Raw genomic sequence first — 460,428 nt, forward strand, 5'->3', positions numbered from 1 at the left:
ACGTCCGCCAAGTCATGATACAACCGCTGATCCAGGCCACCATCGCGCCGGGCACCCTAGTGCTGACCGACGAGTATGACATCTACGGCCGCCTGCCTGAGTGGGGCTACAATCACAAGACCGTCTGCCACAGCGCCCGCGAGTACGCCCGCGATGAAGACGGCGACGGCTTCCACGAGGTTCACGTCAACACCATCGAGGGCTTCTGGTCCTTGCTGCGCTCCTGGCTGCGGCCTCACCGCGGGATCTCCCAGGAAAGTCTTCCTCTCTACCTCGGCTTCTTCGAGTTCGTTCACAACGCCAAAAATCGCGGAGGCTCAGTATGGATTCCAGGTTGGTGCGCAACGAAAGCGAGGCTAGAGGCGCACTAGACAACGCCCAAGGAATTCCGTATGCTCTCCTGGGAAGGAACACCTAGGAGAAAGGGGCATGTACACGACGCACACTGCCAGCACTGGGCTGGTTAAAATCCAAGACCTTATCAACGATGCCAAGTGCTTCGAAGTCGTTCGGGACCTGCGCTGGCCAGCGGGTGTTCGCTGTCCGCATTGTGCGGACGAGCACGTTATCAAGTTTGGTCGCGATGAGACTCAGGAACATCGCCAGAGGTACCGCTGTAAGTCCTGTGAAAGGTACTTTGACGACTTAACCGACACGATCTTCGAAGGGCATCACCTACCCTTGCGCACTTGGATCTTGTGTTTGTATTTCATGGGGTTGAACCTGTCGAACACGCAAATCGGCAAGGAACTGGGCCTCAACAAGGACGACGTTCAGAAGATGGCGACCCAACTTCGAGAAGGGGTAGTCAGTCGCAAGCCCGCCCCAGCGCTCCAGGGAACCGTTGAGTGTGACGAGGTCTATGTGGTGGCGGGTGTTACGTCCTGCGCTGATTTAGAGCCCTCGGCCCAAGCTTTTCGAGGTTGAAACGCTGGCCGAGTCCCACGCTGCGACGGGAACATCTATCCCGGCGGCAGCGTGGGATGAAGGCGCTACCGAGGCGGCAGCGGCGTGGTCCGCCAGGGGGCTTCGGGATCGTACAGATTCATCTGCCGCTGGTGGTAGCGGCGCAGCTGTACGAAGTAACGGCTTTCGCATGCGACGGCGAGCTGGTTAAGGAATTCACTGAGCACTGCCGCGCTTTCATCGGAGAGCCCATCGGGGAACAACGGGAGAGCAGAGCGGCGGCTCATCGCAATTCCTCGATCGCCAACTGCAAGAGATCGTCCGGCAGATGATTGAGGCCGCGTGGTACCGCCAGGCGCATCGCCGTGCGCAGAATTCTCCCGGCGTGCCGCGGTAGCCCCTTGCTGGCCTGCCGCAAGATCTCCAGACCCGAATCGCTGAGCAGCGTATGCGTGCAACCGGCGCTCTTCAGGCTGTGCTGGATCAGTTGCGCAAAGCGCTCGCGTTCGAGCACCGGTTTGAGCTGCACGCGTACCTGAACGCGCCCGGCCAGCGCCGCATACGGCGCCCGCTCCAGTGTTTGCGCCAGTGCCGGATGGCCGATCAACCAGACCGACATCACATCGCGTGTATCAAAAGCGAAGTTGAGAAAGGCCGGCAAATCGCGGAAGAACTCCAGCGGCAGATTCTGCGCCTCGTCGATGATCCATACCGGCACCAACTGGCGGCCATCGACCAGTTGCAGGATGCGCTCCTTCAGATCGCGCCACAGCTGCGCCCGCCGATAGCCCGCTTCCACTCCCAGAGCGCGCGCCAGACCGCGATAGATATCGAGCCGCCCGAAATCCGTCTCCGCCTGATAGATCACCAGGTGGCGATGCGGATTCAGGCCGCGGGTCAGCTGGCGCAAGGCGGCCGTCTTGCCCACTCCCGGTTCGCCGGTGATCAGGCCGACTCCGGGCGAGTGCAACAACCAGGCGAAGCGCTCCGCCAACAGCCCCAGCGCACCGTCATCCCACAACTCGGCCGCTTCCTTGCCCAGCGGCGAATGCCGCAAACCAAAGTGTTGCAAGTCCATTTCACTCCCCCTTGCAGTCGTAATATTGCTGATAGATCAGCTCGATCAGATTCGGGCCGCTCTTCGTCGGGGGCGCTGGGTCAGTGTTCGCCGGGTCCGGCTGGCGTCGCCGACGTGTGGCGTTGGCCAGTGCATCGAGCGGCGTCGCCGCGCCGATCGCTTTCCCTTCCTCGTCCTCGACGCCGATCACTACCTCGGTATGCGGATCGACCACCAGAGACACCGTTTGACCGGAGAGCTCGAACGGCACCTCGAAGCGTTTGCCGTGATACGACACCGTGCCATCCTTGCGCACCAGACGGCTGACGCGATGCCGGAACAAGAGATCGAGCTTCGCCGCCAACGGCCCGAGCGGGCGAATCCTGGACAGGTCCTGCTGGTAACGTGCCAAAGGGCTGATGCCGTCCAGACTGGCATGCGGGCGGCGGTGATAAACCTGCTCGAGCCAAGCCCACAAACGCGCGTTGAGATCGTCCAGGCTGGCGATATGGCGCTCGTCGAGTTCGCTGAGAAACTGATCGCGGCAGGTACGGTGCCAGCGCTCCAATTTGCCCTTGCCCTCGGGCGCGTACGGCCGGCAGTGAATGAGATGGATGCCCAGCCGGGCGCAGATCCCCTGCAAAGTTTCGGCGCGATAGGCGGCGCCATTATCAACGACCAACTTGAGCGGAATGCCGCGCCTGAGCACCGCCTGCTTGAGCACGCCTTCGATGTCCAGAGCGGTCTCGCCAGGGCAGAAGGCGCTGTGCGTGAGCAACCGGGAAGCGTCGTCGAACAGTGAGACGAGATAGCTCTTGGCGAGTTTGCCGCCGATCGGGACGCGTGGGCCGTGCATCACGTCGCCATACCAGATCGCCCCCGCGGTCGCGGCGACAAAGCTGCGTTTCTCTTCCGGCAGGCTGGCCGAGCCGCTGATTCGTGACAGACCGTGCTGCTGCAGCAGACGGTGAATGGTCGAGCGGGCGAGGCCGCCACGGGCGACGGTGCCGGCCGCTTCGAGCAATTGGCGAATCTGGCACAGCGAGCGCCGCGGGTTGTCGCGCTTGGCGGCAAGAATGGCGGCCTGGGTGGCGGCGGAGAGCTTCGATTGCCCGCGGTCGGCGCGTACCTTGGGCGTCAGCCCATCGAGCTTGTGGAGGCGCCAGGCGTAGTACCAGGCCTGAATCGTCTTCTCGCTCAGATGCCGCCGACGGGTGCCGGGAATGGCGTATTCGCGGCTGGCCAGCTCGCGCAGAATCTGTTGCAGTTCTCCCCGCTCCAGCCGCTCGCGGCTAATCAGCGGACCCAGGACGGACAGGCGAAACAGGGCTTTCGGATCAATCGGGTTCATGACCACTCCTTGTGATAAATCGGAGAGGTGATCAAACCAGAAGGACCCGGATAATGACAGGAGCAAACTGTGTGGGGACCCCGCCCGGGCGGGGTCTGCCCTGTCCGCCGCTCGTTCAGGATCAGGACATCACGGGATGTTCAGCTCTTGATCAAGGAGGGTCATGGCTTGCACCAGGCCCATGGATTCGAATACCCGACGCCAGAAAGCGCCGAAGTCGGCGGCCCGCCCGAGTTCGGCACAGCGGGCGCGCAGGTGAAACTCGAACAGCAGGCTGCTCTTCTGTAGCCAGTCCCACCAGCGACCGGCGGTACGCCGGTCCGGCAGGCTGCCGAGTGCACGGCGCCGATCGGAGCGTTCGCTCAACTGCCGTTCGAGGTGGGCTTGCTGCACCGACCAGTCATACCAGCGGCGCGGTGCGATGCACGCCGGCAGACGTGAACAGGTGCGCCGACAACCAGAGCAACGGTAGCGGCAGATCGGTATCGGGTTGAGGGAAACCTGCCCGGCTCGTCGGTCGGCCTTGCGCTCATAGTGCCCGTGTGGCCAAAGGATCTTGAGCCCGCAATGCGGGCAGCACGGCGGCCGATACACTTCGGGGGCTTGCCTGACGGCCTCAAGATGCTGCTCGATCGTGTCGATGCCGGCTACAATTCGCTGCATGGGCTGGGCTCTCTTCTATCTCGGTTGTCTTGATAACTTCCCACGATAACAGAGGTGTCCCGGCCCATCTTTCGTTCACGTCGTCCCAGCCTCGTTCAGGCAGCACGCCTTCCTTCGCTCTCGCCGTTCATGGGATAGGCGACGCCGTCAGTTACTGGAGAGCGGCGGACGTAACAGCGGGGCACAAGGGACATCCTTTGGCAGTAAAAAAAACACCGTAAGGGCCGCAGAAACCGCCTGAAGGGGGCTCGCGGTCGCGGCACGCTTGCCAAGGAGAAGCCTCCGGTTTTCGGCATGATCCAGCGCGGCGGTCAAGTCGTCATCCGCATGCTCGAAAACGTCCGCCAAGTCATGATACAACCGCTGATCCAGGCCACCATCGCGCCGGGCACCCTAGTGCTGACCGACGAGTATGACATCTACGGCCGCCTGCCTGAGTGGGGCTACAATCACAAGACCGTCTGCCACAGCGCCCGCGAGTACGCCCGCGATGAAGACGGCGACGGCTTCCACGAGGTTCACGTCAACACCATCGAGGGCTTCTGGTCCTTGCTGCGCTCCTGGCTGCGGCCTCACCGCGGGATCTCCCAGGAAAGTCTTCCTCTCTACCTCGGCTTCTTCGAGTTCGTTCACAACGCCAAAAATCGCGGAAAGCGACTTCTCGAATCCCTCTTGGGGTTGCTCCTCAGCTAACAACCCGAAACCCATAATGAGCCTGATTTTTACCATTTTCCGTTCAGCGGGTATGGGTATTTTCATCGGTTCAATTCCCGGTGCCGGCGCCGATATAGCAGCTTTTGTCGCCTATAGCGAAGCCAAACGTTTCAGCAAGACGCCGGAGAATTTCGGCAAAGGCGAACTCTCGGCCGTCGCTGCCTGCGAAGCCGGTGCCACCGGTTGCACCGGCGGTGCCCTGCTACCAATGCTGACACTGGGCATTCCGGGTGATGCGGTGACCGCCGTCATGCTTGGCGCACTGACCCTGCAAGGTTTGGCGCCGGGACCGCTGCTCTTCAAGGAGCACGGTGACCTGGTGTTTACACTGTTTGCCGGCATGCTTTTTTGCTACGTAGTGCTACTGATCATGGGGCTGAGTTGTTTGCGCTTCATGGGCAAAATACTGCAGACGCCGAAATCCATCCTGACCCCGACGATCATGGCGCTGTGCCTGGTTGGCACTTACGCGATCAACAACAGCATGTTCGACATTGGCATCATGCTGGTCGCTGGCGTCATCGGCTATTTCATGCAGAAATTCGAGTTCCCGCCATCACCGATTGTGCTCGCATTGATCATGGGGCCGATGGCCGAGAGCAACTTCCGCCGGGCTCTCGCGCTCTCCCAGGGCAGCTACGATTTTCTGTATACCCGACCGATCACGGTCACCTTCCTCGCACTTGCGCTGTTCTCGTTGTTCTACCCATTGCTTCGTAGTTATCTGACTAAACGCCAACTCCGTAAACTCCAGGCGGCCCAATGAACGGCCCCACCCCTAAAAAAAGGACGCTGTAATGGACATAAGGACCGTTGACGCAGGGTCGCTGATTTGCCCTGAAGTCAGAAATACCGTCGGCGAGAGCCCCGTCTGGGAAAACACCACAAAATGCTGGTGGTGGATCGACCAGAAGGGGAAGATTTTTCGGCTCGATTCTGCCAGTGGCGAGGTCCGCCACTGGTCTCTGGCCGAAAAAACCGGCTGCATGGTGCTGCGTCCGGATAACCGGCTGGTCTGCTGCTGCGAAACCGGGATTTTCGATGTCGCCCTTGGTGACGGTGCCGAAGCCTCGATGTCCCGCATCGCCGCGATCACCCATCCAGAGGCGGGCATGCGCTTCAACGACGGGCGCTGCGACCGGCAAGGCCGGTTGTGGGTGTCGACCTTCGTCATGGATACCACCTTGGGCGACGCTGCCGGTGAATGGTTCCGATTCACCGGCAAGGACGGCCTTACGCGTTCCGGATTCGGCGACTTTGTCATTCCGAACGGTTCGGCATTCAGCCCGGACGGACGGCGTTTCTATTGCGCCGACTCGCATCGCGATGTGCGCATGTTATGGGTGTTCGATTACGACATCGATGCGGGTTCACTCAGCAACAAACGGCCATTCGCCGATTTGCGCGACGTGGTTGGACGCCCCGATGGCGCGGCGGTCGATACCGATGGCTGCTACTGGGTGTGTGGGATCGACGAAGCTTGCATCATGCGGTTCACCCCGGAGGGCGTCATGGACCGGAAAATTCTGATCCCGATGCAAAAACCGACCATGTGTTCCTTCGGCGGCGCCGATCAACGGACGATGCTCGTGACGTCGCTGTGTCGGGGAGAAGCGGATCTGGAAACGGACCCCTACGCTGGCCGTTTGCTGATGTTCCAGCCGGGAAGCCAGGGCATCGCCGAACCGCGACTGGCTGACGCCTAAGCCGCTTTTCGACGACCGCACCAAGCCAGCCGACGCTTTTGGCGACTGCCAGCGCGTTGCAAGCAAAGGTGCCGCGCTCGATTCTCTGGCCATCAGTTCCGGCACGCAAACGGATTGGCGACTTGGCAGGCTGCGGTCTGCCAAGCGCAGTTGCAGGCTTTCAATCGCCTTTTCGGCCATGCCAACATTGTCCGCGCGCAGTGTGGTAAGCGTCGGGTCAATGTGGCGGGACATAGTGAGACGATGGAACTGGCTTGCCACGTCGGCTGCGCCTCCTCGCAATGACGTGCGGGCTGGTGTCGCGGTTTCACGAGCCAGGCGCCAGGCATGGCTGAAGTACTGCTGACGCACCTCGCCGGCGACGCTTGGCGTTTCAGCGTTTCTTTCTCGCAGCCATCAGTTCATGCAGCGTTCGCGCGGCCGGTTTCATTGGCGTGCGGCTGACGGTCCAGCCGCCCTGCATCGGCGGGGTCAGCGCACGAAAGCGCGTCGCCAGCCAGCCAAAGGCGCGATACAGCGCGGGGCGCGTGTACAACGCCGCCCAGCCCGACCAGATGGCATCGACCAGGCGGCTCTTGGCAGCGCCCTGACCGCGCAGCGCTGCATGTCCGGGGCGCGCATCGTGCTGCGCTTCCTCGCGCAGGCGGACCAGCAGCTCGGGAATCGGGATGCGCACCGGGCAGACTTCGCCGCAGGCACCGCAGAGGCTGGAAGCGGTCGGCAGGACGTGCGTGGCATTCAGGCCGAGCATGTGCGGCGAGATGATTTCGCCGATCGGCCCGGGATAGGTGGTGCCGTAGGCGTGGCCGCCGATACGTGTATACACCGGGCAATGATTCATGCATGCGCCGCAGCGGATGCACTGCAGGGTCGAGCGCAGCTGCTCGTCGCCGTAGGCCTGCGTGCGCCCGTTGTCGACCAGCACCAGGTGCATCTCGCCGGGGCCGTCCTTCTCGCCGGGCTTGCGCGGCCCGCTGATCATGTTGAAGTAGGTGGTGATCGCCTGCCCGGTCGCCGAGCGCGTCAACAGGCCGAACAGTGGCGGCACGTGTTCGAGCTTCTCGACCACTTTTTCGATGCCGGTGATGGCGATATGCACGTCGGGGACGGTGGTGCACATGCGCCCGTTGCCTTCGTTCTCGACCAGGCACAGAGTGCCGGTTTCGGCGACGGCGAAGTTGACCCCGGAGAGGCCGACCTCGGCGTTCATGAACTTCTCGCGCAGGACGGCGCGGCCAATGCCGATCAACTCATCGACCGATTCGGTGTAGCCGGCGCCAGGCACCTTGTCGGCGAACAGGCGGGCGATCTGCTCCTTGGTCTTGTGTATCGCCGGCATGATGATGTGCGAAGGCTTCTCGCCGTCGAGCTGGACGATGTACTCGCCCATGTCGCTCTCCAGGGCGTCGATACCGGCGGCGGCCATGGCATGGTTGAGCTCGACTTCCTCGCTGACCATCGACTTGCCCTTGACCATCAGTTTCGTCGAATGGCGCTGCGCAATGCCGACGATGATCGCGCAGGCTTCTTCGCCGTCCTCGGCCCAATGCACCTGCACGCCATTGTCGGTCAGCTTGCGCTCGAGTTGTTCGAGCAGCTCCGGCAGCCGCGCCAGACTGTACTTGCGGATGTGTTCGGCGAGCGAGCGCTGACGTTCGAGCGCTTCAGGATTGGGGAACTGCGCGGCGCGCTTGCTGATCAGGAAGTCCATCGCGCCGCGAAAACTCTTGCGCAGATGCGCATCGGCAACGGCGACGGAAGCACGCTGCTTGAATTCGCTGGCCGGAACGAAGTTGAGCTGCTGGCTATTATTCATTGCCCTTTCCGCGTTCCGCGTTCGTTGACCTCGTTGTCCAGCAACAGCACTACCAGCTCCTTCGGACCGTGCGCGCCGTAGGCGAGAGTGACCTGAATGTCGGCAGTCTTCGAGGGACCGGAGACGAGCAGCGCGTTGGTCGGCATGCTCTCGCTCCAGCGTTGCGCGCACATGGCGTCGAACAGCGTGTCGTGGAGCTGGTCGGCGTCGAGCAGCGCGAAATGGATCGGTGGCACCAGCGACATCAGGCGCGGTTCGTTGGCGTCCGGCCAGATGATCAGCGTGCCGGTTTCGGCGATACCGCCGCGCGTCGATGTCAGGCCGGCATCGGTGTCGTCGAAGAGTTCCTTCTTCCACTCGCCGACCGGGCGGTCGTAAGGCTTCAGCCCGGCGATGCCTGCCGCCTTCAGCGCTTCGGCGTGCGCACTCGCTTCGCCGTAGAGCAGCGAGCGCACGCCCTTGGCGGCACAGATCTCGCGCAGCTTTTGCGGCCAGTTGTCGTGCGTGACGCGCACCACTTCACCGTGCCAGAACGCCATTTTTTCGCAGAACAGTTCGATTCTCGCCGCACGCGTGCTCGCTGGGGTGGCCGCGCGGATGGCGTCATAGAAAGCAGGCACAGCGGGTGCCAGCGGCACCCTGCCTTGTGGCGCGGCGCGCAGGCGCTGCAGGATGTTGTCACGCGCGCTCATTGCTGCCCTCCTTCGCCACTCGTCCGCTGCCACAGGAAAGTCGCCAGGTGCTGCCCCTGAAAACCATCGCGCCGCTTCTGCAGCGTGTGATTCAGGCTGAACATGCAGCCGCAGTCAGCCGACAGGAAAGTCTCCGCACCGGTCTCCTTGAGCGCATCGACCTTGTCGCCAGCCATCGCCGACGAAATCGCCGGGTGCTTGAGCGAGAAAGTGCCACCGAAGCCGCAGCACTCCGATTCGTGTTCGTGCATCACCACCTCGACCGCCCCCAGCTGCGCCAGCAGCGCGCGCCCGTGCTCGTGCGTGCCCATCTCGCGCCGCGCCGCGCATGAAGTATGCAAGGCGACACGTGCCGGCACACCCTGGTCTGCCAGACTGACTTTGGCAACATGCACCAGGAACTCGCTGAGTTCGAACACCCGTTCGGCAAGCGCGTTCGCCTGCGCGCGCAAGCGCGGATCATCGGCAAACATCTCGGGATAATGATGGCGCATGGTGCCGGCACAGGAACCGGAAGGAACAATCACCGGCCACGCTTCCGGAAAGAGCTGCAACTGCGCCAGAGCGACGGCGCGTGCCTGCTCGGGAAAACCACTGCTGTGCGCCGGCTGCCCGCAGCAGGTCTGGTCGGCCGGAAAAAGGACCTCGATTCCTTCGCGCTCGAGCAAGCGAAGAGCGTCCATGCCCGCCTCCGGGCAAAACATATCAATCAGACAGGTTCCGAAAAGGTAGACCTTGGCCGGCTTGTCCGGGTAGTGGCGGGGGCCTGCTGCATCCATGGCTGTCTCCTGTGCTCTTGTCGGCGAAAAGTGGTAAATCCGCAAGTGGTAAGACCAATTCCCCAATACACTAATTGCAGCCCCTGCCTTTGTCAATCGCCTGCCGCTCAGCGCAGCCATTGCGCCCCGATTAGCGGCAATGCGTAGGGGATTCGTAGGCAATTCCTAGCGCCGTAAGGTTAAACTGGCACGCCATACGCGGGGCAGCAACGCAAGCCGCCAAAAGTCTGTAGACTTCCTGACGAAACGAACCGGTAAGACCACTTTAACGGCGGAATGATTTCGGCGAACCAGCCAGGGACATCAACAGATCAGCATGAATTTTGCCAAGCTCCAGCTCCCGCGCATTCCTGACGCCGTCGCCCATCAGATCGAAACGCGCATTCTCGAGGGCTCCCTCAAACCCGGCGACCGCCTGCCTGCCGAACGCGAGTTGGCAATCGAGCTAGGCGTCTCGCGCCCTTCCCTGCGCGAAGCCATCAAGAAACTCGTCTCCAGGGACCTGCTGATCAGCCGTCATGGTGGCGGCACCTACGTCACCGACCGGCTCGCAGCCAGTTTTTCGGATCCCTGGCAGCAACTCATCGAGCAACACCCCTGCCTGCAGGAGGATGTGCTCGAATTTCGCCATCTGATCGAAGGATCGGCTGCCGAACTGGCTGCGCAACGGGCAACCGAAAGTGACCTGGAGCGTCTGGAGCAAGCCTACGTGAAACTTGACGCCGCCTACGCCGTAAGGACGATCGCAGTGCCCAGGTCGCGGCCGACGTCGCTTTTCACCTGACGATTGCCGAGTCGGCGCACAACCTGCTGTTCGGTCATCTGCTGGGGAGTGTACTGCGCCTGCTACACGAGCATGTGCGTCGCAGTCTCCGTGACATCGCGGTGAGTCCGGAAACCGGGCGGCAACTGATGGCGCAGCACCTGGCCATCCGCAACGCAATTCGCGCCCGCGAGCCGGAAAGCGCCCGCCTGGCGGCGCAAACGCATATCGATTTCGTCCGCCAGCGACTCGACGAAGCCGCCGATTCGGAGCAGCGACAGCAGCGCTCCTTGCGCCACTTCAGTTGATGTGAAGTAAGCGACTCACGACTCTCTTCTCCCCTCGCGGGAGAAGGGCCGGGGGAAGAGGGGCGGTCATGGCCAAGCGCTGCGGACGCCCGCGGCCGGCCGAGCCGCCTAGACCTTGGCGCGCATCAGCCGCGCCTTCTCGCGCACCCAGTCGCGGTCTTTGTCGGCTTCCCGCTTGTCGTACTGCTTCTTGCCTTTCGCCAGGCCAATTTCAACCTTGATGCGACCACGCTGGAAATGCAGGTCGATCGGCAGCAGCGTATAGCCCGCGCGCTCGACCTGGCCGATCATCTTGCTGATCTGCCTGGCGTGCAGCAGCAGCTTGCGGGTGCGCACCGCATCCGGTTTGACGTGCGTCGACGCCGCCATCAGCGGCGTGATGTGCATCCCGAAAAGGAAGACTTCGCCTTTGCGGACGACGACATAGGCTTCCTTGATACTCGCCCGGCCAGCGCGGATCGCCTTGACTTCCCAGCCTTCCAGCACCAAGCCCGCCTCGACCTTCTCTTCTATGAAGTAGTCATGAAAAGCCTTCTTGTTGGCGACAATGCTCATGGTGCCTTTTCTCGGGAAATTGAGGTGTGGGTAGGAGTGTGCAGTGCTAGAATATTTGATTCTACAGGATTCACGGGGTACGGCAGAGGATGGCCATGGTCAAGAAATCGGTACTGATCGAACGTTCATCGCAGCAGATGTTCGACCTGGTCGACCGTGTCGAAGACTATCCGAAGTTTCTACCGTGGTGCAGCCAGACGTGCTGCGAGTTTCGCGACGAGCAGAAGACGGTCGCCACGCTGCACATCAACTACCGCAACGTGACTTCGCACTTCACCACCGAGAACGACAAGGAGTCGCCTCAGTGGATGAGAATCCACCTGGTGGATGGCCCGTTTCGCCGCCTTGAAGGCCTCTGGCGTTTCAAGCCCCTGGCCGACTACGCGTGCAAGATCGAGTTCCAGTTGTCCTACGAGTTCTCCAGCAAGATGTTCGAAAAAGTGATCGGTCCGGTTTTCAGCCAGATCGCCAACACGTTCGTCGACGCCTTCGTGAAACGCGCCAACGAAGTGCATGGCTTGCCCAATGCCTGAACTGCTCGCCATCGAGGTGATCTACGCCTTGCCCGACAAGCAGCAGCTGGTCAGCCTGCAGCTTGCCGCGGGCAGCACCGTGCGCGAGGCGATCGAGGCCTCCGGACTGCTGCCAAAGCACCCGGAAATCGACCTCGCAAAAAACAAGATCGGCATTTTCGGCAAACTCACCAAGCCCGACGCAGGACTACGCGATCAGGACCGCGTCGAGATCTACCGCCCGCTGATTGCCGATCCGAAAGAAGTTCGCAAGCAACGTGCCGCCGAAGGCAAGGTCATGAAAAAAGGCGCCGGCGAAGGCGAGTAGGCGAGAAAGCCGGATTCGCGCAGCGCACTTGCCGGCGCTCCCGCAGCGTCCACAGCACACTTCACCCTCCACCCTCCACACTTCTCTCAGTGGCAATTGGCCTGCACGTCCTGGCGTAGCTTGGCGATTTCGTGCGTGCGTTGCGCCTCGTCGAGGTAGTAGCGCTCGCCCTTGCTGTCACGCATCGCTACGCGTTCGCCAGACTCCAGAAGCTGCAGCGAGCGACGCGCGTTCTCGCAGTTTTCCTTTTTCAGCGCCGCCAGGCGCTGCTCCTTGTCGGCCTGCTCGGCGCCTTCCTGCGATTCCTTCTGACGCTTGCGAAACGCCATCTCGTGGTCAGCCAGCGTCTCCTCGCTGGCGTCGCTCCCTGGCGCGGCATCGGCTTCGATTTTCCGCGCGCCCGTGACATTCGCCGGAGGCGGTCGGTCGGAGATCACCGTCGTGTTTTTTTCGTCCTGCCATTGATAAATTTGCGCCTGCGCAACGAAGGCGGCAAGTAGCATGGCGGCAGCGAGAGCAATGCGCTTCATGGGCGTTCAGCGGTAAGGGAGCACGCTGTATAATACGTTTTTGTGACCTCGGATCAAAGGCTATGCGTTTAATCCAACGGGCGCTGACGTTCGATGATGTGCTCCTCGTTCCCGCCCATTCTTCCGTAATGCCACGCGATGTCACGCTCAAGACGCGTTTGACGCGCAACATCAGCCTCGAACTGCCGCTCGTTTCGGCGGCCATGGACACCGTCACCGAGGCGCGCCTGGCGATCGCCCTGGCGCAGGAAGGCGGCATCGGAATCGTGCACAAGAACTTCAGCCCAAAAGTACAAGCCGCCGAAGTCGCCAAGGTCAAGCGTTTCGAATCCGGAATCCTCAAGGACCCGATTACCGTACCACCGACCATGTCGGTGCGCGAAGTGCTGGCGCTGACCACCCTGCACAAAATCTCCGGCGTTCCGGTGCTCGATGGCCGCGTCGTCGTCGGCATCGTCACCAACCGCGACCTGCGCTTCGAAACCGAACTCGACCAGCCGGTGAGCAACATCATGACGCCGCAGAATCGCCTGGTGACTGTCCCGGAAGGGGCAACGATCGAAGAAGGCAAGGCGGTAATCCACAAGCACCGTCTCGAACGCGTGGTGGTCATCAACGACGCCTTCGAACTGCGCGGCCTGATCACCGTCAAGGACATCATCAAGACCACCGAACACCCGCATGCCAGCAAGGACGCTTCCGGACGCTTGCGGGCCGGCGCCGCCGTCGGGGTCGGCCCAGGCACCGAAGAACGCGTCGAACTGCTCGCCGAAGCGGGCGTCGATGTCCTCGTCGTCGATACCGCGCACGGCCATTCGCAAGGCGTGCTCGACCGCGTCAAGTGGATCAAGAAGAACTTTCCCGATGTCGAGGTGATCGGCGGCAACATCGCCACCGCAGAAGCGGCGCTGGCGATGGTCGACCATGGTGCCGACGGCGTCAAAGTGGGCATCGGCCCGGGCTCGATCTGCACCACGCGCATCGTCGCCGGCGTCGGCGTGCCGCAGATCACGGCCATCCAGAACGTCCATGATGCCCTCAAGGACTGCGGCGTGCCGATGATCGCCGACGGCGGCATTCGCTACTCCGGCGACATCTCCAAGGCGATTGCCGCCGGCGGCAACGCGGTCATGCTCGGCGGCCTTTTCGCCGGCACCGAGGAAGCGCCCGGCGAAGTCGAGCTGTTCCAGGGACGTTCGTACAAATCCTATCGCGGCATGGGTTCGATCGGCGCCATGGCCGCCGGCGCTGCCGACCGCTATTTCCAGGAAGAAACGGCCAACGTCGACAAACTGGTCCCCGAAGGCATCGAAGGCCGCGTTCCCTACAAGGGCTCGGTGCTGGCGGTGATTCATCAATTGATGGGCGGCCTGCGCTCGTCGATGGGCTACCTCGGCTGCCGGACGATCGCCGAAATGCACGCACGGGCGACCTTCGTCCAGATCACCTCGGCAGGTGTCCGCGAATCACACGTCCATGACGTACAGATCACCAAGGAAGCTCCCAACTACCACGTCGATTGAGCATCGATTGACGATTCACGGGCGGCTACGGGCCGCCCGCTTCATTTGAGGCGTCGCCATGTCCCACCAAAGAATTCTGATCCTCGACTTCGGTTCGCAGGTCGCGCAGCTGATTGCCCGCCGCGTCCGCGAGCAACAGGTCTATTGCGAGCTGCATCCCTACGACGTCTCCGCAGACTTCATCCGCGACTTCCAGCCGCAGGGAATCATCCTCTCCGGCGGCCCCAATTCGGTCTACGACGTCGAAGACTTCAAAGCCCCGCAAGTGGTCTTCGAACTCGGCGTGCCGGTGCTCGGTATCTGCTATGGCATGCAGCTGATGGCGGCGCAGTTGGGCGGCAGCGTCGAAAGCTCGAACAAGCGCGAATTCGGCTATGCCGAAATGCGCGCCCGCGGCCACTCGGAATTGTTCAGGGGCATCGAGGACAGACGCAACGACGAAGGGCACGGGCTGCTCGACGTCTGGATGAGCCACGGCGACAAGGTCACCACCCTGCCCCCGGGCTTCAAGCTGATCGGCAGCAACCCATCGACGCCGATCGCCGCCATGGCCGACGAAGAGCGCAAGTTCTACGCGGTACAGTTTCACCCCGAGGTGACGCACACCCTCAAAGGCAAGGACATCCTCGGCCGCTTCGTGCGCGACATCTGCGCCTGCGGCCACGACTGGAACATGCCCGATTACGTCGGCGAAGCGGTCGACAGGATTCGCGCCCAGGTGGGCCAGGAGGAAGTCATTCTCGGCCTTTCTGGCGGCGTCGATTCGTCAGTGGCCGCAGCGCTGATCCACCGCGCCATCGGCGACCAGCTGACCTGCGTTTTCGTCGATAACGGCCTGCTGCGCCTCAATGAAGCCGAGCAGGTGATGCACACTTTTGCCCACAATCTCGGCGTCAAGGTGGTGCATGTCGACGCCAGCGCACAGTTCATGGGCCATCTGCAGGGAGTCTCCGATCCCGAGCAGAAGCGCAAGATCATCGGCCGCGAGTTCGTCGAGGTTTTCCAGGCCGAAGCAGGCAAGCTGGCCAACGCCAAATGGCTGGCGCAGGGAACGATCTACCCCGATGTAATCGAGTCCGCCGGCGCCAAGACCAGGAAAGCACACACCATCAAGAGCCACCACAACGTCGGCGGCCTGCCCGAAGACCTCAATCTGAAGCTGCTCGAACCGCTGCGCGAGCTGTTCAAGGACGAAGTCCGCGAACTCGGCGTCGCCCTCGGTCTGGCCCACGACATGGTCTATCGCCACCCCTTCCCCGGCCCCGGCCTCGGCGTGCGCATCCTCGGCGAAGTGAAGCCCGAGTTCGCCGACCTGCTGCGCCGCGCCGACGCCATTTTCATCGACGAGCTGCGTGCCGCCGGCTGGTACGAGAAAACCAGCCAGGCCTTCGCCGTCTTCCTGCCGGTCAAGTCGGTCGGCGTCATGGGCGACGGTCGCACCTACGAATACGTCGTCGCCCTGCGCGCCGTCGAAACGCAGGATTTCATGACCGCGCAATGGGCCGAACTGCCGCACAGCCTGCTCGGCAAAGTATCGAACCGGATCATCAACGAAGTGCGCGGCATCAACCGCGTGGTCTACGACATCTCGGGCAAGCCGCCGGCGACCATCGAGTGGGAATGATCACCCGTCTGGCAACGGCAGGAAACAGCTGGCGATTCGTGATCTTAACTTATTGTTTATAAGTTCGTTTCTATTTTTTGTCTGGCAGCAACTGGCAGCATCCGGCATCATCAAGCGAGACTTATTGATGGTCCGAGAAATGGTATGAACTTTCGATGGTTCATTGTAAACTGGTTCATACCATCATCTGTACAGCACGTAGATGATGGTATCAATTCTATATAACATACTGATTGTTAATAGAATTTGTACGCAAAAAACTGGTATTTCAATGATGGTATCGGAGGCCGGTAAAGGAATGCTGACAGACACGAAATTGAGGAATCTGAAGCCAGCGGAGAAGCCGTACAAGCTCACCGACCGGGATGGCCTTTACGTAACTGTACTTAGCACAGGAACCGTCTCCTTCCGCTACAACTACCGCATCAACAACCGTCAAGAGACACTCGTAATCGGTCGCTATGGTCCGGCCGGGCTGACCCTAGCCGAAGCCAGGGAGCGCCTTACGGAGGCCAAGAAGGCTCTGGCGTCCGGCCGGTCTCCGTCTCGCCAGAAGGCGCGCGAAAAGCTAAAGACCAACGAGGCAGATTCTTTTGGCGGATGGGCCGAACTCTGGCTGAAGAACCACCCGATGGCGGAATCGACGCGCGATATGCGGCGATCAGTCTACGAGCGCGATCTCAAGGCGCCTTTCGGGCGGCTGAAGATGGCGGAGGTTTCGCACGAGGACTTGCGGAGTCTGTGCGACAAGATAGTCGCACGAGGCGCTCCGGCCACCGCGATCCATGCCCGCGAAATCGTGCAACTGGTGTTTCGGTATGCGCTAGAGCGCGGCCACCGCTACGACAACCCCGCAGAGTTGGTGCGACCAACCTCGATTGCCCGCTTTCAGCCCAAAGATCGGGCGCTATCGTCGGAAGAGATTGGGCTACTTTACGAGTACCTTGAGCGTGTTTCGACAGCTCCCACCTTCCGCTTAGCTGTAAAGCTCCTGCTATTGACCATGCTGCGAAAGTCGGAGCTCACGGATGCAGTGTGGACCGAAGTCAACTTCATGGATGCAATATGGATAATTCCGGGCGAGCGCATGAAACGAAGGAATCCCCATGTTGTTCATCTTTCTCGGCAGGCACTAGATATTTTCGTGGCGCTCAAGACTTGTGCCGGCGGATCGCGATATGTCCTGCCGTCTCGGTATGATCAGGATAGCCCCATGAGTAAGGCAACATTGAACCGAGTCACTACCCTCGCGTACCGGGCAGCTCAGAAAGACGGCAAGCCGTTGGAGGATTTCTGTATTCACGATCTACGCCGGACAGCCTCGACGATCTTGCATGAGGCTGGCTACAACACCGACTGGATTGAAAAGTGCTTAGCTCATGAGCAAAAAGGTGTTCGCGCCGTCTACAACAAGGCAGAGTACGCAGAGCAGCGACGCGCTATGCTGCAGGACTGGGCCGACATGATCGACCGCTGGACTATCCGGCCGGAACGCCAGGGGCGACTGGCTGGATTGCCGCCGCCTTCCGAGCATCAATCCACTGCTCCACTTCCTGCAAGTCCCATGCAACCAAACGCGTAGTAATGGCAAAGCGGCGGGGAAATTCTCGACGTTTTTCCATATCGAGGATCGTTCTTTCCGATAGCGGAATCATCTGGAGCAACTGCTTACGGTTGATCAGAGTCTTCCCCGGTGTTGTCATTTCAGCATGGCTCAGCTCACGGGTGTTCATTCTTGCGTTCCTTGTGCTCCATTTCGCGCTTGCAACCGCGCACATGGCGACAATAGCCGCGCCCTTAGTTAATTCGGAGATTGTTGCGTTGGCGGGCCCTCTAACGGTGTGACTTAGCTACTCCCGTTCGTTCCTTGAGAGGCACCCGGTAGCGTTGGGATCCGCGGTCGGTTTGTTGTAGCCCCGGCGACTCACCCGAAAGCACGCGCGACGCCGCATCAAGGTCAATCCCTTCACTCGGTGGCTGCCCGTCACGGCACAGATTGAGTTCGTAGCGAACGGCAAGTGGAATCCGCTTGCCATCCTTCGTCGGCACGTCGTCCTGGATCAGCGTCGCCTCCAGGCGAGCACAACCGGCCTCGGCAAACTTCCTCAGTGTTCTGACCTGAACCCGCACCGGCGCAGGCGACCGCGTCTGCCCCTTGAAGAACTCCGCCATCCGCCCACTCAGCTCCCGTCGGATCGACCATCGGGCGCATCGATCGCCGCGATCAGATGTTGCTTCAAGTCCGCAGCAACAACATCTCTGGTGGCCAGCAGACCCAGCACGGACAACACCATCGCAAAAGTTTTCGGAGGTGCTTTCATCGAATCTCCCTGAGAGAATCCACACCACCCACCTGTCCGAAGGCATCGCGTCCTTCCCCGGAAAAAGAGGCCTGCTCAGTCATCACCGGTTGTAGTAGCTATTGACGCGTTGCTCGACGGTGCCGCGGACGTTCTGCCCGATCGACGACGCAGTGGGTACGCGCACGCTGGCCGTGACTTCCGCGATGAACTCGCCCAGGTCGATCTGCGAGAAATCGAGCCGTTCGAACTCCGCCGGAGTGAATCCGGAACAGTCCGGATGCCTGCCGCTGCCCCAGGTCTTGCCGATCTGTCCCCTGCCCTGTTCATTGATCAATCGAGCCAGGCGAGAGTTGAAACAGCAATACGACTGGGTCTGCTCGATGCACGTCCTGATGATCGGCACCCGGGCCGAACAGAAGGAGCCCACCGCGACACAGAGATTGGCATCGCGGTGCATCGCCAGCAGTTGCTCGGTCTGGTCGCACGAGAGCAGGTCCGAGAGCAGTTCGAGGGCCACCGCCACGGCCAGCGAGTAAGGATCGAAGTAGAAATTGAAGCTGCCCAGCGACCCGATGGAAAAAATCGGCCCGCCGAGCAGGCCACTGGTCATCGTCCCCGTGGACAAGGTGAGCCCATAGAAACTGAACGAAGGCTGGAAATTCGTCGGCGTAAACAGCACCTCGGACGAGATCATCGCCTTCGCGCCCGCTTCGAGATAGCCAGCGTACTGCGGATACATGAAATCGAAGACGTACTTGCTGCCGGCGTTCACCGCCAGCTGACCTCCCGCGTACGCCCCCTGGATCGCCGCCGACATCAGCGCGTTGTTGCTCTTCGCCGCGCCACCGCCGCCCTTTTTGCAGCAGTTCACCAGACCGAACAGCTTCTTGCGACACTGCTCCGTGACGCCCGTGAACAGCCGTTGATCGCCGCCATAGACCCCCGCTTCGCGCGCCGCCTCCAGCGTGGCCATGACCTTGCCGAAATCCTGATCGGCGGGATGGCTGGTATCGAAGCAGTTGCCGCCCTGACAGAACGCCGCCTGATCGCAGACCGTGCGCTGCGTCTGCACCGCCGGCGAGGTCTGGCACGAATAGGTGCGCTCGTTCAGGTCGCAAGCGCCCGAGGGCAAGCGGTCGACGCAGTCGCTGCCCACCTGGGTGCATCCCCGGTCGATCAGCTCCTGGCAGTCATCGCTCAGCGCTGTCGCGGCGCAGGTGTAGTCCTCCGACCACGCCCAGCAGGAATCGCCCGCACTTTGGGCCCCTTCCGGCAGCGGCGAGACGCTGTCCAGGCAGACCTGCAGGCCGTTGATCGTCTTGCACGGCGTGTTGTCCGTGCAGGTGTGTGCGGCATGGACGCAGTTGCTGCTTTCCGACAGCGAGGTACAGCCGCTGGTGTCGAGCGTGTTCGAGGTGATGGTGTAGGAGGTGTCGAGTGCACGACCGTCGGCGGGTTCGTCGCCGCCGTGACGTTGGTGCACTGATACTGGCGCGTGTATTGATTGCACGAACCGTCGAAGGCCGTGCTGTCGCACGTTGACGTGACCAGCGTACAGCCCTCGGTCGCCTTGATCGCCGCGCAGTAATCGAGGGGGTCGTCGGCAATGCACGAATAGTCGTCCTGATAGCGCCAACAGCTCGCCGTCGAGTTCAGCCCCCCTTCCGGCGGCGTCACGCCGGCCAGGCAAACCGTGGCCCCACTGGCGTCAAGCTTGCATGGCGTCGAATCGACACAGGTATGCGCCGCCAGACGACAGCGCGCGTTCTGCGCGTAGCTGCTGCAGGCGCTGGCGTCGATGGCGTCGGTGAGCAGCGTGTAACTGTTGCTCAAGCGCAGCGTGTTGCTCGGCTCGCCCTGGTTGGTGCCGCACTGGAAAGTCTTGGTATAGGTGTTGCACGTCCCGTTGAACGCTGCGTCGCTGCAGGAGGCACCGACCTGACCGCAGCCGGCCGTGGTCAGCGCAGCACAGTAGTCGATCGCCTCGGGCTTGATGCAGGTGTAGGTGTCCTGGTACTCCCAGCAACCACCGACCTGCGCCAGCGTCACCACGATGCCGGAGATCGCCTTGCTCGCGGTGCTATCGACACAGGTCGAACTCGCCAGCCGGCAGTCGCCGGCAATCGCCCGGCCAGCGAGTGTCATGACGAACAGCATCGCAAGCAACGCCTTCATCATTGCGCTCGCTGCTGCAAGCTGGCGCACTCGCTCGACCGCCAGCTGCTGACCGTCGTGGACATCGGCAGCTGCAGCGCCGCCCCGGTGCCGCTGCCGCCGGCAGAGTTGCAGCCGGCACTGACGTTGCGCACCGATGGCGTGCAGGTGATGGCGCTGCAGCTGACGCTAAAATAAACGTAGAGATGGCAGCCAAAGCCGAGATCGCTGACGTAGTGATCGCTCACCGATTGACCCGGCGCGACCGCCACGGGAAAGCGGCCATAACTACCATCCCAGGGATAGCCCAGCGGGCGATAGTCGAAGCGGTTGGCACCGTCGCCGGAACGGTACGGTTCCACCTCGTACGATCGGCCGTCGCTGCCGCAAAAGATGTTCATCGCCATGTACGGATCGACGCAGCGGCCGCAATCGACAAACGCCGCGCGTCCGAGCCAGACACCGGGTGTGCATTGGCCAAACCCGACGGTGACGGAAACGCCCCGCCGACAACTCAGCGACTCGTAGCCCTGCACGGTCTGATTGCACTGGTAGCGGTAGCGTGTATCGACGGCGATCTGTTGGCCAATGAAGCACGAGGCATTGCTCACCGACTGCATCTGCTCGACACACTGGTAGCGGTGATGCTGATCGACACTGATCTGGCGCGCGGTCGAACAGAAATTGCTGCTCACCGGCCGGTAGTCATTGCACGTTTCCCGGCTGAACGACGCGGGCTGGGTGTCGGTCACCACCCGGCACTGTTCGGTTGGGTTGCCGGTGGTGATGCCGGTGGCGCTCATCGTGGGGTTGCGGGCAATCGCCCTGGCACGACTGATCAGCGGATCGTTGGCGCGATCGATCGAGAACGCCGGCCGTACTGCCGGATTGCGGGCCACGAAATTGACGGCGTCACACTCCTGCCGCCGGTAGGAATCCACCTCAGGAGCCTGGCTGGCGCAGTCGATGATCTTGGCCGTACCGGGCCCCGACAACTGACCCTGCCCTGCCTGGAACACTTGCGATTGGGGGGTAATCTGTCCGAACCCCGGCACGGTCGCTGCGCCTGTACTGTCGCCGATTCCTTGGAAGGCGCTGTCGATCGTGCCGGCGCCCAGCGCCTTGCCCTCGGCAAACGCGTTGCTCGCAGCATCCCCCTGCGCCCAGGAACGGCTTGCCAGGAGCAGAGCGAGGACCAGCCAGCGCCGCTTGCTCATCGCTGTGGTCCCGAAAGTCGTGAGGCATAGCGGCGCGCCACATCGGCCCACGCTGGCGCCTGTCGCTCGATGAGATCCAGCGCATAGTCCTGCGTGACATCACCGTCGACGCGGATGAAGCTCGACGCCGGCGCGCAGCCGTCTTCGCCAATCTGCCACGCCTGGCCCGACCGTGCCAGCACCAGCGCGGGCACCTGCCGCACCATGAACTGCTTGAAGGCCGGTGGATGGATGATCGCCGTCACGTTTCGGGCGCCCACCAGCTCCGCGATTTCCTCACCCATGCGCGCGAGAGAATTCCCCTTGAGTCCTCGCAGGACCAGCACGGCACCGGATTTCTCCGCCTGGCTGACGATTCGCTGCAGGGTTTCCTTCGGTAACGAAAAGGAGACGAAGACCATCAGCTCCGGGACGTCCTTGCCCGGAGCCCAACTTGGCGCGGCGTGGCGGTAGGTCTCTGCGATCCGGCCAATGTCGGGGCCTGTGGTCGCCGGCTGCGGCAGCTTGGTCGGATCGGGAACCACCGGGCGGCCAGTGACCTTCGGCGCCGCGACGGCATCCAGGGCAGAACCCATGCGCTCGCGGTGTGAACGCAGCTCGGTGTCAGTCGGTACTACCACCTGCGCGAGCGCGGGCGTCACCGGCCCGCCCCAGGCGCTGACACCAAGGCAGTGCGCCAACAGCAGACCTCCCGGAATTGCGACTCAGACGCCCCGCTAACCGCGTGATTCAAAAGCCTTATCGTCGTTTTTTGGACCTTCGTCACGCCGGGAACGGAAAACGTTTATTGGACAACGATGCTTATATCCTATTGTAAATACGCAATAACAAGTGCAATAAGCATAAATCTCATGCTAGAATCGCGTCAGGCAGCGGGGACCTGGGGGTGAGGGGTGACGCAGAGCGAGTTATTGGAACCAGCGGTTAAGCAGGAAGGCCGTTTCGACTTGGGCAGAGGCTATTGTCTGCACCTTCCGCGTGGCCCTCGCAGCCAGGGTGACCTTTATCATCATGGCAGTCTGAGCAAACGGGTGAATCTTGCCGACAAGGCCGAGCGGCGCCTCCTGGTGGTTGAGTTATTACAGAGGAAGCTGAACCAGACGCGCTTGGCCGAGGTGCTCAATCTCAGTCGCCAGACGCTGCACAACTATCGCGAGTGCTATCGGCTCTTTGGGGTGACCGGCCTGCTGCATGGCTATAGTCCGAGCCACAGCGTGAGCGAAGAACGGCAAGGTCGGCTGCATGTTGACAAACGCCGCCCCGGCTCCAAGGCCCGCGAACTCGAAGCTTTGCGGCGTGCCGAGAAGAGGCTGACCGCGGAAGTAACACAAGAGGAACTCGCGTGGGATGGCGAAGCCGCGGCGCGGTGTGCGCTGGAGGAAGCGCCCCTCGAAGAGGTCGTGCGTGTCGATCAGCCGAGCCGCCAGACAGTCGCGGAGCAGGCCTCACCGGAACAGGTTCCCGCCGCAGTGATCGAGCTTCCCTATGCGGAACACCATGACTGGGAAGCCAGCCGCTATGCCGGCATTTTCCCTGTCTTGCTGGTCCTGATGAGCCAAGGGCAGTGGATGCAACGACTCTCCCAGCTGTTCGGCAACGGTTGGCGCATCTTCCAGGTGTTCGTGCTGATGGCGGTGCGTAACATCCGCTCCATTGAGCAGCTCAAACATGAGCGGCGCGAGGAGGCGGGACGGCTCCTGGGCTTGGGGCGGCTACCCGCTCTCGACACGCTGTGGTCCTGGTTCCATGACGTCGCCGGCAAGTCGCGGGCCGAGGCGCTGTTGAAGGCGTTTTTTGCCGATCAGATCCGCTGCGGCCTGGTCGCCACCCGGCTGTGGTTTACGGACGGTCATCTCTTGCCTTATACCGGACAGGACAAGGTGCATGCGGCCTGGAATACACAGCGGCGGATGCCGATGCCCGGACAGACCAATCTGGTCACTTGTGACGAACAGGGGCGCATCGTCTATTTCGACATTCAGGAGGGCAAGGGAGACCTGCGCGCTCAGATTCTGAAGCTTGGCGAGTATGCGCGACAACAGTCCCTGGGAACCCCGCCGGTACAGGTCTTCGACCGTGAGGGCGATGGGCTGGGCTTTTTCAGCGAACTCGTGCGCCGCCGCACCCCCTTCATCACTTGGGAGAAGAACGCCAATCCTGCGCGGCTCAGGGCCTTGCCGGCCGCAGACTTCACGCACAGCGTGTCGATGAACGGCACGGATTATCGCCTGCTCGAAGAGACCAAGGCGTGCCTCTACCCACCTAAAACCGATCCCGATCCCGATCCCGATCCCGATCCCGATCCCGACACCGGCATGGCCGAGCTGGCGCATACGTTCGACCTGCGTCGGGTGGTGTTGTGGAATTTGCGTACCAATCACCGCATCAGCGTGCTCTGCTGGGACGCTGACCTTCAGTGGTCGCCGCAAGAGGTGCTGACCGCGATGCTCAGTCGCTGGGGCGCCTCGGAGAACACTTTCAAACACCTCAAGGGGCGTCATCCCTATCATTACCATCCGGGTTTCGGCTTGGCCGAGAGCGACAAACAGGACATCGCCAATCCCCAGATCAAAGGGCTTGCGCAGCAGATTGCGAGCACCCAGGGCCATCTCGCCAAGCTTTACAAGCAACAGGCCAAGACTCAACCCAGCTTCAATCGGGACGGAAGTGAGCGCCACAACAGTCGGCATCGGCGGCTTGCTGCGGCCATCGCCGTGAGCGAAACGCAACTCAAACAACTCCAGGCTGACAAGGCTCGCTTGCCCGAGCGCGTCAATGTCACGGGGCTGTCCGATTACCGCTCCTTCAACGCCATCGATAACGAGGGCAAGAATCTCTTCGACTTCGTCACGAGTTCCGTATGGAACGTGCGCCGCCAGCTTCTCGATTGGCTTGACGACAGCTATGCCAAGGATAGCGATCGGGTGGACCTGCTCTATGCGATTTTCAACTGCCATGGCTGGGTACGCAGTGACGAACACTGGGTGGTCGTTCGCCTGGAGCCGCTACAGCAACCCGCACGCCGTTATGCCCAAGAACAGCTGTGCCGTAAGCTCACTGGTCTCGGCGCCAGGATCCCCGGCGGAAAATGGCTGCGCATCGAGGTCGGCCAGTCTCCGCTATGAGACGGCCTTCGCCGACCTACTGTCCAAAATTAGACCACGTTCCCCGGGGATTCCGGGAGGTCTGAACAGCAAAGTCCACGACCGCTTGCTCATGGCCTCAGAACGCGCCCTGGCAACAGTTGCGTTTGCGGAAGACCATGTACGCAAAGTCCTCACCCTCGAAGGGAAACTCGCGCCCGGCGCCCCACAGGATCGTCGATCGCCCCAGCGGCTGGCAGCATTTCCCGGCAAGCTGGGCGGTCTGGGGAATCGGATAGAGCATGTGATGCTTGTAGCCGGTCTTGTCCATGATCGGCTGCGGGTAGTAGCCGCACAGTCCGTCCTCGCCGGAGGCCGCCCACATCAGCCCTTCCCGGTGCATCTTGGCGATCAGGCGGGTCATTTCCAGACTGGACGCCTGGACGCCGCCGATATGGGCCTGCACGTTGCCATTCAGGGGATAGAGACTGCCCTGGCAGCCAGCACACCAGAACAGGGTGTTGAGCGGAAAGCCGGCGGTGGCCGCTGCGCAATCGGCGGCACAGGCAGCGCGGGCCGCCAAGTTGCCGAACAGCGCGACCTCGGGGTTGAGAATGAAGGTCAGCTCATCGTCGTGCCACATCGGGTCCAGTTCGGTGAGATACGCGACATCGAGACCGCCCGGCTCTAGGCAGGCGTTGTCGAAGATCGCTTCCAGCCAGAAGATGACCGGATCGACGTACCAATGGACCTGATAGAAAGATGAGGTCGATGTACTGTCCTGGCTGTAGCGCGAACCGCGCGGCGCATCGAACCCGGGATCGAGTTCGAGTCCGCCAAGACTGGTGAGGCAGAACGGACGACGCACCACATCGACGCGCCTGACCGGCTCCCAGAAACTCACCTTGAAACCGACCCGCAACTGTGAGGGGCAGGCGCAAAGCGGTGAGCCGCCGGGATTCGGCGTGTCTTCCTGTCCCATCGAGAGCAGCTCCAGGCCTCCGAAGCGGATCGGCAGCATGCAGCGCCAACAGATATCGGTAATCGGATTGGCGAAGCGGCCGGTGCAGGTCGGCGTCGCCAAGGCCGGCCCCGGGCGCCCGATCGCCGCCGCCGCCAGCAACAGGAAGACGCACTCACGGACGAACTTCATCGATCCGAAGCCTCTTGCCTTCCTGACTGACCACCGCCGGCACCTGACGAATACCCAGGCGGCGGGTCAGGCTGCCGCCCTGATCGTAGTAGACGCGCCGCTTCCACGAACGCATCAGCGCCAGGGGCTCACCGGCGACCAGAATCGGTTTGGCGCCGCCTTCGGGGCTCGCCAACGCCTGTCGTGCAAAGGCGACTTGTCGGCGGTCGCGCCCGTCAAAGAAAACGAGCCGTTCACGCAGCGAAACATGGTCGAGGGGATTCACTTTCAGTCCGCGCGCGAACAGGATCGCGCCTTGAGCGTTGCGGATGTCGCGGTCGAGAATCCACGTCGGGTCGACAAAAAAACTGCGCCTGGTAACGGAGGCCGTGAGCCCGGCGACGGGTGCTGGTTTCTCGACGGCCGCGACGACGCGATCACGGTGTTCGTTCTGTTTCCTGGCGAGTTCGCCGGTCTTCTCCATGTGTTTGAGACGTGAATCGATGACTTCCAGCAGATCCGGTTCGGCAATGTCGTAGGTCGGCCCGACGACGCCGAGATCCTCGGCGTGTGCGATGGGCAGTGAGGCCGCGAGCAGCAGGGCAAAGAACGGCAGTGGGGCGCGAGTCGACATGGGGCCGATTCTGGTCTGCCACCTGCGGCTGTGGATTTCGAAATGCGGCTTTCCCGGACGCATTTCGCCTCGGTGCATTCAGCGACCGTTGCCGGCGTGTCAGCGGCGCTACGCGCTTCGCTTCTGGCTGCCGTCGCCAGCGGGCGGGACCGGGATTCGGTAGCAATGCGCCCGATTTCTCGTTTGACACAAGAACACGTCCGGGACGACGCTCCCCAGGCGCAGGATCTGCATCCTCGCCAACTGCAGTCGCTCGACCAGCAGGGGCTCGGCCTGGCGGGAGGGAATCCACGTGAAGGCACCCTCACGCTCTGATGGCAGTACGCCTGCCCTCACGCCTTCGCGCAAGGTGGCGACGATGCCCTGGATCCGGTTCAGCCGCTCGTCTTCATCGGGGGTCTCGGTCTTGCCAGTGATCGGGGTGCATTTCTGAACCGATGCGGCTACTGGAGGAGCTACCGGGGAAGGTGCTTGCTGAAGCCTTCCGATGGCCATGAGCTGCTTGATCGCCGGCTGCAGACGAATCACTTTCCACGATTGGCCGTGCCCGACCTCGATCTCGGTCACCTTCCGAAAAGGCGACAGCGGGTCAACCGCCAGCCAGTTTCGGTGCGACAACTCCTCGAGAATCGCTTTGCCGTCCAGGCCACAACTGCTGAGTGCATCCGGCCACTTCAGACACAACACGCCGGAGGGGTCGATGTGGATCAAGGTCTCGGCAGACTTCTTGCCGGTCTGAATGTCCCGGGCGAGCGCCTGCAGCGCTTCACCCACAGCACCATCGAGCTGATCGGTGGGTGCCGCTGGTGCGTTGGGCGTGGACTCGGGCTGGGCAGGCGTCTCTGGCAACCGACCCTGTTCAGGTGAAGCGCGTAGTTTCACGGCGGGAGACAACTTTGGCGCCGAAAGGTCGGCCGGCTCGGGTACGGCCTCCTCCTGGTCGAGGAGCCTCCCCGGTACGGAGGGTGGTGCGGGCTCCACAAGCAGCGCCGCATCGCGAAGCCTGATCGCCGTCAGTCGGATGTTCGGGATCTTCTCGGCCAGCACCGCCGGGGCGATCACCCAATAGCGATGGCCGTCGACACGATCCTCGCGGACACTCGCCAACTGGCGTTCCACAAGCATGTCGAGAAGACTGTTCGGCGTTCTCGGCAAGCCCGGAATCTTTTCCTGATGAATGAGGGCGGCGATTTCCTCACCGGCCGCCGGCCAGACCAGGTAGAGATGCCCGTCGATGTGCCAGAGCCGTGAGCCCGGTTGATTGACGCTCCAGGTCCCCTCCCGGACCAGCCGACGCATGATGTCCACCAGAAAGCGTTCGACCGGCAGGCCGATCTCGTAGCCGGTGAACGCGACGCCAAGACTGCGCAGGTCGCGCTCGACACTGGCCTGATCGGCGCGAATGACGAGATCGTGAATCGGGTTCTCGGTGCTGGGCGAGCCGTTGATCGTTTCCATCATCCAGAGCACCAGCTCGGTATCGCCCGCGGCGATCCAGGCCAGCCCCTGCGGACTGATGATGCGTTCGGCAATCAAGGCGGAAATGGCCTGGTGCTTCTTGCCACGATTCTCGCGCCAATGCAGGAAGTAGCGATCGACCTGATGCCGGCCAGCCCAGGTGTAGAGGTCTTCGACAAAGGGGTTCCAGAGCTGCGCACCATCACGACTGGTGACCACTAGGTCGGTGACCGGCTTGCCGACGTCGTGGCAGAGGGCGGCGAGGAATACGGCCAGATGCCACCGCGGCTGGAGCTCGCGGCGACGTCGCGGCGCCTGCTCGCCGGGCAGCAGCACGCGATCGCCGAACTGGAGCGACCACAGGGCGACTTCGGCAGCGTGACGCAGGAGTCCGCCTGCTCCTCGGTGATGATGTGTCTGGCTGGCCGGCAGGAGATGCGCATAGGAGGCAAAGCGGCAAAGCGACTGTCGATAGAACTGCTCGAAGATCTCCGAAGACGCGAGGCCGGCTTCGCGGATTTGGCCGATCAGCTCCCGCTGCGTCTCGATGAGTTTGTCGGGGTGGGTTGCCGGCAGGCCCTTCATGAACGGCGGGTAGCGTGGAATCTCATCGTCCATGGCCTGCTGCGACGGCGTGCTTACGGGAAGGCTTGCGGCCGGTTGTTGGCCTTGGTTATCCTGCCGAATCGCTTTCCTGATAAAACCGAGCATCGGTCAGCCCTCCCCTTGGCCCACATCCAGCCGGGCTTGGCGCAAGGCGCGCCGAATCGCAGGTACTCGGCGAAGACGCTGGCGCGCCTGATCGGGGTCGAGATCGAGAAGGTCGCAGATCGCGCGAAACGAATTGCGTGCCCTGGACCGGTCGCAAAAAATCCAGATCAGGGCGTCCCGCTGCGGTCCTGCGACGGTGCGGGCCGACTTCTCGGCCGATCGCGTGTTGCCCTGCGCATCCTCGATCGCCTGATGAAGGACGGCGATCCACAGGCGCTTGGAGCGTTTGGCAACCTCGCGTACAGCGCAGTCGGCGCGAATTCCGCAAGACCCAGTGCGCCGCACGTCAGAAGACCCGATGCGCTTTCCCGACCATCTGCTGCCGAGCCACCCAGCCAGTCAGGCGATAGCGTGAATCGAGGCTGTCCGGGTGTGAGCCGGCCACGTAGTAGCGCCCGTCGGGAATGGTGCCGACCGGGCCGGTATCGAGCGACTCGCCGGTCCTCGCGCGCTCCTTGGCACGACCGACCGGCTCGCCATCGACAAAGAAGGCTCGGCCTGTCGCGGTAACCAGCGAGCCGGGCAAGCCGATCAGGCGTTTGAGGAACAGGCTCCCACGCGGATAGGGCCAGTTGGCTTCCCACCGGAAGGCCATTAGCTCACCACGCGCAGGCATGACGTCTTTCTCGACCAGGAAGAGCGTGCCGGGAAGGCTTTCAGTGATGTTCCAGGCGAGCAGATAGGCGCGACCAAACGCCAAATGGGCGGCGACGACCCAAAGAAGCAGCGGAAACCAGCGTCCCAGGAGATTGAAAAGACCGATAGACATGCCGCCACTGTATCGGCGCCGCAAGCGTCAGGATTTGGAAATGTGCCCTGCGGTGACGCTTTTGAGCGGCAGGAAAATCGGGAGTTCGTGCAGGCTTGGGAGGGCGACGAGCGTTATGCAGGCAGACGCTTGCAGTTTTGCGGACCTGTGAGAATCTGGATCGGTCACTAAGGAATTGGAGGCCGCCATGACTATCGCTGCTGCAACACCACCAAGCGCCATCTTCAGCACTTTGCCGCTATTGGCGCTGCTGCTGGTCATCATCGCCATGTTCCGCTGGAATCGGCGATCGAAAACCACCACGAAACGCCAGTTCGATCAACTGGAGCGCGAGCTCACGGTCATCACAAATGAGATCTTGCTGGTGACCACGAACTCCGTTCCTGGCGAGCGGACTGTCAGAACGGTCGGCTACGTGGAGGCACTGTCCAAAACCGAAGCGGCATCAGACTGGGAGTACCGGCTGGCGGAGAAACAAGCGTTGTTGGATCTGGCGCGCCAGGGGATTGCCATGGGGGCCAATGCCATTGTCGGGCTTCGCAAGAGCAATGCCCACTACGACCAGGCCGGATCGCAGTGGCGAGTGTCGAGAGTCACGTACCAGGGAACGGCTGTCGTCGTGGACCGGAAAATGCCGAGGGCTGAATCGGCGGCGTGAACGGGGTGCCGCGGCTGCTGGCATCCACAGGTGGCTCGGCGGCACGGCCAGCTTGATTGATCGCCGGACGGAGCGTCTGGAAGACGCGATAGTGTTCTCGTGCCTTGAGCCTGAAACACCTTTCCAAGCTCTGGAGCAGCATTGGCGTGTTTGCATGAAGAAAGAAGCCCGAACTTCTCCGCCGCACTCATCCTGCTCGTTCAGTTCTACCTTGGCGATCACGGGCTACAAGCGCTGGTCTGATAACGCAGCCCGTCAAGGCCGTCGAGCAGGCGCCAGTTAGGCTGTGGTGCGTAGCCTTCGATAACGCAGATGACAAAAATGTCATTCCTGCGTCAGGTCGTCGTCGGCATGGATCGCCGATACTCGTAAAGGTAACGCATCGCCAGCGACGAACCACTCACCAATCAAAGGAATGACCATGAAAACCCTGTCCCGCAAACTCCTGATGATCACCTTGGCCACTGCGCTGAGCACACCAGTCGCCTTGCTTGCTGCGGAAAAATCCGCGCCAGCGAACCCTATGTACGATCAGATGCAGGCGCGAATGCAGACCATGCAGGCGCGTATGCAAGCCATGCAGAAGGCTGAAGGCGAAGCGCGCATGCCGATGATGGCGGCGCAAATGGACGACATGCAGACGATGATGAAAGACATGGGCACCGCCGGCTGTCCGATGGGCAGCGGTCAGGGTGGCATGGGCATGCAGGGTCAGCAAGGGATGCCGATGATGCCGGGAATGCATGGTAGTCAAGGGAAGTAAAACCCATGGTTACCTGGCTGAAACGACTCCTCGCCAGCTTTCGTGACTGGCGGCAGGCCAATGCGGAAGCGCACGCCAAGTCAAAACCAAATTCATGCTGCTCAGCACCACCGCCGGGGGCTGGCAGCCATCACGACCATGGAGGAAAAGCATAAGTGAAGCAGTCATTCAATCAATCCCTGACGATTTCCGATAGCCATCGCAATACCCACCTGCGACTTTGTCTACTTGCGCTGGTGATCGTCGCCGCAGCAATCAGCCTGCCCGTCGCAGCGCAAAGCATTCAGGTGCCGCAGCCGAGCCCTGGACTGATGCCCAATCCGGCAGCGGGCAAAGCCCTGTTCGAGAAAAGCTGCGCTTCCTGCCATGGCGCCAATCTTCAAGGCAGCGACAAGGGGCCGCCGATGCTGAGCAAGATCTACGAACCTTCGCATCACGGCGACGCCTCTTTCCAGTTGGCGGTGAAGAACGGCTCGCGCGCGCATCACTGGAAGTTCGGCGACATGGCGCCGGTTCCCGGCCTGACCCCGGACGACGTTGCGCAGATCACTGCCTATGTGCGGCTTGAACAGCGCAAGGCAGGTATTCAATAGGGCCACCCGCGGTCGTTGGTCCGGCGACGCCGGATGCGTCCGCAACTCGTACCCGCGGTTTGCGGCGGCAGTGTCTTGTTAGCCGACGTGTACCGGCCAGAGGTACGCAATGGTGGCTCCCGGCTGCGAGGTGACGCCGGGAGCGCCGACTGACTGTGCGGGAAGAACTGACAGCCTTGTAATGGTGTGGCCATCTTCGCGACAGCACCGCTTCGCTAAGCTCTAGGCAGCCTCGATCGCTCCCGGGCAGTTTTCTCGGCTGCCGAATGAGCCATCCCACCACGCTGCACCGCTACACCATTCCCGCTTGGAGACCATTGAACCTAGAAATCTCAGTTCGCGGCGTGCAAGATTGCGTAAGTGCTGGCAGGCTATGGGTTTGACGTTAATCGAGGGAGTCACCTGATGGGTGAGTCGAAATTGAAGCGCTCGAAGGCTGATGAAATGCAGATGTCGTGCGCTGGAGTGCAGACGGCGGGCGGGCGTGTGCAGGTGCGCTGGGAGGCGGACAGCGCAGCTACGCCGATGGGGCAACTGGCCTACTTCATCGAGTTTCTGACGCTGACCGGATTGTGGTCGGGCTGGCAGGAACGCTGCCCGCTGTCCTACACCAGCCCGAACGCGCCGAGCAAGGCCGACGTGCTGGGCACCTGGATGCTGTCGATCCTGTCGGGTCATCGGCGCTACTCGCATGTGACGACCATTCGGTGTGACGGGGTCAATCCCGGTCTGCTGGGAATGAACAAGGTGATCAGCGAGGATGCGTTGCGCCGGGCGTTGGTGGCCATTGGCGAACCCGAAGGAATGGCCTGGCTCGATGCGCATCTGCGCGAGAGCACAGCGCCGCTGCTTGATGCGCCGTGGATTCTTGACATCGACACCACGATCAAGCCGCTGTACGGCAAGCAGGAAGGCGCGGTGGTGTCCTACAATCCGCACAAACCGGGTCGTCCTTCGCACAGTTACCACACCTACCTGATGGCTGGGCTGCGGCTGGTGATGGGCGTCGAGGTCAAGGCCGGAAATGAGCACTCGGGCAGCCACACGCTGTCCGGGCTGCTGAAGCTTCTCGATGAGTTGCCCGCCGAGCGCAGGCCGAAGATGGTACGTGGGGATTGCGGCTTCGGCTCGGATGCAATCATGCGCGCGCTCGAACAACGTAGCCAGCCGTATCTGTTCAAATTGCGCCTGTCCAAGAACGTCAAGCGCCACATCGAACGCCTGTTCCGGGTCTCGGGCTGGACCGACGCCGGTCAGGGCTGGGAAGGCATGGACAGCACGCTGGCGCTGACCGGTTGGGAGGACAGGCGGCGTGTGGTGGTCCTGCGCCGCCCCCTGCAGGGCGAGATGCTCGTTGCCCAGGAAGACAATGGCCAACAGCTGTTGGGATTCATCGAAGCCGATCGCAAGGCCGGCAAGCGCATCACCGGCTACGAGTATGCTGTGTTGGTGACCAATCTTGATCATGAAGTGCTCTCGCTTGGCCAGCTCTACCGCGACCGGGCCGATGCGGAGAACACCTTCGACGAGTTGAAGAACCAGTGGGGCTGGGGCGGCTTCACCACCCACGACCTGCATCGCTGTCAACTGTCGGCACGTGCCGTGGCACTGATCTACAACTGGTGGAGTCTATTTGTTCGCTTGGCCAGTCCCGAAGCGCGACGCGAGGCCATGACCAGTCGGCCGTGGTTGATGTCCTCGGTCGGGCGCCGTACCGAGCATGCCGGCCAGATCACGATCACGCTGACCGGCCTGCATGCCCACTTTGGCAAAGCCCGGCAGGTGCTGATGCACATCTCCGCCCAGCTTCACGCCTGGGTGACCGAAGCTGCGGAGCAGTTCAATGTCACATCGGTCTGGCAGTTGTGTTGCAATCATCTCAAGCTCACCCTCGCCGCCATCGGTCCTCCGCCAACCCGCCATTTGCTGTCGGATCATGCAAATGGGGTCGGCTAACTGCGGTTTTTAGGTTGAAAGATGAGGAATCGTTTACCTTTTTCGCTTGCCGTTCCACACCCGCCACGGCGGCGATTTGTTCAGGGTCTTGCGGCAGGTGGCGTGCTGGCCGGACTGCCGTCTTTCATTGGCAGCGCGCTGGCGGCTGCCGGCCAGGGCTCGACAGCCACGGCGCCGGTGCTGTCGGGGGCCAACATCGACCTGGTCGTCGCCGAAATCGCGGTGAACTTCACCGGTACGCCACGCCTGGCGACAACCATCAACGGCTCGATCCCCGCGCCCACACTGTACCTGCGCGAGGGCGATGAGGTCACCATCCGGGTCACCAATCGCCTGCCTGTGGCGACGTCGATCCACTGGCATGGAATCATCCTGCCCTATCAGATGGACGGCGTGCCCGGTATCAGTTTCGCCGGTATCGCGCCCGGCGAAACTTTCACCTACCGTTTCCAGATCGAGCAGAGCGGCACCTACTGGTACCACTCGCATTCCGGCATGCAGGAGATTACCGGTATGTACGGCACGATCATCGTCGAGCCGCGTGATGGCGAACGGATCCGCGCCGATCGCGACCTCGTGGTGCAGTTGTCCGACTGGACCGATCAGGACCCGATGCAGGTGTTCGCCAAGCTGAAGAGCCAGAGCGACTACTACAACTACCATCAGCCGACGGCGGTCGAGTTCTTCCGCGATGCCTCGCGCGAGGGCCTGCAGGCGGCGGTTGGCAAGCGCAAGATGTGGAACGAAATGCGCATGAGTCCGACTGACCTGGCCGACCTGTCGGCGGCGACGCTCACCTACCTGATGAACGGCACCACGCCGGCCGGCAACTGGACCGGCCTGTTCCGCCCCGGCGAGCGGGTGCGCCTGCGCTTCGTCAATGGTGCCGGCAACACTTTCTACGACGTGCGCATCCCGGGTCTCAAGATGACCGTAGTGCAGGCGGACGGCGTCGATATCGAGCCGGTGAGCGTGGACGAGTTCCGCTTCGGCCCGGGTGAAACCTACGACGCAATCGTCGAGCCGAAGGACGAGGCCTACACCATTTTCGCACAATCGATGGATCGCACCGGCTATGCCCGCGGGACGCTGGCCATGCGCGAAGGCGTGAGCGCGGCAGTGCCCGAACTCGACCCTGCTGAGTGGCTGACGATGGCCGACATGATGGGCGCGATGGGCGGCGGGATGAGCGCTGGCAGCATGGATGGTATGGATCATGGCGCCATGGCAGGAATGAACCACAGTGCAATGGCCATGGATCACAGCCAGCACGGCATGGCGATGGGCGGGTTGGCGACGGCCAGTCAGATTGTTCGCCACGCCCGCACCGAGTATGGCCCGAGCACCGACATGCGCGTGGACATGCCGCGTACCAATCTCGACGACCCGGGCATCGGCCTGCGCAACAACGGCCGCAAGGTTCTGACGCTCGCCGACCTGTCGACCATCGGCGGCCCGATGGACCCGCGCGGGGCCGAGCGCGAGATCGAGCTGCATCTGACCGGCAACATGGAGCGCTACGCCTGGTCAGTCGATGGGCTCGAGTTCGGCCAATCCACTCCGGTGCATTTCAACTACGGCGAACGCCTGCGGGTGATCCTGCACAACGACACGATGATGACCCACCCGATGCACCTGCACGGCATGTGGAGCGAACTCGAGACACCAGACGGGCAGTTCCAGGCCCGCCGGCACACGATTCCAGTGCAGCCCGCACAGCGCTTGAGCTTCCTGGTGACCGCCGACGCGCTCGGCCGCTGGGCCTGGCACTGCCACCTCCTGTTCCACATGGACGCGGGCATGTTCCGCGAGGTGGTGGTGACATGAGCGCTTCAATCAGAAGGGAGAAGACGATGCAGCAATTCAGCGCGCTGGCCCTGGGCCTCGCCTTGTCGGGCGCAGCCACCGCATGGGCACAATCAGCGCCGGCGGCGGACGAACACGCGGGACATCATGGCGCGCCGTCACCGGCGCCCGTCGCCTCACCAGCCATACCAATGCCCGGAATGAATCACGGAACCATGGGGTCTGGCGCCATGCCTGACGCGGGGAGTGGCATGGCCGGTATGGACCACGGCGACATGAAAACGCACGGTGGATCCGGTTCCGCCGCGGCACCGGCGATGCCGATGTCCGAAATGAACCACGAAGCGATGAAATCTGGCGCCAAGCCCGATGCCGACGGCAGCATGAAGAAGACGACGACACCGGCTGCCGGTGATATGTCGGGCATGGACCATGGTGATATGAACATGCAGGGCGGCAGCGCGCCCGCCGACGCCCGTGACCCGAACGCCTACTCGGACGGCTACACGCTCGACACGGGAAAATATGCACTCCCGGGACCGGAGCGCCTGCGCCTCGCCGATGAACACAGCTTCGGCAGCGTGCTCTTCGACCGCCTGGAGCGCGCCTACGGCCGCGATGGCAATGCCACTTCCTACGAGGGGCAGGCATGGTTCGGCCGCACCTACGATCGCCTGGTACTCAAGGCGGAAGGCGAGTATGCCGGCGGCAGGCTGGAGGACGCGCGCACCGAAATTCTCTGGGGACACGCCATCGCCAGCTACTGGGACACGCAGCTCGGTGTGCGCTTCGATTCAGGCGAAGGACCCGACCGGACCTGGGCCGCCTTCGGCGTGCAAGGGCTCGCTCCCTACTGGTTCGAGCTGGACCTGACCGGCTACGTCGGCGAAGAAGGGCGCACGGCACTGCGCCTGAGCGCCGAGTACGAATTGCTGCTCACGCAGCGCCTGGTGCTCCAACCGCGCCTCGAAGCCAATCTGTACGGCAAGAGTGACGAGGCCCGCGGAATCGGCAGCGGCCTGTCCGACGCCGTGGCCGGCCTGCGCCTGCGCTACGAGGTTAACCGCCAGTTCGCGCCCTATGTGGGCGTCGAATGGGCCAGAAAGTTCGGCCAGACCGCCGACCTGGCCAAAGCTGAGGGTAACCCGCGAAGCGAAACCCTGTGGGTCGCCGGCCTGCGCTTCTGGTTTTGATGAAAACAACGACCGGCTCTTGACCCTCCCGATCATTGCCATTAACGACAACAACGAAAGAAACTATTGACCATGAAAACCCCAATCATTCTTCTTCTATTGAGCGCTCTACCCGCGCTGGCAACAGCGGCGGGCAATCACCAGGGCGGTCACGCCATGCACGGCGATCAACAAGCGAGTGCGGTCGGCACGCCCGGGAAGGCGGCGGACGTCACACGTACCGTCGAAATCAAAATGAACGACTCGATGCGCTTCGTTCCGGACGCGATCACCGTCAAGGCGGGCGAGACGATTCGCTTCTTCATCCGTAACACTGGCAAGGTACCGCATGAGATGGTGATCGGGTCGATGACAGAGCTCAAGGAGCACGCCGAGATGATGCGAAACATGCCCGGCATGCAGCACGACGAGCCCAACATGATCACCCTGAAACCGGGCCAGCGCGGTGGTCTGGTCTGGAAATTTGACCAGCCGGGCAGTGTCGATTTCGCTTGCCTGGTTCCGGGTCATCTGGAAGCGGGCATGGCCGGGAAGGTGATGGTGAGCAAGTAATCGCCGGGCATTGCGCCACGTCGCACCAAGGCGTCGAGCCGATGTCTCACAATCTACCGATATCAATGTCGCCGGAATGATTCGAGTTTTCCTCGGCCGACATCTGGAGAAAACTGTATGGCTTTCGTTGACACATCCAAGGGCCATCCATTTCCCTGGTACGTCAGGCTGTTCTTCTGCAACCAGCGCCGTCGCTATGGCTCGGTGCTCGAGCCGGCAAAGCTGTGGGGCCGCACACCCAAGGTTTTCGCTGCGCTCGCCACGCTCTATGGCGCGCTCGATCGGCGGGCATCGCCGTTGGCGCCCGCCTTGCGATCCCTGGTGACCGTGCGAGTGTCACAGATCAATTGGTGTGCCTTCTGCGTCGATATCAATTCTGCGACCGTGCTGAAACGCGGCGTGGATTCGGGGAAGCTTGCCGAGCTCCCGGTTTACGAGGACAGCACGAAGTTCTCTGAGCAAGAAAAAGCTGCGCTCGCCTATGCCGAGGCGATGACGTGGTCTGACCGGCAGACGACAGCGAAACACTTCGCTCGCCTGCGCGCACATTTCAACGATGATGCAATCATCGAGCTGACCGCGCTCGTGGCGTTCCAGAACATGTCGAGTAAATTCAATGCGGCACTTGGCGTTGAACCCCAGGGGTTTTGCACGGCGGGGGCGAAGGTGGTGAGACTGGTCAACCAGACCCATCTTTGACCGTGCGCCGCGCTTCCTTGAAGAGGTTATCACCCGCCGCGACCAGGGCGCGAGATGACCCGGCGTGATTTCTGGGTGCTCGCTGGCGCGAACTTCGCCATTGCACTTGGCTACGGAGTGATCCTCCCACTATTGCCGACGATGCTCAACGACATGGCCGGCGTCGCTACGCCCGCTGCCGTGGCTTGGCATACTGCTGCGCTGCTGGGTAGCTACATGCTCGGACTGTTTGCGACGGCGCCTCTCTGGGGCGCCGTGTCGGACCGAATCGGCGGTCGTGGCCTCCTGGTATTCGGGATGTGCGGCTACGCCGCTGCGCTCATCGCCTTTGCCATGGCTGGCTCACTCACCAGCGCATACAGCTGGCGCGTGCTGGCCGGGGTGGCGGGCGGCGCGGTATTGCCGGTCGTAAACACTTCGATCGGAAACGTGCCGGACCGTCCTGTCCGCGCGCGGCTCTTTGCCAGCGCATCGATGGCGACGCTGCTCGGCCTGCTTGCAGGCCCTGCCGTAAGCGCACTCGTCTATGCCGCAATGCAGCGTATGGGGGACGTGAGCGAGATGACATCGACCATACTCGTTCTGCCGACTGCGACCGCCGCCGTATTTGCACTGTGCGTCGCCGTGAGCGTTGCTCTGGGAGGTGTCTGGACAGGAGCCGCCTACGCTGCGGATCCAGCGCGACGCGCTCACCGGATCGTCTGGCGCCAGGCGTCGCCAGCCTTGTTCGCGAGTTTCCTTGTGCTGTTCGGCCTCGGCGCATTCGAGGCCGTGCTGCCGGTTCTCAATCCGACGGCGCTGTCACTCAATCCACCTGCCCTCGGTGCCCTGCTCGCACTGTGCATGGTGGTCATGCTCGCCGTCCAGACCGGCTTGTTCCTCGTCCCGATTCTGCACCGGGTGGCGCGCGGTCCGTTTCTCGCAGCGGGTTTTCTCGTTTTGGCAGCCGGTATGGCACTCCTCGGGCAAGCGGGGTCGCTTGCCGGCGCGGCGCTCGCAGTCGTCCTGGTCGGAGCCGGCGGAGCCTTTCTTCAACCGGCTATCGCTTATCTCGCGACTTTGAATGATGCAGGTGCGAGTGGGACGCTTCTGGGTGCGCTCACCGGCGCCGGTAGCCTGGGTCAGGGCTTGGGGTCGTTTGCTGGCGGGGCTCTGTACGCAACGTTCGATGCGAACGGGCTGTGGGTGCTTGCCGTCGGGCTTGCTGGCGGAGCGGCGTGGATTGGTGCGCCCGTTCGCGCCGGCGCGGCGCGCCTCAATTGAGGAGGGCTGGAAGAAACCCGTATGGACCGAGTTCTTCAACCGGCACCTTTCTTCCCAACGGCTAACTCGACTGGGTGAGCAACATCCAGCTCGGCGTGGAGTGGGTTGCCCGCCTACAAGTCGTGCACGAGTTCGCAACCGACAGCGTCGCCATCTACTAGATCCTGACTTCTAGCCGCCAGCGGGGGTTCGTCCCCGACCTTGTGCTGCGACGACCTGGCGAGGAGTCATGACCGGGCGGATCGGTGAGCACCTCGTCGGAACGTGCACGTTTGGCCACTTACACCGTTGTAATGCAGGCGTCACAGGCTCGTCAGATGTCGGGGTGCAAGCTAGTTGTCAGCCAGTCGAACGGGCTCTTGGCGGCTTCGAGACAGGGCACATGGGTGAGTCGATGATGGATGCGGTGTGCGGACAGAAGTGCACTCACGCGAAAACTCCGCGATGTTCCTGGGAATCGAAGACGGCTTCCGCTCGGTCGATAGGCGAGACCGGCGCCTGTCTTTGGCAGCTCCCTTGTCCTTCAAGCAGAGGGGCTGCGTGACCGAGGCGTTTGAGGCGCTCCGCGGCGTCGTTGGTAGTCAATCACGCCCAAGGCGGATGAGGAGGCTCAAATGGAATGGCTATCGCAAAACTGGTTTTTCGTTCTGATCTTGACCGTTTTCGTCGGCAAACATCTGTTCGGGCATAAAAGGGGGCACGAGGAGCACGGCAAGGATGACAACGATGATCCTTTCGTGAGTCGGTGCGTCGCTGATATGCTGCATGCAAGCGCATTCTTCTTTGGAGCGATGTCAGTTGCTCAGCGAGCGTCCGCCCTAATGGCGGTCGGACCCAAGGGCGGGTGATCTATGGAACTGCACGATTTCTTCCTCGCGCTTGCCTTGGTGTTGCTCGGTGCCCGGCTACTAGGTGAAACCGCGAGCCGGCTGGGTATTCCCGCGGTCATCGGCGAATTAGCGGCCGGACTGATCCTGGGGCCGTCGCTACTGGGTTGGGTCTCTTCCAGCGCGCCCCTGGAGATCCTGGCCGAAATCGGCATCATCCTGCTGCTGTTCGAGGTGGGCATGAATACCGACGTCTACCGGCTCGCCCGCACCGGCACGAAGCCGGTGTTCGTCGCCATCACGGGATTTGTGCTCCCCTTCGCCTTCGGAGCGGGCGTCAGCTGGTACGGTTTCGAGCTACCCCTCATGGCCAGCCTGTTCATCGGTGGCACCCTCACCGCGACGAGTATCGGCATTACGGTGCGGGTACTGGCGGACCTGCGGCAAGGCTCTTCGGACGAAGCGCAGATCATCATCGGTGCGGCGGTGCTGGACGACATCCTGGGCGTGCTCGCGCTGGCATTCCTGTATCAGTTTGCGATCATCGGGGAGGTTACGCCAACCTCGGTAGGCCAGGTAAGCCTGTACATATTCATGTTCGTCGCCCTCGCCCCGGTGACGGCCAAGCTAGTCGCCTATGTGATCGATCATTACGACCGAAGGAGCGCGTCGCCCGGACTACTCGTGACCATGGTGGTTTGCCTGATCATGCTGTTCAGCTACTTGGCGCATCTGGCCGGGGCGCCACTGATCTTGGGCGGATTCGCCGTTGGTATCGCCATGGGGCAGCGCTTTCGACTGCGCGTGGCGCAGCACCTGCGCATTCCGTTTTCTGCCGCCATCAATCGCGCCATGGACGCCGCACCGCACCTCTCAGAACATTTGGAGGACCAGATCCGCCCCCTGATCCGGGTGTTCACGCCGGTCTTCTTCGTCATGGTGGGTGTGTCCTTGGATTTGCGCACAGTCGACTGGGGTTCTGCGTTCGTGTGGAAACTGGCGTCGACCTTGCTGGTGATCGCGATAGTCGGGAAGTGCCTTGCCGGCTATTGCATCCGTGAGAACCGAATGCGCCAAGCGGTAATCGGACTCGCCATGGTGCCGCGCGGCGAGGTCGGGCTCATCTTTACGCAGGTGGGTCTGGCTAACGGCCTCCTGAATACCGAAGCGTACGCGGCTTTGCTAATCGTGATCGCGCTTACCACAGCGCTCCCGCCCTTCGCGCTGAAGGCGATCTATGCGCGACGACACCTCAAGGTGGCGCCAGGAGAGTGATTGAGCTCGACTGGATGCAGAAAGTCGAGTTGCGCCGGTGGGTACAGATCGAGCTGACCAAGGGAGAAGTGAAGAACGCCTTGGCGCGAGCGGTGTTCCTGAACCGGCTCCGCGAAATCCGTGACCGCAGCTTCGAGAACCAGCGCTACCGTGCCAGCGGCCTCAACCTGCTGGTGGCCGCCATCATTTTGTGGAACACAGCCTGCCCGGAACGAGCAGCCCAGGCGCTACGAGGCTCGGGTAAGAACATCGACGAGCGGTTGCTAGCGCATCTTTTGCCGCGAGCCTTGGAGCATTCAACCTGACCGTGGCAGCGATCGCATGTAGACCGACCAAGGCCATCGCACAGCGTTCGCAACATGGTGTGTGGAATGCTCGATCTTCATGACGTCCGCTGTATGTCGTCATCGACCCGTACCAAGGCGGCCAGGATCGGGCAGTCATTTCCAGGCTCTTTTCATGTCGAGAATGTTGGGCACGCTGCAAATGCAGTGAGCGCGTCACGATCTCAGGATGGACCTTGAAGCCAACTTCAACGTCAAGGGGGACTTTTCGGCATTGGGCAGCGACTAGCGGCCGATTGATTAACCCTTAAATCGGTTCGCTGATATAGAGCGCCCCGAACCCCGTTCACGCTCGTGTTGCGCGACGCCCGGCGCCTGCCCGCGCGTGCGGCCGCGCTGATCAAGCTTCATTCAGTGGCAGTTGCGCCGCCTTCGCCAACTCACGGCGCAACTGCCACTGCTTGACCAGCGCATACAGCGCCGGGATGACGCACAGCGTCAGCACCGTCGACGAGACCATGCCGCCGACCATCGGTGCAGCGATGCGACTCATCACTTCCGAGCCGGTGCCGCTCGACCACATGATCGGCAGCAGGCCGGCCATGATCGCCACCACGGTCATCATCTTCGGTCGCACGCGTTCGACGGCACCTTCCATGATCGCGTGATAGAGGTCGGCGGCGGTGGGATCGGCGCCTTCGGCGCGGCGCTTGCCGGTGATCTCCTGCCACGACTGGTCGAGGTAGATCAGCATCACGACGCCGGTTTCGGCAGCGACACCGGCCAGGGCGATGAAGCCGACGGCCACTGCGACGCTCATGTTGTAGCCCAGCCACCACATCAGCCAGATGCCGCCGACCAGCGCGAAAGGCACCGAGAGCATGACGATCAGCGTTTCGGTCAGGCGGCGGAAGTTGAGATAAAGGAGCACGAAGATGATCGCCAGCGTCAGCGGCACGACGAGTGCCAGCTTGGCCTTGGCGCGCTCCATGTACTCGAATTGGCCCGACCAGGTGGCGTAGTAGCCGGGCGGGAAGGTGACCTTGTCGGCGACCGCTTTCTGGGCATCCTTGACGTAGGATCCGACGTCACGATCGCGGATATCGACGAAGACGTAGGCGGCGAGCAGGGCGTTTTCGGTCTTGATGCCCGGTGGCCCGTTGCGCAGTTCGACGCTCGCCAGTTGCCCGAGCGGGATCATCCCGGCGCTGCTTGGCACGAAGACCTCGTTGGCGATGCGCTGCGGGTCGTCACGCAGGGCGCGCGGATAGCGCACGGTGATGTTGTAGCGTTCCAGCCCTTCGACGGCAGTGGTCACCGTCGCGCCACCGAGCGCGCTGCTGATCACCTGCTGGAAGTCGCCGACCGTAATGCCGTAGCGTGCGAGCTGCTCGCGTTTCGGCGTGATGTCCAGGTAATAGCCACCGGTGACCCGCTCGGCGTAGGCGCTCGAGGTGCCCGGCACCTCCTTCACCGCCTGTTCGATCTCGCGGGCCACCTTCTCGATCACCGCCAGTTCCTTGCCGAAGACCTTGACGCCGACCGGGGTGCGAATGCCGGTGGACAGCATGTCGATGCGCGCCTTGATCGGCATCGTCCAGGAATTCGCCAGACCCGGAAACTTGAGCGCGGCGTCCATCTCGGCGATCAGCTTGTCGACATTCATGCCCGCACGCCACTCCTTCTCGGGCTTGAGATTGATTACCGTCTCGAACATCTCGATCGGCGCCGGATCGGTGGCGCTGGCGGCGCGGCCGGCCTTGCCATAGACCGACTCGACCTCGGGGAAGGTCTTGATCACCCGGTTGGTGGTCTGCAGCAGGCGCGCGGCCTCGGTCACCGACATCCCCGGCAGCGAGGCCGGCATGTAGAACAGCGAGCCCTCGTTGAGCGTCGGCATGAACTCCGAACCAATGCGGCTGGCTGGTACGACGGTGACCGCCATCACCACCCCGGCCAGCACCAGGGTGACGATCTTGTTGCGCATCACCCACAGGATGATTGGCCGATAGACCCAGATCAGGAATCGGTTCACCGGGTTCTTCTGCTCCGGCATGATCCGCCCGCGGATGAAGAACATCATCAGCACCGGCACCAGCGTCACCGAGAGGACTGCCGCACCGGCCATGGCAAAGGTCTTGGTGAAGGCCAGCGGACTGAACAACCGCCCTTCCTGGCCTTCGAGGGTGAACACCGGCAGGAAGGAGACGGTGATGATCAGCAGCGAATAGAAGAGCGCCGGCCCCACTTCCTTGCAGGCACGGATCATCGTCGCCGCGCGATCGTGCCGCGTCGCGTGCGGCGGCAGATGTTCGAGCCGCTTGTGAGCGTTTTCGATCATCACGATGGCTGCATCGACCATCGCGCCGATGGCGATGGCGATACCGCCCAGACTCATGATGTTCGAACCCATGTCCATGCTGCGCATGGCGATGAAGGCGATCAGGATGCCGATCGGCAGCGTCAGGATGGCGACCAGCGCGCTGCGCACGTGCATCAGGAAGATCACGCAGACCGCGCCGACGATCAGGCTTTCTTCGAGCAAGGTCCATTTCAGGTTGTCGATGGCACGCTCGATCAGGGTTGAACGGTCATAGACCGGAACGATCTCGGTCCCTTCCGGCAAGCCCGGTAGCAGCTCCTCGATCTTGGCCTTGACGTTGGCGATCACGTCGAGCGCGTTCTGGCCGAAGCGGGCCATGACGATCCCCGAAACGACTTCGCCCTCGCCGTTCAATTCGGTAATCCCGCGCCGACCGGCCGGGACGATCTCGACGCGTGCAACGTCGCGCACCAGTACCGGCGTTCCACCATCGCTCTTGAGTACCAGCGTCTCGATATCGCCAACGCCCTTAAGGTAGCCGAGCCCGCGCACCATGTATTCCTTCTCGGCGAGCTCCACCACCCGACCGCCGACATCGCGGTTCGATTCGCGGATCACCTGCGACAGGCGCGCCAGCGAAACCCCATAAGTGGCCAGCCGGTGGGGATCGACGGTGACCTGATACTCCTTGACGAAGCCGCCGACGCTGGCCACTTCGGCGACGCCACCCGCCTTGGTCAGCTGGTAGCGGACGTACCAGTCCTGCACGCTGCGCAGATCGGCGAGCGATTGATCCTTGCCCGTCAGCGCATACTGGAACACCCAGCCGACGCCGGTGGCGTCCGGTCCGATTTGCGGTGCGACGCCTTGTGGCAGCTTGCCCTGCACCGAGCTCAGGTATTCCAGCACCCGCGAGCGCGCCCAGTAGATATCAGTGCCGTCCTCGAAGATCACATAGACGTAGGAAGCGCCGAACATCGAGAAGCCGCGCACCACCTTGGCCTTCGGTACGGCCAGCATGGCGGTGGTCAGCGGATAGGTGACATGGTCTTCGACCACCTTCGGCGCCTGCCCGGCGTATGGGGTGAACACGATCACCTGCACGTCGGAAAGATCCGGCAAGGCGTCGAGCGGCGTTTTCTTGACTGCGTAGATGCCACCGGCGACCACCGCCAGAGTAGCCAGCAGCACCAGGAAGACGTTGCGCGCCGACCATTCAATCAGCCGATCGAGCATCTCAGTGGCCCTCGTGCCTGGCGGTGGCCTTCTCGATGCGGGTGATCACGAACTCGCCATCGCCCCGGTCCTCGAACTCGAAGCGGATCGGCGCGCCGGGCGGAATGCCCTTCGCCACCTCGGGAGTCGCCAGGCCGAAGTCCATGGTCATCGCCGGCCACTTCAGCGCCGGAATCGGCTCGTGCGTGACGGACGCAGTGTTCGACGCCGCGTCCAGCGAATCGATCGAACCCAGCGCCTGATACGACTTCGCCGCCGCCTTTGCCATCTCCTTCGCCTCTGGCGCAGTGAAGGTCGACAAGGCGGCCTTGAGATTGCTTTCCGCGTCGATCAGGAAGTTGGCTGCGATCACCACTTCGTCGCCGGCCTGGATCCCTGCGAGGATTTCGACGGCGTCACGTCCGCGCAGACCGATTTTCACTGCCTGTGGTTTGTACTTGCCCTCGCCCAGCACGAGCAGGACCACCTGGCGGTCGCCGGTGTCGATCACCGCCGAAGGCGGCACGGTCAGGCGCGCTGCGCTCCCGGCGGTGGCGATTTCGACGTGCGCGAACATGCCCGGACGCAGCATCCCGTCGTGATTCTTCAGTTCGAGCCTCACCGGCGCCGTACGCGTCGCGGTGTTGAGGGTCGGATAGAGGTAGGTCACCTTCGCTTCGAAGAGGTGTCCCGGAAAGGCGTCGATGATCACCTGCGCGGCTTCGCCGAGCTTCACGCGTGCGAGATCCTGTTCGTAGACGTCGGCGATCACCCAGACAGTGGACAGGTCGGCGATGCGGTAGATGACCGTTCCAGCCATGAAACGCATCCCCTCGACCGCCTTCTTTTCCAGCACCACGCCGGTGGCTGGTGACGAAAAAGTGACCAGCGCGTTCTGCGAACCGGCCGCACCGGCGACTTTCCAATTGCGCAGCCGTTCGCGAGCCGCCTCCGCCAGCCGGCGGGCGCCCTCACGAGCCGCCGGATCGGCATCACCGGCACTCCGCTCGAACGTTTCGGCAATGCGCAACTCCTTCTGGGCAGAGACCAGCTCCGGGCTATAGACGGAGAACAGCGCTTGCCCCTTCTTGACCGGGTCGCCGGTGGCACTCACCTGCAGCCGTTCGATCCAGCCCTCGAAACGCGGCGCCACGTCGTGGACCTTGCGCTCGTCGACCTCCACCCGGCCGACGGTTCGCAGTGCCGCATCCAGGGTGCGCTGTTCGGCACGCGCGGTCTTGACGCCGAGCGTCTGGACGCGCGCCGGGCTGACCTTGACCACGCCCTCGCTGTCGGGTTCGTCGTCTTCGTAGACCGCGATGTAGTCCATGCCCATCGAATCCTTCTTCGGTTCGGGCGAGGTATCGGGCAGACCCATCGGATTGCGGTAGTAGAGAATCTTGCGCGCCTTCTTGCCGGCAGGCTCGACCGGCGCGGCGCCTTCTGCGCTGGTGCTGGCGACCATTTCCCCGGTGCTGGCCGGCTGCCGACTGCCGGCCCAGTAGCCGGCACCCAGCGCTGCGGCGATGGCGACCAGCGCCAGGATCACGGTCAGATTGCGTTTCACAGCGGTGCTCCCACGAGAAGTTCGAGTTCGGCCAGGCGAACGGCGGTCTCGACATCGGCGTCGAGCAGTGCCAGCCGCGCGCGCAGAATCTGCCTCTCTGCGTCGAGCAGGGTGTTGAAGTTCACCCGGCCACTCTCGTAGCCCGATTGAGCGGCTTCGAAGGTCGCACTGGCCTGGGGCAACAGCGTGTTCTTCAGCAAACGGGCCTTGTCGCGGCTCGCCTCGAAGGCGGCGAGCGTCTCGCCGAGCCGCCCGGCGAGGCGCGTTTCAGCGGCCACCACACGGGTCTGTGCAGCCTCCAGGCGCCTTTCGGCCTCGCGCTCCTGGGCACGACGGGACGACTGCTGCAGCGGAATGGTCACCCCTACCATCAGCTCCCAGTTGTCCGGAGCGTTGTACGGGCGGTTGTTGGTCAGACCGACGGCGAAGTCCGGGTAACGGTTCAACCAGGTGAGTTCGCGCCCTTTTTCTGCGGCGACGACGCCGAAGCGTTCGCGTGCGACCTCAGGCGAGCGGGTGCGGATCTGTTCGAGTAGGCTCTTGTAGGAAATCCGGTCAGGAGCCGACGGCAGGCGCACGGGCTCGGCCAACGGCGCATTACCGTCGCGCGCCAGCAAGGCGTTGAGTTTGGCGGCGTTGTCGCGCCGGCGACGTTCGGCCTCGACGAGGTCGAGCTTGACGCTGGTCAGTTCGCTCTGTGCCCGCAAGGCGTCCTGCTGCGGCACCAGGCCGACCCCGTAGCGGGTCAGCACCAGTTGCTCGATGGCATCGAGCAGCGACAGCGTCTCACGGAGGATGCGGATCTGTCCCGAGGCCTGGAACTGCCTGGCGTAAGCGGTCTTGATGCGGTTCTCGACCTCCAGCGCGGTACCTTCCTGCATGGTTTCGACCTGTTCGGCGAGCGCCTCGGCGACCTCACCGCGCAGTTCTCGCTTGCCCCAGAACGGCAAGGGCTGGACCACCCGGTAGCGGGTATTGCCCACCTGCCCCGGCAACAGCGAAGGAGAACGTTCTGGATTCATGGTGTTGGTGAAGTCCATCAGTTCGAGCTCGAAGCGCGGATCGGGCAATGCCGCCGCCGGCTCCACCCGTTCGCGCGCCGCCTGCGCTTCGAACTTGCGCACGCCGAGTTCCGGGTTGTGCTCGCGCGCATAGTTCAGCAAGCCGCTGAGCGAAGCGCCCAGCGGGGGGGCGAGTGGGCCTTGCGCGTAAGCCGACGCGTTGGCAAGCACGAGCGCAAGCAGCACACAGCCGGCGGCGGCAAGGCGTGCCGTGAGCGCGCTTGGCGTGGAAAGCATCATCTGTCGGGAATCCGGTTAATGTGAAAGTCGCATACGCGACTCACGAAGCGCGCGGCTCCCGTAGGGGAGAAAGGAAACTACTTCGCAGGTTCGAGTGCGGTGACCGTCAAGGCGTCGCCGACGTTATCCGCAGTGAAGCTCACCTTCTCGCCCGCCTTGACCTTGTCGAGCAACGTCGGATCACTGACACGGAAGGCCATGGTCATTGGTGGCATCCCGAGATTGGCCAGCGGGCCATGCTTGATGGTGATCTTGCCGGCCGCTTTGTCTATTTTCTTCACGGTGCCTTCAGATGCTGCCGCCTTGACGCTAGCTGCGGCACTGCCCGCCGGATGATGAGAATCGTGTTCAGCGGCGGCAAACACTGGGCTGGCAAGGACCAGGGCAAGCAGGGAAATGACGGGAAACAAAGGTTTCATGGCGGATCCTGTGGGTAGATGATCGGAGGTCGATAGGCTCTGAGTTTCAGTCTTGCGCAAACATGTCACAGCAACTGCATTCACGGTGGCCAAGGCCGCAAATAATACCTATTGCATCCGCTCAACAAGCTGACCTATAGATTACATTCGTGTAATGCTGCTCCACCATTGAGCCCAGTCATGCACGTCAGCGGGCCGGCTTCCTGCGGATCTTCGCGCTGAGCCTCCGTTCCTGGTCCGCCTTCGCTTGTGCTGGTACGCCGCTTAGTGCCTCTACCGGCTTTGTCCAAGCGGAAGACGCCGCGGTATCTGGCCTTCGCCAGATATCCGCAGCGCCTTTATACAGTTACGGGCTTGTGTGCGCTCCCCGCTGCGCCACCACGACCGAAGTGCTCGTGCGAACAGGCGCGGAACGAGTGGCCTAAGCTCTCTGATCAAGAAGCCTGCAGATCATGTCGATCCCATTCGCTACGAGCAGCGTTCGTTTGGTCTGATGTCGCGTGTCGTCAGAATGGGCGACAAGGCTTCGAAAGGTTCAGCTGTCGCTCAAGGGCCTTTATGGTCCTTGAGAAGTGAGCTGAGGCGACTGACCTCGTCGCCGTGCATGATAATCTTCTGGCCATCCGTGGTTTCCATCACCTGGCCCTCGTCCATGCGCGTGGCGCGACCGTATTTGTCTTCCATGGCCATCTTGCCACCCTTGAAGATGAAGACCGTCGAGCCGTCCTTCATCGAGATCACCTTTTCAGCTTGCGCACGAGCAGCATCGTCGGCGTTGGCGGCTACAGCAACGCCAGTCAGTGCGACGGCCATTAACAGATTTTTCAACATTTTCTTTCTCCTGGAGTTAGTTCAATAAAGATTGCAGAGATGTTTCTCGAGCCACTTCGGGTAGTGCCTCCGGGCGATGAAATGTGCATCATCCCCGGTTGGTTTTCTTGCTCCTGGACCTGTGTCAGCTGCCCAGGCGATCCGGACTTTCGCTCACATACACCGTCACACCATCGGCGCCGGCAACGACGTTTGAAAGCGGAAACGGCGTGGTCCCGAGCGTATCGAATGTCCAGATGGTGCTCTTGCCACCGGCGTCGATGCGCACAGTTTCCAGCTGCTTGACGTTCAAGAACCTGGTACCACTATCGATCTTGATCTCCCGTGTGGCGACTCCGGGTGACGCGTAACCATAGGGGGAGAGCTGCGTGGCAGTTGGCTGGCCACCGGCTTCCGAGACGTGCGAAATCCAGTGTGCGGTCTGTGCTTCGGAGTAGTCTTGGTGAGCAAACGCGGTCGTTGCACCGGTAGCACTCGCAGCCACTATCAGGGCCAGTTTGGCGAGTTTGTAGTTCATGATGTTTTCCTCGTGAGATGGGGTTGAATGCGCCGGACAGTCCTCATCCGACGCTGATGCCATCTTAGAAGACGCATGCCAACAGAATGCTGACTGGCGAGTTACGATTTGGTCAGATGACTGTAACCAAGGCTCATGTGTGCGGCGGGAGGCAAGCATCGCATCCGCGGTCGCGTGCCCTGCCCACGACTTCTCGGTGCCAACCATGCCGGAGTAGTCAGAGTTTTTCCGGCGTACACATGGAGAAAAGCGCATGGTTTTCGTTGACACATCCAGGGGTCATCGATTTCCCTGGTACGTCAGGTTGTTCTTCTGGAACCAGCGGCGTCGATATGGCTCGGTGCTTGAGCCGGCAAGGCTATGGGGCCGTACCCCAAAGGTTTTTGCCGCCCTTGCCATGCTCTATGGCGCACTCGACCGGCAGACATCACCGCTTGCGCCCGCCTTGCGATCGTTGGTGACCGTGCGGGTGTCGCAGATCAACTGGTGCGCGTTCTGCGTCGATATCAATTTTGCGACCGTGCTGAAACGCGGCGTGGATTCGGGGAAGCTTGCCGAGCTCCCGGTTTACGAGGACAGCACGAAGTTCTCTGAGCAAGAAAAAGCTGCGCTCGCCTATGCCGAGGCGATGACGTGGTCTGACCGGCAGACGACAGCGAAACACTTCGCTCGCCTGCGTGCACATTTCAACGATGATGCAATCATCGAGCTGACCGCGCTCGTGGCGTTCCAGAACATGTCGAGTAAATTCAATGCGGCACTTGGCGTTGAACCCCAGGGATTCTGCGCAGTGGATGCGAAACCGGCGAGGTCGGACGATTAGAGAGGCACGCAGAATGACGAAGAAAGCGTGAGCAGCGGCACAGCCTGTCCGCGCTTGCGGCCTTCATCGGCTTGGCCATTTCTGCAGCACCGCGTAAATGCTCATGATCTCGAATAGCAAAGAAATCCTCAAATGAAGCCTCATGACCGCTTGTTTCAAGCTACGGGGATGCCGGACAAGAACTGGTGGCATGCCTTGTGGCCCGACCCCGATGGCATCGTCAGGGATCTGTGTGTCGAATCCGGGATGACTGTTGTCGATTTGGGTTGTGGCGACGGCTATTTCACCGCCGCCATCGCGCGCCGGCTTGGCCCAGGCCGCGTCATCGGGGTCGACCTTGACCCGGCAATGCTGGAGCAAGCGAAAGGCGCTTGCGACGGGATGTCGAACTGTGACTGGCTACTCGGCGATGCGATGGACTTAAGTCGGTTGATAGCCAGCCCGGTAGACTATGTCTGGATGGCAAACACTTTCCACGGCGTGCCGGACAAGACCGCACTGGCCAAGGAAATCGCCGCCATCCTCCTGCCCGCCGGTCGCTTCGCAATCGTCAATTGGTGTCGCATCACACGCGAAGAGACGCCTGTACTGGGCCTGCCTCGCGGGCCACGCACGGAACTTCGCATCTCTGCAGAGGACACCCGCGCGGTAGTTGAACCGGCTGGCTTCCAACTGGAAGGGCTGGTCAATCTGCCGCCCTACCACTACGGGGCAATTTTTAAGAAAGCCTGACGCCGTTTCCTTGTTTCAGTGATCCAACGCAAAGGCGATTTGAGATGGCATCGAAGGACCAAGACACCACAGAGAGGAGTCGTGGCAAGACAACGGCTCTAAGTCGTACTTGACTTTGCCCCCTCTATCGCGCTTTTGTTCTGTGCTTCCGCAATGAGCAAGGCGGCTCCCAACGCGATGGCTACATCGGCAAGGTTGAAGGCAGGAAAGTGTGTGTGGAGCCAATAGAAATCGAGGAAATCCACGACCTGCCCACGGAATACGCGATCCGTGATGTTCCCAAGCGCTCCGCCGAGGGTCAGGCTATAGCCCAGCGCTTCGAGGCGGGGCAGGTGCTGCCGCAAAATGCGCACTAGCCAAGCTGAAATGGCCAAGCCGATGGCGATGAAGAAGTAGCGTTGCCAACCGCTCGCGTTCGCTAGAACACTGAACGCAGCCCCCGAATTTAGTACATAGACTAGGTTGAAAAACGGGGTGACTTCGACCTGTTCGCCATGAGCAAGCGTGTGGTTGATGGCTAGTTTTGCGAGCTGATCGACCATGATGATGCAGGCGGCCACTCCATACCAGACGAAAGCTGATATGCTACACGCCGTGTGCCATGCCGGCACAGCCAGCGATATAAGCCATCTGGCAAGAGCAGTACAGCCCCATCCGAGACCCCAACCCGCCAGCACCTCGACCGGGAAATGCCTCCCGGTGGCGATGCGCGACCAGCCGACTAAGCCGACGTACAGGATCAAACCGATACGGCCATAGCGTCCAACCAAGGGCCAGAGTGCGCCGACAACCAATGCCGAGTACGTGGCATGCCCACTGGGTAGGCTGTAGTGCTGCTCAATCTCACCGAGGACACGCACCAGGTCGCCGAGGATGACGGGCGGGCGCGGGAAATCGAGCCACAGCTTCATGATGATGGCCGCCAGAATAGCCAGCATGAAGGCCATGCCAAAGCCAGCGAACTGGAGTCGCCCGGCACGGGCACGCGCTGGATCGGTGGCCGAGTTCGACCACCACCACAGACCCAAGAGAATCAGGGGCGCTGTCCAGTAGCTGCCAGTGAGACTGAAGAACCACGCCAGCGACCCAAGTGCGGCTGGTGTTCCCACACTGATGGCTTGGAACAACGCGGTGTTAGCGATCATCGACCGCTAACCATGGGGAATCCTTGTTTTCTCTCCGCCATGTTCCGCACGCGGCACGTTGCAGAGCCATTGCATGGTTTTTGCGTCCGAGTCCTTATCCAACGTCGGTGCCGATGATGACCTGAACGTCACTCGAATAGGTGTAACGCGGAATGACCAGGTTGGTCGGCGCCGGAACATCCTTGTACACTCTTCCCGCGAGATCGAACTTTGAGCCGTGACACGGGCAATAAAAGCCGCCGCGCCACTCTGGGCCAAGATCGTCAGGCGCGATGTCTGGGCGAAAAGTCGGGATGCAACCCAGGTGCGTGCAGAGCCCCACCGCGACGAGGTACTCGGGCTTGATTGCGCGCGACGGATTCTTGCAGTATGCAGGCTGCTGCGGCTCTTCCGACTGGGGATCGCGCAAGCGCTGGTCATCTGTTCCCAACAGCCGCAACATCTCGTCGGTACGACGCAAAATCCAGATCGGCTTACCCTGCCATCCCACCGTCAGCAAGGTGCCGGGTTCGAGCTTGCTGCAATCCACCTCGACCGGGGCGCCGGCTGCTTTGGCTCTTTCGCTGGGCAGCATGCTGCTGATAAACGGTACCGTGGCCGCGGCAATGCCGACCCCGCCCAAGGCTGTCGTCGCCGCGACCAGAACGCGTCGCCGTGTGAGGTCTGGTTGCTCGTGCGCTGCGTCAGGCGGATCGACGCCTTGCAGTACTGGTGAGTCATCGCAAGTCATGCTGGTCACTCCTTCAATACATAGGTTCCCGGACTGTCGCAAAGCGGCGCGTAGCCCTTCTCGGGCGCGCCCATCAGTGGCGGCGCTTCGCTGCCCGAAGAGTGCGCTTCTAGCCATTGCTGCCAGGCGGGCCACCACGAACCTTCCGTGGTCGGCGTCTTTTCCTTCCAGGTTTCGGGATCGATGCAGCGGTCTCCTTCGTGGCACACGCTGAGCTGGTAAGAGCGGCGCGGGTGCCCGGGTTCGTTGACGATGCCGACGTTGTGACCGCCGCTGGTCAGGACAAAAGTCAGCTCGGTGGCGTCGCTTTGCAGGTGCAGTTTGTAGACCGAGTGCCAGGGGGCGACGTGGTCAGTCACGGCGGCCACGGCAAAGATCGGGCAGTGGATGTCGCTGATCGAGATGGCGCGGCCTTCGACCATGTACTTGCCCTCGAACAACTCGTTGTCCACGTACAGCCGGCGCAGCAGCTCGGAGTGCTGGCGATACGGCATGCGCGTGCCGTCGGCGTTCCAGGCCATCAGGTCGAACATCGGTTCGCGATGCCCGAGGTAGTACTCGCGGACCATCTTCGACCAGATCAGGTCGGCCGACTTGAGCACCTGAAAACCGCCCGAGACTTGTTTGTGATCAAGATAGCCCTTCTGCCACATCATGTCTTCGAGCAGCGTCACTTCGCTGGCGTCCATGAAGACGTTGATCTCGCCGACTTCGGTAAAGTCGGTCATGGTGGTGAACAGGGTGACGCTGGCCAGACGGTGGTCGCCGTCTCTCGCCATTGCCGCCGCCGTGATGGTGAGCAGAATGCCGCCCAGGCAATAGCCGGCGGCGTGGATCTTGCGCCCGGGTTGCATCTCTGAGATGACCTCGACAGCGGCCAGCGTGCCGTGTTTGCGGTAATCCTCCATGCCCAGATTACGGTGTTCCGGACCCGGGTTAAGCCAGGAGACCATGTACACGGTATGGCCACGATCGACGAGATACTTGACCAGCGAGTTGTGCGGCGAGAGGTCCAGAATGTAGTACTTCATCATCCACGCCGATTGCATCAGCACCGGTTCACGCTGGACGGTGTCGGTAGCCGGCGTGTATTGAATCAGCTCGATCAAGTGATTGCGGTAGATCACCTTGCCGGGTGTGATGGCGAGGTTCTCGCCGACGCGGAAGGCTTCAGCCCCGGCGGGCGGCTCGTCGCGCAGCGAGCGCTTGATGTCTTCGCGGTAGTTGCTCGCCCCGCGCGCCAGGTTGGCGCCGCGTTCGTTGATCGTCGCTTCGGCAATCTCGGGGTTCAAGAAGGGGATGTTGCACGGCGCCGTCATGTCGAGGATCTGGCGGGCAGTGAACGAAACGGCGGCCTGACTGTGCTTGGAAATCCCTCGCACGTCGGTGGTCGCGTTGTACCACCACTGCTGATTGAGCAGGAAACCCTGGTAGATGACGTTGTAGGGAAAGCGCTGCCAGCCGGGATGGTCGAAGCGATGGTCCCCGGGCAAAGGTTCGATACACGGTTCAGTGTCGCCGCTGACCAACGATCGCAACGCATAGCTGCCCAGGCGCATTGCCTTGCGCGTTGCCTTGGCGGCCAGTTGAAACTGCTTGCCGGGCGAAGAGGCGAGGTGCACCGTCCAGTCGAGGTAAGCCATGGCCAGCGACGCCGGAGAAACGCCACCGCTGAGTTGGCCCAGCGCGATATTGGTCATGCGGTCGATCTCTTCCAGCGCGCTGGAATCGAGCGTGTGGCGATCACCGAGGCGGCGAGCGAACGCCGTGCGCGGTAGTGGGTTCGCGGTCGACTTGTCAGCGTTGGCGGCTGACGTGATCTCGGTCGTCGCTATCGGCGCCTGGCCCGGTTTTTCCTGGCGCGACGTTCTCGCTATGGCGCGCCCCTTGGCCGGTGGCGCGGGGATTTCTTCGTGCTTGTTGATCATGATTTTTCCTCTGTTCAATGCTGGAGCGTTTGTCAGCCGGCGACCTAGAAGACTTCAACTGGATGGAAGTGCGCCCATCGATACCGAAGCGCTCCTGTGTTGTATTTGTCGTCGCGCGCAACCCCGATATCGTCGCTGCGGCGAAGAACATACGCCCGAGCAACCGACGCCGTATATGCCATGGCGTACAGTTGTCAAGAGAAGTTGTATGTCAATCTAGACCTGTGTGTACCTAGTGCCTGACCGAAAACCCCTTCATCCGAGCAGTAGCAAGGGCTTGGGCGGATTTCCGAGCGATGAAGAATTGATAGCCACAGGATGATTTGTGGTGAAATCATCGAAATTCGGGCTTCTGAGGACAAATAGGTAGAGATCTTCGTGCCAGAACTGGTCATCAATCCGGCAGCGGAAATAATCTTCGTTCTTTTTTGAAAGGCCCGTCACGGGTAGACCAAAGGCATTATAATTGCGGTTACCGAAGAGTACAAACAGGCGAGTTTTTGGAGACAAGCGATGCGAGTTGTCGAGAATACCCAGATGCACATTGGCGAAGTCGATGTTTGCCATATTATTCTTGACGCCAAGTCGCGCGACGACATCCCGCAGATTCTGCGAGGTTTGCAGTACCTCTACCAAGATCCAGACAAGCGGGCAAAGCTCTTCCAGTTGCTTGAGTCAGACATGGCCCCGAAGGTCGACAAACGGACGGGGCGTCCCGGGATGACGCTCTGGTCGATCTTCGTCTGCGGAGTGATCCGGCTTGACCTGAACATCGACTACGACCGTCTGCATGAGTTGGTCAATCAGCACAACACCATTCGGCAGATGCTCGGGCATGGGTTGTTCGACCCGACGTCGTACCACTACCAAACACTGAAAGACAACGTCACCTTATTCACGCCGGAACTGCTGAACAAGATCAACCAAATCGTCGTCGATGCGGGTCATGAACTGGTCAAAAAAAAACCGGCAGGCGAAGTCCTGCATGGGCGTTGCGACTCCTTCGTTGTTGAGACTGATGTCCATTATCCGACCGATATCAACCTGCTCTTTGACGCCACGCGCAAGGTGATCGAACTGACTGCGCGCCTGAGCGCCGATCAAGGGATGAGCGACTGGCGGCAGCACGCCTACAACGTCAAGCACCTGAAGCGGCACCTGCGCAGCGCGCAGAGCACAAAGCATCGCAAGGCCCGTAGCGAAGCGCAGAAAGAAGCCAATGACCATCGCCTTATCGAGGCCTACCAAAGCTACTTGGGGGTCGCCCAAGCCTACCTGGACAAGGCCCAGGAGACGCTGAGCAAGACCCCTGCGTGTAGCGGTGCTGGCGGTGTTGAACATCTGGCAGCCAAACTCGAGATCGAACAGTTCATCGCACATGCCGTACGGCAGATTGACCAGACCCGGCGGCGCGTCATTCTGGGAGAAACCATTCCGCATGCCGAGAAGGTCTTTTCGATATTCGAGACGCACACGGAATGGATCAGCAAAGGCAAAGCCGGCGTGCCGGTCGAACTCGGTTTACGGGTCTGCGTCATGGAAGACCAGCACCGCTTCATCCTGCATCATCAAGTCATGGAAAGGCAGACGGACGAGCAGGTCGCAGTGGCCATGGTCAAAGCGACCAAGCAGCATTTTGCCAACCTGGAGGCCTGTAGTTTTGACAAAGGATTTCACTCACCGGCAAACCAGCAGGAACTACAGGCGCATTTGAAACTGGTGGTGTTGCCGCGCAAGGGCAAACTGTCGCAACAGGCACAAGCTGCGGAAAGCGCGGAGGATTTCGTCAAGGCGCGACGTCAGCACTCGGCGGTCGAGTCGGCGATCAACGCACTGGAGGTCCATGGTCTTGATTACTGTCCGGATCATGGGATTTACGGATTCAAACGCTACGTGGCGCTCGCTGTAGTGGCCAGGAACATCCATCGCATCGGCGCCATCCTGCGGGACGGGGAAAATCGGCGGGCGAAGCGCAAAACCCGCTACGCAGATCGCGACATGCCCCACAAAATGGCGGCATAGCCCGCCAAGCGTTTTTCCATGCAGTAACTCCGGCCGCTGTCCGAACGGCTTGTTTGAACACCATGACATTCGGGCATTATGGCCCGCGATCGACAGAAGTCGGCCAGCGCAACTCGGGACGAACGAGAAATTCACGGCCAACCGAGATTTTCAAGTCGGCGCGCGCGCCAAAAACCGGGGTTTTCGGTCAGGCACTACCTACGAGGTCAAGCCAAATCCTGGCCATTGATCAAAATAAATGAGTGCAAGCTTCAAGCAGTCCGGCTGACGGATGCCGGCCGCCGTTCACAGCCAGCGACGCGCTATCCAGCCGACCCACTCCAACACGCGCTGCGGCCAACGTCGCCGAGCCCAGCTTCCGGCCGTGACCGCTAGCGATTGGGACAGATCATCGAGAAACTGTCGTTCGAGCAGGGTACAAACGTCAGGCTCGTCCACAGCCAAGACCAGCTCGTAGTTCAGGAAGAAGCTCCGGTAATCAAAATTTGCGGTGCCAAGTGCGGCCCACTGCCCGTCGATCGTGAGCGTTTTCGCATGCAGCATGCGCGGCTGGTACTCGTAGACCCGCACCCCGGCGGCGATCAACGCGGCGTAAAACGCCCGCGCTGCCCAGCGCACCAGCGGGACGTCGTTGCGCAACGGGACGAGTAGCTGCACGTCGACACCACGTCGTGCAGCCATCATCAGGCGCTGTTGCATGAGCAGGTCGGGAACGAAATAGGGGGTAGTCAGATAGATGTGCTCACGCGCTCCGGAGAAGGCCTGCGAGTAGAGGCAGCGAATACGGTGTCTACAGGTACCAGCGTGATTCGAGATCAGGCTGGCGCCACCGCCATGTGTCGATGCCCAGCGGCGCTGGCCGCCCCAGAAGGCGTCAAAAAGGCCCGCCGCCTCAAGCACGAGCGCTCCCGAGATCGAGGCATGGGTATCGCGCCATCTCGTCTCACCGTAGAAACGCCGCGAGCTCTCCCGGTGAACGTTGAAGCCCCCGACATAGGCGAGACGCTCGTCGACCACCAACAGCTTGCGATGGTTACGCCGGTTGTAGCGCAGCGGCCGGAGCCAGTTCCAACAGTGAAACCAGCGCACTTGCACGCCCTGCTTAAGGACGTACTGCACGAGCGGCAGTGTTGACTCGCCGACCGCACCCGCTGCATCCAGATGCAGCCGCACCTTTACACCCGCCTGCGCGCGCTCGGCCAAAGCCACAGCGAACTCCCAACCGATCTCGTCGCCCGCAAAGATGTAGCTTTCCATGCGTACGACCCGGCAGGCGCACTTGATCGACGCGAGCATTGCCGCGTAGAGAGCATCGCCTTCGGTGAACAGCCCAATCTCCATTGGGGCGGACAGCGGCACTGAAACGTCGCCGGCAGAATCAGCGTCGCAAGCGCACGGGGCGAGAGCGCGGGAATTCGGGCTCATGGCTTCCGCGGCTTGTATGAGTACGGCTTCCCGAGTGTCGCCATAACGGCGATATTGCTGCTCGTCACACAGTCAATGTGGTTCTCGATCTGGAGCCTGAGAAATATCGACCGCCACGGCAGCAAGCAGCAGGCTCTCGCGAATTCCATCGTCGGCGCGCTGCTCGCCTTCGCGGGTCCTACCGCCACCTACTCGACCGGAGCTCGAACCTCGGCGAGCTTTTGCTCGATCTTGGCCTGCGGGATAGCGCCGGCAATTCGCTCGCCGTCCGCAAAGAAAATCGTCGGCGTGTGTTACGTCCTGCGCTGATTTAGAGCCCTCGGCCCAAGCTTTTCGAGGTTGAAACGCTGGCCGAGTCCCACGCTGCGACGGGAACATCTATCCCGGCGGCAGCGTGGGATGAAGGCGCTACCGAGGCGGCAGCGGCGTGGTCCGCCAGGGGGCTTCGGGATCGTACAGATTCATCTGCCGCTGGTGGTAGCGGCGCAGCTGTACGAAGTAACGGCTTTCGCATGCGACGGCGAGCTGGTTAAGGAATTCACTGAGCACTGCCGCGCTTTCATCGGAGAGCCCATCGGGGAACAACGGGAGAGCAGAGCGGCGGCTCATCGCAATTCCTCGATCGCCAACTGCAAGAGATCGTCCGGCAGATGATTGAGGCCGCGTGGTACCGCCAGGCGCATCGCCGTGCGCAGAATTCTCCCGGCGTGCCGCGGTAGCCCCTTGCTGGCCTGCCGCAAGATCTCCAGACCCGAATCGCTGAGCAGCGTATGCGTGCAACCGGCGCTCTTCAGGCTGTGCTGGATCAGTTGCGCAAAGCGCTCGCGTTCGAGCACCGGTTTGAGCTGCACGCGTACCTGAACGCGCCCGGCCAGCGCCGCATACGGCGCCCGCTCCAGTGTTTGCGCCAGTGCCGGATGGCCGATCAACCAGACCGACATCACATCGCGTGTATCAAAAGCGAAGTTGAGAAAGGCCGGCAAATCGCGGAAGAACTCCAGCGGCAGATTCTGCGCCTCGTCGATGATCCATACCGGCACCAACTGGCGGCCATCGACCAGTTGCAGGATGCGCTCCTTCAGATCGCGCCACAGCTGCGCCCGCCGATAGCCCGCTTCCACTCCCAGAGCGCGCGCCAGACCGCGATAGATATCGAGCCGCCCGAAATCCGTCTCCGCCTGATAGATCACCAGGTGGCGATGCGGATTCAGGCCGCGGGTCAGCTGGCGCAAGGCGGCCGTCTTGCCCACTCCCGGTTCGCCGGTGATCAGGCCGACTCCGGGCGAGTGCAACAACCAGGCGAAGCGCTCCGCCAACAGCCCCAGCGCACCGTCATCCCACAACTCGGCCGCTTCCTTGCCCAGCGGCGAATGCCGCAAACCAAAGTGTTGCAAGTCCATTTCACTCCCCCTTGCAGTCGTAATATTGCTGATAGATCAGCTCGATCAGATTCGGGCCGCTCTTCGTCGGGGGCGCTGGGTCAGTGTTCGCCGGGTCCGGCTGGCGTCGCCGACGTGTGGCGTTGGCCAGTGCATCGAGCGGCGTCGCCGCGCCGATCGCTTTCCCTTCCTCGTCCTCGACGCCGATCACTACCTCGGTATGCGGATCGACCACCAGAGACACCGTTTGACCGGAGAGCTCGAACGGCACCTCGAAGCGTTTGCCGTGATACGACACCGTGCCATCCTTGCGCACCAGACGGCTGACGCGATGCCGGAACAAGAGATCGAGCTTCGCCGCCAACGGCCCGAGCGGGCGAATCCTGGACAGGTCCTGCTGGTAACGTGCCAAAGGGCTGATGCCGTCCAGACTGGCATGCGGGCGGCGGTGATAAACCTGCTCGAGCCAAGCCCACAAACGCGCGTTGAGATCGTCCAGGCTGGCGATATGGCGCTCGTCGAGTTCGCTGAGAAACTGATCGCGGCAGGTACGGTGCCAGCGCTCCAATTTGCCCTTGCCCTCGGGCGCGTACGGCCGGCAGTGAATGAGATGGATGCCCAGCCGGGCGCAGATCCCCTGCAAAGTTTCGGCGCGATAGGCGGCGCCATTATCAACGACCAACTTGAGCGGAATGCCGCGCCTGAGCACCGCCTGCTTGAGCACGCCTTCGATGTCCAGAGCGGTCTCGCCAGGGCAGAAGGCGCTGTGCGTGAGCAACCGGGAAGCGTCGTCGAACAGTGAGACGAGATAGCTCTTGGCGAGTTTGCCGCCGATCGGGACGCGTGGGCCGTGCATCACGTCGCCATACCAGATCGCCCCCGCGGTCGCGGCGACAAAGCTGCGTTTCTCTTCCGGCAGGCTGGCCGAGCCGCTGATTCGTGACAGACCGTGCTGCTGCAGCAGACGGTGAATGGTCGAGCGGGCGAGGCCGCCACGGGCGACGGTGCCGGCCGCTTCGAGCAATTGGCGAATCTGGCACAGCGAGCGCCGCGGGTTGTCGCGCTTGGCGGCAAGAATGGCGGCCTGGGTGGCGGCGGAGAGCTTCGATTGCCCGCGGTCGGCGCGTACCTTGGGCGTCAGCCCATCGAGCTTGTGGAGGCGCCAGGCGTAGTACCAGGCCTGAATCGTCTTCTCGCTCAGATGCCGCCGACGGGTGCCGGGAATGGCGTATTCGCGGCTGGCCAGCTCGCGCAGAATCTGTTGCAGTTCTCCCCGCTCCAGCCGCTCGCGGCTAATCAGCGGACCCAGGACGGACAGGCGAAACAGGGCTTTCGGATCAATCGGGTTCATGACCACTCCTTGTGATAAATCGGAGAGGTGATCAAACCAGAAGGACCCGGATAATGACAGGAGCAAACTGTGTGGGGACCCCGCCCGGGCGGGGTCTGCCCTGTCCGCCGCTCGTTCAGGATCAGGACATCACGGGATGTTCAGCTCTTGATCAAGGAGGGTCATGGCTTGCACCAGGCCCATGGATTCGAATACCCGACGCCAGAAAGCGCCGAAGTCGGCGGCCCGCCCGAGTTCGGCACAGCGGGCGCGCAGGTGAAACTCGAACAGCAGGCTGCTCTTCTGTAGCCAGTCCCACCAGCGACCGGCGGTACGCCGGTCCGGCAGGCTGCCGAGTGCACGGCGCCGATCGGAGCGTTCGCTCAACTGCCGTTCGAGGTGGGCTTGCTGCACCGACCAGTCATACCAGCGGCGCGGTGCGATGCACGCCGGCAGACGTGAACAGGTGCGCCGACAACCAGAGCAACGGTAGCGGCAGATCGGTATCGGGTTGAGGGAAACCTGCCCGGCTCGTCGGTCGGCCTTGCGCTCATAGTGCCCGTGTGGCCAAAGGATCTTGAGCCCGCAATGCGGGCAGCACGGCGGCCGATACACTTCGGGGGCTTGCCTGACGGCCTCAAGATGCTGCTCGATCGTGTCGATGCCGGCTACAATTCGCTGCATGGGCTGGGCTCTCTTCTATCTCGGTTGTCTTGATAACTTCCCACGATAACAGAGGTGTCCCGGCCCATCTTTCGTTCACGTCGTCCCAGCCTCGTTCAGGCAGCACGCCTTCCTTCGCTCTCGCCGTTCATGGGATAGGCGACGCCGTCAGTTACTGGAGAGCGGCGGACGTAACAGGCGTGCCGCTGATCGCCAGCTTGCGGCCCATCTCGATGCTTTCCTTGACTGCCGTGGTATCGCAATCGCCCTTGCCTGCCGGCGGCTTGCCATCGATCATCCACTCGTTCCACGCCTTCGCCCGATCAGAGGAACACCAGATCTGATTGGACTTCTCGAGAGAATCTGGCGAGAGGATCGGGTAGAGGAAAGTGTAGATGGTCACGTTTTCCAGCTTGGCGGTTTCCTTGGCCAAGCGCTTGCAGTAGCCGCAGTTCGGGTCCTCGAAGGTCGCAAAAACACGCTTGCCATCACCGCGCACCTGCTTGACGGCGAGCGCCAGAGGCAAGTCAGAGAACTTTATCGCGCTGAGTTTCTGCTTTCGCTCGGCGGTTACGTTCTTCATCGTCTTGCCATCAATCAGCGAGCCGACGAGCAGCACCGAGACTTTCTCGTCGGTGTAAATGACCTCCCGGCCATTGGCGTAGACTTCATAGAGCCCTAGATAGGGGGTCCTGGTAACACTGGTCACCACGCCTCCGAGTTTGGCTTCGACCGCCTTCTTCACGGTGGCTTCGTCGGCGAGTGTCGGCAAGCTGAACGTAGCCGCAAGGGCGAGCGATACGAGCTTCTTGTACATCTTCTTTTCTCCGGCTTTGCTGGGTTGGTGTTTCCAAAAGCATCGATCGCGTAGCGCACTACTGCGCTTCTCGGTAACTCCTCAATAACCCCGGGCGTGCGTGCATGCGCTTGGGTCGGAGCCGGAACGCTACGGTCACCGACAGAGCACGCGCCTGAAGTTTCGGTCGAGGGGATAGACCCAGACGGTTTTGATGGGCAGCAAGGCTTGGTGGTGGACATCGAGCTTGCCGCGACCGGTGGTTTGTCCAAGGCAGAGCCAGTTGGCCGCTCGGTAAGCGGTGCCGCGAAAGCGCTCTTGCTCGACGAAAGTTTCGAGCAAGAGCGGCCGGTAACCGTACTGGACTGGCCAGTCGGCGGCGATCTCCCGGGCTGCACGAGCCAAGATGGACGAGGCCAGATTCTTGCATTCGATCCACGGCAGGATGAGGAATCGAGCATTATTCACGACCCGGTGCAGGTGCGCCTGGCGTTGCGAGGGGGTCCAGCCGATGTAGTGGTCGCGCGGCTGGGTCTTCCAGGCGGCGGCGCCGAAACTGAGCAAGGCGACGAGCCGTCCGCCCGCCCGAACGAAGTAGCGCAATTGGGCGCCGGGCAGCGGTTGATAGCCGAGGTAGTGATAACGGTCGAGGTACTCGTTGTGCAGATGCGATTCGGCGCGATTGCTGACCCGGTGCAGTTGCAGTGTCCCCAGGGCACGAGGGCCATCTGCCCTTAGGGGCCCCTCGGGTTCGGCCTGAGCGGTGCGACGGCGCCAGGGTTTTCCGTTGTGATTGCCGTTGCGCGGCGGGGGGAGTTGCAGCAAGCCGTCGGCCTGCATGCGCAGCATCGCCACGCGGCAGCTCATGTCCTTGAGCCGCCCGTCCTCGCGGCTCCAGCCAAGCTTGGCACAGACGAGCCGGGACAACTCGGCGCGCAAGGCAGCCGGATTGGCCGCGATCAGCTCCCGGATCTGGTCGAGTTCCACTCTGCTGAAGGGGCGCCCGCAATAGCGCCAGGGAGTCGCCTCAGAGGTCACGTCAGGGAATGCTCGCCGTCGGCGGGCCCTCGAAGATCCACTGTCCAAGAGGCGCAATCCGATGCCAGCCGAAGATGCGGTCTTCCAGATATTTCCAGAATGACAGCCCGTTCTTGCGACAGGTCTTCTTGAGGCTGGCGAAGGTGTCGCGGCAGCGGCGGCCCGACGGGCTACGGGTGGAGCCGCTGATCTTGCGCTTCTTCACGTAGTCGCGGATATCCGACTCGCTGAGGTTGTTGTGTAGGGGCAGCTCGGGACGTTGCAGCACGCGCAACAACTCCGCCTGGTTGCGGCGCATTCGTTTTAATGCCTGATCGAGGCTGGCATAGCCGGTCCGGGTGGCACAAAGCTTCCCGAAGCGTGCTTCGATCGCGGCGGCGGTGAGCACATCAGGCGCTTCTTTGTACGCCTTGAGCGCATCGTAGATCGCCCACAGCTCGCTGCGCGTCGAGGCCAGCGCCGCGCGTTGCGGCGCATTGAAGCCGAGCAGTTTGGCGAGCACCCGTTCGGCATGGATCCAGCACAGGGCGTGGATCAGCACATCGAACTGCCCGGCGTCATCGCTGAGGATCGCCAGATCGGGGGCGACGCCGTGCGCGACGACGGTACCCAGCAACGCGCCTTCGGTGACCACGCGGACATGGCGCGGATCCGTGATGGTCTGCTGAGCCAACAGCGCCTGCCAGGCGGCTTGACCTGTCCATGCCGCCGGTGCCAGGGAGGTGAGTGCCTGGAGTTGAGCGCCGGGCAGCTTGTGCTCGGCCATGTAGGCCAGTGCCGCTTCGTTAAGGGTGTAGGCATCGTGCCCGGCGCGGAGCAATTCCAGGAAATTGATCCGGCTCTTGCTGCCGGTGCTCGCGAACCAGGCGAAGCGTTCGTTACCGATATGCGTACAGTACCCATTTTTGCCCTGATGGCGCGCCCCCGTATCGTCCACTTGAACGTACCGGCTGCCTTGTAGTCCGGCTTGCAGCAGAGCGTCTTTCTCGCGATGGAAGTCCGTATGGCCATCGGTGATCAAGGCGCTGAGCTGCCCGGCCGAGATGTCGATCTGCCACTCCCGCAACTCTTCGAGCAATAACGGCTGCGTCACATGGGCATGGTGGTACTGATAGAGGATGAAAGCGCGCAGCTGCGGGCCGAAGTGCATACCCCCGATCTCGGTAGGCAACTGCCCGATCAAGCGCTCTCCCTCGGGGGTAACCCAGCGCTCCAGCCGATACCGGGTATTGTGCACGCCGATCCGGATGTCCTGCACCACGAAATCCTGGTACCCCTTGAAGCGACTGTTCTGCGGAACATCCGCCGCCGGCGGCCGCTTGACCGACTCGTGGATCTCAAGCTTTGCCGTCTTGTCGCGCTTGCCACGGGACTTCGGCCGGCTCCCCTTCTCCTTCCCGCTTCGCTCGCCTTCCAGCGCCGAGGGCTTGATCACCGGTTTCGGCTTCTGACCCTTCAGCTGCGCAAGCTCATCGCGCAGCGCCTGAATCTGTTCCTGCTGCCCATGACAGATTTCCAGCAGCAGCACGACCACCGGCGTCATCTCGTCGGCAGAGATATCAGGGATACGGGGTAGTGTCCGAGGGGGCTCCGTGCTCATGCCTGCAATTGAACCACGCTTCGCGAGCTGTGTCCAGCACTACCTGCAAGCAAGAATTCCAGATTCAGCGAACGGCCATGCCCGGGGTTATTGAGGAGTTACGCTTCTCGACACTGATACAGACCTCCCGGAATCCCCGGGGAACGTGGTCTAATTTTGGACAGTAGGTCGGCGAAGGCCGTCTCATAGCGGAGACTGGCCGACCTCGATGCGCAGCCATTTTCCGCCGGGGATCCTGGCGCCGAGACCAGTGAGCTTACGGCACAGCTGTTCTTGGGCATAACGGCGTGCGGGTTGCTGTAGCGGCTCCAGGCGAACGACCACCCAGTGTTCGTCACTGCGTACCCAGCCATGGCAGTTGAAAATCGCATAGAGCAGGTCCACCCGATCGCTATCCTTGGCATAGCTGTCGTCAAGCCAATCGAGAAGCTGGCGGCGCACGTTCCATACGGAACTCGTGACGAAGTCGAAGAGATTCTTGCCCTCGTTATCGATGGCGTTGAAGGAGCGGTAATCGGACAGCCCCGTGACATTGACGCGCTCGGGCAAGCGAGCCTTGTCAGCCTGGAGTTGTTTGAGTTGCGTTTCGCTCACGGCGATGGCCGCAGCAAGCCGCCGATGCCGACTGTTGTGGCGCTCACTTCCGTCCCGATTGAAGCTGGGTTGAGTCTTGGCCTGTTGCTTGTAAAGCTTGGCGAGATGGCCCTGGGTGCTCGCAATCTGCTGCGCAAGCCCTTTGATCTGGGGATTGGCGATGTCCTGTTTGTCGCTCTCGGCCAAGCCGAAACCCGGATGGTAATGATAGGGATGACGCCCCTTGAGGTGTTTGAAAGTGTTCTCCGAGGCGCCCCAGCGACTGAGCATCGCGGTCAGCACCTCTTGCGGCGACCACTGAAGGTCAGCGTCCCAGCAGAGCACGCTGATGCGGTGATTGGTACGCAAATTCCACAACACCACCCGACGCAGGTCGAACGTATGCGCCAGCTCGGCCATGCCGGTGTCGGGATCGGGATCGGGATCGGGATCGGGATCGGTTTTAGGTGGGTAGAGGCACGCCTTGGTCTCTTCGAGCAGGCGATAATCCGTGCCGTTCATCGACACGCTGTGCGTGAAGTCTGCGGCCGGCAAGGCCCTGAGCCGCGCAGGATTGGCGTTCTTCTCCCAAGTGATGAAGGGGGTGCGGCGGCGCACGAGTTCGCTGAAAAAGCCCAGCCCATCGCCCTCACGGTCGAAGACCTGTACCGGCGGGGTTCCCAGGGACTGTTGTCGCGCATACTCGCCAAGCTTCAGAATCTGAGCGCGCAGGTCTCCCTTGCCCTCCTGAATGTCGAAATAGACGATGCGCCCCTGTTCGTCACAAGTGACCAGATTGGTCTGTCCGGGCATCGGCATCCGCCGCTGTGTATTCCAGGCCGCATGCACCTTGTCCTGTCCGGTATAAGGCAAGAGATGACCGTCCGTAAACCACAGCCGGGTGGCGACCAGGCCGCAGCGGATCTGATCGGCAAAAAACGCCTTCAACAGCGCCTCGGCCCGCGACTTGCCGGCGACGTCATGGAACCAGGACCACAGCGTGTCGAGAGCGGGTAGCCGCCCCAAGCCCAGGAGCCGTCCCGCCTCCTCGCGCCGCTCATGTTTGAGCTGCTCAATGGAGCGGATGTTACGCACCGCCATCAGCACGAACACCTGGAAGATGCGCCAACCGTTGCCGAACAGCTGGGAGAGTCGTTGCATCCACTGCCCTTGGCTCATCAGGACCAGCAAGACAGGGAAAATGCCGGCATAGCGGCTGGCTTCCCAGTCATGGTGTTCCGCATAGGGAAGCTCGATCACTGCGGCGGGAACCTGTTCCGGTGAGGCCTGCTCCGCGACTGTCTGGCGGCTCGGCTGATCGACACGCACGACCTCTTCGAGGGGCGCTTCCTCCAGCGCACACCGCGCCGCGGCTTCGCCATCCCACGCGAGTTCCTCTTGTGTTACTTCCGCGGTCAGCCTCTTCTCGGCACGCCGCAAAGCTTCGAGTTCGCGGGCCTTGGAGCCGGGGCGGCGTTTGTCAACATGCAGCCGACCTTGCCGTTCTTCGCTCACGCTGTGGCTCGGACTATAGCCATGCAGCAGGCCGGTCACCCCAAAGAGCCGATAGCACTCGCGATAGTTGTGCAGCGTCTGGCGACTGAGATTGAGCACCTCGGCCAAGCGCGTCTGGTTCAGCTTCCTCTGTAATAACTCAACCACCAGGAGGCGCCGCTCGGCCTTGTCGGCAAGATTCACCCGTTTGCTCAGACTGCCATGATGATAAAGGTCACCCTGGCTGCGAGGGCCACGCGGAAGGTGCAGACAATAGCCTCTGCCCAAGTCGAAACGGCCTTCCTGCTTAACCGCTGGTTCCAATAACTCGCTCTGCGTCACCCCTCACCCCCAGGTCCCCGCTGCCTGACGCGATTCTAGCATGAGATTTATGCTTATTGCACTTGTTATTGCGTATTTACAATAGGATATAAGCATCGTTGTCCAATAAACGTTTTCCGTTCCCGGCGTGACGAAGGTCCAAAAAACGACGATAAGGCTTTTGAATCACGCGGTTAGCGGGGCGTCTGAGTCGCAATTCCGGGAGGTCTGCTGATACAGCATTCATCAGCCAACCCCGGCAATCAGGGAATGTCGATTTCAGGGTGTGGGCGACCTCCTCTGACCGCGGCGTCAGCGGACCAGCCTCCACCCTCCCCTTACGCCTCGCTCCGCGAAAGATGCGCAATGTGCCGTGTGTTTTGCCAAGGTCTGTCTCAAGCGTCTTTTCTACCCGCACAGACATAGATGGCGCCAAAGTAGTATTCCCTGTAATCGGTTTTCCTCAAATACCGTTCGATGGAATCCCAGGGATGGCGATCAGCCAAATCCAGGCTTACACCGAATGGTTTGTTCAGCCACACCGCAAGCTTGACCAGCCATGCGGGCCAACACTCAGGTTCCTTCATATCCAAGACCGCCAGATTTCCTCCTGGCCTCAGCGCACGGCTCGCCCTCTCGATGATCGCGTCGTACTCGGGTACCAAGGTAATTGCAAACGTCGAATACACAGCCGAAACACCGGCGGGAAATTGCCATTTGGCAAGGTCAGCCTGCACGATCTCTACGTTCGTCCAGCGCTCTCTGGCGACTCGACATCTGGCGACATCCAGCATCGCATCGGTGAGGTCCACAGCAACGATCTTTCCCTCGGGACCGATGATCCGCTGCACGTACTCGAAATTGAGACCGGTCCCGCAGCCCAGTTCAACGACATGATCTCCAGGAGCAAGGCCAAGTGCCAATATCGCGTCCTGCCGGTACTGGTCCATCGCGAATCCAAAAAGCCGATAAAGCTGGATTGACAAGTCATATCGTTTCGCGCGTCGGCGATAGAGATCCCGAGTTTCACCTTTGTTGAGCGTCATCGCAGCTTCCAGCTGGTCCGGTGCCCGGCTCGGCGGTACCAGATAGGTGGCGCGACGGCCGAGAACGCGCAAGCAGCGGACACTCGGAAAGCAAGTGGCGCCGGCTGCACATCGGTCCTGTTGCCTGAACAAGCCCGTACCGAGATCGCGCCACCATCGACGCTCACTGCAGATAGCGCTCCGGATCGCGCTCGAACTCCGCCTGACAGATTGGGCAGCAAAGCAGGTATTCATTGCCTTTGTACTGAATGGTGATGTGCGCCTTGTTGCGGTTGATGCGCTGGCCGCAGACTGGATCGCGGTCTTCGCGCTTTCTTTGTACTGCTTTGCTGTCATTCCTGTTCATCATCTTCTCCTTGCGTTGCGTTGAAATGGGTGTATGAAGCCGCCATAACTTGCGTGTTGTGGCGATGCTGCTGTGTTAGCGTGTCGCGCGGTCGAGGCGGTTAGCCGGCATCTAGCAGGCGCCGCTGGGCCCAGGGCCGTAGCAGGCGTCGCAGGTGCGATGGGCCATAGAGCCAGCGCAGGAACGTCGTGGTGTCGCTGATCCGCGCCTGTGCGCGCAGCAGCCAGCGATAGCCATGGTTGCCGAGGCGGTCGTAGATCGCACGATTCAATGCGCCAGTGTCGATCGGGCCCTTCATCTCACGCTGCCATGAGCCGTCGTAGTCGGTGTGTTCCAGCATGCTGCGCGCTGCCATCACGCCCGACAGGATCGCGTATCGCATGCCGAAACCGGCAAACGCGTCCTGAAATCCTGCCTGCTCGCCGGCCACCAGGTGGCGGCCACGGCGAGCCGTTGTCGGCACGAAGAAATTGCCCGCGCCGCCGTGGAAACGCGCATCCTGCATCGCGAAACCGAGCAGACCGCGGAAGCGGTCGACGGTGCGCTGGACGTAAGTGCGTTGTTCGGCAAAACCCTTGAACATGCAGCTTTTGACCGTGCCACGGCCGCCCATCACCAGCAGATAGGCGTAGCCACCCGGCGCGAGTGCATCGTCGAGGATCACCCAAAAGCCGTTTGCCAAGGATGTCTCGAAGTGGTACCCGACCGCGATGGCGCTGGCCGTGCGCGGACCGGTGGCCAGGATACCCGTGCCGTGCAATTGGTCCTTGCGGCTGCCGAAACGCAGCTCGACCCCCAGCGAGAGGGCCTGATCGAGTAGCGCCCGGTCGAGGCTGCCGCGGCCCGGGCCGCGCTCCACGAGATACAAGATCGGCGCTGAACTGCGCAGAGGGTAGCGGCGGTCCCAGGCATCGAAGCCGATACCGTGGGTGCACGGCGTCATTGCGAAATCGGTCGTAATGCCAGCAGCCCGCAGGACATCGAGGACGTCGCGCTTACCAGACCAGTTCTCAAGGCCCTGGAGATCACCTTGGAAGCGATGGCCGACCTCACGCTGAGCCTCATGCAGCACGACCTTCCTGCCGCCCCGCGCAAGCGTGATCGCGGCAGCCAGACCGGCGGGTCCGGCGCCCACGATCTCGATTGGCGCGAACTCCTTGTTCGTCGCGGCAATCCTTCTGGAGGTTGCGTTCTCTGTCATTCGCGGGTCGTTTTCGTCAAGTAGCATTCGCGATTGCTGGTTGCCGAAGAGCGCCTCGTTCAGCAGCAGCCATGCCGGCGACCGGGTTCTGCCGGCTTTGCCGCCTGCACGGTCGGATACTGGTCGGGCGACGCTTCAAAGCGATCACGGTTTTCGCGCGACTCAAAATAGACGGGGGTTCCGCGATAGATCGACGCGATGGCCTGGAGCGGATCCACCGAGCGACCGCTGACCGGGTCTGTGGCGGGTAGCGTCGCTTCGGCCGCTGCGCCGCCATGACTGCCGTGGGCTTTGTCATCATGCTGCCCCCCGTCACCTGCGCCGCGATGATGATTTCCGCCACTGTGGCCGCCGCAGCCCATCCCCCCCCAACGCATGAGCATGAAGATGCCGATGCCACCCGCAATCAACAACCAGTTTTGAGTTATCCATTCCATGTGTTTCTCCTTTGCATTGTTTCCGATGGCAAATGCGATCCGGGACTATCCCGCTATTTCTTGCAGCTGTCGTGCATTGGTAGCCACAGCAACCATGACGGGCTATTCGCGGTCGCGGCCAAGATCTGCGGCACCCACAGGCCGGAGATCAAGTGGAGGACACCTGCCGAGCAATCTCTCGAGGCGAAAGAATCCTGGTGACCTGGCGATTTGATAACTCATCAGTGGCATCCTGCGGATGGACTAACCTGCAGGTTGTCGATCTCGCACTCTTCTGTGTAATGGATGAACCCGCGGCGCAAATTCTCTCCCCAGCCGTTACCGAGGTGTGCCCCGGCTTTCTCGAGCTCCGCTTCAATTTGTGAAGCAGTCGCCTGCAGCAGATCGTAGGTCACCACGACTTCCGCACCGCTCACTTCCAAGGATTTGATGCCCATCATGGCGTTGATTTCTGCTTGCAGGTGCTTTGCCTGAGTCTCATCGAGCGCCCTATCCACGACGAACCGTCGTTGCTTCAACACAACCACCCCCTGTTTCTTGGGCGCGGGATGACCCGGTGTGCCGACATACAAGTGCGGATGGGCCTCGAAACGCTCGCGACACTGCGCTGAGCAGAACGCATAGTCTCTCCCACGATAGTGGAAGCGATAGCTATCCGGCTCGACCATCATGTCGCACACCACGTCTTCTACTTTGGTTTCTATGGGCATCGTTTTCTCCCTCAAGTCAGATAGAGGTCCTGCGCAGCCGCAAGGCGTTGCCGATCACCGAGACCGACGACAGACTCATTGCCGCGGCGGCAAAGATCGGTGACACCAGGATGCCCAGGAAGGGATACAGCACGCCAGCGGCGACCGGGACCCCGGCGGCGTTGTAGACCAGGGCAAAGAACAGGTTCTGTTTGATGTTGCGCATGGTCGCCCGGGCTAGACGCCGTGCCCGCACGATGCCGTTGAGGTCACCCTTTACCAAGGTGAAGCCGGCGCTCTCGATGGCCACGTCGGCGCCGGTACCCATGGCGATACCGACGTCGGCCTGCGCCAGTGCCGGTGCATCGTTGACCCCGTCGCCGGCCATCGCCACCTTGTGGCCTTTGGCCTGCAACTCCTTGATGATGCGTGCCTTGTCCGCGGGCAATACGTCGGCACGGATTTCGTCGATGCCCAGGCGGCCGGCGACGGCACGCGCCGTGCGTTCGTTGTCGCCAGTGGCCATGATGATTGTCAGACCCTCGGCGTGCAGCGCCTTGAGTGCTTCGGGTGTGCTCTCCTTGACCGGGTCGGCGACGCTTACCAGGCCTGCGATTTCTGCACCAATCAGGATGAACATCACGGTCTCACCCTCGTCACGGCGAGCGTTAGCCGCCTCGACGAAAGCACTGGACGTGCCGCCATCCAGGCCCAGTTCGGTGAGAAGTGCGGCATTGCCCAGGGCGACCGCCTGGCCGTCGACGACGCCCTTCACACCCTTGCCGGTGAGCGCCTCGAACCTGTCGGCCTTGGCCAGTTCGATGTCGCGTTCCTCGGCTCCCCTGACGATGGCCTCGGCCAGCGGGTGTTCAGAGCCACGTTCGAGGCTGGCGGCAAGGCGCAGCACCTCGACCTCCTCATGCCCGGCAGCGGGCAGCACGGCTACCAGCTTCGGCTTGCCCACCGTCAGTGTGCCGGTCTTGTCGACGATCAGCGTGTCCACCTTGGCGAAGCGCTCCAGCGCCTCGGCGTTCTTGATCAGCACACCGGCCTGCGCACCCCGCCCCGTGGCGGTCATGATCGACATCGGCGTCGCCAGGCCCAATGCGCAAGGGCAAGCGATGATCAGAACGGCCACCGCCGCCACCAGACCATAGGACAGCGCTGGTGCCGGTCCCCAGATTGCCCAGGCGATGAACGCCAGGATGGCGATGCCGATTACCACCGGAACGAACTTGCCGGCGACCGAGTCGGCGAGCTTCTGGATCGGGGCACGCGAGCGTTGCGCGTTGGCGACCATTTCGACGATCTGGCTAAGTACCGTGTCGCCTCCGACCCGCTTCGCTTCGATGATCAACGACCCGGTGCCGTTGATCGTCGCACCGGTCACCGTGTCGCCAGCGATCTTTTCGACGGGTACCGGTTCGCCCGAGATCATCGACTCATCGATCGACGAATGGCCTTCCGCTACGACACCATCGACCGGCACCTTGTCGCCGGGGCGCACCCGCACGTGGTCGCCAACGACGACTTCCTCGAGCGGGATTTCCTCCTCGCGCCCGTCGGCACGGATCACGCGCGCCGTCTTGGCGGCGAGGTCGAGCAGCGCGCGGATCGCCGAACCGGTGCGCTCGCGTGCGCCCAGCTCCATCACCTGGCCGAGCAGGACCAGGACGACGATGACCGCGCCGGCCTCGAAGTAAACGCCGACGTGCCCCTCTGCATCGCGGAAGCCATCCGGGAACAAGTCCGGAAACAGGACCGCGACGATGCTGAACAAATAGGCCGAGCCAACACCCAGGCTGATCAGCGTAAACATGTTGAGGCTGCGATTGACGACGGACTTGACGCCGCGAACGAAGAACGGCCAGCCGGCCCACAGCACCACCGGCGTACTCAGCACCAGTTCGACCCATTGCGCCGTGCGCTCACCGAGCAGATCGCGCACGAAGCCCAGACCCAGGAAGGGCCCCATGGTCAGTACCAGCAGCGGTACGGTCAACAGGGCGCCGATCCAGAACCGGCGCCTGAAATCGACCAGCTCCGGATTGGGACCTTCGTCGCCGGTCGGAACCCCCATCGGCTCCAGAGCCATGCCGCATTTCGGGCAATCCCCGGGCGCATCGCGAACGATTTCGGGGTGCATCGGGCAGGTGTATTGCGTGCCGGCGGGCGCTGGAGGCGCTTGCTCCGCTTGTTTCTTGTGCGCGCCAGTCAGGTAGTGCGCAGGATCCGCAGCAAACTTGTCGCGGCATTTCTGCGAGCAGAAGTGCCAGGTCTTCCGGTCGTGCTCGAAGCTCGGCTTGCCGGCGCCAAGCGTGACGGACATGCCGCAGACCGGATCCTTTACCGTTTTGGCGCCGGCGGCATCATGACCAGGGGGCAAGTCGTGGGTGGCGTGCGAATGTTCGGGCTGGTGATGATGATGTTCGTGCCCGCTCGACCGTGCCTCGTTTGTCTTCGTGTCCATGGCAGTCCTTTCAAGGTAGTACTGCTAGCAGTTTCGACCTGTGTGTCGCTCACAGGTCAAGCGCTATTTCTTCAAGGCACCACTGCCAGCTGATGTCCTTCGCCGCCAGGTAAGGAGATGGTGTCCAGCACTTCCAGCGAGGTTTGGTCCACGACCCAGATCTTCGGTTCCTTGCGGCTGGAGACGTAGAGCTTGCCGGTGCCGCGCACGGCACCGAGGTGATACGGCGCGGGCGCGAGCGGTAAAACGCGGCGCACGTCGGTCTGCGGGTCGAGTGCCACCAGTTTGTCCTCGGAGATCAGGCTGACAAAGAGCCAGCGGCCGTCATCGCTGATGTCGAGCCCGTGCAGGCGCTTGCCCATCTCGTATTCGCGCTCGACTTTGCCGGTCTCAAGTGAGACCGCACTGACCGCGCCGCTGCGCGCGTTGGCCACGTACAGGCGCTTGCCGTCGGGTGCCAGCAGCATGTGCTCGGGCGACGCCCCGGCGTCCAGCGTGCGTGTGACCTTCCAGTCGGCGGTATCGATCTCGCTGATCGTGCCGTTGCCGCTATTGCTGACGTAGACCCGCTTGCCATCGGGGGTCACCGCGGCGTAGTTCGGCGCCGGTCCGGTGGCGACCGTACGCACGACCTTGTTCTCGGTCAGATCAGCGACGCTGATGCCGCCGCGCGTGGGATGCGTAGACAGCACGTAGCGACCATCGGGCGTGATCGCCTGATGATGCGTCCAGCCGGCCACCGGGATGGTCGACATCACGTGGCCGTGCGCGGGATGAATCACTGCCAGCTTGCTGTTCGTCGTATCGATCGGCGCACCCTGTGGCAAGGGGGTCTCCGACAGGCTGCCGGCGACCAGGTATTCGCCATCCGGGGTGGCGACCAGACCGTGCGGATTGTCGACGCCGTCGTAGGTCGCGGTGATGCGATTGCTCGCCGCGTCGACCGCAATGACCTTGTTGGCGGAGCCGAGCGGGATGTAGACGGTCATGCCGGCCCAGGCGGACTGCGCCGAGAGGGCCATGACTATGGCCGTTGCGGCCAGATTGAAGGTGAGTTTCATGGTGATATCCTTTCTTGTGAGAGCAGCTTTCGTCAGGCCCTAGTGCGCCTGATCATGGCGTCCGAGTGCTCGTTGTGTCATCGGATGGCGAATTCCTGGCGCATGTAACGCACAACCGCCTTGATGTCCTCGTCGCTCAAGCCCGGGTTGCCGCCCCGCGGTGGCATCGCCATCGGCGATCCGGGGCTCTGGAAACCTTCGGCGATACGCTTGACCAGCACCGCGTCGGCGAGAGCCAGTGGGCCGTCCGTGGAGGTCAGATCGGGGACGCCGGGCAGCACGCCGGCACCATCCGCACCGTGGCAGGCGACGCAACTGGACTGGTAGGTCGATTCGCCCGTCGCAGTGCCGGCCACGGCTACTCGGGGCTCTGTGGCCAAAGCGGCCAATGCGGCCGCAGCAACGCCCAGGCCTGCCAACACGGGGTTCGTGGCACGCATCATGGACGTTCCTTGCCTTTCCAATCCACTGGCGCGGTCCCGGAAGCGACGGGCCAACGCGGCAGGAAGGCCGGTGTGCGCCGCGCATAAGTCACCCATGCTTCGCCGAAGCTTGCCGCCGCATCGCGTTCCTCACGGCGTGCAAGGCGCAGGTAGACAACGAGCATGATCGGGAACATCGTCAAGGTGATCAGGGTCGGCCATTGCAGCAGAAAACCGACCATGATCAGAATGAAAGCGAGGTACTGCGGATGGCGCAGCCGCGCGTAGGGTCCGGCGGTGGCCAGCACGCCACTCGCCTGCGCTGTGTAGAGGACGCGCCACGCCGCAGTGAGCAGCCAGAAGCCGCCACCGATGAAGACCATCGACAGAACATGGAACGGTCCGAAATGCGGGTTCGATCGCCAGCCGAACATCACTTCCAGCAGGTGACCGGAGTCGTGCTGGAGGAAATCCACGCCCGGAAACTGTTGCGTCAGCCATCCGGAGAGCAGGTAGATGGTCAGCGGGAATCCATACATCTCGGTGAACAGGGCGACGACGAATGCCGAAAACATGCCCAGTGTTCGCCAGTCGCGCTTGCTATGCGGCTTGAAGAAACTGAAGGCGAAGAAGATGAATACGGCAGAGTTGATGATTACCAGGGACCACAGGCCGTAGGCAGAAGACGAGTCGCTCATTTGTCGTCGGCCTTGCTGGATACGCCGCCTTGAGCATCGTGATTGCCGTGAGTGCCGTGAGTGCCGTGGCTGCCGTGGCCGCCGTGCATGAAGATATGCATCAGCGGACAGGCAAGCAGGAACAGCCAGGGCCACCAGGATGGCACCCAGGCAAGCACGTGGGTGCGATGCTCGACGGCGAGCAGAATCAGCGAGACGGCGGCAAAGCCGCCGAATACCCATTTGGCGCGTTGGCTCTTGCCAGCGCCAGGCGAGGCGGGGGGTGTTTCGTCGGCGGAATGCTCATGCGTATTCACAATTTTCTCCTTGGCGAGTCGATCGATTTCGTTGCTGGTGTCGTTCATGGCACTAGAGCCGCGTCGCACTTGAGCGCGACCATTTTCCGGAGAGTTGCTTCTTCCTGGATGAATGCCTCGACGGCGAGCGGATCGAACTGGCTGCCACTCATCCGCTCAATCTCCGCTTTGGCGGTGTCGAAATCGACGCCGCGCCGGTAGGGGCGATCGGAAGTCATCGCGTCCAGCGTGTCGATGACGGCGAACAGTCGCGCGCCAAGCGGAATCTCGTTGCCACGTAGCCCGGCCGGGTAGCCGCTGCCGTCGTAACGCTCCTCGTGACACAAGACGAGTCGGGCGGCTTCGGCGAGGGCAGGCAAAGGCGCCAGGATGCGCGAGCCAGCCTCGGGATGCGTACGCATGACCGCCCACTCTGCCTCGTCGAGCGCCCCCCGCTTGAGCAATACCGCATCCGGGATACCGATCTTTCCCACGTCGTGCAGCAGCGCACCCCAGTACACATCGCGCAGGTGCTCGGGGCTGGACAGGAAGCAGCGCGCCAGGACCAGGGTGTGACAGGCCACCCTCTTTGAATGAAGGCCGGTCTCGTGTTCACGCAGGTCGAGTGCTGCGACCAGTGCCTCGGCGAAACCCTCGTAGGCGTGCGCCGACGCGTTCGCTTCCTGCTTGCGGCTTTTCAGATAGCATGCTTCGCAGTAGCACCCACGGTTGCTGAGGGCGGCTGAGCGGCCCGTGCTGAGGGCGCCACAGAAGACGCAGCCCCCCTTGGTAGGGCGGAGATCAGCGTCATTCCTTTCTCGCTTCATATCCATGTTTCGGTTACCGTTTGACTTGTAAGAAGACCCAGCCTGGACCCATGAGCCGCTCGCAGGTCAAGCATCGGCCGGGTATCGGCACGCGTCGCCAGTCGCGTCGATCAACGCACAGGCGGCGTGACCGTCCGGCTCGCCGTCGGGCATTTCTGCCCACAGCGTCAGCGCCTGTTCCAGGCGTGCCTGCAGTGCCTGCATCTCGGCCACGCGTTCGCGAGTTTCGACGATGCGCCGCTGGACGATCTCTCTGACGACCGGGCACGGGGTTCGGCCGTGAGCGGACATGCCGAGAATTTCGGCAATTTCATCCAGATGGAAACCGAGACGCTTGGCACGCAAGACAAAGCGCAGGCGATGGACGTCGGTATCCTTGAAACGACGGTAGCCGTTGTCAGGATCAATGGCTGGAACCAGCAACCCGATGCTTGTGTAATAGCGGACGGTATCCGGTGTAACGCCCACCAGATTCGCCACCTCGCTGACTTTCACGATATTTCTCCTGTCCAGAACCAACAATGAGCAGCCCCGCAAGGGGCTTTTTCAGCGAAGAGAGTGGTCGCCAGAAGGAGGCATTGTTCGTCAGCCTCTGCTATCTTTGACTCTGCGAGCAACAGATATTCGCGCATGTCCTGCATCTGCCTGGCGAGCTGGGTTTCCCGCTTTGCACAATCTTTTCCCTTTGCGTATGGTGCCAGCCGGGTCCCCACGAAAAGATGACCGCCGGATTACGGTTCAGTCACCTGCGGGGGTAGGCGTCGCCATGGCTGCTGTCTGGCGCGCAACTAATCCAGAGGAAACGACCGACTGCTCAGGTGTTCGCGGGAGAGACTGCTGCGGCTAGCGGCAGATGTAGAATGAAGATCGTGACACCTGCTTCGGATGTCACCTCGATATGACCGCCGTGCATCTCGATGATGCTGCGTGTGATGGCCAGCCCCAGTCCGGCGCTCTCTCCGTGGCGGTGTCGCTCTGGACTTGCGCGATGGAAGCGCTCGAAGATCTGCGACAACTGGTCGGACGGTATCGTATCGCCGTAATTCTTCACTGCCAGTGTCGCCAAGCTGGCCCGGTTGGCGATCGAGATCTCGACGGAGCTTCCGGTTAGTGAGTGACGAAGTGCATTCGACAGCAGGTTGGAAAGCGCGCGACGTATCATCAGGCGATCAGCGGTGACACTCGCCTCCCCGGCGATAACGATCTGCACACCTTTCTCATCAGCCAGCGCTTCGTAGAAATCGATCAGTGCCCGTCCCTCATCGGCCAGATTGACCGCTTCGAGCGTCGCTTTCGGTAGGCGCCCCTCCTCTGCCTGGGCAATAAACAGCATGTCGCTAACCATCCGCGCAATGCGTTCGTACTCTTCCAGGTTGGACGCGAGGACCTCCCGGTACTCGTCCGGACTCCGGGTGTGCGACAGCGCAACCTCGGTCTGAGTCATCAGGTTCGAGACGGGTGTGCGCAATTCGTGGGCGATATCGGCGGAGAAATCGGACAGGCGGCGAAATGATGAGTCCAGTCGTTCCAGCATGTCGTTGAAGGCGATCACCAGATCGCACGCACCTCGGTCGGTGCGTCGCGCTCGGCAAGACGCTCGCCGAGATGTTCGGCCGACAAGTTGCGTGCGGTGGCCGTCACGCGACGCAGCGGCGCCAGTCCGCGATGGGCGGCGAACAGGGCGAACAAGGCAGCGACGATCACCGCCAAAGTAGATGTCGATCCACAGGCGCTTGCGCACCTGTTGGAGGAAAGAGCACCTGATGCGAGACATCGAGTCCCACCAGAGCCCGCAAGCGAGTCGGCCTGCGACCAGAAATCGAGCGCCTCGACGGTGGTTTCCAGCCCAAGGTATTGCTTGCCACCCTTATCCCAAAGCGTCGGGGTTACATCCGGTAACTGCGTCCTCGGCCAAGCTGCTTTTCGCCGAAGAATCTCCGGGCGGATCGCATAGACCACTGTGCCTTCGGCGTCACGTACACCACCGCCAACGCATCGTGCCCGATGAAGGCATCGTCAAGCCGTTGCCGCAGGTTCTGTACGGCTCGGCGCGGTGCAAGAGGTTCTTGATCAGAGTCACCTTGCCCGACAGTTCCTGATCGTCGAGCTCGCGAAGATGGCCTTCGACGGCAGCTCCCTGTACCAGCACGACGACTATCAACAGGGTGGCCGTGAGCAGCGCGAAGAGCAGCGCCAGACGCGTGGTCAGCGACATCGGCCACCCTCGCACGCTCAGGGGCCTTCCGGAATTTCGAGCACGTAGCCCATGCCGCGCACGGTGCGGATCAGCTTCAGCTCGAAGGGTTCATCCACCTTGGCACGCAAGCGACGCACTGCGACATCGATTACGTTGGTATCGCTGTCGAAGTTCATGTCCCACACCTGCGAAGCGATCAGTGAGCGCGGCAACACCTGACCCTGACGGCGCAGGAGCAACTCGAGCAGCGCGAATTCCTTGGCCGTGAGATCGATGCGTACGCCCGCGCGGCTGACGCGGCGGCGCAACAGATCCAGCTCCAGATCTGCGGCCCGCAGCGTATCGATCTCCTGCGATCGGCCGCGCCGCAACAGCGTGCGGACACGCGCCAGGAGCTCGGAAAAGGCAAAGGGCTTGACGAGATAGTCGTCCGCGCCCAGTTCCAGTCCCGCGTACCCGGTCTTCCACCCCGTCGCGTGCGGTGAGGAAGAGTACCGGCATCTCATGGCCGCTACGGCGCACCGTTTTGAGCACCCCCCAACCGTCCAGCGAGGGCAGCATGACATCGAGCACGATCAGGTCGTAATCACCGGTCAGCGCCAGGTGCAGGCCATCGAGACCATCGCGCGCGAGATCGACGACGAAACCCGCCTCGAGCAGGCCTTTGCGCAGGTAATCGCCCGTTTTTGGCTCATCTTCGACAATCAGGATCTTCATGTGCGTCGCCCCATGCTGAGAATTTGCGAAGATTGTGCCTGCTTGCGGCGCCGCTTGACGCCCATTACGAGAATGTAATCCGCATGTCAGCTTCCTGACCGGGTGGCGTGCGCATCATCATCTGCCATGGTCGTTTTCAGCTCTGCTACAGATGGATGGCGTTATTTTGTGCTCGCCGTGCCTCGGGGCCTGTTATCCGTCTCAACCATCGAAGGATTGGCCGTCCCATGAAGACATTTGCCTTGTTAGCCGCCCGCCACCTCGCTGGCTTGCTGTTTGTCGTCCCGCTCGCAGCCGTCGCTGCCCCGGAGATGGGTCGCATCTTCGCGCTCGCCGGCACCGCTGATCGAGTCCGCGATACAAGACACCTTGCTGTTCGAGCCCGACGCCTCGGCGCCCCTGCCAGCCGAGGCCTCGCTGCCCCTGAAGAAATCTTGTAACGCTTCCACGACGGAACTGGCGCCACCGTTACAAGATTTCTTGAACGCCCAACCCACTGTTCTTATTGGCTTAATCGCCCATATCTGGGGCAGCACGTTACAAGATGACATCGCCTCGGCCGTGACCCGGCTGCTACAACTGGGACAGGACATTCGAGGAGGCTCGTATGAACAGTCCGACGAAGCGACTATTGAATCCGCAACGTCAGCGGCAGGTGCCCGCGCACTTCAGCTGGCTCGATCATCGGCTGGTGCGGGAACACTACATCGAGAAGGCTGACGTTGGCGCCTGGGCGCTGTACCTGTTTCTCGTCACCGTCGCTGATGCCTGCGGTCTTTCCTACTACAGCGAGGCCAGCCTCTGTCGGCGTCTGCAGATGGATGCCGGTCGCCTGGCCCGCGCCCGCCGGGATTTGATCGCCCTCGACCTGATCGCCTACGATCCACCTTTGTACCAGGTCCTGAGCGTGCCCGAGTACGTGCCGGTCGACACCCGTCTGGCGCGGCTGCGCGCTGTTCTGGAGGGCCGGCCATGATCGACTATGCCACGTGGTGCGCCATTCGCGAGGGGGTGGCCAGTCATCTGACGGCCCCCCAACTTGCCGATAGCCTGGACCTGGACGTCAAGACCGTCCGCCACTGGATGGACCGCCCGTATGCGCCGCGGGCGCCCGTGCCGCGAACCAGCAAGCTCGATCCCTACAAGGGGCGCATCGTCGGCTGGCTCGATGCGCATCCGCTCACCGCCCAGCAGGTGTTTCAACGCCTGCGGGATGCTGGCTACGAGGGCGGCATCAGCATCGTCAAGGACTACGTCCACAAGATCCGCCCGCCCCGGCGCGAAGCCTTCCTGACCCTGGCCTTCGCCCCGGGAGAAGCGGCCCAGGTCGACTGGGGAGAATACGGCACGATCTGTGTGGGCAACACCCGCCGCCGCCTTTCCTTCTTCGTCATGGTGCTGGCCTGGAGCCGGAAGATGTACGTCGAGTTCACGCTCTCGCAAACGATGGAGCAGTTTCTGGCGGCACACATCAACGCCTTTGCTGCCCTGGGGGTGTCGCGCAAGGTCATGGTCGATAATCTGCGCAGTGCGGTCTTGCGTCATGTGCGTGGCGAACCGGTGCAGTTCAATCCCCGCTATCTCGATTTCGCCCGCCATTACGGCTTCGAAATCGTCGCCTGTGCGCCGAGAAAAGGAAATGAGAAGGGACGCGCGGAAAGGGGCGTCGCTTATGTCAAAACCAATTTCCTGGCCGGCCTGGAGCTGCCAAGCTTCAGCGCGCTCAATGCGGCCGTCAGGCTGTGGCTGGAGACGGTGGCCAACGTCCGCCTGCATCGCGAAACGCAACGCCGGCCGGAAGATCTCTGGGTCGAGGAGCGCGCTCATCTGCAGCCGGTCAATCCCCGGCTGTTCGATGTCGGTCGGGTCCTGGCCGTTCGTGCCAACCGACAGTTCCGGGTCACGCTCGAGAGCAATCGCTATTCCGTCCCCGCCCGCCTGGCGGGACGACCGGTGACGATGAAGGTCTATCCGGATCGCGTCTGTGTCTATCACGACGGCGAGTTGGTCGCCCGCCATGGTCGTTCGTTCGAGCGCCATCAGGACATCGAGGACCCCGATCATCCGAAGGCCTTGATCGCTCAACGCCGGCATGCCCGCGATGCGCTGGTACTGAAGCGCTTTCTGGGTCTGACGCCACTGGCAGAGAAGTATCACGCGGGCTTGCTCGATCGCCGGGGGAATGCGATGGCGCATGTGCGCAAGATCGTGGCGCTGGTCGAGATCCATGGCGACGACGCCGTCGTGCGGGCGATGACCGACGCCCTGGCCTTCGAGGCCTTCAGCAGCGAATACATCGCCCATCTGATTGATGCACGTCGCCGCCAGTTGCCCGAGCCGAGCCCGCTTCATCTTATCCGCCGGCAGGATCTGCTGGAGATTGAACTGCCACCGGCGGACTTGTCTGCTTATCCGGACATCCCCACAGGAACTCATCCGCAAGACAATTCAGGAGGCGATCATGACCATGACTGAGGCGGTTCTGGCGAAGCATCTGGGTCGTTTGCAGCTGCCGTATTTCGTCCAGCACGCGCCGGACTTGATGACTCAGGCGGCCCGCGAGTCGTGGTCTCATGGTCGCTTTCTGGAAGGCCTGGTGGCCGGCGAGGTCGCTTGCCGCGATGAGGCGCTGATTGCCCGCCGCATCCAGGCCGCGCGCTTGCCCGGGATCAAGACGCTCGACGGCTTCGACTGGTCATGGCCGAAGAAGATCAATCGCGCGCAAATCCAGCATCTGTTTCGCCTCGACTTCGTGCCTCCCCATGGCAACGTGATCCTCCTCGGTGCGGTCGGTGTCGGCAAGACTCATCTGGCCATTGCTCTCGCTCATGCGGCCTGCCTGCAGGGCCTGACGACGCTGTTCACCACCGCCGTCGATATCGTCAATGCGCTCGCCGCCGCCCAGGCCACCGGCGGGGTCAAACGCGAGATGGCCAGACTGCTCAAACCCGCCGTCCTCTGTGTCGATGAATTGGGCTATCTGCCAATCGACAAGTTTGGCGCCGATGGCCTGTTTCAGGTGATCAGCCAGCGCTATGAGCGCGGTTCGACAATCATTACGTCGAACAAAGCGTACAAACAATGGCCGGAGATCTTCAACAACGACAGCACCCTCACCGCCGCTTTGCTCGACCGCCTGCTGCATCATGCCGAGACGCTGGTCATCGAAGGTTCCTCTTACCGCATGCGCGAGCAGCACGACGCCTGATTCTCAACCCGTCCTCGACCAGCCTGTACCGACCGCCTTCCCATCGGCGGGTCGGCCCTCTCTTTGCGCACTCAAACCAAACATCCCAGCCCCAGAGCCCGCGCCTTGCTCGCACCAGTTTTATGCCAACGGCAGCGATGGCGTGCTGGTGGCAAACAAGCAGGGCCTGTACCTCGCTCAGCCGGATGGTCGCTTGAGCCTGCGCGCCAAACGTGATGGCGGCTTCGTCGCCCTGGCTGCGGACCCTTCCGACGCCAAAATACTGTACGCAAGTGGCCCTCGGACGGCTTGCTGCGATCAGATGACGGTGGCAGCCAGTGGCAACGGCAGAGCCAGGGCGGACCCGACAGCTTCACGGCGCTGACCGTCAGCCCGACGGACGGAAAGCGCTTGTACGGTGTCGCCGATGGCATCTACCACAGTACCGACAGCGGCCGTACGTGGACGCGCAGCGGCGACGCGCCAGAAAAGCTGATGAACATCTCGGCGTCGCCCAGCGGCTTGTACGCCGGCACCGAGGAGGGCTTGCGTTTTTCGACTGACGACGGTGCTTCGTGGCGGCCAGCGTCGATGCTGCGCATTCCGGTGACCATGGTCAGCGCCGAGCCTGACGGAACGCTCTACAGTTTTCAGTTCGGGCAGGGGTTTCTCAAGGCACACGAGCCCGAATTGGCATGGACGCCGCTGGCCAACAGCTTCGGCGGACAGGCGATCATGGTCATGGCACGAAATGGCACGCGGCTGTTTGCCGCGACCCATATCGGCAGACTCTTCGTCAGCGCCGATGATGGCCGCAGCTGGCAGGCGATAAGCGGGGCTCGCGGACCGGAAAGCGCGGCGGAAAAACGGGGTGAAAAGCTGTTCGCGGAGAATTGCCAGGCCTGCCACGGTGCGGTCGGCATAGGTGAAGCGCCACAGTTCGGCAAAGAGCCTGCAGGGCCTGGCGCCCGCGCTCGACGATAGCGCGCACGCCTGGCACCACAGCGATCAACAGTTACAGAACACCATCCTCAAGGGTAGTCCAGTGCCGAACAGCCGGATGGTGGCTTTCGAGGGACGCTTGAGCGCACGCGATGCTGAAGACCTGGTCGCCTATATGAAGAGCCTCTGGAACGAGCGCGCCCTGCGCTGCCAGGGAGCAAAACACATGGACCCGGGCTGCATGACCCATTGAGCGGAGAGTCGATTCAGGCGCGCCAAGGGAGCAGGCCGCATCACGGTGGCACGGTATTCCGCGCGCTGCTGGCGACCAGTGTCGCCTTTCTCGTCGCGCGCGATCGCGTGGAGCACCTGGCAGAGCAGTCCGCCACTGATCGACGCCAATGACGCTCGGCTGCTGGCAATCGGGCAGCGCGTTTATGCCGAGCACTGTGCGAGCTGTCACGGCGCGAATCTGGAAGGGCAGCCGGCCTGGCGTGAACGCCGCGAAAACGGCCGCCTGCCGGCACCGCCACACGATGCCAGCGGGCACACCTGGCATCACCCGGACGCGGTCCTGATCGAGATCGTCAGCAACGGTCTGCAGGCGGGCCGGTACGCGCCGCCGGGTTATAGCAGCGACATGCCGGGTTTCGCGAACGTACTCGCCAAGGAAGAGATTCGTGCCAGCCTTGCCTATATCAAGAGTACCTGGCCAGAAGCTCAGCGCGCCCACCAGGCGCGCGTCACGCTTTCAAAGAAATAGCGCCCGAGATCCGCTCATATTCTGACTCTTGGGCGCGTTCGCGATTATTTGGGGGATTCTACGAGATGACCAGCGGCCCCGCTTGACCGCCCTCTGCCTGGTAACGCGTGCGACCGAGGCTGCACAGCCAAGGGCGACCGGTGGTCTCCGGTGGTTTGTCAAGGCCCTGATGCGGATTATGCGCACGGCAAGTGCGTGACAGAACCTGCCCATCAAGTTGGTGCACCAGCACCGGAGTGCGTGGACATCCTGCGCGAGGCCGTTGCCCCACGCAACGGCTGGAAACGGATCCTCCAGCGCTGTTCGCCTCCGCGCGCGGCGGGACGCCGCCGGATGAGGGCAGTGTAATGCGGTTGCTCAGGGAAGCCCGCTGCCCTCCTCTACTTCAGGTGGCGACGGACTGATGAGCGGGCGCATCACCAATCCGGAGATGCTGCGAAAGGCACTGGGAGGAAGGCGCAGCGGCGATCTGCTGATCATCGCCGAACGCGCGATAGAACTCCTGCCACAAGCGAAGTTGAAGGGCCTCGTCGGCGACTACGCGCACGTGGACGACCTGGCGGAAGCGAGCGCAACAGCAAAAGCGTTACTCGACGAAGTGCAGACGTTCCACGCCGATAGTCTGGCCGGTCGCCCCTTCGAAGACTTCGCGGTGAATTCCAGAAACTGTACGGAACATTCGCGGGGCACGGATGCCTTCATCGCCGAGTTCAAGCATCTCCTGCGCGGATGCATCGGCGCCGCGGACAGCGGGCAATTCGAACTTGCCCGCCAGACGTTCGAGCGCCTTTGCCGGCTGCTTCGGTATATCGATGAAGGGCACGAGGACGTGATCTTCTTCCCCGACGAGGGCGGCTCCTGGCAACTTGACATCGACTGGCGCAACGTGTTTGCCGCCTACTTCCTTTGCCTGCCCGAGACGGTTACGGCCGCGGATTGCGCGACCAGCGTCGATCAGATTATCGAGGATTTCGCCAAGCACGACCGACCACAGTACCGGCGAACGGCACACGCGTTGGCGAGTGCCGCACAGCGAGTGGCGCTCGAATCGTTGGAACGGCGCGTCGCCGACCGCACGCGTGGCTGACCACGGGTTTTTGGAAAGACGCTGCCTTCGCCCAGATCGCGACCGCGCTCGGCTCAAGGCTTCTTCTTTCCGACCAGCTTGTCCTGGACGTACTGACCGGGATCTTCCCCGCTCAGCCCCTCGACCACCCGTCCCGCTGCTTTCCCGACCTCGCCGACAACTGCCGCGCCCTTACCGACCGGCGACACCGGTTCCAGCTTGTCGAAATCGGTTGGCGTCGCGTTCTCCTGGTGCGTCTGCGCTGCACCCTCCTTGCGGTCTCGTATCGCATACGCGTTCGTTGAGAATTCACGCATCGCCGTATGCGCGGTCTCATCACTCGGTCGCCCCTGGGGCGAGACCCCGGCACCTGCCGCCCAGCCCGTCACCTGTCCCCGGTAGCCTTCCCCCGCCTGCCCGACCGCACCGGCACCGGGAACGCTGCTTCGATCTGCCTCGTGGCGAGCGCCGATCGCATCCGCCCCCTGGACCTGGCCGGCCATCTCGCCAAGCATCCGGTCGTAGTTCTGCGCGGTGTATTCGGCAATGTAGGGACGCAGCTTGTACGGGTCGCCCATGATCCCCTGGAATGTCTCGTAGTTGAAATCGAGCTTGGGCAGCAGGAAATCCTTGATGAAATGATCCTGGAGCTGCAGGTTCGAGCCCAGCTGGCCGCTGTGCGACAGCTCCCACATCTGCCGATGCCCTTCGCTTTCCTGCAGTGAGGCGCTGAAGACTTCACGCGATTGCCGTGCGTGATCCAGCGATGCGCGCATCCCCTCGCTGCCGGCTTCCCTTCCCTCGTCGGTGCTGCGATAGCTGCGCTCCCAGCCGTTGTCGAGCACGGTGCCGACTTTCTTGCCAAAGCCCGATTCACTGGCGAACTGCGCCATCTCCTCCAGCGATCGCGAAGCGTCGGCAGAGTTGCGCAGCTTGGCGGCGAGCTCCACCCCACCGCGAAGCCCGGCGATCTCGAGGAGCTTCGGTGTATTCATGCCCATCGAGGCGCCGATCATCATTTCCATCGCCACCTTTTCGCCAACGCCGAGCTTTTTGGCCCACTGATCGACCTGACGCAGGCTGTCGTTGGCCTCGTGGTGGCGACTCGACCCCATGCCGTGGCGGTAGCCTGTGGTGTCGCTGCTGCCCTGGCTGTGGCTGCGCTCGAATCCCGCCTCCTGCTTGAGCGCGGCGAGCGCGCTTTCGGCATACTCCGCGGAGTGTTGGCGGGTGGCCTGCTGGGAATGCTCGTAATTCTCCTTCGCCGCAGCGCCCAGGGAATCGTTGAGCGCCATGTCGGCGCGCACGTCGCTTTTTCCCTGCCGGACGACGAAGCCGCCACCAGAAAAGTGGCTGTAGTCGAACCCCCCGCGCGCCTGATAGTTGGTCATCCCCTGCCGCAAGCTCGGGTTCATGTCCACCGTCAGTCCCTTCTGGGTGTCGTGACTGACATTATTGAGCGAGGCGTGGCCCATCTGCATGTTGCCCATCGCCAGCGCGCTGGCGATTTTCTCGGGATCCCGCGGCGGGGCCACCAGGCCGGCAACGGCCTGCAGGCCGACCTCGCCGCCTTTGACGATGGCCGCCGCAATGGCCGGGATCGAGATCACCAGCATCCCGGCGATCGCCTGATCGCTGATGATCGCGGTATTCAGGAAACTCATCTGCTCGATCGCCAGGCCACCGCCAGCGCTGCCATTGCTGTAGTGGCTACGCGAATACATGGTGATGATGAAGTTCATCACCGCGTAGAGGGGCGCCCAGAGCTGAATCCAGAACAGGCTCGCGGCGTAGGACTTGATGACACCCCCGGCCTGGTGACCGCTGATCACCACGAAGAGCAGAAAGACCGGAAAGATCGCGTACTGAACGAGTTCGATGGCATTGCGCACCTTGGGCATGGTCGACTCGGCGATGCGGGCCATCAGTTTGTACGAGTCGCTGGTCGAGCGCAGCGATTGCGCCATCGCCAGGTTGGTTTGCGCGCTGGCAGCATCCCCGAGCTGCGCGGGCAGCAGGTACTGCGCATCGATCATGAAGTTGGCGACGATCGCCTGTTTCACTGCGTCCTGTGCCGACGCCGCGACGCCCAGGAGATAGTTGGTCGAGGTAGCCAGCGAGGCGACGATCGCCGCGCCGGCGTCGGCCTGGCTCATTTTTGGGTAAAGACGCGAACCCAGCAACGTGAGCTGACGGTTCGACTCGGCGGTGATCTGGGTGGTCAGGCTCTGATAGGCGACATCGCAACCGACGGTGTTCAGCAACGTCGAATCGCCAATATCGCGCACGGTCACCAGTCGCGCCGGGTTGGTCTTGCCGTTCAGGCTGGCCCAGACGTTATTGACCTCGATGATGTCTTCCTTCATGCGGATGTAGCCGGTCGCCACATCCGGAGCGACGCACTCGCGGTAGAACTCCAGCAGGTTGCTGGTCAGCACCGGATTCCCACTCTTCACGGCGAGACGCTCGGCAAGCACACGGTGGCCGAACAGGGTGCCGTTCTTGCGGAACTTCACATCGTTGGGTAGCGAGAACACCGTCTCGAAAGCGCCGGTCAGCCAGTCGCCGACCTTGCTCATCGCGTGCGCGAAGGCGCCCAGCCCGATCGGGACGTTGGCGACCGCACGCGGTGGCTCGTTGCCGGTGCGATCGATGATCGTCACCGTCACCTTGGGCACCAGCAGGAGCGCCTGGAAGATGGCCAGGAAGAAGAGCCATTTCCACATCCCGTCGAGCCGCTCGCGTCCGCTCAGGGTAGCGATGACGACGACGATCACCCCGACGATCGCCATGGTGCGCAGCAAGCCGAGGTAGTCGCCACTGCCCATGATCGCCGCGACGGCATTGAACATCGCCTCCAGCTCGGCGACATTCCAGTAGGCATAGACCTCGTACATGTTTGCTTTCCCCTGCCGCTTGTACCCGTCGTGACTACCGGTTGAAGACCATCATCGACTGAAAAATGTTGGTCGGCATCCCGGCGTTCAGGCTTTGATGCAGGAGTTGCAGCGAACGACTCAGTTCGACGACCTGCATGCCTTTCTGGTACTCGGCGCGCAGCATGTCGCGGGCCTCCTGCTCGATCTCGTTGAGCCGGACCAGGATCTTCTCGGCCGCCGCGACGGCATCGGGGCCGCTCTTGCCGGTTTCGTTCTGCAGCGCGTTGCGCAGAGTCTTCGAGAGGTTCGTGAAGTAGGCGTAGGCCACATCGACGGCGATGAGCTGCGCGTAGTCCTCGGTGATCCGGTCACCACCGGGGATGCTGCTCGACACCGCGAGCATCTTCCAGACCGGCAGCGACGAGGTGCCGATCAGTGCGGTATCCAGGTTCGACTGGCCGGAGGCATCGCGGTTGACGATCTTGTCGCGCATGGCGGCAATCCGGATCCTCACTTGCCGGGAGAACGGCGTCACGGAGAAGGCGGTCTCCGAGAAGGTCGGACTCATGCACTCGGCAGTATCGACACCGCACTTGAGACCCGGCAGGGTCACCGTCGTAGCTCCGCCGTCACCGACGAACTGCCGGAAGGTCAATTTGCCGCCGGGCAGATAGGTCCACCGCGCTTTCTCGTCACCGTTCTCACCGGGCGGTGTGACGATGATCGTGCCGGTCAGGCTCATCAGCAGTTCTTTGGTTTCATCGCTGACACCGGAGACGCGCGACAGCGATCGCCAGACGACGTTGCCCGGCTCGAAAAGCTCGCGATAGCCCGCTGACGCGTTCCTGGCTGCCGTCCGGATGTTCCTGGCCGTGACCCGGCTCTTCTTCCACTCGTCCCAGGACTCGAAGACATCGCCGAACAGGTTCAGGCTCGCCCCGGCGGTCTTGCCTTCCTTCTCCTGGGTGCGGTCGGTCAGCAGGCTCCCGGCGGCGGTGACGATTCCTTCGGCGGCCTGGCAGGAATTGATGTTGAGGTTGTTCATCTTCGACACCTGGTCCTGCAGGTATTTCAGCAGATCGCAAAGGTCCGGGGACATCGAGCAGAGCGCCATGTTGAACGCCGCGCCGATGGCGTTGTTACCGATGTTTCGCAGCAATGCGACGAACTGGTCCTTGTTGATGAAGGAAAACGATCCGGCATAAAGATCGATGCCGCCGCAGCCCGCCCGAAACGACGGCGGTGTGATGCTCGCCAGCGGGTAGTTGCGCACCGGTGTGCGCATGTAGAGACTGCCGCCGGTATAGAAATTCATCGTCTGCCCGCGGTAGGCGTTGGCACCGGTTACATTGCCATAAGCTCCGATGTCGTTGAACCAGTCCTGCATCGATTGCGAAACGTTGGCGCTTGCCTGACTGGTGAGGGCCGCAAAAACGAGTGTGACGGCAAGCGTTCGCCGAAATCCTGGAGTAGTCACGATCCGCCTCAATAGAGTTCGCCGGGACGCGTTTGCGTCAGGATGTAAATGCGCTCGACGATCTCCTGCGCCGAGAGCACGCCCGAGCCGATCGGGAGCAGCCGGCGATCCTTGACATTGCCGAGCACCACCAGAGGCACGACGCTAACGCCCAGCGCAGCGGCCATGCCGTTGTCTCGCGAGGGCTGTGGAAACTCGGGTAGTCCGCCGCCATCGAGCGAGATCGGAAACACGGCGATGCCGTACTGCTCGGAGAGCCACTTCAGGGCCGGCGCCAAGCGATGGCAGTACGGGCAATCCGAGCGGAAGAAGAAGAAAATCCCCCACTCGCCGGCGAGCCCGGCCAGCGTCTCGCTTGCCTTGCGCGAGCGCTGGGTATCGCGGACCTGAATGGCGGCGTTGTTGGACGGGTTACGCAACTGGTAGTTGAGTTCGGGATTCGCCCAGATGACGCGCCGCCAGACGTCCGAGAAGACGGACGCCCGATCCATCAGCGCTTCCTGCGCAACGATGTAGCGCTTCAAGTTCTCCGGGGTCGGCTTGATGATGGCCAGCGCCCTCTTCCGCTCGGCGTCTTCTCGCAAGGCCTTCAGGGCCGCGACGGCTTCGACTTCCTCCCTGAGCGCCTTCGCTTCGGGGTTCTCGGTAGGGCTGTCGGTCGGCTCCGCTTCCGGCGGGATGTCGCAATACCAGTTGAACCGATCCTCGTCACAGATCCACATCGACGGGTACTCCAGTCCGCTGTTCGCTGAGGCGCTGCCGAAGCAGAGGCAGCACACGGCCATCACGAGGGATCGCATCGATCACTGCGCCGACGGGCTTGCTGGCGCCGTGCCAACAAGTTCCGCCACCCGTGCGGAAAGATCTGGAATCGCCGCAGCGGACGAGGCCTTGAGCAAGGCCGCTGAATTGATCAGCGCGCATTGGCACTCCTGCGCGACCTGGTCGAGGGCTGCATCGAGCCGCAGCCCGAAGGCTTTGGCGTCCTCGAAGAGCCTGGCCTGTTCCGTGGCGTCCATGCCCGGCTTGACCCGTTCGACCAGCGATTGCTGCTGCTGAGCGACCAAGGCGCCGATATTGACGCGCGCGAAGCGCGGAATCTCCAGCGGCCGGAAGTGCAGCCAGGACGCCACGATGCCGGCGCCGAGCAGCAGCGTCAGGGCGCCGGTAAGCAACGCTGTTCTGAATGGGTTCATGACGCGGCCGCCCTATCGTGACGCACGTTCAATGACCAGACGCTCGACGGCTTCCGAAACCGACAGCCCTTGCTCGCGCAGGTGCTTGATCGCCTGGAAATCCTCGGCGCGGGTGGAATAGACGAGCATCGAGAAGGGATCGAGCAGGAGTCGTCCGAGGCCCGAGCCGACCGGCGAATGGATATAGATTTCAGAAAAGTGGCCGTGCTCGGTACTCACCGAGGCGAGTTGGCGCTTCAGCCATTCGTCGAGCACGAGTTTCCCTTCTGTTCCCAGGCGCTCGATGTTTTCTGGTTTCTGGCGCAGCAGGAAGAGCCAGTCGGCGTTGTTGATCGCCGCCCGGGTCGCCTCGTTCTTGTAATAGTCGTCCACGGATTGGGTGATGGTGCCGAAGGCGCCGCCATACTTGCGGGCGCGGCGATAACCGGCTTCGATGAAACTACCGCTGGCGCCGCTGCCCATCAGATCCCAGCTTTCGTCGATGATCACCAGCTTGCGCCGGGAGCGGTCGCGGTACATCTCCTGGGTAATGCGGTACATGATCAGTTGCATCACCACCGACTGCAGGTCCTTCTTGGCTTTCAGCTCTTCGAGTTCGAGCACCACGAGATCCCGGTCGAAGGCGATATTGGCGTCCCCCTCGAAGTAGCTCGCATAGACCCCGTGCCGGGTATAGGGCTCCAGCGCCGTCGCCAGGCGACTCAGGTCGCGCTCGTACTCGCCTTCGCTCGACAACCGGCCGGTCTGCAGGAGGGTGTAGATGTCGGTGATCGTCGCGGTTCGGCCCTTGGCATCCCAGACGCGCTTGATTGCCGAGCCGAGCGCGGTGTAGCTGTAGTTGTCCAGGGGTTCGCGGGGGCTCGCCATCTGGGCCAGCAGCGGCAAGACCATTTCCATGTCGGCGTTGATATCGATGATCATCGAGAACGGGTTGAGACACAGCGTGTTGCGCCGCTCGTCCGAGAACTCGATGAACTCGCCGTCAAGCAAGTCACAGAGGTTTTTGTACGATCGTCCGACGTCGATGATCCAAACCTTGGCGCCGGCGCCGAGGTAGCGATAGGTCATTTCGTTCACGAAGACCGACTTGCCGGAACCGGAGAGCGCCGCGACCGCGAAATTGAAGTTGCCGCCGGTGTTGTCGAAGAGATCGAAACCGAGCACCTGGCCGCGCCGGCCAAAGAGCGTCATGACCGGCGTCGGCGTACCTTTCCACTCGGCGATCAGCGGCGACATCATCACTGCGTTGTCGGCAGTCTTGGTGCTGATCCGCCCGAACTGACGCACGTCCGCCTGCAGGGCGGGCGTCAGCGTCATCGGCAAGGCCGCTGCCAGCGCCTGGTGCTGCAGATAGAAATCCTTGGTGAGATCGAAACCGCGGGCGCGCCAGACCGCGCGCACGGCGTGCTCGCAGCGTCCGGCGTCCGCGACCTTGGCCAAGAGGCAGATCTGGTGATACATCCCGACCACCGTGCGACCGCTGTCGAAGGTCTTGAGCACCATGTCCCAGTCGCGCTTGCGTTCCTGCAGGTCGGGCTGGAAGTGCGCCATGTACGAGCCCGCGCTCTGCGTCGCGCGGGTCGCCTTGATCTGCGCCTTGCTCCGGGCCGCCTCGTAGTCGAGCGCGACCGCCCCCATGGTGATCAGGAAGGGACACGGCATCGACAGGGCGAGCTGGTAGGGGTCGCCGATCAGGGTGTTCATGCCCGCCAGACGAAAGTAGCGCGGGTACTGGCGAACCGAGAAGAGTTGCAGCACTGATTCGTCGCCGCCGGCCTGACGAAAGCGAATGTCGCTGTCGCCGAGCCGCGAGGCGATCTCGTGGTGTGAGACCTGGTCCCGGAGGGGCTGTGCCTCGTTCCATTCGAGGGGGCGCAGCCCACGACCCGTGAACAGCGACGCGTGATCGAAGAAGGGCGCGACGAAGTGCAACAGCTGCTCGGGTCCCCAGTCGTGGCCCGGCAAGTGCGCCGATTTTAAGGTGGCGTGAACGCTCTCCCGAACGCGCAGCGCCTCGTCGATGTCGGCCGGCACCTCGGGGTCGAGCGGCAAGGTGATCGAGATCACCCCCCGAAAATCCCGTAGCAGATAGGTCTGATGCGAAAAAATTGACTGTCCGGTACCGTGCAGGTAGTGGTCGATGCGCCGCCGCGCGAGCAGCCGGAAGATGTTGTCGTGACGGCGATCTTCCCATGCGCACGAATAGTCGGTGGGGGCATGAGTGCCCGCTCGCGGCAGGAGATTCGCCTGCGCCCGCAGGACCGGGAGAATGTCCGGGCTCCCGTAGAGCGTGACCTGGATGCCGGTCCCCGGCGGGCAGGAGACGAAGAGACTCGCCAGCACCTTCTCCATTTCGTCGTTGGCGCCGGTTTGCGGCAAGACCTCAATGCAAAAACCGATGGCCTGCGATTCACGTTCCCCGAAAGCGCCCTGATCGAGGGCAAAGAGTCGCGTCTCGTCCTGCCAGGCAACGTACGGCAGGATGCCGGTGAGTCGCGGCATGCGGGAAATCTCGCGCAACAACCGCCGTGGCAGACGATCGGCGTGGGCCGATCGCTCCGGCAGGAAGGCCTCGCGAAGGCTATCGGACAGGCTCATTCGTTACCCTCCGAAGCGCTTGGCGGCTGCAGGAACTCGCGCCCCCGCAGGGGAAGCGACGGCGGATTAGCAGACCCCGAAGCCTCGCGCTCCATCCGGAGAGTCGGACGCTCGTCGGGATTCGTTGCGGCGGGGGTGAAGGCCGCTGGCGGCATGACCGGCCGATAGGCTTCACTGGCACCGCGCCGCGTGTGGGCCAACTGCCAACGACCGGGATCGACGACGAAGTAGACATACGACTGGTCGTGCAGCACTTCCTCGTCGTCCTCCCAGGGCGCGAGCCATATCCGTCGCACTTTCTGGGCGCTGCGGATCGGCTCGCCGGAGCTGGGAACGGCACGCTTGATCGACGAGCGGAGGGTTTCGCCGGGGCTCTCGACCGGAGCGGCCTTGTCCGTCGCCTCCGGCAGAACTTGTCCCGGCAGGTTGTTCTGCAGCGCGTTGGCGTAGACGCCAGCGAGTGAAGCACAAGCAATCCCGTCCGGCGCCTTGCAGGAGAACTTGCCTTGCCCGTCGAGCCCGGACATCGTGCCCGCGCATCCCACGAGGAATACCGGGAGAGCGAGCACCAGCATGGACGAGACCCTAAGCACTGCCCGGCTCATGGCCGGCTCTCCGCCAGCCATTGCTCGATCCGCTCGCTGCTCGCGGCACCTGGCAGAACACGCCCGTCGGCGGACAGCAGCGTGGGCGTGCCCTGGATTCCCAGCCGCTGGGCGAGTGCGATGTTGCGATCGACCGGGTGGTCACAGCTGCGCTTCGTCGGTGCCTGGCCGCTCTTCATCAGTTCGGCCCAGGCACGCGCACGATCGGGCGCGCACCAGACCGACACCGCCTTGTCCTTCGCTTCCGGGTGCAGGCTTTCCAGCGGATAGGCAAAGGTGTACAGGGTGAGGTTGTCGAGTTTCTCGAGTTCGCTTTCGAGCCGCTGGCAGTACGGGCAATCCGGATCCGAGAACACGGCCAGCACGCGCTCACCCTTGCCACGAACCGTCTTGATGGCATCGGCGAACGGCAGCTCGGAAAACCCCACGCGTTGCTGTTTCTCCAGGCGCTCGGCCGTCAGGTCGCGCTGCGTCTGCATGTCAAAGAGATGTCCGAAGACGAAATAGCGCCCGGAGGCATCGGTATAGGCCACGTTCTGCCCCATCACGACTTCATGGAGGGCGGGAATCTCCGAGGGGTCGACACGCTCGATGCGGGTCGCCGGATACATCTGCTTGAGCCGCGCGGCCATCGCCTCGACGTTCTCGTCGGCGTGTGCCAGGGAAAGAGTCAGGGAGAGCAGGACCAGTAGAGGTTTGAACGACATGGATCACTCCTTGAAAGGTTCGAGGGGTTTCTTCTGGACTTCGCGGCCGCGCCGCCAGATGTCGGTGTAGCTGTCGGAATCGCCGCCTCCGGCGGACCCGCCGGCGAGAGAAAAGCCTTTGGTAAACACCACCTCGACGGTGCGACCGGCGTCGATCTCGATGATCGGGAACATCTTCTCGGCCAGCGTGATGTAGTACTGCGAGAGGCGATCGAGCGCCTTGCCGACCCCGGTTCCCAGACCGGCCTGGACCTGTTTCCCGGGATCGACGGAGCCGATCGACCCCAGCGGGCTCGTCGAAACCGTCATCGCGCTCTGCTGGAAGGCCTGCCCGATACCCGCGCCGATGCCGGCGAGCAAGGCATTGGCGAGCACCTGCCCCTGCTTGCTGATCAGACGGCCGCGCATGCCGGCCTTGCCGTCTTCACCGACGACGTAGCCCTTGACCGGGACATCGATCGCCTTGCCGTCGCGGCGCACACAGGACAAGGATTCGAGTCGGATATAGGCCCGCTCGGCGCTGATGTCGCCATAGCTGGCGCCCAGCGCAAAGCATTCCTTGATCTTGAAGCGGTAGCGGTTCGGCAGGAAGGCGTTGTCCTGAACGCGCATGAGGACCGGGTGCGGGTTGCTTTGCGCCTGCCCTCCGGTGGGTGCGTCGAGACCACCGAGTAATACCGCCCGGAAGAACGAGCCCGATGGCACGTAGCTGCGAGCGTCTTTCTGGTCGGCCCCCTGCCCACCCGCCGCGGGTGGGCTGACCTTGGCGTCGCTCACTTCGAAGGTGGCAATCCCCGGTGGCCTGGGTAACGCCAGCTGTCCGTCCGAGTTCATCCCTGCGCCCGGATTCGTCGGCAGCGGGGGTAGTGGTGGCAGGTTGAGGGGCTCGACCACCGGTGGTGGTGGCGAGGACAGCGGCGGCGGCATTGCTAGCAAAACCGGATTCGAAAGCGGCGGCTTCCGCTCGATCAGGTCGACCTGCTGGCGTAGCCCCTGGATCATCTCCTCCATCTGGCGCATCTGCTCGCCGGACTTGCTCATCCAGATCTCTCGGGGGTCGGCCTGGGCGCCTGGAGCGCTGATCGGCAAGGGCTGCGGGCGTACCGGCGGCGTTCCCTCGGGAAGGGTGGTCGGTTGGTCCCATAGCGCCACACCGCCGAAGATGAGCACTGCGAACACTGCCCCCCCGAGCCCCAGGATCAGGACCTGCCGCTGTTTCGGGGACAGTCTGGCGATCGCCGAGGCGATCCGGTTGCCGGGTGACTCAGCCATCACGTCCCTCCAGGACGACCAGGACGTCCGTGCTTTCACCCGGTTCAAGTTCGAGCGAATCGACCATCACCGCCAGCACACCCGGTCGATACAGCTCACGCTCGTCGATCACCATGCGCGACGACGAGACGTTGATCAGCTGGTACTTCTCGCCGAACAAGGCGCCGTCCAGCGTCCTTACCAGGATCAGGCGGGCTTCGTTCCAGAGAGGGACGATCTCCAGCGTGTTTCGGGCGGTCATGTCTTCGGGTTCGCCATCGCGCGCCAGCGCGAGAAGCACACGGCGGATCGCCCCGAGGCGTGAGTCGTCGGCCAGAATGGCTTTGCCCTCGCTGCGTGCCTGAGTGCGATCGCGAATGACCAGCGTTTCTGCCGGGATGTCGGCGGTGTGAAGCAGTAGTTTCCAGTGGCGGCCGGCATCATCGGCGACGAAGACGGTGAGCTGCGGCTGCTCGGTCGTCGGTTTGAGGTAGGCGGCGCCGGTTTCCCGGTCGGCACTGACGACGAACTCACCTTCGACGCCGTGGATACGGCGAATTTTTCCGCCGTCGATGCGGATGAGGTTCGGTTCGTTGCGCGATACCGTGGCGATCAGCGCATCGTCCGGACGGCCCTCCAGGAGCTGCGCGGCTAAGAGCGGTGACGCGACGCTAGCGAGGACTAACGTCAGCGCCAAACGGGTCCTGATCGCTGGTTTCCCTGAATTCGGATACATGGAGTCTCCCATTGCGGTAGCGGAAGCCGACCACATAGGTGGTCTGCTTCTCGGAAGCTTTCTTGTCCCCGACCCAGGTCATCAGGACACCGGCGAGGGCCACTTTCATGGCGGTCTCGTCGGGCATCACCGATTGCGCAGAAAACTGGGTCGAGGCGTTGTTCTTGCGGATGAAATCGGTACGGGCGCCGAACTCGGCCTGGAGACGGCCGTATTCGCTGGGGGCGGCGTATTTGAGGAAGAGATCTTTCTGGTACTCGGCGACGTGCGGCGTGATGTTGAGCGCGAGCCCGGCGTACCAGTACGCCATCTCCTGCAGGTAATCCCCGGACACCTTCTCGCCACTGACCCAGAAGCTCTTGTGAACTTCCGGCGGTACCAGCACGGTTCTTTCCGAGCCGGCCACGCCCAGCAAGGCGCCGGCATTGGCCAGCAGCGCCAGGACGAGTCCGCCGACGGCAATGCGCATGAAGGTGATTTCAGCACGATGATTGTCCCGCTCGGAGGTGAAGGTTCGAAGGCGCATGGCTCAGCCGAGAAAGAAGCGCAAATGCGACGGCGGGGTCGCCCGCAGGCGGACGACGATCCCACTCGGCAGCCACCAGTAGAGCGCGTGCAAGGCGAACTTGGGGTGCTTCCCGGTCTTGATCCGACCGTACTGCCAGGCGAGGAGCGCGCCACAGATCATCCCGGCCAGCATGGCCCCCGAGATCACGCCCGTCCCCATGATCAGCAGGAAGAGGATGGCCTGATCAAAATCCCACCACAGGAAACGTTCCTGGGCTTCGAGTGACTTGGGGATGTAACCGATCTCGTCCACGGTGCGCTCTCCGGATTCAGATCGTGGCGGTGAGGATGCCGGTCGAGATCGTCGGTGCGTATTGCAGGAACACCGCGAACGCGACCCCGGAAAGAATCGGCATCGGGTTGAGCCGCGCCAGCGAGAAGAGCGCGCCCAGGCCGATCGCGGCGATGGCCGCCGCCTTGCCGAAGTAGCCCTGGACCATGCCGGTCAGCCAGGTATAGAGACTTTGAAACTCGGTGCCGGTGTTTCCCGCCAGCGCCCCGGTGGCGGCGGTCAGCAAGACGAGCGCCAGGGCGCCCTTGATGCAGTTACGACGGCTATCCATGACGATTCCCTTTGAGATCAACACAAGACTTGATGAGCCATCCGAGGCCGAGGCCAACGGCGATGCCGCCCAGATGGGCCTCGAACCCGCCTTCGATCGGCGAGCCCGGGGCGAGGATTCCGATGGCGATGAAGCCGCCGGTAATGACCACGTCGCGGATGAAGCTGTGGGTATGCGGTAATTTCACTTCACTGCGCTCCTTTGCGGTTGCTGTTGCGGTGGGTGCTGCGGTTGCGGTCACTGAGCCCGTCGCGCGGGCCAGCGAGACGTGCCTCGACGCGGCGGTTGTTGCGGCGCGCCGCTTCGGTGGGTGCCGGATCGAGGTAGCAGCACAGGCCCTCGGCACGAACCACGATCTCGGCCTCGACACCTCTGTCGAGGAGCCATGAGCGGACGGACTCGGCACGCCGTCTGGCGAGACGATCGTTGTAGGCTTTGCCGCCGATATCGTCGGTTCGGCCGTAGAGCTCGATGCGCTGGTACGCCGCTGAGATGGCTGCCAGGCGCTCCAACTCCCGTTGTCCATCGGCGCTAGGAGTGTCCTGGCCGTACTCGAAGAGGATGCTGGCGGTGGCCGGCTCGGCAGCGGTGGCGACTGGAAAGGCAGAGGCGACCGGTGAGGGGGTCGGCTGAACCGCGGCAACGGGAGGCGCTGACTCGTCTGTGACCACGGGAAGTTCGACGATCGCCAGCGTCTTGCGTGTGGGCGTCGGGCAGGCGGTGCCGCTGCAGGTTTTAAACTGGCGTTCGATCCAGGCGACCCTGTCGCTCGCCATGGGTTTGGGCCTTGCTTCGGGCAGCGCTTGAGGCAGCGCTGGAGGCAGGATCTCGCAACCGACCAGTATCGAGGCCGTGAAGAGCAGAATCGCGGCAGGGTTCACGAGCGCCATGGCTTGACCCGAGAGGCGACCTTGCGGGCATAGGCCGCGCGCTTGTCGGGAGAGACGGCGTTGTAGGCCCCTACGGCTTCCCAGCCATAGCCGAGGCGACGAATGTTCTGCGCGAGAATCCAGGCGCCGATGTACGTACTGGTGCAGGCATCAAAAAGCTGATCGCGGCCGATGCCATACGGCCCCAGCTTGCGCAGCCAGCGGCTGTTGATCTGCATGTGCCCGAGGTCCTCCGAGCCGTCGCGGTTGCGATGGCGCGCGGAGGGGTTGGAATTGGACTCGACTGCGGAGATTGCTTTGAGCAGGGATGGCGGAATGCCGTAGCGGCGACCGGCTTCTTCGAAGCAGGCGGCCTGCGCGGAAAAAGCCGCGGGCAGCAGGAGGATGGTCAGGAAGGCGCGAGTCATGGCTGCCATGGTAGGAAGCCAGACGGTTCCTGCGTCGCTGAAATGTGACCGTTAAGGGCGCATTTCGGTTAGCGGAGGGTTCGGGGTTCGGCTCGCACGGCGTCGGACAGCGCCCTACGGCTCAAAAGGGACGTCCCAGTGGTTCGTCCTCGAAGGTCGGCTGCGCCGAGTGCAGCAGACCTTCGCGTAGGTTTGCCGGAGGGCGGCAGCTCGGCCTGAGCCGACGCTGGCGCCACATGACGCGGACGGCGGGTATGGTGTTTTTCTAAGCCATTGCTACAAAAGGTTTTTCTAGTTTTTTTTTGGGCCGTTAACCATCTTTTAACCCTTTATAACCAAAATAATCCATTCGTCTTTGCTGCACAACACTTCCCTTCTTCTACGCAAAGCTTACGGTAAGCAAAGCCTACAAGGTTGAACGCCAAAGAAAGGACAGGACCGACCGCCGCCGTCGCTCCATGATCAGGTTCTGGCCGACAAGCACCACGATCATTCGCTCAGTGGGGATTGGAAGGACCACCGGGATTGTCACGTCAAGCCCAACGTGGTCTTGATTTACAGAAAACCGGACGACAACGTACTCCAGCTCGTCCGTCTCGGTTCGCACAGCGAACTTGGCCTGTGAGCAGCCGGGCTCCGTGACAAGGAAATGAAGGATACGGCGGGCGGAATCACCGATGTGGAACGGGCACTACACGCTCCACATCGACACCAAGGTGATCGACCTGGACCTTGATGCGCTCGTGGCAGGGCCGGCGGGGGGATGACGGAGTTTTCGGCGATATGCAGAGTCCAGGAATATGCAGAATTGCAGGCGTGGGAGCCTTGTGCTGACGGCCATGTCGGCTCCCATCGCTCAGCATATTCAAGCGCCCCGCAGCGAGGCGATCAGTTTGTCTGGCGCCCGGAACCGTCCTTTTTTTAGTGAGAGCGGCACAACGGCGCTCATTGCATCCAGCTTTTCTGTTGGGTCCGCCCGCAAGTAAATTTCGGTCGTCTGGATGTCTGCATGGCCGAGCCAGAGCGAGACTTTGCGGATATCCCCCGTTGCCTGCAACACCATCATCGCGGCGCTGTGCCTCAGGCTGTGCGGCGAGATGTGCCGTTGCTTAAGCACGGGATATCGTTCGGCGGCCGTCTGAACGTATTTGTTGAGAATGTACTCGAAGCCGGATCGAGTTAGCGGCTGGCCGCGCGCATTAACGAACAACTCCGTCGCCGGCGCCGGACCGCGCACCGCCAACCACGCGCGCAAATCCACGCAAGTCTGCTTCCAGAGTGGGAGCAAACGTTCCCGACGGCCCTTGCCCATGATCCGCACATTGGGCGATGGTTGCCACTCGATCGCATTTATCGGCAGGTTGACCAGTTCCGAAACGCGCAACCCGGCGGAGAAGCATAGGTGGAGCATAGCGCGGTCGCGGATGCCGTCGTGGCGCTGGAGATCCGGCGCATTGAGAACGGTCTGCATCTCATCCATCGACAAATAACTGATCAAGTGGGAATCGGTGCGCTTCGCCGGGATCGCCAAAATGCGCCGGCTTTGTTCCAGCAGCGCCGGCACGCGATGCTCGATAAAGCGCATGAAGGACTTGATCGCCACCAAGCGGGCGTTACGCGTGCGCGGGCCATTGTGGCGCTCGGTTTCAAGGTGTTGCAGGAAGTCCATCACCAATTTGGCGTCGATCTGCTCAAGACTTAGCGCCGATGGCGTAAGCCGCAGTCGCTTGCCGGCAAACTCGAACAGCAACTGGAAGGCGTAGGCATAGCTGTCGCAGGTGTGCTCGCTCGCGCCACGTTGCAGGGGAAGGCGTTCGCGCAAAAAGGCGGTGATATGGGGGGCGATCGGTGTCATGGCGTTTGCTCCTCGAACAAGCGCTCGCATACGTCGACGATATCCTCCATCAATCGTGGCGAGCTTTCCAAATACCAGTACGTGCTGCTTGGGACTGCGTGACCAAGGTAGGTCATCAGTGCCAGCATGTGGCTCCCAATGTGGTCGCGAGCATGCGGGCAAGCTATCAGCGCATTCGACGCAAAGGTGTGACGAAAATCGATCAGCCGGGGCCTCGGCTGCCCTGCTTGGCGGGGAAGACCGCAGGCTGACAGGAGTTTGTGGAATGTCGGATACACTGCGTCGAGACTCAATGGACCGAGCTGTGTCGAGAGGAACATATGGTCATCATTGGTGGCAACTCGGCGGCGTTCGACCAGATATCGCTCCAGTGCCGCCTGGGTCGTCGAGTGCAACGGCACCAGCCGACTTTTTTTAAACTTCGTGTTGCGGATCACCAAGCCGTCAGCGGAAATGTCCTGGAAATGGAGGCTGATGGCTTCGGAAATACGCAGCCCGGTCGCGGCCAGCAGGCCAATCAAGGTGCTGTAGGTCTGCGCCCGTAGCGTCCCTGGCGGACCAAGGTGCAGCGCTTGCGCCATCAGCGCCTGGATTTCGTTCTCGGTATACAGATAGGGGGTTGGCCGCTGCCGCCGCGCACAATACACGCCCTGCGGCGGGATCTCGTGGCGACCATCGGTAGCATGAGCAAACCGCGCAAAGCGGATGACCATCTTCAAACGGTTGCTGCGTTGCGATTCCGACCGCCCTTGCCCTGCCCAGGCGATGGCCGTCGCGGCGACTATGACGGTGTCTCCTTGCGCACTGGCGAAGCGGACAAAGCCTCGGAGGCGGTGTTCGTCATCGACGAGAGCGAAACCGGCCGCGTGGCGAACAGCCAAATAGGTATCAAGCGCGTCCTTTAGCATGATGTCGCTCCCGGCCACGGCCTGATGACTTGCTGCAATAGTCCGATGTCGACTTTGGCGTACAAGGCGGTGGTGTCGATGCTGCGGTGGCGCAATACTTCGCCAATGACTTGGAGCGAAGCGCCTTGGCGGAGCAACCCGGTTGCCGCCGAATGGCGGAAAATATGGGAACCGAACGACAGCGCCTCGACACCGGCACGCCGGATGGCACGCGTAGCGACATGCTTGACCACGTTTCGGGTGATCGGCTCCCATGGAGCGACAGCGGTGATAAAAACGTAGACGTCGTTTACCGAGGGACGCGCTTGCCGCAAATAGTTCAAGATGGCGTCACCGACGTCCTGAGGCAAAGGCAGTTTGGCCTCATGCCGACTCTTGCCGATGACGGTAAACGTGCCGTGCAACCAATCGATATCGTCGAACTTCAACGAGGCGACGTCGCTGGCGCGCAGGCCGAGTCGTGCCAACAGCAGAAGGATGGCTTTGTCGCGGATATCGATAGGCCTTGCGCCATTGCATGCCTCCAGAACACGCTCTACGTCGGCCGGCGGCAAATAGCGGGGCAAGCTCGCCAAGCGCCATTCGGCAATGGTCGGAATGGCGGCGTCGAGGCCCGGCTGACAACGTTCAGTGGCGATCAAAAACCGAAGAAACATGCGAGCGGCTTTTACACGGGTTTGTGCAACAGCGCGGCCGTTGCGCTTGGCGTAAGTCAGAATGAAGCCGTGGAGCTTGGTGGCATTGAACTGCTCTGGTTGCGGGTCCAGCGAAGAGAGCAGGTCCATGACGTGCTGGCGATAGGTGATCAGCGTCGAGGGTTTGACGCCACGGTGAATTTGCATCCAGTGCTCGAATGCGGCCACCAGTTCCGGCGGAGCTAGCGCCGCCTTGGTAGCGACGATGCCTTGCTGGGCGCGAAGAAACTCCGTGAACTGTTTCGCGCCGCGCCAGTAGATCGAATGCTGTCCCTTCGTGCCATGCAGCCGACCCTGCTTGGCCAAATGATCGCAGAAGGTATTCCAAACACCTTCGTGCAAGGAAGTCAGGTCACCACCGGCCACCTGCATCCAGTTGGCGAAGCCGACCGCCCCAAGGAGAAGATGCCGGATGGCGTCTTTGCAATAACCCCGTTTCACCAACCAGTCAGTGAAAGGGTCTAGATAGGGACCGACAGGTCCCGCATAATACCCCGCGCGCGTTGCCGGGCGCGTGAAATAGGTCGTAAGCATACTGTCCTCCTTTGGCTAACCAACCGTTCAAGGACGACAGTAATATGCCGAGAAAACCGGCAAAAGAAACCGCTGCAACCACCTGATTTCAAGGCAAATGCTGCCGCCCTAGGAAAGAATACTCCTCATATTCCTGGACTCTGCATATCCCAGAATATGCGGTGCACTACATATTCGGCGGTTCCGGCTTACAACCCCAGTCACATGACGACCTCAATAGAGAGGCATCTGCCAAATTGCTTACCGTGCTTTATTTTCCGTTTTCTGAGCCGACCGCTTCTTGAGCTCTTGCTCGACGAGCGCTTTCAATGGCGCCTCGCCGAAGTCACGCAAGGGCGTGCCATTGACGAAGAAGCCTGGCGTGCGATTCACCTTCAGCGCCTGCATGTCGGCGATGTCCTGCCGCAACACCTGGTCGACGGCCGGCCCATCGGCATCCGCTCTCGCCTTCGCCATGTCCAGGCCGATGTCGCCAATGACGTCCCAGATCAATAGCGGCTGGGGCCGGCCATGCGCGGCCCACTGCGGCTGCGCAGCCAGCGCCCGCTCGAGCGCGTCCCAGTATTTGTCCTGCAGCCGCGCCGCCTCGATGATCCGCACGGCCGTATCCGACCCGTGGTGCAAGGGCGCATAGCGCACGACGAGCCGGACCTGGCCGAAGCTCGCGTTGACGATGCGCTTGACGATCGGATAGAAGGCGCTGCAGGCCTCGCAGGACGGATCGAAGAACTCGACGATCGTCACCTTGGCCGCCGGATTGCCGTAGATGGGCGAGTGCGGCCTGACCAGCGCGTCGCTGTGCGTCTGGGCCGCCGCCGTCACCTCCTGGTTCGTGCGCCCCGTGAAGACCACGACCCCTGCCGCGAAGGCCAGAACGACCACGGCGACCGTCGCCAGAACCATCCACTTCCTGCTCATGCCTTTTCCCTCCTCATTGAAAACCACAGCAGCACCAGGATGCCGCTGAACGCCGCCAGCGACAGCAGCGGAATCGGCATCAAACCGGCCACCTGCACATCGATATCGGTGCAGGACGATCCCTGGCCGCAGGGCACGAGGCCCTCGGACACCACGCCCCAGAAAACCATCAGGTGGTAGGCAGCGATGCCCCATCCCACCGCGGCCAGTGGCAAGGCGTAGCGCGCACAGCGAGGGTCCGAGGTGAACAAGCCCATGCCGAGCACCAGCACCAGCGGAAACATCGCGATGCGCTGATACCAGCACAGAACGCAGGGTGTATTGCCCATAACCTCGCCCAGGAACAGTGCGCCGGCCGTGGCCAACAACGCCAGCAGCCAGGCCAGGAACAGCGGTGTCCAGAACGTGGCATACCGGCCGCCGTGGCGCGGCCCCACCGACTGTGCTGTGCTCATCGTTCGGGCGGGGCGAAACTGGCCATTGCATTCGCTTCGACCGTCGACACGCGGCCGTCGGCCGCCTTGAACGAGAGCGTCAAGGGCACGACCTCCGCCACCTTGATCTGCTTCTTCAGCCCCATCATCATGATGTGCAGTCCACCGGACTTCAGCTCGTTCGTCTGGCCGGCCTTCAAGGGAAGTTGATCGACTGCGCGCATGCGCATGATGTCCTTGTCCATCGACATCTCGTGCACTTCGACGACACGGGCGACCGGCGAGCTGACGCCGGTGAGAACGACATCTTTGTCGGCGGTCAGGCGCATAAAGGCGCCCGTGGCCGACTGGCTCGGCACGGTCGCACGCGCCCACGCCCCGTCGACCCGCACCTGCGCATGGACGGCTGACGCCGCACCCAATATCAACAAGGCTGCGGCGATGCGCGCAAGTCGACGATTCGAAACAGCAATGCTCATCATCCAGTACTCCCTTGTCCGGTTTGTTGCCCGTTTGGGCCCGGCCTGAACGCCGCCAGCACCAGCAGCGCCGCACTGCCGACGATGAAGATGTCCGCCAGGTTGAACGCAGGCCAGTGCATGTCGCGCCAATGCAGATCGAGGTAGTCGATCACCGCGCCAATGCGAACCCGGTCGACGACGTTGCCCAGCGCGCCACCGATCAGACCGACATAGGCCACGCGCTCGACAGGACTGCCGACGCCGCGCCACAGCAGCCCGGCGAGCACGACACTGACGGCCACACCCAGCACGGTCAGCACATGGCGCTGCCATCCGCCGGCATCGGCCAGGAACGAAAACGCAGCACCCGGGTTGAGAACATGGACCAGATTGAACCACTCGGTGACCGCGATGCTCGCGCCCAGCGGCAGATTCTGCGCGACGATCCACTTGACGCCCTGGTCGAGCGCCAGCATTGACGCGGCGATCCCCATCAACAGCCACCAGCGGTCGCTCGAGGCGGCGGCCACAGGGTGGGGTTGCGCCGCGCTGGCAGAGGGGGGGGTCATCGGTCGCGGCCTTGCAGCAGCCGTTTCAGTTCGGGCGGGATGCCCATCGGCGCGAAGGCGCTGACGCTCGCGCCGCCGGTGTTGCCAATTGGCAGGAGGGGGCCAAGCGGCACCAGCGCGAGTCGCATCAGCTGCCCGACCACTTCGCGCGAGTCACCCGTTTCCCAGCCGACCCGAAGCATCCACCCATGCACGCGCAGGTGCGCACTGAAGTCCCGCTGCCCCAGCACATGTGCCCGCTCCAGGGCAGCGAACGCACGCCGGGGGTAGCCGGCAAGCCGGTGCCGCGCCGACACGGCTATCTTGGCCTCGAAGGCCTCGATCCGTGGTGATGCTGCTCCGGTCATGACACGCCCTTCGCCGTTCTCTGCAGACGCAGGTCGTCGTTCATCACCACCATGTCGGCCTGCGTGAGCGCGGGCGGAGCATTGGCCGCGCTCTTGTTCGTGAGTCGCAATCTGTGGCCACTGGCCGTTGCCCCGATCATTATCATAATTTCCATCTGGCCATCATACGTCCGGCTTGAGGGTGAAGCTTCGGAAAGCTGCAAGTTGTGCAGGCTTTCAGCGAATTTCAATCGCCGTCGTCACCTCGCTCACAAATATCCAGCCGGCGTCTGGCAGACCCGTATGCGCTGCTGTCGTGATGGCGGCAATCAGCTCCTCGACCACTTCATCGGCACATACGAGGTCCAGTTTGTATTCGGAGACGACGGCTTCGGCAAGATCCAGGGAGTAGTGCTGCTGCGCTGGGTCCTCACTCGCCAAGGGCCGCTGCACCTGGGAGACCGTGATGTTGTGATAGCTGATGTCGGCAACCTTCAGATCGCGCAGCGCCTGAAGCACGTTGGCGATGCGGTGCTGCCGGATGAATGCCTTAATTTCCTTCACGTCAGTTCTCCTTTGGATTTTTCATGATTGCCGATTCGCTTACTCAAAGCGGACAGCGATACGCGTCCCTTCATCCATCTCGCAATAGCCTGCAGGCGCTTGCCGAGCGGGCCAGGTCAGGGTGCATCGCAGCACCGCGCCATCCGCCGCGCGCAATTCCGGGTTGGCCGAGTAGTCGTAGTGTTCGCTATCGCTTCCAGCCGAGATCCCGCTGTGACGCCGGCCACGACTGTCGTGCTGTTGCAAGGCCGAGAGGTTGGCGTTGCGGCGTATCGCGAAGTCCTTGGCGGTGAAACGCCGCCCCTCGACCTCCAGGAGCATTGCCGGCGCCCCGCGCCCCTCGTGACTGAAGGTGCCAACCGTGACGCTCGGGTTTCCACTTGCCGGCGCAAGCGCGTGCGTATGCCCTGCGCAACCGGTAAGCGTCAGCGCGGTCAGACCGACGATAGCGAACACCGTATTCATCTTTGTTCCTTTCACTGTGAAGTTCTGGTGCGACGCTCGCGGCGCGTCTCGACCCACTCGTACATGAGCGGCAGCAGGAGCAGCGTCAGGGCCGTCGAGGTAAGCAGGCCACCGACGACGACTGTCGCCAAAGGCCGTTGTGTTTCCGCGCCAACGCCCTGCGCAAGCAACATCGGGATGAGGCCGAGGATGGCCACCGAGGCGGTCATCAGTACGGGCCTCAGGCGTAGCGCCGTCCCCTGGCGTACCGCGTCACGGATCGACAGGCCCTGGCCGCGCTGGTCGTTGAGAAATGACACCAGTACGATACCGTTCAACATGGCTACCCCGAACACGGCGATGAAGCCAATCGCAGAGGGCACCGAGACGTACTGGCCGGTTATCGCCAGTCCGAAGACCCCGCCAATTGCCGCGAAGGGCACGTTGGCAATAATTAGCGTGGCGAGGGTCAGCGAGTTGAAGGCGGTGTACAGCAGGACAAAGATGAGTCCAATGGTGAGCGGTACGATAAGCGCCAGTCGCGCCATCGCCCGCTGCTGATTCTCGAAAGCCCCGCCCCATTCAATCCAGTAGCCTTCGGGAAGCTTCAGCTGACTCCGAATTTTCTCGTCCGCTTCCTGGACGAAACCGTCCACGTCGCGGCCTCTCACGTCCATCTGCAAGACAGCATAGCGGCTCAATTGCTCGCGGCGCACGAAGGTATAGCCCTCGTCCATCTCCACCGTCGCCACGCGCGAGAGCGGGACCATGGCGCCGGATGAGGTACGCACCGGGATATTACCGATTGCCTGCGGCGTATCACGGAATGCTGCATCGAGACGCACCTGAATGTCGAAGCGGCGTACGCCATCAATGAGCGTGCTGACAGCCGTCCCGCCGATTCCGGCCTGCACCATCTCCAGAATCTCGTCAGCGTTGATCCCGAAACGCGCGGCTTCTTCGCGGTTGACCTTCACGACCAGTTGCGGCTTGCCCTTGTTGGCTTCCAGAGACAGGTCGGCGACGCCAGGTACACTGCTCAGGATGCCCTTGCTTTCTGCGCCCAGGCGGTCGAGTTCGGCGAGGTCTGGTCCGTAAAGTTTGAGGGCAAGCGTTGCACGTACGCCCGAAATCAGTTCTTCGACCCGCATCTGGATTGGCTGGGTGTTGCCTACCACCACGGTCGGTAGCGCCACCTCCAGGGTTTCCTTCATGCGGTCTGAAAGTTCCGGTATGGACATCTTCTCAGGCCACTCAGCTTGCGGTTTCACCTCTACCAGCACCTCCATGTAGTTGGCGTCGGCGGTTTCGCCCTTTTCTGCGCGTCCAATGGTGGCCAGCACCATCTTGGTCTGTGGGTACTCTTTCTTGAGTACATCATTCATTTGTTGCGAGACGCGTATCGACTCCTCCAGCGAAGTCGACGGGATGCCGGTCGCTCTGAACATGATGGCGCCTTCCTGGAGCGTCGGCATGAACTCCTTGCCGAGGAAGGGGAAGGTGGCGAGGGCCGAGACGAGCAAGGTCAGCGAAGCGACGATCACCTTCTTCTTGTTTTCCAGCGCCCAGTCGAGAATCGGCAGGTAGCCCGCCTTGATCCAGCGAACCAGAAACGTGTCTTTTTCTTCCTTGGGTTTCAGGATCAGCGCGGCGAGCACAGGCACCAGGGTAAGCGTGAGAATCAGCGAGCCCACCATGGCAAAAGTGATCGTGAAGGCCATGGGTTTGAACAGCTTGCCCTCCAGACCGGTCAGCGAGAAAAGCGGCAGGAACACCACGATAATGATGAGAATGGCAAAAGCGATCGGGTTGATGACCTCGCGCGCAGCTTCCAGTATCACGTGAGTGCGGTTTACGACCTGACCAGTCTTATGCGAGAGCAAGCGGAAGGCGTTCTCCACCATGACCACGGCACCGTCCACCATCATGCCGATGCCGATCGCCAGACCTGCCAGAGACATGAGATTGGCCGACAGCCCAAAATATTGCATCATCAGAAAGGCGAACAGCATCGCCAGCGGCAAAGTGGCGATCACGACCACTGCCGAGCGAATTTCCCCGAGGAACAGGAAGAGCACGATCGCCACCAGGATCGATCCTTCCACGAGGGCGCTTTCGGCGGTCGCGAGCGCCTTGTCGACCAGCTCGGTACGGTCGTAGACCGGCTTGATGCTGACACCAGGGGGTAGTGCCTGGCGCGCGAGATCGAGTTTCTGCTTCACCGCATCAACGACACTCTTGGGGTTTTCGTTGATCCGTGCGAGGGCGATACCGAGAGCCACCTCCTTGCCGTCGCGCGTCACTGCCCCGAAGCGCAGCGCCGGGCCTTCCTTGACTTCGGCCACCTCGCGCACGTGGATCGGCACGCCCTCGCGCTCGGCAATGACCACGTTGCCAATGTCCGTGGTGTTGGCCACCAGACCAAGGCCGCGAACCAGATATTGCTCCTGGCCGAGGTTGATGTACTGTCCGCCCACCTGCCGATTATTGGCGGCAAGCGCTTCCATGACGGCCTTGAAGGAGAGTCCGTACTTGATCAGTTTTTCTGGATTGATCTGGACCTGGTATTGCTTTTCCTGCCCCCCCCAGGTGGTGACGTCATCTACCCCCGGCGCGGTGCGCAACATGAGACGCACGGTCCAGTCATGCAAGGTGCGCAGGTCCATGGCCGAGAGTTTCTCGTCGGCCGATTCCACGGTGTACCAAAAAACCTGGCCAAGCCCCGAGCTGTTCGGTCCGAGAGAAGGCTCGCCATAGCCTGCGGGTAAACGTTCCTTGGCCTCCTGCAACTTCTCTCCGACCAGGCGCCGGGCGAAGTAGATGTCCACATCATCCTTGAAATAGACACCGACGTAAGACAGGCCGAATAGGGAAACCGAGCGAATCTGCTCGACCCCCGGCAGGCCAGCCATGGCCGTTTCAATCGGCGTCGTGAGCAGTTGTTCGACATCTTCGGCGGCCAGTCCAGGCGACTCTGTATAGACGTTGACCTGGTTCGGGGTAACGTCCGGGAACGCATCCACCGGGACGTTGAGAAAGGCGCGGACGCCAAAGAAAGCCATCAGCACGAAAGCCAGCAAGACGAGCAGCTTGTAGCGCAATGAGAGATCAACGATACGGTTCAGCATGGTTTTCCCCTCAGTGCCCGTGACCTGCGCCAAGCTCCGACTTCATGATGCGTGCCTTAAGGGCGTAAGCGCCCGCCGTCACCACCCGCTCGCCCGCCGCCAGGCCACTCTTGACCACCAGGCGCCCACGCAGTTTCTGCCCGAGCACGACATTTCTCGGCTCGAAGCCGTCGCTGTCCTCGATAAACACCGTGGGCTGACCATTCATCAACACGACGGCCTCGGTGGGGACCAGCAAGGCTTTGACTGTCGCACCCTGTCTGGTCGTCTCGATGGTACGGATGGCGACGGTGGCGAACATTTCCGGTTTGAGCCGGCCGTCCAGATTCGTCACTTCCACACGCGCTTGCACGGTACGGGTCTCCTTGTCGACCACTGCCGCGATGTAGGTCAGCGTGCCCTCGAAGGACTCGTCTGGATAGGCGGCAACGGTAACAATCGCACTGGCGCCTACCTGGATGCGGCCGAGATCCTTCTCGAACAGATCGGCTGCGATCCACAGTTTCGACAGGTCGGCGACGACGAAAAGCGGACTGTCTGGCTGGGAGAGCTCGCCGAGGATGGCGTGCTTTTCGATTACCGTTCCGGCGAACGGCGTGCTGACCGGGAAGGTGGATCGTGCTTTGCCGTCGCCCGTAGGCGAGGCGTCCACACCCAGCATGCGCAGCCTGTCCCTGGCCGCTGCGAGAGCGGCCTTGGACTTCTCGTACTCGGCATGGGCGCGCAGATGGTCTTTCTGGGCAATGATCTGATCGCCGTGCAGCTTCTCGGCGCGCTCGAAGTCGGCCTTGGCTACCGACTGCTGGGTCGCTGCCTGCAGGTAAGCCGAGTACGCATCGCCGACTTCCAGGCTATCGAGAACGGCCAGCGTCTGCCCGGCCTTTACCTGGTCGCCGAGATTGGTTTTGACATTGACGATGCGCCCAGGGACGCGTGGCGCCACGTGCGCTATGCGGTCTTGATTCGGGCGGATGGTGGCGGTCAGGGTGAGCGGTTCGCTCACTTCCTGCACCAGTATTTCTGCGCTCTCGATGCCGGCAGATTGAATCTCTTCGGCACTGAGCTTGAGCGCTTCCACCTCCCCTGCTTCATGCTCGTCGCCGTGGCCGTTCCCGTCTTTGCTAACCTCCCCAGCGTGTGCCCCGGCTTTCTCGCCCGCAGCGTGTTCGTCTTTGCCCCGGTGTTCGCCTGGCTTCTCGGCAGCGGCGTGCTGCTCTTCGGCGCTGCTCATTGCCGTGCCGGCTTTGGCGGCGGTGGCCGGAGATTCGGTCTTGCCACAGCCGCCGAGAATCAGGGCGGAGAAGCCGAGTGCGAAAAGTGCAGCCCGATGCGCCGGGAGTACGTGGAATAGGTTGTTCATGAATGATCTTTCAATGGATACATTTTCAGGTGACGGGTGCGGTGTGCGACTCGGTGATGACTCATCACGAGCCTTTCGGCTGCCGATGCCAGCCCGCTGCCTGCTCGAGTTCGATGCGCACCAGGGCCAGATCGGTCATGGCCTCCAGCACTTCGCGGCGGGTATCGAGAACTTGCCGGGTTGCTAGCAAGAGTTGAGTGAGGCTGATCTCACCGGCCCGGTAGCCTGCTACGGACAGACGCTTGTTCTCGTTCAGGCGTTGCAGGACAACTTGATCAAGCTGCTCTACCCGACCACGCAGGCTTTCCCGCTTCTGCCACAGAGCCAGGACCGTTGCGCGCGCGTCCCGATTGGCCACCTCGCGCTCAATCTGGACTTTGCTCACGTCGGTGACCGCTCTGCCGATGCCGGAGGCGTTGCGGCGAAACAGTGGCAGGGGTAAGGAAACGGAAACGCCGGTGATCTGCTCGCGTGCATCGCTTGATCCTTCACGGGCCGTGAAAACGCCAACAGTCACGTCCGGGTATGCCGCGGCACGCTCCAAGCCCAGGCGACTGCGGGCGGCCTGCTCCTGGTACTCCAGCGCACGTAATCGCGGCCGGTCAGCGGCTGCGGCCAGCAGCTCGTCCAGGGTGTATGGCGTGGCCACTTCGGAGGCCAGTGTCCCTCGTACTTCCGGCAGCGCTTCGGCCGGCAATTGCAGAGTGGCGGCGAGATCTGCGCGGGCCTGGATGAGCTGTTCGCGCGCCGCTTGCAGCTGATTGTCGGCGCGACCGAGCTCAACCTCCGCGAGATTGCTGTCGAGCTTGGTATCTTCGCCCGCCGCGAAGCGTTTTCTTGCCGCTCCAGCAGCATCCCTGATCAAGCTGACCAGTTCAGCCTCGGTCGTAACACGCGTCTGCAGGCCCAATACCTGGACGAACTTCTGCTCGACCTCGGCGAGGACCCGCCGGCGGGTCTCTTCGATGCTTTCCTGGAGTGCGGCCAGATCCTGCTCAGCCGCGCTGCGACGATAGCCATGCTGACCTGCGATCTCCAGGGTCTGGGAAAGATCGGCACCCCACTCCCGCAGGGTGTCATCTCCCTGGCCCGGGAGAGGAACCTTGCGGCGGGCCTGTTCGGCGGTTAGTTGCGGGTTGTTCCAGAGCAGGCCACGGGTATCAGCGAGTTGCCCCTCGGTGGCGGCCAGATCGGCTTGCGCTGCCCGAAGTTGGGGGTTGGCCGCTTCGGCAATCTGCAAGGCCGCTGCCAAGGTCAGGGGTGACTCTGCAGCCAGCACCGCCGACGTGGCGGCCGCCAAGATCAGCGTTGTGATGAAGCGGGCCACGCGCCCACGATGAATATTTGAATGCATGTCTCGTTGAAATCTCCGTTTGATACCCGCGCATGTAGGCGGCAAGGCGACCAGAAAGTTGGCCTTGGATTTATCAGTTGTTGCCGCGGGAGGCGCGCTAAAAGCCCGTATCGGCAGGCGTTTGCCGCCGATTTGCGCGATTGCGCCACGGTTCTAGCTTGGTGGCCGCCATTACTCTGAAGCACCGTTTGCGACGGCCGCTTAGCCCCTGTTCTGGGGCTTAAGGAGAGGAATTGCGGTTGAAAGCTGTGGACGTTCCGCCGGATCAGACGGCGGGCATCCAATTGGGTCGTTCTGGACCCTGGAGAAAGACGGAGAGGGGAAAGCGAGCGGGGGGGGCGACAGCCAACGATGCTGGCGTGGACGACAGCACTGGGGCAGGTGACATGGTGACGCCGACACATCCGAGGTGACACGAGAAGCAGTCGGCATCAGAACCTGTCGCGGTTGGATCGCCGACGTCGTTCTGGTCGGCCGCCTGATGCTGGTGTACGTGATGGCCAAAATGCTGCGTGTCCGCACTCCGCTCGTCATGCGGACAATAGCCGCCCGCCACGCCCCAAGCAGCCTGGAGCGGCGCAACTACTAGCAAGAGGATAAGGACGAGGCGCTTGATCACGGGCGAAGTATAACCAAGAAGCCTTGCCTCTGCGTCGGTTTCATCCGCTGGTTTCCCGGGAAGGTAGGTGGTTTTTGCACGTTCGTCATAGCAATGCCGATTGGTCTGGGCGGTTGAGATGGTAGCCTTCGAGCCTGAGATATCGGGTATCACGGTCGCCTCTGGAATACCGGTTCGCACCCGAGTACAGTGCGTACGGATATGCCAGAGGCGTGACCGTCACAAAATTTTTACGGATCGAAACTGCCGCCAACATCACCGTAACTCAAAGACGAAGAGCTCAGATGTTACCCCGCACCTTTTGTATAGATTGCCTGCATTCGCGCGCGCTCGGCGGGGGTAATATTCTTTAGCTCATTGAGCACTTCGGCTCGAGTTTTGCCCGACCCGACGCTTTTGGCAGGAGCCGGATAGTTTTCCAGAGACTGTTGGTAGCTCCCGTCTGCCTTGGCCTCCTGCAATTCCCGCATGACCTGGGCGGTGGTCTTGGTGGACTTCACATGATTGGGGTAAAACGTGTAGCCCACCTCGCCTCTCGAGAAATGCATCTCCGATTCGGCCAGCGCAAGCGTCGGTGCGGCGAGGGCGATGGAGAGGATGGGGAAAAGTATGGCGGTACGAATCAACATAATGGGTTTCCTTCTTGTAGGCGAAGTGGAATTTGATGGAACTTGAAAACACGCTGGTGTGCGGTAACGATGCCGTTTGGGTTGAACGTTCGGCACGGGAGGTACGATAGCGCGCCGAGCACGTCAATTTGCGAACTGCCAAATTACGAATTCGTAATCCTTTTGCATCGCCGATCCCGCGATAATTCGCGCATGAAGATCCTGGTCATCGAAGACGAATTGAGGCTTGCCGAGTACCTACGCAAGGCGCTTACGGAGAATAGCTACGTCGTTGATGTCTCACACAGCGGCCCGGCCGGGTTGCAGCTTGCGCTGAACGGCGGATACGACGCCGTCCTTCTCGACGTCATGCTGCCAGGGCTGGATGGTTTCGCAATCGTGCACGCGCTTCGACGACAGAGCGCTGTGCCGGTATTGATGCTCACAGCGAAGGACAAGGTTGAGGATCGGGTGAGGGGCCTGCAAACTGGGGCCGACGATTACTTGGTAAAGCCCTTCTCCCTTTCCGAGCTACTTGCCCGGGTGCAGGCCCTGCTGCGTCGTGGAACAAGAGAGCCCCTAGGTCCGGACGCCCATATCCTCAGGCTGGCGGACCTCGAAGTTGATCTCGGGCGGCGACGGGTAACGCGAGGCGGCGAGCGCATCAACCTGACCGCTAAGGAATTTACGCTGCTCAGCCTCCTACTGCGCCGACACGGGCAGGTGATTTCGCGCGCAGCACTGGCCGAGAAGGTGTGGGACATGAGCTTTGACAGCAATACAAACGTCGTCGAAGTAGCCGTGCGTCGCCTGCGAGGCAAACTCGACGATCCGTTCTACGAGAAACTCCTTCACACCGTCCGTGGAATGGGCTACGTCCTAGAAAGCCGAAAGTCATGAAGACGAGTGCTCCAGGGTCGATAGACCACTGGTTGTCTCGTTGGCTCGCTGTGCAGGCTCTTCTAGGGCTTGGGCTAGTCTGTGTGGCGGTGTACTTCGTCACGAACCTCAGTTTTGTGGCTCGCCAGAGTGAAGAGCTTCAGCACAAGGAGGAAGTAATCCGCCATCTGGTGGCTGAAATTGGAGCCGAGGACGAATTGACCAGCCTGCGTCACAAGCTTGACGATTTCTTTGTCGGCCATGCTGATCTTCAGTTGCGCCTGAGCACACCCGCTGGCGCTCTCGTCTACAGCACCGCATCTACCGCACAAGCCGCCATCTCTCAGAGGCAGCTTACTTTTGATGTTCCGTCGATGCTATTCGGCACATCGGCCCTTCGCGCCCAGATGACGCTGAACACGGAAGCAGATGCTAAACTAATGAGACGCTTGGCATGGACGCTTCTAGCGTGTGCCTTGGCCGGTTCCGCGTTGATCTACCTGAGTGGCGTTTGGCTCGTCAGACGGGGACTGGCGCCGATTCACGACCTCGCCCGGCAGGCGGCAGCACTAGCCCCGGACAGCCTTGACCAGTCGCTGGATGGGTCAGGCCAAGCTGAAGAGTTGCAGCCTTTGGTTACGCAGTTCAACGCGCTCCTCGCGCGGCTGGACTACGCCTACAAGCAGCTGGATGGCTTCAATGCGGACGTCGCACATGAGTTGCGAAATCCCCTGACAATACTGATTGGCGAGACGGAATTGGCGTTGAGTGGCAATCGAGAAGCGAATGAATTGAGGGAAGTCCTCGGCTTAAACCTTGAAGAACTGCGGCGCCTTGCCGGCCTCGTTAACGACATGCTGTTCCTGTCAAGAGCCGCTTGTGGCGCGCTCGCACGACGAGATCGTATTGATAGCCTGGCGATGATCGCAGCCGAAGTCATCGACTATCACGACGCGTCGCTACAGGAAGCTGGCCTACGTGCTGAGGTGCAGGGAGACTCTTCAGGCTTCTTTGACACAGCGTTGCTACGCCGGGCACTGTCAAATTTGCTATCGAATGCAACCCACTTCGCCGATCCAGGCTCAATCGTTGAGCTGGCCATCGACTCCGACGCGACAAATGCCGTCAAACTTTCGGTAAGCAACATCGGCCCGACCATCCCGGAAGAGCACCAATCTCGCCTGTTTGATCGCTTCTACCGGGCGTCACCTGCGCGTGAACATAGCGAAACCAACCATGGTCTAGGGTTGTCGATCGTCGCCGCCATCGCGCGCATGCATGGCGGCAAGACATTCGCAGAGTCCGCGACAGGCAGGACGACCGTTGGTTTCGTGTTGCCCATGGGGAGCACGCAACCAACGACTCCAATCTGAGAGCAATTTGCTACTGACGCACCAGCCTTAGAGCGTTAGCCACAACCAGCAGACTCGCGCCCATATCAGCGAATACCGCCATCCACATGGTGCCCATACCGAGCAGCGTGAGTACGAGAAAAACGACTTTGATGCCCAATGCCAGCGCGATGTTCTGTACCAGTACCGTCCGGGTAGTGCGCGACAGGCGGACAAAACGCGCAATTTTGTTCAGGTCGTCATCCATCAGTGCGACGTCAGCAGTCTCGATAGCCGTATCGGTACCCGCCGCGCCCATGGCAAAGCCGATGTCAGCTCGCGCCAGGGCCGGTGCATCGTTGATGCCGTCACCCACCATGCCAACCTTGCCTGTTTGCGCGTAGCGTTCGATAGCACGCAGCTTGTCTTCCGGCAGTTGATCGCCCAAGGCTTCGTCAATCTGAACCTGGGCCGCGATGGCTCGCGCGGTGTGTGCGTTGTCGCCGGTCAGCATGACTGTTTTGATACCCAACTCATGTAGCGCCCGGATCGCGGCGCGGCTACTGTCCTTGACCGTATCGGCCACCGCAAACAGGACCAGCACGCGCTCGCCATCGGTGAGCAGAATGACCGTCTTGCCTTGCTCTTCCAATTCACCAAGCCGAGCCTCCAGGGGAGGAGTACATACGCCAAGCTCATGGATCAACCGATGGTTACCAAGCTGATATTGCACGCCGCCAACGGTTCCGAGCACACCTCGCCCTGGAATGGCGGCGAAGTCCGCTACATCAAGCAGGACGGTGTCGTTCCGTTGTCCGCTTGTGGCTATGGCGTGAGAAACCGGGTGATCGGAGCGTGCAGCAAGACTGGTGGCCACTCGGACGGCATCCACTCCGTCCGTCTGATCGAGCAAGACCGTATCGGTCAATACCGGTTTGCCGTGCGTGATGGTGCCGGTCTTGTCGAATGCCAGCCACGCGAGCTTGTGACCTTCCTCAAGATAAACACCGCCCTTGATCAGAATGCCGTGGCGGGCTGCTGCTGCCAGACCGCTGACGATGGTGATGGGCGTGGAAATGACCAAGGCGCACGGACAGGCTATGACCAGCAGAACCAGCGCCTGGTATACCCAATCCTGCCAGCTGCCACCAAGTAGCAGGGGCGGCACAAGGGCTACCGCGATGGCGAAGACGAACACCGCCGGCGTGTAGATCTTGGCAAACTGATCGACGAAGCGCTGGGTTGGCGCACGTGCGCCTTGCGCTTCTTCGACCGCGTGAATGATACGTGCCAAGGTCGAATGCGTGGATTCGGCAGTAACCCGGAATTCGACGGAGCCAGATTGGTTGATGGTCCCGGCGAATACACTGTCTCCAGCCGACTTGTCGACCGGCAAGCTCTCGCCGGTAATAGGCGCCTGATTGATGCTTGATCGCCCAGCCGTCACGACACCATCGAGGGCGACGCGCTCGCCTGGTTTGACGCGCACGATTTGGCCGATGGTGACAGCCTTGGCTGGCAGTTCGGCCCAAGCACCGTTCGCTTGCCGTACTGTCGCCATTTCCGGCGTCAACTGCACCAGGCTGCGAATGGCATTGCGTGCCCGATCAAGTGACTTCGCTTCGATCAGCTCGGCAACAGTAAACAAGACCATGACCATGGCCGCTTCCGGCCACTGCCGCAGCAATACCGCACCCGTCACGGCAATGCTCATCAAGGCATTGATATTGAGATTGCCGTGGCGCAACGCAATCCAGCCCTTCTTGAAAGTGCCGACACCGCTGATTGTGATGGCGACGAGTGCCAGCAATCCGGACAACCATTCTGGCAAGCCAGCCCAATGGACAATTTCCGCGCCCAGAGCGGCAACCCCGGCCAGCGCCAACGGCCACCAAGGCTTACTGACTGCCTCGGTGGGCGCGCTGCCTTGGCTGCTTGCCTCCATTGGCTCGGTACTCATGCCCAAGTCACGGATGGCCGTCTCAACGGCTGGTAGCGTGTTGTTCTGGTGGACAATGGTCAGGACCCGCTGCATGAGGTTGAATTCCATCCCGCTCACCGTGGCTATGCCACCCAGCTTGTTGCGGATCAACGCCTCCTCGGTCGGGCAATCCATCTGTGCGACGCGTAACCGAGTGAGTGTGTAGCCGGCCGGAATTTTGGCTGTGATCAGACTGGCGTTGCCTGATGCCGATGTTGGTAAGGGATCGGCAGCGCAACACTCATGACCATGGTCGTGCGAATGCCCATGATCGTGATGAGCGGGCAAAGCGTCGTGAGCATGAGACTGATCGTCGCCGCATGCGTGGTGAACATGCGTAATTTTCACGGGGCGAGAGGGCATGGCGTCGTCCAATCGTTGGTATATTGTCCATTTCACACCCTGAAGTTACTATAGGGTCAAGTGTTTTGGAGACTACCCGTGAAGATCGGTGAACTCGCCCAAGTGGCGCAATGCACGGTGGAAACCGTGCGTTACTACGAAAAGGAAGGACTGCTATCCGCACCGGCACGGACGATGGCCAACTACCGCAGCTATGGCGAGTTCCACGTCGAGCGGCTTCGCTTTATACGGAATTGTCGTGCCCTGGATATGACGCATGCGGAAATCCGCACGCTACTGGGTCTGATGGATCAGCCTGCCGGTGATTGCGGTGGCGTCAATCAACTACTCGACGAACACATTGCCCACGTCGATGTGCGTATGGCCGAGCTGTCCCAGCTCAAGCAGCAGCTGAGTGAGCTGCGTCAGCGCTGCCAGAGCGAGCAGGCCATGGACGCCTGTGGAATCTTGCAGGGGCTGGCGTCTATGGAAACAGAACCTCGGCATGAAAGGCATACGCACCTCGGCTAATCGAGGTCTTGGCGTACAACTTTTTCCCGTTTCGTGAGCTGATTCCTCAAATGGCGGCTGGTGACACGGCTGCTTGTTCTACCCCCACACTGTGGATTCGCCCAGCAGGAAACCATGTCGACTGACGCTTGCCAGTTCTACTACGAGTGCCGCAACTGCAAGAACCTGCTGCGCCCCAACTCCGGCGACTGTTGCGTATTCTGTTCCTTCGGCTCGGCAAAATGCCCACGGATTCAGGCGCAGAACAGGAGTTGCGGGTAATTCCAGGCTTTCCCCGGCACCGTCGACAGCCCGCCTTTGCGCGGGCTGTTTGCGTCATGGCGCGGCGAAAAGGCTTAGCGTGCTCTATTTTCCGTTTTCTGAGACGTCCCCTAGCTTCGAGCAGCAGCGCTACCGACCTTCCGACCTTCCGACCTCAATCTGGTGAAAGTTCGCGTTCGACGGATGAGAAAGCCGTCGTTCGTGGCCCCGTAGTGTTGAACGACCGCTGACCGTCTCATTGCAGTCGTTCCTGGTGCGACAACCCAACGGCCCCTCCGGCCGAGAACCTGCCCCAGAGGCTACACCGCCAAACGTCACGTTGAACGGTGGCAGCGGCCGTTCAGAGGTCTCGTTTCTTCGCGACGGCAATGACCAGGTCGTGGTCGAGGCAGCACGAACGCGCCACGATTCGCCGCCGTCGACCAGCCGTCACACCACAGCCGTAGCGCCCCCTGGATGGCACACCCCTCAAAGCCGCTTCTGCAAATTGCTCACCCACAGCCACAGGGCGTACGAGATCGAGACGATCAACAAGGGTGGCAGCAGCGAGGGCATCGGCAACGGCACGATTATCCAGACGGCAAGCCCTACCAGAACGGCCCATAGCACGCGCACCCCGAGGCTGTGTCGGATCGGGCTCTGGGCCACGAAGGAATACTTGCGGATTTCCCGCACGAGCTGGCCGTCGCTGTAGGCCGCCATCACCAAGGGAATCCCTGGCACCAGCCATCCCATCAACACTTGCAGGCGGTAGGCGACCAGGCCGATCCACAACCAGGTCGCGACGATCCGGCCCTGCGCCCAAGCGCTGAGGTCGGAACTCCCAAAGGGTCCCTGCCCTGTCGATTGAGCGTCAATGATGAAGCTGCGAAAATCCGACGCCAGCGATTTTTCCATATCGTCCAGGGTACGACCGTAGACATCGCTCTCGCCCTTGCCAGCAATCGCGTCGACCTCAGCCCGCTCGGCGATCCAGGCGTTGCGGATCACTGCCGGCGGAATGAGCGCCCAGGTGGCCGCCATCACCAGAAACAGCGCGACGGCGACGAAGGTACTCCAGGCATTCTCCGTGCGCGCCGCCCTCATGGCTGCGTTAGCAGGATGGGAAACCGTCCCTTGAGCGTCCGGCCGCCCGAAAGCCGGGCGATAAAATGCAGCGGCGGCAGTTCACCCAGCATCGCCGCCGGAAAGAATTCCGCCTCCGCCTCCATGATCTGTTCCTGATAAGACGCGGTGTATTCGTCCTGCACGTGGCTATCGACGTTGTGCCCGTAGCGCAGTGCCATTGAACGCACCTTGATCTGCGGCATGCCTTCGGCCAGGTATTTTTGCGTTTCGGAATCCAGAACGCGCAGGGCGATCTTGTTGTTGGTGTTGGCGAGCACCTGGCGGGCCTTGTTTTCGTCGCCGAGTCGGCTGGCAAAATCGGCAAAGGTCTGCGTCGCGATGGTCACTCGGAAGTCGGCGCCGCCGCCCTTGTTCATCAGTTGAATGGCCGGCTGGTTGAGGACCTCGGCGGCTTCATCAATGAACAGATTGACCGGCGTCAGCGAGTCGATGCCGTAGTTGTAGCGGTCGCCCGCGACGGCGGCGAGATCGGCCAGCAGGATCGAGCCAATGGCGCTGCCTACCGTCGAGTCGGCCAGCGAATCGAGACCGATGTAGACCACTTTATTGGCGTGGATGATCTTCGACATGTCGGTCACCAGCCGCTCGTGGCCGGGTTCGAAGTCGGGTGACAGGAGCGCCTGCAGGGGGTCGCTGGTGAGCATCGAGAGAATTGGAATCAAGGAGGCGACCATCTTCTGGAAGTGCTCGCGATTGTGCTCGTAGGTCGAGATCAAGCCATCGAGATCCACCGACTGCGCTTCATGGATGGCGATCTCCCGATAGAAGGCGATGTAGGCTTCCAGCAGCCGATCCTTGTAGCGCCGGATATCGGACGCGGCCCGGCTTTCCCAGTCCCTTACCTGTCGAGTGAAATGAACTTTCAGGGCCCGCTGCAGGAGGCTCTCGGGGCCACCTTCGACGTAGCGTCGCAGCTGCACCAGATTCGGCCGGTGGCCGGTGGCAATCATGCCGTTGGTGATGTCGTTGAGCACTTTCCAGCCGAAGGCGGTGAACGGGTCGGCGCCGGTTTCCGAGGGGATCAACGCCGCCACGCGACTGGCCAGCTCGGTCTTGCGGTTCCAGTTGCGCAAGGGATCGATGCACGCCGATCGATCGGGATGCGCCGGATGGAAATACACGAAACGCTCCCCTGCCCCGCTGGCGTCACACGCGGCGCGGGCATTCCGGGCGAGCGCATGGTCGCCCTTCGGATCGATGATGATCACCGTCTCGCCCCGGAAGATCGCCTGGGCGATGAGCAGATCGAACAGGCGTGTCTTGCCGACACGGGTCGTGCCGACGATCAGTGTGTGCCCGACCAGGTGGGCGAGTTCCGAATAGAGGTCATTTTCGGGGGCGAGACCGTGGACCCAGTAGGCGCCCTCGGTCTGTTGGGCGGCTTTGCCGAGCGTCCTGACGACGCCGAGTGAAATCAGAGTATGCAGCTTGCTCGCCTCGATGTCGGTCCAGGGAAACCCTGTTCCCAGCCAGAGCGCCTGCCGTTGAGCGGCCTGGTGAGCCTTCTTTTCGAGTTCCCCGAGATCAATGAACGCCTTGCCGAACGAGCGCAGACGCGAGGCATCCAGCAGCCGCTGGTAGGCCTGGTAACCGCGGCAGGCCGCGGCGAGAGCACATCCGACGGCGAGCAGCGCCGAGAACTGGGAGAACAACGGAACCGCCCAGGAGAAGGCGATGATCAGGGCCGACGCCAGCGCCCAGACCAGCGCCATTTTGGCTTCAAAGTTGGGGCGCCACGGGACCTCGAAGTCGTAGGGCGAGGAGGCAGCCATCACACGCTCCTCGACGATGGCGCCGACGGATGGCCGGCACGCTTTCTTCTGTGGCACGTTTGGGCGTGTGCCATGACCCGCTTCGCAGGATCGAACGTATGGTCGGGCTGGCTCGTCGGCACCGCTAAGACGATGGACTGATCCAAGTCGGGCCAGCGATCGGCGTCGCCCTCATCCCTGAGAAGCAGCGGCTCAGGGAGCTGGCCGCCCGATCCTGTGCGCATCATTGCACTGAAGTCGATGACCGGCGTTGTCATCGGAGGAAAACGGCGCTCGATGCTAACCGGCGTTAGCGCCCTGCCGCCGCACCCGCGTCGTTGGCCTGGAAAAGCAGGTGCATGACGGCAACGCCGGCCCAGATCGCTACCGGCCATTCGGCCGCCGGAATCCAGATCGTGAGCACTAGCAGCCCCTCGATTCCGATCGACAGCAGGGCGAGAGCGCCGGCGAACCGACGATTGAAGATCCCGCCGTGTCTGGAAACGGCGAGAATGAATCCCGCCCAGACCACGGCGCTGAGGACGGCTACGTCCAGCGACCGGCCCCTGACGAGCTGTTCCGTCAGGCCGCTGAGAAGTGTCGCGCCCATAGCCAGCCAGACAAAGCCTGCCGAGTCCGGCATGGATTTCCAGTCACCACGAAAGCTCAAGAGGCGCCAGCAGTGCGACGCCAGGGATGTGATCAGTCCGGATTGTTCGTTGCGCATGTTCTTCTCCTCCGTAATGAGCGCCCTGCAACCTCCCGATCCACCGCGAGCGGCGCCGATCGAGACGCTATCCAGAACGATTCTACGGATGGCTAAAAAAATGCAAGTCCCCGAAAAGCGTCCTTTCGCGCCGCTTTTCGGAAAAAGTTATCCACAGAAATCGCCCCTCAGAGGAGTTATCCACGTGAAACCTGTCTCAAACGCCATTCGCCGCAAACCCAGGCTACAAGGGACTTTCAGAGGAGGGAAAAAGTTATCCACGTGAAATCTGTCTCAGTTAACGTGAAACCTGTCTCATAACGACGTGAAACCTGTCTCACGACCTCGGCTACAGGCCTTGCGTGGCAAGGGTTTGAGGGGGGTCTACAAGTAGTAAACAAGTAAATTCAAGTAATTTACAAGTAAGGGGCGGTCGCGCCTGTGGATAACTACCTGCCGCCGCGCCGTTCGAGCCGCAGAAGAACCAACGCGCCGAGTTACGTGCAGCGGAATCGAGGTTGAAAAGGGCAAAAAAAGCGAAAAGCAGCCTGCCAGGAGAAAAACCACGGTCGTGGCAATCAGGCGGGGATGGCCAGATCGGTACCTCACCGCGGCAGGGTTGTGCAGGCTGTGAAACGGTCACCGTGCAACGTGCTGCCTGAGAAGCCTTCACGCCACCACCGTGCAAGACGTCTCGCTGCGCGTATGGCCCACGAGGGGCAAACGATCAGCGTCAGCGTCCATCACACGCACCGTCACCACCCGGAATCTCGACTGTGGATTTCGAATCGTCCGATTCCACAGCGATTCAGGCTGCCGCGTACCGTAGCTCCGCGGCCCATAGCCCTTCGCGATCTGACGTCTTCCCACGCCTTGCGTCCAAAAAGTCACCTTTCTGGACGCTTTTCGCCTGCACCGAGGGCCGGCAGGGTGCAACAGTGACAGCATGCGAACCAGCCCCCAATCCCCCCTTCTCACGATTCCATCCCGGCGGCCCCACCTTCTGTCCGGCATCCAGGGAGCGGTATTCCCGTGACCAGGGTCGCGCGCGCCGACAAGCTGATGTCCATCGCTTTCGAGATCAGCGATGTCGAGGTCGATGCCGAGTCGCTCGCTTTCATGGGCCAGGCGCTGGTTCAGACCACCTTGCCGCACACCGACCCCGGCGTGTCATCGTTCGAACGTACAAGCGGTGCCGTGTCGCTATCAATTATCGCCGACCCGAAAATCGGCCTGCCCTTCGGCACGGTTCCCCGGCTGGTTCTGGCGTGGATCTGCACCGAAGCCGTGAAGACGAAGTGCCCGCGGCTGGACCTCGGAAGAAGCCAGAACGAGTTCCTCCACAAGCTCGGCATGAGAACCGATGGCCGCGATGGGCAGCGGCTCCGCGAGCAGTCCATGAAGCTGTTTTCTTCGGTGCTGTCGATCGTCTTTCAAAGGCAGGGGCGATTCTGTCTGCAAAACATGGCGATCGCCGACGAGGCCTTTTTCTTCTGGGATCCCGAACGGCCTGACGACCAGAGGCGCTGGAAGAGCACCCTCAAGCTATCGGGGGCGTTCTTTCGCAACGTCACCGAGTCGCCGGTACCGATCGACATGCGCGTGCTGCACGCGCTCTCCCAGTCGCCGTTGGCGATGGACATCTATTCCTGGCTCGTCTACCGCATCTTTGTCCTGCGTGTCACCCGTCACCCCAGTGCCCTCATCCCCTGGCAATCCTTGAAGCTTCAATTCGGCGCCGACTACAGCGATACACCGCGCGGTTTGCTGGATTTCAAGAAGCGCTTTCTCCAGCGGCTGGAGGAAACCTTGCTGTTCTACCCGGAGGCCGACGTCACGGCCGAGAAAACAGGGCTCCTCGTGGCAGCCAGCCGCTTGCATATTCGTCATACCGGCGGGGCTCGGTTGTCTTCGCTGTAGGTTAGATCAGTCGGCGCCTTTTTCATCCGAATCCTTCTCGTCGGCGCGCGCTGCTGTGGCGCGATAACTCGTCGCCCCCTACAATCGTCATACGTAGCGCCAATTTCACATGGGTATTCGATGCGGTCTGCGGCGAGAACAACCACGGATGGACCGGGTGATTTCGCTGCGGCGGATCAGCGCCATGCGTTGCACAGCCAAGGTGACAAGGACTCAAGGGCGATGGCGGCCAATCTACGGCGGCGAGTGATAGCGGTGAACGGCTTGTCGGCAGCCGTGTATGGTGAAGACACTCGACTCAGCGTCCTGCTCGAACGACTTGGCGCGAGCGCAGAGGAGATCGGACACTTCCGGGAACACGCTGTCGCTGACGCATGCGACGGAGTGGTCGACGCGGTGAGCACCTGCTTTCAGGGCCTGCGCAATGGGAGCCGCGACTTCCTCGTCCTGTCCCGCCGCCTCGGGCTGGACGGCGACGTGGCCACGTTGCAGGAGATTGGCGATGAACTTGGCGTATCGAGGGAGCGCGTCAGGCAACTGGAAGAACGCGCACGCCTGAAGTGTGGGGCTCCAAGAAATCGAAATGCGGTTGAAGCAACGCTCCGGCAAATCCTTGTCTTGGCGCGCAGCCGTCGGCTGAGCCACGACTTGGGCGCACCCAATGACGTGCCCTGAACTCGGTCACCCAGGAGCTTCGCGCGGCAGCGCGCCAACGCTGAGCAGCAGTAAGCACAGGCGCTACCACCTGTGAACTTACGGGCGCGGCGCGATCGCTGCGGGAAGTGTCGTGTTTGATGACCACGCCGAGGATCCTTGAGCCTTGGTCCTCGGTAGAATATTGGAATGCCCAAACAGATCCCGCCCTCGCCCCCCGAAATCAGTCGCCTCAGAGCCGCCGCAGCGCTCATCCCCATTATCGAGGCTGGCTTGGCCGACTCACGACTCTCTGTCGACCGCGCCGCGTACATGGCTGCCTTCTGCGAATGGACGGTAGACCAGTCTTTCGACGATCCAAGCATGGCCAAGTTGGCAGAGACCGTCGGTAGTGGCCTGAAACGCATCAAGATGGCGCTGTCTTCAGTCGCATGAGAGCTGGCGGCCACCTGTTGCACCACCGCTTGGATGCCAGGCGGCGAGAACGGCAGCAGCCCCGATCAAGGCTGATCTACAGGAGTCGGCTTACAGCCAGGGAGCGGCCATACCAGCCCCAAGAAATTGAGCGTCCCGAACGGCAGCCAGCTACTCGGAGACCAACCACTTTGTCCTGTGCGCCGTCGGGCCGGTCGTCGGCCACCGCGGTCATTGGGGCAGGCGCCTTGAGCGTCAGCTGTGCCACATTGTTGCCGTTCGAGCAGGTCCGGCGGATAAGTCGGGGCAGACCAATCCGAGTGGCTGCTTACCCGAAAGCGCTACTCGCCCTTTCGACCCTCAGGATCCGTTCAGATTTTTCTCCCCATCGGCAGCAATGCAGCGCATAGCAGCCGATGGGTCTGACTGAGCATCGGGCAAGTCACGGCCTACAAGGGACAGTGGGGTCGCGCCTCCATTGCGGACACTGGACCAGCGTTATTTCCCGTGAGTGACCATTGAATGAACCAAGTTCACCTTGAATCCCCCGCCTGAATTTCGGCTGTCAACCGGCCTGTCAGGATTGCTACTCCATACTCGTGGTTACGCAATCACACTCGGACACCTTCCAATTCAAACCGCCTTCACATAACATATAAAGCAGTTATGCGTGTGGAGGCCGTAACCATGAACTTCAACATCTACCTTGACGACGAAACTGGCCAGCAGCTCAACGAAGTTGCCAAAAAGATTGGTGAAAGCCGGAATGCGCTGGTTCGCCAGGCAGTGAGCGAGTGGCTGAAGAGGCGCGGCAAACCCCAATGGCCGGCTGAACTACTTGCCTTCAAGGGTATGGCCGACATGCCGCTATTTGAAGCAGGCAGGGACCGCCTCAAGCCGCCGGCAGCTGACCCACTGGCATGAAGTATCTGCTCGACACCTGCACGGTCTCTGATTTCGTCAAAGGCCAACCCGGCGTCTTGGCGCGCGTCAAAGCCACACCGCCGAATCTGATTGGCATGTCTGCGCTTACGCGCATGGAGGTTGATTACGGCCTGGCGCTCAACACCGAGCGCGCAAAGAAGCTGGCGCCAATACTGGACGCGTTTTTTTCGACCATCGCCACGCTGCCGTTTGATGAAGCTGATGCACAGGCAGCCGCAGCAATTCGTGCGGCGCTCAAGATCCAGGGTCAGCCAATCGGCGCTTACGATGTCCTGATAGCTGGCACAGGGCTGGCGCGTGGGTTGGTGGTGGTTACATCGAATGTTGGCGAGTTCAAACGAGTCAGCGGATTGCAGGTTGAGGATTGGAGATGAAGTCCGAGACGGCCGACGACCAGTCCGACGTGACATTGCTGCGATCGGCGCCTTGAATATCGGCAAGCGGCAAAGGCACTTACAGACGTCATCAGACGGGTTTTTGTCCCGAGGGGACATAGCCCGCCGCAGCGAGGACCCCACGCGACTTACCCGGTAACGCGAGCGTGGCAGCTCGACTATCGGTCAGTCGTGAGCAGACGTTCTTTCAGTTTCGACCAGCGCCGTTCGACCTGCTCCCCCTTCAGCGCCATGGCCAGTGCTCTTTTTTGGCCGACCAGCACCACCAGCCTCTTGCCACGCGTGATCCCGGTGTAGATGAGGTTGCGCTTGAGCATCATGTAGTGCTGGGTCGAGATGGGAATGACCACCACCGGGTACTCGGAACCCTGCGACTTGTGGATGGTCGTTGCGTAGCAGAGCACCAGTTCATCGAGTTCGCCGAACGGATAACTGACCACCCGGCCATCGAAGGCCACGGCGAGTTCTTCTTCGTCGAGATCAACCCCGGTCACGAAACCGATGTCGCCGTTGAACACATCCCGGTCGTAGTTGTTTTCGATCTGCATCACCTTGTCGCCCACGCTGAAGCGGTTGCCGAACTTATCGACACTGTGCTCGCCGGGCGGATTGAGCACCGCCTGCAAGGCTTCGTTGATGCCACGGGCGCCGGTGATCCCCCGGTTCATCGGGCAAAGCACCTGGATGTCGCGGATCGGATCGACCTTGAATTTCCTGGGTAGGCGGGTCTGCACCAAATCCACCACGGTTTGCGCGATGATGTCCGGCTCCTCGGCGGCGACGAGATAGAAGTCCGAGGCTTCTCCCTTCTCGGGCAGGCTGGGAAAGACGCCCCGGTTGATCTGGTGGGCACTGCGAACGATGCGTGATGTCGCTGCCTGTCGGAACACTTCAGTCAGTCGAATCACGGGAACTGTGCCGGAGTCGATCAAATCGGTGAGAAATTGTCCGGGACCGACCGAGGGCAGTTGATCCACATCACCCACCAAAATCATCGCCGTGCTGGTGGCCACTGCCTTGAGTAGCTGGTTCGCCAGAGGCACGTCGATCATCGAGCACTCGTCGGCAACCAGAAGATCGCATTCGAGAGGATTGTCTGCGTTGCGCTTGAACTGACCGTTGAGCGGATTGACCTCCAGCAAGCGGTGGATGGTCTTGGCTTCGAGTCCTGTCGATTCGGAGAGACGCTTGGCTGCTCGTCCGGTGGGCGCGCACAGCAGCGGCTTGACGCCCTTGACAGTCATGATGGTCAGAATCGAATTCACCAAGGTCGTCTTGCCGACGCCAGGTCCGCCGGTGATCACCAGTAACTTGGAAGACAGGGCGAGACGGATGGCTTCTTTCTGGCTATCGGCCAGGTGGATGGAAAGCTTCTGCTCGACCCAGGGAATGGCTTTGTCGGCATCGAATTCTGGCAGGGTACTCCCGCCCGTACCAAGACGCTGAATTTGGGCGGCTATCGACCGCTCGGCGTAATACAGCGGTGCCAGGAACACGCAGGGCCGACCTTCGACGGTGTCGGGCAGCAGTACCTCTTCGGCGATTTCCTGAGCGATCGCCGTTTCGATGATGGATTCCGGGATGTCGAGCAGCTTCACCGCCAGGGGCACCAGTTCGGCATAGGGCAACCCGCAGTGGCCCTGGCCCGAGGCTTCGGTCAGTGCGTAGGAGATACCGGCTTGGGCTCGCAGGGGAGAATCTTTGGCAATGCCGATCTTCTGGGCAATCGTGTCGGCCGAGAGAAAGCCGATACCGCGAATGTCTTGAGCGAGCCGGTAAGGGTTTTCCTGAACGATGTCGATGGCGCTTGGGCCGTAGGTCTTGAAGATGCGCACTGCTCGCGAGGTGGAGACGCCATGCGCGTGCAGGAAGACCATGATGCTGCGAATGACCTTCTGGTCTGCCCAGCCAGAGGTGATCTTTCTGGCGCGGACTTCACCGATGCCGGGAATTTCGCGAAGACGTTCGGGGGATTGCTCGATGACGTCGAACACCGCCGCACCGAAGGATTTCACCAGCTTGCCGGCATAGACCGGGCCGATTCCCTTGACCATGCCTGAACCGAGGTAGCGCTCAATCCCGGTCAAGGTGGTCGGCGGCGAGATTCTGACGAACACCGCGCGGAACTGCCGACCATGCTCGCGATCGGTGACCCAGTTGCCGGAAGCGGACGCGTATTCGCCGGGAGAAACGACGGGGGCGTGGCCGATCAGGGTGATCAGTTCTCGCTCGCCCTTCACCTTGAGGCGCAGAACACAGAAACCGTTCTGCTCGTTGTGGAAGGTCACGCGTTCAACGAGGCCGGCGAGGCGGTCGAGTTCGGCGGCGTCAGACATGGAGGGTGGTCGTCAGGCCGCCTGCTGCAGCGGTATGTCCTTGACTGATGCCTGGACACGTTCCCGTAGTTCCTTGCCAGCGGTGAAGTGGGGTACATATTTCGCGGGTACCGAAACCGCGGCCCCGGTTCTTGGATTGCGGCTGGTCCTTGCTTGAAGGTGGTTCAGGCGGAAGCTTCCAAAACCACGGATTTCGACTCGATTGCCTTGCGCGAGAGAACTCCCGATGGCGTCGAGGATTTCCTTTACCGCGATGTCGGCATCCTTCACCGTCAGGGTAGGAAAGCGCGATGCGACGGCGGCGATCAAATCAGTGCGAGTCATGTCGGCATTCTACCGTCTGGGCTGGTGTTGCTCCCCATCGTCACCTCGAGATCGGGAAGGTCGATTTTCGCCTCCGCTCTCCAAGAGCCGTTCGATCTTCGGTGTCGGGAAGGTTCGCTACGCGGGTGACGCTGCCGCTCGCCAACTTGCCCTAACACGCGGTTTGTTAGCCGTTGCAGGCGCACGCACAATGGACGGATACCGCGTTCCGACGGCTGGTTCGACCGTGTTGACCTGCTCCCCTTTCTTTCTCATCTGCCACCAGCAGGCCCTGGGTCATAATGGCGCCGAGTGTTCCTATGCCAGATCATCGCTATCACTCGTTCTCCAGCGTTGAAAGTAGGACAATAGCGAGCGGAAGCATCCCGCTTCGGCTGGTTTGAACTTGCGCATGTTTGAAACGCTAAACAGTTACTTCTACTACACCGTCGTCGCTGACTACTTGGCTTATCTCGAAGCCAGGAAGAGTAAGCCCTTTGGCTCAAGTTATGATCTGCGCGCAGCGCTTGTGGCAGCGACGTCTCTTTATCACTTTCGCGAGCACTTGCCGACTTCACATAAATTGTCGGTCTCTGAGGCCTCGCTCCGTTGCCCCGATTACGGAATTGTCCAGGATGTCTCTAACGTCGCTAAACACCGCGAGCTAAACAAGGGAGCCCCCCGAGTTCGTCGAGTAGAGGATATTGTCGAACTCATGGTAAGCGTCGCATACGAAGATGATGCTGGTACGTATTTTGACGTAGACAAGATTGTGGTCATCCGACTTGAGGACGGTTCGGAACTTGACGTGCCAGAAGCTCTGACCAACGTCATCAACTTCTGGGGGGGCTTCCTCGTGGATATCGGAGCTCGCAGCACCTACAAGCCCTTCCCGCGAATTGAGCGCCCCGGCGCAATTCATGTGCCGCGAGACAAAGCTCGCACGGTGGATATGGAAATGGTGAAAGGGTTGCAGTTCCGTGCTGCTATCCGCCCGATGAGGTTCAACCCGGCTCTTGGCCGTGCAGAACCGATCGACCTTAGTCAATTCTCGAAGGCTCGGATGAACGTGCGTCGCCGGCGTCTTTCGACGGACGTCTTCCTAACCGATCCGGTGACGGCGATAGAGTACAAGACAACACTGGAACTCGACGAGAATGAGACTGAGCGACTAGAAGCGCTGCAGACTAAAGAAGAGCACGAAGCCTTCCTGAGACAACTCATTGACGAACGCAAGTTTGAGCTGGAAATGACACTGAAGCCTCAACTCGTGTTGCCCCCGACGAAATAGGTGCGGAGAATTTGATCGGGCTCATCCGCCCCAAGCATAAGATCCACGGATGTGTACGGGGACGATAGCCCACTGTTTTTCGCCAATCGATAGGGCACGCCGGCGAGCCGCGTGGATATCCCATCCGCTTCCAAAATTCAGCGATGGCCGAGCAGTGGAAGGTCGCTGCATTTCACGGACGTCCGGCACTTGCCCTGGGCGCGCCTCGTAGGGTCGGGCCGCTACGGTGCGACGCAATGCCATTCCTGGACGACGCTGTAGAACCCCTCGGGCTCCTTCATACGCTCGAATCCACGGAGTTGGATCGCCATCGGCGCGATTGTCACCAACACCGGCTCATAGAGGGCGGGCAGCTGGCGATTGCGCCAATGCCCCGGCGCTGACGAGCAGTGCTTGGGTGTAGATGGCATCGCCACGTTTTTCGGTCACGTGCGCAGGTCGCCAACGTAGGCGACGCTGTTCAGGATGTCGCGCCACGGGCGACGCCGACCACCGATGCGCATCAGATAGACCTTGAAAATCATGGAGAGGTAGGGCGGAAGAAAAAGGGCGCCGATCGCCAATAAGCTGTATGGATGCACAGTATATTGCATGACTGGCCAGGCGACGCTTCACGCGCGCAAGCGAGCAGATGAAGGCGTTGGGCTGCGAGAATGTTGAAACGCCTCGCGGCGCCGACTCACGAGCCCAAAGGGGGGGGCGTACGTAAGTGTCTGATGTGGCTAGGTATTAACGCTACGCTGCCACCTTGGCCGGCCGTCACCAACCAGAAAGTTCGCGTTGGCGTAGCTGTCTGACCCAACGACGATATGCCCGAAAACCACCCATCAAGCCATGCCAGTTTATTACAGCAAAAACAACGGCTTAAAAGTTCTGCACTAAAATCGCGAAGTCACGAGGTTTCGAGAGAAACGGCCCGTAAGACGCCAAAATCGGCAAAAAATGACATTTGTGGGGTAGGCGAGGTCAACAGGTATAAACGAAAAACCCCGCGGAACAAGGCGTTCAGCGGGGCGATCGTTTTTGGTGCAGGCAGTTGCGGGCTGCTGGCCTGGCGGGACGCCGGGGATTCGAACTCTTGGTACCGTTTTTCGACGACATGCCTCGATGCACGCGTCGCCTTCGGGTCAATTGCTGACCACCAGCAGTGCCGACACCATCTGAGGACCGGCCCTCCTCCGCTATCGATCCATCTCGTGGTGACGCCCGAAAACGAGTCCTGTGCTTCGCGACCTGATCGCTGCCTTCCACCGCGAGGCTGGCGACTGCGCTATGTCTTGCCGAGAGCAACCCAGATCCGAAAACCTGGCGCGACATCACCCTCACCGGCTGAACCTTCACCCTTCAAGAGAAAACGTCAGCATCGCGATCTGGCCAGCGCCAGCCGACAGAACGGGCACGAGCGCGCATGCGACACATTGGGCTCGTAGATGTACATGGCCTGACACCTTGCACAACGCTGCCAGCCGACGATTCTCGATCGCACATCCCTGATCGCGTACCACGCGGCATTGATGTCCAGGCCACCGCTGCCGACACGGCCATGTACTTCCCATGCCGACAACAACATCGCTGCGGTGACCGACCGGCCATCCCCCTCGTCAAGACGGTTGTAGAGCGCGACGAAACTGGAGAGCTTGGCCAGCATCATTGGGTTGATGATGAAGGGTCGGACGGAGTCCGGGAGTTTCCCGTTGTGCGGACTTTCCCCGTGGATCTGCCGCCAGCGAAGCCGCAGCGGTTTCGGATGGATATTCGTCAGGTAATGAACGATCGGCACGCGCAGGCGCAACCGGATCAGCTCGTGGGCCACCCTGCTGTTTTCCAACTCATCAGGGGCAAGCAGCGCCGACATGACGGCTAGAGAAGTGTGGCTTCGGCGTAGGTGCTTTTCGCATCCCTGGGCATCTGCAGCAGCCGCTCAAGCGCCGAGTCCGTCAATCGGAAGGTGTAAAGCGACACGGGGACTGTCTCCGCCAGCTCGTCGATTTCGTCCATGTCGAGCGAGGCCACCTTCTCGATCACGGCACGGGGTAAGCCGGTCATGATCTCTGCCGCCCTTCCCTCACGCGCCAGCTGGCGCGTGAGCAACAGAAACTGCCTGTTGATTTTGAGTACGTCGCGCTTTTCCATGATAGACAATCATAAAGTTGCCACATGAACGCATTATATATTACACTTTAGGCATGGCACAACCACGAATCGGATGATCCATGATGATGACCGACCCCAGAACAGTCGCCAGCAACAGCCCGGTGGCAGAAATCCTTGAAGCGCTGATGAGCAAACATCGCCTGAATCAGACCGAGTTGGCCCATCGTTCGGGTGTCTCACAGCCGGCCATCAACCGAATTCTCAGGGAGCGCTCGAAGGCCAAACATCCGCGGCAGGACACGCTCGAAAAGCTCGCCGCCGAGCTCGGCGTCACACCGGATCAGTTGGCTGGCCGGGAGCCGATCTCCGCCCACATGCTCGCCAGGGGCGTGGTGCCGGTGCTGAGGTGGGAACAGCTCTTGCCCACCGACTCATCGGGAGACGGCGGTCAGAGTGCGTGGCTGGCCTGCCCCGTCGAACACAGCGACGAGACCTTCGCCCTCCCGGTGCTCGGTGAGGCCATGCGTGGAGACGACGGTTACCGCGAAGGTGAGTTCCTCTTCGTCGACCCGTGTGTCCCCGCTTCGCACGGCAAGGATGTCGTGGTGCTCCATGGCGAAACCGCCCTCTTCCGGCGGCTGGTAGTCACGCCTGAAGGCCGTTTTCTCAAGACGCTCAATCCCGGTTGGCCGACACCGATCATGCGTCTGCCGCACGACGCCATGATCCGCGGCACAGTGGTCTTCTCAGGTCGGCTACGCTGATCATTACGTTCGCCGAGCGTTTTCATAATTGACTATTACTTTCGACCATTCGGCTGCAGCCTGCTGCTGACAAAAAAATACCCGCCAGGTCGACGGGTATTTTTTTGTCAGATCAGCCCCCGCTCTGCGAAGGACATGACGGCGGTGTCGCCCACGATGAAGTGGTCGAGCACCCGGATGTCGACGAGTGCCAAGGCGTTCTTGAGCTCGCTGGTCAGCAGCTCGTCGGCGCGTGACGGCTCGGGATACCCGGAGGGGTGGTTGTGCGCCAGAATAACGGCACAGGCGTTGTGTTTCAGGCCGGCCTTGACCACTTCCCTGGGGTAGACCGACGTCTGCGTCGTCGTTCCACGAAAGAGCTCCATCCCGGCGATCAGCCGGTTCTGCCCATCGAGCCACAGCGCGACGAAACTCTCGTGCTCCTGCCCGCCGAGAAACAGACGCAGGTAATCGCGAACCGCCGCCGGTGAAGACAGGCTGACAGCCGAATCCGCAAGCTCTTCCGCCAACGCGCGCCGGACGAGTTCCCGGGCCGCCATCAGTCGGTCAGGCACGGCATAGGTGAGAACCTCCTGTGCTGTGCCAAGGGTGGTGGTCTGCCGAGGCGCGCGAAGCCCGAAGAGCTCGGCCAGCGAGCGCGTGGCGAGCGATGTTGCCTCGTCACCAAGCACGATCGCAAGAAGTTCGCGGTTGCTTGAATGAATCATCTGGGGTGCCTCCAATAGAAAAGCGGGACGGCACCCTCCCCTTGCGGGACGATGCACGCCCCGCGGGGTTCAAAGACTGCGACTCAATGCGTTACGGTTGGCTGGCTAACGGGCCTGCCGGCTTCGAGAATCTTCTGGCTGGCGCTGAAGATCCGCTGTGCCGATCTTTCCGGGAGCTGACCGCCTCTGAGCCACGACTGGATATAGCCTCGCGACTCATCCCGGCCTGGCAACTCAAGGAGCGAACACAGCAGAAAGGCCACGCCTTCGGCCTCGGCTTCGCGAACACTTCTTGGCGTCGACGGGGCGTCATGACAGTCAGCTTCCAGGGTGTGCCCGAGAACGACGTGAGCCATCTCGTGAAAACGCGTCGAGTGGGGGTGCTCGGCCAACTGACTGACCGCGATGCGGCGCTGAACCGCATAGCCCTCGACATTGCCGTCCAGGTAATCGAAGTGCTCCTGCGTGATGTCGAGCGCGGCCAAAGCCGCTTCGGCATCCCACTGGGGCGATTCGACAGGCTCGGCGTAGGCCTCACCTTCGGTCTGCTCCAGACTGAACTGTCGCGGCCAACCTGAAACTGGTCGCCACCGGCGGACGTGAAACTGGATTTTCTTGGGTTTCTTGATGTTCTTCGAGGGCTTGATCTAGACCTGGTTTTTCTTCGCTGTTTGGGTCTTCTTTGGTTTTCTTTCCAGATCGTGTAGTAGCCCGTCCTGTGATGAGGCAGGAGGGGACGCGAGATGGGCAGAGAGAGGCAGGACCCCTGCGTGAATTGCGGTCAGGCGTTTGTGCCGGACAGGCGTAACGCGCGGCATCAGTGTTATTGCGGGGCGGCGGCGTGCAAGGCGGCGAGCAAGCGGGCCAGCCAAGCCAAATGGCTCGCCAAGAACGCCGACTATCACCGCGGAGCGGAAGCCGTGGCGCGGGTGACGGCCTGGCGACAGGAGCACCCGGGATACAGCCGCCGCAAGCGTGCGCCGCTTGCCGAGTCCGCGATACAAGAAACCTTGCTGTTCGAGCCCGACATCTCGGTGCCCCTGCCAACCGAGGCCGCGCGGCCAGTGAAGAAATCTTGTAACGCTTCCGAGATCGAACTGGCACCACCGTTACAAGATTTCTTGAACGCTCAACCCACTGTTCTTATTGGCTTAATCGCCCATATCTGGGGCAGTACGTTACAAGATGACATCGCCTCGGCCCTGAACCGGCTGCTACAACTGGGACAGGACATTCGAGGAGGCTCGTATGAACAGTCCGACGAAGCGGCTAGTGAATCCGGAACGTCAGCGGCAGGTGCCCGCGCACTTCAGCTGGCTCGATCATCGACTGGTGCGGGAACACTACATCGAGAAGGCTGACGTCTGCGCCTGGGCGCTGTACCTGTTTCTCGTCACCGTCGCCGACGCCTGCGGCCTTTCCTACTACAGCGAGGCCAGCCTCTGCCGACGTTTGCAGATGGATGCCGGTCGCCTGGCCCGCGCCCGCCGGGATTTGATCGTCCTCGACCTGATCGCCTACGACGCACCGTTGTACCAGGTCCTGAGCGTGCCCGAGTGCGTGCCGGTCGACACCCGTCTGGCGCGGCTGCGCGCTGTTCTGGAGGGCCGGTCATGATCGACTACGCGACGTGGTGCGCCATTCGCGAGGGGGTGGCCAGTCATCTGACGGCCCCACAACTCGCCGCCAGCCTGGGCCTGGACGTCAAGACCGTCCGCCACTGGATCGACCGCCCGTATGCGCCACGGGCGCCCGTCCCGCGGGCCAGCAAGCTCGATCCCTACAAGGGGCGCATCGTCGGTTGGCTCGATGCGCACCCGCTTACCGCCCAGCAGGTGTTTCAACGGCTGCGGGATGCTGGCTACGATGGCGGCATCAGCATCGTCAAGGACTATGTCCACAAGATACGTCCACCCCGACGCGAGGCCTTCCTGACCCTGGCCTTCGCCCCCGGCGAAGCGGCCCAGGTCGACTGGGGAGAATACGGCACGATCAGCGTGGGCAACACCCAGCGCCGTCTTTCCTTCTTCGTCATGGTGCTCGCCTGGAGCCGGAAGATGTACGTCGAGTTCACGCTCTCGCAAACGATGGAGCAGTTTCTGGCGGCACACATCAACGCCTTTGCTGCCCTGGGGGTGTCGCGCAAGGTCATGGTCGATAATCTGCGCAGTGCGGTCTTGCGTCATGTGCGTGGCGAACCGGTGCAGTTCAATCCCCGCTATCTCGATTTCGCCCGCCATTACGGCTTCGAAATCGTCGCTTGTGCGCCGAGAAAAGGAAATGAGAAGGGACGCGCGGAAAGGGGTGTCGCTTATGTGAAAACCAATTTCCTGGCCGGCCTGGAGCTGCCCAACTTCAGCGCGCTCAACGCTGCCGTCAGGCTGTGGCTGGAGACGGTGGCCAACGTCCGCCAGCATCGCGAAACGCAGCGCCGGCCGGAAGATCTCTGGGTCGAGGAGCGCACTCATCTGCAGCCGGTCAATCCCCGCCTGTTCGATGTCGGCCGCGTCCTGAGCGTGCGTGCCAACCGACAGTTCCGGGTCACGCTCGAGAGCAATCGCTATTCGGTCCCCGCCCGCCTGGCGGGCCGACCGGTGACGATGAAGGTCTATCCGGATCGCGTCTGTATCTATCACGACGGCGAATTGGTCGCCCGCCATGGTCGTTCGTTCGAGCGCCATCAGGACATTGAGGACCCCGATCATCCGAAGGCCTTGATCGCTCAACGTCGGCATGCGCGCGATGCGCTGCTGCTCAAGCGCTTTCTGGGTCTGACGCCTTTGGCAGAGAAGTATCACGCGGGCTTGCTCGATCGCCGCGGGAATGCGATGGCGCATGTGCGCAAGATCGTGGCGCTGGTCGAGATTCATGGCGACGACGCCGTCGTGCGGGCGATGACCGATGCCCTGGCCTTCGAGGCCTTCAGCAGCGAATACATCGCCCATCTGATTGACGCACGTCGCCGCCAATTGCCCGAACCGAGCCCGCTACATCTTATCCGCCGGCAGGATCTGCTGGAGATTGAACTGCCACCGGCGGACTTGTCCGCTTATCCGGACATCCCCACAGGAAACCATCCGCAAGACAATTCAGGAGGCGATCATGACCATGACTGAGGCGGTTCTGGCGAAGCATCTGGGTCGTTTGCAGCTGCCGTATTTCGTCCAGCACGCGCCGGACTTGATGACTCAGGCGGCCCGTGAGTCGTGGTCTCATGGTCGCTTTCTCGAAGGCCTGGTGGCCGGCGAGGTCGCTCGCCGCGATGAGGCGCTGATTGCCCGCCGCATCCAGGCCGCGCGCTTGCCCGGCATCAAGACGCTCGACGGCTTCGACTGGTCATGGCCGAAGAAGATCAATCGCGCGCAAATCCAGCATCTGTTTCGCCTCGACTTCGTGCCTCCCCATGGCAACGTGATCCTCCTCGGTGCGGTCGGTGTCGGCAAGACTCATCTGGCCATTGCTCTCGCTCATGCGGCCTGCCTGCAGGGCCTGACGACGCTGTTCACCACCGCCGTCGATATCGTCAATGCGCTCGCCGCCGCCCAGGCCACCGGCGGGGTCAAACGCGAGATGGCCAGACTGCTCAAACCCGCCGTCCTCTGTGTCGATGAATTGGGCTATCTGCCAATCGACAAGTTTGGCGCCGATGGCCTGTTTCAGGTGATCAGCCAGTAACTCCTCAATAACCCCGGGCATGGCCGTTCGCTGAATCTGGAATTCTTGCTTGCAGGTAGTGCTGGACACAGCTCGCGAAGCGTGGTTCAATTGCAGGCATGAGCACGGAGCCCCCTCGGACACTACCCCGTATCCCTGATATCTCTGCCGACGAGATGACGCCGGTGGTCGTGCTGCTGCTGGAAATCTGTCATGGGCAGCAGGAACAGATTCAGGCGCTGCGCGATGAGCTTGCGCAGCTGAAGGGTCAGAAGCCGAAACCGGTGATCAAGCCCTCGGCGCTGGAAGGCGAGCGAAGCGGGAAGGAGAAGGGGAGCCGGCCGAAGTCCCGTGGCAAGCGCGACAAGACGGCAAAGCTTGAGATCCACGAGTCGGTCAAGCGGCCGCCGGCGGCGGATGTTCCGCAGAACAGTCGCTTCAAGGGGTACCAGGATTTCGTGGTGCAGGACATCCGGATCGGCGTGCACAATACCCGGTATCGGCTGGAGCGCTGGGTTACCCCCGAGGGAGAGCGCTTGATCGGGCAGTTGCCTACCGAGATCGGGGGTATGCACTTCGGCCCGCAGCTGCGCGCTTTCATCCTCTATCAGTACCACCATGCCCATGTGACGCAGCCGTTATTGCTCGAAGAGTTGCGGGAGTGGCAGATCGACATCTCGGCCGGGCAGCTCAGCGCCTTGATCACCGATGGCCATACGGACTTCCATCGCGAGAAAGACGCTCTGCTGCAAGCCGGACTACAAGGCAGCCGGTACGTTCAAGTGGACGATACGGGGGCGCGCCATCAGGGCAAAAATGGGTACTGTACGCATATCGGTAACGAACGCTTCGCCTGGTTCGCGAGCACCGGCAGCAAGAGCCGGATCAATTTCCTGGAATTGCTCCGCGCCGGGCACGATGCCTACACCCTTAACGAAGCGGCACTGGCCTACATGGCCGAGCACAAGCTGCCCGGCGCTCAACTCCAGGCACTCACCTCCCTGGCACCGGCGGCATGGACAGGTCAAGCCGCCTGGCAGGCGCTGTTGGCTCAGCAGACCATCACGGATCCGCGCCATGTCCGCGTGGTCACCGAAGGCGCGTTGCTGGGTACCGTCGTCGCGCACGGCGTCGCCCCCGATCTGGCGATCCTCAGCGATGACGCCGGGCAGTTCGATGTGCTGATCCACGCCCTGTGCTGGATCCATGCCGAACGGGTGCTCGCCAAACTGCTCGGCTTCAATGCGCCGCAACGCGCGGCGCTGGCCTCGACGCGCAGCGAGCTGTGGGCGATCTACGATGCGCTCAAGGCGTACAAAGAAGCGCCTGATGTGCTCACCGCCGCCGCGATCGAAGCACGCTTCGGGAAGCTTTGTGCCACCCGGACCGGCTATGCCAGCCTCGATCAGGCATTAAAACGAATGCGCCGCAACCAGGCGGAGTTGTTGCGCGTGCTGCAACGTCCCGAGCTGCCCCTACACAACAACCTCAGCGAGTCGGATATCCGCGACTACGTGAAGAAGCGCAAGATCAGCGGCTCCACCCGTAGCCCGTCGGGCCGCCGCTGCCGCGACACCTTCGCCAGCCTCAAGAAGACCTGTCGCAAGAACGGGCTGTCATTCTGGAAATATCTGGAAGACCGCATCTTCGGCTGGCATCGGATTGCGCCTCTTGGACAGTGGATCTTCGAGGGCCCGCCGACGGCGAGCATTCCCTGACGTGACCTCTGAGGCGACTCCCTGGCGCTATTGCGGGCGCCCCTTCAGCAGAGTGGAACTCGACCAGATCCGGGAGCTGATCGCGGCCAATCCGGCTGCCTTGCGCGCCGAGTTGTCCCGGCTCGTCTGTGCCAAGCTTGGCTGGAGCCGCGAGGACGGGCGGCTCAAGGACATGAGCTGCCGCGTGGCGATGCTGCGCATGCAGGCCGACGGCTTGCTGCAACTCCCCCCGCCGCGCAACGGCAATCACAACGGAAAACCCTGGCGCCGTCGCACCGCTCAGGCCGAACCCGAGGGGCCCCTAAGGGCAGATGGCCCTCGTGCCCTGGGGACACTGCAACTGCACCGGGTCAGCAATCGCGCCGAATCGCACCTGCACAACGAGTACCTCGACCGTTATCACTACCTCGGCTATCAACCGCTGCCCGGCGCCCAATTGCGCTACTTCGTTCGGGCGGGCGGACGGCTCGTCGCCTTGCTCAGTTTCGGCGCCGCCGCCTGGAAGACCCAGCCGCGCGACCACTACATCGGCTGGACCCCCTCGCAACGCCAGGCGCACCTGCACCGGGTCGTGAATAATGCTCGATTCCTCATCCTGCCGTGGATCGAATGCAAGAATCTGGCCTCGTCCATCTTGGCTCGCGCCGCCCGGGAGATCGCCGCCGACTGGCCAGTCCAGTACGGTTACCGGCCGCTCTTGCTCGAAACTTTCGTCGAGCAAGAGCGCTTTCGCGGCACCGCTTACCGAGCGGCCAACTGGCTCTGCCTTGGACAAACCACCGGTCGCGGCAAGCTCGATGTCCACCACCAAGCCTTGCTGCCCATCAAAACCGTCTGGGTCTATCCCCTCGACCGAAACTTCAGGCGCGTGCTCTGTCGGTGACCGTAGCGTTCCGGCTCCGACCCAAGCGCATGCACGCACGCCCGGGGTTATTGAGGAGTTACATCAGCCAGCGCTATGAGCGCGGTTCGACAATCATTACGTCGAACAAAGCGTACAAACAATGGCCGGAGATCTTCAACAACGACAGCACCCTCACCGCCGCTTTGCTCGACCGCCTGCTGCATCATGCCGAGACGCTGGTCATCGAAGGTTCCTCTTACCGCATGCGCGAGCAGCACGACGCCTGATTCTCAACCCGTCCTCGACCAGCCTGTACCGACCGCCTTCCCATCGGCGGGTCGGCCCTCTCTTTGCGCACTCAAACCAAACATCCCAGCCCCAGAGCCCGCGCCTTGCTCGCACCAGTTTTATGTCGGCTCGTGGACGCCGCTTTCGCCCCGGCGCGGACAGACTGAACCAGCGTGGCGCCAGTTTGAAGCGCGTAAACACCTCGTCGCTGCCGTCGGAATCGCCCGAGTCACCGGAAACAACGTCGGGTTCCCGTCGCTTGACGGTGATCGGCATCCACAGGAACAGCGCTTTCTGTCCCTTGCAGACGGACCGACCCAGCGCCTTCCATCGACTGAAGCTCGCGATGGGGGACAAGGGCAGGCACTTTTGACGGAGCTGGATGGCCGCCAGAATCTGGTTACCAACACTGAAGCGGTGAAACCGGCGGAAAGCCTGGCTGACAATCCCGGGCTCAGTGAGAGCCTGTTCGAGAAGCGGTGCGAATTTGTCGTACATGGTGCCTCCAGTGAAAAACGGGAAGGCACCGTCCCCGTCGGGGAGCGATACACTCCCCGTGGGATGAAAGGACCGGCCAAGGCCGGGCAGCTCTGCTGCGTTAGTTGGCGCTGAGCGATGAGCCCGCGGAAAGAGCAAACTCCCGAGCTTCGACGGCATGCGGGCCGAGAAACCGGGTGCGTGTACCGCCAGATTGACGAACGAGGATTCGGCGAACGACGAGGATCTGCTGTCGCACACCGATGTCCTCCGCGAAGCGGACTTGCAGGTATTGCCAGTAGTCGCCCTGCCATCCGACTGGCGGTGCGAAAGGCCCGAAGCCCCCTGGCCGGGTAGTTATCCGGCTGAAGTCGATGAGTCCGTACATGATCACCTCCTCGTCAGGCGGCCCGGGTCAGCGCCTTGTCGACGCTGCCGAGCGTGGGAAAACCTGCTTTCCCTGCGAGATTGAACACGTCGAGCCAATCGACCCCTTTTTGGCCGTCGGGAATCGTGAGCGCTGGCGCAATCGCACCGGCTTGAACCCCCATGGCCCAGAGCCGAGTCACCAATGCCCTCGCCGCTTCCTGTCCGTGTCCGGACGGGTGCTGTCGCGACGGCCGGTCCTTGTCGGCGAAGACCAGAACCTGGCGCACTCCTGGAGGAGGAACAAAGGCTTCCAGAAGATGGGCATTTCCGGTCGCCCAGGCGGGCAGACCGGTGGCTTCGATGACGGCAAGCGCGGTTTCGATGCCCTCGGTCACCGCCAGGCGACTCCCGGGGGCTATCAGCCGAATGGCGCCGCCGGTCAGCTGTCGCGCCGAGGGATGGCACATCAGCTTCTTGGGCGCGTCGACCGGCGCCTTGTGGCCATCGACCGTCAGATAGGTGCGATGGAGAGTCACTGCATCGCACCCCTGCCCGGTGACTTGGGCGAGGATGGCTGGATGGCGCCCCACGAGACACCGATCGGCGTAGTAACCCAGTGCGGGATGAAAGCGCAGGGTTTGTGGCGACGTTGCCGCCAGACCACGCCGTGCCAAGTAAAGACGCGCCGGCTCGGCTTGCGGGTGCGTCAGCGGGACGGCTTCCCGCCACGTGCGATTGAGATGTTCGCGGCGGGTGGCATCGTCGGACATACCACTTGCGACCAACGGCCATTGCCTGCGGGTACTGCTGACGGGCTGGCCGCCGACATGCTCTGCCACTTCGCGGATCGTGCGACTGAAATCCCAGTCGTTGACCCACATCAGCAAAGACAAGCCGTCGGCAAAAAACCCGCAGGTGTTGCAGACTCCGCCGCCGGTTTGATCGACGTCAGGAAAAACCCGAAAGCCATCCCGACCACCATGGACCGGACAAGGGACATGCTTCCCTCGCCGCTCCACAGCCTCTTTCAACGCCGGCGCCAGATCGGGCAAGACCCGCTCCCAGCGTCCGCGTGCGTCATCCTTGACGCTCTGTGCTTGATAAGCCTGTTTCATTGCAGTTGCCTCCATGGAATGTCCCGGTCGAGACCTTCCGAAGCACCCCATGCCGGGGTCCTGGGGAAGGCCACGGCAAGGCCGGTTGGAACGTTCCGCGCGGCATGAAGGTAGCCCTGCCGGGATACGCTTCCCCGGCGGGGTCATGATGCTGTTTGTTTTCTTGTGGCCAGCTACCACACGTCCATCCTGCGCCTTACGGTGCGGGATCGAAACTCAATCGCTGTTCGCAGGAGGCTCACCGAACCCCCTCCGAAAAGCCCCGGCACGGTGGCCGAGGAAAGTGCTGCAGGGGAGGAAACGGCTACGATGTTACGCAGTGACTACGGTCTACGGGGGGCGAAATGCGTCCTGACAGGATCGAATTCGACGACAGGGCATCTCGGTGCGTACGGCCGAACAGCGCGGTTGGATGCGATTTCCAACCGCCCTCGCTTTGCCAGCGCCAGGGAACGGCGCTAGCGGCGGAGTAAAACCGCACAAATTTGGTGGCAAAAATTGGCGGCGGAATTTGGCGGGGATGAGTGCCGGCGTGAGCGACAACAATCAGCGTCCGGTGTTTGCTTCAAAGCGGGCTTTCGCGACGAGGCGCGCTTCGTCTGGTCGTGCCATTGCTGACCTTGGGCTGTGGAAAGACTCGGGCGGCTATATACCAGTTAGCTGCCGCTCTGTACCCTGCGAAAAGACAAATAATCTCCGAGTGTTCCGTGTCGCAGCTCCATTGGTCGATGACTACAATGTCACCCTGGTAACTCAGGTTACGGTGGCTCTTTCGAAAGTTCCACCACCGAATGAAAAGCCAGCGAGGCACAAGCTCATCTCCAGCGGCTATCGAAGTCGTTCTGATCGTGCAGCCTCTGGAGTTAGGTGGCGATGTATTCCAGGCGCCATTGATCCACGCGCTTAGCCGCTACGGTCCACAGTCCAAGGCTATCGACCGTGGTCTTGCGTCCGATGATCAGCATTAGCAACGTGTTGCTGTTCAATTGGGACTTGGCCAAGAGCAGACGCATGGCGTCGCCGTCCAAGCCAGACGCATCCGGGCGATCTTCGGCATGCGTGTGCCACTCCCCGAGGTAGAGCAGACCGGATTCGGCCTGAGCGCGAATAGCGTGCTGTGCGGCGGCGGGGTCGGATCGATAGCGGTAGCGCGATCGCTCGTCACGGGGATACGGGCCTGTCGCGGTAGTCACCAGGATCTGTTCGGCGCTGATGGTTCCGAACAGTTGGCCGCCGGCTTCCTTTGCCCAAGGCAACCACTGACGGTACCGGCGCACATGCGCCAAGGCGTCAGCGGTAAAGAGCACCAGCTGCGCAACCTTTTCAAGCCGACCGACTAAGCTGGGTGCAGCGGTGCCATCAGGTGGCGGCCGCGTCACCATGTCAGCTGCCGCATGGCATTGGTTTCAGTAAAGTCGTCCCGGGTCACACCGCCCAGCGCCTCCACGGCCTCTCGGTCTCCGAACCACACGCGCCTGCAGGATGCGGGCACGCGCCCGAGTAGCGCATCCAGGGCTAACTTGCTCGCCATGGAAATGGTCGGTTGGAGATCGGCCGCGCCATGAGGCTGAAAAACGTTGCCGCAACCGGCCTCGACGATGACCTCGCCGGCCCCCACCGGCCAGTCCGTCAAACGGAAAGCCGGACGCTCACCTTCGAAGCGCGACATCAGATCGTCCTTGCCGTAGAGCAGCACGGCATGTCCCACGATGGCATATGCCTCGACCCAAGTACTGAGGTAGGCGGGAGGACGGTTCAACGACTGACGCCAAGCGTTCACGGCCGCTTCGCCTTCGATGTCCAGACCCGCGGTTACGATCATGTCCACGCCGGCAAGCTTCCCTAGGTCTGCGGCTGTGAGACGCTCGAACTTCTTGGTGTAAGACGCGCCGATCTTCAGGTGGGGCAGTCGGCGTTGCAACTCAGTAGCCACGCCCTGGGCCTTGTTCCAGCCGAGGGAGCCAAGACCCAACAAGTGACGGCTGGCGTTCGCGGACAGAAAGGTATCGCTGTCGATCAACGTCAGCTCACCGACACCAGCCTTGGCCAGCAACTCCGCGATTTCAGATCCCACAGCGCCGCAGCCCACGATGACTACCTTGCGGCCCTGCAAATCGAGTTGATCCGGGGAGTGGCCCCGCCCATGAATCCAGGGCGCGTCGACGCGACTTACGACGACACGCTCCACACGCTGGTTGGACGAAGCCGCTACGCGGAGGAAACGGCGGCGCTGTAGTCGTGTTGAAGTCAAGATGTCACCTCGCCCCTCATCCGAGGGATGTTCATGATGAATGCGAGGTTACCGCAAGATGGAAGACATATCCGCTGTCGCAACGACGAATTTTGACACGAACTACGAGCTCCACCAGAAGCACCTGACGCTCAAGGGCTTGCAGCCGAAGACGATCGAGGCGTATTCGCGCGCCGTGCGCCGGGTGGGAGACTACTTCGCTCATCAGATCGACGATCTGAGCGAGTCCGACCTGTTGGATTACTTCGCCGACCTGCGTGAGACGCACTCCTGGAGTTCGCTCAAGCTCGATCTGTACGGGCTCAAGTTCTACTACGAGCACGTGCTGAAGAAACCCTGGGTGGCGCCCGGTCTGATCAAACCGCCGCGCTCGCAGCGCCTGCCGGACATCGTCACGGTCGAGGAGACCGAGCGGATTTTTTTGGCCACGCAGGTGCTCAGTTACCGGGTCTTCTTCTTCACCCTCTACAGTCTCGGCCTGCGCCTGGGCGAAGGCTTGCGGCTGACGGTCGCCGACATCGACGGCGCGCGCGGGCGTGTGCATATCCGCGATGCCAAGGGCAACAAGGATCGCCTGGTGCCGCTGCCGACGGCCACCTACCAACTCCTGCGCCGTTTCTGGCAGCGCCACCGTCATCCCGTCCTGCTGTTTCCCAATCGCCGCGGCGGCTCGGCGGGAGCACGCACGGCCAGGACGCCGCTCGACCGCGGCGGCGTTCAGAAAGCACTGAAAGCGGTGGTCGAATCCTGCGGGCTAAAAAAAACATTTCGCCACACAGTTTGCGCCACGCTTATGCCACGCACCTGGTCGAGGCCGGCGTCGAGCTCACCGAGGTGCAGCGCATTCTCGGCCATCACTCGATTCTCACGACCGTTCGCTACACCCATCTGACGGATCAAACCAGGCATCACGCCATCGAGCGCATCAACGCGCTGATGGACGGCTATCGCGTGGGCAAGGGGACGCCGCGATGATCCGCTTCGGCTCTGTCATCGCCCAGTTCGAAGCGGACTTCATGACGCAATTTCGCCACCGGCTGAGCTTCGAGCAGCTTCGGGCGCTCTCGGCGATGCGCGATTGCCGCAGCCCGGCCAGCCCGATGATGCAGGTCCAGTGCGAAGGCTGCGATCACCAAAAACTCGTTCCGCATTCCTGCGGCCATCGCCTTTGCCCGCACTGCCAGCACCACGAGAGCCAGCAATGGCTGGAACGTCAGATGCAGCGCCTCGTCCCGGCCGACTACTTTTTGCTGACCTTCACGCTGCCGGCTGAATTGCGTGGGCTCGCTGCAGCGCACGCCGACGTCGTCTTCGATTTGTTGATGCGCTGTGCCTGGGAAACGGTGCACCGCTTTAGCCAGAACGACCGGCAGTTACAAGGCACGCCGGGGGCGATCGCGGTCCTGCACACGCACTCGCGCCGGCTCGACTTCCACCCGCATGTCCATCTCGTCGTCCCTGCGGCGGCGCTCGATGCAGCGAAGCAGCGCTGGCGACGCAAGCGGCGCGGCAAGAACGGCGTCTATCTGTTCAACGAGAAGGCGATGGCCAAGGTGTTCCGGGCAAAAATGCTGGCGGCGATCGAGGCGGCCGGCATTTGCTTGCCGGCGTGCTATCCGCGGGAATGGGTGGCGCACTGCCAATCGGTGGGCAGCGGCGAGAAGGCGCTGATCTACCTCGGTCGCTACCTCTACCGCGGTGTCATCCGTGAACAGGACATCCTTGCCTGCGAGAATGGCCGGGTGAGCTTCCGCTATCGCAACGCGAAAACCGGCAAGTCGGAAAAGCGCTCGCTCACCGGTGCTGATTTCCTCTGGCTGATTCTCCAGCACGTGCTGCCCAAAGGCTTTCGCCGCGCGCGCAATTTCGGCTTCCTGCACGCCAATTGCAAGCGCCTGATCGGCTTGCTGCATCTCTTGCTGAAGTTCGATCCCAGCCGCTTCACGCCACCGCGCAAGGAGCGGCCAGCGATGCTTTGCTCGTGCTGTGGCGCCGTGATGGTGATCGTCAGGACGCGGATTCGATCGACGTCGTCCGGTGTCGTTGCTGTGCCACCGGTCGTTGCGGTCGCCATCTGATCATGTAATCCGCCTTCACAGCGCTATCTGGCCGCGTTCGGGACTTCAGTTTCCCCAAGCTGATTGATGCGGTCGCCCGGAGTTCGGTGGCCGGGACGCCAAAACGGCCGGATTCGCAAGATCTTCGTTGCCTGTCCAGCAGCGCGCCGGGACTTCTCGCTCCCGGCCCTCCGGCGTTTATGCCTGCGTGGTAAATCCAAAAAAGATATTTGCAGAAGGGGCGCTCAGCCCTCCGGCCCGGGCTCGTCCAACAAACGGATCAGATCGTGGCTGCGCACGATCTATCCTTATTCGTTAGACAAAGCACGCTTCACGTGGTCCAGCGGAACTTGCTCCCAGCTCCGGAATCCGTTTCGAAGCCTCCGGCTCTTGTCACCGGTCGCCACGACCGAGGCGAATACTGGGCCTGTCGAGGTTTCAGCTTCGAACAGGAACAGCGTGCGGTGGTTATGCACCAGCATCGGCTGCACAACATTCATGGGAAGGTCACGAATCGTATCGCCAACGGTTTGCGGAAACTCGGTCGGCTGCCACGGGCGTGGGAGCTTGACCAGCAGAGCGGGCCACAGGAAATGGTCTCCCACCTGAACGCCGAGGCTGACCAGCCAAGCTTTGAGCTCAGCCTTGGTATCGGCGACAACGATGCGCCCCAATTGCGCATCCAAGTGGAAAGCCACCTGGCGCGATTTGCCGCCTGGCTTCACTAGGCTGAGGACCTTGAGTTTTCCGCTTGGCTGGATGGCCTGCTGAGACCAATACGAGCCAAACTCCCGCTCGAACTCGGTCCGGCATTTCGCATCGGAATAGTTTAGCAGTTCGACCGCATCATCGAGGTGGACGCGGGCGCGATCGCCCGGTGGGGCCATGATCGACGTCGGGCGCAGGCACAGCAGCCCATTCGGCTCGACGTGGGGCCAGCGGAAATCGCTTCCAAGTTCCGGGGCGAAAATACGGGGCTGGGAGTTAGGGAACGCGACGTCGATGGCGAACAGAAGGTGGCCGACTCCTGGGGCACGGATCGTGCCCTCTGCAAGAGTTACCCGCCAGCCGCAGTGGAACAGCGGCATAGGGTCCGGCTGCATCTCCTCGACGGATAGCTTTCGCCAGTGGCCTGGACACCACTGGTCCAGCTCGGCTTCGACGGCGGTGATGACTTCTGCCGACGTCATTCAGCCGAAGCGTCCACCACCATCCTCGCGACGCGCAGTTTCGACCGATATGACATTCATGACTGAGCCAAGAGCGGATGCCTCGTTGGTGGTATCGGGATTCGGCTGATCGGAGAAGAAGTTCGTGTCGAACACGCTATCCCAGGCCTCACGGGCCATTGCGCGGCTGCAGTCTTCGCGGTCGAGTACTTTGAGGGTGTCCAGCGCCCCCTTCAGACAGTTCCGGAAGTACGTGACTTGGACCTCGCCTTGCTCGGCTAGGTTCTTCGCGACAACGGGATGTGCAACCTGGGTTGACAAAGTTAGAGCCCAGTGGATCTGCTGCCAGGTCTGGCGCAGCGCCTTGTCGTCGCGATCTGCGTTGACCACGAAATGATCTACCACGAGCTTCGAGATCGTGATCCCGCTGGTGGTATTCGCTTTCCAATCCGCGCGCCGGGCGAACTTCTTGGTCAGCCTGGTGATACGCCGCATCTGGCTGCCGTCGGCTTGGCCGGAATTCAGCTCACCTACTTGGTCGTTGAACCACTTCGTGACGGCGCGTGCATCTGAAATGACCCACGAGTCGCCGCTGGCAAGTTCGTACTTCTCGACGTGATTGCCGGCGAAGTCCTTCTCCATACCGATACGGTAGACCGGCACGTCAATGTGATAGCCCGCAGCGTAAACTTGGCGCACACAGTTGTCCTTCACCTCGGCTTCTTGGTTGAAGCGGCCATCCCACTTCAAGGCGTCACACACACGCTGCCGCGCGGCTAGCGGGGTTAAGTCTACACCGTCGTTATCTTTCAGGTCTTCTGAACAGAAGTAGGCGCCATCGTCGATGTCGTAGTCGTTGTTAGGGTCCTGCACCATGGTGCGCATCTGGTACGAGCCCTGAGAGTGAATCTCTCGTGGCTGCGGTTTGCATGCAGTGTCGAGGCCTTTACGCAGACGGTCCCGGCCGTTGTCCCTTCGGCCGCGCATGTCCTGTTGCTGGCCCAGTGCTAGCGTGACCTCGCTACGGTGATAGCCGGTCATGTCGGCGTTGCAATTGATGTCAGTCATTCTTTTCTTCCTGGTTTGTAGGTGCGTGAGGCTGAGAATCGGATAGCGCGGTCCGGAAGGCCTTCATCTGAGGGTGCTGGTCTTGGCTTGCCCAAGCATAGTCAACGTCGGAAATTGCTTGTCGTGCGAGCGCGTTCAGCAACTCAGGCCGAGCGTCATCCATGTTGGACAGATACTCCTGCAGGGCCTTAGATGGGCACTGAGCCGGCAGACGGTAGGCAAAGCTCCCGTCATGGCGCAATTCTGCAACCTTATTTGTGAGGTAACTGTATCCAACGGCCTGCGCGTTCATTCCGGCCTCAATGGCCCTCAAACCAAACTTCCAGCCTGGAGCTCCCCTATAGCGAGCTCGATCGGAAATTTCCTCGCCCCCCTGCGCGGGCAGTGTGCCCAGCATAAACAGCTGAATCGGGCGCTGCTCATCCCGGTCATGAAGGATTTCGACCGCTTCCATCATGCCAATCAAGCCAGGGTTGTTGGCCCACAGGCCGCCATCGACATAGGTTGCCGTTGTTGCACCGTCACCGCCGGGCTCATCCAGCTTCGCCATCGAACGCAAAATAGGCGCTGCTGTGGTAGCCATGCACACATCCACCAGCGTGCGCGGGTCGTCGCGGCCGTTAAGTCTGTTGAGATGTTTGGTCTTGAAGACGACAGCGGAATGCCGGTTGATGTCGATCGTCGGAATCGCCAGCGCGATCCCACGCTTCTCGTAGACCTCAGCTATGGTAGTTTCCCCCAGCTTGAACTTCAGTGCTTCCCGTAGCGCGAGTTCACCGCGTCGCAGGCCTATGCCGAGATTCCGGACCACGAAGTTGCCAATGAACGGCAGCGCTCGCGCCCACTGGTGCGGGAAGATCTTGCCGCCGTAATCCGAGTACAGATCTTGCACGTCGTGAAGGGGGATGCCCTTGGCGAGCGCGCAAGCCACGATGCCGCCCGTGCTGGTGCCGACGATCAAATCGAAAGCACTGCCGATATCGAGAGCATTTTCCCCCAAGCGCTCGGTCTTGGCCACGCGGGCGGCATAGGTCGCAAGATATGCAGCCTGGTAGACCCCGCGCATGCCGCCACCGTCCAAGCACAACACTCTGAAGGGCTTGCTTTTTTCAGCCATTTTGCTCATCCACTGATATAGCTTATGCAGATGGGGTCTTTGCCAGTTGTTTCAAGTGCCTAGCAGCCTGTCGGGCTTGGAATTGGCTGGTAGGCCAATTCCGCGATCCGGGACGAGTCGGCGCGTTTTGGGGTGAAATCTGGTTGCTTGGTCATGGAGTGGTGGTGTCCCTGTCGTCGTTTCCTACTGCAGACGCAAAGCGGCCATGCGCTTCAAATTCCACGCCAGGCAAACCAGCGTCCACTCGTTCTGGACATTCTCCAGGCCACGCAGCAGAAACTGGCGGAAGCCCATCACCGACTTGATGATGCCGAACACCGGTTCCACCGTTTGTTTGCGCAGTGCATAGGCCGCGCGGCCAGCCTTGGTTTTGAGCGCATGTTTCATCGCATCGACGGCCGAAGCGTTTTCGGCCAGCGGCGTCGGCTCGGTGAAACGCTCCCGCCACGGCGAATGGTGCGCATCGCGCTTGACCGCAATCAGCGGCGTTATCTGGGTGTCGACGCAGGCGGTGACGTTCCTCTGGCTGAAGTAGCCCGTATCGGCCAAAAGAGTCTCCGGCTGATTGAGTCCTTCGGGATTCTCTTGCATTTTCCCGACCATCGGCTCGACCTGCTCCTTGTCGTTCGTCGCCTGCGTGACGTCCGGGACGAGGATCAGCATCGATTCGGTATCGACCACTGCCTGAGCGTTGTAGCACTGCTCGAAACCGCCACCAGCGACTTTCATGATCCGGGATTCTTCATCGGTCAGGTTGATCTGATCATCCGCACGCGGTCCGGACTCAGGTGGCGTCGGTGGCTTGCCGCCCGGTTTTTTGCCTGTCGCTGCTTCCTTTGCTGCACGGGTAGCCCTCTTGGCCTCGTACTCCGCGCTCTCCTGCGCATACCGTTCTTTGGCCCGTGCCTCGAGCTTGGCTTTGGCGACCACAATCGCCGCCAAGCGATCCTCTCGGCGCTTGATCTCGTCGGGAAGACTCGCTCCGTCCGGCACCGACGATTGATCTGCTGACTCCGCCAGAGCCAGCAGTTCCTGTACCCCCGCCTTCAGGTGGGCTTCGATCTTCTCAGCGTGCCCATACGATAGGGCGCTGTGCCGGCTGGCGTTGGCGTGAATCTTGGTGCCATCCAGACTGACGGTACCAAAACGCGAGAGTTGGTTCTCCCGAGCAATCTGGAGCACTTGGACAAAGGCGGATTGAAACTTCTTGCCAAAGCGCTTCCTGAAGTAAAACAGCGTATCGTGGTCGGGATGCCGGTTGCAGGCAATGTAACGAAACGCCAGTGAATCAAAGGTCGCCCGTTCAATCTTGCGGCTGGAGAACGTACCCGTGGCGTAGCCGTAGATCAACAAGGAGAGCAGCGTCGCCGGGTGATAGGCCTCGCTGCCACGCCCGGCATAGGCTCGTTCCAGCGCCGATAGATCAAGTCCTTCCACTACATCCACGACATACCGTGCCAGGTGCGCTTCTGGCAGCCACTCTTGCACCGACGGGGGCAACAGGTAGTCGGTGTCTCGATCTATCGCGTGAAAGGTCATGGCAACGCCCGTCTCAATCAATAACTATGATTATCGCATGCAGCGGGGTAAGTCCGACAGGCTGCTAGAGCATAAGGTTTTCCCTATGCGCATGCGGACTGACTCTATGAGACACCTGTGCCAATGATTGCGTTTGCTCAGGCCGGTTCCTCTTGCCGGTCCCGATCGTCTGAATTGGGCTAAACGTCTTCTTCCAAGGTATGGTAACTCTGGCACCCGTACAACCGCTATCGCTTGGAATAGCCGCGTTGTGTGAATTGGCCTGACGGCAGGTCTTCGAGAACAGGGTGATCGAATCAAGCAGCTTATGAATTATGGTCTTAAGCCAAATATCATGCATGGTCGATACATTGCCACTGCCCGTGAAACTAAACGGGTCAGAGTGCCATGGCACTACCTTAAGCTTTTGACATGCCATGTTTTTCGTTTAACGACAAGCAGTTGCTACAGAAACGTAAGCCGCCTTTGCATCCAAGAAAAAACCTGAATCCAGCATCGACGGACCTTCCCGGGCACCGGCTTGCGCCGGTGGTGACGTACGTTGGCAAGCAAGAAATAGAGTGATTTGTCCATGCTATCGGCCTAAGGTAGTGCCATGGGGGTCAGAGTGATTTGGAAACTGAAATCACTCTGACCCGTTGGATACAGTGCGCCACATACGAAGCGACGCCCAGTTCCCGCCAAACACGGCGCTCAGCTCCCGGATGCGCAGCTCGTACCTTCCACCTTCACGCTGATCCTGGATCTCGTTCAGGCCGGCATAGGGGCTGTCCTTGTGGTCGGCCACGTTCTCGACGCGCTGGCGGTCATAGGACAGACGAAGGGAGAGGCCGCGCGCGGCCAGATAGTCCATCAGGAACTCGCGCTTGATTTCTATCAGGCGATGGCTGCCATCGCTGTCCACCGTCTCCCTAGCGACCACGACAAAGTCCTCTTCCGGCCTGGCCCAGTTCGGCCCTTCCTTAATCAGGCGAAGCGCGACCACCAGGTCAGGATTCAGGATCCACTGCCGGCCGCCGACCACGGGCTGTGGGTGCTCGAAAACAAGGTTGATCCCGATGGACTCCTTGTCGTTGTACTGGTACTCATCCATCGGCGAGTAATGTCCGTCTGAGTACGCATACGGTGCCACGGTGTGCCCGATACCGATGTCGCTCCAGCTCAAGCGCTCGGCAAGTTCGCGATGCTTGTTTGGAAAGGCGACGGAGCCGCAAGCGAATATGTTGCCGATATACCCAACCTCCGTCACGTTGCCCTTCTCGTCATTGAGCGACGCCCGGAGTGGGACCCAGGTCGCCCGAGAGAACGGACGCCGAATTTCAGAGGTTTGAAGAATCCAAGCTTCGTTCATGGATCGGTTCTCTAGGTGATGTCAGCAACATCTACTTTAATCCAGCAACCCGCGCCCGAGTTACGTGGGGGCTGTTCGCCGATCGCAGGTGGGGAGGCCAGCGCTGCATCGGTACAAATTGGGGGGGGCGAGTACCAGAGAGCAGTCACGGACGAGCGCCAGCCTTTGGCCGGCAGCGGCTCACGGGTCGTCCTATGGGAGAGACCGCTATACGCGGCACAGCGGACGTTCGCGTCACTATTGACGTCGCAGCACTTCGAACAGATCTTGCCGACCCGCGGCAACCATCGACTGCAGAGTCCTGGCTTACTTGTGTCCACCGCGCGCGCAGTTCGGTCTGTCGTCAGATCGTGTCAGGCAAGAGCTCTCGCCAGAGCCATGCCCGTCCCGAAATGCAAACCTGGAGCGCACAACCTCGCAGCAACACGGAGAATTCCACCGGCCGGCCGGCGCCAACGCCTAGATGCGCTTTCCGCAAAGGGCTGCGTCAACCCTCTGCGGAAAGCCCGGCGTTGCCGCCGGGGGTTTATCGGGGATCGCGTCGCCGGTAGCGTTCCAGCACCCGATCCCGAATCACTTCGGAATCGAGGCCAGAAAGCGCGCAGCACGCGTGGTACGAGAAGGCGTTCGAGCACTCCTTCGGGGACAGCAGCCAGTCGAGGATCTCCACCCGTGTAGCGGCGCAGACCCTCGAATCGAACAGAGCGCGCAGCGACTTGTGCAGCAGGCGCCTGTGAAGCCTGACGAGTTCATCGTCAGACCACGGGCAGCCTTCGCCAGGTGCTTCTGCTCGCTCGGTGCGGACCGCAGCCTTTCGTCGTGGCCTCGGGCCATCGGCCATGGATAGAGACACCGCGATCACTTCCTCGCGGGGCGCTCATTTCGCTACGCCGACAATCGCACTGACCGGTGAAGCCGTGTCGGTCAACGCCGCCTTACGACTGCGATAGGCGCGAAGCAACTGCTCAAGATCGCCGTCGTCGGCGGCGTCTTCGGCCTTGGCATAGCGTTCGTCGAGTTCATCAACGGATGCAGCTTGGCTGATGCTGGCGAGGAGCGTATCGAGCGGCGGTTTGCCACCTTCACGACCGGACTTCTGGTCGCCCGCCCCCGTCTCCTCAGCCTTCGCGTCACTCGACTCGTCGTCGATGATCGGAGCCCAGGAGCCGTCGATCGCCTCGGCCATCCCGATGTTCTGGGTTTTACCGCGTTCGTTGAGTTCGTCCATGGCTAGAGCCATGGCCAGCTCCGGCGACTTCGGCAGCAAATTGCACAGGCGGCGAATGGCCGTCTTGAGGCCCATCGGGACGAAATGCGTGTCCCACGGACTCTCCTTTCGGTTCTTCTTCGCCATCTGGTAGCCGCGGGAGTGATCACGTACCCACTCGACCTGCTCCTTTGACAGGGCGTGGAAGGTGCGTGAGCCATCGTTGAACACCGCGACGGCGTAGAAACCGGCGATCGCTCCACGCTCGTCGTCGGACGCCGGGAAGCCGTTCTTCTTCAACGGCTCGTGCATCAAGGAACGGTTGAGGCCCAGGACGATGTCGAACCGGTCGTTGATCCGCACTTCGTGCGCATAGATGTCCTGCACGCTGCCGCTGTTGCGCGCGAGTTTCACGAGCCCCTGATAGCCGGGGATCAACTGGCACTGGCTACCGAACACGACGAGATGCGCTTCGCCCATCAGGCCGATTTGCAGACCGAGCTGGCAAGACTGGATGACCGCCGCGACGACACTGCGTGGCTCCACTTCGGACAGCTTCGGATTCATGCGAAATGCAGTCAGTGCGATCCGCGCCATGCGCTCCGCGCTGAGATGCTTGGGCAGCGCGCGGGCGATTTCGCCCTTGAGCTGTTCGAGCATCGCTGGAAAAGACACCACGTTGGTCGGATTCCCCTGACGGGCGCTCTGGATGTTACGCAAGGTTTGAGACATGGTTTCCTCCAAATACAAATGGCGGAGACACCATGCCTCCCGGAGCGGGGACTGGTCTCCCCGCCGGGGTCAATGAACTAAAAATGGCCGCCGATCAGGCGGCGTCGAACTCGAAGGCGTCGGCGTTGGCTGCCCAACGCGGTAGCGAAATCAATTCGATCTCACCCCCGGGCTGGTAAGCCGGCCAGTTGCCCGAGTCCTGGCACCACTTCAGAAGCTGCAGTGCTGCCCGGTACTTCTTGCGACCGACCTCGATGATTTCTGGGTCAGCCCGGTAAAGCGCCACGGCATGGGGAGCCTCTTTTTCGACGGCGACAAAGAGGAAGGGCAACTCCGTGCCGGTCACGGCTTTCATTCCATCGACGTAGAACGCCGCCTGGATGTCGTAGCCAAGATTGGCGATGGCGCGAGAAAAACCTCGGCTGCTGGCATCGACACAGCTCTTGAGATCGACCACGGCCGTCCCGTTGAACCAGTCCGGACGACAGCGACAGGGGATCCCGGTGAGCGGGTCTGTCCAGAACGCCGACAGCTCGGCCTCTCCTTGCTTGAACAGGCGGGCCGCCCCCTCGTGCGCGTGAACGGCGGCGCGCACTCGGGTCAATGTCGCCAGGTCGTCGGAAGTGATCAGGGTTTTGCCCTGATTTTCCTGTTCGAAGCGGGCGGCGGCTTCCTTGCCTTCCTTGGTGCGGCGATCAAACTTCTCGACCACCGCGAACTCTTCGGAAAAACGATCCGGTTCGAGGACGTGGGTGTGAACCGCAGACCCAAACGCCATCGCCGGCGTTGGCGGCGACGGATGATCAAGGGCTTCGCGCAGATGCGCGGGGCTCTTGAGCAGTTTGATGATTCCCGAATGGCCGATCGATTGATCCGCGTGGTATTGCTTGGCCGGCATGCGCAGCAGGCCAGGATGTCTTACGTGCATAGTGCCTCCAGAAGAAAAAAGCCGGAGTCACCTGCCCCTTCCGGAGAGGGCCTCCCCGGCTGGGTGGATGAAAATGCTGTTTGTTTCGTGCGGCCAGCTACCGCGACTTGCTCGGGCGAAGAATCGCTCGATCAAAGGCTGCTTTCCGGAGGGCGCTCAGGAAACGCACTCGGGAAAGCCCCGGCAAGCCGGGGCGTGCTTCAGTTCGCTGCTTGTTCTTGACTCGCGAGGGTCAGAGCCCGTCGGAGTAGCTGGCGGGTTTCCGGGTCGGTGCGCCCTGCCTGGAGTCTCTGGTGGAGATCGCAGGCACGATTCATCGAGAGAGCCGAAAAGAGTCGAACGAGAAGCGGGTTGGATTGCACGACTTGATCGTGTGCGGGGTCGAAAGCCATGTTCAGAGCCCCAGCGCGCGAACGATCGGACGGCTGATGATCCAGCCGGTGATGCAGCAAGAAAGAAGAACGAGTGCCATGAGATGCCTCCAGGAAAAAAAAGGGCATCCCTCCCCTGATGCGGAGGCGATGCCCCGCAGGGGGATGAGCGTTCAGGCGATCACTTCAAACGAAGCCTCACCGCTCTTGGCGGGATCGATGTCGACCCCGATCCGGCGCTGGTAAGCCGGTCGGTCGTATTGCTGCCAATGGGTGCTTGTGACCTTCACCGGCTCGGGCGCTGCCGTCGCTTCGGGTCGACGGCTCAAGAAGCTCCTGAGGCCTTGTGCCGAGCAACGGAGAAACGACAGAAGCAAGTGAAGCCCTGCCAGCATGGCGAGGACGAGAATGACACGTTCCATGAGCGAACCTCCTGAGGTGAAGGGCGGTCGGCTCCCGGCCCGGGAGAATGACCGCCCGGTAGGGGAAAGACGTGACGACCGGCTCAGAACGGCTCCATGACCGGCACTTCGTCGACGGCTGAACTGCTTGCCTGATCAGACGCGGCCGTGCCGGCACGACGAGGGACGGAACCCGATGCCTTGGCGTCCTTCGCCGATGAACGAGCACCGAGCATCTGCATTTCGCTGCCGATGATCTCGACCACATAGCGATCCTGACCTGCGCTGTCCTGCCACTTGCGGGTCTGGATGCGACCTTCGACGTAGATCGGAGAGCCCTTCCTGAGGTACTCGCCGACGACTTCGGCGGTACGGTTGAAGAAGATCACGCGGTGCCATTCGGTGGTCTCCTTGCGTTCACCGGACGACTTGTCCTTGCTGATCTCTGTGGTCGCGATCCGGATCGTGGCGATCGCTTCTCGGTTCTGGGTGTAGCGAACCTCGGGGTCGGCGCCGAGATGGCCGATGAGGGTGACTCTGTTCAACGATGGCATGTTGCCTCCTGACAATGAAGGCAGGGACGCCGCCGTATCCTGACGGGGCTACCCCGCCGGGGGTTGGAGAGAATGCTGTTTATGAAGAAGGCCAGCTACCTTCACTTCGATCGTCATAGACGGAACGAGAGATGGCTGAATTCTCTGCCGCCACGGTCGTCGCAGGGGTTCGAAATGCGTTGCTTCTGGTCGCTTTTCGAAGGTCGCGCTCGCAGTGCAAGCGATACGCTGGGCTTGATCGACACTCCGGGAGACGGCAGATGGCACAGCGACAGAGGAACGATTCGACGCACATTCCATCGGTCCGGCAGGACAACAGCCGGCCCTTCCTGACGCAGAAGGCCTTGCTCAATTCGCTGCACGCGCAGCAGATCTTCGACCGTGGCTACGAGATGTGCGCCAACGCGCTGTTCTCGTTGAGTGTGGTCTTGCGATTCATCGGGAGCGAAGAGCAGGCGCAGGAAGTCGATGCCCTGGTCGATACTCAGATCGACCAGACCCTGGAGGAGATTCGCAAGGAGTCGCTGCGGCTGAAGGAAGTGGCCGAAGGCAATGGCATCGAGACCGCGATCGGCTACACCAGCGCCAAGACCATCGATGTGCAGATCACCTCGCCGCGCTCGATCAAGTACCTGGCGATCATCCGCGAGTTCGACGGGATGATGGCCCACCTGGATGCGCTCTGGCTTTCATGCGTCATCAGCGACAACCAATACGCGCGCGGGGTCTATGAATGGAAGCGGCGGATTCTTCGTCTGGCCGGACAGATCCGGCAGCTCGCCACGCGTGCGGTGCTGGCGGCACGGCGGAAGGAGACGGCGAGCGAGACGGTGGCTGACGCGAGCGAGGGTCCGGTGGTGGAGGCTGAGAATTCTCCGACAGACCACACTCGGGTGAAGCTCCCCGAAGGCGAGTAGAATCTCTCTCGCGCAAGGCCGCCTTGCGGAAGGCCGAAGGTGCCGGCCCGAATGGTAGCGCGGCGCCACACAACTTCAACGGGTACCGCCAAACCAACTCGTCGGCTGAACCGAACCCGGCTAAAGGGGTCCGTTGAAGACTCGCAAAGATTGCTGCTTGGGGAGTGCGACCAGCGCAATGATTGACGATGCAACCGCATCGCCAAACAGACGAACGCCAGTTCGAGCCTTCCTTTGGTGCTGGTATTATTCTTGGTATCGTCTGACGTCAGTCCTTATTTTCGTCTTTACTATCAGTTGCTTATGTTTTTTGTTGGTAACTCCTCAATAACCCCGGGCGTGCGTGCATGCGCTTGGGTCGGAGCCGGAACGCTACGGTCACCGACAGAGCACGCGCCTGAAGTTTCGGTCGAGGGGATAGACCCAGACGGTTTTGATGGGCAGCAAGGCTTGGTGGTGGACATCGAGCTTGCCGCGACCGGTGGTTTGTCCAAGGCAGAGCCAGTTGGCCGCTCGGTAAGCGGTGCCGCGAAAGCGCTCTTGCTCGACGAAAGTTTCGAGCAAGAGCGGCCGGTAACCGTACTGGACTGGCCAGTCGGCGGCGATCTCCCGGGCGGCGCGAGCCAAGATGGACGAGGCCAGATTCTTGCATTCGATCCACGGCAGGATGAGGAATCGAGCATTATTCACGACCCGGTGCAGGTGCGCCTGGCGTTGCGAGGGGGTCCAGCCGATGTAGTGGTCGCGCGGCTGGGTCTTCCAGGCGGCGGCGCCGAAACTGAGCAAGGCGACGAGCCGTCCGCCCGCCCGAACGAAGTAGCGCAATTGGGCGCCGGGCAGCGGTTGATAGCCGAGGTAGTGATAACGGTCGAGGTACTCGTTGTGCAGGTGCGATTCGGCGCGATTGCTGACCCGGTGCAGTTGCAGTGTCCCCAGGGCACGAGGGCCATCTGCCCTTAGGGGCCCCTCGGGTTCGGCCTGAGCGGTGCGACGGCGCCAGGGTTTTCCGTTGTGATTGCCGTTGCGCGGCGGGGGGAGTTGCAGCAAGCCGTCGGCCTGCATGCGCAGCATCGCCACGCGGCAGCTCATGTCCTTGAGCCGCCCGTCCTCGCGGCTCCAGCCAAGCTTGGCACAGACGAGCCGGGACAACTCGGCGCGCAAGGCAGCCGGATTGGCCGCGATCAGCTCCCGGATCTGGTCGAGTTCCACTCTGCTGAAGGGGCGCCCGCAATAGCGCCAGGGAGTCGCCTCAGAGGTCACGTCAGGGAATGCTCGCCGTCGGCGGGCCCTCGAAGATCCACTGTCCAAGAGGCGCAATCCGATGCCAGCCGAAGATGCGGTCTTCCAGATATTTCCAGAATGACAGCCCGTTCTTGCGACAGGTCTTCTTGAGGCTGGCGAAGGTGTCGCGGCAGCGGCGGCCCGACGGGCTACGGGTGGAGCCGCTGATCTTGCGCTTCTTCACGTAGTCGCGGATATCCGACTCGCTGAGGTTGTTGTGTAGGGGCAGCTCGGGACGTTGCAGCACGCGCAACAACTCCGCCTGGTTGCGGCGCATTCGTTTTAATGCCTGATCGAGGCTGGCATAGCCGGTCCGGGTGGCACAAAGCTTCCCGAAGCGTGCTTCGATCGCGGCGGCGGTGAGCACATCAGGCGCTTCTTTGTACGCCTTGAGCGCATCGTAGATCGCCCACAGCTCGCTGCGCGTCGAGGCCAGCGCCGCGCGTTGCGGCGCATTGAAGCCGAGCAGTTTGGCGAGCACCCGTTCGGCATGGATCCAGCACAGGGCGTGGATCAGCACATCGAACTGCCCGGCGTCATCGCTGAGGATCGCCAGATCGGGGGCGACGCCGTGCGCGACGACGGTACCCAGCAACGCGCCTTCGGTGACCACGCGGACATGGCGCGGATCCGTGATGGTCTGCTGAGCCAACAGCGCCTGCCAGGCGGCTTGACCTGTCCATGCCGCCGGTGCCAGGGAGGTGAGTGCCTGGAGTTGAGCGCCGGGCAGCTTGTGCTCGGCCATGTAGGCCAGTGCCGCTTCGTTAAGGGTGTAGGCATCGTGCCCGGCGCGGAGCAATTCCAGGAAATTGATCCGGCTCTTGCTGCCGGTGCTCGCGAACCAGGCGAAGCGTTCGTTACCGATATGCGTACAGTACCCATTTTTGCCCTGATGGCGCGCCCCCGTATCGTCCACTTGAACGTACCGGCTGCCTTGTAGTCCGGCTTGCAGCAGAGCGTCTTTCTCGCGATGGAAGTCCGTATGGCCATCGGTGATCAAGGCGCTGAGCTGCCCGGCCGAGATGTCGATCTGCCACTCCCGCAACTCTTCGAGCAATAACGGCTGCGTCACATGGGCATGGTGGTACTGATAGAGGATGAAAGCGCGCAGCTGCGGGCCGAAGTGCATACCCCCGATCTCGGTAGGCAACTGCCCGATCAAGCGCTCTCCCTCGGGGGTAACCCAGCGCTCCAGCCGATACCGGGTATTGTGCACGCCGATCCGGATGTCCTGCACCACGAAATCCTGGTACCCCTTGAAGCGACTGTTCTGCGGAACATCCGCCGCCGGCGGCCGCTTGACCGACTCGTGGATCTCAAGCTTTGCCGTCTTGTCGCGCTTGCCACGGGACTTCGGCCGGCTCCCCTTCTCCTTCCCGCTTCGCTCGCCTTCCAGCGCCGAGGGCTTGATCACCGGTTTCGGCTTCTGACCCTTCAGCTGCGCAAGCTCATCGCGCAGCGCCTGAATCTGTTCCTGCTGCCCATGACAGATTTCCAGCAGCAGCACGACCACCGGCGTCATCTCGTCGGCAGAGATATCAGGGATACGGGGTAGTGTCCGAGGGGGCTCCGTGCTCATGCCTGCAATTGAACCACGCTTCGCGAGCTGTGTCCAGCACTACCTGCAAGCAAGAATTCCAGATTCAGCGAACGGCCATGCCCGGGGTTATTGAGGAGTTACTTTTGTTGATAATTGAGTGGGAATAGTCAGCCGCCCGGCAATGGCCGGAACCGGCGCAAGCATTCGGTGAACCCGTAGCCGTAGCCTCTCGCTTGGCATGCTTCAGTCAGCGATTCGCGGGGTCACAGGAAAGCTGAACACAGAAGCGGAAATCCCGCACCATGCGGCGCATGGCATGTACACGGACACGGGTGCGAACCTCATCTGTGGAGGCTCGGCGACAAGTAAGCGCCCAGTAGCACCGTTCACCGTGGTGTTGATGGCGCTGATTGAGATCGACTCCCACATGGCCCGGACTGCGGTCTGGGCTACGTCGGCTTTCCCGGCACAGAAGGCAGTCAAGTCATCGACCCGCCATATCGGCGCTACTCTGGACAAGCACTTCGGCGATCACACAGCGCAGGGACTGTCGAATCTCGATGCCGTTGTCGAGCTTGCGCAGGAATTCATGGTCTGGCTCTTCAGCGGCGATGTGTATGCGCACATCGACCAAAACATTGGACAGTGGATTGAAACTTCGATCGCGAGCCGCTAACCATGACAAAACGTATTTTCTTCAGCTTCTTCCACTGCTACGCCAAAAACGCTTCACCTTATAATTTTTATCTATTGGACGCGCGGCGCGTGATTGCCTAATGTAAATCTCTTTCGGCACTTTTATCGTCGACAGCATCAGGCAGAAAATCTAAACGTTGACGGCACGTCCTTTCCCTTGACGTGATTTCCGTTGGCAAGCAGCGTAGGTGCGCCACGAGGGTGCGCACGTCCGTGCGTTTTTCACTAGCAATACAAAACGACCGTAGTGCAAGAAAACTTAAATCTGTAGCCTCTAAACACGGGGGTTAGCAGACCGTCGAGCTTGAGGGTAAGGCACTCACAAATAGCAAATTACCAATTAATGCTCCATTCTCCGGATATGAACAGCCCCGCGTGAAATGCAAATGAAGGTCGATCGCGTCCTATCTGACAACGCCACCGCCGCCAGCTTTCAGTCTGGTCGAGTCGACATGTGTCGGCCCATTGCACGGTCGATGCGGAACTGTCACCGAGATCGCCCCCGCAGGCCGGGACATGTGGGTGTGGTCCGGTACGGGAAGGTCCCGTTGGCACAGGCGCATCAACAACTCCATCAGACCTTCGGTGGCGCGGTACGGCAACTGGAACAGAGCCTTGATCATCAGACAGGTCTGGATAGCCGTCTCAGAGTACAGCCCGGGCTTGCGCCTACCAACCGGCACCGCCACCGTCCAGTTGTATTTGACACTGACGTGGTCGAACCAGATCGTGCGGTTGCCCCGATTGGCCAGCGCGGGCTCGTAATCAGACCAGTTCGTCACCCCATACCGCTTCTCTGGCGTCGCCTCGCCAGTGTCCGACCTTACCCTCACTGCCATCCGGCCTTTCCTCTATTGCCGGTCGGCCCCGACTCTGGGGATCCTGTCCTTATACTGCACCAACGCTTCTCAGATTTATTCCGAGCCTGCGCATCAAAACGCTTCTGCCACCAACAAGGGGAAAGTCATGCTTGAAGCCAAAACGCCGCCTGGAGAACAGATTGTCTCTCAACCTGGCTCTCAGGAAGAATCGAATTTCAGAGCAATGATTGGGCAAAAAGTAACATACTTCGCGCTTATAGTTACCGGAATCTTGGGATTTACCGCAATAATGGTCGCATTATTCTCGGGAACAGACGTACCTTCGGGGACTCGTTTCTCCTACGTCAAGGACATATTAGCAATCATCTTGCCGCTTGTAGGCACTTGGGTCGGAACTGTCCTGGCCTTCTACTTTTCAAAGGAAAACTTCGTCGCGGCTGCCAAGCAGACCTCGGACCTGGTTAAACAGTTAACGACTGAACAAAAGCTACAAAGCATATCTGTCGCAGACGTAATGATAAAGATGGATGATGCGAGCACAATAAAACTTATTCTACCTAATGCGGAAGAGGCAAAAAATATAAAACTAAGGTCTAATATAATTGACGATGTACTTGACAAGCATTCCAAAAACCGATTACCAGTCGTCGATCAAAACGGGAAAGTGCTGTATCTCCTGCATCGGAGTTTCATTGATAGATTTGTTTCCGATAAAGCAGCTCTGGAAACTGTCGCCGTCAAAGACTTGACGCTATCAGATCTCCTTGCAGAGGACAAGTATAAGAACGCCTTTCCAGCCCTGACGCATGACCCAGCCGAATCAGGCTCATTTGCCGGTAACGCCCGCTTTTGCGGTCGAGGCGGTCAAATTGCGGTTGGCTAGCGGCAAAGGACGGGTGGTGGAGTCAGCCAGGAGGATGCCGAAAGAATTTTTTGGACGGCGGTACGATCGCCAGGCGAGCCTTTCCGAACGCGGCGTACGCCGCGCTCGAGAGGATGTTTCGGGTACGCCTGTGTGAGGTCACTCAAGTTGAAGCAGGAATGGAGCGGCGAGGAGCGCGCGGATTCGTGCTGGGTCGAGCCAGGGGGCGGCGCAGGCAATGCTCCCAACCTAACGCGCCGTTGTCATAATTTGATCAGCAAAGCACGAAATGGGTTGCGCGCCGGAGCAGCACCCGGCATGATCTGTATCCCATTGATACGGATGTAAAATTTTATATGCCAAGATCGTTATGTCAACGTCGTTGACTCGTTTTCTAAGTTCCTTTTTTCTCAAGCTTTTTTCCTCAAGTCGCGCCTGACAGAAAAAGCGTTCTCACGAACCGGCATCCTCAGTTTCCCCCGCCTGATCGCCTGCATGCTCGGCGGATACACCTCCAAAGTGCAGTCGGAACTAGACGCGTTCTTTGCCAACCTGGCCAACCGCGCCGATCTGCTGCGAGAAGTCTCGGCGCAGGCCTTTGCCAAAGCCAGGATGCAGGTCTCGAGCGCAGCCTTTGAACTCCTCAACGATCATTTCCTGGCCTTGGTCGATGCGCAGTTCGGTTTTCCCCTCTGGTACGGCCTGCGCGTCGTCGCCGGTGATGCCACAGTCCTGCGCTTGACCCTCTTCGGGAAGACCCGTGACGGCAAGCGATTCGTCCGCCACATAGTCGACGCCATTGGCTTCGCGCTCTATCTGCCCGGTATCGAAATGACCCTGGCTGCCAAGCTCTATTCCCCCAACACCGGCGAGCGTCAGATGCTCTTCGAACACCTCGGCAAGCTCCGTCCCAATGACATCCTGGTACTCGACCGAGGTTACCCGGCCTACTGGCTCTTCGCCGTCTTGTTGCAGCGAGAACGCCATTTCTGCATGCGGGCCGATAGCCTCAATTTCAGCGCTATCCAAGCATTCCGCCGATCGGGCTTGGCCGAGCAGGTTGTGATGCTGCCAGCCCCCTGCAAACAGGACGCGCTCGACTACGAAATCGCCGCCACGCCGAGCGAAGTTCGCCTCATTCGCCAGGTGTTCGGCCACAAGGTGCGCGTCCTCGTCACCTCGCTCCTCGACATGAACGCCTTCCCCGCCGCCGCGTTCGGGGGCCTCTATCACTCTCGGTGGCGAATCGAGGAGGCGTTCAAACGGATCAAGCACCGTCTGGCACTGGAGCAACTCTCGGGCATGTCCTGGCTGGCCGCACAACAAGACTTCAGCGCTAAAATCCTCTGCGACAACATCAATGCTCTGGCCGTCCACGCCGCCAGTGAATCTCTCGATCCCAACATCTGCGCACGTTACTTCATCAACCGCGGCGACGCCTTCTCTCGTATCAAGCGTACCCTCGGACGCTGGCTCCTCCAGGGTCGGGATGCTCTCGAAAATATCACCTCCGTCTTCGACGAACTCATCAAGAACCTCGTCCGCATAAAACCAGACCGGTCATACCCCAGAAACTTCACTCAAAAGCCCCATCTATCCCACGCTTACAAAAATGGAGTATGACTATGTTCTGGTAAGTTGAGAGCATTGGCGGCGCAGGAGCTTCGGATGAAGGCGATGGCACCGCGCACGCCGAGTTGCTGATAGAGATCGCGTAGCTGTCGGGTGAAGCGTGCCAGGGTATTGAACACATGCGCCAGGCGCATGAGGAGGTGATAGCCTTTCATGGCATTCCAGTCGAGGGCAAAGGCATGCTCGTAGTGGTAGCCCTGATGTTTTTCGACGAGGAAGCCCGCTTCGATGCCCCAGCGGTGGCGGGCCCCGAGGTTGCAGCGCTCATGGACATTGTCTTGGCTGAGCGGTTGGCTGGAGAGCCAGGCGTGGCGCGATGTTTCGGTGACGGTCCTGGCCTGTTCATCGATCTTCTCCCAGCTTTCCTCACAGACCACCAGATTCAGCTTGAGACGCTGACGCCCGTTGGCAGCGAAGGCGTAGTCGATGTCGTTGACCCAGCTGAAGTGTTGTCGGCGTCTTCCCCAACCGCGCTGCACAACGAATAAGGATAGATCGTGCGCAGCCACGATCTGATCCGTTTGTTGGACGAGCCCGGGCCGGAGGGCTGAGCGCCCCTTCTGCAAATATCTTTTTTGGATTTACCACGCAGGCATAAACGCCGGAGGGCCGGGAGCGAGAAGTCCCGGCGCGCTGCTGGACAGGCAACGAAGATCTTGCGAATCCGGCCGTTTTGGCGTCCCGGCCACCGAACTCCGGGCGACCGCATCAATCAGCTTGGGGAAACTGAAGTCCCGAACGCGGCCAGATAGCGCTGTGAAGGCGGATTACATGATCAGATGGCGACCGCAACGACCGGTGGCACAGCAACGACACCGGACGACGTCGATCGAATCCGCGTCCTGACGATCACCATCACGGCGCCACAGCACGAGCAAAGCATCGCTGGCCGCTCCTTGCGCGGTGGCGTGAAGCGGCTGGGATCGAACTTCAGCAAGAGATGCAGCAAGCCGATCAGGCGCTTGCAATTGGCGTGCAGGAAGCCGAAATTGCGCGCGCGGCGAAAGCCTTTGGGCAGCACGTGCTGGAGAATCAGCCAGAGGAAATCAGCACCGGTGAGCGAGCGCTTTTCCGACTTGCCGGTTTTCGCGTTGCGATAGCGGAAGCTCACCCGGCCATTCTCGCAGGCAAGGATGTCCTGTTCACGGATGACACCGCGGTAGAGGTAGCGACCGAGGTAGATCAGCGCCTTCTCGCCGCTGCCCACCGATTGGCAGTGCGCCACCCATTCCCGCGGATAGCACGCCGGCAAGCAAATGCCGGCCGCCTCGATCGCCGCCAGCATTTTTGCCCGGAACACCTTGGCCATCGCCTTCTCGTTGAACAGATAGACGCCGTTCTTGCCGCGCCGCTTGCGTCGCCAGCGCTGCTTCGCTGCATCGAGCGCCGCCGCAGGGACGACGAGATGGACATGCGGGTGGAAGTCGAGCCGGCGCGAGTGCGTGTGCAGGACCGCGATCGCCCCCGGCGTGCCTTGTAACTGCCGGTCGTTCTGGCTAAAGCGGTGCACCGTTTCCCAGGCACAGCGCATCAACAAATCGAAGACGACGTCGGCGTGCGCTGCAGCGAGCCCACGCAATTCAGCCGGCAGCGTGAAGGTCAGCAAAAAGTAGTCGGCCGGGACGAGGCGCTGCATCTGACGTTCCAGCCATTGCTGGCTCTCGTGGTGCTGGCAGTGCGGGCAAAGGCGATGGCCGCAGGAATGCGGAACGAGTTTTTGGTGATCGCAGCCTTCGCACTGGACCTGCATCATCGGGCTGGCCGGGCTGCGGCAATCGCGCATCGCCGAGAGCGCCCGAAGCTGCTCGAAGCTCAGCCGGTGGCGAAATTGCGTCATGAAGTCCGCTTCGAACTGGGCGATGACAGAGCCGAAGCGGATCATCGCGGCGTCCCCTTGCCCACGCGATAGCCGTCCATCAGCGCGTTGATGCGCTCGATGGCGTGATGCCTGGTTTGATCCGTCAGATGGGTGTAGCGAACGGTCGTGAGAATCGAGTGATGGCCGAGAATGCGCTGCACCTCGGTGAGCTCGACGCCGGCCTCGACCAGGTGCGTGGCATAAGCGTGGCGCAAACTGTGTGGCGAAATGTTTTTTTTAGCCCGCAGGATTCGACCACCGCTTTCAGTGCTTTCTGAACGCCGCCGCGGTCGAGCGGCGTCCTGGCCGTGCGTGCTCCCGCCGAGCCGCCGCGGCGATTGGGAAACAGCAGGACGGGATGACGGTGGCGCTGCCAGAAACGGCGCAGGAGTTGGTAGGTGGCCGTCGGCAGCGGCACCAGGCGATCCTTGTTGCCCTTGGCATCGCGGATATGCACACGCCCGCGCGCGCCGTCGATGTCGGCGACCGTCAGCCGCAAGCCTTCGCCCAGGCGCAGGCCGAGACTGTAGAGGGTGAAGAAGAAGACCCGGTAACTGAGCACCTGCGTGGCCAAAAAAATCCGCTCGGTCTCCTCGACCGTGACGATGTCCGGCAGGCGCTGCGAGCGCGGCGGTTTGATCAGACCGGGCGCCACCCAGGGTTTCTTCAGCACGTGCTCGTAGTAGAACTTGAGCCCGTACAGATCGAGCTTGAGCGAACTCCAGGAGTGCGTCTCACGCAGGTCGGCGAAGTAATCCAACAGGTCGGACTCGCTCAGATCGTCGATCTGATGAGCGAAGTAGTCTCCCACCCGGCGCACGGCGCGCGAATACGCCTCGATCGTCTTCGGCTGCAAGCCCTTGAGCGTCAGGTGCTTCTGGTGGAGCTCGTAGTTCGTGTCAAAATTCGTCGTTGCGACAGCGGATATGTCTTCCATCTTGCGGTAACCTCGCATTCATCATGAACATCCCTCGGATGAGGGGCGAGGTGACATCTTGACTTCAACACGACTACAGCGCCGCCGTTTCCTCCGCGTAGCGGCTTCGTCCAACTTGTGGCTTCAGGGCGTGGAGCGCGCGGAACTCCTGCCAGACCGTGGACAAATCCTTGTCCTTGAGCACGATCATGAACTGCCAGTGGGCGCGCAAGCAGCGCCGCATCACCGGCCCGTTGGCGTAGAGGCCGTCGAGCAGGAGCAGGATCGGCAGGCGGGGGAACAGCGTCTTGAGCCGGTCGCTCAAGCGCACAAAGCCGCGCAGCTCGCAGTCCTGCTTTTGCGCTTCGGTATCGCCCAGCGCGTGTTCGAGGAACTCGCTGAGCAGTGGAATGACCAGGCCGTTGTGGAAGGCAAAGCTGGCCTCGAGGACGTAGACGAAGTACTGGGTGTGGCGGGTTTCCTCCTTGCCGACGGTGCGCTGCAGGAGTTCCTCCGCCCAGAGGGTGTCGCCGGCGACCTTCTGCGAGCCGTCTATGGCGATGGGGTAGCAGTGGTTGATCAGATAGCGGCGGAAGCTCTTGCCGCGGATCAGCCGCTTCACCAGATCGACGTGGGCCTGCTCAAGGTGGTCAAGGTCGATGTCGCGCAGCAGCCGAAACAGGGTGTCGGCGTGTGGCAGGGTATCGATCTCCGGGAACAGCAGGTGGAGGTTGGCCATGAACTGGGGACGGGATATTTCGCGGTTGGTCTCGCGCCGGGAGGAGAACTGAAAGACGAACATCAGCAAGCCGTAGAGCAGAAGCACGGTCAGCTTGTGCCGGCGCTTTTTGGGATCTCTCGGGTCGGGAATTTGTTCCAGTTGAGCGAGCAAGGCGGGCAGCTCTTTGCGCAGGAGGCGCATCTGTTTGCTCACGGCGTCCTCGCGGTGTTCCTCGTCGACGGTCGCGAAGGCCGAGCTTCTGTTGGGCAATGGAGCGGCTGAGTGGGGGACTTGTCCCGTTGCGCGCAGCTTGGCGTTCAGTACCTTCTCCTGCCGTTTCTTTTCCGAGCGCAGTTTCTTGATGGCCACGCGTGTCGGGCGACGGCAAGGTTTGCTCATGACCGCGGGCTCCCCGGCGCGGCGCACAGCGAGGCGCAAGCATCCGAGGTCAGCGCTTTGACCCACACCTGGCGGGGCGTGCTGTGATAGGACTGGCCAGGGCGGGCCAGCCCGCGCCCGCTGCTTGCCCCAAGCAACTGCCAACCGGCGGCACGGTAGCAGGTGCCGGCATACTGACGCGGATCGACGAAGGTCTCCAGCAGCAGGGGCTCGAAGCCCCAGTGTTCGAGCCAGTCCGCGCGTGCGCGGCGCGCGAGTTGTCCGAGCACATGACTGGCCAGATGCGGCACCCGGACGTGCGGAAAGATCAGGAAGCGGCTGTTGTTCACCACCCGCGCCAGGTTCTCGCGGCGGGTCTGGGGCGTCCAGCCGATCCAGCGGTCGCGCACGGCTACCGCGCGGGCAGCACCGGCCAGAAGGACGCAGCCCAGCCGCCGGTCGCCCGCCTTGATGAAGTAGCGCAGCCGGTAACCGAAGGCCCCCTGGAAACCCAGCGGGTGCCAACGCGCCACCAGCGCATCCCACTGCGCCACCCGGGTCGCGTCGCGAACCACTGCCAGGGACACCGGCGCGAGCGCCGACAGGGCGCAGTGCACCGCCGGCTCGGCAACGGGGGTGGCGGATGCCGAGGGCGGCGCGCAACGGCGCGGCGGCGAGGGCCTCAACGCAGGTAGGACCAGCAATCCGGCCGCCTGCAAACGTTCCAGGAGCTCCAGGCAGGCGCTGATCTTCGCCGTCCCCGTCAGGGTGGTCCACCCCAGGTGCTCGCAGACCGTCGCCGCCAACTCCTTGCGTGCCAATCCCGGCAGCCACGCGACCGTCGCGCAGAGCTCGGCAATCTCCGTCGCGCTGAACACGCGACCACAGTGCACCCATTCCCCCGCACTCGTTGCAAGCATCGCAAAACCTCCGACTGAAGCGCAGATTGATTACGCTCCACCTATCCTGCCAGAAGTCCGCCCGGCTGTCTAGCCCTCTTGTGCGAAGGTTTTTTTTGCCTACCCACCGCAACGCCTTGCCACTACTGGGCCGGCGTCGTCATGCTTCAGCGCTGAAAAGTATAGATTGCCTGGAAGTGAAGCCTGACGAATAGCGTTAATCTACCACGAGCCGCCAGCGGTTGAGCCAGGCGCTTTCGGGCCGACCGACAAACGCTATTCGTCGGGCAGAAGGAGTGGGCGTGCACGAACCATCGAGCTTAGGATCGCGCCATTGACCCGTTCTGGAGACGGCATGACCGGGTCGGCGGCGTTCGCGCGCGTCGTTGACGAGGTTCGTAAAGCTAGGCAGAGCCTTGGGCTTCGAGAGCACCAGGAGTGCTTTTTCCGGGGACACGCCGATGTCGCCTACAAGCTGTTGCCATCGCTCTATCGACAGGGGACGAAATCGTTTGACGAATACTGGAAGCTGGAGCGGCGTGTATTCTTTGAGTTTAGGGCTCGGGCCAGGCAGCTCTATGAAGACGAGTATACTGATTGGGACATCCTCTTTCATATGCAGCATCATGGTCTTCCGACGCGGTTGCTCGACTGGACCTCGACGTTCGGAGTAGCGGTGTACTTTGCGACGCTGGAACACGATGAAGCGTCCATACGCAGCCCTTGCGTCTGGATGCTGAACCCCTACGCACTAAACAAAGCAACCTGGAATTTGCATCGGCTTTTCGATCCAAAATACCTCGCACGCGAGGAGGGCGCCAATCGGTCCTACGACTACGGGGAGCTGCTTCTCGGAACGCACCCATATAATTGGGGTGAGCGACTGTTATGGGAAACGCCACTTGCAATATACACACACCAACGAAGTGAGCGAATGTTCGCTCAGTGCGGATGGTTCACAATTCATGGTTTAGACCGGCGCCCGCTGGAGGATACTTTTTGTGATCGGTCCTCCATCCTCGGCAAGATTGAGATTCCGCAATCCGCAATTCCAGGTGCAAGGGAGTTCCTTGCGCTAGCTGGAATCGATCACTGGACGATGTTCCCCGATCTGGATGGGCTTGCTCGATCGGTATCCGATAGATTCGGCCTTAAGAGATAGTCGCTCGAAGCGGCGCTGCAGACGAAGATGAATGGTTCTCGCAGCAGCCTGGCTGACGCGGGCCAACTCGGGAATTTAACGCGAGTTAATGCCCGCCGTCAGCCCTAATGAAGCGGAAGGGGCGAATTTGGAGCCTAAGAACACAAGAAGTAGTGCATGTTTTAAGCTTATTCCCGTATGAGACACGTTCAGTATTTGGATGCCCATCAAAGCAGGTTTTTCAGACGCTAAAAATTGGCGATGGCCGCAATCTTTACTGGTCGGGCGCAGTGACCCACAGATCATTGAAGCATATAACAAAGGCTGGGGAAAGGAGAACGAGCTCGAGCCCATGAAAGAAACACGATTGCTGGCAAGCCTTACCTTGTTTCGGTTCTCAGATCTCCGGAATTCGAATCCATACAACGTCAGCCGCTCTTGACCGTGCTTGTTGGACGAAGCCGCTACGCGGAGGAAACGGCGGCGCTGTAGTCGTGTTGAAGTCAAGATGTCACCTCGCCCCTCATCCGAGGGATGTTCATGATGAATGCGAGGTTACCGCAAGATGGAAGACATATCCGCTGTCGCAACGACGAATTTTGACACGAACTACGAGCTCCACCAGAAGCACCTGACGCTCAAGGGCTTGCAGCCGAAGACGATCGAGGCGTATTCGCGCGCCGTGCGCCGGGTGGGAGACTACTTCGCTCATCAGATCGACGATCTGAGCGAGTCCGACCTGTTGGATTACTTCGCCGACCTGCGTGAGACGCACTCCTGGAGTTCGCTCAAGCTCGATCTGTACGGGCTCAAGTTCTACTACGAGCACGTGCTGAAGAAACCCTGGGTGGCGCCCGGTCTGATCAAACCGCCGCGCTCGCAGCGCCTGCCGGACATCGTCACGGTCGAGGAGACCGAGCGGATTTTTTTGGCCACGCAGGTGCTCAGTTACCGGGTCTTCTTCTTCACCCTCTACAGTCTCGGCCTGCGCCTGGGCGAAGGCTTGCGGCTGACGGTCGCCGACATCGACGGCGCGCGCGGGCGTGTGCATATCCGCGATGCCAAGGGCAACAAGGATCGCCTGGTGCCGCTGCCGACGGCCACCTACCAACTCCTGCGCCGTTTCTGGCAGCGCCACCGTCATCCCGTCCTGCTGTTTCCCAATCGCCGCGGCGGCTCGGCGGGAGCACGCACGGCCAGGACGCCGCTCGACCGCGGCGGCGTTCAGAAAGCACTGAAAGCGGTGGTCGAATCCTGCGGGCTAAAAAAAACATTTCGCCACACAGTTTGCGCCACGCTTATGCCACGCACCTGGTCGAGGCCGGCGTCGAGCTCACCGAGGTGCAGCGCATTCTCGGCCATCACTCGATTCTCACGACCGTTCGCTACACCCATCTGACGGATCAAACCAGGCATCACGCCATCGAGCGCATCAACGCGCTGATGGACGGCTATCGCGTGGGCAAGGGGACGCCGCGATGATCCGCTTCGGCTCTGTCATCGCCCAGTTCGAAGCGGACTTCATGACGCAATTTCGCCACCGGCTGAGCTTCGAGCAGCTTCGGGCGCTCTCGGCGATGCGCGATTGCCGCAGCCCGGCCAGCCCGATGATGCAGGTCCAGTGCGAAGGCTGCGATCACCAAAAACTCGTTCCGCATTCCTGCGGCCATCGCCTTTGCCCGCACTGCCAGCACCACGAGAGCCAGCAATGGCTGGAACGTCAGATGCAGCGCCTCGTCCCGGCCGACTACTTTTTGCTGACCTTCACGCTGCCGGCTGAATTGCGTGGGCTCGCTGCAGCGCACGCCGACGTCGTCTTCGATTTGTTGATGCGCTGTGCCTGGGAAACGGTGCACCGCTTTAGCCAGAACGACCGGCAGTTACAAGGCACGCCGGGGGCGATCGCGGTCCTGCACACGCACTCGCGCCGGCTCGACTTCCACCCGCATGTCCATCTCGTCGTCCCTGCGGCGGCGCTCGATGCAGCGAAGCAGCGCTGGCGACGCAAGCGGCGCGGCAAGAACGGCGTCTATCTGTTCAACGAGAAGGCGATGGCCAAGGTCTTCCGGGCAAAAATGCTGGCGGCGATCGAGGCGGCCGGCATTTGCTTGCCGGCGTGCTATCCGCGGGAATGGGTGGCGCACTGCCAATCGGTGGGCAGCGGCGAGAAGGCGCTGATCTACCTCGGTCGCTACCTCTACCGCGGTGTCATCCGTGAACAGGACATCCTTGCCTGCGAGAATGGCCGGGTGAGCTTCCGCTATCGCAACGCGAAAACCGGCAAGTCGGAAAAGCGCTCGCTCACCGGTGCTGATTTCCTCTGGCTGATTCTCCAGCACGTGCTGCCCAAAGGCTTTCGCCGCGCGCGCAATTTCGGCTTCCTGCACGCCAATTGCAAGCGCCTGATCGGCTTGCTGCATCTCTTGCTGAAGTTCGATCCCAGCCGCTTCACGCCACCGCGCAAGGAGCGGCCAGCGATGCTTTGCTCGTGCTGTGGCGCCGTGATGGTGATCGTCAGGACGCGGATTCGATCGACGTCGTCCGGTGTCGTTGCTGTGCCACCGGTCGTTGCGGTCGCCATCTGATCATGTAATCCGCCTTCACAGCGCTATCTGGCCGCGTTCGGGACTTCAGTTTCCCCAAGCTGATTGATGCGGTCGCCCGGAGTTCGGTGGCCGGGACGCCAAAACGGCCGGATTCGCAAGATCTTCGTTGCCTGTCCAGCAGCGCGCCGGGACTTCTCGCTCCCGGCCCTCCGGCGTTTATGCCTGCGTGGTAAATCCAAAAAAGATATTTGCAGAAGGGGCGCTCAGCCCTCCGGCCCGGGCTCGTCCAACAAACGGATCAGATCGTGGCTGCGCACGATCTATCCTTATTCGTTAGAAACTTATTTAGCGAACCTCCCTGCTCATTGCTATTTTTTGGCTTGATATCTTTAGCTTTGCATGAATAGAACCACGCTAACCGCGTCCCGCCGACGCCAATATTGTGGAGAGCTTGGGTGGCAATTGGTAGCACTAAAATAATAGATGTTTTTGGCCGGCGTCGTGCTCCAAAACGTCGGCAACAATGCCAAGAACTAACACGAACAATAACCGCGGACCACTCGCCAAATGAATCGCGCTCCGAAAATCTCTCTCCTCTTGACGTTTTCTGGTGCTCTGAGTGCATGCGCCATTGGAAATGTCGGAACGCTTGCCGCCAAGGTAGAGATAAACGGTGATGCTTGCATTCTGGATCTGTATTCTGCCGGATTGCATCTGCGCACGCGTCCTGACGATTTTGGTGCCCACTTTGGTTACTCGCAACGAACCTACGTTTTTCCTGCCGACGACACCTTGCGTCCAGGATGGTACTTCCTATGGCTTCCCGCAACACATCACACGGCACTGGCGCAGGAGTTCATGACGATCGGGCTCGAAATTTCTGCGGTCGCACCGCTCGCAGGTGTGTCGCTGGGCTACAGTCACAACACGCTCAGCGCTCGACTTCCAAGCGACGAATCGGTCTATATCGAGTACGCGGGTAACGATATCCATATGCTCAGCTTGCAATATTGTACGGAGGGAAAGCCATGCGAAATTACGCGAACGCCACGCTGATGGTCGGGTCGATACTGGTTGTGGCCGCTTGTGCGGCACCCGACCACGTGTTGTTCGTGACGAAGACTTCGATCGGAATCGACCTGGATTCGAAACCGGCGTCGGCAAGCCTCGCCTATGATCGGGTGGAGGGGTACATAGGCCCGCGCTACGACAATGGCGAGATCCCGCCCGTGATCGCATTGGTCAAGTCCGACGGCGCAATCTTCAACCCGCGAATCCGCCAGGTCTACGCGACCGGCGATGCTGCGGAGATCGTCGTCAAGGCCAGAGCCGATCCGCTCCAGTCGTCAGAGCGCGGTCCGAAGCTTAGCGGCGGCAAGAAGCTCATGTTCTTTGGTACGGCGACGACTACCGGCCTGAAAGTGGGCTTCACTACCGGTTTGCCGGACAGCCTGACGTTTGGCTTTAGACGCAAGGAATTCTCGTATATTCCGATCGGAACCGTTGGCACCGGTAAGGATGCTTTTGACGTGTACCCTGCGATACTCGCCTCCATCGACACCGCGGCTACTGCGGGAACAGCAAGTGAGACCGGGCTTCGCAACGCCCAGTTCTTCGCGACCGGCCAGGCTGCCCGCTTCCTGGCCAAAAACGATCGGATCCGGGATGAATTCACCCAACAAGCGGCGCGCGCGATGAACGTTGCCTCCGGACTGTCACAATCCGAGGCGGCGAGGGCGCTACGCCTTTATGCCAACCCGCCTGGCATCACTGATCAAGCAGAAATAGATAATCGCTTCAGAGCGATAAAAGAAGCCTATATTTGCGTAGGAGGACCCGACCCAGATGGCTTAAACACCCAATCGTTTATTTCCGATGACCAACCGGCGACTGAGGCATGGCAGGCGAAGCAGGGCCTAGGCACTCGAATGGCATAGTCTGACGAGACCCATGATCTTCGCCCGGAGGTCGTCATCCCAAGCGGCTGCCTTGCGCTTTAGGCGCAAGCTGGTTTTCTTCTGGTCGGTGGTATCCAGCCGAATCAGATTGAGAACGATCTTCTTCAAGAGGGAAAGATTCTGTGGGGCGTTGTCTTTACGTACGGTGCTGGCATCCTCACCGAAGCTGACGTCGAGCACCCAGTGAAGTCGATTTTCGATGGCCCAATGGCCGCGCACGGCGACGGCAAGTTGTTCGGCGGTCAATTCGCGAGAGCTGATGTAATAGCGCCGCTCGAAGTTCGACTCTTGATCGCCGACCTTGCGCAAGGAGTCGACCAGACCGATCGTCTTGCACTTGGGCCAATCGGCCAGGTCAACGGTCCCTTCTGCGGGCAGGACCGAGGCGATTTGGCCGACGACCCGACCACGGGACTTATGGATTTGGCGGTGGCGGTCGACGGCTTCCGATTGGTATTGGTCAATGAAATCAGTCTCGATCGCTTCCAGCAGCGCCGGTTGGTTGCCTTTGACCGCAAGCAGGTAGTCACCGCCTTGGTCGGTGATCTGACGGGCGATGTTCTTCTGGCACCCCATGGCGTCAATGGTGATCAGCAAGTCCTTGATATCCAGGGCCTGGAGCAGTTCCGGGATGGCGGTGATCTCGTTACTCTTGGCGGCGACCTTTTCCTGGCCAAGAACGACGCCCAATGCTGTGGCGAAGGCACTGACCATGTGAATGGCCGTCTCACCGCCGCTGCCCGATCCACGCACGGTCTTTCCATCGACCGCGATGCCGCCATTGAGGGCACCGACCACCTCAGCGACCCAGCGGCGAAACGCCACCTCGAATTGCTTCGGGTCCAGCGCTTGGAAGATCCTCAGAAACGTCTTCTTGGAGGGCACGCCGTTCTTGAGTCGCAGAAAGTCACGCAGCCAATCCTCCTTCTCGGACGCCCAATAGGCGATGTCTTCGACGGTGTCACAATCTGAGAGCACAGCGGCCATGGCAATCACCAGAATCTCCACAAAATCATGCAGCGTTCCATTGCTGGGTTTGCGCGGATCGTCTACTTCCCTCAAGCAGCGCATCAGGCTGGCTCCATTCGTCACACTCATTTCGGTCGTCCAAAAGACGAGAGTAGACCTGATTCCAGAGGGGTTTACAAGCCCTTGTCATAAGTCCATGAATGTTAACGATTTTTCGCTTCGCCGGTCCAGCAAGAAACGCCATGCCATTCGAGTGCCTAGGCCCTGGCAGGCGAAGGTCTTCCGACAGTTGCAAGAGTCACCATCGATTCCTTGTTCGAAAGGATAAGTCATGAAAAGCGGACAACACCTTAATCTTCCCCAGAGCGAGCGGCAGACAATGGAAGCCGGCCTGCGGCGACAAGCCCGTATCGAGGGGCTGGAGATCGAAATAAGCGTGACGGACAATGGTAACGGCACGGTCAATTTCGCGTGGACAGTGTCGAAGGCGAACGCAGCAAGCGTCACGCCGACCGTCATGGCTGGTGGTAGTGAGACAGGCACGAATGCGGCGACCGCAGGCCCGTCTGCCGGTATCAACATGGAGACTGCGCCGATTACACCCACGTTTCGTGCAACAGGCGAACCAGAGATCGCCTTCGGCAAGAAGGTTTCCGGGGAATTCAAGACCAAGGTGATCACCATCGCCACTGAGCTTGGCGTGAACGTCGACTACCTGATGGCGGCCATGGCATTCGAGACTGGCGGTACGTTCAATCCCGCGGTTAAGAGTTTAGCGGGCAGTGGCGCGACGGGCTTGATCCAGTTCATGCCGAAAACGGCCATAGGCCTTGGGACAAGCACCGATGACCTGGCCAAAATGACGGCGGTCACACAACTCGACTACGTAAAGAAATACTTTCTTCCTTATCAAGGCAGGCTGAAGCAACTCGAGGACGTCTACATGGCAATACTTTGGCCGAAGGCTGTCGGTAAAGACAATGATTTCGTTCTTTTCGCGGCCCCATCAATGGCATACCAGCAGAACAAGGGCCTCGACAGCAACAAGGATGGCAAGGTCACCAAGGCTGAAGCGGCCGCGAAAGTCAGGGCCAAGCTCAATGAAGGTCTAAAACCGGCGAGCAAAGGTTGATGCGGCTGAGCACTCCAAAGGCCGCTTTCCTCCTTGCGATTTCGTCTCTTTGGGCTTGGGGTTTGTCTGACGTGGCTGCGCAGGGCAGGCCCCAAGCGTCGGATGGGGACACTTTGCATACCGTCGCCGGTGAGATCAGGATCGTCGAACTTGAGCGCAATTGCCGTTACGAAGTGACCATCAACGGAAAAAGGCTGATCGCGACTGACTGCGGCGATGAACAGGATCCGAACGCCGGCGCGCCGAGACCGGAAATTCTCGTTTACTCCAGATTACCCGCCAAACCGTTCTCGCAAGTCGTGATCTTTCAGCAGCAGATGGCGGGCAACGCGTGTGACGGCGGCCCGCTATGGCTGCTCGGGCTGCGAACGGACGGCCCCGCCAGTCGATCGACGAATATCGATTTCTGCGGCGGCGCCCAACCATCGATCACCGTCGAGCAGGACCGGATAGTGATATCGATTCCTGGCGGTCCACGCAACCGCGGTGAGGGCGTAGTTCCCGGCGAAGACTGGCTTTACCAGAACGATGAGCTCACGCGCCTGAAGCACAAACGTGGCCCGGGCTTGCCCGGCACGTCCCCCCTTCAGTGAGCTGCGAGCCGGTAGAGGTTCGTGCGAACGAACACAGGCGAGGCGCGCCTGTTGTTGTTGGCAGCCGCCACCAACGGAATCCCTTTGCTTCACCAGTCCACCCACCTACTGGACGAGCTCGATCGCATTGCGCACTCTGGGCATCGTCGATTTGGCGATGCGCGCCATCAGCTTGTACGAGTCGCTGGTCGAGCGTAGCGATTGCGTCAGCTGCTGGCGAGCTGCAGGACGAAAGTCTTGATTCCCCGCAACATCATTTCGATCGACACCGCGACCAGAACCAGCCCCATCAGACGTTCCAGGGCCACCACGAAGCGCTCGCCGGCGATGCGCTGGATGCGTTCGGCGAGCACCAGCACGACGGCGGAAACGGCCATCGTGATAGACAAGGCGCCGATCCACTCCAGGCGCCGCTCCGGCGCCTGCGAAACCAGCAGCAGCACGGTGGCCAAAGCCGATGGCCCGGCGATGGCCGGAACGGCCAGCGGCACGATCAGCGGCTCACCGATCGTTTCGGGCCCGTCGGTAAGGCCCGGTTGCGGGAAAATCATGCGCAACGCGATCAGAAAGAGGATCACGCCGCCGCCGATTTGCAGGGACAGCTCGCTGAGGTTCATCAGCCGCAAGAAGCCATCGCCGACGAACATGAAAGTCAGCAACAGGACAAAGGCAATCAGCACCTCGCGCAAAATCACCCACGCGCGGCGCTCGGGCGGCACCGAGCGCAGGGCATTGGCGAAAATCGGAATGTTGCCGACCGGATCGGTGATCAGGATCAGCAGGATGGTCGCCGAGGCGAAAGTGTAGTTCATCGATGGATGGGCAGTTTTTCAGCGGTGGATCGCAAAGCGTCAGGCCTCGAAAGACCAGCGCCGCGATCGGCTGCACCGGGAAGGGCGATGATGCGAGGTCGTTGGCTGTGCAGGATAACAGCTCCGCGCCGCCTCAAGAAAGCACGGGAAGAGCCGGAACTGTCCCGGGCCCCGCTCCTCCCACCGCCGCACGGGCCAGGACGCCATAGTCCATATCATAGTGAAAGATGTGGCCGACGGTCGCGCTGAGGATGTAATTCATGAGCAGAAATCCCGGTTCGGCGTTGTCGTTTTCCTGGTCCATCTGGTCTACCCGAGCGCGGATGAGCTGCATCTCGTCGAGCATCACCTGATGCTCGAAGCGGTGCTCGGCGAGGTCTTCGTAGCCCAATTCCGCCAGCACCCCTTCCTCGTAGAGGAAATGCTCCTCGAGCGCCTGATGAAGCTCGGCCGTCATCCGCTGCAACTGCTCGACATCGCCGTGCTTGCGCCAGACATCCGAGCTTTTCACCGCCAGGGCGAAGATGGCCTCGTGCTGGGCGTCGATTTGCGGCTGGCCGATATTGAGACGACCATCCCAGGCGATCAACTGCTTGAGCGAAAAATTCGTCAAGCCGTGAACCCCTGACATGCGACCGTCGAACATGGCGCGTGAGCTCATAGCCATGATCCTTCTCCTCTAGAATTCAGCGTTCTACCGCCTTGGTTTCGAGCATGGCCAGCCAGATCGCTCGCGCAATTCAGGGCCCTCGTTGTATCGAGAACTCGCAGCAGCTCCTTCGTCTTCATCAGGAAAATGAGCCGCCATGCCGGCGGTAAGCGCGTGGCGGGCGGGCTGGCTGCCTGTGCCCACCGCCGCTGCGTTGAAGCAGGATTTTTGCCTATCCTATACGACCCACCCACAACAAAACGATTCAAAAGTCTCACTTCTGCTCTTCCCGGAGAGATGATTTCTTGGCGATCGCAAGGCGCACAGAGGGCGCAGGTCAGCAGGGAAGCGGGCCAGCGGGGCAAGTGCGCGGCCGGCCTGCTCAGGGCGTGCCGCGATCGAGCGCGCGTTGATAAAGATCGACGATCATGGCGGCAAGATGTTCCGGCGAGGCGCGCCCGCCCTGCCCTTGCAGGACGGCCTTGACAATGCCTTCGAGCACGGCTGTGTTAAGCACCGGAGCCTCGGCCACAGCAGCACTTTCCGAGTTCACCGTGTAGGCGGCCCTGACTTGCGCGATGCCACGCGCACCGCGCCCGGTCGCCAGCCAGTCGACGCTGACGCCGGCCACGGCGGCAATGGCCAGAGCCTTGTCCAGCGGCGGCATGCGCCCGTCTCTGAGATAAGTCCTCAGCACCGACTCGGCCATGCCGCAGCGGCGCGCAAACGACGACACCGACTCGTCGCCGATGGCCGCTTTCAAGCGCGCTGAGAGCGCGCCGGCGTCGATGTCGGCAAACGGTCGCGGATCGAGGGCCCGCTCGGCTGTCGTCGTATTTGGCTTGGAGCCAGGATTGGCGGCAGATCCAGTCATTAACAACCTGTAAAAAACAAAACGAGGAAAAACTCGCAAGAAACTGTTGACATATCGCAACATCTTGCTGACAATCGGGCTCAGCATCATAGCAGAAAAACTGCAGTCCGAGCAGCCGGCACACGCTACAGGAGATGCAGGAGCTGCATGAGTTGCAGCCGCTGGTGACCCACAGACGACCGCTACCGGTCGCTGAGAAACGTAGGTTTTTTGTCCGTTGGCATTGAGTTTGGCAATGCGAGGGGGAACAAACATGCGCAAGTCCACAGGCAAGAACACTTGTCCCGACGCTCCAGACGCTCCCGATGCTTCCGATCGCGGCCTTCATCCCGGTGAGCCGCCGCCCGCGCAGCCAGCGCGCCCAAGCCAGCGAGCAGCGCCGCCAGCGCCAATACAGCTCGCAGCCACAGGCAGGCAACGCGAAGTTGCGGCGGCAAAGCTCCATTTCGAGGCCCTCGAACCGCGCATTCTTCTCGACGGCGATCCCGCCGCAGGAGTCATGACTCTTGCCGGCAGCATCGACGTTCCCGGCGAGCAGGATTACTACCGGTTCACCGTCGATGAAGCCAGCCGTGTCGTCCTCGACAGCCTGAGCAATCGCAGCGACTTGAGCTGGCGCCTGGACGGTCCCGGCGGCCTGGTAGGACAGAGCTCTTTCAGCGCCACCGATTCCCCATCCACCAGTCCGCCGGCCTACGATCTGACGCCCGGCCAATACCAACTGCGCGTCGATGGCGCGCAGGAGGCGCTGGGCGCCTACTCGCTGCGCGTGATCGACGCCGCTTCGGCAAGCGTGATCGCGCCAGACACGCCGGTCAACGGCGTGCTCGAAGTCGGCAACCAGAGCGCAGCCTACCGCTTCCGTGCCAACGCCGGGGACAGCTACGCTTTCAAGGCCACGACGCCCGCCGCCGCTGCACTTTTCGGACGCCTGCTCGACCCCTTTGGCCGCCAGGAGGGCGTCAGCTTCGATGCCCGGCGCGATGGCGCGCGCTTCACCGTACAACACAGCGGCGAATACCTGCTCCTGCTCGCAGGCGCTATCGCCAATCAGGCAGCGCTGGCCTACGAATTCACCCTGCAAACGGTGGTTGACAGCGTCTCGCCACTGCGCATCGGCGAAACGCAGATCGCCCACATCGACCAGCCCGGCAAAGTCGCTCACTTCAAGTTTGATGTGGACGCGACGACAGAAGTCATTTTCGACCGCCTGAACAACGCCGGCTTCGCCTGGTCGCTGAGCGGGCCGGCCGGTCAGCAGGTCGCGCGCGTCATGGCGTGGCAAAGCACGCTCTTCGACGGCGTCGAGCGACTGCTGTTGCCGCCCGGAAGCTATACCCTGTCAGTCGGCCTCGACGGCACAGGCACGGGTAGTTTCCCTTTCCGCTTGCTCGCCGCCGACGCGGCGCCGGAGCTCGTCGCGAACGCAGTTACGAGCGGCCAGCTCGAGCAGGCCACCGCGTCGCAGATTTACAAGATAGCGCTCAATGCCGGCGACAAGCTCTTCCTTGAGCCGCGCTCGGTCGCCGGCGGCTCACTCGCCTGGCGCCTGGTCGATCCCTGGGGAGTGCGAGTCGCGGCCGGAAATTTCAGCGCCGTGGCGAATCCCGCCACCATGACCCGACCATTTACGCTGCCATCGAGCGGCGAGTACTGGCTGCTGCTCGATGGCGCGGACAACAACGCCGCCGACGTGGCGCTCGCTTACGAATTCTCGCTGCACGCAGTCCCCGATGTGACCCGGACGCTGACCCTTGGCGAGACCCTTGGCGAGACCATTTCCGAAGCCATCGCCAGCGCTGGCCAGTCGACGATCTTCACTTTCGATCTGGCCGAAGAAACGCAAGTAGCGTTCGAAGCACAGAGTCTGCGCGCCGATATCGTCTGGTCACTGGCCGGACCGCGCGGCAAAGAGGTCACCGATCGGCGTTTCGACGATAGCGGAGTCAGCGGGAGCAGCGGCGCCAGCACGCCCGCCAGCCACCTCAGTATCCTGACTCTACCGCCCGGCGAACACCAGCTGACGGTGCACGGCACAGCCGCCGCCAGCGGCGAGTTTTCCTTCCGCCTGCTCGATCTGGCGGCTGCGCCCGCGCTGTCGCTCGATACCACCAGCAGCATCGTCCTGCCCCCCGGCAACAGCACCCACAGCTATCGCTTCCTTGCCAACGCCGGCGACCAGATCGCCCTCGAGAACATGAGTGGCAGTAGCGGCGGCAGTGACAGCAGTAACAGCGCTGGCCAAGAAGTCATCTGGCGGCTGATCGACCGTTTCGGCCGCGACGTCGGCGCACCCACCGCCCTACCGGCTGCCGGCAACAGCTCCGACGTCCGGCTGCTGAGCAGCGACGGCGCCTACACCCTGCTGCTCGAAGGGCGCGTCGACGCGACGACGCCGCGCGACTATGGCTTCCAGCTCAAGCGCGTCGGCCATCTGGACCTGGCCGCACTGCCCACCGGTGAGGCAGTGCCTCTCGGCACGATGCTTGCCGGCCTGCTGCCCACGGCCGAAGCCACCCGGACCTATCGCTTCACGCTTGCCGACGACCGTCAACTGGTGTTCGACACGCAGGGTGACTTCAGTAGCGCCGTCTGGTCCTTGCAAGGGCCACGCGGCAGCGAAGTGGAGAGCCGCCCGCTTTACCGCAGCGACGCCGCCGACACCAACCCATTCCTGAATCTCCCGGCGGGAGACTACGCCCTGACAGTCAAAGGCAGTGCCGCAACAGGCAGTGTCTATGGTGACGGCGCCTACGCTTTCCGTCTACTCGACAGTGAGAGCTTCGAGGAATTGGTGCTCGGCCAGCGAGTGGTGACCATGCGCGTGGCGGCCGCCTCGACGATCGGCTACCGCGTTTCCGCAACGACCGGCAGCACCCTGATCCTGAACGCCGTGGATTCGGCTGGCGGCGTCTGGCGTCTGCTCGACCCCTTCGGACGCCAGGTCGCGGCGGCCTCGGGCGCGAGCATCACGACCAGCATCAACATCGCCACGACTGGCCGCTACACGCTGCTCAACGATGGCTACTACGGCGCCAGAGGCGCGTCAAATGTCGGCTTCACGCTTGCCAGGCAGACCAGAGTCAGCGAGGCGCTGGTCTTCAACCGCCCGATCAGCGTCAGCTCGGCCGGCGTCGGCAGTGTCGCCGAATATCGCTTCACCCTCGACCAGGCGAGCACTCTCGTCTTTGATGCCCTGAGCGGTCCCTTGAGTGGCCCCCCGAGTGCGCCATCCTCCCGCTGGATGCTTGCCGGTCCGCTCGGCACGGTACGCGGATGGACTTCCTTCCGCGACGATCAGGGGCAGATTTTTCGGCTAGGGCCTGGCGACTACCTGCTGACCCTGGACACTTTCAGCCCGCAGGTCGCGGAATATCGCTTCCGCGTCCTGAATGCCGACGCCGCCATCGACCTGCTCTCGGGGGCAAGCAGCAACGAAACGATCCCCGCGGGTGAAACGCGTCTCTATCGCTTCACCGCAGAAGCCGGCCAGCACAGCATCGTCTCCCAACTGAAGCTCACCGCCAACGCCAATCAAAAAGTCTCCTGGCAAGTGTGGGATCCCTACGACCGCCCGATCGCCACTCTCCGCACGAGCGTCACGGAAACCGAGTTGCCGAGTAGCGGCGAATATCTGCTGGCTGTGTTTCCCGACTTCGGCTACGAGGCGCCAGACTCTTCGCCACGACCCATTGCCTTCGCCTTCGCCCTGACGACTTCCCGTACGGCACCGCTGACGCTCAACGAGCGCAGCTTCGGCAGCATCGAGCGCGCGGGAGAAGGCGTCAGCTACGGCTTCACGCTCACCGCACCGAGCTCACTGCTGATCGACACGGGCCAAATTAGCGGCGCCGACGCTCGCGATTTCGTGTGGCGATTGAGCGGGCCGCGCGGCGTGGAAGCGCCGCTCAACGGAGCTGCTGGCAAGGCGCCGCTGAACAGCTTCGCCACTACGCGCTCCAGCGTGCTGTCGCTGCCCGCCGGCAACTACAAATTCGACGTAGCCAGCCCCACCCTGGCCACCGGCAGCTTCAGCTTTCGCTTGCTCGACACGGCCGACCTGCCGCTTCTTCCGTTCGAAAGCTTCATCCCACTGACCCTTAGCCCGGCAAGCGAGGCACAGGCATTCTCGCTGCGCGTCGAGGAGGACAGCGACTTCATCTTCACGCCTACCATCACGCCGACGCACGACGGCGACTGGCGCATTCTCGACAGCCTCGGCAGAGCACTGCTCAGCGGCCGCATGTCGGAGAGTAATGAACTCTTCAAACTGCCGGCCGGCAGCTACATCTTCGTCGTCGACGGTCAGGAAATCGACAACAGCACGGACAACCCGAGCGATACCTATGAATTCTATGAGTTCGTGCTGCGCCGCCTGCTGGTCCGCAGCCAGGAAATGATGCTTGGCAGCGACGTTTCCGGAGTTATCGATCAGCCCGGCCTGGTTCGCGAGTATGTTTTTTCGATCGACGCGCCGACGACGCTCGTTCTGGAGGCCCTGAGTGATAGCGACAATCTGAGCTGGGAGCTGCGTGGACCGGTCGAACTCATCCACAGCAACCATAGCTTCGGTGGCAATGCCACCGTCGAGCCAATCCGGCTGGACGCTGCCGGCCTCTATCGACTGCGCATCGTCCCTGGCTTTGGCAGCACCGACAACTTCCGCTTCCGCCTGCTCGATGCCGGCCAGGCCGAAACCCTGCCTCTCGATAGCACGCAAACCCTGCTCTTCGACGCCGCCAGCCGCCTGCAACTTTTCCGCATCGACGGTACAGCCGGCGACCGCCTGAGCCTCGACGTTCTCAGCCTGAGCGGCGGCGCGGCAGCGCTGCAAGTATTGGCTCCCGACGACCTGCGGCGCATCGTCAACGCCTCTGCCGACGCCAGCGACTCACCCATTGCAGCAACGCTCCCGCGCAGCGGTACCTACCTGCTGATTGTCGTCGGCAGGAGCGTCGCTGACGCGCCGCTGACGCTGCGTTATGCGGCGACGCTACTCAGCCCAGAGATTGCGACGCTGAGCGTCGGCAGCGAGGCCGCTGGAAACACCCGGCTCCCCGACTTTGCCGATCAATGGCAACTCTCGCTCGACTGGCCGACACGCCTGCTCTTCGACGGACTCACCGCTTCCGGAAACCGCTGGACTTTGCGCGCCGCCGACGGCTCGCTTCTCGCCTCCGGCATCTGCGACAGCAATGCCTTTCTTGCCCTCGATGCAGGCACCTATACCTTCGCCGTGGAGGCCGACCAGGTCGACGATCTCGGCCCCTACGCTTTCCGCCTGCTCGACGTCGGCGCCGCCGAAACGCTGTCGTCAGACGAGGAAATACGCGGAACCCTGCACGCCGGCAGCGGCGTGCAAATTTTTCGCGTGCCGCCGGCGAACGATGGCCGGCCATTGACGGTTGCGGCCCGCAGCAGTGACAGCGCAGCAGGCAGGCTCACAGTCTACGACGCTAACGGCATTCTGATTGACCAATCCGCGCTTCCGTTCGACAAGCAGATCGAGCTGGACAGCGCCACCGACGGGGAAAGCTTTCTGGTCCTGGAAATCGACCCGCTTGTCGCGACGTCGATCGACTATGAGTTGCAGATCCACCAGGCGAGCCTCTCGCGCACGCAGCCGGATGAAACCCTGGATGGCGTCCTGACGCACTCGGGCGACCGCGTCCGCTACCGGGTCAGCCTGCCTTTCGCCGCCAGCCTGCCGACGCGCGCCTGGGTACACGATACCGGCTCGCGCGACATCCGCTGGCGTCTGCTAGCCGCCGGCGCAGATCCCGGCTCGGCCGACTCCGACTGGTGGTCCGACAACGACGCCAGCTACAAGGAACGGCTCGGCGCTGGTGACTACGAGCTGATCATCGAGGCGACAGCCGACCAGGCCATCTACCGCCTGCAACTGTTCGCCTCCGAACACGCGGAAGCACTCTCCCCGACGGGAACGAACGGCCGACTGACGAATGCTCGCCACGCCGTCGTCTACTACTACGATGTCCATAGGGCTGGTGATCATCAGCTGCAGATCGCCACCACCAGCACCTCGCCCGTCCGCTGGGAAATCTACGACGCCGCGGGTCGGCAAGTGCAAGGCGGCGACAATCTGGACGTCAACGGCGGTGCCGCGATGGTTCACCTCGTTGAGCTTGGCGAACTCGAAGTCGGACGCTTCATGGTCATCCTTTCCGGCGCTGCTCAGAGTAAGGACGAAGCCAACGCCAGGGATGGTATTGACTTCAGCCTCGCCTTGTCGGCGACGACTCTACTCCCTGGCGATCGATTTTCCGGGCGTCTCACCATCAACGAAGGGACGCGTAGCTACAAGCTGCAGGTACCCACAGGCACGCATCTCCAGATCCACGACCAGGGCTCGGACGCGGGCGTCCAGTGGCGACTCCGCGACGCCGGCGAAGCTCCCGATTCCGGCGACTGGTTCGCTCTTGGCCCGGCTCAGCCGGGTGACGGCGATCGGGACGCCGACTCGCCCGACCGCATGTATCTGTCCGCCGGCACCTACGCGCTCGACCTGTCGGCAGACGGCGGCACGGCCTTCAGCGTGCAACTGGTCGATCTGGATCAGGTGTCGCAATTGTCGATCGGCGAAACCCTGGCCAGCTTCGCAAGCGGCGAACAGGTCAAGGTCTTCCGACTCGATTCGACACTGGAGGGACAATACCTTCGCCTTGACATCGACACGGACTCAGCCGAGGAGCCGGCCGAAGAACTCAGCTGGCTGCTTTTCGATAGCTGGTTCGACCTGCTCGCACAGGGAAGCGGCGCCAGCACCTCGATCGAGCTGCCCGGCGAGCGTGACACCTACACCCTCGAACTGAAGCGACAAGCGGAGCGCGCGGCCAGCGGCGCGCTGAACACGCACATTACCCTCGTCGCGTCGGCCCCGCAGACCCTGCAACTGGACGAAGTGCGCACGGTCAGCCTGGACGCGTCGAACATCTACTCACTCACCTACACTTTTTCGGTGACTGAGCACAGCCGCATTGTCGTCGAGGCCTTGTCGGAGATATGGGATGTCGACTACGACCTGCGCAACGCAGATGATCAGCAATTGGCCGACAGCTATCTGGGCAGCAGGTACCACGACCTGCTCGAACTCGTACCCGGTGACTACGTACTCAGGCTCTACACCAGTTCGTCGCCGGGCAATCGCGATGCGTCGTATGACTTCAGCTTCCGCCTGCTGAACACCGCGGGTACCGACTACCCGCTCCTGGACCCCGAAGAGGAAGTCGCCGGCACCCTGGCTCCCGGCGAACAGCAAACGCAGATCTATTACCTGCAGGCACGAGCCGGCGAACTGCTTACGGTCGAAGTAAGCAGCGCCATGCGCTTCGACCGCTATGGCTACAGCAACGTCAGCTATTGCCCTGTTCGACCCGCTCGCTCGGCGTCTTGCCAATCACTGGCTCGGCGGCGGCGGCGCTTTGCAGGAGACGGTCGAAGAGTCCGGTATTTACACCCTCGTCCTCTTTGGCGGCGACTATCTTGCCGGAACCGTGAACTACACCATCGTGGCAAGGCGGGACGCTGGCGATGAGCAAATGCCGCTCGTCAGCGTGCCTCTCGTGCTGGGCCTGGAACATAGCGAAACGCTGGACGACAGCAGCGCGACCAGCAAGGCTTTTCGTTTCACCCTCGACCACAACGCCCTCGCACTGATCACGGGTCACACCGGCGGCAGCGATGGCGCATGGGAAGCACACTGGGTACTGCGCGACGCGGCCGGCTTGCTTACCGGTCACCACGGCTACTGGAACAGCTACGAGGCCAGCACCGATGTACTGACACTCGCCGCTGGCGACTACACGCTGGAGGTGTCGCTCGACTATGGCCGGGGCGGGAGCATCGCTGTTCGGGTCGATAGCGGCACGAACGCCATCCAGGTAGTTGCCGAGCACAGTATCGGCGAGCGGATCAGCTTCGGCGACTCCGACGCCGGCATCTATCGAGTCGATTTCGCGGCCGGCGACGAATATCTCCTCCAGGCCGCGAACGGAAGCGAATGGTCGATTCACGGAACGGATTTTTTGCAGGCGGACTTGCTTGCCGACGGCGCCGTGCTGCGCTTTGTGCCGTCGCAGGACGGCAGCTGGTATTTCGTGCGACGCCGGGATTTCGCTGGCGACTCGAGCCTTTCCATCGAACGGCCACAGCCGCCAATCACGCTCGACAGCCGTATCGCAGGCCAACTGCCAGCAAATGACGCCGGCGAAGCGCAACACAGCTATCGCCTTCGCTTGACCGAGAGAAAGCTGCTTTATCTCGATGTGGAAAAAGTTGATTCGCCGCTGCAAATTACCTTCTACGAGGGGAACACATGGCTGCGAGCGATCTACGCCTACACGACATCACGCCCCCTGGAGCCGCTCGCTCTTGAGGCCGGCGAGTACCGCATCGAGGTGCAGACGATCGCTGCGACAAGCGGCGATACGGCCTACGCCATGCGCCTGTTCGACCTCGCCAAGGTACCCACCCTGTCGCTCAACACAGCTGTCTACGGTCGCCTGCAGGCCGGCGAAGCGGCCATCTACGCCGTCGATCTTTCCGCAGGGACGCCCCTCGACTACCAGCCCGGCAAGCTCGGCGGACTGTACGGCTGGTGGCGCCTGCTCCGTAGCGACGGCGCCCAGGTCGCGGCGGGCTCTCTCGACGAAACAAGGACGACTGTCGCAGCACCGCCGCCGGGTCACTACTTCCTCGTCTGGGACAGCGAGCAGCAGTCGGCGGCTGGCGGAGAGGCGGAGTACCGCTTCGCGCTGAAAACGACGCAGCTGATCGCGCTTGGCGAACAGGTCGGCGCTGAAGCTTTCGCCGCCACCGCCAGCGCTGCCTATCGCTTCAGCGTACCGACGGCCACGCGAGTGCTGATCGACCTGGCCCGTAGCGAAAGCGACAGTGCCGCTTTCACCTGGCGGATTTCTCGCGATGGGCAGCTGATCGACCAGGGGAGGCTGGCCAGCGCGGCAAGTCTCGACGATCGACTGCCGATTGTCGAATTGCCGGCAGGAAGCTATCACCTTGCTTTTACGGCAGATACAGATCTCCACCACGGCGATGACTTCGCTTTCCGACTGCTCGACCTGGCGCAGGCACAGCCCTTGAGCAGGGGTGCCTGGATCAGCGGCGAGCGCCTGGCCGGCCAGGTCGCGGTCTTCAGCTTCGTTGCCGCCGCTGGCGACTGCTTGACGCTGGAAGAGCATTCCGGCGACAGCGAGCGCTGGTGGCTGCTCGACGAGTTCGGGCAGGAGCTGGCGCGTGGACAAGGCACGGGTAGTGCCGGCCCCCTCGCCCGTAACGGCACTTATTTCCTGCTCCGCGATGATGGCAGCGACACCGACACTGGCGATGGCGCGACAAACCGCCACTTCGCCTTCACGGTCTCGAACGATGAAGGACCCGCGCCAGCGTTAACATTGAACAGCCATCGCAACTGCGATGCTCGACGCTGGCGGCAAGCTCGCCTTTCGCTTCACGACCAGCGACGCCGCGACACTATGGCTGAGCCCGCTGAGCGCGAACTTCGCGGCCCACGTCGAGGTCCGTAGCGCCGCGGGCTGGCAAGTGTATGCCGCCGATAGCTCGGACACAGCCAGCACGCTCCAATACCTTCAACACTGCACCACGCGCGATCAAGCTCCCCGCAGCAGGAAGCTACATCCTCGAACTGCGGGATGTCTCCAGCGAGCTGGCGGCCAGGCAGCTGCGCTTCGCGCTCAGTGAAACAGACGCCCTCGGCGAAGCCGCACGCCTGCTCCCGAACACCCTGACCAGAGGCAGCCTGTCCACTGGCCGCGTCGTCGACAGCTATCGCTTCAGCATCCCCGAAGGCGACGCTTTCGTCTTCGACGGCGACGCGAGCTCGGCCAGCGCTCTGCGTTGGCGCCTGCTCTCGGCGGATGGAGTACAGCAAGCCGATGGTGACGCCAGAAGCCACGGCTCCCCGCTGGCGATGCGGCCGGCGAATATCTGCTGTTGATCGACGGCGCTGCCGATACCGCCCACGATCGACCCTACGCCTTCACACTGCGCACCCCGCCGGCTACTGCCAGTAAGGTACCGCCTCTCGTACTTGGCAGCACTGTTGGCCTGACCGTCGACGGCAACGGCAGCACACCCTACGCACTGCACCTCGAGCAGCCCAGCGTCCTCGCCTTCGACAGCCTGAGCAGCGGTGCAGATCTATGGTGGCAACTCCTCGATCCTGCCGGCCTGCTGCTCTTCTCGCGACGCATGCTGGACCCCGCCACGGGCACCTATGCAAGCACGGTCAACCACGCCCGCTATCATTCCGGCGAGCTCGCCGCCGGCGATTACACGCTGCTGATCCGCAACTTCGGCGGCACGCCGGAAAGCTGCAGCTTCCGCGTGCTGGCGCTCGACGACAGCCCACTGCTGGCTCGTGACACACCAACGGCGATCAGCACTGCACCGGCGGATGGCACGCAGACGTTCCGTTTCGAGGCGCGCGCCGGCGAGCGCTACTTCCTTAACGTGCTGGACGCCAGCAGCACGTCGAGCTCGGGAGCGGCGCGCGCCGTCGCGCAGTGGAAACTTCTCGACCCGCTTGGGCGGACAGTTTTCCAGCCCAGCGCGATGGGCGTGGCAAGCGTCGCCGTCGACCATGTCGACAGCGCCACGGGACAGATCGTCTACCGGCACGGCCTGCGCGGCGTTGATCAGGAAACGCCCGAACTCCTGATTACCGGCAGCTATACGCTGGTGATCGATGGCGCCAACACAGCCACGAAAGCTGCGGCACCAATTTCCTTCAGCCTCGGCCTGGTGCCACAGGCAAGCACACAGACTCGTGATGACTTCCGTGCCAAACCGGCAGCTGACCTCACCGTCAGCAGCATCATCGTGGCCCCTACCGATGAGCTGCGCACCGGCCAGACAATAGACCTCGAGTGGCTGCTTGAGAACCGTGGCAGCGAGGCGAGCGTGGGCAACTGGCACGAGCGCATCGTCGTCCGCAATCTCGACAGTGGCCGCATCGTTGCCGACGTCTACGTCCCCTACGACGCAAGCGAGTCTGCCAATGGAGCGCTTGCCGCCGGCGACTCGCGCAGCCGTCGCCACACCCTCACTCTGCCTGCCGACGACAGCGCTGCCGGCCGCCTGCGGATAACGGTCATCGCCGACGCCGACAATGTCATCCGCGAAAGCAGCGTCGGCGGGATGAATGAGCGCAACAACGCCCGCTCCATCGAGATCGACGTCGTCCGGGCGCCGGCCAGTGAACTGCACATCGAAAATCTCGTCTTCGCCGCGGACAGCGCTTTCGAGCCCGGCGCCGAAGTTTGGATCGCTTGGGATACCGTCAACCGCGGGAATCAGGCCGCCGCGCCCGGCTGGAGCGAGCGCCTGGAGTTACTCAACCTGACGACCCGCGAACTGCTTGCCAGCATCGTCCTCGACGATCTGACGAGCGAAGAGCCGCTGGCGGTCGACGCCAGCCGCAGCCGCAGCGCGAGCCTGCTCTGGCCGAGCGGCAGCAGCGCCGCCGGACGCTTCCTGCTCCGCGTCGTCGCCATTGCCAGCGGCAGCACCGACGCTGCTCAGCGCACCCAGTCGGCCGAACTGATCCACCTCGTCGGCGCCGATCTGGAGATCAGAAACCTGCGCGTGCTGCGCACCGACGACACCGACGACACCGACATTCAGGCCGGCGGCAGGGTGACCATTCACTGGGAAGACTGGAACAGCGGCGATAGCTCGACCGCCGGTGCATTCCCCGAGCGTATCGTGGTCACCAACCTTGACAGCGCCCAGCAACTACTCGATAGCAGCGTCACCTACGACCCACTTGCCACCACGGAGGGCGAGCCGAATGGCGCTATCGCTCCCGGCGAGTACCGCGAGCGAAGCTTCAGTTTTCGCCTTCCCGACGGCTTGCGCGCGGTCGGCACTCTCGAAATTCGCGTCAGCGTCGACCAGGACGGCAGCGGTCTCGGTGTCCTTTTCGAAAGCAGTGCCGCCGCCCTCCCGGCCGACGCCGAGAGCAACAATAGCGCCAGCGTGCAACTGCTCGCGGCGAGCACGGCCTACGCCGACCTGCAGGTCGAATCCTTTGCCGCCCCAGCAACAGGCATCTCCGGCGAGCAGATCAGCATCGACTGGCAAGTCGCCAACCGCGGCAGCGCCGACGCTGACAGCGACTGGAACGACCAGCTCATCATCAGCCGCGACGCGGTCATCGGCAATGGCGACGACATCCTTGTTGGCAGCTTCCGGCACAGCGGCGGCCTGCGTCACGGCGAGAGCTATACAGGCAGCGCCACGCTCACCCTGCCGTTCATCGCCCAGGGGCCGGTGTTCCTCGCGCTGCGCACCGACGCCGACCAGGAAGCGATCGAACCCGATACGCGCGCCGATAACAGCCTCAGCGCGGCCTTCGCGCTGCAAAGCCCGTTCGCGGACATGACCGTAGTCGAGATCACGGCACCCGCCCTTGCACTCAGCGGCGGCAGCGCCGACATCCGCTGGAGCGTGCGCAACGATGGCAACGCGAGCAGCGACCAGGCGCTGTGGCACGATCGCGTGCTGCTTTCGTCCGACACCAGCCTCGACGCCAGCGACATCATCGTGGCCAACCTGCCACATGCCGGCACATTGGCGCCAGGCGAAAGCTATCTCGGCGCGGTCACCGTGACGCTGCCGGGCGCCCTCAGTGGCGCCTACTTCGTCCTCGTCGTCAGCGACGCCGATGCGCGGCTCAGCGAGCGCAACCGCAGCAACAATCGCCTCGCCGCAGCGCTGGAAGTGCAGCTCGTACCCTCCGTCGACCTGGTCGTCGACGCGCTGACGCTCGACCCGGAAGGCGCGCTACAACCGGGAGAAACGGTCACTGTGCACTGGCTGACGAGCAATCAGGGCAACAGGGCCGCCGAGGAGCCGTGGAGCGAACGCCTGGAACTGCGCAATGCCGAGACGGAGTCCTTGCTCGCCACCGTCGACCTGGCCAGCGATGGCCCGCTCGCTGCCGGCGCCAGCCGTTCGCGGAGCGCGCAGTTCACCTGGCCCAGCGGCGCCGCCGCGGCCGGGCGCTTTTTGCTGCGCGTCATCGCCGATGCCGGCGGGCAGCTCGCCGAAGCCAATCCCGGCGGCAACGCCGAGACCAACAACAGCGCCGAACTGCTACGCGTCACGGGCCCGGACCTGCTGCCCGGAAACCTGCGTGTCGAGCCGGCCGATGTGGGCGGCATCGAGGCCGGTGCGACGCTGACGCTGGCCTGGGAAATCAGGAACGAAGGCGACAGCGCCACCGACGCCGTTTTCAACGAACGCATCCGCGTGCGCAACATCGACGCCGATGTCGTCATCCTCGATACGCATCTGGCCTTCGATCCGCTGAGCACGGTCGATGGACAGCCCGCTGGCCCACTGCAGCCCGGAGAGCCACGCCAGCGCCACTTCAACTTCACTCTGCCGCAGGGATACCAGGGCAGCGGCCGCTTCGTGATCACGCTCACCACCGATCAGAGTCAGACCGGGGTCGGCGCCGTCTTCGAGCACAACCCGCAGGGCGACGCCGAAGACAACAACAGCGCCGGCGTCACGTTCTACTCGGCCAGCAGGGACTATCCCGACCTGCGCGTCGAAGCCGCCAATGCGCCGCCGGGCGGCGTCGGCGGCGAGCTCGGCGAAGTCAGCTGGAGCGTCGCCAACCGCGGCACGGTGGACGCCGACGGCGGCTGGAACGACCAGATCATTCTCAGCACGGACGCGCTCATCGGCAATGGCGACGACCTGGTGATCGGCAGTGTCCGACACGAGGGCGGCCTGCGCGTCGGCGAGAGCTACACGCAAAGTGCCTCGGTCAGGGTGCCGCTGCGCAGCGCCGGTGCTTACACCCTGGGCATCCGTACCGACAGCGCCAGGGAAGCCGAGCCCGACCCGGCTGCGGACAACTTCAGCAGCGCCCTGCCTTTCGAGCTGATCACGCCGATCGTCGATCTGACTGTCGTCAGCGTCGACGCGCCGAGCATGGCGCGTAGTGGCGAAGAAGTGTCGATCAGCTGGCAGGTGCGCAACCTCGGCAACGCGACGACCGACCGCGCACAGTGGAACGATCGCCTCGTGCTCTCCGCCGACACGAACGTGAGCAGCGACGACCTGGTCGTCGCCGGCTCACTGGTGCACAGCGGTGCGCTTGGGCCGGGAGAGGACTATCGCGGCCAGGCGACGCTGATCCTGCCGCGCGATCTCGACGGTGATTACTTCGTGCTCGTCGAAACCAACGCCAATCGTCGCGTCAACGAGGGCGGCCGCAACAGCAACAACAGCGCCGCGAGCGCCGCCGCCCTGGCCATCCGCCTGACGCCGACGCCCGACCTGACGGTCAGCGACGTACTCGGCCCGAGCGCCCTGCGACCGGGAGATCTGGCCAGCGTCAGCTACACCCTGAGCAACAGCGGGGCGGCATCGAGCAGCGGCGCCTGGCGCGACCGGATTTTCCTCGAAGACAGCGCCGGCATGCTGCGCGAAGTGGCCAGTGTCTTCAACAGCGCCGTGCTGGCCGCCGGCGACAGTGTCACGCGCAGCGCCAGCTTCACCCTGCCGACATCGCTGCCCGACGGCGAATGGCGCTGGCTGGTCAAGACCGACAGCGACGACAGCGTCTACGAGCGCGGCGCCGAAAACAACAATCTGGCACGCGCCAGCGACACCCTGCGGGTCGCCCGTGTCGATCTGTCGGTGCACGTTTCCGACCCGGCGCCGCTGCTCTCCTCGGGCGCCGTACTGCACGTCGAATGGCAGGTGCGCAACGCCGGCGGTGTCGCCCTCGGCAGCTGGAGCGACCAGGTCTTCCTGGCGCCTACGGATGGCTCGGCGCCAGCGCAGCGACTCGCCGAGATCGTCCGCCAGGGCCCGCTGGCGAGCGGCGCCAGCTACGACGCGGTGGCCGACATCGTCGTGCCGCTCGACTTCTCCGGCGCCTACGACCTGATCGTCGTCAGCGACGCCGGCAATGCCATCGGCGACGGCCAGCGCAGCAACAATCGCTCGACCGCGTCGCTGCAGATCGAGCTCTCGCCCTACGCCGATCTGGCGGTGAGCGCAGTCAGTGCGCCGCAAACGCTGATCGCCGACCCGGCGAGGCTCACCGTGGCGTGGACGGTCAGCAACCAGGGCACGGGCGCCGGCCGTTTCAGCAGCTGGAGCGACCGCGTGCTGCTCTCGCGTGACGACATCCTCGGCAACGCCGACGACCTGCTCATCGGCGACTACCGCCACGACGGCGCGCTGGCGGCAGGCGAGTCGTACAGCCGCAGCGAAGACATCCAGCTCGCGGCGCGCAGCAGTGGCCGTTTCCGGCTCTTCGTCGTCAGTGATGCGCGCAGTGAAGTCTTCGAGAATCACGCCGAAGCGAACAATATTGCGCACCTCGAACACCCGCTCGACGTGATGCCCGTCGCCTACGCCGACCTGCAGATCGCTCGGTGACCAGCACCGGCCTCGCCGCCAGCGGGCGTCCGCTGACAGTGAGCTGGGAGGTGCTCAATGACGGCATCGGCAGCACCGACAGCAGCGAGTGGTCGGACCAGGTCTGGCTCAGCCGCAACGCCGACGGCAGTGGCGTCGTCGCGCAGTTCGGCCAGGCCCGCCACATCGGCCAGCTCGCCGTCGGCGCCGCTACGCTCGCAGTCTCGAAGTCGTCCTGCCGGAGGGCATCAGCGGCACGCACTACCTCAACGTGCGCACCGGCGGCCCCTTCGAGTTCGTCTTCACCGACAACAACAGCGGCCACTCGCTGGCGCTGCCGGTCGAACTCTCGCGCTCGCCCGACCTGCAGGTCGAGAGCCTCGTCGCCCCGGCCAGCGCACAGGAAGGCGCGCTGATCGACGTCTCCTGGAGCGTCGTCAACCAGGGCGACGCCGACGCCAATGGCAGCTGGGTGGACAGCGTCTGGCTGCTGCCGGCCAGCGGCAGCGGCCAGCCCATCGCCCTCGGCAGCTTCAGCCACCAGCGCAGCCTGGCCGCCGGAACGCGCTATACGCGCACCGAGCAACTGCGCCTGCCGACGAAAGTCGAAGGCCTCTACCGGCTCAAGCTCATCACCAACGCCAGGCTCGGCGAAAGCAACGCGAGCGGCGAGCAAATCTACGAACACGGCGAAGCGCGCAACAACAACAGCCTGCTCGCCGCCGCAACGACGGCCATCGGGCTCAACACGCGGGCCGACCTGCGCGTCGCCAGCGTCATCGTCCCCGAGCAGATCACCGCCGGCACGGCAACCGCCATCCGCTTCACGATCGGCAACTTCGGCGCGGCGCTGGCCAACGGCCGCTGGACCGACAAAATTTACCTGTCGCTCGACGGCACGCTCAGCGGCGACGATCGTCTGCTCGGTGAAGTGGCCAACGCTGGCGCGCTGGCGCCCGGCGAAAGCTACGCCAGCGAAACGGCGCTGCTCGACATCCCGATCCGCCTGCGCGGCGACGCCTATCTGATCGTCGTCGCCGACGGCAGCTTCAAGCTCGACGAGTATCCGAACGACGCCAACAACGCCTACGCCGCCCACTTCACGGTCAACGCCGTGCCTTTTGCCGACCTGGTCACCAGCGCCGTCGTCGCCCCGGACCAGGCGGTGCACGGCGCCAGTATCGAAGTCCGCTATCAGGTCAGCAACCATGGCAGCGCGACGACGCGCGGCGACTCGGCGGCGCTCGATCGCTGGACCGATACCGTCTGGCTGGCGCGCGACAAACTCCGCCCGGGTGCCCACAAGGGCGACCTCCTGCTCGGCTCCTTCACCCACGTCGGTCATCTCGGCGTCGGCGACAGCTACCTCGCCAGCGTCCGTGTCAGCTTGCCCGACGCGCTGGCCTCGGGGGAATACTTCCTGAGCGTCTGGAGCGACACCTACGACGTGATTCTCGAAGACACGCTGGCGACGAACATCAACGCCGACGACCCGAGCCAGATCGACAACAACAACTACCAGGCGCGAGCAATCAGCGTGCTCGGAACGACACCACCGGACCTGCAGGTCAGTGAACTCGTCGCGCCGGCGACGGTGGCCATCGGCGCGAGCTACAGCTTCAGCTACCGCGTCGAGAACCGCGGCGACGCCTTCAACGGCAGCTGGACCGATGCGGTCTACCTGGCCGACAGCGCCGACTGGCAGACGGCAAGCGAAGTCTGGCACCTCGCCGACTATGCCCAGACGCGCAGCCTGGGCTTCGGCGAAGGCTACAGCGTCAGCCAGACGCTGCAACTCGCGCCGTGGATCAAGGGGCGCTACCTGATCCTGCGCACCGATAGCGGCAAGCGCGTCGCCGAGTCGGACGACGGCAACAACGCCCGCGCCACTGCTTCGCAACTCGAGGCCGAAGCCGCCGACCTGCGGGTCACCGCGATAAGCGCGCAGCCTGACGATGCGGGCGATGCGAGCGATGGAGGCGATACGCCGCACTTCTCGGGCGAAGAAACGACGCTGACCTGGACCGTCACCAACTTCGGAGGCCCGGTGTGGTCGGGAACGCGCAGCTGGGTGGACAGCCTCTACCTCAGCCGCGACCCCTCGTTCATCGCCGCAAGGGCGATCCCGCTGGGCAGCGTCGTACACGCCAACGTCGGCGGTCTCGCCAGCAACGCCAGCTATACCGGCACGGCAAGGCTGCGTTTGCCGGTTGGTGCCGACGGCGAGTACTACGTCTACGTGATTACCGACGCCGAAAGCGACAGCGGCGACCCGAGCTGGCGCCGGGCGCGCCCGGAGTTGTCGTCCGGAGGCAGCCTCGCCGGCAGCAGCGCCTGGTATGCCGGTGCAAACCAGGCGCCGGGCAGCGTCTTCGAAGGCCCGCGCAACGACAACAACCTCGCCCGCGGCACGCTCACCATCAGTTATCGCGAGCCGGATCTGCAGATCGACAACATCGTCCTGGCGCTCGCCGAGGGTCAAAGCGAAGCCTTCTCCGGGCAGCCCTTGACGATCAGCTGGACGGTAAGCAATCGCGGCAACCGCGAGACGCGCCGCAGCAGCTGGGTCGACGGCATCTACCTGTCGCGCGACGCCTCGCTCGACTATGCTGACCACGCGCTGCAGACCTACGCCGTGCAGTTGAACGACAAGGGCCAGCCGAAAACCCTGCGCCCTGGCGAGTCCTATACCGCGTCAATCACCACCGTGCTGCCGGCATCGATCAGCGGCGATTTCCACATTCTGGTCAACACCGACACCGCGATCTTCGCCGACCCTTACTCCAGCGGAGCCAGCAGCATCCGTGCAGACTTGCCGCCGCTGGCTCGCTTTGGCGACGCCGCCGGAACGGTTCTCGAATTCGCTGACGAAGGCAACAACCTGGCAGCGACGCCGCTGTCGATCAGCCTGGCCACGCCGCCCGACCTGCAGCTCGTTGAAGTGCTCGCTCCGGAGCGGGTCGTCGCCGGCCAGGATTTCAGCGTCAGCTACCGCGTCGTCAATGCCGGCGGCGACACACCAGGCGACCAGGGCCGCTGGTACGACCTGGTTTACCTGTCCCGCGACCGCTACCTGGACACCAGGCAGGACCGCTATCTCGGCTACCTCGAGCATTCCGGCGGCCTCGCCGCCGACGCCAGCTACGACGCCACGCGGGTGCTCACTGCGCCGCAGCAAATGGAAGGCCCGTGGTACGTCTTCGTCATCAGCGACCCGGCAAACGCCTGGGGCGGCGGCGAATTCGGCAGGCTGCGCGAGTTCGGGGGCGAGCAGAACAACGCGCTGGCCGCCGTGCAGCCGATGCTGATCGAGGTCCCGCCGCCGGCCGATCTGGTCGTCACCAAGCTTGTCATGCCGGGCAGCGCTGGCGTCGGCGAGCCGATCCGTATCGATTTCAGCATCAGCAACCAGTCGAGCAATCCCGCCTGGGGACGCTCGACCGATGCCATTTACCTCTCGGCCGACAACGAATGGGATCTCGGCGATCAGTTGCTCGGCAAGCTCGATCACGACAGCGGTGCCGGCGGCCTGGCCGCCAACGCCAGCTACGACGGCACGCTGAACGCCTCGCTGCCGCCACTCAAGGACGGCAACTGGCGGCTCATCGTCCGCCCCGACCTGTACAACGAAGTCTTCGAAGGCAGCATCAGCTATAGCGCTGCGACGGGCCTCAGCCTGCCGCCCGGCGAAGCCAACAACCGCAGCGCTTCGGGTGGCACGCTGCAGGTCAGCGTCCCCGAAATGCAGATCGGCACGCCGTTGCAGACGACCCTCTCGCCAGGCCAGGCGCGTCTCTACAAAGTCGCCGTCGCCGCCGGCGAAACGCTGCGCGTCAGTCTCATTGCCGATACGGGTGCCGATGCCGATGCCGACGATGGCAGCAACGAACTCTATCTGCGCTACGGCGACGTGCCCAGCGGCTACGCTTTCGATGCCGCCTACGAGCGGCCACTGGCAGCCGATCAGGAAGTCTGGCTGCCGAGCACGCAGGCCGGCGACTATTACCTGCTGCTGCGCTCACGGCAAGGGGCCGCCAACACGCCGGTGACCCTGCGCGCCGACCTGCTGCCGCTGTCGATCACGCGCATCAGCCCCGACCAGGGCGGTGGCGGCGAACAGGACAACAGCGACGACAGCGACAACAGCAGTAACAGCAGTAACGGCGCGCACCGCTGGGTCAGCGTCGACATCGAAGGCGCCCACTTCAAGCCCGGCGCCCTCGTCAAGCTGACGCGACCTGGGGTCCATGAAGTCGAACCCGAACGCTGGCAGGTACTCGACGCGACGCACATCCGGGCGGTCTTCGACCTGCGCAACGTGCCGCTCGGTCTCTACGATCTGAGCGTCACCAATCCCGATGGCCAGCGCGTCACCGAAGCGCAGCGCTTCCTGGTCGAGCGCGCCATCGAGGCCGACGTGACCATTGGCATCGGCGGCCCGCGCACGCTGACTCCTGGTGAAAACGGCCTGTACAGCGTCTCGCTGCAGAGCCTGAGCAACGTCGACACGCCTTACGTGCGCTTCGACCTCGGCGTCCCGGAAATGGGTTACAGCGACGAAGTGCTCAACGGCATCGCCCTACCCTACCTGGTAGTCGGCAGCAATGTCGGCGGCCGCCCCGACGGCGTCAGCCTGGACGCGGCCGGAAACACCCAGACTTACGGCCCGACGCCGACCAGCGGCACGAGCCGCCCGGACATTCCCTGGGCCAGCCTCGACGGTGCGCTCAATACCGACGGCATCAACCTGCTGCCCGGCTACGTCCTCGACGTGGCAGCCGGCGGCTACGTCGGCATGAGCTTCAACGTGCAGACCTATCCCGGCCTCGCCGAATGGCTGGCCTACGACTTCGACGGCCTGCGCGACAAACTCTATGCGCTACGCCCGGAGTGGAAAGAGCAGGGGCTGCTCGACGGCGGCGTGCAGGACCTCGAGCGCATTGCCGAAGGACTGGCACAGAAGTTCCTTGCCAGGAACCCCGACGAACACCTGCTCAAAATCGAACAGCTGGCCATGCCCTTCCGCTTCGACATCAGCGGCGCCGCAACGCCGCTGACGCGCGACGAATTCGTCGCCGAGCAGGTCGCGCACGCCACCCGGCTGCGCGCTGCAATCCTCGCCGACGCGGCCGCCCCCGCCAGTCTCGCGGCGCTCGCCGCCGACCCCACGCAGTGGATCGCCGGCTGGCTTGGCGCCCTCGAAGCGGCCGGCTTGCTGCGCCCGCTCGACGAAGCGCCACCGATCCGTAGCCACCCCAAGGTCGTCAGCCTGAACAGCACGCTGGCCAGCGGCATCCTGCTCGCCCACGGCGGCGACGCCTATCGCACCCAGGGCGACCTGCTCGGCTTTTTTGCGACGGTCCAGAAATGGTATGGCGATACCGCTGCTTTCGCCGGCGATCCCGAAGCCACGGCCGCCCCGGTCGACTACGACGAATACCGGCAGTCGCTCGCCGGCTTCGTCGAAATTCCGGTGCCGGTAACGGCCGAGCGTGCCGACTACGACCGACAGGCCTCGCAAGCAACGCACTTCATCAACTTCAACGTCTTTGCCGGCGGCCTTGGCGAGCTGGAATATCTGCGTCACATCGGCGTGCTCGACGCCGACTTCAAGCCGGTTCCGGGGCAAGCGCTCGACCTCACGCGCTACCTGCAGCAGGCGGCCAGCGAGTCTGCAGCCAATGCTGCCCTGCTCAGCGTGCGCGGCCCGCAAGCGGCGCTTGGCAGCGACGGTAACAGCTATGTCCCCGGCGCGACGCCGCTGCCTTACGCCCTTGATTTCAGCACGCCGGACGGCGCACCGGCAGGGCAACTGCGCCTGCTGACGCAACTCGACGCCAGCCTCGACGCGCGCTCTTTCCGGCTCGGCGATCTCAAGCTCGGCGACATCAACGTGCACCTGCCGGCCGGCAAGGCGAGCTTCCAGGGCGACTTCGACTTCAGCGGCAGCAAAGGCTTCGTGCTGCGCGTCAGCGCCGGTATCGACGTCGCGACGCGTACCGCCACCTGGCTGCTGCAGGCCATCGACCCGCAGAGCGGCGAAGTCCTGCACGACGCCCTCCGTGGCCTGCTCGCCGCAGCGGCGGGCGAGCCGAGCGACGGCAGCGCACCACAGCGCGCTTCGCTGAGCTACACGGTCAGCGCCAGCGACAGCGCAGCTTCCGGCGTCGACATTGTCAGCGTCGCGCGCCTGTTCATCGACCAGGCACCGCCAATCGACAGCGAGCGCAACCTTGTCAGGCTCGACGCCGAAGCACCGCGCACGACGCTGGCGGTGACCGCGCTCGGCGCCAGCGCGCACGACGCACCGATCTTCGATGTGCGCTGGCGGGCCGATGACACGGCGCTTGCTGCGGGCAGTGGCGACAATGGTGATGATAGTGGCGGCACAGCCAGTGCCGGCGCTGCCAGTGGCGTGAAGTCGGTGACCGTCTATGTGGCCGAAGATGGCGGCGAGTTCCGCATCTGGCAACGCCAGGTCGAGCCGACCATCGGCCAGGCGATTTTCACCGGCAGCGCCGGCAAGCGCTATGAATTCCTCGCTGTCGCCACCGACCGCGCCGGCAACCGCGAGGCGGCGTCGGTGGCCAGGGCCGTGCTGCCCGACGACGGCGCGCGACAGGAGATTCTCGACGCCATCGGCGTCAACGAGTCGCTGGCGCAAACTGCCGAACTGCCGCTGGCGGCGATCGACCGCAGCTATCCCAGCAACGCCCTTTTTGCCGAGGCGGAACGGCTACTGCCCGGGCATGTCACGAGCAGCCAGAGCAGCGATCTGCGTTCCGTACTCGCGCCCTTCAGCTTGCGCAGCTTTGCCGCCGGTTACGCCGCCAGCGACGCCGACATTGGCGCGCAAGCGCTGGTCGAACTGGCGGATCACAGCTTCCTGGCCAGCGCCGGCGCCGAGCGCAACCAGGTGTTCCACTTGGCCGGAAACGGTGGCCCCGCCACCGCCACGGATGCCGTAAACACCAGCGCCTCCCGCCTTATGCCACTGTTCACCCTCGATGCGCCGATCCTCGACATGGCCATCGATCGCTTCGGCCAGCTTTGGCTGACGACCGGCGCCGAACTCTTGCAGCTCGACGCCGCCAGCGGCCAGATCATCGAACGTCAGCGTGGCCCGGGCGGTGATCCGCTGACGCACGCCCTGGCCATCGACCCGAGCAGCGGCAAGATCTACATTTCTTCGGGCAATGGCATCGAGATCTTCGACCCCAACGCCAGCGATCGCAGCCGCGCCTGGCAGCACTTCAGCAATCAGCGCGTCGGTGACCTGGCTTTCTCTGCTGACGGCCGCCTGTGGGGCGTCAAATGGAGCGGCGGCGAGATCGCTGGCGCGCAACTGCAAGCCAGCAGCGAGATCGTCAGCTTCCCGCTGGACGGCCGCTCCGCTGGCCGGGCCGAGCTCGAATACCGTCTCGCCGGCGTGGTCGACCGCATCGCCTTCGGCGCCGTCGGCAGCGCCCTCGACGGGCTGCTGTTCGCCTCCAGCAACCTCCGCCAGCGCGCAGTTGGCGCCGGCACCACGAGTACGCCGCAGCAGTCACCGCTGTGGATGATCGAACTCGACAGCCGGCGAGCGCTACAGGTGGCAGCCGGCGGCAGCCGTGGCGAGAGCGTCGTCGCCACCGCTGACGGCCGCCTCCTGGTCGCCCAAACGACCGGCATCGACGAAATCTCGCGCCATCGCGCACCGCTCGTTCAGGCCATCACGGTTCCCGACGGCGCGCTGGTGCCGCTGCCGCTCACGCACATCGGTGTCGTCTTCGACCAGGCGATGTGGCTGGGAACGGTGGCTGACGGCAGCGTTGCAGCGGACACCCGCAGCGTCCTCGACCCGGCGAACTACACGCTCACCCCCTTGAGTGCGCTGGGCGCAGAGCCCGGTGCAGAAAGTGTGCAGCTGCAGCCGCAGGCCGTGCGCTGGGATGCACAGAGCCGCAGCGCCTGGCTGGAAGTCAGCGGCCTCAGCGCCGGCGAGTACCAGATCGACATTGCGGCCAGTCTGCAGAGCGCCGCCGAAACGCCGCTGCAAAACGCCTATGCGAGCCGCTTCACTGCTGTCACCGACATGAGCAGCCGGCTGCAGCTGAATTTCAGCAATACCCGCGCCAACCGCGCCAGCGGTGAAATCAGCTACGAGGTCAGCGTCACCAATGTCGGCAGTGACGACATCAGAGGGCCGCTGCTTCTGCTGCTCGACGCCGGCCACTACTTCGCCGACGCCATCGCCGGCGCCCAGCCTGCCGGCGCTGCTCTAGCCGCGCCAGCCGAGCCAGCTGCAAGCTTCCAGCACTCCGAGCTGTGGACCATCGACCTCAGCGCCGCGCTGCAGACGCTTGGCGGCCGCCTCGCCGTCGGCGCGACGATCGCCGGCCAGACCGTCCGCGTTACGCCAGGTAGCGAACTTGCGCCGCGCGCCGGCCTGGTCGAGCTGCTCAAAACCAATCTTGGGCACGGCGTCTACGCTTTCCCGCAGGACAATCTGCCGCCAAGCCTGGTTGTCGCCGACTGGCTCGACAGCGAGCAACTACCGCCGGCAAGGGTCGGCGAGGAATGGAGCGCGACGCTCGAAGCACTCGACGCCGACGGCACGCGCTTCTGGTGGCAGCTCGTCGAAGCGCCGCCCGGGGTCACGCTGACAGCAACGGCCGAGATCACTTCCTCCGCGCAAGCTGCGCAGGCGACCGCCACCCTGGCCTGGACGCCAGCCGCCAGCGCCGACGCCAGCAGCAAAATCGTGGTGCGCGTCGAGGACAGCCGCGGCGGCGTCGCGCTGCGCGAATTCTCGCTGCCGGTCATTGGCGGCAACCGTGCACCGGTGATCGAGGGCGCTTACGACCTCAGCATCGCCGAAGGTGAAACGCTGTCGCTGCCCTTGCTCGCCGCCGACGCCGACGGCGACCGCCTGAGCCTGGCGCTACGCAATCTGCCGTACGGCGCCACTTTCGACGCTACCAGCGGTGTCCTGAGCTGGACGCCGGACTACGATCAGGCCGGTGTCTGGGAAGCTGTCACGGTCATCGCCAGCGACGGCAAGCGGACGTCCAGCAGCCCGTTCACGATCACCGTCGAACAGGCCTACGCGCCACCCGTGCTGGCCACCGTTGCCGCGCAATCGCTGCGCGAGGGCGAGGCCTGGGCGCTGCAACTGGCCGCCAGCGTACCCGGGATGATCGCCGGCCGCGCCCAGGCCGACGGCACGACACTCAGCCTCGAATACGGCGCGCTTTGGCTGCCGGGCGGTGCGACGCTCGACGCCCAGAGCGGCTGGTTCGCGTGGACCCCGGGTTTCGACCAGCAGGGTACTTATCGCGTCCCGCTCAGTATCGTCGCCACCTGGACCACTCTCGCCGGCGAAACGAGTTACAGCGTGCTCAGCCGCGAGCTCGTCTTGAACGTCGCCAACGCCAACGGCGCACCGATCTTCGCCGCACCGGAAACCTGGCGAGTCCTCGAAGGCCAGCCGCTACGCATCAGCGTTTTCGCCTTCGACCCCGACAACCCGGCCTTTGAGCCGCGCATCCGCAGGCATCCCGGCGGCGAAGCGATCGGCCCGGAAAGCAGCGCGCCGACGCTCAGCTACCAGCTCAGCGAACTGCCGGCCGGTGCCAGCTTCGACGCCGAGACGATGGAAATCCTATGGACGCCGGATTACACGCAGGCCGGCAGCTACAGCGTCGTCGTCACGGCGACCGACGACGGCGACGGCACCGGAACTCCGGCAAGCAGCCAGATGACGCTGCCGATCGTCGTCAGCAACGCCAACCGCGCGCCACAGATCGGCGACCTCGGCAATGCCTTCGTCGACGCCGGCGGCGTGCTCGAAATCCCCTTCAGCGTCGGCGACGTCGACGGCAATCCAGTCGCCATCGAGATCAGCGGCTTGCCGCGCTTCGCGACCTATGCGCAGCTGCCTCCGGCCGCCACTGGCCCGGAAGCTGACCCAGCCAGTGCGCCACTGCGCGGCGCCATCCGCTTCGCCCCCGGCGCCGGCGACCGCGGCGACTACACGCTCACCATCACCGCCAGTGACGACGGTGATGGCGACGCCACGCAGCGGCTCAGCGAAACGCGCTCCTTCGTCCTCAGCGTGCGCAGCCTCAGCGAAGCACCGCTGATCGCCGCGCCGCGCCAGGTGGTCGCGCTGGTCGGCCAGCCGCTGTCGGTGGCCATCATCGCCAGCGATCTCGATCAGGACCCGCTGAGCTGGACGAGCACGGGCCTGCCCCTCGGCGCCGAGCTGATTCCGGCCAGCCAGTACGGGCAGGCAAGGCTGCGCTGGACGCCGACTGCCGACGACCTGGGCAGCCGCGATGTCGAGTTGATCCTCACCGACAGCGGCCTGCCGCCGCAGGACGGCAGCTTCAGCACCCCGGAACACCCGCTGCCCAACGTCAGCCGGCATACCCTGCGCATCATCGTTCGCTCGGAAAACGCGGCGCCCGAGTTGCTCGCCGTCTTGGCCAACGGGCAGCCGCTCGTTGACGACAGCAGCGCCTCCGGACGAACCCGCCGCGCTGCGAATCGACGCTCGTGAAGGGCAGCCACTGGCTCTCGAAGTTTTCGCGCAGGACAGCGACGCGATGCGCTGCACTGGCGCGTCGCCGGCCTGCCGCGCGGCATGCGCTTCAGCGCCGACGGCAATCGCGCCGCCTTCGACTGGACGCCCGATCTGTTCGCTGCACAGGACGCTAGCGACCCCGACCCCTCCGCGCTGCAGGCCGGACATTGGCGCTTCAGCGTCACCGCCAGCGACGGCATGGCCACGTTCAGCCGCGACTTCGAGATCATCGTCGCCAACGCCAACCAGGCACCGCGCATCCTGCCGACACCACTGCAACTGATCAACGAAGGCGAGACGCTGGCTTTCACCGTCGTCGCCACCGACGCCGATCGCGACGCCGTGCAACTGAGCCTGGTGTATGACCAGGAAACGCCGGCCGGCGTCTCGTTCAACGCCGGCAATGGCCGCTTCGAATGGACGCCGGAGGATGTCGTCGACAACAGCAGCGGCGACAGCCGCTCGTACACCCTGACTTTCCGCGCCAACGACGGCCGCGGGGCCGACAACTCGATAAACACGCAGAGCGTCCAGATACGCGTTTTCGACGTCAATCGGCGACCGCAGATCAGCGCCAGCAATCACGCCGTGGTGATCGGCGATACGCTGAGCATCCCCGTCGTCTTCGGTGGCGGCGGCGGCGCGAGCAACGGGTATCGCGCTCGGCGACGCCGACGGCGCCAGCCAGACGGCCGCGCTGGCGATCAGTTTCAGCGGCCTTCCGGAAGGTGCGCGCTACGACGCCGACAGCCGGCACCTCGTCTGGACACCCGGCGCCGGACAGATCGGTGACTTCACGGTCAGCGCCACGGTCAGGGACGGCCAGGCGCGCAACGGCACGGCGTCAACGGTATTCACGCTGCGCGTCGTCGCCGAAGCGGCTGCCAACGCGCCCACGATCCTCGTCTCGACAACGCCGAGCACGCCCGCGCTGCCCGGGCAGACAATCCTGGCAAGCGTGCGCGCCGACGCCTGGAGCGGCATCGCGCAACTCGCGGTGGCCGTACGCGGCGCGGCAATCGGCCCGCTAGTGGGCCCGGAAAGCGGTGCGGCGGGAAGCGGTCCGAAAGCGGCCCCGAAATCTGGCACGACGTTGCCCTGGATAGCGCCGGCCGCATCAGGCTCAGCGCCAGCCAGCCCGGACTGATCGAAATGCGCGTCGTGGCCACCGACCGCGACGGCTTCAGCGCCACCCACACGCAGACCCTGCGCGTCAAAGACCCGGCCGATACCGCCGCGCCGCAACTCGCGTGGAGCGGCGCGCTCACCGGCGCCAGCGCCAATGCCCAGCCGCACGAAGTGCTGGCAAGCACCGCCCTGACCGCGCAGTTCGCCGAAACACAGCTCATGGGCTGGCGGCTGCAACTCGCCGCAGTCGGCAGCAATCGCTGGCAAACGCTGGCCGAGGCCGAAACGGCAGCGAGCAGCGTCGCACAGACACTGGCGCTGGCGACGCTCGATCCGCAAAAGCTCGACAACGGCCTCTATCAGCTGCGCCTGAGCGCCTGGGACCTCGCCGGCCGCAGCAGCGAAATCGCCGCCACCCTGATCATCGACAGCACCGACAAGACTTTCGCCAGCCATAGCCAGGCCGACGCCACGCTGACCCTTGCCGGCCATACCCTGGCACTCGTTCGCCACTGGCGCGAAGCGAACGGCGACGCGCCGGCAGACGAGCGCGGCGACTTCGGCAACTGGACGCTGGCGCTGCTCGCCAGCCAGCTCCGCAGCGACCAGGCGACAGCGCTGGCCAATGGGGCCATTGCGCCGTGGTCGCTGGGCGCGCGCGTCTGGCTGACGATCCCGACCGATCTCGCCGACGCCGACGCTGGCCTGACGCAGCTGTCCTTCGTCCTCGGCGCACAAAGCGAGCGCCTGGGTAGCGAAGCCGGCGCAGCGCAAGTCTGGCAGCCGTCCTTCAGCAGCGACCGGGGCTGGACGCTGCAGGCGCACGCCGACGGCGAGCGCAGCGGCGCCGACAATCTCCAGCGCCAGGGCGAGCGACTCTACGAGCGTGATAGCGGCCTGCCATGGGTGCCCAGCGCCTATACCCTGACAGCGCCGGACGGCACGCGCTACACGCTCGACGCACAAGGGACGATCCACAGCATCAGCTTCACTGACGGCCAATCCTGGCTGCTTTCGGACGCCGGCATCGTGGCGGTCAATGGCGCCTTCGCCGAGCGAGTCGACTTCCAGCGCGACAGCGCCGGACGCATCGTGCGCCTAAGCGCTCCCGACGGCGCTGGTGGAACGACCGCCATTGCCTACCGCTACGACAGCGCCGGTCGCCTGATCCTCGTCCGCCATCTCGATGACCACGATTTTGGTACCCCGATCGCCTACGACGCTGCCGGGCAGGTGCTCACCGACCCGCTCACCGCCAATCTCGGCGCAGTGGTGAACTGGGCCAGTAGCAGTAGCAAGGCCAACGCCTGGTTCGGCGAGCTGAAGGCCGATCAAGCAGTCAGCCTCGCCTTCACCGTGCGCGACAGTGAAATCGCATCGACGATCCACAGCCCCGGCGGCCAGGGCGCCGTGATCCTGGCGCTCGAAACGCAGCTTCCCGCCGACGGCGAGCTCGAAGTCGTCGGTGCCCAGATCATCGGCAGCAGCACCGTGGACGGAAAAGTCACCCGCCTCCTGCGCGTCAGCGAAGCCGGCACCAAGCTCATTCGCATCACCGGCAGCGGCGCCGCACAACTGCGCATCAGCGTCGCCGGCGACCTCGACCGCGACGGCCAGGTCGACGCCGCCGACAGCCAGGCCTGGGAACAAGCCGCAGCGACCCAAGACCCACTGGCCGATATCGACGGCGACGGCCAGATCGGCAGCGCCGATCGCCAGGTCCTCGTCGCCAATAGCGGCTTCAAGGCCAATCAGGCGCCGGCGGCGAGCGCAGCCGCTTCCGCAGCACTCAAAACGCACACCGGCCTGGCCACGCGCAGCGCCCTGAGCAATATCGCCGAAGACCTCGAAGGCGACACACTCTTCTGGCGCATTCTCGGCAGCACTCACGGCAGCGCCAGACTCGAAGCCAACGGCCAGGAAGTCAGCTTCACCCCGGAAGCCGGCTACAGCGGCGCAGCGACGCTGACGCTGCAGGCCGACGACGGCTTCGCCGCCGGCGCACCCATCGAGCTGACCATCGACGTCAGCGGCGCAAGATTGCTGCACATCCATCTCGCGCCATTGCCGGCGCTGGCCAGTGGCCAGTTCGCCCGCCTCCAGGCGAGCGTCGACTTCGCGGACGAGCAGTCCGTCGCCATCACCGACCCCGCCTATCTCACCCTCAGCGCCGCCGACCTCGCCGGCCTGGGCGGAAGCCTGCCCAGCCCCGTGCTGGTCGACGATGCCCGCGACCTGATCCACGCCACCGGCGTCGGCCCGGCCCTGCTCATGCTGCAGCGCGTTGACAGCGATGGGCGCCTGATCCAGGCCGCCGCGGCGCTCAACTGTGCACGCCGCGCCGCTGCCCTTCGACCCGACAGCGGCGCAGACGGTAGCGAAAGTGACGACAACTACGCCGGCGAAGAAAGCCTGCCCATCGAGCCCGACGTCTATCCCGGCACGCTCACCCTGATGCCGGGCGACACACGGCAGTTGAAAGTTCGCCTGCTCGACCCGAACAGCGATCAGTCGATCGACATCCACACGCCGAGCCAGACGACCTTCGCCGGCACACCGGAAACCCTGGAGAGCTACGTCGACCCGGACAGCGGTGAGAGCTTCGAAATCCTCATCCCGGCGACCCCGCCGGTGTACAGCGGCACCCGCTACCTCGTCTCCGACGCCACTATCGCCACGCTCAGCGAAGACGGCCTGATCACGGCCCTGCAGGCTGGCGAGGTCAGCATTTCGATCGTCCACCTGGCCAGCGTCGTCGATCCCTACGGCGGCGTCAGCGAACAGGTCATCGGCCAGAGCGACATCCGCCTGCGCGTGCAAGCCGCCGCACTGACCGACGACGACCCGAGCACCGCCACCCCGGCCGGCATCACCATCGCCGCCGATCAGGGCGGAGTCGTGCAGGCGGCGACAGGCGAAACGGTGATGATCGGTGCGGGGGCATTGCGGGACGATGCGGTGGTCTCCATACAGCGCATCGCCGTCGCCGACCTGCTCGCCGAAACGGGAATGGCCGCACCCGAAGCGGAAATCCTGCAGACCCTCGCCGCCTTCCGTCTCGATCTCGGCGAGCAGGCGACCAGCGTGCCGGTGCAACTGGCGATCACCCTGCAAGACGAGGCCGGCGTCGAAGTCGGCGACGAAGTCCTGTTTCTGCGTCGCGGCAGCGCCCCCGACCTCACTGGCGCCATGCAGGACAAATGGTGGCTTCTCGACAACGGTTTCGTCGGCACTGACGCGCACGGCCATCTCGTCGCCCGCACCGCCAGCCCGCCGTACAGCGGCGTCAGCGGTTCCGGCGATCTCATCCTGGTGAAGACCCGCAGCGACCATCAGACCGGTGCGGTCACAGTGCGCGGCAACGGCCTCAACGTCTTTGCCCTGACGACGAATTCGCTGGCGATTTCGATGGCTGGCGACCTGGCGAGCGGCGGCTTGTCGGGCGCCGGAGCAGCAACGAACCTGATCGGCCTTTTCGCCGGAATGTCGGAAATCTACGCCATCAACCTCGATTTTGGCGGCGTCTACCAGGTCGTCCCGGTTCAGAAAAGCCTCGCCAACGGCGAACTCACGCTGACCATCGCCACGCCCGGCGCGAGCGAGTCGGGCACACTTGATACCGCCACCTCGCCGCGCATCAGCGACGTCAAAATGCTCGCTTCCGGGAAGCTGCAGCTGACCCTGGAAAATCTCCAGGCGGCAGCCGTGCCCGGGATGGCGGCACAAGCAACGGCCTTGCGCCTGTGGGTCTCGCCGGAGCAGCTGAGCATCGATGCGCAGGGCAAAGCGAGTTCCAGCGTCTGGCCTACCGACAGTCAAACCAAGCGCGATGGCATGCGCCTGTGGCAGCAGCTGATCGATCTCGCGGCGGTCGCCCCCGGAGCAAGCAGCATGACCGTCGAAGTCGAGATCCCGGCGCAGCTTGCCCTCGGTCTGCACAGGCTCACCGTACAACGCCTGCTGCAAACCGTCGACCCGAGCATCCCCGGTGCAAGCCGCTGGCTGGCCAACGGCGAGCCGGGCAGCGTCACCCTCGAAGGGCAGACCGACTTCAGTGTCGTCACCCTCGCCGACAAGATCGAGATTTTCAGGGACGGCGAGATCGTCAATGAAATCCCCTATCTGGACGCCAGCGGCAAAGCCATCGTCGGCGGCGGTAGCAAGACCGACCAGATCGCCTTCAGCCTCGATAACCGCCTGCTCTTCGTCGCCGGCGCGCACGGCAATATCCACGTCATCGACACCGCCACGATGACGGCGGCAACGAGCTTCAGCGTCGGCACGGCCAACGTCAGCAGTCTCGCCGTTTCCGGGCAGTGGCTCTACGTCGCCGAGGGCGGCCCATACGAGCCGACGGGCAGCTATCGTCTCCTGCGCGTGAACATCGACGAAACCGCTGCCGATTTTCTGGCCATCCAGCAGATCGAGCTACCCGCGACAGTGAGCGGGCAGAATGCGCCCTACGGCTACATCGACATGGCGATCACCCACGGCGCGCATAGCTACCTGGCGGTGACGGCCAGCCAGCAAAGCGTCGGGGTGGCCATGGCGGGCAGCCAGCCGGACAGCGGCAACGTCTTCATTCTTGACCTCGACCAACTGCTGGCAAGCAAGGGCCGTCTCACCGCCACCAGCGCCGGGGCTTTCCTGCAGGTCGATTTCCCGACCCGGGAAGGCAAGGGGCCACAGTACATTTCTTCTGCAGGCATCAAAGACAACACGCTGCGCCTGCTGCTCAGCGACGCTTTCGACCTCAACGCGGGACTGGCCACGGTCACCGTCCAACTGAGCGATTTGGGGAGACTGCAAGGAACGCCGGTCTTCAAACAAATCGCGATGTCCGGCGCCCTGCCCGGCATGAGCCGCCTCGACGGCGACTACCAACTGAATATCCAGCGCGCACAATCGCCAGCGGTAATCGTGACGCGCAACGGCGCCGAATACGCCCTGGTCGCCGACTACTTCTTCGACTTCGTCGATCCGCTCGACGCCCTGGACGACCCGCAGAACGCGCTCAGGCAAATGGGCGGCAAGATCGGCATCGTCAGGAATCCCTTCAGCGCAAGCCCGGAATACCTGGGCGCGACCTCGCCGATCATCGACGCCAACTTCTCGCGCTTGCAGCTCGTCGACGCCGGCAAGACGCTATGGGCCGATATCCGCTACTGGCCAACGATCGGCGAACCGCCGCCCCCGAGCGGCCTGCTGGTCTGGGACCTGGACTCGCTGATCGCCGCTGCGGAACGCAATTCACTCGCCAGACAAGCCACGCCGCGGCCTCTGCCGATCGATCGCGAGCGGGTCGATGGCGTCACCACCCAGATCGTGACGCCCAGCAAACTCGATCTTGCCGACAGCCCGCAACTGACTTCCGGCTGGGTCTACGGAATGGCCACCAGCCAACTGCTCAAACCCGACACCGTCGAGTTCAGCGCACCGGTCGATGGCGGCCAGTTCCTCAAGACCACCATCGAACCGGACAAGGACGGCAAAGTCCCCGCGATCAACTACGGCGACATCGCCCGCATAGACCTCGTCAAGCTCATCCGTGACCAATACCCCAGCACGCTCGCCGACCTCAAAGATGCGGATCTCAACATCAACTGGGACAACATCGAAATCGGCGGAGCCGCGACCCTGGTCAAGGACAGCAAAGGCTTCCTGCTCACCGCCGAACGCGAGGATGGATATGCGTCGGCACAAGCGGCGACCGAGAAATCCTACAAGAGTCAACAGGCGGTCAATACCGACGGCGGCAAAAAGACGCTGAAAGAGAACGGCATCATCTTCCTCGCGCCGTCGATTGATGTCGATCGCCTGCGCCAAGGCAAGGCGCTGCTTGCTGGCGACATCACGATCACGATAAAGGGCTATGACAAGGACGATCCGGAAAAGCGCCTGCTGCTGAAACTGCGTGTGGTCGACTACACGCGAGCAGCTGAAACCGTGTTCTTCGGCGATCGGCCGCTGAATAATCCCGGGTATCACCCGTTTAAGCTAGCTGGCTCTGTTGGCGTCGGCGCAGAGAACCCGAATAACTCATTGGATGTCTGGCGAGTTGAACAGAGATTGCGATATCTCGGCTTTCCTGCCTACCAAAAAGGCTCAGGGATCAACATCAAGGATTTTATCGTTGATGGGGAATTCGCAGGAGACGAAAAAGCGGCGCTGAAGCTGTTCGAGAAGATTATTCGATTCCGCGTACCAGGCGAACCCGGTTACTCCAAGACTGGCACACTTACCAATGGCAATCCGGATCCAAAAGCCGTTGGCAACAACAAGTACGCGGGCGACTTCAACGGCGCCGATGGGGAAATCTCTCCGCACGATCACGCAATTATTCCCGACAATAGCGCAAGCGGTACGTCTCTTGAATGGTTAAGCGCCTACAACGCGCCGCACTGGATTAATATTGGCGCTCAAATGGAGTATATTGGTAATACAAAACAATCGAACTACAGCCTTCCTATGTGGCAAAACGGAGACCGCGGAGGTGAAACTTTTGGTGTCAGTTGGATGCGCGATCTAATGCGGGCTCAGGAGTACGCCGACCCGCAATACCTGTCGGGGTTGCCGACCACGGGCTCGCGCTTTACCGCCGCCATTGATGGAAACGGAAGCAATCCGGGAAGCCATAGTGCGCATTGGCTTGGAATGAGCTTTGACCTTTCCATCAAGCCGTATCTCGATCCATACTTCATGGGTAGCGAGGCGCCAGAATTTCCTACGACACTCAGCATTGATAATTTGCCGAGTCCACTTCCGACGAAAGACAACGACTGGGCATGGAGCAATGAGAATGCGCTGGCATTGGCCGAACAGCTAAGCAATCTGGAGCAACCGGGACAAGGCAGAAACTTTATGGCCGATGCCCTGCGCAATTTTCTCGCACTATATTCGGTAACGCGACGGGATGACGCCTCTGCAGGTTCTGGCTGGAATTCCCTACGGATGATCAACGGGGATAAAGCACGAAATGCCATCTTTGGAGACGGTTCTCGGGGCGAAAGTTCGATTGGCCGGGTGATTATCGGCGGCAGCAGACCCGGAGAGGCGAAGCTCAAGCGCATGAAGGAAATAATCGACCTTCTTGGGCTAACCAGCTGGCAAAGCTTCCAAGTCTCACCTCACCACCATCATTTCCATGTCGACCTTCACGTGCCGACTTTCTCGAAGATCGGCAGCAATTCATTGTTGCTATCGTCGTCAGAGAAATCCAACAGCCCTGCAAAGGACCGCGCCATGTTACCCATGGATAGCCCACCGGCATTGGACGTTCAACGCCCACCTACTTTAGCGACCCAGACAACTCTTATCGCCAAGTCATATGATGGCTTGGTAGGGATTTGCCTGTTTGTCGAATCTAGCCCAGCCATCACCCTCTCCCCCACCGCCGCCGGCTACGGCTGGTTCATAGACCCCACCCCGTCCGACAACGCCGAATTCCTCCCCACCAGCAACCCGTTCGAGTGGATCGCCAGGCCGGGCTCCGAGGCCGAGGGCAGAATGGACATGCTCACCGTTCTGCTCCATGAATACGGCCACGCCGTGGGACTGGACCACACCGCCGACAGCCACGACCTGATGGCCTCGACGCTCCTGCCGAGCGTCCGCCGCCTGCCCTCTTCCACCGAACTCATCGCCCTGCGCGGCCTGCTGGCCGGCACGGACTCCGCACCCCTGCCGTACGATCCCTCTACCCCGCCCGGCGCACCGCTGCCGCTGAGCCGCAGCGTCGGCTCTCTGCGGCTCAGCCGCCTACGCCCGCCGGAGCCAAACGACCCGACCGGCGACAGGCTCAGCGCTGCGCTCACGCAATTCAGTATCGTGGCCAACCCCACCCTGCTTGACCCCGCTTTCATCGACGGCGCTGGCTGGTGGTCCACCAGCGGCGAAGTCATTTTCGTGCCGGGGTCTGCGACGCTCAAGGAAACAGCCGCCTCGCAAACCCGCCTCAACCAGGCCTTTGTGCTCGGCGCCAATGATCGAAGCCTGTCCTTCACCTTGGCCGACATCGCGCTGGACGATGTGGACGCAGCCCCCGACGACGCCTTCGAAGTGGCGCTGATCGACGCCAGTACCGGCCTGTCACTGCTGGGAGGCACCGGCCTGGCTGACAACGACGCGATCCTCAACCTGCAAGCCGATGGCAGCGAGCACAAGGCCGCTGGCGTCACGACGCTGCGCAACGCCGACGGCAGCCTGTCGGTCCTTGTCGACCTCACCGGCATCGCGACGGGTACCGTCGTCAACCTGAGCTTCGACCTGATCGGCTTTGGGCGCGGCGCGGCTGCCGCCAGCAGCCAGGTCAGCATCCGCGACCTCCATCTCGGCGGCGGCCAAAGCATTGAAGCCCGCGACGATGTCGCTACCACGGCCGAAGACACGCCGGTGACCATCAACGTCCTCGGCAACGATTTGACCGGCGACTTCGGCAACAACCCCGGCGGCGAAACGAACGGCATCGTCCCCGCGCTCGTCCCCATCCTCATCGACGGCCCTGCACATGGCGATGTCGCCGTCAACCCCGACGGCAGCTTCACCTACCGCCCGCACGCTGACTGGCACGGCGATGATCGCTTTACCTATCGCCTGCTCGGCGACGGTATCGAATCGAAGCCCGCTACCGTCCGCCTGATCGTCACGCCGGTCAACGACGCGCCGACACTGGCCGAGATCGCCGCCAACAGCGAACTCACCCTGCTCGAAGGCCAGCACTTTACTGCGAAGGCTTCCGGAACCGACGTCGACACGGGCGATACCTTGCGCTATTCGCTCGATGCTGCGCCAGCCGGCGCGACGATTGACCCGACCACCGGGAGCATCGACTGGCAAGCCAGAGACGGCGACGCCAACTACGATTTCAGCGTGCGCGTCAGCGATACGGCGGGTGAATCAGCGAGCACTCACTTCACGCTGAAGGTCCTCAACGTGGCGCCGACGCTGAGCGCTGGTGGCCTGCAGGCGACCTTCGCCGGCGAGGACTTCACGCTCGCACTGAGCAGCAGCGATCCGGGCGACGACCGCATCGACAACTGGCGAATCGACTGGGGCGATGGTCAGATCATCGACATTGTGGACATCGCCGGCAACCCTGGCCAGGTCAGCCACCGCTACACGGGAATACTCGGCGAAGTCCGTATTCGCGCCACCGCTATGGACGAGGATGGCAGCTATACGCTCGAACCGCTGGCCGTGGCCGTGCTGCCGCCTACCTTACAAGTCAGTTCGTTCAGCTACGACTACAACGGCTTTGCGCTGCGTTTCAACGACGTCTTCGACGCCAGCCAGATCAAGCTCTACGACTCGCTGCTCAGCGGTCTCGGTGCGGCCGACATCGTCCTCGCGGGTAGTACCGGCATCGTCAAAGGATCGCTGGTCATCGACGCCGACTACCGAGGGTTGCGCTGCCTGATCGGCGGCGGCGGTCTCTACCCCGACACCTACCACCTGACGCTGACCAGCGGGCCGCAGGCGTTTCGCAGCGCATGGGGCACTCTCGACGGCAACGCTGACGGCGTCGCTGGCGACGATTACCGGACCTCGTTTACTCTCGACGCCCTGCCAACAACACAGCTCTCGCTGCCCGACTTCATGCGCGGACCCGGCCAGGCAGTCAATGTACCGGCTGCCGGCGAGCATCTGCCGCTGACGCTGCTCAGCCCGGGTGAAGTGCGGCGCTTGAGCTTCGTCATCCGCTTCGATCCAGCGCTGCTGGAAATCAGCGCGGCGCTCCCCGGTTCCGGCCTGCCCGCGGACGCTTCGCTGGCGATCGACCGCTCAGTCGCCGGAGAGCTCCGGGTGAGCATCGCGTCGGAAACGGCCATCGCCGCCGGCACGGTCACGCTGCTCGACCTCGTCGCCAGCGTACCGGCGACGGCGCCGTACGGCGCGCAGCAGATACTCGATATCCAGCAGGTGTCGATCAACGCGCAGTCCCTGCCCGGCGTCGACCGCGACGGCCTGCATGTGGTCGGTTACGTCGGTGACGCCAACGGCAACGGTACCTGGGAAAGGGCTGATGTGTCGCTCATTCTGCACATTGCGACAGAGACCGACGATGAATTTGCCGCCTGGTCGCGGATCGATCCACTCCTGGTTGCCGACATCGATGCCGACAAACGAATCACTTTTCGGGATCTAGCGAAGATCAGCCAAAGCATAAATGGCGTCCCATGGCCAGCGATTCCAGAGCTGCCGACCGGCCTGTCCTTGACCTTTGCGGCGCCGCAGGCGTGGCCGGAGCAGCCGGCGCCGGGGCAGAGCCCGCCACAAATCGACTTCGGCGCAAATTTCGCCGACTTCGCGATCGGCAGCGACGACCCACGCTACCGGCGCGACAACTGGAAGACATCCTTCGTCACCCAACTGGCGAGCAGGACCATCAGTCCAAACAGCCACTTGCAGGTAACGCTGGAGGCCGCTCCGCAAGTAGCGCCGTCGGCCTGAAGACAGGTTCGAACGCCTGTTTGCGGGCATGCTGCTGACAAACGGTCATGACACGCGGAGACCACCCCCTTCCATGAAGGTCATGAACCGTTCGTCAGGCGAGGCAAATTTCGGCACCTGAGCGACAGCTTTGAAGCGGGAGCGGTCAGCGGGTGTAGGATGGCGTCGGTCGGCAGTCGGCCAAGAAGAGACGGTGGAGAAGTCTGCCGAAAGCAGTCATTCAAGCGGCCTGAGTGTATGCTATCGACCTAGCCCGCGACCCACTGCCTCTCACGATGTATTTTTCCTGGATGGAATCCGAACACATAGGGCGCAGAGCCGATTGCGGTAAGGCTTGCAGCGTTCCGAGCGACGTCGATTTCCGGAGCCGGCGCCGATGCTACCCAGTAAAACGGTCGCTATGAAACAAGGTTGGAGGTTCTGTGTCCGAGCACGATTTCAAGCCGGTAACTCTTGAGAAGCCTAGTCACCGCGGGCTGCGGCCTCTGTTTGTTGGCAGAATCGCCAACGCTCTGGACTCTGTTGTAGGTGTTTCCTCCGCATTGTTTGGAGTCACTCTGATCGTCGGTGGCGTGGTCCTTCTCGCACACAACCTCTACTTGGTCACAAATACCTTGGTGTCCCGCAGCGCATGGTTAGCACTGTCGTCACTCGTTCTTCTTGTTCTTGTAGTCGCGTTATATTTTTGGCGGTCGTCGCTCATTACGCGCTTGGTGCTCGTTTCAGTTCTCGCCGTTCTGTCGTTCGTCGGTTCCCCAATTCTTGAACGGGTGCTCAACTGAGCATCTTCCCCAACCGACCGGTCGCCCCCGTGCCCTTCGGTCACTGGACGATGCGCGATGAAGCCGCGCAGCGCCTTCTATGTCAGACGTTGAACGTCCTCTCCCAGCCAAGACCGAGATCGTTTTTGGGTCGCAAAGAGACTGTCTGATTCCATTTGTTATGAGGCAGCAATCGGCCATGAACAGACGGTGAAGAAATTCGCGCGAAGCAGTCATTGAAGCGCTCTAGGGGTATGCTACCGCCCTAGACCACGGCGTTCAGTTCCATACGACTTCGTCGCGAGGCATAGGATCAGCACAAACAGATCGCGCAAAGGTAGCTCAGAGCGTGCCGAGCGACGCTGAGTTACGGAGCGAGCGCCGCATTGATGGAGTAATTGTGTTCCGATAATGAATTGCACCACGAGACCATATGCCCACTGACGAGCCTTTGCGAGACGAAGAGATTCAGTGGCTAAACACCTACGAGAAGAACGTGCACGAATTCTTCCGCACTCGATTCGAGAGTTCCTCTGACCGCTTCGAAGCGCCTTATCCGCTGCTCAAACGTTTCACGTCCTCGGTGGACGCTGTTAAGGTGAAGGCCAATGGGCGGTCACGGTTCAGTGCTGTCGACGAAGCGCACAACGAATTGTGTATCGCGTCTGCCATTCTCGAAAACCAAGGGCCGCAGTTCAATTGCATCAAATACGAACCGCGTCTTAGTGGTTGTCCCCAATCAATAGACTTCCTCGCTACCTCAAGCGCTCTGAAAGTCTACGTGGACGTAAAAACCATCAAACCCGTGGCTACAGACCGCTGGGAGCAATACATGAAGGCTCCAACTGAAGAGTGGATGCCCGACAATGTAAAACTCATGCTTGAGAAAGAATCCCGTGGCGGCGAGTTATGGCATAACAGGTTTGCGGCCAGAAGCGGAATACTGCAATACTCACTTGAGCTTGAGAAAAAGATTGCAGAGAGCAACATAATGGAAAACAATACGCTTGTTGTTCTTGCCTTGTGCGGTGACGGATTTTCCTGGCGTCAAGACGAATTAGAAGACTTCGTTGCTTATTACTACACGGGCACTCATCGAACTGATGACCCGTTCTCCCTAGCGGAGTCGCGGGCTATCCAAGATAAGCAGATTGTCATCAGAAAATCGATTTCTCGCTTTGCATGCATGCAACGCCCACAAGGAGACGTTCTGCAGACGCGATTGACTTGGGATGTTCAACCTCCGCGCTTTCCGAACCTCTCATGACATCCGCTCGACATCACGCTCCACCGCCCTGCGAGGAAAAGTCCGCAGGCCTGTTATTTTTAGCCTTGCGCATCTTCGCAAAGAACATTAGCCGTGCTACCACTGTATGAAAAAAAGGTCACCATAGCGGGGAGGGTATGTGTCGCTAGCGCGCTAGCCATTGCCCTCTCGGTGTCTCTGGGATCGCTGGCACCGCAGTTATGGAACATTCCTCCAATTCTGCATGTGCCCCTTTTGCTGACGAAAGCGCTTTCGTTTTGGTATGCATGTTGGGCGACAATCAAAGGGAAGGGTTATGCGGGATGGATCGGATTAACGTTCCCTTTCATTGCTATCGTCATCAAAGATAGGCATAAAAACCAGCCACCTACGGGTGCGGAAATGTTGCCGCCGAAGACGACGGGCCAACCTACAAAAATCCCGATCCGCATGCGCACCATTGCTGCTCTACTGAATATCGCACTGTTGATCTCGGTCGCCTACTTACTACTCAAATATGGTATCTCGAACGCAAGAGAGGCTTGGCTCGTCGCTCTGATGCTGCTGGCGCCAATGGTGTCACTTCTTGTGATAAATTTTCCACTATCGCAAGATCGGGCATCTTTGTTTCTGAAGCGTAGCTCTCTTGACAAGCGGCGGAACGTCGATGAAGGAGCAACAGGAAGGTATCACTTTATGCTAAACGCCATTTTTGCTTTTCTCAGATCGCTTGTGTCTGCTCCGGTGCAAGAAACCGTGGAAGAATTCATCACCAAGTTTGTACGCGAGACGCCCATAAACCACGAAGAAGTGAATCGTATGAAGGATGATCTTGGTATCGGAGCTTCAACGGCGGTGAACGCGGTACTTCTGATCCATGTTTATGGAATTCACTTGGCTTTCCAAAGCGCTGCGGCTCGGAAGCTGATACAACATGCTGATCTGGCCAACTTCGAAATGCACATGTTGTCAGAATTTGTTAATGCTAGCCTAAATAAGATTGGCCTCAATGAGAACGCGGGCCGGCTGTACAAGAAAATGGAGCGTCAAATACAAGAAATGGACATCGAGTTTCTTGCTAATTCGGAGGGTTCTAACGGACCTTTCTGGGCTGCGACAAAGAGATTTCTACGCATCATTTGTGAAAAAGACCTCACCGACGTCGCGATAATGTTTAGCATTTCCGCGAGCATCAATATTCATATGCAATCGACCGTCCAAATGTTTGATGGTCTCTATGAGAATGGATATCGATTTTGAACGCGACGGCCCATACAGCCTAACTCATCGCCGTACGCCACGCCACGCGATGATCCCGCGCAGTTCCCCTGAGGGACGATGTTGACCGGCTGTTTCCTGAAAACCCGATCGGCTGCTCAGGGTCGTGAAGAGACCGCCTGATTCCATTTGTCATCAGGCAGCACTCGGCCATTATGCATAGTTCCCAGTTATGAACAGTTCGCCCACCGCAATGGCTGAATCGGCCTGTCCTTGTTCCTGATCCGAAGCCTCGACGAGCCCTGGGCTGGACATAAGTCCGGCGCAAACATCAGCGTCATCGCGCTGTGGCTGGGGCACGAGAGCCCGACGACAATTCACCAACACATTGAAGCTGACCTCGCGCGATGAAGGAGCAGGCCCTGGGGGAGACTACATGAACCAGACGCCGCGATCAGGCGCTACAATACACCCGACTCGTTGGTCGAGTTCCTGAAGACCCTGTAATTATGTGCAGGCCGCAGGCATCGAACACCGACTCTGTGCTCGTGCGATGCCGCGGCCCGTACCGCAACTGTTAATAACTGGGAACTATGCATAATGCAGAGGGTTTTTAGCTTAGCGGACGCGGTGCGCTGAGTTTGGTGAGAGGTGTGGTGCCACCACCGCGACCGGTGAGCTAAAAATCCTGTTGTACTGAACCGCCGCGCAGGCGGTGGAGCTATGGGGTTTGAATCAATGCGGCCTTGTCGAAGCGTGAGATTTGCACACGCGAGAGGCTCGCCGCAGTAGCACGAGGATGGGTTTCCCGTGCACAGGTTCGATCTCGGACGGCCGCGCGCCGTGACTTGAGGGGCAAGCCAGTCGAGGCGAGAGAGCATTTCGTCGAAGCGTGCCTGCGCGGGCAACAAGAGGCCTGTCGGCTTCCGAAGAAGTCCGCGACGGGGCTTGGGAGAGTGTGTTCAGTCGAGGCCATCAGACACTGCGGGGTGGTCCCCGTGGCAAGGTGCCCGGAAGGAAGGTTTCAATGCAAAGCATGTGGCCACATCCGCACTTCGGGCAATCACGCAGCGACTTCCCTGTAAGCAGCTGGTAGCGGTCGCGATAGTCGAGCGGCGTATCGGGCTTCTCGAGCACAGGCGCAGGTTCAGCGAGCAGCTGCCGACAGCTGGCCAGTTTGACCGCCCGATGGCGATTGGCCAAGAGGCCGTAATGCCGGATTCGTTGAAATCCGTCGGGTAGCACATGCAGCAGGAAACGGCGGATGAACTCCTGCTCGTCGACACGCATCACCTTCTGCGGCGACTCGTGGCGGTAATCCTTCCAGCGAAAGCAGACCTTGCCATCGGCAAAGTCGATCAGCCGATTGTTGGCGATGGCCACCCGGTGGGTGTAGCGACCGAGATACTCGAGGACGTTCTCGGGGCCGCCAAACGGCGGCTTGGCGTAGACCACCCACTCGGCCTGTCGCACCGGAGCCAGATAGCGGACAAACGCACGCGGAGCCCGAAGCGGTTCGAGGGCGTTAAAGAAACGCAGCTCCCCGGCATCGAAGGCGGCCTGTAACTGCGCCAGAAACAGCCGACGGAAGAGCCGTGAGAGCACCCGTACCGGTAGAAAGAACCCTGGGCGGCAAGAAACCCAGCGCTCGTCATCGGCACTCAAACCGCCGCCCGGCACCACACAATGCAGATGCGGGTGGTGCAACAGATTCTGACCCCATGTGTGCAGGATCGCGATAAAGCCGATCTCCGCACCGAGGTGCTTGGGATCCGCCGCGATCGTGCGTAAGGTCTCCGCGGTCGCATGGAACAGAATGCCGTAGACCACCGCCTTGTTCTGGTACGCGATCGCCGCGATCTCCTCGGGCAGCGTGAAAACAACGTGAAAGTACTCGACGGGCAAGAGGTCGGCGTGACGCTCGTCCAGCCATTGCGCGCGGACCAGGGCCTGACATTTCGGGCAGTGCCGATTGCGGCAACTGTTGAAGGAAATGCGCAGGTGACCGCAGGCGTCACACTGTTCGACATGTCCGCCGAGAGCGGCCGTGCGGCAACGCTCGATCGCGCTCATGACGCGATGCTGCCCACGGCTGAGTGTGCCCGCGTGGTCCTCGCGATAGCGGGGCCCGGCCTGGCGAAAGATGTCCGCCAGTTCGAGCCCGGTGGCACGCAACGCCGGCCTCAGAAATGAGCTGGCGGCGTCGGTGTCAGGGGTGGAGGCTCCTCCACCTTGGGCAACAGGTCAAAGGGACTGGTCGTGGCGCACACCGTGCTGCTGGCCACCTTCAGGTAGCGCGAGGTGGTGGCCAGACTGCGGTGTCCGAGAAGAAGTTGAATGGTACGAACATTGGTGCCGGCCTCAAGCAGGTGCGTGGCGAAGGCGTGTCTCAGCGAATGCGGGGTGATTGGCTTGGCTATGCCCGATGCGCGGTGCGCTTTCTGGCAAGCCTGGCCAACGGCATCCCGAGTGATCGGCTGGTCAGGAAGATCGCCGGGAAACAGCCACAGCGTCGGACGCGCGGCTTTCCAGTACAGCCGCAAGGTATCGAGCAGTCGCGGCGAGAGCATTACGTAGCGGTCCTTCTGCCCTTTGCCTTGATCAACCCGGAGCATCATCCGCTGGCTGTCGATGTCGGTGACCTTGAGGTGGGTGGCTTCGGAAACGCGCAAGCCTGCCGCATAGATTGCCGTCAGAAGCGTTCGATGCTTGAGACTACTTACCGCTTCGAGGAAGTGCATCACTTCCTCTTGGCTGAGGATTACCGGCAGCTTGAAGGGCCGTTTGGGCATCGGAATTTCTTCAACGGCCCAAGGCTGTTTGAGCGTCACCTTGTACAGGAAGCGTAGCGCGCCGGTTGCCAGGCCGATGCTGCTCGGTGCAAGCTTCCGGGTTTCGAGAAGATACAGCTGGTAGGTCCGAATGTCCTCCGGCCCGAGTTCCTGCGGCGGGCGGCGAAAGTATTTCGCGTAGGCGGCGACCTGCTGCACGTACGACATCTGGGTGTTCGTTGCGAGGTTGCGAATGCTCATATCTTCAAGCATGCGCTGGCGAAGAGGCGTCATGGTCAAGCTCCTTGTCGAGAATGAGTGAAGTGCTGCAAGCAGCAACTTCATCGTTCTCCGCCACGAGCTCTTTGTAAATCCACCGCGCCGCCTCAGGCCGTCAATCAGCGATTACCGCGTCAGCGGTTTAGTACAATGGCCGTTATGAACATCTATCCATAACGGCCAGGAACGGACATTGAAGACTTTTGCGCAAAGCAGTCATCGGCCGCATCTAGGCGCATGCGACCGCCCGATACTGCGAGGTGCCGCTCTGCAGAGTTTTTTAGTACAGCATGAAGTCGGAAAACATACGGCGCAAAGCCTGCCGCTGTGAGGCTCGCGCGACGCCGCGTTAGAGATCAAGTATGGGAGTTCTGGCGAAAAACTGTTCCCAGGTAACAAGGTTATGCCCATGGATGCGACGTCAATCATAGACCCAACGAAGTCCCAGCTAGAGACAGTCATTCGCTGGTTGAAAAAAGAGCACCTTAATGAGCTTCATGGTTCTAGTGGCTTCTACTGCAATAGGTCGATTATTCGCAAGCCCTACCGCCACTCTCAAATGAAATGCCTGATGACGGGGCATTTAATTGTTGGATTTGCAATATTTTCCTTGGACACCACCTACTCAGCGATCGATATCCTAGAAATTCGGCCTGCCTATCGTGGTAACGGATACGGCCGCCTGTTTGCCACACAGATGATCAATTTCTTATTCTCCGGAGGAGCTCCTTATGTTGCAGTCGAGTGCTCTCCCATCACGTCCGAGCCATTCTGGCGCAACTTGGGTTTTGTAGACGAGGAGAAAAAATATAGCTCATGGGAGAATCCAAAGCTGATTCTACGGCCAAAAGAGGACGAAAGAGGTCAGGGCCGCTTCGTCATGCGGAATTGCCTTGTTTTGTGAAAATGCAAGGGAAAGCCGACCCTTGCCCATTTTGCGTACGGCACCCAGGATTCTCCGCGGCACCCGGATCACGGCACCCGGCGTGGTGGGGCAAGGCCGGCAAAGGTCATCCATCACGGCCCGCCAGCGGTCGGGCTCGGCGCTCTTGTGGCGGCAGATAAACGCAATTCGTGATGCGCCTTGAGCCGGAGCGAGCGGGCCAACTTATTCCCTGACAGCGTTCCACATTATCTTGTTCCACACGTCACAGATGGAGAAACAAACCAATGGTAACCAAGAGCGAACTCAAGTCCCTTGCTGCACGGGCATTGCAGACAAAAGAACCGCCTGCCTACGAGTCAAAAACTGACGTTCTCGTCACAGGAGAGCCACTTCAAGAGCCCATCTATTGGAAGGGACGACAATGGGCAGTCACAAGTTACGGAATTGAGGCGCGTGATGGGAAGTATCGCATCAAGGGCGAGCGAGTATGGGAGGACAACGACGGCCACGGATGGGTTGAGCACATGGAGGAGAAAGAGTGGCTTGATCTGTCTGACTTTGTCGGGGCTCTACGCCTTGCGCGCGCTCGATGGCCAAGGCACGGCGCATAACCCATCATTCGAGCGGACCTGCGCGAAAAGCCGCGCAGGCCACTCAATTTAAACGTTGAGCCTGTATAGATTGCGTTCTCGTGAACGTCGGCTACGCGCCTCAGCGACTGACCACAATGGGTCGATCGCTGCCAGTGGCCTGAAAAATCTGAGCGGCTGCTCTTGGCCAGAACTGGCCACTCAGTAGGCAGATGCAATTTGCATTGTCGTTAAGACGACTTGGCAAGACAATGATCACGACCAGTACCATAGGACAAGTTGTGCCTAGAACGCTCGGCGGCCTTGGATCCAGTGCAGCAACTACGCTGGCGTGACCCGAGCGAAGCAGACTAGCTATTCAATCTGATTGTGCCGTATGATGCATGGACGACTGGGATGGTAGATAGCTGACAGCGGAGATGGTGGATGGGCGACGACTACCTTTACTTTAAATTCAGGAAGATCGACAAACACCTGATCGAATCCTTGGTAAATCGGGAATTGTATTTCGCCAAGCCGGACACGCTCAACGACCCGTTCGACTGCAGGTTGGATTTGCGAAAATCTTTCCGTCGGGCCGCGTTATTAGCCTCCGCCACAAAAGCTCGCCATTTAAGAGCCGCGTTGAAGGTCCCGAATTTACTTGAACATTGGTTTGCCCGTTTGAGCAATGTCGGCATATGCTCCTTCACGCTATGCTATGACGATACTCTTTTGTGGTCACACTACGCCGGCGAGCACAAGGGCGTTTGTCTCCTTTACAGATTTTCTGAGCAATTTCTCGGAGATCCGAAAAATGAGCTTTTAGGTGTGGATAAAGTCAGGTACGAGGAGAACTCCCTGACGGAGTGGCTCAGAAATGCACCACTTGAATTGAGTTCTACCGATGATTTCGTCCGGAAACTTACGAAGATATACCTCACGGCAAAAAGCCCTGCTTGGGCTTATGAGAAGGAGGCGAGAATTATCCGATCTGAGCCTGGCCTGTTTTCCCTTCCCGAAGGGTGCTTGGAGCAAATCTGTTTTGGATTGCGCACGCCGCAAGCCGACATAAATCTTGTCACTAAGTTAGCGACGGATTCCTTCGGCCCCACAAAGTTCTGCCATATGATTCACGATGAAAGCGATTTCAGCATGCGGATGGAAGCGCTGTGAGTGCTAAATTCACCAGTCGCCGCCTCCGGACGTTGGGTCTAACAGTCCGAGAGCGGCCCAAGTAGTGGCTACTTCTTCTATGCACTTTGACTAGATCCGCGATGCTCGGCCACATGCTTTCTGTACTCCATCGTTAGCCACCGGGGCCGTGGCCTCGCATAGATTACTCATCAGTTGACAGCGCCGGGTCGAAGCCACCGAAGTCGTGGATCGTCCTCGGCCGTTCCACCATCCCGACCTGCGGACGGGGCGTCATCCAGTGCGGTGACACGATCAGCACCGCGCGGGGCTTGGGCAGTTCGCGACCCAGGGCCGTCAGTCGCGGCCCGGCCAGGCCGGGCTCCATCGCGAAGCTGGGGGCGCCGTGCGAGACGAACAAACTGGGTAGACGTTCCATGGCGTCGCTCCTGGTCGGATGAGTGTTCGCGCGCTGCGCTTCAGCGCGCGCCGCGCGCGGCCAGCATGGCATCCAGCGACCCTCGACCCGCGCCGCTGATCAACAGCGAGAGCGATGCGGCGAGCAGTGCCAGGGCGAATTCGTAGCCGTTGTTGGCCATGAACAGGCCCTTGTCGATATGCACGCTGAAGATCGCGACAAGCATGGCGAACACCAGGGTCGCTGCGGCAGGACGAAGGAGCAGCCCGAGGATCAGCGCCAGACCGCCGAAGAACTCGGCACTGCCCGCCAGCAAGGCCATCAGGTAGCCCGGCGTCAGGCCGAGCGAGGCCATGAACTGGCCGGTGCCTTCGAGGCCGTAGCCGCCAAAGGCGCCGAACAGCTTCTGCGCGCCGTGGGCAACGAAGATGATACCCACGGGAATGCGCAGGGCCAGCGCGCTCCAGCCGGCGTTGGTGCGACGATGCGTTGCAGGAGGGAAGTGGTGTTGGCTGTGCTCATGGGGTGCTCCGGACAAGGGTGGTCAATCGAAGAGCGCATTGTAGAAATTGCCTCTGGACAGATAAACATGCTTGAATGCGATTCACTGTTCCGAATTTCGAGACCAATGGACCGATTCGAAGCCATGCGGGTTTTCGTCGCCGTGATCGACGCCGGCAGCTTTGTCGGCGCCTCCGACGCGCTGGCGCTGTCCAAGGCGGCGGTATCGCGCCATGTCGCGGATCTGGAGTCGCGCCTGGGCGTGCGCTTGATACACCGCACGACCCGCAAGTTGTCCTTGACGGCCGAGGGCGAGGTCTTCCATGCGCGTTGCGAGGAACTGCTCGCCGGCGTCGAAGAGGCGGAAGCCGAAATCACCTCGGTCAGCGGCGAGGCCACGGGAATCCTGCGCATCAACGTCCCTTTCACTTTCGGCCACTTGCATCTGGCGCCGCTATGGGTCGAGTTCATGGCCCTGCACCCGAAAGTGACGCTGGACGTAACGCTGGCCGACCGCGTGGTGGATCTGGTCGAGGAAGGCTTCGACATGGCGGTGCGCATCGCGCGCCTGCCCAACTCCACGCTGATCAGCCGCCAGCTCACCTCGACGCGCCTGGTGTTGTGTGCCTCCCCCAGCTATCTGCGCAATCACGGCACGCCGGCACATCCGTCAGAACTGGCGCAGCACGCGGTCGTGGCCTACAGCCTGTTCTCGATGGGCGACAACTGGCCGTTCACGGGGCCACAAGGCACGCTGTCGGTGAAAGTGTCACCGCGCCTGCGCACCAATAACGGCGACACCTGCCGGGTCGCCGCGCTGCGCCATCAGGGCATCGTCTTGCAACCTTCCTTCCTCGTCGGCCCGGATCTGATCGCCGGAACCCTGGTCGAGCTGTTGCCGGCCTACCGTTCGATCGAACTCGGCGTGTACGCGGTTTACCCCTCGCGCAAGTTCGTCGCGCCCAAGGTTCGCCTGCTGATCGACTTTCTCGCCGACGCTTTCCGGATGCAGGCCTGGCCAGGATAGGGGCTATTGGAATTTCCGTGGCGGAGGCAGCCACGGCACAGGTTCAGGGGAGCTGCACGCCGAGTGATATCCGGTCACGCCGGGGCCGCGCGGAAAATTCGCAGACGAAGCACGCCGATGCGCTACATTCTTGAACATCGGCAGCAAGGTGAAACCGGCCTGCCACCACCTCGCGCCTCGCGCCTCTCAAGGAGAATCGCAAATGCCAACAACAGGTACCGTACAACTGCATCGTGTGTTCAGAGCACCGCCGGAGCGCGTCTATCGAGCCTTCCTTGAGGCAGACGCAATGGCCAAGTGGATCCCGCCATACGGGTTCACTTGCAAAGTCCACCACATGGATGCCAGGGTCGGCGGAAGCTTCAAGATGTCTTTCACAAACTTCACTACAGGGAACGCTCACTCCTTCGGCGGTGAGTACCTTGAACTCGTGCCGCACGAACGCCTTCGCTACACGGACAGATTCGACGACCCGAACATGCCCGGGGAACTTCAGGTTACGGTGATTCTCACGAAGGTTTCCTGCGGCACCGAGCTACACATAGTCCAGGAAGGTATCCCCGAGGTCATCCCTGTAGAAATGTGCTACCTCGGCTGGCAGGAGTCCCTGACGCAGCTGGCGACGCTCGTCGAGCCAGAGATCCCCGGCTAACAAGCTGCCGCCCAACGAATCTGGACAGATCGTGCGAAGCCACGATCTGATCCCTTTGTTGGACGCGCCCGTGCCGGAGAGCTGAGCGCTCCCATCGCCATCACGGCAGCCACGGCACGCGCAAAGTATCGCCGGGCGGTTCCTTGCACGGTGGCGCGAAGCGGTTTGTATCGAAATTTCAGCAAGAGATGCGGCAAGCCGATCAGGCGCCTGCAAGTGGCGTGCAGGAAGGCAAAATTGCCATCGGTTTGCTACTGACCCCGTGGCCCTGGCGGTGGGCGCCCTGCTGGCGTCGAGCGGGAAGCCGCCACCGTGCGCCAAGCTTGCCATCGTCTCGACGCCTGCCTGCTCAAGCACATCGCGTCGGGTCAGCGAATGCAGCAGACGGCGGCGGACCCCGGCCCGCACTTCGTCGAGCAAGCGTAAGAGATCGCGCCCTCTGCGCCACCCCTGGCGGTTGATTCATCGCGAAACGAAGCGGCCTTCGCCGACCGCTCTCGACTGGCCTCCAAAACGAAACTTGCTTCGCTTCGCGCGCCTGGCGTGCCGTGAAAACGCGCGCCCAATCGACTGGCACGGATTATGCGGTGCAACACCCAAACGGCGCGCCAACCGCTTGCCGGCACCGCTACCGGAGCTTGCCATGAACCACCGCCTTCTCGACTATCAGCCGCCCATCGACGCCCTGGAGCAAGCGCTGGAGGCGCCGGGGGATGTCGCGGGATGGTCGAGTGCGAACGAAATGCGGGTGGCTGCCGAGTTGCTCGAACAGGCCGACGAAGGCGTACTCGAGTCCTACCTCGACGGGATGATCGGAGGCGCAGACGGGCGCGCTGTCGCAAGCGACGTTCGCGCCGCGCTGGCCGGCATCCTCGGGCGCATCGGTCGGCCGCTCCTGCGCCAGGCCGGTGCCACGCCGAGATTGTCGGCGGGCCGCATCTTTGCTCTCGAACTCGAAGGCTTGAGTCCCGAGGACCAGGCTTTCGAGGTGGCGCGTCATTTCGGGCGCTTTGCCGCCGACGCCGCGCGACGTGCAAGTCGCGCTACCGGCACGGCTTCAGCGCAGCTGGTAGCGCGGCGCGCCGCGGTTGCTGCTGCGCAGGAGTTTGCGCCCGGCCTGGCGCCGACAAATCCGGGCAGCCGCCCGTCCACGGGAACGTGGTTTCGCAGAGGACGCCAACTCGTCGTCCTCAACCCTTAGTACCTGTCATTTGAGGAGCCTGCCATGCATGACATCGACCGCAACCAGATGGAGTTCGAGGACGAAGCATCCGAATACGAAACCGACGAGTTCGAGTCAAACGAGTCGGATTGGTCGGGGGAATACGCAACTGATCTCAGCGAAGCCGAGGAGTACGAACTTGCCTACGAATTGCTCAGCGTCGACAACGAGGAGGAACTCGACCAGTTTCTCGGCAAACTTATCCGGCGGGTTGCCAAAGGTGCTCGCAAGCTGATCCGCTCGCCGATCGGCAAAGCGGTCGGCGGTGTTCTCAAGGGCGTCGCCAAGAAGGCCCTGCCGCTCGCTGGCGGTGCGCTTGGGGGCATCGTCGGCGGGCCACTCGGTGCCAAGATCGGCAGTGGCGTCGCCTCTGCCGCGGGTAGCGCCATCGGCCTCGAAGCCGAGATGGACCAGGAAGAGCAGGAGTTCGAGGGCGCCAAGCAGTTCGTCCGCCTGGCCGCAGACACCGTGAAGAAGGCGGCCTCTGCAGCACCAGGGGCCGACCCACGCGCGGTGGCGCAGTCAGCGGCGATCAGCGCTGCACGCAAGCTCGCACCCGGCTTGATCAGGAGAGCCGGCGGCATGGCCGCTGCTGCGGGCCGGGGCCAGAGCGGGCGCTGGGCACGGCGTGGCGACAAGATCGTGATCTACGGGGCCTGAGTGAGTCGGCGCGTCATGACACCCTTCGCTGCCTGGATGCTGGCCCAAGAGGCGCGTGCTTTACGGACCCGGCTTACGCGCATCAAGCCTTTCGCGCTTTTGGAGCCGATGCTGCCGGCTGCCACCCTGCGGCCACGCGCGCAAGTGGCCATTGAACGCCACCTCGCACGCGGGCGCCGTGATCTCGAAGTCATGGTCCAGGGATTCATTACCTGGCTGCATGGCCCCGGACGCGCGGCCAGCGTAGCGCAGGCGCAGCGTCGCTTCACCTACCTGCGCCTGCAGTTCCACGCCGCGCTGACGCAGTTCGATCTGTTCAGCGACGTCATCACCCAGCGCAGCGAGCACGAATCGGGAGTCTGGCTCGCCGGGCTCGACGTGGTGGCCGCCGACGCACTGGCGCTGCCGGGCCACTACTACCCGGTGCCGCCGATCATCTGCTATCTAGACCGCGGGGCGGGTGCGGCGATTCGCCGTGCACGCACCCGCTTGCCGGGTGGTGGCGAGAACCCGGTCGCCGTGATCCGGGTGCCGCGCGAGCGCATGGTCGGTAGCGGCATCGCCTCGTCGCTGGTGCACGAGGTTGGCCACCAAGGCGCGGCATTGCTCGCTCTGGTGCCATCGATTCGCCCAGTGCTGCGTGGGCTGCAGGCGGTCGAAGGTCCCGATCGCAGCGCCTGGGAACTCTGGGAGCGTTGGATCTCGGAGATCCTGGCCGACTTCTGGGCCGTGGCACGGGTCGGCATTGCCTCGACACTGGGTTTGATAGCCGTGGTCAGCCTGCCGCGCGCCTTCGTGTTTCGCATTGAGCACCAGGATCCGCATCCGGCACCCTGGATCCGCGTGCTGCTGAGTTGCGCCATCGGCCAGGCGCTGTACCCGCATCCGCAGTGGGGACGCTTCGCCGCGCTGTGGGCAGCGTTCTATCCGCCGCAGGGCTTGGACGCTGCGCGTGCACAGCTGCTGGCGCGCTTGCGCGCCACCATGCCGGCATTTGTCGCCTTGCTGGTGCAGCACCGGCCGCGCTCGCTGCGCGGTCGCAGCCTGGCCGATGCGCTGGCCACCGCCGAGCGTCAACCCTTGCAGCTGGCGCGGCTGTACCGCGACTGGTGCGCTGCACCGGCGGCGATGTATCGCGCCGCGCCATCGCTGGTGTTCGCGGTCATCGGGCAGGCGCGTGCCGACGGGCGCGCCAGCCCCGAGCTGGAGAGCGAACTGCTGGCCCGCCTGCTCACCCATTGGGCGCTGGACAGCACGCTGAAGGGCGCTTCGCAATGCGCAAACCTGCGCTCCATTCAAAGTTGATCTGCTGTTCACCAAGGAGAAAAACATGCCTGCCACGACCCACATCCCGAAGAGCACCCGCAAGGGTTCGATCACCGTCACAGTGGCCGATTCCGGTGGCGACGGCGCCGTCCTGCGCGGCGCCTGGGTGAGCCTTTACGCCCACCCCGACGATGTTGACCGCAGCGACTTCCTGGACACCAACTGGCAGCCGGAGCCGCGCAACTGGCTGGCCAGCGAACGCACCGACGGTGCAGGCCAGGTCACCTTTGCCGAGCTCGATCCCGCGTGCTACCTCGTGAAGTACGAGCACCACCCGAAGATGCTCGCGCAATGCGTCGACGTCGGGTCGGGTTGCACCGAGTCGGTATGTTTCCAGCTGCCGCTCGAGGCGCAGCTGGAAATCACCTTCATGAACACCGACTGCCAGGATATCGCCTGTCGGCAACCGCGAGTCAATGACCGGGCGCAGGCGCGCTTCACCTTCAGTCACTCCGATGTACTGGCCGCGCACGTGACGATGCAGTTGGCGCCGGGCATGACACGTGTGCGCAACGAAAAATTCGTTGCCACGATGCCGATGAAGAACGCCGGTACGCAAGAAATCGGCGCGGCATTGGCGTTCTCGCTGCTGGGCCCTTTGCCCAACGGGCAAGCAGGCGGGCAGCTGGCGGTGCTGGCCCTCGCGGAAGAATTCGACGTTGAAGAGCGCGAGCCGACGCCGATCAGCGGCAACCTCAATGTCGCGCTGGCACGCTCCGAGACCGCGCCGACGCCGGACCTGCGGCTGTGGGGGGCGATTCGCGCCAGCACCGAAGCGCTGTCGTTCGACAAGTACCTGCGCTTCATGGACTTGCTGTTCTGCAGCAACGGCCGGGAAAACCCGCCGGCGGCCGAAACGGCGGCTTACAACAGGCTGCTGCAAAGGCGCTTCCTGCCGTTTACCGACACCGACGCCTACCGCGTGCTGAAGGCTGCGACCGAAGCCTTCGTGATGGTCAACTGCGGCGTGTTTACCGGCGACCCGGGGGTCACAGGCGACGCCGACGTGCTGGCCGATCTGAATGACTACCTGCGGCGGCGCGACCTCCCCAAGCCCGGGCGAGAGCCGTACCTGGAGCAGGTCGAAGGCATCGGCATGCTGCCGTATCTGGCGATCATCCGGCGCAAGTTGCCCGACGTCCCTTTCAACGAACCGATCCGCCGCACCGAGCGTGAAACCGATCTGTGCGAAGGCTTTGTGCAGGAGAAGCTGCGCAACCCCTGCCTGCTCGAACTCATCTGGTCCTACTGGCATGAAGAGTGCATGCAGGTACAGGCGATGAACGCGATCACGCGACGCTTCCAGAACATGCGCGGCACACGCCAGCCCGACCCGCTGGCGAACGTCGAGGTGAACCCCTTGCGGCCGCTGAACAACCTGCTGTGGGGCTATATCCAGGACGAGCAGCACCGCCTCACGGTGGCCCGGCGCAACGCTGAGTACGACCACCACTACGGCTTGCGCCTCAAGGGTCGCGCGGTGCTCGATTTCCGACCCGCCGACACGCGCTCGAAGTTCGTCGAGGCCTTCCACCATTTGCTGAGACTGTGCACGGTGTTCTACAAGCAGGATGACAACACCACCGTCAAGGCCGACGCCTTCGGCGTGCTCAACGCGCTGAAGGAAGTGCACCTGATCCTGTCGCAAGGTGCACACAGCCAGTTCGGTGATCTGCCGCCGACCGCGCGGATCGAGATGCTGATCCAGCAGTGGCTGCTGTCGCGGCCCGAGTTTCGCGAGTTCCTGCCGACCCGGGTGATGGTTGCCTACCCGGAGCCGTGGATGGACCGGGTCGACGCGATGAAGAAGCTGCAGGGCTGGTCCGACACCAGCGTGGTGCACTTCCACAACTTGGCAGTGTTCGGCGAGCAGCTCCTACTGTCGATCCGTTACGGTGCGTGGAGCACCGCGTTCGAGCCGACTCAGGCGTTCAATTTCGCGCGCTTCTGGCGGCCCCAGGTGCTCGGCTACATCCACGCCTATCGCGCCGCGACCGGTGCCGAACTGGGCGCGGAGACGGTCGAGACGCGCGTCGATTCCACCCTCCCTTCGGTACTGCTGCAAAGGCGCCTCGCCGCGCAGCAGCGGAGCGCGTGACGAGCAGCCGGCATGTTGGACTTTGCCTCGTCGCTCTACCTTGGCCTGCGCCATGGCAGCCGCTCGCTCGAACCCTGGGAGGCGCTCAGCCTCGGCTGCCCGGCGGCCTTGCGCGAGCCCGTCGAGGCGCTCTCCACGGCCCGCGAACTGGCGACCCTCGTCGGCTGCGCGGCCGGCACCTTGCTGCCTTCCAGCTTTCACCTCTTCTGGGACCTGCTCGGTGTTCTGAGCCGTGAACCGATCGAGATCTTCATGGACGCATCGACCTACCCGATCGCCCGCTGGGGTGCCGAGCACTGGGCTGCGAAAGGCGTGCCCTTGCAAACCTTCGCGCGCCATGACGCGGCTTGCCTGGCGCAATTGCTCGGGCGGCGCGGTAGCGGTCGACCAGTGGTGCTCAGCGACGGTGTCTGCCCGGGCAGCAACAGCCAGCCGCCATTGGCGGCCTACGCCGCGCTGGCACGCCGGCATGGTGGCTGCTTGCTGATCGACGACACCCAGGGCCTGGGCATTTACGGCCATCACCCTTCGCCGGCTGCAGCTTACGGGCTCGACGGCGGCGGCTCGCTGCAGCGACACGGCCTCGCTGGCGACCATCTGATCGTCGGTGCCTCGCTCGCCAAGGGATTCGGCGTACCGGTGGCACTGCTCGCCGGCGAAGCGGCGCTGCTGCGCCGCTTCGCGCGCGACAGCGCCAGCCGCGAGCACATGAGTCCGCCGTCAATGGCGGTGATTCGTGCCGCTCAGCACGCGCTGGCTGTGAACCGAGACGACGGCGAGTGCCTGCGCTTGCGGCTGTGGCGTGCCGTGCGGCGGCTGCGCGCCGGTCTCGGTGCACTGGACATCGCCACACGCGGCGGCGACTTCCCGGTGCAAACGCTGCTTGCGCCGCCGTCGACCGATGTGCGGCAGCTGCACACCCATCTGTTGCAGGCCGGCGTGCGCACTGTTCTGCACCGCGATCGCGGCGGCGGGGCGCAACTCAGCTTCCTGCTCCGCGCCGAGCACGATGCAACGCAGATCGACCACGCCGTGGCGCAACTGGCGCAAGTGCGGCATGCCGCATGGGAGCCGGCATGAAGGCAAAGCATTGATGCCGCTTCACGCTTCACAAGTGATTTCGCCCCTGTTAACAGGAGACCACCATGCACAAGATGAGCTGCCAATGCCCGAAGTGCCAGACCGGCACCGGAGCCGAATTCCAGGCCTTCGAATTTGAGGCCTTCGATTTCGAGATGTCGCCTCAGGGCGAGTTCGAGTTCGAGGACGAAAGCGAAGACGAAGCGCTGTACGAATATGGCGCAGTGGACGAATACGAGGACGAAGCCAGCTTCGGCTCGCGCGACGCCGAGAGCCCGTTCAGCGATGAAGAAGAGGCCGCGGCCTGGGATTCGGAACGACGACGTGGCCGTGCCGCATCGTCGGCTCGTTCGAAGCCGCAGGCTAGCCCCTCGCGTTCCCGAGCGAAGGCCGGTTCGCGGCCAACATCACCTTCGCGCTCCAGGCCGCCAAGCCGGAATGCGCGGCGGCTACGGTCACGCTTCGCCGCGCCGGCGGCGCCATGCGTGTGCCCGGTTCATGGCACGGAGTACGTGCGCTGGATACAAAGCACACTGAACCAGGTCGAGTCGGCGAATTTGCCGGTCGACGGGGTGATGAACGCAGCCACGCGCAAGGCATTGCGCCGCTTCCAGAGCCGCCAGGGCTTGCCCGTCGACGGCATCGCCGGGCCGGAGGTTGAACAGGCCCTGCGCGATGCACGCCGCCCGACCGATGCCGGGGCAAGGGCTGACGAGCCAGGGCAGGACCAGGGCGAGATCGACGAGTACGAAACGCTGGAGCTTGAAGCGCCCACCAGGATGCCGACATTGCGCCGCGGCTCGCGCGGGTCGGGCGTGGCCGATCTGCAGCGCCGGCTCGGCGCTGCAGGTTTCAATGCCGGAGCAGCCGACGCCATCTTCGGGTCGAAGACCGATGCGGCTGTGCGCGCGTTTCAGCGCGCGCGCGGTCTCGCTGTCGACGGCATCGTTGGTTCAAGAACCTGGGGAGCGCTGCTCGGTACATCGCCGAGCGTCCCGGGCGGTGGCGGCTCAGCGACGAATGAATGGCTGCTGCCCGCGAGCGTGCGCACCGCCGGCGACGCCCAGACCGTGCGCTATGACTCGCCGCCGGCGTGGATCGGCATGCCGGGCAATTGCACCGGCACCTTCACAGCCGGTGCGGCAGCACTGAAGGCTCACATCCTGGCGACCTTTGCCGGCGTTTCAAGCATCGGCGGCTATTCGTGCCGAGCCAACAGCGCCAACCGCTCCGAGACATCGGTTCACGGCACGGGCCGAGCCCTGGACATCATGATCCCGACGCTCGGCGGCCGCGCCAACAGCGCCATCGGCGACCCGATCGCCAACTGGCTGGTGCGCAACGCCGCAGCGATTGGCGTGCAATACATCATCTGGAACCGCATGCGCTGGAGCGGCAGCCGCACGCCGCGCGTGGCGCGATACAGCGGCCCCAATCCGCACATCGACCATGTGCATGTCGAAATCAACAACGACGGCGCACGTCAGCGTACGCCGTGGTTCACCAATCACGGGCAGGCCAGAGAGACTGAATTCGAAATGGCATGGTGAGGAAGACCGGCCGCCTTGAAAGGAGCGACGACATGTACGACATGTACGGAAAGGACGTCAACACGACAGGATTTCCGCGCTGGCCGCAGGCCGAGATATTTCACCCCGGCGAGATAGAGCGTTATGTCGGCAGCGCGCCGAAGCCGCCACCCCATGCTGCGTGTCGCGCAGATCCCTTGCTCTTCCGTTGCTTTCGATCCTACCGGACCGAGCTCGAAGCCTGGCACGAAGAGCAACTCGACCGCCTGGTGATCGACATCGTCAGCCGCGACCTCGAGGGCAAGCCCGTCGCGCATGTACTGATGATCGGGCACGCCGCCAAGTGGAGGGCGAGCGACGACAAGTTCGCATTGGGGCAAGGACGTGCGGAGTCGGTAGAGCAAGGACTGCGTCGCCGACTCAAGCTGCACGGCAACGCGCTGGCGCGCCTGCCCATCACCACGCTGAGCCTTGGCGACATGCTTTCAGAAGCGTCCAACGCGACGCAAGCGGGGCGCAGCCTCAATCGCAGGGTATCGGTCAAGCTGCTCCTGGCGCCACCGCCAGCAAACAAGACGAAATGCCAAGCGATTGCCGACGGCAGTTTGCGTGAGGCGGTGTTCGCGATCCTGGGTAGACGCCCCGAACGGTTCCAGGTGGCCAAGGAACTGTTCGCCTTCATCCGCCGGGCCGACAGCCTGGCGTGCAAGGCCCTGGGCAGCGCGACGGGAGCGATGGGCCCGGCCGCGCGCCTGGCCTGCATGTTCCTGAACAGTTTCGTCGAGACGCTCGCTAGCGAATTCGAGAACGATCCCGCCGTCCAGCTGGCTTTTGTGCGCGGCTCGGCTTACGCGCTCATGGACGCAGCGACGAACAGACAACGGCCGCTCAGCAGGATCCGCGGCGGCGCCAAGCTCGTGCGCGCCTTTTCGCTCGGCTACAGACACACCAGCGGGCGCCTGCTGGCCCTGCGGGAAGACGCCAGGCTACGCCCCAGGCTGGACGACCTCCTTGCCGCGATTGCCTGTCGTGACCCCCGCTCGTCGGCGTTGCGAACGATCTATCTGGCCATACTCGCCGTCGTGCGCAGCGAGTCGCGTTCGCTGGGCAGCAACGTTTTCATCGGCGCAGCGGGGAACTGTGCTTTCGACTATCCAAGAATCCGGCATTTCAATTGCGGGCCCCTGCCCGACTGATGCCTCGCCAACTACAGCGCAAGGAAGCGGCCCGAATGATCATCGACTGCCACTGCCACGCCGGCCTCGGCGACGGTCTCACCGGCCCCTGGGACACCGCAGCGCCACTGCACAACTACCTGCACCGCTGCGCCGCCGCCGGCATCCGGCGCAGCGTGGTCTTCTCTGCCTTCCACTCGGACTACGCCAAGGCCAACCGCGAGGTCGCCCGCCTGGTCGCCAGCCGGCGTGACCGGCTCTACGGCTTTGCCTTCGTACACGCCGGGCGCGACCGCGGCCGCGTGCGGGCGATGGTACGTGAGGCGGTGCAGGAGCACGGTTTTGTCGGCATCAAGGTGCACCGGCACGACGCGCGCATAACGCGAGAAGTCTGCGAAGCGGCGCGCGAGTTCCATTTGCCGCTGCTCTACGACATCGCCGGCGAGGTATCGGTGTGCGAGTTGCTGGCGCAGCAATATCCCGATGTCGATTTCATCATTCCGCACCTGGGCAGCTTCGCCGACGACTGGGGGGCACAACTGGCGCTGATCGACCACTTGGTTCGCCACCCGAACATGCACGCCGACACCGCCGGCGTGCGTCGTTTCGATCTGCTGGAACAGGCGCTGCGACGCGCCGGCGCACACAAGCTGCTGTTCGGCTCCGACGGCCCCTGGCTGCACCCGGCAGTCGAGCTGAGCAAGCTGCGCCTGCTGCGGCTGCCAGCGCAAGACGAAGCGCTGGTCCTCGGCGGCAATTTCATGCGCCTGATCGGACGCATCAATGCGTGGCCCGCTGGTTGGCGCGGCGGATCTGCAATGCCCGGTCGGTGACGCCCAGGCGCGCCGCAGCGCGCTGCAGATTGCCGCCCTCCTGATCCAGCGCGGCCTGAGTGGCCAGCTCAGTGGCGGTCTGCCCGATCTCCTTCAGGCCGATGTTCAGTTCGACGGCATGGCGAACGGCAGCTTCGAAGTTGCGGTCGGGCCAGTGCGGGCGCCAGACCACAGCCGCCGGCCGCTCGTCTTCGGGCACGTCGCCGACGGTGAGTGGGCCGTGGCCGCTGTGGCGCTGCCACAGCCGAGCCACGGTCTGGCAAAGATCGCGCACGTTGCCGGGGTATTCGCGCGTCAGCAGGTACTCCTTGACCGCCGGGTCCATTTCCAGAGGGGCGGCGCGAGGCTCCAGTTGGGCGAGGATGAAGCGCGCCAGCGGCAGAATGTCTTCCATGCGTTCGCGCAGCGGCGGCGCGGTGCAACGCCAGGCCGCAATGCGGTAGAACAGGTCGGCGCGGAAACTGCCGTTGGCCACGGCGGCATCGAGATCACGGTGGGTTGCACAGATCAGGCGGAAGTCGCTGCGCTGCCAGGTATTGCTGCCCAGGCGCTTGTACTGGCGCTCCTGCACCACGCGCAGCAACTGCGCCTGCAAGGCAATGCTCAGTTCACCGACCTCGTCGAGAAAGAGCGTGCCCCCATGTGCAAGCGCAAATGCGCCATCACGCGCCCCGGCCGCACCGGTGAAGGCACCACGCTCATGACCGAAAAACTCGCTGCCCGACAACTCGCTCGACAGCGTCGTGCAGTCGACGACGACGAACTCGCCCACTTCGTCGCGACCGTCGAGTTCGTGAATCAAGTGCGCGATCTGCTCCTTGCCGGTGCCGGTCTCGCCGGTGATAAGCACGGAAGACTGTGTCAAGCGTGCGACTTCGACGACGCCGCGCAGGAGCGATTGCCAGGCCGCGCCGCGTCCCGCCACGCGCTTGCGCACGATGTCCGAGTCGACCAGAGTCCGAATCGTCTGCCAGCGCTGCAGTCGGCAGGCGACGTCGTCAGCAGTGGCCGGAAGCGCAGACCACAGCAGCAGGTCGGCGGCGCCGGCATCGAGCACGCGCCACATTGCGGCCGGATCCCATTGACCTGCGCCCACGGCGATGGCGAGCACGGAAGAGTCCCGGACCAGTTCGCGCAAAGCGTCGAGAACGCCGTCGTCGGCTTGCGCCAACACCGCGATGCCAAGCCCGCCGGCCTCTCGCCGCGTCGCCAAAACGTCGATGGCCGCCATTTTGAGCAGCGCCGTCACTTGCGCCCGCAAGGCGGTCGGGACCGGGCCGAGAAACTGCAGCCACGCAGGGGTCGCCATCGCTCAAACCCTTTCTCGAATCAGGGTCCAGTCGTGCCGGGAACAGGCACTCGCGCCGTACATAAAGCTATTGCCCATGATCCGCTCCCACTTGAGTTCAAGACACCAAAGGTGGATCGTTGGAGTTGGCTGATGCCTCCCTTACTGTGAAAGTCGTCTACGCGACCCACAAATCGCCCTTCTCCTCCTGCGGGAAAAGGACCGGGGGGTGAGGCGGGGAATTCAGGGAGCATCCGAGCCCTGGCCATCTTTGGACAGCCGTTCGCAAGCGGCCCCGGCACGCGCGCCCCTTCTTGTGAACGCGCGGACGTGATACGTTTCCGCCTGTGCCGGCAATGGTGCTGCGCAAGCTCACAACTTCAAGGATAGAGAGAGATGGCCAAGAGACAGTTTGAGGCGATAGTGCCGGCGGAGGCTGGCTGGGTAGTGATTCACGTCGACACTTCGGCGAAAGACGACATCAAAAAGTGGAGCATCACCGAGCACCTCAACGTGATTGGTTTCGGCGTGCGCGCGGACGACGGCTACCCTGTGCCAATTACCGCCATCGGTCCGACCACGCTGTGCAACATGGATGATGGCGGTGACAAGGCGAACGACTGCTATACCGGGTTTTTCCTGCAAGCGCCGAACGGCTGGATTACCGGGGCCGTGCCGGAGACGAGATGGCCTGATCTCGACAGCTTCGTCAATCAGGCCGCCCACGTCTATATCGGCATGGGACGTATTGAGCATAGCGAACTCGTCGTCTGAAGCGCGCAAGGGCAGTAGCGCCGCGGCTCCCTTCGCGCAGCGGGTTCGTGCAGAAAAAATCATCGTCGCATCTGCAGGCGGTACGCGACGGCACCTCCTCGCAAGGACGGGGCAGGCGCATGATTGCGTGATGGCGGCCGGATGTGGCGACGGGGAAACCCTCGCTCACGCCACAGCCGGCAACTTCAATACCACCCGCAAACCACCCAGCGGCGAATCGGCGAGGCTCAGCTCTCCGCCGTAAAGCTGCGCCAGATCGTCAACAATCGACAGGCCCAGCCCGGAACCCGGCACCTGCTGGTCGGCGCGCACACCACGGCGGAGCACGGCATGGCGGTCGGCGGCGGCGATTCCCTGGCCGTCGTCGTCGATGGTGATCAGCAACTGCTCGCTTTCGGCACGGGCGGCGACTTCGACGCGGCGGCTGGCCCACTTGCAGGCGTTGTCGAGCAGGTTGCCGAGCATTTCCTGCAGGTCCTGCTCTTCACCGCGAAAGGCCAGGTTTTCGGCGATCGGGTGCAGCAGGAGCTCGAGCTGCCGCTCGGCGTGAATCCGGCGCATGGTGCGCAGCAAGGCTTCGAGCGCTGATCGCAGCGGCGTGCGGGCGCCGGCGACACGCAGGGTCGCCGCGGCGTGCGCACGCGAGAGGTGGTAGTCAACCTGGCGTTTGGCCGTGTCGACCTGGCCGACGACCAGGCGGGCGAGTTCATTGTTCTTGCCGCTGGCGGCGTTGGCGAGAACGCTGAGCGGCGTTTTGAGTGCATGCGCCAGATTGCCCGCTTGCGTGCGCGCGCGTTCGATGACCTCGGCATTCTGTCCCAGAACGGTGTTGAACTCGTCGACCAAAGGCGTGATCTCTGCCGGAAACTGGCCTTCGAGACGTTGCGCGTCGCCCTTGCGAACGCGCCCGAGTGCGGCGCGCAGGCTGCGCAGCGGCGCCAGCCCGACCATCACCTGCACCAGCGCGGCGACGACCAGGCCGGCAGCGAGAATGCCGAGCGCCAACGAGAGCGCGCCGTTGAAGTTCCTTACCGGCTCGAGCATCAGCGTCTCGTCGGCGGCGATGATCAGCCGAAAAGCGCGTGCCGCAGGCTTGGCTCCGGCAGCTCCTGCAGCTGTGCCGCTGCCCTCGTCGATGCGTACGACGCGTTCGACCATGCCCAGCCACCCGCCACCGGGACCGGCCACGCGGTGCTGATGAATCTCGCCGTCTGCCGGGGCATCGGGCGGCACGGCGAGCACGCTGTCCCAGAGCGAACGCGAACGCAGCAGGCCGGCGCGCGCAGCGCGGGCCTGGGCAGAGTCACCCTCGGCCGCCAACGCGTCGACCTGCCAATAGAGCCCGCTGTACGGCAGGCTCAGGCGCGGGTCGCTCAAAGGCACCGACAGCGTCGCCTGCCCATCGCCGTCGACCGCCAGATGGGCGGTCAACTGGTTGAGGTGAGTTTTCAGCTCGGCGTGGAACTGCGTCGCCACGTGTTCGCGAAACAGGCTGCTCAGGCCCCAGGCGGCGACCGCAATCGACGCGGCGATCCAGAACAGCGTTCCCGCCAGGAGGCGGATGCGCAGCGAGCCGCGCGCGGCAAGCGGGAAGGGCGGGGCAGGCACGCTCATCCGCCCGCGGTCAGGCGATAGCCGAGGCCACGCACGGTTTCGATCAGCCCCGGCGGCAGTTTCTTGCGCAGACGACCGATGAAGACCTCGACGGTGTTCGAGTCACGATCGAAGTCCTGCGCGTAGATGTGCTCGATGAGGTCGCTGCGCGAGATCACCTGCTCGCGATGGTGCATCAGATAGGCGAGGACACGATATTCGTGGCTGGTCAGCGTCAAGGCCTGGCCATTGACGCTTGCCCGGCTGTTGCGCGTGTCGAGCGTCAGCGGACCGCAGAGCAGTTCGGCGCTGGCGTGGCCACCGGTGCGGCGAATCAGCGCACGCAGGCGGGCGAGCAGTTCTTCCATGTGGAAAGGCTTGCTCAGGTAGTCGTCGGCGCCGGCGTCGATGCCGGCGACCTTTTCGTGCCAGCCATCACGGGCGGTCAGGATCAGCACCGGCATGGCCCGACCGGCGGCCCGCCACTTCTTGAGGACGCTGATGCCGTCGAGCTGCGGCAGGCCGAGGTCGAGAACGACGGCGTCGTAGGAAGCGCTGTCGCCAAGGTGGTGGGCGTCGACGCCGTTGCTCGCGGTATCGACCGCGTAGCCAGCCGCGCGCAGCGCGTCGGCGAGTTGCTTCTGCAACAGGGCTTCGTCTTCGACGATCAGGATGCGCATCAGTGCGGCTCCCCGCGCGGCTCGCCAGCGTCCGCAGCCCGCGCTTCGTCGTCGCCGCCACGACGGCGCTCACCCTGCCCGCGCTCCTCGCGCTCCTTGCGCCCCTTGACGCCGAGAATGCTGCCATCACGCGCGTCGACCTTGAGTTTGACCAGCGATCCGCCGCTGCGCAGCAGCTTGATCTCGTACTCCCAGCGGCCGTGCTCGCGCTCAAGCTCGACTTCGACGATCTGCCCCGGATAGGCGGCTTCGACGCGTTCGAGGATTACCCGCAGCGGCAGCACCTCACCGGCTTCCAGCGCCTGACGCGCACGATCGTGGTCGCCGCCGTGGCCGTCGCCGGCACTGCCGGCGCTGACGACGGTACTCGCCCACGCGAGGAGCAGCGCAGCAATGGCCAGTAAAGTATTTCTCAACTGATTCATCTCCATAGTTTAACGGGCACAGACGCTTTCCAGACCGCTGCGCGCGCCGTGTAGCGGCCTGCCCCGCCCGTTCTACCGCGTTGCAGCTGAACGCAGGATGAACGAGCGCTTCAGCATCGGTTCAGTCAGCGCCGGGCAAAGTAGCGCCATGTCAAACCGAAGCGAAAGGGCACACCCATGAAACACCACCCGCGCAAGCAACCAGGAATGCTGCTATTGACAGCGACGCTGGCGCTCCTGCTCAACACAACGGCGTTCGCCGCACCCCGCGACGAGCTGCTGGCCGGCTACGCCGCGGCGGCGAAAACCGCCGACCCGGCCTTCGCCGGTTTCTCGGCAACACGCGGCGAAGCCTTCCATCGCCAGTCATTCGCCGGCGGCAAAGCCGATACCCCGGCCTGCACCAGCTGCCATGCCAAGGACCCGCGCACATCGGGCCAGACGCCTGCCGGAAAAGCCATCGACCCGGTGGCCTTGTCGGCCAGCCCCGGCCGCTATGCCGACCCCGCAAAAGTCGAGAAATGGTTCAAGCGCAACTGCAAGGAGGTGCTCGGCCGGCAGTGCACAGCGCAGGAAAAAGGCGACTGGCTGAGCTTCATGATCAGTCAGTAAGCGCCCGCAGGAACTGATCCACAGCCACACGCAGGCAAGCACTGCCAAGGAGAATCTGATGAAGCCAATGAATGCAATAACTCTGCCCTATCGCCCGCTCGCGCTCGGCCTGCTCGCGATCGCCTTTTCGGCACTCGTTTTCCAGCGCGCGCAGGCCGGTGGCAGCCATTACTTCCCGCCGGTCGGCGACCCGGTGGTCAAGGAGGAATGCGGCAGTTGCCACCTCGCCTTTCCGCCGTCGATGCTTCCGGCCAGTTCGTGGAAGCGAATGATGGGTGAGCTGACGAAGCATTTCGGCGACGACGCCAGCGTCGATCCTGCAACCGCCAGGCACATCACCAACTATCTGCTGAGCAATGCCGGCGATACCGGCGGCCAACCCTACAGCGAAAAACTACTGCGCGGGACCTCGACGAGCAAGGCGCCGCTGCGCATCACCGAACTCGACCGCTGGGTCAAGGAACACCGCGAAGTTCCCGCCTGGGAGTGGCAGCACAAGGAGGTGCGCAGCAAGGCCAACTGCCTGGCCTGCCACGCCGGTGCCGAACGCGGCTACTACGACGATTAAGTAGCGCAACTTCCACAACGCCAGATGAACAGCTGCTTGACAAGACGTTCAGAAAGCGCCGCGCACCCTTGGCTCGCTCTCACCTGCGCCTGCCCACAGCCCACCAACCGGAGATTGCCCGCATGACACTGAAAAGAATCCTTCCTGCCCTGGCCATCGGCCTAGCCCTCGGCGCCGCCAGCACATGGGTCACCCCTGCCTTCAGCGACGACAAACGTGCACCCGCCGCTGCTGGCTCTGCTGACCGGCAATGGCTGTCGATTCCGCAAATCATCGACAAACTCGAAGCGGCCGGCTATCGGAACATCGAGAAGATCGAACGCGAGCACGGCAACTACGAAGTGCGCGCCACCAACCGCAATGGCCAGCGCAGCAAGCTCTACGTTCATCCGCAGACAGGGGAAGTCATCGGCCATCGCCAGCGCGAGAGCGAGCGCGACGAGGGTGGCGAACGCAAGAGCGCCTCGGCCGACTGCAACGAACGGCGTTGCCGTGACGACCTGCCGCAGAGCGCCGTCGATGGGCCTCGGCCTGCCGGCAAATGAGCTCGAATTTCCATTCGCCGGGTGCCTCGCCCGGCGCCGAAGACTCCCCTGCCTGACCCACTGACGAAATGATGCGCTGACCATGAAAACCGCTCTCACCCTGATCATCACCCTCATCACCCTGGCCTGGGGCTGGGATGCACTCGTCGCCGGCACGCCCTCGGGCGGCGCAGCCCTGTGGGTACTGCGCCAGGAAGCGCTCTACTTCAGCGGCCTGCTCGCGATCGGTCTGCTGTCGGTGGCGATGTATCTGGCCACCCGCCCGACATGGCTCGAAGCTCCACTGGGAGGCATGGACCGCGTCTATCGCACGCACAGGTGGGCGGCAATCCTGGCCTGCGTTTTCGCTGCCCTGCACTGGTTGATCGAAATGTCGAGTGACATCCTGAAAGCCATCATCGGCCGCGAAGGGCGAGTGCCCAAGGAAAACTTCGGCGGCTTTATCGAGGTGCTGCGCGATCTCGCCGAAGACCTCGGCGAATGGGCGATCTACGCCCTCCTGGCGATGCTGGCGATCAGCCTGTGGCGGCGTTTCCCGTACCGGGTGTGGCGTTTTCTGCACCGGGCAATGCCAGTGCTCTACCTGATGCTCGCCTTTCACACGCTCCTGCTGGCGCCGACTGACTACTGGACGCAGCCGGTCGGCGTACTCCTGGCGGTGCTCATCGCCGGCGGCGTCTACGGCAGCGTGCTCTCGCTAAGCGGACGCGTCGGTCGCTCGCGCCAGGTGGGCGGAAGCGTCGTTGCGCTCGACCACCCGGCTGCCGATGTGCTCGCCGTGCGCTGCCGCCTGGACGCTGGCTGGCCGGGGCATCGGCCGGGGCAGTTCGCCTTCGTCAGTTTCGATGACAGCGAAGGTCAGCATCCCTTCACGATCGCCAGCGCCGACCACGGCGACGGTGAAATCAGCTTCCAGATCAAGGCCCTCGGCGACTATACGCGACAGCTCGCGCGGCGCCTGGCCGTCGGCCAGCCGGTGCGCATCGAAGGGCCTTACGGACGCTTCGACATCGCCCGCCAACAGCTCGACGCGCAGCAGATCTGGATCGCCGGCGGCATCGGCGTCACTCCTTTCCTGGCCTGGCTGGAAGCGCAGCAGGCCAGGCCCGCGGACGCGCCCGCTGCCGATCTGCACTACTGCACGCGGGATCGCGACGGTGATCCTTTCGTCGCCCGCCTGCAAGCGCTGTCCGCGCAGCTTCCCGGCATCCGCCTGTACGTGCACTCTGCCAGGCAGGGTCAGCAACTCGGCGCTGAAGAGCTGGCCGCCGCACACGATCGCGCACGCCCGGCCGAGGTCTGGTTTTGTGGCCCGCAGGGACTCGCCGACAGCCTGCGCAAAGACCTGCGCGAGCTGTGGCAGGGTCGCCTGCGCTTCCATCAGGAGGCGTTCGTCATGCGTTGAGCGGGTAATGCCGGCAATGTCGAGCAAGCGAATGCCTCGCCATGACCGCTTGCGCCGACGACGCTGCCCCTCGCCCGCCTGCGCGCGCCCGTCGGCAAGCCACCTTCCCTGCACCAGATCCCGCACCCGCACACGGCGGCGTGCCCCGAAGTTGTGCGCCGCATCATTTTCCCGGCCTGCAACTTCGCGCCGGCCAGGAAAACCTCCTGAAAAATCAATGCGCACGTCTTCTGGCACGCCACTTGCTTAAGTCCCTTCATCAAGACGCATCGAATGGAGTCGCGAAAATGAGCAAGAAGAAGCTGGTGATGGTCGGCAATGGCATGGCGGGCGTTCGCACCCTCGAGGAGTTGCTGAAAATCGCCCCCGACCACTACGAGATCACCGTATTCGGCGCCGAGCCGCACCCGAACTACAACCGCATCCTGCTTTCGCCGGTGCTCGCCGGCGAGATGACGATCCAGGACATCATTCTCAACGATCACCAGTGGTATGCCGACAACGGCATCCGGCTGCATCTGGGCAAGACGGTGAACCGCATCGACCGCATCAAGCGCCGGGTGATCGCCGACGACGGCACCGAAGAAAGTTATGATCGCCTGCTGCTGGCGACCGGCTCCAACCCTTTCATGTTGCCGATTCCCGGCAACGACCTGCCGGGGGTGATTTCCTACCGCGACATCGCCGACACCGACGCCATGATCGACGCCGCGAAACGCTACCAGCATGCGGTGGTCATCGGTGGCGGCCTGCTCGGCCTGGAAGCGGCCAACGGCCTGAAGCTGCGCGGCATGGACGTGACCGTGGTGCATCTCGCCGACTGGCTGCTCGAACGCCAACTCGATGAGACGGCCGGACGCATGCTGCAGAAGTCGCTCGAAGAGCGCGGCCTCAAGTTCCTGCTCGGCAAGCAGACAGAGGCCTTGATCGCCGGCGAAAGCGGTCGCGTCGCGGCTATCCGCCTCAAGGACGGCCTGCAGATTGCGGCCGATCTGGTGGTCATGGCGGTCGGTATCCGTCCGAACATCACGCTCGCCGAGTCGGCCGGGATTTACTGCAATCGCGGTATCGTGGTCAATGACACCATGCAGACCTTTGACCCGAAAGTGTACGCGGTCGGCGAGTGCGTAGCCCACCGCGGCATCGCCTACGGTCTGGTCGCGCCGCTCTTCGAGCAAGGCAAGGTGGCGGCCAACCATCTCGGCAACTATGGCATCAGCCGCTACACCGGCTCGCTGACCTCGACCAAACTCAAAGTGACCGGCATCGACCTGTTCTCGGCCGGCGACTTCTTCGGCGGCAAGGACAGCGAGGAAATCATCCTCAACGATGCCGCCGGCGGGGTGTACAAGAAGCTGGTCATCCAGGACAACAAACTGGTCGGCGGCGTGCTCTACGGCGACACCGCCGACGGGCCCTGGTACTACCAGCTGCTGCGCGACGGCCAGGACATTCACGAAATTCGCGACCACCTGCTCTTCGGTCAGTCGCACGTCGGCGACGTTGGCCATCAGGGGCACAGCAAGGCGGCGGCGATGGCCGACAGCGCCGAGGTCTGCGGCTGCAACGGTATTAGCAAGGGCACGATCGTCAAGGCGATCAAGGAAAACGGCCTGTTCACGCTCGACGACATCAAGAAGCACACCAAGGCGGCATCGTCCTGTGGCTCCTGCGCCGGCCTCTGCGAGCAGATTCTTTCGGCGACCATCGGCGGCGCCTACACGCCGGCGGCATCGAACCGCAAGCCGGTCTGTGGCTGCACCGACTTCTCGCATCAGGAGGTACGCGATGCGATTCGTCAGCAGCCGCTGCTGAGCATCGGCGAAACCATGCGCTTCCTCGAATGGACGACGCCCGACGGCTGCGACAAGTGCCGCCCGGCACTCAACTACTACCTGATCTCGACCTGGCCGAAGCAGGCCAAGGACGACCCGCGCTCACGGCTGATCAACGAACGTGCGCACGCCAACATCCAGAAGGACGGTACCTACTCGGTGGTGCCGCGGATGTGGGGCGGGCTGACCACTTCCGCCGAGTTGCGGCGCATCGCCGACGTCGCCGAGAAGTATCAAGTACCGACGATCAAGGTCACCGGTGGCCAGCGCATCGACCTGCTGGGAATCAGGAAGGAGGACCTGATCGGCGTCTGGAAAGACCTCGACATGCCTTCCGGACATGCCTACGGCAAGTCGATCCGCACCGTCAAGACCTGCGTCGGCGCCGAACATTGCCGCTTCGGCACGCAGCTGGCGATGGACATGGGCGTCAAGCTCGAGAAAATGCTCTTCGACATGTATTCGCCGCACAAGGTCAAGCTCGCCGTTTCAGGCTGCCCGCGCAACTGCGCCGAAGCCGGCATCAAGGACGTCGGCGTGATCGGCGTTGATTCGGGCTACGAACTCTACGTCGGTGGCAATGGTGGCATCAAGACCGAAGTCGCGCAGTTCTTCGTCAAGGTCGGCAGCGACGAAGAGGTCATGGAATATTCCGGCGCTTTCCTGCAGCTCTACCGCGAGGAAGCTTTCTACCTCGAACGCACCTGTCATTACCTCGAACGCGTCGGCCTGGAGCACGCCAAGGCCCGGGTCGTCGACGATCCGGAAAACCGCAAGGCGCTGCACGGCCGCCTGCTGGCCGAACTGAAGGACGCCAAGGACCCCTGGGCCGAGCGCATCGCCGGTGTCGAGAAAAACGAATACGAAACACTTTCGGTGTGAACCCGGAAGACATGGAGAACCGCAATGGCTGACTGGAAATCGATTTGCAAACTTGACGACATCCCGCGCCTCGGCAGTCGCGTCGTCAGGTCAATGAACGGCGATATAGCGTTGTTCCGTACTTCGTCCGACGAAGTGTTTGCGCTGCGCGACCAATGCCCGCACAAGGGCGGGCCACTGTCGCAGGGATTGGTGCACGGCAATCAGGTGACCTGCCCCCTGCACGGCTGGAAGCTGCGCCTCGATTCCGGAGAGGCGGTCGCCCCCGACCAGGGCTGCGCCCGCCGCTACCCGATCCGCATCGAAAGCGGCACGGTTTTTCTCGATATCTGAAAGTCGCTCCCACAATCCCACCGACGGACTACGATCATGGACAACTCGTTCTGGAAGGCCGGCCACCGGCCAACCCTCATCGCCTCGTTTCTCTACTTCGACATGGCCTTCATGGTCTGGGTGATGCTCGGCCCGCTCGGCGTGCAGATCGCCAGCGATCTGCACCTCACCCATGCCCAGAAGGGAATGATGGTCGCCACGCCGGTGCTGGCGGGTGCGCTGCTGCGCATCGTCATGGGCCTGATGGTCGACCATCTGAAGCCGAAACTGGCCGGCGCCATCGGCCAGGTGACGGTGATGGTCTCGCTGTTTTTTGCCTGGTATTTCGGCGTCCACAGCTACGAGCAAACCCTGATCCTCGGCGTCTTCCTCGGCGTCGCCGGTGCCTCTTTCGCCGTCGCCCTGCCGCTGGCCTCGCGCTGGTATCCGCCGGAGCATCAGGGAACGGCGCTGGGCATTGCCGGTGCCGGCAACTCGGGCACCGCGCTGGCGGCGCTGATCGCACCCAGCCTGGCCATCGCCTACGGCTGGACCAACGTCTTCGGCCTGGCGCTGATGCCGCTGCTGCTGGTTTTCATCTATTACATGATCGCCGCCAGGGATGCGCCGGAGTGCCCACCGCCGAAATCGCTGGCCGAATACCTGAAAGTGCTCAAGGACAGCGACGCCTGGTGGTTCATGTTTTTCTACTCGGTGACTTTCGGCGGTTTCGTCGGCCTGGCCTCGTCGCTGACCATTTACTTCAACATCCAGTACGGGCTCGACGCCAAGACCGCCGGCTTCTTCACCGCCGCCTGCGTCTTCGCCGGCTCGCTGGTACGGCCCATCGGCGGCAATGTCGCCGACCGTATCGGCGGCATCAAGAGCCTGTCGGTGATGTACGTCTTCGCGGCGATCTTCCTGGCCATCGTCAGTATTGGCCTGCCGGAAGCATGGATGGCGCTGCTCGCCTTCGTCGGCGCGATGCTGGCACTGGGCATGGGCAACGGCGCAGTCTTCCAGTTGGTACCGCAGCGCTTCCGCAAGGAAATCGGCGTCATGACCGGGCTGGTCGGCATGGCCGGCGGCGTCGGTGGCTTCTACCTGGCTTCGTCGCTCGGCTTCGCCAAACAGCTCACCGGCAGCTATCAGATCGGCTTCCTGATTTTCGCCGCGCTGGCCCTGCTGGCCCTGGCCGGGCTGAGCGCCGTCAAGAACCGCTGGCGCACCACCTGGGGCGCGGCGCACCTGACCGCGGCCAAGATCTGAACGGGCGTTTCCGTTGAACAACCGGGGCGGCAAGGTACATTGCGACCTTGCGCCCCATTTTCGTTTCCGGAGCCTGCATGCCGCTTAAAGTCGATATCGGTCACTCCTCGCTCAGCGGACCGCGCGAGCGCAACGAGGACTTCTGCGGCATGGTCACGCCGCATGGCGCCGAGCTCGACAACAAGGGCCTGATCGCTGCCGTCGCCGACGGCGTCGGTGGCCACCAGGGCGGCCGCGAAGCCGCCGAGTACACCGTGCGCGGCCTGCTTTCGGACTACTACGCGACCCCCGACACCTGGAGCGTGCCGCACGCCCTGGAAAAAGTCATCGTCGCCCTCAACCGCTGGGTGATGGCCGAAGCGGGCCGGCAACCGGATCTCACCGGCATGGCCACGACGCTGACCACCCTGGTCCTGCGCGGCCGCCGCTACATCAGCGCCCACGTCGGCGATTCCCGCCTCTACCTGCTGCGCGACGGCGTGTGCACGCGCCTCACCAGCGACCATCTCTGGGAACATCCCGAACTCAAGAACGTGCTCTCGCGCGCAGTCGGCCTCGACCGCCACTTTCAGCTCGATTTTGCCGACGGGGAACTGAAAGTCGGCGATTGTTTCCTGCTCTGCAGCGACGGCGTCTGGGGAGCCATCGGTGACGGTCGCATCCGTTCGGCACTGCTCGCCCATCCCGACGCGCAGCAGGCGGCAGCGTCGCTGACCAGCCTGGCGCTGGCTGCCGGCGGCCAGGACAACGCCAGCGCCGTCGTCGCCCGCATCGAAGAGCTGCCGGCAGAGAAGCTGCGCGACTCGCTTGAGGGAAGCGCGCGCCTGCCGCTGCCGCCACAGTTCAAGCCAGGCCAGGAAATCGACGGCTTGCAGATCAACGAAGTGCTGCACGACTCGCGCAGCACCCTGCTCTACCGCGTCACCGATCTCTGCTCAAGCCAGCAACTGGTGCTCAAGACGCTGCGCCCGGAACGGGCCGACGACGGCGACGAGATTCGAGCGCTGATCATGGAAGAGTGGCGCGGCCGGCGCATCACCTCGCCGTTCTTCGCGCAACTGCTACCCGCCGAAGGCCGCAGCTGCCTCTACTACCTGCAGACCTGGCACGAAGGCGCGACCCTGCAGCGAATGCTCGATTCCGGTCTGCATTTCACCGTCGCCGACGCCGTCCAGCACGGCGTGCGCCTGATGAAAGGCCTGTCTGCGCTGCACCGCCTCGACGTCGCCCACCGCGACATCAAGCCCGACAACATCCACATCGGTCGCGACGGTCGCCTGCGCATTCTCGATCTCGGCGTCGCCCTCAGCCTGTCGGAAGACGACCTCAGCGTCGGCAGTCCCGGCACTCCCAGCTACATGGCGCCCGAACTGCTCGCCGGCGAGCGCGCCGGCCCGACCCACGACCTCTATGCCGCAGGAGTCACGCTCTACCACCTGCTGACCCGCAAATATCCCTACGGTGAAATCGAACCTTTCCAGCATCCGAAATTCGGCGAGCCGGTGGCACCAACGCGCTACCGGCCCGATATTCCGGGCTGGCTGGAGAACCTGCTGCTCAAAGCGGTCGCCAAAGACCCCGGCCAACGCTTCGAGACTGCCGAAGAATTCCTGCTGGCACTCGAGCGCGGCGCCAACCGACCGCTCGAGCGGCCTCCGGCAACGCCACTGGCCATGCGCAACCCGCTACTCACCTGGCGGATCGTCGCCGGTGTTTCGCTGCTGCTCAATCTGATCTTGTTGATGTTGCTGACGCGCTGACCTGTGCGCGCGCGGATATGCCGTAAACCGTAGCCGAGTCACTCCTGTTTGCTCATTTCCGCCAAGGTCCATTGCCGTTCGCGTTCGTCCCCTTGGAGCAGAGCCATTGCTCCCGCTGGATTCGTGACCGGATTTATCCACACAATGCCTCTCAGCCCCGCGATCCTCGCTGACTCTACCGCGAATAACGTCTTGACCTTGTCGTCCAGTGCTATGACTCGCTCGTCTGTGGCAATTGCCGCCTCGACCAAGAGCAGGTCCTTGATCATGGCGGACTTGTCATTCTTCGACGCAGGCCCATCCTTAATAGCCGCCCTTACTTCGGACATCTCTTGCGGGGAAATAACGATCACTTTTTTCCGGGCAACCATCGATCTTCGCCATTTTCTTGCAAAAGCAGACTCGTGCTTCTCCCACTCCAGCCGTATTGCAGGGGTCATTACGGCTCTGTGACACATTATCAACACCTTCTGAAGGAAATCACGCACGGCTGTTGCTGTCGGATGAACGGCCTCGATACCACCCGAGGCGCGCGCAATGGATGCATCAATGACCAGGCTGATTGCCCGACTCCCTTTCATGATTTGGCGTTCCGAAATAGTTTTTCTTCCGCTGCGGAAAGATACTCGTTATCGGCATCCAGTTCGACGACGTCAAAATCCTCGGGCCAGTCCCCGAACGCACCGGTTTCATCAAGGTCGGAACTCACAATTGAAGTCTTTCCGGATTTATCACGTTGGAACCAATGCAACTTCACCAATTCCTGTGCTAATTCATCCTTCGCCACCAAGGTTTGAATGCCGCGAAGAAGCAGTGCACTGTGGGTTTCTACAATGACGATTACCCCTCTTCTGGCGGCCTCCGACAGAACAGTGGCCAACGCGCGTTGCGCGCTCGGATGCAAATGAATTTCGGGCTGCTCAACATAGACCAGTTGCCCCGGCTCCGCTGCGAGCAAGGCCACCAAAACGGGCAAGGCTTGAGAAACACCGAAGCCTACATCGGCGATGCTTACCAGGTCATGCGCTCCTCCTTGCAGTCCGTGCGGCAAGCGGCCAACCTTCAATTCAACCTGTGTTTCATCCTTCTGTTCGGCCACGACTTTCCAGGTCAGACCGAGCGTTTCCAACTGCTTGTTCAAGCGTGGCAAACGAGCATCCTTGCTTGTTTGCCAATATTGAATGACGCTGGCAACATAGGTCTCGAACGTTCCGGGAAAGGACTCGCCAACGGCCGTCGTCTTGTAGTTGCGCTCAGGGTTACCACGCAAGCCTGGAACATGTATCAGTCTTGCTATCAATGGCGCCAACTTTTCCCCACCCTGCAATACCGGAAATTTGAACTCACCGTGGGACGTCACTACTTCGACCGCCAGAAATGATCGGTCACGCACAACCCTGGCTTCCGCATCCTGAAAAATTCTCTCGGGCAAACCGTACTGAGCCAGAATTTTCTTTACATCTCCTGAAAAACCACCCTCCAAGGTAAGAACGACATCGGTTTTCCCATCCGAAAGGGTGTTGCTGAATATCTCCAAGCCTTTACGCGGAACCTGGCGAAAGCAGAGGCCAATTTTCTTTTTACCCATCTCGAAGTCGATCGAAAATTCGCCAACCGAACGTGAACTTGAGCTTTTTGACAACAACTGGGTTGCTGAGGTCAAGCGCACGTTTGGTCCACCCAACAGGAGGCTACCTGAATCGTACGGAGCGTCTATGGTCTGCTTGAGGAGCAATAAGGGCTGCATGATGCTCGATTTTCCACCGCTATTGGCTCCAGCCAGAACCGTTAATGGCCGAATCTCCATGCGCTGCCTGTCGGTGAGAGATTTGTAGCCAACAACCGAAATTGCGGTCAACGTCTCTCTTTTCGCCTTATTGACACCCCGCCGGCCCGACTTGCTTGGCGAAACAGTTCCTTTTACGGTCATTTCTTAACTCCTGAAAATATTCAGCATCCCGGTCGGCGTCAGTGCACCCTCGCCGAGTGCAGCTGCTGCTGCACGTACTGAAAGATCACCTCGGCCCGCAGCTCAATGTCGTCGCTGGAAAAATCGTCCGGCATGCCGGCGAGCAGCCGGTCAATGATCGCCGCCTTCATCTGCGCCTGCGCCGAGGCGCGGTCGCGCAAGTTGCCCATTTCACGGCGCCGTTGCTCGACAGTAGCAAGCAGTTCGCTGGCCAACTGCTTGATGCGCTTGATGTCGCCGCTCTTGATGCTCGCCTTGTCCTTGCACAGCAGGTCATAAACGGCCAGCTCGCGCTCGCTCTCAAAGCCTTCACGCACATGGCGTAGCTCCTCCACGTCGAGCGAATCGTGGACCCTCAGCAAGTCTGCGAAGACCCGCTCGATTTGGGCGGCATCCTTGTCGCGGTTGAATGCGTCGATGATCTCCCGATAGCGTCGGTAGAGGTCAATACGGGTCGGGTTCCGGGCGAGCATCTGCTCAAGCCGCGCCTGAATCCTCTCCTGCAGCGTCAGGACGGTGGTGTTCTTGTAGGGCGACCTGGCGAACTCCGCGCGCAGGCGTTCAAAGTCGATACCCGACAGGTCGTACTGCTTGTTCGGCGGCTGCTTGAACCCGTCCCTCGGGGCAAGCTCCAGCGCGCTATCGATCAAGCCGCGAATCTCCTGCATGATCGCGGTGATGTCAGCAGCGGATTTCGATTTCTGCAGGAGATTGTAGATTGCCGAGATCGCTCTCTCTTGCGGCTCGTACTTGAACAAGCCCGGGTTCGGAAACAAGCCGCGAAAGCGGTCGGCCACGTCCTCGGCCAGGACCTGGAAGGTCTTCTTGTTCTCGGCTGAACGGCAAACGGCGTTCTGCGCATCCAGCAAGGCCTGCCAGCTTTCCTCGCCCTTTTCGGCTCCGATCAATAAGCTCAGGTCAGAACCGACGCTCGCGAGATACGCCTCGACCTTGCCGATGGCTGTTGCGTATTCGGCCAAGGCCTGCTCCTCATCCAGCAGCGGATCGGCAGCGGCACCCTGGTCAGCTTGCGCGAAAGTCGCCAGTGCCTTGCGCAAGCTCTTGAGCATGCCGTTGTAGTCGATGATCAGGCCGTTCTTCTTGTGTGGCGTCACGCGGTTGACGCGCGCAATGGCCTGCATCAGCGTGTGCCCCTTCATCGGTTTGTCCAGATACAGCGTGGCCAGCGATTTGACGTCGAAGCCGGTCAGCCACATGGCGCAGACCACGGCCACACGGAACGGGTGGCGGCCATCCTTGAAGCACTCGTCGACATCCCTGCCGCCGATGCCTTTGGCGATCACCTCGCGATACGCACGAACGTCGATACCCTCGGCAGCGAAGTCTTTGACCTCGTTCTGCTCACCACTGAACACGGCGTGAATCTGCGTTTCGGCCATCCACGTCAGCTGCTGACGCAAGCGCTCGACGTAGGCTGTCTCGGGCTTGCCGGCCCTGGCAAAGAGCGCCTCTTCTTCCTGCAGTTTGCCGCGCAGCGCCTGCAACTTCTCCTGCCACCGGAGCTTGACGCGCTCAGTCATGCGGACGCAGGTGATCTTGTCGATACACACCAGCAACGCCTTGGAATTGCCGCCATACCTGGGGGCATGACCAGGCGGAGTCGGCGGCTCCAGCAGACGCCAGCGTTGGTGGTAATGCTCGACGAAGTCCGTCGCCACGTCGTTCAAGTGCGTCTCGGAGGTGAATACGGGATACTCGCGCGCCAGTTCCCGGTAGAGCTTTTCCTCCTGCTTTTCGCTCAGTTCGCCGTCCGCGCGGGCGGCATCGATGCGTTCCGCGATGCGCTGGTTCAGCCGGGCGTCCACCATGCGCAGCTTCTCGCCGCGGTTCTCGTAGTACAGCGGCAAGGTCGCGCCATCGGCCACCGCGCGCTGGAAATCGTAAACCGACACATAGGGGCCAAACACCTGCTCGGTGACGCTGCGCTCCGGACCGTCGATCAGCGGCGTGCCGGTGAAGCCGATGAAGCGGGCGCCGGCCAGTGCCATGCGCATGTTCAGCGCCAGGCGTCCGTACTGCGTGCGATGCGCCTCGTCGGAGACGACGATGATGTCGCTGCGCTGGTTCCACGGGCTCGTCACCGGCTGGCGGAACTTGTGGATCAGGCTGAACACATAGCGGCGGTTCTCGTCGCGCAGCAGACGTTCGAGCCCTTCGGCGCCCATCGCCTTGTCGCCCTTGTTGGTCGACACGCCACAGCCGACGAAAGTACGGTAAAGCTGCTCGTCGAGTTCCTTGCGGTCGGTGAGCAAGACGAAGGTGTAGCCGGCCGAGACCTTGCGGTGCACTTTCTGGCAGAAGAAGACCATCGAATAGCTCTTGCCGCTGCCCTGGGTGTGCCAAAAGACGCCCAGCTTGCCGGCCAGCACATCGCTATCGCCAGCCTGCAGCCTGGCAATCGCCTTGTTGACGCCGATGTACTGGTGATTGCGCGCCACGACCTTCAGCGTGCGCTCCTCGCTGCTGTCGAAAAGCGTGAAGTTCTCGACGATGTCGAGCAGCGCACCCTGGCTGCAGGTGCCGCGCAGCAGGACGGGCAGGATCGGCGTCAGCGGCGCTTCGTCGTGCTGCGGCGCTTCGTCGTGCTGCGGCGCCGTGTCCGGATCATCCTCGTTGAGGCGCTTCCAGCGGCAGAAGTGGTCCCAGCTGCTGCTGAGCGACCCGAAGCGCGCGTCGAGGCCGTTCGAGACGATCACCAGCGCGTTGTAGTGGAAGAGCAGCGGAATGGTGTCCCGGTAGTCGCTGTAGTTGTCGTCGAAGGCCGCCTGCAGGCCCTTGTCGTGGCGCTTCAGCTCGATGAACACCAGCGGCAGACCATTGACAAAACCGACCAGATCGCAGCGCCGCCGGAACGGGCCGCTGTGCACCCACAGCTCGCGCACCACCAGGAAGTCGTTGAGCTCCGGCGCCGCGAAGTCGATCACCCGAACATGCGCGTCTTCGGCGGCATTGCCCGTCGGCGACTTCAGCGTGACGCCATCGCGGATCATTCGCCACTTGGCTTCGTTGTGCTGCAGCAGGGTCTTGGTCGGGTCGGCGTCGAGCAGGCGATCGCGGGCGACAGCGAGCTGGTCACGCCCCTGGCGCGTCGCTGCCAGCCTCGGGTTCAGCTTCGCCAGCGCCTGGTCCAGCTCGCGCAAGAGCACGACTTCGGTCGCGTCCTTGCGACCGAGCAGCGACGCGGCGCCGAAAGTCTCGGCGTTGAAGGCATAGACCGAACGCCAGCCCAGGTTCTCCGCGAACAACCGTGCGGCGGGTTCCTGAACGTTGTTGTCTTCGGAGTAGTCGGCGCGGGGCATGTGGGGTTTTCTGTCTGGGGTGTCAGACCCGGATGGCGCCGGACATCAGTTTGGGTAGCAGTTCGTCGCGAGCCTTCGTCAAAGCGCGACTCTGTCTCGCGAGTACCTGCACTTGCTGAAAGATCGGTTCTACTACGGCATCAAAATCCTTGAGAATCAGCGCAGGTGGCTGAAGCGTCATGTAGGTGTCGAAGCATTTGGGATTGACTCGCTGCCGCCCATCCGCCCCCGCCATACTGCGGATGGCATGTTCGCGAAACGAAAGATCGCGTGCGAGGCAATACACCCAGTACGGACTCACGACCTTGCTGCGCATCACAATGAACTCCGTCGAGCCACTGGCAACAGGCACGTCGTCGCTCAGAAACTGAACAATGCCTGTTTTCCCGTTCTCTAGGCAAGGCGTGATACGGGCCAGTAATGTGTCGAGATTCTGAAACTTTGCACCACCGGAAATCGGACGCTCACCAGGTTGGTCAATCACCATGGAGGTTTCTGAGAGGGCTTGCATGGGTACAAAGGGATAAGTCTTGCCCTTTTCGTGCAGTGTTTTTGGCCCTGTATCAATCAGAGCCGATAGTGGCTTGCGACTCCATCCAGCGGGCAAAGCTTGGGCCATTGGCAGTAGCTCATGCCCCCGAAAGCGAAGGTTTACAAACCATTCACGGTACAAAAGCCGAGCTGATTCCTCGAGCAAAGCAATGCGTCGGCGGTTTGCTCCGAGGAGATCATCAAAGCAATTTAGACGGCGCGCGATTCGCTCCTGAACAGCCAACGGCGGACGATCCACTTCGATTCGCTGGAGGTCACTACCTCGAATGCCTTTTACGGTAGCCCCGCCTACAATCGAACGAATTCGAGCCCGTCCGACTGGCGACCGGAAGTAGTAGAAGTAGAATGCGGGGGTGGCGACCTCACGGTTGAGGCGAACTCGAATGATTGACGACTCAAAAACGGTGGGCTCGTCAATGCCCCATGCCAGCGCGCAACGGCCGGCCCCTTCTTCAACCAGCGAGCGCCGCCCGAAAAGCAGATCGCCATCAACAACGGCTGCCTTGAGAAGCTCTTGGTCGGTCATCTGAAGTCGAGCCATTTCCTGACAGCCGATCCGGTCGTGGGCAAACAGCTCGCCCATGTTGATAACCTTCACCCCCGAACCGTGATGGTCCCTGGACTTGTAGACGCCGTTGCGCGAAGGTTCGGAGAACAATGACTGAAATGGGGCTTTCGTCCAGGTCATTCGGCAAGTTCCGCGAGCTCGGCTTGAATTTGAGCCGCAAGAGTCTGAGCCGTCTCGTTCAGGTCGGCAAGTTCGTCATGGATCTCCTTCATCCGTGCACGAAAGCCCTCGCCATCATCATCGTCCAGGATCGCCGCAGCCGAACCCACATACCGCCCCGGCGTCAGCGACCAATCGTTGGCGGCAATATCCGCCGGCGACACCACCTTGCACAAGCCCGGCACGTCGTCGTACCAGCCGTTAGGAAAGCGGCCGAGCAGCCAATGCCCCTGGGCGACGAAGTAGCTGGCGCGCTTGCAGGCCTCCAGGGCCAGGTCGCGTGCGGTGGGCTTCTCGCGTTTCCTGACATCGCGAGGAAGCAGGGCCTTCCTCACCTCGCGCGCTGCTTCGCCGGCGAAACGCGGCCACTGGCGGGCACGTAGCTGCTTCTCGGCGCTCTCCAGCAACTTGAGCCAGGCCTTGTGGCGGGCTTCGAGGGCGGCGAGCGCCGCTTTCACTTGCGGATTGACGGCTTCGAGCCTGGCTTGCAGCGCCTTGCGGGTGGCGAAGCTGCTGTCCGGCGGACAACTCTGGATGTCGGGCAGCAGCGTGTCGGCGGCATCGAGTGCCGCCTGCAATGCGGCCTGCCAGGCGTCGGCCTGGGCTTCGAGCGCCGCCAGCTCGTCGCGGAAGCCTGCCAGCAAGTCGTCAGTCAAGCAGTGTTCGTCGCCCAGTTTTTCGCGCACCGCCGCGACCGCCGCGGCATCGGCTGTCACCTTCGCGAAATCAGCCAGCGCGACGGCCAGAGCGCTGACTTGGCCGCTGTCCGCTGCAAAACGCTCTCGCATCGTCGATAGCCAGTCGCCGACTTCCCGCTGGTAGCGCCCCAGCAGTTCGACGAACTTCTCGTTCTCGCCACGGTAGAGCCAGGTGATGGCGCTCAGGTTGGCCAGTTGCTCGTCGGTGAATACATGCGAACGCGCCGAGACCACGGTGTAGACGTTGCGTGCGTCGATCATCAGCACGCTGTCGAGCAGGTCGTCCGGCTTGCCGCGGTCGAAGAACCACAAGGTGCACGGCAGGCTGCGGGTGTAGAAGAACTTGGTGCCGATCGAGATCATCACGTCGACGTGGCCGGATTCGACGAGTTTCTGGCGAATCTCCCTGTCCTTGTTGCCGGCGTCGGAAGCGCTCGACGCCATGACGAAGCCGGCACGGCCGCTGGCGTTGAGGTAGCTGTAGAAATACTGAATCCAGAGGCTGTTGGCGTTGGAGATGGTCTCGCCGGCTTCCTTTTTTCGGCTCTTGGTGGTCGTCCCCGGCAGGCCGAACGGCAGGCGGCCAGTCTGCTGCTCACCGACCTGGCTCTTGATCCTCGCCACCTGCACGCCGTCGACGTTGAACGGCGGATTGGCCATGACGAAGTCGCACTTGCCGAGCAACTGGTGATGGTCTTCGTAGAAAGTGTTGCCGATGCGGATATTGCCTTCCAGCCCGTGCACCGCGAGGTTCATGCGCGCCAGCTTGCTGTTGAGGTCCGCTTTCTCCTGGCCGTAGAAGGTGATATCGACCTCCTGCATGCTGCGGTGACGCGCATCCTCGATGAAGTGGCCGGTCTGCACGAACATTCCCGCCGAACCGCAGGCCGGGTCGAGAACCGTGCCGTGGTCGGGTTCGATGACGTTCACGATCATGCGCACCAGGCTGGGCGGCGTGAAGAACTCGCCGCCTTCCTGCGCGCCACTCTGCGCGAACTGGTTCAGGAAGTATTCGTAGATGCGGCCGAACACATCGCCCCTGGCGCTGGCCAGCAGCGGGCTGTTGAAGATCTTGAGCAGTTCGGCCAACAGATCGCGTTCGAGTCCCAGGTAATCCTTGGGCAGCGCGCCGGCCAGCAGCTTGTTGCCGTTCTGGTCGGTGACCGACTCCTCGATGGCCATCATCGCGTCGCGAATCGCCTCACCGACGTTGGTACTCGCCGGCAACGCGGCGAGATGGTCGTAGCGCGCCGTCTCGGGGAGGTAAATGGCCGCCTTGCCTTGAAAACCCAGTCGGACGCGTTCTTCGCGCAGTGCGCCGCTGGCACGAGCGGGAATTCCCTCCTCGACCGTCGGCAGCAGCGTGTTGAAGCGCGTCGTCGCATGGCGCAGAAAGATCAACCCGAGCACGGGCATGGCGTATTCGCTGGCCGTCAGCCGGGAGTTGGCGCGCAGCTGGTCAGCGGCCGCCCACAAATCGTCCTCGAGCTGCTTGAGTTCCTCGTAATCTTGCACTGGCTTTTTGTCTATCCCGGAAGCTTGTCGCCGTGTCGTCCTGACCGGGCAGCGGTCAGCTTTGCCATAGCGATTCGAAATCAAATGAGAGCTGTCGATGGTGGCGGATCGACAACAGGTAGATGGTCGCATCGAAACGCGCGTAAAGCAGGAGGAAGTCCGGCAGAACGTACTCGCAAAGCACACCGCCTTCGCCGATTGCTGTCAGCTTGCGCTGCAAGGCATCGAGCCCGTTACGTACCTCGACCGAGCGCGCCGGCCGATCCAGGAACGGCCGCCCGATGTCGGGGAAACGCTCCAGATTCGGGATGACGGTATTCATGAGCCGATCAAGCAGGGTGTCGAACACCAGCGGCGCCTCCGCATCAAGCAGGAAACGCTCAATCGCTTCGAGATTGCGCTCGAAGTTGGCGGTGAAGCTGACGCCGACCGGCACTGTCGCCGCGGCCGCTCAGACGCCAGACGACGCCGCACGACGGCGCTTCATCGCCTGCAGGGAAGTACGCGCATCCTGCACCCGAGCAGCCGCCACATCGTCGAGTCCCTTGCCGGCATCGTCGATCAACAGCAGGTGGATGTGCTCGCGCTCCAGCTGGTGGTAGTAGTGGAGTCGCTCGGCGGCGATGATGGCGATATAGCTCTCGCCGTTCTTGGTGACGATTTTCTCGGCGCCGGCTTTGACCTGCTCGGCCAGCTCGGAAAGCGTGGCGCGCGCCTGGGAGAGAGAGATCACATCGCTGACCGAAAATGGCATGTCCGCCTCCATGTTGGAAGATGTACAGAATTGAAGCCATCATACGCGTCACTTTTCGCGCAGAGAATAATGCTTACCGGCGCTGGCGACGCTTGCAGGCGCAGAGGCCGGGCCAAGAGCAGTCCTCCGCAAAGCGGTCGCACGAGATCCTGGTGAACGCTTCGAGACTGCCGAAGAATGCCTGCTGGCACTCGCGCGCGGCACCAGGCGACCGGTGGACCGGCTCAAAACTGCCGGCGGGCTGCATGCCAGAGCCAGCATCAGCGGACATCGATCGGATATAAAATGAACGGCGCGAGGTAACGGGGCTACGCCCCCCGCTTCCTCCCTACGCGACCTACCCGATTAAGTCAGACCCTTGCCCGGAAAGGAACTCCCCTCATGATGCTTACTCTCCAATTGCTGCTCGTTCTGGCCTGCCTGTTCTACGGCGCACGCAAGGGCGGGGTGGCGCTCGGGCTTTTGGGCGGCCTCGGCGTCGTCATCCTCGTCTTTGTCTTCCAGATGCCGCCGGGCACGCCGCCCGTGGCGGTCATTCTGACCATCGTCGCGGTGGTCGCTGCCTCGGCGACCCTGGAGGCCTCGGGTGGTCTGGATGTGCTGCTGCTTCTGGCGGAAAAAGTGCTGCGACGCAATCCGAAGTTCGTGTCGATCATGGCGCCCTTCGCCACGACTTTTCTGACCATGCTGTGCGGTACCGGACACGTGGTCTATACGATGCTGCCGATCATCTATGACATCGCGATCAAAAACGACATCCGGCCCGAGCGCCCGATGGCGGCGGCCACGATCGGCGCCCAGATGGGTATCATGGCCAGCCCGGTGTCGGTGGCCGTGGTCTCGCTAGCGGCATTTCTCGCCAAGGCGCCGGCAGGTGCGCCGATCATCGACTTCGTGACGCTGCTGTCGATCACCATCCCGTCGACCCTGGCCGGCGTGCTGATGATCGGCATCTTCAGCTGGTTCCGTGGCAAGGACCTCGACAAGGATGAAGACTTCCAGAAATTCGTCGCCGACCCCGAGAACCACAAGTTCGTGTACGGCGAGACGGCCACTCTGCTCGGCAAGACGCTCGACCGCAGCCAGTGGATAGCGATGTGGATTTTCGTTGGTGCCATCGCCGTCGTGGCCATCCTGGGGGCGTTCGACGCCTTACGGCCGCATTTCCAGGGCAAGGCGCTGTCGATGGTGCTGACCATCCAGATGTTCATGCTGATGGCAGGCGCGTTCATTATCATGTTCACAAAAACGAATCCGGCGAAAATCGGCAAGACCGAGGTGTTCCGCGCGGGAATGATCGCCGTGGTCGCCGTTTTCGGCGTCGCCTGGATGGCCGACTCGGTGTTTGAAGCCAATCTGCCAGTCATCAAGGATGGTCTTGCCGACCTCGTCAAGATGCAGCCCTGGACCTACGCCCTGGCCTTGTTGATCGTCTCCAAGTTCGTCAACTCGCAGGCGGCCGCGATCGCCGCCATGGTACCGATGGCGCTGTCCATCGGCCTTCCGCCGGGATACGTCGTCGCTTTCGCCGCAGCGTGCTATGGCTACTACATCCTGCCAACCTACCCGAGCGACCTGGCGGCGATTCAGTTCGACCGTTCGGGAACGACCCGCATCGGCAAGTACCTGATCAACCACAGCTTCATTGCCCCTGGCCTGATCGGCGTGGGTACCTCCTGCTTCGTCGGCTTCATCTTGGCGACGACGCGCGGGCTGGTTTAAAGCGCTGACCGGCAGCGTCGATCAACAGCAGGTGGATAGGGGATAGGCTCGCGCTCCAGTGGGGGCGCGATGCCGGTCGCAAACCCATTGCACACCGATCGCCAATTGGTGGTAATTTGTCCTCGGGAAAGACCCCAGCTTGACCAGGAACCAGAGCATCGTCCTCTTGGCACAAGGAGAAAAACGAGGGTAAACCGTGCAGTGGCGAGGGAAAGCGTATGCGCAGCTGACCCGCGATGGATGCTCATCGCGACTACAAAAAGACAGCTTCACCCACATTAGGAGGTGGTCATGAACTTGACAGTCAAAGTATTGCTGGGAATGGCGCTAGGCATAGTGGTTGGCCTGGCGATCAACCTGGGCGGCCTGAGTCCAGCGGGCTCCTTCGTCAACGAGTACCTGGTCGATGGCTTGTTTCTCGTGGTCGGAAAACTCTTTGTCAACGCGTTGAAGATGATGGTGGTTCCGCTGGTGCTTTTTTCGCTGATTTGTGGCGTCTGCGGTATCGGCGACATCAGACTGCTGGGGCGTATCGGGACCAAGGCTTTCGTTCTGTACATCCTCACTACCGCGATCGCCATCGCCACAGGGATCCTGCTTGCTGCCGGACTGGGCATCGGCGAAGGCATGAACGCAGTCACGGAAACAGTATTCACCGGCAAGGATTCGCCACCGCTGTCCGAAGTGCTGATCAACATCGTCCCTTCCAATCCAATCAGTGCCATGGCCACCGGTGAGATGCTGGCGATCATCTTCTTTGCCATCCTCTGTGGTGTCGGTATGTTGATGGTCGGCAAGAAGGCACAGCCCGTCGTCGAGTTTGTCGAATTGCTCAACGAAGTGATGATGAAAATGGTCACCATCATCATGGCGCTGGCACCTTACGCGGTCTTTTGCCTGCTTGCCAAAGCGATCGGCAGCCTGGGACTGGATTTGCTTGTGAAACTGATCGGCTATGTCGCCGTGCTGATTTCCGTCCTGCTGTTCCATCTGTTCGTGACCCTGCAAGTGATACTCAAGATTTTCTCCGGGCTGAGCTCGATGACCTTCCTGAAGAAAATGCGCAATGTGCAGGTATTTGCTTTCAGCACCTCGAGCTCCAACGCCACCATCCCAGTGACGCTGCGAACCGTTACTGAACGCCTTGGGGTCAAGAACTCGGTGGCCTCCTTTACGGTTCCGTTCGGCGCCACCATCAATATGGACGGCACGGCGATCATGCAGGGGGTGGCAACGGTATTCATCGCCAACGTCTACGGTGTCGATCTCGGCTTTGGAGGTTATCTGACCGTCATCCTGATGTCGGTTCTGGCTTCCATTGGTACCGCCGGCGTACCGGGGGTCGGACTGATCATGCTGTCGATGGTTTTCGCACAGGTTGGTTTGCCGATCGAGGGAATCGGCTTGATTCTCGGGGTCGACCGCTTGCTGGACATGATCCGGACCGCCGTCAATGTCTCGGGTGACGCCGTGGTATCGGTAATCGTCGCGAAGAGCGAAGGCCAGCTGGACCTGGACGTTTATAACGACCCCGAAGCTGGCGCCTTCAGCACTGAAGATGTACACCTCGACAAAGAAGTTGAACGCGAGATGGCGCAGATGGTCCGCAACACGCACGACCACAAATAGCAAGGCCGGTCCCGGCTTAAGGCCGGGACACCACCACCGCCATCGCCCAGCACCGGCGGAGTGACTCCCGACGACCACGCGCCCGCTCAGGCGGAGCGTGGTCGTTGGCCTTTCTGGAGCCTTCACGGAAGCAACAAGCGCCTGCTTGACGCCGTGCCAGGCCGCGCCGTTCGCGCCCAGCTGGCTGACCGGGCCTGCCACCGTCACGCGATCACCCATGGTGATCAAGCATTCGTTACACTGCGCAGCGTGGGCACGCGCAGACAGTCATTCTGGACGATATTTGCAAAGCGATAAGAGGAGAAAAAATGATGGAACGAAACGTGATGGTGAATCTTGTCGGTGGCACTTTTCTGGCCGCCACGCTGCTTCTCGGAGCCAGTGGCACGGCCCTGGCAGATGAGAAAAGAGAGCCGCCGGCCACGTCCGCGAAGGAGGTCAAGGATCAGCGAGCCCTCAAGCTGCTGAAGGACATGAGTGACACCCTGGCCGCAGCGCGGACGCTCCAGTTCAAGGCGCGCAGCCTGCTGCCACTGGAGTCGCCGACCGGGCAGTACATCAGCCTCTTCGCGGCTTCACGGGTGCTCCTGCAACGACCGGATCGCCTGTTCGTCGAGTCGCGCGGCGACCTCCTGCCCAACGACCTCTACTACAACGGCAAGACGGTGACGGCCATCGGGCCAGCCAGGAAATTCTACGCGCAGCAAGAAGGCAGCGGCAACACCGTCGACGAAGTCCTCCAGCAAGAACACCCGGGCGCGGACACCTTGGCACCTTTCGTTGACCTCCTGGTTTCGGATCCCTATGCCCGCCTCACAAAGGACCTGTCGAGTGCCTTTGTGGTAGGGCAGTCGACGATCGCCGGTGTGAAGACCGATCACCTCGCGTTTACCGCTCCCGGCATCGACTGGGAGCTATGGATCGGCGCGCAGGACAAGCTACCGCGCCTGGCGGTCGCCTCCTACCGCAGCGGTGAGCGGCAACCAACCTTCACCGTCGAGTTCTCGGACTGGAAACTCAATGCGCCGCTGCCGGCGCAGAGCTTCGAGGTCAGCATTCCGAAAGACGCCGTCAAGCTCGAGTTCAAGCGGATCGGCCTTGCGCAGTCCAGATAAGTGACACCAGGAAGAAACACAAGGAGCAATGCGATGAAACTGACGAAAACACTCATTCTCGGCGTCGCGGTGACCGCGAGCGTACTGGTTCCCCTTGCCGATGCCAATGCCTGGGTCGCTGCCGGCCGAGGCTGGGGCGGACGAGGCTTCGTTGCCGCTGGCCACCCCGGCGGCTACTACCATGGTGGCGGCTACTACCATGGCGGTTGCTACGGCTGCGGCGCAGCCGCGGGTGCGGTGGCCGGCCTGGCCGTGGGAGCGATGGCGGGTGCAGCGATCGCCAGCGCCTCGCAACCGGTTTACGTGGCCCCGCAGCCGGTCTACGTAGCCCCGCAGCCGACTTACGTCGTGCAGGGCAATCTGCCGATCGGCAGCCAGTACGCAGCACTGCCGCCCAACGCCAAACACATGACCGTGAACGGTACCCAGTATTACCAGAGCGGAGCAAACTGGTACAAGCCCTACTTCGGGTCGAGCGGCGTGTATTACGAAGTGGTGCTGGCGCCGTAACGGTCCTGCCGGGCAGTCGGTCAGCGGCGCCAGACGATGCGCGTGTTATTGGTCGAAGACGACCCGATGATCGGCAAGAGTGTCCAGCAAGGCCTGCGCCAGGAGGGCAGCAGCGTCGACTGGGTGCGCGACGGACAAACGGCCGAACTGGCCCTGACGACCGCGCCCTATGAGTTGCTGTTGCTCGACCTCGGCCTGCCCGGCAGGTCTGGTCTGGAGGTTCTCGCCAGGCTGCGACGTTCCGGCAACGACATTCCGGTGCTGATCATTACCGCCCGCGACGCTGTCGCCGACCGCATCAGGGGGCTGGACAGCGGCGCTGACGATTATTTGGTGAAACCCTTTGACCTCGACGAGCTGTCGGCACGCATGCGGGCGCTGCTGCGCCGCCATGCCGGTCGCGCCAGCCCGGTGATCGAGCACGGCGACTTGCGCATGAATCCGGCGACCCACGAGCTGACCCAGGACGGCAAGCCGGTGGCCCTTTCGGCGCGTGAATTTGCCCTGCTCCAGGCGCTGCTCGAACGACCGGGAACGCCACTGTCGCGGACGAAACTCGAAGAGCGCCTGTACGGCTGGGGCGAAGAAATCGAAAGCAACGCCGTCGAAGTCTATATCCACTCCCTGCGGCGCAAGCTCGGCACTGAACGGATCAAGAACATCCGCGGTGTCGGCTACCTGCTCCCCCCTGGCTGATGACCTCGATCCGCCGCCAGTTGCTGCTGGCGCTGCTGTCGGTGATTACGCTGACCACGCTGCTCGGTGCGCTGGCCACCTACCGGACGGCGCGCGACGAGGCCAACGCGATGTTCGACTACCAACTGCGCCAGCTGGCCCTGTCCTTCCGCGACCAGGTCTTCCGGAGCAGTGGGCAGCACAACTTCGCACTCGACGGTGACGCGCAGGACTTCTCGATCCAGGTCTGGCGCCCGGACGGCACGCGGCTCTACCTTTCGCACCCGCGCGACGGGCTACCCGACAAGACGCCGCTCGGCTTCGCGACCATCGATACCGGCCGCGGCAAGTGGCGCGTGTTCGGCATGCAGCAGCGCGGCCAGACGATTCAGGTCGCGCAACCGATGCATTCGCGCGACGAACTGGCGCTGGCCGCCGCCTTGCGAACGATCGCCCCGTTTCTGCTCATGCTGCCGATTCTCGGGGTCCTGATCTGGGTCGTTGTCGGCCGCGGACTACGCCCGCTCGATGCGGTCGCGCGAGCGGTCAGCACGCGCACCGCAGTCGCCCTCGACCCCCTCCCGGAGAATCGGGTGCCTAGCGAAGTGGTGCCGCTGGTGCGGGCGCTGAACGAGCTGCTCGACCGGCTGAAGCACGCCTTGCAGGCGCAGCGCGAGTTCACCGCCGACGCCGCGCACGAACTGCGCACCCCGCTGGCGGCACTGAGCCTGCAGGTACAACTCGCTGAACGCGCGCCGGATGCGGCTGCTCGTGCCGAAGCTTTCGGCGAATTGAAAGGCGGCTTGCGGCGCGCGACGCATTCGGTGCAGCAGTTGCTGACCCTGGCCCGCCAGGAACCGGGCAGCGGCGGCCAGGCAGAGCGTATGCCAAGCCCGCTACGGCTTGGCGAGCTGGTGGCGGCGGTGATCGCCGCGCAGCTGCCGCTGGCGGAAGCAAAGGAAATCGATCTCGGCGCCGCAGCAGGCAGCGGCGAGGACATGCTTGACGGCGACGAAGAGGCGCTGCGCATCCTGATCACCAATCTGGTCGGCAACGCCATTCGCTATACCCCCGCCGGCGGCCGGGTCGATGTCGCCAGCGGTGAAGACGCGAGCGGTGTGTTCATCGAAGTCAGCGACTCGGGCCCGGGCATTCCGGCCGCAGACCGGCAGCGCGTCTTCGACCGCTTCTATCGCCGCGCACAGAACGACGAGTCGGGTAGCGGCCTGGGGCTGGCGATCGTCAAGACCATCGCCGAACGCCACCGGGCGACGGTGCAGCTCGGCGAGGCCGCGCTCGGCGGCTTGCGCGTGCGCGTTCAATTCGAGCCCTGCGCAGCTTCCTCTCGCCCTCCCGCCTTCTCTCGCGCCGCTGCCTCGTCCTTACCGCCCGGCCTACCGCCTTAAGTCAGCTTTAAGTCGTGACCCTCTATCGTACGTACCACCGGAAGCGAATCGCTTCCCCTCTGGAACGGAACAGGAGATCACCATGCACGCAGCGACCTTCAAACGCAGTCTACTGGCAGCAGCGCTGATCGCCGCAGTTGGCGCCGGCTACGCTACTCTGGGTGGCGAAATCATCCGCCCCGCCGACGCCGTCGCAGCTCTTGCGCCAGCGGCCGCGGCGCCACTGGCCAACCCCGGCGTCGGGCTACCCGACTTCCGGTCAATCGTCGAGCACAGTGGGCCGGCAGTGGTCAATATCAGCGCCAGCGGGTCGTCGAAAACAGCCTTTTCAGGCGGCGGCGACGACGATCCGCGCCTCCCCGAGCTCTTCCGCCGCTTTGGCGGGCCAATGCCCGAGGGCAGAACGCCCACGCAGGGCATGGGTTCGGGCTTCATTGTCAGTGCTGACGGGCTGATTCTGACCAACGCCCACGTCGTCAGCGGCGCCGACGAGGTCACCGTCAAACTGACCGACAAGCGCGAGTTCAAGGCCAAGGTTGTCGGACTCGACAAACTGACCGACATCGCCGTGCTGCGCATCGCCGCCAAGAACCTGCCGGTCGTTAGCCTTGGCAGCCCGGGCAGTGCCCAGGTCGGCGAATGGGTGGTCGCCATCGGTTCGCCCTTCGGCTTCGAGAACAGCGTCACTGCCGGCATCGTCTCGGCGAAAGGCCGCTCGCTGGCCAGCGACAGCTACGTGCCGTTCATCCAGACCGACGTGGCCGTCAATCCGGGCAATTCGGGTGGACCCTTGATCAACCTGAACGGCGAAGTGATCGGTATCAATTCGCAGATCTACAGCCGCAACGGCGGCTATCAGGGAGTGTCATTCGCCATTCCCATCGACGTGGCGATGAACATCCAGGAGCAATTGCTGAAAAACGGCAAGGTCAGTCACGGCCGCCTCGGAGTCACCATCCAGGAGGTATCGCAGTCGCTGGCCGAGTCCTTCGGCCTGAAAAACACCGCCGGCGCACTGATCAGCTCGGTCGACAAAACAAGCCCGGCGGCAGCCGCCGGGCTCGAAGCGGGCGATATCATCCTGAAACTGGATGGCACGGAAATCACACGCTCGACCGAACTGCCGCCAATCGTCGCCGCGATCAGGCCGGGAACGCAGATCAAGCTGCAGGTCTGGCGCAAGGGCAGTACCCGCGATATTGCCTTGGCGGTCGGCGAAATCCCGACGCCGGCACAAGCGACGGCGGACAGCCAGGAAGCCGACAACCCACGTCTTGGTCTGGCTCTGCGTCCCCTGAACCCGCAGGAGCAGCAGCAAAGCGGCATAGCCGGCGGTCTGCTCGTCGAAAACGTCAGTGGTCCGGCGGCCAAGGCCGGCATCCGGCGTGGCGACATCGTCCTGTCGCTCAACGGCCAGGAGGTGCGCGACATCGAGCAGTTGCGTGGGCTGCTCGACAAGGCCGGAAAAACCGTTGCCCTGCTGATCGAACGCGACGACGCGAAGATCTTCGTGCCGGTCGACATCGGTTGAGCATGGCTCGGTCCCGGCTAGCTGCCAGTGACGCGGTCGCGCGGCCTGCAGCGCGCGCCATTTTTCGACCGCGAGGCAGCAAATGATTGACGCCCTCTTCGACCTTCTCGGCACCTTCTATCAAAGCGGCCAACTGGAGCAGGCCGAATGGATCGCGCGCAGCATCCTGGAGGCGATCCCCGACGATATCGTCTCGCTGCAGTTTCTCGGTCTGCTCTATTACCGAAGCGCGCGCCGCAGCGAGGCGATGCAGGCCTTCAACGCGGCGCACATCGATGCCCCTGCGGCCGCTCCGGCAGCCGCCGGCGACCCGGATCTGCGGGCCTCGGCGCAGTGCTTGCGCGCCGCGAGTGGCCACGGCTCGACACTGGCGGGCGCGTGGTACGACCTCGGCCTGGTGCTCTTCCGCCTGGGCCGTTACGGGCAGGCACTCGCCGCGTTGCAGGCGGCAATTGCCGCGCGTCCGGACTATCCGGCAGCGCAGACCGCGGTGCGCAGAATCTCCGGATTTTTTGCGCACCGACGAGCGCACAGCAAACGGCAGCAAACAGCGCTGGCGGTCGCAAACACGCTCGACAGCCAGCCGAAAAGCTAGCGTCGGCAGCGACGCCGCTGGCGGCGACGGCAAGGGTGCAGCTTCACTAGCACACGGCCATCGCGTATTCTCCGCGGATGGGTATTCTGGGAGTCATCGCGGCGTCGGAGCCGCATACCGCCGAAGCCGGCGCCTGTCTGCTGCGCCGCGGCGGTAACGCGGTCGATGCGATCGTCGCCGCCAAGTTCGCGGCAACGGTCACCGAACTGCCGCTGACTTCCCTGGGCGGTGGTGGTGTCTGCCTGTGGGGTGACGCTGACGCTGGCTACAAGGTCCTCGACTTTTTTGCGACCACACCCGGGCGCGGCCTCGGCAGCCCACCGCCCCTCGACTTTGCGCCGGTGACGGTCGATTTCGGACGCACCACGCAGGTCTTCCATGTCGGTCGAGGGGCGGCAGCGGTTCCCGGAGAGCTGGTCGGCCTGCTCGAACTGCATCGTCGCGCCGGGCGCGTGCCGCTGCGCGAAGTCGTCGCTCCGGCGGTGGCCTGGGCACGCGACGGTTTCACGGTCAGCCCGCAGATCGCGATGATCATCGCCCTCGTCGCGCCCATCGCCCGCCGCTCGCCGGCCGTGGCGAAGCGCTTCTTCCCGCGCGGAATTCTGCCGCAAGCAGGTGATCGTTTGAGCAACCCCGAGCTCGGCGACTTCCTGCACGCGCTTGGCGAAGCTAACACCGACAGCCACGTCGCCCGCTACTGGGCGTCGCTGGTCGACAACTTCGGCCCGGCGCAGGGCGGACTGATCACCGCACAGGACATCGCGGCGTACGCACCGGTGATCCGCGAACCGCTGCACGTCGGCTTTGGCCCCTACACGGTACTCACCAACCCGCCGCCGGCCGCCGGAGGTGGACTGATCGGTGCCGGCCTGCATATCGCCGAGCAACTCGGCCTCGGTGAAGAGACCTTCCTGTCGCGCAAGCAGCAGCTGACGATGGCGGCGCTGCTGACAACCGTGTCGGAAATCCGCCAGGCCGGCTACGACCAACGCCTCTACACCGACCCCGGGGCTATCCTCGACCTGGCCGCTGGCAATGGTATTCCTGTCTGGGCCGCACGCGCGCAAAGCCTGCTTGCCGAGAATCAACTCGGCGCCACAACGCATATCTCGGTCATCGACGCCGACCGCATGGCTGCGGCAATGACCACCAGCAATGGCGAAGGTTGCGGTGAAGCCTTGCCGGGCCTGGGTATCCACGTTAACAATTTCCTCGGCGAAGACGACATCAACCCCGCTGGTTTCCACCAACGGGCGCCGGGAACCTGGATGAGCACCATGATGTCGCCGACCATCGTCGTCGCTGGCGAGCGCCCGTGTTTCGCGCTCGGCAGCGGCGGCTCGAACCGGATTCGCAGCGCCATCCTGCAAACCCTGCTTAATCTGCTGGCCTATCGCCGCCCGCTAAAGGAAGCAGTGAACGCGCCGCGCCTGCATGTCGAAGGCACCCGGCTGTGGTTTGAAAGCCACGGCCTCGGCGCCGGGGCCGTGGAGGCCCTGCAGGCAGCATGGCCCGGAGCGACGCGCTTCGACGAGGCAAGCCTGTTCTTCGGTGGAGTAAACTGCGTCGCCAGCGGCCATGACCGTCTCTACGGCGCCGGTGACCCTCGGCGTGGCGGCGTTGTGCTCGTTGCCGAGCAGTAGAGGGATCGAATGGTGGAGAGGCGGAGAGGTGAAGTGCTCGACGGCGCAGGCATCCACACGCACCGTACTTCCGAATTCCCCTACGCCCTTCTCTGCGCCACCGCTGCCCCTCAAAAGCTGTAGCGCACTTCCGAATAGACGCGGTCACTGTCGTCATAGCGCCCGAAGAATCCCAGTGGGGGTCCATTGAAGATATCGACGCCGACCGCCAGGTCCCAGTTCTTCTCGAAGTTCCAGCTTACGCGCGGGCGCAGCATCCAGTCGTTGCGGTTGAAGCTGGCGATATACAGCGCCTGCGCTTCGAACTGATCGCCGAACTTGTGGTTCAGGAGCAGGCTGTAGCCGTTTTCGTTGGTCGACGGAATGATATTCGGGTCATGATCCAGGAAATGATTCTGGAATACCTGGACATTGATCCGGGTATCGGTGAACTGTGAGAAGTCGAGGCCGAGCACCCAGGTAAAGGTGTTCTGCTCGACCAGGCCATCGGCGTCCGTCAGGTCGGTCACCTCATACTTCTGGCCGCCGGTGTAGACCGCTTCGCCCTTGAGCACCAGCGAACCGAAGTCTTTGGCAAAGGTCGTTCCGTACTGATCGATGCGCTCGTGCCGGGCCTGATAGATCACGCTTGGCTGCGCTCCAGCGATGATTTCCCGGTAGAAAGTCGGCGCGACGCTCATGCTGCTGTAGGCAAAAGCCGCCACATCCCAGCCGTTGTGGAGAACTGACAGGCGCATGCCATAGTTGGTGTTGGCAAGGTTGCGCGTCGGAATCTTCTCATTGAGAAACGTCGCCTCGCCGTAGGGTACCAGCGTGTAGTCGTAGAACTGCGCGCCCGGCTTGCCGATGTTGTCGTAGCTGGCCACCGGGATCCAGATCGCTTCGGCGTGGAAATCGCCCTTGAAGTACTCGGCACGTGCGGCCCACTGCGGAATGCGCAGGATATCGAACTCCGGCAGCACGAAATGCCGCATGTCTTTGGCGGAAACGACGTCACCGAAGAGCAGACCGACCATCTCGCCCCAGATGATCTGCTGCCGGCCAAGACGGAAATCCCAGTCGCCGGCGCCGATATCGATGTAATTCTCGCGCAACAGCACATTCAGGGTTTGATTGTCATTCACCTGTTGGGGGTAGAAATCACTCATGGCATAAACGGCGTCGAAGTCCACGCGCACCCCCAGGTGCCATTTGACGCCGCTACTGAAATCCCCCTGCGCACTGAGATCGGCGCGCGTCATCGCCTCCGACCAGTGCGATGGCTCGGGCGTGGTATAGGCCATCACGTTCTGGACAAAACCGCGGTAGCGCACCGGCCGCGACGACGATTTGGCAACAGCCTGCGCGACCTCTCCTTTCGGCGCGCCATCGTCAGCGTCGCCGAACAGGTCATCGCGGCTCACCGGTAGCTCACCAACTGGCGCAGCAGCGGCGGCTGGCTCATCGGTACCGAACAATGCATCGCGACTCAGGGGAGCATCGCCTGCTGGCGCAGCAGCTGGAGCAGCGACCGGGGCCGCAGCAGGCGCCGCAGCAGGCGCCGCAGCAGGCGCCGCAGCAGGCTCGTCGGTGCCGAACAGGTCATCCCTGCTCATCGGCAAATCGTCCGCCTTCGCAGCAAGCAGAAGCGCCGTCGGCATTGGCGAGGCACGGACGGCGACGTCGCTGACAGCACGATTGGCAGCATCCGCAGGCTGCGCCAGAAGCGACAGTGGCAAGCTCGCGAGAGCGAGGGCGAGAACGGTGAAAGGCGGCTTACTTCTGATCTGCATGGTGGTTTTCCGGGTCGTTAACTGGCGCCTCGCTCGGCACGGCATTGTGCTTGTCTTTATCATTTAGCGTTGGCGCCTCGGTCGCCGCGTCGCTGCCTGCGATGTCGGGAAGGGCTTCCACCGAACGATGACGCGCAACCGACCATCTGCGGTTCGCACGTACGCCGAGCAGGGCGATCTCGCCATCTTCGACGCGAACCAGACGGTCAGCCTTGGCAATCACACGCTTGTCGTGGGTAGAGAAAATGAAAGTCGTTTTCAGTGCCCGGTTGATCTTCTTCATCAGCAGGAGGATTTCCTCGCCGGTCTTGTGATCGAGGTTGGCAGTCGGTTCGTCGGCCAGCACAATGGCCGGCTTGATCACCAGGGCCCGGGCGATAGCCACGCGCTGGCGCTGGCCACCACTCAGCTGGTTCGGACGGTGAGTCGCAAACTTCGTAAGGCCAACAATGTCGAGAAAGTAAGCCACCCGCCTGCGGCGGTCCGCAGCCGACATATCCCTGCGTTGCAGCAGCGGGTATTCGACGTTTTCGGCGGCCGACAACACTGGCAACAAATTGAAGGTCTGAAAAATGAAACCGATGGTCCGGGCGCGCAGATCGGCGAGTTGGTCCGGCGTCCGGCCGCTGACGTCCTGGTCGTTAATGTAAATCTTGCCGCTGGTCGGCGTGTCAATGCAGCCGATCAGGTTCAACAAGGTCGTCTTGCCACTGCCGGACGGACCGGCAATCGCCAGAAAGACGCCGGCGTCGAAAGCCAGAGTAATATCCTTGAGGGCTTGGACTTTCTGCTCACCGAGCTGATAATCCTTGCAGACGTGTTCGATACGGACAACGCTCATACGGTGGCACTTCCGGCCAACCGACGGAGCGGTCAGCACAATGGGGTGAAAACGATGGAAAGCATGACGATCCGCCATTCTGGTGTCAAGACGGCCTTGGTGCTTCTCTTGCTAACTTTCTCGGCCTGGACCGCAGCAGCACCGGCGGTGATGGCCGCGCAGGAAGAAGCAGGCAACCCGGCAGACAACCAGGCAGACAACCAGGCAGACGAGGCCATGGCTCGGATGATCGTCCAAAATGCCGACGAGGTGCGTTTTCCCGCCGACGGCTTTCAGGTCGACGTTACAATCACCACGACCGATAGGGGCGGCCAGCCTGACGTGCATAGGTATCGAGTGCTATCGAAGGGCAACACCAACAGCGTGGTGATGGTCACCGAACCGGCGTCCGAGCGTGGTCAGATCATGCTCATGAAAGATCGCAATCTGTGGATTTTCATGCCTGAAGTCTCACAGCCGATTCGGCTCGCTCTTTCGCAAAGGCTGACCGGTCAGGTTGCCAATGGCGATCTGGCGCGCGCCAACTTCGCCGACGACTACAACCCTAAGCTGCTGCGCAGCGAGAAGATCGGCGATGACGATTTTTACGTGCTCGAACTGACCGGGGTCGACCGCGGAGTCACCTACCAACGGGTGCTCTACTGGGTCAGGAAAAAGGACTCCTGGCCATACCGCGCGGAATTCTATTCGCTGTCCAGGCGCCTGTTGAAATCCTGCAAGTACGAGAATTTCCAGACCATGGAAGGCAGGAAGCGGCCGACGCGACTGGTCATGGAAGACGCGCTGCGCGGCGGCGAGCAGTCGGTCATGGAGTACAACAGCATGAAACGGCGCGATCTGCCGGACAAGATTTTCACCAAGGATTACCTCAAGAAACTCGACTAGAGCGCCGCTGACCGAGGCTGCGGGCGCCACTTCGTAGTAGTATGCTTGGCTGCTGTCGGCAATCGCCGGGCAGCCAGAAAAGAGCAGAAAGGTAGCCCATGTTTCTTTCGAACTTGACAGAGCTGACCATGAGCCAGGGCTACCGGCGGTTCTTCAAGGTCGTCCCGGCACTGACCGACGAACTGCGTGCCGAGAACTACCACATTCGCCACGAAGTGTATTGCCGGGAACTGGGTTATGAGCCACTGCGTCCCGAGGGCCTCGAAGCAGATGCCTATGATGAGCAGTCGCTGCATTGCCTGGTGCAGTCGGTTTCGACAGGCGAGTTTGTCGGCTGCGCGCGCCTCGTGCTGATTGATCCCAAAATTGCGCAACAGGCCAGGCTACCGCTGGAGATCAGCTGCGCGGGAACGCTCGACCGCTCGCTTGTCGATCCGCTGACGCTGGACCGTTCGCGAATCGCGGAAATCTCCCGCCTGGCAGTGATTGGCAGCTACCGTCGCCGGCCGGGCGAGAAAAATAGACCGATCTCCATCGCGGAGGAGGACTTCGGCACAGCCAAGCAACCGCGGCAGCCCTACCTGGCTCTGGCGGTCTATCTTTGCCTGATCGCGCTGGCCCGCCAATACGGAATCACGACCCTCTTCGTGCTCACCGAACCGCGCCTGGCGTCAAACCTGACGCGCATGGGCGTGAAGATCACACGGATCGGCGGCGCGACAGAACACCGCGGTACGCGTATTCCATCAATGCTGTCGGTCGAGGAAACCATTGACGGCATGAACTTCGTTCTCCGCGCGCTCTTCGAGGTCATCGCGCGCGAGGTCCAGGAAGGTATCACCGCTGCCGGCGAGAACGCCGTTCGCGCCAGCCACCACCCGTCTTCCTCGCCGTACGCCCAGAAGGCTTCGCCCACCCACTCGCTGCCGCAAGGATAGTGCTTGGCGCCTCAGTGCACTGCATGTATAGCTGGCCGGCGCCCGTTCGCCACGCCATTGAGTCGCGCCGAGGACGCGGCCTTCATCGCCGAGAAGCTGCTGGTGAAGCAAAAACGTCCCTTCAAGATCGCCGGCATGAATTTTTTCATCACCATCAGCGTGGGTATCGCGCTCTACCCGGACGACGGCGAAAACGCGGAACTCCCTATACGGAAAGCCGACATTGTGATGTACCAGATCAAGGGGCGTGGCAAGGACGGCTACCCCCAGTTGACCCAAGCAAATGCCAATCCGTCGCAGCTATGCTACGCTTCCACCTGACGCTGGACGTGGCCTCTGTTTAACCGATTTCCTCGCGGGAAAGTGATTGAATTCATTGCATGCATGAGTATTGAAAAGTCAGCCATCTCAGGAATTTATTCCGCATTTCCAAGACCCCTGTCAGCCTTGCGTCGGCGGCTGATGGAGAGTCTATCCGGGCGCGTGACACGCTTGTCACGCGCGCAACTCACACGCTTGGTCACAGTGCTGCTTCTTGCCAGTGGTATGGCGCTGCCGCTGGCCGCCCAGGGTGGTACGGCGGTAAACGGAGTATGGCTCAAAGTGGATACGCAGGAGGCCACCCTGACAGTCATGAACGGTGACCAAGCGCAGAAGGTTTTCAAGGGTATTGCCATCGGCCGCTATGGGACAACCGATGTGAAGATGCAAGGCGACCACAGGACTCCGTTGGGGAGCTTCACCATCGGCTGGATACCCGAGAAGTCCCGCTACCACCGTTTCCTGGGCCTGACCTATCCCGACATCGAGCGCGCCGACCGCGCCCTGGCGGAAGGGGAGATCACCGAAGCACAGTGGCACGCCATCCGTCGCGCCTCCGAAACGAAAGGGCGCCCGCCCCAAAACACCCCGCTCGGTGGCTTCATCGGCATCCATGGTACGGGTGCCGGGGATGCCAGGATACACCAGCAATACAACTGGACCAACGGCTGTATTGCATTGACCAACGAGCAGATCGATCGCCTGATGACGTGGATCAGGGTCGGAACCCCTGTCGAAATTCGCTAGGCGGTATTCAGCTCGGGCGGCTTCCTGGCTACTACCTGGCTACCGGCCGGCGAAGCAAGGGCCGACCGGCCGACGCAGACGGGAACTTATGCTTTTTTTTGGAATGTGTTTTAAGGTAGGCTATGCTAGCAGCGTTACAAACCGTCGCTGCCCACGCCGCTGTAGGTGCAGGAGTGGCAGCGTCAAAGGAAGTTATCCGTCTTAACAAGCAGGTCATATTTTGACCAAGGAGAAAATAATGAAGGAATCCCTAATGAATCGCTCACGCGCTTTGGCCCTTGTCGCAATAGCAGGCGTCTATGCCGGGCTTACCGGTTGCGCCACCAATGGAGACATCGAGGCGCTCAGAACCGAGATCAACCAGAACAAGCAAGCGACGGCTTCGGCCGCCAGGGACGCCGCCGATGCCAAGGCCATGGCACAGAATGCCGTGACTACGGCCAATGCGGCCAAAGCGACGTCCGACGATACGGCGAGCAAACTCGACCGCATGTTCAAGAAAGCGATGTACAAGTAACAGCCAAGCAACTGCGGCGCAGGCCGACCGGCGATTGACCGGTCGGCCTGCTGCAGCGACGCTGGTATCTAGTACCGCCAGCCCCCTGCGGGGGCTTCTCTGTTTCCGCCACCATAAAGCGGCTCCGAAACCATCACCGGGATGCCGCTATGTTCTGCAAACGCGGCTCTGATAGCGTTATCGTCGAGCACCACATCCTGTGGATTTCCCGCCCCGGCAACAGCCTCTGCAATGCGCTCCGACGCAGCAATCATGATCTCCTGGTATTTCTCCTGGTCTTCATCCAACGGCGGGTGCACCTCGACATACAGCGCACCGTCCAGCCAGCCGACCTTGATGGGCTGGTTGACGAGTTGCACCTCTGTGCGCAGAGGAACCTGATCGAACAATTGTTCAATATCCTCCGGATACATGCGTATACAGCCGTGCGTAACGCGCATGCCGACCCCGTAGGGCTTGTTCGTGCTGTGAATCAGATAGCCCGGCAATCCCAGCCGCATGGCGAAGCGCCCGAGAGGATTGTCAGGCCCGGCCGGCACGACATCGGGAAGGATATCGCCCTCCTTGGCATGTTCCTCCTTCACTGACTCGGGGGGACGCCATGAGGGATCCCGCTCCTTGGCGGTGATTTTCGTTTTTCCCAGCGGAGTTACCCAGTCCATACGCCCGACACTGACCGGGTGGGTGATCACCACCGGCGTCTGGTCGCGTAGCGGCTTCGGATAATAGTACATACGCATTTCCGGCAAATTGAGCACCAGCCCGGTACGTTCCGCCCTGGGGAGGATATAGCGCGTCGGGAGCGTAACCGGCACCCCTTCTTTGGGCAACCAGCGATCGACCTGCGGATTGGCCAGCAGGATTTCATCCTGGCCGATATCGTAGCGGCGGGCAATATCCAGCAAGGTGTCCTTGCGGCTGGCGGGGACGGATTCGACTTGTCCGACCAGATCGACACCGGGTGGCGGCAACGGGAAAGTCCCGGCTAGCGCATTACCGGCAATGAACACGGCGGACAGCAGCACCGGAAAATAGCGACGCATGATGAAAGTGATGTGTTTGATGGTTTTTCCCCAAGGCCCCGGAGCGGGATTGAATGCGGATCTTAAGGTAGCGCTGACGAATTGTCATTCTGTGCAGCGGTGGTCGGGGGTGCTATGGTCTCACTTCGACCGGCATCAACGACAACAGGATCCTCGCAATGCACCAGAAGATTTCGCTCATCGTGCAACCCGGCGACAGCTTCTTCCCGATCGTACGGGCGATCGACCGTGCCGATCGCGCGATCAACCTGACCGTCTTCCGCATGGACGATCCGATCATCCAGCGCGCACTCATCGAAGCCCGCCAGCGCGCTGTTCGTGTTCGCGTGCTGCTCTCCAGCAGCGCCCGCGGCTGGGGCGAGCGGAACCACAAACTGCTCAAGGAAGCCAGCGAGGCAGGTATCGCAACCCGAGAGCCCGCTGGCGACAGCAAGCGGGCGCGTTACCACTACAAGATGATGACGGTGGACGACAAGAAAGCCTTCGTATTCACCTTCAACCCGACCCGCGAAAACCTCCACTACGCGCGTGACTTTGGCATTGAGGTGTTCAGCCCTGCCGTCGCCGGCGAGATCAATCGTCTGTTCGCAGCCGACTGGCACGACCGGCCTTTCACGGCCAACCATGAATCACCCTTGTTGGTCAGCCCCTTCAACAGCCGGCAGAAGATGACCAGCCTGCTCGCAAATGCCAGGAGCTCGATTCAGATCGCCGACGCCAAGCTGCAGGACCCGGCGATTGTCGCCCTGCTCGTGAAGAAGGCGCGCAGCGGTATCCCGGTTCGCGTCCTCGGCGACGAACGGTACGCTAGCACACTGCCGGCAGAGATCGCCTTCCGGGCCGTGGCACGCTACCGGCTGCACGCCAAGTGCACGATCATCGACGGCGCGACGGCAGTCATCGGCAGCATGAACCTGCGTACCGAGAGCCTCGACCGCCGCCGCGAGCTGTCGATCACGGTTGACGATAGCGCCATCCTGCGGCAACTGAACGCAGTTTTCGAAAGCGACTGGGAACGCCGGGCGCCACGCTCCGACAACGTGACAACGCAGATATTGCGGGCGTTTCCGCCATCCTGCCGGGAAGCTGCCGAATCGCCCACGCCTGGCTTCGTCCTGATCTCCCGCAATAACGCACTGCTACGCCACGCCATCAACAACGGGATGACGACCATTGGCCGGGCCGAGGAAAACGATGTGGTGATCAGCGACCCCTTGGTGAGCAGATATCACGCGCGTGTGGCGCTGGATGTGGGCATCTGCACCCTGACCGACCTCGGCAGCGGCAACGGCAGCTTCGTCAACGGCGAGCGGATCACGGGCGAGAAGTGGCTTCGTCCTGGTGATGTCCTCAGGTTTTCTGAAAGTGAAGAATTCCGCCTGCTCGAAGTCTAGGCGATTGCAGCGAGCGCGGCGGCTTGCACGCCGGAAGCGTTCAACGGGGTGTCTCGACATATCATGACCGTTTCGATTGCAATGCTAATATCGCTGCTTCTCAATTGCACAGACGCTGCCTCCTCCCCTCCGCCCTCACGCCATGACTTCCAGCTCGCGCCCGCTATCGGTTTTCCTGTGCCACAGTTCGCAGGACAAGGTCTTCGTCAGGGACCTCTACCAGCGGCTGCAACGTGATGGCGTGGCGCCCTGGCTCGACGAGGAAGACCTCATCCCCGGCCAGGACTGGGATCGGGAAATCCGTCGCGCCGTGCGCGCCAGCGACCTGATCCTGGTCTGCCTTTCGAAAAGCTCGGTAAGCAAGGCGGGTTATCTCCAGAAGGAGATCAAATTCGTTCTCGACGTCGCGGCGGAACAGCCCGAAGGTAGCATCTACCTCGTCCCCGCGCGCATCGAAGAGGGCGTTCAGGTCAGCGACGTGGCCGAGGAACTGGGTCGCAGGCACTGGGTTGACCTGTTCCAGGAAGCGGGTTACCAGCGCCTGCAGCGGGCTTTGCAGGCACGCGCCCGGGAATGCGGCGCCAGCTTTGGCACGTCCCCGGCGATTACGCGGCCGCGATGGGCCAGCGGCGCCGGCAAGGACGCGTTCGGCCAGTTTGCGGAGATCGAGGTCGGCAACGTTGTGCAGCGCTTCCGCTGGATTGCACCCGGGCGCTTCCTGATGGGTTCGCCGACCGACGAACCTGAGCGCTACAACAACGAAGTGCAGCATGAAGTAATGCTCAGCAGCGGTTTCTGGCTCGCCGACACGGCCTGCACGCAGTCTCTGTGGCAAGCGGTGACCGGCGCCAAGCCGAGCTACTTCAAGGGCGACGCGCGCAACCCGGTCGAGAACGTCAGCTGGGACGAGGTGCAGGCCTTCCTCAGCGAACTGAACCGCCGCGTATCGGGGCTGCAGGCACGCCTGCCGAGTGAAGCTGAATGGGAATACGCCTGCCGCGCGGGAACGACAACGCCCTTCTCGTTCGGCGAAAACATCACCCCCGAGCAGGTCAACTATGACGGCAACTATCCCTATGCCGGCGGTGAAAAAGGCCGGTATCGGGAGAAGACGGTGGCGGTCGGCTCGCTGCCCGCTAATCCCTGGGGGTTTTACGAAATGCACGGCAACGTCTGGGAGTGGTGCGCCGACCGGTTTGGTGACTACCCGACCGCGCAACAGGTCGATCCAACTGGCCCACAGACGGGCGCCTCCCGCGTGTTGCGCGGCGGCTCGTGGATCTTCCACGGCAGGCACGCGCGTTGTGCCTACCGCCACGGGTTCGAGCCCGGCCTCCGCACCCTGTACTTCGGGTTCCGGTTCGCCCCAGGTCACCAGGGGCCGGCGGAGCCGGCCTGAGCGGAGCGGCTGGCCGTATAGCCGTCCGGGACGGACGGCGGTCGGCAAGACGCTGTGGGGGAGAAGGGCGAGTCGGCGCGCAAAGCGCGCCGACTCGCGATTTTTTTTGCAAGCCCGGCTGCTTTCATCGCGAGCTGGCGCATCAACCTCGGGGCGACGGCCGAAGTGCTTGGCACCGAGTAAGCGGCTGTGGTGCCAGACCAACTTGTCAAAAATTCGGAGCAATCATTCATGACAGGCGACATCCTGCTGGTTTTTGGCCTGCTTTTGGTCACCATATTGCTTTTCGTCAGCGACCGGCTGCGGATGGATATTGTCGCCATCCTGGCGGTACTGGCCCTGATGCTGAGCGGCCTGCTGGCGCCAAAGGAGGCGCTCGCCGGATTCGGTGATCCGTTGGTGGTCCTGATCGCCGGGCTGTTCGTCATCGGCGAAGGCTTGTTTCGCACCGGCGTCGCTTTTGCGATCGGCAACTGGCTGCTGGCTGTCGCCGGTAGCAGCGAAACGCGTCTGCTGGTGTTATTGATGCTCGTCGTTGCCGGCCTATCGGCATTCATGAGCAACACCGGCGCCGTAGCCGTCTTCATCCCGGTCGCCCTGAACCTGAGCAAAAAGGCCGGAGTGCCGGCAACTCGCCTGCTGATGCCGATGGCTTTCGCTGGCTCGCTCGGCGGCATGCTCACCCTGATCGGTACGCCGCCCAACCTGGTGGTCAGCAATCAGCTGTCCCGGGAAGGCCTGCAGGCCTTCAACTTCTTCAGCTTCACGCCGCTCGGTCTGCTCATTCTCGTCGCCACGATCATTTTCATCAGCGTGCTCGGGCGCTTTCTGCTTCCCAAAGATGGCGGTCCAGGGGCGAATGCCCAGGACCGCCTGTCGGTCGACGATCTGATCAAGACTTACGCCATCGACAACCAGCTTTTCAGGCTGCGCATCGAGTCCGGCTCGCCACTGCTTGGTCAGACTCTCGGGCAGGCGCTGCTGCAAAGCCGCTTTGGAGTCATCGTTGTCGCCGTGAGTCGACCATCGCAAGGCGATGCAGCGGTCAAACCGGCGCTCGTCCACACCGAGTACCGTGCCGGCGACACCCTTTACCTGGTGGCGACAGAGCAACAGGTGGGCGACTTGTTGCGTACGGTGGAGGGCTTGCAGCGTTTGAGTGTCGAGGCGCAGCAAAGACAGCTCATTGCCCAGGAACTCGGTCTGGCAGAAGTCTTGCTGACCCCACGCTCGCAACTTGTCGGCCGGACCATCAAAGAGGCGCATTTCCGCGAACGTTACGGACTGTCGGTGCTCGCCATCCAGCGCATGGGAAAACCCATGCAAGGCAATTTTCTCGCCACGCGTCTGGATTTCGGCGACTCGCTGCTGATTGGCGGCGGCTGGCGGCAGATCGATCTGCTGCAGGCCGAGCAAAGCGACTTCTCGGTGCTGACCATTGCGCGAGATGGACGAAGTGGCACCGCAGCGCGAACGCGCGCCCTGGGCGCTGGCCATCGTTGCCGGCATGCTGGCGCTGATGACCTTCAACGTCGTGCCCTCGGTAACGGCCGTGCTGCTGGCCGCGCTGGCGATGGTTCTGGCGCGCTGCGTGTCGATGGAAGAAGCCTACAAGTCGATCAACTGGCAAAGCATCATCCTGATTGCAGGCATGCTGCCGATGGCCACCGCACTCAGCAAGACCGGCGCGCTGGAACTGATGATCTCCGGCCTGGTGTCCAGCCTCGGCGAACTGGGGCCACTGGCGCTGTTGGCCGGTCTGTTCGTTCTGACTTCGATTTTCAGTCAGTTCATCTCCAACACCGCGACGGCGGTCCTGGTGGCGCCCATTGCGATGGGCGCGGCAACAAGCATGCAGCTCTCCCCCTACCCTTTCCTGATGACTGTTGCCCTCGCCGCTTCGACAGCGTTCTCGACGCCCATGGCCTCGCCGGTGAACACCCTGGTCCTCGGACCTGGCGGCTATCGATTCAACGACTTCGTGAAGATGGGAGTACCTCTGCAACTACTGGCCATGCTGCTGACCCTGCTTGCCGTACCGCTATTGTTTCCCCTGCATTGATGTGAAAGTCGCGGACGCGACTATCACGGTAAGCGTTCTCGGCCGCCTTGAAAGCGGCTTTGCTTTCGCGCCGGGAGCCGGCTGTACTATTACTTGAGTACTATTTGCTTGCCAGCTTCACACCTCCGATCAACATCGCCCCTGGGAGACTGACCATGGCCGAATACTGTGCGCATCTTCTCTGGCTCCGTGGCGAGCAGGATTTCCTTGGCAACCGCTACAGCCGCCGGCACCTGCTGCGCTTCGATGGCGGTCTGGAAATCCCCGCTTCGTCGTCGCCGCACGTCGTGCCAGTACCACTGTCCGACCCGGCAGCGGTGGATCCCGAAGAAGCTTTCGTCGCTTCGCTGGCGAGTTGCCACATGCTGTGGTTTCTTTCAATCGCGGCCCGGCGCGGCTTCTGCGTCGATCGCTACGCCGACAACCCGGTCGGCGTGATGGCAAAAAATGGCGACGGCAAGCTGGCAATCACCGTTGTCACCCTCAAGCCGGAGGTGGCATTCTCGGGTGATCGCCAGCCTGAGCGTGACGAGCTTGCGCAGATGCATCACCGGGCGCACGCGGAATGCTTCATCGCCAACTCGGTGAAATCCGAAGTACGTTGCGAGCCGGTGCTTGCCGCGCCAACAAACTGACGGTCATTCCCCGCCTCGCCAGCGCAGGGAGGGCCGCTACCCGGGCAGGACGCCGGTCAGCGCTTCGAGCAGGAGCCCGTCCACCACTTTCGCCAGCGCAGCCCCCAGGCGTGCATGCTGGTCGGCGTCGAGATGCACTCCGTCGATCTGGCTGACCGCTGCCACAGTACCGGCGTCGAAATAGTGACAACCAAGCGTGTCGGCCACCTCGCGGCAAGCGGCGGCATGGCCGATGCATTTGCGATCGCCACCGACGAACTTCGGCGCGATCGTTCCCCGCGGTTCCTGCTGCGGCGGCGGTGCGACGAGGACAATCGGCGCCACCGGCATATCCGGTTCGATCGGCGCCTGGCGAATGGCATTGACCAGGGCGCCGAGCCCCTGCGCCGAGTGCCAGGCGTTGTGTGGGTGCATCGACTGAAAATCGTTGCTGCCGAGCATCACGATCACCAGCGCTAGCGGCGAATGGCTCTCGATGCGCTGGGCGAGGCCGTCGATCCCCTTGCGGCCGGGCTTGAAGGGATCGTCCCAGACGGTTCGGCGACCGTTGAGGCAGTCCTCGATGACACGCACCCGGCGGCCGGCGGAGTTGAGCGCGGTTTCCATCACCCCCGGCCAGCGCTCGTCGAAACTCAGCCGCCGCCGTGTTTCCGGAATGAGCCCCCAGGACAGGGAATCGCCGTAGAGAAAAATCTGCTGCATCGGAAGCACTCCTCGAGCGTGTCATCGAGGAAAGAGCTTGCCATCTGCGGCGGCGATCGGCAAGCATCCGTGCGCAGCAACGGCACTCACGCGAGCCCACCGCCGCGCAGCGCATGCGCCCTTGCCTACTGCATCGAGTGCAGGCCGATGATGTTGCCTTCCGTGTCCTGAACCAGCGCGATATGGCCGTACTGACCAATCGCCATCTTCGGCTGGATGACCCGCCCACCCGCTTCTACCGCGCGTTCGGCTTCGTTGGCGGCATCCTCGCAGTTGAAATAGACCATCGTGCCGCCCTTTCCCGGACCGTTCATGGGGTGCCGCACCAGCGCCCCGGCAGCACCGCTACCCCCCTCGACCCAGGAAAAAGCATACATTTCGCCCTCCTCGCCGATTTCCGGCAGCGCCGTCAGCTCACGACCGAAAACCGCCGTGTAGAAGTCGCGCGCGCGGGTCATGTCGGAAACATAGATCTCGAACCATCCGACCGGATTCGCTACTTTGTCCATGCTGATACTCCTCGGTTTGTCATTCGAAAAGGATGGCGATGCTCTGCCGGTGGAAAGCCAGTACGGGCGTACGAATACTGGCTCAGAAGCGATGCAGCAGGACTTCGGCGACAAAGCGGCTGCCCATATAGGCCAGCAGCAGCACCAAAAATCCGGCCAGCGTCCAGCGCAGCGCGATGCGACCGCGCCAGCCGTAGATGCGACGGCCGACCAGCAGTGCGGCGAAAATCGCCCATGAGGCGAAGGCGAACAAGGTCTTGTGGTCGAGGACCATGGCCTTGCCGAAAATGGCTTCGGAGAACATGACGCCACTGAGCAGGGCCACGGTGAGCAGCAGAAAAGCGACCGTGATCATGCGAAAGAGCAGCGCTTCCATGGTCAGGATCGGCGGCAGGCTGGTCAGGCTCTTGGTAATCGCCCGCTGATGCAGCTTGCGCTCGGCGAAGCCCATGAAGATGGCGTGCAATGCGGAGAGGGTGAACAGACTGTAGGCCAGCATCGCGGTCAGAAAATGCAGCTGGAAACCCCAGGCGCCGGCGTGCGCAATGACGCGTAGTTGTGGAAACACCGCCGGCGCCAGCGCACCTAGCGCGGCCAGTGGCAGGACCATCGGCTGCAGCCCGTCCATGCGCGAGTGGAAACTCTCCAGCCAGTAGATGAGGACCGCCAGCCAGAGCATCAGCGACATCGCAAAACTGAACGAGAAGCGCATGCCACCGGCAGAAAACAGGCCCTGGTAAAGCCCGAAACCCTGGACCACCAGGGCCCCGAAAAGGACGCCGCGTTCCCAGCCCTGCATCTGCAGGGTGACCAGTGGGCGGTCGCTTTCACGCCAGCGCGTATGCCAGAAATGCGCACCCATCACCGCGTAAATCAGCGATGAAACGATGTGCGGGAGAAGCTGCAGTAGAATGTCTGACATTTTTTGAGTTTACACCAAGCTGGAATCCAAATGCTCGACAACCTGACCCAACGTCTTGCCCGCGTCATGAAGACGCTGCGCGGTGAAGCGCGCCTGACCGAAGCCAATATTGGCGACGCGCTACGCGAAGTTCGCCTCGCTTTGCTCGAAGCCGACGTCGCTTTGCCGGCCATCAAGGAACTGATCGCCGCGGTGCGCGAAAAAGCGATCGGCGAAGAAGTGATCGGCTCGTTGAGCCCCGGACAGGCCCTAATCGGCGTCGTCCACCGCGAATTGACAAAACTGATGGGCGAGGAGCACGCGGGCCTGAACATGGCCACGCAGCCGCCAGCAGTGATGCTCATGGCTGGTCTGCAGGGTGCCGGCAAGACGACCACCGTCGGCAAACTGGCCAAGATGTTGCGCGACACGCAGAAGAAGAAAGTGCTGGTGGTTTCCTGCGACGTTTACCGTCCGGCCGCCATCGAACAGTTGAAGACCGTCGCCGCGCAAGCGGGCGTGGACTTCATGCCCTCGACGCCGAGCGAGAAGCCGGTCGAGATCGCGCGCAACGCGCTCGACTGGGCCAAGCGGCACTTCCACGACGTACTGCTGCTCGACACCGCCGGCCGGCTGGCAATCGACGAGGCGATGATGCAGGAAATCGCCGAGCTGCACGCGGCAGTCAAGCCGATCGAAACGCTGTTCGTCGTCGATGCCATGCTCGGTCAGGACGCCATCAATACCGCCAAGGCCTTCAGCGAAGCGCTGCCGCTGACCGGCATCATCCTCACCAAGCTCGACGGTGACGCGCGCGGTGGCGCGGCGCTGTCGGTGCGGCAGGTCACGGGCAAACCGATCAAATATGCGGGCGTCGGCGAAAAATTAACCGGGCTCGAAGCTTTTCACCCGGAGCGCATGGCATCGCGAATCCTTGGCATGGGCGACGTGCTGTCGCTGATCGAAGACGCCAGGAAGGGTATCGACGAGCAGCAGGCGGTCGACTTCGCCAAGAAGCTCAAGTCAGGCAAGGGCTTCGACCTCAACGACTTCAAGGGCCAGATCAGCCAGATGCGCAAGATGGGCGGCCTGTCGTCGATGATGGAGAAGCTGCCGGCGCAGTTTTCACAAGCGGCCGGCCAGTTGCCGGCCGGCGGCGAGGAGAAGGCAGTGTCACGAATCGAAGGCATCATCAACTCGATGACGCCGAGCGAACGGGTCAACCCGGAGCTGCTCAAGGCCGCGCGCAAGCGCCGCATCGCGCTCGGTGCCGGAGTTCAAGTACAGGAAGTCAATCGCCTGCTGAAGCAGTTCGAGCAGACGCAGAAAATGATGAAGCAGTTCTCCAAGGGCGGCATCGGGCAGCTCATGCGCGGCCTGAAGGGGATGATGCCGGGGATGCGCTGAACGCCAACTCAGCGTAGCGCCAGCGCGCTCCGGGTGTACTTCCACTGCTTGTCCCAGGCGGCACGCACCATGTTCGGATAGGCGGCCTGACCGAGGCTGCCGTTGTAACGGCCGAGCGCGCGGTAGAGATCGCCGCGCTCGATGTCGAGGTAGTGGCGAAGGATGGTGCATCCGTAGCGCAGATTGGTGCGCAGATGGAACAGGTTGTCGTCGCTGCGTCCGACCAGTTTGACCCAGAACGGCATCACCTGCATGAAGCCGCGCGCACCGGCGCTCGATACGGCGTACTTCTTGAAGCCGCTTTCGACCTGGATCAGACCAAGAACCAACTGCGGGTCGAGACCGGCACGCGTCGCTTCGTAGTGCACCGAGCGCAGGAATTCCAGCCTGGCGACCGGGTCGGGAATGCGCTTGGCAAGGCGCCCCGACATCTCGGCGAGCCAGTCGGTGGCAACCGCCGAATCGTCGAAAGAGCTGTGCTGCGGCGCGCGGTCGGAAACCGAGCGTGACAGCGCGCCATGCACACTGGCTGAAAGCGGTTCGTACTTCTGCGCACCGGCGAACGCTGCGAGTGGTGCTACCAGCAGCGCCACCAGCAGTGCCAGCGGCAGTGCTGGCAGAAGCGGAAAATGCGTCAGGGAGCGGCGCACAGTCTGGCTTTCAGGAAGGGGCCGATCTCGGCCAGCGGCAGCATCTGCGACTCGCTGTCGCCACGGCCCTTGTACTCGAGCTTGCCTTCGGCGAGGCCGCGGTCGCCGACGACCACCCGGTGCGGGATGCCGATCAGTTCCATTTCCGCGAACATCACGCCCGGACGCTCGTTACGGTCGTCGAGCAGCACGTCGATGCCGGCGCCGCCCAGTGTGGCGTAAAGAGCATCGGCCGCGGCCTTGACGGTTTCGCTCTTGGCATAGCCCATCGGCACGATACAGACTTCGAACGGGGCAATCGCCGCCGGGAAACAAATGCCACGTTGATCGTGCCCCTGCTCGATGGCCGCCCCGACGATGCGCGTGACGCCAATCCCGTAACAACCCATTTCCATGATCCTGCTCTGGCCGCTCTCGTCGAGAAAGCTGCATTTTAGCGCCTCGGCGTACTTGGTACGCAGCTGGAAGATATGCCCCACCTCGACGCCACGGCAGAGTTCCAGGCAGCCTTTGCCGTCAGGAGACGGGTCGCCGGGGACGACGTTCCTGAAATCGGCAACCAGCGTCGGCGCGGCGACGTCGCGGCCAAAATTCACGCCCGTCAGGTGGTAGCCGGCTTCGTTGGCGCCGCAAACGAAGTCGCCCATCACGGCCACGCTGCGATCAACGTAAATCGCCACCTCGCCGACCGCCACCGGACCGAGATAGCCGGGCTGACAGCCCAGTGCGGCAATGATCTCGTCTTCCCGCGCGAAGCGAAACTCGCCGAGGTGCTTGGCCGCTTTCACTTCGTTGAGGTTGTGGTCGCCGCGCAGAAGAATCATGGCCAATGGCCCGGGACTTTCGGCCTCCGCGGCCTCCGGGTTGAGGACGATGGCGATCACCTTGACCGTTCGCATGAGCGGCAAGCCGAGAAACTCGGCGACGTCGGCGCAGGTGATGCGACCCGGCGTGGCAACTTTCTGCATAGTCTCCGCAGCAGGCGGGCGCGCAACCGCCGGGGCAAGGGCTTCCGCCAGTTCGACATTGGCCGCAAAATCCGAATCCGGACAATAGGCCAGCGCGTCCTCGCCGGAATCGGCCAAAACGTGGAACTCGTGTGATCCCGTACCACCAATTGAGCCGGTATCCGCGGAAACAGCGCGGAACTTCAGTCCCAGGCGAGTGAAGATGCGCGTATAGGTTTCGAACATGTTGCGGTATTCGCGCTGCAGGTCTTCGAAACTGCTGTGGAAAGAATAACCGTCCTTCATCAGGAACTCGCGGCCACGCATGATCCCGAAGCGCGGCCGAATTTCGTCGCGGAACTTGACCTGCACCTGGTAAAAGTGAAGCGGTAGCTGGCGGTAGCTCTTGACGTCCTTGCGCACAACGTCGGTAATCACTTCTTCGTGCGTCGGGCCAATGACGAAATCGCGCTGGTGGCGATCCTTGCAACGCAGCAACTCGGGACCATATTTTTCCCAGCGACCGGATTCCTGCCACAGCTCGGCCGGTTGCACCGCCGGCATCGACAATTCGATCGCCCCGGCACGATCCATCTCCTCGCGCACGATCCTCTCCACCTTGCGCAGCACGCGCAAGCCCAACGGCATCCAGGTGTAGATGCCGCCAGCAAGCCGCTTGATCATCCCGGCGCGCACCATCAACTGGTGGCTGATCACCTCAGCGTCGGAAGGCGCCTCTTTGAGCGTCGCCAGGAAAAAACGGGAAGTGCGCATGAGAATCCGCTGAAAAAGGAAGGAAACGGCGATTTTACTCGACAGATGGCCAATCGGCGACGCCAATTGCGCACGCAGGCACTGGCAACCACCGCCGGCGAGCAGGTGGCCAGCGCCAGCACGAGCGGCGAGTTCGGGCGGGCATCGCGCCTGTCGCGGGCAGGACTTTGATCTAATTGCGCCAACGCCCGCCCGTGCTGCTGCTTGCTGGCGACGACGGGTCGGCAAGCGCCACGGCCTTGAGAGCGCGGCGCAACGCACGGCACTGGACGTATACGCTCCTTTTCAAGGGCTTGGAATTGTGGAAAAATGGGCGCAATCAATCGAATTGCAGGATCTATAAATGCTTGATCGTGAAGGCTATCGCCCGAACGTCGGCATCATTCTTTGTAATACCAAGAACGAGGTGTTCTGGGGCAAGCGAATCCGAGAGCATTCATGGCAGTTTCCGCAAGGCGGCATCAAGCGGGGCGAAACGCCGGAACAGGCGATGTACCGTGAGTTGCATGAAGAGGTAGGCTTGCTGCCGGAGCATGTGTTCATCCTTGGTCGCACCAAAGACTGGTTGCGTTACGACGTTCCGACGCACTGGGTACGACGCGAATGGCGCGGCAGTTACCGGGGTCAGAAACAGATCTGGTTTCTGCTTCGCTTGATCGGGCGCGACAACGACGTTTCCTTGCGCGCCTGCGACCATCCCGAGTTCGATGCCTGGCGCTGGAATCATTACTGGGTGTCACTTGACGCGGTCATCGACTTCAAGCGCCGGGTCTACGAGCAGGCATTGAATGAATTGGCCCGTTTCCTGAACGCCGACCACCGGCAGACGCGCCGTTCAGCCACGCCGAGCGCGCAGCGTTCAACTTTGGCGATTGAGGCGACAGACGAGAAATGAACAACACTTTCCCGGAGCTGACACGACGCACGTCATCCAGGCGTACGCTATGGATCTCACGCCTCGCATGCTGGCTCTTGCCCCTCGCCGCACTGCTGCCGTCGCCGGCCTGGTCAGCCCGCGACGAGGGCGGTGATGGCGACTCGGCAAAGCAGAGCACAGAGGCACGAAAAGTCCAGTTTCCCCCGTTTCCACAAGCCGAGAACTTGATCCCTTTCGTGGTCAGTGCGACCGCCGACAGCAAATCCATGATCGACGGCGAGTCACTATCGGTCACGCCGGATCGCGTCGTCTACTACACCCTGGTAATCGTAAGTTCTGCCGGCGCGCGCAACGTCAGTTACGAAGCGATCCGCTGCGCCACCGCCGAGCGCCGTGTCTACGGCTTTGGTCACTCCGATGGTACGTGGTCCAAAGCCCGTGGCGATCAGTGGCTACGCATCGAGGAACAAACAGTCAACCGGCAGCACGCGGCACTTTTTGGCGAGTATTTCTGCACCCTCGGGACCAGCCTGCGCGATGCCGACGACGCACGCCGAATTCTCCGTGCGGGCGGCAATCGGCCCTAGCGCTCACTGATTTCTTGAACTCGCAGCGCAACAACCGGAACAGCAAAGGCCGCGCATGATCACTGACCGCATTGTCATCGAGTTCGACAAGGCTCTGCGCACCCTTTTTGTGCGAGCGCCGACGACACGCAAGATACCCGGCTGCGAGCAGGCAGAAGCGATCCTTTCGGAAAAAGAGCGCGCGCACGCAGAAGCGCTGATGCGCATCAATCATGTCGGAGAGGTCTGTGCGCAGGCGCTTTACCAGGGCCAGGCGCTGAGCTGCAGCGATCCGGGAGTCAGGCAAGCGCTACAACAAGCCGCTTATGAAGAGACAGAACACCTGGCCTGGACCGAGCGCCGCCTCGCCGAACTAGGCGGGCGTACGAGCCTGTTGAACCCGCTGTGGTACCTCGGCGCACTGTCGATCGGATTTGGCGCAGGCAAACTCGGCGATACCTGGAGCCTCGGCTTTCTTGCCGAGACGGAGAGACAGGTCGAGGCACACCTCGACCATCACCTCAGCGATCTCCCGTGGCAGGACCTCAAGTCACGGGCGATTGTCGAGCAAATGCGCCTCGACGAGATTTCACACGCCGCAACGGCCGTGCGCCTCGGCGCTCGCGAACTACCAGCCGCCGCAAGGCTGGCCATGCAACTGGTATCGCGAACCATGACTCGCACAGCCTACTACGTTTAATGCGAATTTCATATGCCAGAAAACCGTCCCTGCGCAGTCCCGAACGCCCGCCTCAATCTTCGATAATTTCGAAATCGTGCGTTATTTCGGCAGTCTTTTCGAGCATGCTGGTCGCCGAACAGTATTTGTCCTTCGACAACTCGATGGCGCGGGCCACCGCTTCGGACTTGAGCTGCTTCCCGGTCACGCGAAAGTGGAAATGAATGCGGGTAAACACCCGCGGCTCGACATCCGCACGCTCGGCCTGCAGGCTGACCTCGACGCCCTTGACGGCGTGTCGCCCTTTTTTGAGGATCAGGACCACGTCAAAGGCCGCACAACCACCGGCACCAGCAAGCATTAGCTCCATCGGACGCGGCGCCAGATTGCGGCCACCCGCCTCGATCGCCCCGTCCATAACGACCGTGTGATTGGTTCCTGTTTCAGCAATGAACGACATTCCGTCGCCGGTCCACTTCACTTTACAGTCCATGCACTACCCTCCCCTTGTTTCCCGACGGGCATGACGACGTGTCAGACCCCGACCGCCAAGACCTGCCTTGCGCTCGCCACTATTGTAGCCGCAAGGCCCCTAGCACAGGCAGCTCATGCCAATGTTGCGTCGCAGCATTCTTACTGGGCAGCAACACCCAACAAGTGCGTCAGAAAGATTGCATATTGTGTAACGAATATACTATATATACAGCAAACCGTTGGATTAATGTCACTTTCATTCTTCAACCAAGCCTTGGTCGTGGATGCCGGAAAAATTATGGCGCAACGCACAAATAATACTTGACCTTTACACTCGGATGCGCGATAATTCTTTCATCGTAAGCAGTAAGCACTTTTGCTGATTCACCTTTTTGGCTTTTTCGGTTGTCTCCTCCACCCTCCTCCTTTGGTGTGGATTTAGCGCGGCTCCAACGAGTCGCGCTTTTTTTTGCCCTGCGACCGGCCGCCAGAGATGGCGACGAGCAGTGCCAGGAACGCGCGCCAGCGACCGGGCACCGGATTGTCGAGTCTCGACTCCGAAAACACAGCACCGGCGCGAACGGCGAGCACCGGCCCTGAACAAATCTGTCGTGCCTGGCGGCCAAACATCGATTGACACCAGCAGGGCAGTTGCCATAACATGCTGGGCTTTCCGTGATCAGGCAAATAAGGACGGCGTTTTTGATGAAGACTTTCTCCGCCAAGTCGCATGAAGTGACCCGCGAGTGGCTTGTGGTTGACGCCACCGACAAGGTATTGGGTCGCCTTGCAACCGAAATTGCTCGTCGCTTGCGCGGCAAGCACAAGCCTGAGTTCACGCCGCACGTCGATACGGGTGACTACATTGTCGTCACCAACGTCGAGAAACTGCGCGTGACCGGCAACAAGGCCGAAGACAAAAAGTACTACCGCCACTCGGGCTACGCTGGTGGTCTCTACGAGACGAACTTCAATAAGATGCAGCAGCGCTTTCCAGGCCGCGTCCTTGAAAAAGCGGTCAAGGGTATGCTCCCGAAGGGGCCTCTTGGTTATGCCATGCTGAAAAAGATGAAGTGCTATGCGGGCACAATCCATCCGCACGCTGCCCAGCAGCCGAAGGTTCTGGAACTCTAAGGGGTCACAATGGCTGATAACTATTTCTACGGCACCGGCCGACGGAAAAGCGCCGTAGCGCGTGTTTTCATGAAGCGCGGCAGCGGCAACTTCGTTGTCAACGGCAAGCCGGTTGATGAATTTTTCTCGCGCGTCACCGGGCGCATGATCGTCCGCCAGCCGCTGCAACTCATTGAGCAACTGTCAGACTTTGACATTCTGGTCAACGTGCAGGGCGGCGGCGAATCTGGACAGGCTGGTGCAGTACGGCACGGAATCACCCGCGCCCTCATCGCCTACGATAGCGAGCTCAAACCAACGCTTTCCAAGGCCGGCTTCGTAACTCGCGACGCGCGTGAAGTCGAGCGCAAGAAAGTCGGCTTCCACAAGGCCCGTCGGCGCAAGCAGTTCTCGAAACGATAAGTCTGCGTCACGAAAAGCGGCTGCGAACTCGCTACGTGCCCGCTACCTGTGTTTTCGTAGCCAAAAGCCGCCCCAGGGCGGCTTTTGTGCTTTGGGGAGGAGCTCGGGACTATGATTGCGGGCTATCCGGGAGTCTTTCATGATCAAGGTTGGAATCGTCGGCGGCACCGGCTACACCGGTGTCGAACTCTTGCGCTTGCTGGCACAACACCCGCAGGTGCAGCTCATCGCCATCACCTCGCGTGCGGAAGCCGGCACGGCAGTCTCGAGCATGTTTCCCAGCCTGCGGCGAAGGCTGGATCTCAAGTTCGCCGATCCAGCCAGCGCGGATCTGCAGAGTTGTGATGTCGTTTTCTTCGCAACGCCCAACGGCGTCGCGATGGCACAGGCGCCAGCGTTGCTTGATGCAGGAGTACGGGTCATTGACCTGGCGGCCGATTTTCGGATCAAGGACGTTGCCGAATGGGAGCGCTGGTACGGGATGTCGCATGCCAGCCCCGAGTGGGTAGCGAAGGCGGTCTACGGACTCCCCGAGCACGACCGTGTCGGCATCAGTAACGCTCGCCTGGTGGCCAACCCGGGGTGTTATCCAACAGCCGTCCAACTGGGCTTCATGCCCCTGGTCGAAGCGGGCTTGGTGGACCTCGACCAACTGATTGCCGACGCCAAATCGGGCGTCTCGGGGGCCGGGCGCAAGGCCGAGGTAGGCGCGCTTTTTTCCGAAGCCGCCGACAATTTCAAGGCCTACGGCGTCCCTGGGCATCGTCATCTGCCCGAGATCCAGCAGGGCTTGTCGAGCATGGCCGCGCAGCCAGTGGGGCTGACCTTCGTCCCGCACCTGACGCCGATGATCCGGGGTATCCATGCGACGCTCTACGCGCGCATCAAAAGCGAGGCCGACTTTCAACAGCTCTTCGAAGAACGCTACAGCGGCGAGGCCTTCGTCGACGTCCTGCCGCCCGGATCGCACCCCGACACCCGCTCGGTACGCGCCGCGAACGTCTGCCGCATTGCGCTGCATCGACCGCAGCAAGGCAAGGTCCTGGTCGTGCTGTCGGTCATCGACAACCTCGTCAAAGGGGCCGCGGGACAAGCGGTACAGAACATGAACATCATGTTCGGTCTCCCGGAAACTGAAGGCCTGTGGCAGTTGGCGGTGCTTCCCTAAAACTCGAACGCCTACGCCAGCGCTTCGGCATCAACGCACCGAAGCTGACCGCCCGCACAGGAGTTCAAGGGAGCGCTCGAGCTCCTGCTCACGGTACGCCAGGAAGGCAAAAATGTTATCATTGAGCGGCGGCTTGCGGGTCGAGGGCAGCATCGCGGTGTCACACGCGGCAATCAACGGCGCCGTCGTCGGCCCGATCGTGGCCAGAGACGCGCTGGAACTCCTCCCCAATGCGCGTGTCACAGGTGACGTTGAATACCGTCAAATCGAAATTCAGCTGGGAGCTGTTGTCGAGAGTCGTCTCATGCACCAGGCAGACACCAAGACGCAGGAACTTAAACTGGCTTCAAGTAGCTGACTTCGCCGTCAGCAGTCTCGGATATCCGCTTCAGGAGAACTACCCATGAATGCAGCAACTGAAATGCCCATGCCTTTCGTTTTTACCGACAACGCGGCCGGCAAAGTGAAGGAATTGATCGAGGACGAAGGCAATCCGGATCTGAAACTTCGGGTTTTCGTCACCGGCGGCGGATGCTCCGGCTTCCAGTACGGTTTCACCTTTGACGAAGTCGCCAACGACGACGATACGGCGCTGCAGAAGAACGGCGTCACGCTGCTGGTCGACCCGATGAGCTATCAGTATCTGGTGGGCGCCGAAATTGACTACACGGAAGGCCTCGAGGGTTCGCAATTCGTCATCAAGAACCCCAACGCCTCGACTACTTGCGGTTGCGGTTCGTCATTCTCGGTGTAGGAAAAGGCAGCAGGAAAGCCTGCGCAAGCATAGGTTTGCAGCGCTTTCCTGCCCGCTCCACATATTCCATCCGCCACGCTCGCAGTTTGCGCTGACGCCCGGTCGGCCGGCCCTGTCCAAGGCCCTGACCCAGCCCGAACAAAAAAGCGGCCTGAGAACAAGCCCTAGCGGCTGCCAGGATCGCCGGCTGCCTTCCGTGCATTGAACCAGCGCCACAACAAGCCCTGTGCATCCTGCCCTGTCAGCACGTATTCGAGGGCATTGCGATTGTCGAGCGTCAGGTTCTGCGTCGCCTTGGCGGCCCGCGTACCGGCAAACAAAAGTTGGTCACCCGGTCTCAAAGCCGTTTCATCGCCCGGCAACTCCTGATCGCGTCCGTCGCGCACCAGCAGCAGCGGCAGAAGCGGCAAAAACTCCTCGCGAGACGACGGATCACGGCGCAACATGCCCAGCTTGATGCGCATCTGCTCCATCATCAACAACCTGTGTGCCGCAGGCGCATCGGCCATGTTCAAGCGAACACTCCAGACCTGCGGTACGCGGTGCACACAGAGTTCCTCGAGTTCCTTGGCGACCATCGCGGCACGTCCGTCCGGCCAGGCGCGCACGTGGCGGAGAAAGCGGGCCAGTAGCGGCGAGGTAATCAGCGCCATGCACTCGCGCGCAACGATCCGTGATGGGACCATGGTGAAATCGGCATCGTAAGCGTCGAACAAGACCTCATTGGCCACCCGGTTCTGGCGCACGACGACGAAGAGGTCCGGGTTGATCTCCTTGGCAGTCATCGCGATCGACAGGTTGTTGGTATCGTTGTCGCCACCGGCGACGATGCCCACCGCGGTTTCTATTCCTGCCAGCCGCAGCGGTTCCGCTTCCATGCCATGGCCGATGATGTGACGGACAGTGACCGGCAAATTCTGCTCCGGAGCGATCACCGTCAGGCTCACCCCCTGCCTCTCCAGATTGCGCACCACCGCCTGCCCGAAGAGACCGTAGCCACAGACCACCCAGTCACCAACCGGCGGATCGTGTCGCTCGGGGAGCGGCTGACCTGGCAGCCCGGTGAGCAGGTCGACCAGACGGAACCAGCTCGGTGAATGAATCGCCTGCGCCAGATAGTCGGCGAACTTCTCGAAGTGATTGACCACGTAGTGAGTCCCGAAGGACATCATGTTGCGCTCGACCGCAGGACTGGCGACGCGCGCCACGACCATCAAGCGTGGATTGACCAGCCGGCTGGCAATCGCCACCGCGAGATTGGCTGCATCGTCGTCGGTGATCGCCAGCACGCCGCGACAATTGCGATGCTTCAAACCGGCGAGCAGCAGGTTTTGCGGTTGCGCCGCATCGGCACAGAGGACCAGAATATCCGCCGCGAAGTCTTCAAGCTCCACTTCCTGGATGCGCGCATCGTTGCGCTCCAGCGCCACCACACGGATGCCGCTGCGATCAAGCGCACGTGCGATCAGCAAACCCGTTTCGCCGCAACCGCAGACGATATAGAAAGGCTCGCCGAGATGCCTGACCCGGCGCGCGAACTGGCCGCTCCGCAGTACCTCCTGAAAGCCCTTGTCCTGAACCAGTGCCAGCAAGCTGATGATCGAGTACGACCAGCCGATCACCGAGAGGAAGATACACAACGTGACCCACATCCGCTGGGCGTCGGAAAAGGGCACCGGAATTTCGCCAAAACCAATGGTGCTGGCGGTGTAGCTAACGAAGTAGAAGGCGTGAAAGAAACTCATCGGCGGTGCCGGGCGGCCGTGCTCGTCGATGCCGGGAACCAGCGTCAGGCCAAGGGTGGACACCGCATAGAGGACGATCAGCACGATCAGCGGCACGCGCATCCGCCGCAGGGCCAGAAAGAAGATGCTGGTGTTCATTCCGGCGCCACCATCAACGGTCATGACCTGTCGAGATGCCGGAGATCACAAAAATCATGGCCGTCCCCCCCTCTTCCCCTGCAGTGCGCATTCCGGCTTGCACGCCGGAATCGTTCGTCGGGCAGGGAGCATGCTCCCTGAATTCCCCGCCTCACCCCGCGGGGGGAGCAGGGAGCTTCCTGAGTCGCTTGCGCGATTTTCACACTAACGTCGCAACATCACCGTTTCCGCAATCAGCAACACCAGCGAAACGAAGTTTGCCAGCAAGGCGCCACCACTGAGTGAGACGACGCTGGTAGTGACGTAAGCGGTCATTCCCTCGCCGGTCACCTGCACGGCAATCGCCCATACGCAGGCTGCGGCCACCAGTTGCAGGTCAGCGACCAGGCTGGTCGACAGGTGCACCGCGCCGATCTGCGTGCGGTCGCCGAACTTCAGGACAGTGGCGATCAGGTTGACGACAATCGCGGCAAACAGCTCATAGATGTGGTGGTGCATCGGATTATCGATATCGCCAATGAAGAAGCCGAAGTTCAGCGTTGCCGCGAGAACGATAAAAAAACCGAAAATCACCTTCTCGAGATTCATGAGCACCCTCTCTGCGGCAGACAAAGCCGGCGCACTACCGCCAAGCACTTAGCTTGACAGCATACTCGCCTGCGCTACGAAAGAAAACCGCTGAGCCGCAGCGCCAGCGACGACGAGAGCGGGAACTCGCGCGACGGACCCGCATGGTCGATCGCAAAGCCCGCCGGCAGAACACGCCCGGCAGTCGCCTCAAGGAAGCTCAGCGCATCACCCATGCCGTAGCCGGGCGTCAGATTGGCGCTGATGGTCACCGCCCGCCGCTGACCGCGGCACCATCCGTGAAGTTGATCGCAGCGATACGGCCGCCAATCTCCGACCACCAGTGCTAAAGTTCGGCCTGAAGTTTGCCGTTGACCGATTGTCTGCTGATGGCCCGCAGGCCGCTCGGATTCTTTGTGTAGCGGTCTCTTGTATCGAGAAACCGCAAAATTAACGGGGGGAGGAGAGAGCAGGACAATGAGAATTCCCGCTGAAGTGGTACCGCCCGTCGCGAACATCAGGCGAGAATCCGACGACGTCAGCAAACCGGAACCCGTGACCGGCGCCAAAGGCATCAACAACGAGCTTTCGAGTGCGCTGCCAAAGCAGCCCTGGCCAGCCCCTGAGCGACCGCGGCGCGAGCCGCACGATGCTCCCGAAAACACGCCGACCGAGGCGGAGAATCCGCCAGCAGCGGTCGAGCGGCGGCAGAAGGAACGGCGCTCGGAAAAGCGCCCCGTCTTGCTCGACACCCGTTCAAAAAGCGGCCGCCGAAAAGCTGGCGGCGACGTCAAGATCAACATCAAGGTCTGATCGCCAAGCACGCTCGGCCAGCATGGCTCAGCTCATAGATCACTCAGCACCGAGCACTCACCCTCATACTCACGCTACGGTGGTCTGCGCTTGGCCCTCGCCGCGCGGCTTGATGCTACCGATGACCAGCGCTGCTTCGCCAGCATCATTGAGGATCTTGATGGCCTGTGGTACATCCTCGCGGGCAACGACGACAACCATGCCGATCCCGCAGTTGAAGACACGGTGCATTTCGTCATCGCTGACGCCGCCTTCCTGCTGCAGCCAGTCGAACAATTTCGGCCGCTGCCACGCCGCCTGAACGATCTCGGCGCGAACATTGTCCGGCAGGATGCGCGGCACGTTACCGGTCAAACCACCCCCCGTAATGTGCGCCATGCCCTTGACCGGCAGCGCCTGCATCAATGCCACGAGTGGCTTGACGTAGATTCGCGTGGGCGCCATCGCCGCATCGGCCAGCGTCTGCTCGCCGTCGAAAAGCGCCGCCAGATCAGCCCCGGAACGGGCGATGATCTTGCGTACCAGCGAGTAGCCGTTGGAATGCGCACCCGACGACGGGAGGCCGAGCAGCACGTCACCCGGAATGATGGTCGACCCATCGATGATTGCCGATTTTTCGACGATGCCGACCGCAAAACCGGCCAGATCGTATTCGCCTTCGGGATACATCCCCGGCATTTCAGCGGTCTCGCCGCCGATCAGGGCGCATCCCGCCCGTTCGCAGCCCTCGGCAATGCCCTTGATGACGCGCGCCGCAGTACCGACATCGAGCTTGCCGCAGGCCAGGTAATCAAGGAAGAAGAGCGGTTCGGCGCCTTGTACGAGAATGTCGTTCACACTCATCGCTACCAGGTCGATGCCGATCGTGTCATGCCGCCGCAGCTGGAATGCCAGCTTGAGTTTGGTGCCGACACCATCGGTACCCGAGACCAGTACCGGCTCGCGATAGCGCTTCGGGACCTCGAACAGGGCGCCAAAGCCGCCGATGCCTCCGAGTACCCCTTCGCGCAGCGTCTTTCTGGCAAAGGGCTTGATACGTTCGACGAGTTCATCACCGGCGTCGATGTCAACTCCAGCATCGCGATAGGAGAGAGATTCCAGAGTCATCTTGTAGCGCGTCCCGAGCAAGGCTGGCAGATGCCACGTGGTGGTAGAATGGGCCACTTCGATCTGCCCGATCCCGAATTTTATCCGAAATGGCCCTCCCGCGTGCTGATCGCACCGCAAACCCGCAAGCTTGAACTACTCCAGATGCGCCAGTTGATTCTCGACCTGCTGCCGGAAGAGCGACCCCGCTTCGAGAATTTCGTCGTTGGCAGTAACGGTGAAGCGCTGACCGGATTAGCCTCCTGGCTGGCGCCGGCCAACCGCGAGCCGCTGTTCTTTCTCTGCGGTGAAGCCGGCGCCGGTAAATCGCACCTCCTACAGGCCAGCGAAGCCGCGTACACGGATGCGCGAGTGGACCCCGATCTGTCGGGAATGTCGCCATGCGCACCGAACGACAGCGCCTACGCCGTGGACAACGTCGAAGCACTCAGCGCCTGCGGACAGATCAGCCTTTTCAACCTGATCAATCGCCTAAGCGCCAGCGGCGGACGCCTCCTCGCGGCGGCCAGCGTGCCCCCGCGACAACTCGTCTTGCGCGAAGATCTGCGTACCCGGCTCGGTAGCAGCCTGGTCTACCGACTGCAACCCTTGAGCGACGCCGAGAAACTGGCAGCGCTCGGCGAGCAGGCCCGGGCACGCGGGCTGACCCTGCCGCCGGACGCTCTGGCCTACCTTTTCCTGCGCGCACCGCGCGACATGCGCAGCCTGAGCGCCTTGCTGATGGCCATCGACCGCTACTCGCTGGAACATAAACGCCCGCTCACCCTGAGCTTGCTGCGCGAAGTCCTGCAGGCGCCACTGCAGCTCTAAGCTGCCCGAAAGGCCTACCCATGGATCTTGTTCTTTTTGACCTTGACAATACCCTGATCGCTGGTGACAGCGACTTTGAATGGGCGCAGTTCCTGATCGCCAAAGGGGTTCTCGACCGCGCCTTGTACGAAGCACGAAACCTGGAATTTTACGAGCAGTACAAGGCCGGCACGCTCGATATCGAAGTCTTCCTCGATTTCCAGCTGCAGCCGCTGACGCGCTACCCACGCGAAGTTCTCGACGCCTGGCTCGGCGAGTTCATGAGCCGACACATCCTGCCGATCGTCGGTGGCAAGGCACGCGCCCTGGTTCGCCGGCACCTCGACAGCGACGCACTGTGCGCCATCGTCACCGCTACCAACAGTTTCGTCACCGCGCCCCTGGCCCGCAATCTCGGCATCGCGCATCTGATTGCCACCATTCCTGCCCACGAGAACGGCCGCTTCACCGGCCAGCCGCGCGGCACACCGTCGTTCCGCGAAGGCAAGATCATTCGTGTCGAGGCCTGGCTTGAAGCGATGGGCCTGTGGTGGGGAAGTTTCGAGCGCAGTTGGTTCTACAGCGACTCGCAGAATGACCTGCCCTTGCTGTCCAAGGTCAGCAATCCGGTCGCGGTAGACCCTGACCCGACGCTGCGCGCGCACGCCAAATCCGCCGGCTGGCCGGTCGTCAGCCTCCTGGGCTGACGCGCAGCACCGATCAATCGCTGATGGCGCAAGCAATATCGGCTATCATGCCGCGCCTGGAGTACCACAACACAGGACCAAGAATCGATCGATGATCCGCAAGTTCATATCCCGCGTTCTCGGAAGAAAAGGCAGCGACAAGCGCGACGAACCGGCACTGATCGCCGTTGACCAGCACGGCCTGCAGCGGGAGCAGATCAGCCGTGGCTGCCGGCAGACTGTCGAGGACTTGCAGCAGAATGGCTACCAGGCCTACATCGTCGGCGGTGCGGTTCGCGACCTGCTTGCCGGATTAACGCCGAAAGATTTCGACGTCGCCACCAACGCCACCCCGGAGCAGGTCCGCCGCTGCTTCCGGCGCTCGCGGATCATTGGCCGCCGCTTCCAGATCGTGCACGTCAACATGGGCGCGGAAACCATCGAAGTGACCACTTTCCGCGGCCATCACGGCGAAGACGGTGCACATGGCGGCAACAAGGCACAGACCGACGCGCAGGGCCGCTTGCTGCGCGACAACGTTTTTGGCAGCCAGTCGGAAGACGCCGCGCGCCGGGATTTTACGGTCAACGCGCTGTACTACGACCCCAGCTCCGAAACCATCATCGACTACCACCACGGCGTCGCCGACCTGCAGCAGAAGACCCTGCGCATGATTGGTGATCCCAAGACGCGCTACCGCGAAGACCCGGTGCGCATGCTGCGGGCAGTGCGCCTGGCGGCCAAGATCGGGCTGGCCATCGACCCGGCGGCACGGCGGCCGATCCGCGAGATGGCTGATCTGCTCGACAACGTGCCGCCGTCGCGCCTGTTTGACGAGATGCTCAAGCTGCTCACTTGCGGGCATGCGCTGCGCTGCGTCACACGCCTGCGTGAAGAAGGGCTCCATAACGGCGTCCTGCCCATGCTCGACGTGATCCTCGAGCAGCCGCGCGGCGAACGCTTCGTGGTGCTCGCCCTGGAGGCCACCGACCGGCGCGTCGAGGAAGGCAAACCGATCTCGCCGGGCTTCCTTTTCGCCACGCTGCTCTGGCATCAGGTCCTGGCCACCTGGGAGCCGCTAAAGAACAGCGGCGAACCCGCGATCCCCTCACTTTTCCTGGCCATGGACAAAGTCCTGCACGTACAGGCCGAAAAGCTCGCCATCACCCGACGCATTGCCGGCGACATCAAGGACATCTGGGCTCTGCAGCCGCGCTTCGAACAGCGCTCCGGAAAGCGAGCCTACGGCGTGCTGCAGCAGCCACGTTTCAAAGCCGGCTACGACTTCCTGCTGCTGCGCGTCGAATCTGGCGAAGTCGAGCAGGAGATCGGCGACTGGTGGACCGAGTTTCTGCATGCCAGCGATGAAGCCCGCGCGGCGATGCTCCTGCCGGCGGCACCGGGAATGGCCAGGAAACGCCGTCGCCGGCGCCGTCGCGCCAGCGAGGACACTGGGCAAAACCCCAACGCTGCGGAATGACTCGCGCTGACGCGGCGCTAATGAGCGCTAATGGGCGCTGATCCCGCGCAGCCGGCAGAAAGAAGCGCCGAAGCCAAGCAACTGCCGGCCGCGTCGCGCACCGACAGCACAGACGAGCACCTGGCCTACGTCGCCCTGGGCGCCAACCTGGCGGACCCTCTGGCGCAGGTCCGTGCAGCCGGTCGCGCGCTGGCCGACGTACCCGAATGCCGACTGCTGCGCCTGTCGTCGCTGTACCGCAGCGCGCCGGTGGGAAACCGCTCGATCCGCGGCCAGGCCGATTTCATCAACGCCGTCGCCGCCCTGCACACTCGCCTGACGCCGCCGCAACTGCTCGACGCCCTGTTCGCCATCGAACGTCTTTTTGGACGCCGCCGCGAGTATCACCACGCGCCACGCACCCTCGACCTCGACCTCTTGCTTTACGATGACCAGACCGTCGATAGTCAGCGGCTGCGCGTACCGCACCCGCGCATGCACCTGCGCGCTTTCGTCATCGCACCGCTGCTCGAAATCGCACCGCAGACGCTGATCCCCGGCCGCGGCAGCGCTGCCGCCTGGCTACCGGCGGTCAGCATGCAAGGCATCGCGAGGCTGGCTGATTAATGTGAAAGTCGCGTACGCGACTCACGAAACTCCCGTCGCCCCTTGCGCGAGAAGGGCCAGGATCAGGCCCCTTCGGCAAGCGACTGATCAGGAAGAACTCGTCGTTCGCACGCATCGATGTCATGTTCGCCATGCGGTTCGACATCGGGAAAAAGGCAGCCACGGCGCCAATGTCCCAGATGTCCGGATCGGAAAATCCGTGCTCGCGCAGGACAGTGAAATCACCGCAGCCGCCCCCCACCAGCATCGTCACCGGAGGAATTCCCGCCAACGCGTCAAACGGTACTGAAGCAGAGGTACTTGATCTCGAGATACTCATCAAGCCCGTGCTTCGAGCCTTCGCGGCCCAGCCCGGACTGCTTGACACCACCGAAAGGCGCGACCTCGTTCGAAATCAGGCCGGTATTGATGCCGATCATGCCGTATTCGAGTGCTTCACCGACGCGCAGACAACGCGCGACGTCACGCGAGTAAAAGTAGGCGGCAAGACCGAACTCCGTGTCATTGGCCATGTGCACTGCCTCCGCCTCGTCGGCAAACCTGAACACCGGGGCGACCGGGCCAAAGGTTTCTTCTTGCGCAACGCGCATATCGCTGCTCACGTCGGCAAGTACCGTCGGTTCAAAGAAAGTGCCGCCACGTTGATGACGACTGCCGCCGGTCACCACCCGCGCGCCCTTGCGCAGCGCGTCTTCGATATGCGCCTGCACCTTGCTCAAAGCAGCTTCGTCGATCAACGGCCCCTGCGTGACACCTTCGTCGCTTCCCGGTCCAACGCGCAGCGACTGCACGCGCCTGGCCAGCTTGGCGACAAAAGCGTCATAGACGCCGTCCTGAACCAGAAAACGGTTGGCGCAGACGCAGGTCTGCCCGGTATTGCGGTACTTGGCGATCAGCGCCCCTTCGACCGCCGCATCGACGTCCGCATCATCGAAAACGATGAATGGCGCGTTGCCGCCCAACTCGAGCGATAGCTTCTTGATCGTCGGCGCGCTCTGCGCCATCAGCAGGCGACCGACCTCCGTCGAGCCGGTAAACGACAGCTTGCGAATCACCGGGCTGCCGGTCAGTGTTGCCCCGATGGTCTTCGGGTCGCCGGTCAGCACGTTGAACACGCCGGCTGGCAGTTCGGCGTCGTGCGCCAGCCTGGCCAGCGCCAGCGCCGTCAGCGGCGTCTGCTCGGCCGGTTTGACGACCACCGTACAACCGGCGGCAAGCGCCGGCGCCACCTTGCGGGTGATCATCGCCAGGGGGAAGTTCCACGGCGTGATCGCCGCACAGACGCCGATCGGCTGGCGAATGGTCAACAAGCGCCGATCAGCGGCCGGACTTGGAATGCTCTCGCCATAGGCACGCTTGCCCTCTTCGGCAAACCACTCGACAAACGACGCCCCGTAAGCCACCTCCCCGCGCGCCTCGACAATCGGCTTGCCGGATTCGGCAGTCATCAACTGCGCCAGGTCCTCGGTGTTTTCAAGGATCAGGTCAAACCAGCGGCGCAAAGCCGCGGCGCGTTCCTTGGCCGTCTTTGCCCGCCACTCCGGCAGTGCGACGGCAGCCGCATCGATCGCTCGTACCGTCTCGACAGCGGTCATCAACGGCACATCGGCAATGGCTGTACCAGTTGCCGGGTCAATGACGGCCAGCGTTCGGCCATCGTCGGCGGCTTCCCAGCGACCATCGATGTAGCAGTCGGAGCGCAACAGGCGCGGATCGTTCAGATGCATGACAATCTCCGTATTTCTGAAAACCGCAGTTTATACTGTGCGTCATGCGTGTACTACAGTTCCTCGTCGCAAGTCTCCTATTACTGCTGCTTGTGGCCTGCGGCAGCATTCCCGCGCCAAGAGCGAGCAATTCGGCGGACAGACCGCTGGCCAGCGAAAAAGGCATGGACGTGGTGATCTTCGCGCTCGGGCTGATCGACACCAACTACCGCTTCGGCGGCAAGAACCCCGAAGCCGGCTTCGACTGCAGCGGTATGGTCAGCTACATCTACCGACAGGCAGCCGACGTCAGGGTCGCTGGCAGCGCAGCCGACATCGCGCGTCACGGCCGCCCGGTGGACCGCGCTGAGCTGCGCCCTGGTGACCTGGTTTTCTTCAACACCGGCAACGCCCCTTATTCGCACGTCGGCATCTACATCGGCGATGATCGCTTCGTGCACGCCCCATCGACTCGCGGCCAGGTGCGCATCGATAAACTGGCCGCCAGCTACTACGCACAGCGCTTCCAGACGGCACGCAACTACTTCGACTGAACGCCACGTAATTCCACTGAACTTGCAGCTAGTCGTTGCGTAGCTCGACGCGGCCCTCGACCACCCGCACCCGGTCGCCCTTATGCACCGTCGGCTCGTCGCTCTGTTCAAGGAAAGCGAAACTGCCGTCCTCGTAGCGAACGGTAAGCACGTAGATCAGCACCGGCGCCGCCGCCAGGCGCGCATCCTTGACGGTTGTGCCGGAAGCGAGAACCGGTGTCGTCACCATGTGCGCGGTGGGCGACGCGGGGTTCTGGCGGGCGGCGTTGGCCGGATCGCGACGACCCGACGCCTGGCGATTCTCCGAACGTAGCCCGACGACGACACCACAGCGCTCGCAAGGCCCGCCACGTTGCGCTCGCTTCAACTCGCGATAATCATCCACGCTACTGGGTAACTGTAACTGCGAGTTGCCTTGCGCCAGCGCCAACGGCGATAGGGCAAGCGCCAGCAACAAGCCGGCGAGAATGTGTTCGTGCTTCATGACCTGCCACTCCTTCTCAATGCAGTGAGTCTCGACGGCCCACCCTGCCCGCAGGCGGCAAACCGGCCAAGCGAGTGATCTTAGCACCACCGGAGCGGGCGCCGGCAGGCCGAAAGCACGTTAGTATTGGGCTCTCGACCCACTTGGCCGAGTTCTCGGACAGCGCACCATGGACCCCAAGTCTTTCGTTGACTCCGCAGTGCTCTTGCTGGTCGTCGCCGCGATCGCCGTTACCGTGTTTAGGCATTTCGGCCTCGGTTCAGTGCTTGGCCTGCTGGTCACCGGAATCATCGTCGGGCCGCATACGGCGGGGCCTTTCGTTACCACCAGCGTCGACGACGTCCGCCAATTCACCGAACTCGGGGTGGTGCTGCTGCTGTTCCTGATCGGCCTGGAGATGAAACCACGCCATCTGTGGGATCTACGGCGCACCCTTTTCGGCCTCGGTTCGCTGCAGATCGTTCTGTCCGCTTTGCTGATCGCCGGCTACTTCTGGCTCTTCGAGCACCGCTGGAGCACGGCGCTGCTGATCGGCTTCAGCTTCGCCCTGTCCTCCACGGCCTTCGTGGTGCAGATGCTCAGAGATCAGGGCGAAATCGCCAGCCATCACGGTCAGACAGCGTTTGCCGTGCTGCTGATGCAGGATCTGGCGATCGTGCCGCTGCTGGCGCTGGTGCCGGTCCTCGCCGACGTCGGACCCCTGCCCAAGGACATGCCCTTGTGGGAGCAGCTCGGCGTGGCAGCGACGATGGTCGCCCTGGTGGTCTGCGGCGGTCGCTATCTGGTGCCGCGGATCCTCGACCATCTGGCGCGCCAGAACAACCGCGAAGCTTTCCTGCTGGCGGCAATGGGCGCCGTGTTCATCGCCGCCTGGGCGATGCACCATGCCGGCATGTCCATGGCCCTGGGCGCCTTCCTGATGGGGATGATGCTCTCGACCTCGCGCTACAGCCTGCAAATCGAGGCCGGCATGGAGCCGCACAAGGGGCTGCTGATGAGCCTCTTCTTCGTCGCCGTCGGCATGTCGCTGGACGTGGGACTGCTGGTCCAGCACCCCTTCAAGTTCGGCCTGCACGTGCTGGCGATCATCGTCATCAAAATCCTCGTGCTCTACCTGCTCTGTCTGAGCTTCGGAACCGGGCGTCGCATCGCCTTGAAGGTGTCCTTCCTGCTGGCGCAGGGCGGCGAGTTCGGCTTCGTGCTCTTCGGCGCCGCCAAAGCGCTGGGAATCATCGACGATCTCGTATTCGTCATGGCTGCGGCCGTCATTTCACTCACCATGTTGCTCACCCCGATGCTGGTGAAGCTCGGCAACTGGCTCGCGCAACACACCGCAGTGCCGCCCACCGGCGTTGACCCGAGCTTCCGTTACTCCGGGCAGGGCAGCGAATCGGCAGTGCGCGTGGTGATCGGCGGCTATGGCCGCGTCGGCCACACCGTCGGGACCATCCTGGCCAGTACCGGCATCTCCTACGTCGCCTTCGATACCGACGCCGTATTGGTCGCCAAATGGAGTGCCGAAGGTCATCCGGTGTTCTACGGTGACCTCGCCGACCCGCAGTTACTGATCGCTGCGTCCTTGCAGAACGTCGACCTGGTCGTGCTGACCATCGACCAGCGGCACACCGCCGTCCGCGCCGCGTCGCTGATCCGCTCGCAACTGCCGCAGGTGAGCATCGTCGCCCGCGCGCGCGATCTGGCCAGCTGCGATGCCCTGCTGCGCGCCGGCGTCAGCAAGGCCTATCCCGAGACACTCGAAGCCAGCCTGCGCCTGGCGGCCGAAACCCTGGAATCGCTGGGCATCAGCAACGACGAGACCGATATGCTGTTGCGCGAAGTGCGCAGCGCAGACTATGCACTGGTGCGCTCCGGCCCGGAAGGGCAAGCACCGTCGCGCCGCGCGCGCAAGAGCTGAGACCGCCATCGCCACCTGGCGACCATCACCAAGAGGGCGAAAGCAGGCTAATATGGACTTCATCACTCGCTGCTTGCCGCTCCCGCGCTCCCCGATACCATGCCATCCGTCATCCCGATCCGTTACATCGAACCTGTTTACCGGCCACCCAGCGAAGCCGAGTCGCTGATCCTGCCGATCACCGACGGCTGTTCGTGGAACCACTGCACTTTCTGCGAAATGTACACCGCGGCGCAGAAACGCTTTCGTGCGCGCGACGAGAGCGAGGTGCTGGAGAGCATACAGCGCAGCGGCGAACGCTTCGGCAGCGAGATCCGGCGCGTCTTCCTGGCCGATGGCGACGCCCTGGTACTTCCCACGCGCCGCCTGCTCGCCGTCCTCGACGCCATCCGCCAGCACCTGCCGGCCGTGCGCCGCGTATCGAGCTACTGCCTGCCGCGCAATCTGCGCCGCAAATCGGTCGACGAACTGCGCGAACTGGCCGCCGCGGGCCTGTCGATCGCCTACGTCGGTGCCGAATCCGGCGACGATGAAGTCCTCGAACGGGTCAACAAGGGCGAGACTTTCGAATCGACGCGCGCCGCGCTCGACAAGCTCGGAGCCGCCGGCATCACGCGCTCGGTGATGATTCTCAACGGTCTCGCCGGCCCGGCGCTGTCCCTGCGCCACGCCGAGAACTCGGCACGCCTGCTCAATGCCACGCAGCCCGAGTATCTGGCGACGCTGGTGCTCAGCTTCCCCCTCGGCGAGGAACGTTTCCGTGGCGGCTTCCCGGGCTGGCGGCCGCTCAGCCAGCACGAGCTGTTCGTCGAAATGGAAAGTTTTGTCGACCAACTGCAACTCAAACGCACGGTTTTCCGCAGCGACCACGCGTCGAACTGGCTGGTGCTGAAGGGCACACTGGGCGCCGACAAGCGGCGCTTGCTGCAGCAGCTGCGGCAGGCTATCACCGATCCGCAAGGCGCGCCACTGCGACCGTCCTGGGCGCGCGGATTGTAAGTGCCTAGCGACTACCAGCGTTGCGCGGAACTGATCGCCCAGGCCGATGGCCTGCTGATCACGGCCGGCGCCGGCATCGGTGTCGATTCAGGCCTGCCCGATTTTCGCGGCGCACAGGGTTTCTGGGGCGCCTACCCGGCACTCGGTCGAGCGCGCATCGCCTTCGAGCAGATTGCCAATCCGGCCGCCTTCGAGCGCCAGCCCCGCCTCGCCTGGGGCTTCTACGGGCATCGCCTGCAGCTCTACCGACGCACCGTTCCCCAGCAGGGCTTTGCGATCCTGCGCCGGATCGGCGAAAGGCTGGCGCATGGCAGTTTCGTATTCACCAGCAATGTCGACGGGCAATTTCAGAAAGCGGGTTTTCCCGACGAGCGCATCAGCGAATGCCACGGCTCCATCCATCACCTGCAGTGCAGCGCTGGCTGTAGCGCCGACCGCGACAGCATCTGGCCCGCCGACGACTTCGAGCCCGAGCTCGACGAAGAACGGTGCCTGCTGACCGGCGACTTGCCGCTCTGCCCCCGCTGCCGGAAAATCGCCCGCCCGAACATCCTGATGTTCGGCGACTGGGGATGGCTGGGGCAGCGCAGCGACGCCCAGGATCGCCGCCGGCAAGCCTGGCTGCGGCGCGTCGAGCGCCTGCTGATCATCGAAGTCGGCGCCGGCACCAACATCCCGACCGTGCGCCTGCTCGGCGAGCGCCTCAAGGGAACTCTGATCCGTATCAACCCCAGCGAAGCGCAACTCCCCGCTGAAAAAAGCGGCAAAGACGGAAAAGCTGGCCACGGCCTGGCTATCGCTGCCGGCGGTCTGGAAGCGCTGCGCGCCATCGCCGCGAGTCTCGACTAGCGAGCAGCGCCGACTCCTGGTGGTGCCGCGTTGCCACTTCAGGTGGCTGACGGCGGGCCCAGCTCTCGCCGGAACGGCAAGTGTTCGGCCGCCTGCTCGCGGTAATCGGCCAGCGCCTGGCCCTGCAGCGCCAGATGCCGGCCAAGCAAGGCACGCATTTCCGGATCGCCGATCCAGTGCGCAGACTGCACAGCGGTCGGCGTGAAGCCGCGTGACAGCTTGTGCTCGCCGCCGGCGCCGGGCTCGAAGCGCGCCAGTCCCTGCTGCAGGCAATAGGCGATGCCCTGGTAGAAGCAGAGTTCGAAGTGCAGGCTGTGGTAATTGCCGCGGCAACCCCAGTAGCGCCCATAGAGCGCTTCGTCGCTGCGAAAACAGATTGCCACGGCTACCGGCAGTCCGCGATCGCGAGCGACGAAGATGACCATGCGGCGACCCAGAGCAGTCGCCAGAGCGGCGAAACAGGCCGCCGAGAAAACGGCGTGATTGTTGAACTTTTCGAAGGTATCGGCATAGAGAGCGTGCAGCAACGGCCATTCGGCGGGGTCAATCTGATCGCCGTGACGCGTTTCGAGAGCCAGGCCGCTTTCCAGCACACGCCGTCTTTCAGCGCGCACCTTGCGGCGCTTGGCGGCGCTGAAGCTCGCCAGATAGCCGTCGAAATCGCCACAGCCAGGGTTGATCCAGTGGAACTGCACGTCGTGACTGATCAACAAGCCCTCGCCCTGCAACATCCTTGCTTCGTCGTCGTCCGGCAAGGCCACGTGCCATGAAGACAAACCGGCGCTGCTCAGCAGCGTCCTGGCGCCAGCGAGCAAGGCCTGGCGAACGCCAGCCGCCTGCGGCCCGGCGGCAACCAGCAAGCGTGGCCCGGCCACCGGCGTGTGCGGCAGGCAGCTCATCAACTTCGGGTAGTACTGCCGGCCAAGCTGCCGATAGGCGGCGGCCCACGACCAGTCGTAGATGAAATCGCCATGCGAATGGGTCTTCAGGTAGAGCGGCAGAATGCCGACGACGGCACCGCTTGCGTCGCTGGCCACCAGATGGCGGGCCGCCCATCCCCATGCGCGCGCCGCCGCGCCATGCTGCTCGATGATGGTCAGGAAATCGGCGTTCAGGAAAGGATGACCGGCAGGGCAGAGGCGATCCCACGCCTGGCGCGGAATCGCGCTCGCCGAAGGGACGGTGCTGATCGAGATGCGAGAAGGCAAGCGGGTCTCCGGAGCATGGCGGCAAGGACCGGCGCGGCGCCAGCCCTTGTCGGCATCCTGGCTTCAGCGACTGGCCGCAGCTTCGGCCATCAGTTCGCCGAACACATAGGGCAGAATGCCACCCGACCAGTAGTACTGAACCTCGATCGGTGTATCGATGCGACATAGCAGTGGACGCTCCACGCGCTCACCGTCGGCCCGTACGATAGCCAGGGTGAGGTTCTGCATGGGCATCAGATCCGGGCCCAGACCCAGGATCTCGAAGCTCTCGTCGCCGCGCAGCTGCAGCGCCGTCGCCGAGTCGTCGGCCATGAACTGCAGCGGCAGCACGCCCATTCCGACCAGGTTGGCGCGGTGGATGCGTTCGAAGCTGCGCGCAATCACGGCACGCACGCCGAGTAGCCGCGTTCCCTTGGCCGCCCAGTCGCGCGACGAGCCGGTGCCGTACTCTTCCCCGGCGACGACGATGCTCGGCGTAGCGCGCTCGAGGTAGGCCATCGCCGCCGCGTAGACCGTCGTCTGCTGACCATCGAGCAGAGTAAAGCCGCCCTCTGGTCGGCGCCCTGTGGTGTCTGCCGGCAGCATCAGGTTGCGAATGCGGACGTTGGCAAAAGTGCCGCGCATCATGACTTCGTGGTGCCCACGGCGTGCGCCATAGGAATTGAAGTCGGCGCGCTCGACGCCCTGGGCCTTGAGCCAGCTGCCCGCCGGCGTCGCCTCGCCGAAAGCACCGGCCGGCGAAATATGATCGGTGGTCACCGAGTCGCCGAGCAGCAGCAGCGCGCGTGCGCCGGTGATATCGCCTGCCGGCAGGGCCGGCAACTCGAAGAATGGCGGGCGCGCGATGTAGCTCGATGGCGGCCAGTCGTAGACCGCGCCACTACGTGCCTCGATGGCATTCCACAGCTCCTGGTCGGCGCTGACGTCGGCGTAGCGACGGCGGAAAGTTTCCGGATCGAGCGCCAAGGGGAGCAGCGCCTCGATTTCTTCCGGCGTTGGCCAGACGTCGCGCAGAAAAACCGGCTGGGCATCGGCGCCGATGCCCAGTGCTTCGCTGTCGAGATCGATGTTGACTCGCCCGGCGATGGCGAAAGCCACCACCAGCGGCGGCGAAGCCAGGTAATTGGCGCGCAGATTGGGATGGATGCGCGCCTCGAAGTTGCGGTTACCGGAGAGCACCGCCGCGACGACCAACTGGTTTTCGTTGATCGACTTGTTGAAGGCCGGATCGAGGTCGCCGGCGTTGCCGATGCAGGTCGTGCAACCATAGCCGGCCAACGCGAAGCCGAGTTCGGCGAGCGGCGCCAGCAGTTCCGCCTTCTCCAGGTAGTCGGTGACCACGCGTGAGCCGGGGGCCAGCGAAGTCTTGATGTGCGGCTGCACCTGCAGGCCACGGGCCACCGCTTTCCTGGCCAGCAGACCGGCGGCGATCATCACCGCCGGGTTGCTGGTATTGGTGCACGAGGTGATCGCTGCAATGAGCACGTCACCATTGCCAAGAGCAACGCCTGGTCGTTCGCTCGGGTAGCGCTGCGTCAGCGTCTCGGGCGGCCGGGCGAAGCCGTCATCCGCTTCCGAGGCGCTGAACAAGGCGTTGAATTTGCTCGCCATATCGGGCAGCGCGATGCGGTCCTGCGGCCGCTTCGGGCCGGCCAGGGAGGGAACGATGCTGGCCAGGTCGAGGCGCACGCTACGCGAGTAGTCGATCTGGCCGGCACGGGGAATACCGAACAGTCCCTGGGCACGAAAATAGGCTTCGAAAAGCTCACAATCTGCTTCGCTATGGCCGGTGGTCCGCAGGTAACTGACGGTCTTCTGGTCAACCGGGAAGAAACCCATCGTCGCACCGTACTCGGGCGCCATATTGGCCAATGTCGCGCGGTCGGTGACCGTCAGCGTACTGGCACCCTCGCCGAAATACTCGACAAAGGTACCAACCACTTTCTGGCGGCGCAACAGCTCGGTCACCGTCAGCACCAGATCGGTCGCCGTAACCCCTTCCCGCAAGCGCCCGACCAGTTCGACGCCAACCACGTCCGGAGTCAGAAAATAGACCGGCTGCCCAAGCATCGCCGCTTCGGCCTCGATGCCACCGACGCCCCAGCCAACGACGCCAACGGCGTTGATCATCGTCGTGTGCGAGTCGGTACCCACCAGCGTGTCCGGAAAACACAGGCTGCCGCCTGCGCTTTCCTGCCGGCGAACGCCGGCGAAGAGATGTTCGAGGTTGACCTGGTGCACGATGCCCACGCCGGGGGGTACGACACGGAAGGTGTTGAAAGCCTGCATGCCCCACTTCATGAACTGATAGCGCTCGTGATTGCGCTCGAACTCCCGGCGCATGTTCTGCTCCAGCGCCTGCGGCGTGCCGTAATAGTCAACCTGCACCGAATGATCGACGACCAGATCGACCGGTACCAGCGGCTCGATGCAGCGCGGATCGTGGCCGCTGGCCTGTGCTGCGTGGCGCATCGCCGCCAGATCGCAGAGCAGCGGCACGCCGGTGAAATCCTGCAGCACCACACGCGCGACGACAAAGGGAATCTCCTCGCTGCGTGGTGCCCTTGGCTGCCACTGCGCCAGCTCACGGATATTCCTCTCCGTGACCCGATGGCCATCGCAGTGGCGCAGCAAGGACTCCAGCACAATGCGCAGGGACACCGGCAGGCGGGCAATGTTGCCGATCTCGGCCGCGGCCAGCGCCGGCAGCGAGTAGAACAGCGCCTCCGGCTGGGCAGGCGGATAGAAGCGGGACAGCGTATTGAACGGCGAATGCGACATGGAAGACCTCCGCAGGGTTGTGCACGAGATACACGAAACAATCGGGCCGACATCGGGCAAGTAGGCAATTGCGCTCATTTCCGCCGCTGGACAGGCAGGCAACTCGGCCGGCGTGGCTTGGCGGCTGGCGTGGCTGGCGTGGCCTCCGCAATCACGGCTGCGGGCGAGCTCTGGTCGGCGACAGCTCCAATGATAGCCGCTAATCCAACGCCCTCCCCTTTCCGGGAAAAATGCACGCCGCGCGACGCCGTCCCGGCAACTGGCGCCCGGCAGCGCCTGCGCATTCGACAGGGTTTGTATACAATCCTTGCGTATCAACTTCGTGACGCTTCTTTGGAGCGCTCGTTTCCCTCACCCCAAGGAGACCCAAATGGCCGCAAAAATGATTCTGATGATCACCGGTGACTTTACCGAGGACTACGAAACGATGGTTCCCTTCCAGGCCCTGCAGATGGTCGGCCATACCGTGCACGCCGTCTGCCCGGGCAAAACTGGCGGCGAACAGGTACGCACCGCAATCCACGATTTCGAAGGCGACCAGACCTACAGCGAAAAACCGGGACACCGCTTCACGCTCAACGCCGAGTTCGCCACCGTGAACGCCGAAGACTACGACGCGCTGGTCATTCCCGGTGGCCGCGCGCCCGAATACCTGCGCCTCGACCCGGCAGTGATCGCCATGGTTCAACATTTCGCCAGCGCCGGCAAACCGATTGCCGCCATCTGCCACGGTGCGCAACTGCTGGCTGCCGCCGGGGTGCTGGCGGGACGCTCGTGCTCCGCCTATCCAGCCTGCGCGCCCGAGGTCCGCGCGGCCGGTGGCAGCTTCGCGGACATCCCGGTCGATGAGGCGCTGGTCGATGGCCAGCTGGTCACCGCACCGGCCTGGCCCGCACACGCAGACTGGCTGGCCAAATTCCTGAAGGTTCTGGGAACGCGCATCGAGCCATGAGGCGCTAACGGTCATGACAGTCGAGATACCCCGGATGATGAAAGTCATGACCGTCCCCCTCTTCCCCTGACCCTTCTCCCGCGAGGGGAGAAGGGAGTTTCGTGAGTCGCTTGCGCGACTTTCACATTAACCCCCGGCGGGGGAGCGGCGGCTCACCATAGCTTGCGCGTATCGAGCCAGCTCACCCGTCCGGTGCGACGCTTGACTTCGTGGTACATGTGCGCGGTTCCGCCCGGGCCGTCGCCGCCACCGCCATTCCACAGGCAGATGAAACGCACCTTGTCGACCCCCCAGGCCAGGGCGGTGTACAGCAGCCAGAGGTTACAGCGCTCGAAGGCATTCGCCGCTTCGCCACGCAGATCCTTTGGCAGCGTACCGAGTTCCGCCGGCATGATCCGCGGCTCCTCGGCAAGCATGCTGATCAGCGTGAAGTAGCGCTGCCGCCAGTGCTCGCCGTTGCTCGCCGGCAGAACCGAGCGCTCGATGAACTCGGGCTCCTCGAAAGGGAGCATCGCTTGCAGGCGGACGCCGCGCGCCTGACAGGCTTCCAGAAACAGCAGGTCGCCGCCACTGGCGGCCTGCGCCAGCGCCAGGTCCCCTGGCCCCGCGGCGAGCTGATCGAGCGCCTCGGCGATCTTCGCTGCCGCCAGCGGTTCCTTCTCGGCAGCAAAGCGCGGCGGTTGGCGGCCGGCGGAATCGATCATGTGACCGCTGAAGAGCAGCACCTGGCGGGGCTCGAACGGCGGACTGCTGCGCTCGATCTCGCGTTCGACGATGGCCAGCGCCGCAGCCGTCTCGGCTGGCCGGAAGTCGATATCGCGCAGAAGCTGCAGCGTCTGGCGACTCGAATCGAGCGCGAACCAGTCGCCGTTGGCCGCTGCCACCATGTTCGCGAACTCCTTGCCGATACTCGCCGGCGGATTGACCAGCAAACAGAGTTCGGCGTAGCTGGCGCGCGCCCAGTAGTCCTTGCGATTGCGCTCCTGGGCAGTCAGGCTGGACCAGAGGACACCACCGACGAGGTTGTCGATCACCGTCTGGCTGGTCTCGCCGCCACAATGCCGGCGCAGAAGTTGCAAGGTCAGCGCGTTGATCCCCGAGTAATGATGCGCCGGGTCGGCGATGAAGGCCTGGTAATAGGGGTCAATGGCCTCGCCAAGCGCCGCATTCTCATGCTTGGCGGCAAGGTGCATCTCTGCCGGCGTCAGCCCTGGCCGGCGCCAGCGCGCCAGCCAGTTCTCCTTTTCGACGCGCCCGAGCAGTGCCCAGCATTCGGCATCGCGAGGATAGTCACGCGTCAGTTGCCGCACCCATTCGCGCGCCTCCTCGAAGCGGCCCAGGCGACCCAGGCAGACCGCTTTCTTCTCCCGGCTGGCCTTGTCGTCAGCGTCGATGGCCAGCGCCAGGTCGAACTGCTCGAGCGCCAGCTGATACTGCTTGAGCTTGAGCAAGGCGTTGCCGGCGGTATGCCTGGCTTCACGGTGCAGGGCGCGGATCGGCGTCTCGTCGGCGAGCAGCAGAATGTCGCCGGGACGGTTTTTCTGCCGCGCGATCTCCATTCGCCGATCCCAGCTGGCATGGGCATCGGAAAACTCGTTGTGCTGTTCGAGCAGCAGCTGCCGCCACTGCGGCTGTTGAAGATTGGGGATGCGCTTAAAAACCGGGCTCACCTTGCGCCGCGTCGAGCTGGCCATGCTGGCGCGCGCCATCGCCGTCAAGGCGGCACAGTCCGCCGCCAGAGTGGCCGGGTCAGGGGCTCCGTCGCGCAGCGTGTAGCGCAGCTTTCGATCGGTATAGGTGTCGAAGGGCTGGCTGGCCCGTGGCCCCTGCACGAGCACCACGCCCCGCGCGCGCAGCGCGTGCCGGATACCGAGCTCATACCAGACATTGGGATTGTCCAGCGTCAGATCGGCAACCACCAGATCGGCGAGCAGCAGTTCCTGGAACATGTCATCCAGGATATCGCCGGGACGCTCCTCTTCGTCGGCCTTGAAAACTGCCATCCCGGCCGCCGTCAGCGCCGGCCAGATGTACTCGGCGTAGACCCGATTGAAGTCGATCAGCTGCCCATCGGGCCCGCGCTTGCTGCCGAAGGGCATGACGACGAAAGCGTGTGCCTTCATGCCCGTCTAACGGTCATGACATCATGACATGTGGAGACACGCCAGTCAGCGCGCAACGACGCGGGCACCGTCACCGTGGCCCTCGACATAGACGAGCTGTCCCTTGCGCAAACCCGAGACACCGGCCTGAGTAACTGAAATCAGGACGCCACTGCCGGTACGCACGACGATCTGCTGCCCGGCAACCGGTTGCTCGTATTTCTTCTCGATTTCATTGCCGGCGAGCGCGCCGCCGACGCTTCCCAGCACCATCGCCACATCGCGCCCGGTACCCGCACCGATCAGGCTGCCAACCCCCAGACCGGCCAGACCACCAACCACCGCGCCGACACCCGGATGATGATTGCTCGGCAACTGGACCTCGAGGATCTGTTCGACGACGCCGGTACGAATCGCCATTTCCCCCGCTTGCCGGCTGGCGCCGGCACAAGCCGTGAGGAAGCTGACGAGGACAAGGACTGACAGGCAAGACAGGAACTTCTGCATCATGGCTATCCTTTCTGAACGATGGTTGATGGAAAAATGGCTGTACACGTCACTTGCTACAAGCGGCGGAGGCGGCAAACGCCCCTAGCGTTTCCGCGTCGCGGGTTGACGCCCGGCACTGGCCGCTGCCTTCGACGGCAGTGCTTTCGCCAACGCCGCCGCGACCGGCGTCGCACCATGCGGGCGATCGCCTCGCTGGCATGCGCCGGGCCTGAGGCGTTCAGCAAGAGCAATCAGGCGGTCGGCCGCCAACTGCCAGCCACCGTCACCGAGACCATGATCGCCACCGAGGGAGCGAGCGTCACAGAATCGCGACAACAGGCAAATCTGCGCAAGCACCGAGTCGAGTTGCTTCGGCTTGAGGCAAAGGGAGGACAGCGTCTCCTGGTAAGCACGCGTCACTTCGTCGAACGCCAGTTGGCCGACAGCTCCCGACTGCATGAGCCGAGCATCGAGCAGGTGCTCGACGAGCAGCGACTCAGGCTCGCGCATCGCGTCCCAGAAATCGGCACTGCGTGCGTAAGCGTCGCGGGCCGCGGAACGGCAGTAACGCGCCAGGGCAATGGCCTCGATGTCGGTGTTGGCCGCGTTGCCCTCCCCCTCCCCTTGCCGCTCGCCATCTGCCGGCACCAACAAAGCCTCGATCGCCAGCCGGTTGAGCGCGTTGTAGGATCGGAAAGCCGCATCGCCCGGCCGTCCCTCGCCTTGCCGGTAAAAACCAGCGCTGTCGCGCAAAGCCTGGTCCATCTGCGCCAGCGCGCCCTCACTTCCCAGCTGACCCCCTTTGCTGCCCGCTTCGCTCACGCTTCCCGTCGCGGCGTCGGCGGCGAGCGCCCGGCGTGCAAAAACATTGGCCTTGCGCTTGGCAGCACTGCCGCGCAGTGCGCAACGTTCGCTATTGACCTGACCGCTAGCCGCCTCACCCGCCGCATGCGAGACCAGAGCGTCGAGAGCGCGCAGACGTTCGAGCGCGCTCTCGATCAACTTCAGCGCGCCGCCGTCCTTATCGTCCTTATCGTCACTTTCATCCTGCTCGCCCATGCGCGCCTCGATATTGGCCAACTGCTCGATGGCGCGTATCGGCACCCGTCCGTCACCATCTTCGGACTGGATCGCGTCGAGGTAAGCCGCCCGCGCCTTGGCGAATTCACCGAGGTCCGCCCACACGCTCGCCAGCGCCGACTGCAGGACCGGTAGGCGTAACCAGCCTGGCGGACAACGCTCCCTGAGCAAGGCCTCGATGCTGCTCACCTGCGTGTCAAGCTCGCGCCGGGTCTGCCGCTCGCCGGCACGCGACAGCGCCGCACGGCGACTGGACAGTTCGTCGAGCAATTCGTCCGGCGAGACATAGGCGACCGCGGCAGCGGCTTTGCCCGACAGGCGCGGTTCGGCCAGCCAACCCGGTTCGCCATAGGCCTGGTAGGCGCCCCAGGTGATGTCTTCGCGATTGGCCTGCCACACCGCCCGCCTGGCTTCGAAGACCGCCTGCCCGAAGGGTCGGCCTTCGAGCAGCAGGCTCTCGTAGAAAGCTTTGCCGAAGATCATCGCACCCTTGTCGTCCACCGCCCAGCCGGCAACGACCACGCAGCGCACACCGATATTGATCAACTCGCGCGCGACGCTGGCCGCCAACAGGTTGCCGTCTTGCAGCGTGCGCTCGGCGCTGTTGTCGTGTGCTCCCTTGGCGCTGCCCGTATCGACCTTGCCAAGGTGGCAGCAGCTCAGGAAAACGAGTTCGGGCACGCTTTCCATGGCACGGATCTCGGCGGCAGTAATCAACAGACCATCGGAAAGGACGACGCCCGAACGGCGGCGGCCATCGACGTGCTGCTGATCGAAAATGCCGTGCGCCGAGATATGCAGCAGCCGATAGGGATGCTGGTAGAGCCGTGTCAGCACGTCGGATGCGTTGCGGTCGCTGCCGATCTCGGCGACTACCTGGTAGGCAAGGCCCTGCAGGATGGCGGCCACCTGCGTAGCTTCCTCCTCTGCGCCGGGCAGCGGTGGCGGGTCGAGGGCATCGGGATGCCGCGGATCCGGAAAAGCCGCGACAAAACCTTCGACCGATGGATTGCCGACGACAAAGGCCGTGCGCTCCAGCCCCTGCCGCACCTGGCGACGGAACTGCATGGCCGCAAGCTGCCGTACCACCGGGGTACGCAAGGCCAGTGGCAGTTTTTCCCCCGCACCACGCTGATCGTCGGCAAACATCAATTCCCACGGCAGGTTGGCAGTGTAATCGTCGACCACCAGGACGATGCTCTCGAGCTGTCGTGCGGCATCCTTGAAGTCGTGTGGCACCATCAACTGGAAGAGCACGCGACCGAAATCCTCGCGCCACACCGGCCTCTGGATCTGCTGGCGCACGAGTTTTTCGACCAGGCCCGGTTGCCGCTGGAGAACCACCGACTCGGCGCGCGCACGCTGGCCGACATAGAGAAAGCGTAGCCGTTCGGCGATCGCCGTGCGCTGTCGCGGCGCGCCTTGCGACGCGCCCCCTTGGCCAGAGTCGCCGGCCTTGGCGTCGTCGCACGCCGGCAGCCGAGCGGCCAGGCCCTGCTCGTGGCGATCCGCGTCGGTGACGATCAGCCGTGGCCAGTAACTCGGGTTGCCGCTGTCGAACAGGCGCCGACGCCGTCCCTCGCCCTGTTCGAGCTCCGGCCAACAAACCAGCGCCACGTCGTAGCGCCGGGTCAGTTCGGCGAGCCGGTCGGGCATTCGCCGCAGCGCGTAGACGGCGGTGATCGCCGTATCCTGATAGAGCTCGACGATATCGAGGCGCGCCACGCGAATATCGAGTCGTGTCGTCTCGTAGAAACGTGCGTTGGCTTCCATGACGCCACGCAACAGTGCCTCGACAGACGCCGCCACCGAGAGGTTCGCCGAAGAGTTGTAACCGAGCAGTAGCGCCGCCAGTGGCAGTTCGCGTTCGTCCTTGCCAAGCACGTCGATGACCTGCAGCAGGTAGCGCAGGACGCCGGCGCGCACCGCCTCGATCAGATCGCCGACGCTGAGGTTGCCGTCGTAGGCGCCGAGACCGGTAACAATAGCGCCGGTGAGGCTGCCGCGGCGGCGCTCCTGCTCGTTGGGAACGCGCAGGACGACGCTCGCCGTGCCGCGCGGGCCGGCGTAAAGGCCGAGGTGGTAGCGCTGGGTGAGGTCACCATCGAGCAGTTCGCTGTCGATCAGCGCCTCGGCGCCAGCAATCGGATCCTGCTCGTAGTGACCGAGCAGAACGGGTTGGGCCAGGAAGCGCAGGTCCATGGCCTTGACCTTGACCTCCAGGCGGCGCTTCGGCCGCGCCGCGACGCGACTGCGCGGCGATCCGCCGAGCAGACCGCGTGCCACGGCCTCGCCGCCGTCGAGCGTCGGCGGTCCGGCGTCGTAGGTCACCGGTAGCGGCTGCTCTTCGCCGCGCACCGCCGGCGGGCTACTCAGCAGGGCGCCGGTCACGCCGCTGCTCAGCAGCTCGCCAAGCGCCGGAAAGTACTCGCTGGTCGACGGCAGATCGCCATGCTTGGCCGGCAGGTAGTAGTGACTGCCGACATTGCCGATACGCCCGGAAGCCCAGGTGACGGTGCCGTCACCCTGGCTGGTGCCGACCATTTTCAGGCGCCCTTGCACCTCGCGAATGCCGCACGGGGTATTGCGCGCCACACCAAAGACATAGACGGTTTTGCTGGCATAGGCCTCGGGAAGCGCCGGCGTTGCCTCGCCGTCCTGTCGCCAAAGCCAGTTCGCCGCGTCGAGCTGTGACTGGTCCGGTGTCGCCGAATTGCCGTTTCCGAACCAGAAATCGAAGACTTTCGCCTGGTAGTCGACCCAGGTCTTGGCCAGCCAGAAATCCTGCTTGTCGTCGCCGCCGTCGGGCTGCCCCTGGAAGGTATCGACAAAGCCGCGCTTGGGCAGCAACTGCAGCGCACCGCGAAAACCGGAGACGATCTGCAGCACTTCCCGCATATCGTGGCGGACGTCGAGACGCACCAGGGAGCGCAGCGTATCGCCCTTGCCGAGCAGGTTCTCGACCATCGAGTAGGCGCCCTGATTGGGCGTCCCGAGCATCACCAGGCGCGCACCATCGCGCGCCATCAGCGCGTCGATCACTGGACGGCGCTTGTGGATGCTGGCGCGCACCACCAGTCCGCCCATGCTGTGCGCGAGCAAGCGCACCGGCTGCGTCGTCTCGCGCAGCAAGCGATCGAGGAATTCGGCAAAGCGCTCGGCGAGCACATCCAGCGGTTGCCGCCAGTCGTAAGCGAAGGGCTCGACGCGGTGACTGGCCGACAGATACGTGCAGATATCGCCGTAGAACATATCGAACAGCTTCTCGGCCTCGACGCCGGACTGCTCCCAGGCAATCTTGCTCAGGCCACCGCTGGCGATATCCAGCGGGTCGAACCACACCCGGTCCTGGCCATTCACCGACAGGTGCGAACCCATCACCCCCGGCAGCACGACAAGCACCGGCAAGTCGGCACGCGGCGTCTCCGGCGAGCGCGATATGGCACGCTCAGCACGCGCAGCACGCCTGCGACCGTCGCCCGCAGCCGCCTCGAGCGCGCTTACCTCGCCATCCGAGAAAGGACCCGGCAAAGCCTGGAAAGCGGTCAGCGGCAAGACCTCGCCGGCCACCAACCAGTCGCGCAGGGCAAGGCGCGTGTCGATGTTGGTGAAGTAGCGGAAATGCGAGACCTCGGCACCGCGATCGAACAGCGCCCGTGCCCGCGCCTGCGGCGCAATGCCGGCAAACATCGAGTCGCTATCGACCACCAGGTCGTTGTCGACGTTGTCGAAAAAGAGATAGTCGGTAAGCAGGACGCCGAGACGTTTGAGCAGATTGCCGCCTTCGATGTCGCCAGCGATCACCGCCATCTCGATCCCGGCGCGCACCGGTGCGTCGCGCAAGAGACGCGCCATTGGTGAATCCGGCAACATCGCTTCGATGCCGGGAACCAGATGCGCGTTGGTGCGCTTGTGGGCGATTTCCAGCACCACCCGTTTGAAAGCCGAATAGAAGGGGTTGCCGAAAAAGAACGGCACCTGCCCGATCAGGGTCAGCATCCCGGACAGGAAGAGGTCCAGGTTGCCGCTGGCCAGCCGCGTTCCCTGCGCCGGACTGGCCACCCGCACGTAGCGCTGCACGACCAGCTTCCTGTCCGCCAGCACCCTGGACAGCTGGCGCAGTTGCTCGCGCTGCTCGGCGTGCGCCGAGTCGACTTCGCGACGCACGTCCTGCGCGGCAGCTTCGCTCTCGTAGGCGTCACCAGTGCCCGGCAGATCGGCTTTGTAGAGCTCGATCAGCGGGTCGAAATCCTGCACGCAGAGCAGGTCGGCAACCAGGCCGCCGCGCGAGTGCGAAACCAGGTTGAGCTGCAGGCCGTCAGGCAACGCCGCCAGCAGCTCCAGGGCGTTCTCGATCGGGCTCGCGGAGAGCGTGCGGTGCTCGTAGGCGTAGATACCGCCGCTGAAATGGCGCTGCAAGACGCTCCACACATCGCGCTCGTCGAGCGGCAGGTCGCCAAAACTGCCCACGGTATTGGAACCAGTGCCATGCACGAAAACCAGCACCGGCAGCTTCTCGGCAGCGGCGCGCTGTAGCTCGCGCTGCGCGCGCGCCAGCGCCTTGCCGTCTTGCGCCTCAGTGGCACGGCGTCCGCCGTCCCAGCAGTAAACGCCGGTCGGCCGACCCAGCCGCGCCTCGATCGCCCACATCAGCGCCTTGGTGCCCAGCCCGCTGACCCCCAGCTCGGCGAGGTCACCATCACCGCCACCTTTGCCCAACTCGCCAAGCTTCTTCTTCGCCGCCTCGATGATTTCGTCGCTGGCGGTCCCTACCGCCAGCGCAAAGACCTTGCTGATCAGGCCGCCGACCGCGTCCCCGAGCAGCCCGCGCGTGGCTGCTCCTTCGCCGCTCAGCTGATCGAACAGAATCTCCCCGTCGCTACCGATCAGCTCGGGTCGGCTGCGCTCCAGGGAAGCCTTGAGCTTGCCGGCCGAAGTGATGAGAACACCGCCGTCGGCGAGTTCGATGACCAGCACCTCATCGCCCTGCGCCGCATACTGCTGGGCACTGACGCTGGCCCCGGCAGCGCGCACCGCCGCACCGACTTCAAAGCTCGCCCGCGTCTTCAGGTAGCCGGCCGGCAGGAAAGGATCCTCCGGCTCACCCGCCGACCGTCGAACGTTCTGCAGCAGTGCCGGCAACTGCTTCTCGTCGCTCTGCCGACCAGTGAAGTTGAGAGTAGTGGTGTCAGCCATCATCGCCTCCATCGAGTTCTTGCCACGCCAGATCCTGTAGCGCCCTGGGTCGGCTCAGGCCGGCCTGTCACGCCTGGACATTTGGACTGCCTACAGAGCGGCCATCAAGTGAAAATCTGGCGCTTGCACGCATCCTCGCTGCCAAAAATCTGCGGGCTTTGCGGATACGACGCCGACGGCAGGTAGGCCGGGCTGATCGCCGCATGCCACTGCGCGTAAGTGGCGTTGGCTGGCAGCTGTTTGAGCGCCTTCAGCGCGTAATAGCTGAACGCGCCACAAGGACGGCCCGCGATGCGTGCATCGTAGCTGAAATTGTTCGGCCCCTCCTTGCAGCCCGCCAGCAGCAGATCGCCCATCATTTGCGACAGCGCGCCGGTAAAAGGAGAGCCTCCGGTCACCGGCACCGCCGTCAGCGACTGGCCGCTGATGCCGTGCGGCAACTTGTTGGCCGCCAGCCAGTTGCCCATCGGCAAAAACCGGGGACGCGGCGCATCGTCGGCGTCCGGGTCGGCAGCCGCGGCACGGGTCACGGTACCCGAGTGGCAACTGTCGGAAATCAACAGCAAGCGCACGCCCGCCTTGCGCGCCGAAAACAGGGTGTTGATCTCGTCATCGATCAGCGCACCCCCACCGGTCTGAATGTCGTAGGGGCAAAGCGCCTCGTCGAGGCCGTCAATCTCGTCGCCGTTGGTGTCGGGGACATAGGTCCCGTGTCCGGAATAGGTAATTACCAGCACATCGCCACTGACCCCGCCGGCAATCAGCGACTGGATGGCGTTGAACATCGCTGCCTTGGTGGCCTGGCTGTCGATCAGCTTGCTGACCGCAAAGCCACGCCCCGCGAGCTCGGCAGCCCAATCGTTGGCATCGTTGACACAACCACTGAGATCCATGTGAGTACCGGGGTAGTTGTTGATCCCCATACAAAGCGCGCGCTTGCTCATGACTGCCTCCTGTCGATTGATCGGTGATGGTTGATCGCGGACTGCGGTTACGGACTACGGCTACGGACTACGGACCTCAGTCTAGCAAGCGCCAAGGCAATAGCAACCCTCGCCATTTCTCTCGCCCGGGCGACTCCTCAAGGCACTCGGCAACGCGCTGCTCGCTGATCCACGCCGGGGAGTTCTGCCAGCGGCTTGCCGCAGGCATCGGCAAGGGTCGCGCCGACGGCGAGTCGGCGAGCGGCGCACCACCCGCGACGCCGTCCAGGACCGCGACCCCTACTGCCGACCAGCCTGGCCTATGCTGTGCATGATCTGAAACTACTCAGCAGGCATTGGTGTGGGAGGAAAGCGTTTGCCGAGAGGAAATTTCCTTGCCAGTTTCACGCTGTGCGCAGCGGCCTTGCCCGTACTGGCACCATCGTCAAAGGACCTCGTTAGGCGCGCCAAGCCCCCTGGGCCTGGCTGCGAGTACAGACCATCAGGTCACCATGAAGTCGAGGTTGCCCAGCGCCAGTCCGCCGCTCAGGGTGGCGAACTGCACCGCAACGCCCGCTCCGTTGCCGTCGGTGTCGTAGTACAGCGCCCCTGAGCTGCTGTTGTAGATCAGGTAGTCGTCGGCATCGGCAGCGCTGATGACGCCCGCGCCGGAGCGGAACGAGCCGGCCGCCAGGGTGCCGGTAGTGATCAGCGAAGTGAAGATCGCGTTCCCCAGCTCGACGGTGTCATCGAACACGTTGTAGTCGCTGATCGTGTCGCGGTTGGCGAGGGCGTCGAACAGGGTGTCGAAGCGGCTTCGGTCGGCGCCCGCGCCGCCGCTCAGCGTGTCGTTACCGAGCCCACCGGCAACAAGGGCGTTGCCTGCCCCGCCACTGAGGCGGTTGTCGCCGACGTTGCCACTCAGACTGTCGTTGTAGTTGCTGCCGGTCAGCCTTTCGATACTGATCAGGGTATCGGAACCTGAGCCGCCGGTGGCCTGGTCACCGGCGATGGCGAGGCTGACGGTCACGCCGGCAGTGGCATAGGCGTAGGAAACGGTGTCCGCACCGCTGCCGCCATCGAGTATGTTGTTGCCAGCGCCTGCATAGAGCGTGTTGGCCAGGGAATTGCCAGTAGCATTGGCCGCTGCGCTCGACAGGATGCGCAGGTTCTCGACGTTGGCCGGCAGCGCGTAGTCAGCCAGAGTGCTGGACACGGTGTCGTTGCCCTCGGCGGTCAGGTCGGCGTTGGTTTCGCTCACCAGATCACCGAGGTTGTCGACGTAGTAGCTATCCGAGCCGTCGCCGCCGATCAGGGTCATAGACCTTGTCGTCACATTTGCTGAAGCTGCCAAAACTGTTCGCGCCGTCACCCAGGTGCACGCCGAGCGTGGCGATCAGTTGCTGCGCACCCATGACCTGGGCGTCGCCAAAGGTGGCCATGCTGCTGGTGTCGGCCCAGACTTTGAGCAGTCCATCGAGCCGGGCGAGCTGGCCGCTGCGAGTGGTTTCTGCGGCGTAGGCGGCAAGCTGGGTGGCGAGTGCGCTGCCTGCGGCGGTAGGCAGGCTGGCGGCTTCGCGCAGGCTGCGGACCAGGCCGGCGCCTTGCATGTCGGGCAGACTGCGGGCTTGTTCGCTGAGCGGGATGGAGTCGGTGAGTTGCGCCAGAGGCGCAGATTGGCGAAGCGGGCGTCGAGGCTGTCGACCTTGCCGTCGCCGTTGGTGTCTTCCTGGGTGAGCGCGGCGAAACCGTCGGCGGCAACGCCGCCGGCGCTCAGCGGGGTGCTGTCGCCGAGCAGTTCGCGCCCGTTATCGATGCTGCCATTGCCGTTGCGATCGAGGACGAGGAAGGCGTCGTCGCTTTTGACCCAACCGGTGGCGGTCCTGACACTGTTGCCGTTGTGGTCGAAGAGGATGGGGTTGTTGGGGTTGATGCCGATGGTTTCTAGCAGCCTGTCGGACTAACCGTCGGCAAAGCCGGCGCGTTTCACCATGTGGGGAAAAAAAAGCCCGATTTCCCTCGTTTTCTGGCGCTTCCGAGGGATTTCCCCTCATTTTCCCTACTGTGGGCGCAATACGGCCAAGCGCTTCAAATTCCAGGCGAGGCAAACCAGCGTCCACTCGCCGGTGACCTTCTTCAAGCCGCGCAGGGAGAAGCGGCGAAAGCCCATCACCGACTTGATGATCCCGAAGACCGGCTCGATCGTCTGCTTGCGTAAGGCGTAGCGCGCTCGTCCATCCTTGGTCTTCAGCCGATGGGACATCGCCTGCACTGGCGTGGCATTGTCGGGCAAGGGGGCCGGCTCGCTGTGGCGCTCCCGCCAATCCGGATGATGCTCGTCGCGTCCGACGGCGATCAGGGGCTCAATACCGGCCGCCTCACAGGCCTTGATGTTCTTCTCGCTGCAGTAACCGCTGTCGGCGATCAGGCATTCCACGGCGCCGAGCACCTCGGCCTGCGCCTTGAGGGTGGCCAGCATCGGCTCGACCTGCTCTTTATCGTTGGGAGCCTGCGTGACCCCGGTGGCGACGATCAGCATCGTTGCCGCATCGGCCGCCGCCTGGGCGTTGTAGGCCTGTTCGAAGCCGCCACCGGCGACCGGCATGATGCGCGACTCTTCGTCGGTCAGATTGATCTGATCACGGTCTCGTGGTCCGGGCTCGGGAGCCTTGGGGGGCTTGCCACCGGGCTTCTTGCCGGTCGCCTCGGGCCGCACGGCGGGCCATTTTCTCGTCGTACTCGGCTTTCTCGCGCTGATAGCGCTCCTCGGCCCGAGCGACAAGCTTGGCCTTGGCGGCGGCCATGGCGGCCAGCCGATCTTCGCGACGCTTGAGTTCCTCGGGCAGGCTGACTCCAGTCGGGATATCGGCTTGATCCGCCTGTTCTGCCAGAGCCAGTAATTCCTGAACCTCGGCCTTGAGTTTGGACTTCCAGCTTTCCGATGTGCCCGTGCGATAGCGCACTGTGCCGCGAGGCGTTGGCTTCAAACTTCGAGCCATCAAGACTGATGTTACCCACCTTGAGCACTTTCATTTCCGTGGCCATTTTCAGAACCTGCAGAAACAGGTCGCTCAGTTCGTCAAGGAACCGTCGGCGGAAAGTGGCCAAGCTGTCGTGATCGGGATGAAGGTTGGCGGCGATGAAGCGGAAGGCTATCGAGGCGTAGCTTGCCTGCTCCAGCCTGCGGCTGGAAAAGATACCCGTGGCGTAGCCATAGACCAGAATCCCCAGTAGGGTGGCCGGATGGTAGGCTTTCGATCCGCGCCCCGCGTACTCGCGCGTCAGCTTGGACAGATCAAGCTGGTCGATCACCTCGCCAATGAATCGCGCCAGGTGATCCTGGTTCAGCCAGTCGTCTACCGACGGCGGTAGCAGATAGTCGGTCTGGCGGTCAGCGACGATAAACTTGGACATGCGACGACCCGGTTGCTCTAAGAGGTATGATTAGATCATATCTGGATCTGGCGCCGGGGAAGTCCGACAGGCTGCCAGGCCAGCAAAATCCAAATAGGGTAGAGAGGGCATGCGTCGTCTATCCTCTCTACCCGGTTACTCAACAAGGTGTGTCTGCCGCGAGCTGCCACCGGTTGAGCCGGGCGTTTTCGGGGCGGCAAATAGACGCTATTAGACCAAAATAACTGTGCCCACGCGCTGGCGACGAACGCGGCGGTTTATGCACAGGCCGATTACGCCTGCGGCGATCAAGGATAAACTAGCCGGTTCGGGGATTCCCGAGATTTCGGTAATGGGAGTGAACTGACCAAAGTTGCTGCGGCCTAGGCTAGCGTTAAGGTTCTCGATCGGGATGAGGGTCGTGGAAGTCATGAACGCGTAGCTGACATAGATCGGATCAGTGCCCGCATTATAGATCGTGGGGAATGTGCTGCCGGTTTCCTCAATCCATTCAGTGCCGATCAAATTGAGGCTGCTGTCGAACAGGTCTACCCAAGCAATCTGGTAGAGGCTTCCCGTACCGTCGAAGCTTGCACTCGCCTGCGTATTGGTCGGCTGTGTCGTGAGCTTGATTCCCCCGAAGGTCCACCAGGATTCCGTAATTTCGACGCTCGTGCCGAACGACCCGGCTGCACCCACATGAACGGATTGCCCTTGATTGACCGTGGCCCCACTCCAGTCTAGGTTGACATTGGGGCTTCCTGTTCCGGAGCTGCCAAATGTCGGGAAGGCTACATCTCCCCCATGCTCCCAGTGATTAGAAACACTAATGTTCGAGTTAGCGTGGAGCTTAATATGATAATCGTTAGCCACGCTGCCTGTGGTGTTGTAAATGTCGGTATTGAAGTAATAGGCATAGCTGCTAGTCGCGAAGACCGACAATGCCCCCAGAACAACCAAGCGCGCCACCTTAGCGCAAGAATGCACCAATTGAGTTTCGTATGTCATGTATGGCCTCGTCATCGATTTGTTGAGTTTCCCGGTGTCACCTCGTCCAACGTGGAAGCGAACTGACGCCTGCTAGTGCAACTACGTTGAGCGTCATGCTAGTGAAAAACGAAACTCCCGCTCAACACACGATGAGGGAGCAAAATTCAAGCCAATATATTCAATACGTGTAAAATCATGGGGTTGTTACTGCTTTTTTGGGTGCGCGGTTGCTGCGGTGTAAAAATTTCCGACACTTGTGCACGTAACATGAGCTTCCCCCAAAAAAAATGTCGTCTCCCAAAGGTGACGTAAAATTCAGTCGCTTTGGGAGAGAGGTATGAAAATACCGAAGGCACGGCAAACACGCCGGAGTTATTCCTTCGATCGTTGCCCGAATGGCTGAGCCTTCTCGGGAGCGTCGATGCCGCCGAGCCTGATTTTGTGTTGCACGCGGTTGGCATCGAGCACGGTGATCGTATCGCCGTCCGCCACGCCCACCACGGTACCAGTGAGCCTTTCAGCGGCGATGGAGCTGCTGAGCATCAGCAGCATCGCCGAAAACACGAGATTTCTTAGGTGAATCTCCGCTCTCGTACTCACACTTACTGCAAAACACCACGCGCCGAAAACGCGGTGGTCATATCATTCCAAACGGTCCGCACAAGCCGAATGGATACCAACGATGACGCCTCCGTCGATCGCCGCGCAGCTCGCGGCACTGCCCCAAATGTCCCTGACTCACCTGTGGGTCTTGTGGGATCAGCACTTCCCCCGCCGGCCGATGCGCGTCACCCGGCGTTACCTCGAAAGTCGCCTCGCCTATCGCCTGCAGGAAGTCGCCTACGGTGGCCTGCCGAAAGCGATCAAGGCGCAACTCGCCGACTGCAGCGAGCAGCATTCGAAGATCAAGGTCGGGCGCGGCGCCGAGGTGCGCCTGATGCCGGGCACGACGCTGATCCGTGAATGGGATCGCCATGAGTACCGCGTAACCGTGACCTCGGACGGCCGGTACGAGCTCGATGGCAAGCACTACAAGAGCCAGTCGGCCGCCGCCAAGGCGATCACCGGAACACACCGGTCGGGGCCGGCGTTCTTCGGATTGAACGGCGCGTAACCGGCACGTAACCGGGGTCAGACCACGGTTGTCTCACGCCGTCAAACAGCAGCGCATCGCTGCGGCCGCTTGTGCTGTCGTAGTTGTAAAACGTGTCGTAGCCACTACCGCGCCGGAAGAGGTCGCTGTCGTTGCCGCTCGAGCCGTGTCGCGCGCCAGCAACAAGCACCGGGTGCCCGGCCTTGCCTGGCGTTTCGGCACCGGCGCCGATGCGAATGGTCGCTCGCCGTCAAGCGCATTTCGCAAGTTTGACCACACCTGTTGCGAACGCGGATACTCTCCCCACAGGCCAAGTGATTTCCTATCCTTCAGTGCATGGCAGCAAGCTGCCGGGCGCCACTGAAACAGTTCGGCGAAACACTGCGCTGAGGCACTTCGACCAGCGCTTGCGGCAATCTCCAGGAGGACTCTGATGAACACTGACCAACAGCCGAGTATCGGTCTGGCCCTGTCCGGCGGCGGATTTCGGGCGGCACTTTTCGGCCTGGGCACTCTCTGGCGGCTCAACGAGGGCGGGCTGCTACGCCGCCTCACCCGGATCAGCAGCGTTTCCGGCGGCTCGATTGTCGCCGGCGTGCTGGCTCACCGCTGGCGGCAGCTCAACTTCGTCGACGATCAGGCCAGCAACTTCGAAGAAGTGGTCGCGCAACCGGTGCGCGAGTTCTGCAATCAGACCATCGACGTCAGCACCGCCCTCCTCGGCCACCTGACGCCGTTCCGGTCGTCCGGCGAGGTTCTGGCCAGGCGTTACGCCAGAGACCTGTTCGGCGAAACGCTGCTGCGTCAGATCGCAACACCCGCCGAAAACCACGCGCCACGCTTCATCTTTCACGCCACGAACATGCAGACCGGGCGCAGCTTCCGTTTTCGTCAAGACTACATCGCGGACCACGTCCTGGGTATTTCGTACACGACTGAAGTGCCTCTCGCCGAGGCCATCGCCGCATCCAGCGCTTTCCCGCCGATCTTCTCGCCGGTGGTGCTGAAGACGGAAACCGGCGCCTGGGAGAAGCCCCAGCGCAAGCTGGCCAATCTCGACAAGTTGCGCCACCGAATCGTGCTTGCCGACGGTCGCATCCACGACAACATGGGAGTCGAAGCGCTGCTCGACAAGCTTGATTTTGTTCTCGTCAGCGACGCCGGAGCACCCTTCGAGATCGACGAGTCGCCCTTCGAGGACGATCTGTTGCAGCTCGGCCGGGTGCGCGACATCCTGATCGAGCAGACACGGGCGCTGCGCAAGCGCTCGCTGATTGGCGATTTTGAAAGCGGTGTTCGGCGCGGAGTTTACTGGGGAATCGGCAGCGCGATCGACGCCTTCGACGATAATGATGCGCTGGCCAGCGACAACGCCGTCACCGCCGCGCTGCAGGACATCCCGACCCGCCTCAAGGCCTTCACGGCGAAGGAGCAGGGGCAATTGATCAACTGGGGCTACGCCCTCACCGACACCGCACTGCGCACACGCACGGAGCTACCGCTCGACGCGCCGCACGGCTGGCCGGTCGGGGAGTGGCCGCTGCACTGAGAGGCTGACCATGATCGATCGCCAATATCTCGCCACCTGGAGCCTCGCCGTCAACGACGCGGGCTTTGCGCAGGCGCTGGCCGCGCTGGGGGCCTGGCTGGCGGCGTCGCCGCTGGTCGTCGTGGGCAGCAGCGACAACTCGGCAGCCGACACTGCCGCGAGCATCGCCCGTTTTCTGGTCGAGGCCGGCCAGGAACAGGAGCGGCCGCCGGATCAAGACCGGGAGCGAGAGCAGAACCGCGGCCTGCTCGCCTGGCAGCCGCCGACCGCCGACCCGCTCGATAGCTGGCCGGCGGCCAGTGTACTCGCCGCCGCGTGGTCGGCATTTGTTGGTCAAACGCATGCCGGGCCGCGTCTCGCCGTACGCAGCCACGCGCAGAGCTGGAACACGCTGCTGCCGATGCTGCAAACCCTGCAGCACCCTGCGGTCGGCGCCGCGAGCGTCTTCGTCGCCGACGCTTTCGTTGCTGACGGACGCATCGATTGGCAGCTGCCTTTCCAGATCGCAGTTCTGCCTGATGATCGCCTCGCCAACACATTTGCCAACACGCTTGTACCACGACCGCAACCCTGGCCCTATCGTTTCGGCGTCGCCGGCCGCGCCACGCCACGCCTTGAAGTGCTCGTCTTCAGTGGCTCACTGCGACAAACCGCGGCCCGCTTGCTGAGCCAGCGTTCGCCAAGCCGGGCCGCACTGGTGCTGATCCTTGGCGGGCTGGACGCCAGCGGCGACAGCAAAGCCCTGCTCCGCGTTGTCGCCGGCGAGCTGGCGGCCGAGGGAGTGGTCTGCGTCGCGCCTTTCGTTGCCGCCGGCGAGCTCGCCGACGTCAGCAGCGGCCCGGCCTTGCCAGCACTGCAACACTTTGCCGACGCCCTGAGCCACAACACAGCGCTGGACATCGCCCTGGCACAGGCCTTCGGCCAGGGCATCACGGCCGTCCTTGGTGGCGACCTGCTGCGCATCAGCAGCCTGTCGCATTCGCTCGGCACGCTGACCGCCCGCCTGCGAGCCCTGCCCGAAGATGCCGAACTGGCAGTCAGCGAACACTCGCTGTGGCGCCTTGTCGACGATCCCGATCGCGTCAGCGCAGCGCTGACGCGCGGCACGCGCGGCGCCGCGGGGAGTCTTGAAGGCGGTGAGCGCGGCCAGCGCTCCGAACGCGCAGGAGACGCACTCCCGTCTGCGCGCAATGTCTCGCCGCATCTGCTGGCCAGAGGGATCGACGACTCCAGCGCCCGCTACGGCTATGATCACGAGTCCGACGAAGCGGCTTCGCTGGCCGAAATCGCCGGCGAGTTGCGCGACCGAGAGGCAGCGGCAGCGGTCGACCAGGCCGAGCTGCGCTTCATCCAGCACAGCTTCTGGCGCAAGCACGCGGAGCAACTGGTCGAAGAACGGCAGCGCCTGCAGGTCGGCGTAGCGATCATGCTGCGCCTGCGCATTGGCCCGCCGGACGAACAATGGCACTCCGCCCCGGCAGCTTTTCCGGCACACGAACTACCGCGCAGTCAGCGGCCGCATCGACTGCAGGTGGTCTTTCACGAGCCGACGCAACTCGAGGCGCCGCTGCTCGGACAACTGCTGTTGCCGCGCGTCGGGCCGAGCAGCGTCGCCGAGTTCGTCTTTACGCCGCGCAGCGTGGCCGCTTTCGAAGGCCGGGTCAGTGTTCTGCACCGCGGCCGCGTGCTGCAGACAGTGCTCATCCATAGCCGCGTGGCCGCCGCTGATGAAGCCATTGACGCCAGCAGCGCCGGTGAAGTGATCAGCCAGCAGGTCGAAGCGCGCGTTCGCGAACACTGGGGCGAACTCGGCTCGCGGCGGCGTTTCGACGCCTCTTTCATCCTCAACCACAGCAATCAGCAGCGACCGCTACTCACCGGCATTGCCGGCAAGCGCGCCTGGGCCAAGGACCTGAGCGGTATCGACGAGCCGATCGCCAGCATCAACCAGCTACTCTCCGAAGTCGCGCACAGCGTCGCCGACTACAGCGACGGGCTGACCAGCGGCGACAACCGCAAGCTGTTCATCAAACTGGCACGCCTCGGCGCCGACCTTTACTCGAGCCTGGTGATCGACAATCTGCAGCCCTTGCAAAGCGAAGGCATGGACGTCGATGAGGCCACGCACATTCAGCTGGTGAGCACCCGCGCCGACGCCGTCGTTCCCTTCGAGTTCATCTACCAGTACCCGCCGCCCGACGACGATGCCGCTGTCGACTTCTGTCCGAACGCCCTGCAGGCCCTTGCCGACGGCGCGTGTCCGCAAGGCTGCGCCGGTCAGCAGGAACCGCGCCGACACGTCTGCCCGATGGGTTTCTGGGGTCTGCGCAAAGTCATCGAAAGGCATGTTTACAACCCCGCCATCGACGTCCCCAACCAGGCCGAGGTGATCGTCCAGGCCGAACCGGTGGGCGCACGCGTTCGCCTGCAACTCGACCAGGGCGCGCTGGTCGCTTACAGCCAGGAGGTCAAGGCCGGCGAGGTGGCGCCGCTGCTCGCGGCCTTGCGCCAGCAGTTGCCGCAAGCGGTGCAGGTCGCCGGCAACTGGGATGAATGGAAACAGGCGGTCAGCGGCAGCCACCCGAGCCTGCTCGTCGCCTTCCCGCACAATACCGGCGAACGCCAGGACATCGCGCTGGAAATCGGCGGTATCGCTTTCAAGACCTTGCGCCTGCCGCGCGAATACGTGCATGTCGAGGGCGCTTACCCCTTGCTGCTGCTGCTCGGCTGCGACACCGCCAGCAGCGCGCAGCATTACGCCAACCACATCCGCTATTTCCGGCAGGCGGGCGCAGCAGTGATCGTCTCGACCATCGCCACGGTCTTCGGTCCGCATGCGGTCAGGGTCGGCGAGAAGCTGCTCGAAGTGCTGCTCGCCATCCACCGGCAATCGACCGCCGACGAGCAGTCCGGCACAGCACGCCAGCCGGACGCCGTGCCTTGCCTCGGCGAAGCGCTGCGCGCAGCGAAACGGCAAGCGCTGCTCGACAGCCTGCCAATGGCCTTGTGCGTCGTCGCCTTCGGTGACGCCGACTGGCGGCTCTGACGATCATGACCGTTCCCCCTCTTTTCCGGCCTTTCTCCCGCGAGGGGAGAAGGAAGTTTCGTGAGTCGCTTGCGCGACTTTCACATTAACTGGAGATCAATGATGACCACGCCGAGCGATCTGGCTAAGGACAGCAGCTTTTTTCGCATCGAAATGCTGCCGGCACTGCACGGCGACTGTCTGTTTGTCGAATACGGCGACAGCGCACGCACGCGCCGGCTGCTCATCGACGGTGGCCCGATTGCCACCTACAAGCATCTCGAGGCACGCCTGGACGCACTGCCGGCCGGCGACCGGCGTTTCGAGCTGGTGGTCATGAGCCACGTCGATACCGATCATGTCGAAGGCATCGTGCGCCTGCTCGCCAATCAGCCGCTGCCGATCCGGGTCATCGACCTGTGGTTCAACGGCTGGAACCATCTGAGCAGCGGCGGACGCGTCCTCGGCGGCAAGCAGGGCGAGTTCCTCAGCGCCCTGATCGTTCGCCGTTTTGAAGACGAGCAATGGAACGGGGCGTTTTCCGGGCAGGCAGTGGTGGTCCCTGACGACGGCCCGCTGCCCGAACGCACGCTGGCCGGCGGCTTGAAGCTGACCCTGCTGTCGCCGACACCGGCGACGCTGGCGCAGATGCGCAAGGCCTGGGAAAAGGACCTTGGCCCGAGCGTCACCCCCGGCGACCTCGACGCCGCCTGGCAACGCCTGGCGCAGCTCAAGGCCTACCTGCCCGGGCAAGGCCTGCTCGGCACCACCCCCGAACTCGACAGCCTGCTCGAACGCCAGCTGAAAGTCGACAACTCGGCGGCCAACGGCAGTTCGATCGCCTTCCTCGCCGAATTCGCCGGCAAGTCCTGCCTTTTCCTGGCTGACGCCTACCACGAGGTGATCACCGCCTCGCTCAAACGCCTGCTGCAACAACGCGGCCAGCCCATACTCAAGGTCGACGCGGTGAAAGTCGCCCACCATGGCAGCGCCGGCAACGTCAGCGACGAGTTGCTGGCGCTGATCGACAGTCCGCGCTTTCTGGTCAGCACCAATGGCAGTCGCTTCCGACACCCCGACGCCGAAGCGATGCAGCGCATCATCGCCCGCTCGCTGCATCAACCACCGACGCTGTGCTTCAACTATGCCAGTACGACGACGCGCAGCTGGGCTTCGCCCGCTCGACAGGCTGAACTGGCGTATCGTGCCGAGTACAATCCGGTCGCCAATGCGCCGTATCGCATCGAGCTTTGAGACCTCGCGCTGCGGCGAGCGCGATCAGGCGTGCTCGATCGGCGGCGCGACCTTGAAAACCTCGGCCAGGGTGCTGACGCCGGCAGCGACTTTCATCGCTCCCGAGATGCGCAAGGGCTTCATGCCTTCGCGGAAAGCGAGCTCGCGGATCTTGGCAATATCCTTGTTTTCACTGATGGCCAGCTTGACGTCCGGCGAGAGCGTGAGAATCTCGTACAGGCCGACGCGCCCGAGGAAGCCGGTCATGCGGCATTCGAGGCAGCCCACCGAGCGATGGAAACGCGCCGGACGATTGGCTTTCCACGGCGCGACCAGCTGATCCCACATCGTCTCCTCGAGTGCATTCGCCGCGTGCTCTTCCTTGCAGTGTGGGCAGAGAATGCGCACCAGGCGCTGCGCCATCACGCCGAGCACGGTGGCGCTGAGCAGGTACGAGGGGATGCCGAGGTCGAGCATGCGGGTAAGCGCCGCCGGGGCGTCGTTGGTGTGCAGGGTGGACAGCACCAGGTGGCCGGTAAGCGCCGCCTGAATCGCCACTTCGGCAGTTTCGAGGTCGCGGATTTCGCCGATCATGATGATGTCCGGGTCCTGGCGCATCAGCGCCCGCACGCCCTGCGCAAAACCGAGGTCGATGACGGTCTGCACCTGCAGCTGGTTGAACGCCGGCTCGACCATCTCGATCGGGTCTTCAATGGTGCACACGTTGACCGCTGGCGTCGCCAGCTGCTTGAGCGTCGAGTAGAGCGTCGTCGTCTTTCCCGAACCGGTCGGCCCGGTGACCAGAATGATCCCGTTCGGCCGTTCCGCCATCGTTTTCCAGCGCTCCTGGTCGTCGTCGGTGAAGCCGAGTTCGGTGAAGTCGCGGACCAGCACTTCCGGGTCGAAAATACGCATCACCAGCTTCTCGCCGAAAGCGGTCGGCAGGGTCGACAGACGCAGTTCGGCTTCCTGGCCTTCCGCGGTGCGCGTCTTGATCCGCCCATCCTGCGGCCGGCGCTTCTCGACGACGTCCATGCGCCCGAGAATCTTGACACGATTGACCATCGCCGCCATGACGCTCATCGGGATCTGGTACACCTGATGCAGGACGCCGTCGATGCGGAAACGAACGATGCCGATTTCGCGCCGCGGTTCGATGTGGATGTCGCTGGCACGCTGTTCGAAAGCGTACTGCCAGAGCCAGTCGACGATATTGACGATGTGCTGGTCGTTGGCATCGAACTGGCGATTGGTCCGGCCGAGTTCGACGAGTTGCTCGAAGGACGACAGATTGCCGCTCGGACCACCCAGCTGGGCGGCCTTCTTGACCGAGCGTGCCAGATTGTAGAACTCGATCAGATAGCGGGCGACGTCGACCGGATTGGCGAGCACGCGACGAATGTCTTTCTTGACGATCGCGCGGATCTCCTTTTCCCAGTCGCGCAGAAAGGGCTGCGTCGTCGCCACCAGCACTTCGCGCGTCGTCACCTTCACCGGCAGGATGCCAAAACGCGTCGCGTAGGCACTCGACATGACTTCGGTAACGGCCGTGAAATCGACTTTCAGCGGATCGATATGGTGGTATTCGAGCCCGACTCTGGCGGCCAGCCAGCCACCCAGCATTTCCAGATTCAAGGGCCGCGGCGGCTCGTGCAGGGATTTCCATTTCTGGTCCGAGATGATCACCAGGGGATGCGCATGGAGGCGATTGAGGCGGCTGTCCCTGAGCAGCAGATCGGCGTCCGGCGGCTTGACCAGGCCGTCATCAACCAGCCAGCCGAGGAGCTCGGCGAGCGTCAGGCGATGATCGTAAACGGTGCTCACCGTGGCTTCGGGCATGGCGACTTTTCCTGGAAAATGAGCGGCAACTATACCCGACAAGTTCGACCGCAACCAATGCCGACGGCAAGAGCGTGTAAGATACCAGCGCTCCGCTCGCGGCCCCCGGCGCCGCTTGCGAACGCCCTCCTTTTCCAGTCTTCCCACCGGCCGGCGGAGCGAAAATTCCCGCCGTCATCGCCCCAGGAGAACAACATGCAGATGGCTTCACCGCTCGTTACAAGGCTTGTCACAACACTCGTCGCAGCACTTGCCGCCAGCCTGTTCGCCATGCCGGCCATCGCCCAGGCAGGCTCCGGCAAGGACACGACGACGACCATGGATGGCACCAGCGCCGCCATGCAGGGCGCCGGCTATCGCCGGGGAATGCTCGGCACGCGCGGCCCATCCGACTGCAGCCTGACCAAGGATCCCGAACAGTGCGTCGCGCGCCGGGCCGCTCATCGCCAGGTTTACGAGGCCTGCCGCGACAAGCCGGGCAGCGAGCTCGAGCAGTGCCTGCACCAGCAGGCAGAGCAGATCGATTGCACGCAGGCGCGCATCCCGGCGCAATGCGTGCAACGCAAGGCGGCCTACGCGCTGTGCAAGGGAAAGACCGGAGCACCGTTCAGGAACTGCGTACTCCAGGAGACCCTGCCAGCAGACTGCGGCAGTGCCAGCAACGCCGCGGTTTGCCAGCGACAGGACAAGGCCCGCAAGCTGTGCGCTGCCAAAAGCGGTTCGCAACACAGGCAGTGCGTGCTCGACGTTCTCGGCGTGGAGCAATAGGGCCACGCCAGGCAGCGACCGGGCAGTCGAGCCGGCGCTACTGTAGCGCCGCGCGCCAGCGTTCGAGCTTGCTGGCGAAAGCCAGGGTGTAGGCCGGGCTGCTCGACGGCAGCAGCCGCGTTTCGTAGCCACGCGCCTGAAACCGGGCGGCGAGCTTGCCGGCGGTCTGGCCATTGAAACAGACCCGCTGCAGCTGCGGCGCGTCGATCGGCAGCCGTGAAAAATCGTTGATTTGGGGCGACTGAATGGCCGAATCGAGCGCCCCCTGGCGCTGGCAGCACTGATAAACGTCCCAGACGCCGAAACCATGGCGCAACAGACATGACTGCCGCTCGGGGTAGTCGAGTTCGGCCAGGGGCTCGTCGAGGACGGAGCCGAGCAAACGCCAGAACTGGTTCTGGCGATGCCCGTAATAACGCTGTGCCGCCAGCGATGCCGGCGACGGAAAACTGCCGAGAATCAGGGTCCTGACCCCGGCATCGAGAATCGGTGGCAGGCCGTGCAGGATTGCTGCCGGCCTGCCGTCGGCACTCACTTGCCGGCGCTACCCAGCGACAAGGCCAGCATCAGATCGTTGATGCGCTTGACGAAACCGGCCGGATCTTCGAGGGCGCCGCCTTCAGCCAGGATCGCCTGCTCGAGCAGCAGGTTGGCCCAGTCGTCGAAACGCGTTTCCTCGTACTTCAGACGCTGCACCGCCGGGTGTTGCGGGTTGATTTCGAGGATCGGCTTGCTGGCTGGCGCCTGCTGGCCGGCGGCCTTGAGGATGCGCTGCAGGTTGCCACCGAGGTCGTACTCGTCGGCAACCAGGCAGGACGGCGAATCGGTCAGGCGATGCGTGACGCGGACGTCCTTGACCTTCTCGCCGAGCGTCGTCTTGACCTTTTCGATCAAGTCCTTGTACTCGTCGGCAGCTTTCTCGGCTTCTTCCTTCTCGGCCGCGTCCTCGAGCGTGCCAAGGTCGAGCCCACCCTTGGCCACGGACTGCAGCTGCTTGCCGTCGAATTCGGTGAGGTGACTGGTCACCCATTCGTCGACGCGGTCGGAGAGCAGCAGCACTTCGATGCCCTTCTTGCGGAAGATTTCGAGGTGCGGGCTGTTCTTGGCAGCGGTAAACGTCTCGGCGGTGACGTAGTAGATTTTCTCCTGGCCCTCTTTCATGCGCGACACGTAATCGGCCAGCGAGACGCTTTCCTCGGTGGTGTCGGCCTGCGTCGACGCGAAGCGCAGCAGCTTGCCGATGCGCTCCTTGTTGGCAAAGTCCTCGCCGACGCCTTCCTTGAGCACGCGGCCGAATTCCTTCCAGAAAGTGGTGTACTTCGCCTTTTCGGCGTCGTCGTCGCTGTCGGCCAGACCTTCGAGCAGACCGAGAATGCGCTTCACGCAACCGCCGCGGATGGCTTCGATATCGCGCGACTGCTGCAGAATCTCGCGCGAGACGTTGAGCGGCAGATCGTTGGAATCGACCACTCCGCGCACAAAGCGCAGGTAGAGCGGCATCAGCTGCTCGGCGTCGTCCATGATGAACACCCGGCGCACGTAGAGCTTGATGCCGTGACGGGCACCGCGGTCGAGCATGTCGAAAGGCGCTTTCGACGGGATGTAGAGCAGCTGCGTGTATTCCTGTTTGCCCTCGACGCGCGCATGCACGTGCGCCAGCGGATCTTCAAAATCGTGCGCCACGTGCTTGTAGAACTCGTTGTACTGCTCGTCGGAGATCTCCGACTTCGGACGCGACCACAGCGCCGAAGCCTGGTTGACCGTCTCCTCTTCGTCGGTGACCACCTGTTCCTTCTTCTCCTCGTCCCAGCTCTCCTTCTTCATCAGGATCGGCAGGGTGATGTGGTCGGAGTACTTGCGAATCGTCTCGCGCACTTTCCAGCTCGAGAGGAACTCGTCCTCGCCTGCGCGCAGATGCAGGACCACCTCCGTGCCGCGCTGCTCGCGATCGACCATCTCGATCGTGAAATCGCCCTCGCCAGCCGATTCCCAACGCACGGCCTGGTTGGCTTCGAGACCGGCACGACGCGAGGTCACGGTGACCTTGTCGGCGACGATGTACGAGGAATAGAAGCCGACGCCGAACTGGCCAATGAGGTGCGCATCCTTGGCCTGATCACCGGTCAATGCCGAGAAGAACTCGCGGGTGCCGGACTTGGCGATCGTTCCCAGGTGCTCGACCGCCTCGTCGCGCGACAGGCCGATGCCGTTGTCGGCGATGCTGATGGTGCGTGCTTCCTTGTCGAAGGACACCTGAATCCTGAGTTCGCTGTCGTCGCCGTAGAGGCCGGCATTGTTCAGCGCCTCGAAGCGCAGCCGGTCGCAGGCATCCGAGGCGTTGGAGATCAACTCGCGCAGGAAAATTTCCTTGTTGCTGTACAGCGAGTGGATCATCAAATTCAGCAGCTGTTTGACTTCTGCCTGAAAACCAAGTGTTTCCTTCTGTTCACCCATTGAAAACTCCGTGAAAAATGTGGATGGAAAGCGTCGCCGCGACCAAAGCAGAGCCGTGCCAGCGCGCAATGGACCAACACGTGGGGGCAGTCGCCGCGATTTCAAGCCCTGCCGGCGCTGCGTGCCTGCGCGGCCGCTTCAGCCGGTTCACTCTTCGATGGCCACGTAGTCCACGGCCAGCACCTCGACCTCGCGCATCCCGGCGGGACTCTGAAAGCGCACCGTGTCGCCCTCGCGTGCCTTGAGCAGCGCCCGCGCCAGCGGCGACACCCAGCTGATCCGCCCGCGTGCGAAGTCGGTTTCGTCGACGCCGACGATCTGATAGGTCTGCTCCTGCCCGTCCTCGTCGGCGATGCTCACCGTGGCCCCAAAGAAAACCTGCTCGGTGCCCTGCCGCCCGGCCGGATCGACGATTTCGGCCAGATCCAGGCGCTTGGTCAGAAAACGAATCCGCCGATCGATTTCACGCAACCGCCGCTTGCCGTAGATGTAGTCGGCGTTCTCCGAACGGTCGCCATTCGACGCCGCCCACTGCACGACGCCGACCAGCTGCGGCCGCTCCATACGCAGCAAATGGTCAACTTCGGCGAGAATGCGTGCGTGCCCACCCGGCGTGATGTAGTTGCGCGTTCCCGCCGGCAGCCGGAACGAGGGATCGAGGCCCTGTTCCTGCTCCTCTTCTTCATCGCCATCGGATTCTTTGGTGAATGCCTTGCTCATGCTTCGTTTGAATGGTCCCGGGGATGAGAACTCGCTGCACCGACCTGGCCGTGCGCCAGACGGTGCGCAAAAAAGGAAACGGCGCAGGTCCGCAAACCTGCGCCGCAATGACTGACTGCCGAGCGCTCGAGCGCCGGCAGCCGCATCAGTAGCCGATATTGAACGCCACCACGTCGATGCGCACGGTGTCGCGTCCGAGCGCCAGGGCCGTGTACCGTGAGAAGCGCGTCGCCCAGTCCTTCCGGTCGATGAAGCGCTGCTCGCCGCCGTAACGAGCCACATTGAGAATCTTGTCGATGATCAAGACCTTGCCCATTGGGTTGCTGGGTTCGCATTCGAGATCGGCGAACTCCTTGTCAAACCAGCGGCGCGCTTCTTCGGGAGACCCTGTAGCGAGTTCGGTATGAGGGAACTTGAACTCGTATTCCCTCTCCCGCCCAAACGAAACGATTATGTGATAGACCATCTGCCTCCTCCCGGGGGTACACCAAGGTTACAATTTGATCCTCTATTCTATTCGTAAAAAGCACCCCATGCCGCAAGTCCCCAGCGCTCGCGCCGAGTTTATCGTCGGCATGCGCGCCTTCGCGCCGCTGAGCATGAGTATCATTCCCTTCGGTGTGGTTTGTGGCGCCGCCGCCAGTACGGCAGGCATGACGCCGCTACAGGCGTCGGCGATGAGCTGGGTGATCTTCGCCGGATCGGCCCAGATTGCCGCCACGCAACTGTTCGCCAGCGGCGCGCCACTGCTGGTCATTGTGGCGACGGCGGCGATCGTCAACCTGCGCTTCCTGATGTACGCCACGTCGCTGGCGACGCTCTTCCGCAGTCAGAACCGGCGCTGGCAAGCGCTGATCGCCTATCTGCTGACCGACCAGGCCTTCGGGCTGACCATCGTGCACCACACCCGGCACCCCGACCGGCAAGCGGACCTGCGCTGGTTCTACCTCGGCGTCGCCGGCGCGACCTGGTTGTCGTGGCAGCTGGCGACGATTGCCGGCATCCTCCTCGGCAGCCTGGTACCGCCGAGCTGGTCGCTGGATTTCATCGTGCCGCTGACCTTCATCGCCATGGTCGTGCCGCTGCTCGGCGACCGCGCGATGCAGCTGTCCGCTGCCGCCGGCGCTCTGGCATCGGTGCTGCTGATCCTGCCACTGAAACTCAATCTGATCGGCGCCGCGCTGATCGGCGTCGCCGTCGGCGTCGCCGCCGAAAAACTATGGGTCAGGGCATGAGCAGCGTCAGCGGCGAGCTGGCCGGCGAACTGTTCGTATGGTCGATGATCGCCGGCATCGGCGTCGCCACCTTCCTGATCCGCTTCGCTCCCATCGCCCTGCTCGCCCGCCTCGAACTGCCGGCGTGGCTCACCCAGGCCTTGCGCTACGTACCGCCAGCGGTGATGGCGGCGATCATCGCCCCGCCGTTGTTTTTTGCCGATGGCGCGCCTACCATTGACGCCAACCTGCCGCGCATCATCGCCGCCACCCTGGCCGCCGTGGTCGCCTGGCGAACGCGCAGTACCTTGTGGACCATCGTTATCGGCATGCTCGCCCTGTGGGGGCTGCAAGCCCTGCTCGGCTAAACAACCCGGACCCGCCTACCCCTACCCCTGACCCCTACCAGTAAAGAAAGCCCACCATGCTCAGCGAAGAACAGACGACAGAAGCACGCGCCACCCTCGAAGAACTGAACGTCGAGCATCGCGACCTCGATCTGGTGATCGATCACCTGCTGCTCAGCCCGCCTCCCGACGAGCTGCTGGTGCGCCGCCTCAAAAAACGCAAGCTGCTGCTCAAGGATCGCATCAACCAGCTCGAAAGCGCTCTCGAACCGGATGTTCAGGCCTGAGCGGGAGAAAAGTTCAAAATTCGAGGCGTAGAAACGTAGATACAGAAATGGAGGAGTGAGAGACAAAACATGCAATTGAACATCGCCGGGAAACGCTGCCATGTTGGCACCGGGGGAAAACCCTTCGACCCTGCCGGCTCGCTCGACCCACCGCTGCTGCTGATCCACGGCGCCGCCAACGACCGCGACTGCTGGCGGACCGTCGCCGGCGGACTCACCGCCGCCGGCTGCGCGCTGCTGGTCCCGGACCTGCCGGGACATGGCCAGTCGGCTGGTCCACCCCTGCGCAGTATCGAGGAACTCGCCGACTGGCTGCCGGCCCTGCTCGACGCCGCCGGCGTCGAGCAGGCGGTGCTGGTCGGACACTCGATGGGCTCGTTGATCGCCCTCGAGTGCGCCGCGCGCCATCCGCAACGCGTCGCCTGGCTGGCACTGCTCGGCTCGTCGGCACCGATGCCGGTCGCCGAGGCCCTGCTCGGCCGCGCCGAAACGCATCGCGACAGCGTCGTTCGACTGATGACCGAGTACTCGCACAGCCTGCAGTTCCTGCTCACCGGCGGCGGCGGACACGGCATCTGGGGACCCGGCGCGACACTGGCCATCATGCGCCGCAGCCCAGCGGGCGTCCTGGCCATCGATCTCGCCAACTGCAACAACTATCTGCACGGTCTGGAAGCCGCGGCGCAGGTCGCCTGCCCGACCCTGCTGCTCGTCGGCCGCCGCGACCGCATGACGCCGCGCCGCAATCTGCCGCCGCTGCAATCGGCGCTGCGCCAGGTGGTTCGCGCCGAAATCGAGAACTGTGGGCACGCGATGATGAACGAGCAGCCGCAGGCGGTCGTCGAAGAGCTGTTGAAGTTTGTCGGCAGCGCAGCGACGAAGGGGACGGCGACGGCCAGGACAGCCGCCCGGCCGCCGACAGCCGAGTAGTCCGCTACCCCCTGTCGTCGCCCGAACGCGCCAGCAGGATCACCGCGCCGAGGACGATCGCCCCGCCGACGATCTGCCACTGGCCCAGCGCCTCGTCGAGAAACATCGCCGCCAGGACAATGCTCACCACCGGTTCGAGCGTCGACAGGGTCGCCGCGTCGGCGGCACCGAGGCGCGCCATGCCGGCAAAGAAAGTGATCACCGCCACCGCCGTCGACAGCGTCGCGATACTGACCACCGCAGCCCAGCCCACCATCGAGCCTGGCAAAGCCGGCCCACGCACGAGAACCGCCAGCCCGCAGACCAGCGCCGCGGCGAGCATGATCACCGTCGCCGACGCCATCGCGCCGCTCACCGGCGTCACCCGCTCCCCGACCAGGATGTACACCGAGTAGATCAGCGCCGCGGTGGCACCGAGCAGAATGCCGAGCGTGCTGCCGGCGAGGCTGCCGCCGACCGCCAGCCCGGTGCCGAACAGCGTCGCCAGCACCGCCAGCATGCGCATCGGGGACAGTCGTCGCCGCGCCAACACGGCCGACAAGACGGTGACGATCGCCGGATAGAGGTAGAGCAGCAGCGCCGTCAGCCCGGCGCTCGCGTACTGCAGAGCGGCGAAATAGCAGAAGGACTGCCCGACATAGCCCAGCCCGCCCATGGCCACCAGCAGCAGCAAATTGCGCCCGCGCGGCCAGGCCATGCCACGCACCCGCATCACCACCACCATCAGCGCGCCGGCCAGTCCGAAGCGCAGAAACAGCAGGCTCGGCACATCGACCCCGTCGGCATAGGCCAGCTTGCCGAAAATCGGCATCGCCCCGAAAGCCGTCGCCGAAGCGACGATGCAGGCAACGCCCGCCAGGCGAACGGCTGGTGCGGGGGCAAGGATGGCAGTAGTCAAGATCGACGACTCGGAGAGGGCGTAGCGGTAGCGCCGGGAGGATAAGAAGCGCCGGACGGCCCTGGTCGGGCTCTCCGGCGCTGCGGAGTTTGCTACGCGGCGATTATAGGACGCTTCGCAGTGACGCCGAGAGATGCCCTATTCTTACTACTTCCCCATCGATCCAGACCTCCCGGAATCCCCGGCGAACGTGTGGTCGAATTTTGGACAGTAGGTCGGCGAAGGCCGTCTCATAGCGGAGACTGGCCGACCTCGATGCGCAGCCTTTGTAGGTTGGGCTGAGGAACGAAGCCCAACGAACCGAGCTACGACAGCTTGCGATGCGCGATGCGTGGTAGGCTCTTGGAGAAACAAGGCACGCCCGACCACGCAGCGAACCCCGCACGAGAATCCGACATGGCGGCTCTCAAACTTTTCATCAGCCACAGTTCCCGACTGCGTCCCGCCAGTGCGGATGACGCCGAGGCGCAGGCCAACTGGCAACTGCTGCAGGACACCTGCAAGGCGCTGAAGGCCGAGTACTCCGACAAGATCGAGATTCTGGTCGACTACGAGGGTCTGCATCCCGGCGACGACTGGGAGCGGCGGCTCAACGAATGGCTGGCCGAGTGTCACGCGGCGATCATCCTCTTCTCCCGACGAGCCCTGGATGGGTCGAACTGGGTCAAGAAGGAAGCTGCAATACTCAGTTGGCGCGCCCAGCTCGACCCGGATTTCCCGTTCTTCCCGGTTCTGCTCGACCAACAGAGCAGCGCCGAAGATCTCGATAAAGAGTTCTTCGGCACGCTGCGCATCACCCGCACCCAGTGCATCACCGACGTCACCACTGCACAGCAGATTCTCGGCGGCATCAAGCCGAAGCTGAAAGATCATCCCGCGATTCTGCGGGGAACGGCGAAAACACCATTCGAACAGCTTCTGGAAGCTGTCGAGAGCGTCATTGTTGAGCAGGTGAAGTTGCACAGTCTGGAGCAGCTCTGGCGGCTACTGTTCCCCGCGACGACGCTGCCATCGACGCACGCCGACTACGCCAGCGCGCTGGCGCGACACATGCTGAACGAGGGCGAGAAGTCCCTCGAACGCTTCCAGGCAGTGCTCAACAACACGCTGCCACACCCGCACCGAGAACGTGCCGAAGAGCTGTTGAAATTCGTCCGCGCGCTGTGGGTCGATGCTGGCGCCGCGGGGCAGATTCCGGCAGCACGCTCGCACGGAAAATGCTTGGCACTCAACGGCAATTACCTCGCCCATAGCGACTCCGAACTGGCGCATAAAAAGCATTTTTTCACGCTCGATCGCTATCTCGAACGCGCCTGGCCTGGGACAGCCCAGATCCGGGTAATCCCCATATCGGACGTGAGCAGCCAGGACGCGATCCAGGGAGAAATCCGCAAGGTTTACGCGCGCGGCCTGGCGCACCTCACGAATGAACAAATCGACCAGCGCGTTCGCAATGACCAGTGGCATGTGGTGGTCTTCGTTCCAGCAACCAACTGGGCCGGAGAAGCCCCCGATGCGCGGCTGGTCGATGGTCTGCAGAAACTGCAGCAACTCTATCGCACCCCGGTCTTCGTCTTCGGTGTCGGCGCGCAACTGCGAGACGATCTGCCAGACGCGGTCGAATCCCTTCTCCCGGAACTGTCGCTGGAAACGGAGTCGGCACAACTGCTCGCAGAACTCGACGCACGCGAGCTGCTCAACAACATCTACGGATAGGGAAACCCGATGGCCAGCTACCGCCCCAGGAACTTCAAACTCGCCGACGACTACTCCTTTCCGGGGGATCCCGCCCTGGAAATCAGGCCCTACATCTTTCCCGAAACAGCGGTCATCGCCGTCGATGTGGCGCTGGCCACCAGCCGGCCGCTGCTCATCGCCGGCCCGCCGGGCTGCGGCAAGAGCCGCCTCGCTGAAGCGATGGCGGCGGTGCTCGGCTGGAACTTCCTCAGCAAGACGATCACCTCGCGCACCCGGCTCGAAGAACTGACCGTCGAGGTCGATCACCTGCGCCGCCTGCACGACGCGCACCGCGCGGCACGACCGGACGCCGTAGACCTCAAGCCGGATCAGGCGTATCACAACCCCGGAGTCTTCTGGTGGGCTTTCGACCGGGAGTCAGCCGCACGCCGTGGACTCAGCGCTGCCGACGCCGCCGGATACGATGCCACCTTGCCCTTTCCCGGTAGCGAGGGAGCGTCCGCCGGTGAACACCACCACACCGTCCTGCTCATCGACGAAATCGACAAGGCAGAGCCAGACGTACCGAACGATCTGCTCGAACCGCTCGACCGGCGCAGTTTCTCTCTGCCCGACGGGGCGACGCAGCAGGCCGACCCGAAGCAGAAGCTACTCACGATCATCACCACCAATCGCGAGCGCGAGCTGCCACAAGCGTTTCTACGCCGCTGTGTGAGCCTGGTTCTCGGCGAACTGGACCGCGACACCCTGCTCGGCATCGCCCACGCGCACTATCCGGCCGCCGACAGCAGGCGGACCGAGGCGATCGTCGACAAGCTGATCGGAATCCGTGCGGCCTCTACGACTAGTGGTCGCCGTCCGCCCGGCACCAGCGAATTCCTCGACGCCATCCAGGCTTGCGAGAAACTGAAGATAGATGTCGCCGACGACAACCCGCTCTGGAGCCAGATCGAGAGGGCAGTTCTGACCAAGCCTACGGAGTGAGCGGATGGCGACGTCCCGCAGGAAGAACGACACGATGCGACGCGGCGAGATTCATCTCGGCGACCTGATCCGCGCGCTCGGCACGCTGCACGGTCAGGACGACGAGCACGCACAGGCGATTGCCGGTTGCCTCGGTTTCGGGCTGGCGGCGCCCGAGGTGCAGCCCGCCCGGCCGACGCCGACGGTCTATGACCGCAGCCGCCTGTCGCCCCAAGCGAAAAGCGAAGCTCCTGCCACGCCGCGTCAAGCGGGGCTCGCCGCACCGCCGACACGTGCGCCGCAGATCGACCTACCCGCGCAGACCCTGAAATCGACGCTCAACGCCGTCGCAGCGCCGCCCGCGATCGATACCGCCGAAGCCCCAAGCTGGCTCACCGGCGATTACCAGCGTCTCGACCCCGCGCCGGGCGTTTCGCCGCCGCGCCGAACGCTGATCCCCGCCGAGACCGCCCGCGGCGTGTTCACCGCCGCCCTGGCGACGCTGCGCCGGGGTGACCGGCTCGACGTCGATCAACTCGTCCGCCGCGTCGTCGAGGGACGCCTGCCGCCGCGGCTGCCGCGCCAGCACTCGGCAACGCTCGCCCGCGGCTGCCAGCTCCTGCTCGACTTCAGCGACAGCATGCTGCCGTGGTGGGAAGATCTGCGCGAACTGGCCAGGCAGCTCGTCGGCGTGCTCGGCGAAGATCGCGTCGCGGTCTTCGACTTCGACTCGACTCCCGAGAAAGCTGGCCGCTGGCTGCCCGGCAAGGACGCAGAACAAGACTGGCAACCCTGGCAACCGGAGCCCGGTCGACCGATCCTCGCCGCCACCGACTTCGGCATTCAGGGATTACCGCCGCGCAGCCGGCCCGACGCCGGCTGGCCAAAGCTGATCAAGGACTGCCGTGCGCCAGGGTGCCCGCTGATCGTCCTCGTCCCCTGGTCGCCGGAATACTGGCCGACCACCCTTGGTCCCGACGCCGAACTGGTGCACTGGCATCCGCGCACCAGCGCCGCGATGCTCAGCCGGCAGCTCGGCGGCAGGCAGCGACCGACACGATGAGCTGGCTGCAGCCGACCCCCTTCGAGCAGGACCTGGTCAGCGACGTTCGCCGGCGCTGGCCGGAAATCGTCCCGCTGGCACGTCTGCTTTCGCTCGCCACGCGCATCGAGCCGCTGCTGCTGCGCAATGCGCGGCTGCAGTTCATCCCGGGCAGCGCCACGGAGATCGAGTCGCAGCTCTGGTTCAGCCCGCTGATCGGCGCGCGCAGCAGCGGCGAAGTGATCCTGCATGCGGGCGTAGCGCGCCTGCTTGCCGACGAACTGCGCGCCGCCGATCAGCCGCCGTTCGACCAGGTGAGCGACTTCACCCGGCGCCACAGCCGCCACTGGTCGCCCGAAGACCGGCTCGAACAGGATCTGCGTCTGGCCGCCCTGCTCGACGATCAGCCGGCCATCGAGCAGGGTCTGCAGGACATGCTCAAGCGCATTCACGACGAAACCGACGAGGAACAACGCATTCGGCTCGCGCGCTGGAGCCGGCGCAGCCTGGCAAGCGTCGCCGGCGCCGGCGCCGGGAGCTCGCTGGCGGAAGCCAGCCTGCTCACGCAGTACGCGAGTTGCAGCCTCGGAGCCAGCAGCAGCCTGGCCGCCGGCAACACAGCAGCACCGGCAACGCTGCCTGGCTGGCTCAACGGCAAGCTGCCCGAGCCTTTCCGACCGGCACGGCTGGCGGTCAGTCTGCACTGGGACGCCGACAGCCGGCGGCTGGTTCTGCACTGCCGGGCCGCCAGCGCAGGCGAGCCGGCCATCGAGCTGCCGACACCGCTGCCGGTGAACCTGCACGTGCAGTGCGAGGGCGCGCCGAGCGGCACCTGGCACGTCGTCGGCGCCGATACACGCGTCGCGCTGCCACTGATCGCCGAGCGCGTCCTGCTGACGACCAGCGACGGCCGCCGCTACGAACTGCGCGCCGAATTGCCCACCGAGGTCGTTCCCGGCGCCCCGCCATCGACAACCACGCCGCTGTACCTCAGCCATCTAGCTGCCGACCGCGAACAGGCCAGCCGCATCGCCGACTGGCTGGCAAGGCAAGGGATACGGCTGCAACTGATCGAAGAGGAGTCGCTCAGCACCGCCGCTGCCGCTGAGGGAGACCAGGGCGAGCCCATTCGCCTGCTGCGCCTGTGGACCCGCGCGGCGCAGGCTTACTGGGCCGAAACGACCGGCAGCGACGCCCTCCCCGGCCCACGCGCGGCCTTGCTGCGCACGGAAGCGCTCGCTGCGCCGCCGCCCGGCCAGGGCGCCGAGCGACTGCTCGACCTCCTCGACTGGCAACAGCCGGAGAAGTCGGAAGAGGCCAGGAACTTCCTCGGACAGCTGCGCGCCTGGCTGGCAGACGAGCAGCCGCCGCCAGAGCCAGACGCAGACAAGCTCGGCGAAGGTAGCGAAGGCGGCGGCGAGGCCGAGGCCCTGCTCGCCGAACTCGCCGACCCGAAGACGCCGCCGCCGCGCCGCCTGGCGATCGGCGACCGCCTGGCCGAAATCGGTGACCCGCGGCGGGGCGTCGGCGTACGTGAATTCGTGCTGGCCGATGCGGCGCCGCGCCCAGCAGAGCCGGCGGCAGAAACGCGACCGCCCGAAGTCCACCAGCTCCTCGACGAACTCGAACGCATCGAGACTCTTCCGCCACGGCGTCTGGCGATTGGCGATCGCCTGGCCGAAATCGGCGATCCGAGGGCAGGCGTCGGCCTCGACGTTCGCGGCCTGCCGGCGCTCGACTGGGTCGAGATCCCTGGCGGGGAGTTCATCTATCAGAACGGAGAGAAGCGCAGGCTGCCGACCTTCCGCATGGCGCGATACCCGATTACCAATGCGCAGTACCAGGCCTTCATCGACGCTGGCGGCTACACGGACAAGGGCGCAAGCACCTGGTGGCGGGACCTAAAACGATCGGAGCCGGCGCAGTCGTCATGGCCGCAGGCCAACCGGCCACGAACCGACGTCGACTGGTACGAAGCAGTGGCTTTCAGCCGCTGGCTCAGCGCGCAACTGGGCTACGAAGTCCGGCTGCCAAGCGAGGAAGAGTGGGAGCGTGCGGTGCGCGGACGCGACGGGCGCGAGTATCCCTGGGGCAAGGACTACCGGACGGGTTACGCCAATATTGATGAAAAAGGAACTCAAGCCGGCGAGTGGGACCTGGAGCAGACGACAGCGGTCGGCGTCTATCCACAGGGCGCGTCGAGCGAAGGGGTTCTCGATCTGGCCGGCAACGTCTGGGAATGGTGCCTTGACAAGTATGATCGCCCCGGAGAGGTTAAAGCCGATACAAGCGACGACAGACGCGTGGCGCGCGGTGGTGCGTGGTACTACAACCCGGGCTACGCGCGCGGCTCGCGGCGCTTCAGGTACCTGCCTGACGTCCGCAACCTCGACAGGGGGTTTCGGTTGGTTTCGTCTGCCCCCATTGCTTGACCGCTGTCCGCTGCCGACCGCCGCGTAGCGGCGGTCGCGAAAAAAATCGGCGATAATGACGCGGCTGGCTGGTCCAGCGGGGTGCCCCGGAATCAGACGCGTGGCGCGTGGTGGTGCGTGGAACAACAACCCGGACAACGCGCGCGGCTCGCAGCGCAACAGGAACAAGCCTGACAACCGCAACAACAACAGGGGGTTTCGGTTGGTTTCGTCTGCCCACATTGCCCGTCCCTGTCAATCTCGCCGGGATCGTCGACCAAGGTTTGCGATACGCGACGGCGGGGACTTTAATGGCGCGGGAGCATCCCGTCCGCACGCCTGGCGTCGGGCGAATACAAAAGCGGGAACACTCCGGGCGTCAACCCGGGGTGTTTCTCCTGCCCGAATCGTGCCTGCCCAACTCGTGCGTACTCCGTTCCTGCTTCATCCAGCCGCCGAGCAGCCGGCCGAGTTCGGCGACCTGCCGGCTGACGTGCTCGTACTGCCCGTCATTGAGCCAGTGCCAGTGGTGTGCGAGACGCAGGTAGAGGCGCAACTGATCGAGCCGGCCATCGGCATCCTGCAGCCGTTGTCGACGTGCGGCAGCCGTCGCCTTGCGGGCGCTGAACAGCAGCTCCTGGAAGTCCAGTGCGCTGTCGAGCATGCGCTGGACGACGCTGTGCCGGTGAACCTTCGGAAACGACTCGCTTTTCGGCACCAGCCAGGTCAAGAGATCGAAGCAACGGGAAAGAATGACCAGCTCATCTTCTGCCATCAACACTGCCTCCTGTGATTTCCGCGAATTGTGTTCGTTCGCCAATCTGCTGCAGGCCTGGCGCAAGGCCGCGCGCGGCAAGCGCTCTTCGTCCGGCGCCGCGGCCTTCGAGGACGGACTCGCCGAACGGCTGCTGGAGCTGCACGATGCACTCGCGTCCGGCGAGTACCGTCCCGGACGATACACCCACTTCGTCATCCACGAGCCGAAGCGCCGCAAGATCAGTGCCGCGCCGTTTCGCGACCGCGTCGTCCATCACGCCCTGTGCCGGGTGATCGAGCCGCTGTTCGAGGCGCAGTTCATCGCCGACAGCTACGCCAATCGCCGCGGCAAGGGAACGCACCGGGCGCATGGACCGGCTGCAGCACCATGCGGGACGTTATCGCTACGTGCTGCGCGCCGATGTCGTGCAGCATTTCCCGTCGCTCGACCACGATCTCCTGCGCGGCAAGCTGGCGCGCGTGGTCGACGATTCGGATCTGCTGTGGCTGGCCGGCGTCATCCTCGACAGCGGCGCCGGCGTGCTGACGGACGAGTACCGCCGGTGTACTTCCCCGGCGACGACCTGCTCGCCGCCTGCCGCCCACGCGGCCTGCCGATCGGCAATCTGACTTCGCAGTTCTGGTCGAACTGTCTATCTGCAACGACTTCGACTGGTTCGTGCAGCGCCAACTGGGCTGCGGCGCCTACCTGCGCTACGTCGACGACTTCGCGCTGTTCGGCGACGACCGGACCACGCTGTGGCAATGGAAGGAGGCGCTGATCGCCCGCACTGGCACAGGAGCGGCTGACGATCCACGCCAGCGAGGCGCAGGTGCTGCCGACGCGCTGCGGCATCCCCTGGCTCGGCTTCGTCGTCTACCCGACGCATCGTCGTGCTCAAGCGGCGCAACGCGGTTCAGGCTTCACGCGTCGGCTGAGCGAGCGTTATCGCGAATGGCAAGACGGCTTGATCAGCTTTGGCGAGTTTGACGCCAGCGTACAGGGCTGGATCAACCACGTGCGTTTCGCAGACTCCTGGCGATTGCGCGAACATGTGCTGCGGCCCTTCGTGTTCTGAAATTCGCGACCGCCGCTTCGCGGCGGTCGGCAGCGAACAGCGGTCAAGCAATGGGGGCAGACGAAACCAACCGAAACCCCCTGACGTAGCCGCGGTTGCCAGGCAAGAGCCTGAAGCGCAGCGAGCCGCGCGCGCCGCCCGGGCCGAAGAACCACGCACCACCACGCGCCACGCGTCTGTCGCCGCTGGTATCGGCTTCGCCCTGATCCGGTTGATCATATTTGTTGAGACACCATTCCCAGACGTTGCCGGAGAGATCGAGAACCCCTTCAGCCGACGCAGCGTGCGGATAGCCACCGACCGCTGTCGTCTGCTCCAGGGACCACTCGCCGGCTTTGCTGTACCTTTCGTCGATATTGGCGTAACCCGTCTGGTACCCCGCGCCCCAGGGATACTCGCGCCCATCCTGTCCGCGTGCCGCGCGCTCCCATTCTTCCTCGGTCGGCAAGCGGACTTCGTAGCCGAGCTGCGCACTCAGCCAGCGGCTGAAAGCCACCGCTTCGTACCAGTCGACATTCGTCCGCGGCCGGTTGCCCTGCGACCATCGCGATTCGTCCGGCTCGGGACGCACGAGATCTGCCCACCAGCGCTGATCCCCATACCCACCGGCATCAATGAAGGTCTGGTACTGGACATTCGTGACCGGATAGCGCGCCATGTAGAAAGTCGGTAACGAGCGCCGTTCGCCTTCCTGATAGATGAAATCGCCGCCGGGGATTTCGACCCAGTCGATGTCGGGCAGGAGAATCATCCGCTGCGCCTGCACCGCATCGATCCCCAGGTCCGCCGCGGCAACGCGTTTCACAGTTCCAGCTCGACAATCAGCGGCGCATGATCCGCGCCGCGCGTCAACGCCAGACGGTCGGGAAGGGACATCGCGAGGACCTCAAAGCCGCGCCCATCGATACAGAGCCACTTACGCATGATCACCTTCCTTCGCCAGCAGGCAGGCGGCATCGACCGCCGCCTGCGAGTGGTTGGCATAGGTCGGCCAGTCGGGGGAATACTCGTCGGCCTGGTTTCCCCAGCTGGTCCAGCCTTCGCGCGAGCCGCGGGCGAACATTTCCAGATAGGGGCCGGGCGAGCAGGACTCGATCAGCTGGTAAGCCTCATCGGGCTTGCGCGAATGCTCCCGCTTCCGACTCTTGATGATATTGACCTGGCGGCGACCAGGAGCCAGCGTACGGGCATTCTTGCCGCGCACGCCGAAAAGGATCAGTTCGGTCGTGTTGCGAAAGTAAAAGCCGACGCCGCGCCCATCCGGGCCGCCGTCCTTGCGGATCTTGTGCCACACGATGTTGCTCTTGTACTGGAAACCCCAGGCGGCCAGAACCCGAAGGCCCTCGGGAAGTAGCGCATTCGGCACCCACAGGTAGAGGTGGGCCGTGTCGCCGACGATGCTGGCCACCGGAAGCGCCAGAATATCGTCCAGGGTCATCGTCGCGTAGCGATTCAGCCGTTTGTGTTCCGGCGCCATTTTGCCGGTGCGGTTCTGGAACTGCCACGGCGGATCGGCGAGCACGGTGTGAAAGCGGCGATCGCCGACGCGGTGGAGCAGCTCGCCAGCTGCCTCGGGGAAATGTTTCGTCATCTTGCTCAATCGGTCAGGAGCCCGGTCGTCAGCATACCCTGTTGGCAAACACCGGGGGTGGCATCCGCCTTTGTCCACCGGGGGACGAAGCACAACGGCGCTCGTGCTTCCACCAAGGCACTCGCCCGCCCGCACGTCATTGCGAGGAGGCGCAGCCGACGCGGCAATCCAGAGGTTTGGCTCTGTGCGTTGTCGGCGCGGCGGAGAAGCAGTGAGAGGATGGAACTGGATTGCCGCGTCGGCTTCGCCTCCTCGCAATGACGGGGAGTCGGTTGCCTGCTGTAGTTTCCACGCGCGCATGGCGACCCCTCCATTTTTCTGACTGGACAGACCCTATTCCAGCGTGCCCGGGGACGCAAGCGGCGTCGCAACCGGCACAATCCCGTCAATCACCTCCTCCACCCAGCCGAACCCGATCCTCTCCTGCTCCAGCCGCAGATTCTTGCCCAAGCGGTTGTCGCGCAGGTCATCGTAAAGCGCACGCTCTTCCTCATTCAGCCGCGGCAGATCGCGTAGCGTCTGCTTGTCTTCCTCGCCCCACTGCGTTGCAAAAGCCTGCAGCGTCGCGCGGTCCATGAGGAAGGAATCGACATGCGCAAAGTGCGCGCGCAGCTGGTCGAGGATGGCGAAGCCATGCGTGTCGATGTCGCCCCAGTAGTGGATGCGGCAGCGCGATAGCCATTGCGCCTGCGCCAGCATCTCGAAGCCGTAGCCGGCGCCGAAAATGATCAGGCTGTCGCGCACGGCCGGGAAGGCCAGGAAGTTGATTTCGTTCTCGGTGATGAAGACGCGGGCGACGCCGGGGTCGAGTTGGGCGAAGCTGGCGGCGTCGAGAGTGATGTCGTCGCCGAAGGTGCTTGGCAGGCGCGAGTGCGCCGGGTCGAGGATCCGCAGACGGATGCGCACCGGTTTGTCACGAAAACCGTAGCGCCGGGCGAAGCCGCTCACGCCCGTGGCCGCGGTGTCGATCGCCGCGGGCGGCAGAACGAGATCCAGCCACTCGACGAGCACGCCGCGATGCGCTTCGATGAACTTGCTATGCACGCCGGGAATGTCCACCTGGCGCAGATAGACGCCGGGCCTGGGCGCCGCCTGCAGCGAACGCTCCGCCACCCAGGCGACGATGGCCAGCAGACGGCTCCATTCGCCGGCCAGTTCGAGCGCGCGCAGCGGGCGCTTTGCCAGCCACGCCAGCAGTTGCGGCTGGCGCTGCCGGGTCAGTTCGAGCAGGGCATTGAAGCGCGTCAGCTCACGGCGCTTGCCGATCAGCGCCAGCGCGTCATCGAGGCTGTCCACCCATGCCTCGTGCGGGACGGCGTTGGCGCCGAAGACGCGATGGCGGAATTCGCGCATCTCGATGCGGCAGTGCGGCATGGCGCGCAGTTCGGCGACCCAGGCGCGCACGGCGTCGAAGCGCTCGGCCATTTCCGCCGAGGTCGGGCCCTTGAGGAGCAGCCGGCGCGGAAACAGCGGCTCGCCGCTGACCAGACTGGCGAGCACGTCGCCGCGGTCCCAGAGTTTCTGCACCTGCACGCGCAGCCCGGCCGGCCGCGTCCAGCTCACGCGGTCGCCCGCGCCTTCTCGGCGCGGTATTCCTCGATCGACAGGTTGCGCAGTTTCGAGGTGCGGCCTTCCTCGTTATGCACGAAGCCGACGCTGGCGACGAAAGGTTCGATGATGTGGATTTTCTGCAGCGGGGTGACGATCAGCAGTTGCAGGTTGAGCTGCGCGAAGAGGCGCAGGCCGTATTGGGCGGACTCGTCGGAGCCGCGCCCGAAAGCTTCGTCGATGACCACGAAGCGGAAAGTGCGCGAGCGCACGGCGCCCCATTCGAGGCCGAACTGGTAGGCCAGGCTGGCGGCGAGGATGGTGTAAGCCAGTTTTTCTTTCTGGCCGCCCGACTTGCCGCCCGAGTCCGAGTAGTGCTCGTGCTCGCTGTCGTCCTCGCGCCAGCGCTCGCTGGCGGCGAAGACGAACCAGTAGCGGACGTCGGTGACCTTGGCCGTCCAGCGGCGGTCCTGCTCGGAGAGTCCCTCGCGACCGCGCAGACGCTCGATGATGTGCTTGACCTGCAGGAACTTGGCTTCCGAGTACTGGGCGTCGTCCGAGCCGGTGATGCTGCCTTCGGTGCAGGCGCGCAGTTCGCTCTGGAAGTCGCGGATGTCGGCGTCGGGCGTGGCCTGCGCTTCGAGGGCGATGTAGCGGCCGGTGTTGTAGTCGATCTGCGTCAGCGAGCCGTTGATGCGCGCGATGCGCTCCCTGATCGTCTCGCGCCACATCGCCAGTTGGGCGTTGAAGTTGGCCACTTCGCGGATGGTGTTCTCGTTGAGCAGTTCCTTGAAACGCAGCTCGAAGCGCGGCAGGTCGTCGGCCTGCAGCTTGTCGAGCATCAGGCGGTATTCGCCGACGGCCTCGATGGCGACGTCGACTTCCTGGGTGTCGAGCGGAAAAGCGCTGCAGTAGGCGCGCATGGCGTCGATGATCTTGTCGCGCAGCCCCCTCAGTTTCTTATCCACGGCGTCGATGCGGCCCTGCAGCCAGTCGCGCGTTTCGCGCTCGCGGTTTTCGCAGGACTCGACGCTCAACTGGTGCTCGCCGAGCGCTTCGCTGCGGATCGCGTCGAGACGCTCGAAGTACGTGCTCGCCTGCGGCAGCGCCGCCGTGTAGTCGCCAATCAGCCCCAAGGTATCGCTGCGCAGTGCCTCGGCGGCTTCGCGCTTGGCCTGCGTGGCGCCCAGCTCGCGCGTCCTGGTAGCCAGCGCGGCCTCGCTGTCGGCAAGCACGCCCTGCAGTTGCTGCAGGCGTGCGGTCAGGTTCTGCAGGACGTCCGAGGTCGTTTCCAGCAAGCGCTTCTCTTCCTGCAGGCGTGCCACTTCGGTGGCCGAGGACTGCCAGTCGAGTTCGCTGAATTCGCTGAAGTCGCCGTACTCGCCGAGTTTCGAGAGCGCCGTCAGGCGCTCCTTGAGCGCCTTCTGCTCGCCCATGATCCTGCCGATGCGGCTGCCGAGCTCGCCGAGCCGCGTTTCGAGTTGCCGGGCATTTGCTTCGAGGGCGCTGATCTTGGCGGCGTTGCTCCAGCCGAGGACGTAGCGACTGCGGTCGTCGAGGCGGTGGCGGTCGTCTTTCTCGTGGCGCTCGCCGGGCGCCTTGATCTGGCCGGCACGGGTGATCGCTTTCGTCTCGCGGCGGAACTGCTCGTGGGTGGCGCAGCAGGCGACGTCGAAACGGTGCGCCAGCTCACGTTCCAACCAGTCGTAGTACGGCGAGTCGGGCTTGACCGCCAGCTTGCGCACCAGCGAGTCGCGATGCAGGCCGGGCAGGTCGCCGGGCGCAGTCTTGTTCCTGGTATTGCGCACGCGGAAATAGACCAGCCGCCCGCGCAGATGGGTGCGATCGACCCACTCGGCGACCGGCGTGTAATCCTCGTCGGGAATCAGCAGCGACAGGCCGAAGTTGTGCAGCAGGCGTTCGCCGGCCCCTTCCCAGTCGCGCTCGTCGTCGCGCACCTGCAGCAGCTCGCCGGCAAAAGGCATGGTCTCTTCCGCGAAGCCCAGCGCCTGGCACAGCGCGCTGCGCATCGCCACCTGCGCGGCCGGGACGTTGCTGCGCCGCGCCTTGAGGCTGTTGATCTCGGCCATCAGCTCATCGTGCTCCTGCTTGCCCTGGCGCAAGCTGACGCTCAACTCGGTGAGCTCGTTCTGCAAGCCTGCATCGCGCTCGCGCGCGGCTTCGGCCAGCACGGCGAAGCGCTGGCACTGGTCGAGAAAGCCGGCTTCGTCAGACGCCGCCTGCTCGCCAATCGCGCCGAGCAGCTCGCCGTAGCGCTGTGCCTTGCGCGCTCGCGCCTGGCGCTCCAGTTCGAGGCGATGAATGTCGGCCGCCAGACGCTCGAGCCGGTCGCCGCCGTTCTCGGCGATGCTGCGCTTCAGCTCGCCCTCCTCGGCGCGTTGCGCCAGGCGTTGCTCGTCGATGCGCCGGAGCTGGGCGTCCTGCCGCCGCCAGTCTTCAGCCAGGCCGGCCAGCCGCTTGTCGAGCAGGCCGAGCTTGAGGCCGGCGAAATAGGCTTTGAGCGCTTCGCGACAGGCGCGCATGTCCTCGATCTGCGCCGCGAGCAGCGCGTGCCGCTCGCCGTCGGCCACCAGCGGCGCGAGCAGCGCCACCTGCCGCTTGGCCTTGAGCACTGCTTCATGGGCGCGGTTGAGGTCGTCGAAGTGGCCGATCAAGGCCGTGATTCGCGGCCCGACGTCGAAAGGTTCGAGCATGTGGCTGCGCACGAAATCGGTCAGGTTGCCGACCGATTTCATCGACACCGTCTGATGGAAGAGGTCGAGCGCCTGTTCGTTGTCGATGCCGAAGCGGCGCCGGAACCAGGCGCCGTAAGGCGGAAAGCTGTCGAAAACTTCGGCCAGCGGTCGCCGCAGCCGCTTGCGCAGCGCGGCGATATCCGTGCCGAAATTCGCGAAGTCGCCGGCGATCGACAGCTCGCGTTCGGCGGCGACAAAGAAGCGTGCCGGCTGCCCCTGCGCATCCTTGATCCAGAACACCTGCGCCAGCGTCACCGTCTGGTCGTAGCCGGCGTTATGAAACACGCCGAGGATCACCGAGTAGTTGTTGTGGTCGCGCAGCGCCACCGGTCGCGCCGTGCCGCTGACCTCGTTGCGCTCGGACTTGTAGTGGCCGAGGACGTAGGAGCGCAGCGTCCGCTCGCGACTGTCGGCACCCGCCGCCTTGTTGTAGGCGATGCGCTGCGCCGGCACCAGCAGGGTGGTCACCGCATCGACCAGCGTCGACTTGCCCGAACCGATGTCGCCGGTAAGCAGCGCGTTCTGGCCGCCCGGGTTGAGCGTCCACACGCGCGCATCGAAAGTGCCCCAGTTGAAGACTTCCAGGCGCTGCAGGCGAAAACCGGAAAGCGTGTCGTCGGCGACGAAATCGAGCCCGAGGCTCTGCGGCTCATTCATCGGCGGCGGCCTTGGTATTCCTACTCGGCGCACTCGGCGCACTCGGCGTACTCGGCGTACTCTTCGTGCTCTTCACTGCGCCGCCACTCTCCCCCGCCAACAGCGAGCGGTAGCTGCCGAGACGCTGATCGAATTCGGCCAGCCACTGCGCGTCGACGAAGGACTTGAGAATTCGCCGCACCTCGAAAGTCGCCGTCTGGCCGCTTTGCACTTTCAGGCGGCGCACGAAGCCGAGCTCGACGACCTTGCCGAGATAGAAGTCGATCTGGTCGATCAGGCGTGCTTCGTTACTGCCTTCGTGCAGGAAAACGCGCAGCAACTCGACGACCTCGTCGCGCGAGAGCACCAGGCGCGTGTCGCCGCCGCCGGCATCGAACTCGGCCAGCTTCTTGCGCAGCAGTGCCAGCAGCAGGCTGACCGGAAATGACAACGGACGCCGCGCGACCAGCCGCGGCAGTCGCGGCCCCTCGCCCTCCTCGGGCTGCGGACGCGAACGCAGGAAGGCATAGCCCTCGGCCTCGTCGAGCACCAGTTCGAGGTCGAGCACCGCCACGTAATCACGCACCCGCGGCTGCAAATTGAGCAGCGCATTCCACAAGGCCGCGTCCGCCTCCTGATAGAGCACGCCCTTGAGGAGGGGAATGACCAGGGCGGAGAGGTCGGGGCTCTCGGGGGTGGACGTCGCTGCGGCCGAGCCATCAAGGTCGAGTTGTGCTTCCCGGTCGTCTTCCGCTGCTGCCACCATGCTTACCTCACCAACATCACCGGCAACAGCCGCGCCTACTTCTCGTTTACTTCTCGTGCACTTTTTGATTGCCTCGCGACACCATCACTGGCGACTTGCAGGCTTGCCACCCGCTCCACCTGCTCATCGAGGTAAACCGGCAAGCGGACAACCGCATCGGAAGCGTAGAACTTGCCACGCACGCCCTTGCTGAAATCGTAATGATCTTTCATCCGGCCAGCTCCGCTAAAACCCCTTTGGCAGGGCTGAGGATACCACGCGCCAGCACGCTCCCTTCGCCCGTCGGCAAGGCTTAGCCGCTAACAAAGATCACCCGCGCCAGCCGTGCCTGCTTCGAGTACTCCTGGCCGTCCGCCCCGGCGCCGCGCCAGACGATCAGCTCGCTGACGTCTTCGTCGATCACGCTCTTGAAGCTGTCACCGGCAAGTTGCAGGTAGGCGACCAGCTCGGCGAGGCCGTGTTCGAGCGGACGCGTTGCGCAGAGCTCGCGCAGGGTCACTTGCGCGCGGCCCTGCAGGGACTGGCGAATGTGCCGGGCGAGCTGCGCGCGGTCGACGACGACTTGCGAGAACAGCGCGGCGGCGTCCACGTCTTCGTCGCCGGCCTCGATGGCCAGGTCGGCGATCGACGGCTTGATCGGTGGCGTGTACAGCGGCCGCTCCATGGGCAGCTCGATCAGTGCGGCGGTGTCGGCGATGCTCATCACGTCGTTTGCCGGCGGCGGTGTTTCGCGCAGGGCGAGCGCCTTGGCTTCGATGCCGTGCAGGATGTCCATGATGCGGCGGTTTTCCAGCCAGGCCTGGTCGTCGAGAAAGCGGCGCAACTGCTGTGAAAGCTGGGCGACGGTGCGCTGCGTGTGCTCGCCGGCTTCGAGCCAGTCGTAGTGGACCCGCCGGGTACGTGCGTCGGGCCGCAGTTCGGCGACTGCGGGCAGGGTCAGCACGCGTTCGAGCAGCGCGGAAAGCTCCTCCTGGCGGCTGCTCGACATCAGGAAGTCCCAGAAGGCGCGGAAGCTGCGGCCCTGGTCGGAGTCGGAAATGGCGTCGCGCTCGCCCATGATTTCTTCGAGCAAGGCGCCCTTGGCACCTTCCCAGAGCGCGATGCGCTCGCGCACGCGGCGGTCGAGGCCGCGAAAATTGTGCTCGACTTCGCGAAAGTCGGTGAGCAGCTCGCGCGCCATGGCGACGAACTGCTGAAAGCGGTCACGCAGCGCGCTGTCGTCGAGCATCGGCATGTCGCCCGACAGCACGCGCGCGATCTCGGCATCGATGTCGTCACGGCGCCTCTGCAACTCGGCGATGCGCGTTTGCGGGTCGGTTTCGCTACCTTCACTCATCTGCTTGAGCAACTCGAAGAGGGTGAGCAGGCGCGACTCGGTGCCGACGAAGCTGCGCGCGGCAAGCGTATCGAGCCAGGCGATGGCCTTCTCGGTGGCCGGCGTGAGGTCGAAATGCGGTTCGTCCGAGCCCTGCGCGTAGAACTTGCGCAACCAGCCCTTGTCGTTGGCCGCCCAGTCGTTGAGATAGTCGAGCGCCGCTTTCGGGAACAGCTCGGCGCCGCAGCGATCGCGCAGCGCAAACAGCTCGTCTTCCAGCGCTTCGGCCAGATCCGCCTGTGCCATCACCCGCACATTCGGAGCGATGAACACGCGCTGCAGGAAGCTCGCCACCAGCGCAGCGTGATCCGAACGCAGCAGCCGCCAGGCCGGATGATTTTGGCGCAGCAGGTCGAGGGTGGCGTAGTCGAGGCTCATCTCTTCGGGCACGTCATCGGTAAAGGCAGAAGGGGCATTGTCCGCAGGTCCTTGACCGACGGCAAGCGCCTTGCGAGGAAGATGTCCGCCCGGCCGCAGCGATCACGGTCCGGCCACGCGCGGCGGCGACTATCGTCGACATTTCCCCTCGCTGGCACTGGTAAAATTCGTCGCGCGACCGCCCACGACACCACTCCCGCGCATGCACAAGCTCCAATCGATCATCGAATCCAGCAGCTTCCAGAACTTCATCATCACGGTGATCGTGATCAACGCGATCACCATTGGTCTGGAAACCTGGCCGTCGGCAATAAACGCCGCCGGCGGCCTGCTGTTCGTTCTCGACCGTGCGGCGCTGACCATCTTCGTCGTCGAAATCCTTGCCAAGCTGGTGGTTTATCGCCTGCGGTTCTTCCGTGCGGGCTGGAACGTTTTTGACTTCCTGATCGTCGGCATCACCCTCGCCCCCTTCGGCGAAGGGGCTTCGGTGTTGCGTGCCCTGCGCATTCTGCGCGCCTTGCGGCTGGTGTCGGTGGTGCCGTCGATGCGCAAAGTGGTCGACGCCCTGCTCAAGGCCGTTCCGGGGATGATCTCGGTATTGGCGCTGCTGTTGCTCGTCTTCTACGTCGCGGCAGTGATGAGCACCAAGCTGTTCGGCGACGCCTTCCCGGAGTGGTTCGGCAGTATCGGCGCATCCTTCTACACCCTGTTCCAGGTGATGACCCTGGAATCGTGGTCGATGGGCATCGTGCGACCGGTGATGGAAGTCTATCCGCAGGCCTGGCTGTTCTTCATCGTTTTCATCCTGCTCACCACTTTCGCAGTGCTCAACCTGTTCATCGCCATTGTCGTCGATGCGATGAGCGTCACCGGACACGCCGAGCAGGAAGAAACCCGCGAGCTGGTGGACAACGAGCACCACGAAGTGATGACCGAAATCCGCCGCCTCAACGACGAGATGGCCGCGCTGCGCAGATCGCTGGAAGAGCGTGGCTGAAGCGGCAGCCACTTCGGGGCCGGACCAGACTTTTACTTGCGGTCATTCTGGAAACGCCTGCCCCTCACGTCATTGCGAGGAGGTGCAGCCGACGTGGCAAGCCAGTTCCATCCTCTCCCTATTTCCCGCCGCATTGACCTATTGACAAGGCCAAAAGCCAAACCCTGGATTGCCGCGTCGGCTTCGCCTCCTCGCAATGACGGTGGGTGGGTGTGAGCTGGTTGCCGAAAGTCTCATCAGGAGTGCAGGACTACGCTAGCCATCCTGGCGCGTCTGATCGACCCAGATCAACTGCTCGACAGCGAAACCAAGCGTCCTCGCCTGGCTGAGCAGGCGATCACGAAGGTCCGCCGAGATTTGCTTCTCCCGAGCGAGTATCCAGAGATAGTCACGATTCGGCCCGGCGACCATCGCCCAGCGGTAGTTCTGCTGGTCCAGAGCGACGACATGGTAGCCGCCGTAGAAGGGCCCGAAAAACGACACCTTGAGCGAGGCACGATTCGGGTCGCCCGTGAACAAGGCTCGCCCGACTGCCTGCTGCCAGTCCTTGCGCTCGCTGTCGTAGCCGCGGTTGATCACTTCGACGCTGCCATCCGGCTGGGCGCGATAGGTGGCACTGACATCGCTCAGTCCACGTTCGAACGAATGGTCAAGCCGCGCCAGCTCGTACCACTTTCCTTCGTAGCGCGTCAGATCGAAGGGCGCCACTGGGGTCATGCCGACGGGTGGTGCCGTTGAACAGGCACCCAATCCAAACAGGAAAAGTAGCAACAGACCCGCCCACCGATGGTGGGCGCCGGCTGGAAACGGGAAGTAACTCATCGCTAGAACCTCACTTTGAAAGCATTGTTGTCCTGGACAATATTACACAACAAGTGGCAACAACGCGATATATATGCTACCATCTGGTTTAATATAGATCATCTGTCCTAGGCAATATAACTTTCCTGTCAATCTACTCACTCCCCCGGAACAGCCGGCAATGCCGTGATGGGCGCTTTCCACCTGGACATGCGCAGCATCGAGTTGGCCGCCACAATCGCCGCGGTGTTACCCTTCCCACCATCGGAGCCACTCAAATGCCGTATCACCCCAGCACATCAATCGTCGGCCTGACGGCGCTGATCGCAGCTGCATTCCTTGCCACCCCGGTTTTCGCCCAGAGCTTGCAGCCGGGCGAGGTGAGAGCCTCGGGATCAATCACCGGGATCAATCAATTCGACACCAACCTCGATCACAGTGGTAGTTTTCACTGGGCCGGCGTGCAGATCGGCGGCAACGTCACGCGTCAGTTCACGCCGCAGGTCGCTGCCGGCTTCAGCCTGCGCTACGATTATCAGGACTGGAACTGGGATAAGCCAGCAGCCTTCGCTGGCCGCGCACCGTGGTCGCGGCTGAACGCGCCGCTGGTCGGCCTGAATCTCTCCTACGCCATCGCTCCCGACTGGCGGCTGGGCTTCAGCCCGAGCGTTGAATGGAGCGGCGAATCCGGCGCCAAAGCCAGCGACTCGCTGAACTACGGCGCGCTGCTGACCGCCACCCGGACTGTCTCTCCGGATCTCGTGCTCGGCTTCGGCCTGGGAGTCTTTCGCCAGATCGACGAAAACAAGGTTTTCCCCTTCCTGCTCGTCAACTGGAAGATCAGCGACCGTCTGCGTCTGGGCAACCCGCTACAGGCTGGACCGGCAGGCGGCGCCGGACTGGAGCTTGCCTACGCGCTTTCCGAGCGCTGGGAAGTCGGCGGTGGCGGCTCCTACCGCTCGTATCGCTTCCGTCTGAACGACGACGGTCCGGTACCCGGCGGCATAGGCGAAAACCGCTTCATTCCACTCTTCGCGCGGCTGTCATATAGCATCGACAAATCCACCCGCGCCGACTTCTATGCCGCGGGATTCGTCAACGGCAAGCTGACGGTAGACAACGCCGGCGGCCACGACGTCTACAGCGACGAGTACAACAGCGCACCGGCGATCGGGCTAACCGTCTCCCACCGCTTCTGAGCGGTTTCGCAGATCCTCGCTGCTGGGCAGAAGGGAATCGGTTGCGGCTCCCTATGCTCTAAGCGCAGGCGCTTCAGCCGAACGGTCGCACGTCAAACAGCCAGGCGTGCGCCCAAAACGCAAACACGGCCCAGGCCACCGCCCCCACCGCTACGGTGACGACAGTGGCGGACTGGGTGCCGGCCGGATAGACAGTGCCAGCGGCGCGATCGCGCTGCCGTGACGAGCGGAAATCGAGCACCGACCAGAGCAGCAAGCTGCCAAAAAGGATCAGATCGGCCAGCGTGTGGTTGGCCACCAGGTGCGCCAGCGCCCAGATCTTGACGGCCAGCACCATCGGATGGTGCACCCGTGCCTTGATCCCGTTCCGCGGCACATAGGCAGCGGCCAGCAGGATGAACGATGGCAGCATCAGGAGTGCCGCGAAATGGCGCGTCCCGATCATCGGACTCCACAGCAGCACGGGATCGAGCCGCGCCTGACCATAACCCCAGACCAACAGAGCAAAGCCGAGCAGAGAGAGCAGCGAGTAGCCGCCCTTCCAGGCGTTCGCGCCGATGCGCGCACGCACCCCGCTGCGCCAGTCGTCGGCGAAGATGCGCACCGAATGCACACCGAGAAAAATCACGAGGCCGAGAATTAGAGTGGTCATGGCGAGATAGAGGAAGAGGAGAAGTGTGAAAGTGAAACAGGCGCATGGTCTTCGCTGCAAGCGCCACGCCGTAGCGCCTGGCCCCTGGCCGCGAACTGGTTGGCGCCTGATCGCTGGAGAGAGATTTTCTGGCCGGCACGAACAAGGAATCCGGCAATGCCGGCGAAAGTATATTGACCGCCATAAAGCACTGTCAATCGCACCCCTGGCGACGGTGTGGGCGCAACGCACGAATCACGGCCGAATGGAGAATGCCGCTCAGCAACTGATTCCACGCATTTTTTCAATGCACGGTGCACACCATGCAGGGATCGAACGACCTCACGACGTGCTGCACGACGAGCGGCATGCTTTCACCCTCACCCACCGGCAGGCCGACCAACGCCTGCTCGAGCGCGCCGGGCACACCGCCAGCGTCGCGCGGCGAGAAGTTCCAGGTGGTCGGGGCGATGATCTGGTAGCGGGCGATCTTGCCGCCTTCGATCTGCAACCAGTGACCGAGTGCGCCGCGGGCGGCTTCGACGAGACCGACGGCAGTGGCCTGATCGGGTAGCTGCCACTGATTGCAGAACGGCTCGCCGGGCGTCAGTGCACGTACCCAGCTTTCCATCGCCGGTACGACGAGGGCGATTTCGAATAGCCGGGCGACGACTCGTGCCAGGACGCTGCCACCGTTGGCGGCGACCAGCGCGCGTAGCAGCGGGTGGCCATCGACCATCTGCCGGGCGAGCGCACCGGTTTCGGCGACACGGGCGTCGTAGCGCGGCGCCTTGCACCAGGTATAGGCGCCGGGCTGGTCGGCAAAGTCGGCGACCAGCGGGCGCGTCTCGCCCTGGCGCGGGTGCAGCGGCTGCTCGCCGAACAGCCAGGCATGCGCAACGTCTTCGCTGATCAGGGCCTCGTCGAAAGCCTGGACGCCGTCGCGCCAGACGCCACGGGCGAAGAGATGCTGGCGATCATGTTCTTGCGATCCTTCTCCCGTTGGCTGTACGTAGGCGCCGTAACTGAGAAAAGTGTCGCTGCCGCGTCCGATGCGCTCCAGGCCAAGATCAGCGGCGATTTCGAGGAAGCGCGGGAAGTCGGCTGCCCTCCCCTGCGCCCAGGCAGTGAGCTGCCCGGCGCTGCGCAGGGCGCCGACATTCTCGAGCGTGTCGCCGAAGACGCAGCGGCTCAGAAAGGCGCGGAACTCGCGCAGCACGGTGAGCAGGCGGACTTTCTCGGTGGCGGTGATCGCACGCGTCGTGCCGCCAGGCTGCAGGGCCAGGCTGTGCGGCCATTTGCCGGCCAGGTAGCCCATCAGGCGCAGCCAGTCGGCGCGCGCCGGCAGCACCTCGCGCAGGGCTTCGCCGACGTCGGCCTTGAAACGCTTTTCGGCCTGCGCGTGCCAGGGGCGACGGCGATACGCGGCGCGCGCGAAGTCGGGCATGAAGAACAGGTAGAAATGCGTCAGGTGATCGGCCAGGTTTTCGCAGGCAAGAATCAGCTGGCTTGCCAGGCGGCCGTTGACCGGCATTTGCAGACCGGTCGCGTCGGCCAGTGCGGCAGCGGCGGCAGCCGACTGCGACACCGAGCAGATGCCGCAGATGCGCGGCACGATGACCAGGGCGTCGAGCGGGTGCTTGGCGATCAGAATCTGCTCGAAGCCGCGGTAAAGCGACGAGCAGACCTGCGCCGAGGCGACGCGTCCGTCACTGATATCGAGAGTCACTTCGAGGTCGCCTTCGACGCGATTGAAGGGACCGATGCTCAGGCGGCGGCTCACTTTGGCCCGCTTTTTCTGGTTCCCGGCAGGATCACCGGATGATCGGAGCGCGAATTCTCGCGCACCCGCCGCGGCGTCGCCGACTTGGACAAGGCGGCGAGGGCGACGAACCAGGCTTTGGGCATGTCGATCGGCAAGCCGATCGGGATGCCGGCGATTTTGGGCGTTGCCATGAACGGATGGCCGGGTTCTTCGAAACCGGGTTCGGTACACGAGATGCAGGGAAAGCCACCGCGCACGCAGGAGCCGACGCCATTCCACGGCCGCAGGTTGCAGTCGGCGTTGGCCTGCGTGCCTTTGCAGCCCATGTTCTCCATCAGGCAGCCAAGATCGGAGAGTCTCTGGGCGCTGGCCTTGAATTCGTAGTACTCATTGCGCGGGCAGCCGTGGTGCACCAGTTGCTCGGTGTAGGCACGCGGTCGCTGCCAGGGATCGAGGTCGCTTTCGGAAAACGCCCCTAGCGCCAGTGCCAGCAGGGTATCGACGACCCAGCCGGGATGCACCGGGCAGCCGGCAACATTGATCACCGGCAGGCCGGCAGCGGCCCGGAAATCGGGGCCGAGCAGGCCGCCCGCCTGATCGCCGTCGAACTGCAGACCGCAGGCGTCGGTGAGGTTTTCGCCAGAGGAGATGATGCCGCCGAATGCGCTGCAGCTGCCGATGGCGATGACGGTGCGCGCCTGCGCCGCCAGCTCGCGCACCCAGTCGATCAGCGGCCGGCCGCTGCCGGAGAGCATCTGAAAGCGACCGCTGCCGTTCGGTCCGCGCAGCAGCGCGCCTTCGATGCAGAGGATGTCGAAAGCCAGCTCGCCGCTGGCGGCAGCCTGCAGCAGCGCGAGCGCCTCGTCGCCGCTGGCTTCCGACAGAGCGGGGTGGAGAAGCAGTTCGAGACCGGCGTCGGCGAATTGCGCCAGCACGCCGGCCCGATTCTCGGCGCCAAGCAGCGACTGCGTGCAACCACCGCATCCCGCGGCCTGCAGCCAGAGCACTTTCATCCGCGTTCCAGTCCGTAGCGCAGCAGCTTGTGGCGCAGGCCGACGCGCGACAGGCCGAGTTCGCTGGCTGCCCGCGACTTGTTCCAGCGATGGCGGATCAGCGTCTCCTTGAGCACCCGCGCTTCGAGCGCTTCGAGGCGTTCCTTGAGGCCGCCATCAACAGCGATCAGATCGAGCAGATCGTCTGGCTGCTGATCGAAGGCCGGGGTGCGCAGGATGCGCGGCGCCAGCAGCTCGGCACCGAGGCGCGGCGATTCGCAGAGCGCCAGCATGCGCAGGATTTCGTTCTGCAGCTCGCGCACGTTGCCCGGCCAGGGGTAGGCGGCGAGGCAGGCGAGCGTTTCGGTGCTGAAACCCTCGACCGTCTTGCCGAGCATTTTTTGGCTGGCGTCGAGCAGACGGCCGGCCAGCAGCGGAATGTCCATTGCCCGCTCGCGCAGCGCCGGCACGTGCAGCGGCACCGTCGCCAGGCGGTAGTAAAGATCTTCGCGAAAACTGCCGGCGCGCACATCGGCCTCGATATCGTGATGAGTGGCGGCGACGACGCGCACATCGACCGAATGCGGGCGGCTGGCGCCCAGGGGCCGGAACTCGCCATCCTGCAGAACGCGCAGCAGCTTGACCTGGAAGGCCGGGCTGGTGTCGCCGATTTCGTCGAGAAAAAGTGTGCCGCCGTCGGCCTGCTGGAAGCGGCCGCTGCGGTCTTCGTAGGCGCCAGTAAACGCGCCGCGCTTGTAGCCGAAAAGTTCGGCTTCGAGCAACTGGTCGGGAAGCGCGCCGCAGTTCTCGGTGACGAATGCCTTGTCGGCCCGCCGGCTGCAGTAGTGGATGGCGCGGGCCAGCATTTCCTTGCCGGTGCCCGATTCGCCGCTGATCAGCACCGAGAGGTCGAAAGGGGCGATTTTTTCGATCAGCGCGCAGACACCATTGAGCGGACTTTCCGGGCTGCGGATCAGCGCGTCGAGACCGAACTCGCGTTTGACGCGCTGGCTTTTCGCTTCGACGCGACGCGCCAGCACCGGCTCGGCGGTGCGCAGTTCGACCGACAGGCGCTGGCTTTCCTGCTGCAGGCGATGGACGTTGGCGGCCGTCTGCAGGGTCAGCAACAACTGCTCGGGATGCCAGGGCTTCATCAGGTACTGGTAGATGCCGGCCTCATTGACCCCGGCGATAATGTCCTCGGCGTCGGTGTAGCCGGAAAGGATGATGCGCAGGGTATCCGGCCATTGACTGCGCACGCTCTTGAGAAACTCGACGCCGCTCATCTGCGGCATGCGCTGGTCGCAGACGACGATCTGCACCCACTCGCTTTCCATGATCCCCTGCGCCTGCTCGGCACTCGACGCGGTGAACACTTCGAAGTCGTCTTCCAGCGTTCGCCGCAAGGCTTCCTGCGAGCGCACTTCGTCATCGACGACCAGCACCGTCGGCAGCTTCGCTTTCGGGAGGGCGCTCATCGCGGCACGCTCCAGCCGAGATCGCGATGAATCGCCAGGTGACGCGGCGTCCACGAGGCCGGCGTCTTGTGCACAAAATGGTAGCGGGCGACGTGGTAGCTGGGATCGAAGCCGTAGAAATTGCGCTGCAGCTCGGCGAGTTCCGCGGCGCGATAGCCGGCCAGCGGCTTGAGCAACTCGTCGGCGTGACGCTGCGCGCGCTTGGCGTGCAGGCGCGCGGCCAGCGCGGGAGCAGCAGCCAGTTCGGCCGCACGCCGCGCAACGTCAACGCGAAACGCTTCCGGATCGCCCGCCAGGGAGGCATCCACGAAACCGGCGGCGACGCCGGCAGTGGCGCTCATCGGCAGGCGGTTGCGCATGATCGCCTGCGCGCCTTCGACGCCGACCCGCGCCGGCAGCAGGTAAGTCCAGTACTCCGAGCCGTAGAGGTTGCCCATGTTGCGGTAGTGCGGATTGAGCAGCACGCCGGAACGTGCCCAGACGAGATCGGCGGCGCGTGCCAGGAAGCAGCCACCGGCGCCGCAATTCCCTTGCAGCGCGGCGATGCTCAGCTGCTTTTCGTTCGCAATGATCGCTTCGGCGAGGTCGTCGATGGCGTTGATGTTGGCCCACGATTCGTCGGCCGGCGATGCGGCGGCTTCGATGCTGTGCAAATGGATGCCATTCGACCAGTAGTCTCGCCCGCCCATCAGGACGATGACGCTGAGCGGCCGCCGCTGCGCCCACTGCCAGGCAGCCAGCAGGCGCCGGCATTGGCGGCTGCTCATGGCGCCGTTGTAGAAGTCGAAATGCAGGAAGCCGACCGACCCGGCCTCTTCGTAGCGGATGTCCTGCCAGGTTCTGCCGGCCGCGGCGAAGTTGTTTGTTGCGCCGGCCAGCGGTGCTTCCGAAATACCCGCCAGTTGCGCGGCGAAGGCCTGCGTTGCAGGCAGTTTGAAAGGCTTGGCGTCAACTTTGGCGCTGCCCGCCTCCTCGCGGCGCACATGCCCGATCCACAGCGCGCCGTCCACCGTCGCGCGCAGGATCGCCGTTTCCCGCCAGGCGATCACTTCACCCGGTGCACCGCCGCGCAGCCGGTCTTCGGGCCAGGCGTCGAACAGCCGGCACGACTCGCCGAAAAGCTGATCGGCGACGCCGGGAAAACCGTCGGCGGCGTTGAGCCGAGCGAGAATGGTCGCACTGTCGTCGCGCTGCCAGTCGATGGCGCGATCGCTCTGGCGCATCAGGGGCCGCGCCCGACCGCGCACGCCCGCAGCAGCAGGATCGAGCGGCGTGGGCACGAAATTTCCGGCAGCAAAACGCTCGACCGCGTGCAGCACGGCGCAGCTCGCGGCTTCGGTCACCTCGTGGCGGTAGAGGCTGGACTTCCTGGCGACGCGCATCGGGAAGTTTTCGCTGGCCCAGACGGGGCCAGCGTCGAGTTCGCCGGTCGCCTGCAGGACAGTGACTCCCCAGGCCTGCTCGCCCTCCTGAATGGCCCAGTCGAGCGCAGATGGACCACGATCGCCGACGATGCCGGGATGCACGATCAGGCAGCAGTGCTGCTCCCAGATCGACGCCGGGATCGCGCGGCGCAGGTAGGGGGCGACGATCAGCTCTGGGCGAAACAGGGCGACGGCTTCTTCGGCAACCGAGTCGGCAATGTCGAACTCGACCGACAACTGGTGACCACGCGCCGCCAGTTCGCTGTACAGGCGCTGGCTGAGACTGTTGAAGGCATGGCAAAGAATCAGGATGCGCATTCTTGCCCCGCTCAGCAGATGCGCGGCAACTGCTCGCCGGTCAGCCAGTCGACGATGCGCCGACCGCCGAAAGCGGTGGTCATCTGCACGAAATGCTGCGCGTCGGCATGCACGCTGCCGATCAGCGCCGCGCGCTGGCCGAGGGGATGGACGCGCATCGCCGCCAGCAACTTGTCGGCGTCTTCCGGCGCGACGATCGCCAGCAGCTTGCCTTCATTGGCCACGTAGAGCGGATCGAGACCGAGGAACTCGCAGGCGGCGGCGACTTCGGCCTGCACCGGCAGGGCGCTTTCCTGTAGCATCATGCCGACGCCGGATTGGCGGGCGATCTCGTTGAGCGTCGTCGCCACGCCGCCGCGCGTCGGGTCGCGCAAGGTACGGATCGCCGCGCCACTGGCGCGCATGGCGGCGATCAGGCCATGCAGCGCGGCGGTGTCGGAAACGATGGGGGCGGCAAAGCCGAGGCTCTCGCGCTGCGCCATGATGGCCATGCCGTGCTCGCCGATGCTGCCGGAAACGATGATCTGGTCGCCGGCTCGCGCACGGTCGCCCGAGAAATCCTCGCCTTCGGCCACGACACCGACACCGGTGGTGGTGATGTACACGCCGTCGCCGGCCCCTTTCTGAACCACTTTGGTGTCGCCGGTGACCACCGGCACCCCGGCTTCGCCGGCGGCACGCGCCATCGACTCGACGATGCGCAGCAGATCGGCGAGCGGCAAGCCCTCTTCGAGGATGAAGCCGGCGGCCAGATAAAGCGGCGTCGCACCGAGAACGGCGACGTCGTTGATCGTGCCATTGATCGACAGGCAACCGATATCGCCGCCAGGGAAGAAGAGCGGCGAAACGACATGCCCGTCGGTGGACATCACCAGCCGGCCCGGCGGTATGGGCATCACCGCGCCGTCGTTGCGCTGCCCGAGAAAATCGTTGCCGAGATGTTTGGCGAACAGCTCCTCGATCAGCTGTGCCATCGCCCGGCCGCCGCTGCCGTGGGTCATGTCGACCGCCCCGTGGCGCAGGTCAAGCGGCCGCACGTAGCCCTTCCGCACGCCGTTCATGGGGCCACCACGAAGTCAGGAGTTTCAGAAACCGCGGCGACATCAACGAAGCGGCCAAAAGAATAGTGCGCGGCGCAGGCGCCTTCGGATGACACCATGCACGCGCCGACCGGGTTTTCCGGGGTACACACGCTGCCGAAGATGCGGCAGTCCTGTGGCCGCTTGACGCCGCGCAGAACGGCGCCGCACTCGCAGGCCGCATGGTCTTCGACCGCCTGATAGGCCACCGCGAAGCGGCGCTCGGCGTCGAATTCGGCGAATTCCTGACGAATGCGCAGCGCGCTATAGGGCAGTTCGCCGAGGCCGCGCCAGGCAAACGAGCGCCGCAGTTCGAAGACTTCCGAGACCAGCTGCTGCGCCTTGCGGTTGCCGTCGCGACTAACGGCGCGCGAAAACTCGTTCTCGACCAGCGCCTGGCCGGCATTGACCTGCTTGATCAGCATCAAGATCGCCTGCATCACGTCGAGCGGCTCGAAGCCGGCGATGACCACCGGCTTGCGGTACTCCTCGGCAAAGAATTCGTAGGGGCGGGTGCCGATGATCGTCGACACGTGCGCCGGCCCGATGAAGCCGTCGAGAGGCAGCGTGCCCCAACGGCGGACTTCCGGCGCTTCGAGAATGCTGGCGATCGCCGAAGGCGTCAGCACGTGGCAGCAGAGCACCGAGAAATTGCGCAGGCCGAGCGCCTGCGCCTGCTTGATGAGCAGCGCCGTCGGCGGTGTCGTGGTTTCGAAACCGATGGCGAAGAAGACCACCTGCCGCTCGGGATGCTGCTGCGCCAGCGCCAGGGCGTCGGCGGGCGAATAGATCATGCGAATCTCACCGCCCGCAGCCGCGCTCCCCGCAGTCCCCACACTCCCCGCTCCCCGGCCCAGCTTCGCTTTCGCCCTGATCAGCGACAGGCCAGCGGAAGCCGGCACACGCATCGGGTCGCCGTAGCTGCAGAGGGTGACACCGGCTTCGAGAGCAAGGCGAATCGCCATGTCGATGCGCCCGATCGGCAGCACGCAGACCGGACAACCGGGGCCATGAATCAAACGCACCGCGGGCGGCAGCAGATCGGTGACCCCATAGCGGGCGATGGCGTGCGTGTGCCCGCCGCAGAACTCCATGAACGAGTAATCGCGATCCGCGCGCGCCGCCTGCCTGATCGCCGCGGCCAGACCGCGGGCCAGCGCACCGTCGCGAAACTCGTCAATGAACCTCATCGGCAGGCGCTTTTGCTGTCCGAGCGTTCCTCATGCGACCCTTTCATGCGCACCCCCTTCCGTTTTCACACTCGCGTCTTTCGGCCCTCAGGGGACCGTTGGTGTCGCCTCCCGGAGCGCAGCTTCACCCAGCTCGGCAAACAAGGCCAGGGTCTTTTCGGCTTCGTCGGGATCGAGCCGGGTCAGCGCGTAGCCGACGTGCACGATGACGTAGTCGCCGACGGCCACGTCTTCGACCAGCGCCAGCGAGATTTCCTTGCCAACCCCGGCAACGTCGATCAGCGCCTGCTCACCGGCACGCAGCTCCACGATCCGACAGGGCAAGGCCAGACACATCGTCGGCTCCCCCTAGCGAGCGGCCAGGTGCTGCAAGGCAACCCACGCCTGACCAACGCTCAGCCCGCCGTCGTTCGGCGGCACCTGGCGCGCTTCGACGAGGCGCATCCCCTGCGCACTCAAGCGCGTGCGCAGACCGCTGACCAGCACCTGGTTGAGGAAACAGCCGCCACTGCCGACCACCGCTTCTTCACCCGGAACCAGCACGCGCAGCCAATCGCCGAGCGCGGCAATCAGCGTCGCGTGAAACAGTGCAGCACCGCGCTCGGGGTTCTTTTCATCGGCCAGCACAGCCAGCAAGGGCAGCAGATCGAGCCGCCCCTGGAAAACCTTCCAGCCCAGATCCAGGGGCAGGACCTCACCGTAACGCTGCGCCAGGCCCTCGAGCAACATCGCCGCCTGGCCTTCGTAAGCCATCACCGCCTTGATCCCGAGCAGACCGGCAGCAGCATCGAAGATCCGTCCCATGCTCGATGTCGGCGGACAGTTGACATTGGCAGCCAGCATCTGCGCCACAGCCGGCGCCGCTTGCTGCCCTGGAAAGCGCTCGGCGATCTCGTGCGTGCGGCCGAGTCGATGCAGTACTGCGGCGGCCATTCGCCACGGTTCGCTGGCGGCGCGGTCGCCGCCGGGAAGCGCCAACGGTGCCAGCGAACCCAGGCGCTGGAACTTGTCGCCATCGACGCGCAACAATTCGCCGCCCCAGGCCGCGCCATCCGTACCGACACCGACGCCGTCCAGCGACAAGGCCAGCGCTTTGCCCTGCATGCCGTGTTCAGCGAGAACGGCCGCGGCATGCGCATGATGGTGTTGTACGCCGAGCAGCGGCAGGCGACGTTGTTCGGCGAAATCAGCCGCGAAGCGGGTCGAGTGAAAATCCGGGTGCAGATCGTGTGCGACGATCGCCGGTTCGACACCCAGCAGTTTCACCATCTGGGCGACATTCTCCTCGAGAAAATCGCAGACCGCGGCGTTGTCGAGATCGCCAATATGTTGCGAAACGAAAGCCTCGTCGCCACGCGTGACACAGATGGTGTTCTTGAACCAGCCGCCAACAGCCAGCACCGACGGACCGGAAATCGGCAACTTGATCGCCCGCGGCGTGTAGCCACGGGCCCGCCGGATGAACTGCAGGCCACCGCCGCTAATGCGCGCGACGCTGTCGTCGCAACGGCTGACGATGTCGCGATCATGCATCAGGAAAGCGTCGGCAATGCCGTAGAGGCGCAACAGGGCTTCATTGTTGCCGACCACCAGCGGCTCGCCGCCCGGGTTGGCGCTGGTCATCACCAGGGCCAGATCCTGCGCCCTGTCGAGCCATCCCAGGCCCGGCGGACGGTTCGCCGCTTCGTGAAAAAGCAGGAATTGCAGCGGCGTGTAAGGCAGCATCACCCCCAGCCAGCTCAAGCCTGGAGCCACCCCGGGCAAGGCCGCGTCGCAATTGCCGCGCTTCTTGATCAGGATCGCCGGACGCGTCGGCAGGGTCAGCAAGCCCGGCTCGCCGATTCCCATCTGCACGAACTTGGCCGCCGAAGCGGCGTTGGCGAGCATGACCACGAAGGGCTTCTCGTCACGCTGCTTGCGCTCGCGCAGGAGCGCTACGGCAACTGCATTGCGGGCATCGCAGGCGAGATGAAAGCCCCCCAGACCCTTGATGGCGACAATTTTCCCAGCGCGTAGCAGGGCCAGCGTCGCGGCCAGCGGGTCGCCCGGCAGTGGCTGCGCCTCGGCATCGACCAGGCGCAACTGCGGACCGCACTTGGGACAGCAATTGGCCTCGGCATGAAAGCGTCGATCCTCGGGCTTGCGGTATTCGTGCTGACATTTCGGGCACATGACAAACGGCTTGAGGCTGGTGCGCACCCGGTCGTAGGGCAGGCCGCGGCTGATGGTGTAGCGCGGTCCGCAATTGGTACAGTTGGAAAAGGCGTAGCGCCAGCGCCGGTTGCTGGGTTCGAAGACCTCGGCCAGACAATCACGGCAGACCGCCGTATCATGCCCAATCATCGTCCCCGCCCGGCCACTGCGGCTGTCAATGATCACGAAGTCCCGGCCATCGTGTACTGCCGGCGCTGCATCACGAGCGACCACGGCACTGACTCGGGCCAGTGGTGGCGCTTCGCGCTCCAGCCGGGTGATGAGAGTTTTCACGTGCTCAGCCGCACCGCAGACCTCGATTTCGACCCCCCGCGAGTCATTGCGAACCCAGCCGCCAAGCCCAAGCTCGCGGGCCAGGCGCCAGACAAAGGGGCGAAAACCGACGCCCTGGACAACGCCACTGACGCGGATGTTCTGGCAAACCATGTTCTCCGTCATGTCAGCCCCCGGCAGCAGCAGTAAGTTGCGCTTCAAGCTCGACAATGCGGCGCCGCAGCGCGGCCATCGTCCCCTGCTTCTTCTCTTGCCGCGCCGTGCAGCCTGCGCTCAGCCAGGCCAGCCACTGCTCCAGCCCCTCTCCGGTGGTCGCCGAAACCTCGATCACCTGCAGCTGCGGATTGATCTGCCTGGCGTAAGCGATGGCTCGCTCGACGCTGAAAGAAACGTGCGGCAGCAGATCGATCTTGTTGAGCAACATCAGCGAGGCAGCGGCAAACATGCCGGAATATTTCAGCGGCTTGTCTTCTCCCTCGGTCACTGAAAGGATGACCACCTTGTGCGCCTCGCCAAGATCGAAGGCCGCCGGACAAACGAGGTTGCCAACGTTTTCGATGAGCAGCAGCGAATCATCGGCCGGTGCCAACTCGTCTACGGCGTGGCCAACCATGTGCGCGTCCAGATGACAGCCCTTGCCGGTATTGATCTGCACCGCCGGCGCGCCGCTGGCGCGGATCCGTTCGGCATCGTGGCTGCTCTGCTGGTCGCCCTCGATCACCGCAATCGGCAGTTTCGACAGTTTCGCGTGCAGCGCCGCAATCGTCCGGCACAGCAGGCTGGTCTTTCCCGAACCGGGACTGGACACCAGATTCAGAGCGAAGATGCCCTGGTCGTCGAAACGACGCCGATTCTGCGCCGCGTAGCCATTGTTCCTGGCCAGGATGTCGCGCTCGATCTGCACCATACGCGAGGCGGTCGTCGCCTCTGCAGTCACCTCTTCGTCCGCGCGGAGGTGGGTATGCGGGTGTGCATGGTGGTGCGCGTGGCCGGTGCTGCCATGCGCCTGTGCGCTGTGCTCGCCGTCAGCGGCCAGCGCAACATAGCTCATACGACGCTGAGCACCGCCACCGCCCAGCTCCGTTGACCGCGGCGGCGCGTGTCCGCGTGCGGCCTGCTGAGTTTCTTCCTGCCCGGGCACTACCCTACCGGCAACGCGAGTCTCCCCGGTACCGCAACCGCAAGTGGTACACATCTGCTGTCTCCTTCTTCATTATTATTCGACCTCCAGCTCCTTGACCCGCATCTCGGTACCGCCGGTTGCTTGAACCGGGTAGCCGCCGCAGGCTGGGCAGGGGTCGTAACGGGCCGCAAGCGGCACCGTCTGATGGCAATTAAAGCATAAACCTTCGCCAGCCACTTCGATCACCTTCAAAACAGCCCCTTCGGCCAGCGTGCCGCGAATCACGGCGTCGAAACAGAAACGCATGGCTTCCGGCTCAACCGCCGCGAGTTCGCCGATTTCAAGGAACACCGTTTTCACGCGTTGGAAGCGCTGTTCAGACGCGGCGTCCTCGACAATCTGCAGAACAGCCATGGCCAGCGACATCTCATGCATCCTTGACCGTCACCGCGAAAGGCACACAGGGATCGAGCGCCAAGGCCAGCCGCCGCGCCGCCAGCGCTGCTTCGGCTCGCGTCGCGGCCGGACGACCGGTCATCTCGCGGACAAACGCCCCCTGCGGGTGAAAATTCCATTCGGTCGGCGCAACAATGGCGTAGCGCGCAACCCGGTCGCCATCGAGCTCGACGCGGTGCAGCAAGGTGCCGCGGGCGGTTTCGACCCGCGCCAGCCCACAACCTTCAGCGACCTCCAGCACATCGATCCAGGTCGACCGCTGCTCGGCTTCGGTCAGTCCCTGCGCCAACTCGCGCAGATCGGCGTAGCGAGCCTGCAGCCGCGCCTGCAGCCGCCGCCCGTCGCTGAGCAGTGCCGCCACCTCGGGATCCTCGGCCTGCCGGGCGAGCACTCCGGTTTCGGCTGCCTCGCCGGAGAATGTGGGTCGTTCGGCAAAACCGTCGTCGCCGAAGTGCGACTCCCAGTCGGCGGCCGACAAGCGCGGTAGCAAGGCTACCGGCGCGGCAAGCATGCGCTCCTCGCAGCGCGGCGGGCCCTGATGGTCCAGCCAGGCAAGCAAGCGGGCGCCGAAGGCCGCTGCGCCACGCCCATCCGTGCCATCGCCAGCATCGGCAAGGCCCAGCAACTGCTTGCGCCAGAGCAGGAACTCGTTCTGCCGAGACGGCTCGCCGTGCAGCGACGGCCAGTCGAGTAGCAAGCGCCACAGGTGTTCGCCGATCACTTCGAGCGCGACGGCCTGCGTCTGGGCGGGTGTCGCGGCAATCGTCGGACGCTGCCCGCGCGCCGCCGACAAGCACAAACGCGCCGCGACATCCTGCGCACAGCGACAAAGACTGAACAAGCGGGGAAGGAACTCGAGAACACGCGCAAACGAGAAGCCGCGCAGGGCACGCGCTGCCAGCGGCCGCGTAGAAGCGACCCCGGCAGCAAGAATTTGCCTGCCATTCCACGTCAGAGCCAGCTGCAGAACACCCTGTTCCACCGTCACCCTCCCGGAAAGTCTCATCAAACCATAGCAAAAGCCTTTGAATTGATTTTGATTTCGGTCAATCCGCGGCTAAACTGCCGCCTTCACAATACGGCCTCGCCGGCCCTCGCCTTTTGCCAGGATTTCCCTCTGCATGCTTGAAGCTTCGAATCTGGAATGCGTACGCGGTGAGCGCAGCCTCTTCGCCGGCGTCAGCTTTCGGCTCAATGGCGGCGAGATGCTCCACGTGCAGGGAAAAAACGGCTCGGGCAAGACCAGCCTGCTGCGCATGCTCTGCGCCCTGACGCCAGCGGTCAGCGGCGAGATCCGCTGGCGCGGCGGCCCGATCGGCAAGCTCGGCGAGGAGTTTCGCAGCGAACTGTGCTACCTCGGCCACCAGAATTCGATCAAGGAAGAACTGACGCCGCTCGAGAACCTGCTGTCGTCGGCCAGGCTGGCGCAGGAGGCGCTTGACGAGGACGCAGCGCTCGACGCACTGGCCCTGGTCGGCCTGCGCGGCCGCGAAGATCTGGCCTGCCGCTATCTTTCGCAGGGCCAGAAACGGCGCGCTGCGCTGGCCCGGCTGGTCAACGAAAAACGTGCGCTATGGGTTCTCGACGAACCCTACGTGGCGCTCGACCCGGCGGCCGTCGAACTGGTCGCCGGACTGATCGGCACCCATTTGCAGGCCGGTGGGCTGGCCGTGCTGACCACTCACCAGGCAGTAAGCGTGCCGGCAGCTGCGGTGCGTGAGCTCTGGCTTGGCGACAGCGATGCCACGCAGCGGCCGCAGTAGTTAAGGAGATGCTAATATTGCTCCGCGCCGTGATCGGCCGCGACCTGCGCCTGGCGATGCGCCGGCAGGCCGACATCGTCGCGGCAATGTTCTTTTTCATCATTGTGGTCAGCCTTTTTCCGCTCGGTGTCGGGCCCGAACCCGACCAGTTGCGGCGCATGGCGCCGGGGGTGTTGTGGGTCGCCGCACTGCTGGCGACGATGCTTTCGCTGCCGCGGCTGTTTGCCGACGATCACCGCGACGGCACGCTCGAACAACTGACGCTGGCGCCGCAGCCGCTCGGCGTGATCGTGCTTGGCAAGGTTATCGCCCACTGGCTGGTCGCCGGCCTGCCGCTGGTCGTCCTGGCACCGGTGCTGGGTATTCAGTTCGACCTGAGCAGCGATGCGCTGCTGGTGCTGACCGTTTCGCTGCTGATCGGCACGCCGGCACTGTCCGGGATCGGCGCCATTGGCGCGGCGCTGACCCTGGGAGTGCGTGGTGGCGGCGTGCTACTGTCGCTGCTGGTCTTGCCGCTGTACATTCCGGTGCTGATTTTCGGTGCCGGCGCGGTCGATGCGACGCTCAGCGGACTCGGACCGCAAGCCCATTTGTCGCTGCTTGGCGCTCTCGCGCTGGGCGGCGTGTTTTTTGCGCCGTGGCCCACTGCCGCGGCTCTCAGAGTTGCCCTGGAATAAATGACTGACAGAGTAATCAACTGGTACAAATACGCCAGTCCGCAGACTTTCTACCCGCTCGCCGGCAAGCTGATCCCCTGGTTCTGGGCGCTCGCTGCGCTGTTCGGCATTGCCGGGCTGACCATCGGCTTCCTGATCGCGCCAACTGACGCGCAGCAGGGCGAAGGCTACCGGATCATTTTCCTGCACGTGCCGGCATCGTGGTTGTCGATGTTCATCTACCTGGTCATGGCGTTCTGGGCCGGTATCGGGCTGGCATTCAATATCCGCCTCTCGGGAATGATGGCCTCGGCGCTGGCGCCGACCGGCGCGCTCTTCGCTTTCCTGTCGCTATGGACCGGCGCCCTGTGGGGCAAGCCGATGTGGGGCACCTGGTGGGTGTGGGACGCGCGCCTGACTTCGGAGCTGATCCTGCTCTTCCTGTACATCGGCTTCATCGCCCTGCAGGCAGCGATCGACGACCCGCGCCGGGCCGACAAGGCCGGCGCCATCCTGGCCCTGGTCGGGGTGGTGAACATTCCGATCATCTATTTCTCGGTCAAGTGGTGGAACACCCTGCATCAGGGCGCTTCGGTGAGCCTGACCAAGGCCCCCAGCATGGCCGCCATGATGCTCTGGGGAATGCTGCTCTGCGCGCTGGCCTGCTGGATGTACAGCATCGCCATCGCTCTGATGCGGGTGCGCACGATCATGCTCGAACGCGAACGGCACACCGACTGGGTACGCGCGCTGCTCAGCGGCAAGGAATAAGCACATGCACTGGAACAGTTTTGCCGAATTTCTGGCCATGGGCAACCACGCTGTCTACGTCTGGGGCTCGGTGGGCGTCATGGCCGTGCTGATGATCGCGGAACCGATGCTGCTTGTTCGCGGTCGGAAGACTCTGGTCGCGCGCCTCAAACGCCAACTGCGCGCCGAGCAGCACGAGTCGGTCGCGAATCGCTCGACAAGCAACACCCACAGGAGTCAAGCTTGAAACCTCGTCACAAGCGCATTGCCTTGATCGTCGGCGGCCTGGCCATTCTCGGCATTGTCGCCCTGCTGGTGCTGAATGCCTTCCAGAGCAATCTGGTGTTCTTCTTTTCACCGACCCAGGTCGCCGCCGGCGAAGCACCGGCCGGCAAGAGTTTCCGCATCGGCGGCATGGTCAAGGAAGGCTCCTTGCAGCGGCAGACGGACGGCATCACCCTGCGTTTCGTGGTCACCGATACCGACAAGGAAATGACGGTTGCCTACCAGGGAATCCTCCCCGACCTCTTCCGCGAAGGCAAGGGCGTCGTCGCCCAGGGCAAGCTCGGCGACGGGGGTATCTTCACCGCCTCCGAAGTGCTCGCCAAGCACGACGAAAACTACATGCCGCCGGAAGCTGCCAAGGCCGTCGGCGACGCCCACGAACGGGCGGCGGCCAACAAGGCGGCAGCAGAAGCGGCCAGCAAGACCGTCACGCAATAACGCAGACATACGCAACCTTCGGACAGCTCATGATCCCTGAACTCGGCAACTTCGCACTGATCCTCGCGCTCTGCGTGGCCCTGGCGCAAGGCACACTGCCTCTGATCGGCGCGCACACCGGCCGGCAACAATGGATTGCCCTGGCGCGGCCGGCCGCGGTCGCGCAGGCCCTGCTGCTGGCGGTCGCTTTCGGCTGCCTGACCACGGCCTTCGTACAGAACGACTTCTCGGTGCTCTACGTGGCCCAGCATTCGAACACCCTGCTACCCATGCAATACCGGGTTGCCGCGGTCTGGGGCGGGCATGAAGGCTCGCTGCTGCTGTGGGTGATGATGCTGGTGCTCTGGACGCTGGCCGTCGCCTTGCGCTCGCAACAGCTTCCCGAGCACATGGTCGCGCGCGTGCTCGGCGTTCTCGGACTGGTGACCGCCGGCTTCCTGCTCTTCATCCTGCTCACCTCGAACCCCTTCGACCGCCTGCTGCCGGGCGCAGAGGAAGGGCGCGACCTCAATCCGCTATTGCAGGACCCGGGCCTGATCATTCATCCGCCGATGCTGTACATGGGTTACGTCGGCTTTTCAGTGGCCTTCGCCTTCGCCATCGCCGCGCTGCTTTCGGGTCAGCTCGACGCCGCCTGGGCACGCTGGTCACGACCGTGGACCACGGCGGCGTGGATTTTCCTGACCCTGGGCATCGCGCTCGGCTCGTGGTGGGCCTACTACGAACTCGGCTGGGGCGGCTGGTGGTTCTGGGATCCGGTCGAGAACGCCTCCTTCATGCCCTGGCTGGTCGGCACGGCGCTGCTGCACTCGCTGGCGGTGACTGAAAAACGCGGCAGTTTCAAGAACTGGACGGTACTGCTGGCGATCTCGGCGTTTTCGCTGTCGCTGCTCGGCACTTTCCTGGTCCGCTCCGGAGTCCTGACTTCGGTACACGCTTTCGCTACCGACCCCGGCCGCGGGGTCTTCATCCTCGCTTTCCTGGTGGTGGTCATCGGCGGCTCTCTGGCCCTGTTTGCCTGGCGGGCGCCCAAGGTCGGTCTCGGCGGCCGTTTCGGCCTGCTCTCGCGGGAATCGCTGCTGCTCACCAACAACGTGCTGCTGGTCGTGGCCTGCGCTTCGGTACTCCTCGGCACGCTTTATCCGCTGCTCATCGACGCCCTCGGCGCCGGCAAGCTGTCGGTCGGCCCACCCTACTTCGACGCCGTCTTCGTACCGCTGATGTTGCCTGCTGCCTTCCTGATGGGCGTCGCGCCGTTCGCGCGCTGGAAGCATGCCAGCGTCGGCGAACTCGCGCACGCCCTGCGCTGGGCGTTTCTCGCCGCAGCACTGGTCGGTATCGCGGCGCCTTTCCTGCACGGCGAGTGGAAGCCGCTGGTCGCGCTCAGCCTCCTGCTCGCCACCTGGATCGTTCTCAGCTCCCTGCTCAACATCGTCGAACGCATCCAGTCGACACGCGCCGGCCAATCCTTCCTGAGTACGGCAAGCAGGCAGCCGCGCAGCTTCTTCGGGATGCATCTGGCGCACATCGGAATCTCCGTCTTCATCGTCGGGGTGAGCATGGTCAGCGCGTACCAGGAAGAGAAAGACGTCAAGATGGAAATCGGCGATACGGTCAGCGTCGGTGGTTACAGCTTTATGTTCAACGGCGTGCGCGAGAGGCAGGGACCGAACTACCGGGCCCTGGTCGGCGACATCGATCTGCGCAAGGACGAGCGTGTGATCCGGAAAATTTTCCCCGAAAAGCGCTTCTACGTCGCCTCATCGATGCCGATGACCGAAGCGGCAATCGACAGCGGTTTCCTGCGCGACGTTTACGTCTCGCTCGGCGAACCGATCGACAAGGCCAAACCCGAAGCAGCGTGGGCCGTGCGCGTCTACTACAAGCCTTTCGTCGACTGGATCTGGGGCGGCTGCGTGCTGATGGCCCTCGGTGGGCTATTGGCGATGAGCGACCGCCGTTATCGGATCAAGGCACGTGCTACGGCCCCCAGCTCGGCGACTGTCGCTACGACGCTCGCGCAAACCACCTGAGGAAACGCCATGAACCGCTTTCTCTGGCCGCTGGTCGGCTTCATCGTTCTCGTCGTCCTGCTCGGCGTCGGGCTGACCCTCAACCCCCGCGACGTGCCTTCGCCGCTGGTCGGCAAGCCGGCACCGGCCTTCTCACTGCCGCGGCTGCACGCGCCGGAAGAGCAGTTCTCGCCCCGGGACATGCTCGGCAAGGTCTGGCTGCTGAACGTCTGGGCATCGTGGTGTGTGTCGTGCCGACAGGAGCATCCGCTGCTCGTCGAGCTGGCGAAACGTCATAGTGCGCCGCTGGTCGGACTGAACTACAAGGAAGTCCGCGGCGATGCGGCGATCGACATCGACAAGGTGGCGCCTGACAGTGAGAAAGGCATGGTCATCGAACGTGCCGGGGCCTGGCTCTCCGCCCATGGTGATCCCTACACCCTGTCGGTGCTCGACATCGACGGCCGCGTCGGCATCGACTACGGCGTCTACGGCGTGCCCGAAACCTACGTCATCGACAAGGCCGGCATCATCCGCATGAAGCACACCGGACCGATCACGCCCGACGCACTGTCAAGCACGATTCTGCCGCTGATCGCGGAGCTCTCGAAATGAGGCAACTGGTGATTGCGCTGCTGTTGGCGCTGCTCGGCGGCAGCTTTAACGCGGTCTACGCTGGCGAAGCGCAGCCGCTCGCCGAGAATCCGGCGACCGAGAAGCGGCTGATCGCGATTTCCACGGAGCTGCGCTGCCTGGTCTGCCAGAACGAATCGCTGGCCGGCTCACACGCCGAACTGGCCAACGACCTGCGCCGCGAGATCCGCACGCTGATCGATGCCGGCAAGAGCGACGACGAAATCATGGAGTTCATGGTCAGCCGCTACGGTGACTTCGTCCGCTACCGGCCGCCACTCAAAGGAACGACGCTATTGCTGTGGTTTGGGCCGGGCGTGCTCTTGGTCCTTGGCTTCGCGGCGCTGCTGCGTTACCTGCGCCGCCGTGACCGGGCCATCACCGACGCGCCACTAAGCGCCGCAGAGCACCACCAGGCCGAGGCGCTGCTGCGCGACAACGACTCCCGTCAAGGACGTTCATGACCAGTTTCATTCTTTTCGCGGCGCTGCTTGTCGTCGCCGTTATTGCCCTTCTGTTGCCGCCGCTGCTGCGCGCGCCGAAGCCGTCGCCAGGAGCTGACCACCGCGAAGCCAATCTGGCCATTTTCCGCGACCAGCTCGCCGAACTCGAGCGCGAGCGCGCCAACGGCGCGCTTGATTTAGCCGATTTCGAGCAGGCACAGAACGAGTTGCAGCGTCGCCTGCTCGACGAAGTTCAGCCAAGGGCAAGCGCACCGAGCGAGACCCGCCCGGGCCGCAAGACCGCCCTGGCCTTGCTCGTCGTCCTGCCGCTGGCCGCGGCAGGCGGCTACGCCTTACTGGGCAATCAACAAGCACTCGACCCGCTGCAACGACAGGCGCGGATCACGCCACAACAGATCGAGGGCATGGTTGCGGGGCTGGTCGAAAAGCTCAAGGAGAACCCCGACGACAGCAAAGGCTGGCTGATGCTGGCGCGGTCCTACAAGGTCCTGGAGCGTTTTCCCCAGGCAGTCGAAGCCTATGGCCGGGCTAGTGCGCTGGTCGACCAGAATCCGGAACTGCTCGCCGATTATGCCGAGGTCCTCAGCCGCAGCCAGGGTGGCAACCTGCAGGGCAAACCGACCGAGCTGGTCGAACGCGCGCTGAAGATCGACCCCAACGAACCGCAGGCCTTGCTGCTGGCCGGCGCCGCCGCCAGCGACCGACAGCAGTTCGCCCTTGCCGCCGACTACTGGGCACGCTTGTTGGCACAAATCGAACCCGGCTCGGAAGAGTCCAAGGCACTCGCAGCAGCCGTCGAACGGGCGCGCCAGCTCGCCACGCAGCCTGCCTCGGCTGAACCGGCCGGCCAGGCCAGCGTGGCCAGCGGCAGCGCTGCAGTCAGCGGCGAAGTGACGCTGAGCGGCGAGGTCGCCGGCCAGGCCCGCCCGGACGACGTGCTCTTCGTCTTCGCACGCGCCGAAGAAGGTCCGCGCATGCCGCTCGCCGCGACACGAGCCCGCGTGGGCGACCTGCCGCTGCGCTTCCGCTTCGACGACTCGATGGCCCTTGCCGGCGGCAAGAAACTCTCCGATTTCAAGACCGTCAGCATCGAGGCACGGGTGGCCAAGGCGGGCAAGGCGCAGAGCTCGAGCGGCGACCTGTTCGGCACCCTCACCGGCGTCAAACCCGGCAGCCAGGGCCTGCGTCTGCTGATCGATCAGGTTCAACCCTGAGGCTGAAACCGTCACTGCGGATGCCAACAAGCCTCCGGGCGATGACAATTCCCGGTTTGTTAACCTAGATCAAACCGCCGGCGCGCCCTCCTCCGCTAGACTCTGCGCTGCCTCGGCGCTGGCCAGCAGGCGTTTCGCAGCAAAGTCTAAGGGGAGGGAAGTATCGTGTCAGATAACAGCTCAGGATTCTGGGCAAAACTCAAACGGCCAAGCATCAAGTACTCGCTACTGACGCTGCTGACGGTCGGCTTCGTTTCCGGCGTTTTCTTCTGGGGTGGTTTCAACACCGCCATGGAAGCCACCAACACGCTCGAGTTCTGCATCGGCTGTCACGAGATGAAAGACAACGTCTATCAGGAATACAAGAAGACCATCCACTACAGCAACCGTACCGGTGTGCGCGCTTACTGCTCCGACTGCCACGTTCCCAAGGACTGGACGCACAAGATGATACGCAAGATCCAGGCCAGCCGCGAACTCTATGGTAAGGTCATGGGAACCATCGATACTCCGGAGAAGTTCGAAGCCAAACGTCTCCAACTGGCGACCAACGAGTGGGCGCGCATGAAAGCCAGCGACTCGCGCGAGTGCCGTAACTGCCACTCGTTCACAGCGATGGACATCGAAAAGCAGAAGGCACGCGCGTCCAAGATGCACAAAATCGGCCAGGACGACAAGCAGACCTGCATCGACTGCCACAAGGGCATCGCGCACAGCAAGCCGAAGAACATGCCGGAAGACGAAGAAGAGGAAGGGGACGCCACCTTCTAGTCGCGGCAACCGAAGCAAGCTACAGTCGACCTTATCTGCCAACCGGGCAGGCGGGAATCCTCTGCCTGCCTTGCGCAGTGATAACCGTATCAATCCTGAATGGAGTGTGAAATGAAAAAAACCACCGTTTCCTTGGCCCTGTTCGGTGCCTTGCTGGCTTTCGGTTCGCAGCTGGCGCAAGCGGCTGCACCCGATTGGAGCAAGGTTCCCAGCCGTACCGTTCAGGTTTTCCACGCCGGCGTGACGCCGGTCGAATGGGTGATGAAAAAGTCGGACCACAGCGGGCGCACCGGCATCAACAAGGGCGAAAGCTGTGTCGGTTGCCATGAAGAAAAAGGCGGCCTCAACTTCGACATGAAGCGCCTGGCGAGCAAGGAACTCGAACCCAAGGGCGCGCCGAAGACGATGAGTTTCCCGGTCACCATCCAGTCGGCGTATGACAAGGAAAACGCCTATGTACGGGTAAGCTTCAAGGCACCGGCCGGCGCTTTCGACCCCGTCGACAAGGAAAATGAAGTCAAGGTGGCGGTCATGTTCGCCAACGCCGAGGTTCCCAAGGGCGACCAGGTCGGTTGCTGGGCAACCTGTCACGGTGACGCGCGCACGATGCCCGAAGGTGACGACAAGAAAACCAAGTACACCCGGACCGGCGCCTATGAGTTGATGCAGTGGAAAAGCGCCCCGGGCGCCAAAGCTGTCGATGGCTCGGTGAGCGACAGCCGCAAGATGGAAGGCGGCACCGCCAACGTGCAGGTCGAAGGCGGCAAGTCCGGCGACACCTACACGGTGACTTTCACCCGCAAGCTGTCGGGTGCTCTGGCCGAAGGCAAGGCCGTACCCTTCGGCGTCGCAGTCCACGCCGACCATGCCACCGGTCGTTTCCATCACGTCTCCATGGGCTACACCATGGGCTTCGGTGTCGATGCCGACGTGAAGTCCGCCAAGCAGTAAGCGATCCAAAGGTTGTACGAAAAGCAGGGCTGCGGCCCTGTTTTTTTTCGCCACGGTACCACGACGAATCGATCAGAGGAGTTGATTCACCAGGTGATCGGTACGCGTACGAGCCAGGCGCTTGAGCAGGCGCTGGACCGGCGGCGGGTAGCTATCCACGCTGTCGAGCGCACGGTGGTGATCCAGGCGCTGCGCGTGCGCCAGGATGCGCTCGAGCTCCGCTTCATGCTGCTCGCGCAGGCAGCGCTGCGGGTCGTGAATCAGCAGCCCGTTCTCGAGGTCAAGACGCCACGCGCGCGGATTGATGTTGCTGCCGGTGAGCAGTGCGTAGTCGTCGTCGACCAGCATTCCCTTCACGTGAAAGCTGTGCCCGTCGTGACGCCAGAGGTACAGGTCGAGACGACCCTGATCGACTGCCTTCTGGTGCGTCTTGCAGAAGCGACGCAGGTTGGCCTCATAGAGGTAGGGTAGCGCGCCGATCGTCGAGAAGGGGTCGCCAAGCGGAATGTAGTAGTCGTTGGCCGTCTTGTCGCCGACGATGATGGTCACCTGGCAGCGCTGCCTGATCTTTTCGTCGATCGCCCGACGGACCGAGCGCGGGAGATTGAAATACGGCGTAAACAGCACCAGACGGCGCTCGGCACGTTCGATCAACTGCAGCACCACCGCATTCAGCGCGTTGCCCCGCGTGCCCAGGCCAAGCAAGGGCGTAATGCCGACCTGGCCGGCGCCGATCGGCGTGAAAACAGGCGCCGAAGCAGGAGCGGCAGCGATGAGGTAGCTGCTGTGCGCAAGAGTTCGCCGCAAATTGCCAATTGCGCGGTGCAGCGACGAGGTCTTTGGCCTGTGCGCGGCGTCCAGCGCGCACACGGCCGGATCCGGCCGCAGCACTTCAATCATCAGTCCGGCGAGCCTGTCGGCGACTTGGCGACTGTCGATCAGATGATAGCGATCCAGCCGATAACGCTGGTGGCGATGCAGGTAGATGTCGTTGATACTGGCACCGCTGTAAAGAACAGTGTCGTCGATGACGAAACCCTTCAGGTGCATCACCCCCATCAGCTCGCGCTTTTGCACCGGTACGCCGTAGATCGGCACGCCCGGCCCGAGGCGACCAGCCATTTCCGTATACAGAGCGGCGTTGCCGGCACTCCGTGCCTTGCCGATCAGGCCGCGCTGGGCGCGGTGCCAATCGACGAAGATCGCGATCTGCAGCGCCGACCGTGCGGCCTTGGCGGCATATAGGGCCGCAAGCACCTCCCGGCCCGCGTCATCGTCCTGGAGATACAGCGTGCTGATCAGAATTCGCTCACGAGCAGCAGCAATCAGGGCCAGTAGCTTCTCGCGAAACTCTTCCGGGCCAGAGCAGAGTGAGCACGCGCTGCGCCACGACCGGAATGCAGGGCAAGGCTGCCAGCGCGGGCGGGCGCGGGCTTCGGCGGCGCCAGCGGCCAAGCAGGGCGGCGATCACCGAGCGCCCCGCCTAATCACGTTTTCTCCGCTGCTCGGTGCCGGGCGCCAGAAACATTCCGATGCCCAGAATGATCAGCAGCAAAGGCCACCAGGTACGCAGCAACTGCCCCAGATCGACGTCGAACAGGCCCAGGTTGCTGGCCAGAGCCAGTCCGCCAATCACGATCAGCGCGATGGCGGCGAAATTTCCTCTCATCTTCCCTTCCTCCCAGGTGCGTACGCGGCCAATGCCTGCCGACGGCGCGGCGAAAGCTTCACGGCACATAGCGATCCACGTAATCGTTCACCGCCAGCGTCCCCAGACCGCGTACGTCGAGCGACGACTCGAGGATGACGCCTGCTGCTCGGCTGTATATTGGCGTGCCAGATGCTTCCTGAACTTCTCGAGCAGCACCGGAATACCTTCCGCGCGCCGACGGCGGTGGCCCAGCGGGTATTCGCAGAGCAGCTCTTCTGTCGGCTGCCGTCGGCGAAAAAGACCTGTAGCGCGTTGGCAATCGAACGCTTCTCGGGATTCAGGTAGTCCGCCGAGAAGCGCAGGTCTTCGACGACCTCGATTTTTGCGCGCAAGGCGTCGATGCGCGGGTCTGCCGCGGCTTCGTCTTCGTAAGCGTCAGCGCTGAGTCCGCCGTTGATGAGGGCATAAGCGACCATGTACTGCAGGCAATGATCGCGATCCGCAGGATTATGCAGCGCCCCTTTCTTGTCGATGATGCGCAGCGCCGATTCGTGCGTGCGAATGACGACCTTGTCGATGCCGGCGAGCGCTTCCAGCACCTGCGGGTGCAAATCCACCGCACATTCGACCGCCGTCTGGGCGTGAAACTCGGCGGGAAAACTGATCTTGAAGAGGACGTTCTCGATCACGTAGCTGCCGTACGGTCGTGGCACACGCAAGGCTTGCCCCTTGAACAGCGCCTCCTGGAAACCCCAGGTCCTGGCCGTCAGCGCACTCGGATAACCCATTTCACCCTTCACCGAAAACAAGGCCAGCATGACCCCACGCGCGGTCGCATCGCCGGCGGCCCAGGACTTGCGCGAACCGGTGTTCGGTGCGTGCCGATAGGTGCGCAGCGGCTGACCATCGACGAAAGCCTGCGAGACGGCGTTGATGATCTGCGCTCGCCCGCCACCCAGCAGCCAGGTGCATACCGCCGTAGTGGCCACCTTGACCAGCAGCACGTGATCCAGGCCGACGCGATTGAAGCTGTTCTCCAGCGCCAGCACGCCCTGAATCTCGTAAGCCTTGATCATTGCTTCGAGCACCTGGCGCATCTGCAGCGGCGCCTGGCCGCTGGCAAGACGAGTCCGCGACAACCAGTCGGCAGTGGCCAGAATGCCGCCGAGGTTGTCCGAGGGATGGCCCCATTCGGCCGCCAGCCAGGTATCGTTAAAGTCCAGCCAGCGGATCATCGTGCCGATGTTGAAGGCCGCCTGAATCGGGTCAAGCTGGAACGAGGTACCCGGGACGCGTGCGCCATGCGGGACCATCGTGCCGGGGACGACTGGTCCGAGCAGCTTGCTGCAAGCAGGATAGGCGAGCGCTTCGAGTCCGCAGCCGAGGGCATCGATCAGACAGTAGCGGGCGGTATTGAAGGCGCTAGCGGACTCGATCTTGTAGTCCAGGACGTAGTCGGCGATAGCGACCAGTAGCGGGTCCGGATCGGGGCGGCTATCTGGAATTCGTGACGACATCTTGCTTCTCCTGGTGCCATGCCGGACTATCCCGACGAACGGTCATGACAGTCGAGATACCCCGGATGATGAAAGTCATGACCGTCCCCCTCTTCTCCCGGCCCTTCTCCCGCAGGGGGAGAAGGGAGGTTCGTGAGTCGCATAGGCGACTTTCACATTAACGACGAAACAGCGACTGCTGGAGCCTTTCCGGCCGCTGGCAGATGCACGCGACAAGACTCTATTTCCGTTCTGCCAGGGGAACAAATTCCTGCACCTCCGGCCCGACGTACTCCGCCGACGGACGAATCAGCTTGCCGTCGATGCGTTGCTCGATGATGTGTGCTGCCCAGCCACTGGTCCGCGCCATCACGAACAGCGGCGTGAACATCGGCGTCGGCACCGCCAACATGTGGTAAACAACCCCCGAGAACCAATCGACATTGGGGAACATCCGTTTCTGCTCCCACATCACCTGCTCGATGCCACTGGCGATGTCGAACAGCGTCTGATTGTCGCCATCGCTGCACAGTTGCTGCGCGACGGCACGGATCACCTTGTGGCGCGGGTCGGCGATGGTGTACAAGGGGTGACCGAAGCCAATGATGATTTCCCGCCTGGCCAGCCGGCTGCAGATGTCGCTCTCGGCGTGCTGCGGATCGTTGTAGCGGCTCTGAATCTCGAACGCGGCTTCGTTGGCGCCGCCGTGTCGAGGCCCACTGAGCGCCCCGATGGCGCCGCTGACCGCGGCGTAGAGGTCGGCGCCGGTGCCGGCGATGGTTCTCGCGGTGAAGGTCGAGGCGTTGAACTCGTGCTCGGCATAAAGCACCAGCGACTTGTCGAGGCTGCTGGCGTGCAGCGCCGAGGGCGCCTTGCCGCAGAGCAGGTGCAGAAAGTGGGCCGCGATCGAGTCGTCGTCGGTCTCCGTTTCGATGCGCCGGCCATTATGCGACCAGTGATACCAGTACAGCAGCATCGACCCGAAACTGGCAATCAGACGGTCGGCGATCTCGCGCGCGCCACCGGGGTTGTGATCCTGCGCCTCGGGCAGAATGGTACCCAGCGCCGAGCAGCCGCTGCGCAGCACATCAGTCGGGTGCGCCGACGCCGGCAGGTTTTCGAGCACCGGTCGCAGCCGCACCGGCAGCCCGCGCAAGGTCTTCAGTTTCTTGCGGTACTGGTTGAGCTGGTTCAGACTCGGCAAGCGCCCGTAGAGCAACAGATAGGCCACTTCTTCGAAAGTGGCGTGCTCGGCCAGGGCGATGACATCGTAGCCGCGGTAGTGGAGATCGTTGCCGTTGCGGCCGACCGAACAGATCGCCGTGTTGCCGGCCACCACGCCCGACAGCGCGACCGACTTTTTGCCTTTGGGCACTTCGCTCTCGGGCACTTGGTTCTTGAGCACTTCGTTCATCGCCCCTCCTCTGGTCAGCAAGCCGGCACGCTGCCGACGAGTATTCCCGCGCTTGGCACTCGCGGTCAAGTGCCGCTACGCGCAAGCGACTCCAGCGCTTGACGGTGGCCGGCATGCGCCCGCCCACTCGCAGATCTCAGTCCCCGAAGTTGTCCGACTCCTGGCCCCCGGCAAGCTGGGCGTCAGCAGCGCTGTCCGACCGCAGACCTTCTGCGGCGGGCAGGCGTGGCGGTGGCAGGAAGGCCAGGGTGCAAGCGCGTTCGTGCCCCAGCAAGGGTTTTGGCAGCGGAACGATTTCCACATCGGTGACCCCCACTTCGACCATTCCCAGGAACTCGGCCGCGGCCCGCGACAGGTCGATGACACGGCCGCGATGGCCCATGCGGTCGTTGATCCTGACCACCACGCAGGAGGCGGAAAAAGGGCGGCGAACGGCAACCAGCGTACCGAGCGGGAAGCGATTGCTGGCCGCCGACAGGTTCTCGTGATGAAAGGCCTTGCCAGAGGCGGTCTTGCGGCCGGTAAATCGTTTCCCGTAGAAACTCGCCCGACCGGCCAGGATTGACGGCTTTTCCGGCCACTCACCACTCATCTTGAGGACCGTCGATGATTCGCCCAGGGCCAGTCCCGAAAACGCGGCGAAGGTCAAGGCCAGGGCGAGCAGCCCGAACAGCCGCTTCACCGAACGCTGACCCTGGCCAGCGCCAGCAGCACTGGCTGCCGCCTGCCAGCTAGCGGCCAAGGGTAGCCGACGCCAAAACCTGCGCAGCGATCGGCAGAGCGCTTACAATCCCAACTTTGTGCAAAACGGCGCATGAAAACTCCCTCCCCGGTGGCATCCACTGACCAGCAATGGCGCGAACGCGTAAGGATAGCCTGCTCGCGGGCGCCCGCACAAGCCGCACAGTGATCGCCGCGGCCGCCGGCGGGCAAGCAACCGAAAAGCGGCATTACCCTGAAATGCGCAAATGAAAACTCATCTGCTTCCCGACCGCTTGCGCACGCTGCTGATGCGCAGCGTCGGCTATCGCCACTATTCGCTGGTCGTTGCGACCATCGCTTTTGTGACCACGATCACCTTCAGCTTCCCCTTCGTCGCCGTACTGATCCCGGCCGTGCTCCTGGCACCCCGGCGCTGGCGCACACTCGGCCTGCTCTGCGGCCTGGCCAGCGGCTGTGGAGCCGCCGTGCTGGTCGAGATCTTCCAGTACCTGGGCGGGGAATTCATTGCTGCCCGCTACCCTGAACTGGTGAGCATGGACGTCTGGCAGCGGGCCAGCGGATGGCTGCAAGACTGGGGCCTGCTGGCAGTCCTGATCATCGCCGGCTCACCGATGCCACAAACCCCGGCGCTGCTCTTCTGCGCACTGGCCGACGTCTCGTCGCTGGGGATTCTGGCCGCGGTGGCCATCGGCAAGACCGCCAAGTATCTGTTCATGGCCTGGGCCACAGCCCACTACCCGACGCGCTTCATGCGCTACAACTAGCGACCAACTGACCGCTGAGCGGCAGACCCGCGCTCAGGCGACGCCAGCGCTTTCCGCCTGCACGTCCGCCCAGTAGCTCGAACGCACCATCGGCCCGCAGGCGGCACCGGTAAAGCCCATCGCCAGTGCCTGCTGCTCGTACATCTTGAAGACATCCGGATGCACGTAGCGGGCGACCGGCAGGTGATGGCTGGATGGCGCCAGGTATTGACCGATGGTGAGCATTTCGACATCGTTGGCACGCAGGTCGCGCAGCACGTCGAGAATCTCATCGTCGGTTTCGCCGAGGCCGACCATCAGTCCCGATTTGGTCGGAATCTGCGGGTAGCGCGCCTTGAAGCCTTTCATGAAGGCCAGCGAGTGCGCGTAATCGGCGCCCGGGCGCGCCTGCCGGTAGAGCCGCGGCACGGTTTCCATGTTGTGGTTGAGGACGTCAGGCAAGGACTTGCCGAGCACCTCGAGCGCGATCTCCATACGCCCGCGGAAATCGGGAACCAGGGTTTCGATGGTCGTCGTCGGCGAGCTGCGACGCACGGCGCTGATCACGTCGACGAAGTGCTGCGCGCCGCCGTCGCGCAGGTCGTCGCGATCGACGCTGGTGATCACCACGTAGCGCAACTGCAAGCGGGCAACGCTATCGGCCAGATGCGCCGGCTCATCGACATCCGGTGGCAGCGGCTTGCCATGGCCGACGTCGCAGAACGGACAGCGGCGTGTACAGACATCGCCAAGAATCATGAAGGTCGCCGTGCCGCGGCCGAAGCATTCGCCGATATTCGGGCAAGCCGCCTCTTCGCAAACGGTGTGCAGCTTCTGCTCGCGCAGCATTTTCTTGATCTCGCCAAAGCGACCCGTTGCATTCCCGGCCTTGACACGAATCCAGTCCGGCTTGCGCTGCGGCGCCTGCGCAACGATCTTGATCGGAATGCGCGCCGTCTTCAGCTCGCCCCGCTCCTTGACGCCGGCGACCCGGGCGGCCGGCTTGCCTGCGCCGCTCGCCTGGTCCTGATCGTGATTGCTCATCGTTACCTGCACTCCAGTTGTACTGCCAGATGGTCAGCCAGTGCCGTCGCCGCTTGCGACGGGGTCAGCGAAATGCCGAGGTCCCGGGTCTGGGTGACCGCCAGACCCGGGTAGCCGCAAGGATTGATCGCCGTAAAAGGCGACAGATCCATGTCCACGTTCAGGCTGAGGCCGTGATAGCTATGGCTCCTTCGCACGCGCAAACCAAGCGCCGCAACTTTGGCCGCGCCGACATAGACTCCCGGCGCGCCAGCGTGCCTTTCGGCCAGCACCCCGTGCGCGGCGAGAAGGTCGATCACCGCCTGCTCGATGGCGCCGACCAGTTCGCGAACTTTCAGCCGCCGCCGACTCAGGTCGAGCAGCACGTAAATCACCACCTGGCCAGGACCGTGATAGGTAATCTGGCCGCCGCGATCGCTCTTCACCAGCGGGATGCCGAGATCGCTCAGCAAGTGCTCGGCTCGGCCGGCCTGACCGAGAGTGAATACCGGCGGGTGCTCGCAGCACCACAGTTCGTCGGCGGTCTCGTCGCTGCGCGCGGCGGTGAAGTCGATCATCGCCTGCCAGGTCTGCTGGTAGTCGACGCGCCCGAGATTACGAACCAACAACGAGGGCTGCCCAGCGCTGCCCGGCAAGGCATCGCCCTCGCCGACGCGAACTTCCGCATCTACCGCATCTAGCGCACACGACGCAAGGCGTCGCACTTCGTCGCTCATAGGACGATCTTGACTAGCGGATGGCTGCTTAGTTCCCGGTACAGGGTGTCGAGCTGGACGCGACTGGTGGCGTTGATGGTGCAGGTCAGGCTGACGTACTTGCCGCCACTCGAAGCGCGCATGCACATCGTCGCGGCGTCGAAATCCGGCGCGTGCCGCAGCACGACCGCGAGCACTTCCTGGGCCAGGGCGCTGTCGGCCAGGCCCATGATCTTGAGCGGAAAAGCGCAGGGGAAGTCGAACAGGCTGTCGCGTTCTTCAGACATCGCCGCGACCACCGCGTTCACCCTCGCGCGCGACGCGCTCGCGGTAGGCGCTGTACCAGGCCTGCATCCTGCGTACGGCCGGACCGGGCTTGCCGGTGCCGACCGGGAGACCGTCGAGACGGGTGATCGGCAGGACTTCTCGGGTCGAGGAGCTCAACCACAGTTCATCGGCGACGCGCAATTCGGCGTCGGCAATGTCGCGAAGCTGGCATGGCATGGCATGGGCTGCCGCCAGTTCGAGAACCAGATCGTAGGTAATGCCGGCGAGCATGCGCTGGTCCCTCTGCGGCGCCAGCAGCACGCCGTCCTTGACCACAAAAATGTTCGACGTTGCCCCTTCGCTGAGGATGCCATCGCGCAGCAGGATCGTTTCGGCGGCACCGACATCGATCGCCTGCTGACGCAGGAGCACGTTGGGGAGCAGCGAGACGGTTTTCAGATTGCAACGCAGCCAGCGGTTGTCGACCGCACTGAGAACGGCAATGCCGTTCTCGCGTTGCGCAGTCAACACCGGCAAGGCCGTCGAGAAGATGAAGACCGTCGCCGGCAGGTCTTTCGGAAAGCTCTGCTCGCGCTTGCTGTCGGCACCACGCGTCACCTGCAGGTACAAGGACTGATCGTCGAATTCGCTGGCGCTGATCACCCTTTGCAGACGTTCCTGCCACTCGCCGACGCTATGCGGATTGGCCAGCGCAATACCGTCCAGAGTGCGCTGCAGCCGCGCCAGGTGTTGCTCGAGCCGGAACGCCCGCCGGGCATAGACCGGGATCACTTCGTAGGCGCCGTCGCCGAACAGGAAGCCGCGATCAAGCGGCGAAATCCTGGCCTCATCAAGTGGCAGGAATTGCCCGTTGAGATACGCCGTCATCGGCCGTTTCCCTTCATCACTTCAGGCGCGCTGCCTAGCCTAGTTGAACCACATGCGCACAGTGTCCACCATCCGGCCAACGATTCCCGCGAGGGGCACCGCTTCGAGTGCGACAACCGGGTAGTCGCCGTAGGGCTTGCCATCGACGCTGACTTTCAGCGTCGCCAGCGTCTGCCCCATGCTCACCGGCGCCAGCAAAGGCTGTTGGGAAACCAGCTCGGTCTGGATCTTCGGACCAAAGCCCTTCGGCACAACGATCACCAGGTCCTCGGTAAAGCCCATATTGACCGTGGCTTCCGTGCCTTTCCAGACTTTCAGGTTGGAGACCGGGGCGTTCTTGGCATACAACTGCACACCGTCATAGAACTGAAAACCGTAGTTGAGCAGCTTGAGCGACTCCTGGATGCGTACGTTGGGAGACGACGCGCCGAGGACCACCGACACCAGGCGACGCGGACCGCGTTTCGCCGACGACACCAGACAGTAGCCCGCGGCGACGGTGTATCCGGTCTTCAGACCGTCGACGGTTGGGTCGATCCACAGCAAACGGTTGCGATTCGGCTGCGTGATGTTGTTATAGGTATATTCCTTCATGGAGTAGTACTTGGCGTACTCCTCGGGGAAATCGCGAATCAGGGCGGCGGCCAAAGTTGCCAGGTCGCGGGCCGTGGTGTAGTGATCGGGGTCGGGCAAGCCGTTCGAGTTGCGGAAATGAGAACCCTTCATGCCCAGTCGCTGCGCTTCGCGATTCATCATCTGTGCGAAGTTTTCTTCGTCGCCGGCAATGGCCTCCGACAAGGCGACGCAGGCGTCATTTCCTGACTGAACGATCATGCCCTTGATCAGATCCTCGACTTTGACCTCGCTACCGACCTGGATGAACATCCTGGAACCGCCTGTCTTCCACGCCTTGCGCGAAATGAGCACCTCCTGGTCGAGCTTGAGCGTTCCCTGCTTGAGTGCCGAGAAAGTGAGATACGCGGTCATCAATTTGGTCAGCGATGCCGGCTCGAGGCGCTCATCGGGCGCCTGGGCGGCGAGTTCCTGGCCTGACGACATGTCGACCAACAGCCATGACTTGGCGGCCACGGCTGGCGGCGTCGGCAGCGCTTGCGCAAAGGCCAGGACGGGGAGACAAAGCAGAGCAGAAAACAGGGATCGTAGCTTGAGCATGACGAGACTCACGGCAAAAGGGCGGATTATAGCAAGCCCTCTGCCACCGCCCTGCATGCTTTTTGTGAGCAGTGCGCAGCGGAAGATGCCGCCTTCCGTGATTTAACGCACGCGCGCGCCCGCTTCCCGGCAAGTACGATAAGGGTTGTTTCCTGGCACCCCTACCGACTCGAAAGTGGCTTTCTCTGGACCAAATGTTGCCACCATCCCGACCTCTCGCAAACTCTCTCGACCTGCAAGGCGCTTTCGCGCAGCTGTCGCGAGGCAACTTTTCCAGCGCCAACCTGGACAACTGCTTGCGACAACTCACTGCGGCGACGGGACGCATACTCAACATCGAACGCGTCAGCCTGTGGGGGCTGACCAGCCAACCGGAAAGTCTCGAGTGCATTGATCTCTATGAGCTTTCACGCAACCGCCACAGCCTTGGGGTAACGCTGCAGGCGCTTCGCTACCCCGAGTATTTCCGGGCGCTGGAGCGGGGCGAGCCAATCGTTGCCGATGATGCGATGAAGCATCCCAGCACCCAGGCATTCGCCGAGGACTACCTGCTGATGAACGGGATCAGCGCGCTGATCAACTCGCCAATTCACGTCAACGGAGAACTGCAGGGCGTACTGAGTATCGAGCGCGTCGGACCACACTCGGCATGGACTTCGGTAGAGCGCCTGTTCGCGCACGCGGTGGCCAACCTGGTCAGCCTGGCGCTGGTTCAGCACCAGATGCTGCTAATGGAGGAGGATCTGCGCGATGCAAACAGCCTGCGACTGGCGCTGTTTGCCGGGGCTCGCGACGCGATTCTGATTTCCGATGCCAGTACCGGGCACATTCTCGACGCCAACCCGCAGGCCGAGAAATTGTTCGGACGACAGCTGCAGCAACTGCTCGGCCTTCTGCAAAGCGAATTGCATGCCGCCAGCGACGGCCTGGACCCAAGCCAGCTGCTCACGCCGGCTCAGGGCAGCCGCGCCGCAGTGGTGCGCAGCACGGTGGTCAACCGCGACGGCAAGATCATCCCGGTGGAGATCATCGGACACGAAATACAGCTCGAAAAAGGCCGCAAGATCGTGCAGGGCGTTTTCCGTCCCCTGACGGTGCTCGAAGACCCGACCGAGAGCTGATCAGCGCGTCACGAAGGTCGGCCTGTAACCCAGCGCCAGACGAATGCGTTCGGCGACCTTCTCGGCATCGCCGCGGCTTTGATACGGCCCCATGCGCACGCGGTGCATGCCCCCACCGGCGTTGATCTGGATTCCCTCGTTGAGCCAGTCCAGCTCGCGCAGCAAATGCACGCGCAGACTCTCGGCGTTTTCAGCACTGGCGAAAGCACCCAGCTGCAGGAAGACGCCGGACAGCGCCACTGGCATGGCCGGCAGCGCTGCTGCAGGGAACGAGAGCGGCGCCGGCGGCTCTGCTACAGGCACCGGTAACGGTATTGCTGCCTCTGCCGGCGGCGGCGATGCCACCACTACGGCCTCCGCGCCCATGTTCGCCGCCAGCCGTTCAATCTCGTCGTGCTCGCCGGAGAGCAGCGCTTGCCGCGGCCGCGGCGCCGGCATCACCTGCGCATAATTCATGCTCGTCGCGCCATCCGGCACGATCGAATCGACCTGCACCAGAGTGCTGCCGTTGTCCACATAACCCAGGCGGTAAGCGGCTGCGTACGAGAGGTCGATGACTCGGTCGGCATGGAAGGGGCCGCGATCGATGACCCGCACGACCACCGACTTGCCATTGCCGACGTTTGTCACCCGGACATAGGAAGGAATCGCCAGGGTCGGATGCGCGGCCGTCATCGCGAACATGTCGTAGCGCTCGCCGATCGACGTTTTCTGGCCATGAAACTTCTTCCCGTACCAGCTGGCAATGCCGCGTTGCTGGTGTGCTTCGAGGCTGGTTTTCGGCTGGTAGGCTTTGCCGAGTACGACATACGGCCGGTTGGCAAAACGATGCAATGGCTCCAGGATGGGCTGCGCGTCCGGAATGTCGTCAAGATTGTCGGGGATTTCGTCGCCGGGGCCATCGTCCTTGTAGTAGCCGCCGCCCCGCTTCTGTACCACGCCCGACTTGCGGGCCACCTTGCTGCGCTCGACCGTGGCATCGGAGGAACGCGAAGGCGAACCGCCACAAGCGGTGAGCAGAAGCGGCAGGGCCAACAGCGCGAGCACTGCGCAGCCCCCCCGAACAGCCAACAAGTCCGTCCTTCCTCGCCTCATGGCCTGACCAGCATCCTGTGCGTGTTAATGCTCATCAGCATACCAATACCGACCGACAGCGTCACCAGTGCCGTACCCCCGTAACTCATGAACGGCAAGGGAACGCCGACCACCGGCAAGATGCCGCTGACCATGCCCATATTGACGAAGACATAGGTGAAGAAGCTCAGGGTCACCGAACCAGCCAGCACTCGCCCGAAAAGAGTCGATGCTTTGCCGGCAATCAGCAGCCCGCGGCCAATCAGCAACAGGTAGAGGAGCAGCAGGATGCTGTTGCCGAGCAGGCCGCGCTCCTCGGAAAAGACGGCCAGGATGAAGTCCGTGTGGCGCTCGGGAATGAACTCCAGGTGGGTCTGCGTGCCCTCCAGCCACCCCTTGCCGAGCTTGCCACCCGAACCGATGGCGATGGTCGACTGGATGATGTGGTAGCCCGAGCCGAGCGGATCAGTCGTCGGATCGATCAGGGTAAGGATGCGCTTTCGCTGGTAGTCATGCAGCATGGTCCACACGAACGGTGCTGCAGCGCCGGCGACCGCCAGCAGGCCGACAATCACCCGCCATGACAAACCGGCGAAAAAGATCACGTAGAAGCCGGCTGCGCCGACGAGAATCGCGGTTCCCAGATCCGGCTGCTTGGCGATCAGCGCGAAAGGCACCAACAGAAGCAGGCTGGCGACGATGTAGTGGCGGAACTTGAGCACCGCTTCGTGCTTGTGGAAGTACCAGGCGAGCATCAGGGGCACCGCGATCTTCAGCAGTTCCGCCGGCTGGATGCGGGTAAAGCCCAGCGACAACCAGCGCCGTGCGCCATTGACCTTGATCCCGAAAAAGAACACCAGAATCAGGAGAACGACACCGACCAGATACAGCGGCACACCGAAACGCATCAGCTTCTGAGGTGGCAGCTGCGCCACCGCCCACATTGCACACAGCCCGATCGCCATGTTCAGCAGCTGTGGCAGGAGGTGGCTATTGGCGTCATAGGTCGCGCTATAGACGGTGGTCAGTCCGGCAGCCATCAGCAGCAGGGTAATCAGCAGCAGTGGCGTGTCGACGTGCGCGACCAGGCCTCGCCAGGCACGCGCCAGGAACTCCTGCATCAGCTAGTCCTCCTTGACATCGTCTTCCTCAGCGGCACCCTTGGGGAGTTTTCCCAGCAGATAGTAATCGATCACCATGCGCGCGATCGGCGCCGCGGACTGGGCACCGAAGCCGCCATTTTCGACGATCACGGCCAAGGCGATCTTCGGCTCCTCGGCGGGTGCAAAGGCGATGAACAGGGCGTGGTCACGCAGCTCCTTCTTCACCGCCGACTCCTTGTAGGTACTACCTTTCAGACTGTACACCTGGGCCGTACCGGTCTTGCCTCCCGAGGTGTAGCCGGCGCCGGCGAAGGCGCGGGCACCGGTTCCCTGGGTGTTGACGCCAACCATCGCGTTCTTGATCGTCTCGACATGCTTCGGCTTCCACGGCAGCCGGCGCAGCGGCTCCGGCTCGATCATCGTTTTTTCGCCGCTGCGGCTGTCGGTGATGTATTTGACGAGATGGGGGCGGTACATGACGCCCTTGTTGGCGACCGTCGCTGTCGCCTGCGCCAGCTGAATCGGCGTGTAGGAATTGTAACCCTGGCCGATGCCGATCGAGACGGTCTCGCCGGCATACCATTTCTGCTGCTCCGGCCGCCGGAAGCGGCGCTTCTTCCACTCCGGGGACGGCAACACGCCTTCCGATTCGCCGTCGATGTCCACGCCGGTGCGCTGACCGAATCCCAACTGGCCCATGAAGCCGGCAATGGCGTCGATCCCCATGTCGGTAGCCAGCTGGTAGTAGTAGGTGTCGCAGGAATGAACGATCGACTTGTACATGTCCACCGTGCCGTGCCCGCCAACTTTGTCGTCCCGGAAATGGTGACCACCGAAGTTGAAATAGCCGGGATCGGAAATGGTCTGGCCGGCAGTGCGCCTTCCCGTTTCGAGTGCCGCCAGGGCCATGAACGGCTTGTACGTCGAACCCGGCGGATAGGTGCCATTCAGGGCGCGGTTGAGCATCGGCCTGTCGCGCGATTTGTTGAGCACATCCCAGTCTTCGGTGCGAATACCGTCGATGAACAGGTTCGGGTCGAAAGTGGGGCTGGAGACCAGCGCCAGAATACCGCCAGTCGAGGGCTCGATGGCCACCAGCGCACCGCGGCGATCACCAAATGCTTTTTCGGCGATTTCCTGCAATTTGACGTCCAGGGTCAGGGTCAGGTGGTTGCCCTGCACCGGCGGCGTACGCGACAGACTGCGAATGGCTCGGCCGCCAGCGTCGATTTCGACCTGCTCATAGCCGGTCTCGCCGTGCAAGGCGAATTCGTAGTGGTGTTCGAGGCCGGTCTTGCCGATATGGTCGGTACCCTTGTAGTTCGCTGCCTGCTCGCTCTCGGCGATTTTTTCGAGATCGCGCTTGTTGATGCGATTGATGTAGCCGATGGCGTGCGAGGCGACCGATCCCTGGGGATACTGACGAAACAGGCGCGCCTTGACTTCGACCCCCGGAAAGAGATAGCGATTGGCAGCAAAGCGCGCGACTTCCTCCTCGGTCAGGCGCGTACGAATGGGCAGGCTTTCGAAGCCCTTGCCCTCCTCCAGCAGCTTGCGAAAGCGCCGCTTGTCCTTGCCTTCGATGTCAATCACTTTGCTCAGGCCATCGATCGTTGCTTCCAGATCCTCGACCTTGGACGGCGTGATTTCCAGCGTGAAGGCCGAGTAATTGCGTGCCAGGACGATGCCGGCGCGATCGGCGATGACCCCCCGGTTGGGGACGATCGGCACCACCGAAATGCGGTTGTCCTCGGCGCGGGTGCTGTAGTAATCGTGCTGGAGCACCTGCAGATAGTAAAAACGGGCGCCCAACAGGGACAAGGCCGCCAGCACCGCGACCGCCGCCAGCACGACCCGAAAATGAAAGCGGGAAAGCTCCCGATCCGAGGCATGCAGTGACGATTGACTAGCTAGCACGGCACACTCCGCAGCGGCCGCAAAGCGGCCGCAGCCTTTCACAGCGGTCGATTGTCATCACGGTCAACCGGCTGGTGCTGCGGCAGCAGCAGGATCAGCGTCAGCAGCGGCCACAGAAAAGTGGCCAGAAAAGGCCCGAGAAAGTAGCCCATCCCCGGCAGCTCGGCGCCGACCACTGCCCACACCGCGAACGGCACCAACTGTGCCAGCAGGAGCAGCGGAAAAACCTGCAGGGCCTGCTGCCCGAGCGGAAACCAGAGAATTCGTCTCGACAGCGCCGAGCCGCCGTAGGCAGCGAGGACATAGGCCAGTGCATGCTGTCCGAGCAAGCTGGCATCGGCAACGTCCATCGCCAGGCCGAGCAGAAAAGCCAGTCCCATACCGACCATGCGGGGTTCGCGAACGCTCCAGAAAACGATGACCAGCGCCAGCCAATCCGGCACCCCCGGCCAAACAGACGTCGGCAGGAAGTTGAGCAGCAGCGCCAGCAACAGGCTGAAGCCAATGAACCACGGGCGCACGGGCAGCAGAATACGTGACGAGGAGTAGCTGGTCTGCATCGCGTTCAGTCCTTTTTCGGGCTCTTCTTTTTCGCCCGCGCGCTTCTCGTCGAAGTTTTGCTATCCTTGCTGGCGACTTCCTCGGCCAGTTCCTCCGGCAAGGCCACCGGCGGACGCGGATCGAGCACGATCACTTCGCTGAAATGCTCGGCAGCGGCCACGGGGGCACAGCGGATCTGGGCAAAGGTGTAGGTGGTATCACTTTCGATGTGCACCACCTTGGCCACCGGAAAACCTGGCGGAAAGATCCCGTCCAGCCCCGAGGTCACCAGCAGATCGCCGTTCTGAATGTCGGCATTGAGCGGCATGAAACGCATTTCGAGCTCGCCGTTGCCGAGCCCGAAAGCAACCGAGCGCATGCCGGTACGCACGACCTGCACCGGCACCGCCTGCTCCTTGTCGGTAATCAGGGTGACTTCGGCGACGAAGGGGAACACCCGCGTCACCTGCCCGACAATGCCAATATCGTCAATCACCGGTTGCCCGGCGATCACCCTGTCCTGCTGGCCCTTATCGACGATCACCCGGCGCGCGTAAGGATCGCGTGCCGAATAGAGGATCTGCGCGACCTGACCACTGACCTGCTGCCGTTCCTTGACCCCCAGCAGTTTTCGCAAACGCTCGTTCTCGGCCTCGACGTGCAGACTGCGCTGCAGCGTCGCCGCCTGTTCCAGGCGAGCGCGCTGCAACTGCGCGCTCTCACTCTGCAAGCTCGCGGCGCTGGCAAAATAGCTGCTCGCATTGTCCAGAAACTGCGCGGGCAGATGCGCCAGATTCTGCACCGGGTGAGTGAACATCGACAGCGCCTGGCGCACTACCTCGAGCGTCTGCAAGCGAGCATCGACGACCAGCAGCGCCATCGACAATAAGACATAGAACGAGAGCAGCGCGACCGGGGCCGGCCCGCGTTTGAAAAAAGGCGGTGGCTGTTGGTCCATCAATCGATCATCGCGGCCGGCAAGCAACGGCGCTCAGGCCGCTGCACCTCAATCGGAAGCGAAAATGCTGCCGAGATTGTCCATCTTCTCGAGCGCCATACCGCAACCCCTGGCCACGCAGGTCAGCGGTTCCTCGGCAACAATCACCGGCAGGCCCGTCTCCTCCATCAACAAGCGATCGAGGTCGCGCAGCAAGGCACCGCCCCCGGTGAGCACCATGCCCTTGTCGGCAATGTCGGCGCCGAGTTCGGGCGGCGTCTTCTCAAGCGCTGACTTGACCGCCGAGACGACGCTGTTCAGCGGTTCGGTAAGCGCTTCGAGGATTTCATTCGAGGAAATGGTGAACTTGCGCGGGATACCTTCCGCCTTGTTGATTCCGGAGACCTCCATCTCGCGCACTTCGGCACCAGGGAAAGCCGAACCGATGCGCTTTTTGATGTTTTCCGCAGTGTTTTCGCCGATCAGCATGCCGTAGTTGCGGCTGATGTAGTTCATGATTGCTTCGTCGAGCTTGTCGCCGCCGACACGAACCGAACCGGCGTAGACCATGCCGCCGAGCGAGATGACGCCCACTTCGGTGGTCCCGCCGCCGATATCGACGACCATCGAACCGGTCGGCTCGGAAACCGGCAAGCCGGCGCCGATCGCTGCCGCCATCGGTTCCTCGATGAGAAAGACCTGACTGGCACCGGCACCGATGGCCGACTCGCGGATGGCGCGGCGCTCGACCTGCGTCGACCCCGACGGCACGCAAATGATGATCCGCGGCGAAGGTGAGAGCAGTCTTGAGTCATGCACTTTTTTGATGAACTGCTTGAGCATCTGCTCGGTCACCGTAAAGTCGGCGATCACCCCATCCTTCATCGGCCGAATGACGGTAATCGCACCAGGCGCCTTGCCAAGCATTTCCTTGGCAGCCTTGCCGACGGCTTGAATGGTTTTTTTGGAGCTCGGCCCGCCTTCGGTCCTGATGGCGACCACCGACGGCTCGTCGAGAACGATCCCTTTCGAGCGAACATAGATCAGCGTGTTGGCCGTACCTAGGTCGATGGCGAGATCGTTGGAAAAATAACTGCGCAGAAAACTGAACATGCTGGCGAAATCCGTGATGGCCCCGCAGGGGCTGCGGTGGGAAAAACTTTTATGATACCTTATAAGGCTACCTCGTTTGACACCTTAGTGATTTCCAAACCATGTCGCTCACCTTAGAACAGGTCCACCGCGTTGCCCACCTTGCCCGCATTGAAATCAGCGACGGCGAGGCGCAGGGCACGCTCGGCCAGCTCAACGAAATTTTTTCCCTGATCGAAGAGATGCAGGCAGTCGACACGCAAGGCGTCGAGCCAATGGCGCACGCTCAGGATGTCGCACAGCGCCTGCGCGCAGACCGCGTCACCGAGTCGGGCCAGAGCGCTCAACGCAAGGCTTTCCAGGAGGTCGCGCCGGAAACCGAGGCCGGCCTGTATCTGGTGCCGAAAGTCATCGAATGATCACCGACAGCCTGCAGGCGCTCGCCAGGGCGCTGGCCACGAAAGAAGTTTCCAGCGTCGAGCTGACTCGCCAGTACCTTGATCGCATCGCGCGCCGCAACCCGCAGCTCAACGCTTTCATCAGCATCGACGAAGCCACCAGTCTGGCCCAGGCAGGCGCAGCCGACGAGCGCCTGGCGAAAGGCGAAGGTGGCCCACTGACCGGCATCCCGATCGCCCACAAGGACATTTTCTGTGCCCAGGGCTGGCTGACGACCTGCGCATCGAAAATGCTGAGCAACTTTGTCAGTCCCTACGACGCGGCGGTCATCGCGCGCTTCAAGGCGGCCGGCGCGGTGCTGCTCGGCAAGACCAACATGGACGAGTTCGCCATGGGTTCGTCGAATGAAACTTCGTTCTACGGAGCGGTGAAAAACCCCTGGGATGCCACTCGCGTTCCCGGCGGCTCTTCCGGAGGCTCGGCCGCCGCCGTCGCCGCGGGCCTGGCAGCGGCGGCCACCGGCACCGACACCGGCGGCTCGATCCGCCAGCCGGCGGCGCTGTGCAACCTGACCGGGATGAAGCCGACCTATGGCGTCGTTTCGCGCTACGGCATGATCGCCTTCGCCTCATCGCTCGACCAGGCCGGTCCGCTGGCTCACTCGGCCGCCGACTGCGCGCTCCTGCTCAACACCATGGCCGGCTTCGACGAGCGCGATTCGACCAGCGTCGAACGACCGCGCGAAGACTACGGCAGGGAGCTCACTGCCGACGCGGGCTCCCGACCCCTGGCCGGTTTGAAAATCGGCCTGCCAGCAGAATTTTTTGACGATGGCTGTAGTCCGGAAGTCATGCACCTGGTCGAAGCGGCGATTGCCGAGTATCGCCAGCTGGGCGCCGAAACGGTCGCTGTCAGTCTGCCCAGCATGCAGCTTTCGGTGGCCGCGTATTACGTGATCGCACCGGCCGAAGCCAGCTCGAACCTGGCACGCTTCGACGGCGTGCGCTACGGTTACCGGGCTCCCGAGTACCAGGACCTCAACGAGATGTACAGCAAGAGCCGCGCGCAAGGCTTCGGCGCCGAGGTCAAACGGCGCATCCTGATCGGCACCTACGTTCTCTCGCACGGCTACTACGACGCCTACTATCTGCAGGCCCAGCGCATTCGCCGCCTGATCGCCAAGGACTTCGCCAAAGCTTTCCAGCAATGCGACGTCATCCTCGGGCCGACCAGCCCGAGCACCGCTTTCAAGCTCGGCGAGAAAGCGGCTGACCCGGTGCAGATGTATCTCTCGGACATTTACACCATTGCCGTCAACCTGGCCGGCCTGCCGGCCCTTTCCATCCCCTGCGGCTTCGCCGACGGCCTGCCGGCGGGCTTGCAGCTGATCGGCGACTATTTCACCGAAAGCCGGCTGCTCAATGTCGCCCACCGCTATCAGCAGGTAAGCGACTGGCACCTGCAGCGGCCGGCCGGCTTTTCCTGAAGCGCCAGTGAGAGTGGGTGCGCCCAGGCGGCGCCAGCTCTCCCCTTTCGCCCATCGGCCGCTGGCCATGGGCGTCGTTATTGAAGAGTGAGTAAGCAGTGATGAATGCATGGGAAGTGGTCATCGGCATCGAGACGCACGCGCAGTTGTCGACGCAAGCGAAGATTTTCTCGGGCAGCTCGACGGCTTTTGGCGCGGAGCCCAATGTCCAGGCCAATGCCGTCGATATCGCCCTGCCTGGAGTGCTGCCGGTGCTCAACAAGGGCGCCGTCGAATGCGCGATCCGCTTCGGCCTGGCAGTCGGCGCGAAGATCGCACCGCGATCGGTTTTCGCGCGCAAGAATTACTTTTACCCGGACCTTCCCAAGGGTTACCAGATCAGCCAGTACGAACTGCCGGTGGTCCTTGGCGGGCAGCTGGCGATCACGGTGGGTGAGCACGAGCGAGTGGTGAAGCTGACCCGCGCTCACCTCGAGGAAGACGCTGGCAAGTCCTTGCATGAATGCCCGGGGGCGAACTTCCACGGCCGTACGGGAATCGATCTCAACCGTGCCGGGACGCCGCTGCTGGAGATCGTCACCGAGCCCGACATGCGATCTTCGAGCGAAGCCGTCGCCTACGCCCGCGCGCTGCACGCGCTGGTACGCTGGATCGGTATCTGCGACGGCAACATGCAGGAAGGCTCCTTCCGCTGCGACGCCAACGTTTCGGTTCGCCCGCTTGGCCAGGCCGAGTTCGGCACACGGCGCGAAATCAAGAACCTGAACTCGTTCCGCTTCATGCAGCAGGCGATCGACTACGAAGTGCAATGGCAGATCGCGACCCTCGAAGATGGTGGCAGGATCGAACAGGCAACCGTTCTCTTCGATCCGCAGAGCGGCGAAACACGCGCCATGCGCTCCAAGGAAGACGCCCACGATTACCGCTACTTCCCGGACCCCGATCTGCTGCCGCTAATCATCGATCGCCAGTGGATCGACGAGATCGCTCGGCAACTGCCCGAACTGCCGGCGGCGCGACGCGATCGCCTGGCCGCCGAGTACGGACTCTCGGCCTACGACGCCAAGCTCCTGACCAGCTCGCTCGAACTCGCCGCGTACTACGAAGCAGCCGTTGCCGCGGCCGGCAGCGCAGGCGCCAAGGCTTGCGCCAACTGGGTGATGGTCGACCTGACCGCTCGTCTGAACAAGGAAGAACTGGATGTCAGCCAGTCACCAGTCTCACCCGAGCAGCTCGGCGGCATGGTCGCGCGCATCGTCGATGGCACGATCTCCACGAATATTGCCCGCAAAGTGTTCGACGCTCTCTGCAACGGCGAAGGGAGTTCTGCCGACCAGATCATTGCCAGCCAGGGCCTGCAACAGATTACCGACAGCGGTGCGCTGGAAACGCTGATTGACGAACTACTGGCGGCCAATGCGACGATGGTCGGCGAGTTCAGGGCCGGCAAGGAAAAAGCCTTCAATGCACTCGTCGGCCAGGCGATGAAGGCGACACGCGGCAAGGCCAACCCACAACAGGTCAACGCACTGCTGCGCAAGAAGCTCGGCTGACCCTGGAGTAGCCCCCGGTAGCGCCGCAGGGCCAGCAGCCTGCCCGAGCGCTCAGCGGCGGTCGGCCGCCGCCCGCGTCAGAATATCGCGAAAGCGGCGCAAGTCCTCGTCGTACTTGAGGCGAACGGCTTGCTGGTCTTTCCTCTTCGAGTCGATCACCGACTCCTGCGCCCGGATCTCGTAATCCGCATCGCGCAAGCCCTTGGCGATCTCCGCCGGCAGGCGCCGTTTCTTGTAGAACTCGGCCTCGTTCTCGAACTTCCGGCGATGCTTGCGGATCTCGACGATTCGCTCTTCAGCTGCCTTGACGGCTGTGTCGAGGTCGCCCAGAGTGCGGCTACGCATGACCTCGATATCTTTTTCGCTACCGTAGGTATTGAGCAGCGCCTGATCTCTGCGTTTCTGCTCATTCTCGACGCGCTCCCGCTCCTGCCGCAACTTGGCTTCGGCCGCTTTTGCCGCGCGCTCCTCGGCGGTCAGCGGCGCGTCGACCACTTTCGCCGTCCTGCCGGATTGTCCGAGTTCGCGATAGGCGCGCCCGTAACAGGCGGTCGGCAGGATGTCACCGCAGACCTGCTTGCCCGACTCGTCGTGGCAACAGAAAATCTGCGCGGCGGCGAAACTGCTACCAGTACCCGCCACCACCAGCGCCATCAGCAAGCCGAAGCTAGCTGCTGCGCGCAACGCCGTATTCCTGCCGGTAGCGTTTGACCGCCGTCTCGTAATGCGCAAAATCCGGGCGGTCATGAAGGAAGGCCAGCAAGTCGTCCAGGCTGGCAACGGCGATCACCGGGATATCGTAGTCGCGCCGGACTTCCTGCACCGCCGACAAGGCGCCGCGGCCACGTTCCATGCGATCGAGGGCGATCACCACGCCGCAGGGCGTAGCACCCGCGGCACGGATCAACTCTACCGATTCGCGCACCGAGGTGCCGGCCGAAATGACGTCATCAACGATCAGAACCTGCCCCGCCAAGGGTGCGCCGACAATACTGCCACCTTCGCCGTGATCCTTGGCTTCCTTGCGATTGAACGAGAAAGGCAGGTTGCGCCCGGCACGCGCCAGGGCGACGGCAATCACCGCCACCAAAGGAATGCCTTTGTAGGCCGGCCCAAACAAACACTCGCAACGGATACCACTGACGTTGATCGCCGTAGCGTAGAATTCCGCCAGTTGCTGCAGCGCCGCGCCGTCATTGAACAGGCCGGCGTTGAAGAAGTACGGAGAAGGCCGCCCGGCCTTGGTCGTGAACTCACCAAAGCGCAGCACGTCTTTTCCGACAGCAAACTCGATGAAGTCCTGACGAAAATCCATACAGCCTTTCTTATGATCAGGGCCGTTCCCGGCCGGGTTCCCTATGTTACGCATCATTACCCTGAATCTCAACGGCATTCGTTCGGCCTGGCGCAAAGGCGTTCTTCCCTGGGCCGCCGCGCAAAACGCCGACATCATTTGCCTGCAGGAACTCAAGGCGCAGGACGCAGACCTCAGCGAAGAAATGCAGGCCCCTCATGGTTTTCATGCCTACTACCGCCATGCCGAAAAGAAGGGCTACAGCGGCGTCGGGCTGTGGTGCCGGAAGAAGCCCGAACGGATAAGCGAGGTTCTCGGCAGCGCCGAATTCGACGCCGAAGGACGCTATCTGCGCGCCGATTTTGCCGGCCTGTCGGTGGTTTCCCTGTATCAGCCGTCCGGATCCAGTTCCGACTTACGGCAAGAAGCAAAATACCGCTTCATGGACTTCATCTACCCGCATCTGCAGGCGCTCGCGTCGAGCGGACGCGAAGTCATCGTTTGCGCTGACTGGAACATCGCCCATCAGGAAATCGACCTCAAGAACTGGCGCAGCAACCGCAAGAACTCGGGGTTTCTGCCCGAAGAACGCGCCTGGGTCGGTAAATTGCTGGACGATGAAGGCTGGCGCGACGTCTACCGGCAATTGCACCCGAGCGTTGGCGAAGAAGGCTACACCTGGTGGTCGAACCGTGGCCAGGCCTGGGCCAAAAATGTCGGTTGGCGGCTCGACTATCAGCTCGCCACCCCGGCCGTAGCAGAAACGGCCAGAAGCGCAAGCGTCTATAAGGAGCAGCGCTTCAGCGATCACGCACCGCTGACCATCGACTACGATTTTGACCTCGATCGGCCGCACCCCTGAAGACCGCCACGACGGCCATGCCCCGCCCTCGCGCCGCAGGACCAAAGCTTGCTTGGCGAGCCAGCGCTGAAGCATGACGACGCCGGCCCAGTAGTGGCAAGGCGTTGCGGTGGGCAGGCAAAAAAAACCTTCGCACAAGAGGGCTAGACAGCCGGGCGGACTTCTGGCAGGATAGGTGGAGCGTAATCAATCTGCGCTTCAGTCGGAGGTTTTGCGATGCTTGCAACGAGTGCGGGGGAATGGGTGCACTGTGGTCGCGTGTTCAGCGCGACGGAGATTGCCGAGCTCTGCGCGACGGTCGCGTGGCTGCCGGGATTGGCACGCAAGGAGTTGGCGGCGACGGTCTGCGAGCACCTGGGCTGGACCACCCTGACGGGGACGGCGAAGATCAGCGCCTGCCTGGACTTCCTGGAGCGTTTGCAGGCGGCCGGATTGCTGGTACTGCCTGCGTTGAGGCCCTCGCCGCCGCGCCGTTGCGCGCCGCCCTCGGCATCCGTCGCCCCCGTTGCCGAGCCGGCGGTGCACTGCGCCCTGTCGGCGCTCGCGCCGGTGTCCCTGGAAGTGGTTCGCGACGCGACCCGGGTGGCGCAGTGGGATGCGCTGGTGGCGCGTTGGCACCCGCTGGGTTTCCAGGGGGCCTTCGGCTACCGGCTGCGCTACTTTATCACGGCGGGCGAGCGGCGGCTGGGCTGCGTCCTGCTGTCCGGTGCTGCCCGCGCGGTGGCCGTGCGCGATCAGTGGATCGGCTGGACGGCCCAGGCCCGCCGCGAGAACCTGGCGCGGGTGGTGAACAACAGCCGCTTCCTGATCTTTCCGCACGTCCGGGTGCCGCATCTGGCCAGTCATGTGCTCGGGCAACTCGCGCGCCGCACACGCGCGGACTGGCTCGAACACTGGGGCTTCGAGCCCCTGCTGCTGGAGACCTTCGTCGATCCGCGTCACTATGCCGGCACCTGCTACCGTGCCGCCGGTTGGCAGTTGCTTGGGGCAAGCAGCGGGCGCGGGCTGGCCCGCCCTGGCCAGTCCTATCACAGCACGCCCCGCCAGGTGTGGGTCAAAGCGCTGACCTCGGATGCTTGCGCCTCGTTGTGTGCCGCGCCGGGGAGCCCGCGGTCATGAGCAAACCTTGCCGTCGCCCGACACGCGTGGCCATCAAGAAGCTGCGCTCAGAGAAGAAACGGCAGGAGAAGGTACTGAACGCGAAGCTGCGCGCAACGGGACAAGTCCCCCACTCAGCCGCTCCATTGCCCAACAGAAGCTCGGCCTTCGCGACCGTCGACGAGGAACAAAAGGCCCGCGAGGACGCCGTGAGCAAACAGATGCGCCTCCTGCGCAAAGAGCTGCCCGCCTTGCTCGCTCAACTGGAACAAATTCCCGACCCGAGAGATCCCAAAAAGCGCCGGCACAAGCTGACCGTGCTTCTGCTCTACGGCTTGCTGATGTTCGTCTTTCAGTTCTCCTCCCGGCGCGAGACCAACCGCGAAATATCCCGTCCCCAGTTCATGGCCAACCTCCACCTGCTGTTCCCGGAGATCGATACCCTGCCACACGCCGACACCCTGTTTCGGCTGTTGCGCGACATTGACCTTGAACAGCTCGAACAGGCCCACGTCGATCTGGTGAGGCGGCTGATTCGCGGCAAGAACTTTCGCCGCTATCTGATCGACCACTGCTATCCGATCGCCATCGACGGCTCACAGAAGCTCGCTGGCGACACCCTCTGGACGGAGGAACTCCTGCAACGTACCGTCGGCAAGGACGAAACCCGTCACACCCAGTACTTCGTCTACGTCCTCGAGGCCAGCTTTGCCTTCCACAACGGCCTGGTCATCCCACTGCTCAGCGAGTTCCTCGAACACGCGCTGGGCGAACCCGAAGCGCAAAAGCAGGACTGCGAGCTGCGCGGCTTTGTGCGCTTGAGCGACCGGCTCAAGACGCTGTTCCCCCGCCTGCCGATCCTGCTCCTGCTCGACGGCCTCTACGCCAACGGGCCGGTGATGCGGCGCTGCTTGCGCGCCCACTGGCAGTTCATGATCGTGCTCAAGGACAAGGATTTGTCCACGGTCTGGCAGGAGTTCCGCGCGCTCCACGCCCTGAAGCCACAAGTTGTGCAGCGCGGTTGGGGAAGACGCCGACAACACTTCAGCTGGGTCAACGACATCGACTACGCCTTCGCTGCCAACGGGCGTCAGCGTCTCAAGCTGAATCTGGTGGTCTGTGAGGAAAGCTGGGAGAAGATCGATGAACAGGCCAGGACCGTCACCGAAACATCGCGCCACGCCTGGCTCTCCAGCCAACCGCTCAGCCAAGACAATGTCCATGAGCGCTGCAACCTCGGGGCCCGCCACCGCTGGGGCATCGAAGCGGGCTTCCTCGTCGAAAAACATCAGGGCTACCACTACGAGCATGCCTTTGCCCTCGACTGGAATGCCATGAAAGGCTATCACCTCCTCATGCGCCTGGCGCATGTGTTCAATACCCTGGCACGCTTCACCCGACAGCTACGCGATCTCTATCAGCAACTCGGCGTGCGCGGTGCCATCGCCTTCATTCGAAGCTCCTGCGCCGCCCCCTGGCTCGACCCAGCACGAATCCGCGCGCTCCTCGCCGCTCCATTCCTGCTTCAACTTGAGTGACCTCACACAGGCGTACCCGAAACATCCTCTCGAGCGCGGCGTACGCCGCGTTCGGAAAGGCTCGCCTGGCGATCGTACCGCCGTCCAAAAAATTCTTTCGGCATCCTCCTGGCTGACTCCACCACCCGTCCTTTGCCGCTAGCCAACCGCAATTTGACCGCCTCGACCGCAAAAGCGGGCGTTACCGGCAAATGAGCCTGATTCGGCTGGGTCATGCGTCAGGGCTGTTGGCGAGCAGCGTGCATTGATCTTGGCCGCCTAATTCTATAATCTGACAGGCCCATGTGTGATCGCTTGCTTCACCACGATCGCTCTTTGCTCTTGCCGCTTCCGGCCCCCACCGAAGCATTCCCTTTTCGCCATCACTTTCTACTGCGAGGTCCACCATGCCCGACGTCAACAGCGAACTTTCCACCGACAGCAAACAGAAACTCGTCTCCGACATGAAAGTCGTGGTTTCTCACGCCGAGGAGCTCCTGCGCGCCACCGCTGGCGTTGCCGACGAGAAGATGAACGACCTGCGCGAGCGCATTGGCCAGAGCCTGCGCGACGCCAAGCTGCGCCTGGCCGATGCTGAAGGGGCAGTGGTCGATAAAACCAAGGCCGCCGCACGGGCCACCGACGACTTCGTGCACGAGAACCCGTGGCGCGCCGTCGGCGTCGCGGCCGTCGTCGGCCTGCTCCTCGGTGCCGTCATCAGTCGCCGCTAGGGTTTGCCCCGCGCCATGAGCGACCCGACCGTCAGCGCGGGCAGGGCTGGCCGGGGCCTGTTCACCGGCACCCGAAACGGAGCGCTCGCGCTACTCGGCAGCGGGCGGACGCGGCTGGAACTTCTGGGCAATGAACTCAAGGAAGAAAAGCTGCGCGCCGTCCGCCTGCTGCTCTGGTCGCAGATCATGGTGTTCTGCCTGGCGCTGGGCACGACACTACTGGTGGCTTTGCTGTTCGCCGTGTACTGGGAGTACCGAGTCGTCCTCCTGGCCTCGAGCGGGGTGCTGTTCATTGCCTGCAGCGGTCTCGCCTACGTCGCGCTACAGCGGAGCATGCGCCGACCCGAGCACCTCTTCGCCGCCAGCCTCGCCCAGCTTGAAGAGGATCTTCGCCAACTGAAACAGGCAGCCGGCGATGAATCAAGAGCTGATTGACCTGGCCATCGAGCGCGGCCGACTGATCGAACGTATCAGCAATCAGCGTCAACTGCTGGCCCGGGAACTGCAACCCCTCGGCGACGCTCTGCAAACCGCCGATCGCGCCATTGCCACGGTGCGCACCGGCACCACTTACGTCAAGCAACACCCGGAAATCGTCGCCGTCGGCATCGCTGTGTTGATCGTCGTCAAACCGGGCCGCGCCTGGCGCTGGAGCCAACGCGGCTACTTCGCCTGGCGTGCCTTGAGCACGCTGCGCAGACAGTTGACCGATCTCGGCGTGCTCGCTGGCCGGCGACCCTAGCCAGCAGCGCCACCTTCACTGCCAGACACCAAGCGCCAGCAGCTGCTTGCTGGCGACTTCCGCCCAGCCGCGGTTGGCCGCCGGACTGGCCGGACTCGGATGCAGCACGCGTCCGATCCTGACGCCCGTCCCGGCCAGGGCCGTGCTCGCCCGCACCGCAGCGAAAGCGCCCACGCCGATCACCCATTGCGGCTGCAAAGCGGCGACCAGGGCCTGCAGATGCGCATCGCAGGCCGAACGCAAGGCCGTCGCCTCGTCGGCGGGCAGCTTGTCCGGAGTAAGATTGCGGCCGCGCTCAAAAAAAGCCAGCGGGCAATAATTGGCGACGAAGTGTTCGTCGAAAAAGGACTCGGCGCTAGCGAAGCGCTCGCGGAACAGCCCCCACAGGCGCCGCCCGCTGACCTCGGAACGTATGCAGGCGAAGCCTTCGATCGGCCGCCAGGGATTCTCCGGCGCCGGTTGCTGCACTTCGGCGACGATCCCCAGCCAGTCGCGCACCGCCGCAATCTCGCCGAAAGGCACGCCACACTGCACCATCCCGAAAGGTCCGGGATTCATGCCCAGAAACACTACCCGCCGGTGGCCGGCCGCATAGCGACGCAGGTACATCTCGTGCGCTGCCCAGGCATAGGTCAGCGGATCATAGGTGTGAGTGACCGGCGGCGCGAAGTGCAGCGTGGCCAGTCTTGCCGACAACTGCCGGGCGGCAGCAATCAGGGTCTCGGCGACGCCGACGTCTCGTTCCATGGAGCGACCTTCAACAACAGGAGCATGCCCGGGAGGGCCAGCCCGAAGCACAGAAAAAAGAAACTGACCCAGCCCAGCGACTCGACCAGCGCGCCCGCAGTGGCGTTGATAAAGGTCCGCGGAACGGCCGCCAGGCTGGTAAACAAGGCGAACTGGGTAGCCGTAAACGCCGGGTTGGTGGCGCGCGCAATGAACGCCGTAAACGCCGCCGTGCCCAGACCGACGCCCAGATACTCGGCGGCGATGACACTCGCCAGCGCCAGCCGATCGATGCCTTCGATGCTCGGCTGCACGCCGCGCCACGCCAGCCACGCGAAGCCAAGAATCGTCGCCATCTGCACCGCGCCGAACAGCCACAGGGCACGGTTGATGCCCAGGCGGACCATCCACAGACCGCCGAGCAGCCCGCCGAATACCGCCGGCCACAGACCGGCATGTTTGGCGATCACGCCAATGTCGGTCATGCTGTAGCCGAGATCGAGGTAGAACGGCGTCGACAGGCTGGTGGCCAGCGAATCGCCAAGCTTGTAGAGAAAAATGAAGCCGAGGACCAGCATCGCCCCCTGCCAGCCCTTGCGACCAATGAACTCGTGAAAAGGCTCGACGACCGCTGCGCGCAGGGTCTTTGGCGCCGCCACCGCCAGCGGTTCGTCGACCAGCAGCACCATCACCATCCCCGGCACCATGAAAGCGGCGGTGATCCAGAACACCTGCGCCCAGGGAATCAGGTCGGCGAGAATCAGGGACAGCGATCCCGGTACCAGGCCGGCGATTCGGTAGGCATTGACATGCACGGCATTGCCAAGCCCAAGCTCGTTGTCGCGCAGAATTTCGCGGCGAAAGGCATCCAGGGCGACGTCCTGCGTTGCCGAAAGAAAAGCCAGGGCCACCGACAGCCAGATCACGGGTGTCAGATTGGTCGCCGGCGAAAAGCCGCCGAGCAGGCCGATCGACAACAACAAACCGATCTGCGAGAGCAGCATCCAGCCGCGCCGGCGACCGAGCGGCAGGCAGTAACGATCGAGCAGCGGCGCCCAGAGGAACTTCCAGGTGTAGGGAAACTGGATCAGCGCGAAGAAACCGATGATCGTGAGGTCGACGCCGTCGCTGCGCAGCCAGGCCGGCAGCAGGTTCAGCAACAGGTAGAGCGGCAGGCCCGAACTGAAACCGGTGAACACACAGATCAGCATCCGCCGCGTCAGCAGCAGGCGCAACCAGTCAGGCGTCAAGATTTGCGTCCGAGCCGATAGAAAGCCAGACTGCCATTGAGGTTCGGGTCGTCGGCCACCTCCCGGCCGGCCTCGTCGAAAGCCAGACGCTCACGAATCTCGATGCCGAGCCGAGCACACAGGTCTTCGAAATCGACGATCGTGAAAAAGCGCACGTTCGGCGTATCGAACCAGTCGTAGGGCAGATCCTCGGACACCGGCATGTGCCCGGCGGCAATCGCCGCGCGGTTGCTGCGGTAGGCGAAGTTGGGGAAGCTGACCACCGCTTCGTGGGCGACGCGCAACATCTCGCTGAGAATGCGCTCGGTGGTGTGCATGGTCTGCAGGGCCTGCGAAATGATTGCCCGATCGAAAGAATGGTCTTCGAAACCGAGCAGCCCCGACTCGATGTTCATCTGGATCACGTCGACGCCGTTGCAAATACAGGCGAGAACGCTTTCCGGGTCTATTTCGACGCCATAGCCGGTCACATCGCGGGTCTCATCGAGATAACGCAGCAGCCTGCCGTCGCCACAACCGAGGTCGAGAACGTGCTCGCCGGGTTGCAACCAGTTGGCAATCACCGCGAAATCGAAGCGCTCGCGTTGCTCGGCCTTGACTCTCCTCTCGTGCTCGGTCATACGGCGATGTTTCCCAGATAGGCGCGCAGCAGGGCGTGGTAGTGCTGATCGTCGAGCAGGAAGGAATCGTGACCGGCGTCGCAGTCGATCTCCGCGTACACGACGCGCAGGCGATTATCCAGCAGCGCAAAAACGATTTCCCGCGAACGCGCCGGCGCAAAACGCCAGTCGGTCGAAAAACTGGCGACGAAGAACCTCGCCCTGGCACGTGCCAGGGCACTCGGCAGATGGCCGCCGTAGGCGTAAGCGGGGTCGAAATAGTCGAGCGCCTTGGTCATCATCAGATAGGTGTTGGCGTCGAAGAAAGCGGCGAATTTATTGCCCTGGTAGCGCAGGTAGGACTCGATTTCGAAGTCCACGTCGTAGCTGAACTTGTGCTCGCCATGACGCAATTGCCGGCCGAATTTCTCGGCCATCTGGCTATCCGATAGATAGGTGATATGGCCGACCATGCGCGCCAGCCGCAAGCCGCGTGTCGGCAGGACGCCGTGCTCGGCGTAGTAACCGCCATGAAAGTCCGGATCGGAAATGATGGCCTGCCGTGCAACCTCGTTGAAGGCGATGTTCTGCGCCGACAGCTTGGGTGCCGAAGCAATGACCATCGCGTGCCGGATGCGATCGGGGAACTGCAAAGACCATTCGAGCGCCTGCATGCCACCGAGGCTGCCGCCGAGCACGGCCGCCCAGGTGTCGATGCCGAGATGGTCGGCCAGCCTGGCCTGTGCTGCCACCCAGTCCTCGACGGTGATCAGGGGGAAATCAGCGCCGTAGCGCTTGCCGGTCTCGGGCCTGATCGACAGCGGACCGGTCGAACCGTAGCAACCGCCCAGGTTGTTGACCCCGATGACGAAGAACTTGTCGGTATCGAGCGGCTTGCCGGGCCCGACCAGGTTGTCCCACCAGCCGATGTTCTCGGGATCGTCAGCATAGAAGCCGGCGACATGATGGCTGCCCGCCAGCGCATGGCAGACCAGCACGGCGTTGGAACGTTCGGCGTTGAGCGTGCCATAGGTCTCGTAAGCGAGCTCGAAACCGGGTAGCACAGCGCCGCTCTTCAGTGTCAGCGGGGTAGCGAAGCGCACGCGCTGCGGCGTAACGAGTCCGACAGAGTTCTCTGATGACATCGCGATCGTAGGGGTACCCGAGGCAGGAGAAGAAAAAAACCCAGTCCACTAGCAAGGCGGACTGGGCGTGCCGCGCTTTAATGTGAAAGTCGCGCAAGCGACTCACGAAACTCCCTTCTCCCCTCGCGGGAGAAGGGTCGGGGAAGAGGGAAAACGGTCATGACTTTCATGATCCCGGGCGTCTCGATTGTCATGACCGTTAGCCGTATTTATAAGGCGCCCGCAAGCTGATCGTTCAAATCGGCGCCAAGGCCGCGAAAGTTACCTGCAGCCTGGGAAAAAGTCAATTCAGGTGTTGAGTTTCTCCAGTTGCTCGCGAATTTTTCCGGGCTCCTCGTGGCGCAACATGCGGCGAACGATGGGCGCCAGCTCCGCACAGTTGCTTTGCATGATGCGCTGCTTGACCGACAGGATCTGCGCCGGATGCATCGAAAACTGGCGCAGTCCCATGCCCAGCAGCAGGCGCGTCAGCAGGGGGTCGCCGGCCAGCTCGCCACAGATCGAAACCGGGATATGCACCTTTTCGGCACTGGCGATGGTGTGCGCCAGGAGCATCAGGACGGCCGGATGCAGTGGATCGTAAAGGTGTGCCACCTGCTCGTCGCTGCGATCGATGGCCAAGGTGTACTGGATCAGGTCATTGGTCCCGATCGACAGGAAATGCAGGCGACGCAGAAAGAGTCCGACGGCCAGCGCCGCCGCCGGGATCTCGATCATCGCCCCGACTTCGATCTCCTCGTTGAAGGGGCAGTTCTCGCTGCGCAGGGTCGCCTTCGCGCGCTCGATGGCGGCCAGCGTCTGATCAATCTCGTGCGCCTGCGAAAGCATAGGAATCAGCAACTTGATCTTGCCGAACTGCGTTGCGCGCAGGATGGCGCGCAACTGCGTCTGGAACATTTTCGATTCGGCCAGCGACAAGCGGATCGCGCGCAGGCCAAGCGCCGGATTGCTTTGCATACGGTCGCCGACCACTTTCCCCGGATGCAGGTCCTTGTCGTAACCGAGATCGAAAGTACGGATGGTGACCGGCCGCCCGCCCATTCCCTTGACCACCGTTCGGTAGGCTTCGAACTGCTCGTCTTCGGTCGGCATGTCGCCGCGATCGAGAAAAAGGAATTCGGTGCGAAACAAACCAACGCCTTCGGCGCCGCCGTCGAGCGCGTTGGCGACGTCGCCCGGTAGCTCGATATTGGCGTGCAGCGCAATATCGACGCCATCGAGCGTCGACGACTTGGCCGTCTTGAGACGCCTGAGCTTGGTGCGTTCGAGCTCGATCTGACTTTTTCTGAGTCGATACTCGTCGAGAATGCGCGCATCGGGGTTGACGATCAGCACGCCGCGCGTGCCGTCGACAATCAGGTTTTCCTTGTCTTGAATCAGTTGCCGGGCATTGTGCAGGCCAAGCACCGCCGGAATGCGCAGGCTGCGCGCGAGAATCGCGGTATGCGAGGTCGAGCCGCCGACGTCGGTGACAAAGGCAGCGACGTGATGATCCTTGTAGGCGATGACGTCGGCCGGCGAGAGATCGTGAGCAACGATAATCAGATCTTCTTCCTTGACCCCCTTGCTGGTCCGTAGGGCCACCCGGCCCGGCTGGCCAACGAGTTCCTTGATCACCCGCTCGACGACCTGGCGCACGTCGTAGCTGCGCTCGCGCAGATACTGATCCTCGAAACTTTCGAACTGACCGACCAACACTTCCATCTGCTGCACCAGCGCCCATTCAGCATTGCAGCGGCGCTCGCGAATCAACTGCTTGGGAGTGTCGGCGAGTTCCGGGTCGGCGAGAATCATCGTATGCAGGTCGATGAAAGCGCCGAATTCGCCCGGCGAATTGTGCAGGCGCTCCTTCAGGCTGGCAAACTCCTCGTGAACCCTGAGCAGTGCCTCCTCGAAGCGCGCCACCTCTTTTTCCACCAGGCGAGGCGCGATAACCAGGTGCGACACCTCGAGAGTCGCGTGCGACATCAGATGCGCCCGCCCAATCGCGATGCCGCCGGAAACCGGCAGCCCGTGCAAGGTAAAACTCATAATGGGTGTACTCGATTCACTCGATTCACTCCGCTTCACCAAACCGGTCGGCGACGAGCGCGAGAATGGCCTCGTTGGCCTGCTGCTCGTCACTGCCCGTGGTCTCGACGAGCACTGTCGAACCTTTGCCTGCGGCCAGCATCATCACCCCCATGATGCTCTTGGCGTTGATGCGACGGGCGCCCTTCTCCATCCACACTTCGCTGTCGAAACTGCTGGCGAGCTGCGTCAGCTTGGCCGAGGCACGCGCGTGCAGGCCCAGTTTATTGAGAATTTCCGTTTCAGCACGTACCATCAAGGCCTCCGATCATCGTCAGCGACTAGTGCGTCGGCAGCTTCATCACGCCATCGTGGGCACCGCTGACGGCTTTCTGCAGAAGGGTGTCCATGTCCTTGTCGCGATAGGTCAACGCGCGCAGCAGCATCGGCAGGCTGAGGCCGGAAACCCCTTCGACGTGGCCAGACTGGAGCAATTTGAGCGCCAGGTTGGCCGGCGTCGCGCCAAAAATGTCGGTCATCACCACCACCCCCCGGCCTCCGTCGACTTCCTTGAGCAGCAAGCGCGCCCGCGGCAGGATATCGAGCGGGTCATCCTGCGGTGCGACGCCGAGTTGTGCGATCAGTGGCGGACGCTTGTTGAGGACGTGACAGACATTCTGAATCAGGCTTTCGCCGAAGCAGCCGTGGGTTATCAGAAGAATGCCGATCATTGCGCCCCCTCATCGAAACAGGCCGCCATTCTAAGCGATTCCGCGCCGCCGGGCACTGTCCACAGTCGCCGCGCAGCGCTCAGGGAAGGACTTCGAGTGACGGCGGCGGGCCGCCGCGGTAGGCAAGCCGAGCGTGCAGCGTCCGACTGACCTGGACCCGGCCTTCGGCATCGACCCTGAGAACCTGCTCCAGCTGCAGCCGACGCGCCAGGCGCGGCCAATCGGCGCCGGCAATGAACAAGGGCTTGGAGGCGACGTCAGAGAGCGTTCCGGCGTCGGGCCGCGCGCTGATCAGCACGCTCAGCGCCTGCGTGTGCTGCACCGGCTGAGCGCTACGCGGGTCGAGCAGGTGGCTGTAGCGCCGGCCGTCGATCTCGAAATAGCGTTGATAATCGCCCGAGGTGCCAATCGCCTCGCCATCGTCGAGTTCGACCGTCGCCAGCGGACCCGGCTGGCGCGGGTGCTGAATACCTACCCGCCAGCGCTCGCCATTCTTGCTGCCGAGCGCCAGGACATTGCCACCAATATTGATCAATGCGTTGTGCACGCCCTGCGCCTTGAGGAGGCTCGCTGCGCGGTCCAGCGCCACGCCCTTGAGGTAGCCGCCGAAATCAAGCGCCAGCCCGGCGTTGCGGCTACTGACCTGGAGCTCGTCGAGTTGCAGGTCAGCGACACCCGCTGGCGCCGCCCGCCAGGCAGCCAGCGCATCGGCGTCCGGCAAGCTCGCCGGCAAGTCGTCGGACTGAAAACCCCACAGCGCGATCAGGGCACCGATCCCGGGATCGAAAAGCCCTTCGCTGAGCAGCGAAAAACGCTGCGCGCCGGCCAGCAGGCCGGCCATTTCCGGCGTCACCGACACCGTCCGGCCGGCGGCCAGGGCCTGATTCAGGCGGCTCAGCTCGGAAGGCTGCCAGGCGTGATAACGCCGGTGAAGCCGGTCGAATTCGCGCAGCACGGCCGCTGCGGCCGGACGTGCCGCGGCCTCGGAAAGACCGGCAATCAGGATCTCGACACGGGTACCGAAAACGAAAGCCTGCTGCTGGTGCAGCGGCGCCCGAGCGCAGGCAGCGAGAAGGCAAGCCAGTGCGAAAAGGAAAACTAGGCGGCAGCCGCGCACTCACGTTCCAGCGCCACCACGAACAATTCGGCCGCGTCAAAGCCGGTCTGCTCGGCGATTTCGACGATGCACGTCGGGCTGGTGATGTTGATCTCGGTCAGCCAGTCGCCGATCACGTCGAGACCGACGAAGAACAAACCGCGCGCCGCGAGCACTGGCGCCAGGGTGGTCGCGATTTCGCGGTCGCGCGCACTCAGTTCGCGCGCCACGCCACGGCCGCCGACGGCCAGATTGCCGCGCGTCTCGCCGGGCTTGGGAATGCGCGCCAGGCAATAGGGAACGACTTCGCCGCCGACGATCAGGATGCGCTTGTCACCGTCACTGATCTCCGGAATATAGCGCTGCGCCATGATCGTACGCGCACCATGGTGGGTCAGGGTCTCGATGATCACGTTGCGATTCGGGTCATCGTGACGCACGCGAAACACCTCGCTGCCGCCCATGCCGTCGAGCGGCTTGATGATCGTATCCCGCTCCAGGTCGACAAAGGCCTGGATCAGCGCCGGCAGACGCGCCACCACGCCGGGGACCGCAAACTGCGAAAACTCGGCCACCGACAACTTCTCGGAATGATCGCGCAGCGCGCGCGGCCGATTGAAAACGCGCGCCCCCTCGGCTTCGGCGCGCTCCAGCAACCAGGTACTGGTCACGTACTCGGCGTCGAAGGGCGGATCCTTGCGCATCAGCACAGCGGCGAAATCGCGCAGTGCAACGACATGGCGATCCACCTCGATGAACCAGTCATCGTCGTCGGCGAGCATTTCCAGATGCACCGCTTCGGCACACACCCCATGCAGCGCCGACCAGTGGATCGCCGACTGCTGGACTGCCCACACCGCGTGCCCGGCGGCCTGCGCAGCGCGCATCAAGGCGATGCTGGTGTCTTTGTACGCCTTCAGCGAGGGCAAGGGATCGACGACGAATGCTAAACGCATGAGAGTTGCTCCTCCAGGGGTGCCGTGCGTTCGAACTCGAACACAGCGGCGAGTTGTGCCAGCCGGGCGACGACCCCGTCGGCGTAGACACGCTTCGGCGCGGCTGCCGCAAGCAACGCTAAGCTTCGATCCGCGATCTTACACCGCAGCCAGTCAGGAAGGTACGGAAGGACTCGGGAAGCGGCGTCTGTTCGAGACTGCGCTGGGTAAACAGAAAGCGACCGTCGCAGACGAAGCCGAGATCGGCCCAATCGACGCTGTTCAAGGCCGCCGCCAGCGCCATCACGTCGACGCCCGGATCGCGTGGAAAAATCGCCAGCAGCGAGCCATCGTAGTGCTTGCAGGGATGCACGAAGAACGGCTGCGGACGACGCGTCTTGTTGTTCACATAGACCCGTTCCTGCGGCGACTGATGATAGCCACGCCCCCACTGCCACCAGTTGGACTCATCGAAGGACCTGATTCGCCGCGCGATCAGGCGCTCCTTGTGCGCCAGCAGCGCCGCCGGCGGCGGCGCACCGGGTGCGCACCACAGCATCCGCCGCGTGGCGCCAGTGGTCACCGTCGCCGAGCAGACAAAGCTGCGGTTACCGTAGGCCTCGCTGGCATACAGATCGTCGGCACCGGACACCGCACCGACCTTGACGAAAGCGATGTCGCTCAGGTGCAAAGCGTAGTCACCGCGCGTAAACAACAGGTGCCCGCCGCTCTCGACGAAGTGGCGCTCCTCCCACTGCAATCTTGCCAGGCCGGTCAGCCCGTCGGCGACACCCTGCGCGGCGTAGCGCGTACTGCGTGAGAAATTATCGCGTTCAAAACGCCAGATCGCGCAGTTGGGTGTGACCTCGGCAAAAAGGCGCGAGTCGCCAAGATCGACGCAGTCGGTGATCGTTCCCGCCGCATGCAGCAAGCGATTGAGCGGCACCGCCGAAGTCGCCTTGAGAAAATCACGTGGCGTGATGAACACCAGTTCCCCGCCCGGCGCCAGATGCCGCAGACACTTCTCGATGAAGAACAGATACAGATTGGCGCGCCCATCGAGCACGCTATGGCTGTTCAAGGCACGCGTCTCGGCGGCAATGTCCTGATAGCGCACGTAGGGCGGATTGCCGATGATCGTGGCGAAAGTCTCCTTCTCCGGCAGCGCAAAGAAGTCCATGACCCGCGCCCCGAGGGGCGCATGCCGGGCATCGATCTCGATGCCCACGGCAAAGGGAAAATGCTGCAGGAAAGCACCGTCGCCACAGGCCGGCTCGAGCACCCGGCCGCGGTTACGGACCAGCGCCAGCATCGCCTCGACAATCGCCGGCGGAGTGAACACCTGCCCCAGAGCGCTGACGTCGTAGTCGGCCTGCGCAGGCGACAGCACTGCCATCAGCGTTCGCCCCAGGGCATTACCGGAACGGTCGAAATGCTGTTCGCCGGCGCGCCGTCGATCAACTTGCGGCTGATCGCCAGGTACACCAGGGTATTGTTGGCGGCGTCCCACATCCTGATGACGCGCGTTTCCTTGAACATGATCGAGGTGTCCTCCGAGAACACCACGGCCTCTTTCGGCAACTTGGCGGGCAGCGTGATCGGGCCGGTCTGCCGACAGGACAGCGAAAACTGCGAAGGATCCTGCGCCAGACCGAAGCTGCCACTGACGCCGCCGGTTTTCGCCTGACTGAAGTGGCAGGTCACTCCCGGCACCTGCCGGTCAGCAAAGCTCTCGACACAAATCTTGTGATTCGAGCCGATCAGCTTCCACTCGGTGGTCACGCAAGCGACCCGTTCAGCAAATGCCAACGTGCTCGACAAGGCCAGTACGGCAAGCACAGTCGCCCTGGTCAAGACTGCTGTTCGCTTCTTCATTCTGTCTCCTTGGCCATCAATCACTCCGGATAGGCCTCCAGTGTCACGTTAGTGATCTGCCCCACCGGCGAACCACGGCGGGCGCGCTGGCTAACGTGGCGATCTTCGGAAAGCAGCGTCTTGGCCCGGCTGCGCGCCGTTCCCCTGATTGTCACCCGCGCTCCCCGGGTGAGCACCACCGCGCGCAGCGATTCGTCGCCGTGCAGGCCGATGATCTGGACGCCCTTGCCGCTGCTCAGGCGCTTCATCTGCTCGAGCGGGAAAATCAGCAGGCGGCCGTCTTCCGAAAGTGCCGCCAGATGATCCTGGCTACTGATCCGCAGCAGCGGCAGAATCGTCGCCCCGTCTTCGACGGCGAGGAAAGCCTTGCCCGCCTTCTGCCGCGACAGCAGATCCCCATACTTGCAGATGAAGCCATAGCCCGAAGTCTTGGCGATCAGCAATTGCTCGTCGGGCCGGCCAGTGATGACATGCGCGATCCTGCCACTACCCAGCTCGACGAAGGACGACAGGGGCGCGCCCATGCCACGACCGTCGGGCAGGCTGGCCACGGCGACGGTGAAGGCGCGGCCCTCGGTGGAGATGATCACCAGCGAGTCGACCGAACGACATTCCTGCGCCGAGCCGGCACGGTCGCCGTCCTTGAACACCACTCCCGAGAGATCCAGGCCATGCCCCTGCCTGACCCGTGCCCAGCCTTTCTCGGAAATGATCACTGTCACCGGCTCGTCGGCGACGGTCGCCGCTTCCGCACGCGAAGCCGTCGCTGCGGTTTCGATGATCGTCCGCCGCGCGTCACCATGTTTCTCGGCGTCAGCCTTGATTTCCCGGATCACCTGCCGGCGTAGCAGCGCGTCGCTGCCGAGCAGCTTGAGCAAGCCTTCGCGTTCACCGCGCAGCTTGGCCAGTTCCTGCTCGATGCGAATTCCCTCCAGCCGCGCCAATTGGCGCAGGCGGATTTCGAGGATGTCCTCGGCCTGCCGATCCGAGAGGATGAAACGTGCGATCAGCGCTGCCTTCGGGTCGTCGGATTCGCGGATGATGCGGATCACTTCGTCGATGTTCAGGAAGACGATGTGCCGGCCTTCGAGAATATGGATACGGTCGTCGGCTTTGTGCAGGCGGTACTCGGTGCGCCGGTAGACCGTCCGCAGACGGAAAGTACACCACTCACCGATCAGGTCGACCAGCGATTTCTGGCACGGCCGGCCGTCGATGCCGACCGCCACCAGGTTGATCGGCGCCGAGGTTTCGAGGCTGGTATGCGCGAGCAGCATGGCCACGAAGTCCTGGCGGTCGATGCGCGAACTGCTCGGTTCGAAAACCAGCCGGATGTCGTCATCCTTGCCCGATTCGTCGCGTGCGCGGTCGAGCTGCGAGGCCATCAGCGTCTTCAGCTGCGCCACCGACTGCTCGACGGCTTTCTTGCCCGGCCGCGGCTGCGGGTTGAGCAGGACGCCGATTTCGGAGAGCACCTTGGCCGATGACACACCCGGTGGCAGCTCGGTGAACACCAGTTGCCAGGCGCCGCGCGCCATTTCTTCGATCACGTAGCGCGCCCGCACGCGCAGGCTGCCGCGGCCACTGCGATAAGCGGCGGCAATATCGGCGGGCGGAGAAATGATCTGGCCGCCGCCCGGATAATCGGGTCCTGGCACCAGTTCCAGCAGTTCGTCGACGCCAGCGGCGGGATGCTCGATCTTGTAGATGGCCGCCGCGGCGACCTCGCGCAGGTTGTGCGCCGGCATTTCGGTGGCCATGCCGACGGCGATTCCCGAAGCACCGTTGAGCAGCAGGAAAGGCAGGCGCGCCGGCAGGAAGGCCGGTTCTTCGAAGGAGCCGTCGTAGTTGGGCAGGAAATCGACCGTGCCTTCGCCCAGTTCGCCAAGCAGCAGCTCGGCGATCGGCGTCAGGCGCGCTTCGGTGTAGCGCATCGCCGCCGCGTTGTCGCCATCGCGCGAACCGAAATTGCCCTGCCCGTCGACCAGCGGATAGCGCAACATGAACGGCTGCGCGACGCGCACCATCGCGTCGTAGGCCGAGGTGTCACCATGCGGGTGGTACTTGCCGATGACGTCGCCAACGACACGTGCCGACTTGACCGGCTTGGCGGTCGCCGACAGCCCGAGTTCACGCATCGCAAACAGCACCCGGCGCTGCACCGGCTTCAGCCCGTCCTTGACGTCCGGCAGCGCACGGCCCTTGACGACGGCGATCGCGTATTCGAGGTAGTCACGCGCCGCCGAGTCGTGCAGCAGGATGCTGTCGTCACCGTTACCGCCATCGCCATCGACAAGCGCCGGCGGTGCGCCAGCACCTGGCGGCAGCGGTGGCGACACTTCCGTCGGCGGTGTTTCGGCAAACAGGTCTGGCGTTGAATCGTCCTTGATCACGTTCAGCTCACCCTCAAATTTCGGCGCCGATCAAGGCGCCGTTGTCTTCCATCCACGCCCGCCGACCCGCGGACTCGCTCTTGCCCATCAACATGTGCATCACCGGCTTGGCCTCCGCGCTGCCCGGCATGCGGATGCACATCAGGCGCCGCGTATCGGGCGACATCGTCGTTTCCCAGAGTTGCTCGGGATTCATTTCGCCGAGGCCCTTGAAGCGCGAGATGGCGACCGCATCCGGCTTGATGCCTTCGAGTCGCAGCCGATCGAGGGTCGCCGCGCGTTCGTCGCTATCGAGCGCGTACAACTTGCGTGGCGGGCGATTCTTGCCCTGGCCGGGAACATCGAGGCGAAACAGCGGCGGTTGCGCAAAATACAGATGGCCGCTGGCGATCAGCTTCGGAAAATGACGGTAGAAAAGCGTGCACAGCAGGACGCGGATGTGCGAGCCATCGACGTCGGCGTCGGTCATGATCACCACCTTGCCGTAACGCAGATTGTTCAATACCGCGTCGGGCGCGCTCGCCGGATGCGGATCGATGCCCAGGGCGACCGCAATGTCATGCACCTCGCGGTTGGCGAACAGGCTGCCGGCATCGACCTCCCAGGTATTCAGCACCTTGCCGCGCAAGGGCAGGATCGCCTGCAGTTCCTTGTCGCGCCCGGATTTCGCCGAACCGCCGGCAGAGTCGCCTTCGACGAGAAAAATCTCGTTGCGGCGCGTGTCCTCGCTCTGGCAATCGGAAAGCTTGCCGGGCAGGATGGCCACTCCCGACTGCTTGCGTTTCTCGACTTTCTGGCCGGCACGCGTACGCGCCTGCGCGGCACGGATGGCCAGGTCGGTGATCTTCTTCGCGGCATCCGGATGTTCGTTTAGCCACAGCTCCAGCGGATCGCGCAGCATGCGTGCCACCAGCGCCACCGCGTCGCGCGAGTTCAGGCGCTCCTTGGTCTGTCCCTGAAACGAGGGATCGAGCATGCGCACCGCGAGCACGAAGCTGGCTCGTGAAAAGACGTCTTCGGCCGCCAGTTTGACGCCCTTGGGCAGCAGCGCGTGGTGATCGGCGAAACTTTTCACCGCATCCAGCGTCGCCTGCCGCAGACCGGCCTCGTGCGTACCGCCGGAGGGTGTCGGAATCAGGTTGACGTAGGACTCGCGCGCCAGGCTGCCGTCGGCGGTCCAGCAGATCGCCCAGGCCGCACCCGAACCGACCGGAAAATTCTCGTCGCCCTTGGGCGCGTACTTCTCGCCATTGAACACCGGCGCGACCATTTCGCCTTCGATCTGCTCGCTCAGGTACTGCAGCATGCCATCGGCGAAACACCATTCAGTCGTCGCGCCGCCCTCGACGCTCAGCGACACCTGCAAACCGGGCAGTAGCAGTGCCTTGCTGCGCAGCAGACGTTCAAGCTGCGGCAGCGGGATCAGCGGCGAGTCGAAAAAACTCGCATCCGGCCAGGCGCGCAGGCGCGTGCCGCTGGCTTCTCTTGGGTGCATCGCCGAGCCGCTGCAGCGGCTCGATTACGTTCCCGCCGGCAAAAGCCATGCGATGCCGCCCGCCATCGCGCACCACCTCGACTTCGAGCCGCGTCGACAGCGCGTTGGTCACCGAGACGCCAACGCCGTGCAGGCCACCCGAGAAGCGATACGCCGATTCGCGCTCGTCCTTGTTGAACTTGCCGCCGGCGTGCAGCCGGGTGAACACCACTTCGACCGTCGGCACCTGTTCGAGCGGGTGAATCTCGACCGGAATACCCCGTCCGTCATCCTCGACGCTGACCGACTGGTCGGCATGCAGGGTCACCGTGATGCGCTTGCAGAAGCCGCCCAGCGCCTCGTCGGCGGCATTGTCGATTGCCTCCTGAATGATATGCAGGGGGCAATCGATGCGCGTGTACATCCCGGGACGATGGCGCACCGGCTCCAGCCCCTTGAGAACGGCGATCGATTCTGCGGTGTAGCTCATTACCTTGATTTCTCCAGCAGGCCGCCCCGGCGCAGTTCGCGGGCGGTCAGGGACGCTTGTCCGGGGTTTCTAGCAGCCTCAGCCGGCATCGCTGCAGTCGACGCTGGCAATGGCGGCAGCCTGCCACGAACCCGGCCGAGGCGTATTCGAGAACACCAGAACGAAACCTGGCGCGTCAGTTTACCGAGGTCCGGAGTGTACTACCGAATACTTGCCAAGCGATCGATATGACCGGCGATCGCTTGCGCCAGGGTGAGCTGCAGACTTCGGATCCTTCGCTCGCCGCGAGGGAGAAGATGTGCGAGCCGCCGATACTGACTGTCGGAATTTTTTACACACGCGCGTCCCACCAAGACTAGATTTATCACATGTGATTGCTGTAATGCGATTTTTTATAGATGGCACACAACTTGCTTTAAGTTAACTGCGCCACCCTTTTCCCGGAAATGCTCACTTGTCGTCCGGCTATCAATCCAGAACCTCTCAAGGAGAGAACCATGAATTCTCGGTCACTCATTGCTGCGCTCGTCGCCGGCATTACTTCATGCGCAATCGTCCCACAGGCGACGGCTGCGACCATCGTCGCGGACACCGTTCTTGACTACTTCGACTCTGGCACCGGGCCGATGGCGGGTCCTTACGGCGGGACATTTCCGGGAACTTACCCCGTTGCCGTGCCGCTTAGCTATGCAACGGACGGTAACGAAAGCACCTTCGTCTCACTGCCTACACGTTCCTTTTTAACGCTTGGATTCGGTACCGGTTACGTGTTCGACGGTCCCGGACTTGACCTGTTCGTTTCAGAAGTTGGTGGTGCCAGTGAAACCGCCGACGTGTTCATCTCATCGGATTTCGGTGGCACGTTCACATTCCTCGGCGTGGCCACGACCGCGACAGTCAGCGGATTTGACTTCGCCAGCATCGGTTATACGAGCAATGTCAACGCCGTCAAGGTCGTCGGCCTTGATGCCTTTGGTGGTTCGCCGGGATTTGATCTCGCCTTCGTTAAAGGTCTCGAAGGCAGCAGCGTCGTGATTCCGGAACCCGCAACCATGGCTCTCTTGAGCCTCGGCCTCCTCGGTATCGCGGCTTCAGCGCGTCGTCGCAAAAGTTAAGTCACAGCTCCGGAACGGGGTTAGCGCGGGAAGGGGGCAACTCCGACCTGCGAACACGCTCGGCCAAACCCCAGGATCACGAGAGCAAACTGACTCGAATCTCGGCAGGCCCGTCAACGCCTCTGATCGCCGGGTGACTGCCCAGGGAAAGCCGACTCAACTGCGCAAAACGACGGCGCTGCGATTGACCGGAGGCGGCTTTCCTCCCCGCCACTCTCATAGTGTTGCACCTTGCCGCCCTAGGCCAGTTCGCCCAGCCAGGCATCGCGCGGCAGATCGTCAGTCCCCGGGAAAATCACGAAGCGCGTAATGGTGGCCGGATTCATCAGTCCGACGCCGCCCTGCGCCAGTCGGTAGTTCATCACCGGGCGGTCGAGGAAGCTGGTCAGATTCATCAGGCGCTCGGCGAGCGCGGCCTTGCGCACGCCTTCGGCAAGCGTATGCAGGACGTGCCCGCCGGTGAAGAAGAAATCGATGCGCACCTTGAAGCGCTCACCTTCGAACCAGCCGCTAAATGGCTCCGCGAGTTGCTCGGGCGTCAGCACGGTGAGCTGCAGCTTGAGCGGACTCGCCACGTAGACGCTCAGGTCTTTCGCTGCTGCAAATTCAAGACAGGCGATCGACGCCCGCGCGAAGACCTCGGTCTGCGCTTCCGAGCCGACAATCAGCGGTTTGCCCGCGAACATCTGGCTGCTGCGTCGGAGACTATCGAGAGTCTGCTCGATAGCGGCCTCGTCAGTCTGCAAAAAGCGCCGCGCACTGTTGGCCGTTGTGATGACTGTAATCCCGATCGCCATGTTGCCCCCTCAAATAAGTGAACTCCGGCGTTCAGTCGCCGCCGCGATTCCTGCCCTGCACCCACAGCACGTCGCTGCTACCGGCCGCCTTGTTCAGCGCACGACCGAGGACGAACATCAGGTCCGACAAGCGATTCAGATACTTGCGCGCAAAGTCGGAGACCTGCTCGGTCGCCGCCAGATGAACGATCTGGCGCTCGGCGCGACGACAGACGGTGCGCGCCAGATGCGCGAAAGCAGCGGCCCGAGTGCCACCCGGGAGAATGAAGTCCTTGAGCGGCAAGAGATCCTCGTTGAATTGCTCGACCAGCGCTTCGAGTCGAGTGATCTGCGCCTCGCCGATCGTGCTCGTTCCCGGCATGCACAGTTCGCCGCCGAGATCGAAGAGGTCGTGCTGGATGCGGGTCAAGGCGTTGCGGATCGGGTCCGGCATGTCCTCGGCCAAGAGCAGGCCGATGACTGAATTGAGCTCGTCGACCTGGCCCATGGTCTCGATTCTCAAGCTGTCCTTGGCCACCCGGCTACCGTCGCCGAGGCCGGTGGTGCCGGCGTCGCCGGTGCGAGTAACGATTTTCGAGAGGCGATTGCCCATGCTGACTTTCCTGATCAAAATAAGGGCGATTATAGCTGAAGGAAATCTCGTGACCGCTCGATCGCTGAGCGTTGAGCAGCGCACGCTGGTATTCGAGGAAAGCTGAGCGGACTTTTGTCGAGCGCAGCACACAAGGAGGAGCTTCATACGCATGACAACATCGAGCAAACCCCTGCGCGGCCTCAAGGTCATCGAACTCGGCAGCCTGATCGCCGGGCCCTTCGCGGCGCGGATCATGGCCGAGTTCGGTGCCGAAGTGATCAAGATCGAGTCGCCCGCTGGCGGCGACCCCTTGCGCAAGTGGCGCAAACTCTACGAAGGCACCTCGCTGTGGTGGTACGTGCAGTCGCGCAACAAGAAGTCGGTGAGCATCAATCTCAAGCATCCTGCTGGCCGCGAGATCGTTCATAAGCTGGTCGCCGAGGCCGATATCGTCGTCGAGAACTTCCGCCCCGGCGTCCTCGAAAAACTCGGCCTGGGCTGGGAAACGCTTGCAGCCATCAACCCCGGCCTGATCATGCTGCGTCTCTCGGGCTTTGGCCAGAGCGGACCTCTGGCGCAACAACCCGGTTTCGGCGCCATCGGCGAATCGATGGGCGGGCTGCGTTACGTCACCGGCTTCCCCGATCGTCCACCGGTCAAGACGGGTATTTCGATCGGCGACTCGATCGCCGCGCTGTGGGGAGTGATCGGCACGCTGATGGCCCTGCGTCACAAGGAGCTCAGCGGTGGCCAGGGGCAGGTCGTCGATGTCGCTCTCTACGAGGCGGTCTTCGCGATGATGGAGTCGCTGCTGCCGGAGTTCGACGTTTTCGGTTTCGTCCGCGAACGGACTGGCAACATCATGCCCGGCATCACGCCGTCGAACACACACTCGACGCAGGACGGCAAACACGTCGCCATCGGCGCCAATGGCGATGCGATATTCAAACGGCTGATGCGGGCCATCGGCCGTGACGATCTGGCGGAGGACGAGGAACTGGCCGACAACGCTGGTCGCGACGCGCGCCGCGACGAACTGTACGCAGCCATTGACAGCTGGGTGGCGGCGCACGACGAAGCCAGCGTGCTGCACACGCTGGCCGCCGCGGACGTGCCCGCCTCACGCGTATACTCGGCCGCCGACATCGTTGCCGACCCGCAGTACCTGGCCCGGCAAATGATCGAGACCGCCATCCTGCCGGGCGGCAAGTCGTTCAAAATCCCGGGCATCGTTCCGAAACTGTCGGCGACGCCGGGAAGTACCGAATGGCTGGGACCGGCACTCGGCGAGCATACCGAGGAGACGCTGCAGCAGCTCGGCTACGCCGCCGACGCGATCGGTGCCTTGCGTGACGCCGGCACCGTCTTGCTCGGCGCACCGGGCTTGCCGCGCGAGTCCTGAACCGCGCGCCCGCAGTCCCGGCTTGCGCACGCTGAGGCTTGCTTACACAAACTCGTAGTCGATCCGTCCGATGCGCGCCCGCCAGTAAGGGCGTGGCCCCCCCGACATCAGCCAGCGCGCCTCGCCGCACATCGGGATGGTCATCCCCTCGCGCTGTTGGTAGTCGGACCACAGCCCCTCCCACGGCGACACTACGAGCTTGCCGTTCAGCGTACGACCACGTGCCTCGGCGCGAACCGATTCAATCAGTCCATCTTCGTTGAAGCCAAACAACAGGCTGGCGCTGACCTCGCCATCTTTCAAGGTGGCCGTCGCGGAATGTTGGTCGACCGCTTGCCACTGCACCCCCTGGCTGGGCAGGAGGGCGGTCGGATAGCAGGCGGCTTCGGCCAGAAAGCGCATCAACTCGTCGCGCGCGATATCGCCCTTCCCCTGCCGCCTGGCCAGCGAGGTCAGCCCGAACAGGGCCGGATGAAGAGTTCCTTCGCCCGCCACGTAGGCGTCGTGCACATGCACCGTCAGCCCCGGAATGAGCGTCACCCGCCCATCCCAGACGAAGCCCGGCGGACGGGCAATCACTCGCTCGCCGGAGGTAAATGCCTTCCACCGGTCAGCACCGCTATCGGCGATATTGAAGCTGCCCGCGTGCTCGATTCTGACCGCGCCGAGCATCGGCTGACCGGCCGTCAAGGCGACGCGAAAATAGCGCTGCACGGGATCGGGCAAACCGCTCAGCTCGCGCAGCTCGAAGCGTGCCGGCAGCACGGTTTGCCGGCCGGCGACAAGCCGTGACTGCAGCGCGCGGGTCAGAAAAGCCCAGCGTGCGGCGCCAAGCATCGAGACCCCGACGTAAGCCAGCACCGACAGGAAAACGACTGTCAGCAGCGTTTCCATCCATTCCATTCCGATCCCCTCCTTTTCGTCGATTCCGCCGCGAATGGCGGTCGATCTTCGCAAGATTCATCTGCGCGGCCCGGTGCAGGATCCGCAAACTCGGACGCACGCCAGGCATTATGCCATCAAGCTGACGCCCGCAAGGCCTGCGTCGTCGGGCGCGAATGCACAAATGCACGAATGCGAGCAGCCGAAGCGGACAGTTTCCGCTTCGTCACGCCCTCATCGGCAGGCAGAAAAAGCTAGAGCAATCGCTTGACCCGAGCATATCGGTATAACATCGGGCACCGCGTTAACGGTCATGACATGTCGAGACACCCCTGATCATGAAAGTCATGACCGCCCCCCTTCGCCCGGCCCTTCTCCCGCGAGGGGAGAAGGGAGTTTCGTGAGTCGCATACGCCACTTTCACATTAACCGACAGATCGACGACCCATGCCAGACAACAAAGAGAACCTCCCCGCCACCGTGAAACAGCGCTTCAGCCTGAAGCGCGAGCTGGAGTATTTCTTCGCCGCCCTGCGCTTTTTCACGCGCCTGCCGGTGCCGAAATGGGTCGGCCACAGCAGCGAAGCGCTCGATCGCGCGGCGCGCTATTTTCCGGCCGTGGGGCTGCTGGTCGGCGCCATCGCCGCGCTGGTGTTCATCGTCGCCAGCCAGATCTGGCCAATGACCCTGGCGGTGCTGGCGGCAATCGCCAGCAGCATCTATCTGACTGGCGCCTTTCACGAAGACGGCTGGAGCGATATGGTCGACGGTTTTGGCGGCGGCTGGGAGAAGGCGCAGATCCTGAGCATCATGAAGGACTCACGGATCGGCAGCTTTGGTGCCGTGGCCCTGGTCGTGCTGCTGCTGGCCCGCTTTCTGGCGCTGGTCGAGTTCGACCCGCTGATCATTCCGATGGTATTGCTCGCCGGTCACACGCTTTCGCGCTTTGCCTCGACGACGCTTTTGCGCGCCCTCGACTACGTTCGCGACGAGGGCAAGGCGAAGCCGCTGGCAACGCGCATCGGCTGGCGCGAGCTGGGCTTCGCGGCACTCACCGCGCTGCTGCCGCTGCTCCTGCTGCCGCCCTTCGAGGCTTTCCTTGGCTGCCTCTTCGCGGCCCTGGCGACGTTCTGGCTGGCGCGCATGTTCCGGCGCCAGATCGGCGGCTACACCGGCGACTGCCTCGGCGCCACGCAGCAACTCGCCGAAGTCGCCTTCTACGCCGGGCTGCTGTGCAGGTTTTCCTGATCCGCCATCCGCGCCCCCTGCTCGAGAGCGGCGTCTGCTATGGCCAGCTCGACGTCGAAGGCGAAGATCCACGGCCGCTGGCCAGGCGCTTGCGCTCGTTTCTGCCGGCCGATACGGCAGTCGTCGCCAGCCCCCTGCGGCGCGCCCTTGGCCTCGCCAAAGCCCTGGATAGGCAAGCGCGGGTCGATGCGCGGCTGATGGAGATCGACTTCGGCGCATGGGAAGGCCAGCGCTGGAGCGACATCGACCGCCGCTTGCTCGACCAGTGGGCCACCGATGTCTTGCACTTCGCCCCGCCCGGCGGCGAATCGGCAGCGCTGCTGCAGGCACGCGTCGTCGACTGCGTGAACAGCCTGTGCGCCGAGCCTGCAAAGCGCCTGGCGCTGGTCACGCACGCTGGCGCCATCCGCGCCGCGCTCGGCTACTGGCTGCAACTGCCGATCGGCCAGTGGAGCCGGTTGCCGCTTGCCTTTGGCAGTATCTCCCTGCTCGAGATCGATGCCCCGGCAGGCCTTCAGCGGGCGGCAGGCCGGCAGGGAGAGGCACTGCGCGAAGCTACGCCGCCCGCGCAACTGCGCTATCTCAACCACTGAGCGGCAGCAGCCGTGCGGCGTCTCGTCAGACCGCCGCTCAACCGCGCGGATGATGCTGCGCGTGCAGGCTCTTCAGCCGTTCGCGGGCGACATGGGTATAGATTTGCGTCGTCGAGATGTCCGAATGGCCGAGCAGCAGCTGCACGACACGCAGATCGGCGCCGTGATTGAGCAGGTGCGTGGCGAAGGCGTGGCGGAGCACGTGTGGCGACAGCCGCGCCGGATCCATGCCGGCGTGCAGCGCGTAGCGCTTGATCAGTTGCCAGAACGCCTGCCGGCTCATCGCCGCACCACGGCTGGTAAGGAAGAGGTCGTCGCTCTGCCGTCCATTGAGCAGCGCCGGCCGGCCATTGGCCAGATGGCGGCGCAGCCAGTCGCCGGCCACTTCGCCAAGCGGCACGATGCGCTCCTTGCTGCCTTTACCGAAGACGCGCAGCACGCCCATGTCGAGATTGACTTCGTACACCTTCAGGCCGACCAGCTCGGAGACGCGCAGGCCGGTCGCATAGAGGGTTTCGAGCATCGCCCGATCGCGCTCGCCGAGCAGGCTCTCGGTCGGCGGCGCCGCGAGCAGGCGATCGACCTGCAGCTCGGAAAGCACTTTCGGCAGCCGCGACGGCTGCACCGGCATGGCGATCTTCAGCGTCGGATCGCTGCTGCGCAGACCACGCGCGAGGAGGTGGCGATAGAAGCGGCGCAAGGTGGACAGGTAGCGCGCCTGCGAAGAGGCACGCAGCGTTTGCGAGAGCGTGGCGACGAAGCGCATCAGGGTCGCCTCGTCGATCGCACACAGACTGCCGAGACGCTGCTCGGCAAGCCAGGCGGCGAGTTGCAGGAGATCGCTGCGATAGCTGGCCAGCGAAGCTTTGGCCAAACCGTCTTCAAGCCACAGCGTGTCGCAGAAAGCTTCGATCTCGGCGAGATCGGCAGGCTCGGCGTCAGCAGCCTTCATGCGCCAGCAGCCAGCGCTTGACGTCGAGCAGGAAACCGCCATTCTGGCGCGCAAAACCGCCCAGCCCGCCGCCGGCCGCGAGAACGCGATGGCAGGGAACGATCACCGGAAAGGGATTCGCGCCGCAAGCCTGGCCAACGGCCCGCGGCGCGTTGTGCAGCGCCTTGGCAATCTCGCCGTAGGCACGCGTCTGGTGCGTCGGGATGGCCGCGATCTGCTGCCAGACGCGACGCTGGAAGAAGGTCCCCGAGGGGCGCAAGGGCAGACCGAAAACGAACTCCGCATCGGCCAGGTAGGCGGCGAGCTGGCGCACGGTCTCGGCAGCCAGCGCGTTTTTCGGCGCCACTTCAGGGCTCGGCGGCAGGAAAACAATGCGCTGCACTTCGTCGTCGTCGCAGCGCACACCCAGGCAGAATCCGGGCGCGGCGATCAGCGCCTGGTAGTCAGGGCCATCACCCGACACGCGCGCAGCAATCGCCGTCACTCAGGAGGCCTTGCCGAGTAGCGCCTGTTTCAAGATCGTCCTGTACCGGCTTGTTGCCCAGCCAGATCCTGAGCAGCGCCCGATAGAAATCCTCGCCGGCAATATCCTTTCCTTGCGCCTGCCCGTTGACCGTCAGGCGGGTACCGCTCGCCGGCAGCCAGTCGATCAGGATACTGGTCCCGGTCTTCGCTTCGCCGATCGCCAGCATGAGGTCGGAAAGCTGCTTCAGGCGGTCCTTCAGGCCGGCCATTTCGGCTTCGGAATGGTTGTTGGCCATGCCTTCCTGCAGCGCCTCGACGAACTGCTGGGCGGTGAGGTCGCGCAACAGCGTAATGGCAATCCGCTTGCCGCCCTTGGCCGCCAGAACCGCCTCGCTGTCGCCGCTTTTCTGGGGCAAATAGAGCGCCATGGCATAGATCTGGAAGAAGACCTTCTTGCGCAGGCCGGCACCATTGACCAGCAACTCGCCGTTGCCGACCTTGGTCTTGATCGTCGAACTTGACGCCGGCTACTTCGACGGCGGTCGCCAATTGGCAGAATTGGCAGAACAGGGCGGCCATCGCCGCCAGCAGCAGTTTTTTCATCACCTCATGCCTCCTTGCCATTAGCACTTGATCGATTCTCCAGGACCTCGGTCAGGCACGCACCTCGCCGTTGCCGAGAACAATCCACTTCTGGCAGGTCAGCCCTTCGAGGCCGACCGGTCCGCGCGCGTGGATTTTGTCGGTCGAAATGCCGATTTCGGCACCGAGACCGTATTCGAAGCCATCCGCGAAGCGCGTCGAGGCATTGACCATCACCGACGCCGAATCGACTTCGCGCAGGAAACGCATCGCCGCCGTGTAGTTTTCGCTGACGATGGCGTCGGTGTGATGCGAGCCGTAGGCATTGATATGTTCGATGGCTTCGTCGAGTCCGGCGACCACCTTGACCGAGATGATCGGCGCCAGGTATTCGCTGGCGTAATCTTCCTCACTCGCCGGCCATGCCGTGGTGACGATGGCCAGCGTTTCCGGGCAACCGCGAAGCTCGACACCGCGCTCGGTCAACATGGCGCCAATCAGCGGCAGCAGATCGGCGGCAACGGAACGCGCCAGCAGCAGCGACTCGGCGGTGTTGCAGGTACCGTAGCGCTGCGTCTTGGCGTTTTCGATGATCTGCAGCGCTTTCTCCGGATCGGCGTGATCATCGACATAGACGTGGCAATTGCCATCCAGGTGCTGGATCATCGGCACCCGCGACTCAGCCAGCAAGCGCGAGATCAGCCCCTTGCCGCCACGCGGAACGATGACATCCACGTACTCGCGCATGGTGATCAGATGACCGACGGCCGCGCGGTCGGTGGTGTCTATCACCTGTACGGCGCTTGGCGGCAGTCCGGCACTGGCCAGCCCCGCATGGACCAGGGCGGCAATTGCCCGGTTACTGCGGATGGCTTCCGAGCCACCGCGCAGGATCGCCGCGTTTCCCGACTTCAGGCACAGCGCGGCGGCGTCGGCGGTGACGTTCGGGCGGGCCTCGTAGATGATGCCGACAACGCCCAGCGGTACCCGCATACGGCCCACCTGGATGCCACTCGGGCGGAACTTGAGGCCACTGACCTCGCCGACCGGGTCGTCCAGCGCAGCGACCTGCTCGACGCCTTCGGCCATCGCCGCAATGCCTTTTTCCGAAAGTGTCAGGCGGTCGAGCAGCGCGGGTTCGAGGCCGGCAGCGATGGCGGCGGCCAGATCCTCGCGATTGGCGGCGACCAGAACACTGGCCTCGCGGCGAATGGCCGCGGCGATCGCGCGCAGTGCGCTGTTCTTGGCGTTGCTGTCGGCACGCGCCATGGCCCGCGACGCCGCGCGCGCCTGCTGGCCAACGCTATGGATGTACTGCTCTATGCTCATGAGGCTTTCCAGAATTGCAGAGGGGCCGATAAATGCTCAATAAACGTTCAAAAAGCGCGCCAGAAAGCTGGCGACGCAGAAACCTGGAAACGTTAGAAACTTTCACCAGGCCGCGGGCTGGCCTTTGCCGCCCCGCCGACAAGACCATGCGGAGCGAAAAGGCTGGCATTGTTGCAGTGCAGCGAGGACAATGCCAGCGTGAAGGCCAGCGCGAAGTCGGTCAACTGCCGTTTGCGATCAAGTTGCGATTATAGGCATCGACGGTGCGCCAGGGTCAAGGGAACCACCGCAAAGAATTACACTCAGAGGGCTATTCCTCCCTCTCAACTACCTGCGTCGATCATGAAACGAAAACTCATTTTGCCAACGGAAGTGAAAGTTTGCGCCACCTGCAGTTACTGGGATGGAGAGCGCAAGGTCGATAGCGAAATGCAGCTGGTCGTCGTCAGCGAAAGCTGCGTCGGCGAGTGTCTGGTGCGGAGCAAAGCGTCGCCCAGCCTCACCGAGGCCAGCACAGAAAGCCAGGATTGCCTCTGGGAGCACCTGGCGCCGGACGAAGTCGCTCCCGGCGAGCTGGAAGGCGGCAGCGCCGCCTGAAATGGCAAGGGTGCCCGTCTCTCGGGCCGAAGGGTTTCAGGCAACAGCGATGTTCAGACCAAGACGCAGGAACTCGTTCCACACGTCGCCGCTGGCCAGGCCCTTGATCATGCGGTCGATGCGCGCCGCCTGCGCCAGCGCCGCCCTCGCCCGCCCGCCGTTCACCCGCTGCAATGCCTTTCTGATCTGCCCCTGGCGAGCGCCCCAGACGCGGGCCTCCTTCAACAGCTCGGGCAGCGGCTGACGCGCCTCGAGACCGGCGTTGATCTGGGCCAGGGCGCGCACCTCCTCGGTCATTGCCCAAAGCACCAGCGGCGGCGCCTCACCCTCCTGCTGCAGACCATCGATGGTGCGCGTCAGGCGCAGCACATCACCCGCCAGCATCGCTTCACGCAGGCCGTCGAGGTCGTAGCGGGCGACGTTGAGCACCGCCTCGCGAATCTGCTCGAGGCGCAGCGCACCCGACGGGTAAAGGATTTCGAGTTTGAGAATTTCCTGATGCGCGGCCAGCAAATTGCCTTCGACGCGCTCGGCAATGAAGCGCAGACCGGCCGCATCGGCGCTTTGCTGCTGACGCGCGAGACGAGCAGCGAGCCAGGCCGGCAGCTCGGCAAGCCCGGGCGGGATCAGTTTGACGACCGCCCCGGCGGCAGCCACCGCGCCGACCCAGGCGGCCTTCTCCTCGCGCCAGTCGGCGCCGGTCATGGTCACCAGCAGCAGCGCATCCGGCGACGGACGCGCGCAGTAGGCCTGTAGCGCGGCACCGCCGTCGCGCCCCGGCTTGCCGGCCGGCAGACGCAGATCGATCAGCTTGCGCCCGGCGAACAAGGACATGCTGCCGGCGGCCTGGTAGAGATCGTTCCAGTTGAAAGCGCTGCCGGCAACCAGCACTTCGCGTTCGTCGAAGCCCGCCTGGCGCGCCGCGGCGCGGATCGCGTCGGCCGCTTCGATGACCAGCAAGGGCTCGTCACCATAGACCAGATAGACCGGCTTGAGCTCGCGCTGGAGCTGCGCCGCGAGATGTTCGCCCTTGAGCTGCATGGGGCTCGCCGCTATCTGGCTAGCGCTGGCTTGGCGGGCGTGGCCCCATTCACCGCATCCACCGCACCCACCGCATTCGCATCCACCGGCTTGACCGGCACGGCCGCTTCCCCTGGCTGCGCTGGAGCGCCCGGCTCGCCCGCCGGCACCGGTTTGCCTGCCGCCAGGCGGCGCATCAACTGGTGCACCAGGTCGTTCTCCATGTCGCGCCAGAGCAGCACCTCTTCCTGCTGTTTGGCGAGCACGTTGGAGTCGTCGTAGGTCAGGTCGCGGACCAGTTCGATGGTCCCTGGCGCGACCAGATCGCGGCCCTTGGCGTCGACCACGCGGTAGGGATACAGGTAGCGCAAGCGCAGTTCGCTGACCCGGCCGGTGCCGGAAACCGACAGGATGATGCGGTCGCGATACTCGGTGCCAGGCTGAAAAGTCGCCTGCGCGCCGCTCGGGACAAGTGCCAGACGCGTCGTCGCCGAGGAACGAATGGCGCGCCGCAGATCGGCGCCGACCACCGAATATTCAGGCATCGCCAGGTAAATACTCTCGTAGGGCAAAGAGTAGGAGCCGCGCAACTGGAAACCGCAAGCGGCAAGCAGGGTGAGCATCGCCAGGAAGAGCGCACGCGTGGCGACACGAGCAGGGGCCCGCAAAATGGGCGGCAGCGCCAGGCGCATCGGAGTCTCCCTCAAGCTTTCAAGCGACGATGTTGACCAGGCGGCCGGGAACGACGATCAGCTTTTTCGGCGCGGCACCGGCCAAATGCCTGGCGGCCGCTGCGCAGGCCAGCGCGGCAGCTTCGATGCTTGCCCGGTCGGCACCTGCCGGCACCCGCAGGCTGCCGCGCAGCTTGCCGTTTATCTGCAGCATGAGCTCGATTTCATCCTGCACCAGGGCCTCTGCGTCGGGCTCCGGAAAAGCTTGCGTGCTGGCCGTGCAGCCGGGCCGCAGCGCCGCAAACAGCGCCTCGCAGACGTGCGGCACGATCGGGTTGAGCATCAGCACCACCGCTTCCAGCGTTTCCTGCCTGACGGCGCGCACGACGGCCGATTTTCCGGCGGGTTCTCCGACCGTTTCGCCGACCGTTTCGCCGACCGTTTCGCCGCTCACCCGGTTATAGCCGTTGAGCAACTCCATAACCGCCGCAATCGCGGTATTGAACTGTTTGCGGCGGCCATAATCGTCGGCAACCTTGCCGATCGTCTGGTGCAACTGGCGACGCAAGGCCTTCAGTTCCGGCGACATTTCGCCGCGTTCCGCAGCGCCGATCGGCAGAACAGGGCCCGCCGAAACGTGCTCGAAGACGATTCGCCACAAGCGCTTGAGAAAACGGAAGCCACCCTCGACGCCGGCATCCGACCACTCCAGCGACTGGTCAGGCGGGCTGGCGAACATGATGAACAGGCGCGCCGTATCGGCGCCGAACTGATCGATCAGCGACTGCGGATCGACGCCATTGTTCTTCGACTTGGACATTTTCTCGATGCCGCCGACGCTCACCGGCAGGCCATCGGCGCGCAGCGTGGCGCCGCTGGCGCGACCGCGTTCGTCATGCACGGCATCGACCTCGGCGGGGTTGATCCACTGTTTCTTGCCGTTGGCGTCCTCGCGGTAGAACGTCGGCGCGACGACCATGCCCTGAGTCAGGAGATGGGCAAAAGGCTCACCGAGCAAGTCCGTGCCCGGCGAGGCCTCGCCGAACAGCCCGACGTCGCGCATCAGCTTGGTCCAGAAGCGGGCGTAGAGCAGGTGCAGAATGGCGTGTTCGATGCCACCGATGTACTGGTCGATGCCCCCCTGGCACCAGTAGGCGACGCGCTCGTCGACCATCGCCTGGTCGTTGTCCGGACAACAATAGCGCAGGAAGTACCACGAGGACTCGACAAAAGTGTCCATGGTGTCGGTTTCGCGCCGCGCCGGCTGGCCACATTTCGGGCAGCTGCAGGCGTAAAACTCGGGCATCGCACTCAAAGGCGAGCCGGCGCCGGTGATGGTCACGTTTTCCGGCAGGACCACCGGCAGGTCGGCATCGGGAACCGGCACCTCGCCGCAGCTGGGGCAGTGAATGATCGGGATCGGGCAGCCCCAGTAGCGCTGCCGCGAAATGCCCCAGTCACGCAGCCGGAACTGGACTTTCTTCTCGCCCAGGCCCTTGGCCGCCAGATCGGCGGCGATGGCGTCGACCGCAGCGGCGCAGTCCAGACCATCGTACTTGCCGGAGTTGACGCAACTGGCGCGCTGCTTGTCGGCGTACCACTCCTGCCAGCCGTCGAGCGAGAAAGTCTCGCCAGGCACGGTGATGACCTGTTTGATCGCCAGGCCGTACTTCCGGGCAAAAGCGAAGTCGCGTTCGTCGTGCGCCGGAACGGCCATCACTGCGCCGTCGCCGTAGCTCATCAGCACGTAGTTGCCGATCCACACTTCGATCTGCTCGCCGCTCAGCGGATGGCTGACGTAGATGCCGGTCGGCATGCCCTTCTTGTCCATCGTCGCCAGGTCGGCTTCCGCGACTCCACCACGCTTGCATTCCTCGACGAAAGCGGCGATCTGCGGATCGCGCGCCGCCGCGTAGCTGGCCAGCGGATGCTCGGCGGCGACGGCACAGAAAGTGACGCCCATGATGGTGTCGGCACGGGTGGTGAACACCCACAACTGCCCGGGCTCGCCGTCCAGCTCGTAGGGAAAGGCGAAGCGCACGCCGGTGCTCTTGCCGATCCAGTTCTTCTGCATCAGGCGCACCTGCTCGGGCCAGCCTTCGAGCTGCTCGAGATCGGCGAGCAGCTCCTCCGCGTAGGCGGTGATCTTCATGTAGTACATCGGGATTTCGCGCTTTTCGATCAGCGCCCCCGAGCGCCAGCCACGCCCGTCGATGACCTGCTCGTTGGCGAGCACGGTCTGGTCGACCGGGTCCCAGTTCACCGTTCCCAGGCGCTGGTAGATCAGACCTTTCTCGTACAGACGGGTGAACAGCCACTGCTCCCAGCGGTAGTACTCGGGCGTGCACGTGGCGATCTCGCGCTGCCAGTCGATGGCGAAACCCAGCCGCTTGAGCTGGGTCCGCATGTAGTCGATGTTGGCGTAGGTCCATTGCGCTGGCGGGACATTGTTCTGGATCGCCGCGTTCTCGGCCGGCATCCCGAAAGCATCCCAGCCCATCGGCTGCAGGACGTTGTAGCCGAGCATGCCGTGGAAGCGCGCCAGGACGTCGCCGATGGTGTAGTTGCGCACGTGCCCCATGTGCAATTTGCCGGACGGATAGGGGAACATCGACAGGCAGTAGTACTTCGGCCGGCTCGGATCCTCGATGGCACGCGCTGCGCCGCTGTCGTTCCAGAATTGCTGAGCGGCTAGTTCAACGTCCGCGGGCTGATACTTTTCCTGCATGGCCAGTAGGGGTCCGGAAATAGGCTGAAGCGCGAATTATACGCATAGTACGCATAGGCGCCTGGCCCTGCTCCGCTGCCGCACCAGCCTCTTGCGGGCGACGCGGCATCTGCCGGGCGACCGACTCTAGAGCCTGGTGCAGCAAACGAGTATGCAGAACGGCAACGGCGAGACGACGCGCAAGGGGTGCCGGAGGGGAAGGAAAAACCGGCGAGGGGGGCGAGTGGCGTAGCGCCGCTCAAGCCATTTAGACGGCCGGCCCCTGGACGTGCAGCATCCTGTTGATTCCTGACTGAAAGAGCCTGGTGACGTTCTGTACGGCAAGCAGGTGCATGCTCGACATGCGGCTCTGGTGACGCCACAGCCAGAAGACACAGTTCACGCCGGGCGTCTCGCGCACCAGAACGGAATTCCCCTCGGCTTCGGAAAGATCGATGAAACGTTCCACGGCTAGGCGGTAGTAATCCGAACTGTCGCAGCGGCCGGTCATTTCCTCGGCTTCTCCGGCCGCACGGCGCCACAGCTTGAGTGCCAGATCTTCGCTGATACCGGTCTTGTGGGCGACCCACGGTAGAATTTTTGGTGCTTTCATGGTCTTGCTCCTGAGAATCTGGGGATGCCAGGCGCTGTCAGCTTGCGACCGAAACCTCATGAGATCGGCCATGTTGCAACGCAGCATCATTATAAGCAATTCCCCCAGCAGAAAGTTGAGGGTTTCTTCTAATTGTCTCGCTCAAGCCATCGGATGAAGCTCCCGTTGTGGTCCAAATCCAACACAGTTGATGCAACGCGGAGCAGACTTCCACGTGCAAAGCGGTGCAGGCAAGCAGGGTTTTTCTACCGCACCGCAACATCCGCTGCTCTTTGATCCGACTCCAGCTTAGCAGCGCCGCCGCCGGGTCAACGTGCATAAGTGCACAGCACGGCAGAATGCGCCGGGATCTTGAGCCCCCCGGCCTTGCCCTCGGCTGAAAGCGCCCGCGACACCAGCCACTCATCCCAGCTTCCTCCCAGATTTCTCCCCGGCGCTTACCAGATCGCTTTTCAGAATGGCTTCCATGGCTGGCGAACAACGCCAGCACTCATCCGAGGAGAACAAAATGGAAACCCCGGCAACAAGAATCAGCCACCTCAAGGCGCTTGTCCTGAACGCCGACGGCCATGCCTTCGATACCCGAACGGGAAGAAGCTACCGCCTCAATCCGCCCGCCCAGGTCGCGCTGCTGATGATGCAGGACGGCAAGTCGCGGCCGGCGATCATCGCCGCACTGGTCGCTCTTTGCGAGCAGCCAAGCGCCGTCGTCGAAAGCGGTGTCGATGGCTTTTTCAAGCAGATGGCGAGCTACGTATCATGAGCCGCGCCGCCGAACAGCAGCACTGGCTGGGCTGGAATGTGGCCATCACCGGCATCAACGCCCGGCCCGACAGTCCCGGCCCGGGCTGTGCAGTAGCCCGCTGCCTGCGCCACACGACCGGCTTTCGCGGACGCATCGTCGGCCTCGCCTACGCGACGCTCGATGCCGGGCTCTACCTGCGCGAAAGCTGCGACAGCGGGCATCTGTTGCCCTACCCGGCAAGCGGCTCGACGGCCTTGCTCGAACGACTCGACGAAGTGCTGTGCCGGGATCGCATCGACGCCCTACTGCCCTGCCTCGACGCCGAACTTCCCAACTTCATGGCCATCGAAGAGCCGCTCAAGCAGCGCGGCATCCGCCTCCTGCTGCCACAGCGGCTGCAACTTCGCCGCCGCGACAAGGACCGCCTGCCCGCTCTTTGTGCCGACGCCGGTGTCGCCACGCCGGCCGTCCGTCGCCTCACCGACGAGGGCTTTTTCGACCATTGCGGGGCCGAGGGATGGCCTTTTCCGCTACTGATCAAGAGCGTTTTCTACGACGCCTGGATCGTTCATTCGGCGCCCGAAGCCCGCCAGCGCTACCGACAGGTGGTCGCCACCTGGGGCTACCCGGTGCTGATCCAGAAATTAGTGCACGGCGACGAGGTCAATCTCACGGCCCTGGGCGACGGCAGCGGCGCAATGATCGGCGAAGTGATGATCCGCAAGCAGGCGGTCACCGACAAAGGCAAGGCCTGGGCCGGCGTCGCCATTGACGACCCGGAACTGCAGGAGGCCGGGCGTCGCTTGTTCCACAGCCTCAAGTGGCGCGGTCCGCTCGAACTCGAAATGCTTCGCGACGCCGCCGGCACTCTGCAGTTGATCGAAATCAATCCGCGCTTTCCGGCCTGGATCTATCTCAGCCACGGCGTTGGCCGCAACCTGCCGGCTGCTCTGCTCGCCATGATGAATGGCGCGCTGCCCGAACAGCTCGATCTGGCGCCGCCACGCCCGGGCACCAGCTTCATCCGTCACGCCCAGGAAACGATCGTCAGCCTCGATGAAATCGCCACCCTCGCGGCAAGCGGCAGCACCCTGCGTGCCTGCGCCCCCGCCAGCCTCGCCGCCTGAAGCACACAAGGAGAAAAGGATGCACAAGATGACCTGGGAAACGCCGCGCATCGCGCCCGTGGAACTGCAATCGCTGAACAGCTTCGGGCGCCGCCGCAGCAGTGCCGACAGCCAGTCGGAGATCGATGGCGTGCCCCTGGCGACGCTGGTCGAGCGCTACGGCTCGCCGCTCTATGTCACTTCCGAGCAACGCCTGCGCGCCAATATCCAGCGCATCCGCCAGGCTTTTACCGCGCGTTACGCGCAGGTGATTCACGGCTGGTCGTACAAGACCAACTACAACGGCGCGGTCTGCTCCATCCTCCACCAGGAAGGCTCCTGGGCCGAAGTGGTGTCGCGCTTCGAGTACGAGAAGGCGCGCGCGCTTGGTGTGCCGGGAGAGCACATCGTCTTCAATGGCCCGAACAAGCAGCGCCCGATTCTCGAACGAGCGATTGCCGAAGGCGCGCTGATCCACGTCGACCATGCTGACGAACTGGCGCTGATCGAAAGCATCGGCGAAGAACGCCGCGAGTGCGTTCCGGTGACGCTGCGCCTCAATTTCGAAACCGGTTACAGCGAGCCCTGGAGCCGCTTCGGCTTCAATCTCGAAAGCGGCGCGGCCCGCGCCGCGATCAGCAAGGTCAAGACCAGCGCCCATTTGCGCATGAACGGCCTGCATTGCCACATCGGCACCTTCATCCTCGATCCGCGCGCCTACGCCGCGGCGGTAACGACGTTGTGCACGCTGGCCGAGGAGATCGAAGCCGACGGCACGCGCCTGAGCTACCTCGATATTGGCGGCGGACTGCCGTCCTGCAACGCCCTTCAAGGCATCTACCTGCCGCCAGAGCAGGCCACGCCGGATATCGAGGAATATGCCGAAGCCATCTGCAGTGCTTTCCTGGCAGGAACGGCTTACCGACTCGAGCGCGGTGATCAGCGCCCGACACTGATTTTCGAAAGCGGCCGCGCGGTCATCGACGACGCGCAGAGCCTGATCACCTCGGTGGTCGGTCGCAAGGAAACCGCCGACGGCCGCCCGGCCGCCATTCTCGACGCCGGCCTGAATGCCCTCTTTACCGCGCTATGGTACGACCACCCGGTCAAGCTCGCGTCGCCAGCGCGCGGCGAGCCGCGCGATACCGTGCTCTACGGGCCGCTGTGCATGAACATCGACGTGCTACGGCACTCGGTGCAACTGCCGCCGCTGGCGCTTGGCGACCTGCTGCTGATCGCACCGGTCGGCGCCTACAACACCACCCAGTCGATGCAGTTCATCGAATACCGTCCGGCGGTGGTGTTGATCCACGGCGACCGTGAAGTCAGCCTGATCCGTGCCGCGGAAGATCTCGAGATCGTCTGCGCCCCGGAACGACTACCGGCGCATCTGGCGCAAGCCGTAGCGGCAAGCGGCGCCCGCGTCGTTCCGCTGCGCATGGCGGGAGGCTGAGATGCGCGCCCTGAGCGATGCCCTGCGCAGCTTGCTGGACGCCTATGGCGCGCTGTTCCTGGCGCGCCAGCGTCTGGTCGGCGCACTGGTCCTGGCGGCAACCCTGTGCGACCTGGCAACCGGCCTCTGCGGCCTCACCGCCGGCGTTGCCGCGCTGCTCACGCGCCGCCTGCTGCGTTTGCCGGCCCTGCCTGGCGACGCCGAGATCCTCAACGCCATCTACGCCGGCCTCGCCCTCGGCGCCTTCTACGCCAGCGAGCCGCGCCTGTTTGCTCTCGCCGCTTTCGGCGGACTGCTCGGCGTGCCACTGGCCAGCGCGCTGCGCCAGATGCTCGCCGGCCCCTTCGGCGCCCGCGGCCTGCCGCTACTCGGCGCCCCTTTTCTGTGCACCGCCTGGACCCTGCTGGCGGTAGCCAAGGGCATCGCCCTGCCCCTGCGCACCGTTTGGCCGGCGTGGCCGCTGCTCCCCGACTGGGTCCCAGGCGAAGCGGCCGCGACCGCCTTCTCGGCACTATCCAGTATCGGCGCCCTGTTTTTTGTTGCCAATCCACTGGCCGGCATCCTGGTCATGGCCGCGCTCCTCGTCGCCTCACGCATCCTGGCCCTGCTCGCCATCGCTGGCGGCCTTCTGGCGAATCTGCTGCTCGCCCAGTTCAGCACGACGCCGGTGCCGGGTCTGGCGCTACTGGTCACCTACAATGGCGCCCTGGTCGCCCTCTTTGTCGGTGGCCTGCTCGCCGTGCCGACGCGGCGGACGCTACTGCTTGCCGCCGGCGCCGTACTGGTCGCCAGCGCGCTCTCGGCCGGCATGTTGGCGCTCTCGGCAGGTGTCGGCGTGCCGCCTTTATCGGCGCCGTTCGTGCTTACCGTGTGGCTGGCCAGCGCGGCACTGCGTGCCGAAAGCAGCGCCAGCTGGGCGCGCTTCTGGCTGGCGCTGCCGGCCTGCCCCGAGGAGAGCCTGGTCAACGCGCGCCTGGCCAGCGCCCGCGGACTGGCCAGCGGCAGCACCGCACTGCTGCCGCCCTTCGCCGGCCGGATGAGTATCTCGCAGGCAGTCGACGGCGCCCATACGCATCAGGGCGCCTGGCGCTATGCACTCGACTTCGTGGTGCTGGTCGACGCTCAGAGCTATTGCCGTGCGGGTTCCCGGCTGAGCGATTTCCATGCCTTCAACCTGCCGGTGCTGTCCCCGGTCCGCGGCCACGTGGCAGCCATTTGCAACGACATCGCCGATAACCCGCCTGGCGAGATGAATCTGGTCGAAAACTGGGGCAATCACGTCCTCATCGACATCGGTGGCGGACTCTACGTGCTGCTGGCGCATCTGCGCCGGGGCAGCATCAAGCTTTCCCCGGGAGATAACGTGACACCCGGTGCGCTGCTCGGTCGCTGCGGAAATTCCGGCCGCTCGCCACAGCCGCACCTGCACATGCACGTCCAGCGGGGCGCGCGGTTGGGCTCGCCAACCGTCCCCTTTCATCTCGCGCACTGCCTGATCAACGGCCGGGAATATGCGCTTGACGGCCAAGCTCGCGAAGGCCAGACGGTCGAGGCGCTGACCGGCAATGACGCTCTGTCAACTGCCTTCGCGCCCCGACCTGGGCGCGAATGGTTGTTCAAATCCGGCGCCAAGGAGTGGCGACTGGCCGCCGAAACCGGCCTGCTCGGTGACACCCGCCTGGTCTCCTCCGCCGGTGGCAGCGTACTGGCCAGCAGCGCCCGCAGCCTGCTGGCGCTGCATCAACGACGCGGCTCGCCGGATATCCTGCTGGATGCCTTCGTCCTGGCGTTCGGAATGACGCCTTTTGCCGCACAAGCGCTGCGCTGGCGCGATGCGGCCGACGCTTCGCTGTTGCCGCTACCGCTCTCGCTGCGCCTTGCGCGGCGCTTGCGCCACCCCTTTGGTGCCAATCTCGACAGCCACTGCGAACGTCGCTGGGATGCCACTCGCCAACTCTGGCGTCAGCATTCACGGCACCGGCTGAGGACCGCCAGCGGTGAAATCGAAGCCGAGAGCTTTGGCTGGATCTCCGCAAGCCGCGGTCCGGTGGCCTTCTCGCTGGTGGTCGCCGGGCACACGCTTGCCAAAGCAGTGCTTGTCGGCTACGGCAATCGTGGCGATCATGGTGTCCCGGCCTGGTCGGCCGCCCTTCTGCAGACATCCACCTCATGATCCGCCTGACCATACAACGCAAGGTTTTCCTGGCCACCTTTGCCCTGGCGACGGCCATGGCCCTGCTGCTGACCCTGCTCATGCGCTGGAATCTCGGCGACGGTTTCGCGCGTTACACGAGCGCCGCCGAGCTGGCACGCCTCGACGGCACGATCAGCAACATCGAAGCCGAATACGCCCGGCACGGCAACTGGGATTTCCTGCGCGCGGCGCCGGAGCAGGTCTGGCTGCGCTTGTCGCGCCCACAGCGCGAGAGCAGCCCCGATCGTCAAGGGCCCGAGCGCGCAGCGGGCTTTCCAGCGGACTTTCCACCGGAGCGGCAGCCGCCGCCGTTCGGGCCGGGGCAGGAGCAAGATCCGGGACCCGCAGCCCGCGGCGAAGGACCGCCACGGCCAGCAACTGCAGGCCCGCCGCCGGACAGCGGAAACCTCGGCACGGGGCCGCGGCAGGGTCGGCCCAACGCTCGCCCGCCGTTCGACGTTCTGCGCGTTGGCCCGCGCCTGGCGCTCGTCGATGCCGAGGACAGGTGGCTGGCGGGAAGTGCCGCGGCAGGCGGCGTCGGCGCGACCCGGTCGATCGTCTATCAGGGCAGCGTTGTCGGTCAGCTGAGCTTGCAGGCGGCGCCATCCTCCGGAGACGAACTCGACGCCGCTTTCCTGGCCAGTCAGACCGAGAACATGCTTTTTTCCGGCCTGGCGGCGCTGGGCTTCTCGCTGCTCGCGGCCTGGCTGCTGGCGCGCCATCTGCTGGCGCCGATCGGCGATCTGGCACGCGCTGCGCGCCAGATCGCCGGCGGCGCACTTGATACCCGCATCCAGGTGCGCAGCGAAGATGAACTGGGCCAGCTGGCAGCCGATTTCAATGACATGGCCGAGCGCCTCGGCCGCGTCGAAGAATCGCGCCGGGCCTGGATCTCGGAAAGTTCGCACGAGCTGCGCACGCCTCTGGCCGTCCTGCGCGCCGAGATCGAGGCCATGCAGGACGGCGTGCGCACGCCCAACGCGGCAACGCTGGCCCGTCTGCACAAGCAGGTGCAGCAGCTGACGAAGCTGGTCGACGACCTGCGCCTGACCCTCGATCGCGAACCCGCCGAGGGGGCCATGGAACGTGAGTTGGTGGCCTGGGTAGCTCCGGTGGCAGTCCTCGAAGAGGCCATCGAGACTTTTCGTGAGCGTTACGACGCAGCCAATATCCGACTCGACAGCGCGCAGCTGGTCGATGCCGGCTGGCAGCTGCGCGGCGACGCCGGGCGCCTGCTGCAGGTTTTCGGCAACCTGCTCGAGAACAGCTTGCGCTATACCCATGCCGGCGGTCAGCTGAGGATTGGCGCGCGCGCCAGCAAGCAACAACTGCTTCTCGAATTTGACGACAGCGCGCCGGCACCGCCTGCGACCGCCCTGCCGCGCCTGTTCGAGCGCTTCTTCCGCGCCGAACCCTCACGCAGCCGGGCTTTCGGCGGCTCGGGCCTGGGCCTGGCGATCTGCCGAACCCTGGTCGAAGCGCACGGCGGCCAGATCAGCGCCACCCCATCGGCGCTCGGCGGCCTGAAAATCTGCATCGAACTCCCCCTGGAAAAACCATGAGCAAACGCATCCTGATCGTCGAGGATGAAACCGACCTCGCCCAAATCCTCGCCGAATACCTGCAGCGCGACGGTTTCGTCGCCACCACCATTGCCGATGGCCTGCTGGCGATGGCCGAGCTGCGCCAGGCGCCGCCCGACCTGCTGCTCCTCGACCTGATGCTGCCCGGCATGGACGGCATTGCAATCCTGCGCGAACTGCGCAAGACCTCCGAGCTGCCGGTGATCATGGTCACCGCGCGCACGGAAGAAATCGACCGCCTGCTCGGGCTCGAACTCGGCGCCGACGACTACATCTGCAAACCCTACTCACCACGCGAGGTGGTCGCCCGCGTCAAGACCGTCCTGCGCCGCGCCCAGCCGGCAAGCGCTGCAAGCGCTGCAAGCGGCAGCGCAAGCGCAAGTGGATCGCTGCTCGAAATCGACGCCGACACCATGCAGGCACGCGTCGCCGGCAAGAACCTCGAACTGACCCCCAAGGAATTCAGGCTGCTGCAAACCCTGGCCGCCAAACCGGGACGCGTCTTCTCGCGCGCACAACTGCTCGACGCCCTCTACGCGGACAACCTCGAAGTCTCCGAACGCGCCATCGACAGTCACCTGAAAAACCTGCGCAAGAAACTTGCCCCGGCTTTCCCCGACGAGGAGCCGATCCGATCGATCTACGGCGTCGGCTTCGCTTTCGAGTCCTTCGCGTCGTGACAGCAGCCGCGCGCACGACTGCGGCAGCGCCAAGCCGGTAATCCGGGGCCATCCGCTGATCGGCCCATCGCCCCTCGTGGGAGAGGGGTCAGGGGGAGCTGCGGCTGACGACACCCTAAATCGCCTGCGCCTGCGCCTGCGCCAGCGGCAGCGCCAGGCAAAGTCGCGTGCCGCCGCCCGGCGACGGCAACGGTCGCAGGCTGCCGCCGTGCAGCGCGGCGACACGCTGGGCGATGGCCAAGCCGAGGCCGCCGATGCCGCCACTGCTGCGCCGCAGCGGCGGGTCGCGCAGCGACTGGCCATTTTCCAGGCGCAGCCATACTTCTTCGGGCAGACCGCCGCCGCCGTCCTCGACGGTGATCCGCGCCAGCCCCTTATCCTGGCTGAGGCTGACGCGCACCGGCGCAGCGCCAGGGGCATGGCGCAGGGCGTTGTCGATCAGGTTGGTGAGCGCGCGCTCGACGAGCTGCAGGTCGCCCTCCAGTTCAAGCCTCCCCGGCGGTTCGCCGGCCAGGGTCACCGGCGGCGGCCCGCCGTTGACTTCGAATTTCTGCACCGCGTCGGTCACCAGTTCGTCGAGCCGGAAGCGCTCGCGATGCAGCAACTGGTCGCTCGATTGCAGCGCCGCCAGTTCGAAAAGCTGCTGCGACAGGCGCCGCACCTTGTCGCTCTGCGCCAGCGCCGCGGCCAGCACACGCTGGCGCTGCCCCGGCTCGGCCAGGGCCTTGCCGGCCAGCGCTTCGAGATGGCCGTGCAGGGCGGTCAGCGGCGTGCGCAAATCATGCGCGACGCTGGCCATGGTTTCGCGATGCGCGCTCGCCTGTTGCTGCTCGCGGGCGGCCTGGGATTCGATGCGTTCGGTCATTTCGTCGAAAGCGGCACCAATGGCCTGCACTTCATCGCCAGCGCCCGGCGACGAACTGCGCCCGACTGCGGCGGCATGCAGGGTGTGCAGGCTGTAGTCGCGCATGCGCCGGGCGAGACGATGCAGCGGCTGCGTCAGCCGACGCAGGGTAAAGGTACCGACCGCCAGGGTCACCAGCAGACCCAGGCCGGCGACCAGGGCGGTACTCTGCCAGACGCGGCCCTGGCTCAGTTGCCCGCTGACCGCTTCGCGCGCCTGCCCGTCGAGGACGATGTACAGGTAGCCCGGCGGGCGGCTGTCGCCGGCACGCGGCGGGAACATCGCCGCGCTGAAGATGCGCGCCAGGCCCGAACCCATCGGGTCGCTGCCGCGCAAGGGCAAGGCGGCGCCGCCAAGGAAGGCGCGCACCGGCCGCAGGTCGACCTGCTCCTGCTGCACCATGCCGGGATCGCCGATGTAGGCCTGGACGCGGCCGTCGGCGTCAAGCACGTAAACCTGGATGCCGGGGTTGACCACCATCAGCATCGACAGCAGCGCGTCGCGCGCCGCGCGGTCGGCCTGGTCGCGGTCGGTCACGGTAATCTCGGGCCAGTGTTCGACGATGTGCCGGGCCAGTCCGTGCGACAGGCGTTGCAGCGACTCCTGCTCGTCCTCGGCAGCGACGTGCCAACCGAGGACGCCGACCAGCGCCCCGTAGGCGAGCAGGAGCAAGGCCATGGTCATCGTCAGGCGCGAGGAAAATGAACGCCGCAAGCGTTCCGTACGCGGTGTCCGCCGCGCCGAGTGGGCAGCGTCGCTGCGCATCTTGTTTCCCCCACTCATGGCGAAGTCGCTTCGAAGCGGTAGCCGACACCCCAGACGGTGACGATGCGCCGCGGGTCGCGCGGGTCGTCTTCGATTTTGGTGCGCAGGCGGTTGATGTGCGAGTTGACCGTGTGCTCGTAGCCGTCGAAACCGGCACCCCAGACGCGCTGCAGCAGTTCACCGCGGCTGAAGGCGCGGCCCGGGTGACGGGCCAGGAAGTGCAGCAGATCGAACTCGCGCAGGGTCAGCGCTACGACGGCGTCGCCGCGCAGCAGTTCGCGGCGCACGGTGTCGAGGCGGAAAGGGCCGAAGCGCAACTCCGACGCCAGCGCCGGCGAGGCGCGCAATTGCTCGATGCGGCGCAACAGGGCGCGCACCCGGGCGACCAGTTCGAGCATCGAAAACGGCTTGGCGAGATAGTCGTCGGCGCCGAGTTCGAGACCGAGGACGCGGTGCGCCTCGGCCGAACGCGCGCTGAGCATGATCACCGGCACGTCGGCGTGGCGGGCGCGCAGATGGCGGCAGACATCCCAGCCGTCAGCACCGGGGAGCATCAGGTCGAGCAGCACCATGTCCCAGCGCTGGCGGTCGATGGCCGCCATCGCGCGCAGTCCGTCGGACTCGCGATGCAGGCGATAACCGGCCTCTTCGAGGTGCAGGCGCAAGGCGCCGGCGATGGCGTCATCGTCCTCGACGAGCAGCAGCTGCTCGTTCATGCGACTAGCGGCGCGGCGGCAAGCTGACGCAAACGCCGGAGCACGACGGGAAGAGCGCCGGCGCTCGCTTTCACACGGGCGAGAGAGCCGACCCGGCGCTCTGTTTGCGGCGCTGGCGGCCGACCCAGCCGATGGCGAGCAGTCCTGGCAGCATCAGTGCCAGGCTTTCGGGCTCGGGCACCGCCTGGAAGCTGATGCGATAGACTTCGCTGCCAGTGGTGAGGGCGCTGGTGAGCACGTAGCCGCCAGCCGTTTCCTGCCCGTTGAAGGCCGTCTGCAGTTTGGCGAAATCGACGCCGACGACCCCATTCTCCGCGCTACGGTCGGTCGCGACGCTGCCGACAACGAAGGCAGCCGCCGCG

410 protein-coding genes, 20 pseudogenes and 1 riboswitch (1 of these 431 only partly in view) are annotated in these 460,428 nt (G+C 63.0%); of the genes and pseudogenes, 192 read left to right on the plus strand and 238 right to left on the minus strand.

Translation table 11 applies throughout. The features are described from left to right. Both V5B40_RS06240 and V5B40_RS06245 read left to right on the plus strand, forming a co-directional pair. A partial coding sequence (locus tag V5B40_RS06240) for a transposase (RefSeq protein ID WP_332353727.1) occupies positions 1–371 on the plus strand: 371 nt, incomplete at its 5' end. Between the two features lie 58 nt (positions 372–429). Further along, a pseudogene (locus V5B40_RS06245) lies at positions 430–876 on the plus strand (transposase); the annotation flags it as partial. Positions 877–992: 116 nt separating this feature from the next. Here V5B40_RS06245 and V5B40_RS06250 read toward each other — a convergent pair. The 4 genes from V5B40_RS06250 to V5B40_RS06265 all read right to left on the minus strand — a co-directional run bounded on the left by V5B40_RS06250 (position 993) and on the right by V5B40_RS06265 (position 3,977). Further along, complete coding sequence (locus tag V5B40_RS06250) at positions 993–1,193, minus strand: hypothetical protein (protein WP_332353729.1); 201 nt, start codon at positions 1,191–1,193, stop codon at positions 993–995. Beyond that, complete coding sequence (locus V5B40_RS06255; protein WP_332353730.1) at positions 1,190–1,984, minus strand: ExeA family protein; 795 nt, start codon at positions 1,982–1,984, stop codon at positions 1,190–1,192. Before V5B40_RS06255 ends, V5B40_RS06250 begins: the two co-directional genes overlap by 4 nt. Before the next feature lies 1 nt (position 1,985). Beyond that, on the minus strand, positions 1,986–3,314 hold the full coding sequence (locus V5B40_RS06260; protein ID WP_332353652.1) for a DDE-type integrase/transposase/recombinase: 1,329 nt from the start codon (positions 3,312–3,314) through the stop codon (positions 1,986–1,988). Between the two features lie 129 nt (positions 3,315–3,443). Then, complete coding sequence (locus tag V5B40_RS06265; RefSeq protein ID WP_332353731.1) at positions 3,444–3,977, minus strand: DUF6431 domain-containing protein; 534 nt, start codon at positions 3,975–3,977, stop codon at positions 3,444–3,446. 170 nt (positions 3,978–4,147) lie between these two features. On the opposite strand from V5B40_RS06265, the pseudogene V5B40_RS06270 reads away from it, so the two are divergent. The 3 genes and pseudogenes from V5B40_RS06270 to V5B40_RS06280 form a co-directional block, all read left to right on the plus strand. Beyond that, positions 4,148–4,670 (plus strand): annotated as a pseudogene (locus V5B40_RS06270) (IS1595 family transposase); the annotation flags it as partial. Then, positions 4,645–5,457, plus strand: a pseudogene (locus tag V5B40_RS06275) (tripartite tricarboxylate transporter permease); the annotation flags it as partial. The pseudogenes V5B40_RS06270 and V5B40_RS06275, both read left to right, overlap by 26 nt. A gap of 31 nt (positions 5,458–5,488) precedes the next feature. Beyond that, complete coding sequence (locus V5B40_RS06280) at positions 5,489–6,397, plus strand: SMP-30/gluconolactonase/LRE family protein (protein ID WP_332353732.1); 909 nt, start codon at positions 5,489–5,491, stop codon at positions 6,395–6,397. A gap of 373 nt (positions 6,398–6,770) precedes the next feature. Here the strand turns inward: V5B40_RS06280 and V5B40_RS06285 are convergent, their stop codons facing one another. From V5B40_RS06285 to V5B40_RS06295, 3 genes are read right to left on the minus strand one after another with little or no spacing between them, the layout of a single operon-like run. Further along, positions 6,771–8,213, minus strand: a complete 1,443-nt coding sequence (locus V5B40_RS06285; RefSeq protein ID WP_332353733.1) for a LutB/LldF family L-lactate oxidation iron-sulfur protein — start codon at positions 8,211–8,213, stop codon at positions 6,771–6,773. Continuing rightward, the gene (locus V5B40_RS06290) at positions 8,210–8,905 is read right to left on the minus strand and encodes a LutC/YkgG family protein (RefSeq protein WP_332353734.1); all 696 of its coding nucleotides are present in this window, start codon (positions 8,903–8,905) and stop codon (positions 8,210–8,212) included. Before V5B40_RS06290 ends, V5B40_RS06285 begins: the two co-directional genes overlap by 4 nt. Further along, a complete protein-coding gene (locus tag V5B40_RS06295; RefSeq protein ID WP_332353735.1) occupies positions 8,902–9,684 on the minus strand; it encodes a (Fe-S)-binding protein in 783 nt (260 codons plus the stop codon). The genes V5B40_RS06290 and V5B40_RS06295 overlap by 4 nt, the downstream gene beginning before the upstream one ends. Before the next feature lie 316 nt (positions 9,685–10,000). On the opposite strand from V5B40_RS06295, the gene V5B40_RS06300 reads away from it, so the two are divergent. Both V5B40_RS06300 and V5B40_RS06305 read left to right on the plus strand, forming a co-directional pair. Next, positions 10,001–10,468, plus strand: a complete 468-nt coding sequence (locus tag V5B40_RS06300; protein ID WP_332353736.1) for a GntR family transcriptional regulator — start codon at positions 10,001–10,003, stop codon at positions 10,466–10,468. 2 nt (positions 10,469–10,470) lie between these two features. Further along, positions 10,471–10,755 (plus strand): FCD domain-containing protein, encoded by a 285-nt coding sequence (locus V5B40_RS06305; protein ID WP_332354159.1) that lies wholly within the window; start codon positions 10,471–10,473, stop codon positions 10,753–10,755. 108 nt (positions 10,756–10,863) lie between these two features. Here V5B40_RS06305 and smpB read toward each other — a convergent pair whose 3' ends face one another. Then, positions 10,864–11,310 (minus strand): SsrA-binding protein SmpB, encoded by a 447-nt coding sequence (gene smpB / locus V5B40_RS06310; RefSeq protein WP_332353737.1) that lies wholly within the window; start codon positions 11,308–11,310, stop codon positions 10,864–10,866. A gap of 89 nt (positions 11,311–11,399) precedes the next feature. Between smpB and V5B40_RS06315 the strand changes: the two genes are divergently transcribed. Beyond that, entirely contained in the window at positions 11,400–11,843 is a 444-nt protein-coding gene (locus tag V5B40_RS06315) for a type II toxin-antitoxin system RatA family toxin (protein WP_332353738.1), read from the plus strand. After that, a complete protein-coding gene (locus tag V5B40_RS06320; RefSeq protein ID WP_332353739.1) occupies positions 11,836–12,150 on the plus strand; it encodes an RnfH family protein in 315 nt (104 codons plus the stop codon). The genes V5B40_RS06315 and V5B40_RS06320 overlap by 8 nt, the downstream gene beginning before the upstream one ends. Positions 12,151–12,236: 86 nt before the next feature. Here the strand turns inward: V5B40_RS06320 and V5B40_RS06325 are convergent, their stop codons facing one another. After that, positions 12,237–12,680: a DUF4124 domain-containing protein gene (locus V5B40_RS06325; RefSeq protein ID WP_332353740.1), complete on the minus strand. Its 444-nt coding sequence runs from the start codon at positions 12,678–12,680 to the stop codon at positions 12,237–12,239. A 62-nt stretch (positions 12,681–12,742) separates the two neighbouring features. Here V5B40_RS06325 and guaB point away from each other — a divergent pair, with 62 nt between their 5' ends. The 3 genes from guaB to V5B40_RS06340 all read left to right on the plus strand — a co-directional run bounded on the left by guaB (position 12,743) and on the right by V5B40_RS06340 (position 17,409). Continuing rightward, a complete protein-coding gene (gene guaB, locus V5B40_RS06330; RefSeq protein WP_332353741.1) occupies positions 12,743–14,203 on the plus strand; it encodes an IMP dehydrogenase in 1,461 nt (486 codons plus the stop codon). A gap of 58 nt (positions 14,204–14,261) precedes the next feature. Further along, positions 14,262–15,827: a glutamine-hydrolyzing GMP synthase gene (gene guaA, locus V5B40_RS06335; protein WP_332353742.1), complete on the plus strand. Its 1,566-nt coding sequence runs from the start codon at positions 14,262–14,264 to the stop codon at positions 15,825–15,827. 298 nt (positions 15,828–16,125) lie between these two features. Further along, a complete protein-coding gene (locus V5B40_RS06340; protein ID WP_332353743.1) occupies positions 16,126–17,409 on the plus strand; it encodes a tyrosine-type recombinase/integrase in 1,284 nt (427 codons plus the stop codon). On the opposite strand, the gene V5B40_RS06345 is transcribed toward V5B40_RS06340, so the two are convergent. The 7 genes from V5B40_RS06345 to trbC all read right to left on the minus strand — a co-directional run bounded on the left by V5B40_RS06345 (position 17,306) and on the right by trbC (position 22,181). After that, entirely contained in the window at positions 17,306–17,530 is a 225-nt protein-coding gene (locus tag V5B40_RS06345) for a helix-turn-helix transcriptional regulator (RefSeq protein ID WP_291868514.1), read from the minus strand. The two genes, V5B40_RS06340 and V5B40_RS06345, sit on opposite strands and share 104 nt — an antisense overlap. A 130-nt stretch (positions 17,531–17,660) precedes the next feature. Beyond that, complete coding sequence (locus V5B40_RS06350) at positions 17,661–17,999, minus strand: hypothetical protein (RefSeq protein ID WP_332353744.1); 339 nt, start codon at positions 17,997–17,999, stop codon at positions 17,661–17,663. 8 nt (positions 18,000–18,007) lie between these two features. Next, a complete protein-coding gene (locus tag V5B40_RS06355; RefSeq protein ID WP_332353745.1) occupies positions 18,008–18,148 on the minus strand; it encodes a hypothetical protein in 141 nt (46 codons plus the stop codon). 82 nt (positions 18,149–18,230) lie between these two features. Beyond that, positions 18,231–19,445 (minus strand): conjugal transfer protein TraN, encoded by a 1,215-nt coding sequence (locus V5B40_RS06360; protein ID WP_332354160.1) that lies wholly within the window; start codon positions 19,443–19,445, stop codon positions 18,231–18,233. After that, entirely contained in the window at positions 19,328–20,308 is a 981-nt protein-coding gene (gene traN / locus V5B40_RS06365) for a conjugal transfer protein TraN (protein WP_332353746.1), read from the minus strand. Before traN ends, V5B40_RS06360 begins: the two co-directional genes overlap by 118 nt. Beyond that, entirely contained in the window at positions 20,305–21,501 is a 1,197-nt protein-coding gene (locus V5B40_RS06370; RefSeq protein ID WP_332353747.1) for a hypothetical protein, read from the minus strand. The genes traN and V5B40_RS06370 overlap by 4 nt, the downstream gene beginning before the upstream one ends. Beyond that, positions 21,498–22,181, minus strand: a complete 684-nt coding sequence (gene trbC, locus V5B40_RS06375) for a type-F conjugative transfer system pilin assembly protein TrbC (protein ID WP_332353748.1) — start codon at positions 22,179–22,181, stop codon at positions 21,498–21,500. Before trbC ends, V5B40_RS06370 begins: the two co-directional genes overlap by 4 nt. A gap of 351 nt (positions 22,182–22,532) precedes the next feature. Here trbC and V5B40_RS06380 point away from each other — a divergent pair, with 351 nt between their 5' ends. Next, the gene (locus V5B40_RS06380) at positions 22,533–24,626 is read left to right on the plus strand and encodes a helix-turn-helix domain-containing protein (RefSeq protein WP_332352925.1); all 2,094 of its coding nucleotides are present in this window, start codon (positions 22,533–22,535) and stop codon (positions 24,624–24,626) included. Positions 24,627–24,723: 97 nt separating this feature from the next. On the opposite strand, the gene traU is transcribed toward V5B40_RS06380, so the two are convergent. From traU to V5B40_RS06400, 4 genes are all read right to left on the minus strand, one after another. Further along, positions 24,724–25,737 carry a conjugal transfer pilus assembly protein TraU gene (traU, locus tag V5B40_RS06385; protein WP_332353749.1) on the minus strand — a complete coding sequence of 338 codons (1,014 nt, stop codon included), beginning with the start codon at positions 25,735–25,737 and terminating at the stop codon, positions 24,724–24,726. Next, a complete protein-coding gene (traW, locus tag V5B40_RS06390) occupies positions 25,721–26,350 on the minus strand; it encodes a type-F conjugative transfer system protein TraW (protein WP_332353750.1) in 630 nt (209 codons plus the stop codon). The genes traU and traW overlap by 17 nt, the downstream gene beginning before the upstream one ends. Before the next feature lie 108 nt (positions 26,351–26,458). Next, positions 26,459–28,426, minus strand: a complete 1,968-nt coding sequence (gene mobH, locus V5B40_RS06395; protein WP_332353751.1) for a MobH family relaxase — start codon at positions 28,424–28,426, stop codon at positions 26,459–26,461. 439 nt (positions 28,427–28,865) lie between these two features. Next, on the minus strand, positions 28,866–29,348 hold the full coding sequence (locus tag V5B40_RS06400) for a S26 family signal peptidase (protein ID WP_291984752.1): 483 nt from the start codon (positions 29,346–29,348) through the stop codon (positions 28,866–28,868). Positions 29,349–29,535: 187 nt separating this feature from the next. On the opposite strand from V5B40_RS06400, the gene V5B40_RS06405 reads away from it, so the two are divergent. The 12 genes and pseudogenes from V5B40_RS06405 to V5B40_RS06460 form a co-directional block, all read left to right on the plus strand. Continuing rightward, positions 29,536–30,006 (plus strand): heavy metal-binding domain-containing protein, encoded by a 471-nt coding sequence (locus tag V5B40_RS06405; RefSeq protein ID WP_291984750.1) that lies wholly within the window; start codon positions 29,536–29,538, stop codon positions 30,004–30,006. Positions 30,007–30,427: 421 nt separating this feature from the next. Continuing rightward, positions 30,428–30,769, plus strand: coding sequence for a hypothetical protein (locus V5B40_RS06410; RefSeq protein WP_291984748.1), 342 nt, complete (start codon positions 30,428–30,430; stop codon positions 30,767–30,769). A gap of 155 nt (positions 30,770–30,924) precedes the next feature. Then, positions 30,925–31,362 (plus strand): c-type cytochrome, encoded by a 438-nt coding sequence (locus V5B40_RS06415; protein WP_291984746.1) that lies wholly within the window; start codon positions 30,925–30,927, stop codon positions 31,360–31,362. A gap of 405 nt (positions 31,363–31,767) precedes the next feature. After that, on the plus strand, positions 31,768–33,318 hold the full coding sequence (locus V5B40_RS06420) for a transposase (RefSeq protein ID WP_332353752.1): 1,551 nt from the start codon (positions 31,768–31,770) through the stop codon (positions 33,316–33,318). Positions 33,319–33,339: 21 nt separating this feature from the next. Then, positions 33,340–35,145: a copper resistance system multicopper oxidase gene (locus V5B40_RS06425; protein WP_332353753.1), complete on the plus strand. Its 1,806-nt coding sequence runs from the start codon at positions 33,340–33,342 to the stop codon at positions 35,143–35,145. A gap of 26 nt (positions 35,146–35,171) precedes the next feature. Beyond that, a complete protein-coding gene (locus V5B40_RS06430) occupies positions 35,172–36,317 on the plus strand; it encodes a copper resistance protein B (protein WP_291984742.1) in 1,146 nt (381 codons plus the stop codon). A 72-nt stretch (positions 36,318–36,389) separates the two neighbouring features. After that, complete coding sequence (locus V5B40_RS06435; protein ID WP_291984740.1) at positions 36,390–36,869, plus strand: cupredoxin domain-containing protein; 480 nt, start codon at positions 36,390–36,392, stop codon at positions 36,867–36,869. 117 nt (positions 36,870–36,986) lie between these two features. Then, positions 36,987–37,568 carry a carboxymuconolactone decarboxylase family protein gene (locus tag V5B40_RS06440; RefSeq protein ID WP_291984738.1) on the plus strand — a complete coding sequence of 194 codons (582 nt, stop codon included), beginning with the start codon at positions 36,987–36,989 and terminating at the stop codon, positions 37,566–37,568. Between the two features lie 54 nt (positions 37,569–37,622). Beyond that, the gene (locus V5B40_RS06445) at positions 37,623–38,831 is read left to right on the plus strand and encodes an MFS transporter (protein ID WP_332353754.1); all 1,209 of its coding nucleotides are present in this window, start codon (positions 37,623–37,625) and stop codon (positions 38,829–38,831) included. Between the two features lie 614 nt (positions 38,832–39,445). Then, positions 39,446–39,679, plus strand: a complete 234-nt coding sequence (locus V5B40_RS06450) for a DUF2933 domain-containing protein (RefSeq protein WP_332353755.1) — start codon at positions 39,446–39,448, stop codon at positions 39,677–39,679. A 3-nt stretch (positions 39,680–39,682) separates the two neighbouring features. Then, on the plus strand, positions 39,683–40,933 hold the full coding sequence (locus tag V5B40_RS06455) for a cation:proton antiporter (RefSeq protein ID WP_332353756.1): 1,251 nt from the start codon (positions 39,683–39,685) through the stop codon (positions 40,931–40,933). Continuing rightward, positions 40,924–41,229 (plus strand): annotated as a pseudogene (locus V5B40_RS06460) (Tn3 family transposase); the annotation flags it as partial. The gene V5B40_RS06455 and the pseudogene V5B40_RS06460, both read left to right, overlap by 10 nt. A gap of 388 nt (positions 41,230–41,617) precedes the next feature. On the opposite strand, the gene V5B40_RS06465 reads toward V5B40_RS06460, so the two are convergent. The 6 genes from V5B40_RS06465 to V5B40_RS06490 all read right to left on the minus strand — a co-directional run bounded on the left by V5B40_RS06465 (position 41,618) and on the right by V5B40_RS06490 (position 49,390). Beyond that, a complete protein-coding gene (locus V5B40_RS06465) occupies positions 41,618–44,776 on the minus strand; it encodes an efflux RND transporter permease subunit (protein WP_332353757.1) in 3,159 nt (1,052 codons plus the stop codon). A 1-nt stretch (position 44,777) separates the two neighbouring features. Then, positions 44,778–46,322 (minus strand): efflux RND transporter periplasmic adaptor subunit, encoded by a 1,545-nt coding sequence (locus V5B40_RS06470; RefSeq protein ID WP_332353758.1) that lies wholly within the window; start codon positions 46,320–46,322, stop codon positions 44,778–44,780. Beyond that, positions 46,319–47,623 carry a TolC family protein gene (locus tag V5B40_RS06475; RefSeq protein WP_332353759.1) on the minus strand — a complete coding sequence of 435 codons (1,305 nt, stop codon included), beginning with the start codon at positions 47,621–47,623 and terminating at the stop codon, positions 46,319–46,321. The genes V5B40_RS06470 and V5B40_RS06475 overlap by 4 nt, the downstream gene beginning before the upstream one ends. A 77-nt stretch (positions 47,624–47,700) precedes the next feature. Continuing rightward, positions 47,701–48,102 carry a copper-binding protein gene (locus V5B40_RS06480; RefSeq protein ID WP_434735841.1) on the minus strand — a complete coding sequence of 134 codons (402 nt, stop codon included), beginning with the start codon at positions 48,100–48,102 and terminating at the stop codon, positions 47,701–47,703. A gap of 486 nt (positions 48,103–48,588) precedes the next feature. Beyond that, on the minus strand, positions 48,589–48,873 hold the full coding sequence (copK, locus tag V5B40_RS06485; protein ID WP_291984726.1) for a periplasmic Cu(I)/Cu(II)-binding protein CopK: 285 nt from the start codon (positions 48,871–48,873) through the stop codon (positions 48,589–48,591). Positions 48,874–48,997: 124 nt separating this feature from the next. After that, positions 48,998–49,390 (minus strand): CzcE family metal-binding protein, encoded by a 393-nt coding sequence (locus tag V5B40_RS06490; protein WP_332353760.1) that lies wholly within the window; start codon positions 49,388–49,390, stop codon positions 48,998–49,000. Between the two features lie 253 nt (positions 49,391–49,643). Here V5B40_RS06490 and V5B40_RS06495 point away from each other — a divergent pair, with 253 nt between their 5' ends. Further along, complete coding sequence (locus V5B40_RS06495) at positions 49,644–50,213, plus strand: carboxymuconolactone decarboxylase family protein (RefSeq protein WP_332353761.1); 570 nt, start codon at positions 49,644–49,646, stop codon at positions 50,211–50,213. Positions 50,214–50,381: 168 nt separating this feature from the next. Further along, positions 50,382–50,945, plus strand: coding sequence for a class I SAM-dependent methyltransferase (locus V5B40_RS06500; RefSeq protein WP_332353762.1), 564 nt, complete (start codon positions 50,382–50,384; stop codon positions 50,943–50,945). 98 nt (positions 50,946–51,043) lie between these two features. Here V5B40_RS06500 and lspA (V5B40_RS06505) read toward each other — a convergent pair whose 3' ends face one another. The 4 genes from lspA (V5B40_RS06505) to V5B40_RS06520 all read right to left on the minus strand — a co-directional run bounded on the left by lspA (V5B40_RS06505) (position 51,044) and on the right by V5B40_RS06520 (position 55,315). Next, a complete protein-coding gene (lspA, locus tag V5B40_RS06505; protein WP_332353763.1) occupies positions 51,044–52,090 on the minus strand; it encodes a signal peptidase II in 1,047 nt (348 codons plus the stop codon). A 94-nt stretch (positions 52,091–52,184) separates the two neighbouring features. Next, on the minus strand, positions 52,185–52,820 hold the full coding sequence (petA, locus tag V5B40_RS06510) for a ubiquinol-cytochrome c reductase iron-sulfur subunit (RefSeq protein WP_434735842.1): 636 nt from the start codon (positions 52,818–52,820) through the stop codon (positions 52,185–52,187). Between the two features lie 5 nt (positions 52,821–52,825). Beyond that, the gene (locus V5B40_RS06515; RefSeq protein WP_332353764.1) at positions 52,826–54,748 is read right to left on the minus strand and encodes a PHA/PHB synthase family protein; all 1,923 of its coding nucleotides are present in this window, start codon (positions 54,746–54,748) and stop codon (positions 52,826–52,828) included. 255 nt (positions 54,749–55,003) lie between these two features. Then, complete coding sequence (locus tag V5B40_RS06520; RefSeq protein ID WP_332354179.1) at positions 55,004–55,315, minus strand: hypothetical protein; 312 nt, start codon at positions 55,313–55,315, stop codon at positions 55,004–55,006. On the opposite strand from V5B40_RS06520, the gene V5B40_RS06525 reads away from it, so the two are divergent. After that, positions 55,262–56,770, plus strand: coding sequence for an ISNCY family transposase (locus V5B40_RS06525; protein ID WP_332353765.1), 1,509 nt, complete (start codon positions 55,262–55,264; stop codon positions 56,768–56,770). The genes V5B40_RS06520 and V5B40_RS06525 overlap by 54 nt on opposite strands. Before the next feature lie 285 nt (positions 56,771–57,055). Here V5B40_RS06525 and V5B40_RS06530 read toward each other — a convergent pair whose 3' ends face one another. Continuing rightward, positions 57,056–58,129 (minus strand): phospholipase D-like domain-containing protein, encoded by a 1,074-nt coding sequence (locus V5B40_RS06530; RefSeq protein ID WP_332353766.1) that lies wholly within the window; start codon positions 58,127–58,129, stop codon positions 57,056–57,058. A 78-nt stretch (positions 58,130–58,207) separates the two neighbouring features. Here V5B40_RS06530 and V5B40_RS06535 point away from each other — a divergent pair, with 78 nt between their 5' ends. Continuing rightward, entirely contained in the window at positions 58,208–58,504 is a 297-nt protein-coding gene (locus tag V5B40_RS06535) for a hypothetical protein (RefSeq protein ID WP_332353767.1), read from the plus strand. Between the two features lie 99 nt (positions 58,505–58,603). Here the strand turns inward: V5B40_RS06535 and V5B40_RS06540 are convergent, their stop codons facing one another. From V5B40_RS06540 to V5B40_RS06655, 22 genes and pseudogenes are all read right to left on the minus strand, one after another. Further along, positions 58,604–58,804, minus strand: a complete 201-nt coding sequence (locus tag V5B40_RS06540) for a hypothetical protein (protein WP_332353729.1) — start codon at positions 58,802–58,804, stop codon at positions 58,604–58,606. After that, positions 58,801–59,595, minus strand: coding sequence for an ExeA family protein (locus V5B40_RS06545; protein ID WP_332353730.1), 795 nt, complete (start codon positions 59,593–59,595; stop codon positions 58,801–58,803). Before V5B40_RS06545 ends, V5B40_RS06540 begins: the two co-directional genes overlap by 4 nt. Position 59,596: 1 nt before the next feature. Next, positions 59,597–60,925, minus strand: coding sequence for a DDE-type integrase/transposase/recombinase (locus tag V5B40_RS06550; RefSeq protein ID WP_332353652.1), 1,329 nt, complete (start codon positions 60,923–60,925; stop codon positions 59,597–59,599). 129 nt (positions 60,926–61,054) lie between these two features. Then, positions 61,055–61,588 carry a DUF6431 domain-containing protein gene (locus V5B40_RS06555; RefSeq protein WP_332353731.1) on the minus strand — a complete coding sequence of 178 codons (534 nt, stop codon included), beginning with the start codon at positions 61,586–61,588 and terminating at the stop codon, positions 61,055–61,057. 151 nt (positions 61,589–61,739) lie between these two features. Further along, on the minus strand, positions 61,740–62,384 hold the full coding sequence (locus tag V5B40_RS06560) for a DsbC family protein (RefSeq protein ID WP_332353768.1): 645 nt from the start codon (positions 62,382–62,384) through the stop codon (positions 61,740–61,742). A 135-nt stretch (positions 62,385–62,519) separates the two neighbouring features. Continuing rightward, entirely contained in the window at positions 62,520–63,350 is an 831-nt protein-coding gene (locus V5B40_RS06565; protein ID WP_332353769.1) for a DUF4338 domain-containing protein, read from the minus strand. Positions 63,351–63,402: 52 nt separating this feature from the next. Further along, entirely contained in the window at positions 63,403–64,944 is a 1,542-nt protein-coding gene (locus V5B40_RS06570) for an IS66 family transposase (RefSeq protein WP_332353770.1), read from the minus strand. 240 nt (positions 64,945–65,184) lie between these two features. Beyond that, positions 65,185–67,272 (minus strand): helix-turn-helix domain-containing protein, encoded by a 2,088-nt coding sequence (locus tag V5B40_RS06575; RefSeq protein ID WP_332353771.1) that lies wholly within the window; start codon positions 67,270–67,272, stop codon positions 65,185–65,187. 512 nt (positions 67,273–67,784) lie between these two features. Continuing rightward, positions 67,785–68,435 (minus strand): class I SAM-dependent methyltransferase, encoded by a 651-nt coding sequence (locus V5B40_RS06580; protein WP_332353772.1) that lies wholly within the window; start codon positions 68,433–68,435, stop codon positions 67,785–67,787. A 163-nt stretch (positions 68,436–68,598) separates the two neighbouring features. Further along, entirely contained in the window at positions 68,599–68,781 is a 183-nt protein-coding gene (locus V5B40_RS06585; RefSeq protein ID WP_332353773.1) for a YHS domain-containing protein, read from the minus strand. A gap of 100 nt (positions 68,782–68,881) precedes the next feature. Then, positions 68,882–70,009 carry an NAD(P)/FAD-dependent oxidoreductase gene (locus V5B40_RS06590; protein ID WP_332353774.1) on the minus strand — a complete coding sequence of 376 codons (1,128 nt, stop codon included), beginning with the start codon at positions 70,007–70,009 and terminating at the stop codon, positions 68,882–68,884. A gap of 32 nt (positions 70,010–70,041) precedes the next feature. Beyond that, the gene (locus V5B40_RS06595) at positions 70,042–70,419 is read right to left on the minus strand and encodes a hypothetical protein (protein ID WP_291984701.1); all 378 of its coding nucleotides are present in this window, start codon (positions 70,417–70,419) and stop codon (positions 70,042–70,044) included. 221 nt (positions 70,420–70,640) lie between these two features. Continuing rightward, complete coding sequence (locus V5B40_RS06600; RefSeq protein WP_291984699.1) at positions 70,641–71,129, minus strand: YHS domain-containing protein; 489 nt, start codon at positions 71,127–71,129, stop codon at positions 70,641–70,643. 16 nt (positions 71,130–71,145) lie between these two features. Then, entirely contained in the window at positions 71,146–73,578 is a 2,433-nt protein-coding gene (locus tag V5B40_RS06605) for a heavy metal translocating P-type ATPase (protein WP_332353775.1), read from the minus strand. Positions 73,579–73,649: 71 nt separating this feature from the next. Beyond that, complete coding sequence (locus tag V5B40_RS06610) at positions 73,650–74,639, minus strand: YncE family protein (RefSeq protein WP_332353776.1); 990 nt, start codon at positions 74,637–74,639, stop codon at positions 73,650–73,652. A gap of 77 nt (positions 74,640–74,716) precedes the next feature. Further along, positions 74,717–75,082: a c-type cytochrome gene (locus tag V5B40_RS06615; protein ID WP_332353777.1), complete on the minus strand. Its 366-nt coding sequence runs from the start codon at positions 75,080–75,082 to the stop codon at positions 74,717–74,719. Beyond that, positions 75,079–75,759: a methyltransferase family protein gene (locus tag V5B40_RS06620; protein ID WP_291984691.1), complete on the minus strand. Its 681-nt coding sequence runs from the start codon at positions 75,757–75,759 to the stop codon at positions 75,079–75,081. The genes V5B40_RS06615 and V5B40_RS06620 overlap by 4 nt, the downstream gene beginning before the upstream one ends. After that, entirely contained in the window at positions 75,756–76,103 is a 348-nt protein-coding gene (locus tag V5B40_RS06625) for a DUF2933 domain-containing protein (protein ID WP_332353778.1), read from the minus strand. The genes V5B40_RS06620 and V5B40_RS06625 overlap by 4 nt, the downstream gene beginning before the upstream one ends. Beyond that, positions 76,100–76,867: an HD-GYP domain-containing protein gene (locus V5B40_RS06630; RefSeq protein ID WP_332353779.1), complete on the minus strand. Its 768-nt coding sequence runs from the start codon at positions 76,865–76,867 to the stop codon at positions 76,100–76,102. The genes V5B40_RS06625 and V5B40_RS06630 overlap by 4 nt, the downstream gene beginning before the upstream one ends. A gap of 60 nt (positions 76,868–76,927) precedes the next feature. Further along, the gene (locus V5B40_RS06635) at positions 76,928–77,356 is read right to left on the minus strand and encodes a MerR family DNA-binding protein (protein ID WP_332353780.1); all 429 of its coding nucleotides are present in this window, start codon (positions 77,354–77,356) and stop codon (positions 76,928–76,930) included. A gap of 319 nt (positions 77,357–77,675) precedes the next feature. Further along, positions 77,676–79,076: pseudogene (locus V5B40_RS25195) on the minus strand (heavy metal sensor histidine kinase). Positions 79,077–79,093: 17 nt separating this feature from the next. After that, positions 79,094–79,775: pseudogene (locus V5B40_RS06655) on the minus strand (heavy metal response regulator transcription factor). Positions 79,776–80,382: 607 nt separating this feature from the next. On the opposite strand from V5B40_RS06655, the gene V5B40_RS06660 reads away from it, so the two are divergent. The 7 genes from V5B40_RS06660 to V5B40_RS06690 all read left to right on the plus strand — a co-directional run bounded on the left by V5B40_RS06660 (position 80,383) and on the right by V5B40_RS06690 (position 85,754). Beyond that, the gene (locus V5B40_RS06660) at positions 80,383–80,751 is read left to right on the plus strand and encodes a hypothetical protein (protein WP_332353784.1); all 369 of its coding nucleotides are present in this window, start codon (positions 80,383–80,385) and stop codon (positions 80,749–80,751) included. After that, positions 80,748–82,250: an IS21 family transposase gene (gene istA, locus V5B40_RS06665; protein WP_332353785.1), complete on the plus strand. Its 1,503-nt coding sequence runs from the start codon at positions 80,748–80,750 to the stop codon at positions 82,248–82,250. Before V5B40_RS06660 ends, istA (V5B40_RS06665) begins: the two co-directional genes overlap by 4 nt. Further along, positions 82,237–82,983 carry an IS21-like element helper ATPase IstB gene (istB, locus tag V5B40_RS06670; protein ID WP_332353786.1) on the plus strand — a complete coding sequence of 249 codons (747 nt, stop codon included), beginning with the start codon at positions 82,237–82,239 and terminating at the stop codon, positions 82,981–82,983. The genes istA (V5B40_RS06665) and istB overlap by 14 nt, the downstream gene beginning before the upstream one ends. Before the next feature lie 288 nt (positions 82,984–83,271). Further along, positions 83,272–83,946 (plus strand): WD40/YVTN/BNR-like repeat-containing protein, encoded by a 675-nt coding sequence (locus V5B40_RS06675; protein ID WP_332353787.1) that lies wholly within the window; start codon positions 83,272–83,274, stop codon positions 83,944–83,946. Further along, entirely contained in the window at positions 83,888–84,157 is a 270-nt protein-coding gene (locus V5B40_RS06680) for a c-type cytochrome (protein ID WP_332353788.1), read from the plus strand. The genes V5B40_RS06675 and V5B40_RS06680 overlap by 59 nt, the downstream gene beginning before the upstream one ends. A 78-nt stretch (positions 84,158–84,235) precedes the next feature. Then, positions 84,236–84,667, plus strand: coding sequence for a c-type cytochrome (locus tag V5B40_RS06685; RefSeq protein ID WP_434735843.1), 432 nt, complete (start codon positions 84,236–84,238; stop codon positions 84,665–84,667). A gap of 403 nt (positions 84,668–85,070) precedes the next feature. Next, on the plus strand, positions 85,071–85,754 hold the full coding sequence (locus V5B40_RS06690) for a hypothetical protein (RefSeq protein ID WP_332353789.1): 684 nt from the start codon (positions 85,071–85,073) through the stop codon (positions 85,752–85,754). Between the two features lie 53 nt (positions 85,755–85,807). On the opposite strand, the gene V5B40_RS06695 is transcribed toward V5B40_RS06690, so the two are convergent. From V5B40_RS06695 to V5B40_RS06765, 15 genes are all read right to left on the minus strand, one after another. After that, complete coding sequence (locus tag V5B40_RS06695; RefSeq protein ID WP_332353790.1) at positions 85,808–88,630, minus strand: conjugal transfer protein TraG N-terminal domain-containing protein; 2,823 nt, start codon at positions 88,628–88,630, stop codon at positions 85,808–85,810. A gap of 34 nt (positions 88,631–88,664) precedes the next feature. Continuing rightward, entirely contained in the window at positions 88,665–90,089 is a 1,425-nt protein-coding gene (locus tag V5B40_RS06700) for a conjugal transfer protein TraH (protein WP_291997215.1), read from the minus strand. A gap of 8 nt (positions 90,090–90,097) precedes the next feature. Beyond that, the gene (locus V5B40_RS06705; protein WP_291997214.1) at positions 90,098–90,811 is read right to left on the minus strand and encodes a conjugal transfer protein TraF; all 714 of its coding nucleotides are present in this window, start codon (positions 90,809–90,811) and stop codon (positions 90,098–90,100) included. 81 nt (positions 90,812–90,892) lie between these two features. Further along, complete coding sequence (locus V5B40_RS06710) at positions 90,893–91,285, minus strand: hypothetical protein (RefSeq protein ID WP_291997213.1); 393 nt, start codon at positions 91,283–91,285, stop codon at positions 90,893–90,895. Between the two features lie 12 nt (positions 91,286–91,297). Further along, positions 91,298–93,883 (minus strand): type IV secretion system protein TraC, encoded by a 2,586-nt coding sequence (gene traC, locus V5B40_RS06715; RefSeq protein WP_291997212.1) that lies wholly within the window; start codon positions 93,881–93,883, stop codon positions 91,298–91,300. Continuing rightward, positions 93,880–94,488: a type IV conjugative transfer system lipoprotein TraV gene (traV, locus tag V5B40_RS06720; protein WP_291997211.1), complete on the minus strand. Its 609-nt coding sequence runs from the start codon at positions 94,486–94,488 to the stop codon at positions 93,880–93,882. The genes traC and traV overlap by 4 nt, the downstream gene beginning before the upstream one ends. Beyond that, complete coding sequence (locus tag V5B40_RS06725; protein WP_291997210.1) at positions 94,485–95,195, minus strand: DsbC family protein; 711 nt, start codon at positions 95,193–95,195, stop codon at positions 94,485–94,487. The genes traV and V5B40_RS06725 overlap by 4 nt, the downstream gene beginning before the upstream one ends. 3 nt (positions 95,196–95,198) lie before the next feature. Beyond that, entirely contained in the window at positions 95,199–96,467 is a 1,269-nt protein-coding gene (locus V5B40_RS06730; RefSeq protein ID WP_332353791.1) for a TraB/VirB10 family protein, read from the minus strand. Next, positions 96,460–97,143 carry a TraK domain-containing protein gene (locus V5B40_RS06735; protein WP_332353792.1) on the minus strand — a complete coding sequence of 228 codons (684 nt, stop codon included), beginning with the start codon at positions 97,141–97,143 and terminating at the stop codon, positions 96,460–96,462. Before V5B40_RS06735 ends, V5B40_RS06730 begins: the two co-directional genes overlap by 8 nt. Continuing rightward, complete coding sequence (gene traE / locus V5B40_RS06740) at positions 97,118–97,708, minus strand: type IV conjugative transfer system protein TraE (protein ID WP_332353793.1); 591 nt, start codon at positions 97,706–97,708, stop codon at positions 97,118–97,120. The genes V5B40_RS06735 and traE overlap by 26 nt, the downstream gene beginning before the upstream one ends. A gap of 3 nt (positions 97,709–97,711) precedes the next feature. Next, on the minus strand, positions 97,712–98,002 hold the full coding sequence (traL, locus tag V5B40_RS06745) for a type IV conjugative transfer system protein TraL (RefSeq protein ID WP_291903604.1): 291 nt from the start codon (positions 98,000–98,002) through the stop codon (positions 97,712–97,714). Positions 98,003–98,018: 16 nt separating this feature from the next. Further along, a complete protein-coding gene (gene traA, locus V5B40_RS06750; RefSeq protein WP_332353794.1) occupies positions 98,019–98,312 on the minus strand; it encodes a TraA family conjugative transfer protein in 294 nt (97 codons plus the stop codon). Then, positions 98,305–98,499, minus strand: coding sequence for a hypothetical protein (locus tag V5B40_RS06755; RefSeq protein ID WP_291997206.1), 195 nt, complete (start codon positions 98,497–98,499; stop codon positions 98,305–98,307). The genes traA and V5B40_RS06755 overlap by 8 nt, the downstream gene beginning before the upstream one ends. Before the next feature lies 1 nt (position 98,500). Next, positions 98,501–99,202 carry an OmpA family protein gene (locus V5B40_RS06760; protein ID WP_291997205.1) on the minus strand — a complete coding sequence of 234 codons (702 nt, stop codon included), beginning with the start codon at positions 99,200–99,202 and terminating at the stop codon, positions 98,501–98,503. Then, entirely contained in the window at positions 99,190–99,618 is a 429-nt protein-coding gene (locus tag V5B40_RS06765) for a lytic transglycosylase domain-containing protein (protein ID WP_332353795.1), read from the minus strand. The genes V5B40_RS06760 and V5B40_RS06765 overlap by 13 nt, the downstream gene beginning before the upstream one ends. Positions 99,619–100,069: 451 nt before the next feature. Here V5B40_RS06765 and V5B40_RS06770 point away from each other — a divergent pair. Beyond that, positions 100,070–100,234 (plus strand): annotated as a pseudogene (locus tag V5B40_RS06770) (type II toxin-antitoxin system YafQ family toxin); the annotation flags it as partial. Between the two features lie 240 nt (positions 100,235–100,474). On the opposite strand, the gene V5B40_RS06775 reads toward V5B40_RS06770, so the two are convergent. The 14 genes from V5B40_RS06775 to V5B40_RS06840 all read right to left on the minus strand — a co-directional run bounded on the left by V5B40_RS06775 (position 100,475) and on the right by V5B40_RS06840 (position 113,159). After that, a complete protein-coding gene (locus V5B40_RS06775) occupies positions 100,475–101,464 on the minus strand; it encodes a tyrosine-type recombinase/integrase (RefSeq protein ID WP_169068653.1) in 990 nt (329 codons plus the stop codon). After that, on the minus strand, positions 101,461–102,390 hold the full coding sequence (locus tag V5B40_RS06780) for a tyrosine-type recombinase/integrase (protein WP_332353796.1): 930 nt from the start codon (positions 102,388–102,390) through the stop codon (positions 101,461–101,463). The genes V5B40_RS06775 and V5B40_RS06780 overlap by 4 nt, the downstream gene beginning before the upstream one ends. After that, on the minus strand, positions 102,366–103,601 hold the full coding sequence (locus V5B40_RS06785) for a tyrosine-type recombinase/integrase (RefSeq protein ID WP_291995983.1): 1,236 nt from the start codon (positions 103,599–103,601) through the stop codon (positions 102,366–102,368). The genes V5B40_RS06780 and V5B40_RS06785 overlap by 25 nt, the downstream gene beginning before the upstream one ends. A gap of 240 nt (positions 103,602–103,841) precedes the next feature. After that, a complete protein-coding gene (locus V5B40_RS06790) occupies positions 103,842–104,519 on the minus strand; it encodes a DsbA family protein (protein ID WP_332353797.1) in 678 nt (225 codons plus the stop codon). Continuing rightward, positions 104,516–104,974, minus strand: a complete 459-nt coding sequence (locus V5B40_RS06795) for a disulfide bond formation protein B (RefSeq protein WP_169068445.1) — start codon at positions 104,972–104,974, stop codon at positions 104,516–104,518. Before V5B40_RS06795 ends, V5B40_RS06790 begins: the two co-directional genes overlap by 4 nt. Continuing rightward, positions 104,971–105,432, minus strand: a complete 462-nt coding sequence (locus V5B40_RS06800; protein WP_169068446.1) for a copper chaperone PCu(A)C — start codon at positions 105,430–105,432, stop codon at positions 104,971–104,973. The genes V5B40_RS06795 and V5B40_RS06800 overlap by 4 nt, the downstream gene beginning before the upstream one ends. Next, positions 105,432–105,944 carry a signal peptidase II gene (gene lspA / locus V5B40_RS06805; protein WP_291997198.1) on the minus strand — a complete coding sequence of 171 codons (513 nt, stop codon included), beginning with the start codon at positions 105,942–105,944 and terminating at the stop codon, positions 105,432–105,434. Before lspA (V5B40_RS06805) ends, V5B40_RS06800 begins: the two co-directional genes overlap by 1 nt. 35 nt (positions 105,945–105,979) lie before the next feature. Beyond that, entirely contained in the window at positions 105,980–106,330 is a 351-nt protein-coding gene (locus V5B40_RS06810; RefSeq protein WP_169068448.1) for a DUF3703 domain-containing protein, read from the minus strand. Beyond that, positions 106,327–106,560, minus strand: a complete 234-nt coding sequence (locus tag V5B40_RS06815) for a hypothetical protein (RefSeq protein ID WP_291997197.1) — start codon at positions 106,558–106,560, stop codon at positions 106,327–106,329. The genes V5B40_RS06810 and V5B40_RS06815 overlap by 4 nt, the downstream gene beginning before the upstream one ends. Then, the gene (locus tag V5B40_RS06820) at positions 106,547–106,873 is read right to left on the minus strand and encodes a P-II family nitrogen regulator (RefSeq protein ID WP_291997196.1); all 327 of its coding nucleotides are present in this window, start codon (positions 106,871–106,873) and stop codon (positions 106,547–106,549) included. Before V5B40_RS06820 ends, V5B40_RS06815 begins: the two co-directional genes overlap by 14 nt. A 39-nt stretch (positions 106,874–106,912) precedes the next feature. Further along, on the minus strand, positions 106,913–107,338 hold the full coding sequence (locus tag V5B40_RS06825) for a hypothetical protein (RefSeq protein ID WP_291997195.1): 426 nt from the start codon (positions 107,336–107,338) through the stop codon (positions 106,913–106,915). A gap of 11 nt (positions 107,339–107,349) precedes the next feature. Next, complete coding sequence (locus tag V5B40_RS06830) at positions 107,350–110,445, minus strand: efflux RND transporter permease subunit (RefSeq protein WP_332353798.1); 3,096 nt, start codon at positions 110,443–110,445, stop codon at positions 107,350–107,352. Positions 110,446–110,455: 10 nt separating this feature from the next. Next, positions 110,456–111,805: an efflux RND transporter periplasmic adaptor subunit gene (locus V5B40_RS06835; RefSeq protein WP_332353799.1), complete on the minus strand. Its 1,350-nt coding sequence runs from the start codon at positions 111,803–111,805 to the stop codon at positions 110,456–110,458. A gap of 64 nt (positions 111,806–111,869) precedes the next feature. Then, positions 111,870–113,159: a TolC family protein gene (locus tag V5B40_RS06840; protein ID WP_332353800.1), complete on the minus strand. Its 1,290-nt coding sequence runs from the start codon at positions 113,157–113,159 to the stop codon at positions 111,870–111,872. Between the two features lie 409 nt (positions 113,160–113,568). On the opposite strand from V5B40_RS06840, the gene V5B40_RS25200 reads away from it, so the two are divergent. Further along, positions 113,569–113,748, plus strand: coding sequence for a hypothetical protein (locus V5B40_RS25200; RefSeq protein ID WP_434735844.1), 180 nt, complete (start codon positions 113,569–113,571; stop codon positions 113,746–113,748). A gap of 317 nt (positions 113,749–114,065) precedes the next feature. Here V5B40_RS25200 and V5B40_RS06850 read toward each other — a convergent pair whose 3' ends face one another. Then, positions 114,066–114,407 (minus strand): DUF4148 domain-containing protein, encoded by a 342-nt coding sequence (locus V5B40_RS06850; RefSeq protein ID WP_291984632.1) that lies wholly within the window; start codon positions 114,405–114,407, stop codon positions 114,066–114,068. Positions 114,408–114,599: 192 nt separating this feature from the next. Here V5B40_RS06850 and V5B40_RS06855 point away from each other — a divergent pair, with 192 nt between their 5' ends. Both V5B40_RS06855 and V5B40_RS06860 read left to right on the plus strand, forming a co-directional pair. Continuing rightward, on the plus strand, positions 114,600–115,286 hold the full coding sequence (locus tag V5B40_RS06855) for a heavy metal response regulator transcription factor (protein WP_291984630.1): 687 nt from the start codon (positions 114,600–114,602) through the stop codon (positions 115,284–115,286). Then, positions 115,283–116,638 (plus strand): heavy metal sensor histidine kinase, encoded by a 1,356-nt coding sequence (locus V5B40_RS06860; protein WP_332353802.1) that lies wholly within the window; start codon positions 115,283–115,285, stop codon positions 116,636–116,638. Before V5B40_RS06855 ends, V5B40_RS06860 begins: the two co-directional genes overlap by 4 nt. 10 nt (positions 116,639–116,648) lie before the next feature. Here the strand turns inward: V5B40_RS06860 and V5B40_RS06865 are convergent, their stop codons facing one another. Beyond that, positions 116,649–118,688: a heavy metal translocating P-type ATPase gene (locus V5B40_RS06865; protein ID WP_434735845.1), complete on the minus strand. Its 2,040-nt coding sequence runs from the start codon at positions 118,686–118,688 to the stop codon at positions 116,649–116,651. Between the two features lie 77 nt (positions 118,689–118,765). Then, positions 118,766–118,912, minus strand: a complete 147-nt coding sequence (locus V5B40_RS06870; RefSeq protein WP_291984624.1) for a hypothetical protein — start codon at positions 118,910–118,912, stop codon at positions 118,766–118,768. A 106-nt stretch (positions 118,913–119,018) separates the two neighbouring features. Here V5B40_RS06870 and cadR point away from each other — a divergent pair, with 106 nt between their 5' ends. Then, positions 119,019–119,450 (plus strand): Cd(II)/Pb(II)-responsive transcriptional regulator, encoded by a 432-nt coding sequence (gene cadR, locus V5B40_RS06875; protein WP_291984622.1) that lies wholly within the window; start codon positions 119,019–119,021, stop codon positions 119,448–119,450. A gap of 57 nt (positions 119,451–119,507) precedes the next feature. After that, a complete protein-coding gene (locus V5B40_RS06880; RefSeq protein WP_291987916.1) occupies positions 119,508–119,711 on the plus strand; it encodes a GDCCVxC domain-containing (seleno)protein in 204 nt (67 codons plus the stop codon). 468 nt (positions 119,712–120,179) lie between these two features. On the opposite strand, the gene V5B40_RS06885 is transcribed toward V5B40_RS06880, so the two are convergent. From V5B40_RS06885 to V5B40_RS06895, 3 genes are all read right to left on the minus strand, one after another. Next, the gene (locus V5B40_RS06885; protein ID WP_332353803.1) at positions 120,180–120,797 is read right to left on the minus strand and encodes a DUF4400 domain-containing protein; all 618 of its coding nucleotides are present in this window, start codon (positions 120,795–120,797) and stop codon (positions 120,180–120,182) included. Continuing rightward, on the minus strand, positions 120,794–122,611 hold the full coding sequence (gene traD / locus V5B40_RS06890) for a conjugative transfer system coupling protein TraD (protein WP_332353804.1): 1,818 nt from the start codon (positions 122,609–122,611) through the stop codon (positions 120,794–120,796). Before traD ends, V5B40_RS06885 begins: the two co-directional genes overlap by 4 nt. A gap of 289 nt (positions 122,612–122,900) precedes the next feature. Continuing rightward, a complete protein-coding gene (locus V5B40_RS06895) occupies positions 122,901–123,317 on the minus strand; it encodes a hypothetical protein (protein ID WP_332353805.1) in 417 nt (138 codons plus the stop codon). 1,011 nt (positions 123,318–124,328) lie between these two features. Between V5B40_RS06895 and V5B40_RS06900 the strand changes: the two genes are divergently transcribed. After that, positions 124,329–125,216: a replication protein RepA gene (locus V5B40_RS06900; protein ID WP_332353806.1), complete on the plus strand. Its 888-nt coding sequence runs from the start codon at positions 124,329–124,331 to the stop codon at positions 125,214–125,216. Positions 125,217–125,450: 234 nt separating this feature from the next. Here the strand turns inward: V5B40_RS06900 and V5B40_RS06905 are convergent, their stop codons facing one another. Then, positions 125,451–125,753 carry a hypothetical protein gene (locus tag V5B40_RS06905; protein ID WP_332353807.1) on the minus strand — a complete coding sequence of 101 codons (303 nt, stop codon included), beginning with the start codon at positions 125,751–125,753 and terminating at the stop codon, positions 125,451–125,453. Between V5B40_RS06905 and V5B40_RS25205 the strand changes: the two genes are divergently transcribed. From V5B40_RS25205 to V5B40_RS06920, 4 genes are all read left to right on the plus strand, one after another. After that, positions 125,694–125,891 (plus strand): sigma factor-like helix-turn-helix DNA-binding protein, encoded by a 198-nt coding sequence (locus tag V5B40_RS25205; protein ID WP_434735850.1) that lies wholly within the window; start codon positions 125,694–125,696, stop codon positions 125,889–125,891. The two genes, V5B40_RS06905 and V5B40_RS25205, sit on opposite strands and share 60 nt — an antisense overlap. 168 nt (positions 125,892–126,059) lie before the next feature. Next, the gene (locus tag V5B40_RS06910; protein ID WP_299163854.1) at positions 126,060–126,305 is read left to right on the plus strand and encodes a hypothetical protein; all 246 of its coding nucleotides are present in this window, start codon (positions 126,060–126,062) and stop codon (positions 126,303–126,305) included. Positions 126,306–126,971: 666 nt separating this feature from the next. Next, positions 126,972–127,208, plus strand: coding sequence for a ribbon-helix-helix protein, CopG family (locus V5B40_RS06915; RefSeq protein WP_332353808.1), 237 nt, complete (start codon positions 126,972–126,974; stop codon positions 127,206–127,208). Then, entirely contained in the window at positions 127,205–127,603 is a 399-nt protein-coding gene (locus V5B40_RS06920; RefSeq protein WP_291984605.1) for a type II toxin-antitoxin system VapC family toxin, read from the plus strand. Before V5B40_RS06915 ends, V5B40_RS06920 begins: the two co-directional genes overlap by 4 nt. Positions 127,604–127,782: 179 nt before the next feature. Here V5B40_RS06920 and recD2 read toward each other — a convergent pair whose 3' ends face one another. Then, the gene (gene recD2 / locus V5B40_RS06925; RefSeq protein ID WP_332353809.1) at positions 127,783–129,960 is read right to left on the minus strand and encodes an SF1B family DNA helicase RecD2; all 2,178 of its coding nucleotides are present in this window, start codon (positions 129,958–129,960) and stop codon (positions 127,783–127,785) included. Between the two features lie 12 nt (positions 129,961–129,972). Then, on the minus strand, positions 129,973–130,284 hold the full coding sequence (locus tag V5B40_RS06930; RefSeq protein WP_332353810.1) for an integration host factor subunit beta: 312 nt from the start codon (positions 130,282–130,284) through the stop codon (positions 129,973–129,975). Positions 130,285–130,675: 391 nt separating this feature from the next. Between V5B40_RS06930 and V5B40_RS06935 the strand changes: the two genes are divergently transcribed. Further along, complete coding sequence (locus tag V5B40_RS06935; protein ID WP_332353811.1) at positions 130,676–131,554, plus strand: hypothetical protein; 879 nt, start codon at positions 130,676–130,678, stop codon at positions 131,552–131,554. A gap of 425 nt (positions 131,555–131,979) precedes the next feature. Here V5B40_RS06935 and V5B40_RS06940 read toward each other — a convergent pair whose 3' ends face one another. From V5B40_RS06940 to V5B40_RS06950, 3 genes are all read right to left on the minus strand, one after another. Next, entirely contained in the window at positions 131,980–132,135 is a 156-nt protein-coding gene (locus V5B40_RS06940; RefSeq protein ID WP_332353812.1) for a hypothetical protein, read from the minus strand. Positions 132,136–132,911: 776 nt separating this feature from the next. Continuing rightward, positions 132,912–133,409, minus strand: a complete 498-nt coding sequence (locus tag V5B40_RS06945; RefSeq protein ID WP_332353813.1) for a FlhC family transcriptional regulator — start codon at positions 133,407–133,409, stop codon at positions 132,912–132,914. Between the two features lie 5 nt (positions 133,410–133,414). Then, the gene (locus V5B40_RS06950; protein WP_043569162.1) at positions 133,415–133,687 is read right to left on the minus strand and encodes a hypothetical protein; all 273 of its coding nucleotides are present in this window, start codon (positions 133,685–133,687) and stop codon (positions 133,415–133,417) included. A gap of 80 nt (positions 133,688–133,767) precedes the next feature. Here V5B40_RS06950 and V5B40_RS06955 point away from each other — a divergent pair, with 80 nt between their 5' ends. Then, positions 133,768–134,412, plus strand: coding sequence for a LexA family protein (locus tag V5B40_RS06955; protein WP_332353814.1), 645 nt, complete (start codon positions 133,768–133,770; stop codon positions 134,410–134,412). 107 nt (positions 134,413–134,519) lie between these two features. Here V5B40_RS06955 and radC read toward each other — a convergent pair whose 3' ends face one another. Continuing rightward, positions 134,520–135,119: a RadC family protein gene (radC, locus tag V5B40_RS06960; RefSeq protein WP_332353815.1), complete on the minus strand. Its 600-nt coding sequence runs from the start codon at positions 135,117–135,119 to the stop codon at positions 134,520–134,522. Between the two features lie 86 nt (positions 135,120–135,205). Here radC and V5B40_RS06965 point away from each other — a divergent pair, with 86 nt between their 5' ends. From V5B40_RS06965 to V5B40_RS06995, 7 genes and pseudogenes are all read left to right on the plus strand, one after another. Further along, positions 135,206–135,697, plus strand: a complete 492-nt coding sequence (locus V5B40_RS06965) for a hypothetical protein (RefSeq protein WP_332353816.1) — start codon at positions 135,206–135,208, stop codon at positions 135,695–135,697. Positions 135,698–136,367: 670 nt separating this feature from the next. Next, positions 136,368–136,736 (plus strand): hypothetical protein, encoded by a 369-nt coding sequence (locus V5B40_RS06970; protein WP_332353817.1) that lies wholly within the window; start codon positions 136,368–136,370, stop codon positions 136,734–136,736. Further along, a complete protein-coding gene (gene istA / locus V5B40_RS06975; RefSeq protein ID WP_332353480.1) occupies positions 136,733–138,235 on the plus strand; it encodes an IS21 family transposase in 1,503 nt (500 codons plus the stop codon). The genes V5B40_RS06970 and istA (V5B40_RS06975) overlap by 4 nt, the downstream gene beginning before the upstream one ends. After that, positions 138,222–138,794, plus strand: a complete 573-nt coding sequence (locus tag V5B40_RS06980; RefSeq protein WP_332353818.1) for an ATP-binding protein — start codon at positions 138,222–138,224, stop codon at positions 138,792–138,794. Before istA (V5B40_RS06975) ends, V5B40_RS06980 begins: the two co-directional genes overlap by 14 nt. A 155-nt stretch (positions 138,795–138,949) precedes the next feature. Continuing rightward, complete coding sequence (locus V5B40_RS06985; RefSeq protein WP_332353770.1) at positions 138,950–140,491, plus strand: IS66 family transposase; 1,542 nt, start codon at positions 138,950–138,952, stop codon at positions 140,489–140,491. Between the two features lie 52 nt (positions 140,492–140,543). Further along, on the plus strand, positions 140,544–141,374 hold the full coding sequence (locus V5B40_RS06990; RefSeq protein ID WP_332353769.1) for a DUF4338 domain-containing protein: 831 nt from the start codon (positions 140,544–140,546) through the stop codon (positions 141,372–141,374). A 47-nt stretch (positions 141,375–141,421) separates the two neighbouring features. Further along, positions 141,422–141,622: pseudogene (locus V5B40_RS06995) on the plus strand (ATP-binding protein); the annotation flags it as partial. A gap of 599 nt (positions 141,623–142,221) precedes the next feature. Here the strand turns inward: V5B40_RS06995 and V5B40_RS07000 are convergent. From V5B40_RS07000 to V5B40_RS07015, 4 genes are all read right to left on the minus strand, one after another. Next, complete coding sequence (locus tag V5B40_RS07000; protein ID WP_332353819.1) at positions 142,222–142,488, minus strand: hypothetical protein; 267 nt, start codon at positions 142,486–142,488, stop codon at positions 142,222–142,224. 13 nt (positions 142,489–142,501) lie between these two features. After that, positions 142,502–143,584, minus strand: a complete 1,083-nt coding sequence (locus V5B40_RS07005) for a DUF7146 domain-containing protein (RefSeq protein ID WP_332353820.1) — start codon at positions 143,582–143,584, stop codon at positions 142,502–142,504. A gap of 863 nt (positions 143,585–144,447) precedes the next feature. Beyond that, positions 144,448–144,966, minus strand: a complete 519-nt coding sequence (locus tag V5B40_RS07010; RefSeq protein WP_332353821.1) for a Mov34/MPN/PAD-1 family protein — start codon at positions 144,964–144,966, stop codon at positions 144,448–144,450. Continuing rightward, positions 144,960–145,835 (minus strand): ThiF family adenylyltransferase, encoded by an 876-nt coding sequence (locus V5B40_RS07015; protein WP_332353822.1) that lies wholly within the window; start codon positions 145,833–145,835, stop codon positions 144,960–144,962. Before V5B40_RS07015 ends, V5B40_RS07010 begins: the two co-directional genes overlap by 7 nt. Positions 145,836–145,893: 58 nt before the next feature. Here V5B40_RS07015 and V5B40_RS07020 point away from each other — a divergent pair, with 58 nt between their 5' ends. From V5B40_RS07020 to V5B40_RS07030, 3 genes and pseudogenes are all read left to right on the plus strand, one after another. Continuing rightward, complete coding sequence (locus V5B40_RS07020; protein WP_332353823.1) at positions 145,894–146,727, plus strand: tyrosine-type recombinase/integrase; 834 nt, start codon at positions 145,894–145,896, stop codon at positions 146,725–146,727. Beyond that, positions 146,655–146,810 (plus strand): annotated as a pseudogene (locus tag V5B40_RS07025) (tyrosine-type recombinase/integrase); the annotation flags it as partial. The gene V5B40_RS07020 and the pseudogene V5B40_RS07025, both read left to right, overlap by 73 nt. Continuing rightward, positions 146,807–147,913, plus strand: a complete 1,107-nt coding sequence (locus tag V5B40_RS07030) for an IS91 family transposase (RefSeq protein ID WP_332353824.1) — start codon at positions 146,807–146,809, stop codon at positions 147,911–147,913. The pseudogene V5B40_RS07025 and the gene V5B40_RS07030, both read left to right, overlap by 4 nt. A 287-nt stretch (positions 147,914–148,200) precedes the next feature. On the opposite strand, the gene V5B40_RS07035 is transcribed toward V5B40_RS07030, so the two are convergent. From V5B40_RS07035 to ssb, 9 genes and pseudogenes are all read right to left on the minus strand, one after another. Further along, complete coding sequence (locus V5B40_RS07035; RefSeq protein ID WP_332353825.1) at positions 148,201–149,082, minus strand: E2/UBC family protein; 882 nt, start codon at positions 149,080–149,082, stop codon at positions 148,201–148,203. Next, positions 149,083–150,129, minus strand: a complete 1,047-nt coding sequence (locus tag V5B40_RS07040; RefSeq protein WP_291984511.1) for a cyclic GMP-AMP synthase DncV-like nucleotidyltransferase — start codon at positions 150,127–150,129, stop codon at positions 149,083–149,085. Then, positions 150,122–151,255 (minus strand): patatin-like phospholipase family protein, encoded by a 1,134-nt coding sequence (locus V5B40_RS07045; RefSeq protein WP_332353826.1) that lies wholly within the window; start codon positions 151,253–151,255, stop codon positions 150,122–150,124. Before V5B40_RS07045 ends, V5B40_RS07040 begins: the two co-directional genes overlap by 8 nt. Positions 151,256–151,429: 174 nt before the next feature. Further along, complete coding sequence (locus tag V5B40_RS07050; protein WP_332353827.1) at positions 151,430–152,785, minus strand: IS1182 family transposase; 1,356 nt, start codon at positions 152,783–152,785, stop codon at positions 151,430–151,432. 646 nt (positions 152,786–153,431) lie between these two features. Continuing rightward, a pseudogene (locus V5B40_RS07055) lies at positions 153,432–154,136 on the minus strand (hypothetical protein); the annotation flags it as partial. 877 nt (positions 154,137–155,013) lie between these two features. Then, positions 155,014–156,075: a recombinase RecT gene (locus V5B40_RS07060; RefSeq protein ID WP_291987912.1), complete on the minus strand. Its 1,062-nt coding sequence runs from the start codon at positions 156,073–156,075 to the stop codon at positions 155,014–155,016. A gap of 94 nt (positions 156,076–156,169) precedes the next feature. Further along, positions 156,170–157,003: a PD-(D/E)XK nuclease-like domain-containing protein gene (locus V5B40_RS07065; RefSeq protein WP_291984503.1), complete on the minus strand. Its 834-nt coding sequence runs from the start codon at positions 157,001–157,003 to the stop codon at positions 156,170–156,172. Positions 157,004–157,547: 544 nt separating this feature from the next. Beyond that, positions 157,548–157,796: a hypothetical protein gene (locus V5B40_RS07070; RefSeq protein ID WP_291984501.1), complete on the minus strand. Its 249-nt coding sequence runs from the start codon at positions 157,794–157,796 to the stop codon at positions 157,548–157,550. An 83-nt stretch (positions 157,797–157,879) separates the two neighbouring features. After that, positions 157,880–158,329 carry a single-stranded DNA-binding protein gene (gene ssb, locus V5B40_RS07075; RefSeq protein WP_291984499.1) on the minus strand — a complete coding sequence of 150 codons (450 nt, stop codon included), beginning with the start codon at positions 158,327–158,329 and terminating at the stop codon, positions 157,880–157,882. A 260-nt stretch (positions 158,330–158,589) separates the two neighbouring features. Here ssb and V5B40_RS07080 point away from each other — a divergent pair, with 260 nt between their 5' ends. Then, on the plus strand, positions 158,590–159,246 hold the full coding sequence (locus tag V5B40_RS07080) for a hypothetical protein (protein WP_291984497.1): 657 nt from the start codon (positions 158,590–158,592) through the stop codon (positions 159,244–159,246). A 378-nt stretch (positions 159,247–159,624) separates the two neighbouring features. On the opposite strand, the gene V5B40_RS07085 is transcribed toward V5B40_RS07080, so the two are convergent. After that, a complete protein-coding gene (locus V5B40_RS07085) occupies positions 159,625–160,455 on the minus strand; it encodes a DUF4338 domain-containing protein (RefSeq protein WP_332353769.1) in 831 nt (276 codons plus the stop codon). A gap of 52 nt (positions 160,456–160,507) precedes the next feature. After that, positions 160,508–162,049, minus strand: coding sequence for an IS66 family transposase (locus V5B40_RS07090; RefSeq protein WP_332353770.1), 1,542 nt, complete (start codon positions 162,047–162,049; stop codon positions 160,508–160,510). 256 nt (positions 162,050–162,305) lie between these two features. Between V5B40_RS07090 and V5B40_RS07095 the strand changes: the two genes are divergently transcribed. After that, positions 162,306–162,743: a hypothetical protein gene (locus V5B40_RS07095; RefSeq protein ID WP_332353828.1), complete on the plus strand. Its 438-nt coding sequence runs from the start codon at positions 162,306–162,308 to the stop codon at positions 162,741–162,743. 436 nt (positions 162,744–163,179) lie between these two features. Here the strand turns inward: V5B40_RS07095 and V5B40_RS07100 are convergent. Then, a pseudogene (locus tag V5B40_RS07100) lies at positions 163,180–163,602 on the minus strand (transposase); the annotation flags it as partial. Between the two features lie 127 nt (positions 163,603–163,729). Between V5B40_RS07100 and V5B40_RS07105 the strand changes: the two are divergent. Further along, positions 163,730–164,467, plus strand: coding sequence for a hypothetical protein (locus V5B40_RS07105; protein WP_332353829.1), 738 nt, complete (start codon positions 163,730–163,732; stop codon positions 164,465–164,467). Between the two features lie 465 nt (positions 164,468–164,932). Then, complete coding sequence (locus tag V5B40_RS07110; RefSeq protein ID WP_332354164.1) at positions 164,933–166,069, plus strand: IS4 family transposase; 1,137 nt, start codon at positions 164,933–164,935, stop codon at positions 166,067–166,069. Here the strand turns inward: V5B40_RS07110 and V5B40_RS07115 are convergent. From V5B40_RS07115 to V5B40_RS07140, 6 genes are all read right to left on the minus strand, one after another. Continuing rightward, positions 166,051–166,587 (minus strand): hypothetical protein, encoded by a 537-nt coding sequence (locus tag V5B40_RS07115; RefSeq protein WP_332353830.1) that lies wholly within the window; start codon positions 166,585–166,587, stop codon positions 166,051–166,053. The two genes, V5B40_RS07110 and V5B40_RS07115, sit on opposite strands and share 19 nt — an antisense overlap. 266 nt (positions 166,588–166,853) lie before the next feature. After that, positions 166,854–167,960 carry an IS91 family transposase gene (locus V5B40_RS07120; protein WP_332353824.1) on the minus strand — a complete coding sequence of 369 codons (1,107 nt, stop codon included), beginning with the start codon at positions 167,958–167,960 and terminating at the stop codon, positions 166,854–166,856. Continuing rightward, positions 167,957–168,097: a hypothetical protein gene (locus V5B40_RS07125; RefSeq protein ID WP_434735846.1), complete on the minus strand. Its 141-nt coding sequence runs from the start codon at positions 168,095–168,097 to the stop codon at positions 167,957–167,959. Before V5B40_RS07125 ends, V5B40_RS07120 begins: the two co-directional genes overlap by 4 nt. Further along, positions 168,040–168,873, minus strand: coding sequence for a tyrosine-type recombinase/integrase (locus tag V5B40_RS07130; RefSeq protein ID WP_332353823.1), 834 nt, complete (start codon positions 168,871–168,873; stop codon positions 168,040–168,042). The genes V5B40_RS07125 and V5B40_RS07130 overlap by 58 nt, the downstream gene beginning before the upstream one ends. A gap of 73 nt (positions 168,874–168,946) precedes the next feature. Further along, on the minus strand, positions 168,947–169,972 hold the full coding sequence (locus tag V5B40_RS07135) for a transposase family protein (protein WP_332353831.1): 1,026 nt from the start codon (positions 169,970–169,972) through the stop codon (positions 168,947–168,949). Beyond that, positions 169,969–170,871, minus strand: coding sequence for a Druantia anti-phage system protein DruA (locus V5B40_RS07140; protein WP_332353832.1), 903 nt, complete (start codon positions 170,869–170,871; stop codon positions 169,969–169,971). The genes V5B40_RS07135 and V5B40_RS07140 overlap by 4 nt, the downstream gene beginning before the upstream one ends. A gap of 334 nt (positions 170,872–171,205) precedes the next feature. Here V5B40_RS07140 and V5B40_RS07145 point away from each other — a divergent pair, with 334 nt between their 5' ends. From V5B40_RS07145 to V5B40_RS07170, 6 genes and pseudogenes are all read left to right on the plus strand, one after another. Further along, entirely contained in the window at positions 171,206–172,012 is an 807-nt protein-coding gene (locus tag V5B40_RS07145) for an FRG domain-containing protein (RefSeq protein WP_332353833.1), read from the plus strand. A gap of 544 nt (positions 172,013–172,556) precedes the next feature. Then, complete coding sequence (locus V5B40_RS07150; protein WP_332353823.1) at positions 172,557–173,390, plus strand: tyrosine-type recombinase/integrase; 834 nt, start codon at positions 172,557–172,559, stop codon at positions 173,388–173,390. Further along, a pseudogene (locus tag V5B40_RS07155) lies at positions 173,318–173,473 on the plus strand (tyrosine-type recombinase/integrase); the annotation flags it as partial. The gene V5B40_RS07150 and the pseudogene V5B40_RS07155, both read left to right, overlap by 73 nt. Further along, positions 173,470–174,576: an IS91 family transposase gene (locus V5B40_RS07160; protein WP_332353824.1), complete on the plus strand. Its 1,107-nt coding sequence runs from the start codon at positions 173,470–173,472 to the stop codon at positions 174,574–174,576. The pseudogene V5B40_RS07155 and the gene V5B40_RS07160, both read left to right, overlap by 4 nt. Positions 174,577–175,104: 528 nt before the next feature. Then, a complete protein-coding gene (locus V5B40_RS07165; protein ID WP_332353834.1) occupies positions 175,105–175,593 on the plus strand; it encodes a hypothetical protein in 489 nt (162 codons plus the stop codon). Next, on the plus strand, positions 175,566–176,474 hold the full coding sequence (locus tag V5B40_RS07170; protein WP_332353835.1) for a hypothetical protein: 909 nt from the start codon (positions 175,566–175,568) through the stop codon (positions 176,472–176,474). The genes V5B40_RS07165 and V5B40_RS07170 overlap by 28 nt, the downstream gene beginning before the upstream one ends. Here V5B40_RS07170 and V5B40_RS07175 read toward each other — a convergent pair. Then, entirely contained in the window at positions 176,454–177,566 is a 1,113-nt protein-coding gene (locus tag V5B40_RS07175; RefSeq protein ID WP_291997237.1) for an ISAs1 family transposase, read from the minus strand. The two genes, V5B40_RS07170 and V5B40_RS07175, sit on opposite strands and share 21 nt — an antisense overlap. Before the next feature lie 229 nt (positions 177,567–177,795). Here V5B40_RS07175 and V5B40_RS07180 point away from each other — a divergent pair, with 229 nt between their 5' ends. Continuing rightward, positions 177,796–178,596: a transglycosylase gene (locus V5B40_RS07180; protein ID WP_332353836.1), complete on the plus strand. Its 801-nt coding sequence runs from the start codon at positions 177,796–177,798 to the stop codon at positions 178,594–178,596. A 113-nt stretch (positions 178,597–178,709) separates the two neighbouring features. Continuing rightward, positions 178,710–179,189, plus strand: coding sequence for a hypothetical protein (locus tag V5B40_RS07185; protein ID WP_332353837.1), 480 nt, complete (start codon positions 178,710–178,712; stop codon positions 179,187–179,189). Between the two features lie 206 nt (positions 179,190–179,395). Here the strand turns inward: V5B40_RS07185 and V5B40_RS07190 are convergent, their stop codons facing one another. The 3 genes from V5B40_RS07190 to V5B40_RS07200 form a co-directional block, all read right to left on the minus strand. Then, entirely contained in the window at positions 179,396–180,001 is a 606-nt protein-coding gene (locus V5B40_RS07190; protein ID WP_332353838.1) for a MarC family protein, read from the minus strand. 133 nt (positions 180,002–180,134) lie between these two features. After that, entirely contained in the window at positions 180,135–180,668 is a 534-nt protein-coding gene (locus tag V5B40_RS07195) for a bacteriohemerythrin (RefSeq protein ID WP_332353839.1), read from the minus strand. A 364-nt stretch (positions 180,669–181,032) separates the two neighbouring features. Then, entirely contained in the window at positions 181,033–181,524 is a 492-nt protein-coding gene (locus V5B40_RS07200; RefSeq protein ID WP_332353840.1) for a helix-turn-helix domain-containing protein, read from the minus strand. Between the two features lie 253 nt (positions 181,525–181,777). On the opposite strand from V5B40_RS07200, the gene V5B40_RS07205 reads away from it, so the two are divergent. The 11 genes from V5B40_RS07205 (at position 181,778) to V5B40_RS07255 (ending at position 222,379) form a co-directional block, all read left to right on the plus strand. Then, positions 181,778–189,079 (plus strand): LEPR-XLL domain-containing protein, encoded by a 7,302-nt coding sequence (locus V5B40_RS07205; RefSeq protein WP_332353841.1) that lies wholly within the window; start codon positions 181,778–181,780, stop codon positions 189,077–189,079. Then, positions 188,967–191,087 (plus strand): hypothetical protein, encoded by a 2,121-nt coding sequence (locus tag V5B40_RS07210; RefSeq protein ID WP_332353842.1) that lies wholly within the window; start codon positions 188,967–188,969, stop codon positions 191,085–191,087. Before V5B40_RS07205 ends, V5B40_RS07210 begins: the two co-directional genes overlap by 113 nt. A gap of 20 nt (positions 191,088–191,107) precedes the next feature. Then, the gene (locus V5B40_RS07215; protein ID WP_332353843.1) at positions 191,108–191,518 is read left to right on the plus strand and encodes a hypothetical protein; all 411 of its coding nucleotides are present in this window, start codon (positions 191,108–191,110) and stop codon (positions 191,516–191,518) included. Next, on the plus strand, positions 191,515–196,989 hold the full coding sequence (locus V5B40_RS07220) for a CARDB domain-containing protein (RefSeq protein WP_332353844.1): 5,475 nt from the start codon (positions 191,515–191,517) through the stop codon (positions 196,987–196,989). The genes V5B40_RS07215 and V5B40_RS07220 overlap by 4 nt, the downstream gene beginning before the upstream one ends. A gap of 88 nt (positions 196,990–197,077) precedes the next feature. After that, the gene (locus V5B40_RS07225; RefSeq protein ID WP_332353845.1) at positions 197,078–207,511 is read left to right on the plus strand and encodes a CARDB domain-containing protein; all 10,434 of its coding nucleotides are present in this window, start codon (positions 197,078–197,080) and stop codon (positions 207,509–207,511) included. Positions 207,512–207,595: 84 nt separating this feature from the next. Then, a complete protein-coding gene (locus V5B40_RS07230; protein ID WP_332353846.1) occupies positions 207,596–208,327 on the plus strand; it encodes a putative Ig domain-containing protein in 732 nt (243 codons plus the stop codon). Then, positions 208,239–208,682 carry a hypothetical protein gene (locus V5B40_RS25210; RefSeq protein WP_434735851.1) on the plus strand — a complete coding sequence of 148 codons (444 nt, stop codon included), beginning with the start codon at positions 208,239–208,241 and terminating at the stop codon, positions 208,680–208,682. Before V5B40_RS07230 ends, V5B40_RS25210 begins: the two co-directional genes overlap by 89 nt. Positions 208,683–208,687: 5 nt before the next feature. Continuing rightward, a complete protein-coding gene (locus V5B40_RS07240; RefSeq protein ID WP_332353848.1) occupies positions 208,688–219,112 on the plus strand; it encodes an Ig-like domain-containing protein in 10,425 nt (3,474 codons plus the stop codon). A gap of 422 nt (positions 219,113–219,534) precedes the next feature. Next, complete coding sequence (locus tag V5B40_RS07245) at positions 219,535–219,894, plus strand: hypothetical protein (RefSeq protein WP_332353849.1); 360 nt, start codon at positions 219,535–219,537, stop codon at positions 219,892–219,894. 412 nt (positions 219,895–220,306) lie between these two features. Continuing rightward, positions 220,307–221,140 carry a hypothetical protein gene (locus V5B40_RS07250; protein ID WP_332353850.1) on the plus strand — a complete coding sequence of 278 codons (834 nt, stop codon included), beginning with the start codon at positions 220,307–220,309 and terminating at the stop codon, positions 221,138–221,140. A 93-nt stretch (positions 221,141–221,233) separates the two neighbouring features. Beyond that, positions 221,234–222,379: a hypothetical protein gene (locus V5B40_RS07255; protein ID WP_332353851.1), complete on the plus strand. Its 1,146-nt coding sequence runs from the start codon at positions 221,234–221,236 to the stop codon at positions 222,377–222,379. 933 nt (positions 222,380–223,312) lie between these two features. Here V5B40_RS07255 and V5B40_RS07260 read toward each other — a convergent pair. Both V5B40_RS07260 and V5B40_RS07265 read right to left on the minus strand, forming a co-directional pair. Then, positions 223,313–224,512 (minus strand): IS91 family transposase, encoded by a 1,200-nt coding sequence (locus V5B40_RS07260; protein WP_332353852.1) that lies wholly within the window; start codon positions 224,510–224,512, stop codon positions 223,313–223,315. Positions 224,513–224,520: 8 nt separating this feature from the next. Continuing rightward, on the minus strand, positions 224,521–225,402 hold the full coding sequence (locus V5B40_RS07265; RefSeq protein WP_332353853.1) for a tyrosine-type recombinase/integrase: 882 nt from the start codon (positions 225,400–225,402) through the stop codon (positions 224,521–224,523). 394 nt (positions 225,403–225,796) lie between these two features. On the opposite strand from V5B40_RS07265, the gene V5B40_RS07270 reads away from it, so the two are divergent. Together V5B40_RS07270 and V5B40_RS07275 are read left to right on the plus strand one after the other, a co-directional pair. Further along, positions 225,797–226,291, plus strand: a complete 495-nt coding sequence (locus tag V5B40_RS07270; protein WP_332353854.1) for a GNAT family N-acetyltransferase — start codon at positions 225,797–225,799, stop codon at positions 226,289–226,291. A gap of 998 nt (positions 226,292–227,289) precedes the next feature. Further along, entirely contained in the window at positions 227,290–228,018 is a 729-nt protein-coding gene (locus V5B40_RS07275) for a DUF2971 domain-containing protein (RefSeq protein WP_332353855.1), read from the plus strand. Between the two features lie 178 nt (positions 228,019–228,196). Here the strand turns inward: V5B40_RS07275 and V5B40_RS07280 are convergent. Then, positions 228,197–228,415, minus strand: a pseudogene (locus tag V5B40_RS07280) (dioxygenase family protein); the annotation flags it as partial. Between the two features lie 40 nt (positions 228,416–228,455). Continuing rightward, positions 228,456–228,932, minus strand: coding sequence for a DoxX family protein (locus V5B40_RS07285; RefSeq protein ID WP_332353856.1), 477 nt, complete (start codon positions 228,930–228,932; stop codon positions 228,456–228,458). A gap of 90 nt (positions 228,933–229,022) precedes the next feature. Here V5B40_RS07285 and V5B40_RS07290 point away from each other — a divergent pair, with 90 nt between their 5' ends. Next, positions 229,023–229,922 (plus strand): LysR family transcriptional regulator, encoded by a 900-nt coding sequence (locus tag V5B40_RS07290; RefSeq protein ID WP_332353857.1) that lies wholly within the window; start codon positions 229,023–229,025, stop codon positions 229,920–229,922. 202 nt (positions 229,923–230,124) lie between these two features. Continuing rightward, positions 230,125–230,574 (plus strand): SRPBCC family protein, encoded by a 450-nt coding sequence (locus V5B40_RS07295; protein WP_332353858.1) that lies wholly within the window; start codon positions 230,125–230,127, stop codon positions 230,572–230,574. A gap of 108 nt (positions 230,575–230,682) precedes the next feature. Here V5B40_RS07295 and V5B40_RS25215 read toward each other — a convergent pair. Next, positions 230,683–230,813 (minus strand): annotated as a pseudogene (locus V5B40_RS25215) (IS91 family transposase); the annotation flags it as partial. Positions 230,814–231,217: 404 nt separating this feature from the next. Here V5B40_RS25215 and V5B40_RS07300 point away from each other — a divergent pair. From V5B40_RS07300 to V5B40_RS07335, 8 genes are all read left to right on the plus strand, one after another. After that, positions 231,218–231,775, plus strand: coding sequence for a hypothetical protein (locus V5B40_RS07300; protein WP_332353859.1), 558 nt, complete (start codon positions 231,218–231,220; stop codon positions 231,773–231,775). Positions 231,776–231,799: 24 nt separating this feature from the next. Then, positions 231,800–232,456 (plus strand): hypothetical protein, encoded by a 657-nt coding sequence (locus tag V5B40_RS07305; RefSeq protein WP_332353860.1) that lies wholly within the window; start codon positions 231,800–231,802, stop codon positions 232,454–232,456. A gap of 15 nt (positions 232,457–232,471) precedes the next feature. Further along, complete coding sequence (locus tag V5B40_RS07310) at positions 232,472–233,761, plus strand: hypothetical protein (RefSeq protein ID WP_332353861.1); 1,290 nt, start codon at positions 232,472–232,474, stop codon at positions 233,759–233,761. Between the two features lie 25 nt (positions 233,762–233,786). Further along, positions 233,787–235,880, plus strand: coding sequence for an 8-amino-7-oxononanoate synthase (locus V5B40_RS07315; protein WP_332353862.1), 2,094 nt, complete (start codon positions 233,787–233,789; stop codon positions 235,878–235,880). A gap of 12 nt (positions 235,881–235,892) precedes the next feature. Beyond that, on the plus strand, positions 235,893–236,960 hold the full coding sequence (locus tag V5B40_RS07320) for a pyridoxal phosphate-dependent aminotransferase family protein (RefSeq protein ID WP_332353863.1): 1,068 nt from the start codon (positions 235,893–235,895) through the stop codon (positions 236,958–236,960). Positions 236,961–237,025: 65 nt separating this feature from the next. Then, positions 237,026–238,510 (plus strand): peptidoglycan-binding domain-containing protein, encoded by a 1,485-nt coding sequence (locus V5B40_RS07325; RefSeq protein WP_332353864.1) that lies wholly within the window; start codon positions 237,026–237,028, stop codon positions 238,508–238,510. A 32-nt stretch (positions 238,511–238,542) separates the two neighbouring features. Continuing rightward, on the plus strand, positions 238,543–239,685 hold the full coding sequence (locus V5B40_RS07330) for a hypothetical protein (RefSeq protein ID WP_332353865.1): 1,143 nt from the start codon (positions 238,543–238,545) through the stop codon (positions 239,683–239,685). A gap of 35 nt (positions 239,686–239,720) precedes the next feature. After that, on the plus strand, positions 239,721–240,497 hold the full coding sequence (locus V5B40_RS07335; protein WP_332353866.1) for an amidohydrolase family protein: 777 nt from the start codon (positions 239,721–239,723) through the stop codon (positions 240,495–240,497). Here the strand turns inward: V5B40_RS07335 and V5B40_RS07340 are convergent. After that, complete coding sequence (locus V5B40_RS07340) at positions 240,445–241,806, minus strand: sigma 54-interacting transcriptional regulator (RefSeq protein ID WP_332353867.1); 1,362 nt, start codon at positions 241,804–241,806, stop codon at positions 240,445–240,447. The two genes, V5B40_RS07335 and V5B40_RS07340, sit on opposite strands and share 53 nt — an antisense overlap. Before the next feature lie 375 nt (positions 241,807–242,181). Here V5B40_RS07340 and V5B40_RS07345 point away from each other — a divergent pair, with 375 nt between their 5' ends. Continuing rightward, a complete protein-coding gene (locus V5B40_RS07345) occupies positions 242,182–242,559 on the plus strand; it encodes a hypothetical protein (protein ID WP_332353868.1) in 378 nt (125 codons plus the stop codon). A gap of 165 nt (positions 242,560–242,724) precedes the next feature. Here the strand turns inward: V5B40_RS07345 and V5B40_RS07350 are convergent, their stop codons facing one another. The 3 genes from V5B40_RS07350 to V5B40_RS07360 are packed head-to-tail and all read right to left on the minus strand — an operon-like array spanning position 242,725 to position 245,248. Further along, positions 242,725–244,173 carry an ATP-binding protein gene (locus tag V5B40_RS07350; protein ID WP_332353869.1) on the minus strand — a complete coding sequence of 483 codons (1,449 nt, stop codon included), beginning with the start codon at positions 244,171–244,173 and terminating at the stop codon, positions 242,725–242,727. Continuing rightward, positions 244,170–244,832 carry a response regulator transcription factor gene (locus tag V5B40_RS07355; protein ID WP_332353870.1) on the minus strand — a complete coding sequence of 221 codons (663 nt, stop codon included), beginning with the start codon at positions 244,830–244,832 and terminating at the stop codon, positions 244,170–244,172. Before V5B40_RS07355 ends, V5B40_RS07350 begins: the two co-directional genes overlap by 4 nt. Further along, the gene (locus V5B40_RS07360) at positions 244,832–245,248 is read right to left on the minus strand and encodes a PepSY domain-containing protein (RefSeq protein ID WP_332353871.1); all 417 of its coding nucleotides are present in this window, start codon (positions 245,246–245,248) and stop codon (positions 244,832–244,834) included. The genes V5B40_RS07355 and V5B40_RS07360 overlap by 1 nt, the downstream gene beginning before the upstream one ends. Before the next feature lie 216 nt (positions 245,249–245,464). On the opposite strand from V5B40_RS07360, the gene V5B40_RS07365 reads away from it, so the two are divergent. The 8 genes from V5B40_RS07365 (at position 245,465) to V5B40_RS07400 (ending at position 254,445) form a co-directional block, all read left to right on the plus strand. Further along, positions 245,465–245,869, plus strand: a complete 405-nt coding sequence (locus V5B40_RS07365; RefSeq protein ID WP_332353872.1) for a DUF1924 domain-containing protein — start codon at positions 245,465–245,467, stop codon at positions 245,867–245,869. A gap of 58 nt (positions 245,870–245,927) precedes the next feature. Next, entirely contained in the window at positions 245,928–246,437 is a 510-nt protein-coding gene (locus V5B40_RS07370; protein ID WP_332353873.1) for a diheme cytochrome c, read from the plus strand. Between the two features lie 122 nt (positions 246,438–246,559). Further along, a complete protein-coding gene (locus V5B40_RS07375) occupies positions 246,560–246,982 on the plus strand; it encodes a PepSY domain-containing protein (protein WP_332353874.1) in 423 nt (140 codons plus the stop codon). A gap of 82 nt (positions 246,983–247,064) precedes the next feature. Beyond that, positions 247,065–248,387, plus strand: coding sequence for a ferredoxin reductase family protein (locus V5B40_RS07380; RefSeq protein ID WP_332353875.1), 1,323 nt, complete (start codon positions 247,065–247,067; stop codon positions 248,385–248,387). A 287-nt stretch (positions 248,388–248,674) separates the two neighbouring features. Continuing rightward, a complete protein-coding gene (nirB, locus tag V5B40_RS07385) occupies positions 248,675–251,104 on the plus strand; it encodes a nitrite reductase large subunit NirB (RefSeq protein WP_332353876.1) in 2,430 nt (809 codons plus the stop codon). A gap of 24 nt (positions 251,105–251,128) precedes the next feature. Then, positions 251,129–251,437: a nitrite reductase small subunit NirD gene (gene nirD / locus V5B40_RS07390; protein ID WP_332353877.1), complete on the plus strand. Its 309-nt coding sequence runs from the start codon at positions 251,129–251,131 to the stop codon at positions 251,435–251,437. A 36-nt stretch (positions 251,438–251,473) separates the two neighbouring features. After that, complete coding sequence (locus V5B40_RS07395; RefSeq protein ID WP_332353878.1) at positions 251,474–252,685, plus strand: nitrate/nitrite transporter; 1,212 nt, start codon at positions 251,474–251,476, stop codon at positions 252,683–252,685. A gap of 77 nt (positions 252,686–252,762) precedes the next feature. After that, on the plus strand, positions 252,763–254,445 hold the full coding sequence (locus V5B40_RS07400) for a bifunctional protein-serine/threonine kinase/phosphatase (protein ID WP_332353879.1): 1,683 nt from the start codon (positions 252,763–252,765) through the stop codon (positions 254,443–254,445). Positions 254,446–254,483: 38 nt separating this feature from the next. Here V5B40_RS07400 and V5B40_RS07405 read toward each other — a convergent pair whose 3' ends face one another. From V5B40_RS07405 to V5B40_RS07435, 7 genes are read right to left on the minus strand one after another with little or no spacing between them, the layout of a single operon-like run. After that, entirely contained in the window at positions 254,484–255,026 is a 543-nt protein-coding gene (locus V5B40_RS07405) for a hypothetical protein (protein ID WP_332353880.1), read from the minus strand. Beyond that, positions 255,023–256,375 (minus strand): AAA family ATPase, encoded by a 1,353-nt coding sequence (locus V5B40_RS07410; RefSeq protein ID WP_332353881.1) that lies wholly within the window; start codon positions 256,373–256,375, stop codon positions 255,023–255,025. Before V5B40_RS07410 ends, V5B40_RS07405 begins: the two co-directional genes overlap by 4 nt. A gap of 38 nt (positions 256,376–256,413) precedes the next feature. Continuing rightward, positions 256,414–259,734 (minus strand): type I restriction endonuclease subunit R, encoded by a 3,321-nt coding sequence (locus tag V5B40_RS07415; protein ID WP_332353882.1) that lies wholly within the window; start codon positions 259,732–259,734, stop codon positions 256,414–256,416. A 22-nt stretch (positions 259,735–259,756) separates the two neighbouring features. Beyond that, a complete protein-coding gene (locus V5B40_RS07420; protein WP_332353883.1) occupies positions 259,757–260,974 on the minus strand; it encodes a restriction endonuclease subunit S in 1,218 nt (405 codons plus the stop codon). Then, the gene (locus V5B40_RS07425; protein WP_332353884.1) at positions 260,971–263,226 is read right to left on the minus strand and encodes a type I restriction-modification system subunit M; all 2,256 of its coding nucleotides are present in this window, start codon (positions 263,224–263,226) and stop codon (positions 260,971–260,973) included. The genes V5B40_RS07420 and V5B40_RS07425 overlap by 4 nt, the downstream gene beginning before the upstream one ends. Before the next feature lie 55 nt (positions 263,227–263,281). Beyond that, entirely contained in the window at positions 263,282–263,662 is a 381-nt protein-coding gene (locus V5B40_RS07430; RefSeq protein ID WP_332353885.1) for a type II toxin-antitoxin system RelE/ParE family toxin, read from the minus strand. Between the two features lie 15 nt (positions 263,663–263,677). Next, positions 263,678–263,980 carry a type II toxin-antitoxin system Phd/YefM family antitoxin gene (locus tag V5B40_RS07435; RefSeq protein ID WP_332353886.1) on the minus strand — a complete coding sequence of 101 codons (303 nt, stop codon included), beginning with the start codon at positions 263,978–263,980 and terminating at the stop codon, positions 263,678–263,680. A 381-nt stretch (positions 263,981–264,361) separates the two neighbouring features. Between V5B40_RS07435 and V5B40_RS07440 the strand changes: the two genes are divergently transcribed. The 9 genes from V5B40_RS07440 (at position 264,362) to V5B40_RS07480 (ending at position 274,806) form a co-directional block, all read left to right on the plus strand. Continuing rightward, entirely contained in the window at positions 264,362–265,702 is a 1,341-nt protein-coding gene (locus V5B40_RS07440) for an anaerobic C4-dicarboxylate transporter (RefSeq protein WP_169067291.1), read from the plus strand. Positions 265,703–265,993: 291 nt separating this feature from the next. Further along, positions 265,994–267,331, plus strand: a complete 1,338-nt coding sequence (locus tag V5B40_RS07445; RefSeq protein WP_332353887.1) for a dicarboxylate/amino acid:cation symporter — start codon at positions 265,994–265,996, stop codon at positions 267,329–267,331. A 308-nt stretch (positions 267,332–267,639) separates the two neighbouring features. Next, on the plus strand, positions 267,640–268,446 hold the full coding sequence (locus V5B40_RS07450; RefSeq protein WP_332353888.1) for a DUF2092 domain-containing protein: 807 nt from the start codon (positions 267,640–267,642) through the stop codon (positions 268,444–268,446). 33 nt (positions 268,447–268,479) lie between these two features. Then, a complete protein-coding gene (locus tag V5B40_RS07455) occupies positions 268,480–268,956 on the plus strand; it encodes a hypothetical protein (RefSeq protein WP_332353889.1) in 477 nt (158 codons plus the stop codon). Between the two features lie 36 nt (positions 268,957–268,992). Further along, complete coding sequence (locus V5B40_RS07460; RefSeq protein WP_332353890.1) at positions 268,993–269,652, plus strand: response regulator; 660 nt, start codon at positions 268,993–268,995, stop codon at positions 269,650–269,652. After that, positions 269,652–271,037 carry an ATP-binding protein gene (locus V5B40_RS07465; protein ID WP_332353891.1) on the plus strand — a complete coding sequence of 462 codons (1,386 nt, stop codon included), beginning with the start codon at positions 269,652–269,654 and terminating at the stop codon, positions 271,035–271,037. The genes V5B40_RS07460 and V5B40_RS07465 overlap by 1 nt, the downstream gene beginning before the upstream one ends. An 82-nt stretch (positions 271,038–271,119) precedes the next feature. Then, positions 271,120–272,568, plus strand: a complete 1,449-nt coding sequence (locus V5B40_RS07470) for a DegQ family serine endoprotease (protein WP_332353892.1) — start codon at positions 271,120–271,122, stop codon at positions 272,566–272,568. 82 nt (positions 272,569–272,650) lie between these two features. Then, complete coding sequence (locus V5B40_RS07475) at positions 272,651–273,163, plus strand: tetratricopeptide repeat protein (protein WP_332353893.1); 513 nt, start codon at positions 272,651–272,653, stop codon at positions 273,161–273,163. 77 nt (positions 273,164–273,240) lie between these two features. Continuing rightward, on the plus strand, positions 273,241–274,806 hold the full coding sequence (locus V5B40_RS07480) for a gamma-glutamyltransferase (protein ID WP_332353894.1): 1,566 nt from the start codon (positions 273,241–273,243) through the stop codon (positions 274,804–274,806). A gap of 110 nt (positions 274,807–274,916) precedes the next feature. Here V5B40_RS07480 and V5B40_RS07485 read toward each other — a convergent pair whose 3' ends face one another. Continuing rightward, entirely contained in the window at positions 274,917–276,578 is a 1,662-nt protein-coding gene (locus V5B40_RS07485; RefSeq protein ID WP_332353895.1) for a DUF1302 family protein, read from the minus strand. Next, a complete protein-coding gene (locus V5B40_RS07490) occupies positions 276,562–277,419 on the minus strand; it encodes an ABC transporter ATP-binding protein (RefSeq protein ID WP_332353896.1) in 858 nt (285 codons plus the stop codon). The genes V5B40_RS07485 and V5B40_RS07490 overlap by 17 nt, the downstream gene beginning before the upstream one ends. A 54-nt stretch (positions 277,420–277,473) precedes the next feature. Here V5B40_RS07490 and V5B40_RS07495 point away from each other — a divergent pair, with 54 nt between their 5' ends. From V5B40_RS07495 to V5B40_RS07515, 5 genes are all read left to right on the plus strand, one after another. After that, entirely contained in the window at positions 277,474–278,304 is an 831-nt protein-coding gene (locus tag V5B40_RS07495; protein ID WP_332353897.1) for an outer membrane lipoprotein-sorting protein, read from the plus strand. 98 nt (positions 278,305–278,402) lie between these two features. Then, a complete protein-coding gene (locus V5B40_RS07500; RefSeq protein ID WP_332353898.1) occupies positions 278,403–279,242 on the plus strand; it encodes a PEP-CTERM/exosortase system-associated acyltransferase in 840 nt (279 codons plus the stop codon). Between the two features lie 57 nt (positions 279,243–279,299). Continuing rightward, entirely contained in the window at positions 279,300–279,563 is a 264-nt protein-coding gene (locus V5B40_RS07505) for a diguanylate cyclase domain-containing protein (RefSeq protein ID WP_332353899.1), read from the plus strand. A 63-nt stretch (positions 279,564–279,626) separates the two neighbouring features. Beyond that, complete coding sequence (locus tag V5B40_RS07510; RefSeq protein WP_332353900.1) at positions 279,627–280,310, plus strand: L,D-transpeptidase family protein; 684 nt, start codon at positions 279,627–279,629, stop codon at positions 280,308–280,310. A 238-nt stretch (positions 280,311–280,548) separates the two neighbouring features. Further along, complete coding sequence (locus V5B40_RS07515; RefSeq protein ID WP_332353901.1) at positions 280,549–280,827, plus strand: Lpp/OprI family alanine-zipper lipoprotein; 279 nt, start codon at positions 280,549–280,551, stop codon at positions 280,825–280,827. A 68-nt stretch (positions 280,828–280,895) separates the two neighbouring features. Here V5B40_RS07515 and V5B40_RS07520 read toward each other — a convergent pair whose 3' ends face one another. Next, complete coding sequence (locus V5B40_RS07520; RefSeq protein ID WP_332353902.1) at positions 280,896–281,870, minus strand: L,D-transpeptidase family protein; 975 nt, start codon at positions 281,868–281,870, stop codon at positions 280,896–280,898. A gap of 158 nt (positions 281,871–282,028) precedes the next feature. Here V5B40_RS07520 and V5B40_RS07525 point away from each other — a divergent pair, with 158 nt between their 5' ends. The 5 genes and pseudogenes from V5B40_RS07525 to V5B40_RS07545 all read left to right on the plus strand — a co-directional run bounded on the left by V5B40_RS07525 (position 282,029) and on the right by V5B40_RS07545 (position 287,360). Further along, positions 282,029–283,264: a phospholipase D-like domain-containing protein gene (locus tag V5B40_RS07525; protein WP_332353903.1), complete on the plus strand. Its 1,236-nt coding sequence runs from the start codon at positions 282,029–282,031 to the stop codon at positions 283,262–283,264. Positions 283,265–283,406: 142 nt separating this feature from the next. Then, a complete protein-coding gene (locus V5B40_RS07530) occupies positions 283,407–284,663 on the plus strand; it encodes an SUMF1/EgtB/PvdO family nonheme iron enzyme (protein ID WP_332353904.1) in 1,257 nt (418 codons plus the stop codon). Positions 284,664–284,969: 306 nt separating this feature from the next. Further along, a pseudogene (locus V5B40_RS07535) lies at positions 284,970–286,010 on the plus strand (SLC13 family permease); the annotation flags it as partial. Positions 286,011–286,110: 100 nt separating this feature from the next. Further along, complete coding sequence (locus V5B40_RS07540; RefSeq protein WP_332354165.1) at positions 286,111–286,725, plus strand: SLC13 family permease; 615 nt, start codon at positions 286,111–286,113, stop codon at positions 286,723–286,725. Positions 286,726–286,880: 155 nt separating this feature from the next. Next, positions 286,881–287,360: an OsmC family protein gene (locus V5B40_RS07545; protein WP_332353905.1), complete on the plus strand. Its 480-nt coding sequence runs from the start codon at positions 286,881–286,883 to the stop codon at positions 287,358–287,360. A gap of 36 nt (positions 287,361–287,396) precedes the next feature. On the opposite strand, the gene V5B40_RS07550 is transcribed toward V5B40_RS07545, so the two are convergent. The 3 genes from V5B40_RS07550 to V5B40_RS07560 form a co-directional block, all read right to left on the minus strand. Further along, positions 287,397–288,062, minus strand: a complete 666-nt coding sequence (locus V5B40_RS07550; RefSeq protein ID WP_332353906.1) for an SGNH/GDSL hydrolase family protein — start codon at positions 288,060–288,062, stop codon at positions 287,397–287,399. Between the two features lie 125 nt (positions 288,063–288,187). Next, positions 288,188–288,571 (minus strand): VOC family protein, encoded by a 384-nt coding sequence (locus V5B40_RS07555; protein WP_332353907.1) that lies wholly within the window; start codon positions 288,569–288,571, stop codon positions 288,188–288,190. A gap of 82 nt (positions 288,572–288,653) precedes the next feature. After that, on the minus strand, positions 288,654–289,493 hold the full coding sequence (locus V5B40_RS07560) for a cytochrome C assembly family protein (protein ID WP_332353908.1): 840 nt from the start codon (positions 289,491–289,493) through the stop codon (positions 288,654–288,656). Positions 289,494–289,523: 30 nt separating this feature from the next. Here V5B40_RS07560 and ffh point away from each other — a divergent pair, with 30 nt between their 5' ends. Further along, positions 289,524–290,879: a signal recognition particle protein gene (gene ffh, locus V5B40_RS07565; RefSeq protein WP_332353909.1), complete on the plus strand. Its 1,356-nt coding sequence runs from the start codon at positions 289,524–289,526 to the stop codon at positions 290,877–290,879. A gap of 8 nt (positions 290,880–290,887) precedes the next feature. Here the strand turns inward: ffh and V5B40_RS07570 are convergent, their stop codons facing one another. Together V5B40_RS07570 and V5B40_RS07575 are read right to left on the minus strand one after the other, a co-directional pair. Further along, the gene (locus V5B40_RS07570) at positions 290,888–291,529 is read right to left on the minus strand and encodes a lytic transglycosylase domain-containing protein (RefSeq protein WP_434735847.1); all 642 of its coding nucleotides are present in this window, start codon (positions 291,527–291,529) and stop codon (positions 290,888–290,890) included. Next, entirely contained in the window at positions 291,514–293,250 is a 1,737-nt protein-coding gene (locus V5B40_RS07575; protein ID WP_332353910.1) for a proline--tRNA ligase, read from the minus strand. The genes V5B40_RS07570 and V5B40_RS07575 overlap by 16 nt, the downstream gene beginning before the upstream one ends. A 343-nt stretch (positions 293,251–293,593) precedes the next feature. Here V5B40_RS07575 and V5B40_RS07580 point away from each other — a divergent pair, with 343 nt between their 5' ends. From V5B40_RS07580 to coq7, 3 genes are read left to right on the plus strand one after another with little or no spacing between them, the layout of a single operon-like run. Beyond that, positions 293,594–294,145: an RNA pyrophosphohydrolase gene (locus tag V5B40_RS07580; RefSeq protein ID WP_332353911.1), complete on the plus strand. Its 552-nt coding sequence runs from the start codon at positions 293,594–293,596 to the stop codon at positions 294,143–294,145. After that, positions 294,142–294,714, plus strand: a complete 573-nt coding sequence (locus V5B40_RS07585; RefSeq protein WP_332353912.1) for a CNP1-like family protein — start codon at positions 294,142–294,144, stop codon at positions 294,712–294,714. The genes V5B40_RS07580 and V5B40_RS07585 overlap by 4 nt, the downstream gene beginning before the upstream one ends. 58 nt (positions 294,715–294,772) lie before the next feature. Then, entirely contained in the window at positions 294,773–295,393 is a 621-nt protein-coding gene (coq7, locus tag V5B40_RS07590; protein ID WP_332354167.1) for a 2-polyprenyl-3-methyl-6-methoxy-1,4-benzoquinone monooxygenase, read from the plus strand. Positions 295,394–295,445: 52 nt separating this feature from the next. Here coq7 and V5B40_RS07595 read toward each other — a convergent pair whose 3' ends face one another. Then, positions 295,446–295,865: an OsmC family protein gene (locus V5B40_RS07595; protein ID WP_332353913.1), complete on the minus strand. Its 420-nt coding sequence runs from the start codon at positions 295,863–295,865 to the stop codon at positions 295,446–295,448. Between the two features lie 686 nt (positions 295,866–296,551). On the opposite strand from V5B40_RS07595, the gene rplM reads away from it, so the two are divergent. From rplM to erpA, 5 genes are all read left to right on the plus strand, one after another. Then, on the plus strand, positions 296,552–296,980 hold the full coding sequence (gene rplM / locus V5B40_RS07600) for a 50S ribosomal protein L13 (protein WP_332353914.1): 429 nt from the start codon (positions 296,552–296,554) through the stop codon (positions 296,978–296,980). A 9-nt stretch (positions 296,981–296,989) separates the two neighbouring features. After that, on the plus strand, positions 296,990–297,382 hold the full coding sequence (gene rpsI / locus V5B40_RS07605) for a 30S ribosomal protein S9 (RefSeq protein WP_332353915.1): 393 nt from the start codon (positions 296,990–296,992) through the stop codon (positions 297,380–297,382). A gap of 139 nt (positions 297,383–297,521) precedes the next feature. After that, positions 297,522–298,550, plus strand: coding sequence for an N-acetyl-gamma-glutamyl-phosphate reductase (gene argC / locus V5B40_RS07610; protein ID WP_332353916.1), 1,029 nt, complete (start codon positions 297,522–297,524; stop codon positions 298,548–298,550). Between the two features lie 112 nt (positions 298,551–298,662). Further along, positions 298,663–298,908: a bactofilin family protein gene (locus tag V5B40_RS07615; protein ID WP_332353917.1), complete on the plus strand. Its 246-nt coding sequence runs from the start codon at positions 298,663–298,665 to the stop codon at positions 298,906–298,908. A gap of 45 nt (positions 298,909–298,953) precedes the next feature. Then, positions 298,954–299,304: an iron-sulfur cluster insertion protein ErpA gene (gene erpA, locus V5B40_RS07620; protein ID WP_046532376.1), complete on the plus strand. Its 351-nt coding sequence runs from the start codon at positions 298,954–298,956 to the stop codon at positions 299,302–299,304. A gap of 164 nt (positions 299,305–299,468) precedes the next feature. On the opposite strand, the gene V5B40_RS07625 is transcribed toward erpA, so the two are convergent. From V5B40_RS07625 to V5B40_RS07635, 3 genes are all read right to left on the minus strand, one after another. Next, positions 299,469–301,187 carry a potassium channel family protein gene (locus V5B40_RS07625; RefSeq protein WP_332353918.1) on the minus strand — a complete coding sequence of 573 codons (1,719 nt, stop codon included), beginning with the start codon at positions 301,185–301,187 and terminating at the stop codon, positions 299,469–299,471. Positions 301,188–301,391: 204 nt separating this feature from the next. Continuing rightward, entirely contained in the window at positions 301,392–301,775 is a 384-nt protein-coding gene (locus V5B40_RS07630) for a DUF6394 family protein (protein WP_332353919.1), read from the minus strand. Between the two features lie 74 nt (positions 301,776–301,849). Continuing rightward, positions 301,850–302,026: a hypothetical protein gene (locus tag V5B40_RS07635; protein ID WP_332353920.1), complete on the minus strand. Its 177-nt coding sequence runs from the start codon at positions 302,024–302,026 to the stop codon at positions 301,850–301,852. Positions 302,027–302,231: 205 nt separating this feature from the next. Between V5B40_RS07635 and V5B40_RS07640 the strand changes: the two genes are divergently transcribed. After that, positions 302,232–302,567 (plus strand): hypothetical protein, encoded by a 336-nt coding sequence (locus V5B40_RS07640; RefSeq protein ID WP_332353921.1) that lies wholly within the window; start codon positions 302,232–302,234, stop codon positions 302,565–302,567. A 69-nt stretch (positions 302,568–302,636) separates the two neighbouring features. Here the strand turns inward: V5B40_RS07640 and purM are convergent, their stop codons facing one another. Further along, positions 302,637–303,674 (minus strand): phosphoribosylformylglycinamidine cyclo-ligase, encoded by a 1,038-nt coding sequence (gene purM, locus V5B40_RS07645; protein ID WP_332354168.1) that lies wholly within the window; start codon positions 303,672–303,674, stop codon positions 302,637–302,639. 48 nt (positions 303,675–303,722) lie between these two features. Between purM and hda the strand changes: the two genes are divergently transcribed. The 4 genes from hda (at position 303,723) to folK (ending at position 307,235) form a co-directional block, all read left to right on the plus strand. After that, positions 303,723–304,484 carry a DnaA regulatory inactivator Hda gene (gene hda / locus V5B40_RS07650; RefSeq protein WP_332353922.1) on the plus strand — a complete coding sequence of 254 codons (762 nt, stop codon included), beginning with the start codon at positions 303,723–303,725 and terminating at the stop codon, positions 304,482–304,484. A gap of 20 nt (positions 304,485–304,504) precedes the next feature. Then, on the plus strand, positions 304,505–305,170 hold the full coding sequence (locus V5B40_RS07655) for an HAD family hydrolase (RefSeq protein WP_332353923.1): 666 nt from the start codon (positions 304,505–304,507) through the stop codon (positions 305,168–305,170). A 91-nt stretch (positions 305,171–305,261) separates the two neighbouring features. Beyond that, entirely contained in the window at positions 305,262–306,629 is a 1,368-nt protein-coding gene (pcnB, locus tag V5B40_RS07660) for a polynucleotide adenylyltransferase PcnB (protein ID WP_332353924.1), read from the plus strand. A gap of 30 nt (positions 306,630–306,659) precedes the next feature. Then, entirely contained in the window at positions 306,660–307,235 is a 576-nt protein-coding gene (folK, locus tag V5B40_RS07665; RefSeq protein WP_332353925.1) for a 2-amino-4-hydroxy-6-hydroxymethyldihydropteridine diphosphokinase, read from the plus strand. Positions 307,236–307,305: 70 nt separating this feature from the next. On the opposite strand, the pseudogene V5B40_RS07670 reads toward folK, so the two are convergent. Together V5B40_RS07670 and V5B40_RS07675 are read right to left on the minus strand one after the other, a co-directional pair. Next, positions 307,306–307,467 (minus strand): annotated as a pseudogene (locus V5B40_RS07670) (peroxidase-related enzyme); the annotation flags it as partial. A gap of 43 nt (positions 307,468–307,510) precedes the next feature. Next, complete coding sequence (locus V5B40_RS07675) at positions 307,511–308,962, minus strand: NAD-dependent succinate-semialdehyde dehydrogenase (RefSeq protein WP_332353926.1); 1,452 nt, start codon at positions 308,960–308,962, stop codon at positions 307,511–307,513. 164 nt (positions 308,963–309,126) lie between these two features. Between V5B40_RS07675 and V5B40_RS07680 the strand changes: the two genes are divergently transcribed. Next, entirely contained in the window at positions 309,127–309,495 is a 369-nt protein-coding gene (locus V5B40_RS07680; RefSeq protein WP_434735848.1) for a C40 family peptidase, read from the plus strand. A gap of 28 nt (positions 309,496–309,523) precedes the next feature. Here the strand turns inward: V5B40_RS07680 and V5B40_RS07685 are convergent, their stop codons facing one another. Beyond that, positions 309,524–309,979 carry a hypothetical protein gene (locus V5B40_RS07685; protein ID WP_332353928.1) on the minus strand — a complete coding sequence of 152 codons (456 nt, stop codon included), beginning with the start codon at positions 309,977–309,979 and terminating at the stop codon, positions 309,524–309,526. 169 nt (positions 309,980–310,148) lie between these two features. Here V5B40_RS07685 and V5B40_RS07690 point away from each other — a divergent pair, with 169 nt between their 5' ends. The 3 genes from V5B40_RS07690 (at position 310,149) to V5B40_RS07700 (ending at position 313,742) form a co-directional block, all read left to right on the plus strand. Beyond that, positions 310,149–311,894, plus strand: a complete 1,746-nt coding sequence (locus tag V5B40_RS07690; protein WP_332353929.1) for a cation:proton antiporter domain-containing protein — start codon at positions 310,149–310,151, stop codon at positions 311,892–311,894. A gap of 99 nt (positions 311,895–311,993) precedes the next feature. Further along, positions 311,994–312,893, plus strand: coding sequence for a radical SAM protein (locus tag V5B40_RS07695; RefSeq protein ID WP_332353930.1), 900 nt, complete (start codon positions 311,994–311,996; stop codon positions 312,891–312,893). After that, a complete protein-coding gene (locus V5B40_RS07700) occupies positions 312,894–313,742 on the plus strand; it encodes an SIR2 family NAD-dependent protein deacylase (RefSeq protein ID WP_332353931.1) in 849 nt (282 codons plus the stop codon). It begins immediately after the preceding gene. Positions 313,743–313,780: 38 nt separating this feature from the next. On the opposite strand, the gene V5B40_RS07705 is transcribed toward V5B40_RS07700, so the two are convergent. Continuing rightward, positions 313,781–314,950, minus strand: coding sequence for a GNAT family N-acetyltransferase (locus tag V5B40_RS07705; protein ID WP_332353932.1), 1,170 nt, complete (start codon positions 314,948–314,950; stop codon positions 313,781–313,783). 63 nt (positions 314,951–315,013) lie between these two features. Next, on the minus strand, positions 315,014–317,731 hold the full coding sequence (acnA, locus tag V5B40_RS07710; RefSeq protein WP_332353933.1) for an aconitate hydratase AcnA: 2,718 nt from the start codon (positions 317,729–317,731) through the stop codon (positions 315,014–315,016). Positions 317,732–318,101: 370 nt separating this feature from the next. Here acnA and V5B40_RS07715 point away from each other — a divergent pair, with 370 nt between their 5' ends. Then, on the plus strand, positions 318,102–318,683 hold the full coding sequence (locus V5B40_RS07715; RefSeq protein ID WP_332353934.1) for a DJ-1/PfpI family protein: 582 nt from the start codon (positions 318,102–318,104) through the stop codon (positions 318,681–318,683). Positions 318,684–318,835: 152 nt separating this feature from the next. On the opposite strand, the gene V5B40_RS07720 is transcribed toward V5B40_RS07715, so the two are convergent. From V5B40_RS07720 to V5B40_RS07760, 9 genes and pseudogenes are all read right to left on the minus strand, one after another. Beyond that, positions 318,836–320,806, minus strand: a complete 1,971-nt coding sequence (locus V5B40_RS07720) for a tetratricopeptide repeat protein (protein ID WP_332353935.1) — start codon at positions 320,804–320,806, stop codon at positions 318,836–318,838. 45 nt (positions 320,807–320,851) lie between these two features. Continuing rightward, positions 320,852–321,292, minus strand: coding sequence for a glycine zipper 2TM domain-containing protein (locus V5B40_RS07725; RefSeq protein ID WP_332354169.1), 441 nt, complete (start codon positions 321,290–321,292; stop codon positions 320,852–320,854). Positions 321,293–321,376: 84 nt separating this feature from the next. After that, entirely contained in the window at positions 321,377–327,550 is a 6,174-nt protein-coding gene (locus V5B40_RS07730; protein ID WP_332353936.1) for a CHAT domain-containing protein, read from the minus strand. Positions 327,551–327,654: 104 nt separating this feature from the next. Next, on the minus strand, positions 327,655–328,494 hold the full coding sequence (locus V5B40_RS07735) for a caspase family protein (RefSeq protein ID WP_332353937.1): 840 nt from the start codon (positions 328,492–328,494) through the stop codon (positions 327,655–327,657). A 481-nt stretch (positions 328,495–328,975) separates the two neighbouring features. Then, positions 328,976–329,794, minus strand: coding sequence for a calcium-binding protein (locus V5B40_RS07740; RefSeq protein WP_332353938.1), 819 nt, complete (start codon positions 329,792–329,794; stop codon positions 328,976–328,978). Further along, a complete protein-coding gene (locus tag V5B40_RS07745) occupies positions 329,763–330,083 on the minus strand; it encodes a hypothetical protein (protein ID WP_332353939.1) in 321 nt (106 codons plus the stop codon). Before V5B40_RS07745 ends, V5B40_RS07740 begins: the two co-directional genes overlap by 32 nt. Positions 330,084–330,532: 449 nt before the next feature. Next, positions 330,533–331,887 (minus strand): annotated as a pseudogene (locus V5B40_RS07750) (IS1182 family transposase). A 210-nt stretch (positions 331,888–332,097) separates the two neighbouring features. Further along, positions 332,098–332,874: a PEP-CTERM sorting domain-containing protein gene (locus tag V5B40_RS07755; protein ID WP_332353940.1), complete on the minus strand. Its 777-nt coding sequence runs from the start codon at positions 332,872–332,874 to the stop codon at positions 332,098–332,100. A gap of 360 nt (positions 332,875–333,234) precedes the next feature. Next, positions 333,235–333,408, minus strand: a pseudogene (locus tag V5B40_RS07760) (thermonuclease family protein); the annotation flags it as partial. 130 nt (positions 333,409–333,538) lie between these two features. On the opposite strand from V5B40_RS07760, the gene V5B40_RS07765 reads away from it, so the two are divergent. The 4 genes from V5B40_RS07765 to V5B40_RS07780 all read left to right on the plus strand — a co-directional run bounded on the left by V5B40_RS07765 (position 333,539) and on the right by V5B40_RS07780 (position 339,777). Continuing rightward, positions 333,539–333,970, plus strand: a complete 432-nt coding sequence (locus V5B40_RS07765; protein ID WP_332353941.1) for a DUF2924 domain-containing protein — start codon at positions 333,539–333,541, stop codon at positions 333,968–333,970. 412 nt (positions 333,971–334,382) lie between these two features. Then, the gene (locus V5B40_RS07770) at positions 334,383–335,498 is read left to right on the plus strand and encodes a patatin-like phospholipase family protein (protein ID WP_332353942.1); all 1,116 of its coding nucleotides are present in this window, start codon (positions 334,383–334,385) and stop codon (positions 335,496–335,498) included. A 10-nt stretch (positions 335,499–335,508) separates the two neighbouring features. After that, positions 335,509–338,544: a hypothetical protein gene (locus V5B40_RS07775; RefSeq protein WP_332353943.1), complete on the plus strand. Its 3,036-nt coding sequence runs from the start codon at positions 335,509–335,511 to the stop codon at positions 338,542–338,544. Positions 338,545–338,646: 102 nt separating this feature from the next. Beyond that, the gene (locus V5B40_RS07780) at positions 338,647–339,777 is read left to right on the plus strand and encodes a ComEC/Rec2 family competence protein (protein ID WP_332353944.1); all 1,131 of its coding nucleotides are present in this window, start codon (positions 338,647–338,649) and stop codon (positions 339,775–339,777) included. A 24-nt stretch (positions 339,778–339,801) separates the two neighbouring features. Here V5B40_RS07780 and V5B40_RS07785 read toward each other — a convergent pair whose 3' ends face one another. Beyond that, complete coding sequence (locus tag V5B40_RS07785) at positions 339,802–341,595, minus strand: GspE/PulE family protein (protein ID WP_332353945.1); 1,794 nt, start codon at positions 341,593–341,595, stop codon at positions 339,802–339,804. A gap of 195 nt (positions 341,596–341,790) precedes the next feature. On the opposite strand from V5B40_RS07785, the gene V5B40_RS07790 reads away from it, so the two are divergent. After that, positions 341,791–342,363: a hypothetical protein gene (locus V5B40_RS07790; protein ID WP_332353946.1), complete on the plus strand. Its 573-nt coding sequence runs from the start codon at positions 341,791–341,793 to the stop codon at positions 342,361–342,363. Between the two features lie 37 nt (positions 342,364–342,400). Here V5B40_RS07790 and V5B40_RS07795 read toward each other — a convergent pair whose 3' ends face one another. The 4 genes from V5B40_RS07795 to V5B40_RS07810 all read right to left on the minus strand — a co-directional run bounded on the left by V5B40_RS07795 (position 342,401) and on the right by V5B40_RS07810 (position 346,003). Beyond that, a complete protein-coding gene (locus tag V5B40_RS07795) occupies positions 342,401–342,871 on the minus strand; it encodes a DNA-deoxyinosine glycosylase (RefSeq protein ID WP_332354170.1) in 471 nt (156 codons plus the stop codon). Positions 342,872–342,894: 23 nt separating this feature from the next. Further along, entirely contained in the window at positions 342,895–344,817 is a 1,923-nt protein-coding gene (gene htpG / locus V5B40_RS07800; RefSeq protein ID WP_332353947.1) for a molecular chaperone HtpG, read from the minus strand. A 147-nt stretch (positions 344,818–344,964) separates the two neighbouring features. Beyond that, positions 344,965–345,537, minus strand: a complete 573-nt coding sequence (gene greB / locus V5B40_RS07805) for a transcription elongation factor GreB (RefSeq protein ID WP_332353948.1) — start codon at positions 345,535–345,537, stop codon at positions 344,965–344,967. Between the two features lie 145 nt (positions 345,538–345,682). Beyond that, positions 345,683–346,003 carry a hypothetical protein gene (locus tag V5B40_RS07810; RefSeq protein WP_332353949.1) on the minus strand — a complete coding sequence of 107 codons (321 nt, stop codon included), beginning with the start codon at positions 346,001–346,003 and terminating at the stop codon, positions 345,683–345,685. A 67-nt stretch (positions 346,004–346,070) separates the two neighbouring features. Between V5B40_RS07810 and V5B40_RS07815 the strand changes: the two genes are divergently transcribed. From V5B40_RS07815 to V5B40_RS07830, 4 genes are all read left to right on the plus strand, one after another. Beyond that, on the plus strand, positions 346,071–346,772 hold the full coding sequence (locus V5B40_RS07815) for an AzlC family ABC transporter permease (RefSeq protein WP_332353950.1): 702 nt from the start codon (positions 346,071–346,073) through the stop codon (positions 346,770–346,772). Then, the gene (locus V5B40_RS07820; protein ID WP_332353951.1) at positions 346,769–347,119 is read left to right on the plus strand and encodes an AzlD domain-containing protein; all 351 of its coding nucleotides are present in this window, start codon (positions 346,769–346,771) and stop codon (positions 347,117–347,119) included. The genes V5B40_RS07815 and V5B40_RS07820 overlap by 4 nt, the downstream gene beginning before the upstream one ends. 56 nt (positions 347,120–347,175) lie before the next feature. Beyond that, on the plus strand, positions 347,176–347,385 hold the full coding sequence (locus V5B40_RS07825; RefSeq protein ID WP_332353952.1) for a DUF465 domain-containing protein: 210 nt from the start codon (positions 347,176–347,178) through the stop codon (positions 347,383–347,385). 69 nt (positions 347,386–347,454) lie between these two features. Then, positions 347,455–348,315, plus strand: a complete 861-nt coding sequence (locus tag V5B40_RS07830; RefSeq protein ID WP_332353953.1) for an alpha/beta fold hydrolase — start codon at positions 347,455–347,457, stop codon at positions 348,313–348,315. A 4-nt stretch (positions 348,316–348,319) separates the two neighbouring features. Here V5B40_RS07830 and V5B40_RS07835 read toward each other — a convergent pair whose 3' ends face one another. Next, positions 348,320–349,213 carry a DMT family transporter gene (locus V5B40_RS07835; protein ID WP_332353954.1) on the minus strand — a complete coding sequence of 298 codons (894 nt, stop codon included), beginning with the start codon at positions 349,211–349,213 and terminating at the stop codon, positions 348,320–348,322. Positions 349,214–349,609: 396 nt separating this feature from the next. Here V5B40_RS07835 and V5B40_RS07840 point away from each other — a divergent pair, with 396 nt between their 5' ends. The 4 genes from V5B40_RS07840 to V5B40_RS07855 are packed head-to-tail and all read left to right on the plus strand — an operon-like array spanning position 349,610 to position 355,348. After that, positions 349,610–350,929, plus strand: coding sequence for a toll/interleukin-1 receptor domain-containing protein (locus V5B40_RS07840; protein WP_332353955.1), 1,320 nt, complete (start codon positions 349,610–349,612; stop codon positions 350,927–350,929). 9 nt (positions 350,930–350,938) lie between these two features. Then, the gene (locus V5B40_RS07845; RefSeq protein ID WP_332353956.1) at positions 350,939–351,895 is read left to right on the plus strand and encodes an AAA family ATPase; all 957 of its coding nucleotides are present in this window, start codon (positions 350,939–350,941) and stop codon (positions 351,893–351,895) included. 4 nt (positions 351,896–351,899) lie between these two features. Beyond that, positions 351,900–352,937, plus strand: a complete 1,038-nt coding sequence (locus tag V5B40_RS07850) for a hypothetical protein (protein ID WP_332353957.1) — start codon at positions 351,900–351,902, stop codon at positions 352,935–352,937. Then, positions 352,934–355,348 carry a formylglycine-generating enzyme family protein gene (locus V5B40_RS07855; protein WP_332353958.1) on the plus strand — a complete coding sequence of 805 codons (2,415 nt, stop codon included), beginning with the start codon at positions 352,934–352,936 and terminating at the stop codon, positions 355,346–355,348. Before V5B40_RS07850 ends, V5B40_RS07855 begins: the two co-directional genes overlap by 4 nt. 358 nt (positions 355,349–355,706) lie before the next feature. Here V5B40_RS07855 and avd read toward each other — a convergent pair whose 3' ends face one another. Together avd and V5B40_RS07865 are read right to left on the minus strand one after the other, a co-directional pair. Then, positions 355,707–356,102 (minus strand): diversity-generating retroelement protein Avd, encoded by a 396-nt coding sequence (gene avd, locus V5B40_RS07860; RefSeq protein WP_332353959.1) that lies wholly within the window; start codon positions 356,100–356,102, stop codon positions 355,707–355,709. Next, positions 356,089–356,454 (minus strand): hypothetical protein, encoded by a 366-nt coding sequence (locus V5B40_RS07865; protein WP_332353960.1) that lies wholly within the window; start codon positions 356,452–356,454, stop codon positions 356,089–356,091. Before V5B40_RS07865 ends, avd begins: the two co-directional genes overlap by 14 nt. Between V5B40_RS07865 and V5B40_RS07870 the strand changes: the two genes are divergently transcribed. Continuing rightward, positions 356,453–356,713, plus strand: coding sequence for a hypothetical protein (locus tag V5B40_RS07870; RefSeq protein WP_332353961.1), 261 nt, complete (start codon positions 356,453–356,455; stop codon positions 356,711–356,713). The two genes, V5B40_RS07865 and V5B40_RS07870, sit on opposite strands and share 2 nt — an antisense overlap. Positions 356,714–356,916: 203 nt before the next feature. Further along, a complete protein-coding gene (locus V5B40_RS07875) occupies positions 356,917–357,162 on the plus strand; it encodes a hypothetical protein (protein WP_332353962.1) in 246 nt (81 codons plus the stop codon). Between the two features lie 43 nt (positions 357,163–357,205). Here V5B40_RS07875 and V5B40_RS07880 read toward each other — a convergent pair whose 3' ends face one another. The 8 genes from V5B40_RS07880 to V5B40_RS07915 form a co-directional block, all read right to left on the minus strand. Continuing rightward, on the minus strand, positions 357,206–357,967 hold the full coding sequence (locus tag V5B40_RS07880) for a formylglycine-generating enzyme family protein (RefSeq protein WP_332353963.1): 762 nt from the start codon (positions 357,965–357,967) through the stop codon (positions 357,206–357,208). Beyond that, a complete protein-coding gene (locus V5B40_RS07885; protein ID WP_332353964.1) occupies positions 357,964–358,086 on the minus strand; it encodes a hypothetical protein in 123 nt (40 codons plus the stop codon). Before V5B40_RS07885 ends, V5B40_RS07880 begins: the two co-directional genes overlap by 4 nt. Continuing rightward, positions 358,079–358,753: an MT-A70 family methyltransferase gene (locus V5B40_RS07890; protein ID WP_332353965.1), complete on the minus strand. Its 675-nt coding sequence runs from the start codon at positions 358,751–358,753 to the stop codon at positions 358,079–358,081. Before V5B40_RS07890 ends, V5B40_RS07885 begins: the two co-directional genes overlap by 8 nt. Before the next feature lie 333 nt (positions 358,754–359,086). Further along, positions 359,087–360,316 carry a Wadjet anti-phage system protein JetD domain-containing protein gene (locus V5B40_RS07895; RefSeq protein ID WP_332353966.1) on the minus strand — a complete coding sequence of 410 codons (1,230 nt, stop codon included), beginning with the start codon at positions 360,314–360,316 and terminating at the stop codon, positions 359,087–359,089. After that, positions 360,313–363,714 (minus strand): ATP-binding protein, encoded by a 3,402-nt coding sequence (locus V5B40_RS07900; RefSeq protein WP_332353967.1) that lies wholly within the window; start codon positions 363,712–363,714, stop codon positions 360,313–360,315. Before V5B40_RS07900 ends, V5B40_RS07895 begins: the two co-directional genes overlap by 4 nt. Continuing rightward, on the minus strand, positions 363,707–364,459 hold the full coding sequence (locus tag V5B40_RS07905; protein WP_332353968.1) for a DUF4194 domain-containing protein: 753 nt from the start codon (positions 364,457–364,459) through the stop codon (positions 363,707–363,709). Before V5B40_RS07905 ends, V5B40_RS07900 begins: the two co-directional genes overlap by 8 nt. Before the next feature lie 35 nt (positions 364,460–364,494). Then, positions 364,495–364,671, minus strand: a complete 177-nt coding sequence (locus V5B40_RS07910) for a hypothetical protein (RefSeq protein WP_169067794.1) — start codon at positions 364,669–364,671, stop codon at positions 364,495–364,497. An 80-nt stretch (positions 364,672–364,751) separates the two neighbouring features. Continuing rightward, positions 364,752–366,212: a DUF3375 domain-containing protein gene (locus tag V5B40_RS07915; protein WP_332353969.1), complete on the minus strand. Its 1,461-nt coding sequence runs from the start codon at positions 366,210–366,212 to the stop codon at positions 364,752–364,754. Positions 366,213–366,414: 202 nt separating this feature from the next. Here V5B40_RS07915 and V5B40_RS07920 point away from each other — a divergent pair, with 202 nt between their 5' ends. After that, positions 366,415–367,209, plus strand: coding sequence for an ion transporter (locus V5B40_RS07920; protein ID WP_332353970.1), 795 nt, complete (start codon positions 366,415–366,417; stop codon positions 367,207–367,209). A 255-nt stretch (positions 367,210–367,464) separates the two neighbouring features. Here the strand turns inward: V5B40_RS07920 and V5B40_RS07925 are convergent, their stop codons facing one another. Then, a complete protein-coding gene (locus tag V5B40_RS07925) occupies positions 367,465–368,031 on the minus strand; it encodes a lipocalin family protein (RefSeq protein WP_332353971.1) in 567 nt (188 codons plus the stop codon). Positions 368,032–368,288: 257 nt separating this feature from the next. On the opposite strand from V5B40_RS07925, the gene V5B40_RS07930 reads away from it, so the two are divergent. Further along, on the plus strand, positions 368,289–369,209 hold the full coding sequence (locus V5B40_RS07930) for a hypothetical protein (RefSeq protein WP_332353972.1): 921 nt from the start codon (positions 368,289–368,291) through the stop codon (positions 369,207–369,209). A 73-nt stretch (positions 369,210–369,282) separates the two neighbouring features. On the opposite strand, the gene V5B40_RS07935 is transcribed toward V5B40_RS07930, so the two are convergent. The 12 genes from V5B40_RS07935 to V5B40_RS07990 form a co-directional block, all read right to left on the minus strand. After that, positions 369,283–369,861, minus strand: coding sequence for an NnrU family protein (locus tag V5B40_RS07935; RefSeq protein ID WP_332353973.1), 579 nt, complete (start codon positions 369,859–369,861; stop codon positions 369,283–369,285). A gap of 283 nt (positions 369,862–370,144) precedes the next feature. After that, positions 370,145–371,623: a nickel-dependent hydrogenase large subunit gene (locus tag V5B40_RS07940; protein WP_332353974.1), complete on the minus strand. Its 1,479-nt coding sequence runs from the start codon at positions 371,621–371,623 to the stop codon at positions 370,145–370,147. Continuing rightward, positions 371,620–372,618 carry a HupU protein gene (locus V5B40_RS07945; protein WP_332353975.1) on the minus strand — a complete coding sequence of 333 codons (999 nt, stop codon included), beginning with the start codon at positions 372,616–372,618 and terminating at the stop codon, positions 371,620–371,622. Before V5B40_RS07945 ends, V5B40_RS07940 begins: the two co-directional genes overlap by 4 nt. Next, positions 372,615–374,075 (minus strand): sigma-54-dependent transcriptional regulator, encoded by a 1,461-nt coding sequence (locus V5B40_RS07950; RefSeq protein WP_332353976.1) that lies wholly within the window; start codon positions 374,073–374,075, stop codon positions 372,615–372,617. Before V5B40_RS07950 ends, V5B40_RS07945 begins: the two co-directional genes overlap by 4 nt. Then, positions 374,072–375,817: a hydrogenase maturation protein gene (locus tag V5B40_RS07955; RefSeq protein WP_332353977.1), complete on the minus strand. Its 1,746-nt coding sequence runs from the start codon at positions 375,815–375,817 to the stop codon at positions 374,072–374,074. The genes V5B40_RS07950 and V5B40_RS07955 overlap by 4 nt, the downstream gene beginning before the upstream one ends. Before the next feature lie 11 nt (positions 375,818–375,828). Beyond that, on the minus strand, positions 375,829–376,878 hold the full coding sequence (gene hypE, locus V5B40_RS07960; protein ID WP_332353978.1) for a hydrogenase expression/formation protein HypE: 1,050 nt from the start codon (positions 376,876–376,878) through the stop codon (positions 375,829–375,831). Continuing rightward, positions 376,875–378,086, minus strand: coding sequence for a hydrogenase formation protein HypD (gene hypD, locus V5B40_RS07965; RefSeq protein WP_332353979.1), 1,212 nt, complete (start codon positions 378,084–378,086; stop codon positions 376,875–376,877). The genes hypE and hypD overlap by 4 nt, the downstream gene beginning before the upstream one ends. 87 nt (positions 378,087–378,173) lie before the next feature. After that, complete coding sequence (locus V5B40_RS07970) at positions 378,174–378,422, minus strand: HypC/HybG/HupF family hydrogenase formation chaperone (RefSeq protein WP_332353980.1); 249 nt, start codon at positions 378,420–378,422, stop codon at positions 378,174–378,176. Between the two features lie 12 nt (positions 378,423–378,434). Beyond that, complete coding sequence (hypF, locus tag V5B40_RS07975) at positions 378,435–380,738, minus strand: carbamoyltransferase HypF (RefSeq protein ID WP_332354171.1); 2,304 nt, start codon at positions 380,736–380,738, stop codon at positions 378,435–378,437. A gap of 1 nt (position 380,739) precedes the next feature. Further along, positions 380,740–381,768 (minus strand): hydrogenase nickel incorporation protein HypB, encoded by a 1,029-nt coding sequence (gene hypB, locus V5B40_RS07980; protein WP_332353981.1) that lies wholly within the window; start codon positions 381,766–381,768, stop codon positions 380,740–380,742. Between the two features lie 21 nt (positions 381,769–381,789). Beyond that, entirely contained in the window at positions 381,790–382,131 is a 342-nt protein-coding gene (gene hypA, locus V5B40_RS07985) for a hydrogenase maturation nickel metallochaperone HypA (RefSeq protein ID WP_332353982.1), read from the minus strand. Further along, positions 382,124–383,134, minus strand: a complete 1,011-nt coding sequence (locus V5B40_RS07990) for a nickel-dependent hydrogenase large subunit (RefSeq protein ID WP_332353983.1) — start codon at positions 383,132–383,134, stop codon at positions 382,124–382,126. Before V5B40_RS07990 ends, hypA begins: the two co-directional genes overlap by 8 nt. A gap of 139 nt (positions 383,135–383,273) precedes the next feature. On the opposite strand from V5B40_RS07990, the gene ccmA reads away from it, so the two are divergent. From ccmA to V5B40_RS08045, 11 genes are all read left to right on the plus strand, one after another. Then, positions 383,274–383,915, plus strand: a complete 642-nt coding sequence (gene ccmA, locus V5B40_RS07995; RefSeq protein WP_332353984.1) for a cytochrome c biogenesis heme-transporting ATPase CcmA — start codon at positions 383,274–383,276, stop codon at positions 383,913–383,915. Positions 383,916–383,923: 8 nt separating this feature from the next. Beyond that, positions 383,924–384,592: a heme exporter protein CcmB gene (gene ccmB, locus V5B40_RS08000; RefSeq protein WP_332353985.1), complete on the plus strand. Its 669-nt coding sequence runs from the start codon at positions 383,924–383,926 to the stop codon at positions 384,590–384,592. Beyond that, the gene (gene ccmC / locus V5B40_RS08005; protein WP_332353986.1) at positions 384,593–385,342 is read left to right on the plus strand and encodes a heme ABC transporter permease CcmC; all 750 of its coding nucleotides are present in this window, start codon (positions 384,593–384,595) and stop codon (positions 385,340–385,342) included. A gap of 4 nt (positions 385,343–385,346) precedes the next feature. Continuing rightward, positions 385,347–385,568: a heme exporter protein CcmD gene (gene ccmD, locus V5B40_RS08010; RefSeq protein WP_332353987.1), complete on the plus strand. Its 222-nt coding sequence runs from the start codon at positions 385,347–385,349 to the stop codon at positions 385,566–385,568. Then, positions 385,565–386,044, plus strand: coding sequence for a cytochrome c maturation protein CcmE (ccmE, locus tag V5B40_RS08015; RefSeq protein WP_332353988.1), 480 nt, complete (start codon positions 385,565–385,567; stop codon positions 386,042–386,044). The genes ccmD and ccmE overlap by 4 nt, the downstream gene beginning before the upstream one ends. 29 nt (positions 386,045–386,073) lie before the next feature. After that, a complete protein-coding gene (locus V5B40_RS08020) occupies positions 386,074–388,077 on the plus strand; it encodes a heme lyase CcmF/NrfE family subunit (protein WP_332353989.1) in 2,004 nt (667 codons plus the stop codon). Positions 388,078–388,086: 9 nt separating this feature from the next. Then, positions 388,087–388,671, plus strand: coding sequence for a DsbE family thiol:disulfide interchange protein (locus V5B40_RS08025; RefSeq protein WP_332353991.1), 585 nt, complete (start codon positions 388,087–388,089; stop codon positions 388,669–388,671). Then, entirely contained in the window at positions 388,668–389,153 is a 486-nt protein-coding gene (locus tag V5B40_RS08030; protein WP_332353992.1) for a cytochrome c-type biogenesis protein, read from the plus strand. Before V5B40_RS08025 ends, V5B40_RS08030 begins: the two co-directional genes overlap by 4 nt. Next, positions 389,150–390,367: a c-type cytochrome biogenesis protein CcmI gene (gene ccmI, locus V5B40_RS08035; RefSeq protein ID WP_332353993.1), complete on the plus strand. Its 1,218-nt coding sequence runs from the start codon at positions 389,150–389,152 to the stop codon at positions 390,365–390,367. Before V5B40_RS08030 ends, ccmI begins: the two co-directional genes overlap by 4 nt. A 165-nt stretch (positions 390,368–390,532) precedes the next feature. After that, positions 390,533–391,138: a NapC/NirT family cytochrome c gene (locus V5B40_RS08040; protein ID WP_332353994.1), complete on the plus strand. Its 606-nt coding sequence runs from the start codon at positions 390,533–390,535 to the stop codon at positions 391,136–391,138. 111 nt (positions 391,139–391,249) lie between these two features. Then, a complete protein-coding gene (locus tag V5B40_RS08045; protein ID WP_332353995.1) occupies positions 391,250–392,089 on the plus strand; it encodes an ethylbenzene dehydrogenase-related protein in 840 nt (279 codons plus the stop codon). Positions 392,090–392,161: 72 nt separating this feature from the next. Here the strand turns inward: V5B40_RS08045 and pssA are convergent, their stop codons facing one another. From pssA to V5B40_RS08070, 5 genes and pseudogenes are all read right to left on the minus strand, one after another. Continuing rightward, a complete protein-coding gene (gene pssA / locus V5B40_RS08050; protein ID WP_332353996.1) occupies positions 392,162–393,544 on the minus strand; it encodes a CDP-diacylglycerol--serine O-phosphatidyltransferase in 1,383 nt (460 codons plus the stop codon). Positions 393,545–393,572: 28 nt separating this feature from the next. After that, on the minus strand, positions 393,573–393,758 hold the full coding sequence (locus tag V5B40_RS08055) for a LiaI-LiaF-like domain-containing protein (RefSeq protein WP_332353997.1): 186 nt from the start codon (positions 393,756–393,758) through the stop codon (positions 393,573–393,575). A gap of 58 nt (positions 393,759–393,816) precedes the next feature. Next, positions 393,817–395,257 (minus strand): annotated as a pseudogene (locus tag V5B40_RS08060) (bifunctional 2-methylcitrate dehydratase/aconitate hydratase). A 220-nt stretch (positions 395,258–395,477) separates the two neighbouring features. Beyond that, complete coding sequence (prpC, locus tag V5B40_RS08065; RefSeq protein WP_332353998.1) at positions 395,478–396,650, minus strand: bifunctional 2-methylcitrate synthase/citrate synthase; 1,173 nt, start codon at positions 396,648–396,650, stop codon at positions 395,478–395,480. Between the two features lie 136 nt (positions 396,651–396,786). Further along, positions 396,787–397,392, minus strand: coding sequence for a septal ring lytic transglycosylase RlpA family protein (locus V5B40_RS08070; RefSeq protein WP_332353999.1), 606 nt, complete (start codon positions 397,390–397,392; stop codon positions 396,787–396,789). Between the two features lie 226 nt (positions 397,393–397,618). Between V5B40_RS08070 and V5B40_RS08075 the strand changes: the two genes are divergently transcribed. After that, positions 397,619–398,137, plus strand: a complete 519-nt coding sequence (locus V5B40_RS08075) for a YqaA family protein (RefSeq protein WP_332354000.1) — start codon at positions 397,619–397,621, stop codon at positions 398,135–398,137. Positions 398,138–398,170: 33 nt separating this feature from the next. On the opposite strand, the gene lipA is transcribed toward V5B40_RS08075, so the two are convergent. The 5 genes from lipA to V5B40_RS08100 all read right to left on the minus strand — a co-directional run bounded on the left by lipA (position 398,171) and on the right by V5B40_RS08100 (position 402,183). After that, the gene (lipA, locus tag V5B40_RS08080) at positions 398,171–399,160 is read right to left on the minus strand and encodes a lipoyl synthase (RefSeq protein ID WP_332354001.1); all 990 of its coding nucleotides are present in this window, start codon (positions 399,158–399,160) and stop codon (positions 398,171–398,173) included. A gap of 2 nt (positions 399,161–399,162) precedes the next feature. Then, positions 399,163–399,717: a lipoyl(octanoyl) transferase LipB gene (gene lipB, locus V5B40_RS08085; RefSeq protein ID WP_434735852.1), complete on the minus strand. Its 555-nt coding sequence runs from the start codon at positions 399,715–399,717 to the stop codon at positions 399,163–399,165. A gap of 155 nt (positions 399,718–399,872) precedes the next feature. Then, positions 399,873–400,142, minus strand: coding sequence for a YbeD family protein (locus V5B40_RS08090; RefSeq protein ID WP_332354003.1), 270 nt, complete (start codon positions 400,140–400,142; stop codon positions 399,873–399,875). Beyond that, a complete protein-coding gene (locus V5B40_RS08095; protein WP_332354004.1) occupies positions 400,135–401,010 on the minus strand; it encodes a D-amino acid aminotransferase in 876 nt (291 codons plus the stop codon). Before V5B40_RS08095 ends, V5B40_RS08090 begins: the two co-directional genes overlap by 8 nt. A 39-nt stretch (positions 401,011–401,049) precedes the next feature. Next, positions 401,050–402,183 (minus strand): D-alanyl-D-alanine carboxypeptidase family protein, encoded by a 1,134-nt coding sequence (locus tag V5B40_RS08100; RefSeq protein WP_332354005.1) that lies wholly within the window; start codon positions 402,181–402,183, stop codon positions 401,050–401,052. A gap of 194 nt (positions 402,184–402,377) precedes the next feature. Here V5B40_RS08100 and V5B40_RS08105 point away from each other — a divergent pair, with 194 nt between their 5' ends. Continuing rightward, entirely contained in the window at positions 402,378–403,304 is a 927-nt protein-coding gene (locus V5B40_RS08105; RefSeq protein ID WP_332354006.1) for a GAF domain-containing protein, read from the plus strand. On the opposite strand, the gene V5B40_RS08110 is transcribed toward V5B40_RS08105, so the two are convergent. From V5B40_RS08110 to V5B40_RS08135, 6 genes are read right to left on the minus strand one after another with little or no spacing between them, the layout of a single operon-like run. Beyond that, positions 403,305–404,378, minus strand: a complete 1,074-nt coding sequence (locus V5B40_RS08110) for a septal ring lytic transglycosylase RlpA family protein (protein WP_332354007.1) — start codon at positions 404,376–404,378, stop codon at positions 403,305–403,307. Positions 404,379–404,395: 17 nt separating this feature from the next. After that, positions 404,396–405,499, minus strand: coding sequence for a rod shape-determining protein RodA (gene rodA, locus V5B40_RS08115; RefSeq protein ID WP_332354008.1), 1,104 nt, complete (start codon positions 405,497–405,499; stop codon positions 404,396–404,398). 3 nt (positions 405,500–405,502) lie between these two features. Continuing rightward, complete coding sequence (gene mrdA / locus V5B40_RS08120; protein WP_332354009.1) at positions 405,503–407,398, minus strand: penicillin-binding protein 2; 1,896 nt, start codon at positions 407,396–407,398, stop codon at positions 405,503–405,505. Between the two features lie 38 nt (positions 407,399–407,436). After that, entirely contained in the window at positions 407,437–407,958 is a 522-nt protein-coding gene (gene mreD / locus V5B40_RS08125; RefSeq protein ID WP_332354010.1) for a rod shape-determining protein MreD, read from the minus strand. A 5-nt stretch (positions 407,959–407,963) separates the two neighbouring features. Continuing rightward, entirely contained in the window at positions 407,964–408,896 is a 933-nt protein-coding gene (gene mreC / locus V5B40_RS08130; protein ID WP_332354011.1) for a rod shape-determining protein MreC, read from the minus strand. A gap of 48 nt (positions 408,897–408,944) precedes the next feature. Further along, complete coding sequence (locus tag V5B40_RS08135) at positions 408,945–409,988, minus strand: rod shape-determining protein (RefSeq protein ID WP_291996852.1); 1,044 nt, start codon at positions 409,986–409,988, stop codon at positions 408,945–408,947. 101 nt (positions 409,989–410,089) lie between these two features. Between V5B40_RS08135 and gatC the strand changes: the two genes are divergently transcribed. From gatC to gatB, 3 genes are all read left to right on the plus strand, one after another. Beyond that, positions 410,090–410,386, plus strand: a complete 297-nt coding sequence (gene gatC, locus V5B40_RS08140; protein ID WP_332354013.1) for an Asp-tRNA(Asn)/Glu-tRNA(Gln) amidotransferase subunit GatC — start codon at positions 410,090–410,092, stop codon at positions 410,384–410,386. After that, a complete protein-coding gene (gene gatA, locus V5B40_RS08145) occupies positions 410,383–411,852 on the plus strand; it encodes an Asp-tRNA(Asn)/Glu-tRNA(Gln) amidotransferase subunit GatA (RefSeq protein ID WP_332354014.1) in 1,470 nt (489 codons plus the stop codon). Before gatC ends, gatA begins: the two co-directional genes overlap by 4 nt. 101 nt (positions 411,853–411,953) lie before the next feature. Next, positions 411,954–413,405, plus strand: a complete 1,452-nt coding sequence (gene gatB / locus V5B40_RS08150) for an Asp-tRNA(Asn)/Glu-tRNA(Gln) amidotransferase subunit GatB (protein ID WP_332354015.1) — start codon at positions 411,954–411,956, stop codon at positions 413,403–413,405. Between the two features lie 51 nt (positions 413,406–413,456). Here the strand turns inward: gatB and V5B40_RS08155 are convergent, their stop codons facing one another. Together V5B40_RS08155 and pyrE are read right to left on the minus strand one after the other, a co-directional pair. Continuing rightward, entirely contained in the window at positions 413,457–414,089 is a 633-nt protein-coding gene (locus tag V5B40_RS08155; RefSeq protein ID WP_332354016.1) for a hypothetical protein, read from the minus strand. Continuing rightward, on the minus strand, positions 414,073–414,720 hold the full coding sequence (gene pyrE / locus V5B40_RS08160; RefSeq protein WP_332354017.1) for an orotate phosphoribosyltransferase: 648 nt from the start codon (positions 414,718–414,720) through the stop codon (positions 414,073–414,075). The genes V5B40_RS08155 and pyrE overlap by 17 nt, the downstream gene beginning before the upstream one ends. Positions 414,721–414,763: 43 nt before the next feature. Between pyrE and V5B40_RS08165 the strand changes: the two genes are divergently transcribed. The 6 genes from V5B40_RS08165 (at position 414,764) to V5B40_RS08190 (ending at position 419,649) form a co-directional block, all read left to right on the plus strand. Then, positions 414,764–415,561, plus strand: a complete 798-nt coding sequence (locus V5B40_RS08165) for an exodeoxyribonuclease III (protein ID WP_332354018.1) — start codon at positions 414,764–414,766, stop codon at positions 415,559–415,561. A gap of 216 nt (positions 415,562–415,777) precedes the next feature. Next, entirely contained in the window at positions 415,778–416,680 is a 903-nt protein-coding gene (locus V5B40_RS08170) for a DUF4338 domain-containing protein (RefSeq protein ID WP_332354019.1), read from the plus strand. Continuing rightward, on the plus strand, positions 416,677–418,197 hold the full coding sequence (locus V5B40_RS08175; RefSeq protein ID WP_332352691.1) for a transposase family protein: 1,521 nt from the start codon (positions 416,677–416,679) through the stop codon (positions 418,195–418,197). The genes V5B40_RS08170 and V5B40_RS08175 overlap by 4 nt, the downstream gene beginning before the upstream one ends. Before the next feature lie 386 nt (positions 418,198–418,583). After that, positions 418,584–418,907, plus strand: coding sequence for a DUF883 family protein (locus tag V5B40_RS08180; RefSeq protein WP_332354020.1), 324 nt, complete (start codon positions 418,584–418,586; stop codon positions 418,905–418,907). 15 nt (positions 418,908–418,922) lie between these two features. Then, a complete protein-coding gene (locus V5B40_RS08185; protein ID WP_332354021.1) occupies positions 418,923–419,342 on the plus strand; it encodes a phage holin family protein in 420 nt (139 codons plus the stop codon). After that, positions 419,323–419,649, plus strand: coding sequence for a YqjK-like family protein (locus tag V5B40_RS08190; RefSeq protein WP_332354022.1), 327 nt, complete (start codon positions 419,323–419,325; stop codon positions 419,647–419,649). Before V5B40_RS08185 ends, V5B40_RS08190 begins: the two co-directional genes overlap by 20 nt. 15 nt (positions 419,650–419,664) lie before the next feature. Here V5B40_RS08190 and V5B40_RS08195 read toward each other — a convergent pair whose 3' ends face one another. From V5B40_RS08195 to V5B40_RS08255, 13 genes and pseudogenes are all read right to left on the minus strand, one after another. After that, entirely contained in the window at positions 419,665–420,396 is a 732-nt protein-coding gene (locus tag V5B40_RS08195; protein ID WP_332354023.1) for a uracil-DNA glycosylase family protein, read from the minus strand. After that, the gene (locus V5B40_RS08200; RefSeq protein ID WP_332354172.1) at positions 420,363–421,586 is read right to left on the minus strand and encodes an AmpG family muropeptide MFS transporter; all 1,224 of its coding nucleotides are present in this window, start codon (positions 421,584–421,586) and stop codon (positions 420,363–420,365) included. The genes V5B40_RS08195 and V5B40_RS08200 overlap by 34 nt, the downstream gene beginning before the upstream one ends. Positions 421,587–421,621: 35 nt before the next feature. After that, entirely contained in the window at positions 421,622–422,245 is a 624-nt protein-coding gene (metW, locus tag V5B40_RS08205; protein WP_332354024.1) for a methionine biosynthesis protein MetW, read from the minus strand. Further along, positions 422,242–423,369: a homoserine O-succinyltransferase MetX gene (gene metX / locus V5B40_RS08210; protein WP_332354025.1), complete on the minus strand. Its 1,128-nt coding sequence runs from the start codon at positions 423,367–423,369 to the stop codon at positions 422,242–422,244. The genes metW and metX overlap by 4 nt, the downstream gene beginning before the upstream one ends. 180 nt (positions 423,370–423,549) lie before the next feature. Continuing rightward, a riboswitch (SAM riboswitch) is annotated at positions 423,550–423,626 on the minus strand. A gap of 31 nt (positions 423,627–423,657) precedes the next feature. Beyond that, complete coding sequence (gene ptsP, locus V5B40_RS08215; RefSeq protein ID WP_332354026.1) at positions 423,658–425,400, minus strand: phosphoenolpyruvate--protein phosphotransferase; 1,743 nt, start codon at positions 425,398–425,400, stop codon at positions 423,658–423,660. Between the two features lie 25 nt (positions 425,401–425,425). Next, the gene (locus V5B40_RS08220) at positions 425,426–425,695 is read right to left on the minus strand and encodes an HPr family phosphocarrier protein (protein ID WP_332354027.1); all 270 of its coding nucleotides are present in this window, start codon (positions 425,693–425,695) and stop codon (positions 425,426–425,428) included. A gap of 25 nt (positions 425,696–425,720) precedes the next feature. Continuing rightward, positions 425,721–426,110, minus strand: a complete 390-nt coding sequence (locus tag V5B40_RS08225; RefSeq protein ID WP_332354028.1) for a PTS sugar transporter subunit IIA — start codon at positions 426,108–426,110, stop codon at positions 425,721–425,723. 79 nt (positions 426,111–426,189) lie between these two features. Beyond that, positions 426,190–427,227 (minus strand): FAD:protein FMN transferase, encoded by a 1,038-nt coding sequence (locus tag V5B40_RS08230; protein ID WP_332354029.1) that lies wholly within the window; start codon positions 427,225–427,227, stop codon positions 426,190–426,192. After that, on the minus strand, positions 427,209–428,162 hold the full coding sequence (gene gshB, locus V5B40_RS08235; protein ID WP_332354031.1) for a glutathione synthase: 954 nt from the start codon (positions 428,160–428,162) through the stop codon (positions 427,209–427,211). The genes V5B40_RS08230 and gshB overlap by 19 nt, the downstream gene beginning before the upstream one ends. Before the next feature lie 118 nt (positions 428,163–428,280). Next, on the minus strand, positions 428,281–429,537 hold the full coding sequence (locus V5B40_RS08240) for a class I SAM-dependent methyltransferase (protein WP_332354032.1): 1,257 nt from the start codon (positions 429,535–429,537) through the stop codon (positions 428,281–428,283). Continuing rightward, the gene (locus V5B40_RS08245; protein WP_332354033.1) at positions 429,537–430,016 is read right to left on the minus strand and encodes a CreA family protein; all 480 of its coding nucleotides are present in this window, start codon (positions 430,014–430,016) and stop codon (positions 429,537–429,539) included. The genes V5B40_RS08240 and V5B40_RS08245 overlap by 1 nt, the downstream gene beginning before the upstream one ends. A 20-nt stretch (positions 430,017–430,036) precedes the next feature. Continuing rightward, positions 430,037–432,406, minus strand: coding sequence for a DNA topoisomerase IV subunit A (parC, locus tag V5B40_RS08250; RefSeq protein WP_434735853.1), 2,370 nt, complete (start codon positions 432,404–432,406; stop codon positions 430,037–430,039). Between the two features lie 16 nt (positions 432,407–432,422). Next, a pseudogene (locus tag V5B40_RS08255) lies at positions 432,423–434,307 on the minus strand (DNA topoisomerase IV subunit B). A 563-nt stretch (positions 434,308–434,870) separates the two neighbouring features. On the opposite strand from V5B40_RS08255, the gene V5B40_RS08260 reads away from it, so the two are divergent. Beyond that, positions 434,871–435,488 (plus strand): PEP-CTERM sorting domain-containing protein, encoded by a 618-nt coding sequence (locus V5B40_RS08260; protein ID WP_332354034.1) that lies wholly within the window; start codon positions 434,871–434,873, stop codon positions 435,486–435,488. A 239-nt stretch (positions 435,489–435,727) separates the two neighbouring features. Here V5B40_RS08260 and V5B40_RS08265 read toward each other — a convergent pair whose 3' ends face one another. Both V5B40_RS08265 and V5B40_RS08270 read right to left on the minus strand, forming a co-directional pair. After that, positions 435,728–436,285, minus strand: coding sequence for a hypothetical protein (locus tag V5B40_RS08265; RefSeq protein ID WP_332354035.1), 558 nt, complete (start codon positions 436,283–436,285; stop codon positions 435,728–435,730). A gap of 31 nt (positions 436,286–436,316) precedes the next feature. Next, positions 436,317–436,877 (minus strand): cob(I)yrinic acid a,c-diamide adenosyltransferase, encoded by a 561-nt coding sequence (locus tag V5B40_RS08270; RefSeq protein WP_332354036.1) that lies wholly within the window; start codon positions 436,875–436,877, stop codon positions 436,317–436,319. Positions 436,878–437,028: 151 nt separating this feature from the next. On the opposite strand from V5B40_RS08270, the gene V5B40_RS08275 reads away from it, so the two are divergent. Continuing rightward, entirely contained in the window at positions 437,029–438,261 is a 1,233-nt protein-coding gene (locus tag V5B40_RS08275) for a CaiB/BaiF CoA transferase family protein (RefSeq protein ID WP_332354037.1), read from the plus strand. A gap of 42 nt (positions 438,262–438,303) precedes the next feature. On the opposite strand, the gene V5B40_RS08280 is transcribed toward V5B40_RS08275, so the two are convergent. Beyond that, positions 438,304–439,164, minus strand: a complete 861-nt coding sequence (locus tag V5B40_RS08280; RefSeq protein WP_332354038.1) for a DUF6920 family protein — start codon at positions 439,162–439,164, stop codon at positions 438,304–438,306. A 426-nt stretch (positions 439,165–439,590) separates the two neighbouring features. Here V5B40_RS08280 and V5B40_RS08285 point away from each other — a divergent pair, with 426 nt between their 5' ends. Both V5B40_RS08285 and V5B40_RS08290 read left to right on the plus strand, forming a co-directional pair. Further along, positions 439,591–440,391, plus strand: a complete 801-nt coding sequence (locus tag V5B40_RS08285) for an adenosylcobinamide-GDP ribazoletransferase (RefSeq protein WP_332354039.1) — start codon at positions 439,591–439,593, stop codon at positions 440,389–440,391. Beyond that, on the plus strand, positions 440,376–440,984 hold the full coding sequence (locus V5B40_RS08290) for a histidine phosphatase family protein (protein ID WP_332354040.1): 609 nt from the start codon (positions 440,376–440,378) through the stop codon (positions 440,982–440,984). Before V5B40_RS08285 ends, V5B40_RS08290 begins: the two co-directional genes overlap by 16 nt. A 37-nt stretch (positions 440,985–441,021) precedes the next feature. On the opposite strand, the gene xerD is transcribed toward V5B40_RS08290, so the two are convergent. From xerD to V5B40_RS08305, 3 genes are read right to left on the minus strand one after another with little or no spacing between them, the layout of a single operon-like run. Next, the gene (xerD, locus tag V5B40_RS08295) at positions 441,022–441,936 is read right to left on the minus strand and encodes a site-specific tyrosine recombinase XerD (RefSeq protein WP_332354041.1); all 915 of its coding nucleotides are present in this window, start codon (positions 441,934–441,936) and stop codon (positions 441,022–441,024) included. Beyond that, entirely contained in the window at positions 441,923–442,420 is a 498-nt protein-coding gene (locus tag V5B40_RS08300; protein WP_332354043.1) for a methylated-DNA--[protein]-cysteine S-methyltransferase, read from the minus strand. The genes xerD and V5B40_RS08300 overlap by 14 nt, the downstream gene beginning before the upstream one ends. Beyond that, positions 442,389–442,883, minus strand: a complete 495-nt coding sequence (locus tag V5B40_RS08305; protein WP_332354044.1) for a chalcone isomerase family protein — start codon at positions 442,881–442,883, stop codon at positions 442,389–442,391. Before V5B40_RS08305 ends, V5B40_RS08300 begins: the two co-directional genes overlap by 32 nt. A gap of 22 nt (positions 442,884–442,905) precedes the next feature. On the opposite strand from V5B40_RS08305, the gene V5B40_RS08310 reads away from it, so the two are divergent. Beyond that, on the plus strand, positions 442,906–443,028 hold the full coding sequence (locus tag V5B40_RS08310; RefSeq protein WP_332354045.1) for a hypothetical protein: 123 nt from the start codon (positions 442,906–442,908) through the stop codon (positions 443,026–443,028). 27 nt (positions 443,029–443,055) lie between these two features. Here V5B40_RS08310 and V5B40_RS08315 read toward each other — a convergent pair whose 3' ends face one another. Next, positions 443,056–444,312 (minus strand): glutamate-5-semialdehyde dehydrogenase, encoded by a 1,257-nt coding sequence (locus tag V5B40_RS08315; RefSeq protein WP_332354047.1) that lies wholly within the window; start codon positions 444,310–444,312, stop codon positions 443,056–443,058. Positions 444,313–444,654: 342 nt separating this feature from the next. Here V5B40_RS08315 and V5B40_RS08320 point away from each other — a divergent pair, with 342 nt between their 5' ends. Beyond that, entirely contained in the window at positions 444,655–444,909 is a 255-nt protein-coding gene (locus tag V5B40_RS08320) for a hypothetical protein (protein ID WP_332354048.1), read from the plus strand. Between the two features lie 36 nt (positions 444,910–444,945). Here the strand turns inward: V5B40_RS08320 and holA are convergent, their stop codons facing one another. The 4 genes from holA to V5B40_RS08340 all read right to left on the minus strand — a co-directional run bounded on the left by holA (position 444,946) and on the right by V5B40_RS08340 (position 449,920). Continuing rightward, entirely contained in the window at positions 444,946–445,950 is a 1,005-nt protein-coding gene (holA, locus tag V5B40_RS08325; protein WP_332354049.1) for a DNA polymerase III subunit delta, read from the minus strand. Between the two features lie 11 nt (positions 445,951–445,961). Further along, entirely contained in the window at positions 445,962–446,621 is a 660-nt protein-coding gene (gene lptE, locus V5B40_RS08330) for an LPS assembly lipoprotein LptE (protein WP_332354050.1), read from the minus strand. A gap of 19 nt (positions 446,622–446,640) precedes the next feature. Continuing rightward, positions 446,641–449,328, minus strand: coding sequence for a leucine--tRNA ligase (gene leuS / locus V5B40_RS08335; RefSeq protein WP_332354052.1), 2,688 nt, complete (start codon positions 449,326–449,328; stop codon positions 446,641–446,643). Between the two features lie 247 nt (positions 449,329–449,575). Further along, a complete protein-coding gene (locus tag V5B40_RS08340; RefSeq protein WP_332354054.1) occupies positions 449,576–449,920 on the minus strand; it encodes a hypothetical protein in 345 nt (114 codons plus the stop codon). A 508-nt stretch (positions 449,921–450,428) separates the two neighbouring features. On the opposite strand from V5B40_RS08340, the gene V5B40_RS08345 reads away from it, so the two are divergent. From V5B40_RS08345 to V5B40_RS08370, 6 genes are read left to right on the plus strand one after another with little or no spacing between them, the layout of a single operon-like run. Next, positions 450,429–450,683 (plus strand): PqqD family protein, encoded by a 255-nt coding sequence (locus tag V5B40_RS08345; RefSeq protein WP_332354056.1) that lies wholly within the window; start codon positions 450,429–450,431, stop codon positions 450,681–450,683. Next, a complete protein-coding gene (locus V5B40_RS08350) occupies positions 450,680–451,792 on the plus strand; it encodes an ATP-grasp domain-containing protein (RefSeq protein ID WP_332354058.1) in 1,113 nt (370 codons plus the stop codon). The genes V5B40_RS08345 and V5B40_RS08350 overlap by 4 nt, the downstream gene beginning before the upstream one ends. Positions 451,793–451,811: 19 nt before the next feature. After that, complete coding sequence (locus V5B40_RS08355; RefSeq protein WP_332354060.1) at positions 451,812–453,224, plus strand: alanine racemase; 1,413 nt, start codon at positions 451,812–451,814, stop codon at positions 453,222–453,224. Between the two features lies 1 nt (position 453,225). Then, positions 453,226–455,397, plus strand: a complete 2,172-nt coding sequence (locus V5B40_RS08360; RefSeq protein ID WP_332354062.1) for an urea transporter — start codon at positions 453,226–453,228, stop codon at positions 455,395–455,397. Next, the gene (locus V5B40_RS08365) at positions 455,394–456,980 is read left to right on the plus strand and encodes an ATP-binding protein (RefSeq protein ID WP_332354064.1); all 1,587 of its coding nucleotides are present in this window, start codon (positions 455,394–455,396) and stop codon (positions 456,978–456,980) included. Before V5B40_RS08360 ends, V5B40_RS08365 begins: the two co-directional genes overlap by 4 nt. Continuing rightward, entirely contained in the window at positions 456,977–457,681 is a 705-nt protein-coding gene (locus V5B40_RS08370) for a response regulator (protein WP_332354066.1), read from the plus strand. The genes V5B40_RS08365 and V5B40_RS08370 overlap by 4 nt, the downstream gene beginning before the upstream one ends. 115 nt (positions 457,682–457,796) lie before the next feature. Here the strand turns inward: V5B40_RS08370 and V5B40_RS08375 are convergent, their stop codons facing one another. From V5B40_RS08375 to V5B40_RS08385, 3 genes are all read right to left on the minus strand, one after another. Beyond that, positions 457,797–459,368 (minus strand): sensor histidine kinase, encoded by a 1,572-nt coding sequence (locus V5B40_RS08375; protein WP_332354068.1) that lies wholly within the window; start codon positions 459,366–459,368, stop codon positions 457,797–457,799. After that, entirely contained in the window at positions 459,365–460,066 is a 702-nt protein-coding gene (locus tag V5B40_RS08380) for a response regulator transcription factor (RefSeq protein WP_332354070.1), read from the minus strand. Before V5B40_RS08380 ends, V5B40_RS08375 begins: the two co-directional genes overlap by 4 nt. A 70-nt stretch (positions 460,067–460,136) precedes the next feature. Continuing rightward, positions 460,137–460,428, minus strand: the 3' end of a protein-coding gene (locus V5B40_RS08385; RefSeq protein WP_332354072.1) for a spondin domain-containing protein. It continues 521 nt past the right edge of the window; 292 of the gene's 813 nt are visible here — the last part of the coding sequence; the start codon falls outside the window, past its right edge; the stop codon is at positions 460,137–460,139.

Source organism: Candidatus Accumulibacter meliphilus (genome assembly GCF_036625345.1).
Lineage (GTDB): Bacteria > Pseudomonadota > Gammaproteobacteria > Burkholderiales > Rhodocyclaceae > Accumulibacter > Accumulibacter meliphilus.

Bases quoted from the DNA above. Each gene is read 5' to 3' on its own strand.
- ffh (WP_332353909.1), top strand. From the start codon at position 289,524: ATGCTCGACAACCTGACCCAACGTCTTGCCCGCGTCATGAAGACGCTG.
- V5B40_RS07410 (WP_332353881.1), bottom strand. From the start codon at position 256,375: ATGACCGTAAAAGGAACTGTTTCGCCAAGCAAGTCGGGCCGGCGGGGT.
- V5B40_RS06730 (WP_332353791.1), bottom strand. From the start codon at position 96,467: ATGGCTGAGTCACCCGGCAACCGGATCGCCTCGGCGATCGCCAGACTG.
- V5B40_RS07180 (WP_332353836.1), top strand. From the start codon at position 177,796: ATGAAAAGCGGACAACACCTTAATCTTCCCCAGAGCGAGCGGCAGACA.
- V5B40_RS07035 (WP_332353825.1), bottom strand. From the start codon at position 149,082: ATGACGTCGGCAGAAGTCATCACCGCCGTCGAAGCCGAGCTGGACCAG.
- V5B40_RS06435 (WP_291984740.1), top strand. From the start codon at position 36,390: ATGAAAACCCCAATCATTCTTCTTCTATTGAGCGCTCTACCCGCGCTG.
- V5B40_RS07295 (WP_332353858.1), top strand. From the start codon at position 230,125: ATGCCAACAACAGGTACCGTACAACTGCATCGTGTGTTCAGAGCACCG.
- V5B40_RS08375 (WP_332354068.1), bottom strand. From the start codon at position 459,368: ATGAGTGGGGGAAACAAGATGCGCAGCGACGCTGCCCACTCGGCGCGG.
- V5B40_RS06355 (WP_332353745.1), bottom strand. From the start codon at position 18,148: ATGAAAGCACCTCCGAAAACTTTTGCGATGGTGTTGTCCGTGCTGGGT.
- V5B40_RS06290 (WP_332353734.1), bottom strand. From the start codon at position 8,905: ATGAGCGCGCGTGACAACATCCTGCAGCGCCTGCGCGCCGCGCCACAA.
- V5B40_RS07395 (WP_332353878.1), top strand. From the start codon at position 251,474: ATGGACAACTCGTTCTGGAAGGCCGGCCACCGGCCAACCCTCATCGCC.
- V5B40_RS06540 (WP_332353729.1), bottom strand. From the start codon at position 58,804: ATGAGCCGCCGCTCTGCTCTCCCGTTGTTCCCCGATGGGCTCTCCGAT.
- V5B40_RS07825 (WP_332353952.1), top strand. From the start codon at position 347,176: ATGCTCAGCGAAGAACAGACGACAGAAGCACGCGCCACCCTCGAAGAA.
- V5B40_RS06300 (WP_332353736.1), top strand. From the start codon at position 10,001: ATGAATTTTGCCAAGCTCCAGCTCCCGCGCATTCCTGACGCCGTCGCC.
- copK (WP_291984726.1), bottom strand. From the start codon at position 48,873: ATGTTGAAAAATCTGTTAATGGCCGTCGCACTGACTGGCGTTGCTGTA.
- V5B40_RS07095 (WP_332353828.1), top strand. From the start codon at position 162,306: ATGCTTCAGTCAGCGATTCGCGGGGTCACAGGAAAGCTGAACACAGAA.
- V5B40_RS08380 (WP_332354070.1), bottom strand. From the start codon at position 460,066: ATGAACGAGCAGCTGCTGCTCGTCGAGGACGATGACGCCATCGCCGGC.
- V5B40_RS07820 (WP_332353951.1), top strand. From the start codon at position 346,769: ATGAGCAGCGTCAGCGGCGAGCTGGCCGGCGAACTGTTCGTATGGTCG.
- V5B40_RS07715 (WP_332353934.1), top strand. From the start codon at position 318,102: ATGGCCGCAAAAATGATTCTGATGATCACCGGTGACTTTACCGAGGAC.
- V5B40_RS06580 (WP_332353772.1), bottom strand. From the start codon at position 68,435: ATGACGCTCAACAAAGGTGAAACTCGGGATCTCTATCGCCGACGCGCG.
- V5B40_RS07945 (WP_332353975.1), bottom strand. From the start codon at position 372,618: ATGAAAGTGCTCTGGCTGCAGGCCGCGGGATGCGGTGGTTGCACGCAG.
- lspA (WP_332353763.1), bottom strand. From the start codon at position 52,090: ATGATCGCTAACACCGCGTTGTTCCAAGCCATCAGTGTGGGAACACCA.
- V5B40_RS06800 (WP_169068446.1), bottom strand. From the start codon at position 105,432: ATGAGCATTGCTGTTTCGAATCGTCGACTTGCGCGCATCGCCGCAGCC.
- V5B40_RS07615 (WP_332353917.1), top strand. From the start codon at position 298,663: ATGTTATCATTGAGCGGCGGCTTGCGGGTCGAGGGCAGCATCGCGGTG.
- acnA (WP_332353933.1), bottom strand. From the start codon at position 317,731: ATGTCGCATTCGCCGTTCAATACGCTGTCCCGCTTCTATCCGCCTGCC.
- V5B40_RS07640 (WP_332353921.1), top strand. From the start codon at position 302,232: ATGAGAATTCCCGCTGAAGTGGTACCGCCCGTCGCGAACATCAGGCGA.
- V5B40_RS08340 (WP_332354054.1), bottom strand. From the start codon at position 449,920: ATGAAAGCACCAAAAATTCTACCGTGGGTCGCCCACAAGACCGGTATC.
- V5B40_RS06595 (WP_291984701.1), bottom strand. From the start codon at position 70,419: ATGGAATGGATAACTCAAAACTGGTTGTTGATTGCGGGTGGCATCGGC.
- V5B40_RS08105 (WP_332354006.1), top strand. From the start codon at position 402,378: ATGTTGCCACCATCCCGACCTCTCGCAAACTCTCTCGACCTGCAAGGC.
- V5B40_RS07655 (WP_332353923.1), top strand. From the start codon at position 304,505: ATGGATCTTGTTCTTTTTGACCTTGACAATACCCTGATCGCTGGTGAC.
- V5B40_RS08365 (WP_332354064.1), top strand. From the start codon at position 455,394: ATGATCCGCCTGACCATACAACGCAAGGTTTTCCTGGCCACCTTTGCC.
- V5B40_RS06710 (WP_291997213.1), bottom strand. From the start codon at position 91,285: ATGAACCCATTCAGAACAGCGTTGCTTACCGGCGCCCTGACGCTGCTG.
- V5B40_RS07855 (WP_332353958.1), top strand. From the start codon at position 352,934: ATGAGCTGGCTGCAGCCGACCCCCTTCGAGCAGGACCTGGTCAGCGAC.
- V5B40_RS07440 (WP_169067291.1), top strand. From the start codon at position 264,362: ATGATGCTTACTCTCCAATTGCTGCTCGTTCTGGCCTGCCTGTTCTAC.
- V5B40_RS06500 (WP_332353762.1), top strand. From the start codon at position 50,382: ATGCCGGACAAGAACTGGTGGCATGCCTTGTGGCCCGACCCCGATGGC.
- smpB (WP_332353737.1), bottom strand. From the start codon at position 11,310: ATGAGCATTGTCGCCAACAAGAAGGCTTTTCATGACTACTTCATAGAA.
- V5B40_RS07365 (WP_332353872.1), top strand. From the start codon at position 245,465: ATGCTGCTATTGACAGCGACGCTGGCGCTCCTGCTCAACACAACGGCG.
- V5B40_RS07510 (WP_332353900.1), top strand. From the start codon at position 279,627: ATGAGTATTGAAAAGTCAGCCATCTCAGGAATTTATTCCGCATTTCCA.
- V5B40_RS08345 (WP_332354056.1), top strand. From the start codon at position 450,429: ATGGAAACCCCGGCAACAAGAATCAGCCACCTCAAGGCGCTTGTCCTG.
- V5B40_RS07350 (WP_332353869.1), bottom strand. From the start codon at position 244,173: ATGAGCGTGCCTGCCCCGCCCTTCCCGCTTGCCGCGCGCGGCTCGCTG.
- V5B40_RS06490 (WP_332353760.1), bottom strand. From the start codon at position 49,390: ATGAACTACAAACTCGCCAAACTGGCCCTGATAGTGGCTGCGAGTGCT.
- V5B40_RS06765 (WP_332353795.1), bottom strand. From the start codon at position 99,618: ATGGCAGCCATGACTCGCGCCTTCCTGACCATCCTCCTGCTGCCCGCG.
- leuS (WP_332354052.1), bottom strand. From the start codon at position 449,328: ATGCAGGAAAAGTATCAGCCCGCGGACGTTGAACTAGCCGCTCAGCAA.
- V5B40_RS07560 (WP_332353908.1), bottom strand. From the start codon at position 289,493: ATGTCAGACATTCTACTGCAGCTTCTCCCGCACATCGTTTCATCGCTG.
- V5B40_RS06410 (WP_291984748.1), top strand. From the start codon at position 30,428: ATGAAAACCCTGTCCCGCAAACTCCTGATGATCACCTTGGCCACTGCG.
- V5B40_RS06825 (WP_291997195.1), bottom strand. From the start codon at position 107,338: ATGAATACGGTGTTCGCTATCGTCGGTCTGACCGCGCTGACGCTTACC.
- hypB (WP_332353981.1), bottom strand. From the start codon at position 381,768: ATGTGTACCACTTGCGGTTGCGGTACCGGGGAGACTCGCGTTGCCGGT.
- lipB (WP_434735852.1), bottom strand. From the start codon at position 399,717: ATGATCGACTTCACCGCCGCGCGCAGCGACGAGACCGCCGACGAACTG.
- V5B40_RS08045 (WP_332353995.1), top strand. From the start codon at position 391,250: ATGAAAAAAACCACCGTTTCCTTGGCCCTGTTCGGTGCCTTGCTGGCT.
- V5B40_RS07465 (WP_332353891.1), top strand. From the start codon at position 269,652: ATGACCTCGATCCGCCGCCAGTTGCTGCTGGCGCTGCTGTCGGTGATT.
- V5B40_RS08265 (WP_332354035.1), bottom strand. From the start codon at position 436,285: ATGGCGATCGGGATTACAGTCATCACAACGGCCAACAGTGCGCGGCGC.
- V5B40_RS06455 (WP_332353756.1), top strand. From the start codon at position 39,683: ATGGAACTGCACGATTTCTTCCTCGCGCTTGCCTTGGTGTTGCTCGGT.
- V5B40_RS06560 (WP_332353768.1), bottom strand. From the start codon at position 62,384: ATGTACAAGAAGCTCGTATCGCTCGCCCTTGCGGCTACGTTCAGCTTG.
- V5B40_RS07830 (WP_332353953.1), top strand. From the start codon at position 347,455: ATGCAATTGAACATCGCCGGGAAACGCTGCCATGTTGGCACCGGGGGA.
- pyrE (WP_332354017.1), bottom strand. From the start codon at position 414,720: ATGGATTTTCGTCAGGACTTCATCGAGTTTGCTGTCGGAAAAGACGTG.
- hda (WP_332353922.1), top strand. From the start codon at position 303,723: ATGGGCCACTTCGATCTGCCCGATCCCGAATTTTATCCGAAATGGCCC.
- V5B40_RS07265 (WP_332353853.1), bottom strand. From the start codon at position 225,402: ATGACGCCTCTTCGCCAGCGCATGCTTGAAGATATGAGCATTCGCAAC.
- V5B40_RS07165 (WP_332353834.1), top strand. From the start codon at position 175,105: ATGAATCGCGCTCCGAAAATCTCTCTCCTCTTGACGTTTTCTGGTGCT.
- V5B40_RS07300 (WP_332353859.1), top strand. From the start codon at position 231,218: ATGAACCACCGCCTTCTCGACTATCAGCCGCCCATCGACGCCCTGGAG.
- avd (WP_332353959.1), bottom strand. From the start codon at position 356,102: ATGGCAGAAGATGAGCTGGTCATTCTTTCCCGTTGCTTCGATCTCTTG.
- V5B40_RS07870 (WP_332353961.1), top strand. From the start codon at position 356,453: ATGGACCGGCTGCAGCACCATGCGGGACGTTATCGCTACGTGCTGCGC.
- traA (WP_332353794.1), bottom strand. From the start codon at position 98,312: ATGGATAGCCGTCGTAACTGCATCAAGGGCGCCCTGGCGCTCGTCTTG.
- erpA (WP_046532376.1), top strand. From the start codon at position 298,954: ATGAATGCAGCAACTGAAATGCCCATGCCTTTCGTTTTTACCGACAAC.
- V5B40_RS07935 (WP_332353973.1), bottom strand. From the start codon at position 369,861: ATGACCACTCTAATTCTCGGCCTCGTGATTTTTCTCGGTGTGCATTCG.
- V5B40_RS06835 (WP_332353799.1), bottom strand. From the start codon at position 111,805: ATGAACAACCTATTCCACGTACTCCCGGCGCATCGGGCTGCACTTTTC.
- V5B40_RS06660 (WP_332353784.1), top strand. From the start codon at position 80,383: ATGAACAGTCCGACGAAGCGACTATTGAATCCGCAACGTCAGCGGCAG.
- V5B40_RS07190 (WP_332353838.1), bottom strand. From the start codon at position 180,001: ATGAACTACACTTTCGCCTCGGCGACCATCCTGCTGATCCTGATCACC.
- V5B40_RS08220 (WP_332354027.1), bottom strand. From the start codon at position 425,695: ATGGTACGTGCTGAAACGGAAATTCTCAATAAACTGGGCCTGCACGCG.
- V5B40_RS08090 (WP_332354003.1), bottom strand. From the start codon at position 400,142: ATGTCTGAAGAACGCGACAGCCTGTTCGACTTCCCCTGCGCTTTTCCG.
- V5B40_RS06340 (WP_332353743.1), top strand. From the start codon at position 16,126: ATGCTGACAGACACGAAATTGAGGAATCTGAAGCCAGCGGAGAAGCCG.
- V5B40_RS08370 (WP_332354066.1), top strand. From the start codon at position 456,977: ATGAGCAAACGCATCCTGATCGTCGAGGATGAAACCGACCTCGCCCAA.
- V5B40_RS06475 (WP_332353759.1), bottom strand. From the start codon at position 47,623: ATGATGCTTTCCACGCCAAGCGCGCTCACGGCACGCCTTGCCGCCGCC.
- V5B40_RS07120 (WP_332353824.1), bottom strand. From the start codon at position 167,960: ATGATCCGCTTCGGCTCTGTCATCGCCCAGTTCGAAGCGGACTTCATG.
- V5B40_RS07200 (WP_332353840.1), bottom strand. From the start codon at position 181,524: ATGACTGGATCTGCCGCCAATCCTGGCTCCAAGCCAAATACGACGACA.
- V5B40_RS06495 (WP_332353761.1), top strand. From the start codon at position 49,644: ATGGTTTTCGTTGACACATCCAGGGGTCATCGATTTCCCTGGTACGTC.
- gatB (WP_332354015.1), top strand. From the start codon at position 411,954: ATGAATGCATGGGAAGTGGTCATCGGCATCGAGACGCACGCGCAGTTG.
- hypD (WP_332353979.1), bottom strand. From the start codon at position 378,086: ATGAGGTTCATTGACGAGTTTCGCGACGGTGCGCTGGCCCGCGGTCTG.
- mreD (WP_332354010.1), bottom strand. From the start codon at position 407,958: ATGCAGACCAGCTACTCCTCGTCACGTATTCTGCTGCCCGTGCGCCCG.
- V5B40_RS08275 (WP_332354037.1), top strand. From the start codon at position 437,029: ATGACAACATCGAGCAAACCCCTGCGCGGCCTCAAGGTCATCGAACTC.
- V5B40_RS07950 (WP_332353976.1), bottom strand. From the start codon at position 374,075: ATGAGCGCCCTCCCGAAAGCGAAGCTGCCGACGGTGCTGGTCGTCGAT.
- V5B40_RS06320 (WP_332353739.1), top strand. From the start codon at position 11,836: ATGCCTGAACTGCTCGCCATCGAGGTGATCTACGCCTTGCCCGACAAG.
- V5B40_RS08285 (WP_332354039.1), top strand. From the start codon at position 439,591: ATGCCAGACAACAAAGAGAACCTCCCCGCCACCGTGAAACAGCGCTTC.
- guaB (WP_332353741.1), top strand. From the start codon at position 12,743: ATGCGTTTAATCCAACGGGCGCTGACGTTCGATGATGTGCTCCTCGTT.
- rpsI (WP_332353915.1), top strand. From the start codon at position 296,990: ATGGCTGATAACTATTTCTACGGCACCGGCCGACGGAAAAGCGCCGTA.
- V5B40_RS07920 (WP_332353970.1), top strand. From the start codon at position 366,415: ATGCACAAGCTCCAATCGATCATCGAATCCAGCAGCTTCCAGAACTTC.
- V5B40_RS07785 (WP_332353945.1), bottom strand. From the start codon at position 341,595: ATGCCCGAAGCCACGGTGAGCACCGTTTACGATCATCGCCTGACGCTC.
- greB (WP_332353948.1), bottom strand. From the start codon at position 345,537: ATGAGCAAGGCATTCACCAAAGAATCCGATGGCGATGAAGAAGAGGAG.
- V5B40_RS06250 (WP_332353729.1), bottom strand. From the start codon at position 1,193: ATGAGCCGCCGCTCTGCTCTCCCGTTGTTCCCCGATGGGCTCTCCGAT.
- V5B40_RS06915 (WP_332353808.1), top strand. From the start codon at position 126,972: ATGAACTTCAACATCTACCTTGACGACGAAACTGGCCAGCAGCTCAAC.
- V5B40_RS06615 (WP_332353777.1), bottom strand. From the start codon at position 75,082: ATGATGCGTGCCACGAACCCCGTGTTGGCAGGCCTGGGCGTTGCTGCG.
- V5B40_RS07090 (WP_332353770.1), bottom strand. From the start codon at position 162,049: ATGACGCCGGTGGTCGTGCTGCTGCTGGAAATCTGTCATGGGCAGCAG.
- V5B40_RS07020 (WP_332353823.1), top strand. From the start codon at position 145,894: ATGGAAGACATATCCGCTGTCGCAACGACGAATTTTGACACGAACTAC.
- prpC (WP_332353998.1), bottom strand. From the start codon at position 396,650: ATGAACGAAGTGCTCAAGAACCAAGTGCCCGAGAGCGAAGTGCCCAAA.
- lipA (WP_332354001.1), bottom strand. From the start codon at position 399,160: ATGAGCAATCACGATCAGGACCAGGCGAGCGGCGCAGGCAAGCCGGCC.
- V5B40_RS07310 (WP_332353861.1), top strand. From the start codon at position 232,472: ATGACACCCTTCGCTGCCTGGATGCTGGCCCAAGAGGCGCGTGCTTTA.
- V5B40_RS06810 (WP_169068448.1), bottom strand. From the start codon at position 106,330: ATGACCGGAGCAGCATCACCACGGATCGAGGCCTTCGAGGCCAAGATA.
- V5B40_RS08260 (WP_332354034.1), top strand. From the start codon at position 434,871: ATGAATTCTCGGTCACTCATTGCTGCGCTCGTCGCCGGCATTACTTCA.
- V5B40_RS07675 (WP_332353926.1), bottom strand. From the start codon at position 308,962: ATGCATCTGAACGATCCGCGCCTGTTGCGCTCCGACTGCTACATCGAT.
- V5B40_RS07725 (WP_332354169.1), bottom strand. From the start codon at position 321,292: ATGCAGAAGTTCCTGTCTTGCCTGTCAGTCCTTGTCCTCGTCAGCTTC.
- V5B40_RS07335 (WP_332353866.1), top strand. From the start codon at position 239,721: ATGATCATCGACTGCCACTGCCACGCCGGCCTCGGCGACGGTCTCACC.
- metW (WP_332354024.1), bottom strand. From the start codon at position 422,245: ATGACCGAGCACGAGAGGAGAGTCAAGGCCGAGCAACGCGAGCGCTTC.
- V5B40_RS08185 (WP_332354021.1), top strand. From the start codon at position 418,923: ATGAGCGACCCGACCGTCAGCGCGGGCAGGGCTGGCCGGGGCCTGTTC.
- V5B40_RS06795 (WP_169068445.1), bottom strand. From the start codon at position 104,974: ATGAGCACAGCACAGTCGGTGGGGCCGCGCCACGGCGGCCGGTATGCC.
- V5B40_RS06785 (WP_291995983.1), bottom strand. From the start codon at position 103,601: ATGCTTACGACCTATTTCACGCGCCCGGCAACGCGCGCGGGGTATTAT.
- metX (WP_332354025.1), bottom strand. From the start codon at position 423,369: ATGTCATCAGAGAACTCTGTCGGACTCGTTACGCCGCAGCGCGTGCGC.
- V5B40_RS08245 (WP_332354033.1), bottom strand. From the start codon at position 430,016: ATGAAGAAGCGAACAGCAGTCTTGACCAGGGCGACTGTGCTTGCCGTA.
- V5B40_RS07460 (WP_332353890.1), top strand. From the start codon at position 268,993: ATGCGCGTGTTATTGGTCGAAGACGACCCGATGATCGGCAAGAGTGTC.
- V5B40_RS07400 (WP_332353879.1), top strand. From the start codon at position 252,763: ATGCCGCTTAAAGTCGATATCGGTCACTCCTCGCTCAGCGGACCGCGC.
- V5B40_RS07520 (WP_332353902.1), bottom strand. From the start codon at position 281,870: ATGCGTCGCTATTTTCCGGTGCTGCTGTCCGCCGTGTTCATTGCCGGT.
- V5B40_RS07585 (WP_332353912.1), top strand. From the start codon at position 294,142: ATGAACAACACTTTCCCGGAGCTGACACGACGCACGTCATCCAGGCGT.
- V5B40_RS06420 (WP_332353752.1), top strand. From the start codon at position 31,768: ATGGGTGAGTCGAAATTGAAGCGCTCGAAGGCTGATGAAATGCAGATG.
- V5B40_RS07315 (WP_332353862.1), top strand. From the start codon at position 233,787: ATGCCTGCCACGACCCACATCCCGAAGAGCACCCGCAAGGGTTCGATC.
- V5B40_RS07815 (WP_332353950.1), top strand. From the start codon at position 346,071: ATGCCGCAAGTCCCCAGCGCTCGCGCCGAGTTTATCGTCGGCATGCGC.
- ptsP (WP_332354026.1), bottom strand. From the start codon at position 425,400: ATGAGTTTTACCTTGCACGGGCTGCCGGTTTCCGGCGGCATCGCGATT.
- V5B40_RS06830 (WP_332353798.1), bottom strand. From the start codon at position 110,445: ATGCTGAACCGTATCGTTGATCTCTCATTGCGCTACAAGCTGCTCGTC.
- V5B40_RS06970 (WP_332353817.1), top strand. From the start codon at position 136,368: ATGAACAGTCCGACGAAGCGGCTAGTGAATCCGGAACGTCAGCGGCAG.
- V5B40_RS06605 (WP_332353775.1), bottom strand. From the start codon at position 73,578: ATGGACACGAAGACAAACGAGGCACGGTCGAGCGGGCACGAACATCAT.
- V5B40_RS07290 (WP_332353857.1), top strand. From the start codon at position 229,023: ATGGACCGATTCGAAGCCATGCGGGTTTTCGTCGCCGTGATCGACGCC.
- V5B40_RS06695 (WP_332353790.1), bottom strand. From the start codon at position 88,630: ATGTACGAGGTCTATGCCTACTGGAATGTCGCCGAGCTGGAGGCGATG.
- V5B40_RS06790 (WP_332353797.1), bottom strand. From the start codon at position 104,519: ATGAGCAGGAAGTGGATGGTTCTGGCGACGGTCGCCGTGGTCGTTCTG.
- V5B40_RS07890 (WP_332353965.1), bottom strand. From the start codon at position 358,753: ATGACGAAACATTTCCCCGAGGCAGCTGGCGAGCTGCTCCACCGCGTC.
- V5B40_RS07375 (WP_332353874.1), top strand. From the start codon at position 246,560: ATGACACTGAAAAGAATCCTTCCTGCCCTGGCCATCGGCCTAGCCCTC.
- V5B40_RS06775 (WP_169068653.1), bottom strand. From the start codon at position 101,464: ATGACACCGATCGCCCCCCATATCACCGCCTTTTTGCGCGAACGCCTT.
- V5B40_RS06910 (WP_299163854.1), top strand. From the start codon at position 126,060: ATGCCCAAACAGATCCCGCCCTCGCCCCCCGAAATCAGTCGCCTCAGA.
- V5B40_RS06705 (WP_291997214.1), bottom strand. From the start codon at position 90,811: ATGTGGATCTGTGACGAGGATCGGTTCAACTGGTATTGCGACATCCCG.
- V5B40_RS06370 (WP_332353747.1), bottom strand. From the start codon at position 21,501: ATGAGCAAGCGGCGCTGGCTGGTCCTCGCTCTGCTCCTGGCAAGCCGT.
- V5B40_RS07340 (WP_332353867.1), bottom strand. From the start codon at position 241,806: ATGGCGACCCCTGCGTGGCTGCAGTTTCTCGGCCCGGTCCCGACCGCC.
- hypF (WP_332354171.1), bottom strand. From the start codon at position 380,738: ATGACGGAGAACATGGTTTGCCAGAACATCCGCGTCAGTGGCGTTGTC.
- V5B40_RS07345 (WP_332353868.1), top strand. From the start codon at position 242,182: ATGGCCAAGAGACAGTTTGAGGCGATAGTGCCGGCGGAGGCTGGCTGG.
- V5B40_RS07270 (WP_332353854.1), top strand. From the start codon at position 225,797: ATGGATGCGACGTCAATCATAGACCCAACGAAGTCCCAGCTAGAGACA.
- traE (WP_332353793.1), bottom strand. From the start codon at position 97,708: ATGCGCCTTCGAACCTTCACCTCCGAGCGGGACAATCATCGTGCTGAA.
- V5B40_RS07930 (WP_332353972.1), top strand. From the start codon at position 368,289: ATGCCGTATCACCCCAGCACATCAATCGTCGGCCTGACGGCGCTGATC.
- V5B40_RS07955 (WP_332353977.1), bottom strand. From the start codon at position 375,817: ATGCGCATCCTGATTCTTTGCCATGCCTTCAACAGTCTCAGCCAGCGC.
- V5B40_RS07540 (WP_332354165.1), top strand. From the start codon at position 286,111: ATGGACGAAGTGGCACCGCAGCGCGAACGCGCGCCCTGGGCGCTGGCC.
- V5B40_RS06550 (WP_332353652.1), bottom strand. From the start codon at position 60,925: ATGAACCCGATTGATCCGAAAGCCCTGTTTCGCCTGTCCGTCCTGGGT.
- V5B40_RS07595 (WP_332353913.1), bottom strand. From the start codon at position 295,865: ATGGACTGTAAAGTGAAGTGGACCGGCGACGGAATGTCGTTCATTGCT.
- V5B40_RS06855 (WP_291984630.1), top strand. From the start codon at position 114,600: ATGAAGATCCTGGTCATCGAAGACGAATTGAGGCTTGCCGAGTACCTA.
- V5B40_RS06885 (WP_332353803.1), bottom strand. From the start codon at position 120,797: ATGAGGGCGGCGCGCACGGAGAATGCCTGGAGTACCTTCGTCGCCGTC.
- V5B40_RS07420 (WP_332353883.1), bottom strand. From the start codon at position 260,974: ATGACCTGGACGAAAGCCCCATTTCAGTCATTGTTCTCCGAACCTTCG.
- V5B40_RS07740 (WP_332353938.1), bottom strand. From the start codon at position 329,794: ATGACCCTGATCGGCGGCGACGGCTCGGATAGCTACTACGTCGACAAC.
- lptE (WP_332354050.1), bottom strand. From the start codon at position 446,621: ATGCGCCTGGCGCTGCCGCCCATTTTGCGGGCCCCTGCTCGTGTCGCC.
- V5B40_RS06285 (WP_332353733.1), bottom strand. From the start codon at position 8,213: ATGAATAATAGCCAGCAGCTCAACTTCGTTCCGGCCAGCGAATTCAAG.
- V5B40_RS08360 (WP_332354062.1), top strand. From the start codon at position 453,226: ATGCGCGCCCTGAGCGATGCCCTGCGCAGCTTGCTGGACGCCTATGGC.
- V5B40_RS06260 (WP_332353652.1), bottom strand. From the start codon at position 3,314: ATGAACCCGATTGATCCGAAAGCCCTGTTTCGCCTGTCCGTCCTGGGT.
- V5B40_RS07775 (WP_332353943.1), top strand. From the start codon at position 335,509: ATGATCGATCGCCAATATCTCGCCACCTGGAGCCTCGCCGTCAACGAC.
- V5B40_RS08240 (WP_332354032.1), bottom strand. From the start codon at position 429,537: ATGGCAGTGCTGTCGCCTGCGCAGGCCGACTACGACGTCAGCGCTCTG.
- traN (WP_332353746.1), bottom strand. From the start codon at position 20,308: ATGATGAAGGCGTTGCTTGCGATGCTGTTCGTCATGACACTCGCTGGC.
- V5B40_RS08270 (WP_332354036.1), bottom strand. From the start codon at position 436,877: ATGGGCAATCGCCTCTCGAAAATCGTTACTCGCACCGGCGACGCCGGC.
- V5B40_RS06520 (WP_332354179.1), bottom strand. From the start codon at position 55,315: ATGGCAAACATCGACTTCGCCAATGTGCATCTGGGTATTCTCGACAAC.
- ccmB (WP_332353985.1), top strand. From the start codon at position 383,924: ATGCTAATATTGCTCCGCGCCGTGATCGGCCGCGACCTGCGCCTGGCG.
- nirD (WP_332353877.1), top strand. From the start codon at position 251,129: ATGGCTGACTGGAAATCGATTTGCAAACTTGACGACATCCCGCGCCTC.
- V5B40_RS07900 (WP_332353967.1), bottom strand. From the start codon at position 363,714: ATGAATGAGCCGCAGAGCCTCGGGCTCGATTTCGTCGCCGACGACACG.
- V5B40_RS08135 (WP_291996852.1), bottom strand. From the start codon at position 409,988: ATGTTCAGTTTTCTGCGCAGTTATTTTTCCAACGATCTCGCCATCGAC.
- pcnB (WP_332353924.1), top strand. From the start codon at position 305,262: ATGATCCGCAAGTTCATATCCCGCGTTCTCGGAAGAAAAGGCAGCGAC.
- V5B40_RS07630 (WP_332353919.1), bottom strand. From the start codon at position 301,775: ATGAATCTCGAGAAGGTGATTTTCGGTTTTTTTATCGTTCTCGCGGCA.
- V5B40_RS06955 (WP_332353814.1), top strand. From the start codon at position 133,768: ATGATGATGACCGACCCCAGAACAGTCGCCAGCAACAGCCCGGTGGCA.
- V5B40_RS08175 (WP_332352691.1), top strand. From the start codon at position 416,677: ATGAGCAAACCTTGCCGTCGCCCGACACGCGTGGCCATCAAGAAGCTG.
- V5B40_RS07005 (WP_332353820.1), bottom strand. From the start codon at position 143,584: ATGAAACAGGCTTATCAAGCACAGAGCGTCAAGGATGACGCACGCGGA.
- V5B40_RS08315 (WP_332354047.1), bottom strand. From the start codon at position 444,312: ATGAGCATAGAGCAGTACATCCATAGCGTTGGCCAGCAGGCGCGCGCG.
- V5B40_RS06725 (WP_291997210.1), bottom strand. From the start codon at position 95,195: ATGTCGTTCAAACCTCTACTGGTCCTGCTCTCCCTGACTCTTTCCCTG.
- guaA (WP_332353742.1), top strand. From the start codon at position 14,262: ATGTCCCACCAAAGAATTCTGATCCTCGACTTCGGTTCGCAGGTCGCG.
- V5B40_RS07515 (WP_332353901.1), top strand. From the start codon at position 280,549: ATGAAGGAATCCCTAATGAATCGCTCACGCGCTTTGGCCCTTGTCGCA.
- V5B40_RS08055 (WP_332353997.1), bottom strand. From the start codon at position 393,758: ATGAGAGGAAATTTCGCCGCCATCGCGCTGATCGTGATTGGCGGACTG.
- V5B40_RS07105 (WP_332353829.1), top strand. From the start codon at position 163,730: ATGCTTGAAGCCAAAACGCCGCCTGGAGAACAGATTGTCTCTCAACCT.
- V5B40_RS07735 (WP_332353937.1), bottom strand. From the start codon at position 328,494: ATGAGCAAGCGCGCGCTTTGTATGGGGATCAACAACTACCCCGGTACT.
- V5B40_RS07205 (WP_332353841.1), top strand. From the start codon at position 181,778: ATGCGCAAGTCCACAGGCAAGAACACTTGTCCCGACGCTCCAGACGCT.
- V5B40_RS07910 (WP_169067794.1), bottom strand. From the start codon at position 364,671: ATGAAAGATCATTACGATTTCAGCAAGGGCGTGCGTGGCAAGTTCTAC.
- V5B40_RS07485 (WP_332353895.1), bottom strand. From the start codon at position 276,578: ATGCAGATCAGAAGTAAGCCGCCTTTCACCGTTCTCGCCCTCGCTCTC.
- V5B40_RS07845 (WP_332353956.1), top strand. From the start codon at position 350,939: ATGGCCAGCTACCGCCCCAGGAACTTCAAACTCGCCGACGACTACTCC.
- V5B40_RS07145 (WP_332353833.1), top strand. From the start codon at position 171,206: ATGACCGGGTCGGCGGCGTTCGCGCGCGTCGTTGACGAGGTTCGTAAA.
- mobH (WP_332353751.1), bottom strand. From the start codon at position 28,426: ATGGACGATGAGATTCCACGCTACCCGCCGTTCATGAAGGGCCTGCCG.
- V5B40_RS07575 (WP_332353910.1), bottom strand. From the start codon at position 293,250: ATGCGCACTTCCCGTTTTTTCCTGGCGACGCTCAAAGAGGCGCCTTCC.
- V5B40_RS06630 (WP_332353779.1), bottom strand. From the start codon at position 76,867: ATGGATATGAAGCGAGAAAGGAATGACGCTGATCTCCGCCCTACCAAG.
- V5B40_RS06860 (WP_332353802.1), top strand. From the start codon at position 115,283: ATGAAGACGAGTGCTCCAGGGTCGATAGACCACTGGTTGTCTCGTTGG.
- radC (WP_332353815.1), bottom strand. From the start codon at position 135,119: ATGATTCATTCAAGCAACCGCGAACTTCTTGCGATCGTGCTTGGTGAC.
- V5B40_RS06465 (WP_332353757.1), bottom strand. From the start codon at position 44,776: ATGCTCGATCGGCTGATTGAATGGTCGGCGCGCAACGTCTTCCTGGTG.
- V5B40_RS07755 (WP_332353940.1), bottom strand. From the start codon at position 332,874: ATGACATACGAAACTCAATTGGTGCATTCTTGCGCTAAGGTGGCGCGC.
- V5B40_RS07840 (WP_332353955.1), top strand. From the start codon at position 349,610: ATGGCGGCTCTCAAACTTTTCATCAGCCACAGTTCCCGACTGCGTCCC.
- V5B40_RS07580 (WP_332353911.1), top strand. From the start codon at position 293,594: ATGCTTGATCGTGAAGGCTATCGCCCGAACGTCGGCATCATTCTTTGT.
- V5B40_RS07970 (WP_332353980.1), bottom strand. From the start codon at position 378,422: ATGTGTCTGGCCTTGCCCTGTCGGATCGTGGAGCTGCGTGCCGGTGAG.
- V5B40_RS07865 (WP_332353960.1), bottom strand. From the start codon at position 356,454: ATGCGCCCGGTGCGTTCCCTTGCCGCGGCGATTGGCGTAGCTGTCGGC.
- V5B40_RS08165 (WP_332354018.1), top strand. From the start codon at position 414,764: ATGTTACGCATCATTACCCTGAATCTCAACGGCATTCGTTCGGCCTGG.
- V5B40_RS07150 (WP_332353823.1), top strand. From the start codon at position 172,557: ATGGAAGACATATCCGCTGTCGCAACGACGAATTTTGACACGAACTAC.
- V5B40_RS06555 (WP_332353731.1), bottom strand. From the start codon at position 61,588: ATGCAGCGAATTGTAGCCGGCATCGACACGATCGAGCAGCATCTTGAG.
- V5B40_RS07680 (WP_434735848.1), top strand. From the start codon at position 309,127: ATGGACGTGGTGATCTTCGCGCTCGGGCTGATCGACACCAACTACCGC.
- V5B40_RS06965 (WP_332353816.1), top strand. From the start codon at position 135,206: ATGCGTTACGGTTGGCTGGCTAACGGGCCTGCCGGCTTCGAGAATCTT.
- V5B40_RS07230 (WP_332353846.1), top strand. From the start codon at position 207,596: ATGCGCTTCAGCGCCGACGGCAATCGCGCCGCCTTCGACTGGACGCCC.
- V5B40_RS06545 (WP_332353730.1), bottom strand. From the start codon at position 59,595: ATGGACTTGCAACACTTTGGTTTGCGGCATTCGCCGCTGGGCAAGGAA.
- V5B40_RS07160 (WP_332353824.1), top strand. From the start codon at position 173,470: ATGATCCGCTTCGGCTCTGTCATCGCCCAGTTCGAAGCGGACTTCATG.
- V5B40_RS08190 (WP_332354022.1), top strand. From the start codon at position 419,323: ATGAATCAAGAGCTGATTGACCTGGCCATCGAGCGCGGCCGACTGATC.
- V5B40_RS07320 (WP_332353863.1), top strand. From the start codon at position 235,893: ATGTTGGACTTTGCCTCGTCGCTCTACCTTGGCCTGCGCCATGGCAGC.
- V5B40_RS06850 (WP_291984632.1), bottom strand. From the start codon at position 114,407: ATGTTGATTCGTACCGCCATACTTTTCCCCATCCTCTCCATCGCCCTC.
- V5B40_RS06450 (WP_332353755.1), top strand. From the start codon at position 39,446: ATGGAATGGCTATCGCAAAACTGGTTTTTCGTTCTGATCTTGACCGTT.
- V5B40_RS06930 (WP_332353810.1), bottom strand. From the start codon at position 130,284: ATGACTCGCACTGATTTGATCGCCGCCGTCGCATCGCGCTTTCCTACC.
- V5B40_RS07530 (WP_332353904.1), top strand. From the start codon at position 283,407: ATGACTTCCAGCTCGCGCCCGCTATCGGTTTTCCTGTGCCACAGTTCG.
- V5B40_RS07625 (WP_332353918.1), bottom strand. From the start codon at position 301,187: ATGAACACCAGCATCTTCTTTCTGGCCCTGCGGCGGATGCGCGTGCCG.
- gshB (WP_332354031.1), bottom strand. From the start codon at position 428,162: ATGCGTTTAGCATTCGTCGTCGATCCCTTGCCCTCGCTGAAGGCGTAC.
- hypA (WP_332353982.1), bottom strand. From the start codon at position 382,131: ATGCATGAGATGTCGCTGGCCATGGCTGTTCTGCAGATTGTCGAGGAC.
- V5B40_RS06895 (WP_332353805.1), bottom strand. From the start codon at position 123,317: ATGCGCAACGAACAATCCGGACTGATCACATCCCTGGCGTCGCACTGC.
- istB (WP_332353786.1), top strand. From the start codon at position 82,237: ATGACCATGACTGAGGCGGTTCTGGCGAAGCATCTGGGTCGTTTGCAG.
- V5B40_RS06280 (WP_332353732.1), top strand. From the start codon at position 5,489: ATGGACATAAGGACCGTTGACGCAGGGTCGCTGATTTGCCCTGAAGTC.
- V5B40_RS06255 (WP_332353730.1), bottom strand. From the start codon at position 1,984: ATGGACTTGCAACACTTTGGTTTGCGGCATTCGCCGCTGGGCAAGGAA.
- V5B40_RS06430 (WP_291984742.1), top strand. From the start codon at position 35,172: ATGCAGCAATTCAGCGCGCTGGCCCTGGGCCTCGCCTTGTCGGGCGCA.
- V5B40_RS07525 (WP_332353903.1), top strand. From the start codon at position 282,029: ATGCACCAGAAGATTTCGCTCATCGTGCAACCCGGCGACAGCTTCTTC.
- V5B40_RS07175 (WP_291997237.1), bottom strand. From the start codon at position 177,566: ATGCGCTGCTTGAGGGAAGTAGACGATCCGCGCAAACCCAGCAATGGA.
- V5B40_RS08025 (WP_332353991.1), top strand. From the start codon at position 388,087: ATGAACCGCTTTCTCTGGCCGCTGGTCGGCTTCATCGTTCTCGTCGTC.
- V5B40_RS07000 (WP_332353819.1), bottom strand. From the start codon at position 142,488: ATGTACGGACTCATCGACTTCAGCCGGATAACTACCCGGCCAGGGGGC.
- V5B40_RS07355 (WP_332353870.1), bottom strand. From the start codon at position 244,832: ATGCGCATCCTGATCGTCGAAGACGAAGCCCTGTTGCAGAAGCAACTC.
- V5B40_RS07550 (WP_332353906.1), bottom strand. From the start codon at position 288,062: ATGCAGCAGATTTTTCTCTACGGCGATTCCCTGTCCTGGGGGCTCATT.
- nirB (WP_332353876.1), top strand. From the start codon at position 248,675: ATGAGCAAGAAGAAGCTGGTGATGGTCGGCAATGGCATGGCGGGCGTT.
- V5B40_RS07435 (WP_332353886.1), bottom strand. From the start codon at position 263,980: ATGCCATTTTCGGTCAGCGATGTGATCTCTCTCTCCCAGGCGCGCGCC.
- V5B40_RS06345 (WP_291868514.1), bottom strand. From the start codon at position 17,530: ATGACAACACCGGGGAAGACTCTGATCAACCGTAAGCAGTTGCTCCAG.
- V5B40_RS06840 (WP_332353800.1), bottom strand. From the start codon at position 113,159: ATGCATTCAAATATTCATCGTGGGCGCGTGGCCCGCTTCATCACAACG.
- V5B40_RS07745 (WP_332353939.1), bottom strand. From the start codon at position 330,083: ATGCAAGGCGCCGGCCTGGTCCGCAGCCTGCGCGAAGCCGCCAGCCTG.
- mreC (WP_332354011.1), bottom strand. From the start codon at position 408,896: ATGGACCAACAGCCACCGCCTTTTTTCAAACGCGGGCCGGCCCCGGTC.
- traC (WP_291997212.1), bottom strand. From the start codon at position 93,883: ATGAGCCTGTCCGATAGCCTTCGCGAGGCCTTCCTGCCGGAGCGATCG.
- V5B40_RS06440 (WP_291984738.1), top strand. From the start codon at position 36,987: ATGGCTTTCGTTGACACATCCAAGGGCCATCCATTTCCCTGGTACGTC.
- traU (WP_332353749.1), bottom strand. From the start codon at position 25,737: ATGAAGTTCGTCCGTGAGTGCGTCTTCCTGTTGCTGGCGGCGGCGGCG.
- V5B40_RS06980 (WP_332353818.1), top strand. From the start codon at position 138,222: ATGACCATGACTGAGGCGGTTCTGGCGAAGCATCTGGGTCGTTTGCAG.
- V5B40_RS08095 (WP_332354004.1), bottom strand. From the start codon at position 401,010: ATGACGGCGTATCTCAACGGGCAATTCCTGCCACTTGATGAGGCCAGG.
- V5B40_RS08180 (WP_332354020.1), top strand. From the start codon at position 418,584: ATGCCCGACGTCAACAGCGAACTTTCCACCGACAGCAAACAGAAACTC.
- ccmC (WP_332353986.1), top strand. From the start codon at position 384,593: ATGACTGACAGAGTAATCAACTGGTACAAATACGCCAGTCCGCAGACT.
- V5B40_RS07380 (WP_332353875.1), top strand. From the start codon at position 247,065: ATGAAAACCGCTCTCACCCTGATCATCACCCTCATCACCCTGGCCTGG.
- V5B40_RS07885 (WP_332353964.1), bottom strand. From the start codon at position 358,086: ATGCGTAAGTGGCTCTGTATCGATGGGCGCGGCTTTGAGGTCCTCGCG.
- V5B40_RS06515 (WP_332353764.1), bottom strand. From the start codon at position 54,748: ATGATCAACAAGCACGAAGAAATCCCCGCGCCACCGGCCAAGGGGCGC.
- holA (WP_332354049.1), bottom strand. From the start codon at position 445,950: ATGCAGCTCAAGGGCGAACATCTCGCGGCGCAGCTCCAGCGCGAGCTC.
- V5B40_RS07730 (WP_332353936.1), bottom strand. From the start codon at position 327,550: ATGGCTGACACCACTACTCTCAACTTCACTGGTCGGCAGAGCGACGAG.
- traD (WP_332353804.1), bottom strand. From the start codon at position 122,611: ATGGCTGCCTCCTCGCCCTACGACTTCGAGGTCCCGTGGCGCCCCAAC.
- V5B40_RS07790 (WP_332353946.1), top strand. From the start codon at position 341,791: ATGCAGATGGCTTCACCGCTCGTTACAAGGCTTGTCACAACACTCGTC.
- V5B40_RS07030 (WP_332353824.1), top strand. From the start codon at position 146,807: ATGATCCGCTTCGGCTCTGTCATCGCCCAGTTCGAAGCGGACTTCATG.
- V5B40_RS06760 (WP_291997205.1), bottom strand. From the start codon at position 99,202: ATGGCGCTCGTGAACCCTGCCGCGATTCTGCTCTTCACGGCCTCGATA.
- V5B40_RS07685 (WP_332353928.1), bottom strand. From the start codon at position 309,979: ATGAAGCACGAACACATTCTCGCCGGCTTGTTGCTGGCGCTTGCCCTA.
- V5B40_RS06625 (WP_332353778.1), bottom strand. From the start codon at position 76,103: ATGAACGACACCAGCAACGAAATCGATCGACTCGCCAAGGAGAAAATT.
- traV (WP_291997211.1), bottom strand. From the start codon at position 94,488: ATGAGCCGGGCAGTGCTTAGGGTCTCGTCCATGCTGGTGCTCGCTCTC.
- V5B40_RS07490 (WP_332353896.1), bottom strand. From the start codon at position 277,419: ATGAGCGTTGTCCGTATCGAACACGTCTGCAAGGATTATCAGCTCGGT.
- rodA (WP_332354008.1), bottom strand. From the start codon at position 405,499: ATGCAGGAGTTCCTGGCGCGTGCCTGGCGAGGCCTGGTCGCGCACGTC.
- V5B40_RS07695 (WP_332353930.1), top strand. From the start codon at position 311,994: ATGCCATCCGTCATCCCGATCCGTTACATCGAACCTGTTTACCGGCCA.
- V5B40_RS07325 (WP_332353864.1), top strand. From the start codon at position 237,026: ATGCACAAGATGAGCTGCCAATGCCCGAAGTGCCAGACCGGCACCGGA.
- V5B40_RS07405 (WP_332353880.1), bottom strand. From the start codon at position 255,026: ATGAAAGGGAGTCGGGCAATCAGCCTGGTCATTGATGCATCCATTGCG.
- V5B40_RS07555 (WP_332353907.1), bottom strand. From the start codon at position 288,571: ATGGACAAAGTAGCGAATCCGGTCGGATGGTTCGAGATCTATGTTTCC.
- V5B40_RS08355 (WP_332354060.1), top strand. From the start codon at position 451,812: ATGCACAAGATGACCTGGGAAACGCCGCGCATCGCGCCCGTGGAACTG.
- V5B40_RS06610 (WP_332353776.1), bottom strand. From the start codon at position 74,639: ATGAAACTCACCTTCAATCTGGCCGCAACGGCCATAGTCATGGCCCTC.
- V5B40_RS07045 (WP_332353826.1), bottom strand. From the start codon at position 151,255: ATGAGCAAAATGGCTGAAAAAAGCAAGCCCTTCAGAGTGTTGTGCTTG.
- V5B40_RS07305 (WP_332353860.1), top strand. From the start codon at position 231,800: ATGCATGACATCGACCGCAACCAGATGGAGTTCGAGGACGAAGCATCC.
- gatC (WP_332354013.1), top strand. From the start codon at position 410,090: ATGTCGCTCACCTTAGAACAGGTCCACCGCGTTGCCCACCTTGCCCGC.
- V5B40_RS07810 (WP_332353949.1), bottom strand. From the start codon at position 346,003: ATGGTCTATCACATAATCGTTTCGTTTGGGCGGGAGAGGGAATACGAG.
- istA (WP_332353785.1), top strand. From the start codon at position 80,748: ATGATCGACTATGCCACGTGGTGCGCCATTCGCGAGGGGGTGGCCAGT.
- V5B40_RS07780 (WP_332353944.1), top strand. From the start codon at position 338,647: ATGACCACGCCGAGCGATCTGGCTAAGGACAGCAGCTTTTTTCGCATC.
- V5B40_RS06445 (WP_332353754.1), top strand. From the start codon at position 37,623: ATGACCCGGCGTGATTTCTGGGTGCTCGCTGGCGCGAACTTCGCCATT.
- V5B40_RS06525 (WP_332353765.1), top strand. From the start codon at position 55,262: ATGCGAGTTGTCGAGAATACCCAGATGCACATTGGCGAAGTCGATGTT.
- V5B40_RS07445 (WP_332353887.1), top strand. From the start codon at position 265,994: ATGAACTTGACAGTCAAAGTATTGCTGGGAATGGCGCTAGGCATAGTG.
- V5B40_RS07135 (WP_332353831.1), bottom strand. From the start codon at position 169,972: ATGAGCAAACCTTGCCGTCGCCCGACACGCGTGGCCATCAAGAAACTG.
- ccmA (WP_332353984.1), top strand. From the start codon at position 383,274: ATGCTTGAAGCTTCGAATCTGGAATGCGTACGCGGTGAGCGCAGCCTC.
- V5B40_RS07905 (WP_332353968.1), bottom strand. From the start codon at position 364,459: ATGGTGGCAGCAGCGGAAGACGACCGGGAAGCACAACTCGACCTTGAT.
- V5B40_RS07470 (WP_332353892.1), top strand. From the start codon at position 271,120: ATGCACGCAGCGACCTTCAAACGCAGTCTACTGGCAGCAGCGCTGATC.
- V5B40_RS08280 (WP_332354038.1), bottom strand. From the start codon at position 439,164: ATGGAATGGATGGAAACGCTGCTGACAGTCGTTTTCCTGTCGGTGCTG.
- ccmD (WP_332353987.1), top strand. From the start codon at position 385,347: ATGCACTGGAACAGTTTTGCCGAATTTCTGGCCATGGGCAACCACGCT.
- V5B40_RS06600 (WP_291984699.1), bottom strand. From the start codon at position 71,129: ATGCCCATAGAAACCAAAGTAGAAGACGTGGTGTGCGACATGATGGTC.
- V5B40_RS07010 (WP_332353821.1), bottom strand. From the start codon at position 144,966: ATGGTGACGCGGCCGCCACCTGATGGCACCGCTGCACCCAGCTTAGTC.
- V5B40_RS07240 (WP_332353848.1), top strand. From the start codon at position 208,688: ATGCGCGTCGTGGCCACCGACCGCGACGGCTTCAGCGCCACCCACACG.
- traW (WP_332353750.1), bottom strand. From the start codon at position 26,350: ATGTCGACTCGCGCCCCACTGCCGTTCTTTGCCCTGCTGCTCGCGGCC.
- V5B40_RS06570 (WP_332353770.1), bottom strand. From the start codon at position 64,944: ATGACGCCGGTGGTCGTGCTGCTGCTGGAAATCTGTCATGGGCAGCAG.
- V5B40_RS06920 (WP_291984605.1), top strand. From the start codon at position 127,205: ATGAAGTATCTGCTCGACACCTGCACGGTCTCTGATTTCGTCAAAGGC.
- V5B40_RS08170 (WP_332354019.1), top strand. From the start codon at position 415,778: ATGCTTGCAACGAGTGCGGGGGAATGGGTGCACTGTGGTCGCGTGTTC.
- V5B40_RS07475 (WP_332353893.1), top strand. From the start codon at position 272,651: ATGATTGACGCCCTCTTCGACCTTCTCGGCACCTTCTATCAAAGCGGC.
- V5B40_RS07495 (WP_332353897.1), top strand. From the start codon at position 277,474: ATGGAAAGCATGACGATCCGCCATTCTGGTGTCAAGACGGCCTTGGTG.
- V5B40_RS06425 (WP_332353753.1), top strand. From the start codon at position 33,340: ATGAGGAATCGTTTACCTTTTTCGCTTGCCGTTCCACACCCGCCACGG.
- V5B40_RS07545 (WP_332353905.1), top strand. From the start codon at position 286,881: ATGGCCGAATACTGTGCGCATCTTCTCTGGCTCCGTGGCGAGCAGGAT.
- V5B40_RS06315 (WP_332353738.1), top strand. From the start codon at position 11,400: ATGGCCATGGTCAAGAAATCGGTACTGATCGAACGTTCATCGCAGCAG.
- recD2 (WP_332353809.1), bottom strand. From the start codon at position 129,960: ATGTCTGACGCCGCCGAACTCGACCGCCTCGCCGGCCTCGTTGAACGC.
- V5B40_RS06870 (WP_291984624.1), bottom strand. From the start codon at position 118,912: ATGTTCACCACGCATGCGGCGACGATCAGTCTCATGCTCACGACGCTT.
- V5B40_RS07140 (WP_332353832.1), bottom strand. From the start codon at position 170,871: ATGCTTGCAACGAGTGCGGGGGAATGGGTGCACTGTGGTCGCGTGTTC.
- V5B40_RS06585 (WP_332353773.1), bottom strand. From the start codon at position 68,781: ATGAACAGGAATGACAGCAAAGCAGTACAAAGAAAGCGCGAAGACCGC.
- V5B40_RS07215 (WP_332353843.1), top strand. From the start codon at position 191,108: ATGCCGCCGATAGCTCGGACACAGCCAGCACGCTCCAATACCTTCAAC.
- V5B40_RS07915 (WP_332353969.1), bottom strand. From the start codon at position 366,212: ATGAGCCTCGACTACGCCACCCTCGACCTGCTGCGCCAAAATCATCCG.
- V5B40_RS06350 (WP_332353744.1), bottom strand. From the start codon at position 17,999: ATGGCGGAGTTCTTCAAGGGGCAGACGCGGTCGCCTGCGCCGGTGCGG.
- V5B40_RS07060 (WP_291987912.1), bottom strand. From the start codon at position 156,075: ATGTCTCAAACCTTGCGTAACATCCAGAGCGCCCGTCAGGGGAATCCG.
- V5B40_RS07450 (WP_332353888.1), top strand. From the start codon at position 267,640: ATGATGGAACGAAACGTGATGGTGAATCTTGTCGGTGGCACTTTTCTG.
- V5B40_RS06620 (WP_291984691.1), bottom strand. From the start codon at position 75,759: ATGAGCGACTCGTCTTCTGCCTACGGCCTGTGGTCCCTGGTAATCATC.
- hypE (WP_332353978.1), bottom strand. From the start codon at position 376,878: ATGAACGGCGTGCGGAAGGGCTACGTGCGGCCGCTTGACCTGCGCCAC.
- V5B40_RS07925 (WP_332353971.1), bottom strand. From the start codon at position 368,031: ATGAGTTACTTCCCGTTTCCAGCCGGCGCCCACCATCGGTGGGCGGGT.
- V5B40_RS07195 (WP_332353839.1), bottom strand. From the start codon at position 180,668: ATGGCTATGAGCTCACGCGCCATGTTCGACGGTCGCATGTCAGGGGTT.
- V5B40_RS08195 (WP_332354023.1), bottom strand. From the start codon at position 420,396: ATGGAACGAGACGTCGGCGTCGCCGAGACCCTGATTGCTGCCGCCCGG.
- V5B40_RS08200 (WP_332354172.1), bottom strand. From the start codon at position 421,586: ATGCTGATCTGTGTGTTCACCGGTTTCAGTTCGGGCCTGCCGCTCTAC.
- V5B40_RS07040 (WP_291984511.1), bottom strand. From the start codon at position 150,129: ATGACTGACATCAATTGCAACGCCGACATGACCGGCTATCACCGTAGC.
- V5B40_RS07690 (WP_332353929.1), top strand. From the start codon at position 310,149: ATGGACCCCAAGTCTTTCGTTGACTCCGCAGTGCTCTTGCTGGTCGTC.
- V5B40_RS07170 (WP_332353835.1), top strand. From the start codon at position 175,566: ATGCGAAATTACGCGAACGCCACGCTGATGGTCGGGTCGATACTGGTT.
- V5B40_RS07370 (WP_332353873.1), top strand. From the start codon at position 245,928: ATGAAGCCAATGAATGCAATAACTCTGCCCTATCGCCCGCTCGCGCTC.
- V5B40_RS06945 (WP_332353813.1), bottom strand. From the start codon at position 133,409: ATGTCGGCGCTGCTTGCCCCTGATGAGTTGGAAAACAGCAGGGTGGCC.
- V5B40_RS08320 (WP_332354048.1), top strand. From the start codon at position 444,655: ATGAAACGAAAACTCATTTTGCCAACGGAAGTGAAAGTTTGCGCCACC.
- V5B40_RS07275 (WP_332353855.1), top strand. From the start codon at position 227,290: ATGGGCGACGACTACCTTTACTTTAAATTCAGGAAGATCGACAAACAC.
- V5B40_RS07850 (WP_332353957.1), top strand. From the start codon at position 351,900: ATGGCGACGTCCCGCAGGAAGAACGACACGATGCGACGCGGCGAGATT.
- V5B40_RS07720 (WP_332353935.1), bottom strand. From the start codon at position 320,806: ATGAAGGCACACGCTTTCGTCGTCATGCCCTTCGGCAGCAAGCGCGGG.
- V5B40_RS06325 (WP_332353740.1), bottom strand. From the start codon at position 12,680: ATGAAGCGCATTGCTCTCGCTGCCGCCATGCTACTTGCCGCCTTCGTT.
- purM (WP_332354168.1), bottom strand. From the start codon at position 303,674: ATGACTCTGGAATCTCTCTCCTATCGCGATGCTGGAGTTGACATCGAC.
- V5B40_RS07480 (WP_332353894.1), top strand. From the start codon at position 273,241: ATGGGTATTCTGGGAGTCATCGCGGCGTCGGAGCCGCATACCGCCGAA.
- ssb (WP_291984499.1), bottom strand. From the start codon at position 158,329: ATGCCATCGTTGAACAGAGTCACCCTCATCGGCCATCTCGGCGCCGAC.
- V5B40_RS07080 (WP_291984497.1), top strand. From the start codon at position 158,590: ATGGCACAGCGACAGAGGAACGATTCGACGCACATTCCATCGGTCCGG.
- petA (WP_434735842.1), bottom strand. From the start codon at position 52,820: ATGACTTGCGATGACTCACCAGTACTGCAAGGCGTCGATCCGCCTGAC.
- argC (WP_332353916.1), top strand. From the start codon at position 297,522: ATGATCAAGGTTGGAATCGTCGGCGGCACCGGCTACACCGGTGTCGAA.
- rplM (WP_332353914.1), top strand. From the start codon at position 296,552: ATGAAGACTTTCTCCGCCAAGTCGCATGAAGTGACCCGCGAGTGGCTT.
- V5B40_RS07330 (WP_332353865.1), top strand. From the start codon at position 238,543: ATGTACGACATGTACGGAAAGGACGTCAACACGACAGGATTTCCGCGC.
- V5B40_RS06405 (WP_291984750.1), top strand. From the start codon at position 29,536: ATGACTATCGCTGCTGCAACACCACCAAGCGCCATCTTCAGCACTTTG.
- istA (WP_332353480.1), top strand. From the start codon at position 136,733: ATGATCGACTACGCGACGTGGTGCGCCATTCGCGAGGGGGTGGCCAGT.
- V5B40_RS07065 (WP_291984503.1), bottom strand. From the start codon at position 157,003: ATGCACGTAAGACATCCTGGCCTGCTGCGCATGCCGGCCAAGCAATAC.
- folK (WP_332353925.1), top strand. From the start codon at position 306,660: ATGGGCGCTGATCCCGCGCAGCCGGCAGAAAGAAGCGCCGAAGCCAAG.
- V5B40_RS06590 (WP_332353774.1), bottom strand. From the start codon at position 70,009: ATGCTACTTGACGAAAACGACCCGCGAATGACAGAGAACGCAACCTCC.
- V5B40_RS07070 (WP_291984501.1), bottom strand. From the start codon at position 157,796: ATGGAACGTGTCATTCTCGTCCTCGCCATGCTGGCAGGGCTTCACTTG.
- V5B40_RS06400 (WP_291984752.1), bottom strand. From the start codon at position 29,348: ATGTCTATCGGTCTTTTCAATCTCCTGGGACGCTGGTTTCCGCTGCTT.
- V5B40_RS07250 (WP_332353850.1), top strand. From the start codon at position 220,307: ATGCCCACTGACGAGCCTTTGCGAGACGAAGAGATTCAGTGGCTAAAC.
- V5B40_RS06295 (WP_332353735.1), bottom strand. From the start codon at position 9,684: ATGGATGCAGCAGGCCCCCGCCACTACCCGGACAAGCCGGCCAAGGTC.
- V5B40_RS08100 (WP_332354005.1), bottom strand. From the start codon at position 402,183: ATGCTCAAGCTACGATCCCTGTTTTCTGCTCTGCTTTGTCTCCCCGTC.
- V5B40_RS08030 (WP_332353992.1), top strand. From the start codon at position 388,668: ATGAGGCAACTGGTGATTGCGCTGCTGTTGGCGCTGCTCGGCGGCAGC.
- V5B40_RS06950 (WP_043569162.1), bottom strand. From the start codon at position 133,687: ATGGAAAAGCGCGACGTACTCAAAATCAACAGGCAGTTTCTGTTGCTC.
- V5B40_RS06265 (WP_332353731.1), bottom strand. From the start codon at position 3,977: ATGCAGCGAATTGTAGCCGGCATCGACACGATCGAGCAGCATCTTGAG.
- V5B40_RS07770 (WP_332353942.1), top strand. From the start codon at position 334,383: ATGAACACTGACCAACAGCCGAGTATCGGTCTGGCCCTGTCCGGCGGC.
- V5B40_RS07765 (WP_332353941.1), top strand. From the start codon at position 333,539: ATGACGCCTCCGTCGATCGCCGCGCAGCTCGCGGCACTGCCCCAAATG.
- V5B40_RS06935 (WP_332353811.1), top strand. From the start codon at position 130,676: ATGTTTGAAACGCTAAACAGTTACTTCTACTACACCGTCGTCGCTGAC.
- V5B40_RS08350 (WP_332354058.1), top strand. From the start codon at position 450,680: ATGAGCCGCGCCGCCGAACAGCAGCACTGGCTGGGCTGGAATGTGGCC.
- V5B40_RS07130 (WP_332353823.1), bottom strand. From the start codon at position 168,873: ATGGAAGACATATCCGCTGTCGCAACGACGAATTTTGACACGAACTAC.
- V5B40_RS08225 (WP_332354028.1), bottom strand. From the start codon at position 426,110: ATGATCGGCATTCTTCTGATAACCCACGGCTGCTTCGGCGAAAGCCTG.
- ccmI (WP_332353993.1), top strand. From the start codon at position 389,150: ATGACCAGTTTCATTCTTTTCGCGGCGCTGCTTGTCGTCGCCGTTATT.
- V5B40_RS07050 (WP_332353827.1), bottom strand. From the start codon at position 152,785: ATGACCTTTCACGCGATAGATCGAGACACCGACTACCTGTTGCCCCCG.
- V5B40_RS06690 (WP_332353789.1), top strand. From the start codon at position 85,071: ATGAGCGGGCGCATCACCAATCCGGAGATGCTGCGAAAGGCACTGGGA.
- V5B40_RS07500 (WP_332353898.1), top strand. From the start codon at position 278,403: ATGTTTCTTTCGAACTTGACAGAGCTGACCATGAGCCAGGGCTACCGG.
- xerD (WP_332354041.1), bottom strand. From the start codon at position 441,936: ATGAAGGCTGCTGACGCCGAGCCTGCCGATCTCGCCGAGATCGAAGCT.
- V5B40_RS08020 (WP_332353989.1), top strand. From the start codon at position 386,074: ATGATCCCTGAACTCGGCAACTTCGCACTGATCCTCGCGCTCTGCGTG.
- V5B40_RS06985 (WP_332353770.1), top strand. From the start codon at position 138,950: ATGACGCCGGTGGTCGTGCTGCTGCTGGAAATCTGTCATGGGCAGCAG.
- V5B40_RS08075 (WP_332354000.1), top strand. From the start codon at position 397,619: ATGAAAACTCATCTGCTTCCCGACCGCTTGCGCACGCTGCTGATGCGC.
- htpG (WP_332353947.1), bottom strand. From the start codon at position 344,817: ATGGGTGAACAGAAGGAAACACTTGGTTTTCAGGCAGAAGTCAAACAG.
- V5B40_RS07455 (WP_332353889.1), top strand. From the start codon at position 268,480: ATGAAACTGACGAAAACACTCATTCTCGGCGTCGCGGTGACCGCGAGC.
- gatA (WP_332354014.1), top strand. From the start codon at position 410,383: ATGATCACCGACAGCCTGCAGGCGCTCGCCAGGGCGCTGGCCACGAAA.
- V5B40_RS07415 (WP_332353882.1), bottom strand. From the start codon at position 259,734: ATGCCCCGCGCCGACTACTCCGAAGACAACAACGTTCAGGAACCCGCC.